At 70.8% G+C, this 457,086-nt stretch carries 398 protein-coding genes, 1 tRNA gene, 1 other RNA gene, 5 pseudogenes and 4 riboswitches (2 of these 409 only partly in view); of the genes and pseudogenes, 179 read left to right on the forward strand and 226 right to left on the reverse strand.

The features are described from left to right. Positions 1-75, reverse strand: partial view of a 30S ribosomal protein S1 gene (rpsA, locus tag ACSMXV_RS12265; RefSeq protein WP_473177671.1) — the 5' end (the start) only. The gene continues 1,422 nt to the left of window position 1, outside the view; the window shows 75 of its 1,497 coding nt (coding positions 1-75); the start codon lies at positions 73-75; its stop codon lies off the left edge, out of view. A gap of 443 nt (positions 76-518) precedes the next feature. Here rpsA and ACSMXV_RS12270 point away from each other — a divergent pair, with 443 nt between their 5' ends. Further along, on the forward strand, positions 519-1,337 hold the full coding sequence (locus ACSMXV_RS12270) for a class I SAM-dependent methyltransferase (RefSeq protein ID WP_473178907.1): 819 nt from the start codon (positions 519-521) through the stop codon (positions 1,335-1,337). A 142-nt stretch (positions 1,338-1,479) separates the two neighbouring features. Next, the gene (locus ACSMXV_RS12275; RefSeq protein ID WP_473177672.1) at positions 1,480-4,215 is read left to right on the forward strand and encodes an ATP-dependent RNA helicase; all 2,736 of its coding nucleotides are present in this window, start codon (positions 1,480-1,482) and stop codon (positions 4,213-4,215) included. Between the two features lie 73 nt (positions 4,216-4,288). Here the strand turns inward: ACSMXV_RS12275 and pgfA are convergent, their stop codons facing one another. The 3 genes from pgfA to ACSMXV_RS12290 form a co-directional block, all read right to left on the reverse strand. Further along, entirely contained in the window at positions 4,289-5,287 is a 999-nt protein-coding gene (gene pgfA / locus ACSMXV_RS12280) for a cell envelope lipid trafficking protein PgfA (RefSeq protein ID WP_473177673.1), read from the reverse strand. Positions 5,288-5,307: 20 nt separating this feature from the next. Continuing rightward, positions 5,308-5,442 (reverse strand): SPW_0924 family protein, encoded by a 135-nt coding sequence (locus ACSMXV_RS12285; protein WP_181661928.1) that lies wholly within the window; start codon positions 5,440-5,442, stop codon positions 5,308-5,310. A 214-nt stretch (positions 5,443-5,656) separates the two neighbouring features. Next, a complete protein-coding gene (locus ACSMXV_RS12290; protein WP_473177674.1) occupies positions 5,657-7,336 on the reverse strand; it encodes a lytic transglycosylase domain-containing protein in 1,680 nt (559 codons plus the stop codon). 269 nt (positions 7,337-7,605) lie between these two features. Between ACSMXV_RS12290 and ACSMXV_RS12295 the strand changes: the two genes are divergently transcribed. Further along, on the forward strand, positions 7,606-8,529 hold the full coding sequence (locus tag ACSMXV_RS12295; RefSeq protein WP_473177675.1) for a DUF4184 family protein: 924 nt from the start codon (positions 7,606-7,608) through the stop codon (positions 8,527-8,529). 404 nt (positions 8,530-8,933) lie between these two features. Here ACSMXV_RS12295 and polA read toward each other — a convergent pair whose 3' ends face one another. Beyond that, positions 8,934-11,657 (reverse strand): DNA polymerase I, encoded by a 2,724-nt coding sequence (gene polA / locus ACSMXV_RS12300; RefSeq protein WP_473177676.1) that lies wholly within the window; start codon positions 11,655-11,657, stop codon positions 8,934-8,936. Positions 11,658-11,839: 182 nt separating this feature from the next. Between polA and ACSMXV_RS12305 the strand changes: the two genes are divergently transcribed. The 5 genes and pseudogenes from ACSMXV_RS12305 to ACSMXV_RS12325 form a co-directional block, all read left to right on the forward strand. Beyond that, positions 11,840-14,110 carry an FdhF/YdeP family oxidoreductase gene (locus ACSMXV_RS12305; protein ID WP_473177677.1) on the forward strand — a complete coding sequence of 757 codons (2,271 nt, stop codon included), beginning with the start codon at positions 11,840-11,842 and terminating at the stop codon, positions 14,108-14,110. Between the two features lie 226 nt (positions 14,111-14,336). After that, complete coding sequence (locus tag ACSMXV_RS12310; RefSeq protein WP_473177678.1) at positions 14,337-14,825, forward strand: PaaI family thioesterase; 489 nt, start codon at positions 14,337-14,339, stop codon at positions 14,823-14,825. 116 nt (positions 14,826-14,941) lie between these two features. Beyond that, the gene (locus tag ACSMXV_RS12315; RefSeq protein WP_473177679.1) at positions 14,942-15,814 is read left to right on the forward strand and encodes a trypsin-like serine protease; all 873 of its coding nucleotides are present in this window, start codon (positions 14,942-14,944) and stop codon (positions 15,812-15,814) included. 605 nt (positions 15,815-16,419) lie between these two features. After that, a complete protein-coding gene (locus ACSMXV_RS12320; protein WP_473177680.1) occupies positions 16,420-16,830 on the forward strand; it encodes a hypothetical protein in 411 nt (136 codons plus the stop codon). Continuing rightward, a pseudogene (locus ACSMXV_RS12325) lies at positions 16,827-16,991 on the forward strand (Tat pathway signal sequence domain protein); the annotation flags it as partial. The gene ACSMXV_RS12320 and the pseudogene ACSMXV_RS12325, both read left to right, overlap by 4 nt. 98 nt (positions 16,992-17,089) lie before the next feature. Here ACSMXV_RS12325 and ACSMXV_RS12330 read toward each other — a convergent pair. Continuing rightward, positions 17,090-17,224, reverse strand: a complete 135-nt coding sequence (locus ACSMXV_RS12330; protein WP_473179256.1) for a hypothetical protein — start codon at positions 17,222-17,224, stop codon at positions 17,090-17,092. A 526-nt stretch (positions 17,225-17,750) separates the two neighbouring features. Between ACSMXV_RS12330 and ACSMXV_RS12335 the strand changes: the two genes are divergently transcribed. From ACSMXV_RS12335 to ACSMXV_RS12355, 5 genes are all read left to right on the forward strand, one after another. Beyond that, positions 17,751-18,980: a branched-chain amino acid ABC transporter substrate-binding protein gene (locus tag ACSMXV_RS12335; protein WP_473177681.1), complete on the forward strand. Its 1,230-nt coding sequence runs from the start codon at positions 17,751-17,753 to the stop codon at positions 18,978-18,980. 110 nt (positions 18,981-19,090) lie between these two features. After that, positions 19,091-20,023, forward strand: coding sequence for a branched-chain amino acid ABC transporter permease (locus tag ACSMXV_RS12340; RefSeq protein WP_473177682.1), 933 nt, complete (start codon positions 19,091-19,093; stop codon positions 20,021-20,023). Positions 20,024-20,028: 5 nt separating this feature from the next. After that, the gene (locus ACSMXV_RS12345) at positions 20,029-21,852 is read left to right on the forward strand and encodes a branched-chain amino acid ABC transporter permease (protein WP_473177683.1); all 1,824 of its coding nucleotides are present in this window, start codon (positions 20,029-20,031) and stop codon (positions 21,850-21,852) included. 5 nt (positions 21,853-21,857) lie between these two features. After that, a complete protein-coding gene (locus tag ACSMXV_RS12350) occupies positions 21,858-22,751 on the forward strand; it encodes an ABC transporter ATP-binding protein (RefSeq protein ID WP_473177684.1) in 894 nt (297 codons plus the stop codon). Beyond that, the gene (locus ACSMXV_RS12355; RefSeq protein ID WP_473177685.1) at positions 22,748-23,464 is read left to right on the forward strand and encodes an ABC transporter ATP-binding protein; all 717 of its coding nucleotides are present in this window, start codon (positions 22,748-22,750) and stop codon (positions 23,462-23,464) included. Before ACSMXV_RS12350 ends, ACSMXV_RS12355 begins: the two co-directional genes overlap by 4 nt. A gap of 95 nt (positions 23,465-23,559) precedes the next feature. Here ACSMXV_RS12355 and ACSMXV_RS12360 read toward each other — a convergent pair whose 3' ends face one another. Beyond that, the gene (locus ACSMXV_RS12360) at positions 23,560-24,216 is read right to left on the reverse strand and encodes an ANTAR domain-containing response regulator (RefSeq protein WP_473177686.1); all 657 of its coding nucleotides are present in this window, start codon (positions 24,214-24,216) and stop codon (positions 23,560-23,562) included. A 104-nt stretch (positions 24,217-24,320) separates the two neighbouring features. On the opposite strand from ACSMXV_RS12360, the gene ACSMXV_RS12365 reads away from it, so the two are divergent. After that, positions 24,321-24,403 (forward strand) — tRNA-Leu (locus tag ACSMXV_RS12365). 83 nt (positions 24,404-24,486) lie between these two features. Beyond that, positions 24,487-25,275: a helix-turn-helix domain-containing protein gene (locus ACSMXV_RS12370; protein ID WP_473177687.1), complete on the forward strand. Its 789-nt coding sequence runs from the start codon at positions 24,487-24,489 to the stop codon at positions 25,273-25,275. Positions 25,276-25,321: 46 nt separating this feature from the next. On the opposite strand, the gene pyk is transcribed toward ACSMXV_RS12370, so the two are convergent. After that, entirely contained in the window at positions 25,322-26,758 is a 1,437-nt protein-coding gene (gene pyk, locus ACSMXV_RS12375; RefSeq protein ID WP_181661940.1) for a pyruvate kinase, read from the reverse strand. A 292-nt stretch (positions 26,759-27,050) separates the two neighbouring features. After that, positions 27,051-27,782 (reverse strand): SIMPL domain-containing protein, encoded by a 732-nt coding sequence (locus ACSMXV_RS12380; protein ID WP_473177688.1) that lies wholly within the window; start codon positions 27,780-27,782, stop codon positions 27,051-27,053. A gap of 169 nt (positions 27,783-27,951) precedes the next feature. Here ACSMXV_RS12380 and ACSMXV_RS12385 point away from each other — a divergent pair, with 169 nt between their 5' ends. Continuing rightward, positions 27,952-29,757 (forward strand): bifunctional metallophosphatase/5'-nucleotidase, encoded by a 1,806-nt coding sequence (locus tag ACSMXV_RS12385; protein ID WP_473177689.1) that lies wholly within the window; start codon positions 27,952-27,954, stop codon positions 29,755-29,757. Between the two features lie 168 nt (positions 29,758-29,925). Here the strand turns inward: ACSMXV_RS12385 and ACSMXV_RS12390 are convergent, their stop codons facing one another. The 4 genes from ACSMXV_RS12390 to ACSMXV_RS12405 all read right to left on the reverse strand — a co-directional run bounded on the left by ACSMXV_RS12390 (position 29,926) and on the right by ACSMXV_RS12405 (position 36,326). After that, positions 29,926-31,458, reverse strand: coding sequence for a lysine N(6)-hydroxylase/L-ornithine N(5)-oxygenase family protein (locus ACSMXV_RS12390; protein WP_473177690.1), 1,533 nt, complete (start codon positions 31,456-31,458; stop codon positions 29,926-29,928). Then, entirely contained in the window at positions 31,455-32,882 is a 1,428-nt protein-coding gene (locus ACSMXV_RS12395) for a pyridoxal phosphate-dependent decarboxylase family protein (RefSeq protein WP_473177691.1), read from the reverse strand. Before ACSMXV_RS12395 ends, ACSMXV_RS12390 begins: the two co-directional genes overlap by 4 nt. Before the next feature lie 289 nt (positions 32,883-33,171). Further along, positions 33,172-35,691 carry an aminopeptidase N gene (gene pepN, locus ACSMXV_RS12400; protein ID WP_473177692.1) on the reverse strand — a complete coding sequence of 840 codons (2,520 nt, stop codon included), beginning with the start codon at positions 35,689-35,691 and terminating at the stop codon, positions 33,172-33,174. A 269-nt stretch (positions 35,692-35,960) separates the two neighbouring features. Next, positions 35,961-36,326, reverse strand: coding sequence for a chorismate mutase (locus tag ACSMXV_RS12405; protein ID WP_473177693.1), 366 nt, complete (start codon positions 36,324-36,326; stop codon positions 35,961-35,963). A gap of 320 nt (positions 36,327-36,646) precedes the next feature. On the opposite strand from ACSMXV_RS12405, the gene ACSMXV_RS12410 reads away from it, so the two are divergent. Beyond that, positions 36,647-37,546, forward strand: a complete 900-nt coding sequence (locus tag ACSMXV_RS12410; RefSeq protein WP_473177694.1) for a hypothetical protein — start codon at positions 36,647-36,649, stop codon at positions 37,544-37,546. 342 nt (positions 37,547-37,888) lie between these two features. Here the strand turns inward: ACSMXV_RS12410 and ACSMXV_RS12415 are convergent, their stop codons facing one another. Then, positions 37,889-38,809 carry an SDR family oxidoreductase gene (locus ACSMXV_RS12415; RefSeq protein ID WP_473177695.1) on the reverse strand — a complete coding sequence of 307 codons (921 nt, stop codon included), beginning with the start codon at positions 38,807-38,809 and terminating at the stop codon, positions 37,889-37,891. Further along, a complete protein-coding gene (locus tag ACSMXV_RS12420) occupies positions 38,806-39,684 on the reverse strand; it encodes an SDR family oxidoreductase (protein ID WP_473177696.1) in 879 nt (292 codons plus the stop codon). Before ACSMXV_RS12420 ends, ACSMXV_RS12415 begins: the two co-directional genes overlap by 4 nt. A 66-nt stretch (positions 39,685-39,750) precedes the next feature. On the opposite strand from ACSMXV_RS12420, the gene ACSMXV_RS12425 reads away from it, so the two are divergent. Genes ACSMXV_RS12425 through ACSMXV_RS12440 form a run of 4 tightly spaced genes read left to right on the forward strand, consistent with a single transcriptional unit; the run spans position 39,751 to position 43,240 of the window. Further along, positions 39,751-40,500 (forward strand): enoyl-CoA hydratase family protein, encoded by a 750-nt coding sequence (locus ACSMXV_RS12425; protein ID WP_473177697.1) that lies wholly within the window; start codon positions 39,751-39,753, stop codon positions 40,498-40,500. Between the two features lie 31 nt (positions 40,501-40,531). After that, positions 40,532-41,383 carry a CoA transferase subunit A gene (locus ACSMXV_RS12430; protein WP_473177698.1) on the forward strand — a complete coding sequence of 284 codons (852 nt, stop codon included), beginning with the start codon at positions 40,532-40,534 and terminating at the stop codon, positions 41,381-41,383. Continuing rightward, positions 41,380-42,135, forward strand: coding sequence for a CoA-transferase subunit beta (locus ACSMXV_RS12435; RefSeq protein ID WP_473177699.1), 756 nt, complete (start codon positions 41,380-41,382; stop codon positions 42,133-42,135). The genes ACSMXV_RS12430 and ACSMXV_RS12435 overlap by 4 nt, the downstream gene beginning before the upstream one ends. A 13-nt stretch (positions 42,136-42,148) precedes the next feature. Further along, the gene (locus ACSMXV_RS12440) at positions 42,149-43,240 is read left to right on the forward strand and encodes an NAD(P)H-dependent flavin oxidoreductase (RefSeq protein ID WP_473177700.1); all 1,092 of its coding nucleotides are present in this window, start codon (positions 42,149-42,151) and stop codon (positions 43,238-43,240) included. A gap of 167 nt (positions 43,241-43,407) precedes the next feature. On the opposite strand, the gene ACSMXV_RS12445 is transcribed toward ACSMXV_RS12440, so the two are convergent. From ACSMXV_RS12445 to ACSMXV_RS12465, 5 genes are all read right to left on the reverse strand, one after another. Beyond that, on the reverse strand, positions 43,408-45,012 hold the full coding sequence (locus ACSMXV_RS12445; RefSeq protein ID WP_473177701.1) for a DEAD/DEAH box helicase: 1,605 nt from the start codon (positions 45,010-45,012) through the stop codon (positions 43,408-43,410). A gap of 85 nt (positions 45,013-45,097) precedes the next feature. Further along, positions 45,098-45,301: a cold-shock protein gene (locus tag ACSMXV_RS12450; RefSeq protein WP_067270399.1), complete on the reverse strand. Its 204-nt coding sequence runs from the start codon at positions 45,299-45,301 to the stop codon at positions 45,098-45,100. Positions 45,302-45,523: 222 nt separating this feature from the next. After that, a complete protein-coding gene (locus ACSMXV_RS12455) occupies positions 45,524-46,681 on the reverse strand; it encodes an acetyl-CoA C-acetyltransferase (RefSeq protein ID WP_473177702.1) in 1,158 nt (385 codons plus the stop codon). A gap of 17 nt (positions 46,682-46,698) precedes the next feature. Continuing rightward, complete coding sequence (locus tag ACSMXV_RS12460) at positions 46,699-47,361, reverse strand: TetR/AcrR family transcriptional regulator (protein ID WP_473177703.1); 663 nt, start codon at positions 47,359-47,361, stop codon at positions 46,699-46,701. Positions 47,362-47,376: 15 nt separating this feature from the next. Further along, positions 47,377-48,165: an SDR family oxidoreductase gene (locus ACSMXV_RS12465; protein WP_473177704.1), complete on the reverse strand. Its 789-nt coding sequence runs from the start codon at positions 48,163-48,165 to the stop codon at positions 47,377-47,379. Between the two features lie 75 nt (positions 48,166-48,240). Here ACSMXV_RS12465 and ACSMXV_RS12470 point away from each other — a divergent pair, with 75 nt between their 5' ends. Then, complete coding sequence (locus tag ACSMXV_RS12470) at positions 48,241-49,428, forward strand: acyl-CoA dehydrogenase family protein (RefSeq protein WP_473177705.1); 1,188 nt, start codon at positions 48,241-48,243, stop codon at positions 49,426-49,428. Beyond that, positions 49,425-50,447 (forward strand): acyl-CoA dehydrogenase family protein, encoded by a 1,023-nt coding sequence (locus ACSMXV_RS12475; protein ID WP_473177706.1) that lies wholly within the window; start codon positions 49,425-49,427, stop codon positions 50,445-50,447. The genes ACSMXV_RS12470 and ACSMXV_RS12475 overlap by 4 nt, the downstream gene beginning before the upstream one ends. Before the next feature lie 3 nt (positions 50,448-50,450). Here ACSMXV_RS12475 and ACSMXV_RS12480 read toward each other — a convergent pair whose 3' ends face one another. Beyond that, positions 50,451-51,173 (reverse strand): VWA domain-containing protein, encoded by a 723-nt coding sequence (locus ACSMXV_RS12480; RefSeq protein ID WP_473177707.1) that lies wholly within the window; start codon positions 51,171-51,173, stop codon positions 50,451-50,453. 362 nt (positions 51,174-51,535) lie between these two features. Between ACSMXV_RS12480 and ACSMXV_RS12485 the strand changes: the two genes are divergently transcribed. Further along, entirely contained in the window at positions 51,536-52,447 is a 912-nt protein-coding gene (locus ACSMXV_RS12485; RefSeq protein WP_473177708.1) for a chitosanase, read from the forward strand. Between the two features lie 64 nt (positions 52,448-52,511). On the opposite strand, the gene ACSMXV_RS12490 is transcribed toward ACSMXV_RS12485, so the two are convergent. Then, positions 52,512-53,243 (reverse strand): ABC transporter ATP-binding protein, encoded by a 732-nt coding sequence (locus tag ACSMXV_RS12490; RefSeq protein ID WP_473177709.1) that lies wholly within the window; start codon positions 53,241-53,243, stop codon positions 52,512-52,514. A 140-nt stretch (positions 53,244-53,383) separates the two neighbouring features. Here ACSMXV_RS12490 and ACSMXV_RS12495 point away from each other — a divergent pair. From ACSMXV_RS12495 to ACSMXV_RS12505, 3 genes and pseudogenes are all read left to right on the forward strand, one after another. After that, positions 53,384-56,789 (forward strand): annotated as a pseudogene (locus tag ACSMXV_RS12495) (FtsX-like permease family protein). 7 nt (positions 56,790-56,796) lie between these two features. Then, entirely contained in the window at positions 56,797-59,577 is a 2,781-nt protein-coding gene (locus ACSMXV_RS12500) for an ABC transporter permease (RefSeq protein ID WP_473178908.1), read from the forward strand. Next, complete coding sequence (locus tag ACSMXV_RS12505; protein ID WP_473177710.1) at positions 59,574-60,593, forward strand: ABC transporter ATP-binding protein; 1,020 nt, start codon at positions 59,574-59,576, stop codon at positions 60,591-60,593. Before ACSMXV_RS12500 ends, ACSMXV_RS12505 begins: the two co-directional genes overlap by 4 nt. 255 nt (positions 60,594-60,848) lie before the next feature. On the opposite strand, the gene ACSMXV_RS12510 is transcribed toward ACSMXV_RS12505, so the two are convergent. The 4 genes from ACSMXV_RS12510 to ACSMXV_RS12525 form a co-directional block, all read right to left on the reverse strand. Beyond that, positions 60,849-62,312 carry a glutamate synthase subunit beta gene (locus ACSMXV_RS12510; RefSeq protein WP_473177711.1) on the reverse strand — a complete coding sequence of 488 codons (1,464 nt, stop codon included), beginning with the start codon at positions 62,310-62,312 and terminating at the stop codon, positions 60,849-60,851. Next, the gene (gene gltB / locus ACSMXV_RS12515) at positions 62,305-66,933 is read right to left on the reverse strand and encodes a glutamate synthase large subunit (protein WP_473177712.1); all 4,629 of its coding nucleotides are present in this window, start codon (positions 66,931-66,933) and stop codon (positions 62,305-62,307) included. The genes ACSMXV_RS12510 and gltB overlap by 8 nt, the downstream gene beginning before the upstream one ends. Before the next feature lie 293 nt (positions 66,934-67,226). Then, a complete protein-coding gene (locus ACSMXV_RS12520) occupies positions 67,227-67,958 on the reverse strand; it encodes a VIT1/CCC1 transporter family protein (protein ID WP_473177713.1) in 732 nt (243 codons plus the stop codon). A 168-nt stretch (positions 67,959-68,126) separates the two neighbouring features. Then, entirely contained in the window at positions 68,127-68,423 is a 297-nt protein-coding gene (locus ACSMXV_RS12525) for a hypothetical protein (protein ID WP_473177714.1), read from the reverse strand. Between ACSMXV_RS12525 and ACSMXV_RS12530 the strand changes: the two genes are divergently transcribed. From ACSMXV_RS12530 to ACSMXV_RS12560, 7 genes are all read left to right on the forward strand, one after another. Further along, positions 68,413-70,125 carry an ADP-ribosylglycohydrolase family protein gene (locus ACSMXV_RS12530; protein ID WP_473177715.1) on the forward strand — a complete coding sequence of 571 codons (1,713 nt, stop codon included), beginning with the start codon at positions 68,413-68,415 and terminating at the stop codon, positions 70,123-70,125. The genes ACSMXV_RS12525 and ACSMXV_RS12530 overlap by 11 nt on opposite strands. Next, positions 70,122-71,564: an ADP-ribosylglycohydrolase family protein gene (locus ACSMXV_RS12535; protein ID WP_473177716.1), complete on the forward strand. Its 1,443-nt coding sequence runs from the start codon at positions 70,122-70,124 to the stop codon at positions 71,562-71,564. The genes ACSMXV_RS12530 and ACSMXV_RS12535 overlap by 4 nt, the downstream gene beginning before the upstream one ends. Before the next feature lie 85 nt (positions 71,565-71,649). Next, the gene (locus tag ACSMXV_RS12540; RefSeq protein ID WP_473178909.1) at positions 71,650-72,786 is read left to right on the forward strand and encodes an ADP-ribosylglycohydrolase family protein; all 1,137 of its coding nucleotides are present in this window, start codon (positions 71,650-71,652) and stop codon (positions 72,784-72,786) included. After that, the gene (locus ACSMXV_RS12545) at positions 72,783-74,486 is read left to right on the forward strand and encodes an ADP-ribosylglycohydrolase family protein (RefSeq protein ID WP_473177717.1); all 1,704 of its coding nucleotides are present in this window, start codon (positions 72,783-72,785) and stop codon (positions 74,484-74,486) included. The genes ACSMXV_RS12540 and ACSMXV_RS12545 overlap by 4 nt, the downstream gene beginning before the upstream one ends. Continuing rightward, on the forward strand, positions 74,483-75,427 hold the full coding sequence (rbsK, locus tag ACSMXV_RS12550; RefSeq protein ID WP_473177718.1) for a ribokinase: 945 nt from the start codon (positions 74,483-74,485) through the stop codon (positions 75,425-75,427). Before ACSMXV_RS12545 ends, rbsK begins: the two co-directional genes overlap by 4 nt. Further along, complete coding sequence (locus ACSMXV_RS12555; protein WP_473177719.1) at positions 75,424-76,692, forward strand: CaiB/BaiF CoA transferase family protein; 1,269 nt, start codon at positions 75,424-75,426, stop codon at positions 76,690-76,692. Before rbsK ends, ACSMXV_RS12555 begins: the two co-directional genes overlap by 4 nt. Before the next feature lie 86 nt (positions 76,693-76,778). Then, complete coding sequence (locus ACSMXV_RS12560) at positions 76,779-77,636, forward strand: HpcH/HpaI aldolase/citrate lyase family protein (RefSeq protein ID WP_473178910.1); 858 nt, start codon at positions 76,779-76,781, stop codon at positions 77,634-77,636. A 365-nt stretch (positions 77,637-78,001) separates the two neighbouring features. On the opposite strand, the gene lgt is transcribed toward ACSMXV_RS12560, so the two are convergent. From lgt to hisI, 11 genes are all read right to left on the reverse strand, one after another. Then, the gene (gene lgt, locus ACSMXV_RS12565; RefSeq protein ID WP_473177720.1) at positions 78,002-79,024 is read right to left on the reverse strand and encodes a prolipoprotein diacylglyceryl transferase; all 1,023 of its coding nucleotides are present in this window, start codon (positions 79,022-79,024) and stop codon (positions 78,002-78,004) included. A 167-nt stretch (positions 79,025-79,191) separates the two neighbouring features. Then, positions 79,192-79,971: a DsbA family protein gene (locus ACSMXV_RS12570; RefSeq protein WP_473177721.1), complete on the reverse strand. Its 780-nt coding sequence runs from the start codon at positions 79,969-79,971 to the stop codon at positions 79,192-79,194. Positions 79,972-80,138: 167 nt separating this feature from the next. After that, positions 80,139-80,957, reverse strand: a complete 819-nt coding sequence (gene trpA / locus ACSMXV_RS12575) for a tryptophan synthase subunit alpha (protein ID WP_473178911.1) — start codon at positions 80,955-80,957, stop codon at positions 80,139-80,141. Between the two features lie 14 nt (positions 80,958-80,971). Further along, on the reverse strand, positions 80,972-82,285 hold the full coding sequence (gene trpB / locus ACSMXV_RS12580; RefSeq protein WP_473177722.1) for a tryptophan synthase subunit beta: 1,314 nt from the start codon (positions 82,283-82,285) through the stop codon (positions 80,972-80,974). 222 nt (positions 82,286-82,507) lie between these two features. Beyond that, positions 82,508-82,783 carry a tryptophan biosynthesis modulator TrpM gene (gene trpM, locus ACSMXV_RS12585; protein WP_473177723.1) on the reverse strand — a complete coding sequence of 92 codons (276 nt, stop codon included), beginning with the start codon at positions 82,781-82,783 and terminating at the stop codon, positions 82,508-82,510. 8 nt (positions 82,784-82,791) lie between these two features. After that, complete coding sequence (trpC, locus tag ACSMXV_RS12590) at positions 82,792-83,601, reverse strand: indole-3-glycerol phosphate synthase TrpC (protein ID WP_473177724.1); 810 nt, start codon at positions 83,599-83,601, stop codon at positions 82,792-82,794. 152 nt (positions 83,602-83,753) lie between these two features. Next, positions 83,754-84,188 carry a DUF2752 domain-containing protein gene (locus tag ACSMXV_RS12595; RefSeq protein WP_473178912.1) on the reverse strand — a complete coding sequence of 145 codons (435 nt, stop codon included), beginning with the start codon at positions 84,186-84,188 and terminating at the stop codon, positions 83,754-83,756. 613 nt (positions 84,189-84,801) lie between these two features. Beyond that, positions 84,802-85,029 (reverse strand): HGxxPAAW family protein, encoded by a 228-nt coding sequence (locus tag ACSMXV_RS12600; protein WP_181659611.1) that lies wholly within the window; start codon positions 85,027-85,029, stop codon positions 84,802-84,804. A 317-nt stretch (positions 85,030-85,346) separates the two neighbouring features. Further along, positions 85,347-86,003, reverse strand: a complete 657-nt coding sequence (locus ACSMXV_RS12605; RefSeq protein ID WP_473177725.1) for a TIGR02234 family membrane protein — start codon at positions 86,001-86,003, stop codon at positions 85,347-85,349. A gap of 163 nt (positions 86,004-86,166) precedes the next feature. Then, entirely contained in the window at positions 86,167-87,660 is a 1,494-nt protein-coding gene (locus ACSMXV_RS12610; RefSeq protein ID WP_473177726.1) for an anthranilate synthase component I, read from the reverse strand. 11 nt (positions 87,661-87,671) lie between these two features. Continuing rightward, the gene (gene hisI / locus ACSMXV_RS12615) at positions 87,672-88,037 is read right to left on the reverse strand and encodes a phosphoribosyl-AMP cyclohydrolase (protein WP_473177727.1); all 366 of its coding nucleotides are present in this window, start codon (positions 88,035-88,037) and stop codon (positions 87,672-87,674) included. Positions 88,038-88,229: 192 nt separating this feature from the next. Here hisI and ACSMXV_RS12620 point away from each other — a divergent pair, with 192 nt between their 5' ends. After that, positions 88,230-88,865 (forward strand): TIGR03085 family metal-binding protein, encoded by a 636-nt coding sequence (locus ACSMXV_RS12620; RefSeq protein ID WP_473177728.1) that lies wholly within the window; start codon positions 88,230-88,232, stop codon positions 88,863-88,865. A gap of 15 nt (positions 88,866-88,880) precedes the next feature. On the opposite strand, the gene ACSMXV_RS12625 is transcribed toward ACSMXV_RS12620, so the two are convergent. The 11 genes from ACSMXV_RS12625 to hisD form a co-directional block, all read right to left on the reverse strand. Beyond that, complete coding sequence (locus tag ACSMXV_RS12625) at positions 88,881-89,018, reverse strand: hypothetical protein (RefSeq protein ID WP_473177729.1); 138 nt, start codon at positions 89,016-89,018, stop codon at positions 88,881-88,883. Between the two features lie 111 nt (positions 89,019-89,129). Continuing rightward, on the reverse strand, positions 89,130-89,537 hold the full coding sequence (locus ACSMXV_RS12630; RefSeq protein WP_473177730.1) for a PIN domain-containing protein: 408 nt from the start codon (positions 89,535-89,537) through the stop codon (positions 89,130-89,132). Further along, on the reverse strand, positions 89,534-89,767 hold the full coding sequence (locus tag ACSMXV_RS12635; protein WP_473177731.1) for a type II toxin-antitoxin system VapB family antitoxin: 234 nt from the start codon (positions 89,765-89,767) through the stop codon (positions 89,534-89,536). Before ACSMXV_RS12635 ends, ACSMXV_RS12630 begins: the two co-directional genes overlap by 4 nt. A gap of 67 nt (positions 89,768-89,834) precedes the next feature. After that, positions 89,835-90,590 (reverse strand): imidazole glycerol phosphate synthase subunit HisF, encoded by a 756-nt coding sequence (hisF, locus tag ACSMXV_RS12640; protein ID WP_473177732.1) that lies wholly within the window; start codon positions 90,588-90,590, stop codon positions 89,835-89,837. 4 nt (positions 90,591-90,594) lie between these two features. Continuing rightward, entirely contained in the window at positions 90,595-90,990 is a 396-nt protein-coding gene (locus ACSMXV_RS12645; protein WP_473177733.1) for a RidA family protein, read from the reverse strand. Then, positions 90,987-91,739, reverse strand: a complete 753-nt coding sequence (gene priA, locus ACSMXV_RS12650) for a bifunctional 1-(5-phosphoribosyl)-5-((5-phosphoribosylamino)methylideneamino)imidazole-4-carboxamide isomerase/phosphoribosylanthranilate isomerase PriA (RefSeq protein WP_473177734.1) — start codon at positions 91,737-91,739, stop codon at positions 90,987-90,989. The genes ACSMXV_RS12645 and priA overlap by 4 nt, the downstream gene beginning before the upstream one ends. Beyond that, positions 91,739-92,404: an imidazole glycerol phosphate synthase subunit HisH gene (gene hisH / locus ACSMXV_RS12655; RefSeq protein ID WP_473177735.1), complete on the reverse strand. Its 666-nt coding sequence runs from the start codon at positions 92,402-92,404 to the stop codon at positions 91,739-91,741. The genes priA and hisH overlap by 1 nt, the downstream gene beginning before the upstream one ends. Continuing rightward, complete coding sequence (locus tag ACSMXV_RS12660; RefSeq protein WP_473177736.1) at positions 92,401-92,565, reverse strand: hypothetical protein; 165 nt, start codon at positions 92,563-92,565, stop codon at positions 92,401-92,403. Before ACSMXV_RS12660 ends, hisH begins: the two co-directional genes overlap by 4 nt. Positions 92,566-92,569: 4 nt before the next feature. Next, a complete protein-coding gene (gene hisB / locus ACSMXV_RS12665; protein WP_351296698.1) occupies positions 92,570-93,163 on the reverse strand; it encodes an imidazoleglycerol-phosphate dehydratase HisB in 594 nt (197 codons plus the stop codon). Next, positions 93,160-94,311: a histidinol-phosphate transaminase gene (locus tag ACSMXV_RS12670; RefSeq protein ID WP_473177737.1), complete on the reverse strand. Its 1,152-nt coding sequence runs from the start codon at positions 94,309-94,311 to the stop codon at positions 93,160-93,162. The genes hisB and ACSMXV_RS12670 overlap by 4 nt, the downstream gene beginning before the upstream one ends. Beyond that, positions 94,308-95,633, reverse strand: coding sequence for a histidinol dehydrogenase (gene hisD, locus ACSMXV_RS12675; protein WP_473177738.1), 1,326 nt, complete (start codon positions 95,631-95,633; stop codon positions 94,308-94,310). Before hisD ends, ACSMXV_RS12670 begins: the two co-directional genes overlap by 4 nt. 311 nt (positions 95,634-95,944) lie before the next feature. On the opposite strand from hisD, the gene ACSMXV_RS12680 reads away from it, so the two are divergent. The 4 genes from ACSMXV_RS12680 to ybaK all read left to right on the forward strand — a co-directional run bounded on the left by ACSMXV_RS12680 (position 95,945) and on the right by ybaK (position 99,986). After that, positions 95,945-97,462: an oxidoreductase gene (locus ACSMXV_RS12680; protein WP_473178913.1), complete on the forward strand. Its 1,518-nt coding sequence runs from the start codon at positions 95,945-95,947 to the stop codon at positions 97,460-97,462. 140 nt (positions 97,463-97,602) lie between these two features. Continuing rightward, positions 97,603-98,652 carry a hypothetical protein gene (locus ACSMXV_RS12685; protein WP_473177739.1) on the forward strand — a complete coding sequence of 350 codons (1,050 nt, stop codon included), beginning with the start codon at positions 97,603-97,605 and terminating at the stop codon, positions 98,650-98,652. 11 nt (positions 98,653-98,663) lie between these two features. Then, complete coding sequence (locus ACSMXV_RS12690; protein WP_473177740.1) at positions 98,664-99,404, forward strand: LON peptidase substrate-binding domain-containing protein; 741 nt, start codon at positions 98,664-98,666, stop codon at positions 99,402-99,404. 78 nt (positions 99,405-99,482) lie between these two features. Continuing rightward, entirely contained in the window at positions 99,483-99,986 is a 504-nt protein-coding gene (gene ybaK, locus ACSMXV_RS12695; RefSeq protein WP_181659593.1) for a Cys-tRNA(Pro) deacylase, read from the forward strand. Positions 99,987-100,093: 107 nt separating this feature from the next. On the opposite strand, the gene ACSMXV_RS12700 is transcribed toward ybaK, so the two are convergent. The 4 genes from ACSMXV_RS12700 to ACSMXV_RS12715 form a co-directional block, all read right to left on the reverse strand. Beyond that, positions 100,094-100,741: an AAA family ATPase gene (locus tag ACSMXV_RS12700; protein WP_473177741.1), complete on the reverse strand. Its 648-nt coding sequence runs from the start codon at positions 100,739-100,741 to the stop codon at positions 100,094-100,096. Positions 100,742-100,775: 34 nt separating this feature from the next. Beyond that, positions 100,776-101,612, reverse strand: a complete 837-nt coding sequence (locus ACSMXV_RS12705; protein WP_473177742.1) for an ABC transporter permease — start codon at positions 101,610-101,612, stop codon at positions 100,776-100,778. Positions 101,613-101,694: 82 nt separating this feature from the next. Beyond that, positions 101,695-102,717, reverse strand: a complete 1,023-nt coding sequence (locus tag ACSMXV_RS12710; RefSeq protein ID WP_473177743.1) for an ABC transporter ATP-binding protein — start codon at positions 102,715-102,717, stop codon at positions 101,695-101,697. 71 nt (positions 102,718-102,788) lie between these two features. Continuing rightward, positions 102,789-104,015, reverse strand: coding sequence for an NYN domain-containing protein (locus ACSMXV_RS12715; protein ID WP_473177744.1), 1,227 nt, complete (start codon positions 104,013-104,015; stop codon positions 102,789-102,791). A gap of 282 nt (positions 104,016-104,297) precedes the next feature. On the opposite strand from ACSMXV_RS12715, the gene ACSMXV_RS12720 reads away from it, so the two are divergent. Continuing rightward, positions 104,298-104,468, forward strand: coding sequence for a hypothetical protein (locus tag ACSMXV_RS12720; RefSeq protein ID WP_181659590.1), 171 nt, complete (start codon positions 104,298-104,300; stop codon positions 104,466-104,468). Positions 104,469-104,567: 99 nt separating this feature from the next. On the opposite strand, the gene dnaE is transcribed toward ACSMXV_RS12720, so the two are convergent. Next, positions 104,568-108,104, reverse strand: coding sequence for a DNA polymerase III subunit alpha (gene dnaE / locus ACSMXV_RS12725; RefSeq protein WP_473177745.1), 3,537 nt, complete (start codon positions 108,102-108,104; stop codon positions 104,568-104,570). A gap of 416 nt (positions 108,105-108,520) precedes the next feature. Here dnaE and ACSMXV_RS12730 point away from each other — a divergent pair, with 416 nt between their 5' ends. From ACSMXV_RS12730 to ACSMXV_RS12750, 5 genes are all read left to right on the forward strand, one after another. Next, on the forward strand, positions 108,521-109,846 hold the full coding sequence (locus ACSMXV_RS12730; RefSeq protein ID WP_473177746.1) for a DUF2252 domain-containing protein: 1,326 nt from the start codon (positions 108,521-108,523) through the stop codon (positions 109,844-109,846). 179 nt (positions 109,847-110,025) lie between these two features. Continuing rightward, positions 110,026-110,712, forward strand: coding sequence for a hypothetical protein (locus tag ACSMXV_RS12735; RefSeq protein WP_473177747.1), 687 nt, complete (start codon positions 110,026-110,028; stop codon positions 110,710-110,712). A gap of 142 nt (positions 110,713-110,854) precedes the next feature. Beyond that, the gene (locus ACSMXV_RS12740; protein WP_473177748.1) at positions 110,855-111,655 is read left to right on the forward strand and encodes a DsbA family protein; all 801 of its coding nucleotides are present in this window, start codon (positions 110,855-110,857) and stop codon (positions 111,653-111,655) included. 139 nt (positions 111,656-111,794) lie between these two features. After that, the gene (locus ACSMXV_RS12745; protein WP_473177749.1) at positions 111,795-113,462 is read left to right on the forward strand and encodes an alkaline phosphatase D family protein; all 1,668 of its coding nucleotides are present in this window, start codon (positions 111,795-111,797) and stop codon (positions 113,460-113,462) included. A gap of 334 nt (positions 113,463-113,796) precedes the next feature. Then, the gene (locus ACSMXV_RS12750; RefSeq protein ID WP_473177750.1) at positions 113,797-114,792 is read left to right on the forward strand and encodes a zinc metalloprotease; all 996 of its coding nucleotides are present in this window, start codon (positions 113,797-113,799) and stop codon (positions 114,790-114,792) included. 53 nt (positions 114,793-114,845) lie between these two features. On the opposite strand, the pseudogene ACSMXV_RS12755 reads toward ACSMXV_RS12750, so the two are convergent. Next, positions 114,846-115,447 (reverse strand): annotated as a pseudogene (locus tag ACSMXV_RS12755) (dienelactone hydrolase family protein). Positions 115,448-115,511: 64 nt separating this feature from the next. Here ACSMXV_RS12755 and ACSMXV_RS12760 point away from each other — a divergent pair. Then, entirely contained in the window at positions 115,512-116,621 is a 1,110-nt protein-coding gene (locus ACSMXV_RS12760) for a mechanosensitive ion channel family protein (RefSeq protein WP_473177751.1), read from the forward strand. Between the two features lie 23 nt (positions 116,622-116,644). On the opposite strand, the gene ACSMXV_RS12765 is transcribed toward ACSMXV_RS12760, so the two are convergent. The 6 genes from ACSMXV_RS12765 to ACSMXV_RS12790 form a co-directional block, all read right to left on the reverse strand. Beyond that, complete coding sequence (locus ACSMXV_RS12765; RefSeq protein WP_473177752.1) at positions 116,645-117,391, reverse strand: SDR family NAD(P)-dependent oxidoreductase; 747 nt, start codon at positions 117,389-117,391, stop codon at positions 116,645-116,647. A gap of 103 nt (positions 117,392-117,494) precedes the next feature. Continuing rightward, complete coding sequence (locus tag ACSMXV_RS12770) at positions 117,495-119,078, reverse strand: Na+/H+ antiporter (RefSeq protein WP_473177753.1); 1,584 nt, start codon at positions 119,076-119,078, stop codon at positions 117,495-117,497. Positions 119,079-119,385: 307 nt separating this feature from the next. Then, positions 119,386-119,874 (reverse strand): GNAT family N-acetyltransferase, encoded by a 489-nt coding sequence (locus tag ACSMXV_RS12775; RefSeq protein ID WP_473177754.1) that lies wholly within the window; start codon positions 119,872-119,874, stop codon positions 119,386-119,388. Beyond that, positions 119,871-120,815 carry an RluA family pseudouridine synthase gene (locus ACSMXV_RS12780; RefSeq protein WP_473177755.1) on the reverse strand — a complete coding sequence of 315 codons (945 nt, stop codon included), beginning with the start codon at positions 120,813-120,815 and terminating at the stop codon, positions 119,871-119,873. The genes ACSMXV_RS12775 and ACSMXV_RS12780 overlap by 4 nt, the downstream gene beginning before the upstream one ends. A gap of 49 nt (positions 120,816-120,864) precedes the next feature. Beyond that, positions 120,865-121,500, reverse strand: a complete 636-nt coding sequence (gene lspA / locus ACSMXV_RS12785) for a signal peptidase II (RefSeq protein ID WP_473177756.1) — start codon at positions 121,498-121,500, stop codon at positions 120,865-120,867. Positions 121,501-121,621: 121 nt separating this feature from the next. Beyond that, positions 121,622-123,727, reverse strand: a complete 2,106-nt coding sequence (locus ACSMXV_RS12790; protein ID WP_473177757.1) for a TraR/DksA family transcriptional regulator — start codon at positions 123,725-123,727, stop codon at positions 121,622-121,624. A gap of 674 nt (positions 123,728-124,401) precedes the next feature. Between ACSMXV_RS12790 and ileS the strand changes: the two genes are divergently transcribed. Further along, complete coding sequence (ileS, locus tag ACSMXV_RS12795; protein ID WP_473177758.1) at positions 124,402-127,545, forward strand: isoleucine--tRNA ligase; 3,144 nt, start codon at positions 124,402-124,404, stop codon at positions 127,543-127,545. A gap of 99 nt (positions 127,546-127,644) precedes the next feature. Here ileS and ACSMXV_RS12800 read toward each other — a convergent pair whose 3' ends face one another. The 17 genes from ACSMXV_RS12800 to rsmH form a co-directional block, all read right to left on the reverse strand. Continuing rightward, a complete protein-coding gene (locus ACSMXV_RS12800) occupies positions 127,645-127,809 on the reverse strand; it encodes a hypothetical protein (RefSeq protein ID WP_473177759.1) in 165 nt (54 codons plus the stop codon). A gap of 267 nt (positions 127,810-128,076) precedes the next feature. After that, positions 128,077-129,180: a DivIVA domain-containing protein gene (locus tag ACSMXV_RS12805; protein ID WP_473177760.1), complete on the reverse strand. Its 1,104-nt coding sequence runs from the start codon at positions 129,178-129,180 to the stop codon at positions 128,077-128,079. Positions 129,181-129,226: 46 nt separating this feature from the next. After that, positions 129,227-129,511, reverse strand: coding sequence for a YggT family protein (locus tag ACSMXV_RS12810; protein ID WP_181659576.1), 285 nt, complete (start codon positions 129,509-129,511; stop codon positions 129,227-129,229). A gap of 49 nt (positions 129,512-129,560) precedes the next feature. Then, positions 129,561-130,181: a cell division protein SepF gene (locus ACSMXV_RS12815; protein WP_181659575.1), complete on the reverse strand. Its 621-nt coding sequence runs from the start codon at positions 130,179-130,181 to the stop codon at positions 129,561-129,563. 137 nt (positions 130,182-130,318) lie between these two features. After that, positions 130,319-131,038, reverse strand: a complete 720-nt coding sequence (locus ACSMXV_RS12820; protein WP_473177761.1) for a YggS family pyridoxal phosphate-dependent enzyme — start codon at positions 131,036-131,038, stop codon at positions 130,319-130,321. Positions 131,039-131,043: 5 nt separating this feature from the next. Next, complete coding sequence (gene pgeF / locus ACSMXV_RS12825) at positions 131,044-131,772, reverse strand: peptidoglycan editing factor PgeF (protein ID WP_473177762.1); 729 nt, start codon at positions 131,770-131,772, stop codon at positions 131,044-131,046. A gap of 18 nt (positions 131,773-131,790) precedes the next feature. Continuing rightward, complete coding sequence (ftsZ, locus tag ACSMXV_RS12830; protein WP_473177763.1) at positions 131,791-132,984, reverse strand: cell division protein FtsZ; 1,194 nt, start codon at positions 132,982-132,984, stop codon at positions 131,791-131,793. Positions 132,985-133,269: 285 nt separating this feature from the next. Continuing rightward, the gene (locus ACSMXV_RS12835; protein WP_473177764.1) at positions 133,270-134,070 is read right to left on the reverse strand and encodes a cell division protein FtsQ/DivIB; all 801 of its coding nucleotides are present in this window, start codon (positions 134,068-134,070) and stop codon (positions 133,270-133,272) included. A 37-nt stretch (positions 134,071-134,107) separates the two neighbouring features. Further along, positions 134,108-135,196 carry an undecaprenyldiphospho-muramoylpentapeptide beta-N-acetylglucosaminyltransferase gene (murG, locus tag ACSMXV_RS12840; protein ID WP_473177765.1) on the reverse strand — a complete coding sequence of 363 codons (1,089 nt, stop codon included), beginning with the start codon at positions 135,194-135,196 and terminating at the stop codon, positions 134,108-134,110. Positions 135,197-135,202: 6 nt separating this feature from the next. After that, positions 135,203-136,561, reverse strand: a complete 1,359-nt coding sequence (ftsW, locus tag ACSMXV_RS12845) for a putative lipid II flippase FtsW (protein ID WP_473177766.1) — start codon at positions 136,559-136,561, stop codon at positions 135,203-135,205. Between the two features lie 118 nt (positions 136,562-136,679). Beyond that, positions 136,680-138,140 (reverse strand): UDP-N-acetylmuramoyl-L-alanine--D-glutamate ligase, encoded by a 1,461-nt coding sequence (gene murD / locus ACSMXV_RS12850; protein WP_473177767.1) that lies wholly within the window; start codon positions 138,138-138,140, stop codon positions 136,680-136,682. Next, a complete protein-coding gene (gene mraY, locus ACSMXV_RS12855) occupies positions 138,122-139,192 on the reverse strand; it encodes a phospho-N-acetylmuramoyl-pentapeptide-transferase (RefSeq protein ID WP_473178914.1) in 1,071 nt (356 codons plus the stop codon). The genes murD and mraY overlap by 19 nt, the downstream gene beginning before the upstream one ends. Then, positions 139,192-140,622 (reverse strand): UDP-N-acetylmuramoyl-tripeptide--D-alanyl-D-alanine ligase, encoded by a 1,431-nt coding sequence (locus ACSMXV_RS12860; protein ID WP_473177768.1) that lies wholly within the window; start codon positions 140,620-140,622, stop codon positions 139,192-139,194. The genes mraY and ACSMXV_RS12860 overlap by 1 nt, the downstream gene beginning before the upstream one ends. 4 nt (positions 140,623-140,626) lie before the next feature. Continuing rightward, positions 140,627-142,282, reverse strand: a complete 1,656-nt coding sequence (locus ACSMXV_RS12865) for a UDP-N-acetylmuramoyl-L-alanyl-D-glutamate--2,6-diaminopimelate ligase (protein ID WP_473177769.1) — start codon at positions 142,280-142,282, stop codon at positions 140,627-140,629. Between the two features lie 19 nt (positions 142,283-142,301). Then, on the reverse strand, positions 142,302-144,281 hold the full coding sequence (locus tag ACSMXV_RS12870; RefSeq protein ID WP_473177770.1) for a peptidoglycan D,D-transpeptidase FtsI family protein: 1,980 nt from the start codon (positions 144,279-144,281) through the stop codon (positions 142,302-142,304). A gap of 5 nt (positions 144,282-144,286) precedes the next feature. Then, on the reverse strand, positions 144,287-144,955 hold the full coding sequence (gene ftsL, locus ACSMXV_RS12875; protein WP_473177771.1) for a cell division protein FtsL: 669 nt from the start codon (positions 144,953-144,955) through the stop codon (positions 144,287-144,289). 64 nt (positions 144,956-145,019) lie between these two features. Beyond that, positions 145,020-145,991 (reverse strand): 16S rRNA (cytosine(1402)-N(4))-methyltransferase RsmH, encoded by a 972-nt coding sequence (gene rsmH, locus ACSMXV_RS12880; RefSeq protein ID WP_473177772.1) that lies wholly within the window; start codon positions 145,989-145,991, stop codon positions 145,020-145,022. Between the two features lie 540 nt (positions 145,992-146,531). On the opposite strand from rsmH, the gene ACSMXV_RS12885 reads away from it, so the two are divergent. From ACSMXV_RS12885 to ACSMXV_RS12900, 4 genes are all read left to right on the forward strand, one after another. After that, complete coding sequence (locus ACSMXV_RS12885; RefSeq protein WP_473177773.1) at positions 146,532-147,080, forward strand: beta-class carbonic anhydrase; 549 nt, start codon at positions 146,532-146,534, stop codon at positions 147,078-147,080. A gap of 300 nt (positions 147,081-147,380) precedes the next feature. Then, a complete protein-coding gene (locus tag ACSMXV_RS12890; protein WP_181862281.1) occupies positions 147,381-148,433 on the forward strand; it encodes an AAA family ATPase in 1,053 nt (350 codons plus the stop codon). Continuing rightward, positions 148,433-149,806: a DUF58 domain-containing protein gene (locus ACSMXV_RS12895; RefSeq protein ID WP_473177774.1), complete on the forward strand. Its 1,374-nt coding sequence runs from the start codon at positions 148,433-148,435 to the stop codon at positions 149,804-149,806. Before ACSMXV_RS12890 ends, ACSMXV_RS12895 begins: the two co-directional genes overlap by 1 nt. Before the next feature lie 233 nt (positions 149,807-150,039). Then, positions 150,040-152,460, forward strand: a complete 2,421-nt coding sequence (locus ACSMXV_RS12900) for a transglutaminase TgpA family protein (RefSeq protein WP_473177775.1) — start codon at positions 150,040-150,042, stop codon at positions 152,458-152,460. A 459-nt stretch (positions 152,461-152,919) separates the two neighbouring features. Here ACSMXV_RS12900 and ACSMXV_RS12905 read toward each other — a convergent pair whose 3' ends face one another. From ACSMXV_RS12905 to ACSMXV_RS12915, 3 genes are all read right to left on the reverse strand, one after another. Next, positions 152,920-153,324, reverse strand: a complete 405-nt coding sequence (locus tag ACSMXV_RS12905; RefSeq protein ID WP_473177776.1) for a DUF3040 domain-containing protein — start codon at positions 153,322-153,324, stop codon at positions 152,920-152,922. Positions 153,325-153,600: 276 nt separating this feature from the next. Next, positions 153,601-154,371 (reverse strand): methyltransferase, encoded by a 771-nt coding sequence (locus ACSMXV_RS12910; RefSeq protein ID WP_473177777.1) that lies wholly within the window; start codon positions 154,369-154,371, stop codon positions 153,601-153,603. Positions 154,372-154,628: 257 nt separating this feature from the next. Next, positions 154,629-155,171: an SAV_6107 family HEPN domain-containing protein gene (locus tag ACSMXV_RS12915; protein ID WP_473177778.1), complete on the reverse strand. Its 543-nt coding sequence runs from the start codon at positions 155,169-155,171 to the stop codon at positions 154,629-154,631. A 222-nt stretch (positions 155,172-155,393) separates the two neighbouring features. Between ACSMXV_RS12915 and ACSMXV_RS12920 the strand changes: the two genes are divergently transcribed. The 4 genes from ACSMXV_RS12920 to ACSMXV_RS12935 all read left to right on the forward strand — a co-directional run bounded on the left by ACSMXV_RS12920 (position 155,394) and on the right by ACSMXV_RS12935 (position 161,084). Then, complete coding sequence (locus tag ACSMXV_RS12920) at positions 155,394-156,263, forward strand: ATP-binding cassette domain-containing protein (RefSeq protein ID WP_473177779.1); 870 nt, start codon at positions 155,394-155,396, stop codon at positions 156,261-156,263. Then, complete coding sequence (locus ACSMXV_RS12925; protein ID WP_473177780.1) at positions 156,235-158,391, forward strand: YhgE/Pip family protein; 2,157 nt, start codon at positions 156,235-156,237, stop codon at positions 158,389-158,391. The genes ACSMXV_RS12920 and ACSMXV_RS12925 overlap by 29 nt, the downstream gene beginning before the upstream one ends. Before the next feature lie 29 nt (positions 158,392-158,420). Further along, positions 158,421-159,092: a TetR/AcrR family transcriptional regulator gene (locus tag ACSMXV_RS12930; protein ID WP_473178915.1), complete on the forward strand. Its 672-nt coding sequence runs from the start codon at positions 158,421-158,423 to the stop codon at positions 159,090-159,092. A 486-nt stretch (positions 159,093-159,578) separates the two neighbouring features. Continuing rightward, complete coding sequence (locus ACSMXV_RS12935) at positions 159,579-161,084, forward strand: phytoene desaturase family protein (RefSeq protein ID WP_473177781.1); 1,506 nt, start codon at positions 159,579-159,581, stop codon at positions 161,082-161,084. A gap of 75 nt (positions 161,085-161,159) precedes the next feature. On the opposite strand, the gene ACSMXV_RS12940 is transcribed toward ACSMXV_RS12935, so the two are convergent. The 6 genes from ACSMXV_RS12940 to ACSMXV_RS12965 form a co-directional block, all read right to left on the reverse strand. Then, the gene (locus ACSMXV_RS12940; RefSeq protein ID WP_473177782.1) at positions 161,160-162,092 is read right to left on the reverse strand and encodes an SCO2102 family sporulation regulator; all 933 of its coding nucleotides are present in this window, start codon (positions 162,090-162,092) and stop codon (positions 161,160-161,162) included. A 45-nt stretch (positions 162,093-162,137) separates the two neighbouring features. Further along, complete coding sequence (gene metF / locus ACSMXV_RS12945) at positions 162,138-163,058, reverse strand: methylenetetrahydrofolate reductase [NAD(P)H] (RefSeq protein ID WP_473177783.1); 921 nt, start codon at positions 163,056-163,058, stop codon at positions 162,138-162,140. Between the two features lie 155 nt (positions 163,059-163,213). Next, positions 163,214-163,909, reverse strand: coding sequence for a thiamine phosphate synthase (gene thiE / locus ACSMXV_RS12950; RefSeq protein ID WP_473177784.1), 696 nt, complete (start codon positions 163,907-163,909; stop codon positions 163,214-163,216). 91 nt (positions 163,910-164,000) lie between these two features. After that, positions 164,001-164,366, reverse strand: a complete 366-nt coding sequence (locus ACSMXV_RS12955; RefSeq protein WP_181659548.1) for a helix-turn-helix domain-containing protein — start codon at positions 164,364-164,366, stop codon at positions 164,001-164,003. 214 nt (positions 164,367-164,580) lie between these two features. Continuing rightward, positions 164,581-165,843, reverse strand: coding sequence for an NAD(P)/FAD-dependent oxidoreductase (locus ACSMXV_RS12960; protein WP_473177785.1), 1,263 nt, complete (start codon positions 165,841-165,843; stop codon positions 164,581-164,583). Positions 165,844-165,871: 28 nt separating this feature from the next. Beyond that, positions 165,872-166,252 (reverse strand): avidin-fold protein, encoded by a 381-nt coding sequence (locus ACSMXV_RS12965; RefSeq protein ID WP_473177786.1) that lies wholly within the window; start codon positions 166,250-166,252, stop codon positions 165,872-165,874. A 47-nt stretch (positions 166,253-166,299) separates the two neighbouring features. Then, positions 166,300-166,413, forward strand: a riboswitch (TPP riboswitch). Between ACSMXV_RS12965 and thiO the strand changes: the two genes are divergently transcribed. From thiO to ACSMXV_RS12990, 5 genes are all read left to right on the forward strand, one after another. Further along, positions 166,411-167,712: a glycine oxidase ThiO gene (gene thiO, locus ACSMXV_RS12970; protein ID WP_473177787.1), complete on the forward strand. Its 1,302-nt coding sequence runs from the start codon at positions 166,411-166,413 to the stop codon at positions 167,710-167,712. Its footprint overlaps the riboswitch before it by 3 nt. After that, positions 167,709-167,933 (forward strand): sulfur carrier protein ThiS, encoded by a 225-nt coding sequence (gene thiS / locus ACSMXV_RS12975; RefSeq protein ID WP_473177788.1) that lies wholly within the window; start codon positions 167,709-167,711, stop codon positions 167,931-167,933. The genes thiO and thiS overlap by 4 nt, the downstream gene beginning before the upstream one ends. Before the next feature lie 8 nt (positions 167,934-167,941). Continuing rightward, positions 167,942-168,736 carry a thiazole synthase gene (locus ACSMXV_RS12980; RefSeq protein WP_473177789.1) on the forward strand — a complete coding sequence of 265 codons (795 nt, stop codon included), beginning with the start codon at positions 167,942-167,944 and terminating at the stop codon, positions 168,734-168,736. A 129-nt stretch (positions 168,737-168,865) separates the two neighbouring features. Next, complete coding sequence (pknB, locus tag ACSMXV_RS12985; protein WP_473177790.1) at positions 168,866-170,803, forward strand: Stk1 family PASTA domain-containing Ser/Thr kinase; 1,938 nt, start codon at positions 168,866-168,868, stop codon at positions 170,801-170,803. 231 nt (positions 170,804-171,034) lie between these two features. Next, positions 171,035-171,901 (forward strand): deoxyribonuclease IV, encoded by an 867-nt coding sequence (locus ACSMXV_RS12990; protein WP_473177791.1) that lies wholly within the window; start codon positions 171,035-171,037, stop codon positions 171,899-171,901. 112 nt (positions 171,902-172,013) lie between these two features. Here the strand turns inward: ACSMXV_RS12990 and ACSMXV_RS12995 are convergent, their stop codons facing one another. Further along, positions 172,014-172,646 carry a sulfite oxidase-like oxidoreductase gene (locus tag ACSMXV_RS12995; protein WP_181862296.1) on the reverse strand — a complete coding sequence of 211 codons (633 nt, stop codon included), beginning with the start codon at positions 172,644-172,646 and terminating at the stop codon, positions 172,014-172,016. A gap of 158 nt (positions 172,647-172,804) precedes the next feature. Here ACSMXV_RS12995 and bfr point away from each other — a divergent pair, with 158 nt between their 5' ends. After that, the gene (gene bfr / locus ACSMXV_RS13000) at positions 172,805-173,287 is read left to right on the forward strand and encodes a bacterioferritin (RefSeq protein WP_473177792.1); all 483 of its coding nucleotides are present in this window, start codon (positions 172,805-172,807) and stop codon (positions 173,285-173,287) included. Between the two features lie 114 nt (positions 173,288-173,401). On the opposite strand, the gene ACSMXV_RS13005 is transcribed toward bfr, so the two are convergent. After that, on the reverse strand, positions 173,402-173,650 hold the full coding sequence (locus ACSMXV_RS13005; RefSeq protein WP_473177793.1) for a (2Fe-2S)-binding protein: 249 nt from the start codon (positions 173,648-173,650) through the stop codon (positions 173,402-173,404). 183 nt (positions 173,651-173,833) lie between these two features. Beyond that, the gene (locus tag ACSMXV_RS13010) at positions 173,834-175,186 is read right to left on the reverse strand and encodes a class II 3-deoxy-7-phosphoheptulonate synthase (RefSeq protein ID WP_181862299.1); all 1,353 of its coding nucleotides are present in this window, start codon (positions 175,184-175,186) and stop codon (positions 173,834-173,836) included. A 254-nt stretch (positions 175,187-175,440) separates the two neighbouring features. On the opposite strand from ACSMXV_RS13010, the gene ACSMXV_RS13015 reads away from it, so the two are divergent. Together ACSMXV_RS13015 and ACSMXV_RS13020 are read left to right on the forward strand one after the other, a co-directional pair. Next, positions 175,441-175,497 (forward strand): trp operon leader peptide, encoded by a 57-nt coding sequence (locus ACSMXV_RS13015; protein ID WP_220276866.1) that lies wholly within the window; start codon positions 175,441-175,443, stop codon positions 175,495-175,497. Positions 175,498-175,598: 101 nt separating this feature from the next. Beyond that, complete coding sequence (locus ACSMXV_RS13020; protein WP_473177794.1) at positions 175,599-177,539, forward strand: anthranilate synthase family protein; 1,941 nt, start codon at positions 175,599-175,601, stop codon at positions 177,537-177,539. Here ACSMXV_RS13020 and ACSMXV_RS13025 read toward each other — a convergent pair. The 5 genes from ACSMXV_RS13025 to ACSMXV_RS13045 form a co-directional block, all read right to left on the reverse strand. After that, on the reverse strand, positions 177,482-178,486 hold the full coding sequence (locus tag ACSMXV_RS13025; protein ID WP_473177795.1) for a 2-hydroxyacid dehydrogenase: 1,005 nt from the start codon (positions 178,484-178,486) through the stop codon (positions 177,482-177,484). The genes ACSMXV_RS13020 and ACSMXV_RS13025 overlap by 58 nt on opposite strands. Before the next feature lie 109 nt (positions 178,487-178,595). Then, complete coding sequence (locus ACSMXV_RS13030; protein WP_473177796.1) at positions 178,596-179,624, reverse strand: 6-phosphofructokinase; 1,029 nt, start codon at positions 179,622-179,624, stop codon at positions 178,596-178,598. Positions 179,625-179,805: 181 nt separating this feature from the next. Further along, positions 179,806-180,450, reverse strand: a complete 645-nt coding sequence (locus ACSMXV_RS13035) for a response regulator (protein WP_473178916.1) — start codon at positions 180,448-180,450, stop codon at positions 179,806-179,808. 83 nt (positions 180,451-180,533) lie between these two features. Continuing rightward, entirely contained in the window at positions 180,534-181,751 is a 1,218-nt protein-coding gene (macS, locus tag ACSMXV_RS13040) for a MacS family sensor histidine kinase (protein ID WP_473177797.1), read from the reverse strand. A gap of 51 nt (positions 181,752-181,802) precedes the next feature. Further along, positions 181,803-182,567, reverse strand: coding sequence for a lysophospholipid acyltransferase family protein (locus tag ACSMXV_RS13045; protein WP_473178917.1), 765 nt, complete (start codon positions 182,565-182,567; stop codon positions 181,803-181,805). Positions 182,568-182,814: 247 nt separating this feature from the next. Between ACSMXV_RS13045 and ACSMXV_RS13050 the strand changes: the two genes are divergently transcribed. Beyond that, complete coding sequence (locus ACSMXV_RS13050) at positions 182,815-183,675, forward strand: alpha/beta hydrolase (protein ID WP_473177798.1); 861 nt, start codon at positions 182,815-182,817, stop codon at positions 183,673-183,675. Further along, the gene (locus ACSMXV_RS13055; RefSeq protein WP_473177799.1) at positions 183,668-184,297 is read left to right on the forward strand and encodes a hypothetical protein; all 630 of its coding nucleotides are present in this window, start codon (positions 183,668-183,670) and stop codon (positions 184,295-184,297) included. Before ACSMXV_RS13050 ends, ACSMXV_RS13055 begins: the two co-directional genes overlap by 8 nt. Before the next feature lie 126 nt (positions 184,298-184,423). Here the strand turns inward: ACSMXV_RS13055 and ACSMXV_RS13060 are convergent, their stop codons facing one another. The 6 genes from ACSMXV_RS13060 to ACSMXV_RS13085 all read right to left on the reverse strand — a co-directional run bounded on the left by ACSMXV_RS13060 (position 184,424) and on the right by ACSMXV_RS13085 (position 189,711). After that, a complete protein-coding gene (locus ACSMXV_RS13060; RefSeq protein WP_473177800.1) occupies positions 184,424-185,197 on the reverse strand; it encodes an endonuclease/exonuclease/phosphatase family protein in 774 nt (257 codons plus the stop codon). Between the two features lie 222 nt (positions 185,198-185,419). Then, positions 185,420-186,373 carry an ROK family glucokinase gene (locus ACSMXV_RS13065; protein ID WP_181659528.1) on the reverse strand — a complete coding sequence of 318 codons (954 nt, stop codon included), beginning with the start codon at positions 186,371-186,373 and terminating at the stop codon, positions 185,420-185,422. A 62-nt stretch (positions 186,374-186,435) separates the two neighbouring features. Then, positions 186,436-186,918: a DUF5304 domain-containing protein gene (locus tag ACSMXV_RS13070; RefSeq protein WP_473177801.1), complete on the reverse strand. Its 483-nt coding sequence runs from the start codon at positions 186,916-186,918 to the stop codon at positions 186,436-186,438. 81 nt (positions 186,919-186,999) lie between these two features. Beyond that, entirely contained in the window at positions 187,000-188,187 is a 1,188-nt protein-coding gene (locus ACSMXV_RS13075) for an ArsA family ATPase (protein WP_473177802.1), read from the reverse strand. A 138-nt stretch (positions 188,188-188,325) separates the two neighbouring features. Then, positions 188,326-188,763, reverse strand: a complete 438-nt coding sequence (locus tag ACSMXV_RS13080) for an SRPBCC family protein (protein ID WP_473177803.1) — start codon at positions 188,761-188,763, stop codon at positions 188,326-188,328. Between the two features lie 150 nt (positions 188,764-188,913). Next, the gene (locus ACSMXV_RS13085; protein WP_473177804.1) at positions 188,914-189,711 is read right to left on the reverse strand and encodes a metallophosphoesterase family protein; all 798 of its coding nucleotides are present in this window, start codon (positions 189,709-189,711) and stop codon (positions 188,914-188,916) included. Positions 189,712-190,012: 301 nt separating this feature from the next. Here ACSMXV_RS13085 and ACSMXV_RS13090 point away from each other — a divergent pair, with 301 nt between their 5' ends. Then, positions 190,013-191,809, forward strand: a complete 1,797-nt coding sequence (locus ACSMXV_RS13090) for an AMP-dependent synthetase/ligase (protein ID WP_473177805.1) — start codon at positions 190,013-190,015, stop codon at positions 191,807-191,809. Between the two features lie 152 nt (positions 191,810-191,961). Here the strand turns inward: ACSMXV_RS13090 and ACSMXV_RS13095 are convergent, their stop codons facing one another. Next, positions 191,962-193,104 carry a glycosyltransferase family 4 protein gene (locus ACSMXV_RS13095; protein ID WP_473177806.1) on the reverse strand — a complete coding sequence of 381 codons (1,143 nt, stop codon included), beginning with the start codon at positions 193,102-193,104 and terminating at the stop codon, positions 191,962-191,964. Positions 193,105-193,201: 97 nt separating this feature from the next. On the opposite strand from ACSMXV_RS13095, the gene ACSMXV_RS13100 reads away from it, so the two are divergent. Further along, the gene (locus ACSMXV_RS13100; RefSeq protein WP_473177807.1) at positions 193,202-194,488 is read left to right on the forward strand and encodes a glycosyltransferase 87 family protein; all 1,287 of its coding nucleotides are present in this window, start codon (positions 193,202-193,204) and stop codon (positions 194,486-194,488) included. A gap of 45 nt (positions 194,489-194,533) precedes the next feature. Here the strand turns inward: ACSMXV_RS13100 and ACSMXV_RS13105 are convergent, their stop codons facing one another. The 5 genes from ACSMXV_RS13105 to ACSMXV_RS13125 all read right to left on the reverse strand — a co-directional run bounded on the left by ACSMXV_RS13105 (position 194,534) and on the right by ACSMXV_RS13125 (position 200,035). Continuing rightward, positions 194,534-195,742, reverse strand: coding sequence for a hypothetical protein (locus tag ACSMXV_RS13105; protein WP_473177808.1), 1,209 nt, complete (start codon positions 195,740-195,742; stop codon positions 194,534-194,536). Between the two features lie 62 nt (positions 195,743-195,804). After that, positions 195,805-196,848: a C40 family peptidase gene (locus tag ACSMXV_RS13110; RefSeq protein WP_473177809.1), complete on the reverse strand. Its 1,044-nt coding sequence runs from the start codon at positions 196,846-196,848 to the stop codon at positions 195,805-195,807. A gap of 215 nt (positions 196,849-197,063) precedes the next feature. Then, positions 197,064-198,095, reverse strand: a complete 1,032-nt coding sequence (locus tag ACSMXV_RS13115) for a C40 family peptidase (protein ID WP_181862314.1) — start codon at positions 198,093-198,095, stop codon at positions 197,064-197,066. Between the two features lie 314 nt (positions 198,096-198,409). Further along, positions 198,410-199,759 carry an NYN domain-containing protein gene (locus ACSMXV_RS13120; RefSeq protein WP_473177810.1) on the reverse strand — a complete coding sequence of 450 codons (1,350 nt, stop codon included), beginning with the start codon at positions 199,757-199,759 and terminating at the stop codon, positions 198,410-198,412. A 36-nt stretch (positions 199,760-199,795) separates the two neighbouring features. Then, positions 199,796-200,035: a hypothetical protein gene (locus ACSMXV_RS13125; RefSeq protein ID WP_181659517.1), complete on the reverse strand. Its 240-nt coding sequence runs from the start codon at positions 200,033-200,035 to the stop codon at positions 199,796-199,798. A 189-nt stretch (positions 200,036-200,224) separates the two neighbouring features. Here ACSMXV_RS13125 and ACSMXV_RS13130 point away from each other — a divergent pair, with 189 nt between their 5' ends. The 7 genes from ACSMXV_RS13130 to ACSMXV_RS13160 all read left to right on the forward strand — a co-directional run bounded on the left by ACSMXV_RS13130 (position 200,225) and on the right by ACSMXV_RS13160 (position 206,498). Further along, positions 200,225-200,983 carry a rhomboid family intramembrane serine protease gene (locus ACSMXV_RS13130; protein WP_473178918.1) on the forward strand — a complete coding sequence of 253 codons (759 nt, stop codon included), beginning with the start codon at positions 200,225-200,227 and terminating at the stop codon, positions 200,981-200,983. After that, a complete protein-coding gene (locus tag ACSMXV_RS13135) occupies positions 200,980-201,261 on the forward strand; it encodes an Lrp/AsnC family transcriptional regulator (RefSeq protein WP_131565796.1) in 282 nt (93 codons plus the stop codon). The genes ACSMXV_RS13130 and ACSMXV_RS13135 overlap by 4 nt, the downstream gene beginning before the upstream one ends. 105 nt (positions 201,262-201,366) lie before the next feature. Next, positions 201,367-201,651, forward strand: a complete 285-nt coding sequence (locus tag ACSMXV_RS13140) for a small secreted hydrophilic protein (protein ID WP_473177811.1) — start codon at positions 201,367-201,369, stop codon at positions 201,649-201,651. Continuing rightward, on the forward strand, positions 201,593-203,074 hold the full coding sequence (locus tag ACSMXV_RS13145; protein ID WP_473178919.1) for a sensor histidine kinase: 1,482 nt from the start codon (positions 201,593-201,595) through the stop codon (positions 203,072-203,074). The genes ACSMXV_RS13140 and ACSMXV_RS13145 overlap by 59 nt, the downstream gene beginning before the upstream one ends. A gap of 37 nt (positions 203,075-203,111) precedes the next feature. Then, positions 203,112-203,774 carry a response regulator transcription factor gene (locus ACSMXV_RS13150; RefSeq protein WP_181862317.1) on the forward strand — a complete coding sequence of 221 codons (663 nt, stop codon included), beginning with the start codon at positions 203,112-203,114 and terminating at the stop codon, positions 203,772-203,774. Between the two features lie 81 nt (positions 203,775-203,855). Beyond that, positions 203,856-205,268 (forward strand): SLC13 family permease, encoded by a 1,413-nt coding sequence (locus ACSMXV_RS13155; RefSeq protein WP_473177812.1) that lies wholly within the window; start codon positions 203,856-203,858, stop codon positions 205,266-205,268. 18 nt (positions 205,269-205,286) lie between these two features. Continuing rightward, positions 205,287-206,498 carry a glycerate kinase family protein gene (locus ACSMXV_RS13160; RefSeq protein ID WP_473177813.1) on the forward strand — a complete coding sequence of 404 codons (1,212 nt, stop codon included), beginning with the start codon at positions 205,287-205,289 and terminating at the stop codon, positions 206,496-206,498. On the opposite strand, the gene ACSMXV_RS13165 is transcribed toward ACSMXV_RS13160, so the two are convergent. The 6 genes from ACSMXV_RS13165 to ctaE all read right to left on the reverse strand — a co-directional run bounded on the left by ACSMXV_RS13165 (position 206,453) and on the right by ctaE (position 214,082). Further along, complete coding sequence (locus ACSMXV_RS13165) at positions 206,453-207,832, reverse strand: aminotransferase class V-fold PLP-dependent enzyme (protein ID WP_473177814.1); 1,380 nt, start codon at positions 207,830-207,832, stop codon at positions 206,453-206,455. The genes ACSMXV_RS13160 and ACSMXV_RS13165 overlap by 46 nt on opposite strands. Positions 207,833-208,006: 174 nt before the next feature. Continuing rightward, positions 208,007-208,123: riboswitch (SAM riboswitch) on the reverse strand. 487 nt (positions 208,124-208,610) lie between these two features. Then, a complete protein-coding gene (gene trpD, locus ACSMXV_RS13170) occupies positions 208,611-209,672 on the reverse strand; it encodes an anthranilate phosphoribosyltransferase (protein ID WP_473177815.1) in 1,062 nt (353 codons plus the stop codon). 230 nt (positions 209,673-209,902) lie between these two features. After that, positions 209,903-211,534, reverse strand: a complete 1,632-nt coding sequence (gene qcrB, locus ACSMXV_RS13175) for a cytochrome bc1 complex cytochrome b subunit (RefSeq protein WP_473177816.1) — start codon at positions 211,532-211,534, stop codon at positions 209,903-209,905. Further along, the gene (gene qcrA, locus ACSMXV_RS13180) at positions 211,531-212,586 is read right to left on the reverse strand and encodes a cytochrome bc1 complex Rieske iron-sulfur subunit (protein WP_473177817.1); all 1,056 of its coding nucleotides are present in this window, start codon (positions 212,584-212,586) and stop codon (positions 211,531-211,533) included. Before qcrA ends, qcrB begins: the two co-directional genes overlap by 4 nt. After that, on the reverse strand, positions 212,583-213,392 hold the full coding sequence (gene qcrC, locus ACSMXV_RS13185) for a cytochrome bc1 complex diheme cytochrome c subunit (RefSeq protein ID WP_473177818.1): 810 nt from the start codon (positions 213,390-213,392) through the stop codon (positions 212,583-212,585). Before qcrC ends, qcrA begins: the two co-directional genes overlap by 4 nt. A gap of 69 nt (positions 213,393-213,461) precedes the next feature. Beyond that, positions 213,462-214,082 (reverse strand): aa3-type cytochrome oxidase subunit III, encoded by a 621-nt coding sequence (gene ctaE / locus ACSMXV_RS13190; RefSeq protein WP_181659505.1) that lies wholly within the window; start codon positions 214,080-214,082, stop codon positions 213,462-213,464. 204 nt (positions 214,083-214,286) lie between these two features. On the opposite strand from ctaE, the gene ACSMXV_RS13195 reads away from it, so the two are divergent. Continuing rightward, positions 214,287-214,688: a hypothetical protein gene (locus tag ACSMXV_RS13195; RefSeq protein WP_473177819.1), complete on the forward strand. Its 402-nt coding sequence runs from the start codon at positions 214,287-214,289 to the stop codon at positions 214,686-214,688. A gap of 48 nt (positions 214,689-214,736) precedes the next feature. On the opposite strand, the gene ACSMXV_RS13200 is transcribed toward ACSMXV_RS13195, so the two are convergent. The 4 genes from ACSMXV_RS13200 to ctaC form a co-directional block, all read right to left on the reverse strand. Further along, on the reverse strand, positions 214,737-215,993 hold the full coding sequence (locus ACSMXV_RS13200; protein ID WP_473177820.1) for a L,D-transpeptidase: 1,257 nt from the start codon (positions 215,991-215,993) through the stop codon (positions 214,737-214,739). A gap of 129 nt (positions 215,994-216,122) precedes the next feature. Further along, the gene (locus tag ACSMXV_RS13205) at positions 216,123-216,521 is read right to left on the reverse strand and encodes a cytochrome c oxidase subunit 4 (protein ID WP_473177821.1); all 399 of its coding nucleotides are present in this window, start codon (positions 216,519-216,521) and stop codon (positions 216,123-216,125) included. Then, complete coding sequence (gene ctaD / locus ACSMXV_RS13210) at positions 216,518-218,251, reverse strand: aa3-type cytochrome oxidase subunit I (RefSeq protein WP_473177822.1); 1,734 nt, start codon at positions 218,249-218,251, stop codon at positions 216,518-216,520. Before ctaD ends, ACSMXV_RS13205 begins: the two co-directional genes overlap by 4 nt. Next, positions 218,248-219,207 carry an aa3-type cytochrome oxidase subunit II gene (gene ctaC / locus ACSMXV_RS13215; protein ID WP_473177823.1) on the reverse strand — a complete coding sequence of 320 codons (960 nt, stop codon included), beginning with the start codon at positions 219,205-219,207 and terminating at the stop codon, positions 218,248-218,250. Before ctaC ends, ctaD begins: the two co-directional genes overlap by 4 nt. Positions 219,208-219,499: 292 nt before the next feature. Here ctaC and ACSMXV_RS13220 point away from each other — a divergent pair, with 292 nt between their 5' ends. Then, positions 219,500-220,879 carry an aminotransferase class V-fold PLP-dependent enzyme gene (locus tag ACSMXV_RS13220; RefSeq protein WP_473177824.1) on the forward strand — a complete coding sequence of 460 codons (1,380 nt, stop codon included), beginning with the start codon at positions 219,500-219,502 and terminating at the stop codon, positions 220,877-220,879. 42 nt (positions 220,880-220,921) lie between these two features. On the opposite strand, the gene ACSMXV_RS13225 is transcribed toward ACSMXV_RS13220, so the two are convergent. Then, the gene (locus tag ACSMXV_RS13225; protein WP_181659498.1) at positions 220,922-221,896 is read right to left on the reverse strand and encodes a carbohydrate kinase family protein; all 975 of its coding nucleotides are present in this window, start codon (positions 221,894-221,896) and stop codon (positions 220,922-220,924) included. 180 nt (positions 221,897-222,076) lie between these two features. Here ACSMXV_RS13225 and ACSMXV_RS13230 point away from each other — a divergent pair, with 180 nt between their 5' ends. Together ACSMXV_RS13230 and ACSMXV_RS13235 are read left to right on the forward strand one after the other, a co-directional pair. Further along, positions 222,077-222,298 (forward strand): hypothetical protein, encoded by a 222-nt coding sequence (locus tag ACSMXV_RS13230; protein ID WP_181659497.1) that lies wholly within the window; start codon positions 222,077-222,079, stop codon positions 222,296-222,298. A gap of 203 nt (positions 222,299-222,501) precedes the next feature. Further along, complete coding sequence (locus tag ACSMXV_RS13235; protein WP_473177825.1) at positions 222,502-223,977, forward strand: hypothetical protein; 1,476 nt, start codon at positions 222,502-222,504, stop codon at positions 223,975-223,977. A gap of 228 nt (positions 223,978-224,205) precedes the next feature. On the opposite strand, the gene erpA is transcribed toward ACSMXV_RS13235, so the two are convergent. Beyond that, positions 224,206-224,562, reverse strand: a complete 357-nt coding sequence (gene erpA / locus ACSMXV_RS13240; RefSeq protein WP_181659496.1) for an iron-sulfur cluster insertion protein ErpA — start codon at positions 224,560-224,562, stop codon at positions 224,206-224,208. Positions 224,563-224,947: 385 nt separating this feature from the next. Between erpA and nadA the strand changes: the two genes are divergently transcribed. Next, complete coding sequence (gene nadA, locus ACSMXV_RS13245; RefSeq protein ID WP_473177826.1) at positions 224,948-226,135, forward strand: quinolinate synthase NadA; 1,188 nt, start codon at positions 224,948-224,950, stop codon at positions 226,133-226,135. A gap of 65 nt (positions 226,136-226,200) precedes the next feature. Here the strand turns inward: nadA and ACSMXV_RS13250 are convergent, their stop codons facing one another. The 5 genes from ACSMXV_RS13250 to ACSMXV_RS13270 all read right to left on the reverse strand — a co-directional run bounded on the left by ACSMXV_RS13250 (position 226,201) and on the right by ACSMXV_RS13270 (position 232,808). Further along, positions 226,201-229,341, reverse strand: a complete 3,141-nt coding sequence (locus ACSMXV_RS13250) for an efflux RND transporter permease subunit (protein ID WP_473177827.1) — start codon at positions 229,339-229,341, stop codon at positions 226,201-226,203. Positions 229,342-229,609: 268 nt separating this feature from the next. Next, positions 229,610-230,293, reverse strand: a complete 684-nt coding sequence (locus tag ACSMXV_RS13255) for a response regulator (protein WP_473177828.1) — start codon at positions 230,291-230,293, stop codon at positions 229,610-229,612. After that, complete coding sequence (locus ACSMXV_RS13260; RefSeq protein ID WP_473177829.1) at positions 230,290-231,582, reverse strand: sensor histidine kinase; 1,293 nt, start codon at positions 231,580-231,582, stop codon at positions 230,290-230,292. Before ACSMXV_RS13260 ends, ACSMXV_RS13255 begins: the two co-directional genes overlap by 4 nt. Before the next feature lie 109 nt (positions 231,583-231,691). Then, positions 231,692-231,970 carry a PspA-associated protein PspAA gene (pspAA, locus tag ACSMXV_RS13265; protein ID WP_473177830.1) on the reverse strand — a complete coding sequence of 93 codons (279 nt, stop codon included), beginning with the start codon at positions 231,968-231,970 and terminating at the stop codon, positions 231,692-231,694. 37 nt (positions 231,971-232,007) lie between these two features. Beyond that, positions 232,008-232,808: a PspA/IM30 family protein gene (locus ACSMXV_RS13270; RefSeq protein WP_181659490.1), complete on the reverse strand. Its 801-nt coding sequence runs from the start codon at positions 232,806-232,808 to the stop codon at positions 232,008-232,010. Between the two features lie 307 nt (positions 232,809-233,115). On the opposite strand from ACSMXV_RS13270, the gene ACSMXV_RS13275 reads away from it, so the two are divergent. Both ACSMXV_RS13275 and ACSMXV_RS13280 read left to right on the forward strand, forming a co-directional pair. Continuing rightward, on the forward strand, positions 233,116-233,712 hold the full coding sequence (locus tag ACSMXV_RS13275) for a DUF3043 domain-containing protein (protein ID WP_473177831.1): 597 nt from the start codon (positions 233,116-233,118) through the stop codon (positions 233,710-233,712). A gap of 80 nt (positions 233,713-233,792) precedes the next feature. Further along, positions 233,793-234,494 (forward strand): class I SAM-dependent methyltransferase, encoded by a 702-nt coding sequence (locus ACSMXV_RS13280; protein ID WP_473178920.1) that lies wholly within the window; start codon positions 233,793-233,795, stop codon positions 234,492-234,494. Between the two features lie 38 nt (positions 234,495-234,532). Here the strand turns inward: ACSMXV_RS13280 and ACSMXV_RS13285 are convergent, their stop codons facing one another. Beyond that, on the reverse strand, positions 234,533-234,751 hold the full coding sequence (locus ACSMXV_RS13285; protein WP_181659489.1) for a hypothetical protein: 219 nt from the start codon (positions 234,749-234,751) through the stop codon (positions 234,533-234,535). A gap of 145 nt (positions 234,752-234,896) precedes the next feature. Between ACSMXV_RS13285 and ACSMXV_RS13290 the strand changes: the two genes are divergently transcribed. Beyond that, complete coding sequence (locus tag ACSMXV_RS13290; protein WP_473177832.1) at positions 234,897-236,096, forward strand: bifunctional adenosylcobinamide kinase/adenosylcobinamide-phosphate guanylyltransferase; 1,200 nt, start codon at positions 234,897-234,899, stop codon at positions 236,094-236,096. A 148-nt stretch (positions 236,097-236,244) separates the two neighbouring features. On the opposite strand, the gene ACSMXV_RS13295 is transcribed toward ACSMXV_RS13290, so the two are convergent. Then, positions 236,245-237,369 (reverse strand): class I SAM-dependent methyltransferase, encoded by a 1,125-nt coding sequence (locus ACSMXV_RS13295; RefSeq protein WP_473177833.1) that lies wholly within the window; start codon positions 237,367-237,369, stop codon positions 236,245-236,247. A gap of 288 nt (positions 237,370-237,657) precedes the next feature. Between ACSMXV_RS13295 and cobT the strand changes: the two genes are divergently transcribed. Beyond that, positions 237,658-238,716, forward strand: coding sequence for a nicotinate-nucleotide--dimethylbenzimidazole phosphoribosyltransferase (gene cobT, locus ACSMXV_RS13300; protein WP_473177834.1), 1,059 nt, complete (start codon positions 237,658-237,660; stop codon positions 238,714-238,716). A gap of 184 nt (positions 238,717-238,900) precedes the next feature. Here cobT and ACSMXV_RS13305 read toward each other — a convergent pair whose 3' ends face one another. After that, positions 238,901-239,641: a hypothetical protein gene (locus ACSMXV_RS13305; protein ID WP_473177835.1), complete on the reverse strand. Its 741-nt coding sequence runs from the start codon at positions 239,639-239,641 to the stop codon at positions 238,901-238,903. A gap of 74 nt (positions 239,642-239,715) precedes the next feature. Here ACSMXV_RS13305 and ACSMXV_RS13310 point away from each other — a divergent pair, with 74 nt between their 5' ends. The 7 genes from ACSMXV_RS13310 to ACSMXV_RS13340 all read left to right on the forward strand — a co-directional run bounded on the left by ACSMXV_RS13310 (position 239,716) and on the right by ACSMXV_RS13340 (position 250,947). Next, positions 239,716-240,513, forward strand: a complete 798-nt coding sequence (locus ACSMXV_RS13310) for an adenosylcobinamide-GDP ribazoletransferase (RefSeq protein ID WP_473177836.1) — start codon at positions 239,716-239,718, stop codon at positions 240,511-240,513. Between the two features lie 347 nt (positions 240,514-240,860). Then, the gene (locus tag ACSMXV_RS13315) at positions 240,861-242,408 is read left to right on the forward strand and encodes a leucyl aminopeptidase (RefSeq protein ID WP_473177837.1); all 1,548 of its coding nucleotides are present in this window, start codon (positions 240,861-240,863) and stop codon (positions 242,406-242,408) included. Between the two features lie 298 nt (positions 242,409-242,706). Continuing rightward, positions 242,707-244,095: a dihydrolipoyl dehydrogenase gene (gene lpdA / locus ACSMXV_RS13320; RefSeq protein ID WP_473177838.1), complete on the forward strand. Its 1,389-nt coding sequence runs from the start codon at positions 242,707-242,709 to the stop codon at positions 244,093-244,095. Between the two features lie 76 nt (positions 244,096-244,171). Further along, the gene (sucB, locus tag ACSMXV_RS13325; RefSeq protein WP_473177839.1) at positions 244,172-245,965 is read left to right on the forward strand and encodes a 2-oxoglutarate dehydrogenase, E2 component, dihydrolipoamide succinyltransferase; all 1,794 of its coding nucleotides are present in this window, start codon (positions 244,172-244,174) and stop codon (positions 245,963-245,965) included. A gap of 182 nt (positions 245,966-246,147) precedes the next feature. Continuing rightward, positions 246,148-246,771: a GntR family transcriptional regulator gene (locus ACSMXV_RS13330; RefSeq protein ID WP_473177840.1), complete on the forward strand. Its 624-nt coding sequence runs from the start codon at positions 246,148-246,150 to the stop codon at positions 246,769-246,771. 335 nt (positions 246,772-247,106) lie between these two features. After that, positions 247,107-249,803, forward strand: coding sequence for a pyruvate dehydrogenase (acetyl-transferring), homodimeric type (aceE, locus tag ACSMXV_RS13335; protein WP_473177841.1), 2,697 nt, complete (start codon positions 247,107-247,109; stop codon positions 249,801-249,803). 139 nt (positions 249,804-249,942) lie between these two features. Beyond that, the gene (locus tag ACSMXV_RS13340; protein ID WP_473177842.1) at positions 249,943-250,947 is read left to right on the forward strand and encodes a helix-turn-helix transcriptional regulator; all 1,005 of its coding nucleotides are present in this window, start codon (positions 249,943-249,945) and stop codon (positions 250,945-250,947) included. A 49-nt stretch (positions 250,948-250,996) separates the two neighbouring features. Here ACSMXV_RS13340 and ACSMXV_RS13345 read toward each other — a convergent pair whose 3' ends face one another. Next, the gene (locus ACSMXV_RS13345; protein ID WP_473177843.1) at positions 250,997-251,938 is read right to left on the reverse strand and encodes an SDR family oxidoreductase; all 942 of its coding nucleotides are present in this window, start codon (positions 251,936-251,938) and stop codon (positions 250,997-250,999) included. Positions 251,939-252,116: 178 nt separating this feature from the next. On the opposite strand from ACSMXV_RS13345, the gene ACSMXV_RS13350 reads away from it, so the two are divergent. Continuing rightward, complete coding sequence (locus ACSMXV_RS13350; protein WP_473178921.1) at positions 252,117-252,635, forward strand: DUF4240 domain-containing protein; 519 nt, start codon at positions 252,117-252,119, stop codon at positions 252,633-252,635. Between the two features lie 27 nt (positions 252,636-252,662). Here the strand turns inward: ACSMXV_RS13350 and ACSMXV_RS13355 are convergent, their stop codons facing one another. The 4 genes from ACSMXV_RS13355 to ACSMXV_RS13370 all read right to left on the reverse strand — a co-directional run bounded on the left by ACSMXV_RS13355 (position 252,663) and on the right by ACSMXV_RS13370 (position 255,528). Then, positions 252,663-252,893: a hypothetical protein gene (locus ACSMXV_RS13355; RefSeq protein ID WP_473177844.1), complete on the reverse strand. Its 231-nt coding sequence runs from the start codon at positions 252,891-252,893 to the stop codon at positions 252,663-252,665. A 104-nt stretch (positions 252,894-252,997) separates the two neighbouring features. Further along, positions 252,998-253,771, reverse strand: a complete 774-nt coding sequence (locus ACSMXV_RS13360; RefSeq protein WP_473177845.1) for a peptidoglycan recognition protein family protein — start codon at positions 253,769-253,771, stop codon at positions 252,998-253,000. A gap of 88 nt (positions 253,772-253,859) precedes the next feature. Next, complete coding sequence (locus ACSMXV_RS13365; protein WP_473177846.1) at positions 253,860-255,017, reverse strand: PP2C family protein-serine/threonine phosphatase; 1,158 nt, start codon at positions 255,015-255,017, stop codon at positions 253,860-253,862. A 34-nt stretch (positions 255,018-255,051) separates the two neighbouring features. Continuing rightward, positions 255,052-255,528: a GNAT family N-acetyltransferase gene (locus ACSMXV_RS13370; protein ID WP_473177847.1), complete on the reverse strand. Its 477-nt coding sequence runs from the start codon at positions 255,526-255,528 to the stop codon at positions 255,052-255,054. Between ACSMXV_RS13370 and ACSMXV_RS13375 the strand changes: the two genes are divergently transcribed. Both ACSMXV_RS13375 and ACSMXV_RS13380 read left to right on the forward strand, forming a co-directional pair. Beyond that, complete coding sequence (locus ACSMXV_RS13375; protein WP_473177848.1) at positions 255,458-256,357, forward strand: TIGR01777 family oxidoreductase; 900 nt, start codon at positions 255,458-255,460, stop codon at positions 256,355-256,357. The two genes, ACSMXV_RS13370 and ACSMXV_RS13375, sit on opposite strands and share 71 nt — an antisense overlap. Positions 256,358-256,470: 113 nt before the next feature. Then, entirely contained in the window at positions 256,471-257,829 is a 1,359-nt protein-coding gene (locus ACSMXV_RS13380) for an NAD(P)/FAD-dependent oxidoreductase (RefSeq protein WP_473177849.1), read from the forward strand. A gap of 297 nt (positions 257,830-258,126) precedes the next feature. Here ACSMXV_RS13380 and ACSMXV_RS13385 read toward each other — a convergent pair whose 3' ends face one another. Continuing rightward, positions 258,127-259,614, reverse strand: a complete 1,488-nt coding sequence (locus ACSMXV_RS13385; RefSeq protein WP_473177850.1) for a regulator — start codon at positions 259,612-259,614, stop codon at positions 258,127-258,129. A gap of 319 nt (positions 259,615-259,933) precedes the next feature. Between ACSMXV_RS13385 and lipB the strand changes: the two genes are divergently transcribed. The 4 genes from lipB (at position 259,934) to ACSMXV_RS13405 (ending at position 263,103) form a co-directional block, all read left to right on the forward strand. Continuing rightward, positions 259,934-260,731 carry a lipoyl(octanoyl) transferase LipB gene (lipB, locus tag ACSMXV_RS13390; RefSeq protein WP_473177851.1) on the forward strand — a complete coding sequence of 266 codons (798 nt, stop codon included), beginning with the start codon at positions 259,934-259,936 and terminating at the stop codon, positions 260,729-260,731. A gap of 122 nt (positions 260,732-260,853) precedes the next feature. Then, entirely contained in the window at positions 260,854-261,819 is a 966-nt protein-coding gene (lipA, locus tag ACSMXV_RS13395) for a lipoyl synthase (protein WP_473177852.1), read from the forward strand. A 348-nt stretch (positions 261,820-262,167) separates the two neighbouring features. Then, positions 262,168-262,371 (forward strand): SCO2195 family GlnR-regulated protein, encoded by a 204-nt coding sequence (locus ACSMXV_RS13400; protein WP_181659470.1) that lies wholly within the window; start codon positions 262,168-262,170, stop codon positions 262,369-262,371. Positions 262,372-262,401: 30 nt separating this feature from the next. Beyond that, positions 262,402-263,103: a DUF4191 domain-containing protein gene (locus ACSMXV_RS13405; RefSeq protein WP_181659469.1), complete on the forward strand. Its 702-nt coding sequence runs from the start codon at positions 262,402-262,404 to the stop codon at positions 263,101-263,103. A gap of 136 nt (positions 263,104-263,239) precedes the next feature. Here ACSMXV_RS13405 and ACSMXV_RS13410 read toward each other — a convergent pair whose 3' ends face one another. Next, positions 263,240-263,707: an RDD family protein gene (locus ACSMXV_RS13410; protein ID WP_181659468.1), complete on the reverse strand. Its 468-nt coding sequence runs from the start codon at positions 263,705-263,707 to the stop codon at positions 263,240-263,242. A 213-nt stretch (positions 263,708-263,920) separates the two neighbouring features. Here ACSMXV_RS13410 and glnA (ACSMXV_RS13415) point away from each other — a divergent pair, with 213 nt between their 5' ends. From glnA (ACSMXV_RS13415) to ACSMXV_RS13435, 5 genes are all read left to right on the forward strand, one after another. Beyond that, positions 263,921-265,330 (forward strand): type I glutamate--ammonia ligase, encoded by a 1,410-nt coding sequence (gene glnA, locus ACSMXV_RS13415; RefSeq protein WP_181659467.1) that lies wholly within the window; start codon positions 263,921-263,923, stop codon positions 265,328-265,330. Between the two features lie 476 nt (positions 265,331-265,806). Further along, positions 265,807-265,891: riboswitch (ZMP/ZTP riboswitch) on the forward strand. Positions 265,892-265,921: 30 nt separating this feature from the next. After that, positions 265,922-267,079, forward strand: coding sequence for a phosphoribosylaminoimidazolecarboxamide formyltransferase (locus ACSMXV_RS13420; protein ID WP_473177853.1), 1,158 nt, complete (start codon positions 265,922-265,924; stop codon positions 267,077-267,079). Between the two features lie 213 nt (positions 267,080-267,292). Further along, positions 267,293-267,976: an IMP cyclohydrolase gene (locus tag ACSMXV_RS13425; RefSeq protein WP_473177854.1), complete on the forward strand. Its 684-nt coding sequence runs from the start codon at positions 267,293-267,295 to the stop codon at positions 267,974-267,976. Between the two features lie 88 nt (positions 267,977-268,064). After that, entirely contained in the window at positions 268,065-268,694 is a 630-nt protein-coding gene (locus ACSMXV_RS13430; RefSeq protein ID WP_473177855.1) for an orotate phosphoribosyltransferase, read from the forward strand. 278 nt (positions 268,695-268,972) lie between these two features. Continuing rightward, on the forward strand, positions 268,973-271,174 hold the full coding sequence (locus tag ACSMXV_RS13435) for a glycoside hydrolase family 3 protein (protein WP_473177856.1): 2,202 nt from the start codon (positions 268,973-268,975) through the stop codon (positions 271,172-271,174). A gap of 90 nt (positions 271,175-271,264) precedes the next feature. Here ACSMXV_RS13435 and ACSMXV_RS13440 read toward each other — a convergent pair whose 3' ends face one another. Next, on the reverse strand, positions 271,265-272,185 hold the full coding sequence (locus ACSMXV_RS13440) for a transglutaminase-like domain-containing protein (protein WP_473178922.1): 921 nt from the start codon (positions 272,183-272,185) through the stop codon (positions 271,265-271,267). Positions 272,186-272,345: 160 nt separating this feature from the next. Here ACSMXV_RS13440 and polX point away from each other — a divergent pair, with 160 nt between their 5' ends. Further along, positions 272,346-274,073 carry a DNA polymerase/3'-5' exonuclease PolX gene (gene polX / locus ACSMXV_RS13445; RefSeq protein WP_473177857.1) on the forward strand — a complete coding sequence of 576 codons (1,728 nt, stop codon included), beginning with the start codon at positions 272,346-272,348 and terminating at the stop codon, positions 274,071-274,073. Positions 274,074-274,100: 27 nt separating this feature from the next. On the opposite strand, the gene ACSMXV_RS13450 is transcribed toward polX, so the two are convergent. Both ACSMXV_RS13450 and ACSMXV_RS13455 read right to left on the reverse strand, forming a co-directional pair. Then, the gene (locus ACSMXV_RS13450) at positions 274,101-275,222 is read right to left on the reverse strand and encodes a CapA family protein (protein ID WP_473177858.1); all 1,122 of its coding nucleotides are present in this window, start codon (positions 275,220-275,222) and stop codon (positions 274,101-274,103) included. Between the two features lie 107 nt (positions 275,223-275,329). Next, complete coding sequence (locus ACSMXV_RS13455; protein WP_181659447.1) at positions 275,330-275,620, reverse strand: hypothetical protein; 291 nt, start codon at positions 275,618-275,620, stop codon at positions 275,330-275,332. A gap of 167 nt (positions 275,621-275,787) precedes the next feature. Between ACSMXV_RS13455 and ACSMXV_RS13460 the strand changes: the two genes are divergently transcribed. The 6 genes from ACSMXV_RS13460 to ACSMXV_RS13485 all read left to right on the forward strand — a co-directional run bounded on the left by ACSMXV_RS13460 (position 275,788) and on the right by ACSMXV_RS13485 (position 282,511). Then, the gene (locus ACSMXV_RS13460; protein ID WP_473177859.1) at positions 275,788-276,156 is read left to right on the forward strand and encodes an arsenate reductase family protein; all 369 of its coding nucleotides are present in this window, start codon (positions 275,788-275,790) and stop codon (positions 276,154-276,156) included. 124 nt (positions 276,157-276,280) lie between these two features. Next, positions 276,281-277,042 (forward strand): RlpA-like double-psi beta-barrel domain-containing protein, encoded by a 762-nt coding sequence (locus ACSMXV_RS13465; protein ID WP_473177860.1) that lies wholly within the window; start codon positions 276,281-276,283, stop codon positions 277,040-277,042. Between the two features lie 360 nt (positions 277,043-277,402). Beyond that, positions 277,403-278,431 carry a glutamine synthetase gene (gene glnII / locus ACSMXV_RS13470; protein ID WP_473177861.1) on the forward strand — a complete coding sequence of 343 codons (1,029 nt, stop codon included), beginning with the start codon at positions 277,403-277,405 and terminating at the stop codon, positions 278,429-278,431. Positions 278,432-278,843: 412 nt separating this feature from the next. Further along, positions 278,844-279,560: a winged helix-turn-helix domain-containing protein gene (locus ACSMXV_RS13475; protein ID WP_473177862.1), complete on the forward strand. Its 717-nt coding sequence runs from the start codon at positions 278,844-278,846 to the stop codon at positions 279,558-279,560. A gap of 121 nt (positions 279,561-279,681) precedes the next feature. Further along, complete coding sequence (locus tag ACSMXV_RS13480) at positions 279,682-280,674, forward strand: NAD-dependent epimerase/dehydratase family protein (protein ID WP_473177863.1); 993 nt, start codon at positions 279,682-279,684, stop codon at positions 280,672-280,674. 271 nt (positions 280,675-280,945) lie between these two features. After that, entirely contained in the window at positions 280,946-282,511 is a 1,566-nt protein-coding gene (locus tag ACSMXV_RS13485) for a DUF1996 domain-containing protein (RefSeq protein ID WP_473177864.1), read from the forward strand. Positions 282,512-282,589: 78 nt separating this feature from the next. Here the strand turns inward: ACSMXV_RS13485 and ACSMXV_RS13490 are convergent, their stop codons facing one another. Next, entirely contained in the window at positions 282,590-283,036 is a 447-nt protein-coding gene (locus ACSMXV_RS13490) for a hypothetical protein (RefSeq protein WP_473177865.1), read from the reverse strand. Between the two features lie 370 nt (positions 283,037-283,406). On the opposite strand from ACSMXV_RS13490, the gene ACSMXV_RS13495 reads away from it, so the two are divergent. The 4 genes from ACSMXV_RS13495 (at position 283,407) to ACSMXV_RS13510 (ending at position 288,234) form a co-directional block, all read left to right on the forward strand. After that, a complete protein-coding gene (locus tag ACSMXV_RS13495; protein WP_473177866.1) occupies positions 283,407-283,979 on the forward strand; it encodes a tetratricopeptide repeat protein in 573 nt (190 codons plus the stop codon). 322 nt (positions 283,980-284,301) lie between these two features. Then, positions 284,302-285,219, forward strand: a complete 918-nt coding sequence (locus tag ACSMXV_RS13500) for a cation efflux transmembrane domain-containing protein (protein WP_473177867.1) — start codon at positions 284,302-284,304, stop codon at positions 285,217-285,219. 210 nt (positions 285,220-285,429) lie between these two features. Next, positions 285,430-287,406, forward strand: coding sequence for a hypothetical protein (locus tag ACSMXV_RS13505; protein ID WP_473177868.1), 1,977 nt, complete (start codon positions 285,430-285,432; stop codon positions 287,404-287,406). A gap of 102 nt (positions 287,407-287,508) precedes the next feature. Further along, on the forward strand, positions 287,509-288,234 hold the full coding sequence (locus ACSMXV_RS13510) for a TetR/AcrR family transcriptional regulator (RefSeq protein ID WP_473177869.1): 726 nt from the start codon (positions 287,509-287,511) through the stop codon (positions 288,232-288,234). Position 288,235: 1 nt separating this feature from the next. On the opposite strand, the gene ACSMXV_RS13515 is transcribed toward ACSMXV_RS13510, so the two are convergent. The 7 genes from ACSMXV_RS13515 to ACSMXV_RS13545 form a co-directional block, all read right to left on the reverse strand. Continuing rightward, positions 288,236-288,595 (reverse strand): 5-carboxymethyl-2-hydroxymuconate Delta-isomerase, encoded by a 360-nt coding sequence (locus ACSMXV_RS13515; protein ID WP_473177870.1) that lies wholly within the window; start codon positions 288,593-288,595, stop codon positions 288,236-288,238. Positions 288,596-288,690: 95 nt separating this feature from the next. Beyond that, the gene (pulA, locus tag ACSMXV_RS13520) at positions 288,691-294,099 is read right to left on the reverse strand and encodes a pullulanase-type alpha-1,6-glucosidase (protein WP_473178923.1); all 5,409 of its coding nucleotides are present in this window, start codon (positions 294,097-294,099) and stop codon (positions 288,691-288,693) included. A 104-nt stretch (positions 294,100-294,203) separates the two neighbouring features. Continuing rightward, on the reverse strand, positions 294,204-295,586 hold the full coding sequence (locus ACSMXV_RS13525) for an alpha-amylase (protein ID WP_473177871.1): 1,383 nt from the start codon (positions 295,584-295,586) through the stop codon (positions 294,204-294,206). A 334-nt stretch (positions 295,587-295,920) separates the two neighbouring features. Continuing rightward, the gene (locus tag ACSMXV_RS13530; protein ID WP_473177872.1) at positions 295,921-297,600 is read right to left on the reverse strand and encodes a glycoside hydrolase family 13 protein; all 1,680 of its coding nucleotides are present in this window, start codon (positions 297,598-297,600) and stop codon (positions 295,921-295,923) included. A gap of 149 nt (positions 297,601-297,749) precedes the next feature. Next, complete coding sequence (locus ACSMXV_RS13535; RefSeq protein ID WP_473177873.1) at positions 297,750-298,658, reverse strand: sugar ABC transporter permease; 909 nt, start codon at positions 298,656-298,658, stop codon at positions 297,750-297,752. 13 nt (positions 298,659-298,671) lie between these two features. Further along, a complete protein-coding gene (locus ACSMXV_RS13540) occupies positions 298,672-299,673 on the reverse strand; it encodes a carbohydrate ABC transporter permease (protein ID WP_473177874.1) in 1,002 nt (333 codons plus the stop codon). 136 nt (positions 299,674-299,809) lie between these two features. Continuing rightward, a complete protein-coding gene (locus ACSMXV_RS13545; protein WP_473177875.1) occupies positions 299,810-301,084 on the reverse strand; it encodes an extracellular solute-binding protein in 1,275 nt (424 codons plus the stop codon). Between the two features lie 541 nt (positions 301,085-301,625). Between ACSMXV_RS13545 and ACSMXV_RS13550 the strand changes: the two genes are divergently transcribed. Continuing rightward, positions 301,626-302,693: a LacI family DNA-binding transcriptional regulator gene (locus tag ACSMXV_RS13550; protein WP_309484408.1), complete on the forward strand. Its 1,068-nt coding sequence runs from the start codon at positions 301,626-301,628 to the stop codon at positions 302,691-302,693. Positions 302,694-302,793: 100 nt separating this feature from the next. Beyond that, the gene (locus tag ACSMXV_RS13555) at positions 302,794-303,687 is read left to right on the forward strand and encodes a phosphatase PAP2 family protein (protein ID WP_473177876.1); all 894 of its coding nucleotides are present in this window, start codon (positions 302,794-302,796) and stop codon (positions 303,685-303,687) included. Positions 303,688-303,933: 246 nt separating this feature from the next. Here ACSMXV_RS13555 and ACSMXV_RS13560 read toward each other — a convergent pair whose 3' ends face one another. Continuing rightward, positions 303,934-306,954 (reverse strand): bifunctional [glutamine synthetase] adenylyltransferase/[glutamine synthetase]-adenylyl-L-tyrosine phosphorylase, encoded by a 3,021-nt coding sequence (locus ACSMXV_RS13560; protein ID WP_473177877.1) that lies wholly within the window; start codon positions 306,952-306,954, stop codon positions 303,934-303,936. A gap of 725 nt (positions 306,955-307,679) precedes the next feature. Between ACSMXV_RS13560 and ACSMXV_RS13565 the strand changes: the two genes are divergently transcribed. The 3 genes from ACSMXV_RS13565 (at position 307,680) to ACSMXV_RS13575 (ending at position 309,293) form a co-directional block, all read left to right on the forward strand. Then, complete coding sequence (locus tag ACSMXV_RS13565) at positions 307,680-308,084, forward strand: ATP-binding protein (RefSeq protein ID WP_473177878.1); 405 nt, start codon at positions 307,680-307,682, stop codon at positions 308,082-308,084. A gap of 139 nt (positions 308,085-308,223) precedes the next feature. Beyond that, the gene (locus ACSMXV_RS13570) at positions 308,224-308,784 is read left to right on the forward strand and encodes a pyridoxamine 5'-phosphate oxidase family protein (RefSeq protein WP_473177879.1); all 561 of its coding nucleotides are present in this window, start codon (positions 308,224-308,226) and stop codon (positions 308,782-308,784) included. Between the two features lie 86 nt (positions 308,785-308,870). Then, positions 308,871-309,293, forward strand: coding sequence for a VOC family protein (locus ACSMXV_RS13575; protein WP_473177880.1), 423 nt, complete (start codon positions 308,871-308,873; stop codon positions 309,291-309,293). Between the two features lie 36 nt (positions 309,294-309,329). Here ACSMXV_RS13575 and ACSMXV_RS13580 read toward each other — a convergent pair whose 3' ends face one another. From ACSMXV_RS13580 to glnA (ACSMXV_RS13590), 3 genes are all read right to left on the reverse strand, one after another. After that, positions 309,330-309,767, reverse strand: coding sequence for a type II toxin-antitoxin system VapC family toxin (locus ACSMXV_RS13580; protein WP_473177881.1), 438 nt, complete (start codon positions 309,765-309,767; stop codon positions 309,330-309,332). Continuing rightward, entirely contained in the window at positions 309,764-310,033 is a 270-nt protein-coding gene (locus tag ACSMXV_RS13585) for a ribbon-helix-helix domain-containing protein (protein WP_181866353.1), read from the reverse strand. Before ACSMXV_RS13585 ends, ACSMXV_RS13580 begins: the two co-directional genes overlap by 4 nt. Before the next feature lie 119 nt (positions 310,034-310,152). Then, complete coding sequence (gene glnA, locus ACSMXV_RS13590; protein ID WP_181659648.1) at positions 310,153-311,514, reverse strand: type I glutamate--ammonia ligase; 1,362 nt, start codon at positions 311,512-311,514, stop codon at positions 310,153-310,155. A gap of 330 nt (positions 311,515-311,844) precedes the next feature. Between glnA (ACSMXV_RS13590) and ACSMXV_RS13595 the strand changes: the two genes are divergently transcribed. Continuing rightward, positions 311,845-313,038: a globin domain-containing protein gene (locus tag ACSMXV_RS13595; protein WP_473177882.1), complete on the forward strand. Its 1,194-nt coding sequence runs from the start codon at positions 311,845-311,847 to the stop codon at positions 313,036-313,038. A gap of 40 nt (positions 313,039-313,078) precedes the next feature. Here ACSMXV_RS13595 and ACSMXV_RS13600 read toward each other — a convergent pair whose 3' ends face one another. Next, on the reverse strand, positions 313,079-313,513 hold the full coding sequence (locus ACSMXV_RS13600; RefSeq protein WP_473177883.1) for an RrF2 family transcriptional regulator: 435 nt from the start codon (positions 313,511-313,513) through the stop codon (positions 313,079-313,081). A gap of 161 nt (positions 313,514-313,674) precedes the next feature. Between ACSMXV_RS13600 and ACSMXV_RS13605 the strand changes: the two genes are divergently transcribed. The 4 genes from ACSMXV_RS13605 (at position 313,675) to ACSMXV_RS13620 (ending at position 319,340) form a co-directional block, all read left to right on the forward strand. After that, positions 313,675-314,340: a DUF3105 domain-containing protein gene (locus ACSMXV_RS13605; RefSeq protein WP_473177884.1), complete on the forward strand. Its 666-nt coding sequence runs from the start codon at positions 313,675-313,677 to the stop codon at positions 314,338-314,340. A gap of 77 nt (positions 314,341-314,417) precedes the next feature. Continuing rightward, positions 314,418-315,023, forward strand: coding sequence for a DUF305 domain-containing protein (locus ACSMXV_RS13610; RefSeq protein ID WP_473178924.1), 606 nt, complete (start codon positions 314,418-314,420; stop codon positions 315,021-315,023). A 681-nt stretch (positions 315,024-315,704) separates the two neighbouring features. Next, complete coding sequence (locus ACSMXV_RS13615; RefSeq protein ID WP_473177885.1) at positions 315,705-317,330, forward strand: multicopper oxidase family protein; 1,626 nt, start codon at positions 315,705-315,707, stop codon at positions 317,328-317,330. A 231-nt stretch (positions 317,331-317,561) separates the two neighbouring features. Continuing rightward, entirely contained in the window at positions 317,562-319,340 is a 1,779-nt protein-coding gene (locus ACSMXV_RS13620) for an NAD+ synthase (RefSeq protein ID WP_473177886.1), read from the forward strand. A gap of 389 nt (positions 319,341-319,729) precedes the next feature. On the opposite strand, the gene ACSMXV_RS13625 is transcribed toward ACSMXV_RS13620, so the two are convergent. The 4 genes from ACSMXV_RS13625 to ACSMXV_RS13640 form a co-directional block, all read right to left on the reverse strand. Further along, positions 319,730-320,944, reverse strand: a complete 1,215-nt coding sequence (locus ACSMXV_RS13625) for an MFS transporter (RefSeq protein WP_473177887.1) — start codon at positions 320,942-320,944, stop codon at positions 319,730-319,732. 171 nt (positions 320,945-321,115) lie between these two features. Beyond that, positions 321,116-322,138, reverse strand: a complete 1,023-nt coding sequence (locus ACSMXV_RS13630) for an endonuclease/exonuclease/phosphatase family protein (protein ID WP_473177888.1) — start codon at positions 322,136-322,138, stop codon at positions 321,116-321,118. A 247-nt stretch (positions 322,139-322,385) separates the two neighbouring features. Beyond that, positions 322,386-322,985 (reverse strand): TetR/AcrR family transcriptional regulator, encoded by a 600-nt coding sequence (locus ACSMXV_RS13635; protein WP_473177889.1) that lies wholly within the window; start codon positions 322,983-322,985, stop codon positions 322,386-322,388. A gap of 141 nt (positions 322,986-323,126) precedes the next feature. After that, on the reverse strand, positions 323,127-324,716 hold the full coding sequence (locus ACSMXV_RS13640) for an MFS transporter (RefSeq protein ID WP_473177890.1): 1,590 nt from the start codon (positions 324,714-324,716) through the stop codon (positions 323,127-323,129). Positions 324,717-325,040: 324 nt separating this feature from the next. Here ACSMXV_RS13640 and panB point away from each other — a divergent pair, with 324 nt between their 5' ends. The 3 genes from panB (at position 325,041) to ACSMXV_RS13655 (ending at position 328,036) form a co-directional block, all read left to right on the forward strand. Further along, entirely contained in the window at positions 325,041-325,925 is an 885-nt protein-coding gene (gene panB / locus ACSMXV_RS13645; protein ID WP_473177891.1) for a 3-methyl-2-oxobutanoate hydroxymethyltransferase, read from the forward strand. A gap of 267 nt (positions 325,926-326,192) precedes the next feature. After that, entirely contained in the window at positions 326,193-327,215 is a 1,023-nt protein-coding gene (locus ACSMXV_RS13650) for an ATP-binding cassette domain-containing protein (protein ID WP_473177892.1), read from the forward strand. Continuing rightward, positions 327,212-328,036: an ABC transporter permease gene (locus ACSMXV_RS13655; protein ID WP_473177893.1), complete on the forward strand. Its 825-nt coding sequence runs from the start codon at positions 327,212-327,214 to the stop codon at positions 328,034-328,036. Before ACSMXV_RS13650 ends, ACSMXV_RS13655 begins: the two co-directional genes overlap by 4 nt. Positions 328,037-328,349: 313 nt before the next feature. Here ACSMXV_RS13655 and ACSMXV_RS13660 read toward each other — a convergent pair whose 3' ends face one another. Next, complete coding sequence (locus ACSMXV_RS13660) at positions 328,350-331,727, reverse strand: AfsR/SARP family transcriptional regulator (RefSeq protein WP_473177894.1); 3,378 nt, start codon at positions 331,725-331,727, stop codon at positions 328,350-328,352. A 183-nt stretch (positions 331,728-331,910) separates the two neighbouring features. Between ACSMXV_RS13660 and ACSMXV_RS13665 the strand changes: the two genes are divergently transcribed. Then, complete coding sequence (locus ACSMXV_RS13665; RefSeq protein WP_473177895.1) at positions 331,911-332,711, forward strand: site-2 protease family protein; 801 nt, start codon at positions 331,911-331,913, stop codon at positions 332,709-332,711. A 13-nt stretch (positions 332,712-332,724) separates the two neighbouring features. Here the strand turns inward: ACSMXV_RS13665 and ACSMXV_RS13670 are convergent, their stop codons facing one another. From ACSMXV_RS13670 to ACSMXV_RS13680, 3 genes are all read right to left on the reverse strand, one after another. Next, positions 332,725-333,000, reverse strand: coding sequence for a hypothetical protein (locus tag ACSMXV_RS13670; RefSeq protein ID WP_473177896.1), 276 nt, complete (start codon positions 332,998-333,000; stop codon positions 332,725-332,727). A gap of 26 nt (positions 333,001-333,026) precedes the next feature. Further along, complete coding sequence (gene npdG / locus ACSMXV_RS13675; protein WP_473177897.1) at positions 333,027-333,743, reverse strand: NADPH-dependent F420 reductase; 717 nt, start codon at positions 333,741-333,743, stop codon at positions 333,027-333,029. 96 nt (positions 333,744-333,839) lie between these two features. Further along, on the reverse strand, positions 333,840-334,934 hold the full coding sequence (locus tag ACSMXV_RS13680) for a sialidase family protein (RefSeq protein ID WP_473177898.1): 1,095 nt from the start codon (positions 334,932-334,934) through the stop codon (positions 333,840-333,842). Between the two features lie 152 nt (positions 334,935-335,086). Between ACSMXV_RS13680 and ACSMXV_RS13685 the strand changes: the two genes are divergently transcribed. Further along, positions 335,087-335,689 carry a hypothetical protein gene (locus ACSMXV_RS13685; RefSeq protein WP_473177899.1) on the forward strand — a complete coding sequence of 201 codons (603 nt, stop codon included), beginning with the start codon at positions 335,087-335,089 and terminating at the stop codon, positions 335,687-335,689. Positions 335,690-335,828: 139 nt separating this feature from the next. Here ACSMXV_RS13685 and ACSMXV_RS13690 read toward each other — a convergent pair whose 3' ends face one another. Further along, positions 335,829-336,059: a hypothetical protein gene (locus tag ACSMXV_RS13690; protein WP_473177900.1), complete on the reverse strand. Its 231-nt coding sequence runs from the start codon at positions 336,057-336,059 to the stop codon at positions 335,829-335,831. An 88-nt stretch (positions 336,060-336,147) separates the two neighbouring features. Here ACSMXV_RS13690 and map point away from each other — a divergent pair, with 88 nt between their 5' ends. Together map and ACSMXV_RS13700 are read left to right on the forward strand one after the other, a co-directional pair. Then, complete coding sequence (map, locus tag ACSMXV_RS13695; RefSeq protein ID WP_473177901.1) at positions 336,148-337,005, forward strand: type I methionyl aminopeptidase; 858 nt, start codon at positions 336,148-336,150, stop codon at positions 337,003-337,005. Between the two features lie 191 nt (positions 337,006-337,196). Further along, positions 337,197-337,865, forward strand: a complete 669-nt coding sequence (locus tag ACSMXV_RS13700; RefSeq protein ID WP_473177902.1) for a biliverdin-producing heme oxygenase — start codon at positions 337,197-337,199, stop codon at positions 337,863-337,865. Positions 337,866-337,988: 123 nt separating this feature from the next. Here the strand turns inward: ACSMXV_RS13700 and ACSMXV_RS13705 are convergent, their stop codons facing one another. After that, a complete protein-coding gene (locus ACSMXV_RS13705; RefSeq protein WP_473177903.1) occupies positions 337,989-338,636 on the reverse strand; it encodes a PhzF family phenazine biosynthesis protein in 648 nt (215 codons plus the stop codon). A gap of 263 nt (positions 338,637-338,899) precedes the next feature. On the opposite strand from ACSMXV_RS13705, the gene efeO reads away from it, so the two are divergent. From efeO to ACSMXV_RS13725, 4 genes are all read left to right on the forward strand, one after another. Continuing rightward, positions 338,900-340,057, forward strand: a complete 1,158-nt coding sequence (efeO, locus tag ACSMXV_RS13710) for an iron uptake system protein EfeO (protein ID WP_473177904.1) — start codon at positions 338,900-338,902, stop codon at positions 340,055-340,057. A 37-nt stretch (positions 340,058-340,094) separates the two neighbouring features. Then, complete coding sequence (gene efeB, locus ACSMXV_RS13715) at positions 340,095-341,429, forward strand: iron uptake transporter deferrochelatase/peroxidase subunit (protein ID WP_473177905.1); 1,335 nt, start codon at positions 340,095-340,097, stop codon at positions 341,427-341,429. Position 341,430: 1 nt separating this feature from the next. Further along, positions 341,431-342,285, forward strand: coding sequence for an iron uptake transporter permease EfeU (efeU, locus tag ACSMXV_RS13720; protein ID WP_473177906.1), 855 nt, complete (start codon positions 341,431-341,433; stop codon positions 342,283-342,285). Positions 342,286-342,457: 172 nt separating this feature from the next. Further along, positions 342,458-343,441 carry an SCO2278 family lipoprotein gene (locus ACSMXV_RS13725; protein WP_473177907.1) on the forward strand — a complete coding sequence of 328 codons (984 nt, stop codon included), beginning with the start codon at positions 342,458-342,460 and terminating at the stop codon, positions 343,439-343,441. A gap of 175 nt (positions 343,442-343,616) precedes the next feature. Here ACSMXV_RS13725 and ACSMXV_RS13730 read toward each other — a convergent pair whose 3' ends face one another. Further along, complete coding sequence (locus ACSMXV_RS13730; protein ID WP_473177908.1) at positions 343,617-344,342, reverse strand: bifunctional DNA primase/polymerase; 726 nt, start codon at positions 344,340-344,342, stop codon at positions 343,617-343,619. A 149-nt stretch (positions 344,343-344,491) separates the two neighbouring features. Here ACSMXV_RS13730 and ACSMXV_RS13735 point away from each other — a divergent pair, with 149 nt between their 5' ends. Continuing rightward, on the forward strand, positions 344,492-345,316 hold the full coding sequence (locus ACSMXV_RS13735; RefSeq protein ID WP_473177909.1) for a glycerophosphodiester phosphodiesterase: 825 nt from the start codon (positions 344,492-344,494) through the stop codon (positions 345,314-345,316). A gap of 27 nt (positions 345,317-345,343) precedes the next feature. Here the strand turns inward: ACSMXV_RS13735 and ACSMXV_RS13740 are convergent, their stop codons facing one another. Genes ACSMXV_RS13740 through ACSMXV_RS13750 form a run of 3 tightly spaced genes read right to left on the reverse strand, consistent with a single transcriptional unit; the run spans position 345,344 to position 348,927 of the window. After that, positions 345,344-346,348 carry a small ribosomal subunit Rsm22 family protein gene (locus ACSMXV_RS13740; RefSeq protein ID WP_473177910.1) on the reverse strand — a complete coding sequence of 335 codons (1,005 nt, stop codon included), beginning with the start codon at positions 346,346-346,348 and terminating at the stop codon, positions 345,344-345,346. A gap of 9 nt (positions 346,349-346,357) precedes the next feature. After that, on the reverse strand, positions 346,358-347,449 hold the full coding sequence (locus ACSMXV_RS13745; RefSeq protein WP_473177911.1) for a serine hydrolase domain-containing protein: 1,092 nt from the start codon (positions 347,447-347,449) through the stop codon (positions 346,358-346,360). 56 nt (positions 347,450-347,505) lie between these two features. After that, positions 347,506-348,927 (reverse strand): multidrug effflux MFS transporter, encoded by a 1,422-nt coding sequence (locus tag ACSMXV_RS13750; RefSeq protein ID WP_473177912.1) that lies wholly within the window; start codon positions 348,925-348,927, stop codon positions 347,506-347,508. A gap of 92 nt (positions 348,928-349,019) precedes the next feature. Between ACSMXV_RS13750 and ACSMXV_RS13755 the strand changes: the two genes are divergently transcribed. After that, entirely contained in the window at positions 349,020-350,045 is a 1,026-nt protein-coding gene (locus ACSMXV_RS13755; protein ID WP_473177913.1) for a Gfo/Idh/MocA family protein, read from the forward strand. 51 nt (positions 350,046-350,096) lie between these two features. On the opposite strand, the gene ACSMXV_RS13760 is transcribed toward ACSMXV_RS13755, so the two are convergent. Then, positions 350,097-351,743, reverse strand: coding sequence for an alkaline phosphatase D family protein (locus ACSMXV_RS13760; protein ID WP_473177914.1), 1,647 nt, complete (start codon positions 351,741-351,743; stop codon positions 350,097-350,099). A 241-nt stretch (positions 351,744-351,984) separates the two neighbouring features. Between ACSMXV_RS13760 and ACSMXV_RS13765 the strand changes: the two genes are divergently transcribed. After that, positions 351,985-352,455 (forward strand): lamin tail domain-containing protein, encoded by a 471-nt coding sequence (locus ACSMXV_RS13765; RefSeq protein ID WP_473177915.1) that lies wholly within the window; start codon positions 351,985-351,987, stop codon positions 352,453-352,455. 133 nt (positions 352,456-352,588) lie between these two features. Here the strand turns inward: ACSMXV_RS13765 and ACSMXV_RS13770 are convergent, their stop codons facing one another. Both ACSMXV_RS13770 and ACSMXV_RS13775 read right to left on the reverse strand, forming a co-directional pair. Further along, positions 352,589-353,614 (reverse strand): aldo/keto reductase, encoded by a 1,026-nt coding sequence (locus tag ACSMXV_RS13770; protein WP_473177916.1) that lies wholly within the window; start codon positions 353,612-353,614, stop codon positions 352,589-352,591. An 88-nt stretch (positions 353,615-353,702) separates the two neighbouring features. Next, positions 353,703-354,296: a DoxX family protein gene (locus ACSMXV_RS13775; protein ID WP_473177917.1), complete on the reverse strand. Its 594-nt coding sequence runs from the start codon at positions 354,294-354,296 to the stop codon at positions 353,703-353,705. A gap of 305 nt (positions 354,297-354,601) precedes the next feature. Between ACSMXV_RS13775 and ACSMXV_RS13780 the strand changes: the two genes are divergently transcribed. Then, a complete protein-coding gene (locus tag ACSMXV_RS13780; protein ID WP_473177918.1) occupies positions 354,602-354,739 on the forward strand; it encodes a hypothetical protein in 138 nt (45 codons plus the stop codon). Positions 354,740-355,043: 304 nt separating this feature from the next. Here ACSMXV_RS13780 and ACSMXV_RS13785 read toward each other — a convergent pair whose 3' ends face one another. Further along, entirely contained in the window at positions 355,044-356,006 is a 963-nt protein-coding gene (locus ACSMXV_RS13785; RefSeq protein ID WP_473177919.1) for an ATP-binding protein, read from the reverse strand. 174 nt (positions 356,007-356,180) lie between these two features. On the opposite strand from ACSMXV_RS13785, the gene ACSMXV_RS13790 reads away from it, so the two are divergent. Further along, positions 356,181-358,010, forward strand: a complete 1,830-nt coding sequence (locus ACSMXV_RS13790; RefSeq protein ID WP_473177920.1) for a serine/threonine-protein kinase — start codon at positions 356,181-356,183, stop codon at positions 358,008-358,010. A 95-nt stretch (positions 358,011-358,105) separates the two neighbouring features. Here the strand turns inward: ACSMXV_RS13790 and rnpB are convergent. Together rnpB and ACSMXV_RS13800 are read right to left on the reverse strand one after the other, a co-directional pair. Continuing rightward, an RNA gene (rnpB, locus tag ACSMXV_RS13795) (RNase P RNA component class A) lies at positions 358,106-358,516 on the reverse strand. Between the two features lie 105 nt (positions 358,517-358,621). Continuing rightward, a complete protein-coding gene (locus ACSMXV_RS13800) occupies positions 358,622-359,200 on the reverse strand; it encodes a Uma2 family endonuclease (RefSeq protein WP_473177921.1) in 579 nt (192 codons plus the stop codon). Positions 359,201-359,380: 180 nt separating this feature from the next. On the opposite strand from ACSMXV_RS13800, the pseudogene ACSMXV_RS13805 reads away from it, so the two are divergent. After that, a pseudogene (locus tag ACSMXV_RS13805) lies at positions 359,381-359,556 on the forward strand (MerR family transcriptional regulator); the annotation flags it as partial. Positions 359,557-359,594: 38 nt separating this feature from the next. Here ACSMXV_RS13805 and ACSMXV_RS13810 read toward each other — a convergent pair. After that, a complete protein-coding gene (locus ACSMXV_RS13810) occupies positions 359,595-361,055 on the reverse strand; it encodes an RNB domain-containing ribonuclease (RefSeq protein WP_473177922.1) in 1,461 nt (486 codons plus the stop codon). A 589-nt stretch (positions 361,056-361,644) separates the two neighbouring features. Here ACSMXV_RS13810 and yaaA point away from each other — a divergent pair. Both yaaA and eda read left to right on the forward strand, forming a co-directional pair. Continuing rightward, positions 361,645-362,454 (forward strand): peroxide stress protein YaaA, encoded by an 810-nt coding sequence (yaaA, locus tag ACSMXV_RS13815; protein WP_473177923.1) that lies wholly within the window; start codon positions 361,645-361,647, stop codon positions 362,452-362,454. Between the two features lie 93 nt (positions 362,455-362,547). Further along, a complete protein-coding gene (gene eda, locus ACSMXV_RS13820) occupies positions 362,548-363,180 on the forward strand; it encodes a bifunctional 4-hydroxy-2-oxoglutarate aldolase/2-dehydro-3-deoxy-phosphogluconate aldolase (protein ID WP_473177924.1) in 633 nt (210 codons plus the stop codon). Between the two features lie 91 nt (positions 363,181-363,271). On the opposite strand, the gene ACSMXV_RS13825 is transcribed toward eda, so the two are convergent. From ACSMXV_RS13825 to ACSMXV_RS13835, 3 genes are read right to left on the reverse strand one after another with little or no spacing between them, the layout of a single operon-like run. Beyond that, the gene (locus tag ACSMXV_RS13825) at positions 363,272-364,579 is read right to left on the reverse strand and encodes a bifunctional RNase H/acid phosphatase (RefSeq protein ID WP_473177925.1); all 1,308 of its coding nucleotides are present in this window, start codon (positions 364,577-364,579) and stop codon (positions 363,272-363,274) included. Between the two features lie 23 nt (positions 364,580-364,602). Further along, the gene (locus ACSMXV_RS13830) at positions 364,603-365,346 is read right to left on the reverse strand and encodes a zinc ribbon domain-containing protein (protein WP_473178925.1); all 744 of its coding nucleotides are present in this window, start codon (positions 365,344-365,346) and stop codon (positions 364,603-364,605) included. Further along, positions 365,343-366,248, reverse strand: coding sequence for a Nif3-like dinuclear metal center hexameric protein (locus tag ACSMXV_RS13835; RefSeq protein WP_473177926.1), 906 nt, complete (start codon positions 366,246-366,248; stop codon positions 365,343-365,345). Before ACSMXV_RS13835 ends, ACSMXV_RS13830 begins: the two co-directional genes overlap by 4 nt. A gap of 278 nt (positions 366,249-366,526) precedes the next feature. Between ACSMXV_RS13835 and ACSMXV_RS13840 the strand changes: the two genes are divergently transcribed. Beyond that, positions 366,527-367,777, forward strand: a complete 1,251-nt coding sequence (locus tag ACSMXV_RS13840) for a hypothetical protein (protein WP_473177927.1) — start codon at positions 366,527-366,529, stop codon at positions 367,775-367,777. 46 nt (positions 367,778-367,823) lie between these two features. Next, positions 367,824-367,994, forward strand: coding sequence for a hypothetical protein (locus ACSMXV_RS13845; RefSeq protein WP_473177928.1), 171 nt, complete (start codon positions 367,824-367,826; stop codon positions 367,992-367,994). A 106-nt stretch (positions 367,995-368,100) separates the two neighbouring features. On the opposite strand, the gene ACSMXV_RS13850 is transcribed toward ACSMXV_RS13845, so the two are convergent. From ACSMXV_RS13850 to ACSMXV_RS13860, 3 genes are all read right to left on the reverse strand, one after another. After that, the gene (locus ACSMXV_RS13850; protein WP_473177929.1) at positions 368,101-369,060 is read right to left on the reverse strand and encodes a 3-oxoacyl-ACP reductase; all 960 of its coding nucleotides are present in this window, start codon (positions 369,058-369,060) and stop codon (positions 368,101-368,103) included. Between the two features lie 126 nt (positions 369,061-369,186). Then, positions 369,187-370,263 (reverse strand): Zn-dependent alcohol dehydrogenase, encoded by a 1,077-nt coding sequence (locus ACSMXV_RS13855; protein ID WP_473177930.1) that lies wholly within the window; start codon positions 370,261-370,263, stop codon positions 369,187-369,189. Positions 370,264-370,379: 116 nt separating this feature from the next. Next, positions 370,380-371,252 carry a MaoC/PaaZ C-terminal domain-containing protein gene (locus ACSMXV_RS13860; RefSeq protein WP_181659693.1) on the reverse strand — a complete coding sequence of 291 codons (873 nt, stop codon included), beginning with the start codon at positions 371,250-371,252 and terminating at the stop codon, positions 370,380-370,382. A gap of 202 nt (positions 371,253-371,454) precedes the next feature. Here ACSMXV_RS13860 and ACSMXV_RS13865 point away from each other — a divergent pair. Beyond that, positions 371,455-371,547: pseudogene (locus ACSMXV_RS13865) on the forward strand (DNA-binding response regulator); the annotation flags it as partial. A 34-nt stretch (positions 371,548-371,581) separates the two neighbouring features. Here the strand turns inward: ACSMXV_RS13865 and ACSMXV_RS13870 are convergent. Both ACSMXV_RS13870 and ACSMXV_RS13875 read right to left on the reverse strand, forming a co-directional pair. Continuing rightward, entirely contained in the window at positions 371,582-373,060 is a 1,479-nt protein-coding gene (locus ACSMXV_RS13870) for an MFS transporter (RefSeq protein ID WP_473177931.1), read from the reverse strand. 154 nt (positions 373,061-373,214) lie between these two features. Then, positions 373,215-375,479, reverse strand: a complete 2,265-nt coding sequence (locus tag ACSMXV_RS13875) for an acyl-CoA dehydrogenase (RefSeq protein ID WP_473177932.1) — start codon at positions 375,477-375,479, stop codon at positions 373,215-373,217. Between the two features lie 195 nt (positions 375,480-375,674). Between ACSMXV_RS13875 and ACSMXV_RS13880 the strand changes: the two genes are divergently transcribed. The 4 genes from ACSMXV_RS13880 to ACSMXV_RS13895 all read left to right on the forward strand — a co-directional run bounded on the left by ACSMXV_RS13880 (position 375,675) and on the right by ACSMXV_RS13895 (position 379,536). Then, the gene (locus tag ACSMXV_RS13880; RefSeq protein WP_473177933.1) at positions 375,675-376,370 is read left to right on the forward strand and encodes a class I SAM-dependent methyltransferase; all 696 of its coding nucleotides are present in this window, start codon (positions 375,675-375,677) and stop codon (positions 376,368-376,370) included. Between the two features lie 21 nt (positions 376,371-376,391). Then, complete coding sequence (locus ACSMXV_RS13885) at positions 376,392-377,393, forward strand: N-acetylmuramoyl-L-alanine amidase (protein ID WP_473177934.1); 1,002 nt, start codon at positions 376,392-376,394, stop codon at positions 377,391-377,393. Positions 377,394-377,578: 185 nt separating this feature from the next. Next, positions 377,579-378,397 (forward strand): DUF5336 domain-containing protein, encoded by an 819-nt coding sequence (locus ACSMXV_RS13890; protein WP_473177935.1) that lies wholly within the window; start codon positions 377,579-377,581, stop codon positions 378,395-378,397. A gap of 128 nt (positions 378,398-378,525) precedes the next feature. Continuing rightward, complete coding sequence (locus ACSMXV_RS13895) at positions 378,526-379,536, forward strand: LLM class F420-dependent oxidoreductase (protein WP_473177936.1); 1,011 nt, start codon at positions 378,526-378,528, stop codon at positions 379,534-379,536. 6 nt (positions 379,537-379,542) lie between these two features. Here ACSMXV_RS13895 and ACSMXV_RS13900 read toward each other — a convergent pair whose 3' ends face one another. The 3 genes from ACSMXV_RS13900 to ACSMXV_RS13910 are packed head-to-tail and all read right to left on the reverse strand — an operon-like array spanning position 379,543 to position 383,172. After that, the gene (locus ACSMXV_RS13900) at positions 379,543-380,316 is read right to left on the reverse strand and encodes a hypothetical protein (protein WP_473177937.1); all 774 of its coding nucleotides are present in this window, start codon (positions 380,314-380,316) and stop codon (positions 379,543-379,545) included. Further along, positions 380,303-381,904 (reverse strand): vWA domain-containing protein, encoded by a 1,602-nt coding sequence (locus ACSMXV_RS13905; RefSeq protein WP_473177938.1) that lies wholly within the window; start codon positions 381,902-381,904, stop codon positions 380,303-380,305. The genes ACSMXV_RS13900 and ACSMXV_RS13905 overlap by 14 nt, the downstream gene beginning before the upstream one ends. Next, positions 381,901-383,172: a hypothetical protein gene (locus tag ACSMXV_RS13910; RefSeq protein WP_473177939.1), complete on the reverse strand. Its 1,272-nt coding sequence runs from the start codon at positions 383,170-383,172 to the stop codon at positions 381,901-381,903. The genes ACSMXV_RS13905 and ACSMXV_RS13910 overlap by 4 nt, the downstream gene beginning before the upstream one ends. Before the next feature lie 174 nt (positions 383,173-383,346). On the opposite strand from ACSMXV_RS13910, the gene ACSMXV_RS13915 reads away from it, so the two are divergent. Next, positions 383,347-383,640 (forward strand): hypothetical protein, encoded by a 294-nt coding sequence (locus ACSMXV_RS13915; RefSeq protein WP_473177940.1) that lies wholly within the window; start codon positions 383,347-383,349, stop codon positions 383,638-383,640. Between the two features lie 114 nt (positions 383,641-383,754). On the opposite strand, the gene ACSMXV_RS13920 is transcribed toward ACSMXV_RS13915, so the two are convergent. From ACSMXV_RS13920 to ACSMXV_RS13930, 3 genes are read right to left on the reverse strand one after another with little or no spacing between them, the layout of a single operon-like run. After that, on the reverse strand, positions 383,755-384,828 hold the full coding sequence (locus ACSMXV_RS13920) for a prenyltransferase/squalene oxidase repeat-containing protein (RefSeq protein WP_473177941.1): 1,074 nt from the start codon (positions 384,826-384,828) through the stop codon (positions 383,755-383,757). Then, complete coding sequence (locus ACSMXV_RS13925; RefSeq protein ID WP_473177942.1) at positions 384,825-385,595, reverse strand: class I SAM-dependent methyltransferase; 771 nt, start codon at positions 385,593-385,595, stop codon at positions 384,825-384,827. The genes ACSMXV_RS13920 and ACSMXV_RS13925 overlap by 4 nt, the downstream gene beginning before the upstream one ends. Then, positions 385,589-387,094 carry a glycosyltransferase family 4 protein gene (locus ACSMXV_RS13930; protein ID WP_473177943.1) on the reverse strand — a complete coding sequence of 502 codons (1,506 nt, stop codon included), beginning with the start codon at positions 387,092-387,094 and terminating at the stop codon, positions 385,589-385,591. Before ACSMXV_RS13930 ends, ACSMXV_RS13925 begins: the two co-directional genes overlap by 7 nt. Before the next feature lie 242 nt (positions 387,095-387,336). Between ACSMXV_RS13930 and ACSMXV_RS13935 the strand changes: the two genes are divergently transcribed. Then, a complete protein-coding gene (locus ACSMXV_RS13935) occupies positions 387,337-387,951 on the forward strand; it encodes a TetR family transcriptional regulator (protein ID WP_473177944.1) in 615 nt (204 codons plus the stop codon). A gap of 117 nt (positions 387,952-388,068) precedes the next feature. Here the strand turns inward: ACSMXV_RS13935 and ACSMXV_RS13940 are convergent, their stop codons facing one another. Further along, the gene (locus tag ACSMXV_RS13940; protein WP_473177945.1) at positions 388,069-388,302 is read right to left on the reverse strand and encodes a ferredoxin; all 234 of its coding nucleotides are present in this window, start codon (positions 388,300-388,302) and stop codon (positions 388,069-388,071) included. Beyond that, positions 388,302-389,789 carry an aldehyde dehydrogenase gene (locus tag ACSMXV_RS13945; RefSeq protein ID WP_473177946.1) on the reverse strand — a complete coding sequence of 496 codons (1,488 nt, stop codon included), beginning with the start codon at positions 389,787-389,789 and terminating at the stop codon, positions 388,302-388,304. Before ACSMXV_RS13945 ends, ACSMXV_RS13940 begins: the two co-directional genes overlap by 1 nt. Before the next feature lie 267 nt (positions 389,790-390,056). Here ACSMXV_RS13945 and ACSMXV_RS13950 point away from each other — a divergent pair, with 267 nt between their 5' ends. The 10 genes from ACSMXV_RS13950 (at position 390,057) to ACSMXV_RS13995 (ending at position 400,215) form a co-directional block, all read left to right on the forward strand. Beyond that, positions 390,057-391,094 (forward strand): MBL fold metallo-hydrolase, encoded by a 1,038-nt coding sequence (locus tag ACSMXV_RS13950; RefSeq protein WP_473177947.1) that lies wholly within the window; start codon positions 390,057-390,059, stop codon positions 391,092-391,094. 501 nt (positions 391,095-391,595) lie between these two features. Continuing rightward, positions 391,596-391,865 (forward strand): DUF397 domain-containing protein, encoded by a 270-nt coding sequence (locus tag ACSMXV_RS13955; RefSeq protein ID WP_473178926.1) that lies wholly within the window; start codon positions 391,596-391,598, stop codon positions 391,863-391,865. Positions 391,866-391,959: 94 nt separating this feature from the next. Next, on the forward strand, positions 391,960-392,589 hold the full coding sequence (locus ACSMXV_RS13960; RefSeq protein ID WP_473177948.1) for a hypothetical protein: 630 nt from the start codon (positions 391,960-391,962) through the stop codon (positions 392,587-392,589). Positions 392,590-392,664: 75 nt separating this feature from the next. Next, positions 392,665-393,186 carry a hypothetical protein gene (locus tag ACSMXV_RS13965; protein WP_473177949.1) on the forward strand — a complete coding sequence of 174 codons (522 nt, stop codon included), beginning with the start codon at positions 392,665-392,667 and terminating at the stop codon, positions 393,184-393,186. A 52-nt stretch (positions 393,187-393,238) separates the two neighbouring features. Next, positions 393,239-393,327, forward strand: a riboswitch (cobalamin riboswitch). Between the two features lie 135 nt (positions 393,328-393,462). Continuing rightward, positions 393,463-394,704, forward strand: coding sequence for a prenyltransferase/squalene oxidase repeat-containing protein (locus ACSMXV_RS13970; RefSeq protein ID WP_473177950.1), 1,242 nt, complete (start codon positions 393,463-393,465; stop codon positions 394,702-394,704). Beyond that, on the forward strand, positions 394,704-395,426 hold the full coding sequence (locus ACSMXV_RS13975) for an SCO2322 family protein (RefSeq protein WP_473178927.1): 723 nt from the start codon (positions 394,704-394,706) through the stop codon (positions 395,424-395,426). The genes ACSMXV_RS13970 and ACSMXV_RS13975 overlap by 1 nt, the downstream gene beginning before the upstream one ends. A gap of 14 nt (positions 395,427-395,440) precedes the next feature. After that, positions 395,441-396,634, forward strand: a complete 1,194-nt coding sequence (locus tag ACSMXV_RS13980; RefSeq protein ID WP_473177951.1) for an energy-coupling factor transporter transmembrane component T — start codon at positions 395,441-395,443, stop codon at positions 396,632-396,634. Next, a complete protein-coding gene (locus tag ACSMXV_RS13985; RefSeq protein WP_473177952.1) occupies positions 396,631-398,421 on the forward strand; it encodes an ABC transporter ATP-binding protein in 1,791 nt (596 codons plus the stop codon). The genes ACSMXV_RS13980 and ACSMXV_RS13985 overlap by 4 nt, the downstream gene beginning before the upstream one ends. Next, on the forward strand, positions 398,418-399,275 hold the full coding sequence (locus ACSMXV_RS13990; protein ID WP_473177953.1) for an ECF transporter S component: 858 nt from the start codon (positions 398,418-398,420) through the stop codon (positions 399,273-399,275). The genes ACSMXV_RS13985 and ACSMXV_RS13990 overlap by 4 nt, the downstream gene beginning before the upstream one ends. 520 nt (positions 399,276-399,795) lie before the next feature. Beyond that, on the forward strand, positions 399,796-400,215 hold the full coding sequence (locus ACSMXV_RS13995) for an aggregation-promoting factor C-terminal-like domain-containing protein (RefSeq protein ID WP_181659714.1): 420 nt from the start codon (positions 399,796-399,798) through the stop codon (positions 400,213-400,215). A gap of 101 nt (positions 400,216-400,316) precedes the next feature. Here ACSMXV_RS13995 and ACSMXV_RS14000 read toward each other — a convergent pair whose 3' ends face one another. Beyond that, positions 400,317-404,198, reverse strand: a complete 3,882-nt coding sequence (locus ACSMXV_RS14000) for a S8 family serine peptidase (protein ID WP_473177954.1) — start codon at positions 404,196-404,198, stop codon at positions 400,317-400,319. Between the two features lie 254 nt (positions 404,199-404,452). Then, positions 404,453-405,622, reverse strand: coding sequence for a steroid 3-ketoacyl-CoA thiolase (locus ACSMXV_RS14005; RefSeq protein ID WP_473177955.1), 1,170 nt, complete (start codon positions 405,620-405,622; stop codon positions 404,453-404,455). Positions 405,623-405,991: 369 nt separating this feature from the next. Between ACSMXV_RS14005 and ACSMXV_RS14010 the strand changes: the two genes are divergently transcribed. Continuing rightward, positions 405,992-407,236, forward strand: coding sequence for a cytochrome P450 (locus ACSMXV_RS14010; protein WP_473177956.1), 1,245 nt, complete (start codon positions 405,992-405,994; stop codon positions 407,234-407,236). A gap of 174 nt (positions 407,237-407,410) precedes the next feature. Beyond that, positions 407,411-409,120 carry a hypothetical protein gene (locus ACSMXV_RS14015; RefSeq protein ID WP_473177957.1) on the forward strand — a complete coding sequence of 570 codons (1,710 nt, stop codon included), beginning with the start codon at positions 407,411-407,413 and terminating at the stop codon, positions 409,118-409,120. On the opposite strand, the gene ACSMXV_RS14020 is transcribed toward ACSMXV_RS14015, so the two are convergent. Together ACSMXV_RS14020 and ACSMXV_RS14025 are read right to left on the reverse strand one after the other, a co-directional pair. Next, positions 409,077-411,110: a bifunctional glycosyltransferase 87/phosphatase PAP2 family protein gene (locus ACSMXV_RS14020; protein ID WP_473177958.1), complete on the reverse strand. Its 2,034-nt coding sequence runs from the start codon at positions 411,108-411,110 to the stop codon at positions 409,077-409,079. The two genes, ACSMXV_RS14015 and ACSMXV_RS14020, sit on opposite strands and share 44 nt — an antisense overlap. Before the next feature lie 358 nt (positions 411,111-411,468). Then, positions 411,469-411,861, reverse strand: a complete 393-nt coding sequence (locus ACSMXV_RS14025; protein ID WP_473177959.1) for an FHA domain-containing protein — start codon at positions 411,859-411,861, stop codon at positions 411,469-411,471. Positions 411,862-412,016: 155 nt separating this feature from the next. On the opposite strand from ACSMXV_RS14025, the gene ACSMXV_RS14030 reads away from it, so the two are divergent. Next, the gene (locus tag ACSMXV_RS14030; RefSeq protein ID WP_473177960.1) at positions 412,017-412,421 is read left to right on the forward strand and encodes a DnaJ family domain-containing protein; all 405 of its coding nucleotides are present in this window, start codon (positions 412,017-412,019) and stop codon (positions 412,419-412,421) included. A 159-nt stretch (positions 412,422-412,580) separates the two neighbouring features. Here the strand turns inward: ACSMXV_RS14030 and ACSMXV_RS14035 are convergent, their stop codons facing one another. Further along, positions 412,581-412,883: a hypothetical protein gene (locus tag ACSMXV_RS14035; protein WP_473177961.1), complete on the reverse strand. Its 303-nt coding sequence runs from the start codon at positions 412,881-412,883 to the stop codon at positions 412,581-412,583. A 5-nt stretch (positions 412,884-412,888) separates the two neighbouring features. Beyond that, on the reverse strand, positions 412,889-413,590 hold the full coding sequence (locus ACSMXV_RS14040) for a hypothetical protein (RefSeq protein WP_473177962.1): 702 nt from the start codon (positions 413,588-413,590) through the stop codon (positions 412,889-412,891). Positions 413,591-413,880: 290 nt separating this feature from the next. Here ACSMXV_RS14040 and ACSMXV_RS14045 point away from each other — a divergent pair, with 290 nt between their 5' ends. Beyond that, positions 413,881-414,390, forward strand: coding sequence for a GNAT family N-acetyltransferase (locus ACSMXV_RS14045; protein ID WP_473178928.1), 510 nt, complete (start codon positions 413,881-413,883; stop codon positions 414,388-414,390). A gap of 74 nt (positions 414,391-414,464) precedes the next feature. Here ACSMXV_RS14045 and ACSMXV_RS14050 read toward each other — a convergent pair whose 3' ends face one another. After that, the gene (locus ACSMXV_RS14050; protein ID WP_473177963.1) at positions 414,465-416,534 is read right to left on the reverse strand and encodes an MFS transporter; all 2,070 of its coding nucleotides are present in this window, start codon (positions 416,532-416,534) and stop codon (positions 414,465-414,467) included. 242 nt (positions 416,535-416,776) lie between these two features. Between ACSMXV_RS14050 and ACSMXV_RS14055 the strand changes: the two genes are divergently transcribed. Continuing rightward, positions 416,777-417,844, forward strand: a complete 1,068-nt coding sequence (locus tag ACSMXV_RS14055) for a peptidoglycan-binding domain-containing protein (protein ID WP_473177964.1) — start codon at positions 416,777-416,779, stop codon at positions 417,842-417,844. Positions 417,845-418,178: 334 nt separating this feature from the next. Here ACSMXV_RS14055 and ACSMXV_RS14060 read toward each other — a convergent pair whose 3' ends face one another. Both ACSMXV_RS14060 and ACSMXV_RS14065 read right to left on the reverse strand, forming a co-directional pair. Next, a complete protein-coding gene (locus tag ACSMXV_RS14060) occupies positions 418,179-418,844 on the reverse strand; it encodes an HAD family hydrolase (RefSeq protein WP_473177965.1) in 666 nt (221 codons plus the stop codon). A 119-nt stretch (positions 418,845-418,963) separates the two neighbouring features. Continuing rightward, the gene (locus ACSMXV_RS14065; protein ID WP_473177966.1) at positions 418,964-419,548 is read right to left on the reverse strand and encodes a TMEM165/GDT1 family protein; all 585 of its coding nucleotides are present in this window, start codon (positions 419,546-419,548) and stop codon (positions 418,964-418,966) included. Between the two features lie 409 nt (positions 419,549-419,957). On the opposite strand from ACSMXV_RS14065, the gene ACSMXV_RS14070 reads away from it, so the two are divergent. The 5 genes from ACSMXV_RS14070 (at position 419,958) to ACSMXV_RS14090 (ending at position 426,452) form a co-directional block, all read left to right on the forward strand. Beyond that, positions 419,958-420,602 carry an HNH endonuclease family protein gene (locus ACSMXV_RS14070; RefSeq protein ID WP_181659728.1) on the forward strand — a complete coding sequence of 215 codons (645 nt, stop codon included), beginning with the start codon at positions 419,958-419,960 and terminating at the stop codon, positions 420,600-420,602. 164 nt (positions 420,603-420,766) lie between these two features. Beyond that, complete coding sequence (locus tag ACSMXV_RS14075; protein WP_473177967.1) at positions 420,767-422,422, forward strand: alkaline phosphatase D family protein; 1,656 nt, start codon at positions 420,767-420,769, stop codon at positions 422,420-422,422. Positions 422,423-422,748: 326 nt separating this feature from the next. Next, positions 422,749-425,112, forward strand: coding sequence for an FAD/NAD(P)-binding protein (locus ACSMXV_RS14080; protein WP_473178929.1), 2,364 nt, complete (start codon positions 422,749-422,751; stop codon positions 425,110-425,112). A 47-nt stretch (positions 425,113-425,159) separates the two neighbouring features. Then, entirely contained in the window at positions 425,160-425,618 is a 459-nt protein-coding gene (locus ACSMXV_RS14085; RefSeq protein WP_473177968.1) for a DoxX family protein, read from the forward strand. A 204-nt stretch (positions 425,619-425,822) separates the two neighbouring features. After that, positions 425,823-426,452: a DedA family protein gene (locus ACSMXV_RS14090; RefSeq protein WP_473177969.1), complete on the forward strand. Its 630-nt coding sequence runs from the start codon at positions 425,823-425,825 to the stop codon at positions 426,450-426,452. A gap of 32 nt (positions 426,453-426,484) precedes the next feature. On the opposite strand, the gene ACSMXV_RS14095 is transcribed toward ACSMXV_RS14090, so the two are convergent. Both ACSMXV_RS14095 and ACSMXV_RS14100 read right to left on the reverse strand, forming a co-directional pair. After that, entirely contained in the window at positions 426,485-426,754 is a 270-nt protein-coding gene (locus ACSMXV_RS14095; RefSeq protein WP_181659732.1) for a DUF2277 domain-containing protein, read from the reverse strand. A gap of 204 nt (positions 426,755-426,958) precedes the next feature. After that, positions 426,959-427,459: an FBP domain-containing protein gene (locus ACSMXV_RS14100; RefSeq protein WP_473177970.1), complete on the reverse strand. Its 501-nt coding sequence runs from the start codon at positions 427,457-427,459 to the stop codon at positions 426,959-426,961. Positions 427,460-427,703: 244 nt separating this feature from the next. Between ACSMXV_RS14100 and ACSMXV_RS14105 the strand changes: the two genes are divergently transcribed. Then, entirely contained in the window at positions 427,704-428,048 is a 345-nt protein-coding gene (locus ACSMXV_RS14105) for a hypothetical protein (protein WP_473177971.1), read from the forward strand. Between the two features lie 201 nt (positions 428,049-428,249). After that, entirely contained in the window at positions 428,250-428,426 is a 177-nt protein-coding gene (locus ACSMXV_RS14110; protein ID WP_181659735.1) for a hypothetical protein, read from the forward strand. 217 nt (positions 428,427-428,643) lie between these two features. On the opposite strand, the gene ACSMXV_RS14115 is transcribed toward ACSMXV_RS14110, so the two are convergent. Continuing rightward, a complete protein-coding gene (locus tag ACSMXV_RS14115; RefSeq protein WP_473177972.1) occupies positions 428,644-429,621 on the reverse strand; it encodes a serine hydrolase in 978 nt (325 codons plus the stop codon). A gap of 493 nt (positions 429,622-430,114) precedes the next feature. Continuing rightward, a complete protein-coding gene (locus ACSMXV_RS14120) occupies positions 430,115-430,345 on the reverse strand; it encodes a response regulator transcription factor (protein ID WP_473177973.1) in 231 nt (76 codons plus the stop codon). 399 nt (positions 430,346-430,744) lie between these two features. Between ACSMXV_RS14120 and ACSMXV_RS14125 the strand changes: the two genes are divergently transcribed. Next, a complete protein-coding gene (locus ACSMXV_RS14125; protein ID WP_181659740.1) occupies positions 430,745-431,041 on the forward strand; it encodes a GYD domain-containing protein in 297 nt (98 codons plus the stop codon). A gap of 136 nt (positions 431,042-431,177) precedes the next feature. On the opposite strand, the gene ACSMXV_RS14130 is transcribed toward ACSMXV_RS14125, so the two are convergent. The 3 genes from ACSMXV_RS14130 to ACSMXV_RS14140 all read right to left on the reverse strand — a co-directional run bounded on the left by ACSMXV_RS14130 (position 431,178) and on the right by ACSMXV_RS14140 (position 434,171). After that, positions 431,178-431,750, reverse strand: coding sequence for a DUF1963 domain-containing protein (locus tag ACSMXV_RS14130; protein WP_473177974.1), 573 nt, complete (start codon positions 431,748-431,750; stop codon positions 431,178-431,180). A 920-nt stretch (positions 431,751-432,670) separates the two neighbouring features. Continuing rightward, positions 432,671-432,985, reverse strand: a complete 315-nt coding sequence (locus ACSMXV_RS14135; RefSeq protein WP_473178930.1) for a CPCC family cysteine-rich protein — start codon at positions 432,983-432,985, stop codon at positions 432,671-432,673. Between the two features lie 340 nt (positions 432,986-433,325). Further along, a complete protein-coding gene (locus ACSMXV_RS14140; protein ID WP_473177975.1) occupies positions 433,326-434,171 on the reverse strand; it encodes an alpha/beta fold hydrolase in 846 nt (281 codons plus the stop codon). A gap of 427 nt (positions 434,172-434,598) precedes the next feature. On the opposite strand from ACSMXV_RS14140, the gene ACSMXV_RS14145 reads away from it, so the two are divergent. Together ACSMXV_RS14145 and ACSMXV_RS14150 are read left to right on the forward strand one after the other, a co-directional pair. Then, positions 434,599-435,285, forward strand: coding sequence for a hypothetical protein (locus ACSMXV_RS14145; RefSeq protein ID WP_473177976.1), 687 nt, complete (start codon positions 434,599-434,601; stop codon positions 435,283-435,285). Between the two features lie 776 nt (positions 435,286-436,061). Further along, positions 436,062-437,069 (forward strand): S66 peptidase family protein, encoded by a 1,008-nt coding sequence (locus tag ACSMXV_RS14150; protein ID WP_473178931.1) that lies wholly within the window; start codon positions 436,062-436,064, stop codon positions 437,067-437,069. Between the two features lie 261 nt (positions 437,070-437,330). Here the strand turns inward: ACSMXV_RS14150 and ACSMXV_RS14155 are convergent, their stop codons facing one another. The 23 genes from ACSMXV_RS14155 to ACSMXV_RS14265 all read right to left on the reverse strand — a co-directional run bounded on the left by ACSMXV_RS14155 (position 437,331) and on the right by ACSMXV_RS14265 (position 453,941). After that, complete coding sequence (locus ACSMXV_RS14155) at positions 437,331-437,849, reverse strand: pyridoxamine 5'-phosphate oxidase family protein (protein ID WP_473177977.1); 519 nt, start codon at positions 437,847-437,849, stop codon at positions 437,331-437,333. A gap of 190 nt (positions 437,850-438,039) precedes the next feature. Beyond that, the gene (locus ACSMXV_RS14160; protein ID WP_473177978.1) at positions 438,040-438,768 is read right to left on the reverse strand and encodes a YgjP-like metallopeptidase domain-containing protein; all 729 of its coding nucleotides are present in this window, start codon (positions 438,766-438,768) and stop codon (positions 438,040-438,042) included. 20 nt (positions 438,769-438,788) lie between these two features. Next, positions 438,789-438,977, reverse strand: coding sequence for a hypothetical protein (locus ACSMXV_RS14165; RefSeq protein WP_473177979.1), 189 nt, complete (start codon positions 438,975-438,977; stop codon positions 438,789-438,791). Between the two features lie 107 nt (positions 438,978-439,084). Further along, complete coding sequence (locus ACSMXV_RS14170; RefSeq protein WP_473177980.1) at positions 439,085-439,810, reverse strand: hypothetical protein; 726 nt, start codon at positions 439,808-439,810, stop codon at positions 439,085-439,087. Further along, complete coding sequence (locus tag ACSMXV_RS14175) at positions 439,807-440,271, reverse strand: hypothetical protein (protein WP_473177981.1); 465 nt, start codon at positions 440,269-440,271, stop codon at positions 439,807-439,809. Before ACSMXV_RS14175 ends, ACSMXV_RS14170 begins: the two co-directional genes overlap by 4 nt. Beyond that, positions 440,268-441,257: an N-6 DNA methylase gene (locus tag ACSMXV_RS14180; RefSeq protein WP_473177982.1), complete on the reverse strand. Its 990-nt coding sequence runs from the start codon at positions 441,255-441,257 to the stop codon at positions 440,268-440,270. Before ACSMXV_RS14180 ends, ACSMXV_RS14175 begins: the two co-directional genes overlap by 4 nt. Before the next feature lie 5 nt (positions 441,258-441,262). Beyond that, positions 441,263-441,922, reverse strand: a complete 660-nt coding sequence (locus ACSMXV_RS14185) for a hypothetical protein (RefSeq protein ID WP_473177983.1) — start codon at positions 441,920-441,922, stop codon at positions 441,263-441,265. A gap of 111 nt (positions 441,923-442,033) precedes the next feature. Continuing rightward, positions 442,034-442,429, reverse strand: coding sequence for a hypothetical protein (locus ACSMXV_RS14190; RefSeq protein WP_473177984.1), 396 nt, complete (start codon positions 442,427-442,429; stop codon positions 442,034-442,036). Between the two features lie 2 nt (positions 442,430-442,431). Next, positions 442,432-442,815 carry a hypothetical protein gene (locus ACSMXV_RS14195; protein ID WP_473177985.1) on the reverse strand — a complete coding sequence of 128 codons (384 nt, stop codon included), beginning with the start codon at positions 442,813-442,815 and terminating at the stop codon, positions 442,432-442,434. Between the two features lie 38 nt (positions 442,816-442,853). Then, positions 442,854-443,399 (reverse strand): hypothetical protein, encoded by a 546-nt coding sequence (locus ACSMXV_RS14200; RefSeq protein WP_473177986.1) that lies wholly within the window; start codon positions 443,397-443,399, stop codon positions 442,854-442,856. Beyond that, positions 443,396-444,142 (reverse strand): hypothetical protein, encoded by a 747-nt coding sequence (locus ACSMXV_RS14205; protein ID WP_473177987.1) that lies wholly within the window; start codon positions 444,140-444,142, stop codon positions 443,396-443,398. Before ACSMXV_RS14205 ends, ACSMXV_RS14200 begins: the two co-directional genes overlap by 4 nt. A gap of 19 nt (positions 444,143-444,161) precedes the next feature. After that, positions 444,162-444,923, reverse strand: coding sequence for a hypothetical protein (locus tag ACSMXV_RS14210; RefSeq protein ID WP_473177988.1), 762 nt, complete (start codon positions 444,921-444,923; stop codon positions 444,162-444,164). 31 nt (positions 444,924-444,954) lie between these two features. Continuing rightward, entirely contained in the window at positions 444,955-445,668 is a 714-nt protein-coding gene (locus ACSMXV_RS14215; RefSeq protein WP_473177989.1) for a PP2C family protein-serine/threonine phosphatase, read from the reverse strand. A gap of 95 nt (positions 445,669-445,763) precedes the next feature. Then, complete coding sequence (locus ACSMXV_RS14220) at positions 445,764-446,462, reverse strand: hypothetical protein (protein ID WP_473177990.1); 699 nt, start codon at positions 446,460-446,462, stop codon at positions 445,764-445,766. Positions 446,463-446,522: 60 nt separating this feature from the next. Further along, positions 446,523-446,819 (reverse strand): hypothetical protein, encoded by a 297-nt coding sequence (locus ACSMXV_RS14225; RefSeq protein ID WP_473177991.1) that lies wholly within the window; start codon positions 446,817-446,819, stop codon positions 446,523-446,525. A 96-nt stretch (positions 446,820-446,915) separates the two neighbouring features. After that, positions 446,916-447,188, reverse strand: coding sequence for a hypothetical protein (locus tag ACSMXV_RS14230; protein WP_473177992.1), 273 nt, complete (start codon positions 447,186-447,188; stop codon positions 446,916-446,918). A 57-nt stretch (positions 447,189-447,245) separates the two neighbouring features. Continuing rightward, positions 447,246-448,190, reverse strand: a complete 945-nt coding sequence (locus ACSMXV_RS14235; RefSeq protein WP_473177993.1) for a helix-turn-helix domain-containing protein — start codon at positions 448,188-448,190, stop codon at positions 447,246-447,248. Further along, a complete protein-coding gene (locus tag ACSMXV_RS14240; RefSeq protein WP_473177994.1) occupies positions 448,187-448,504 on the reverse strand; it encodes a hypothetical protein in 318 nt (105 codons plus the stop codon). Before ACSMXV_RS14240 ends, ACSMXV_RS14235 begins: the two co-directional genes overlap by 4 nt. A gap of 2 nt (positions 448,505-448,506) precedes the next feature. Further along, positions 448,507-449,508, reverse strand: a complete 1,002-nt coding sequence (locus ACSMXV_RS14245) for a hypothetical protein (RefSeq protein WP_473177995.1) — start codon at positions 449,506-449,508, stop codon at positions 448,507-448,509. Positions 449,509-449,647: 139 nt separating this feature from the next. Next, entirely contained in the window at positions 449,648-450,715 is a 1,068-nt protein-coding gene (locus ACSMXV_RS14250; protein WP_473177996.1) for a PD-(D/E)XK nuclease family protein, read from the reverse strand. Between the two features lie 62 nt (positions 450,716-450,777). Next, positions 450,778-452,034: a recombinase RecT gene (locus tag ACSMXV_RS14255; RefSeq protein ID WP_473177997.1), complete on the reverse strand. Its 1,257-nt coding sequence runs from the start codon at positions 452,032-452,034 to the stop codon at positions 450,778-450,780. Between the two features lie 81 nt (positions 452,035-452,115). Continuing rightward, positions 452,116-452,463, reverse strand: a complete 348-nt coding sequence (locus tag ACSMXV_RS14260) for a hypothetical protein (RefSeq protein WP_473177998.1) — start codon at positions 452,461-452,463, stop codon at positions 452,116-452,118. Between the two features lie 11 nt (positions 452,464-452,474). Continuing rightward, positions 452,475-453,941 carry an MFS transporter gene (locus ACSMXV_RS14265; RefSeq protein WP_473177999.1) on the reverse strand — a complete coding sequence of 489 codons (1,467 nt, stop codon included), beginning with the start codon at positions 453,939-453,941 and terminating at the stop codon, positions 452,475-452,477. A 91-nt stretch (positions 453,942-454,032) separates the two neighbouring features. Between ACSMXV_RS14265 and ACSMXV_RS14270 the strand changes: the two genes are divergently transcribed. Beyond that, on the forward strand, positions 454,033-455,169 hold the full coding sequence (locus ACSMXV_RS14270) for an MFS transporter (RefSeq protein ID WP_473178000.1): 1,137 nt from the start codon (positions 454,033-454,035) through the stop codon (positions 455,167-455,169). Positions 455,170-455,173: 4 nt separating this feature from the next. Here ACSMXV_RS14270 and ACSMXV_RS14275 read toward each other — a convergent pair whose 3' ends face one another. Next, positions 455,174-455,839 (reverse strand): hypothetical protein, encoded by a 666-nt coding sequence (locus ACSMXV_RS14275; protein WP_473178001.1) that lies wholly within the window; start codon positions 455,837-455,839, stop codon positions 455,174-455,176. Between the two features lie 304 nt (positions 455,840-456,143). On the opposite strand from ACSMXV_RS14275, the gene ACSMXV_RS14280 reads away from it, so the two are divergent. Together ACSMXV_RS14280 and ACSMXV_RS14285 are read left to right on the forward strand one after the other, a co-directional pair. Then, entirely contained in the window at positions 456,144-456,761 is a 618-nt protein-coding gene (locus tag ACSMXV_RS14280; RefSeq protein ID WP_473178002.1) for an ArsR/SmtB family transcription factor, read from the forward strand. Beyond that, positions 456,758-457,086 carry the start of an MFS transporter gene (locus tag ACSMXV_RS14285; protein WP_473178003.1) on the forward strand. 982 nt of this gene lie beyond the right edge of the window, so only the first 329 of its 1,311 coding nucleotides appear in the window; its start codon is at positions 456,758-456,760; its stop codon lies off the right edge, out of view. Before ACSMXV_RS14280 ends, ACSMXV_RS14285 begins: the two co-directional genes overlap by 4 nt.

A 457,086-nucleotide genomic window follows, 5' to 3' on the forward strand; every position in this document is an offset into this window, starting at 1 on the left:
GAAGGCTTCCTCGTTACCGATGTCGTTGACCGCAACCTGCGGGGTGGTGGCGGTGGTCTCGGTGCTGCTCGTCATGTGGGAAAGGGCTCCGGTACGGACATTGAGTCGTAGGTACTGCTTACGCCGGGAGCCCGTTTCGCTCTGCAGAAGCCGGACAGCTTAGGAGGCGTGCTTTCCGGATTTCCATGTGAAAACGGAAAGCGCCTCGACAACCGAGGGGACATACAACAGATGCGAGCGCAGCCTGCTATGTCTGAGGAGCGCAGGCCCGCAGCGCAACTTGTAGCATACGGGGGCAGCCGGGCAGGGTCAATGCGCGAACGCGCACACCCGGGGCGGATCGCCGCATTCCCGGCACAAGACCTGTTGTCTGAGGCCACAGGGGCCGCAGAACGCTCGGTCGCGACACGCACACAGCGTCACGGCTGACGTGACAGCACGCCGCCGCGCCGCGCCGCCGTCGAGACCCGTCACGACAGATCAGCGGCAGGTGACGGAAGAGTACGACGAGGGAGCCGATCATCCAAGAGCCCGAGCTGCCCGAACCGGAAGCCACTCGACGTGACACGGATGTCACGGAGAGCAGTCGCGCGAGCCGCGGCTGGTGGGACCGGAACGCGGACGAGTACCAGCGCGATCACGGCGCTTTTCTCGGCGACGACCGTTTCGTCTGGGGCCCGGAGGGGCTCGACGAGGCGCATGCGGCGCTGCTCGGCCCTGCGGCCGAGCTGAAGGACAAGGACGTCCTGGAGATCGGTGCGGGCGCGGCGCAGTGCTCGCGCTGGCTTGCCGCGCAGGGCGCCCGGCCCGTCGCCCTGGACCTCTCGCACCGGCAACTGCAGCACGCCCTGCGGATCGGCGCCGAGGGGCTCGGCCTTGTCCAGGCTGATGCGGAGGCACTGCCGTTCGCGGACGCCTCCTTCGATCTGGCTTGCTCGGCGTACGGGGCGCTGCCGTTCGTCGCCGACCCGGTGCAGGTGCTGCGGGAGGTGCGGCGAGTGCTGCGTCCCGGGGGGAGGTTCGTCTTCTCGGTCACGCATCCCATCCGGTGGGCGTTCCCGGACGAGCCGGGCCCGGAGGGCCTGTCGGTGGCCGCCTCGTACTTCGACCGTACGCCGTACGTGGAGCAGGACGAGCAGGGGCGTGCCGTGTATGTCGAGCACCACAGGACGATCGGTGACCGGGTGCGGGACGTGGTCGCGGCGGGTTTCCGGCTCGTCGATCTCGTCGAGCCGGAGTGGCCGGCCTGGAACAGCCAGGAGTGGGGCGGCTGGTCCCCGCTGCGCGGGAATCTGATCCCGGGGACGGCGATCTTCGTCTGCGTACGGGACGAGTGATCTGCCGGTACGAGTGATCTGCTGGTCTGCGTACGCACGCACGCGTACAGGCCGCTTTGCTCCTGCCGGCCGTTTTGGCGGGCGTGTCGGCCGTTTCGGCGGGCGTGTCGGCCGTTTTGGACGGGCGTACGAGACTAGGGGCGTGATCCGTACCGACGCCCTGGAACAGCTGCCCGTCCGTACCGCCGTGCCCGCCCTGCGTGGCGCACTGGACGCGCATGGCACCGCGGTGCTGTGCGCGCCGCCCGGGACGGGCAAGACGACGCTCGTGCCGCTCGCGCTGGCCGGTCTGCTGGGCGACGCTCCGGCGGATGCGGGGGGTGCGGAGGGTGCGGTACGGCGTGTCGTCGTCGCCGAGCCGAGGCGTATCGCCGCGCGGGCCGCCGCCCGGCGGATGGCGTGGCTGGTGGGCGAGCAGACCGGGCAGCGGGTGGGTTACACCGTGCGCGGTGAGCGCGTGGTGGGGCGGCACACGCGCGTGGAGGTCGTCACGACCGGTGTCCTGCTGCAGCGGCTGCAGCGGGATCCGGAGCTGGCGGGCGTCGACGCGGTGGTCATCGACGAGTGTCATGAGCGGCACCTGGACGCGGACACGGTCGCTGCGTTCCTCCTGGACGTACGGGCCGCGCTGCGGCCGGAGCTGCGGTTGCTGGCGGCGTCGGCGACGACCGATGCGGAGGGATGGGCGCAGCTGCTGGGCGGGGCGCCTGTGATCGAGGCCGAGGGTGTCTCGTATCCGGTGGAGGTGGTGTGGGCGCCGCCCGTGCAGCCGGTGCGGCCGCCGCACGGGATGCGGGTGGATCCGGCGCTGCTGTCGCATGTGGCGTCGGTGGTGCGGCGGGCGCTGGGCGAGCGGGACGGGGATGTGCTGTGTTTTCTGCCGGGGGTCGGGGAGATCGCCCGGGTGGCCGGCCGGCTGGGGGATCTGGACGGGGTCGAGGTGCTGCAGGTGCACGGCCGGGCACCGGCGGCGGTGCAGGACTCGGTGCTGGCGGGCTCGGCGGACGGTACGCGCAGGGTGGTGCTGGCGACGTCGGTCGCGGAGTCGAGTCTGACCGTGCCGGGGGTGCGGGTGGTGGTCGACTCCGGGCTCGCGCGGGAGCCGCGGGTGGACCATGCGCGCGGGCTCAGCGCGCTGACCACGGTGCGGGCCTCACAGGCGGCCGGCCGGCAGCGGGCGGGGCGGGCCGGGCGTGAGGCGCCGGGTGCCGTGTACCGGTGCTGGTCGGAGGCGGAGGACGGGCGCCTGCCGCGGTTTCCGGCGCCCGAGATCAGAGTGGCGGACCTCGCCTCGTTCGCCCTGCAGGCGGCTTGCTGGGGCGACCCTGACGCGTCCGGTCTCGCGCTGCTCGATCCGCCGCCGGGCGGGGCGATGGCCGCGGCGCGGGAGGTCCTGCGCGCCATCGGGGCCGTCGACTCGGCCGGCCGTGCCACCGAGCGGGGCACCCGTATGACGCGGCTCGGGCTCCATCCGCGGCTGGCGAGGGCCCTGCTCGACGGGGCCGCCGAGGTAGGCGCGCGGCGTGCGGCCGAGGTGGTCGCCCTCCTCAGCGAGGAGCCGCCGCGCGAGTACGGCGACGACCTCGCCGCGGCATGGCGTTCCGCACGCCGCGGGGGTGACGCCTACGGCGCGCGTTGGCGTGCGGAGGCGCGGCGACTCACGTCCGCGGTCGCCGCTGCGGGCGGGAGCAGGGCGGACGTGGGGTCCGTCGGCGAGCCGGCCGTCCGCGGGCCGGGCGTGCACCGCGTCCTCGGTGGCCCGGCCGGCCTCCGCGGGCCTGCCGACAAGGACGGGCACAGCAGTGCCGCCCATGCCGGCGCCGCGGACGGCAAGGACGACTACAGCGGTGCCGCCCCGCACGCCCTGGCCTCGTGCGGCGGTACGGCGCGTGCCGGGTACACCGACGATCTCGTAGCCGGGCTCGTCGCCGCGTTGGCGTTTCCGGAGCGGGTTGCGCGGGCGCGGGGCGAAGGGGCGTATCGCATGGTGTCCGGGACCGGTGGCGAGCTCGGTGAGGGTTCCGCGTTGCGCGGGGCGCCGTGGATCGCGGTGGCCGTGGCCGACCGGCCCGTGGGCGCCGGGCACGCGCGCGTGCGGCTCGGCGCCGTGATCGACGAGGCGACCGCGCGCCGGGCCGCCGCTTCCCTGTACGCCGAGGGCGAGGAGGTCGGCTGGGCGGGCGGCGACGTCGTCGCCCGGCGTGTCGAGCGGCTGGGAGCCGTGGAGCTGGCCGTGAGCCCGCTCAAGGACGCCGACCCCGGCCTCGTACGCGAGGCGCTGCTGGAGGGGCTGCGGCGCGAGGGGCTCGGTCTGCTGCGCTGGACGCGGGACGCCGAAGCGCTGCGGCAGCGGCTCGCCTTCCTCCACCGGCACAAGGGCGCCTCCTGGCCCGACGTCTCGGATGATGCCCTTCACGCGCGCGTGGGCGAATGGCTGGAGCCCGAGCTGAGCCGCGCCCGCAGACGAGCCGATCTGGAGCGCATCGACGCCGGGCAGGCGCTCACCCGGCTGCTGCCCTGGGCGTCCGGTGAGGCCGCGCGGCTGGACGACCTGGCCCCTGAGCGTGTCGAGGTGCCGAGCGGATCCATGATCCGGATCGACTACGGCAACCCCGAGCAGCCCGTACTCGCCGTGAAACTGCAGGAGATGTTCGGCCTCGCCGAGACCCCGCGCGTGGCGGGAGTGCCGCTGCTCGTACATCTGCTCTCGCCCGCCGGCCGCCCGGCCGCCGTCACAACCGACCTGGCCTCCTTCTGGCGCGACGGCTACCGGTCCGTACGCGCAGAACTGCGTGGCCGATACCCCAAGCACCCGTGGCCCGAGGACCCGGCCACCGCCGAGCCCACCCGCCATACGAACGCGCGGCTCAGGCGGTGACGCCGCTCGGGCGCGAACCTGTTTGTGCGTGGGCGCAATCCGCGCACACGGTCTGCTCAGGGCTTGGCAGGTTTCAGACGTTGACCGGTTCCGGCTCCGGCTCGTACTCCCCCGCGGGCGCCGGGTCCCCCGGCCTGCGGCCGCGCGCCTCCAGGACGAGCGACAACGTGAGCAGCGCGGCGCCGAGCCCCAGGAAGCCCCACGGCAGATACGAGGTCAGCAGCAGGACCACCGTGCGCTGGGATGTGACCAGGTCGACCGTCGACCGGATGTAGTCCTCGCGCATCTTGACATGCCCGGAGAACGCCGTGACCCTGTCGCGGCCGCCGAGCAGCGTCCCGCCCCGCAGCTCCTCCTTGTGGATCTCCTCGCCGTAGACGGGGGCGCCGGTGACGGGTTCCACCCAGAACTTCCGCACGGTCGTGTACCAGCGGGTGGTGCCCGTCTTGGCGATCGACTCGGGGGTGATGCCCTCGACCGGCATCGTCTTCGGCATGCTGACCTTGGTCCAGGGGATCGTCTGCTCGAAGTAGTACACGTCGACACCGCGGAAGCTCTGCGTCCCCTTGTAGTGGATGGGAGCGGTGATGCGGGCTTGGGCGTCGAAGTACGCGTAGTCCCGCTTCTCGGTCAGGAAGGGCCACTTGAACTCGATGCCCTCGCGTTTCACGGGGTCCCCGTCGACCATCTCGCCCTGTGCGTGGACGGGCTCCTGGGAGTGCGCGTCGAAGATGTAGCGCTCGGGGATCTTGGACACCATCTTGCCGTCCGGGCCCTGGACGTAGGAGAGCCCGTCCCAGACCACGACGTCGCGGCCGGCGCTCTTCTCGATCTTCTCGGACTCCTCCACATTGCCCTTGAGGGTCTGCACGATGGTGACCTTGTCGACCTTCTTGGCCCGCATGGTGCCGTAGTCGAGGAGAGTCGCGGGCTTCGCCTCCAGGACCATGGTCTGGTACTGGTGCGCCGGGATCTTCGCCAGCCGCGGGAAGGCGTACCAGCGCACGAGCGGGGACAGCGCCGTGCAGAACACGGCGAGGGCGAGCAGGACCAGGCTGGCCTTGCGGCGCATCTCGACGGCCCTCCTACGGGTCAGGGGTGTGCGGGGACGGTGGTGAGCAGCGGCTTCGGTGAGGTCTCGCCCGGGGGTGAGCCGACTGCGGTGAGCGTGAGGACCAGGGCGAACGCGACGGCGAGACCGGTGGCAGCGGCTATGAGGGCTCGCATGGGGCCTCCCGGCAGGCTCATAGGCGGTAACTGATGGATCGTCAGGGCTGGGGCACCGTAGCAACGGCCGCGCGAGATGAGAACACGTTGCACATGCAGAACAGCGGCGCCCCTCTACCGGTGATGGCAGAAGGGCGCCGCTGTGTGCGGAGTACCGTCCGAAGGCGGCCGTGGCGCCCGCGTGTACGGAGCTCCGGCCACGGTCGTGGCGTTCTTACGAGGTGGTGGCCGCCTCCACCTTCAGCTCGATGGTGAGGGTCCCGCCGCCCGCGGTGTTGATGCGGAGCAGGAACGTACCGGTCGTGTCGTCCGCGTACAGCTTGGGCAGCTTCAGCAGACCGTTCGCGTCCGTCTCCAGGTTTGCGAGGGTGCGGACCGGGTTGCCGTCCGCGTCCTTGAAGTAGGGGCCCTTGTCGTTCGCCGCGGCGTCGTCCGCAGACGTGATCAGGGTCGCGGTGGCCGCGACACCGTCCGCGGCGGCGCCCTTGTACGTGGCCTTGACCTCGACGTCGTTCGCGAACTCGCCGCCCGGCGTGCAGGTCAGCGCGGTGTCGCTGGTACGCACGAGGGTGTCGGCCTGGCGTTCGGTGACCGTCGCCGTGTAGTCGAGACCGGAGAGCGTACGGCCCACGACGGCGGCGCGGACGGTGAAGTCGCCCGTCTTCTCGCCTGCCTGGAGCGTGGGAGCCGTGGCCGTGCCGGTGGCCGACGTGGTGACCGTGGCGATGGTCTCGCCGCCCGCGAAGGTCGCGTCCGTGTCGCCGACGATCGTGAACCGCACCCTGACCTTCGGCACGCCCACGCCCGACGCGGACTCGGCCCGTACGGACACCCTCTCGCCGAACGCGTCGCCCGCCATCGCGGTCAGCTCCCCGGTGCCCGCGTCCTCCAGGCGCGCCACGGTGTCGGTGGGGGTGGGCGTGGGGCTGGGCGTGGGCGATTCGGATCCGGTGCCGGGGTCGGCCGGGGCGGGGCTCGTCGTACTGCCGCCCGGCTTCGTTGTGCCCGGTGTGCTGGGCTTGGACGCACCGGGCGTGGTCGGTGACGGGCTGGGGCTCGGCCCGTCGCTGTCGTCGCTGCGGTCGGTCGGCAGGACGCCCGTACCGTCCGGGACCTCGTGGGTGCCCTTGCGGTAGTACTCGAGCCACTTCAGGACCGTGTTCAGGTAGTCCCGCGAGTGGTTGTAGCTGAGGATGGCCGCGTGCAGCTGCGAGGTGACCGACAGGTCGCGGTCGCCGGCGCACAGGTAGCGGCCGGCGGCGAGCGCCGCGTCGTAGATGTTGTTGGGGTCCCGCTTGCCGTCGCCGTTGCCGTCCGATCCCCAGCTCTCCCAGGTCGAGGGTATGAACTGCATGGGGCCGACAGCGCGGTCGTGCACCGTGTCGCCGTCGTACGCGCCGCCGTCGGTGTCGGTGATCTTCGCGAAGCCGTTGCCGTTGAGGGGCGGTCCGAGGATGCCGGTCGTGGTGCCGTTCGCGTCCACGCGTCCGCCGCGGGCCTGGCCCGACTCGACCTTGCCGATGGCCGCGAGCAGTTGCCAGGGGAGGTTGCAGCCGGGCTTGGACTCCGCGAGGGCGGCCTCGGCCTTCTTGTACGCGTCGAGGACGGTGGCGGGTATGCCGGCTTCCGTCTCGCCCGAGTTGCCGTCGCCGGCGCCGGTGCTGGGCGACTCGGTAGGGCTGTTGAGGGGCGGCAGATCCGTGTAGTAAGGGTCGTTGCCGGTCGCGCCCAGGTCGGCGTCGGTATCGGCCGCGGGAGTGTCCGTGCGCTGCCTACCGGTGTCGGTGTCGGTCAGGCCGGGAGCCTGGGACGCGGACAGTGCTGCGACCGCGGCCGCCGCCAGGGCGGCGGTTGCCACTCCCTTGCGCAGTCTCCTGCCGATGAGCGCCGCCATTCCGAGAACCCCTCCCATTGACGATCGTGCGGGCCGTCCGCGCTCCCCAGCGCGGTCGACCCACGTGACACTACGACAACTCGGGGCGCTCAGAAACCTGTTCGTGCCCGATATTCACCGGTTGGCCACCTCCCGATTTCAGCCATCGTTCGCGTCCGGCCACCCACATCGGCCCAATCGGCGCGTCCCGCATACTGGGCGGCATTGATCACGCCACGGTTACGGGGCGCCCGATCAGGGCGGGCGCCGGAACTCACCCAGGGGGCCTCTTGCCGTTCACGCTCAGCCATGCCGCCGCGGTACTGCCGGCGATCCGCCGTGACGGCACAGGGCGGGGGGCGCTGATCCCGTCGGCACTGGTCGCGGGTTCCTTCGCGCCCGACATGACGTACTACGCGGCGAGTGTGCTGCCCGGAGCCATGGAGTTCGGGGATGTCACACACTCCGCCGTGGGCGTGTTCACGGTCGACGCCCTCCTCGCGGCGGCGCTCGTCGGGATCTGGCTGCTGCTGCGCGAGCCGCTGCTGGCGCTGCTGCCGCGCACCTGGCAGGGCCGTACGCAGACGCTGCTGCGCGGCGGAGGACGACGGGGGCGACCGTCACCGTCGGCGCGCCTGGCCGTGTGGTGGTACGTCTCCGCGGTGCTCGGGGCCGCCACCCATGTCGTGTGGGACGCGTTCACGCATCTCGACCGGTGGGGGATGCGGGTGTTCCCGGTGCTCGGCGAGGAAGTCGCGGGCTCGCCGCTGTACTGGTACGCGCAGTACGGCGGTTCGGCGCTGGCCCTGATGGTGATCGCCGTGTTCGTCGGTTCCGCGCTGCGCCGTGTACCGCCGGCCGAACCCGTCGGTTTGCCTCAACTGTCGGCGGGTGGGAGGTGGTTGGCGGGCTCCCTGATCGGCGGTTGCGCGGCGGTGGGAGCGGCGCACCGGGCGCTTCGCTGGTGGGCGTACTGGGGGGCGACCGCCAAGCCGTGGGAGCTCATTCCGACGGTGTGCTTCGGGGCCGGGGCGGGACTGGCCGTGGGCCTCGTCCTGTACGGCGTGGGGCTCCGGGGACTGCGCCGGGTGGCCCCGGCTTCCGCGTCCCCTTCGAGCCTCGCCTCTACGGCGAAGGGGGCGGGCTCGGCCTCCGCGGCAACGGAGAAGGCGGCCCCAGCGGGCGCGGACGCGGGGCCCGCGCCACCGCGCTGACTCCGGCGCCGCAGCGGCTCGCATCGCGCTTGGCCCGGGCGGGGCGGGGCCCGATGCGACAGGCGCGCCGCTCCCGTTGTGGGCAGGCGCTCCGTCCGTTGTGGGCAGGCGCTCCGTCCGTTGTGGGCAGGCGCTCCGTCCGTTGTGGGCAGGCGTTCCGCAGGGCTGGGGGCACCTCCCACACCCTCAAGGCAGTGGGGGAGGGTGGGCACAACCCACGACGGCGGGTGCCTGCACTCGCAGCCTCAGGTGAACTACCTGGGTTGCCCCTCCGCGCAGGGTCACCCTGCGCCGTGGTCGCCCGGGGGTAAGACGGCGTACCCGGCGTCGCCGGGCTCCTCCCCCAGCTAACGCTGAGGGAAGGAACGACTGCCCACAGCGCCCCTCCCGCCCGTCCGGCAGGACTAATGCGCTGCCGACTCCCAGTCCGCCCCCACCCCCACCGACACATCCAACGGCGCCCGCAACTGCACCGCGGACGCCATCTCCCGGCGGACCAGCTCCTCGGCCGCCGCCCGCTCGCCAGGGGCGATCTCGAGCACGATCTCGTCATGGACCTGAAGCAGCATCCGCGACTTCAGCTGCGCCTCGGTCAGCGCGCGGTCCACCTTCAGCATCGCGAGCTTGACGATGTCGGCAGCGGTCCCCTGGATCGGCGCGTTGAGGGCCATCCGCTCGGCCATCTCGCGGCGCTGCCGGTTGTCGCTGTTGAGGTCCGGCAGATAGCGACGGCGGCCGAACAGCGTCTCCGTGTACCCCGTGGCGCGCGCCTCGTCGACGACGCGGCGCAGATAGTCCCGCACGCCGCCGAACCGCTCGAAGTACGTCTCCATCAGCCCACGCGCCTCGGCCGCCTCGATGTTCAGCTGCTGCGACAGGCCGAAGGCCGACAGCCCGTACGCGAGGCCGTACGACATGGCCTTGATCTTGCGACGCATCTCGGCGTCGACCGCGGACCGCTCGACGGAGAACACCTGCGAGGCGACGGTGGTGTGCAGGTCCTCGCCGGAGGTGAACGCCTCGATGAGGCCCTCGTCCTCGGACAGGTGCGCCATCACCCGCAGTTCGATCTGGCTGTAGTCGGCGGTCATCAGGGACTCGAAGCCCTCGCCGACGACGAAGCCGCGGCGGATGGCACGGCCCTCGTCCGTGCGGACCGGGATGTTCTGCAGGTTCGGATCGGTGGAGGACAGCCGGCCCGTCGCCGCCACCGTCTGGTTGAAGGTGGTGTGGATACGACCGTCCTCGGCGATCGTCTTGATCAGGCCCTCGACGGTGACGCGCAGCTTTGCCTGCTCACGGTGGCGCAGCATGATCACGGGCAGTTCGTGGTCGGTCTGCGCCGCCAGCCAAGCGAGGGCGTCCGCGTCCGTCGTATAGCCCGTCTTCGTCTTCTTCGTCTTGGGCAGGGCGAGTTCGCCGAAGAGGACTTCCTGGAGCTGCTTGGGCGAGCCGAGGTTGAACTCGTGGCCGACGGAGGCGTGCGCCTCCTTTATGGCCTGCTGCACGGCGCCCGCGAACATCTGCTCCATGGCCTCGAGGTGCGCGCGGTCGGCGGCGATGCCGTGCCGCTCCATGCGGGCAAGGAGCTCCGACGTGGGCAGTTCCATGTCGCGCAGCAGCTCGGCGGCGCCCACGTCCCGCAGCCGGTCGCCGAAGGCGGTGCCCAGGTCCAGGATGGTGCGGGCCTGCACCATGAGCGCCTCGGCCTCGGCCTGCTCGTCGGTGCCGAACGCGAGCTGCCCGTCGGCCGCGGCGGCCGGTGCCAGCTCACGGCCCAGGTATTCCAGGGACAGCGCGTCCAGAGCGAAGGAGCGGCGGCCGGGCTTGACCAGATACGCGGCGAGGGCGGTGTCCATGGTCACGCCCTCGACGCTCCAGCCGTGCTCGGCGAAGACCCGCATCGCGCCCTTGGCGTTGTGCAGCACCTTGGGCTTGGCCGGGTCGGCCAGCCACTGCGCGAACGCGGTCTCGTCGGCCTCGTCCAGCTGCGTCGGGTCGAACCAGGCGGCCGCGCCTCCGGCGGCGGCCAGCGCGATCTCGGCGACCGCACCGCTGCCCAGCTTCCAGGAGTCGACGGTGGCCAGGCCCAGGACCGCCTTGCCGTGCTCGGCGATCCAGGGCGCCACCTCGCCCGCGCCGAGCACGGCGCCGTGCAGTTCGACGCCCTCGCTGACGGGGGCTTCCTCGGCCACCTCGGCGCCGGGGTCGACGGCGAACAGCCGCTCCCGCAGGGACGGGTTGCGGATCTCCAGGGTGTCCAGGAACAGGGCGACGGCCTTGCGGTCGTACGCAGCGCGGGCCAGGTCGTCGACCGTCTTGGGCAGCTCGACGTCCCGCACCATCTCCGTGAGGACGCGGTTCATCTTCACCGCCTCGAGGTGGTCGCGGAGGTTCTGCCCGGCCTTGCCCTTGACCTCGTCGACGCGCTCCACGAGCTCGGCGAACGAACCGAACTGGTTGATCCACTTCGTGGCGGTCTTCTCACCGACGCCCGGAATGCCCGGAAGATTGTCCGACGGGTCACCGCGCAGCGCCGCGAAGTCCGGGTACTGCTGGGGGGTGAGGCCGTACTTCTCCTCGACCTTCTCCGGCGTGAACCGCGTGAGCTCGGAGACGCCCTTCGTCGGATACAGCACCGTGGTGTGCTCGCTGACCAGCTGGAACGCATCACGGTCGCCCGTGACGATCAGCACCTCGAAGCCCTGCGCCTCGGCCTGCGTCGCAAGTGTGGCGATGACGTCGTCCGCCTCGAAGCCGTCCACCGCGAACCGGTCGGCGTGCATCGCGTCGAGCAGCTCGCCGATCAACTCGACCTGGCCCTTGAACTCGTCCGGGGTCTTGGAGCGGTTCGCCTTGTACTCCGCGAACTGCTCCGCTCGCCAGGTCTTGCGGGAGACGTCGAACGCCACCGCGAAGTGCGTGGGCGCCTCGTCGCGCAACGTGTTCGCCAGCATCGACGCGAAGCCGTAGATCGCGTTCGTCGGCTGGCCCGTCGCGGTGGTGAAGTTCTCCGCGGGCAGCGCGAAGAACGCGCGGTACGCCAGCGAGTGCCCGTCCATGAGCATCAGGCGCGGCCGGTCCCCGGCGGTCGTCTTCTCGGTCTTCTTCGATGCTGTCTCTGCCACGCCCCCGATCCTGCCACGGCCCACTGACAACCGAGCCACGCTCTGACGGCCGAGCCAAGCAATGCTTGCAGGTCCGGCCCGGCCCACCCGCCCTCGTTGTCAGCACGACGTGCGAGGATGCGGAGACGTTCCTCACAGATGCGATCACAGGTGACCGACAAGGGTCCCGAAGGAGAGCAGCGATGGCCACCAAGCCGCCCCAGGGCGATCCGGTGCAGGACGCGCCGAGCGTCGCCGAGCCGCAGCACGCAGCAGCAGGGCTCCCGGCCATCGGCCATTCGCTGCGCATGGCCCAGCAGCAGATGGGTGTGCGCCGCACGGCGCTGACGCTGCTGCGCGTGAACCAGAAGGACGGCTTCGACTGCCCCGGCTGCGCCTGGCCCGAGCCGGAGCACCGGCACACGGCGGAGTTCTGTGAGAACGGCGCGAAGGCGGTCGCCGAGGAGGCGACGCTGCGCCGCGTCACGCCCGACTTCTTCGCCGCGCACTCGGTGGCGGACCTCTCGACCCGCAGTGGCTACTGGCTGGGCCAGCAGGGCCGCCTCACGCACCCCATGTATCTGGCGGAGGGCGCCGATCACTACGAGGCGGTGCCGTGGGAGCGGGCCTTCGACATCATCGCCGAGGAGCTTCAGGCCCTCGCGTCGCCGGACGAGGCCGTCTTCTACACCTCCGGCCGCACCAGCAACGAGGCCGCGTTCCTGTATCAGCTGTTCGCCCGCGAGTTCGGTACGAACAACCTGCCCGACTGCTCCAACATGTGCCACGAGTCGTCGGGGTCGGCGCTCACCGAGACGATCGGCATCGGCAAGGGCAGCGTCCTGCTTGAGGACCTCTACCAGTCGGACCTGATCATCGTCGCCGGGCAGAACCCGGGCACGAACCACCCCCGGATGCTCTCGGCCCTGGAGAAGGCCAAGGCCAACGGCGCGCGGATCATCACGGTCAACCCGCTGCCCGAGGCGGGCCTGGAGCGGTTCAAGAACCCGCAGACCCCCAAGGGCCTCACCAAGGGCACCGCCCTCACCGATCTCTTCCTGCAGATCCGCATCGGCGGCGACCAGGCCCTGTTCCGGCTCCTCAACAAGCTGATCCTCGAGACGGAGGGCGCGGTCGACGAGGAGTTCGTGCGCGAGCACACCCATGGCTACGAGGAGTTCGCGGCCGCCGCCCACGCCGCGGACTGGGACGAGACCCTCGCCGCGACCGGTCTGCCGCGCGAGAAGATCGAGGAGGCCCTGCGCATGGTGCTGGCCTCCCAGCGCACCGTGGTGTGCTGGGCGATGGGGCTCACCCAGCACAAGCACGCGGTGCCCACCATCCGCGAGGTGGTCAACTTCCTGCTGCTGCGCGGCAACATCGGCCGCCCCGGCGCGGGTGTGTGCCCGGTCCGCGGCCACTCGAACGTGCAGGGCGACCGCACGATGGGCATCTTCGAGCGTCCGGCGCCCGCCTTCCTGGACGCGCTGGAGCAGGAATTCGGCTTCGCTCCCCCGCGCGAGCACGGCTATGACGTCGTACGGGCCATCCGCGCGCTGCGGGACGGCGAGGCGAAGGTCTTCTTCGCGATGGGCGGCAACTTCGTGTCGGCCTCGCCCGACACCGACGTGACCGAGGCGGCGATGCGCCGCGCACGGCTGACGGTGCACGTGTCGACGAAGCTCAACCGCTCACACGTCGTCACGGGAGCGCGTGCCCTGATCCTGCCCACGCTCGGCCGCACCGAGCGGGACCTCCAGGGCAGCGGCGAGCAGTTCGTGACCGTCGAGGACTCCATGAGCATGGTGCACGCCTCGCGCGGCCGGCTGGAGCCGGCGAGCCCGCTGCTGCTCTCGGAGCCGGCGATCGTGTGCCGTCTCGCCCGGCGGGTGCTGGGCGAGGACAGCCGCACCCCGTGGGAGGACTTCGAGAAGGACTACGCGACGATCCGCGACCGCATCGGGCGCGTCGTCCCGGGCTTCGAGGACTTCAACGCGCGCGTGGCACGCCCCGGCGGGTTCACGCTGCCGCACGCCCCGCGCGACGAGCGCCGCTTCCCGACGGCCACGGGCAAGGCCAACTTCACCGCCGCCTCCGTCGAGTACCCGACGCTCCCCGAAGGCCGTCTGCTGCTGCAGACGCTGCGCTCGCACGACCAGTACAACACCACGATCTACGGCCTGGACGACCGCTACCGCGGCATCACGAACGGCCGCCGGGTCGTCCTGGTCAACCCGGACGACGCGGCTGCGCTCGACCTGGCCGACGGTGTGTACGCGGACCTGGTCAGCGAGTGGGAGGACGGCGTGGAGCGGCGGGCGACCGGCTTCCGGGTGGTGCACTACCCCACCGCACGCGGGTGCGCTGCGGCGTACTACCCGGAGACGAACGTCCTCGTCCCGCTGGACGCGACCGCCGACACCAGCAACACACCCGTGAGCAAGTCCGTCGTCGTACGCCTGGAGCGCCGATGAGCAGGTCGGTCCGGGTGACCGGGGCACCGACGAGCGAGCCGGTCCCCCGTACGACTGGGGCGCCGGACAGCACGCCGGTCGCGGTACGGCTGGAACGGAAGGGATGCTCCCGTCGGGAACAGAGGACCCCGGCCTAAGCGTTTGCTCAGTCGTCCTGATAAGAAACGGTGCACATGCCATGCACCGCCGTACGGCGGCGAGACAACGAACGGAGCCGGGCCATCCCATGGGCGAACAGCACACAGTGAAGTTCCCGCAAGAGGTCATCGACGAGTACGCCTCACTCGGCGTCGACCTGCCCGCGCTCTTCTCCGCGGGGCACCTCGGCACCCGTATGGGCATCGAGATCCAGGAGGCGTCGGCGGACCGCGTGGTCGGCACGATGCCCGTCGAGGGCAACACCCAGCCGTACGGCCTGCTGCACGGCGGCGCCTCCGCCGTGCTCGCCGAGACCCTCGGCTCGGTCGGCTCGATGCTGCACGGCGGCAGCACGAAGATCGCCGTCGGCGTCGATCTCAACTGCACGCACCACCGCGGGGCGCGGTCCGGCCTGGTGACCGGCGTCGCGACGCCGCTGCACCAGGGGCGCTCCACGGCGACGTACGAGATCGTCATCACGGACGAGCAGGACAAGCGCGTCTGCACGGCGCGGCTGACGTGCCTGCTGCGGGACGTCAGCCCCAGCGACGAGGAGCGCATCCGCGCCGCAGGCTGACAGCGAAGGCTCCGTTCCGGGGCGGGCATGCCCTTGTGGCAGCCCGCCCCAGGCGCTTCACTGGCGCTCAACTCCCGCGGGGAGAACACCCGTACCACCCATCGAAGGGGTTCTTCTTGACCGTCATACGCGCCACCGCCGTCACCGCGGCGGCCTGTGCCGCGGTGCTCGCCACCGCGCTTCCGTCCTCCGCGATCAACTCCTACAACGCGACGCCCGCGCCGGAGCGCACCGAGGTCGGCGCGCTCGTCGCCACCTGGGACAACGACGGCGACCCTGCGACCCCGGACCGGGTCGACTGGGTCTGTTCCGGCACCATGATCGACGGCGACACGTTCCTGACCGCCGCGCACTGCACCACCGACTGGCCGGACAACGTGAAGTTCTACGTCTCGCTCGACCAGGACGTGCAGGCCGGTCTTGACGCCGCCGCGAAGAAGTACCCGGGCGACCCGGCCGCACAGGCGAACGCCGTCGCCGTCCAGGGCACGGCCCACAGCCACCCCGGCTACCCCGGACCCGCCTCGGACACGCACGACATCTCGGTGATCGAACTGCCCGCCGCGAAGGTCAAGTCCCGCTGGTCGTTCACCCCGGCCACCCTGCCGACCGCGAACCAGCTGGGCGCGCTCGGCCCGCAGGGGCTGAACTCCACCGACTGGTTCGTCGCCGGATACGGCACCCAGGAGGCCGTCAACGGCCCCGGCGGCCAGACCCACCCGGGCGGCGGCGTCCGAATGAAGGCCCCCGTGACCTTCAACGCCCTCAACGACGCCTGGGTGCGCCTCGCCATGACCGCACCCCAGGGCAACGGCGGCGCCTGCTACGGCGATTCGGGCGGCCCCAACTTCGCGGTCATCGGCGGCAAGAACGTCCTCGCCGCCACGACCATCACGGGCGACACCCCGTGCTACGCGACGAACGTCACGTACCGGCTGGACACACCCGGCGCGCGGGCCTTCCTCGCTCCGTTCGTCGCCCTGCCCTGACCGGAGGCGGAGCAGCAGGGCGCCGTGCGCAGCGGCCGGGTGGCCGGGCACCGGGCCCGACGGTCGCCGCGCACGGCCCAGCGAGCCCGGGCACGCACCCGGTGAGACCGGGCGCCGCGAATGGCCGGGCGGGCACCCGCCACGAGTCACCCTCCCGGGCGCCACGCCCGGGAGGCCAGGACTTCCCTCGGAGTGCGGAGCGCCCAGGTCGGCGCGCTCCCCGCGCTTGTGCGCTCGACGCAACGCCGAGCGCCGCGCACAGCTGGGCCCGGCACCACGCCGGATGTGGCCCGGTGCCGGGCCACATGACCTCTGGCGCCCAGCGAGGACAGGCCCGCGGCGGAGTCCGCCGACGCCGGATCGGCCCGCAGGACGCGCTCGCCGCGCCTGTGCGCTCGACGCAACCCTGGGCGCGCACAGCTGGGGCCCGGCACCACGCCGGATGTGGCCGGTGCCGGACACATGACCTCTGGCGCCTGGCAACAAGCGGCGGGCGACGACAGGGCCGGGGCCGAGTCCGTCGACGCCGGGTCGGCCCGCGGGACGCGCAGTCCGGCCCTGGGGAGCCATTGATCCCGATACGCCCGGCGCCCTAGCGTCATGGCATGAGAACTGGAGCAGTGCCCGAGTCCACGGCGGGGTTCAGACGTGTGCTCGGGCTGCTGCTCGTGTCCGTCGTCGTGGTCACGGGGTGCGCGAACTCGACGACGAAGGCGCGCCCGGGGGCGAGCCCGGGTTCCCCGTCCCCGCGGTCGACACCGCCCGAGGACATCTGCACCCGGCTCGTGGCCCACTGGTCGCGGGAGGCGCTGGACGGTGAAGGCTATGGGGACTACCAGTCGATGGGTCTGTCCAATGGGCAGTACGCGATCCTCATGGATGTCGTGGACGCCGCCCGCGCCGCGAAGAAACGTAACAGCCGTACGGCGGCGGAGGAGCTGATCGACAGCAGGTCCCGCGAGCTGTGTGCCGAGCGCTATCGCAACGGCACCCCGGCCGGCGGACCCTGGCAGTGAGCGGCATCGGTCCCGTCGAGCCGGGCGAGGAAACCCATGCCTTAGGCCCTCCGGACCCCGGAGACTCTTCGGGCCCGGGCTCACAACCCGAGTTCGCAGCCGGGCCCCTGCGCAGGGCGTATGCGCGACACCGCCGACGCTTCCTCGCAACGGCTGCCGCCGCCGTACTCGCAGCCGTCCTGGGCTACCTGCACCTCACCCGGCCGGAGCCCCCGCCGGGGCCGGCACCCCCGTATCCCTCCCTGGTCGTCGACATCACCTACGACGGAAAGACGAGTCCGCCGCCCGGCGCACCCCGGGGAGCGTTCACGTTCGCCGTGATGCTGAGCGTGTCCTCCGGCCCTCCCGTCACGGTGCAGTCGATCACCCAGCCGTCGTCCGCGCTCTCGCTCACCGTCGTCCCGCGTCCTCCCTTCCGGACACAGGCCGGCCATTCCCGTCGGCTCGTCCTCACCATTCATGTGAGGGAATGCGGAAAGGCGCCGCGGAAGGCAAGGCTCCCGTTCATCTCCGTAACGTTACGTAACACGCGCGCAATAGTGGAGCACAGTTTCATCCTCGGCGAGCACTATGCCGAAGACCTCTCAAGTGCCCTGGAAGCCACCTGCGTTAAGGGGAAAAAGTCATGACCAAAAACGCTTTACAGTCCTGATAGTCGCGGGGGCGGAATCCTGCATGTTCTCACCATGTGGACTGGACGAACCGGCTGAAACGCAACCCATCCGTCCATCGAGTACCGCTCTGCAATACGCCGAGGCATAACAAGAGCATCACAGCCTCGGGCAGGCTCTCCTCCCTTCCCACACACCCGCTTAGAGTCACGCCCAGTCACCGCGCCACAGGATTCGAACTCTGCTTCGGTCCAGCGCTCGACTCGGCGCGTTCCACAGAGGGACCGTCGTGCCACGAAAGGACTGATCGTGCGTCAACGTTCGCTCATCGCCATGACCGCCGCCCTGGCGGCGGGTGCGCTCACCCTCACCGCCTGTGGCTCGCGCGACGAAAACAGCGGCGAAGGCTCCGGCGACAGCGGCACCACCGTCGTCATCGGTGTCGACGCCCCGCTGACCGGTGACCTCTCCGCCATGGGCCTCGGCATCAAGAACTCGGCGGACCTCGCCGCCAAGACCGCCAACAAGGAAAAGTACGTCGACGGCATCACCTTCAAGATCGAAGCCCTCGACGACCAGGCCCAGCCCTCCGCCGGCCAGCAGAACGCCTCCAAGTTCGTCGCCGACAAGGACATCCTCGGCGTCGTCGGCCCGCTGAACTCCTCCGTCGCCGAGTCCATGCAGAAGGTCTTCGACGACGCCAAGCTGGTCGAGGTCTCCCCGGCCAACACCAACCCGGCGCTCACCCAGGGCACCGACTGGCAGACCAGCAAGGCCCGCCCGTACAAGTCGTACTTCCGCACCGCGACCACGGACGCGATCCAGGGCCCGTTCGCCGCCCAGTACGTCTACAACGACGCCAAGAAGAAGAAGGTCTTCGTCATCGACGACAAGAAGACCTACGGCGCCGGCCTCGCCGCCACCTTCACCGAGGAGTTCAAGAAGCTCGGCGGCAAGGTCGTGGGCACCGAGCACATCAACCCCGACACCAAGGACTTCTCCGCGGTCGCCACCAAGGTGAAGCAGTCCGGCGCCGACGTCGTCTACTACGGCGGCGAGTACCCGCAGGCCGGCCCGCTGAGCAAGCAGATCAAGGCCGCCGGTGCCAAGATCCCGCTGGTCGGCGGTGACGGCATCAACTCCGCGGACTACATCCCGCTCGCCGGCTCCACCGCCGCCGGTGACCTGTCCACCTCGGTCGGCGCCCCGGTCGAGGACCTGGACTCCGCCAAGGACTTCGTGGCCGACTACAAGGCCGCCGGCTACAAGGACGAGTACTCCGCCTACGGCGGCTACTCCTACGACTCCGCCTGGGCCATCATCGAGGCCGTCAAGAAGGTCGTCGAGGACAACGACGGCAAGCTGCCGGACGACGCCCGCGCCAAGGTCACGGAGGCCATGCAGAACGTCTCCTTCGACGGTGTGACCGGCAAGGTCTCCTTCGACGAGTACGGTGACGCCACCAACAAGCAGCTCACCGTCTACAGCGTCGAGGACGGTGCCTGGAAGCCGGTCAAGACCGGTACCTACACCGGCTGACCCACCCTGCACCTTCGCTGAGCCGCGCGGGGCGCTGTCCACTGGCGCCCCGCGCGGACTCACGTCCGGCACATCCGTCGAAAAATCCGAACCGTCTCGGAGGACATGCGGTGAACGAACTGCCGCAGCAGCTGGTCAACGGCCTGCTACTGGGATCCATGTACGGGCTGGTCGCCATCGGCTACACGATGGTCTATGGCATCGTCCAGCTCATCAACTTCGCCCACGGCGAGATCTTCATGACCGGAGCGTTCGGCGCTCTGACGATCTATGTGTACGTGCTGCCCGACGGCACGTCCATGTGGATCGCCCTGCCGCTGATGCTCATCGGCGCCGCCCTGGTCGCCACCACCATCGCCGTGGGAGCGGAACGATTCGCCTACCGCCCCCTCCGCAACGCCCCACGTCTCGCCCCCCTCATCACCGCTATCGGCCTCTCGCTCGCCCTGCAGCAGGCGGTGTGGGCCTGGTACCCCGGTGCCAAGTCCGCCCTCGTCTTCCCGCAGATCGACGGCGGTCCCTTCGAGATCGGCAGCGTCACCATCCAGACCGGTGATGTGTTCCTGCTCATCGCTGCCCCCATCAGCATGGCCTTCCTCGCCTACTTCGTCATGAAGACCCGCACCGGACGCGGTATGCAGGCCACCGCCCAGGACCCCGACACCGCGAAGCTCATGGGCGTCAACACCGACCGCATCATCGTGATCGCGTTCGCCCTCGGCGCCACCTTCGCCGCCGTCGGCGGTGTCGCCTACGGCCTGAAGTACGGCCAGATCGACTTCCGCATGGGCTTCCTCCTCGGTCTGAAGGCGTTCACCGCGGCCGTCCTCGGCGGCATCGGCAACATCTACGGCGCAATGCTCGGCGGCGTCGTGCTCGGCGTCGCCGAGACCCTGGCCACCGCCTACATCGCGGACATCCCCGGCATGGACCAGTTCGGCAGCAACGCCTGGGCCGACGTCTGGGCCTTCGTACTCCTCATCCTCGTACTGCTGTTCAGGCCGCAGGGCCTGCTCGGCGAGCGCGTCGCGGACAGGGCGTGACACCGATGACCACACAGACCACCACACCCGAAACCCCCACCCCCACCACCGGCGCCCCCACCGGCCTGATCGGCATCCCGCCGAAAACCGGCCGCGCGCTCGCCCTCGGCGGCAGCGTCCTGACGATCATCTCCACGTTCCTCGCCTGGACCTGGACCGCAGCCTTCCCCGGCGACCTCACCGTCTACGGATACCCGGGCGGCCTACAGGTCCTCGTCCTCATCGGCGGCGCCCTGGCCACCCTGCTCTGCCTCGCGTCCTACGGCGTGAAGGGCCTCGGCTGGCTCGTGCCCGCCGGCGCCGACGCGGCCATCAGGCTCGCCACCCTCGCCACCTTCGCCACCGCCTGGTACACGGTCATCGCGATCAGCGCCACCCTCGGCGGCGTCGTCAACCTCGAGCCCGGCGGCTTCATCGTCGCCATCGCGAGCCTCGCCGCCCTCCTCGGCGCCCTCGCCCTGCCCTTCGAGCGGCCCGAGCCCGACCCGATCGACCCCGACGACACCGGCTGGGAACTCTTCAAACACCAAGCCGGCCACAAGTGGGAGACGTTCAAGGCGCTCTTCGCCTCCGGCACCCCCCGCCGCGTCGGTGCACTCCCCTCCTACGCCGAAATCCTGATCATCGTCGCCGTACTCGCCCTCGGCCTCACCGTCTTCACATACGGCATCGGCACCGAGTACGACGAGCTCTTCGTCGGCTTCCTGATCATGGCCGGCCTCGGCTTCGCCGCCCTCAACAAGGCCGGCCTCATCGCCCAGGCCTCCCAGATCACCGCCCGGCACCAGAACATCACCATCTGCGGCGCCTTCGTCGCGGCGGCGCTCTTCCCCTTCACCCAGACCGACGACCAGTACGCGACCATCGGCGTCTACATCCTGATCTTCGCCACCGTCGCCCTCGGCCTGAACATCGTCGTCGGCCTCGCCGGCCTCCTCGACCTCGGCTACGTCGCCTTCCTCGGCGTCGGCGCCTACGCCGCGGGCCTGGTCTCCGGCTCCCCCAGCTCGCCGTTCGACGTCAAGTTCCCCTTCTGGGCCGCAGTCCTCGTCGGCGCCCTCGCCTCGCTCATCTTCGGCGTCCTCATCGGCGCCCCGACCCTGCGACTGCGCGGCGACTACCTGGCCATCGTCACCCTCGGCTTCGGTGAGATCTTCCGGATCACCGTCAACAACCTGGACGGCACCTCCGGACCGGACCTCACCAACGGCTCCAACGGCATCGCATCGATCCCGAACCTCAACATCCTCGGCTTCGACTTCGGTGCCGAGCACGCCTTCGGTGGCTTCACCATCGGCCGCTTCGCCAACTACTTCTTCCTGATGCTGCTCATCACCGCCGTCGTCGTGCTGGTCTTCCGACGCAGCGGTGACTCCCGCATCGGCCGCGCCTGGGTCGCCATCCGCGAGGACGAGACCGCCGCACTCGCCATGGGCATCAACGGCTTCCGGGTCAAGCTCATCGCGTTCGCCGTCGGCGCCTCCCTCGCCGGTCTCGCCGGCACGGTCCAGGCACACGTCACCTACACGGTGACCCCGGAGCAGTACCTCTTCGCCGGCACCATCCCCCCCAACTCCGCCTTCCTGCTCGCCGCGGTCGTCCTCGGCGGCATGGGCACCATCAGCGGCCCGCTCATCGGCGCGGCCCTGCTCTTCCTCATCCCCAACAAGCTCCAGTTCCTCGGCGACTACCAGCTCTTCGCCTTCGGTCTCGCACTCATCCTGCTGATGCGCTTCCGCCCGGAGGGCATGATCCCCAACCGGCGTCGCCAGCTCGAGTTCCACGAGGATGCGGAAGCGCCCACCGTCCTGACGAAGACAGGGGCCTGACCACAATGACCACCAACACCACCAAGGTCGCCCCCACCGGTGAGACCGTCCTCGACGCCCGCGGCGTGACCATGCGCTTCGGCGGCCTCACCGCCGTACGCAACGTCGACTTCACCGTGAACGCCGGCGAAATCGTCGGCCTCATCGGCCCCAACGGCGCCGGCAAGACCACCTTCTTCAACTGCCTCACCGGCCTGTACATCCCCACCGAGGGCGAAGTCCGCTACAAGGGCAACGTCCTGCCACCCAAGTCCTTCAAGGTCACCGCGGCCGGCATCGCCCGCACCTTCCAGAACATCCGCCTGTTCGCCAACATGACAGTCCTGGAAAACGTACTCGTCGGCCGCCACACCCGCACGAAGGAAGGCCTGTGGTCCGCACTCCTGCGCGGCCCCGGCTTCCACAAGGCAGAAGCCGCCTCCCGTGAACGCGCCATGGAACTCCTCGAGTTCGTCGGCCTGGAGAAGAAGGCAGACCACCTCGCCCGCAACCTCCCCTACGGCGAACAGCGCAAGCTGGAGATCGCACGCGCACTGGCCAGCGAGCCGGGCCTGCTGCTCCTCGACGAGCCCACCGCCGGCATGAACCCCCAGGAGACCCGCGCCACCGAGGAACTCGTCTTCGCCATCCGCGACAAGGGCATCGCCGTACTCGTCATCGAGCACGACATGCGGTTCATCTTCAACCTCTGCGACCGCGTCGCCGTCCTCGTCCAAGGCGAAAAGCTCATCGAGGGCGACAGCGCAACCGTCCAGGGCGACGAGCGCGTCATCGCCGCCTACCTCGGCGAACCCTTCGAAGGCGCCCCCGGCACCGACGAGGTCGCGGAGGTCGAAGCCGCCGAGGCACACGCCGAGACCACGAACGACGCCGCGCCCGGCAAGGAGAACGACCGATGACCGCACTGCTCGAAGTCGAAGACCTCCGGGTCGCCTACGGCAAGATCGAAGCCGTCAAGGGCATCTCCTTCAAGGTCGACGCCGGCGAAGTCGTCACCCTCATCGGCACCAACGGCGCCGGCAAGACCACGACGCTCCGCACCCTGTCGGGCCTGCTGAAGCCCGTCGGCGGCCAGATCAAGTTCGACGGCAAATCGTTGAAGAAGATCCCCGCCCACCAGATCGTCTCCCTGGGACTCGCCCACTCCCCCGAAGGGCGGCACATCTTCCCCCGCATGACGATCGAGGACAACCTCCGCCTCGGCGCCTTCCTCCGCAGCGACAAGGCAGGCATCGAAAAGGACATACAGCGCGCCTACGACCTCTTCCCCATCCTCGGGGAACGCAGGAAGCAGGCCGCGGGCACCCTCTCCGGCGGCGAACAGCAGATGCTCGCCATGGGCCGCGCGCTCATGTCCCAGCCGAAGCTGCTCATGCTCGACGAGCCGTCCATGGGCCTGTCGCCGATCATGATGCAGAAGATCATGGCGACCATCGCCGAGCTGAAGTCCCAGGGCACGACGATTCTGCTCGTCGAGCAGAACGCCCAGGCCGCACTCTCGCTCGCCGACCACGGCCACGTCATGGAGATCGGCAATCTCGTCCTCTCCGGCTCCGGACGCGACCTCCTCCACGACGAATCCGTACGCAAGGCGTACCTCGGCGAGGACTGACGCCCCACAGCTGTCCCCCGCCCATACGAACGAGGCCCGCCTCCTCAAAGGGAGGCGGGCCTCGCCACACCCATACACAAAGGCTCGAAACGGACCTACTGCCCCTTCGCGGCCTTCTTCTCCTCGGAATCCTGAATAACCGCCTCGGCGACCTGCTGCATCGACATACGCCGGTCCATCGACGTCTTCTGAATCCAACGGAAGGCGGCCGGCTCCGTCAGCCCGTACTCCGTCTGCAGAATCGACTTCGCCCGGTCCACCAGCTTCCGCGTCTCCAGGCGCTGCGTGAGGTCCGCGACCTCGTTCTCCAACGTCTTCAGCTGCTGGAACCGAGAAACGGCCATCTCGATCGCCGGCACCACATCGCTCTTGCTGAACGGCTTCACGAGATACGCCATCGCACCCGCGTCCCGCGCCCGCTCCACCAGATCACGCTGCGAGAACGCCGTCAGCATCAGCACCGGAGCAATCGACTCCTCACCGATCTTCTCCGCAGCCGAGATGCCATCCAGCTTCGGCATCTTCACATCCAGGATCACCAGATCCGGCTTGTGCTCCCGCGCCAACTCGACGGCCTGCTCACCGTCCCCCGCCTCACCGACGACGGTGTAGCCCTCTTCCTCGAGCATCTCCTTGAGATCCAGACGGATGAGCGCCTCGTCCTCGGCGATGACGACACGCGTCGTCAGCGGAGGCACATGCGACTTGTCATCGTCATCGGCTACGGGCTGGGGCGACTCGGGGGCGGTCACGTGGGCTCCTCGCTGCGCAGGTCTGGCATGGTACTGCTGACTATGCAGACTACCTAGCGGCGGCGAGCTGCGGTGACCCGGTACACTCCCTCTCGGGTCGTCCAGCCGGGTTGGCGGAATGGCAGACGCTGATGTCTCAAACACATCTGTCCGAAAGGACGTGCGGGTTCGACTCCCGCACCCGGCACGCTTGACAAGCGGATGTTCACGTTCTTGTGAACATCCGCTTTTTGATACGTACGGCCACTCGGCGTGGCACAGAGTAGCCACATGATCTTTCACGGGACTCAGGTCCGACAGACCGCCGTCGCGCTGCTGCGCGGCGGCGCGAAGAACGCAGATGTCGCTCGAAAGCTCGACGTACCCGTAGGGACCATCAGCTACTGGAAGCACATGGACCGCGCCAAGCGCGGAGAGTGCCCAGGGAAGCATGATCCAAACTGTCCCCGGTGCGACGACCGCGAGCTGGACGGTGCGGCGTACGCCTACCTGCTCGGGCTCTATCTCGGCGACGGGCATATCAGTCATTACTCCGAGCACCGAGTGCCCAACCTCATGATTACCTGCACTGAGTCATGGCCGGGCCTTATGGACGAATGTGAGCAGGCCATGCGCGCGGTCTTCCCCGACAACTCCGTCTGCCGCGTACGCAGGAAGGGGTGCCGCAACGTGAAGGTCTACTCGAAGCACCTGCACTGCCTGTTCCCGCAGCACGCCCCCGGGAAGAAGCACGAGCGCAACATCGTCCTCGAGCCCTGGCAGCAAAAGATCGTCGACGCCTACCCGTGGGAGTTCATACGAGGGCTCGTCCACTCCGACGGGTGCAGGATCACCAACTGGACCACCCGCCTGGTGGGCGGCGAGCGCAAGCGCTACGAGTACGGCCGGTACTTCTTCGCCAACAAGTCCGACGACATCCGGAAGCTGTTCACCAATACGCTCGACAAGGTCGGCGTCGAGTGGACCACCCTGGCCCGCGGCAGCGACCCCTTCAACATCTCCGTCGCCCGCCGCGCCTCCGTAGCCCTCATGGACGCACACGTAGGGCCGAAGTACTGACCCCAGTACTTCGGCCCGTAAGACGACAGACAACCGTCCCGCTCCCCTACTTCGGGGAGTCGTCCTCGCCGATGTGGTGGACGCGGACCAGGTTCGTCGATCCCGGAACCCCGGGCGGCGAGCCGGCCGTGATGACCACCATGTCGCCCTTCTCGCAGCGGCCGATCTTGAGGAGCTGCTCGTCGACCTGGTCGACCATGGCGTCGGTGGAGTCGACGTGGGGGCCGAGGAAGGTTTCGACGCCCCACGTCAGGTTGAGCTGGGAGCGGGTGGCCGGGTCGGGTGTGAAGGCGAGGAGGGGGATCGGGGAGCGGTAGCGGGAGAGGCGGCGGACGGTGTCGCCGGACTGGGTGAAGGCGACGAGGAACTTGGCGCCGAGGAAGTCGCCCATTTCGGCGGCCGCGCGGGCGACGGCGCCGCCCTGGGTGCGGGGCTTGTTGCGGTCGGTCAGGGGCGGGAGGCCCTTGGCGAGGATGTCCTCCTCGGCTGCCTCGACGATCCGCGACATGGTCTTGACGGTTTCGATGGGGTATTTGCCGACGCTGGTCTCGCCGGAGAGCATTACGGCGTCGGTGCCGTCGATGACGGCGTTGGCGACGTCGGAGGCCTCGGCGCGCGTTGGCCGAGAATTGTCGATCATCGAGTCGAGCATTTGGGTGGCGACGATGACCGGTTTGGCGTTGCGCTTGGCGAGTTTGATGGCGCGCTTCTGGACGATGGGCACCTGTTCGAGGGGCATTTCTACGCCGAGGTCGCCGCGGGCGACCATGATTCCGTCGAAGGCGGCGACGATGTCGTCGATGTTCTCGACTGCCTGGGGCTTTTCGACCTTGGCGATGACCGGGAGGCGGCGGCCTTCTTCTCGCATGATCCGGTGGACGTCGCGGATGTCGTCGCCGCTGCGGACGAAGGAGAGGGCGATGACGTCGAATCCGGTGTTGAGGGCCCAGCGGAGGTCGTCTTCGTCTTTTTCGGAGAGTGCGGGGACGGAGACGGCGACGCCGGGAAGGTTGAGGCCTTTGTGGTCGGAGACCATGCCGCCTTCGACGACGGTGGTGTGGACGCGGGGGCCGTCGACGGCGGTGACTTCGAGGCAGACCTTGCCGTCGTCGACGAGGATGCGTTCGCCGGGGGTGACGTCGGCGGCGAGGCCGCCGTAGGTGGTGCCGCAGGTCTGGCGGTCACCTTCGGCGCCTTCTTCGACGGTGATGGTGAATTCGTCCCCGCGTTCAAGGAGTACGGGGCCTTCGCTGAAGCGGCCGAGTCGGATCTTCGGGCCTTGAAGGTCGGCGAGGATTCCGACACTGCGACCGGTCTCGTCGGCGGCCTTTCGTACGCGCTGGTAGCGCTCCTCGTGTTCGGCGTGCGTGCCGTGGCTGAGGTTGAAGCGGGCGACGTCCATTCCGGCTTCGACCAGCGCTTTGATCTGGTCGTACGAGTCGGTTGCGGGGCCCAGAGTACAGACGATCTTTGCTCGGCGCATGGTTTGAGCGTATGCCTTACCGGCGGGTAGAGAATTGGTCGCGCATGACTACTCAACAACCTTTACGTGAAGGTCTCTTGACAAAGGTTGAATTGTGCGCAGGGCCGCTCCGATGAGCATTCGATGTGCCCCCGTATGGGTATTCCTGTGGTTCTTCCATGTCGTTTCCGCGTGGGCTTCGGGAGGTCGGTGCCGCCGATCCGGACACGTCCATTCGCGGGTCCGCCCGGGTACGTGCGGGGCTGGGGGCACCTCCCAGCGGTAGCTGGGGGAGGGAGTTTGACGACAGGGCCTAGGGCTCCAGACGGGGTGGCGTCATGGTGAAGCGGGCGTTGACCTGGGCGTGGATGTGCTGCCGTTGGGGTTCCAGGTCGAGGGGTGCGGCTTCGTCGGCGGCTTCGGCGGCGTAGGCCGCTGTGCGCATGCGCGGTGCGGCAGTGGCTCCCATGGCGCCGTAGGGGGCGGGGCTCTCGGCGCCGATGTCAGCGAGTTCGACGAGGGCGGCGAGGGTCGTGCCGAGGGCGGCGGCGTATTCGCGGGCGCGCTGGACGGCGTCGCGTACGGCCTGCTGGCGGGCCTCACGGTGGGCGGGTGAGTCGGGGCGGAGGTCCCACCAGGGGCCGTCGACGCGGGTGAGGTCGAGGTCGGCGAGGCGGGTGGCGAGTTCGCCCAGTGCCGTGAAGTCGGTGAGTTCTGCGGTGATGTGGACGCGGCCATGGTAGGCGCGGACGCGTTCGCCGCGGCCGTATTTGGTGAGTTCGGGGGCGATGGAGAAGGCGCCGGTTTCGAGTTTCTCGACGGCTTCTCCGTACGTCTTGACGAGGTCGAGGACGGTGGCGTTGCGGCGGGTGAGGTCGTCGAGGGCTTCTCGGCGGCTGGTGCCGCGGGCGCTGACCGTGATGCCGATGCGGGCGATCTCGGGGTCGGCTTCGAGGTGTGCTTCGCCGCGGACCGCGATGCGGGGGGCGTCGGGGGTGCCGTAGGGCGGGTGGGGGGCGGGCGGCTGTGGGGTTTCAGCGGTCATGGGCCCACTGTGGCACCGGCGTCCGGGAGTTGGCGGTCATCAGATCGAAACGCGAAAGGGGTGTTGCCGACTGGGGCCGGTGGGACAGAATTCTACGCGCGTTGTGTCATCGCGCGTAGATCGGGCCCGCCGAGTCGGGCAAGCCCGCTGAGTCAAGCAAGGAGACGAAATGCCGTTCGACAGAAGGTCGTTCCTGGGCCGGTCCGCCGCCACGGGTGCGGGTGTCGCACTCGCAGGTGCGGCCGCCGTTCCCGCCTCCGCCACCACGGCCGAGTCGGCGGCCGGAGGGGCGCCGAAGCGGTACGCGTTCACGGTCATGGGCACGACCGATCTGCACGGCAACGTCTTCAACTGGGACTACTTCACGGACAAGGAATTCGACGACAAGGCCCACAACGACGTGGGTCTGGCGAAGATCTCCACGCTGGTGGACCAGGTCCGCAGGGAGAAGGGCCGGCGCAACACGCTGCTGATCGACGCGGGTGACACGATCCAGGGCACGCAGCTGTCGTACTACTACGCCAAGGTCGATCCGATCACGGCGGAGAACGGTCCGGTGCATCCCATGGCCCAGGCCATGAATGCGATCGGCTATGACGCGGCGGCGCTCGGCAACCACGAGTTCAATTACGGCATACCGGTGCTGCGGAAGTTCGAGCAGCAGTGCCGTTTCCCGCTCCTCGGCGCCAACGCGCTGGACGCGAAGACGCTGAAGCCCGCCTTCCCGCCGTATGTCATCAAGAGGCTGCGCACTCCGTACGGCCATGATGTGCGGGTGGCGATCCTGGGTCTCACCAACCCGGGAATCGCGATCTGGGACAAGGCGAATGTGCAGGGCCAGATGACGTTCCCCGGTCTGGAGGAGCAGGCCGCCAAGTGGGTGCCGAAGCTGCGGTCGATGGGTGCGGACGTCGTCATCGTGTCGGCGCATTCGGGTTCGTCGGGCACGTCGTCGTACGGGGACCAGCTGCCGTACATCGAGAATGCGGCCGGTCTTGTGGCGGAGCAGGTGCCGGGGATCGACGCGATTCTGGTCGGGCATGCGCACACGGAGATCCCCGAGTATTTCGTGACGAACAAGGAGACCGGCAAGCAGGTGGTGTTGTCGGAGCCGCTGAAGTGGGGGCAGAGGCTGACGCTGTTCGACTTCGGGCTGGTGTGGGAGAAGGGCCGCTGGACGGTGGAGACCGTGGCCGCGCAGGTCCTGAACTCCAACACGGTGGAAGAGGACCCGGAGATCACGAAGATCCTGCAGGACGAGCACGAGAAGGTCGTGGCCTACGTCAATCAGGTGATCGGGACGAACGCAGCGGAGATGACGTCGGCGGAGGCTCCGTACAAGGATGTGCCGATCATCGATCTGATCAACCACATTCAGGCCGCGACGGTGAAGGACGCGCTGGCGGGCACCGAGTACGCGTCGCTGCCGGTGCTGTCTCAGGCGGCGTGTTTCTCGCGGAGCGCGGTGATTCCGGCGGGTGAGGTGACGATCCGCGATGTGGCGGGTCTGTATGTCTTCGAGAACACGCTGGAGGCGCGGCTGATGACGGGTGCGCAGATCAAGGCGTATCTGGAGTTCTCGGCGAACTATTTCGTCCAGACGGCCGCGGGTGCCGACGTCGACCCGGCGAAGCTGACGAACGCGAACGGTACGCCGGACTACAACTACGACGTGGTCAGCGGTCTCACCTATGAGATCGACATCGCGAAGGCGGCCGGTTCGCGGGTGACGAATGTGCAGTTCGAGGGTGCGGCGCTGGCTGACGACGCGCAGTTCGTGCTGGCCGTCAACAACTACCGGGCCAATGGCGGCGGCAATTTCCCATTTGTCGCCGCCGCCAAGCTGCTGTGGTCGAATTCCGACGAGATCCGCAACACAATGATCGCGTGGGTGAAGGAGAAGGGATCCATCGACCCGGCGGAGTTCGCGTCGGCGGACTGGAAGCTGACGCGGGACGGGGCGCCGGTCTTCTAGGAATGCCGGTCCTCTAGGAATGCCTGTCCTCTAGGAATGCCTGTCCTCTAGGAATGCCTGTCCTCTAGGAGGAATGCCTGTCCTCTTGGATGGCCGGTCTTCTAGGATTGCCGGTCTTCTGGGAACTTCCTGACTTGTAGGGATACCCGTCTTCTGGGGATGCCTGTCTTACAGGGAGGCCGGGTCTGCCAGCCGCGCCCGGCCGATCCCGCCCGTGCGGCCGACCTCGGCCCCGCCCATCCGGCCGGGTTCCGGCGTCGGCTGCTCGTCAAGGCCGAAGGTGGTGAACGCGGTGCGCCGGGGCAGCGGGTAGGGGTCCTTGCCGGTGACGGCGTTGAGGATGGCGGCGCTGCGCCAGGCGGCGAGTCCGAGGTCGGGGGCGCCGACGCCGTGGGTGTGGCGTTCGGCGTTCTGGACGTAGACGTTGCAGCCGGTTGCCGTGATGGAGGGGTCGAGGTCCACGCGGTACTGCTCGTCGATGCGGAGGCGCCCCGCCGTGTCGCGACGGATATGGGGGGCGAGGTCGGCGAGGAGCCGGTCGAGGGGCCGCTCGCGGTAGCCGGTGGCGAGGACGACGGCGTCGGTGCGGAGGCGGGAGCTCGTGCCCTGCTGGCGGTGTTCCAGGTCGAGTTCGATCGTGGCCTGCCCGACGCGGGACGCGGCACGGACGCGGACGCCCGGGGTGAGGACGGCGTCGGGCCAGCCGCCGTGCAGGGTGCGCTGGTAGAGCTCGTCGTGGATGGCGGCGATGGTGTCGGTGTCGATGCCCTTGTGGAGCTGCCACTGGCGTGGCACGAGGCGGTCGCGTACGGGCTGGGGCAGGCCGTGGAAGTAGCGGGTGTAGTCGGGCGTGAAGTGCTCGAGCCCCAGCTTCGAGTACTCCATCGGCGCGAAGGCCTCGGTGCGGGCAAGCCAGTGGATGCTCTCGCGCCCGGCGGGGCGGTGTCGTAGGAGGTCGAGGAACACCTCGGCGCCGGACTGGCCGGAGCCGACGACGGTGATGTGCCCGGCGGCCAGGATGCGCTCGCGGTGCCGGAGGTATTCGGCGGAGTGCACGACGGGTACGGCGGGTGCGTCGGCGAGCGCTCTGAGGGGCTCGGGGACATACGGGGCGGTGCCGATGCCGAGGACGATGTTCCGGGCGTGGGTGCGGCCGAGTGCCTCGGCTTCTCCGTCGGTGTCGAGCTGGGTGAAGTCGATCTCGAACAGGGAGCGTTCGGGGTCCCAGCGGACGGTGTCGATCTGGTGGCCGAAGTGCAGGCCGGGGAGGTTCTCGCTGACCCAGCGGCAGTAGGCGTCGTATTCGGCGCGCTGGATGTGGAAGCGCTCGGCGAAGTAGAAGGGGAACAGCCGCTCGCGGTGGCGCAGGTAGTTGAGGAACGACCAGGGGTTCGCGGGGTCGGCGAGGGTGACCAGGTCGGCGAGGAACGGCACCTGGAGCGTGGCGCCGTCGATGAGGAGTCCGGGGTGCCAGTGGAAGGCGGGCCGCTGGTCGTAGAAGGCGGTGTCGAGCTCGGCGAGGGGGTGCGCGAGGGCGGCCAGGGAGAGGTTGAAGGGTCCGATGCCGATGCCGACCAGGTCGCGGGGGGCTTGGGGTGTGGGGTGGGCGCACTCTCGGTGAGTGGCGGGGCCGCGGCGGTGGGCGGGCCGGGGGGCCGGACGGTCGGCGTGCCGGCCGGGGTCGGGGGGCGTCGGGCTCATCGGGCGGTGTTTCCTTCCACCAGTGTCAGCAGGCCGGCGAGGTCGCCGGGCCGTGTGTGCGGGTTGAGCAAGGTGGCTTTGAACCAGAGCCGGCCGTCGAGCCGGGCACGGCCGAGGACGGCGCGGCCATCGGTGAGCAGCGCCCGTCGTACGCGGGCGAGTTCGGCGTCGTCGGACCCTGTGGGCCGGAACAGGACGGTGCTGATCGTGGGTGTGTCGTAGAGCTCGAATCCGGGGTGGGCGTCGATGAGCTGCGCGAATTCGCGGGCGGCCGCGCAGACCCGGTCGACGAGCGCGCCGAGGCCGGTGCGGCCGAGGGCTCTGAGGGTGACGGCGGTCTTGAGTATGTCGGGGCGACGCGTGGTACGCAGGGAGCGGCCGAGCAGGTCGGGCAGGCCGGCTTCGGTGTCGTCGTCGGCGTTGAGGTAGTCGGCGCGGTGGGCCAGGGCGTCGAGGTCGTGCGGGTCGCGTACGGCGAGGAGCCCGGCGGCGACGGGCTGCCAGCCGAGTTTGTGCAGGTCGAGCGTGACGGTGTGGGCGCGGTCGAGACCGTCCAGTTTGGCGCGCTGCCGGTCGCTGAAGAGGAGCCCGCCGCCGTATGCGGCGTCGATGTGCAGACGTGCGCCGTGGGTGCCGCACATGTCGGCGATCTCGGGCAGGGGGTCGATGAGTCCGGCGTCGGTGGTGCCGGCGGTGGCGGCTACGAGGACGGGGCCGTTCAGCTGGGTGAGGGTGTCCGCGAGGGCGGTGGGGTTCAGGGTGCCCGCCGGTGCGGGCACGATGACGGGTTCGGGCAGCCCGAGCAGCCAGGCGGCGCGGTGCAGGGAGTGGTGGGCGTTCTCACCGCATACGAGCTGGACCGTGCCGTGCTGTTCGCGGGCGAGGAGGAGGGCGAGCTGGTTGGACTCGGTGCCGCCGGTGGTGACGAGGGCGTCGGCAGTACGGACGCGTGGGTACACCTCGGCGGCGAGGGCCGCCGTGACAAGGGCTTCCAGTGCGGAGGCGGCGGGGGCCTGGTCCCAGGAGTCCAGGGACGGGTTGAGCGCGGAGACGGCGAGATCGGCGGCCGTGGCGAGCGCCAGGGGCGGGCAGTGGAGATGGGCGGCGCAGAGCGGTTCGGCGGGGTCGGCGGCGCCTTCCGTCAGGAGGCGGACGAGGGTGTGGAGTGCCTCGTCGGCGCCGGTGCCTTGTGGGGGCAGGGCGGTGCCTACGGCCTCGCGGACGCGCGCGGCCACGGCCTCCGGCCCTCCCGGCGGGAGGGGGCCGCGGCGGGCGGAGGCTCCTTCGTGCAGGGCGTCGAGGACGGTGGTCAGCAACGGGCGCAGGGCGGTGGGGCCTTGGGGGCCGCCGGAGAGGGGCGGCACTGCCGTCCTCTCCTCCTCTGATGGTGGGGACGGCAGTGCCCGCGGGGGCGGGGTGCTCATGGGGTGTCCTTCGGGTGGGCGGTGGGCGCGACGGGTGCAGGGGGCACCAGCCTCAACGATCGGGACACGCAAGTGGTACTGGCGTGCCGCGTGTTGTGGCGGGGGCCACCCCCGACCCGGGGTGCAGGTTCCACGTCGGGCACCCGCCGGTGTGGGGTGCGCGCCCACCCCTGCCGGGGGCCGGGCCGTACGCGACGCCCCCGCCGTCGTGGGTTGTGCCCACCCGTTCCGCCCCCAGCGGAACGACTGCCCACAACGGTCAGCGCCACGGGCAGGTGGCGCACCCGCCTCAGGCCGAAGCGCGTACCCGCAACGCCCGTGCCAAGTCGTCCAACTGGTCCGCGAGGCGGCGGCGTAGTGACGGGATCGGGTCCGCGTCGCGGAGGCACTCCTCGCCGAGGCGGAGGGTGTCGGTGTCGACCGCGTAGAGCGGGAAGGCGTGGCGCCCGGCGGCGTCGGCGATGGCGGGGCCGCGCCGGGCGGCGACGGCGACCGCGTCGGCGTAGTACCGCGGCACGTACTCACGTACGAGCGCGGCCTGTTCGGGCTGCCAGAAGCCCTGGGCCGTGGCGGTGAACAGGTAGTTGGAGAGATGGTCGGCGGCGAACATCTCGTCCCAGGCCTTGCGCTTCATCTCGGGGTCGGGCAGCGCGGCCCGGCAGCGGGCGGCGCCCTCCTGGCCGCTGGCGCTGGGGTCCTGGACGAGCTCGGCCTCGATGACGGCGTCGTCGATCGCGCCGAGCACGGCGAGCCGCCCGAGGATGCGCCAGCGCAGTTCGGGGTCGAGCTCGGGCCCGCCGGGAACGGTGCCCTCGGAGAGCCAGGCGCTGATCGTGTCGGGCCGCGAGGCCGTGTCGATGCGGTGGCGTACGGCGGTGAGCCGGAGGCCGGGGTTGTCGCCGTCCTCGGTGCGGCGGATGAGGTCACGGCAGAGGTCGGTGAGGGTGGCGAGGGCGTCGGGCCGGTCCTCGTCGGCCACGTACCGCCCGGCGATCTGGCCGGTGGCGAAGGCGAGGACGCCCTGCACGATGGCGAGGTCGGTCTCGTGCGGGAGATGTGTGCGGGCGGCCTTGAGGTAGGCGGCGGGTGGCAGTTCGCCGTCGCGGACGGCGTCGCGCAGCGCGTTCCACACGACGGCGCGGGTGAGCGGCTCGGGGATGCCGGAGAGGGCTTCCTGGACGGTGGCGAAGGACCGGTCGTCGAAGCGGATCTTGGCGTAGCTGAGATCGCCGTCGTTGAGGACGATGAGCGCGGGGCGGCTGCCGATGGGGTGCGCGGACCGGTTCTGCGGTACGTCGAGTTCGAACCGTTCGCGCAGGGTGAGCCGGCTGCCGTCGGTGAGGTCCTGGTCGTAGAGGCCGACGGCGATGCGGTGGGGGCGGCTGCCCTGGTGGTCGATGGTGAGGCTGTGGCTGCCGTTGTGGCCGGCGGTGCTCGGCACGAGGGTGTCGACGCCGGTGGTGCGCAGCCAGGCGTCGGCCCAGGCGTGCACGTCGCGTTCCGTCGCGCCGGCGAGGGAGTCGATGAAGTCGGCGAGTGTGGCGTTGCCGAACTTGTGGCGGGCGAAGTGGGTGTTGATGCCCGCGAGGAAGTCCTTCTCGCCGAGCCAGGCGACGAGCTGGCGGAGCGCGGAGGCGCCCTTGGCGTAGGAGATGCCGTCGAAGTTGAGGAGCGCGGAGGCGGTGTCCTCGACGGCCTCGGGGGCGACTGGGTGGGTGGAGGGGCGCTGGTCGGCGTCGTAGCCCCAGGCCTTGCGGGCGACGCCGAAGTCGACCCACGTATCGGTGCCCCACTTTCTGGGGGGAGTCCCCCCAGACCCACCCAGGGTGGCTTCGGTGAGGGTCTGGTAGCCCATGTACTCGGCGAAGGACTCGTTGAGCCAGATGTCGTCCCACCACGTGAGCGTGACGAGGTCGCCGAACCACATGTGGGCCATCTCATGGGCGATGACCATGGCGCGGGTCTGCCGCTCGGTGTCGGTGACGGCGGAGCGGTAGACGAACTCGTCGCGGAAGGTGACCAGGCCCGGGTTCTCCATGGCGCCGGCGTTGAACTCGGGGACGAACGCCTGGTCGTAGGAGTCGAAGGGGTAGGGCTCCTCGAACTTCTCGTGGTAGCGGTCGAAGCACGCGCGCGTGACGTCGAGGATCTCGTCGGCGTCGGCGTCGAGGTAGGGCGCGAGGGAGCGGCGGCAGTGGATGCCGAAGGGCAGGCCGCGGTGCTCGGTGCGTACGGAGTGCCAGGGGCCGGCGGCGACGGCGACGAGGTAGGTGGAGATCAGCGGGGTGGCGGCAGCCTTCCAGATGCCGCCACCGGTGTGTTCGGTGACGCCGTTGGCGAGGACGGTCCAGCCGTCGGGCGCGGTGACGGTCACCTCGAAGACGGCCTTGAGGTCGGGCTGGTCGAAGGCGGCGAAGACGCGCTGCACGTCGTCCAGGAACAGCTGGGTGTACGTGTAGGTCTCGCCGTCCGTCGGGTCGGTGAAGCGGTGCATGCCCTCACCGGTGTGCGAGTACCGCATCGAGGCGTCGATCCGCAGCTCGTGCTCGCCCGCGGTCAGACCGGTCAGCGGGAGACGGTTGCCGTCCAGGGTGCCGGGGTCGAGGGGCTGTCCGTCGAGGGTGGCGGAGCGCAGTTCGGCCGGCTTCAGCTCGACGAAGGTGTCCGCGTCCGAGCGGGCCGTGAAGTGGATGACGGTGAGGGAGTCGAAAGTCTCCTCGCCCCGGGTCAGATCCAGGTCGATGGTGTATCGCCGGACGTGGAGGAGCTCGGCTCGGTTCTGCGCTTCGGCGCGCGTCAGTACGGACATGGAGGCCATGCTGCCTGATGGTCGGGGCGGGGCGACAGGGGCTTTCTTCCCAGGCCGGCCGTTGCGGGGAGGGGGCGTGCGGGGGAGCTCAGGGGCGGCGCACGGGGGCGCTCGGCTCAGGGACACCGCGAGCGGGCACTCGGCTCAGGGACGGTGCGAGCGGTGCGGGGCTCAGGGACGGTGCGAGCGGTGCGGGGCTCAGGGACTGCGCGAGCGGTGCGGGGCTCACGCGAGTGTGAGCGCCCGCGTGTGTGCCGTGCCGAAGAGGATCAGTCCCCGCCCGCCGAGTCGTTCGCGATCGTCTCGTGGTGGCGGATGACCTCCGCGATGATGAAGTTCAGGAGCTTCTCGGCGAAGGCCGGGTCGAGCTTGGCGCTCTCCGCGAGGCGCCGGAGCCGCGCGATCTGGCTGGCCTCGCGGGCCGGGTCGGCCGGGGGGAGCTGGTGGGCGGCCTTGAGGTGGCCGACCTGCTGGGTGCACTTGAAACGCTCGGCGAGCATGTGTACGACGGCCGCGTCGATGTTGTCGATGCTGTCGCGCAGCCGGGACAGCTCGGCGCGGATGGCGGGGTCGATGTCGTCGGCCGTGTCGGGCCCGTGCGGCGTACCGGGCTCGTTGATGTTGCTGGTGGTCATGGGGCGACACCCTACGTGGCAGCTGGAGGGTGGGGCACGGCCCCCGGCGGTCGGCCACCGGCACGACGGCCTGCGCGGTGGTCAGCTGGGGCGCGACGGGCGGCGCGGTGGTCTGTACGACGGGCGGCGCGGTGGCCCGCACGGTGGTGCGGCAGGGGGGCCTCCACGACGGGCGGCACGGTGGCCTCCACGATGGGGCGGCACGGGGGCCGGCGACCGGTCGATCGCCAGGCCCGTCGGCGCCCGTCCCGCTTACAGTGGGGGCAGTGCAGGGAGGCCACAGGTGGAGATCTGTTCTGGCGTCTGAAGGGGGTTCGGACGTGGCGGACGGCGGACCGGTCGAGCACGGCTATCCGCATCTGGACATGGTGCGGTCGGCCATCACCGCGCTGTACAGAAGACTCTCGTACCACACGGTCAACAGCTTCGACACCAGCGTAGTCCCGGCCGACGTGGCGTTCTGCGACCAGGACGATCTTCATCTCGGCGTGCAGCGCGTGGCCCGCGAGATCGTGCGGCACTACCGGCTGCCGGACGCCCGCATGATCGTCAGCTTCCGCGAGATGGAGCATGCCGCGTACGTCGAACTCGCCGCGGGCCCCGAGTACTTCATCGAGCTGAACAACCGCTTTCGTAACTACCGCAGGGACATCGGCGCGGCGCTCGCGCACGAGGTGATGCACGTCTATCTGCACCGCCTGGACCTGTCGTTCCCCACTACCCGCGACAACGAGATCCTGACCGACACCGCCGCAACGTATCTGGGCGCGGGCTGGCTGCTGCTCGACGCGTACCGGGAGGACGCCGCGTCGTCGCAGAAGCTGGGCTATCTGACGCCGGAGGAGTTCGGGTACGTGCTGGCCAAGCGGGCGCTGGCCTTCGGCGAGGACCCGTCGACGTGGTTCACCAGTCCGCAGGCGTACACGGCGTATACGAAGGGCATGGCGCAGGCCCGCCGTGACGAGCAGCAGCCGCCGCTGACGGCGGCCGGGTGGGCGGGGCGGCGGCGGTACGCGAAGGACCGCCGGTTCGCCCAGGACCATCAGGTGCCCGTGCCCCCGCCCGGTCTGGAGCCGGGGCCGTACTCCTTCGACGGACGGACGCCGCTGCGGGTGTCCTTCCCGTGCCCGACGTGCCATCAGCGGATCAGGGTGCCGGTACGGGGGCGCGTCCGCGCGCGGTGCGCGCTGTGCCGGACGGTGCTGGAGTGCGACACCTAGGGCTGTCGCAGGGCCGTCGTAGGGCTGTCGTCGTGGGAGGGGCCGCGGAATCCTCCGGTTCCGCGGCCCCATGCCATGGCGAGCGCCGGCCGTCACTGCTCCCCCGCCGCCACCGCCCTCCGCGGCAGCGCCAGGCAGAGCGCCGCGCAGAGCAGGAAGCCGCCCGTCACCCAGGTCATCACCGTGGTCCGCCGGTCAACTCGCCCCGTACATCGGCCAATTCGCCCCGTACGACGGTCAACTCGCCTCGTACGCCAGTCAACTTGCCTCGTACGTCGATCAACTCGCCCCGTACGACGGTCAGCTCGCCCCGTACGACGGTCAGCTCGCCCCGTACGACGGTCAGCTCGCCCCGTACACCGGCTGTGGTGCCTCCGATTCGGCCAGGAGTTTCAGCGTCGCCTCGCCCGCCTCCGTGGGGGTCCAGCGGGCGCCCTTGTCGGCGGTGGGGCCGGGGCGCCAGCCCTCCATGACCGTGATACGGCCCGCCTCGGCCCCGAAGACGCGGCCGGTGACGCCTGCGCTTGCCGCCGAGCCGAGCCAGACCACGAGGGGCGAGACGTTCTCTGGGGCCATCTCGTCGAAACCGCTCTCGGGGGCGGCCATCGTCTCGGCGAAGGTCCGCTCGGTCATCCTGGTGCGCGCCGCCGGGGCGACGGCGTTGGCCTGGACGCCGTACCGGCCCATCTCGGCCGCCGCGACCAGCGTGAGGCCGACGATGCCCGCCTTCGCGGCGCTGTAGTTGCCCTGTCCCACCGAGCCCAGCAGACCTGCTCCGGAGCTGGTGTTGACGACCCGCGCCTCGGGCCGGCGGCCCGCCCTGGCCTCGGCGCGCCAGTGTGCCGCCGCGTGCCGGAGCGGCAGGAAATGGCCCTTCAGGTGCACGCGCATCACTGCGTCCCAGTCGTCCTCGTCCAGGTTGACGAGCATGCGGTCGCGCAGGAAACCCGCGTTGTTGACGAGCGTGTCGAGCCGCCCGAAGGCGTCGAGCGCCGCCGCGACCAGCGATGCGGCACCGTCGGACGTGGCGATGTCGCCGCCGTGGGCCACCGCCTCGCCGCCCGCCGCGCGGATCTCGTCGACGACCTGCTGGGCGGGACTGTCCGGCCCTGGGGCTCCGTCCAGGCCCACGCCGAGGTCGTTGACGACGACCTTGGCGCCCTCGGCGGCGTAGGCCAGGGCGTGCGCGCGGCCGAGCCCGCGGCCCGCGCCCGTCACGATCACCACACGGCCCTGGCAGAGCCCGGCTCCGGTTCCCGTCATCTCGCGTCTCCTTGCTGCCTCGTGGACGGCTGACTGGTGGGCGGCCGGTGGTTGCCGGTCGCGGCATCCCGGTGGCCACCGGTTGCGGCATCCCGGTGGCCGCCGGTCGCGGCATCCCGGTGGCCGCCGGTCGTGGCGTCCCGGTGGTTGGCGGTCGCGGCGTCGAGGAAGGCGAGGCGCTCTCCGCCCCCGTGGACGAGCAGCGCGGCCCCGCTGATGTACGCGGCGGCGTCCGATGCGAGGAAGACCGCTGCCGCGCCGACGTCCGACGGCTCGGCGAGCCGCCCCATCGGGATCGTGCGGCCCACCGCCGCGATGCCCTCCTCGTCCCCGTAGTGCAGATGGGACAGTTCGGTGCGGACCGAGCCGACGACGAGGGTGTTGACCCGGATGTGCGGGGCCCACTCCGCGGCCATGGAACGGGCCAGGTTCTCCAGGCCGGCCTTGGCCGCGCCGTACGCCGCGGTCCCGGGCGACGGGCGGGTCCCGCTCGTGCTTCCGATCATCACGACGGATCCGCGGGCCCGCTTCAGATGCTCGTACGCGGCGAGCGATGCGGTCAGCGGGGCGATGAGGTTGAGTTCGATCACGCGCGCGTGTCGCTCCGCTTCCGCGTCGGCGAGCTGCCGGTACGGCGCTCCGCCCGCGTTGTTGACGAGTACGTCGACCTGATCCAGGCCGTCGAAGAAGTCCCGTACCGCGGGTGGGTCCCGCAGGTCGACCGGTATGAACTCGGCTCCCTTCAGTGGCTCGTCGGGCGGTCTGCGGGCGCAGACGACGACATGGGCGCCCGCCTCCAGGAACGCACGTGCGACGCCCGCGCCGACGCCTCTGGTGCCGCCGGTGACGACCGCGACCCTCCCGTCCAGGTCCATGGGGTGCTACCTTCCTGACGTACCGTCACCTAACAAACGTTTGGTGGAAAGGTAGCTGATCCATTCATGGGTGTCTCCACCTCGTGCCCCGCTGACGGCGTCCGCGTCGTCACGGTCGACTTCCCGCCCGTCAACGCACTGCCCGTGCGCGGCTGGTACGACCTCGCCGACGCCGTGCGGGCGGCGGGCCGCGATCCCGCTGTCCGCTGCGTCGTGCTGACCGCCGAGGGCCGGGGCTTCAACGCGGGCGTCGACATCAAGGAGCTCCAGCGGGACAGCGGGCACGACGCGCTGATCGGCGCCAACCGCGGCTGCTACGAGGCCTTTGCGGCGGTGTACGAGTGCGAGGTGCCGGTCATCGCCGCCGTCCACGGCTTCTGTCTGGGCGGCGGCATCGGGCTGGTCGGCAACGCGGACGCGATCGTGGCATCCCAGGACGCCGTGTTCGGGTTGCCGGAGCTGGACCGGGGCGCGCTCGGTGCGGCAACCCATCTCGCGCGGCTCGTGCCGCAGCATCTGATGCGCGCGCTGTACTACACCTCGCGTACCGCCACGGCCGCCGAGCTGCACGCGCACGGGTCGGTGTGGCGGGTCGTGGAGCGCAGTGAACTCGCTGCTACGGCACTGGAGTTGGCGCGTGACATCGCCGCGAAGGACGGCACCCTCATCCGGCTGGCCAAGGCCGCCATCAACGGCATCGACCCCGTCGACGTACGCCGCAGCTACCGCTTCGAACAGGGCTTCACCTTCGAGGCGGGCCTCAGCGGCGTGGCGGACCGCGTGCGCGACACCTTCGGGAAGGAGCAGCAGGCATGAAGGGAACAGCTGTCACGAAAGAACAGCTGCCATGACCGACAAGACCATGACGGCTGACGAGGTCGCCGGGCGGTTGCGTAGCGGCATGACCATCGGCATCGGCGGCTGGGGATCGCGCCGCAAGCCGATGGCCCTGGTGCGAGCGCTGCTCCGGTCCGAGATCACCGATCTCACCGTGGTCTCGTACGGCGGCCCGGACGTCGGGCTCCTCGCCGCGGCCGGCCGCATCCGCAAGCTGATCGCGCCCTTCGCGACCCTCGACTCGATCCCCCTGGAGCCGCACTTCCGCGCGGCCCGCGAGAGCGGCGCCTTCGAGATGGCGGAGCTCGACGAGGCGATGTTCATGTGGGGCCTGCACGCGGCCGCGAACCGCCTGCCGTTCCTGCCGGTCCGGGCGGGTCTCGGCTCGGACGTCATGAGGATCAACCCCGGCCTGCGTACGGTGACGTCGCCGTACGAGGACGGGGAGGAGCTCGTCGCCGTACCGGCCCTGCGTATGGACGCGGCGATGGTCCACATGAACCGCGCCGACCGCCTCGGCAACGGCCAGTACCTGGGCCCCGACCCGTACTTCGACGACCTCTTCTGCGAGGCGGCGGACGCGGCGTACGTCTCGTGCGAGCAGCTCGTCGAGACGGCGGAACTCACCAAGGACGCGGCCCCGCAGACCCTCCTCATCAGCCGGCACAGCGTCACCGGCGTCATCGAGACCCCGAACGGCGCGCACTTCACCTCCTGCGCCCCCGACTACAGCCGGGACGAGGCCTTCCAGAAGCTGTACGCCACCACGCCCTGGCCCGAGTTCGCCGGGCGGTTCCTGTCCGGCCCGGACGAGCACGCCTACCAGTCGGCCGTGGCGGCCTGGCACGAGGAGAAGCGATGACCACGACCACGGCGACCACGGCCCCGGTGACCCGTGCCGAGTACTGCGTCATCGCCTGTGCCGAGGCGTGGCGTGGCAACGGCGAGATCCTGGCCGGCCCCATGGGCCTGATCCCGTCCATCGGGGCGCGCCTGGCCAAGCGCACCTTCTCCCCCGACCTGCTGCTGACCGACGGCGAGGCGATGCTCGTCGGTCTCGACGGGACGGTGGAGGGCTGGCTGCCGTACCGCCGCCATCTCACGATGGTGACCGGCGGCAGGCGGCACGTGATGATGGGCGCAAGCCAGATCGACCGCTTCGGCAACCAGAACATCTCCTGTATCGGTGACTGGGAGCGGCCGCGGAGGCAGCTCCTCGGTGTGCGCGGTGCGCCCGTCAATACGCTGAACAATCCGGTGAGTTACTGGGTGCCGAAGCACTCCCCGCGCGTCTTCGTCGAGCGGGTCGACATGGTGTGCGGGGTCGGAAACGACCGTGCGGCGGCCGCCGGCCCCTCCGCCACCCGCTTCCACGGCCTCGGGCTCGTGGTCAGCGATCTCGGCGTGTTCGACTTCGCCACGCCGGACGGTTCGATGCGGCTCGTCTCCGTCCATCCCGGGGTGACGGTCGAGCAGATCCGGGAGGCCACCGCCTTCGACCTGGTGATCGGCGACGCCGTCCCGGGCACACGCGAGCCGACCGCCGAGGAGCTCCGCCTGATCCGCGAGGTGATCGACCCGGACCGCGCCCGCGATCGCGAGGTGCGGCAGTGACGAAGGGGCCCTGATGGAGACGGCACTCACCAAGCTCACCGGCGTCCGGCACCCCCTCGTGCAGACCGGCATGGGCTGGGTCGCGGGCCCTCGGCTGGTCTCCGCCTCCGCGAACGCCGGGGCGCTCGGCATCCTCGCCTCCGCGACCATGACCGTCGAGCAGCTGCGCGCGGCCGTACGGGAGGTCAAGTCCCGTACGGATGCGCCCTTCGGCGTCAATCTGCGCGCTGATGCGGCGGACGCGCGGGAACGGGTGCGGATCATCATCGAGGAGGGTGTGCGCGTCGCGTCGTTCGCCCTCGCTCCCTCACGGGAGCTGATCGCCGAGCTCAAGGACGCGGGCGTGGTCGTCATCCCGTCCGTCGGCGCGCGCCGCCATGCGGAGAAGGTGGCGGCCTGGGGTGCGGACGCGGTGATCGTGCAGGGCGGCGAGGGCGGCGGCCACACGGGCGAGGTGGCGACGACGGTTCTGCTGCCGCAGGTGGTGGATGCCGTGGACATCCCGGTGATCGCGGCGGGCGGCTTCCACGACGGGCGGGGCCTGATCGCCGCGCTCGCCTACGGCGCTGCGGGCGTCGCCATGGGCACCCGCTTCCTCCTCACCTCGGACTCGACCGTCCCGGACGCCGTCAAGGCGGCGTACCTGGCGGCGACGGTCAGGGACGTGACGGTGACGACGGCCGTGGACGGGCTGCCGCACCGCATGCTGCGTACGGAGTTCGTGTCCTCGCTGGAGAGGGCGGGCCGCGCGAGGGCACTCGCCCAGGCCCTGCGCCGCGCCGCCGCGTTCCGGAGGATCTCCGGCCTGAGCTGGTCCCGGATGGTCCGCGACGGCCTGGTGATGAAGCACGGCAAAAACCTGTCCTGGAGCCAGGTGCTGCTGGCCGCGAACACGCCGATGCTGCTGAAGGCCGCCATGGTCGACGGCCGTACCGACCTCGGCGTCATGGCGTCCGGACAGGTGGCGGGGGTGATCGAGGACCTGCCGAGATGCGAGGAGCTCGTACGCCGGGTCATGGCCGAGGCCGAGCGGGTGCTGAGCGCGCTGCCGGGCCGGGGTGACATGCCACCGGCCACCGGCCACTGGCCGCCGTGTCACGCGTGACGGAGGGGCGACCGCCCACAACCCGGCGTGCCGTCCGGCCGGGGTGGTCCTCCCCTCGGGGATCGATCCCGGCGCGAACCCCCAGCTGCTCCCGGGACGACTCAGTCGAGCAGAAAGCCCGCGGGAACAGCGGTGCAGAGAGCCCAAGAACAGCCCGGCGTCGAAGCCTAGGCCGCCCGCCGCCCCCCTTGGCCCCCGCGCTCGGAGCGGTTTGTGCGGGCCTGGCTCTGCCCGGCGCCGCGACCCTGCTGCCGTCCCCTGGCCGTGCCCCGGGGCTCTCCGTTCCGCGGCTGCTCGCCATGGGCCGGCGCCTGCCCCTGACCCGTACGCCCAGGCCGGCCCGCGCCGCCTGCCCGCCGGGCTCCGCCCCGTCGCGCCCGCGGCTTGGCCGCCTGCTGCTGCACCGGCTGCGGGACCTCGATCGTGACCGCGACGCCCGAGGGCTCGCGCGCTCCCGTGATCCGGACGAGCTCCTCGTCGCTGGACTTGATCCTTGCCGTACGCGGCGTGATGCCCGCGTCGTTCATCAGGCGGCTCATCTCCCGCTTCTCGTCCGGGAGTACGAGGGTCACCACGCTGCCCGACTCGCCCGCCCTGGCGGTGCGGCCGCCGCGGTGGAGATAGTCCTTGTGGTCGGTGGGCGGATCCACGTTCACGACGAGGTCGAGGTCGTCGACGTGGATGCCGCGGGCGGCCACGTTCGTCGCGACCAGGGCGGTGACCTGGCCGTTCTTGAACTGGTCGAGGGTGCGGTTGCGCTGCGGCTGCGAGCGGCCGCCGTGCAGCGCCGCCGCCCGTACGCCGCTGGCCAGCAGGCGCTTGGCGAACCGGTCCGCGGCGCGCTTGGTGTCCACGAAGAGGATCACCCGCCCGTCCCGCGCCGCGATGCGCGTGGCCACGGCCTTCTTGTCGGTCTCGTCGACGACGTACAGGACGTGGTGCTCCATCGTGGAGACCGCGCCCGCGGACGGGTCGACGGAGTGGACCACGGGGTCGGTCAGGAACATCCGCACGAGCCGGTCGATGTTCTTGTCGAGCGTCGCCGAGAACAGCATGCGCTGGCCGTTCGGCTGCACCTGCTCCAGCAGCGCCGTGACCTGCGGCATGAAACCCATGTCGGCCATCTGGTCGGCCTCGTCGAGCACGGTGACCGCCACGTCGCCGAGGCGGCAGTCTCCCCGGTCTATGAGGTCCTTGAGGCGTCCGGGCGTGGCCACGAGCACCTCGGCGCCGCGCCGCAGCGCACCGGCCTGCTTGCTGATCGACATCCCGCCGACGACGGTGGCCAGCCGCAGGTTCACGGCGGTGGCGTACGGCGTGAGGGCGTCGGTGACCTGCTGTGCGAGCTCACGCGTGGGCACCAGCACCAGGACGAGCGGCGCCTTCGGCTCGGCACGCCGGCCCGCGGTCCTGGCGAGCAGGGCCAGCCCGAAAGCGAGGGTCTTGCCGGAGCCGGTGCGCCCGCGCCCGAGTATGTCCCGGCCCGCGAGGGAGTTCGGCAGTGTGGCGGCCTGGATCGGGAAGGGCTCGACCACGCCCTGGGCCTCGAGGGTCTTCTGCAGGGCGGCGGGCATGTCCAGCTCGGCGAACGCCTCGACGGCGGGCAGCGCGGGGGTGGTGCTGCGGGGCAGCGTGAATTCCTGGGGCGGCGCCGACCGGCGGGCGGGAATCTTTCCGGACCTCTTCGCCGAGTTCGCCGGAGCCCCCGCGCGGGAGCCCACGGGGCGTCGGCGGGCGGGGCGTGCCGGGCGTTCTGAGCTGGAACGAGTCATATGGTTTGCCTTCCTGAGGGCAGCAGAAACCGGGACCCGCACCGAAAAGGTGCGGGCCCCGGCTGCGAAAATCGCGTCCCGGCGATCAGGCGGGGAGGATGTTCTCCGCCTGCGGGCCCTTCTGGCCCTGCACGACGTCGAAGCTGACCTTCTGGCCCTCCTGGAGCTCACGGAAGCCCTGGGTGGCGATGTTCGAGTAGTGGGCGAAGACGTCGGCGCCGCCGCCGTCCTGCTCGATGAAGCCGAAGCCCTTTTCCGAGTTGAACCACTTCACGGTTCCAGTAGCCATTTTTAATCTCCCTAACGGGTGTGCTGCGGAAATCCACGACCTGTGGATTCCTAGTCGCCGCGTCATGACCCCGTGCCGGAAAGCCCGGTAAAACAAAATGCGCCTGACGATCATTCCGTCAGGCGCACACAAAGTTCATGGGTACCAAAACCGCAACGCCTTCACCGTAGCACGTCCGGGCGGCAGAACCACGAACACCGCCCGGACGGTCCCCCGAACGGCTCAGAGTCGCTCGACGATCGTCACGTTCGCCTGGCCTCCGCCCTCGCACATCGTCTGCAGCCCGAATCGGCCATTCGTGCGCTCCAGCTCGTGCAGCAGCGTCGTCATCAGCTTCACGCCGGTGGCGCCCAGGGGGTGCCCCAGGGCGATGGCGCCGCCGTTGACGTTGACCTTGTCCGGGTCGGCGCCGGTCTCCTTGAGCCAGGCGAGGACGACCGGGGCGAACGCCTCGTTGATCTCGACCAGGTCGATGTCGTCGATCGTGAGGCCGGTCTTCTTCAGGGCGTACGCCGTGGCCGGAATCGGCGCAGAGAGCATACGGATCGGGTCCTCGCCGCGCACCGAGAGGTGGTGGATACGGGCGCGCGGCGTCAGCCCGTGCTCGCGCACCGCCTGCTCGGAGGCGAGGAGCATCGCCGCCGCGCCGTCCGAGACCTGCGAGGAGCAGGCCGCGGTGATCGTGCCGCCCTCGATCACGGGCTTCAGGCCCGCCATCTTCTCCAGGGTCGTGTCGCGCCGCGGCCCCTCGTCCACGGTCACGTCGCCGTACGGCACGGTCTCGCGCGCGAAGCGGCCCTCGTCGATCGCGCGGATCGCCCGCTGGTGGGACTTCAGCGCGAACTCCTCCTGGTCGCCGCGTGTGATGCCCCACTTCTTCGCGATCAGTTCGGCGCCGTAGAACTGGTTGACGGGCTGGTCGCCGTACCGCGCGCGCCAGCCCTCGCTGCCCGCGTAGGGGCCCTCGGTCAGCCCCAGCGGCTCGGTGGCCTGCCGCGACGCGAACGCGATGGGGATCACCGACATGTTCTGGACGCCGCCGGCGACCACCAGGTCCTGCGTGCCGGAGAGCACGCCCTGTGCCGCGAAGTGCACGGCCTGCTGCGAGGAGCCGCACTGCCGGTCGACGGTCACGCCCGGTACCTCCTCGGGCAGCCCGGCCGCGAGCCAGCAGGTGCGGGCGATGTCCGCGGCCTGCGGACCGACCGTGTCCAGGCAGCCGAAGACGACGTCCTCGACCGCGGCCGGGTCGATCCCGGTGCGCTCGACGAGCGCCTTCAGCACGTGCGCGCCCAGGTCGGCGGGGTGGACGGCCGCGAGGCCTCCCCTGCGCCGCCCGACCGGGGTGCGGACCGCTTCGACTATGTAGGCCTCGGGCATGGCTGGACCTCCGTTGGTCAGCTGTCGCTGTGGGCTTTCGCTGTCGGTTCGGGGCTTTCTCGTACGGCGACCCCGTCCAGCACCATCGACAGGTACTGGCGGGCGATCTCCTCGGGGCTGTGCTGTCCGCCCGGCCGGTACCAGGACGCGGCGACCCACACGGTGTCGCGCAGGAACCGGTAGGTGAGGCGGATGTCCAGGTCGGCGCGGAACACGCGGTCGGCGACACCCCGCTCCAGGGTGCCGAGCCAGGCCTTCTCGAACTTCTCCTGGGACTCGGCGAGATAGGCGAACCGCGGCTGCCTCGCGAGGTGCCGGGACTCCTTCTGGTAGATCGCTACGGCGGACCCGTGCCGGTCGATCTCCCGGAACGACTCGGTGACCAGGGCCTCGATGGTCTCCCGTGGCCCGAGACCGGCGGCGAGCACGGCGTCGTACCCGTCCCAGAGCTCGTCGAGGAAGGTGGAGAGGATCTCGTCGAGGATCGACTCCTTGGAGTCGAAGTGGTAGTAGAGGCTGCCCGCGAGCATGCCCGCCTCGTCGGCGATCCTGCGGACGGTGGTCGCTTTGTAGCCGTGCGCGGCGAACACCTCGGCCGCGGTGGCGAGGAGTTCACGGCGCCGCTCGGGCGGCGGGGTCACCCGGGACTCCGGGGACTTGGTCTGACTGTTCTTCGGCACGTCACCATTGTCGGCCTACGGGTGCTGGCTGCTGACGGAGACGCTCTCGCCGGTCATGTACGACGAGTAGCCGGAGGCCAGGAAGACGATGACGTTGGCGACCTCCCAGGGCTCGGCGTACCGCCCGAACGCCTCGCGGGCCGTCAGCTCCTCCAGCAGCTCCGCCGAGGTGACCTTCACCAGGTGCGGATGCATGGCGAGGCTCGGCGACACGGCGTTGACCCGTACGCCGAACTCGGCGGCCTCGACGGCGGCGCACCGGGTAAGCGCCATGACGCCGGCCTTCGCGGCGGCGTAGTGGGCCTGTCCGGCCTGGGCGCGCCAGCCGACGACGGAGGCGTTGTTGACGATGACGCCGCCCGAGCCCTGCTCCTTCAGCAGCTTCAGAGCGGCCCGGGTGCAGCGGAAGGTGCCGTTGAGGGTCACGTCGAGGACGCGCGACCACTGGTCGTCGGTCATGTCGACAAGCGCTGAGGTCCCCCCGAGTCCGGCGTTGTTGACGACGATGTCGAGGCCGCCGTGGCGTCGTACCGCCTCCGCGAAGAGCCCTTGGACCTGGGCCTCGTCGGTGACATCGCAGGGCAGCGCGCCGACCGCGTCCGCCCCGAACTCCTCGGCCAGCACCGCCTCCGTCTCCTTGAGGCGGCGGGCGTGCGCGTCGCTGATCAGCACCCGCGCGCCCTCCTCGAGGAACCGGCGGGCGGTGGCGCCGCCGATCCCGGCACCGGCGGCCGCGGTGATCACGGCGGTCCGGCCCGCCAGCAGGGCGTGCCCGGCGACGTACTGAGCCTTGTTGTCCGTCACGTCAGCACGTTAACCTACCAAACACTTGTTAGGGAAGATTGACGCCTTCGTTCGGCGAAGGGAGCCGGGGACTCCGTGGACCTGGAATGCACACCCGAGGAGAACGCGTTCCGCGAGGAAGCGCGCGCCTGGCTCGCCGCGCACGTCCCCGCCGACCCCCTCCCCTCGCTGGAGACGGAGGAGGGCTTCGCAGCACACCGGCAGTGGGAGGCCCGGCTGTTCGCGGACCGCTGGTCGGTCGTGTCCTGGCCCGAGGAATACGGTGGCCAGGGCGTCGACCTCTTCAAGTGGCTGATCTTCGAGGAGGAGTACTACGCGGCGGGCGCACCCGGCAGGGTCGGCCAGAACGGCATCAACCTGCTGGCGCCCACGCTCTTCGACCACGGCACGCCCGAGCAGCGTGCCCGCATCCTGCCGCCCATGGCGCGCGGCGAGGTCATGTGGGCGCAGGCGTGGTCCGAGCCGGAGGCCGGTTCGGACCTGGCGTCACTGCGGTCGCGTGCCGAGCGCACCGACGGCGGCTGGCTGCTGAGCGGACAGAAGACCTGGTCGTCGCGGGCCGCGTTCGCCGACCGGGCCTTCGGGATCTTCCGTACGGACCCCGACGCTCCCCCACGCCCGGCTTCGCTCGCGCGGGCGGTGCCCCCATCGCCGCACCAGGGCCTGACCTACCTGATGTTCGACCTGCGGGCGCCCGGAGTGACCGTACGGCCCATCGGTCGGCTGGACGGGAAGCCCGCGTTCGCGGAGCTGTTCCTGGACGGCGTCTTCGTCCCGGACGAGGACGTCATCGGCGAGCCGGGGCAGGGCTGGCGGATCGCCATGTCGACGACCGGCAACGAGCGGGGCCTCACGCTCCGCTCCCCCGGCCGCTTCCTGGCCGCCGCCGACCGGCTCGGGCGCCTGTGGCGCGCCACCGCCGACCCCGCCGACACGGCACTGCGCGACCGGGTGGCGGACGCCGTGATCGGCGCCCGTGCGTACCAGCTCTTCACCTGCGCCAACGCGTCGCGGTTCGCGGCCGGGGAGAGCATCGGCGCCGAGTCGAGCCTCAACAAGGTGTTCTGGTCCCAGTACGACATCGCGCTACACGAGACGGCGCTGGACCTGCTCGGCCCGGACGGCGAACTGGCGGACGCCGACTGGAGCGAGGGGTACGTCTTCTCCCTCGCGGGCCCCATCTATGCGGGCACCAACGAGATCCAGCGGGACATCATCGCCGAGCGGCTGCTCGGCCTGCCGAAGGGACGCCTTCCCCGATGAGGTTCCTCCTCGACGACGAACAGGCCGAATTCGGGCGGACACTGGACCGGATGCTGGGCGCGGCCGACACCCCCCGTGTCGTGCGCGCATGGGCGGCCGGGGACCGCGGGCCGGGGCGCGCGCTGTGGTCGCGGATCGCGGAGGCGGGGGTGTTCGCGCTGGCGGTCCCGGAGGCGTACGACGGGCTGGGGCCGGGCGGTCCTCTGCCGGTCGAACTGGCCGTCTCCTTGGTCGAGTTGGGGCGGCATGCGATGCCCGGTCCGATGGTGGAGACGGCGGCGGCCGCGGCCCTGCTCGGTGATCTTCCGGCTGTCGCCAAGGAGTGGCTGCCTCGGATCGCTTCGGGCGAAGCGGTGGTGTCGCTGCGGCTGGACGAGGCAGACGTTCTCTGTGGTCCGTACGCGCTGGACGCGGATGCCGCCGATGCGGTGTTCACGGTCAGCGGTGACGAGCTCCGGCTGGCGCCCGGGCACGGCCCGTTACGGTCGTCCGCCGACCCGGCACGGCGTCTGTTCCGCCCGCAGGCCGGCGGGGAACTGCTGGCCTGCGGCCCCGCCGTACGCGAGGCGGCGGTGCGGGCGGCGGACTGGGCGGCGTTCCTCACCGCGGCCCAGTCCCTGGGAGTCGGCCTGGAGCTGCTGCACCGCACCGTCGCCTACGTCAAGCAGCGCACGCAGTTCGGCACACCCGTCGGCTCGTTCCAGGCCGTCAAGCACCGGCTGGCGGACACCCTGCTCGCCCTGGAGTTCGCGCGCCCGCTGCTGTTCGGTGCCGCGCTGTCGATGGCCCCGGCCGACATCGCCGCCGCCAAGGTCACGGCGGGCGAGGCCACGTACGCCGCCGCCCGCACGGCCCTCCAGCTCCACGGGGCGATCGGCTACACCGAGGAACTCGACCTCTCCCTCTGGCTCCGCAAGGCCCGCCCGCTGCGGGACGCGTGGGGGACGCCGGGGGCGTGCCGGGCGAGGGTGCTGGGCCCCCAGACGCCCCGACCCGGCGACCAGGCGACCGACCGGTAGCCCTCAGCGCACGAGCCCCTGCGCCCTGGCGGCCGCCAGCCACGCCGGGAACTCCGCAACCAGCTGGTCGTACAGTTCGTCGTCCGACACGGTCCGCGGGTCCGAACCGGCGTGGAAGAAGCCCGCGTTGTCGATCGGCCGCTTCTGCGGCACGGCCAGTTCGTCGAGCTTGCGCAGGAAATCGAACTGCTTGCTGCCCCGGTCGCCGAAGCCGATGAACTGCCAGAACATCGGCAGCTTCGCCGCCTTGCACAGATAGCGCTCGGCAGCGAGCTTGTTGATCGGGCCGCCGTCCGTCTGGAAGACGACCAGGGCCGGGGCGGTCGCACCGCTGTCGAGGTAGTGGTCGATGACGGCGTCCATCGCCAGGTGGTAGCTGGTCTTGCCCATATGGCCGAGGCCGGCCACGATCTCGTCGATGCGCCCGCGGTGGCCCGCGAGGGCGATGTCCGTGACCGCGTCGATGTCCGTGGAGAAGAAGACGACGGGGACGCGGCCGTCGTCGTCCAGATGCGAGGACAGACCCAGCACCCGGTCGGCGAGCGCCTGCACGCTGCCGTCCTTGTAGTACGGCTTCATCGAGCCGGAGTAGTCGACGACCAGGTAGACGGCGGCCCGCTCGCCGCTCAGCCCGTGCTTGACGAGGGATACGCCCGCGCTCTTGTAGAGACTGACGAGTGCGGGCGCGGTCTGCTCCACCTTGGTGAGGCTGATGGCCGGTCCCATCCGGGCTCTCCGTTCGCTCGGTCCCCTCGACGCGCCTGCCCCCATCCCGGCTGGTTCCGCGCGTCCCGGCTGTCGAGGCTACGGCACCGCCCAGGAGCGGCCGGGGCACCCACTGCCGCGACAGTCTTACAGGTCCGCTATTTTGATCGCCCGCCGTCCCCACCGGCCTTCTGTTCTGTGATGCCCTCATTCCCGAAGTCTCCGAGGAGCCGGTCGTGGAGCCTTCCGTCACCACTTGCTACCGCCATCCCGAGGTCGAGAAGATTGGCGGCCGGGCGGCGGCATCCTGCGGCACCGACCGGCGGCCGGGCGCGGCATCCTGGGCACCGTGCCCGTCTGGGCCGCCCGTACCCTGTCCCGTTATGAAGCGTGCTGGCTGTCTCTTTCTCGCCGTCGCCCCCGTGGCCACGGCGGCCGTTTTTCTCTTCGGGACCGACTCGGGCTCGGAAGATTCGCAGGACGACAAAGGACCGCGATTCTCCGCGTCCGCATCCCCGGGCAAGGGAGCCGGTGCGTCGTCGGCCTCGGAACGGGCGAAGGAAGACCGCCTGATCGCCAAGCTGCCGCCGGGCCTCGCCGCTCCCGAGAAGAAGGAGCTGGCTCAGCAGATCGTGGCGAGCGCCGAGAACTCCACGCTCGACTGGCGCGGCCAGTACGACTACATCGAGGACATCGGCGACGGCCGCGGCTACACGGCGGGCATCATCGGCTTCACCACCGGCACCCATGACCTGCTCACGCTCGTCGAGCGCTACACGAAGTCCCACCCGGACAACGGTCTCACCCGCTATCTGCCCGCCCTGCGCAAGGTCGACGGCACCGGCTCCCACAAGGGCCTGGACCCCGGCTTCACCGACGCCTGGGTGGAGGAGGCGCAGAAGGCCGAGTTCCGCAAGGCCCAGGACACGCACCGGGACGAGATCTACTTCGACCCGGCCGTGCGCCTCGCGAAGCTCGACGGGCTCGGCACGCTCGGCCAGCTCATCTACTACGACGCGATGGTGCTGCACGGCCCCGGCACCGGACCGCGCGGCTTCTACGGCCTGCGCGAGGCCGCCATGGCCGAGGCCGACACGCCTGCCGAGGGCGGCAAGGAGAAGGCGTACCTGGATATCTTCCTGGACGTCCGCCGGAAGGCGATGAAGCACAAGAAGCCCGACCGCGACACGAGCCGCATCGACACGGCGCAGCGGCGCTTCCTCTACAACGGCAACTTCGAGCTGGACACTCCGCTGGTGTGGCAGGTGTACGGGGAGACGTTCCGGGTGCCGTAGCCGTCGCCCCCTGACTGACCGCCGCCCGCCGTCCGCCTCCCGGGCAGCCACTGCCCGGGCGCCGTCAGCACTCGATGACCCCGCCGTCGCTCAGTTCCAGTACGCGGTCGGCCAGTCCGAGCAGTTGAGGGTCGTGCGTGGCGACCAGCGCCGTGACGCCCTCGCTGCGGACCACCGCCCGCAGCAGTTCCATCACCGCCAGCCCGGTCTGGGCGTCCAGCTGCCCTGTCGGCTCGTCGGCGAGCAGCAGGGCCGGACGGTTGGCGAGGGCCCGGGCGATGGCCACACGCTGCTGCTGCCCACCGGAGAGTTCGGCCGGGCGCTGGGGCGCCTGGTCGGCGAGGCCCACCAGGGCGAGCAGCAACGCCACGCGCTCGTCGCGTTCGCGTGGATCGGCTCTGCGGAGCCGAAGCGGCACGCCCACGTTCTCGGCCGCGGTGAGGATGGGGATCAGCCCGAAGGACTGGAAGATGAAGCCGATACGGTCGCGCCGCAGTTCCAGAAGCTCGTTCTCCCCGAGTTCGGACAGGTCCGTGCCGTCGAGGACGATGCGGCCGCGGTCCGGGGAGTCAAGACCGCCGATCAGATGGAGAAGCGTCGTCTTGCCGGAGCCCGAGCGGCCTTTGAGGGCGACCAGCTCACCGCGCCGGATGTCGAAGGAGGCCCCGCGCAGCGCATGCACGGCCACGGCGCCGGTGCCGTACGAATGGTGCAGGTTCTCGACCCGCACCATCGGCTCCCCGGACGGATCGCCCGCGAGGGCGGCACCGGACTGGGCGCTGGCGTTCTCCGTCATCGCTGCATCCCACACGGAACCGGTCCGGAGCGTCAAGAGCACTTCTGCCGTTGATCGCATATCCCGGGCCGCAAACCCCGTGATATGCATGCCGGGTTGACGAGAAGGGCAGGGCAGCTCGCCATCGCGTGGGGGGAAAGGTGACGGGGTTCTTACTGCTGCGCGTTCGTGCGCATCGGCTGCTGCTCGCCGCCGCCCTTCTTGCGGTGCTGCTGACCACCTCGGTACTCGCCGCGCTCACCGCCTTCTCCGGTTCCGTCGGGGACGCGGCGCTGCGGAACACCCTGCGCGGCCGGGCCGCGGCCTCCGCCTCACTCGTCATCAGCGCGAACGTTCCTGCGGACAAACGGGACGCGGCCCAGGAGGCCGCGGTCCGCAGTGCGCGGGAGACCTTCGCCGGGCTGCCGGTGACCGTGCGGAAGCTGGAGCGTTCGGGCCCGTACGCGCTGCCTCGCTCCCTCCAGGACGCCGATGCCCGCGCGGGAGAACCGGACCTCACCCTCTTCGCGGCCCTGGACCGGTCACGGATCAGGCTGGTCGCGGGCGCCCTGCCGGGCCCGGCCCCGGAGGCGCGGACCGCTCCCGTGCCCGTCGCGCTGCCAGAGGCCGCCTCCGACCGGCTGAAGCTGCGGCCCGGAGAGCGGATCACGCTCATCGACCGGCTGGGCGGCGCGTCCCTGACGGTCCGGGTCACCGGCGTGTACCGGCCGGCGGACAGCACCGACCCGTACTGGCAGCTGGACACACTCGGCGGTCGCGGGGTCCGCACCGTCCACTTCACCACCTACGGCCCGCTGCTCGCCGACCCGTCTGTCCTTGCCTCCGGCCGGACCTCCGCGGGCACCACCGGGTGGGTGGCGGCGGCCGACTACCGGACCCTCACCACCGACGGGATGGACGCGCTGCGCGAGGCGTCCGTGCACGGGCCCGAAGTGCTGCGCAGGGACCCGGCGTTCGATAGCGGCGCAACCGTGCACACGGCGCTGCCCGACGTACTCGAGCAGGCAGGGCGTGCGCTGCTTGTGTCCCGGTCCACACTGATGATCGTCTCCGTGCAGCTGGTGCTGCTCGCCGGGTACGCGTTGCTGCTGGTGGCTCGACTGCTCGACACCGAGCGGGCGGGCGAGACCGATCTGCTGAGGGCGCGGGGTGGTTCGCGCCGCCACATCGCGGGCCTTGCCGCGCTGGAGGCGCTGCTGCTGGCCGTACCGGCCGCGGCCTGCGCCGCCCTGTTGTCGGGGCCGCTGGTGCGGCTGCTCGCCCGGTGGTCCGCGCTCGACGGGATCGGGCCCCGGCTCGGGGATGCTCCGGCGGCCGGGGTCTGGCTGGTCGCGGGCGGTGTCGCGGTGTGCTGCGCGGCGGCGGTCGTCGCGCCCGCGCTGGCCGCGACGGCGGGTGGGCCGCTACGGCTGCCGCGCCTCCGTGCCGCGGCGCTCGCCGCGCCCGTACGTGCCGGGGCCGATGTCGGGCTGCTCCTGATCGCCGGGGTGGCGTACTGGCAACTGGACCGGCAGACCGGCTCGTTCGGTGGGGGCGCGCTCAGTCGTGACCGCGAGGGCGGCCTGGGCATCGATCCGCTGCTGGTCGCGGCGCCCGCCCTGACGCTGTTGGCCGGTGCGGTGCTGACGCTGCGTCTGCTGCCGCTCGCGGCGCGCCTCGCGGAGCGGCGGGCCGCGGGCGGGCGCGGGCTTCCGGCAGCGCTGGCGGGCTGGCAGTTCAGCCGGCGCCCGCTGCGCGGTGCGGGACCGGTGCTGCTGCTGGTCCTCGCCGTGACGACGGGGATGCTGGCGATCGGGCAGAGCTCGTCGTGGAGCCGGTCGCAGGGCGATCAGGCGGACTTCGGGACGGGCGCTTCCGTACGGGTGCTGGACAGCAGGCCGGGCGGCCCCGGCCAGACGGGTCTGTACGCGTCGCTGCCCGGGGTACGGGATGCCGCGCCCGCGCACCGCACCACCGCGGACCTCTCCGGCGGCCGTACGGCGACGGTTCTCGCGCTGGACACGGCGCACGCCCGCGAGGGGATGCTGATGCGCGGCGATCTCGCCGACGAGCCCGTGGAACGGCTGCTGCGGGCGGTCGCGCCGCGGGAACAGACACCCCCCGGTCCTGCGGTGTTGCTGCCCGACGGCACCCGGCGGCTCGCGCTCGATCTGCGGATCACCGGGGGCGGAGAAGGGCCGTTCCCGTTCCGGGCTCGCTCCGCTGGTCACCGTCGTCGTCGAGGACCGTTACGGCATCGCGTACCGGCTGAGTGCCGGGGAGATACCCGTCGACGGCCGGGTCCACCGGGTCACCCTGGAGTTGGACGTGTCGGCATCGGGCAGCCGTGCCGCCCCGGCGGAGCCGCTGCGTGTGACCGGGCTGCAGCTCGACGGCACGGCTCCTGCCGAGGGGGCCGAGCAGCACCGGCTCACCGTCGAGCGGATGCTGTCCACCGGTTCCGACGGGGCGGCCCGGCCGGTCGTGGCGCCCGCCGGGGTGCGCTGGCAGGGCAGCAGGACCGAGACGGTCGACGGGGAGGCGCGCCCACCGACGGCACTGGGGCCGGTCGCGTCGGCGACGGCGCCGCTGACGGTCTCGTACAGAACTGGTGCCGCGGACGGGACCGACGACTCGTCCTCCGGCCAGCCGGCGTTCACCGTCCGCGTCGACATCGCGCGGGACGCGCCTCCGGCAGAGATCGCGGCCGTCGCCACCCAGGGCTTTCTGCGCGCGGCAGGGGCCGAGCGCGGCGACAGCATCGACGTGACGGTGGCCGGGGAGCGACTGCGGGTGAGGATCGTGCGATCGGTCGAGGAACTGCCGACAACCGGAGCCGGTGCGGCAGCCTGGGCCGGGTCCGCTGCCGGAGCGGGAGCCGGGCCCGTGGCGGATGCCGAGGCCGGAGCCGCGGACGGGGCAGCCGCGGACGGGGGCGCGCTGCTGCTCGATCTACGCGCGGTCAACGCGGCGTTGGCCCACCGCGCGAGCAATCCGCTCGCGCCCGACGAGTGGTGGCTGAGCGCCGCCCCCGGCGGGGCCGCGCAGGTCGCGTCCGCGCTGCGGGCCCGCCCGGACATCGAGCAGGACCAGGTGCTCGTACGTGACGAGGCCGCCGCCGAACTGCTGGGCGACCCGCTCGGTGCCGGGCCGCGCGCGGCGCTGATGGCGGTGGCGGTGGCCGCTGCGGCCCTCGCCGCCGTGGGCTTCGCGGTGAGCGCTGCCGGTGCACGGCGGGAGCGGTCCGCGGAGTTCGCCGTTCTACGGGCTCTGGGTGCGGCCCGCCGGGATCTCGCCAGGCTGGTCGCCGTGGAGCAGAGCCTGCTGATCGGGGCCGGTCTGCTCGCCGGTCTCGGGCTTGGCACCGCCCTGACGCGGGCCGTCGTACCGCTGATCGTGCTGACGCCCCAGGCCGCACGACCGGTCCCCGGCCTCCTCGTCGAACTCCCGGCGTCCCAGGTGGCCCTTCTCCTCGGGGGCGTCGCGGCGCTGCCCCTGCTGATCACCGCCGTGTCAGCCGTCCGCCGCGCAGACCCCGCTGTCGCGCTTCGCCACCAGGGGGACTGAGATGAGCATGGCGCCTGACCGCGAGGAGCGCCGTCAGGGCAGGGAGCCCAGGCGGCGCAGTGTCGCGCCTTGGGTGCGGACGCGCCTGCGGACCGCCCCCGGGACAGCCCTCTCTTTCGGTGTGCTTGTGCTGATCACGGCGTTCCTCGCGGCCGTACTGCCCCGGGCCGTCGACGCATACGAGACCGAAGGGCTGCGCCGGGACATCGACGACGCGTCCCCGGCCTCCACCGTGCTGGAGCTCAGCGCCCCGCAGCCCGGGCTGGAGATTCCAGGGCCCACCCGGGAGCAGGCAATGCGGCCCCAAGCGCTCGCAGCCGTCCACCGCAAGGCGCTGGACAGGCTGCCCGAACCGCTGCGGGCGGACACCGCGGAGTCGGCGTACGGAGTGCGGACCTCCGAGAGCCTCGTCGGGCTGGACAGATGGCTGCCGCACCTGAATGCGCCGCCGCGGTTCACGCTGGCCGCGCAGTCGGAGCTCGCCGGCCACGCCACCGTACGGAACGGGCGGCTGCCCACCGCCACCCGGGAGATGACGGAGGACACGAGGGAGGTGGAGGCCGCCGCGACCGCGGAGACCGCCCGGGTCATGCGTCTGCGTGTCGGATCCGTCGTGAACCTCGGCGGCTTCCCGGGCCGTCCGCTGGCCGTGCGGATCACCGGGATCGTCGAACCGCGTCACCCGGAGGGCAGTTACTGGTCCGCGGAACCGGTCCTGCGCACCCCCGCCATGGCCGCCCTGCCGTCCAACCCGCCGCCGTTCTACTGGGAGGCGGGCCTTCTGCTGGCGCCCGGCGCCGCCCCGGCGCTCCTCGGCAGCCAGGGAAAACCGGAGAGGTACTGGCGGCTCGCCCCCACCACCGGACGGCTCACCGCGCAGGACGTCCCAGAGCTCGTCGACCGGATCGCGTCCCTCGAAGGCGGGCCCGAGCTGCTGAGGATGCGTGAGATCGCCGGTGACACCGCGGTCTTCGGCACCGGCCTGGAGACGGTCGTCGGCTCGTACGCGGCGACGCGTGAGGCGATCACGCCCGTCGTCGCGGTCGCAGCATTCGGCATCGGCGCGGTCGCGGCCGTCGTCCTGGCCATGACCGGCGGGCTGATCGCCGTCCGGCGCGCCGCCGAACTCGCCCTGCTACGCGCGCGTGGCGGCTCGCTGCGCGGCATCGCCGGACGGCTCCTCGCCGAGACCGCGGTGGTGGCGCTGCCCGCTACCGCCGTCGGTCTGCTGCTCGCCGTACTCGCCGTGGACGAGGCCCGGCTGCTGCCCGCCGTGCTCGGTGCGGCCGCCGTCGCGCTGCTCGCCTGCGCCGCACTGCCGGTGCGTGCGGTCGTGTCCCATCGGGGGCCGCAGGCACACGGGAAGCGTGAGGATCTCGCCCACGCCAGGCCGAGCAGCCGCCGCACGGTCGCCGAACTCACCGCGCTGGTGCTGGCCGTCGGCTCGGTCGTGGCGCTTCGCCGTCGCGGCGCGACCGGCGCGGGCGACCTACTGGTGAGCGCTGCTCCGGTGCTGGTGGGGCTTATTGCGGCGCTTGTGCTGGTACGGCTGTATCCGCTGCCGCTGCGATGGGCCGCCCGACCGGCAGGGCGGTTGCGTGGGGTGGTGGGTTTTCTGTCGCTCGCCCGCGCGGGCCGCTCGCCGGCGACGGGCACCGCACTGCCGCTGCTGGCCCTGCTGATGGCCCTGACGACGGCGGCGTTCGGGGGTTCCGTGCTCGCAGGCGTCGCGGACGCCCGCAGCCGGGCCGCGCTGCTGGCCACGGGCGCGGACGCGCGGGTCTCCAGCCCGGGCGATGTGGCAGCGCTCCCGGCGGGAGTGGAGCAGGCAGTCCGGGGAGTTGCGGGCGTACGGGAGGTCACGGCCGTGCGGATCGAGCGCACCGCCGAGTTCTCGTCGACCGGCGAGGGGGAGAAGAAGTCGCTGACGCTGATCGCGGTGGACCCGGAGTCGTACACCCGGCTGGCCCGGCGCCTGGGTCTCGGGGCTTTCCCGGCCGACGTGTTGAAGGGGTCGGGGGGTGGTGTGCTGAACGCCGTCGCCTCCCCCGGTGTCGCGGAGCGACTCGGCCGCGCACCGCACCGGATCACGTCCCTGGCCGGTGACGTCACGGTCCGCATCGCCGCCGTCCGGTCCCGGACCCCGGCCTCGCCCGGCGCCGAATTCCTGCTGGTCGACGCCGCGGGCCTGGAGCGCTCCAGCCCGACGACGCTGCTGACCACCGGTGAGACGCTCGACGCGCGGGCGCTGCGGGCGGCCGTGCGCGGCGCCGGGAAGGGTCTCACCGTGACGCTGCGCAGCGAGGAACGGGCGGCGCTCTCCGACTCGCCGTTGCAGGCGGGCGCCGAGCGGGTCTACGCCGCCGCCGTCGCGTCCGGTGCGGGTTACGCCGTACTGGCCCTGCTGCTCTCCTTCGTCCAGTCCGCGCCGGAACGGGCCGCGCTGCTGGCCCGGCTGCGCACCATGGGTCTCACGACCCGCCAGGGCCGCCGGCTGATCGGCCTGGAGGCGCTCCCTCAGGCGCTGCTCGCGGCCGGGGGCGGCATGGCCGTCGGCTGGGCCACGATCCGGCTGCTCGCGCCCGGCATCGACCTGGACCGTCTCGCCCTGGCCGCCGCACCGGGTCTCGCGCGGGTGGACGGTGCGTCGCTGCGCACCGACGCCTGGTCGCTGGCGCTGCCCGCCGCGGGCACGGTGCTGCTCGCGGGCGCGGTGGCCGCCGCGGGGGCCTGGTGGGCGGGGCGACGCGCACCGATCATCGAACTCAGGGCAGGAGGCATGCGATGACCCGTACGACGACCTCGCGGACGACCCTCGCGGAGCTGGAGCAGCGGGTGGCGGCGCACCGCGACCGGCCCTCGTACGGGCAGGACGCGCTGATCGTGTGCGACCGGCTGGTCCGCATCTTCTCCGGCCGGGGGCCGGGGGACGGCTCCCGGGGGAGGAAAGGCACGGCCGCCGGGGTGGAGGTGCAGGCGCTCCAAGGGCTGGATCTCCTCGTCCACGAAGGCGAGTTGATGGCCCTGGTCGGCGCCTCCGGCAGCGGCAAGTCGACCCTGATGAACATCCTTGCGGGCCTGGACGTGCCCACTGCGGGCGCCGCGAAGGTCGCGGGCTGCGATCTGCTCACGATGGACGCCAAGGCCCGGTTGCTCTACCGCCGCGAGGTCGTCGGTTTTGTATGGCAGCAGACGGCACGCAATCTCCTCCCCTATCTGACGGCGGCCCAGAATGTGGCCCTGCCCATGCAGTTGCGGGGTGGCGGTGGCCGAGGCGGGAGGAGCAAGCGGGCCAAACGGGCGGAGGAGCTACTGGCGATGCTCGGCGTCGCGGACTGCCGTGACCGCCGTCCGCAGCAGATGTCCGGCGGTCAGCAGCAGCGCGTCGCGATCGCCGTCGCGATCGCCAACTCGCCGTCCGTGCTGCTCGCCGACGAGCCCACCGGCGAGCTGGACTCGGCGACCGGGCAGCAGGTCTTCTCGGCGTTCCGCCGGGCCAACGAGGAGCTGGGCACGACGGTCGTGATCGTCACGCACGACCAGGCGGTCGCCGGAGAGGTCCGCCGTACGGTCGCGATCCGCGACGGGCGCACCTCGGCGGAGGTGCTGCGGCGCACGGAGGTCGATGCGGAGGGGCAGGAGTCGCTGGTGGCACGGGAGTACGCGATGCTGGACCGGGCCGGGCGGCTCCAGTTGCCTGCCGAGTACACGGCGGCGCTGGGTATGGAGCACCGGGTGATGCTGGAGCTGGAGCGGGACCATATCGGGGTGTGGCCGGATGACGCCGGGCCCCGGACCGACTGAGTCTCCCCCAGCCCGCCCCTTCCCGAAATTGGGGCTCCGCCCCAGACCCCTTATCGCCCTGACGGGCTCGTCCTCAAGCGCCGGACGGGCTGAAATCAGCCCGTCCGGGGGCAACTCCCAGCGTGAGCTGGGGGAGCCTGAGGACGAGCCCGTTCAAACGCGCCGCGGCGCCCGCCCACGTCCGGTCGGGGACAGGGGGCAGGCGCCGCGTGGTGTTCCGTACGCCTTTGTACGGGACGTTTCAGTGACGGACCGTCAGACCATCAGGGCGCGGTCCGTCGGGCGGATAGGAGCCGGCAGGTCGCTCGCGCCCGTCAGGAAGCGGTCGACACCGCGGGCCGCCGAACGGCCCTCCGCGATCGCCCACACGATGAGGGACTGGCCGCGGCCCGCGTCACCGGCGACGAAGACGCCGGGGACGTTGGTCTGGAAGTCGGCGTCGCGGGCGACGTTGCCGCGCTCGTCGAGGTCCAGGCCGAGCTGCTCGACGAGGCCGTTCTCGCGGTCGGTGCCGGTGAAGCCCATGGCCAGGGTGACCAGCTGCGCGGGGATCTTGCGCTCCGTGCCCGGCTTCTGGGTCAGCTTGCCGTCGACGAACTCGACCTCGATGAGGTGCAGCCACTGGACGTTGCCGTCCTCGTCGCCCTCGAAGTGGGTGGTGGAGACGGAGTAGACCCGCTCGCCACCCTCCTCGTGCGCGGAGGTGACCTTGTAGAGCATCGGGAAGGTCGGCCAGGGCTGGGCGACCGGGTTCCGCTCGTCGTTCGGGCGGGGCATGATCTCCAGCTGCGTGACCGAGGCCGCGCCCTGGCGGTGGGCGGTGCCGACGCAGTCCGCGCCGGTGTCACCGCCACCGATGACGACGACGTGCTTGCCCTCGGCGGAGATCGGGGGCGCCACGAAGTCGCCCTCCTGGACCTTGTTGGCCAGGGGCAGGTACTCCATCGCCTGGTAGACGCCCTTGAGCTCGCGGCCGGGGACCGGCAGGTCGCGGGCGGTGGTGGCACCGGCGGCGATGACGACGGCGTCGTACCGCTTCTTCAGATCCGTCGCCGTCAGGTCGCGGCCGATCTCGATGCCGGTGCGGAAGCGGGTGCCCTCCGCGCGCATCTGCTCGATGCGGCGGTTGATGTGGCGCTTCTCCATCTTGAACTCGGGGATGCCGTAGCGGAGCAGACCGCCGATGCGGTCGGCGCGCTCGTACACCGCGACCGTGTGGCCCGCCCGGGTCAGCTGCTGGGCGGCGGCCAGGCCCGCCGGGCCCGAGCCGATCACGGCGACGGTCTTGCCCGACAGGCGCTCGGGGGCCTGCGGCGCGACATCGCCGCTGTCCCACGCCTTGTCGATGATCGAGACCTCGACGTTCTTGATGGTGACGGCCGGCTGGTTGATGCCGAGCACACACGCCGACTCGCACGGAGCGGGGCACAGACGGCCCGTGAACTCCGGGAAGTTGTTCGTGGCGTGCAGGCGCTCGGACGCGTTCTGCCAGTCCTCGCGGTACGCGTAGTCGTTCCACTCGGGGATCAGGTTCCCGAGCGGACAGCCGTTGTGGCAGAACGGGATGCCGCAGTCCATGCAGCGCGACGCCTGCTTGGAGATGATCGGCAGCAGCGAGCCGGGGACGTAGACCTCGTTCCAGTCCTTGAGGCGCTCGTTCACCGGGCGGGACTTGGCGACCTCACGGCCGTGGTTCAGAAAGCCCTTGGGGTCAGCCATTGATCGCCGCCTCCATCATCTTCTCGGTGATCTCGGACTCGGAGAGCCCGGCTCGCTCGGCGGCGTCCTTGGCGGCGAGCACTGCCTTGTAGGTGCCGGGAATGATCTTGCTGAAGCGGTCCACGGCGGTGTCCCACTCGGCAAGGAGCTTCTCGGCGACGGTCGAGCCCGTCTCCTCCTGGTGGCGGCGCACCACGTCGTGCAGCCACTGCTTGTCGGTGTCGTCGAGGGCCTCGACGGCGCTCACGTTGCCGACGTTCACGTTGTTGCGGTCCAGGTCGATCACGTACGCGATACCGCCGGACATGCCCGCCGCGAAGTTGCGGCCGGTCTCGCCGAGGACCACCGCGCGGCCACCGGTCATGTACTCGCAGCCGTGGTCGCCCACGCCCTCGGAGACGACGGTGGCGCCGGAGTTGCGGACGCAGAAGCGCTCGCCCGTGCGGCCGCGCAGGAACAGCTCACCGCCGGTCGCGCCGTACGCGATGGTGTTGCCCGCGATCGTCGAGTACTCGGCGAGGTGGTCGGCACCCCGGTCCGGGCGGACGATCACGCGGCCGCCGGACAGGCCCTTGCCGACGTAGTCGTTGGCGTCACCCTCCAGGCGCAGCGTCACACCGCGCGGCAGGAACGCACCGAACGACTGGCCCGCGGAGCCGGTGAAGGTGATGTCGATGGTGTCGTCGGGCAGGCCCGCGCCACCGAACTTCTTCGTCACCTCGTGGCCGAGCATGGTGCCGACCGTGCGGTTGATGTTGCGGATCGCGACCTGGGCGCGCACCGGCTGGGCGTCGTTCGCCGAGTCCACGGCGAGCGCGTCGGCGGCGAGCTTGATCAGCTCGTTGTCGAGCGCCTTCTCCAGGCCGTGGTCCTGCTCGACGATCTGGTGGCGCACCGCGCCGTCGGGCAGCGCGGGCACGTGGAAGAGCGGGGCCAGGTCCAGGCCCTGCGCCTTCCAGTGGTCGACGGCCCGCGTGACGTCGAGCGCCTCGGCGTGGCCGACGGCCTCCTCGATGGAGCGGAAGCCCAGCTCGGCGAGGATCTCGCGGACCTCCTCGGCGATGAACTGGAAGAAGTTCACGACGTACTCGGCCTTGCCCGCGAACCGTTCCCGCAGGGTCGGGTTCTGCGTGGCGATACCGACCGGGCAGGTGTCCAGGTGGCAGACGCGCATCATGACGCAGCCGGAGACGACGAGCGGCGCGGTCGCGAAACCGAACTCCTCGGCGCCGAGCAGCGCGGCGATGACGACGTCGCGGCCGGTCTTCAGCTGGCCGTCGGTCTGCACGACGATGCGGTCGCGCAGGCCGTTGAGCAGCAGCGTCTGCTGGGTCTCGGCGAGGCCGAGCTCCCAGGGGCCGCCCGCGTGCTTCAGCGAGGTGAGCGGCGAGGCGCCCGTACCGCCGTCGTGGCCGGAGATCAGGACCACGTCCGCGTGCGCCTTGGAGACACCCGCGGCGACCGTGCCGACGCCGACCTCGGACACCAGCTTCACGTGGATGCGGGCGGCCGGGTTGGCGTTCTTGAGGTCGTGGATCAGCTGAGCCAGGTCCTCGATGGAGTAGATGTCGTGGTGCGGCGGCGGGGAGATGAGCCCCACGCCCGGCGTCGAGTGACGCGTCTTCGCGACCCACGGGTAGACCTTGTGGCCGGGCAGCTGGCCGCCCTCACCGGGCTTGGCGCCCTGGGCCATCTTGATCTGGATGTCGTCGGCGTTGACCAGGTACTCCGAGGTCACACCGAAGCGGCCGGACGCGACCTGCTTGATCGCGGAGCGGCGCGCCGGGTCGTACAGACGGTCGGCGTCCTCGCCGCCCTCACCGGTGTTGGACTTGCCGCCCAGCTGATTCATGGCGATGGCGAGGGTCTCGTGCGCCTCCTTGGAGATGGAGCCGTACGACATGGCGCCGGTGGAGAACCGCTTGACGATCTCGGAGACCGGCTCGACCTCCTCGACCGGGATCGAGGGGCGGTCGGACGTGAAGCCGAACAGGCCGCGCAGCGTCATCAGCCGCTCGGACTGCTCGTTCACGCGGTCCGTGTACTTCTTGAAGATGTCGTAGCGGTTCGTGCGCGTGGAGTGCTGCAGACGGAAGACCGTCTCCGGGTCGAACAGGTGCGGCTCGCCCTCGCGGCGCCACTGGTACTCGCCGCCGATCTCCAGCGCACGGTGCGCCGGGGCGATGCCGGAGGCCGGGTACCCCTTGGCGTGGCGGGCGGCGACCTCCTCGGCGATGACGTCGATGCCGACGCCGCCGATCTTGGTGGCGGTGCCGTTGAAGTACTTCTCGACGAAGGCGTCGTCGAGACCGACGGCCTCGAAGACCTGCGCGCCGCGGTAGGAGGCGACGGTCGAGATGCCCATCTTGGACATGACCTTCAGCACGCCCTTGCCGAGGGCGTAGATCAGGTTGCGGATGGCCTGCTCGGGCTCGATGCCGGGGAGGAACGTTCCCGCCCGGACGAGGTCCTCGACGGACTCCATCGCCAGGTACGGGTTGACGGCCGCGGCGCCGTAGCCGATGAGCAGCGCGACGTGGTGGACCTCACGGACGTCGCCGGCCTCGACCAGCAGGCCCACCTGGGTGCGCTGCTTGGTGCGGATGAGGTGGTGGTGGACTGCCGCGGTGAGCAGCAGCGACGGGATCGGCGCGTGCTCGGCGTCCGAGTGGCGGTCCGACAGGACGATCAGGCGGGCGCCGTTGTCGATGGCGGCGTCGGCCTCGGCGCAGATCTCCTCGATCCGCGCTGCCAGCGCCTCACCGCCGCCGGAGACCCGGTACAGGCCGGACAGGGTCGCGGCCTTCATGCCCGGCATGTCGCCGTCGGCGTTGATGTGGATGAGCTTGGCCAGCTCGTCGTTGTCGATCACCGGGAAGGGCAGGGTGACCGACCGGCAGGAGGCCGCGGTCGGCTCGAGCAGGTTGCCGCCCGGGCCCAGGGACGAGTACAGCGAGGTGACGAGCTCCTCGCGGATGGCGTCCAGCGGCGGGTTGGTGACCTGTGCGAACAGCTGGGTGAAGTAGTCGAAGAGCAGCCGCGGGCGCTCGGACAGGGCCGCGATCGGGCTGTCCGTACCCATCGAGCCGATCGGCTCGGCGCCGGCCTTGGCCATCGGCGCGAGGATGACGCGCAGCTCCTCCTCGGTGTAGCCGAAGGTCTGCTGGCGGCGCGTGACCGAGGCGTGCGTGTGCACGATGTGCTCGCGCTCGGGCAGGTCCTCGAGCTCGATGATCCCGGCCTCGAGCCAGTCCTGGTACGGGTGCTCGGCGGCGAGGGCGGCCTTGATCTCGTCGTCCTCGATGATGCGGTGCTCGGCGGTGTCGACGAGGAACATCTTGCCGGGCTGCAGACGGCCCTTGCGGACGACCTTGGACGGGTCGATGTCGAGGACACCGACCTCGGAGCCGAGGACGACGAGGCCGTCGTCGGTGACCCAGTAGCGGCCCGGGCGCAGACCGTTGCGGTCGAGGACCGCGCCGACCTGGGTGCCGTCGGTGAAGGTGACGCAGGCCGGGCCGTCCCAGGGCTCCATCAGCGTGGAGTGGTACTGGTAGAAGGCGCGGCGGGCCGGGTCCATCGAGTCGTGGTTCTCCCACGCCTCGGGGATCATCATCAGCACGCTGTGCGGCAGCGACCGGCCGCCGAGGTGCAGCAGCTCCAGGACCTCGTCGAAGGACGCGGAGTCGGAGGCGTCCGGCGTACAGATCGGGAAGACCCGCGCCAGATCCTTGCCGTCCCGGCCTTCGCCGAACAGGTCGGAGACCAGCTGGGACTCGCGGGCCTGCATCCAGTTGCGGTTGCCCTTGACCGTGTTGATCTCGCCGTTGTGCGCGACGAAGCGGTACGGGTGGGCGAGCGGCCAGCTCGGGAAGGTGTTCGTCGAGAACCGCGAGTGGACCAGTGCGACGGCCGACGCGAAGCGGCGGTCCGACAGGTCCGGGAAGAAGGGCTCCAGCTGGCCGGTGGTCAGCATGCCCTTGTAGACGATCGTGCGGGCGGAGAGCGACGGGAAGTACACGCCGGCCTCGCGCTCGGCGCGCTTGCGCAGCACGAAGGCCTTGCGGTCGAGGGCAATACCCGTAGCAGGCACAGCAGAGCCGTCGGTGACGAAGATCTGGCGGAAGGCCGGCATCGTCGAGCGGGCGGTGGCGCCGAGCAGCTCGGGGGCGACCGGGACCTCGCGCCAGCCCAGGACGGTCAGGCCCTCCTCGGCGGCGATGGCGTCGATCTGCGCGACGGCGGCGGCGTTGTCCTCGAGGGGCAGGAAGGCGATACCGGCCGCGTACGAGCCCGCGGCAGGCAGCTCGAAGTCCACGACCTCGCGGAAGAAGGCGTCCGGGACCTGCGACAGGATTCCGGCACCGTCGCCGGAGTCGGGCTCGGAGCCGGTGGCGCCGCGGTGCTCCAGGTTCCGCAGAACCGTGAGCGCCTGCTCGACCAGCGTGTGGCTCGCCTCGCCGGTGAGGGTCGCCACGAAGCCGACGCCACAGGCGTCATGCTCATTGCGCGGGTCGTACATACCCTGCGCGGCAGGGCGTGCATCCATGTGCGACCAGGCGGACCGGATGGTCGACCCGTCGGTCGCGGAATGCAGGGACGGCTGGCGCGGCGTACGCATCGGCTCTCCCGTCGTCGTCGTGGCGTATAGCAGGTGCCGAGGGACGACGTTGGCCCTCTGCAAAATTTCACGCAGGTTACATGATGGAGCGATTCTCGGAAACCGGATAGCTCGTTCCAGCATGCGGACATCGCTGGTTGGCGATGGAGAGGGGACCAATGCGGACAGATCCAATGACCGTCGGCCCACGGCGGCCGGGCGTCCTTGCCCGTGGCGCTTGCGGCTCATACCCAGCGGTTAAGCAACCGAAACCGCCAAGTAACGACTAGTTATGCAGCCCCCTGCATATGACCTCATCCTAGAGCCGTACCAAACAGATTACCCAGGACGTACGTCACACCGGCGGCTGCGCCGCCCAGGGCCAGTTGCCGCAGGCCGCTGAACCACCAGGACCTCGCCGTCACCTTCGCCACGACCGCGCCGCAGAGGAAGAGACCGACCAGCGCGAGCACCACCGCGGGCCACAGCACGGTGACGCCGAGCAGATACGGCAGTACGGGCAGCACGGCGCCCAGCGCGAAGGACCCGAAGGACGAGACGGCGGCGACGGTGGGCGAGGGCAGATCCCCGGGGTCGATGCCGAGCTCCTCGCGCGCGTGTATCTCCAGGGCCTGCTCGGGATCCTTCGACAGCTGCCTGGCGACTTCGCGGGCGAGTCCGGCCTCGACGCCGCGCGACACGTAGAGCGCAGCGAGCTCCTTCTCCTCGTCCTTCGGGTGCTTCCTGAGCTCCCGGCGCTCGACGTCCAGCTCGGCCTGGACGAGCTCGCGCTGCGAGGCGACGGAGGTGTACTCACCCGCGGCCATCGAGAAGGCTCCCGCGGCGAGTCCCGCGAGCCCCGTGAGGACGATGGTCCCCGGCGCCACGGATCCTCCGGCGACACCTGTGATCAGGGCCAGATTGGACACCAGACCGTCCATCGCGCCGAAGACGGCGGGGCGCAGCCAGCCACCGTTGACGTCACGGTGGGTGTGATTGTCGCGGTGCGCCTCGTGCAGTGCCGCTTCGGTGTCGATGATGGACATGCCGCGCAGTGCTCCCTTGTGTGCGCCTGAACCGGCGCCGCTTTCGCGAACCTGGTTGATCGCCGTCGTGGTTCTCAGTCGTGGTTCTCCATTGATGGCTGAGGTGGGCGACCCTTCACGCCTCACGCCGTCAACACCCTCGAAAGTACGCACGAAAAACGGCGCCCGCTAGCAAGGAAGGCCGTACTTACCTGCGGTTTTGCGGTAGTTGAGGCGCTGGACGAGCGCCACGGAGGACCACTGACGCTCATCGGTACGAGGTCGCGCGCAGATGTCGAAGGGGTGACGCTGGGGCTCCGGGGCTCCTGCCCGCCGCCCGGCGTGGCAGAGATCCAGGAAAGGGCCGGCGGGCAGCGTCGCGTGCCGGTCCAGGAAGGACCGGTCCAGGAGGTGCTGCGACCCCAGATCGCAGACCGACGACGACCGCAGACCGCAGACCCGCTGAGAGGCTCGCATGGCGTCCATTGCCCGTATTCCTTCGGTCCCGGCACCGGGTGGCGCGGCCGAGCTCCGTGAACGGGGGCGCGGTGCCCTGCTCGGCCTCGCCGTCGGTGACGCGCTGGGCGCGCCCGCGGAGAACATGAAGCCGTCCCAGATCCGCCGCCGCTGGGGCCGTATCACGGGGTATGTCGCCGAGCGTCCGTCGGGCACGGACGACACCGAGTACGCGATTTTCTCGGGGCTGCTCCTCGCCCGGTACGGCTCCGGGCTCACCGTGGCGCAGGTGGAGGCGGCCTGGCACCAGTGGATCGCCGACCGGGACGAGGGCCCGTTCCGCGGCGCGGGTTTCAGCGAGCGCGGCACGCTGGAGAACCTCCGGCGCGGGCTCGCGGCCCCGATCTCCGCACAGCACCGGCACGCGTGGAGCGACGGCCTCGCGATGCGCGCCGCGCCCTTCGGCGTCTTCGCCGCGGGCCGCCCCGCCGAGGCGGCCCGGCTCGTGGCGATCGACGGCTCGGTCAGCCATGACGGGGAGGGCATCTACGGCGGTCAGGCGGTGGCCGCGGGCGTCGCGGCGGCGATGGCGGGGGCGCCCACCGTGGCGGTCGTGGCCTCCGCGCTCGCTGTCGTGCCCGACGACTCGTGGACCGCGCGCTCCCTGCGACGCGCGGTGGCCGTCGCACACCGCGGCGAGCGGGCGGTCCGCCGGGCCGTCGTCATCGGCGGCTACCCCTGGACGGATCTGGCTCCTGAGGCCGTTGCGCTGGCCTTCGGCGCGTACGCGGCGGCCGACGGCGCGTTCGTCCAGGCGGTGCTGACCGCGGTCAACATGGGCCGCGACGCCGACACCACGGCGGCCGTCGCGGGCGCCCTGGCCGGCGCCACGTGCGGGATCTCCGCGATCCCCGCGGACTGGGCGACCGCCATCGGCCCGGCCAGGGGGACGTGCCTGCCCTCGATGAAGGGCCACCACGTTCTGGAGGTCGCGGACCTGCTGACACCGGAGGACCGCCCGGCGGGGCGAACGAGGGGCGGCGGGTTGGGGCGGTGGCTGGGGGCGGGGGTGAGGTCGGGGGCTGGGGCGGGGTCTGGGGCTGGATCTGGTGCTGGGGCTGCGGCTGGGTTGGAACCGGGGGCGGGGTCCGGGGCTGGCTCTGGGGCTGGGTTGGGGTCGGGGGCTGGGTCCGGGACCGGGGCTGGATCTGGATCTGGGTTGGGGCCGGTGGCTGCCGGGTCCGGGGCTGGGTTGGGGCCGGTGGCGGGGTCCGGGGCTGGGTCTGCGGCTGGGTTGGGGGCGGGGCGCCGGGATCCGGGCGGTTTCCATGGGCGCGGTGCCGATCAGGGTCGTGGCGTTCGTGACGAGCGGGGTCGTGACGAGCGACGCCGCGACCATCGAGATCGTGAAGTTCAGGTCCGCGGTGATCAGGCCCACGGTGATCAGGTCCGCGGTGATCAGGCCCGCGGTGATCAGGCCCACGGTGATCAGGCTCGCGGTCATCAGGCCCACCGTGATCAGGCCCACGGTGATCAGGCTCGCGGTCATCAGGCCCACCGTGATCAGGCCCAGGGTGATCAGGTCCACGGTGATCAGCTCCGCGGTGATCAGGCCCGCGGTGATCAAGTTCTTGACGGGGCCCGCGAGGAGCCCCGCCGCCCTCCTGATCCTCACCCTGCCCACGGCGGTCCGGTGGCCATGGGCGAAGCCGACGAGGGAGCGGCTCCATGACCGACATGGGCGTACCGACCGGGCCCAGAGGCCGCCACCACCCGCCCGAGGGCGACACCCGCCACGCGGGCACGACACCGGCGACACCAGAGGCGGACGGCTACGTACCCGACGGCGAGGCCGCGTCCCCCGGCGGCCCGGCGGGCCCACGCCGCGCACCGGACGACGGCACCCACGTCACGGACGGCGCCCCAGACCCCGACGGCGACCTCGCCCCGGAAGGCAAGCCCGCCGGGCCACGCCACGCCCCGGCCGATGCCGTCCCCGTCACGGGCATCGCCCCGGCCATTGACCGCGCCTCCGTCCCGAACGTCGCCCGGCCCCCCGTCCGCCGTATCGAAGGCCTCCTGCTCGGCCTCGCCGCAGGCGACGCCGCCGGGTGGCCGGCCGCTCGGCATCGGGCCGCTCGGATGCCCGAGTGGACGCGGCGGCTGACGCGGGAGCTGGACACCTTCGCCGAGGAGAACGCGACCACCACGCTGCCCGTCCCCATCGCGCTCAACCAGCCCCCGGAGCCCCTCCGCCTCGGCCCCTCGGACGACGCCGAGTGGGCCGCGTTCGCTGCCGGGGCCGTGCTGTGCGCGGCCGACAGCAGCGCCCTCGGCGACCTCGGCAGCGGGCGCCGGATGCGCGCCGCCATCGACCTGTCCTGGAACGCCCTCGCCAGCGAGGTCGCCGCCGCCGCCGACCGCGCACCCGAGGTCGAGTCGGCCGTGCTCCAGCTGCGCGCCCGCATCTCCGTACGGGCCGGCCTCGGCAACCTCGCGACCGGACTGCGCCCGCCCGCCACGGGCCACGACAACCCGCACTACTTCGACGACGCGGCCTGCGTACGCGCCTGCGTGCTCGCCGTCGCCCACCCCGGCGACCCCGAGGAGGCCGCTGACCTCGCCGAGTTCGACGCCCGCTACACCCAGGACGGCGACGGCGTGCACGGCGCCCGCGCCATGGCCGCCGCGGTCGCCGCCGCGCTCGGCGGCGCGGACGTCGACACCTGCGTGGACGCGGCGCTCGCCCAGCTGCCCGAGCCCACGGAGGTCGGCCGCAACGCGCGCCACGCCCTGAAGCTCGCCGGCGACGCCGACAGCGCCTTCGGCCTCGTACCGCTCCTGGAGCACCAGATCGTCGACCACGTCTACAGCTACGGCATCGCGGCCGCCGAAACCGTCCCCGTCGCCCTCGCCCTCGTCAGCGCCGCCCGCGGCCGGCTGCAGGAGGCCGTGCCCGCGGCCGCGTGCCTGTCGCGCGTCGCCGACTCGGCCCCCGCCCTCGCCGGCGCCCTGGCCGGCGCGCTCGGCGGAGGCGACGCCGTGCCGCCCGCCTGGCGCGACGCCTGCCGCACCCTCCCCGGCTGTGCCCTCCCCCGCCTCACCGGCACCGACCTCGTGGAACTCGCCGAACACCTGGCACACACGGAATTGACCACCACGGAGGGATGATTCACACATGCAGGACATCAGTGACGTAACAGACGGCGTAACCGGTGACGTGACCGGTGATGTGACCGGTGACGTGACCGGTGACGTGACCCTGGAGGAAAGGATCTCCGGTTGCCTCGTCGGCGCGGCCGTCGGCGACGCGCTCGGCGGCCCCGTCGAGGGCTACTCCCCCGAGCAGATCGTGGAGCGCCACGGCGGCCGCGTACACGGCATCGTGGGCCCCTGGCACGGCGACGACTGGCGCACCGCCCGCCACATCGCCCCGTACCACAAGGGCGACGGGCACATCACCGACGACACCCTGATGACACACGCGCTGGTGCGCGTCTACGCCACCGTCCGCGACCACCTCGACGCCTACGCGGTCGCCGAGCACCTGGTCCCCGAACTGATCAGCCGTCCCGTCTGGATCCCGGAACTGGAGGCCGAGGCGCTCCCCCTCCAGCGGATCTTCCTCGCCGAGAAATGGCTGGTGGCGCGGCTCCACTACGGTCATGTGGATCCCCGCGAAGCGGGCAGCGGCAACATCGTCAACTGCGGTGCGGCGATGTACATGGCCCCGGTCGGCCTGGTCAACGCGGCTGATCCGCGGGGCGCGTACGCGGAGGCGATCGACGTCGCCGGCGCGCACCAGTCGTCGTACGGGCGCGAGGCCGCGGGCGTCTTCGCGGCCGCCGTGGCCGCGGCCTGCCGGCCCGGCGCGACGCCCGCGTCGGTCGTCGACACGTGCCTCGCCCTCGCGAAGGACGGCACGCGCGCAGCCATCGAGGCGGTGTGCGAAGTGGCCGCCCGTCACACGGAGTTCGAGTCCGCGCTGGCGCCGCTGCGCGCGGCGGTCGAGCCGTACGACACGGTCGGCGCCGACTACCGCGCGCCCTCGCTCGGCGCCCGCCGCCCCTCGCGGCTGCACGCCATCGAGGAACTGCCGATCGCGCTCGGGATGCTGGTCGTGGCCGCCGGCGACTACCGCCAGGCGGTCCTGGGCTCGGTCAACTACGGCCGGGACTGCGACTCGATCGCCACGATGGCGGGCGCGCTCGCCGGCGCGCTGGGCTCCGAAGTACCGGACGAGTGGGCGAAGGCCGTGGCCGAGGCCAGCCGCCTGGACCTGCACGCACCGGCGCGGACACTCGCGGAGGTGACCCGCGAGGTCTTCGCCCGCGACGTACGCCGCCGCCGCGCCCACGAGGCCGCGTTCGCGCAGATCGCAGGCCTCCGATGACGGGCGTCCCGCCCCGGAAGCCGGGCAGCCCGGCGCTGCGCCTCACCTGGGTCCAGCCCGAGGACCTGCTCGGCCACGAACTGCGACAGGCCGCGGAGGACGGCCGCGAGGCCTCACCCATCGCGGCCCGCTGGCGAGTTGCGGGCGGCCGGGAGGCCCCGCTCCGCGCGGGAGCGTCCCCGGATCCGGCGCCCACACACCTTCGGGCACTGGCAGAGCAACTCCTGGCGGAACTGGCCGCACTGCCATCACGGTTGGCAGGAACTGAGCCAACAGACCTGGACGACATCAGGGCCGCATGCGCCGTCACGAACGCTGTGGGCAGTCGTTCCTCCCCCAATGCCTCAAGGGCCTGGGGGGACCCCCAGGGCGATGGGGGTAGCTCCCATGCCCTTGAGGCAATGGGGGAGGGTGGGCACAGCGGACCCCAGCCACTCACAAGGGGGCCTGGGGGTGTTCCCCCCCACGCGGCGGAGCCGCATATCGACTCGGCGGGAAGGGGCGGGCTCGGGGAGGAAAAACCCCCACCCCCGGCCGACCTCCTCCCCCGCCTCGAAGCCGCCTGGCTCGGCAGAGCCACCGGCTGCCTCCTGGGCAAGCCGGTGGAGAAACTCCCCCTGAAAGGGATCCGAGCCCTGGCCCGGGCAACGGGCAACTGGCCCCTGACCACCTGGTTCACGGCCCAGGGCGTCCCCGACGCCCTGACCCGCACATACCCCTGGAACCGCCGCTCCGCAGCAACCTCCCTCGCCGAGAACATCGACGGCATGCCCGAGGACGACGACCTCAACTACCCCCTGCTCAACCTCCTGCTGCTCCAGCGGTACGGCCCCGCCTTCACCACCACGGACGTGGCCCGCCTCTGGCTCGACCAACTCCCAGCCGCCCGCACGTTCACCGCCGAACGCATCGCGTACCGCAACCTCCTCGACGGCATCGAGCCACCGCACACGGCCCGCCACCGCAACCCCTTCCGGGAGTGGATCGGCGCTCTCATCCGCGCCGACGTGCACGGCTGGACGCACCCGGGCGACCCGGCCGCCGCGGCCGAGCAGGCGCACCGCGACGCGGTGCTCACGCACACCGCGAACGGCGTGTACGGCGCCATGTTCGCCGCCGCCGCGATCGCCGAGGCGGCGGGCGGGCGAAGCGACGTCCACCAGTGCCTGCACGCCGGGCTGACCGTCGTACCGGCGGACTCCCGCCTGGCCCGCGCCGTACGCCACGGCATTCAACTCGCCCAAGACGAGGGCGACTTCGACGCCGTGGTCGACCGGCTGCACGCCACCTACGGCACGTACCACTGGGTGCACGTCATCCCCAACGTCGCCCTGCTCGCCGCCGCGCTGACCCACGCGGACGGCGACTTCACCGGCTCCATCTGCCGGGCGGTCGCCGGCGGCTGGGACACCGACTCGAACGGCGCGACCGCCGGTTCACTGGCCGGGTTGCTCGCGGGCCGCCCAGATGCACTACCCGAGCGCTGGACGGCCCCGCTCAAGAACCGCCTCGCCACGTCCGTCGCCGGCTTCGACGGCATCGGCTTCGACACCCTTGCCCAGCTCACGCACGCCCAGCTGACCCACGTCCGGCCGGCGCACGCCAAGCTCACCCACGCCGAGGTCGGCCACGTACAACTCACGGACTCCCCACACACCACCCAAACCCGCGTCACCTACCGGGAGGCACGTCACCCATGACCCAGATCGTCGTGTTCGGCAGCGCGAACATGGACCTCGTCGCCTACGTCGCGAAGGCCCCGCAGCGCGGAGAGACCGTCACGGGACGCGAGTTCCGGGCGCTACCCGGCGGCAAGGGCGCCAACCAGGCGGTGGCCGCGGCCCGTGCGGGCGGCACGGTGTCGATGATCGGCGCGGTGGGCGCCGACGCCTACGGCACGCAGCTGCGCGCCACGCTCGAGCACTCGGGCGTGGACACCGACCTCCTGCGCACCGCGGAAGGCCCGTCCGGCATCGCGCACATCGTCGTCGACGACGAGGGCGGCAACGCCATCGTCGTCATCCCCGGCGCCAACGGCACCGTCACATCCCTCGCCCCGGGCGACGAGGCCGTCATGGCCCTCGCCGACCTGCTGCTCCTGCAACTGGAGATCCCCTTGGAGGGCGTACTGGCCGCGGCCGAGGCCGCGCGCAGCCACGGCGTACGCACCGTCCTCACCCCCTCGCCCGTCCAGCCCCTGCCGCCCGGGCTCCTCGCCGCCACCGACCTCCTCGTACCGAACGAGCACGAGGCCGCCGCGCTCACCGGCGTCACCGACCCGTACGAGGCGGCGGACGCCCTGCTGGAGCAGGTGCCGGAGGTCGTGGTCACGCTGGGTTCGTCGGGCTGCCTCTACGCCTCCCGGGGCGGCGACAAGATCACCGTCCCTGCTCCCCATGTGACGGCCGTGGACTCGACCGGCGCGGGCGACGAGTTCGTCGGCTCCCTGGCCGTGGCCCTGGGCGAGGGCAGGACGATGCCCGATGCCCTGGCCTGGGCGTCGTCCGCTGCCGCGCTCTCGGTCCAGCGGCTGGGAGCGTCGGCCGCCATGCCCTGCCGTGGCGAGATCGACGAACTGGCCGTGCACGAGGAGCAGGAGCAGCATGAACAGCAGGACAAGCAGGGCGAGCACCTCTCATGAACTCCGCAGCCGACACCGGCGTGCACGCCGGAACAGCGCAGCCGGTCACCGGGACGCAGCAACCCGCCGGCGCTGGATCGCCGCCGCCTCTCACCGGCCTCCGCGTACTCGACATCGCGACCCTCTTCGCCGGGCCGCTGGCCGCCACCCTGCTCGGCGACTTCGGCGCCGAGGTGATCAAGGTCGAGCATCCCCGCAGACCCGACCCGTCCCGCGGCCACGGCCCGTCGAAGGACGGAATCGGCCTGTGGTGGAAGCTGCTCGGCCGCAACAAGCGCACGATGACCGCCGACCTGTCCACGGCTGGCGGCCGCGAGACACTCCTGCGCCTGGCCGCCACCGCGGACGTCATCGTCGAGAACTTCCGCCCGGGCACGCTGGAGCGCTGGGGCCTGGGCTGGGAGGAGCTGTCGGCGGTCAATCCGCGGCTGGTTCTGGCGCGGGTCACGGGCTTCGGCCAGTTCGGCCCGTACGCGCACCAGCCCTGCTTCGGCACCCTCGCGGAGGCCCTGAGCGGCTTCGCCGCCGTCACCGGCGACCCGGACGGCCCGCCGACCCTGCCCCCGTTCGGCCTCGCCGACTCGATCGCGGGCATCACGACGGCGTACGCGGTGATGACGGCCCTGAGGTCCCGCGACCACACCGGCCGCGGCCAGGTCGTCGACATGGCGATCATCGAGCCGATCCTGACCGTGGTGGGCCCGCAGCCGCTCTGGTACGACCAGCTGGGGCACGTCCAGCCCCGGACCGGCAACCGGTCGGCGAACAACGCACCGCGCAACACGTACCGCACGTCCGACGGGCACTGGGTCGCCGTCTCCACCTCTGCGCAGTCCATCGCGGAGCGCGTGATGCATCTGGTGGGCCGGCCAGAGCTGATCTCCGAGCCCTGGTTCGCGACGGGCGCGGACCGGGCCCGCCACGCCGACGTCCTCGATGAGGCGGTCGGCACGTGGATCGCCCGGCGCAGCCGCGACGAGGTGCTCGAGGCCTTCGAGAAGGCGGAGGCGGCGGTCGCTCCCGTCCAGGACGTACGCGACATCATGGACGACCCGCAGTACGCGGCCCGCGATGCGCTCACGACCGTGGACGACCCGGAACTCGGGCCGCTGCGCATGCAGAACGTCCTCTTCCGCCTCACCGAGACCCCGGGCGGCATCCGCTGGGCGGGCCGGCCGCACGGTGCGGACACGGACGCCGTCCTGACGGAACTGGGCCTGACGGAACAGGAGATCGCGACCCTGCGCTCGGAGGGTGCCGTATGAACCGCACGAACGGCATGAACGACATGCACGGGGTGCACGGCATGGACGGCATGCATGGCATGCACGGCATGGACGGCAGCGACGGCATGCGGGGCACCGCCGCTTGGCCGCCCGCCCCGCCACCGCTGACCTGGCTGTACGCCCCCGGAGACCGGCCCGACGTGGCGGCGAAGGCCCTTGCATCCGGCGCCGATGTCGTCGTGATCGACCTGGAGGACGCGGTGGCCCTGCACCGCAAGGAGTACGCGCGGGCGGCCACCGCAGAGCTGCTCTCCGTACGACATCACGTCCCGGTCCATGTCCGGATCAACACGCTGGACAGCCCCTTCGCCGAGGCCGACATCCGGGCCGTCGCCGCCCTGCCCGGACTCTCCGCGCTGCGGCTGCCGAAGATCACGTCCCCGGACGACGTCGTACGCATCGCGGAACTCGCCGCGCCAGCGGAGGGCGGTGCCCTCCCGCTCTACGCCCTCCTGGAATCCGCCCTCGGCGTGGAGCGCGCCTTCGCCGTGGCCAGCGCCCATCCGGCGCTGCGCGGCATCGCGCTCGGCGAGGCCGATCTCCGGGCGGACCTGGGGGTGCTGGACGACGCCGGGCTCGACTGGGCGCGCGGCCGTATCGTGCTGGCGGCGCGCGCGGCGGGGCTCGCGCCGCCCGCCCAGTCCGTGTACCCGGACGTACGCGACATCGAGGGGCTCGCGGCCTCCTGCGCCCACGGCCGCGCCCTGGGGTTCCTGGGCCGCATGGCGATCCACCCGCGCCAGCTCGCGGTGATCAAGCGGTCGTACCTCCCGTCCCCGGCGGAGATCGCATCAGCGGAGGAGATCCTCAAGAGCGCCACGTCGGACTCCGGAGCCCTGGCCCTCCCGGACGGCCGCTTCGTCGACCCGGCAATCGTGGCCTGCGCGCACCGGACACTGGCACTGGCCCAGCACGCGGACTGACCGGCCCGGCCGTCCGGGTCCCGGACGGCCGGGACGCGGACGCCCGCTTCGCCCGACCCGCAATCGGGGCCTGCGCCCACCGCACACTGAAGCTGGCGCAGCACGTGGCTGAGCGGCCCGGAGGGCCGGGCCGCCCGGTGGCCCGGCAGGTCCCGTTCTGCCGCCGACCCCTGCTCGGCTCAGGCCCAGCGTGATCCCGTCCCGTCCTGCCCGCGTCCACGCCCGGACCGGCCCCTACGGCTGCACGGCGAGGTGGACGGCCCTGGACCGGGGCCGCACACGACGGGGCCGCCGGACATCTCGTCCGGCGGCCCCGTGTGCGTACTCGGTACGTACAGGCCCCGCTCGTCGTGCTCGCGGCCCCGTCAGCTCTTCTTGGCCGCCCCGGCCTCGTCCTTGTCCTCCGCGGAGACCGACGGCTCAGGTACGGCGGCGTCCTCCGGGGCTTCCGACGCCTTCTCGGAGTCCCGCCGAGCGTCGCCGGCCGACTCCTTCTCACTCTCAGTGGAGGCCTTCCCGCCCTCGTCAGAGGTGCCCTCCTCGGTGGCCTTCTCGCCCTCGTCGGAGCCCTCAGCGCCCGGTTCCACGATCTCCTCGCGTCCCGGCCGCCGCTTCGACGAGATCACCATGTAGATCACCGCGAGCAGGAAGACGGTCATCGCGGTCCAGTCGTTGAGCCGCAGACCGAGGATGTGGTGCGCCTCGTCGACGCGCATGTACTCGATCCAGAAGCGGCCGACGCAATACGCGGCGACGTACAGCGCGAAGGCCCGCCCGTGCCCGAGCTTGAAGCGCCGGTCGGCCCAGATGACGAGCAGCGCGACGCCGATGCACCACAGCGACTCGTAGAGGAACGTGGGGTGGTACGTGCCGGGGATCCGGCCGTCCTCGGACGACGTGATCTCCAGCGCCCACGGCACATCGGTGGCCCGGCCGTACAGCTCCTGGTTGAACCAGTTGCCCCAGCGGCCGATCGCCTGGGCGAAGGCGATGCCCGGCGCGATCGCGTCGGCGTACGCCGGGAGCGGGATGCCCCGCCGCCGGCAGCCGATCCAGGCGCCGAGCGCGCCGAGCGCGATGGCGCCCCAGATGCCGAGGCCGCCCTCCCAGATCTTGAAGGCGTCGACCCAGTTCCTACCCTCGCTGAAATACAGCTGGTAGTCGGTGATCACGTGGTACAGACGCCCGCCGACCAGGCCGAACGGCACCGCCCACACGGCGATGTCGGCCACGGTGCCGGCCCGCCCACCGCGGGCGATCCACCGTTTGTTGCCGAGCCATACGGCCACGAAGACACCGATGATGATGCAGAGCGCATAGCCGCGCAGCGGAATGGGGCCGAGGTACAGCACACCGCGCGACGGGCTGGGAATGAAGGCAAGGTCCATGGCAAGGTCGACGCTACCGTGCCGGACGGGAGTCGCGGCAACCCACCGGGCTACGGGTCCATAACGCCGGTCCGTCACGTCGGTGTCCACTGACACCGGTCCGTGCCGGGCGGGCCGGCACGGACGTGTCGCTGCGGCCTCGGCCAGACGTGCCGCCGGGGCCTCGGCTAGGCCTTGGCGGCCTCCTCCACCATCTGCTTCAGCTTGTCCGGCGTCAGCGGGTTCTGCTGGTCGCCGTAGACGTTCTTGCCGTTGAGCAGGATGGTCGGGGTGCCCCCGAAGCCTCCGGCCTCGAAGGCCTGGTTGGACTTGGCGACCCAGCTGTTGTGGGTGCCGTCGTTCACACACTTCTCGAACGCGGGGGTGACCAGCCCGTCCACCTTGCGTGCCAGCTCGATCAGCTTGCTGTTGTCGGCGAAGGCGTCGTCCGTCTCCACGGGCTGGTTCTCGAAGAGCACGTCGTGGTACGCGGTGAACTTGCCGGCGTCCTGGGCACAGGCCGCCGCGTTGGCCGCGCGGAGGGAGCCGCTGCCGCCCATGTTCTTGTCGATGAGCGTGGCCAGGCGGTACTCGACGCGGAGCTTGCCCGCCTCGGTCAGCTCATGGATCGTCGAGCGGTACGTGTCCTCGAAGTTCTTGCAGGCCGGGCAGCGGAAGTCCTCCCAGACCGTGAGCGTCGACTTGGCGGTGCCCTGGCCCACGGGGATCACCAGACTGTCCTGGCCCGACGCGCCGGTGGGCGCCGCGACGGGGCCCGAGGTGTCGGTCTTGTCATCGCCGGAGTTCGCGGCGATCACTCCGATCACGGCGGCCAGAGCCAGCACGCACACCACGGTCGCCCCGACGATCAGCGTCCGGCGCCGTCTCTCCCGCGCCTTCTGCCGCTCTCGCTCGACCGCAATCCGCTCGCGTGCGGTGCGCTTTCCCTCACGGTTCTTGTCACTCACACACCGCCAAACGAACCGGGGAGGCACCAGCGTGCCTCCCCGGTCCCAGGACCACCCAAACGGGTTATGCACCCTTAGGGGCGATTCGTACGGAGGGGTCACCTCGTACGGGTCACCGGCCCGCGTGACCGGTCAGAGCTTGCCGCGCCGCCAGGTGACCGCCGCGGCTACGCCTTGCCGCGTCGTACGCCCTCCGCGAGCGCACCCGCGAGCGCACGGACCGCCTCGACGCCCGCCGCGTCGTCCTCCGCGTCCAGCATCCGCTTGACGAACGCGGAACCGACGATGACGCCGTCGGCGAAGCCCGCGACCTCCGCGGCCTGCTCGGCGTTCGACACGCCGAGTCCGACGCAGACGGGCAGGTCGGTGGTGGCACGGGTGCGCCGTACGAGGTCCTGCGCCTGTGCGCCCACCGACTCGCGGGTGCCCGTGACACCCATCAGCGAGGCCGCGTAGACGAAGCCCGAGCCCGCCGCCGTGATCTTCGCGAGCCGCTCGTCCTTGCTGCTCGGCGCGACGACGAAGACCGTGGCGAGGCCGTGCTTCTCGGCGTGCTCGCGCCAGATCGCGGACTCCTGGACGGGCAGGTCGGGCAGGATGCAGCCGGCACCGCCCGCCTCGGCGAGCTCGGCGGTGAAGCGCTCGATGCCGTAGCGGTCGATCGGGTTCCAGTACGTCATGACGAGCACCGGCTTGCCCGTGGCCTCGTATGCCTCGCGCACCGTGCGCATGACGTCCGCGATCTTCACGCCGCCGCGCAGCGCGATGTCGTCCGCGGTCTGGATGACCGGACCGTCGAGCACGGGGTCGCTGTGCGGCAGCCCCACCTCGACGACGTCGGCGCCGCCGTCGAAGACGGCCTTGATCGCCTCGATGCCGCCGTCCACGGTCGGGAAACCGGCCGGGAGGTAGGCGATGAGAGCGGACCGGCCCTCGGTCTTGGCGGCCGCGAGGGTGTCGCTCAGCAGTTGGCGCTTTCCACCGATGAATGCAGTGCCGCTCACTTCGCGTCCCCCCGGATCTCGGCGACCCCGCCGTTCGCGTCCGCCTCGACGGCCGCGTCGACCGCGGCCTGGTCCTTGACCTCGTTCCGGTCGTACAGCCCGAAGTAGCGGGCGGCGGTGTCCATGTCCTTGTCGCCGCGCCCGGACAGGTTGACGATGATCAGCCCGTCCTTGCCCAGTTCCCTGCCGACCTCGAGAGCCCCGGCGAGCGCGTGGGCGCTCTCGATGGCCGGGATGATGCCCTCCGTCTGCGACAGCAGGCGCAGCGCCTGCATCGCCGCGTCGTCGGTGACGGCGCGGTACTCGCCGCGACCGCTGTCCTTGAGGTAGGCGTGCTCGGGCCCGATGCCCGGGTAGTCGAGTCCGGCGGAGATCGAGTACGGCTCGGTGATCTGGCCTTCCTCGTCCTGAAGGACGTACGACCGGGAGCCGTGCAGGATGCCGGGCTCGCCCGCGGTGAGGGTGGCCGCGTGCTCACCGGTGTCGATGCCGTGGCCTGCGGGTTCGCAGCCGACCAGGCGTACCGACTCGTCGGGGATGAAGGCGTGGAACAGGCCGATGGCGTTGGAGCCGCCGCCGACGCAGGCGACCGCGGCGTCGGGCAGCCGCCCGGCCCGCTCCAGGATCTGGCGGCGGGCCTCCACGCCGATGACGCGGTGGAAGTCGCGCACCATCGCGGGGAAGGGGTGCGGTCCGGCCACGGTCCCGAAGAGGTAGTGGGTGTGGTCGACGTTGGCGACCCAGTCGCGGAAGGCCTCGTTGATGGCGTCCTTCAGCGTCCGGGAACCGGACTTCACGGCGATGACCTCGGCGCCGAGCATGCGCATGCGGGCGACGTTGAGGGCCTGCCGCTGGGTGTCGATCTCACCCATGTAGATGGTGCACTCGAGCCCGAACAGCGCACAGGCGGTGGCCGTCGCGACGCCGTGCTGGCCGGCGCCGGTCTCGGCGATGACGCGCGTCTTGCCCATCCGCTTGGTGAGCAGGGCCTGGCCGAGCACGTTGTTGATCTTGTGTGAGCCGGTGTGGTTCAGGTCCTCGCGCTTGAGGAACACTCGGGCGCCGCCCGCGTGCTCGGCGAACCGCGGCACCTCGGTGAGCGCGCTCGGGCGCCCCGTGTAGTTCACGAGCAGGTCGTCCAGCTCGCGGGCGAACTCCGGGTCGGACTTCGCCTTCTCGTACTCGACGGCGACCTCGTCCACGGCGGCGACCAGCGCCTCCGGGATGAACTTGCCACCGAACGCGCCGAAGTACCCCTCGGCGCTGGGGACCTGACCCTCCGGGTCGGGAATGAAGAACTCGCTGGGCATGCGAACCTCGCAGGGGCGTTGTGCCCCGTCTCTCGGGTTGACGATGATCACGGTAGCGCTGCCGCGCGCTTTGGCCGCCGTGGGCGCCGTCCTTCCGCCCGCCCGCCTGTGGGCATGCGTTCCTCCCCCAGTGCCTTAAGGGCCTGGGAGGTATCCCCAGGGCGGAACGATTGCCCACGACGGGACGACGTCCCGCCCGGGCTCGACAGAGGGGGCGCTGTCTCAGACGGCTAGGCGCGGCGCCCGGCAAGGGCGCGCGGCGCGGCCGCGCCATCGCATGCCGTTGACCTGCCCGGGCTCGTCGCCGATCACATAGCGCACACGCCGCCCGTGCACCCTCCGGGCCGGCGCCCGGCAGCCACGCGGCCGACAGCCGCGGGCAAGGCGCGCGTACGGGTCACGGGGCGCCGCCGCGACCCCGCCTGACCGCGCGCAGGCGACGGCACCGGCCGAGCAGGGGCTCGTCCGGTGCCGGGCTGCGACGCGGCTGACGGTCACGGTCGGGGTCAGCCCCTGCCGTGCCGCAGCGCGGGGTGCGCCCCCGCGGCGACCAGGTCGGCGACCGCCGTCTTCGGGTCCTTGCCGGTGACCAGCGACTCGCCGACCAGGACGGCGTCGGCACCGGCGTTCGCGTAGGCGATCAGGTCGTGCGGGCCGCGGACGCCGGACTCGGCGACCTTGACGATCGAGTCGGGGATCTCGGGCGCGACGCGCTCGAAGGTCGACCTGTCGACCTTGAGCGTCTTCAGGTCGCGCGCGTTGATGCCGATGACCCGCGCACCCGCGTCGATCGCCCGCTCGGCCTCCTCCTCGTCGTGCACCTCGACGAGCGGCGTGAGCCCGATGGACTCGGCGCGCTCGATCAGCGACTCGAGGGCGGGCTGGTCCAGGGCCGCGACGATCAGCAGCGCGAGGTCGGCGCCGTACGCCCGGGCCTCCCACAGCTGGTACGACGTGACGATGAAGTCCTTGCGGAGCACCGGGATCTCGACCTTGGCCCGGACGGCCTCCAGGTCGGCGAGCGATCCGCCGAAGCGGCGCTGCTCGGTCAGGACGGAGATGACGGCCGCGCCGCCCGCCTCGTAGTCGGCGGCGAGCCCGGCCGGGTCGGCGATCGCGGCGAGGGCGCCCTTCGACGGGCTGGAGCGCTTGACCTCACAGATCACGTTGACGCCGTCGCCACGCAGCGCGGCGACGCCGTCCTTGGCCTGAGGAGCCTTTGCCGCACGCTCCTTGAGCTCGTCGAGGGTGACGCGTGCCTGCCGCTCCGCGAGGTCGGCGCGGACTCCGTCGATGATCTCGTCGAGCACACTCACGCGAGCGGCCCCCTTCCTGACGGTTGCGGCACTGAAGCTGTTCGAACTGACGCACCGGCATTCCGATGGTCACTTGCGATGGTATCCGCAGGAGGGCGAAGGCCCTGCATCGAGCGGACCTCGGTCCCACTACCTGGACATTCGCATGTTGATCAAGGGCGCAGCCAGCCACCGAAGGGCAGGTTCCGGACAACCGTGAACGCCAGGACCAGCACACCGATCCCCCAGAGCTGCACCGGCCGGAGATCGATCCGCGCCGGCCGCCCCCGCACCGCCCTGACGGCCCAGACCACCCACAGCACGGCGAAGAGCACATAGCCGGCGACGGCCAGCGCGTTGTCGCCGAAAGCGGTCGCGAAGTCGCCGTGCGCGAACGCGTGCGCACTCCGCAGACCACCGCAGCCGGGGCAGTAGATGCCGGTGAACCGGAACAGCGGACAGACCGGGTAGTGCCCGGGCTCATTGGGGTCGACCACACCGACGTAGGCGAAGGCGGCGACAACCGAACCGAGCACACCGACGGGCACGAGCAGGCGCCGGAGGGGGGTGGCCGGTGAGGGGGCGCCCTGCGGGCGAGGGGCCGGAATGGGGGTCGCCGGGGTGGAGGTGGCCGGGCTGAATGTGGCCGGGGTGGAGGTGGCCGGGCTGAATGTGGCCGGGGTGGAGGTGGCCCGGGCGGTGTGACCTGCTGCGGCCACATGGCCGGGTGGTACACCACGGCCCGCGGGGGCGTCATGGCCGGTGGGGGCGTCATGGCCGGCGGGTGCGGCATGGCCGGTGGGTGCGGCGTGACCGGTGGACGCGGCATGGCCGGTGGGTGCGGAGCGACCGGCGGGCACAGCGTGGCCGGTGGACGCGGCGTGAGCGGTGGACGCGGTCTGACCGGCGGGCGCGGCATAGCCGGCAGACGCGGCGTGACCGGCGGGCGCGGCATAGCCGGCAGACGCGGCGTGACCGGCGGGCGCAGCGTGACCGGCGGACGCGGCATGGCCGGCGGGCGCAGCGCGACCGGTGGGCGGTGTGCTCCGGGGTTCGGGATTCACGCGGGCATTGTCCCCTGGAGCGAGGCGGGCTCGCCCGCCGGAGTGCATCCTCGCCGGCTCAGCGGTATGCACCGGTACACGAAGGAGGCGGCGCCAGCGCGGAGCCGGTGCCGCCTCCTTCGTGCGGAGACTTCTCGATGCGGAGGATCAGGGAGCGTCAGCTCTCGGCCCGTGCGGCCTGGGGCTGCGGCCGCTTCTGGCCCAGACCGGCCGCGCTCATGGCGCCGCCGACGATCGCACCGGCGCCGATGATCACCATGCCGGCCCAGAAGCCCAGCGGGTTGGCCATGACCATGAAGGCACCCGCGACGCAGAAACCGATGAAGGCGATGATGACACCGGTCCACGCGGCCGGGGTGTGTCCGTGTCCGTGGCTGCCCGCCATTGCTTTGCTCCTCGTTGCTCTCGTTGCTGTGTGCGCGATACGCGGCTGTGTGCGTGACGTGCTACGCGGTGGTGAGCCGGACGCTCGGAACCCATTCTCCCGTACTCGCACATATGCCTGAGCCGCGGGGGTCCCGGACCTCCGGGCCCGAAGACCTCAGGGCCCAGGGACTTCCGGCCACGGGAACGGTCCGGCCCCGGACCCGGACCTGGGTTCATGCCTCACTGGTCAGGCCCGCCCCGGGTCCAAGCCGCACAGGTCCGGCCCGCCCCGCGTCCAAGCCGCACAGGTCCGGTCCGGCCCGGGTCCGACCGGGTTCATGCCTCGCGGGTCGGGTCCTCGCCGCGGTCGAGGGCCTTCCAGAGGTCCTCGGGCCGGTCGGGGTCGACGGCCGGGGCCTTACGGGGACGGGGCGTGCCGTCGCGCTCGTACCGGCCGGACATGGCGGGCCAGCCGCGGCCGTAGCGCAGCGCGAGCAGGCCCGCGAGGAGCAGGAGTGCGCCGCCGGCGGCCGCCACGTACGGCCATGCGGTGTGGGTCAGCGCATCCACGGTGGCGGCGGTGTTGCCGGACACCTCGGCGGCCTTCTCGTCGAGTGCCGAGCTGTCGCCGGCACCGAGCACGCACGCGGCGACGGTGCCCGCGCCGGAGAGCGCAAGGAGGACCGAGACGAGCATGCGGCCCGCGCGGCGCACCGCGAAGACCGCGACGAGGGCGGCGAGGCCCACTATCGCGAGCGCGGCCGGTACGCCGGTGACGTCGCTGCCCTTGGCCGTCAGCGGAAAGTCACCGCCCGCGACGGAGGCCGTGCCCCCGGCCCACTCCTGCCTGGAGGCGAGCAGGACGACAGCCGCGCCGACGGCGCCCAGCAGCAGTGCGGCTGCGAGGCTGCGGCGGCCGCTGCGGGCGGCGGAGGTCGCGGACGCCCCTTCACGGCCTTCGCGACGGGGCTGGGGAACTGCTGCAGAAGTCACCCGTCCACTATCCCCCACGCCCATCGGCGACCGACGGGGCGGGGTGCCGGTCCCCTGCCGGTGCGGCGCCCAACAGGGTCAGCGCCGCGCGTCGTAAGCGGGAGGCCGCCGTCCATGGGCCGGCGGAGGCGTTACCCGCCGTCGGGGTGCCGCTGCGGGCACCCTACGAAACAGCCGTGTCCAGCCGGTTCGCCGTGTGGACAGCGCGCAGCACCGCCGCCGCCTTGTTGCGGCACTCCGTGTCCTCAGCGACCGGGTCGGAGTCGGCGACGATGCCGGCGCCCGCCTGGACGTATGCCGTGCCGTCGCGAAGGAGCGCCGTGCGGATGGCGATGGCCGTGTCGGAGTCGCCGGCGAAGTCGAGGTAGCCGACGCAGCCGCCATAGAGGCCGCGGCGCGCGGGCTCGAGCTCGTCGATGATCTGCATCGCGCGGGGCTTGGGCGCGCCCGACAGGGTGCCCGCGGGGAAGCAGGCCGTGAGGACGTCGAAGGCCGTACGCCCCTCCGCGATCTGTCCGGTCACGGTCGACACGATGTGCATCACGTGCGAGTACCGCTCGATGGACATGAAGTCGACGACCTCCACCGAGCCGGGCTCGCACACGCGGCCGAGGTCGTTGCGGCCGAGGTCGACGAGCATCAGGTGCTCGGCGCGCTCCTTGGGGTCGGCGAGCAGCTCGTCCGCGAGCGCCTGGTCCTCCTGCGGCGTGGCACCGCGCGGCCGGGTCCCGGCGATGGGGTGCACCATCGCCCGGCCGTCCTCGACCTTCACCAGGGCTTCCGGGCTGGATCCGACGACGTCGAACCCCTCGAAGCGGAACAGGTACATGTACGGCGAGGGGTTGGTCGCCCGCAGCACGCGGTAGACGTCCAACGCGCTTGCCGTGCAGGGGGTTTCGAACCGCTGCGAGGGCACGACCTGGAAGGCCTCGCCCGCGCGGATGCGCTCCTTGATGTCCTCGACGGCGTCCTGGAAGTCCGGCCCGCCCCACAGCGCGGTGAACTCCGGCAGCTCGGACGGCGGGAGCGCCGCCGGGGGCTGGGCGATCGGCCGGGAGAGGTCCGCCTCCATGGCGTCGAGGCGGCCCACCGCGTCGGCGTAGGCCTCGTCGACGCCCGTGTCGAGGTCGTTGTGGTTGATCGCGTTGGCGATGAGCATGACGGTGCCGTCCCAGTGGTCCAGCACGGCCAGATCGCTGGTGAGCAGCATGGTCAGCTCGGGGAGCTTCAGGTCGTCGTGCTCGCCGGGGCCGATCTTCTCCAGGCGCCGCACGATGTCGTACCCGAGGTAGCCCACCATCCCACCGGTGAACGGCGGCATCCCGGCGCCGAGATCGTGCGGGGTGTGCAGCGCGTCGACGGTGGCGCGCAGGGCGGCGAGCGGGTCGCCCTCGACCGGTACGCCGACCGGCGGGGCGCCGAGCCAGTGGGCCTGACCGTCGCGCTCGGTGAGCGTGGCGGCGCTGCGTACGCCCACGAAGGAGTAGCGGGACCAGGAGCGGCCGTTCTCCGCGGACTCCAGCAGGAAGGTGCCGGGGCGCTCGGCGGCGAGCTTGCGGTAGAGCCCGACGGGGGTGTCGCCGTCCACGAGCAGCTTGCGGCTGACGGGGATCACGCGGCGGTCGGTTGCCAGCTTGCGGAACGTCTCGAGGTCCATGGCGGCCGACCTTACTGATTCAGAGGGAGGACATCGGCGTCGAAGCACGTACGGGCGCCCGTGTGGCAGGCGGCGCCGACCTGGTCGACCTTCACCAGCACGGTGTCGGCGTCGCAGTCGAGGGCGACGGACTTGACGTGCTGGAAGTGTCCGGACGTGTCGCCCTTGACCCAGTACTCCTGGCGGCTGCGCGACCAGTACGTGCACCGTCCCGTGGTCAGCGTCCTGTGCAGGGCCTCGTCGTCCATCCAGCCGAGCATCAGCACCTCACCGGTGTCGTACTGCTGGGCGATGGCGGGCAGGAGCCCGTCCGCGCTGCGCTTGAGGCGCGCGGCGATCTCCGGGTCCAGGCTGCTGGGAGGTGGCGTGCTGGTCATGAGTGCCATTGTGCGGGATGGGTACGACAACGCGGCGCGCCGTCCGCCCGGTGGACAGTCCCCGCGGGCGGCGGCGCCACGCGTGCGGGCGGTCGCGGGCCGCGCGATGCCGCAGCCCCCGGATCCGTCCGATACCGGCCCGCACGGCCCCATACCGTGGCACGCACCGGGGCGCGGCCGTACGCTGGCCCCATGTCGACCCATGCCAAGCGTGAACGACTGCTCCTCGCCGACCTGTTGGAGGCGGCCGGGCCCGATGCGCCCACCCTCTGCGAGGGCTGGCAGACCCGTGACCTGGCCGCGCACGTGGTGGTGCGCGAGCGCCGTCCGGACGCGGCGGGCGGAATCCTGATCAAGCCGCTGGCGGCCCGCCTGGAGCGGGTGATGGCGGAGTTCGCCGACAAGCCGTACGAGGAGCTGATCCAGCTCATCCGTACGGGCCCGCCGCGCTTCTCGCCGTACGCGCTGAAGCAGATCGACGAGGCGGCGAACGCCGTCGAGTTCTACGTCCACGCCGAGGACGTGCGCCGCGCCCAGCCCGACTGGACCCCGCGCGAGCTCGACCCGGTCTTCGCCGACGCCCTCTGGTCCCGCCTGGAGCGCTCGGCCCGCGTCCTGTGCCGCGGTGCGACGTCGGGCCTGGTCCTGCGCCGCCCGAACGGCCAGACGGCCGTGGGCAAGCGCGGCACGCCGGTCGTCACGGTCACCGGGGAGCCGGGCGAGCTGACGATGTTCGCGTTCGGCCGCCAGGAAGCGGCGAACGTGGAACTGGAGGGCGACAAGGACGCGATCGCGAAGCTGCACGAGACGAAGCAGCTGGGGATCTGATCCCCCGGCGAACCGCTACGCCTGCCGCCTGCGCCTGACCCCCTCGATCACTGCGTCATGTGCCAGCCGCTCGATCGGGACGCCCTGCTCCTCGGCCTCCGCATACAGTTCAGCGATTTCCTCGTCGGTGAATTCGATCGTGATCCCAGACATGCGAGGAGCCTAGGACCGGCGACACCTTGATCACTCTCGCGTTCACCGTCAGGGTGACGCCTCGAACTGCCGGAGGGGCGCCCGCGCTACCGCAGCGGATCGCGCGCGTTCTCAGCTCCGGACGTCCCGCTGGTCGAGCTCCTTGATCACCCTGGAGACAGTCGCGAAGTCGTCGTCCTTGTGCAGGACCGTGTGCCCGTGATGCACAGCTACGGCGCATACCAGGAGGTCAATGGCTCCCGCCGAGCGATGCTGCCCCCGTTGGGTGAGCTTGTACTGCGCCGTGTCCACCCAGCGCCAGGCGTTCTTCGGGGCCGGCGCCAACTGGCACAGGTCGTCCAGTTCCTCGGCGAGCTCGTCGCGGTGCGCCGGACCTGTCGCCGAGTAGAGGAACTCGGCGCGCGTCGCCTCGCACACGTGAAAGGCTCCCGCGGCGATGTAGCCCTCCCATGGGGACAGCGCGCCGGGCGTGCGGAACAGGTACCACATCGCCGAGGTGTCGAGGAGATACGTGATCACTCGAAGGCCGCCCGCCGGGCACGCTTGGCCGCCTCAAGGGCCGCCGCTGCCTGGTCGAACTCGCCCGCGGCGCCGCGCACGGCAAGCTTCTCTGCGGCCTCCAGTCGACGCACCCGGGCCACGTAGTCGCGCAGGGCCGCGTTGACCGTGTCCTTCTTGGTCTTGGAACCCATGAGCCGCATAGCCTCGGCCAGCGCCTCGTCGTCCAGATCGATCTGCGTGATGGACACGGGAAACCACCTCCTCATAGGCGATGTACATAGTCAGAATACATCGCCCACATAGCGGAGGGTAACGTCACCGCACGGGGTGCCCCGCCGCCCGCAACGTCTCCTTGACCTGCCCGATCCGCAGATCCCCGAAGTGAAACACCGACGCCGCCAGCACCGCGTCCGCGCCCGCCGCGATCGCCGGCGGGAAGTCGGCGAGCTTGCCCGCGCCGCCGGAGGCGATGACGGGGACGGTCACGTGCTTGCGGACGGCCTCGATCATCTCGATGTCGTAGCCGTCCTTGGTGCCGTCGGCGTCCATCGAGTTGAGCAGGATCTCGCCCGCGCCGAGTTCGGCTGCGCGGTGGGCCCATTCGACGGCGTCGATGCCGGTGCCTTTGCGGCCGCCGTGCGTCGTCACCTCGAAGCTCCCCGACGGGGTCCGGCGGGCGTCCACCGACAGGACCAGCACCTGGCGGCCGAACCGCTCCGCGATCTCGCGGATCAGGTCCGGGCGGGCGATCGCCGCCGTGTTGACGCCGACCTTGTCCGCGCCGGCGCGCAGCAGCTTGTCGACGTCCTCGGGGGTGCGCACGCCGCCGCCCACGGTGAGCGGGATGAACACCTGTTCCGCGGTGCGGCGCACTACGTCGTACGTCGTCTCGCGGTTGCCCGACGACGCCGTGATGTCCAGGAACGTGAGCTCGTCGGCGCCCTCGGCGTCGTACACCTTCGCCATCTCGACGGGGTCGCCCGCGTCGCGCAGGTTCTGGAAGTTCACGCCCTTGACGACCCGGCCGTTGTCCACGTCCAGGCAGGGGATGACTCGGACCGCCAGGGTCATGGCCTCAGGCTCCTCTGAAAGCTTCTAGTTCTACTTCGACCAGGATGCGCGAGTCGACGAAACCCTCCACGACCAGCATGGTCGCGGCCGGGCGGACGGAGTCGAAGAGCTCCTTGTGGGCCCGGCCCACTTCGTCCACGTCCCGTGCATGGGTCAGATACATACGCGTACGGATCACGGACTCGATGCCGAGCCCGAACTCGCCGATCGCTTCGAGTGCGTGCGAGAAGGCCACCTTGGCCTGCTCGTACGGGTCGCCCTCGCCGTACAGCACGCTGCCCTTGAAGGACGTCGTGCCGGCGACCAGGACGCGGTCGCCCGCCGCGACGGCGCGTGCGAAGCCGATGGAGTCCTCCCAGGGGGTTCCGCTCTGCACGCGCCGCACGGCATCGGACGTCATGACGCCACAGCCTCCAGGGCCTCTTCCAGGGTGAACGCCTTCGCGTACAGCGCCTTGCCCACGATCGCGCCCTCCACGCCCAGCGGGACGAGCTCGGCGATCGCCCGCAGGTCGTCCAGGGACGAGACGCCGCCGGAGGCCACGACCGGGCGGTCCGTGGCCGCGCAGACGTTCTTCAGGAGCTCCAGGTTGGGACCCTGCAGTGTGCCGTCCTTGGCGATGTCCGTGACCACGTACCGCGCGCAGCCCTCCTTGTTGAGGCGCTCCAGCGTCTCGTAGAGGTCGCCGCCGTCGCGGGTCCAGCCGCGGCCGCGCAGCGTCGTGCCGCGTACGTCGAGGCCGACGGCGATCTTGTCGCCGTGCTCGGCGATGACCTTGGCGACCCACTCGGGGGTCTCCAGGGCCGCCGTGCCCAGGTTGACGCGGGTGCAGCCGGTGGCGAGGGCGGCGGCGAGCGTGTCGTCGTCGCGGATGCCGCCGGAGAGCTCCACCTTGATGTCCATCGCCTTGGCGACCTCGGCGATCAGCGCGCGGTTGTCGCCCGTGCCGAACGCGGCGTCCAGGTCGACCAGGTGCAGCCACTCGGCGCCGGAGCGCTGCCAGGCGAGGGCGGCCTCCAGCGGGGAGCCGTACGAGGTCTCCGTACCGGACTCGCCGTGCACGAGGCGGACGGCCTGGCCGTCGCGGACGTCCACCGCGGGGAGGAGCTCGAGCTTCGCGGAAGCGGAAGAGGAAGACTTCGAGGGCATCAGAGGGTTCCGATCCAGTTCTTGAGCAGCTGCGCTCCGGCGTCGCCGGACTTCTCGGGGTGGAACTGCGTGGCCCACAGGGTGCCGTTCTCGACGGCCGCCACGAACGGCTTGCCGTGCGTGGACCAGGTGACGACCGGGGCGCGCATGGCCGGGTTCGCGGTCTCCATGGACCAGTCGTGCACGGCGTAGGAGTGCACGAAGTAGAAGCGCGCGTCCGCGTCCAGGCCCTTGAAGAGCTCGGAGCCGGCCGGGGCGTCGACCGTGTTCCAGCCCATGTGCGGGACGATCTCGGCCTGGAGCGGCTCGACGGAGCCGGGCCACTCGTCGAGTCCCTCGGTCTCGACGCCGTGCTCGATGCCGCGCGCGAACAGGATCTGCATGCCGACGCAGATGCCCATCACCGGGCGCCCGCCGGAGAGACGTCGGTCGATGATCCAGTCGCCGCGGGCCTCCTTCAGCCCCTTCATGCAGGCGGCGAAGGCTCCGACACCGGGGACGAGGAGCCCGTCGGCGTTCATGGCCTTGTCGAAGTCACGCGTTATCTCGACATCGGCGCCCGCGCGGGCGAGGGCACGCTCGGCGGAGCGTACGTTCCCGAAGCCGTAGTCAAAGACGACTACTCGTTTTGCAGGGGAGGTCGAAGGGGTCGCAGAAGTACTCAATTCCACACCTCCAGCCGGAGGACGCCCGACACGAGACACAACGCGGCGCCGATGGACAGCAGCACGATGAGGCTCTTGGGCATCTGCTGCTTGACGAAGGAGTAGATGCCGCCGAGAAGGAAGAGCCCGACGACGATCAGGACGGTGGAGAGTCCGTTCATGGGATTACAGCGCGCCCTTCGTGGACGGCAGGATGCCGGCCGCGCGCGGGTCGCGCTCGGAGGCGTAACGCAGCGCCCGCGCAAGGGCCTTGAACTGGCACTCCACGATGTGGTGCGCGTTGCGCCCGTACGGCACGTGGACGTGCAGGGCGATCTGCGCCTGGGCGACGAAGGACTCGAGGATGTGCCGCGTCATCGTCGTGTCGTACTCGCCGATCATCGGCGCCATGTTCTCGGGCTCGGTGTGCACGAGGTACGGGCGGCCGGAGAGGTCGACCGTCACCTGGGCGAGCGACTCGTCCAGGGGAACAGTGCAGTTCCCGAATCGATAAATCCCCACCTTGTCGCCGAGGGCCTGCTTGAAGGCGGCGCCCAGGGCGAGCGCGGTGTCCTCGATGGTGTGGTGCGAGTCGATGTGCAGGTCGCCCTCGGTCTTCACCGTGAGGTCGAACAGGCCGTGGCGGCCGAGCTGGTCGAGCATGTGGTCGTAGAAGCCGACCCCGGTCGACACGTCGACCTTTCCGCTGCCGTCGAGGTCGATCTCGACGACGACGGAGGTCTCCTTGGTGTTCCGTTCGACACGGCCTACGCGGCTCATGCGCTCTGCTCCTTCGGGGGTGTGGGGGTGTCCCCCACAAAACTCAGTAGTTCACGGACCGCGTCGAGGAACGCGTCGTTCTCTTCGGGGGTGCCGGCGCTGACCCGCAGCCACCCCGGTACTCCGTTGTCCCGGACCAGGACGCCCCGGTCGAGGATCTTCTGCCAGGCCGCGTGCGCGCCGCCGTCGCCCTCGAACCGCCCGAACTGGACGAAGTTGGCGTCGGACTCGACCACGTCGTAGCCGATGGCGCGCAGCTCGGCGACCAGCCGGTCGCGCTCGGCCTTCAGCTGCTCGACGTACTTCAGCAGCGTGTCGGTGTGTTCGAGCGCGGCCAGCGCGGTGGCCTGGGTGATGGCCGACAGGTGGTACGGCAGCCGTACGAGCTGGACCGCGTCCACGACCGCCGGGTGCGCGGCGAGATAGCCGAGGCGCAGCCCGGCCGCGCCGAACGCCTTGGACATCGTCCGCGAGATGACGAGGTTCGGCCGTCCTTCGAGCAGCGGCAGCAGCGAGTCGCCGTGGCTGAACTCGATGTACGCCTCGTCGACCACGACCATGGACGGCTTGGCCGCCTGCGCGGCCTCGTACAGCGCGAGGACCGTCTCGGGCGGGACCGCGTTGCCCGTGGGGTTGTTGGGCGTGGTGATGAAGACGACCTCGGGCCGGTGCTCGGCGATGGCCTTCTCGGCCGCGGCCACGTCGATCGTGAAATCGTCGTTCCGCGGTCCTGAGGTCCAGCCGGTGCCGGTGCCGCGGGCGATCAGCCCGTGCATCGAGTACGAGGGTTCGAAGCCGATGGCCGTGCGGCCGGGGCCGCCGAAGGTCTGCAGCAGCTGCTGGATGACCTCGTTGGAGCCGTTGGCGGCCCACACGTTCTCGAGACCCACCGGGTACTTGCCGGTGCGCGTCAGGTACTTGGCGAGCTCGGTGCGGAGCTCGACCGCGTCCCGGTCGGGGTAGCGGTTCAGGTTCCGCGCGGCCTCGCGCACACGCTCGGTGATCCGCTCGACGAGCGGCTCCGGCAGCGGGTACGGGTTCTCGTTGGTGTTCAGCCGGACCGGCACGTCCAGCTGGGGCGCCCCGTACGGGGACTTGCCGCGCAGCTCGTCCCGGACGGGCAGGTCGTCGATGCGTACGTCAGTCACTTGCTCTCCGGAACCTTCCATCCGAACCTCGCCTTCACCGCGGCGCCGTGCGCGGGCAGATCCTCCGCCTCGGCCAGCGTCACCACGTGGTGCGCGACCTCCGCGAGGGCGTCGCGCGTGTAGTCCACTATGTGGATGCCGCGCAGGAACGACTGCACGGACAGGCCCGAGGAGTGGCAGGCGCAGCCGCCGGTCGGCAGGACGTGGTTGGAGCCGGCGCAGTAGTCGCCCAGCGAGACGGGCGCCCACGGGCCGACGAAGATCGCGCCGGCGTTCTTCACCCGGTCCGCCACGGCTGCCGCGTCCGCGGTCTGGATCTCGAGGTGCTCGGCGCCGTACGCGTCGACGACCCGCAGGCCCTCGTCCAGGCCGTCCACCAGCACGATCGCGGACTGCTTGCCGCTCAGGGCCGGGACGATCCGGTCCTCGATGTGCTTGGTGGCGGCGACCTGCGGCTCCAGCTCCTTCTCGACCGCGTCCGCGAGGTCCGGGGAGTCGGTGACGAGGACGGCGGCCGCGAGCGGGTCGTGCTCGGCCTGGCTGATCAGGTCGGACGCCACGTGCGCCGGGTCGGCGGTGTCGTCGGCGAGGATCGCGATCTCGGTCGGCCCGGCCTCGGCGTCGATGCCGATACGCCCCGTGAAGTACCGCTTGGCCGCGGCGACCCAGATGTTGCCGGGTCCTGTGACCATGTTGGCCGGGGCACAGGACTCCGTGCCGTACGCGAACATGGCGACGGCCGTGGCGCCGCCGGCCGCGTACACCTCGTCGATGCCGAGGAGCGCGCACGCGGCGAGGATCGTCGGGTGCGGGAGGCCGCCGAAGTCTTTCTGCGCCGGTGAGGCGAGGGCCATGGACGGGACGCCTGCCTCCTGTGCCGGGACCACGTTCATGATCACGGAAGAGGGGTAGACAGCCCGGCCGCCCGGCGCGTACAGGCCGACGCGCTCGACCGGCACCCACTTTTCGGTCACCGTGCCGCCGGGCACGACCTGCGTGGTGTGTGTGGTGCGCCGCTGCTCACGGTGGACGATGCGGGCGCGCCGGATGGACTCCTCCAGGCCCGCGCGCACGGCGGGGTCGAGTTCGTCGAGGGCCCGCTTCAGCGCGGCCGCGGGGACCCGCACCTGGTCAAGGCGTACGCCGTCGAACTTCTCCGCGTAGTCGATCAGCGCCGCGTCGCCCCGATGATGCACGGCCTCGCAGATCGGACGCACCTTCTCGAGGGCGGCCGCTACGTCGAAGTCGGCTCGGGGCAGCAGGTCGCGCAGGGCGGGGCCCTCGGGAAGGGCGTCGCCGCGCAGATCGATTCGGGAGATCACATGGCCAATTCTCTCAGACCGGCGCCGGCGCCCGGACGCCTGTATCAGTGACTGATACGCAGGTCGGCATTCACTGATACGGATGATCCGCAGCTACCCGCACGTGCGGCCTGGCCGGGTCGGTACAGGCCCTCCGTATTCGCACACGAAATCGCCACTCCGGGCGTTCACCCGGTCACCGAGCGGGCATGACCGGTTGTACGAACCCACGAGTAGCTGAGGTTCCGGGCATACGGGGAGGAAGTAGAGACGTGGTCGACACCACGGGCACAGGCGAGCCGCCGGAGGGTCTCACAGACGTCGAGCGCGGGATGTGGCAGGCGTTCCGCAGCGGCGCGGTGTACGACCTGAGCAGCGGCGACCGGACCGTCGACGATCCGCACGGCGGTCACGCATGGGGCCCGGAGCGCAGTGTGCGGGCGCGGATCGTGTGCTGGCTGCTGCTGGACGGGCCGCCCGCGCTGGCCGGGCGGGTCTCCGCGCTGAAGCTGGTGGGGGTGCAGATCACGGACCTTCTCGATCTCGCGGGCGGGACGGTCGTCCCGTATGTCGAGATGAACGCGTGCCGGTTCGACAAGGAGATCCTGCTGCCGGAGGCCCGGTTCACCACGGTCCGGCTGGTCGACTGCTCGATCCCCCGGCTGGAAGCGGCCCGTGTGCACACGGAGGGCGATCTGCATCTGCCGCGGTGCCGCTTTCACAACGGGATACGTCTGACGGACGCCCAGATCGGCACGGATCTGCTGCTCAACCAGGCAGTCGTGCACCGGGACCGGCGCGGGCGTTCGATCATGGCGGACGGGCTGACCGTGGGCCAGGATCTGCAGGCCGAGATGCTTCAGGCGCACGGCGAGCTGAGCCTGCGCGGCGCGAAGGTCGGCGTCTCGCTGAGCCTGCGCGGCAGTCGGCTGGCCAACCCCGAGGGCCGCAGGGCGCTGAACGCCCCCCAGCTGACTGTGGAGCGCTCCCTCTATCTGACCCCGGCGGGCCTGGGCAATCCCGTGCTGACGAGCGGCACGACGCCGGCCCGCGGCACCCGGGTCCAGCACTTCGAGTGCCTGGGCGGGATCCGGCTCGACGACGGGCGGTTCGGTGACGCCGTCGACCTGGAACAGGCGCACTTCGTCATGGAGGACGATCAGGAGCTGTCGCTGCGCCGCATACAGACGCCCGAGCTGCGCTTCCTCGGCCGCCGGCCGGAGCGCGGCCGGGTCGTGCTGTCCGGGGCGAGGATCGTCAATCTCGTGGACATGGCGGCCAGTTGGCCCGGCCCCGGCGGTCTCGCCATGGGCGGCTTCGCGTACGAGAACCTTGTGCCGCGCCGGAGCTTCCCCCTCGCACGCCGGCTGGACTGGGTGGCCGCGGCCACGCCCGAGTACAACCCGGAGCCGTATGAGCGGCTTGCGACGGTGCTGCGCAACAGCGGTGAGGACGCCGACGCCCGCGAGGTGCTGCTCGCCAAGCAGCGCCGCCGCCGCGAGACGCTGCCGCTCGCCGGGAAGCTGTGGGGATACGTGCAGGACTGGACGGTCGCGTACGGGTACCGGCCCGGGCGGGCCGCCGTGTGGATGACCGTGCTGTGGGCGGTGAGCGCGGTGGCGTTCTCGCAGACCGACCATCCGCCCCTCAAGGGCGGCGGGGAGCATCCCGACTGGAACGCCTCGCTGTTCGCGCTGGACCTGCTACTGCCCGTCATCGACCTCGGCCAGGAGGGCTACTGGAAGCTGCACGGCGGCTGGCAGTGGGCCGCGGCGGCGCTGATCATCGTGGGCTGGATCCTGGCGACGACGGTGGCGGCGGGGGCAACGCGGCTGCTGCGCAGAGGCTGAACCGTTATCGGGCGCGGACAACCATCGCTGCATTTCAGCGGTCTTCACACCGCAACCAGCAATTGAGCAACCCGAACGGCGAGCAACCAGGTCCGCGAGAGCGGCGCCGGTTTAGGCGCAAAGAGAGGTGTGGCCGCACCATGGCACTGCTGCACGCGCTGCTTCGCGCCGCCCGGATGGCCAGGCACACCGCGCGCCTCGCCGCGGGTCTGCCCGCCGACGACGAGGTGCTCCTCGACGCACCCGACGACCGCCTCGCACCCGCCCTCGTCGCCGCCGGCCGGGGCGAGTACGACATGGCCGCCAAGCTGCTGGCCGGGACCCGCGAGGCCGCCGAGTGGGAGAACCGCGACCGGTACGTGATGCGTCTCGCGAGCTTCGCGCAGTCCCGCCCCGAGTGGTTCACGTACTGGCAGTTCGCCGCGCCGCACGACCCCGACGCGCTGCTGGTGAAGGCGCAGCTCGCGGTCGCCCGCGGCTGGGAGTCCCCGGCCCGCGCCGAGCTGCTGCGCGAGGTGGCCCCGCTGATCGCCGCCGCCGCGGACGGCGACCACCGCGACCCGGTGCCCTGGCGCATCGCCCTGGACCACGCCCGCGGCACGAACGCCCCGCACACCGTCTTCGAGGAGCTGTGGGCCGAGGCGGTGCGCCGCTCGCCGCACCACTACGGCTGCCATGTGGCGGCGCTCAAGTACCTGTCGGCCGCCTGGTACGGCTCGCACCGCGAGTGCTTCGACTTCGCCGAGCGGGCGGCCGAGGACGCGCTGCCCGGTTCCCTGGTGCAGGCGCTTCCCGTGCGCGCCGCCTTCGCGTATCTGACGAGCGATCCGAGCGGCGGCCCGGTCGGTCTCGCCGCGCTGGTGCCCCGCGAGCGTCTCGACGCGGCCGCCGACCTCGCGATCGCCCTGTCGTACGAGTACGCGGCCGCCGACCCCTGGCCCGCGGAGGTCCGCAATCTCCTCGTCTACGTCCTCGTCCGGCTGGAGCGCTGGGACGACGCCCTGGAGCAGCTGCGGCTGACCGGCCCGTACGCGACCTCGTTCCCCTGGGACCGGGTCTCCGACGATCCGCTCGGACAGTTCCTGGAGCTGCGTGACGGCGTCCGCATAGCGGTCGCGTCCGCCATGCCGCTCCGCAGCCGCCCCGTGCAGGAGGGGCACCGGCGGTCAATAGCCCCCGGCGACCATTAGTCTTTAACGTCGTGACCACCGTCCGGCTCCCGCTCTTCCCTCTGAACTCGGTGCTGTTCCCGGGGCTCGTCCTGCCTCTGAACGTCTTCGAGGAGCGCTATCGCGCCATGATGCGCGAGCTTCTCAAGACGCCCGAGGGCGAACCACGCAGGTTCGCCGTCGTCGCGATCCGCGACGGCCACGAGGTGGCGCCCAGCGCACCCGGCCTGCCCGACCAGACGGCACAGCCCGAACGCGGCCCGGCCGCCGGCTTCGGCGACGACCCGGTGAAGGCGTTCCACGGCGTCGGCTGCATCGCGGACGCGGCGACCATACGGGAGCGCGAGGACGGCACCTTCGAGCTGCTGGCGACCGGCACCACGCGGGTCCGGCTGCGCTCGGTCGACGCCTCTGGGGCGTTTCTGACCGCCGAACTGGAGGAGCTGCCGGAGGTGCCGGGCGACGAGGCAGGCGCCCTGGCCGAGGGGGTGCTGCGCGCCTTCCGTACGTACCAGAAGCGGCTGGCCGGAGCGCGCGAGCGGTCGCTGTCGACGGGCGCGGAGCTGCCGGACGAGCCGTCGGTCGTGTCGTATCTGGTGGCCGCGGCCGCGATGCTCGACACCCCGACGAAGCAGCGGCTGCTGCAGGCGCCGGACACGGCGTCGCGGCTGCGCGACGAACTGAGGCTGCTGCGCACCGAGACGGCGATCATCCGTCATCTGCCGTCGCTGCCCGCGACGGAGCTGACCCGCGCGCCGACCAGCCTCAACTGACGCGTACGGGCGTCGACGACGGCCGACGGACGACGGACGACGGACGACAAGTCTCAACTGCCGCAGTGGAGAAGCCGGATGGCGAAGAAGTCGAAGAAGCAGAACCAGTCCGGGGGGACCCCGGCGACCGTGGCCCTCACCGCCGCGGGCACGTCCTTCACGGTCCACGCGTACGAGCACGACCCGGCGCACCCCTCCTACGGTGAGGAGGCGGCCGAGGCCATGGGGGTGTCGCCGGAGCGGGTGTTCAAGACCCTCGTCGCCGAGGTCGACGGCGAGCTCACGGTCGCCGTCGTGCCGGTCTCCGGCTCACTCGACCTGAAGGCACTGGCGTCGGCGGTGTCGGGCAAGCGCGCGGCGATGGCCGACCCGGCGGCCGCGGAACGCACCACCGGGTACGTCCGCGGCGGCATCTCACCCCTGGGCCAGCGCAAGAAGCTGCGCACGGTGCTCGACGCGTCCGCGGAGAAGCACGAAACGATCTGCGTCTCGGCGGGCCGCCGGGGCCTGGAGATCGAACTCGCCCCGGGTGATCTGGCGACGCTCACGGACGCGGTGGTGGCCCCGATCGGCCGCGCGTGACGCACCGCCGTTGACGTGGTTGTGCGCACGCGTTCCGCAGGGCTGGGGGCACACCTCCCAGCAGTAGCTGGGCAGGGTGGGCACAACACCACGACGGCGGGTGCCTCCTACGGCTGCGGCTGGGCCCCGTACGGCCCGGGGTACGGCTCAGGATCCCGCGGCCCGAACAGCGCGGTCAGCCCAAGATGCACGGCCATGGCCGCAACAGGCCACGCCAGCAGCGCCCCCTTGGCGTTCAGCTTCAGCGGAGCCTCGAACGTGACGCCCTTGCCGACGGCCTTGGCGTGCGCGACCACGTCCTGCGCCGGTCCGAGCCAGACACCGAGCCGCCAGGCCAGCACCGAGCCGAGCAGCCCGCCCAGGGCGAGGCCGACGACCAGCGGGACGCCGCCGCGCCTGCGTACAGCGAAGACGACGAGCCCGCTGACCGCACCGAAGGCGAGCGCGAGCAGGGTGAAGGTGCCGTCGACGGCGATCGCCTGCTCGCCCTCGGTGTCCTTCAGATAGACGGCGCTGTCGTCGGCGACCAGCGGGACACGCGGCGCAAGCCAGAGCCACAGCAGTCCCAGCAGGACACCGCCGACGGCCACCGCGACCGTGATCACGGCGGCCTGCCGCAGTTCGGTCTTCATCCCGGGGCCGTCCTCTTCGTATGCGTACGAGACAGGAGGCACCGCATGTCCTCCGGCGGGCGGAGCCTGCCAGGGGTTGTGCGGGGGCGGTTGGTGCGGCGGTGGCGTCAGCGGTGCGGTCACCCTGACATCGTGCCAGTCCGGGCCGCCGGACGCGTCACCGGACGGCTGCCCGGCGGTACGCCATGGTGGCCACGGTCAGCGACACGACGCCGACAGCCGCGCAGACGGCGAGGTCGAGGAGGACCGCGGCCCAGTCGGGGTGTGGACCGAAGGTGCGGGCGAAGGCCTCCACGCCGTACGTGGAAGGCAGCAGGTCACGCGCGTACTGCACGACGGACGGCAGCCGGTCCGGAGGGAGCACGCCGAGCAGCAGCGCGGCGGACATGCCCAGCTGTCCGAGCAAAGTGGCGAGCTCGGGCCGGGGCGCGAGCAGCCCGAGGGCGGCGCCGAGCCCGGCGAGCGCGGCACCCGCGAGCGGGATCACCGCGACGAGCACCCACAGGTGCGCGAGCGGCAGCTGGAAGAGGGTGCAGCCGACGACGGCGGTGACGACCGTGCCGGGCACGGTGAAGGAGGCGTACGCGGCAGCGGCGCCCAGCACGACGGCGGCGGGCGGCACGGGCAGCGTCGCGTAGTGGTCGAGCCCGCCGTCCGCCCTCAGCTGCCCGAAGTACTGGGCGAGCAGGTTCAGCGCGACGAACGCGACGACCAGGACGGACGACCCGGCCACGACTGCCCTGGCCTCTCCCCCGCCGTCGACGACGCCCCGCATCAGGATCATGATCCCGATGGACTGGAACGTGGCCACGAAGAGAAGCGGAATCCGGGCGACCCGCGCCCGGGAGAGCTGCGCTTTGTATACGGCCGCGAGGGCGGGAAACAGGCGGGCGGGCGGTGCGAGCACCGCGGCGGCACCGCGGACGGCCTCTCCGCCGCCACCGTCGCTGCCGCCGCCCGCATGGACGGGGGCCTCCAAGGGCACGGCACTCATCGCACACCACTCCTGTCCGGGCCGTCGACGCTCCCATGTGCGCTGTGTGCGCCATCGGCCCAGGTCACACGGTGGGCAGCCGTCACGACTTCACCAAGCCCTTCACGCTGTTCTCGCTGCCGCCGAGGGCGAGGTAGACGTCCTCCAGGCTCGGTGTGGCGAGCGTGAAGTCGTCGAGGGCCGCGAAGGCGGCGCCGCCGGTGACCGCTGCTACCGCGGCACGGGCCTCGTCCGGGGCCAGGCGCAGCGCCCAGCGGCGGCCGGACTCGACGGCAAAGCCGCGCAGCGCGGCGACCTCCGGTACGTCGAGCGGCGCCCGCTCGCGCCACACGAGTTCCACCCGGACCTCCCCGGCGACCTTCTCCTTCAGCCCCGCGGGGGTGTCGCAGGCGATGACGCGGCCGCGGTCGAGGACCGCGACCCGGTCGAGGACCGTCTCGGCCTCGATGACGTTGTGGGTGACGAGCAGCACCGTCGTGCCGCGCTCGGCGCGGCGCCTGTCGACGGCGGCCCACACGGCGCGGCGCGCCAAGGGGTCCATGCCGCTCGTCGGCTCGTCGAGTACGAGGAACGGGCGCTCGCCGACCAGCGCGGCGGCGAAGCAGGCGAGGCGCCGCTGTCCGCCGGAGAGCTTCTTGAGCGGACGCCCGGCAAGGCCGCCAAGACCGAGTTCGTCCAGGACGGCGTCCCGCTCGGCCCGTGCACTCCGCGCGTCGAGTCCACGCAGCCGCCCCGTGGTCTCGGCGGCGAGCGACACCGTCAGCTCGTCGAGGGCGGTGGACTCCTGCCCGAGGTAGGCGAGGATCCGCGCTGCCCGCTCGGGGTGGCGCACGATGTCGTGCCCGAGGATGCCGATGCTTCCGGCGTCGGGCCGCATCAGCCCGGTCAGCTGGCGTACGAGGGTCGACTTGCCGGCGCCGTTCGGCCCGAGCAGCCCGAAGATCTCACCGCGCCGGATGTCGAGGTCGATGCCGTCGGTGGCCCGCACCTCGGGCGTCGCGGGCGCCCCGCGCCGCCCGCGCGTGGCGGGATAGGTCTTCACCAGCCCCCGCACGGCGCACACGGCATCGATACCGTGTCCTGACAGTGCGGTGCGCGTACTCACAAGGGACGAGCCTAAGGGGTCGAAGCCCCAGTGGTTGCGCCGGGGCCGACGTCCCCCGCCGGGGTTGCCCTTCAGTCCCCAGCGGGAGCGTGTTCCGCCGCAGTCCGCGTATCGACCTCCCGCCAGAACCCCGCCCGAATCGCATACCGGTCATGCTCATCGATCTGGTCATCCTTATGGGCGAGCAGCCCAAAACGCGCCGCATACCGCAGCAGCTCCCCGTCGATCCGGTGCGGGATCCGCGGATACATGGTGGACAGCCTCTGCACATGGTTCTGGTCCGGCAGCCGCTCCATCCAGCGGCGGGCGAAGACCTGTCCCACCTCGTAGGGGTCGCCGCCGACCGTCGTGATGTCCTCCTCGCGGTCGGCCCACCCCTGCTCCGCGGTCGTGAGCTGGGCCAGCGTCGGCAGCGACGCCGCCTCCGCGGGCTCGGCGATGCCGGTGCGGTCGACCCAACCCTTGTCGGACGACCAGCGCAGCGTCGCGGTCGCGGGATGCTGCGCCGCCTGCGTGCCGGGGCCGCGCAGGGCGGCCAGGTCCTTCGGTGTGGGCACCCCTTTGGCGGCGGCCGGGCCGCGTTCGCCCGTCCCGTTTCCCGTACGGGCCGCCGGCGGGTGCTGCACCCCGGACGGCTCACCGTCAGGCCGCTCGCCCGCCGCGGCGAGCGCCGACTCGGGCAGCGGCGCGGAGAGGATCGCGGCGATCTCGGGTCGGGGCGCGGGCGGCGTCGTGCAGATCCCGCCGAGCTCCTTCGCCCGTACGGCCTTGGTGATCCAGGCCCGGTCGAGGACGCGCCGCTCGTCGGCCTCCGCGACCAGGTCCTCGGACTGGTTGTAGTCGCCGTCGGCGGCCTGGACAGCCCACAGGTGCACGGCGACCCCGTGCTCCTTCGCCGCCATCATGCCGGGCAGCAGATCCCCGTCGCCGGTCACCAGCACCACATCGGAGCAGGCACGGTTGCGTGCCAGTTCGGTGAGCTCGGCGTGCATCGCGGCGTCCACGCCCTTCTGCGCCCAGCGCCCGTCGCTGCGGGTCAGGGCGCCGAGCCGGACGGTCACCCGCGGCATCACGCGCAGCCTGCGGTGTTCCGGCTGCGGCACGCGGTCGGGGGCGCCGTCGAACCAGTAGATGCGCAGCAGCGGCCGTTCCGTATCCGACTCGGCGCGCTCGCGCAGGCCCTGGATCAGGGCCGCGTGGTCGACGGTGATCCGGGACCGGGACGGCTCCCCGGCGAGGAGACTCGCGGCGGCCCCCAGCAGATACCCGGCGTCCACCAGGACGATGCAGCGGTCCACGCGATCCACCCTCTTTCCCTGGGGATTTCCTCGAGGTTTCCCTCAAGGTTCTTCGGAGGCCCGCAATTGACACGAGTGCGGGTCTGCTTCGGGTTTCCTTCGAGTCTGCCCGACCATACGGGTGTTAACGGCCCGAACTCGATCTTCGGCGTGGCGTATCGGCGGATCGCTTCCCTGCATCCCTTATTACGCACGGTAATTCTCTGAAATGCGGCGCTTGTCATCGTATGTGAATCTGGTCCCGTCTCTGGCCCCCAGATCCCCCACAGGAGGCAGATCACCATGGCCAAGAACAAGAACCGCAAGCAGGGTGCCCAGCAGGGTCGCGCTTCGCAGGCCGAGCACGCGGCGCAGGAGGCGAAATCGGTCGCGACCGAAGCGCACTCGGAGATACCGCAGGGCAACCCCGCTGATGTTGCCCGTAAACAGCAGCGCCGCTTCGGCCACAACTGACGCCTTTCCGTAAGGCTCACGCGGCCGTAGGCACGCCAGGAGGGGCGCACCCGATGTCGGGTGCGCCCCTCAACTGTTCCTGTTCCGACGTGCCTCGGTTCAGCCCGCCAGGCAGGACGGGCCGAGCAGCACCTTCAAGTCGCCGAAGAGCGCGGGGTCCGGCTGGACCCGGTGCCGGTCGAGCCGCAGCACCGTCGTCTTGCGGGCGCCCTGGAGCTTGATCCGCACCTCGCTGTTGCCCTTGTGGTGGCTGAGGATCTCGCCGAGGCGGCTGACCATCGGCGGGGTCACGCGCGTGGTCGGAATGGTGATGACCACCGGGGCGTTGGCGCCCGCGTTGGACAGGTCCGGGACCATCAGCTCCATCGCGACCAGCCGCGGCACGTCCTCACGCTTGTCGAGGCGGCCCTTGACGAACACCACGGCGTCCTCGACGAGTTGGGTGGACACCAGCTGGTACGTGGCAGGGAAGAACATGCACTCGATGGAGCCGGCCAGGTCCTCCACGGTCGCGATCGCCCACGCGTTGCCCTGCTTGGTCATCTTGCGCTGCAGGCCGGAGATGATGCCGCCGATCGTGACCACGGCGCCGTCGGCGTGCTCGCCTCCGGTGAGCTGGGAGATGGCCGCGTCGGTCTTGTCGGACAGGACGTGCTCGATGCCGAAAAGCGGGTGGTCGGAGACGTACAGACCGAGCATCTCGCGCTCCTGGGCGAGCAGATACGTCTTGTCCCACTCGTCCTCGGAGAAGGTGACGTCGAGGCCGAAGCCCGGCTCGCTGGTGTCCTCGTCCATGCCGCCGAAGAGGTCGAACTGCCCCTCGGCCTCCTTGCGTTTGACCGCCACCACGTTGTCGATCATCGGCTCGTACTGCGCGGTGAGGCCCTTACGGGTGTGCCCCATGGTGTCGAACGCGCCCGCCTTGATAAGCGATTCGGTGGTGCGCTTGTTGCAGACGACCGCCTCGACCTTGTCGAGGTAGTCAGGGAAGGACGTGTACTTCCCCTTGGCCTTGCGGCAACGGATGATCGACTCGACCACGTTGGTGCCGACGTTGCGCACCGCGGACAGGCCGAAGAGGATCACGTCGTCGCCCTGCGCGGCGAAGTTGTGCTCGGACTCGTTCACATTGGGCGGCAGCACCCTGATGCCCATGCGGCGGCACTCGTTGAGGTAGACGGCCGACTTGTCCTTGTCGTCCTTGACGGACGTGAGCAGCGCCGCCATGTACTCGGCGGGGTGGTTCGCCTTCAGATAGGCGGTCCAGTACGACACGAGGCCGTACGCCGCGGAGTGCGCCTTGTTGAACGCGTATCCGGCGAAGGGGACCAGCACGTCCCACAGGGCCTGGATCGCCTCGTCGCTGTAGCCGTTCTTCCGCGCGCCCGCCTGGAAGATGACGAAGTTCTTCTCCAGCTCCTCGGGCTTCTTCTTGCCCATCACGCGGCGGAGGATGTCGGCCTCGCCGAGCGAGTAGCCGGCAACGATCTGGGCGGCCTTCTGCACCTGCTCCTGATAGACGATCAGGCCGTGGGTGACGTCCAGGACCTCCCGGAGCGGCTCCTCCAGCTCCTTGTGGATCGGGGTGATCTCCTGCTGGCCGTTCTTGCGGAGCGCGTAGTTGGTGTGCGAGTTCATGCCCATCGGGCCCGGCCGGTACAGGGCCGAGACGGCGGAGATGTCCTCGAAGTTGTCGGGCTTCATCAGCCGCAGCAGCGACCGCATCGGGCCGCCGTCGAACTGGAAGACACCGAGGGTGTCACCGCGCTGGAGCAGGTCGAACGTCGTCGGATCGTCGAGCGGAAGGCTCAGCAGATCGATGTCGATACCCTTGTTGGACTTCACCATCTTGACGGCGTCGTCCATGATCGTGAGGTTGCGCAGGCCCAGGAAGTCCATCTTCAGCAGGCCGAGCGACTCACAGCTCGGGTAGTCCCACTGCGTGATCGTCACGCCGTCGGTGTGCCTCACCCACACCGGGACATGGTCGGTAATGGTCTCGCTCGACATGATCACGCCGGCCGCGTGCACACCCATCTGCCGGACCAGGCCCTCGACGCCCTTGGCGGTGTCGATCACCTTCTTCACGTCCGGCTCGTTCTCGTACATCCCGCGGATCTCGCCCGCCTCGCTGTACCGCGGGTGCTGCGGGTCGGTGATGCCGGAGAGCGGGATGCCCTTGCCGAGGACGTCGGCGGGCATGGCCTTGGTGAGGCGGTCGCCCATCGCGTACGGGTAGCCGAGGACGCGCGCGGAGTCCTTGATCGCGTTCTTGGCCTTGATGGTGCCGTACGTGCCGATCATGGCGACCTTGTCGGCGCCGTACTTCTCCGTCACATACCTGATGACCTCGACGCGCCGACGCTCGTCGAAGTCGATGTCGACATCGGGCATCGAGACGCGCTCGGGGTTGAGGAACCGCTCGAAGATAAGGCCGTGCGGGATCGGGTCGAGGTCGGTGATGCCCATCGCGTACGCGACGATCGAGCCTGCGGCCGAACCACGGCCCGGGCCCACCGCGATGCCGTTGTTCTTGGCCCACATGATGAAGTCGGCGACCACGAGGAAGTAGCCCGGGAACCCCATCTGGATGATGACGTCCATCTCGTAGTCCGCCTGGCGCTGGCGGTCCTCCGGGATGCCTCCGGGGTAGCGGCGCTCCATGCCGCGCCGCACCTCCTCCTGGAACCAGGTGACCTCGGTGTAGCCCTCCGGGATGTCGAACTTGGGCATCAGGTCGCGCTTCTCGAACATCCCGGTGGTGTCGATCTGCTCGGCGACCAGCAGCGTGTTGCGGCAGCCCTCCTGCCAGGCGTCCGACGAGTCGATGGCGTACATCTCGTCGGTGGACTTCAGGTAGTAGCCCGTGCCGTCGAACCTGAAGCGGTCCGGGTCGGAGAGGTTCTTGCCGGTCTGGATGCACAGCAGCGCGTCGTGCGCGCCCGCCTCGTGCGCGTGCGTGTAGTGCGAGTCGTTGGTGACCAGCGGCGGAATGCCGAGCTTCTTGCCGATCTCGAGGAGGCCGTCACGGACGCGGCGCTCGATCTCGATGCCGTGGTCCATCAGCTCCAGGAAGTACCGGTCCTTGCCGAAGATGTCCTGGTACTCGGCGGCCGACTTCAGGGCCTCGTCGAACTGGCCCAGGCGCAGCCGGGTCTGGAGCTCGCCCGACGGGCAGCCGGTGGACGCGATGAGCCCCTCCGACCACTGCGAGATGGTCTCCTTGTCCATACGCGGCCACTTCTGCAGCCAGCCCTCCTTGTACGCGTCGGAGGAGAGCCGGAAGAGGTTGTGCAGACCGGTCGCGTTCGCCGCCCAGATCGTCTTGTGCGTGTAACCACCCGAACCGGACACGTCGTCCTTCTTCTGGTGCGGCTGGCCCCACTGGATCTTGCGCTTGTTACGCCGGGACTCTGGGGCGACATATGCCTCGATCCCGATGATCGGGACAACCCCGGCCTTCTTCGCGGAATGGAAGAAGTCATACGCGCCGTGGAGGTTGCCGTGGTCGGACATGGCGATGTGCGTCATGCCCATCTCGTTGCACGCGTTGAACATGTCCTTGAGCCGCGCCGCACCGTCCAGCAGCGAGTACTGGGTGTGCACGTGCAGGTGCGTGAACGGCGGCTTCGACACGGTCTGGCCTCCAGGGCAAGGATCGACGACAGTTCCGGGGACAGCCTCGAAGTCTATGCCCGGGCACCGACAGACGAGGGCACTCCCGGGACACGAGCGACGCGATCCGGCGGCGCCGGGCGGCACGCGCGCGTACCACTGCGCGACACGTGTCGGGCCACGCGCGTACGACCGCGAGGCACACGCCAGGCACGCCCGCGTACGAGCGCGAGGTACACGCCAGGGCACGCGCGCGCACCACCGCCGGACGCTCGCGGGCACGCGCCGCGTACCACCGCCGGACACACACCGGCCACGCCCGCGTACCGCAGCAGTGACCACAGGGCGGGCACTGACGCGTACTGTCGTCCGTTGGAAGTGGACGGAACGCCGTCCCAGACACCACGCACACCAGCCGTACCAGGAGGCACCCAGCGATGTCGGTCCCGCAGCCCAGCGCCGAGCAGCGCGGCGACGAGATCCTTGCCGTCTTCGAGACCGCCTTCGGCGAGCTGCTGGCCGCCGATCCCGCGGCGTTCCGCGTGAAGTTCCGGAAGATGGCGGCCTCCGCCTTCGCCTTCTACCGGGGCACGGCGTGCCTCTTCTACCACGACCTGGAATCCGAGAAGCACGGCGGCCCGTACCTGGACGACCGCACCGCGCGCGTGTGGATCCACGGCGACCTGCACGCGGAGAACTTCGGCACCTACATGGACTCCACGGGCCGCCTGATCTTCAACGTCAACGACTTCGACGAGGCCTATGTGGGCCCGTTCACGTGGGACCTCAAGCGCCTGGCCGCCTCACTGGCGCTGATCGGGTACGCGAAGGCGCTGAGCGACGAGCAGATCACCGAGCTGGTGCGCGTCTTCGCGGCGTCGTACCGCGAGCGCATCCGCGCCCTGGCGACCGGCGCCAAGAGCGACGAGGTGCCGCCGTTCACGCTGGACACCGCCGAGGGCCCGCTCCTCGACGCGCTGCGCGACGCCCGCTCACTGACGCGCTTCGGGCTGCTCGACTCGATGACGGAGATCCGCGACTTCGAGCGCCGCTTCGCGCCGGGCGGCGGCTCCATCGAGCTGGACGCGGCCACCCGCTACAAGGTGCTGGCCGCCTTCGACGGCTATCTGGAGACGCTGCCGGAGACCTCGCTGGCCCGCCCGGACTCCTACCGCGTCAAGGACGTCGTCGGCCGCCGCGGCATCGGCATCGGCTCGGCCGGCCTGCCGTCGTACAACATCCTCCTCGAGGGCCACAGCGACGCCCTTGAGAACGACGTCGTGATCTACATCAAGCAGGCCCAGACCCCGGCCGTGTCCCGGCACATCACCGACCCGGCGATCCGCGACTACTTCGAGCACGAGGGCCACCGCACGGTGATCTCGCAGCGCGCCCTGCAGGCGCACGCCGACCCGTGGCTCGGCTGGACGGAGCTGGACGGTGCCGGCCAGCTGGTCGCCGAGGTCTCGCCGTACGCCGTCGACCTGGACTGGTCCGACATCGACGACCCGGAGGAGATCGCCGCCGTGGTCGCCGACCTGGGCCGCGCCACCGCCACGATGCACTCGGCCGCCGACGACCAGTCCGGCGAGTCCCTGGTCCCCTTCTCCACGGAGCGGGCCATCGACGCGGCGATCGCGGCCGACGAGGACGGCTTCGGCGAGCTGCTCGTGGAGTTCGCGCACAGCTACGGCGCACGCGCGCGTGCCGACCACCAGATCTTCCTCGACCTTTTCCGTAACGGCCGGATTCCGGGTCTTTAGGCATCGGCTCTGTAGCCGCCGGGACGCTCACAGGGATCCTTTAGGGGTCCCTTATGAGATCCCATGGCACACTCCTCCGCGATACTGCATTTCCCGGGGGCTACCCCCGGACCCCCTGCCCGGCTGCAATTCCCGGGGGGACAACCCCCGGACCCCCGGCCAGAAAGAAACCGATCCTCGTGGGCATATCCGAGACAGCGCTCAGAACCGTGCGCGCGACGGTCTTCACGGCACTCGTCGTGATGCTCTCCGTCGCGTCGCACGTCCTGCTGTCCCGGACCCCGCTGCCGCTGGCCACCGTCGCGATCATCGCCGCCGTCGTGTTCGCCGTCGCCTACGCGCTCGCGGGCCGCGAGCGCGGGTACGGGCAGATCGCCGCCCTGCTGATCCCACTGGAGCTGGCCGCCGACACGGTGTTCACCGCGGGCCAGCACGTCTGCTACGGCAGGGCGGGCGGCCCGGTCGCCGGACCGCTGCGCTCGGTCGGGCTCGACGTGCTGTGCGGCGGCGGCGATGTGGGCTCCCCGCTGGCGCAGGTGGCGGGCGGGGACACCGGCCGGGCCGCTGCGCTGCTGGCACACGCCGACCCGGCCACCGCCTGGCTGCTGCTCGGCGCCCATGTCGGCGTCGGTCTGCTGGCGGCCGCGTGGCTGCGGCGCGGCGAGCGGGCGCTGGCGCAGCTGCTGCGGGCCGTGGCGGCGTGTACGTTCCGGCCGCTGCTGGTCGCGGTCGCCGCCGTGACGTCGCGTCCGGCACCCGGGCACCGCCGGGCACGGCCCGCGCACCGGGTGGGCACCGCGCTCACGCGCCTGCTGGTGCACTCCGTGGGACGACGCGGACCGCCGCGCTCGCCTGCTTTCGCCTGATCAGAGCGGTCAGAGCAGCGCGGTCGGCCCCCTGAGCGGTCGACCCTGAGCGGTCGGCCCCTGAGCGGTCAGCCGCCTCAATCCCCGCGTACGCAGGACGTACGCAGCCACGCCATCAGTCATCACACGGAGAAACACCACCATGAGCAAGAGGAACAGCCAGGCGGCGAAGACGGCGGCCCGCGAGCGGCTGCGTGCCGAGCGCGAGCGGGAGGCCAAGAAGGCGAAGGTGAGGCGGCAGATCATCGTCGCCTGCTCCGCCGTCGGCGTGCTCGCGATAGCCGGCGGCGTCGGCTTTGCCATCGTGCAGGCCAACGAGCCCTCGACCTGGGAGAAGGCCGCCGACGCGAAGGTGGTCGCCCCGGCCAACACCTCGGGCACGAACGGCACCACCGTGGTCGTAGGCGAGTCGTCCGCCAAGAACACCGTCCATCTCTACGAGGACCCGCGCTGCCCGGCCTGCGCCTCCTTCGAGCAGACCGTCGGCGAGACGGTCAACAAGGGCATGGAGGACGGCGAGTACAAGCTCTCCTTCACCCTCGGCACCTTCCTCGACGGCAATCTCGGCGGCGAGGGCTCGAAGAACGCGCTGAGCGCGCTCGGCGCCGCGCTGAACGTCAGCACCGACGCGTTCATCGACTACAAGACCGCGCTGTACTCGTCGAAGTACCACCCCGCGGAGTCGACGGACGAGTTCGCCAAGGACAGCTACCTGATCAAGGTGGCGAACACGGTGGACGCGCTGAAGAACAACAAGAAGTTCCAGGACGCCGTCGAGAAGGGCACCTACGACGCCTGGGCGGTGAAGATGAGCGAGTCCTTCGACAACGCCGAGGGTGTCGAATCGACGCCGACCATCAAGATCAACGACAAGAAGATCGAGAACCCGAGCACCGTTGCCGAGTGGGAGACCGCGCTGAAGACGGCGGGCGTCACGCAGTAGCGGCGAGGGCGCCCCGGAGGTACGGGCGCGCCCAGCGAAGTCCGGCGCGGACGTCACCAGATGGCGCGCCGCCGAAGGGCGGGCGAACTTTTCGAGTTCGCCCGCTCTTCGTTTATACCGATCAGTAATCTGATCGGCCGTGACCAGACGACTCAGCTCTCCCCACTCTCACAACTCCCCCAACTCCGCCGCGCCGCGCCGCCGTACGGTCGTCAAGGCCGCGGCCGCCACCGCCGCGCTCGCCCCGCTCGCCGCCGCCACCACGGCCGAGGCCGCCGACGGCCCCGCCTTTCTGCACGGGGTGGCCTCCGGCGACCCGCTGCCCGACGGCGTCCTGCTGTGGACCCGGGTGACCCCGGTCGCGGAGGCCGTGCCGGGATCCGGCAAGGGCCCGGACACCGAGGTGAGTTGGGAGATCGCCGAGGACAAGGGGTTCACCACGGTGGTGGGCCGGGGCACGGCCACCGCGAAGGCCGGCTCCGACCACACGGTCAAGGCCGATGTAAGGGGCCTGCGCCCGGCGAGCGTCTATTACTTCCGCTTCCGCGCGGGCAACGCCGTCTCTCCCGTGGGCCGTACGCGCACCACACCCGCGTACGAGTCCGCCGCCTCCGGCGTCCGGTTCGGGGTCGTGTCCTGCTCCAACTGGGAGGCGGGCTGGTTCTCCGCGTACCGCCACCTCGCGGGCCGCACCGACCTGGACGCGGTGCTGCATCTCGGCGACTACATCTACGAGTACGGCACGGGCGAGTATCCGGCGGCCCAGTACGGGGTCCGTAAGCACGAGCCGCAGCACGAGATCGTCACGCTCGCCGACTACCGCACCCGGCACGGCAACTACAAGACGGACCCGGATCTCCAGGCCCTGCACGCCGCCCATCCCGTCGTCGCGATATGGGACGACCACGAGTTCGCCAACGACGCCTGGTCGGGCGGTGCCGAGAACCACACGCCGGGCACCGAGGGCGACTGGGCGCAGCGGCAGGCCGCCGCCAAGCGGGCGTACTTCGAGTGGATGCCGGTGCGCCCCTCCACCGAGGGCACTGTCTACCGCAGGCTGCGCTTCGGCAAGCTGGCCGACCTGCATCTGCTGGACCTGCGCTCGTTCCGCTCCCAGCAGTCGACGGTCGGCAACGGCGACGTGGACGACCCTGAGCGTACGATCACGGGCCGCGCCCAGCTCGACTGGCTGAAGTCGGGCCTGGCCGCGTCCGACGCCGCCTGGAAGCTCGTCGGTACGTCGGTGATGATCTCGCCGGTCGCCTTCGGGTCGCTGTCCGCCGATCTGCTCGGCCCGCTCGCGGAGCTGCTCGGCCTGCCCAAGGAGGGCCTGGCCATCAACGTCGACCAGTGGGACGGCTACACGGACGACCGCAAGGAGCTCATCGCGCACCTGCGGGACCACGGCATCACGAACACCGTCTTCCTGACCGGCGACATCCACATGGCCTGGGCCAACGACGTGCCGGTGAAGGCGTCGACGTATCCCCTTTCGGCATCGGCGGCCACGGAGTTCGTGGTCACCTCCGTGACCTCGGACAACCTCGACGACATCCTGCATGTCGCCCCGAACACGGTGTCGCTGGTCGCGGAGGCCGCGATCAAGGGCGCCAACCGCCATGTGAAGTGGCTGGACATGGACTCCCACGGCTACGGAGTCCTCGATGTCACCGCCGAGCGCTCCCAGATGGACTACTACGTACTGTCCGACCGCACCGACCCCAGGGCGACGGCGTCCTGGGAGCGTTCGTACCGCACCCTCAGCGGCACACAGAAGGTCGAGCGGGTCTACGCGCCGGTGCGCTGAGCCCGTCTCCCGGGTCAGCGCCCGAAGCCCTCTGCCGAAGAACCGGCCGATCAGATCCGGCCAAGGTCACGTCTGTTAAGGACAGGTCACACCGCTACGGCGGGTGCTGCGCGCCGCGTTCCGAATGCGGACACACCACCCGCCCCGGCAGCGCCGGCCGTTACGCGCACGTCTCGAACTCCGGGATGTGCCATGGGATTTCTACCGGTTGGTGCGATGGGCGGCCCGAGCGATTGGGCCAGATCGATTCTCTGTTGTTCCTGGCATGGGCACGTAATCTCCCCCGGACGGCGAGGAAGACCTCCTCGCCCGCGTCCGCGAGGAGTCAGTCACCATGCGCGCTCTTGCCCACATATCTCCGCGTCTGCGCAGGCGCTTCATCGGTACGGCAATCATGGCCGGAACCCTGGCCCTGGCCCCGCTCTCCACGGCCACGGGGACGGCTGCCGCCGCCAAGGCGCCCACCGCCGCCGAGGAATGCGCCGACGACACACAGGCCACCGCCCGCAAGGCCTACTCGTCGGAAGCCGGGCACGCCCATGAGCCCAACGAGATCAGCGAGGCCAAGGCCAAGGCCATGGACGCGGATCTGAAGCAGAGACTCGAGAAGCTGCGCACGGAGGGCAAGGGACTCTCCGCCGCCGCGGTCACCACGATCCCGGTGTACTTCCACGTCGTCCACGACGGCACCACCGGCAAGCTCACCGCGACCGACATCAGCCAGCAGATGAACGTGCTGAACTCGGCGTTCGGCGGACAGGGCACCGGGAACACCGACTCGGGCTTCCAGTTCACGCTGGCCGGCACCGACTACACCGACAACGCCGCCTGGTACAACGGCATCACGCCCGGCTCCACCGCCGAGTCGGCGATGAAGTCCGCCCTCCACCAGGGCGGCGCCAACGCGCTCAACTTCTACACGGCGAACCTGGGCGACGACCTGCTGGGCTGGGCCACCTTCCCGTCCTCGTACAAGTCGAAGCCGTCGGACGACGGCGTGGTCGTCCTCGACACCTCACTGCCCGGCGGCTCGGCCACCAACTACGACGAGGGCGACACCGCCACCCACGAGGTCGGCCACTGGCTGGGGCTCTACCACACCTTCCAGGGCGGCTGTAACGGCAAGGGCGACTACGTGTCGGACACCCCCGCCGAGGCGAGCCCGGCGTTCCAGTGCCCGACCGGACGCGACACCTGCACCAAGCAGACGGGCGTCGACCCGATCCACAACTTCATGGACTACACGTACGACGCCTGCATGTACCAGTTCACCGCGGGCCAGGTGCAGCGGATGCAGGACAGCTGGGCGGCGTACCGCGCGGCGGGCTGACGCACACGTGACGCAGAGGCGGGCGGCGCCGAACCCCGTATGACCGGGGTTGGCTACAAGCTGTCCAGGAACCCCAGCGCCGTCCGCCACGTCGCCTCCGCGGCCTCCGCGTCGTAATCCGGCAGGCCGGGGTCGGTGTAGATGTGCCCGGCCCCGGCGTACCGGTAGATCTCGACGTCCGCGCCGGCCTTGCGCATCTGCAGATACCAGGCGCTCAGCCAGTCGTCGGGCTCTGGGGGCACCTCCCACGCCCTTAAGGCCGTGGGGGAGGGTCGGGCTCGGCGACATGCAGCTGGACGGGAAGTTCGTCCACGGACGCGTTCTCGGCGATGTCGGACGTGCCGTGCAGAAGCAGCAGCCCGCGCGCCTTCTCGTCGCCGAGCGCCAGCGTCTGGGCGAGCGCGGCGCCGAGCGAGAAGCCCGCGTACACCAGGCCCCGCTCCGAGTAGGGCGCGGCGGCCAGCACGGCGCGCTTGAGCAGCTCGTCCTTGCCGATCTCGTCCTTGAAGTCCCTGCCCTCCTCGACGGTGTCGAACACGCGGCCCTCGAAGAGATCGGGCGTCCACACCTCGTGCCCGGCCTCGCGCAGCCGGTCCGCGGCCGCGCGCACCGCGGGCCGGAGCCCGTACGCCGAGTGAAACAGCATGATGTTCATGGGGCCCATGGTGCCAGCCAGGGCGGCATGTTCAGGGTCGCCAGGACTGGTTACGGTCGTAGGCATGGAGAACGTACTGCGTCCGCTGATCGTCGTCGGTGGCTCGGTTGTACTCACGCTGCTCGTCGGCTGGGCGGTGGACCGGCTGTTGCGCCGGGCCGACGCGCGGCACAGCGAGACACCGCTGTGGGGACTGCTGCGCCGCTGCCGCCTTCCGTTGCAGGTCGTGCTCTGTACGGCGCTGTTGCGGGGGTCGTACGCGCAGGCGAGGGTCGCCGAGAACCACGCGGCGGCGATCGGCCGTGTTCTGACCCTGGTGCTCATCGGCTCCACCGCCTGGCTGGTGATCCGAATCGCGGCGGCGGTGGTCGAGTCCTCGTACGCCCGTTACGCCGCGGCGCGCCGGGACCCCGCGCGGGTCCGCAGGGTGCGTACGCAGGTGACGCTCATCCAGAGGGTGGTCTCCGCCATCGTCGGTGTGGTGGCGGCGGCCTCGATGTTGCTGACGTTCCCGGCGATGCGGACGGCGGGTGCCTCGCTGCTCGCCTCGGCGGGCATCCTCGGCATCGTCGCCGGTATCGCCGCGCAGTCGACGCTGGGCAATCTCTTCGCGGGGCTGCAGATCGCGTTCGGCGACATGGTGCGGCTCGGCGACACGGTCGTCGTGGACGGCGAGTGGGGCACGGTCGACGAGATCACGCTGACGTTCCTGACCGTGAGGACCTGGGACGAGCGGCGGATCACGATGCCGGTGTCGTACTTCACCAGCAAGCCGTTCGAGAACTGGTCGCGCGGCGGCGCCCAGATGACCGGCACGGTCTTCTTCCACCTCGACCACCGTGCTCCGGTGCCCGAGATGCGCAAGAAGCTCGCGGACATCGTGCGCGACTGCCCCGCGTGGGACGGCCGTGCCTGGGGCCTGGACGTGACGGACACCACGCCCACCACCATGGAGGTACGGGCTCTGGTCACGGCCAAGGACCCGGACGACATCTGGACGGTACGGGTCACCGTGCGCGAGCGCCTGATCCAGTGGCTGACGGAGGAACACCCGTACGCACTACCGCGAATCACCACCGCCCAGGCTTCGCTACCACCGACGATCCCACACCAGGTCCGTACGCCAGGGTCTCTGTCCACGGATGGGGTGGCGCCGAGGAAGGGGCGGGGGTAAGTGCCCGTCGCAGTGTGGGCTCGTCAATGCCCCCGTTCCGCACCCCCATTCACCTGCACAACCTGCGCCGTGATGTGGCTGGCCGAAAGCGAGGCCAGCCAGTGAAGCGTGGCGGCGACATCCCCCGGCGTCCCGGCCCGCCCCGTGGAGGTCTCGGCGATCAACTGCTGCCGCCGCTCCTCGGTCATGTGCTCCCCGAAGAAGTCGGTGTCCTCGATATAGCCGGGGGCGACGACGTTGACCGTGATGCCCCGCGGCCCGAGCCTGCGGGCGAGGTCGAAAGCGTACGGGTGGAGGGCGGCCTTGGACGCCGCGTAGGCGCCGGAGCCAGAGCCGCGGTAGGCGGCGATGGAGCTGAGGAACAACACCCGGCCGCCGGGTGAGGCCAGCCGGTCGCCCAGGGCCTCGGTGAGCAGGGCGGCGGTGAGCGTGTTGAGCCGGAAGGCGACGTTCCAGGCGTGCGCGACGGCGGCCAGCGGGTCGTCGGCCTCGGGCCCGGGCCCCGGCTCGAGCAGGCCGCTGCCGCCCGCGCTGTGGATCAGCACGTCCACGGTGCCGAGCTCGGCCGCCACGAACTCCGCGACCCCGCGTACCTCTTCGACCTCGGAGAGGTCCGCGGCATACGTCAGCGCGCCCGGCACCCCGGCCTTCTCCAGCACCTCGGCGCGGCGCCCGAGCAGCAGCACCTGGTCCCCGTCCCCCGCGAAGGCGAGGGCCGCCGCGAGACCGATGCCCGTACCGCCACCGCTGATCACCACGTTCCGAGTCATGCGGCGACGTTACCTCGCGATTCCAGCGCGGCCGCGCCACAGCGGGCCAAGTGGGCGTACTTATCAGAGAGTTCACACGGGTGCCGTCTCCATGGGCGCCGTCTCACCTCAGACTGCGCACGTCCAGATGCCGCAGCACACGGTCGACGATCTCCGGGTCGGCACCCGGTTCGCTGCGCGCGGAGAGCACCTCGTGGCGTGCGGCGGAGAGCATCTCGCCCTGGATGCGTTTGATGCGTTTGATGCGCTCCACGCGGTGGGCCTGTGCCTCGCGCCGTTCCTCGTCGCCCATGTCGGGACTGACCCTCAGTCCGATGTCGAGCGCTCGGCGCAGCAGCTGTTCGCTCACCTCCTCCGGCAGCTCCTCGACCTCCTGGATCTCCTCGAGCCGCTGCCGGGCGGCCTTGGCCGCGCGCACCGCGAGCTCCTTCTCGAGGGCCCGTTCGGTCTCGGTGTCCGCCTGCACCCCGAGCTTCCTGACGAGCCACGGGAGGCTGAGTCCCTGCACGACGAGGGTCGCCATGACGACGCCGAAGGCGATGAAGACGATCTCGTCACGGTCCGGGAACGGCGAACCGTCGTTCATCTGCGCAGGAATGGCGAGGGCCAGCGCGACGGTGGCCACACCGCGCATTCCGGCCCACCACATGACGACGGTCTCGCGCATGCTGAGGGGGATGTCCTCGTCGGAGCGCCGCGCGTGCAAGCGCTTGGCCAGCCAGGTCGCCGGCAGCAGCCACAGCAGTCGTACGAGGATCACCACGCCGACGATCGCGGCTGCCCAGCCGAGCATCTCGCCCCAGCGGCCGGACGCGGTGCTGACGGCGTTGTGCAGTTCGAGCCCGACCAGGCCGAACGCCGCACCGGTGACCAGGGTGTCGACGACGTTCCAGAAGGTGCGCCCGGTGAGGCGGGTCAGCACGTCGTCGGCGTCGAGGGCGTATTCGGCGAGGAACAGCGCCGTAGCGAGTACGGCCAGGACCCCGGAGCCGTGGAGCTCCTCGGCCAGGACATACGAGACGTAGGGCACCATCAGGGTCAGGCCGACCTGGAGGGTGGCGTCGCCGAGCAGGCCCATGAGCTTGTTGGCCGCCCAGCCGAGGGCCAGGCCGACCACGACGGCGACGACGGCGGACCGCACCAGTTCGAGGACGGCGTCGGGCAGCGAGAAGGAGCCGCTGACGGCGGCGGTGATGGCGACGTGGTAAAGCACGATGGCGGTCACGTCGTTGAACAGGCCCTCGCCCTCCAGGATCGAGACCATGCGGCGCGGCAGGCCCAACTGGCCTGCGACGGCGGTCGCCGCGACCGGGTCTGGCGGGGCGACGAGTGCGCCGAGCGCGACGGCGGCGGCGATGGGCAGGCCCGGCACGATGGCGTGGGCGACGGCGGCGACGGCCGCCGTGGTGACGAACACGAGAGCCACGGCCAGCAGGAAGATCGGCCGCTTGTTGGACGCGAACTGCCGCCAGGAGGTGCGCTGCGCGGAGGCGTAGAGCAGCGGCGGCAGCACGGCGGGCAGGATCAGCTCCGGAGGGACGTCGACATTCGGCACCTCGGGCACGAGCGCCAAAACGATTCCGCCGAGCGTCATCAGTACAGGCGCGGGAAGCCCGAGCCTGTCCCCCAACGGCACGCTCACCACGGCCCCGAGCAACACGACGAACAGCAGGGCCAACTGATCCACGGAGCAGCTCCGACCACTCTTGACTGACGAGGCATCAAGCGTGCCATGCGGGCATGGCCGGAACCGGGCTCCGCCACCGGGGGTGTTTCAGCCCGTCTGGGGTGCCGTATCAGCCCGTCTGGGGCACCCATATCAGCCCGTCTGGGGGCACCTCCCAGCGTTAGCTGGGGGAGTTTGAGGACGAGCCCGAAGGGCGATTGCGGGGGGTCCAGGGGGCGGAGCCCCCGGGGGTACGTGGGGGCTTGCCCCCCGCAAAGAGGGCGGGTGGGTGGGAAAGAACCCGCCGGAGGCGGCCCCGACAGGCCGCCTAAAGAACCCTCCGCATCGCCCGATGCGGAATCCCCGCATCGGGAAACTCCGCCCCGTACGCCACGTACCCCAACCGCTCGTAGAAGCCCAGCGCATGCGTCTGCGCATGCAGGTCCACCGCCGACAGCCCGCGCTCCCGCGCCGCGTCCTCGATGGCGCGCACCAGGGCCGCCCCGACGCCGAGCCCCCGCGCGGCCTTGGCCACCGCGAGCCGCCCCAGGGAGCCCACGGCCGGATCACCGCCGGTCTTGGCGGCCGCCGCCTCGCCGTACAGCAGGCGCCCCGTGCCCAGCGGAACCCCGTCGTCGCGCACGGCGAGCACATGCACGGCGTCGGCGTCGTACGCGTCGTACTCGATGTCCTGCGGGACTCCCTGCTCGACGACGAAGACCTCCTTGCGCACCGCGAAGCACGCCTCGAGGTCCGTCGCGTCCTCGGCCACACGCACCACGTACGACGGGAGGATCTCGTACGACGGAAGGCTCATGCGTACGTCTCCGCCCGCACCTGGTCCAGGGCCTGCTGCAGATCGTCGGGGTAGGCGCTCTCGAACTCGGCCCACTCCCCGCTGCCGGGGTGATCGAAGCCGAGCCGCACCGCATGCAGCCACTGCCGCGTGAGGCCGAGCCGCTTGGCGAGCGTCGGGTCGGCGCCGTACGTCAGATCCCCGACGCACGGGTGGCGGTGCGCCGCCATGTGCACGCGGATCTGATGGGTCCGCCCGGTCTCCAGCTTGACGTCGAGCAGCGAGGCCGCGCGGAACGCCTCGACCAGGTCGTAGTGCGTGACGGACGGCTTGCCGTCGGCCGTCACCGCCCACTTGTAGTCGTGGGTGGGGTGGCGCCCGATGGGCGCGTCGATGGTGCCGCTCGTCGGATCGGGGTGGCCCTGCACCAGCGTGTGGTATCGCTTGTCGACCGTACGCTCCTTGAACTGGCGCTTCAGCGACGTGTACGCCCGCTCCGACTTGGCCACCACCATCAGCCCGGACGTGCCCACGTCCAGCCGGTGCACGATGCCCTGGCGCTCGGCGGCGCCGGAGGTCGAGATCCGGTACCCCGCGGCCGCGAGCCCGCCGATCACCGTCGGGCCGCTCCAGCCGGGGCTCGGGTGCGCGGCCACACCCACCGGCTTGACGATCACGACCACGTCATCGTCGTCGTGCACGATCTCCATGCCCTCGACGGGCTCGGCCACCACCTGCACGGGCGCGGGTGCCTGCGGCATCTCCACCTCGAGCCAGGCACCGCCGCGCACCCGCTCGGACTTGCCGACCGCCGCGCCGTCGACCAGCACCTTGCCTGCCGCCGCCAGCTCGGCGGCCTTCGTACGGGAGAAGCCGAACATGCGGGAGATGGCGGCGTCGACGCGCTCGCCCTCCAGGCCGTCGGGCACGGGCAGGGTACGGATCTCGGGAATCGTGCTCACCCGTCGAGTATGCCGGACGGGTCCGACAGCCCTTGACCAGAGCCGTACGTCAGTCCTTGTGGACGGTCCCGTCCGGGTCGAGCCCGCGGAACGACAGCAGCACGATCAGGATGCCGCCGCACACGATCGCCGAGTCCGCGAGGTTGAACACCGCGAAGCCCTTCGGCGCGATGAAGTCGACGACCGCCCCCTCGAAGACACCCGGCGAACGGAACAGCCGGTCGGTGAGGTTGCCGAGTGCCCCGCCGAGCAGCAGGCCGAGCGCGATCGCCCACGGCAGGCTGTAGAGCTTGCGGGCGAGACGCGCGATCACGACGATCACGGCCGCCGCGATGACCGTGAAGATCACGGTGAAGGCCTCACCGATCCCGAACGCGGCTCCCGCGTTCCGGACCGCCTCGAACCTGAGCCAGTCCCCGATGATCTCCACCGGCTCGTGGTGTTCCAGCTTCGCGACCACGATCATCTTGCTGACCAGGTCGAGGGCATAGGCGAAGGCGGCCACCGCGATCAGCACGAGCATCTTGCGCTTGCCCCTGGGCCGCTCCTCGGCGGACGACCCGGTGGTCTCCTCGGAACCGCCCTGCCGCTCCGATGCCGCATCGCCGTCGGACTGCTCCGGCTGCACGGCCCCCGCCGCCTCTGGGGTATCCGGCGTACCGATGATGCGCTCCGCCTCTGCCACGTGAGTCCCTCAACCTAGGTGCCTGACTGAGGACGAGAGTACGACACGCGCGTACGGCCCCACGTGCTGAGGAGCCGCTTGGCGGCGCGCGAGAGCACGGAGCGGTACGGCGGCCGAGGGCTCACTGGTGCCGCTCCTGCTTCTGCTTGCACTCCACGCACAGCGTGGCGCGCGGAAACGCCTGCATACGGGCCTTGCCGATGGGGTTGCCGCAGTTCTCACAGAGCCCGTACGTCCCGGTCTCGATGCGCTGCAGGGCGTGCTCGGTCTGGACGAGCATCTCGCGGGCATTGGCGGCGAGCGCCATCTCGTGCTCGCGGGTGATGTTCTTCGCACCGGTGTCCGCCTGGTCGTCGCCCGCGCCGTCACCGGAATCACGCATCAGGCCGACGAGGGACGCCTCCGACGACTCGAGCTCGTCACGCAGCCGCGTCGCCTCGCTGAGCAGCTCGCCCCGGGCCTCCTCGACCTCCTCCGGGGTCCAGGGGTCCTCCCCCGGCCGTACCGGGAGCTCTCCCGGCTCCACGCCACGTGCCTTGGGCACCGCGGTGGCCTTCGCCGGATCCGTGGCCGTGTGCGGAGTCTTCTTCGCAACCACAGTCGTGACTCCCGTCGTCGTCGCGGCCTGCGCCGCGTCCTCGGCCGCGGACGCGACCGTCTTCTTGGCCGTGCTGTTCGAGGCCGAGGCCTCCGCGGACGTGCCCGTTCCTGCCATATTTTCCGCGGCGGCGCCTTGAGCGACCTCCTGTACGGGCTGTGCGGGCGCGTCGTCGACTGCGGCCTCGCTGACCGCCGCCTCGCTGACTGCGGCCTCCTCGGCCAGCGCCTTCTCGGCATCTATCGCGGCCGGCGACTTCCTGGCCGGTGCCCCTTCGCCTGGCGCGTCCTTGCCGGGAGCCTTCTTCCTGCCCGGTGTCTTCTTGGCAGCCTCCGCGGTGACCGTCTTCCTGGCCGCCGTCCTCGCGGGTACGGAGGTCCTGGCCGCCGCACGCTTGGCCGGGGCCTTCGTGGCGGGCGCCTTCTTGGCCGCGGTCTTCTTGGCCGCGGTCTTCCTGGCCGGGGCCTTCTTGGCCACCGCCTTCGTCGCCGGGGCCTTCTTGGCCACCGCCTTCGTCGCCGGGGCCTTCTTGGCCGGGGCCTTCTTGGCGGCCGTCTCGGTTGGGCCCTGCCTCACGGACGCCTTCTTGGCGGGCGCCCTCTTCTTCTCGGGCCCGTTCGCCACGGCCGCCTTCTTTGCGGGGGCCTTCTTTGCGGGGGCCTTCTTTGCGGGTGCCTTCTTTGCGGGAGCCCTCTTTGCCGCAGTCGTTTTTGCGGTGGCCTTCTTCGCGGGTGCGGGTGCCTCTGCGGCCTTCTTCGCGGCGGGTACCTCCGCAGCCGTCTTCTTGGCCACCGTCTTCTTGGCCGCCTTTTTCGCGACCGTCTTCTTGGCCGCCGTCTTCTTCGCCGACGCCCCCGCAGCGGCCGTCTTCTTCCCCGCCGCCTTTTTCGCGGCAGCCTTCTTCACCGGCGACTTCGCCGCGACCGACTCCTTGGCTGCTTCCTTTCCTGCCGCAGCCTTCTTCGCCGGCGTCTGTGCCACAGTCGCCTTCTTGGCGGACGCCCTCTTCGCGGGACTCTTCCTTGCGGCCGCCTCCTTCGCGGGGGCCTTCCCGGCCGCTGCCCTGTCCTCCGGCGCCTCCGCAGCGGCGGTTCCGGCCACCGCCTCCACCGCCTTCGCCGCGGCCGTCTTCTTGGCCGTCGTCCCCGCCGTCGCCCGCTTGGCAGGCGTGCTCTTCGCCGGCGCCTTCCGGCCGCCGGACTTCCCACCGGACACGGCCGCCTTCCCGGCCGTACCCTTCGCTCCGGGTCCACTAGGGCTCTTCTTCCGCGGCCCGCCCGCCGTCTCCTCGGCCGCGCCCGTCATCGCAGGCACTTCCCCGGCAGCAGCCCTCCTGGCCGCCGCCGAGGATGCCGTCGCCTTGGCGCCCGTCTTCGCGACGGCTTCCTTCTTGGCCGGCGCCTCCTTGACGTGCGCCTTCTCACCGAGCCCCTGGGCTGTCGCGGCCTCCCGGGCCATGCTCTTCACGCCCATGGAACCCATGGTCCTCCTGGCGACGTCGACCGCCGCCCGGAAGACCCACAGTCCGGCCGTGCTCTTCTTCCCGCCCGTGTCCTTGGCCGCCGCGCCAGCCATACCAGTCGATCTGACGGACGCCGAGTCCTGTACGGCGGTCTTCTTCGCCACCATGGCCGCGGCCCCTTCACATTTTGTGATCTTGCTCGCGAATCGTGCTGGGACGATAAATCGACTTCCGGCCCGCGGCAACGGGGCACGCCGCCCGATTCGCCCGCCCCGCGGGTCCGCGCGGCAAGCCTGCATGCGTTGTGCCCAGCTCATCGCCAGGTATTCCGCCGAGCAGGCCGAGCCGGGAAACGGTGGTCCGCGGACGGCCGGACATGGCCATTTGGCGCAGAGCGCGCGCAGCCCGGGGCCGACTGGCCCACACCTGCCGACCCGCCTGCCGGGGCCCGCCCGCCCCGGGTCCCGGAAAACCGGTCGGCCGCGCCTCCCGGGGCGCCGTACACTATGGGGGTCCCCCTGCTCGAGGCAGTCGTGAGCTTGGGGGAGGAGCGAAAAGCGTGGATGGGGACGAGTAGCGGCGTACGCAGCCATGAGCGACCCGGGGACGGTGTGAGCCCGGGGGCGAGCGCGACGTGAAGATCACCCCGGAGCCGCCGGAAGAACGCCGAAGCCTCGCAGCACGCGAGCGGACGCCAGTAGACCCGGCATCGCGACCCCAATGAGGGGGCTCATCGGCGTACGCACACGCGCCGAGGGGCCAAGGAGGGTGGTACCGCGGGAGCGCACAGCGCCTCTCGTCCCTCCGACGGAAGACAGCAGTCCGTTGGAGGAGCTCTTCGATGACGCCGCCCCAGTACCGCCAGGTACCCGCCCAGGTAGACCTGCCCGCGCTCGAGCACGCCGTGCTCGACTTCTGGCGCGAGCAGAAGATCTTCGCCAAGAGCCTGGAGCAGTCCGAGGGCCGCCCCGAGTGGGTGTTCTACGAGGGCCCGCCCACCGCCAACGGCATGCCGGGCGCCCACCACATCGAGGCCCGCGTCTTCAAGGACGTCTTCCCGCGCTTCCGCACCATGCGCGGCTACCACGTGGCGCGCAAGGCCGGCTGGGACTGCCACGGCCTCCCGGTCGAGCTGGCCGTCGAGAAGGAGCTCGGCTTCAGCGGCAAGCAGGACATCGAGGCGTACGGCATCGCCGAGTTCAACGCCAAGTGCCGCGAGTCCGTGACCCGCCACACCGACGCCTTCACCGAGCTCACCAACCGTATGGGCTACTGGGTCGACCTCGACGACGCGTACTGGACGATGGACCCCGAGTACGTGGAGTCCGTCTGGTGGTCGCTCAAGGAGATCTTCAACAAGGGCCTGCTGGTCCAGGACCACCGCGTCGCCCCCTGGTGCCCGCGCTGCGGCACGGGCCTGTCGGACCACGAGCTGGCCCAGGGCTACGAGACGGTCGTGGACCCGTCCGTCTACGTCCGCTTCCCGCTCACCTCCGGCCCCCTCGCGGGCGAGGCCGCACTCCTGGTCTGGACGACCACGCCCTGGACGCTCGTCTCGAACACCGCGGTCGCCGCGCACCCCGAGGTGACGTACGTCGTCGCGACGAACGGCGAGGAGAAGCTGGTCGTCGCCGAGCCGCTCGTCGCGAAGGCCCTGGGTGAGGGCTGGGAGGTGACGGGCCAGACCTTCACCGGCGCCGAGATGGAGCGCTGGACGTACCAGCGCCCGTTCGAGCTGGTCGAGTTCCCGGCCCCGGCCCACTTCGTGGTCAACGCCGAGTACGTGACGACCGAGGACGGTACGGGTCTGGTCCACCAGTCCCCGGCCTTCGGTGAGGACGACCTCAAGGTCTGCCGTGCCTACGGCCTGCCGGTGGTGAACCCGGTCCGCCCGGACGGCACCTTCGAGGAGGACGTGCCGCTCGTCGGCGGCGTCTTCTTCAAGAAGGCGGACGAGGCTCTGACCAAGGACCTGCAGGAGCGCGGCCTGCTCCTCAAGCACCTCCCGTACGAGCACAGCTACCCGCACTGCTGGCGCTGCCACACGGCGCTCCTCTACTACGCGCAGCCGTCCTGGTACATCCGCACCACCGCCATCAAGGAGCGCCTGCTCGAGGAGAACGAGAAGACCAACTGGTACCCGGACTCGGTCAAGCACGGCCGCTACGGCGACTGGCTCAACAACAACATCGACTGGGCGCTGTCCCGCAACCGCTACTGGGGCACGCCGCTGCCGATCTGGCGCTGCGAGGAAGGTCACCTCACCTGCGTCGGCTCCCGCACGGAGCTCACGGAGCTGACCGGCACCGACCAGTCGGGCCTCGACCCCCACCGGCCGTACATCGACGAGGTCACGTTCCCCTGCCCGCAGGACGGTTGCGCGCTGACGGCGACCCGCGTCCCGGAGGTCATCGACGCCTGGTACGACTCGGGCTCGATGCCGTTCGCGCAGTGGGGCTACCCGTACAAGAACAAGGAGCTCTTCGAGAGCCGCTACCCGGCGCAGTTCATCTCGGAGGCCATCGACCAGACGCGAGGGTGGTTCTACACCCTCATGGCGGTCGGCACGCTCGTCTTCGACAAGTCGTCGTACGAGAACGTGGTGTGCCTCGGCCACATCCTCGCCGAGGACGGCCGCAAGATGTCCAAGCACCTGGGCAACATCCTGCAGCCGATCCCGCTGATGGACCAGCACGGCGCGGACGCGGTCCGCTGGTTCATGGCAGCGGGCGGCTCCCCGTGGGCGGCGCGCCGAGTCGGCCACGGCACGATCCAGGAGGTGGTGAGGAAGACCCTCCTCACGTACTGGAACACGGTCGCTTTCCAGGCGCTCTACGCCCGTACGTCGAACTGGGCGCCGTCCGCCTCCGACCCGGCCCCGGCCGACCGCCCGCTCCTGGACCGCTGGCTGCTGTCCGAGCTGCACGCGCTCACCGACCAGGTCACCCAGTCCCTGGAGGCATACGACACGCAGCGCGCCGGCAAGCTCCTGTCGGCTTTCGTCGACGACCTGTCGAACTGGTACGTACGCCGGTCCCGGCGCCGTTTCTGGCAGGGCGACGCGGCGGCGCTGCGCACCCTGCACGAGGTCGTCGAGACGGTCACGCGCCTGATGGCCCCGCTGACCCCGTTCATCACCGAGCGGGTGTGGCAGGACCTGGTCGTGCCGGTGACGCCGGGCGCGCCCGAGTCCGTGCACCTCTCGTCCTGGCCGGAGGCGGACCTGTCCGCGATCCACCCGGAGCTGTCGAAGCAGATGGTGCTGGTGCGGCGGCTGGTGGAGTTGGGGCGTGCGACGCGTGCCGAGTCGGGTGTGAAGACCCGTCAGCCGCTGTCCCGCGCGCTGGTCGCGGCGGCGGGCTTCGAGTCCCTGTCTCGCGAGCTGCACGCGCAGATCACGGAGGAGCTCAACGTCTCGTCCCTGGCCTCCCTTTCGGAGGTCGGCGGCTCGCTGGTGGACACGACCGCCAAGGCCAACTTCCGCGCCCTGGGCAAGCGTTTCGGCAAGGGCGTCCAGGCGGTCGCCAAGGCCATCGCGAACGCCGACGCGGCCGCGCTGTCCCTCGCTCTGCGTGAGGGCACGGCGTCGGTCGAGGTCGACGGCGAGACCGTGACGCTGGCCCCGGACGAGGTGATCATCACCGAGACGCCCCGCGAGGGCTGGTCGGTGGCCTCGGACGCGGGTGCCACGGTCGCGCTGGACCTGGAGATCACGGAGGAGCTGCGCCGGGCGGGCCTCGCCCGTGACGCGATCCGCCTGATCCAGGAGGCCCGCAAGAACAGCGGCCTGGACGTCGCGGACCGCATCGCCCTGCGCTGGACGGCGACGGACCCGGCGGTCGTCACCGCCCTGTCCGAGCACGCGTCGCTCATCGCGGACGAGGTCCTCGCGACGGACTTCGCCCAGGGCGAGCCGGACGCCACGTACGGCGAGCCGTTCACGGACGAGTCGCTGACCCTGACGTTCCGCCTCCACAAGGCGTAGGCCGCACGCCCCTGACGGGCAACCGAAGGGCCCGGCACCCAAAGAATCTTGGGCACCGGGCCCTTCGGCGTTTTGTACCACCGCACAGCTGCGCGCCGACTACACCGCCACCGCCGTGGGCAGCCGCCCCCACCACAGCCTCGGCGTCGCGCCGTATCCCGCGGCGGGAAGCCGCTCCATCGCTGTGGGCAGGCGCTCCGCCGCTGCGGGCAGGCGTTCCGCCGCTGTGGGCAGGCGTTCCGAGGGGCTGGGGGCACCTCCCACGCCCTTAAGTCAGTGGGGGGAGGGCGGGCACAGCCCCACGACGGCGAGCACCCTGGCCTGGGAGGTATCCCCAGAGCAGGGGGACCCCATCGCCCCATCGGCACGATTGCCCACGGCGGGACGGCGTGACAGCGGGACGGCGGAACCGCCCCCACGCCAGTGGGAACCCGGCGGCAGAAGCGCACACCAAAGGGCCGGGCCCCCAGATTCTCCGGGGGCCCGGCCCTTTGAAGCGTTGCCGACGCCTATGGCGTAATCACGCCGCCGTCAGTTGTCGTCCTCATCGATGAGGAACCCACGCATCGGCGAGGGAGCCTGCTGCATCGGCGAAGGCCCCTGCGGCCGCACCGGCGCCATCGGCTGCGTCATCGCGGGCGACATCTGCTGCTGACCGCCGTAGGAGGGGCCGGCCGGCGACGGGTTGCCACCCATCGTCTGGTTGCCGCCGTACGACGGGGCGCTCGCGCCGGCCGGTGCCATGGAGGGCGCCGGGGACGGCGGCAGAGAGGCCGTCGCCGGGGTCCGCGGCGGAGCCAGCGAGTCGTCGGCCTGGGTCTCCAGCTGACGCAGCTGCGACTCCAGGTAGGACTTCAGACGCGTGCGGTACTCCCGCTCGAAGCCGCGCAGGTCCTCGACCTTGCGCTCCAGCGTCGCGCGCGCGGACTCGAGGGAGCCCATCGCCACGCGGTGCTTCTCCTGGGCGTCCCGCTCAAGCGCGTCGGCCTTGGCGCGCGCGTCGCGCTCGAGGCCCTCGGCACGGCTGCGCGCCTCGCCGACGATCTTGTTGGCCTCGGAACGGGCCTCCGCGATCGCCTGGTCGGCGGTCTGCTGCGCAAGGGACAGGACGCGCGCGGCGCTGTCACCGCCGGGACCCTGACCGGGGCCGGGCAGCTGGGGTCCGTGACCACCCATGGGACCGCCCATCGGGCCGCCCATCTGACCCGGCATCTGACCCTGGCCCATCGGACCCTGGCCCATCGGACCGGGACCCTGGGGGCCGGGGCCGTGGCCGCTGGGACCTGCAGGCAGCTGGGGTGCGCCACTGGGCAGCTGGGGCGGTCCGCCCATCTGGTGCTGCTGATGCTGCTGTTGCGGCGGCACCGGCTGCGGTCCCGATATGGCAGCGGGTACCGGAGCGCCGGGACGATCCTGCTGCTCGGGCGGCTTCCGCATGGCCTGCTGCTGGTTCTGGGCAGCGGCCCGCGTCGCGGCGGCCAGTTTGGCGCGCAGGTCCTCGTTCTCCCGGAGCAGGCGGGTCAGCTCGGCTTCGACCTCGTCGAGGAAGGCATCGACCTCGTCCTCGTCATAGCCTTCTCGGAGGCGGACGGTCGTGAACTGCTTGTTCCGCACGTCCTCGGGGGTCAACGGCATCTCTTCACCTCAACGTAGTCGTCGGCATTCGGCAAGACCGTATCGTTCACAGCCGGCTCACGATGGAGATCAGGATGTAGACGATGATCATCAGGACGAAGAAGGACAGGTCGAGCGCCACGCCCCCGAGACGCAGCGGCGGAATGAACCGCCGCAGAAGCTTCAGCGGTGGATCGGTGACAGTGTAGGTGGCCTCCAGAACGACCACCATCGCCTTGCCGGGTTGCCACGAGCGGGCGAACTGGAAGACGTAGTCCATGACCAACCGGAAAATGAGCACGATGAGGAAACACATCAGCGCGATGTAGAGAACGTCCAAGACCACGCTCATGACCGTGCTTCCCTCTCCCCTGTTTTCGTGCCTCGTGTCGGCCTGCGTCTCAGCTCTGGTTGAAGAACCCGCCCTCTGCGATGCGGGCCTTGTCCTCCGCCGTGACATCGACGTTAGCAGGCGACAACAGGAACACCTTCTGCGTCACGCGCTCGATACTGCCATGAAGACCGAAGACCAGACCCGCGGCAAAGTCGACAAGTCGCTTCGCATCCGTGTCGTCCATCTCCGTCAGATTCATGATCACCGGGGTGCCCTCACGGAAGTGTTCCCCGATGGTACGGGCCTCGTTGTAGGTCCGCGGGTGCAGTGTGGTGATGCGGTAGGGCTCCCTCTCGGACACAACCTTGGGCATGATCACCGGCGCGTTCTTCTCCAGGCTCTGACGTTCAGGTGTGATGGATGACACGGGGGCAATTCGTGCCGGACGCGCCGCTTCTGCCGGAATCGCGACCGGTTCCCGTTGTGCCGGAGGTTGTACTACTCGTACCGATTCTTCCCTTTGGGGCTGATGCGACTGGTGCGGCGGCTCATGCCGCCGACGGTCGCGCTCGGGCTCCGGGTCCAGTTCGGGCTCGAAGTCGTCGTCAGGGTCGAAGCCCCGGCCGTCGTACCCATCGTCCTCCACGAGGCCGAGGTAGACCGCCATCTTGCGCATCGCGCCGGCCATGCTCTGAATCCTCCGCTCTGTGGTGGATCGGCGTGGTGGATCGGCTGACGCCAACCAAGTGCCCGCGATCCACAAGTCCGCCCCGCTATCGGCGGGAATGACCATATTTTCTGCTGTGGTCCGACTTCTTGGCGACGTTACCCGAGCCTGGGTCGGACTCCGAGTACCGCCGTACCGACGCGCACATGTGTCGCCCCGGCCGCCACGGCCTGTTCGAGGTCCGCACTCATCCCTGCTGACACCATGTTCGCAGCCGGATGACTCCGGCGCACGAGGGTTGCCAATTCCATCAGCCGGTCGAACGCAGCGCGTTGGTGGCCCGCGTACGGTCCGGTGAGCGGCGCGACGGTCATCAGTCCGTCGAGCCGGAGCCCGGGCGCGCCCGCAACGAGGTCGGCCAACTCTTCGATTCCGTCCGGCCCCACGCCGCCCCGCGCCCCGCGGCCGCCCTCGTCCGCGTCGAGCGCGACCTGGATGAGACAGCCGACTTCGCGCTGGGCCCGGGCGGCCTCCTTCGAGAGCGCCGTGACAAGCCGGGAACGGTCGACGGACTGCACCACATCGGCATAACCGACCACAGAACGGACCTTGTTGGTCTGCAACTGGCCGACAAAGTGCCATGCAAGGGGCAGATCCGAGCATGCGGCGGCCTTCGGGGCGGCGTCCTGGTCGCGGTTCTCGGCGACGTGCCGCACACCGAGTTCCGACAGGATCCGCACATCGCTCGCGGGATAGGTCTTGGTGACCACGATCAGGGTCACTTCTTCGCGTTTGCGGCCCGCCGCCGCGCACGCCGCGTCGATACGCGCCTCGACTTTCGCCAGATTCGCGGCGAGTTGAGCCTTACGGTCCGTCATGCCCATCAGTCCAGCCAGACATAGCCCGCGAGCCGCCCGGTTGTGCGGTCGCGGCGGTACGAGAAGTGGTCGCCCGACTCGAGCGTGCACACCGGCGTCTGCTCCCGGTCGCGCACCCCGAGCCGCTCGAGCTGCGCATGCACACCGGCGGTCACGTCGACCGCGGGGGTGCCCCAACTCGTCTCGGAATACGCCACCGGTTCGACGGCGGCGACTTCGGCGCGCATCGCGTCGGGCACTTCGTAGCAGCGCCCGCAGACCGCGGGGCCGGTACGGGCGGTGATGCGGTCCGGCTCGGCGCCCAGCTTCACCATCGCCTCGACGGCGGCCGGGACCACCCCGGCCACCATACCCGGCCGTCCGGCGTGGGCGGCGGCCGCGATTCCGGCGACCGGGTCGGCCAGCAGGACCGGGACGCAGTCCGCGGTGAGTACGGCGAGTGCGAGGCCGCGCCGGACGGTGACGATCGCGTCGACCGACGGCACGGGGGAGGTGTCCCACGGCCCGTCGACCACGGCGACATCGGCCCCGTGCACCTGGTTCATCCACACCACACCAGCAGGATCGAGCCCGAGCGACTTGGCCGCCAGTTCGCGGTTGGTGCGTACGGCGTCGGGGTCGTCGCCAACCGCACCGCCGAGATTGAGCTCCTCGTACGGAGCGGCGCTCACCCCGCCCCACCTGTCGGTGAAGGCGAAGTGGGCGCCGCCCACGATGTCGTGCTGTCCTATCACTTCAGCGTGTCCGGTCCGTCACTTCAGGAAGTCCGGTACGTCCAGTTCCTCGGCCGCGCTGTCCGAGTACGTCCGGGACGGCGGCACCGGCGGCGGGAGCTCGCTCGCCGCGACCGGCTCGGGCTCGGCGGAGGCGTTGTCCTCGCGCGGGGTGACGCTGCCGAGTCCGCCGAAGGCCGGGCGGGTCTCGGAGGGGCGGGCCGGCGTGGGCTCGTCGCGCTTGGCGGAGGACGCGCCGAGGACGTTGTCCCGCTTGGCCGGGGGCTGCCCGCCGTCAAACCCGGCGGCGATCACGGTCACCCGGACCTCGTCGCCGAGAGCGTCGTCGATGACGGCGCCGAAGATGATGTTGGCCTCGGGGTGGGCGGCCTCGCTCACCAGCTGGGCGGCCTCGTTGATCTCGAAGAGACCGAGATCCGAGCCGCCGGAGATCGAGAGCAGCACTCCGCGGGCGCCGTCGATGGACGCCTCGAGCAGCGGCGAGGAGATGGCCATCTCGGCCGCGGCCACCGCGCGGTCGTCGCCGCGGGCCGAGCCGATGCCCATGAGCGCCGAACCGGCCTCGGACATCACGGACTTGACGTCGGCGAAGTCGAGGTTGATCAGGCCGGGCGTGGTGATGAGGTCCGTGATGCCCTGGACACCGGAGAGCAGCACCTGGTCGGCGGACTTGAACGCGTCCAGCACGCTGACCTGGCGGTCCGAGATGGACAGCAGCCGGTCGTTGGGGATGACGATGAGGGTGTCGACCTCTTCGCGGAGCTCGGCGATGCCGTCCTCGGCCTGGTTGGCGCGGCGGCGGCCCTCGAAGGTGAACGGGCGCGTGACGACGCCGATGGTGAGGGCTCCGAGGGAGCGCGCGATGTTGGCCACGACGGGTGCGCCGCCGGTGCCGGTGCCGCCACCTTCGCCGGCGGTGACGAAGACCATGTCGGCCCCCTTGAGGACCTCCTCGATCTCCTCGCGGTGGTCCTCCGCGGCCTTGCGGCCGACGGCCGGGTTGGCTCCGGCGCCGAGTCCGCGCGTGAGTTCGCGGCCGACGTCGAGCTTGACGTCGGCGTCGCTCATCAACAGCGCCTGCGCGTCGGTGTTGATGGCGATGAACTCGACGCCCTTGAGACCGACCTCGATCATCCGGTTGATGGCATTGACACCACCGCCGCCGACACCGATGACTTTGATGACTGCGAGGTAGTTCTGCGGTGCTGCCACGTCGAAGGCCTCTCGCCTCGAGTTACGTGTCGCCGCCTCGCGAGTGCTGCGATCCGACGACTGATGCCGAATGGGACGGTCCGAACGCCGACCCGAACCCTAAGCCTGAAGTTTAGGGTTACCCGTGTGCCTGTTGCTGGTTTTCGTTTGACCCTTACGAACAGGACACTAAGTCGACAAGTGGCGCACGTTCAACGAACACGCCGAACCTCCCGTTTTTCTTTTCACCCTATGTGATCACCCATAGCGATGAACAACCAGGGTGCTGGCCTGCGACGACGTCCGTCAACTCCCTGACACGGAAGGGGTGGTGGGAACACTGACGTCGAAGTGCCGGGCCCCTGGGGCTGCTTTCATCAGGGCGGAGAGTGTGGCAGCCTTCGCGCGACCCCTCTCACTGCTCCCCCAGGCGACGGTGCGATCGCCGGTCAACTCCAGCGAGATGGAGTCATACGTACGGACCTTGACGACCCGGGTGATGCGGGCCACCGCGGCCGGGACGTCGCCGGCGACCCGTACCGCCTCCCGCACGAGACGGTCCGTTCCGAAGCGCTGTCTGCTCGCCGACTGATCCGCCGTCAATTCCAGCATCGGGATGCCCTTGGGGGCGTTGCCGACGGTAGCGAATCGAACCCCTTCGGCGTCCACTTCGATGAACTTTTCACCCTTTTTAATAAGGAGTACCGGCTTGCGTTCGGTCACTTTGAGTGCGATTCCGTGCGGCCAGGAACGGACGACATCAACCGAGTCAATTCGGGGCAATTTCCGGCGCAACCGATCCTCAATGGCATCGGTGTCGACTGAAATCAACGGCGAACCGACCGGAACAGCGGCTGCTTCGCGCACTTCTCCGGGCGTCAGGACCTGCGTGCCCGAGGTCGTGACCTTCTGGACGCGCAGCCACTGGGAGCCGTAGAGCACCCAGACGGCTCCCGCACCGAGGAGGGCGACGACGACGATCAGCAGGACCAGGACACGGAGGCGTCGCACCCGGAGCCCCGGCCCTCCGCCGGACCCCGGCGGCCGGGGCGGGCCGGACGCCGGCGGCTGCCGTTCACCATGCTCGGCGGTAGTCGCTCCGGCCACGCACCCTCCTTTTGTGGCTCCGTTCGCCTCCGGGGCGCTAGCGGCGCGAGGCGATCGCCTCGTACACCATGCCGACCAGCAGCTCGTCGGCGTCCCGGCGGCCGAACTCGGCGGCGGCGCGGGACATCTCGTACAGCCGGTGCGGGTCCGCCAGCACCGGCAGGACGTTCCCCTGCACCCACTCGGGCGTGAGCTCGGCGTCGTCGACGAGGAGCCCGCCGCCCGCCTTGACCACCGGCTGGGCGTTGAGCCGCTGCTCTCCGTTGCCGATGGGCAGCGGGACGTATGCGGCCGGAAGCCCGACGGCGGACAGCTCGGCGACGGTCATCGCGCCCGCGCGGCAGAGCATCATGTCCGCCGCGGCGTACGCGAGGTCCATCCGGTCCACGTACGGTACCGGGATGTAGGGCGGCATTCCCGGCATGTTGTCCACGTGCGGCAGTTCGTTCTTCGGGCCGACCACGTGCAGGACCTGGATACCGGACTGCTGGAGGAACGGGGCGACGCGCTGGACGACCTCGTTGAGGCGGCGGGCGCCCTGCGAGCCACCGGAGACGAGCAGCGTCGGGAGGTTCGGGTCGAGCCCGAAGGCGGCACGGGCCTCGGGGCGCATGGCGGCGCGGTCCAGCGTGGCGATGGAGCGCCGCAGCGGGATGCCGACATACCTGGCATTGCGCAGCTTGCTGTCCGGCGTGGAGACGGCGACCTGGGCCGCGTACCGCGAGCCGATCTTGTTGGCCAGGCCCGGCCGGGCGTTGGCCTCGTGCACCACGATCGGCACCCCGAGCCGCTTGGCCGCCAGATAGCCGGGCAGCGCCACATAGCCGCCGAAGCCGACGACCGCGTCCGCCTTGGTGCGCTCCAGGATCTGCTCCGCCGCCTTGATCGTGCCGCGCAGCCGGCCCGGGACGGTGATCAGCTCGGGCGTGGGCTTACGGGGCAGCGGGACGGCGGGGATCAGCGCGAGTTCGTAACCCCGCTCCGGTACCAGACGGGTCTCGAGTCCACGCTCCGTGCCGAGGGCCGTGATCCCCACGGTCGGGTCCTGCCTGCGCAGGGCGTCCGCGAGGGCGAGCGCGGGCTCGATGTGGCCGGCGGTCCCCCCACCGGCGAGTACGACATGCACCGAAATTCACCGCTCTCCGGACGTACGCGCCGTGGCGCGCCGTCGCATCGTGTTCCATCTCCGAGGCCCCCGAACACTCTCGGAGCCTCTCACCGCAGCCCGCTTTCTACCAAAGACAGGTTGCCGCATCGCAAGCGCCGCCCGTGCGGCGGGTTCCTCGCGTGCGAACGCGATCAGCAGCCCGACGGCGAACATGGTCGGCAGCAGGGCGGACCCACCGTAGGAGAACAGCGGGAGCGGGACTCCGGCGATCGGCAGCAGGCCGAGCACCGCACCGACGTTGACCACGGCCTGGGCCGTGATCCATGTGGTCACGCCTCCCGCGGCATACCTCACGAAGGGGTCCTCCGTGCGTCCGGCCACGCGGATACCCGCATAGCCTAGAGCCGCGAAGAGTGCGAGCACCGACAGCGTCCCCGCGAGGCCGAGCTCCTCCCCGGTGACCGCGAAGATGAAGTCCGTGTGCGCTTCGGGCAGTTGACCCCATTTTTCCACACTGGCACCGAGGCCGGAACCGAAGAGTCCGCCGGAGGCCAGGGCATAGATGCCGTGTACGGCCTGCCAGCACATGTCGTTGGGGCCGGGCTCGGTGGCGCCGATGCACGAGAGCCGGGCCATGCGGTTGGGGTTGGTCTTGATGAGGATCGCGCCGATCAGGGCGGCCCCGGAGAGCACGCCGGCGAAGAGCCGGGTGGGAGCCCCCACGAGCCAGAGCAGTCCGAAGAGGATCGCGGCGAGGATGATGGCCGTGCCCATGTCGCCGCCGAGCATGATCAGCCCGAGCAGCATGAACGTCACCGGAACCAGCGGCACCAGCATGTGCTTCCACTGGCTCAGCAGCCGTTTGTCCTGTTTGCGGGCCAGCAGATCGGCCCCCCACAGCACCAGGGCCAGCTTGCCGAACTCGCTGGGCTGGAGCTGGAAGGGGCCGCCCAGCGAGATCCAGTTCTGGTTGCCGTTGACCGCCATCCCTATCCCCGGAATCTGCACGAGGACCATCAGGAAGACCGAGCCGGCGAGCATCGGATACGCCAGCGCACGGTGCAGCTTGACGGGCATCCGCGCGGCGATGAGCAGCAGCAGCGCACCGATCACGGCGGCCACGAACTGCTTCCGGAAGAAGTACGAGGCGGGCAGCGACAACTGCAGCGCCTTGATCATGGACGCCGAGTACACCATCACAAGGCCGAGCACGGTGATCAGCAGACTGCTGCCGAGGATCACGTAGTACGCGGTGAGCGGCCGGTCCCAGGCACGGCGGACTTGGGTGTGGAGCCGCCGGAGGGGGTTGTCGCGCGGGGGGCGGGGAGGGGTGAGGCGTACGGCGGGCCGCTTGGCAGGAGCACGACTGGAGCTAGCAGGCATCAACAGCACCCCCGCCAACGACCACCGGCGGACACCCGCCAACGAAACCTCAGCCACGACGCACCCACGCGTCCCTCCCGGGGATTTCCGGGGCACCCGCGAACCACGGGGCCCCGTTTCAGGCGCCTACGGCGCCAAGGGCGCGAACCGCCTCCGCGAACGCCTCACCGCGCTTGTTGTAGTTGGTGAACATGTCCATCGACGCACAGGCCGGCGCCAGCAGCACCGTATCCCCCGGCCCGGCGAGCCGCGCCGCCTCCCGTACCGCCTCGGACATCGCCCCAGTGTCCGTCCGGTCGAGGTCGGCCACCGGGACCTCGGGCGCGTGTCGCGCGAGCGCTTCGCGGATCAGCGCCCGGTCCGCGCCGATCAGCACGACACCACGCAGCCGCTTCGCCGAGTTCGCGACCAGCTCGTCGAAGGTCGCGCCCTTGGCAAGCCCGCCCGCGATCCACACGATCGACTCGTACGCGGCCAACGAGGCTTCCGCGGCATGGGTGTTGGTGGCCTTGGAGTCGTCGATGTAGGCGACGCCGTCGACATCGGCGACATGCGCGATGCGGTGGGCGTCGGGCCGGAAGGCCCGCAGGCCGTCCCGTACGGCGGCCGGCTCGACGCCGAAGGCGCGGGCCAGGGCGGCGGCGGCCAGCGCGTTGGCGATGTTGTGCGGGGCCGGCTTCGGGGGTCCGGGGGATGTCCCCCGGGAAGACGCAGCGATGTCGGAGATCTGGGCGAGCTCCTGTGCCTGCTTCTGCCGGTTCTCGACGAAGGCGCGGTCGACCAGGATGTCGTCCACGACGCCGAGTTGGGACGGTCCTGGCGTGCCGAGCGTGAAGCCGATCGCCCGGCAGCCCTCCTCGACGTCGGCCTCGCGCACCAGGTCCTCGGTGGCCTTGTCGGCGACGTTGTAGACGCAGGCGACGCGATTGCCCTCGTAGATGCGGCCCTTGTCGGCGGCGTACGCCTCCATGGAGCCGTGCCAGTCGAGGTGGTCGGGGGCGAGGTTCAGCACGGCCGCGGAGTGGGCGCGCAGCGAGGGAGCCCAGTGCAGCTGGTAGCTGGAGAGCTCGACCGCGAGCACGTCGTACTTCTCGTCGCCGAGGACGGCGTCCAGCAGGGAGACCCCGATGTTGCCGACGGCGGCCGTGCGCAGCCCGGCGGCCGTCAGGATGGACGCGAGCATCTGGACGGTCGTGGTCTTGCCGTTGGTGCCGGTGACCGCGAGCCAGGGGGCGGCGTCGGGGCCGCGCAGCCGCCAGGCCAGCTCGACGTCGCCCCAGACGGGCACGCCCGCCTCGGCGGCGGCGTGGAACAGCGGCTTGTCCGGCTTCCAGCCGGGCGCCGTGACGATGAGCTCCGTACCCTCCGGCAGGGTCGCCCCGTCGCCGAGCCGGACCGTGATGCCCTCGGCCTCCAGCTCCGCGGCCTGCGCCCGGGCCCGCTCGTCGTCGCCGTCGTTGACGACCGTGACGATCGCGCCCAGACCGTGCAGGACCCGCGCCGCTGGGATCCCGGAGACCCCGAGCCCTGCGACGGTGACGTGCTTGCCCTGCCAGTCGGTCACTTGTCGGCCGCCCATCCCGCGTAGAAGAGACCCAGTCCGACGATCACACAGATGCCCTGAATGATCCAGAAGCGGACCACGACGAGGACTTCGGACCAGCCCTTGAGTTCGAAGTGGTGCTGGAGCGGTGCCATCCGGAAGACGCGCTTTCCGGTGAGGCGGAACGAGCCTACCTGGATGACAACGGACATGGTGATCAGGACGAACAGGCCGCCGAGGATGGCGAGCAGCAGTTCGGTGCGGGAGCAGATCGCCAGGCCGGCGAGCGCGCCGCCCAGGGCGAGCGAACCGGTGTCGCCCATGAAGATCTTGGCGGGCGAGGTGTTCCACCACAGGAAGCCGAGGCAGGCGCCCATCAGCGCCGATGCGACCACGGCGAGGTCGAGGGGATCTCGCACCTCGTAGCAGGCCTCCGGGTTGGTCAGGGTCGTCGCGTTGGCGCAGGACTCCTGGAACTGCCAGACGCCGATGAAGGTGTAGGCGCCGAAGACGAGCACGGAGGCGCCGGTGGCCAGACCGTCGAGACCGTCGGTCAGGTTCACGCCGTTCGACATCGCGAGGATCATGAACAGCGCCCAGATCACGAATAGCACCGGGCCGATGGTCCAGCCGAAGTCCTGCACGAAGGAGAGCTTCGTGGAGGCGGGGGTGTTGCCGCGGTTGTCGGCGAACTGGAGCGCGAGCACCGCGAAGGCGATGCCGACGGTCAGCTGGCCGGCCATCTTCGCCTTGGCCCTGAGGCCCAGCGAACGCCGCTTGACGATCTTGATGTAGTCGTCCAGGAAGCCGACCAGGCCCATGCCGCCCATCAGGCCGAGCACCAGCAGACCCGAGAAGGTCGGCGAGTAGCCCGTGATCATCTTGGACAGGAAGTACGCGGCGATCGTCGCCAGGATGAAGGCGATGCCGCCCATGGTCGGCGTACCGCGCTTGCTGTGGTGCTCTTTCGGGCCGTCGTCGCGGATGTACTGGCCGTAGCCCTTGCGGGCGAGCAGCTTGATCAGCAGCGGGGTGCCGATCAGCGTCAGGAAGAGCCCGATGACTCCCGCGAACAGGATCTGCTTCATCATCGGGCGGCAACCTCACCCTCGGCGGCGGCCGTGTCCTGTTCGAGGAGCGCCATTGCAACCCGCTCCAGGCCCACCGACCTGGAGGCCTTCACGAGTACGACGTCGCCCGGGCGCAGCTCGCTGCGCAGCAGGTCGACGGCCGCCTGTGCGTCGGACACGTGCACCGACTCCTCACCCCACGAACCCTCGTTGTATGCGCCCATCTGCAGCCAGGCGGCTTCCCTGCCCCCGACCGCGACGAGCTTGCCCACGTTCAGCCGGACGGCGAGCCGTCCGACCGCGTCGTGTTCGGCGAGCGCCTCGTCACCGAGCTCGGCCATCTGACCGAGCACCGCCCACGTGCGACCCCCCTTGGCCCGTGCGGCCTCGCCCATCGCGGCGAGCGCGCGCAGAGCGGCCCGCATGGACTCGGGATTCGCGTTGTAGGCGTCGTTGACGACCGTCACGCCGTCCGGGCGCTCGGTGACCTCCATCCGCCAGCGGGAGAGGGAGCCCGCCTCGGAGAGCGCGAGGGCGATCTCTTCCGCGGACATGCCCAGCTCATGGGCGACGGCGGCCGCGGCGAGCGCGTTCGACACGTGGTGCTCACCGTACAGGCGCATGGTCACATCGCTGCACCCGGAGGGTGTGTGGAGGCTGAACGAGGGCTGTCCTGCCTCTGTGAGCCGGACGTTTTCGGCGCGTACGTCCGCGTCGTCCGACTCTCCGAAGAGGATCACGCGCGCCTTCGTACGCGATGCCATGGCACGTACGAGGGGGTCGTCGGCGTTGAGGACGGCCGCGCCGTCTTCGGGGAGGCCCTCGACGAGCTCGCCCTTCGCCTCTGCGATCTGCTCCCGGCCGCCGAACTCGCCGATGTGGGCCGTGCCGACATTGAGCACGACGCCGATTCCCGGCGGGGTCAGGCCCGTGAGGTAGCGGATGTGGCCGATGCCGCGGGCGCCCATCTCCAGGACGAGGTAGCGGGTCTCCTCGGTGGCGCTGAGCGCGGTGAGCGGCAGCCCGATCTCGTTGTTGAAGGAGCCGGGTGTGAAGACCGTCGGGGCCTTGGTCCGGAGCACCTGCGCGATGAGGTCCTTGGTGCTGGTCTTGCCCGCGGAGCCGGTGAGGGCCACGAGGGTCGCGCCGAGCCGCTCGACGACGGCGCGGGCGAGAGCGCCCAACGCCGTCTGCACGTCGTCGACGACGACGGCGGGGACGCCGACCGGACGCGACGCCAGTACGGCGACCGCGCCCGCGGCGACCACGTCGGCGGCGAAGTCGTGGCCGTCGACGCGCTCGCCGGCGAAGGCGACGAAGAGGCTGCCGGGCTCGACCTCGCGGGAGTCCCGGACGACCGGTCCGGTGACCTGCACGGACGGATCCGGTATGTCGTGGGTCTGCCCGCCGACGATTTCAGCGATCTCGGCGAGGGAGAGGGCGATCACAACTTCATCCCTGGGTGTTCTGGATAGCTTCGCGAAGCACCTGGCGGTCGTCGAAGGGACGTACCACTCCGGCGATGTCCTGGCCCTGCTCATGGCCCTTGCCGGCCACCAGCACGGTGTCGCCGGGCCGCGCCAGGGCGACGGCGGCGGCGATGGCGGCGGCCCGGTCCTCGAAGACCTGGACCTCGCCGCGTTCGTGGGCCGGCACCTCGGCGGCGCCGGCGAGCATGGTGGCCAGGATGGCCAGGGGGTCCTCGGAGCGGGGGTTGTCGGAGGTCAGTACGGCGGTGTCGGCGAGGCGGGCCGCGGCGGCGCCCATCGGCGCGCGCTTGGTCTTGTCCCGGTCGCCGCCGCAGCCGAGCACGACGTGCAGCCTGCCCTCGGTGATCTTGCGCAGGGCGCGCAGGACCGACTCGACGGCGTCGGTCTTGTGGGCGTAGTCCACGACCGCGAGATAGGGCTGGCCTGCGTCGACGCGCTCCAGGCGGCCGGGGACGCCCGGCACGGCGGCGATGCCGTCCGCCGCGCTCTGCGGGTCGAGTCCTGCGGCGGCGAGGGCGACGATCGCGGCGAGCGTGTTGGCGACGTTGAAGGGGCCCGGCAGCGGCGACTTCGCGGTGATGCGCTCGCCGCGCGGGCCGACGGCGGTGAAGTGGGAGTCCATCGGCCCCACCACGACGTCCTCGGCGCGCCAGTCGGCGTCGGGATGACCTTCGGCGGAGAAGGTGACGACCGGTACGGACGCCTCCTTGGCCAGCCTGCGGCCGTATTCGTCGTCGACGTTGACGACGCCCTGTCTGCTGCGTTTCGGCGTGAAGAGCTGCGCTTTGGCCCGGAAGTAGTCCTCCATGTCGGAGTGGAACTCCATGTGCTCCGGGCTGAGGTTGGTGAAGACCGCGATGTCGAAGACGCAGCCGTCGACCCGGCCGAGGACCAGAGCGTGGCTGGAGACCTCCATGGCGACCGACCTCACACCGCGCTCGCGCATGACGGCGAACAGCGCCTGCAGGTCGGTGGCCTCGGGGGTGGTGCGCTCCGACTTGATGCGCTCGTCGCCGATGCGCGTCTCGACCGTGCCGATGAGTCCGGGCATCCCGTCGGAGACTGCGAGCCCGCCCCGGATCAGATACGCGGTCGTGGTCTTGCCGGACGTACCGGTGATGCCGATCTGCAGCAGGTCGCGGCCCGGGTGGCCGTAGACCGTCGCAGCCAGCTCGCCCATGCGCCCGCGCGGGTCGTCGACGACCAGGACCGGCAGGCCCGTGGCGGCGGCACGTTCGGCACCCGTCGGGTCGGTGAGGATCGCCGCGGCGCCGAGGCCGGCGGCCTGCGCCGCGAAGTCGGCGCCGTGGAAGCGGGCGCCGGGCAGCGCGGCGTAGACGTCGCCCGGGCGCACAGCGCGGGAGTCGTGCGTGATGCCACTGACCTCCGCGGCGCCGGGGACGGTCACGCCCAGCTGATCGGCGAGCTCCGCGAGCGGTGTGGCGGAGACCTGGACCGGTCGTGGCGGCCCTGGATATGTCACAGGAGCGCCCTTCTGGGTGATGTGGGACTGATCAGCATGTGGCACGGCGGTGAGCGTACCGGGACCACCCCCGCCGGAGCTAAATGGGATCGGCGGGGTGCGCTGGTTCCCGGAATCGGGGGTGATGGTTCTCACGGGCGGTTCCTGGTCGCTCTCAGGGCTTGAACTCGACGGGCAGCCGTGCCGGCTCCGCTCCGGTGGGCGGCACCTGGAGTGTCTTCAGAGCGAATTCCATCACCGTCTTGTAGATGGGTCCGCAGATCTGACCGCCGAAATAGCTGCCCTTCGTGGCGTTCTGGATGGCGCAGTAGACGGTGACGCGCGGATTGTCGGCGGGCGCGAAGCCGGCGAACGACGAGGTGTAGCCGCGGTATTTGCCGGTGACCGGATCGACACGGTTGGCGGTTCCGGTCTTGCCCGCGACCCGGTAGCCCGGGATACGGGCCTTGACGCCCGTGCCCTGCTCGTCGTCGACGACCGACTCGAGCATCTGCGACAGCGTCTTCGCGGTCTTCTCGCTGATGACCCGGGTCTTCTTGGGCTTGGCCGCGGGGGTGAAGCGCCCGTCGGGTCCCGTGGTGCCGCGCACCAGGGTGGGCTCGACGCGTACGCCGCCGTTGGCGATCGTCGAGTAGACGGAGGCGGCCTGCATCGCGTTGATCGAGACGCCCTGGCCGAAGGGGATCGTGTACTGCTGCGACGTCGACCAGGTGTCGGGCGGCGCGAGGATGCCGGCCGTCTCACCCGGGAAGCCGAGCCCGGTGGCGCCGCCGATGCCGAACTTGCGCAGATACGAGTAGAGGACCTGGTTGGCCTCAGCCTGCGTCTTGCCGAGCTGGCCGGTGGCGAGGATGGTGCCGATGTTGCTGGACTTGGCGAGGACGCCGTTGAGCGTCAGATACCAGGTCCGGTGGTCCACGTCGTCCTGGAAGAGCCGGTCACCGCGGTGCAGCCGGTTCGGCACCGTCACATGGGTGTCGGGTGTGGCGGCGTTCTCCTCCAGTACGGCGGCCATGGACATGACCTTGGCGGTGGACCCCGGCTCGTAGGCGTCCTCGAGGGCGAAGTTGTGCATGTCCGCCGAACTGGCCTGCGAGAGGTCGTTCGGATCGAAGCCCGGGGCGTTGGCCATGGCCAGGACCTCGCCGGTCCTGGTGTCCTGCACGATCACATAGCCGCGGTCCGCCTTGGACTTCTTCACCTGCTCGGCGATGGCGTTCTGCGCGGCCCACTGGATGTCGCGGTCGATGGTGAGCTCGACTTCGGATCCGGGCACGGCGGGCACCTCGCTGGTCCCGGCCGTGGGGACCTGACGGCCGCCCGACTGGGCATAGGTGATCTTGCCGTTCTCGCCGGACAGGTCCTTGTCGAGCTTCTCCTCCAAGCCGCCCGCGCCCTTGCCGTCGGCGTTGACCCAGCCCAGTATCCCGGCGGCGAGCTCGCCGTTCGGATAGACGCGCTTGCTGCTCGGGTCCTGGAAGACGCCCGCGAGGACGTTGACGGTCCTGCCGTCCGTCTGCGCCTTCTCCTCGAGCGCGCTCTTCAGATCCTTGATCTGCTTCCAGACCTGCGGGGTCTGCCGGGAGGCCAGTCGGACGTAGCGGGTCTTCGGGGTCCGGAGCTTCGCGGCGATATCCGCCTGGTCCTTGTCGAGAATGGGCGCGAGCAGCGCGGCCGCCTGCTCGGGCGCGTCCGCGACCTTCGTCTGCTTCAGCGTGAACATCGTGGGGTCGGCCGTGATGTCGTACGCGTCCTCGCTGGTCGCCAGCTCGACGCCGTTGCGGTCGGTGATCCCGCCGCGCTCGGCGGTGAGCGTGTGGCTGAGGTACCGGTTCTTCTCGGCCTTCGCGGCGTACGCGCTCGCGTCGACAGCCTGCACCTGGAGCAGCCGTACCACGAAGGCCAGCATCACCAGGGTCAGCCCGAGGCTGACCATGCGCAGCCGTGGGCGGGGGCTGCCGAGGCGGATGGTGCGAGGACCGGGCGCGCTCGCCCGGGGGCGGGGCCTCGGGGCGGCCGAGTGGTACTGGCGCCCGGCGGGGCGCGCTCCTGGTCCCGGGCGCCGTGGAGCGCTGGGGCGCTCCGGCCTGGCGGGTCCTGGCACCCTGCGCCGCGGGGGTTCCCTGTCGGTCACGTCCGTCACCTGCCGGAGGTCGTGGGCGCGGGCTTCGGGGGCGATGCGGGCGCCGGGGCCGTCCCTGCGGGAGCCGGGACCGTACCGGCGAGCGGCGTGGCGGTCCGGGAGGGGGCCGCCGAGGGCTTGGCCGTGGGCGCGGAAGGGGCGGTTGCCGACGGCTTGGCCGTAGGCGCGGAAGGGGCGGCTGACGAGGGCTTGGCGGACGCCGCCCCGGACGGGGTCCCCGATGCGGCGGGGGACGGCGGCACCGTGTTGCCCGCCACCGCCTCCGGCGGGGTCGCGGTCGGCAGGCGCCAGCCGGACGGGGTGGCGGCGGCCCCCGGCATGCCCTTGACGGTGCCGTCGGGGTTCAGGAACGCGGGATTGCCGCCCGGCACCATGCCGAGCTCACGCGCGCGGCGCTGCAGGGCCTCGGGAGCGGAATAGGCGTCCACGTCCCGCTGAAGGGCCTGTTCCTCCTCGGTGAGGGCGGTGGTCTCCTTCTTGAGGTCGTTCAGCCGAAACGACCCTGCATTGAGCGCGGAGTTCAGCATCAACAGCGTGATCAGCCCGCCGCCCAGCAGCACCACGACCAGCAGGACGAACGGGGTGCGCGCGGCCTGGCTGGGGCCCGCCGGCAGCAGCCGCGCGAGCCTGGCGGCCCTCCCCCTCAACTCCGGTCTCCTGCTCATTCGCCCCTCCCCCGGCGTACGGATCCGCGTGCGCGCGGCGTCCGCGTCGCACTGCGGACGCCACTCATTCAGCTTCCTCGCGGATGCGCTGCGCACCACGCAGCCGCGCCGGGGCGGCCCGCCGGTTCTGGGCGACCTCTTCCTCGGTCGGCAGTTCCGCGCCGCGCGTCAGCAGCTTGAGCCGCGGCTGGTAGCGCTCCGGCACGACGGGCAGGCCCGGCGGCGCGGTGTTGGCGGCCCCGGCCGCGAACACCTGCTTGACCAGCCGGTCCTCCAGCGAGTGGTACGACAGCACGGCGATTCGGCCACCCACCGCGAGGGCCGCCACGGCCGCGGGAATGGCCCGCTCCAGGACGGAGAGCTCGCCGTTGACCTCGATACGCAGGGCCTGGAAGGTGCGCTTGGCGGGGTTGCCGCCGGTGCGCTTGGCGGCCTGCGGCAGGGCGTCGCGGATGAGCTCGACGAGCCGGGCGCTGTTGGTGAAGGGCTCCTTCTCGCGTTCGCGCACGATGGCGGAGACGATCCGCTTGGCCTGCTTCTCCTCGCCGTAACTACGCAGGATCCGCACCAGCTCACCGGCGGGATAGGTGTTGAGTACCTCGGCCGCGCTGATGCCGGTCGACTGGTCCATCCGCATGTCGAGGGGGGCGTCCTGGGCGTAGGCGAACCCGCGGTCCGCCTCGTCGAGCTGCATGGAGGAGACACCGAGGTCGAACAGGATGCCCTGGACGCGCGGGATGCCGAGCCGGGCGAGTACGTCGGGCAGCTCGTCGTAGACGGCGTGCACCAGCGTGGCCCGCTCGCCATAGGGAGCGAGCCGCTCGCCGGACAGGCGCAGCGCCTCCTTGTCCCGGTCGAGGCCGATCAGGCGCGCCGAGGGGAAGCGGGTCAGCAACGCCTCGCTGTGTCCGCCAAGGCCGAGGGTGCAGTCGACGACGACGGGTTCGGCGGTGCCCGGCTGCTCGAGGGCCGGGGCCAGCAGGTCCAGGCACCGCTGGAGCATCACCGGGACGTGCCGGGTCTGGTCGGGGTTCATGCTGTGCTCCGCGCGGGCCGGCAGTCGTCGGAGGCGCCCCTCGTTCTGGTTCGCTCGCTACGCTCGCTCACGGCGCGCCCTCTCAGGTCCGGCGCGGCCGCCGCACGCACCGCCGGGTCCCCGCCCTCCCCCAGCCGACGCTGGCAGGTGCCCCCGGAACGGGAGCGGGCCGGCACCGGGAAGGTGGCGTCAGCCGACCGGGAGCGGGAGGAGGCCGAGCCGCACGTACGCGCCGCGCACGCGGGGAGATTTCCGGTGGTCACCGGGCGTCTCCGTGGATAACAGTCCAGCAGGGAGAGCCTCTCGCCTCCCGCTTCGCGTCACTTTAGTCCACCCTGTCTCGCGGTCAATCAACCGGCCTGCGCGTCGCGAGCCGGTGCCCGGCGGCGACGTGGACGAGGACGCGACCCCGGGCGGAGTCACTCGTACGGATGCACCGGGGGGCCTGGCTTATGGGGTAGGTCACAACAACGTTCATTGACGTTCTTTGTCCCGCCTCACAGCGGGCCTGATCTGGTCGTGACCAGTACCTTCATACACATGACGACTTCTGCATCCGTACCCACAGAGCCCCAAGGCGCCATACGTGGCGGCGGCACCGTCACGGACCGGCTCGTCGAGGCGAACCACAGGTACGCCGCCGCCTTCACCGATCCGGGCATGGACGCCCGGCCCGTCCTGCACGTCGCCGTCGTCGCGTGCATGGACGCGCGGCTCGACCTGCACGCGGCGCTCGGCCTGGAGCTGGGCGACTGCCACACCATCCGCAACGCCGGCGGTGTCGTCACCGACGACGTGATCCGCTCCCTCACGATCAGCCAGCGCGCGCTCGGCACGCGCAGCGTCGTCCTCATCCACCACACCGGCTGCGGCCTGGAGAGCCTCACCGAGGACTTCCGGCACGACCTGGAGATGGAGGTCGGCCAGCGTCCGGCCTGGGCGGTGGAGGCGTTCCGGGACGTCGACCAGGACGTCCGCCAGTCGATGCAGCGGGTGCGTACGTCCCCCTTCTTGCTGCACACCGACGACGTACGCGGATTCGTCTTCGACGTGCACACGGGTCTGCTGCGCGAGATCGACCCCGCCTGACCGCTCTCACGACTGCACGCGCGACTGCACGCGCCTGACCCGCGGGTCGGGCGCGTCTGACGCACACATCGGCCGCGCCCACCCCGGAAACAGTCTCAAGCCCTGACATAACGGCGCCAGTTGTCCACAGTCGAGTGACACGAACCGGTAACGGCAACAAGAATGCCCTTGTGGCACCGCGCGGAACTTTTCGCGTGTGGTGTCCGTGTTTCGGGGTGGGCCGGTCCGCATCGCAGAGCGTCGGCCCTGGAATGGTCCCCTGTTCCTGACGGAGCGCGGGGAAGGGCCGAGGAGGGCCGGGTGACGACCTATGACGATCGAGCGAGCCTCACAGATCTGACCACCACAGCGGAGCGTGTCCGCAGGTCGGTGGAGGGTGTGATCGAGGGCAAGCCCGAGGTCGTACGGCTTTCGCTGACCGTACTGCTCGCCGAGGGGCATCTGCTCATCGAGGATGTCCCGGGCGTCGGCAAGACCATGCTGGCCAAGGCGCTCGCGCGGTCCATCGACTGCTCGGTGCGACGCATCCAGTTCACGCCCGACCTGCTGCCGTCGGACATCACCGGTGTGTCCATCTGGGACCAGCAGCGGCGGGACTTCGAGTTCAAGCCGGGCGCGATCTTCGCGCAGATCGTGATCGGCGACGAGATCAACCGTGCCTCGCCGAAGACGCAGTCGGCGCTGCTCGAGTCGATGGAGGAGCGCCAGGTCACCATCGACGGGCACACGTACGAGCTGCCCAGCCCCTTCATGGTGGTGGCCACGCAGAACCCGGTCGAGATGGAGGGCACCTACCCGCTGCCCGAGGCGCAGCGCGACCGCTTCATGGCCAGGGTGTCGATCGGCTATCCGAACCCGGAGGCCGAACTGCAGATGCTGGACGTGCACGGCGGCGTCTCGCCGCTCGACGACCTCCAGCCGGTGGCGCATGCGCACGAGATCGCGAAGCTCATCGACGCGGTGCGCCAGGTGCACGTGGCCGAGGCGGTGCGCCGCTATGCGGTGGACCTGGTGGCGGCGACCCGCAACCACCCGGACCTCAGACTCGGCGCGTCGCCGCGAGCGACGCTGCATCTGCTGCGGGCGGCGAAGGCGGCCGCGGCGCTCAGCGGCCGGGAGTTCGCCCTGCCGGACGACGTGCAGGCGCTGGCCGTGGCGGTCCTGGCGCACCGCCTGCTGCCCACGGCCCAGGCGCAGCTGAACCGGCGCACGGCCGAGCAGGTCGTCCTCGAGATCCTGCAGCGCACCCCCGTACCCGCCGCTGCTCCGCAGCCCGGTGGTGGCTTCGCCACGGGCCGCGGCCAGGGCTCCCCGGTCTACGGCCAGCAGCCGCCCGGCACCCGGAGCCTGTGATGACGGCCGCGGGGCCCCCGACGGCAGCGCCCGAGGAGGGCGCGGAGAAGGGCGGCCTGCGCACGGCACTCGCCGGGCTCACCACGCGCGGGCGCTCGTTCCTGGCGGCGGGCGTCGCTGCCGCCATCTGTGCCTACGTGCTCGGCCAGGGCGATCTGCTGCGTGTCGGTCTGCTGCTCGCCGTGCTGCCGCTCGTCAGCGCGTTCGTGCTCTACCGCACCCGCTACCGGGTCGCGGGCAGCCGGCGTCTCTCCCCGGGCCGCGTGTCCGCGGGGTCCGAGGCGCGCGTCCATCTACGGATGGACAACGTCTCGCGGCTGCCCACCGGCCTGCTGATGCTGCAGGACCGGGTGCCGTACGTGCTGGGGCCGCGGCCCCGCTTCGTACTGGACCGCGTGGAGGCGGGCGGCCGCCGCGAGGTGTCGTACCGCGTCCGTTCGGACCTGCGCGGCCGCTATCCGCTGGGCCCGCTCCAGCTGCGTCTGACGGACCCGTTCGGGATGTGCGAGCTGACCCGCTCCTTCTCGACGTACGACACGCTGACCGTGATCCCGCGAGTGGAGCCGCTGCCGCCGGTGAAGCTGACCGGCGAGGCCAGGGGCTACGGGGACGGGAGGCAGCGCGCGCTCGCGCTGGCCGGCGAGGACGACGTCATCCCGCGCGGATACCGCTACGGCGATGATCTGCGCCGGGTGCACTGGCGGTCCACCGCGCGGTACGGCGAGCTGATGGTGCGCCGCGAGGAGCAGCCGCGGCGGGCCCGCTGCACGGTGCTGCTCGACACCCGCGGACTGGCCTTCCAGGGCGCGGGCCCCGACTCGGCGTTCGAGTGGGCGGTGTCCGGCGCCGCGTCCGTCCTTGTACACATGCTCGAACGGGGCTTTTCGGTCCGGCTGCTGACGGACACCGGGAACTCGGTGCCCGGCGAGGGCTCGGACGGTTTCGCGGGCACCGCCCAGGAGTCGGCGGACGCGGCGGGCCTGATGATGGACACCCTCGCGGTGATCGACCACTCGGACGGCGCCGGACTCTCCCGGGCATACGACCTCCTGCGCGGCGGGAACGAAGGGCTGCTGGTCGCCTTCCTCGGCGACCTGGACGAGGAGCAGGCGACGATCGTCGCGAAGATGCGCCGGCGCAGCGGCGCCGCGGTCGCCTTCCACCTGGACAGCACGACGTGGGCCCAAGGCCCGGGCACCACGCCGTCCGCCGGCGACACCGAGGAGCGGCTGCGGCTGCTCCGCGAGGCGGGCTGGACGGCCCTGGCGGCCGGGCCGGGCACGAGCGTCGCCGATCTGTGGCGCCAGGCAGACCAGCACCACGCCTCGGCGGCGTCCGCGCCGTCGGGGAGCACGACAGGGGGATGGTCTTGACCTCTCCCCCAGCTGAAGCGGGGGGATCCGACCCTCGCGGATTGAGCTTTCGGCTTCTCGGACAGCAGTTGCCCCGAACCAACGGCAAGGGACTGTTGGTACGCCCAGCAGTTTTACGCCGGCTCCAGGGACCTGATATCCCGCCAGCCCGGTGGCAGGCCCAGCCAGCCCTGCTCCGCAGGAGTCCGATCCCTCCCCCGCCTGAAGGCGGGGGTAACCACGGAGGAACCCTCATGAGCGGACGAGCGCGGCTGGCGCTGTGTGCGACTGCGGCCACGTTGATGGCCGCGTGTGCGCTGCTGCCGCTGGTCGGATCGTCGACGTGGATCGTGCAGGCCGCGCTCCTGCTGGCGATCCAGGCCGGGGTGGGCGCGCTGGCCCGGCGGGTGCCGTTGGCACGGCCGCTGACGGTGGCGGCCCAGGCGCTCGTGACGCTCCTGCTGCTGACGGTGGTCTTCGCGCGCGGGCAGGCGATCGCGGGCGTGCTGCCCGGGCCTGAGGTGTTCCGGGAGTTCGGCCTGCTGCTGCAGGACGGCGCCGAGGACGTCGGTCAGTACTCGATACCGGCACCGCTGTCGGACGGCATCCGGCTGATGCTCGTCGGCGGCGTCCTGGTGATCGGCCTGATGGTGGACGCGCTGGCGGTGACGTTCCGCAGCGCGGCCCCGGCGGGCCTGCCGCTGCTCGCGCTGTACTCGGTCGCCGCCGGCCTGTCGGACGGCGGCGCGGGATGGGTGTGGTTCCTGCTGGCGGCCGCCGGGTATCTGCTGCTGCTCCTGGCCGAGGGCCGGGACCGGCTCTCGCAGTGGGGCCGGGTCTTCGGCGGCGCGCCGCGCTCGGGCGGGTTCGCCGGCGGTCTGGAGAGCCCGGGCGGCGGGGCGGTCTCCCCGGTCCGTACGGGGCGGCGCATCGGCGCCTTGGCCCTGGGCATCGCGCTCGTGGTGCCGCTCGCCCTGCCCGCGCTGGACGGCGGCCTGCTGGACGGCACCGGAACCGGCACCGGCACGGGCCCGGGCGGCGGAGGCACGATCTCGGCGGTGAACCCGCTGGTGTCGCTGCAGGACAGCCTCAACCAGCCCGAGGACCGCGAGGTCATGTCGTACCGCACGAACAGCGAGGACACACAGGACCTGTATCTGCGAATCGTCTCCCTCGACGAGTTCGACGGCACGGCGTGGAAGCCCTCCGTACGAACCATCACGGCTGTGCCGGAGTCGTTCCCGAACCCGCAGGGCCTCGGCGGCGACGTCCGCAGGACCGAGATCGAGACGAGGATCAACGCGGCCAACTGGTACGCGCAGGACTGGCTGCCGATGCCGTATCCGGCGAGCCAGGTGGACATCGAGGGCCGCTGGCGGTACGAGCCGAAGGGCCGCACGCTCGTCGGTGACCGCGGGCAGACCACGCGCGGCGCCCAGTACAACGTGAAGAGCCTGATAGTGCAGCCGACGGCCGAGCAGCTGGCCGCGGCGCCGGAGCCGCCGTCGGACCTGAAGCGCGAGTTCACCCGCGTGCCGGGGTCGCTGCCTCCGGTGGTGGCGGCCACGGCCCGCCAGGTCACCGAGGGTGCGGCGAACGACTACGAGCGTGCCGTCGAGCTCCAGGACTGGTTCGCCTACGAGGGCGGCTTCACGTATGACACCCAGGTGCAGGCGGGCAGCGGTTCCGCCGCGATCGCGCGCTTCCTGAAGCAGAAGGAAGGCTTCTGCGTCCACTTCTCGTTCGCGATGGCGGCGATGGCCAGGACCCTGGGGATACCGGCCCGCGTGGCAGTGGGCTTCACCCCCGGATCACCGGAGACCGACAACTCGATGTCGGTAGGCCTGCGGGACGCGCACGCCTGGCCGGAGCTGTACTTCGAGGGCGTGGGCTGGACCCGCTTCGAGCCGACGCCGAACCGTGGCACCGTGCCCGACTACACCCGCTCGGACACCCCGGTCGGCAGCCCGAGCAGCTCGGCGCTGCCCCAGCCGAGCACGTCGACCGCACCGTCCGCAGCGCCGTCGGCCTCCGAGAGCTGCCCGGTTCAGGAGAGGCGGGAGGGCGGCTGCGCCAGCACGGCCCCGCAGGCGACGAACACCTCCGACGCCGGCGGCCCGCCATGGCGTCTCATCCTCGGCGTGACACTGGCCGTGCTCGCCGTGCTCATCGTGCCCTTGCTGCCGATGCTGTGGCGGCTGCGGGTCCGCGGCGCCCGGCTCGGTTCCCCCGGGCGCACGGAGGCGGACGCGGCCACCCGCACGCTCGCGGCATGGCTGGAAGCCACGGACACGGCGTGGGACCACGGCATCACACCGGACGACTCCCAGACCCCGCGCAAGGCGGCCGCCCGGATCGTACGGCTCGGACAGCTCGGTCCGGAGGCAGCGGAATCGGTCCACCGGCTGGCGGCCGGGGTGGAGCAGGTGCTCTACGCACCGCGTCCTCAGCCCTCGGCGGGACTCGCCGACGACGTACGTCGCGTGAGGGACGAGCTGGGCACCAAGGTGAGCAGGGGCACGCGGCTCCGAGCGGTGTTCGCCCCGCGTTCAGCTGTCCGGGTGCTGTGGACCGTCTCCGACCGCTGGACGACGCTCAGGGCGGCCTGGACGGAACGGTGGTCGACGCGCCGCCCGGCACTGCGGCGGCCGTGGTCGCCCCGCCAGGACAGTTGAGCCTGGGGTGAGACCCGGGGGTTCGAAGCTACTGGGCTCCGAGCCTTCGGGTTCGAAGCTGCTGGGCTCCGAGCCTCGGGTTCGGTCGCCTGGCGGTCCGCGCGATGACCCGCGCCGCTGGCGGTTGCTGCCCGGCTCGGCCTGCGGGGAACGGGGACCGCGTGGCGGTTGCTACCCCGGCTCGGCTTGCAGGGAAGGCGGGCCACGTGAGGTTGCCGCCTGGCACGGCCTGCGCGGAACCCGCACCGCGCGGCGGTTGCCACCGACCGGCTCCGCCCGCGCGGAACGCGGACCGTCGTTGCCAGAGCCGTCATACTCCAAGGCCGTCGTACGCCAAAGGGGTGTCCACCCGAAGCTGGGCACCCCTTACGTACGTCCGTCTCTCCACGTCCGCCCGTCGTCAACAAAAACCGCTCGGCACCGGCCCCCAAGGGGGCAGGTGCCGAAGGGCGGTGGAGCTCAGTGGCCCTGTTCGTCGCGGCGGCGCTGCCAGCGCTCTTCGATGCGGTCCATCATGGAGCGCCGCTGCCTGCCCTGACGGCGCGTCGGAGCGGCCGCGCCCGGCGCTCCGGAGGCACCTTGCTCACCCGGCTTCGGCGCCTTGCGCCAACCGGTGACGGCGAGCACTGCGCAGCCCAGCATGACGAGGAATCCCACCACGCTGATCCAGATCTGCTGTGCAACCATTCCTGCCATGAGGAGCGCGATACCCACCAGGAAGCCCGCGACCGCCTGATAGACCCGTCGCCGGGTGTATGTACGCAGCCCGCTTCCCTCAAGCGCTGTCGCGAACTTGGGATCTTCGGCGTACAGCGCTCGCTCCATTTGCTCGAGCATTCGCTGCTCGTGCTCCGAGAGCGGCACGGAGTCCTCCTCATCGTGCAGTCGCCGGGGCGACCGGGGGTCCCCTTCAGGATAGGCAGGGAATCGCCCCCGTGAAACCCGCCCCTCTACGCCAATTCGCCATGCGAGACCGCCACGGCGCGTCGGCTCGCTGAAGCGTGCATTCCCCAGCGGCCGACGGGTCATGCCGGAACCGTCTCCCTCGATCATACGGCCCGAGACGCCCGATCGGGGGGCCTGTGGCGTACTCCATCTGCGGCTGCGCCGCTGATCAGCGGCGCGCGCACCACAGCGCACTCAGACCTCGTCGCGCTCCTGCTTCTCACCGAGCACATGGAGCTGGGTCGCGACGGAGTGGAAGGAGGGCATCTCCGCGGCGGCCGCCTCGAGCTTGAGCAGTGCATCGAGGGCGCCCGGCTCCGTGTCCACCAGCACTCCCGGCACCAGGTCGGCGAAGACCCGCACGCCGTGCACCGCGCCGACGGACACGCCCGCATCCGCTACCAGTCCGGTGAGCTGATCGGCCGTGAACCGGCGGGGCACGGGGTCGCCTTCACCCCAGCGCCCGGCCGGGTCGGTGAGCGCGTGCCGGGCCTCGGTGAAGTGGCCGGCCAGCGCCCGGGCGAGCACCGCGCCGCCGAGGCCTGCGGCGAGCAGGCTCAGCACGCCGGAGGGGCGGAGCGCCTCGACCGCGTTGCGTACGCCCTCAGCGGGGTCGTCCACGTACTCCAGGACTCCGTGGCAGAGCACGACGTCGTATCCACCGCGCTCGGCGACGTCGAACAGCCCGTGGGCGTCGCCCTGGACGCCGCGCACCCGGTCCGCTACACCGGCCTCGGCCGCCCGGCGCTCGAGCGCGAACAGCGCGTTCGGGCTGGGGTCGACGACTGTGACCTGATGGCCCAGACGGGCCACGGGCACCGCGAAGTTGCCGCTGCCGCCCCCCGTGTCGAGGACGTCGAGCGACTCCCGTCCCGTGGCCTTCACCCGGTCCTCGAGGGCGTCCTTCAGGACCTCCCAGACCACGGCGGTACGGAGAGAGGCGCGGGGGCGCATCGGGTCCGACACGGCAGTTGACTCCTCGGCGCGGCACCGCCTCGTGTGCGGCGGAGCGATGGGCGTGCCTTCCGCGCCCGGTCGGGCACGGGAAGGGTGCAGGCGCCTCCACCTTATTGCCTTCCGCGCGGTGCCCCGGCATCCGTACCGGCTGCCCGGTTCGCCGCATCAGGGAGGCCCCGGGCCGTCCCCCACCCGGTGGTGAGTCCCCTGGGCGGCCCCCTGCCCGGTGGTCCGCCGGGTGAGTGGCAGCGCATGCGCGTCCGGTCTCAGCTCGCGTCGGGGACCTCGCCTCCCTCGCCGTCCGGCCTGGGCTGGGGCAGTACGGGCTGCAGCACCAGCATCCGCTCGACCAGGCGCAGGAACATCGCCACGTCGCGCAGCAGGTCGTCGGCGTCACGCCGGCTGACCGCGCCCCGTATGCCCGCCTCCGCGCGGGCCCGGCGGCCGGCGCCGGAGGCGAACAGGGCGCTCCACTCGGTGAGTTCGGGCGCGATTTCGGGGAGCACTTCCCAGGCGCTCCGGATCCTGGCGCGGCGTCGCGCCGTCGGCTCCGGACGGCCGCGCACGGCGAGAACGGCGGCCGCGGTGCGCAGGGCCGCGAGGTGGGCGGTCGCGTAGCGCTCGTTCGGGGCTTCCAGCAGGGCCGCCTCTTCGAGTCCCGCGCGGGCCTGGGCGAGCAGGTCGAGCGCGGCGGGCGGGGCCGTGGCCCGGCGCAGCACGGGGTGCACATCGCTCGCCGGGCCTGTCAGTGAGGGGGCAGGGCCGGAGGCGCGGCGCCGCGGTGCGGCGGCTGCGGACGAACTGGCCATGACGAACCTCCTGTCGTCTGTGTGACGGCACTGTGGCCGTATGTGCCCATCGTGGAGTACGCCACTGACAATCGGCTCTGACCTGGGACTTTGCTTCGAAGACAGGTTCGGGCTAAGTTTTTGCACTGACCAGTCAGTTCAAAAAGGAGAAGGTTCAACGGCCTGGCGAACAGCCGGGTCGAAGAAGCCGGCCCAACGGGCACGGTTCGGGGAGGGGAATCCGTGGACGGTTCGCACGGCGTTGCCGTCAGTGCCCAAGGGCTCGGGCTTCGGGGCCCGCGCGGATGGGCGTTCCGCGGCGTCGGCATCGACGCGGAGCCCGGGTCGCTGATCGCGATCGAGGGCCCGTCCGGCTCCGGCCGCACCAGCCTGCTGCTCACGCTCACCGGACGCATGAAACCGACGGAGGGACGGGCGACCGTCGGTAGCTTCTTGCTGCCGAAGCAGATGACGGCGGTGCGGCGCATCAGCGCGCTCGGTCCTGTCCCCGGCGTCACCGATCTCGACCCTGCCCTGACCGTCGCGGAACACCTGCGCGAACGAGCCCTGCTGCAGCGCCGCTTCGACGGATCGCTGCGGGCGCTGCTTCGCCCGCGCGCGGAGAGGGCGGCCGAGGCGGGTCTGCGGATCGAGTCGGCGCTCTCGGCCGCCGGTCTCGACACCTCGGCTCTGCCCAAGGGTTCCCGCACGGCGGTACGGGATCTGGAGCGGCTGGAGGCGGTGCGGCTGTCGGTGGCGCTCGCGCTGATCGGCCACCCGCGCGTGCTGGGCGTCGACGACACGGACCTGAAGCTCTCGGACACGGAACGCGCCGAGGCCTGGGCGCTGCTGCAGTCGATCGCCGAGGCGGGGACCACGGTCGTGGCGGTGTGCAGCGAGGCCCCCGAGAACGTCCTGACGGTGTCCACGGCAGCCCGCACCGAGGATCCCGACGAAGCCGCGGACTCCCACGAAAGCGCGGACCCCGACGAAGGCGCGGACCCCGACGAAGCCGCAGGCCGCGACACAGCGACAGGCCCAGACACAGCCGCAGGCACAGACGAGGACGAGAAGGAGACGGCGGATGCGCTCGCCGAAGCTGGCCGCGCTTGAGCTCAGGCGCTTCGGCAGGGGGAGGCTTCCGCGCGCGGCCCTCGCGTCGCTGCTGCTGCTCCCCCTGCTGTATGGCGCGCTGTATCTGTGGTCGTTCTGGGATCCGTACAGCCGGCTTGACCGCATACCCGTGGCGCTCGTCAACGAGGACGAAGGGGCGACCGCCGCGGGCAAGAAGGTGGCGGCAGGCGACGAGATCGCCGAGCAGCTGCGGGACAGCGAAGTCTTCCAGTGGCACGAGGTGAGTGCCGCCGAGGCCCGCGCGGGCGTCGAGAACGGGACGTACTACCTGTCGCTGACGATGCCGTCCGACTTCAGCCGGCGCATCGCCTCCAGCGCCGCCACCGGCACCCACTCCGCCGATTCCACAACCGACGCCAACCCCGCCGATTCCGCCACCGGCTCCCGCTCCAGCCCCGGTCCGCAGACCGGCGCACTCCAGGTGCGTACGAACGACGCGAACAACTACATCGTCGGGCAGATCTCCCGGACGGTCTTCTCCGAGGTGCGCTCGGCGGCCTCCACCAGCGCCTCGCGGTCGTTCCTCGACGGGATCTTCATCTCGTTCTCGGACATCCATGACGCGACCGAGAAGGCCGCAGAGGGAGCCGACGAGCTCAAGGGCGGCATCGGCAAGGCGAAGAAGGGTGCGGAGGATCTCGCGGACGGGCTGAAGGACGCCAAGGACGGCAGCTCCGAGCTGGCCGAGGGCGTCAGTCAGCTCGACAGGAGCGCGGGTGATCTCGAGGTCGGTTCGCAGCAGGTCGCGGAGGGCACGCAGAAGCTGGCCGACAAGGTCAACAAGGCGGCGGACCAGGTCCGTCCGTTCCTCGAGGACAACGGAAAGACGATCGCGGACACCGCGCGGATCGTCGCGGACTCGGCGGGCGTGGTCCGCAGCCACCTGGACACGTTCGTCAGGACCGCGCCGCTCGCCGAGAAGGGCACCCGCGAGGCCTCCGCGACCCTGGACGCCGTCTATGAGAGGCGCTGCGAGAGGCCACTGGTGGCCGACCCGGCCTGCGGGGACCTGAGGAAGGCGAAGGACGCGGCGGCCGATGCGGCCGAGCTCGCCAAGGACGTCAACACGGTGGTGCAGGGCTACGACGGCGACATCGCCGCCCTCGACAAGGACCTCGCGACGCTGCAGAGGCAGGCCAACGCGCTCGCCAAAGCGGCACCGCACCTCGACGAAGACCTCGACACGGCCGTAGCCAAGATCAACGAGCTCAACGAGGGAGCCGCCAGGGTCGCCAAGGGCGCCGCGGCACTGCACTCCGGCCTGACCACCGCAAAGTCCGGCTCCGCCGAGCTCGACGCGGGCGTCGGCGAGCTGACGACGGGCGCGAGCGACCTCGACGGCGGCCTGTTCAGGCTCGCCGACGGCTCCGGAGAACTCGCCGGCGGCCTCCACGACGGCGCGGACCAGATCCCGGACTACGACAAGCAGGACCGCGACCGGCGCACCGAGGTCATGGCCGACCCGGTCCAGCTCGCCTCCCAGTCGCTCCACAAGGCGCCCAACTACGGCACCGGCTTCGCCCCGTACTTCATCCCGCTGTCCCTCTGGGTCGGCGCGATGGTGGCGTACATGCTGATCCAGCCCCTCAACCGGCGCGCGCTCGCCGCGGGCGCCTCCGCGTGGCGCATCGCGCTCGCGGGCTGGCTGCCGGTGGCCGCGCTGGGCGTCCTGCAGACGGCCGCCCTGATGGCGGTCCTGCACTGGGGACTGGGCCTGGAGATGGTACGGGCGGCTGGGACCGTCGGCTTCCTGTGCCTGGTGACGGGGTGTTTCGCGGCGATCGTGCAGTGGTTGAACGCACGCTTCGGGGCCGCCGGGCGCATCCTCGTACTGGCTCTGCTGATGCTGCAGCTGACGTCAGCGGGCGGCACGTACCCCGTGCAGACCAGCCCGCAGTTCTTCGGCGCTGTCCATCCCTTCCTGCCGATGACCTACGTCGTCGAGGCGCTCAGGCGGCTCATCACGGGTGGTGGCCTTGGCCCCGTCTGGGAGGCGTGCGCCGTGCTCGCGGCGTTCACGGCGGGCGCCCTCGCTCTCACCGCGGTCTCGGCGCGACGCAGGCAGGTCTGGACGCTGGACCGGCTGCACCCGGAGCTGAGCCTGTGACAATCAGGTCCATGGAAAGCAGCAAGGCCATGGACGGCGATAGCGGCAGCGCCGTGGACGGCAGCAGAGCCACGGGGGGCGGCAAGGCCGTGGACGGCGGCGGCACACGGCGCCAGGCGACCCGGCAGAAGCTCTACGAGTCCGCCGTGAGCCTCATCGCCGAGCAGGGCTTCTCGGCGACCACCGTGGACGAGATCGCCGAGCGGGCCGGGGTCGCCAAGGGCACGGTCTACTACAACTTCGCGAGCAAGTCGGTCCTCTTCGAGGAGCTGCTGCGGCACGGCGTGGGACTCCTCACCGCCTCCCTGCGGGAGGCGGCCGAGAGGACCGCGAAGGACGGCGGCAGCAAGGTCGACGCACTGGACGCGATGGTCCGCGCCGGACTCGTCTTCATCGACCGCTATCCGGCCTTCACCCAGCTGTACGTCGCCGAGCTGTGGCGCACCAACCGGGCCTGGCAGTCCACGCTCATGGTGCTCCGCCAGGAGGCCGTCGCGGTGGTGGAACGGGTGCTGCACGACGGCGTCGACAGCGGCGAGCTGAGCGAGGAGATCGACGTCCCGCTGACGGCGGCAGCGCTGTTCGGGATGGTGCTGGTGGCGGCGCTGGACTGGAAGGCGTTCCAGCCGGAGCGCTCGCTCGACGATGTGCACGCCGCACTGTCCCGGCTGCTGCAGGGGCGCGTGGCCGGAGGGCGCTGAGCCGGCGTCGTACATCACAAGAAGCGCGGCGGTACAAAAAGCGCGCCGGTCCGGCGCGGCCTCATCCCCCTTGAGGCCTCACCGGACCGGCGCATCCCCGTGGTCCCCCGTCCCCGTTCCCCCGCCGGTTTCCCCCGTCCCCCGTCCCCGTCCTGCCTTCGGCAGGAGGAGCGGCCAAGGGCGCCGCACCGTTCCGCCGCCCCGTGTCGGCGGTCCGGCGCCGGCGCCCCTTTCCGTGCCCTAACTCTTCCGTCTGCGCAGGTCGCACCCCATCCGCATACCTACTCAACTCGCCGCCTAGGTACGGATACTCAGACATGTGTGCTCATCCTCAGGAGCGAGCGTCGCCTGCTGGTGACGATCGCGTCCGTTCCCGTACTCGCCCGGCGCCGGGTGGCGCCCTCGGCCGCCGGGCGGGACCCGGGGAGCGGCACTCCCGGTGGCTGCCGGACGGGACTGTCAGTGGGGGCCGATAAAGTCCCTGACATGGCACGGATTGCGGTGATCGGCGCTGGGATGGGCGCCATGGCGGCTGCTGCCCGGCTGGCCGTCGCAGGCCACCGGGTGGTGGTGTACGAGCGCGCGGCGACGTACGGCGGGGCGCTGGGCCGTGTCGAACGCGACGGCTTCGCCTTCGACACGGGCCCTGGCCTGCTGCAGCTGCCCGCGGTGTTCCGGGATCTGTTCCTCAAGACGGGCAAGGAGCCCCTGGAGCGGTGCGTCGAGCTGTCCCAGGTCGAGCCCGCGGTGCGGCATGTCTTCGCGGACGGCACGGAGGTGTCCCTGCCGAACGCGTCACGCGCGGGCGTACGCGAGGCGCTGGACGCCGCGCTCGGCGGGGGCGCGGGGGCGCGCTGGGCGGCGTTCATGAACCGTGCCCGTGAGGCCTGGGACCGCTCCCGCCGCCCGCTGCTCGAAGAGCCGCTGTGGCCGAACTGGCAGGTCCTGGCGGAGCGGGAGCCGTATCCGGCAGCAGTGCAGCGGCGCCTGCTGCGCAGGGACCGGGTGGCGACGACGCTCACGGAGGTCGCCGAGCTGGAGATGGGCGGCGAGCCGCGGCTGCGCGCGCTGCTGGAGCACTATGCCCTGGCGTACGGCATGGACCCGCGGACCACGCCGCCGAGCGCGGCCGTCCTGCCCTACATGGAGCAGACCTTCGGCGCCTGGTCCGTGCGCGGAGGGCTGAGGGCGCTGGCGGATGCGGTGTACGAGCGGTGCCTGACCCGGGGGGTGGAGTTCCGCTTCGGCGCGGAAGTGACCCGGATCGTCGAGAAGGACGGCCGCGCGGCGGGCGTGGAGCTGTCCGATCAGTCGGCCGAGGACGCCGCTTTCGTGGTCGCGGGCGTCGCGCCTGGGGTGCTGGACGGCCTGCTGCCCGGGCCCCCGATCCGCACGACGGGCGAGGTCCCGTCGCAGGCGAAGGCCGGGCTGCCCAGCCGGCTGACCGTGCTGCTCGCCCTGCGAGGCGGCCGTCCCGAGGACACTCCGTACCGGACGGTGGTGCACGCGGGCGACCGTCAGGACGAGCTCGACCGCCTCTTCGGACCGCGGCCTGCCGTCGCGGTCTCGCCGTCCGTGACAGTGCTGCGCCCGGGCGACCCCGCGCTGGTGCCCGACGCGGAGCACGAGGCCGTGACGCTGACCGTCACGGTCCCGGCGCGCGCGGAGGTCTCGGAGGCCGACGTGGAGCGGGTGCTGACGGTCGGCGAACGGGCCGTGCCCGGCCTGCGGGACCGGCTTCTGTGGCACGAGGTGCGCACCCCTGCGGACGTCGCGGCGGCCACGGGCGCCGACGGCGGCTCCGTCCCGGCGCCCGCGCTGGCCTCGTCCGGCGGCCGCCTGCTGCACCCGTCGAACAGCACACGCATACCGGGGCTGTTCGCGGTGGGCGGCTGGGCGCACCCGGGCGGCGGGCTGCCGCACGCAGGCATGTCGGGCGCGCTGGTCGCCGGACTCATCGTGGAGGGGCCGGACTTCCGCGGTTCGCAGTGAGACCAGGCGGCCCCGGGCACCCGTCGTGCGGAGCCACGGAGCCACGGAGCCACCGGTGGGCCGGTGGGCCCGGGCTCAGTAGCGGTACTGCTGTTGGTTGTACCCGGTGTCGTAGCCGCCCTGGTCCTGTTGCGGATAGCCCTGTTCCGGCGGGAGTTCACCGCCGTACGGCTGCTGGTCGCCGTCGCGCTGCTGGGGCACCCACACACCGCCGGGAGGCGTCTCCCCGCCGTATGCGGGAGCCGCGTACGGATCCTGGGTGTAACCGCCCTGTCCGTACTGCTGGCCGTATGCGTCGTACTGCTGCTGGCCGCCGTACGTGCCCGTCGCGGCGTACGGGTCGGTGTACCCGTCGTACTGCTGCTGGCCGCCGTACCCGTCGTACTGCTGCTGGCCGTATCCGGCGTAGCCGTCGTAGCCGTAGCCCGCGTTCTGCTGCGCGGACGCGGCGGGCTCGTACACCGGGTCGCTGTACACGCCGTACTGCCCGGTGTCGTCGGGCATCGGCTGCGGCTCGTACACGGCGGGTCCGTCGCCCTGGCGGTACGTTCCCTCGCCCGGCTGCTGGTACGTTCCGTCGCCCGCGTACCCGTAGGCGAACGCGCCCTCGTCCGCCTGTGCACGGGCCTGGGCGTCGGCCTCCGCGTACGCGTAGCCGGGCCTGGCGGACTCACCCTCCTCGAGGCCGGACACCTCGAGCGTCGGCTCCTGGCGGGACGGCGGCTCCGCCTCGCGGCGCCTGCTCATACCCGGTACGCCGCCCAGCGCCCAGCCGGTCGAGAAGCCGCGGCGGAACGAGAGCGTGACGTACGTCTGCCCGACGGCGAAGGCGGCCGCCCCGATCCCGATGACCACCACCGAGGGCATCAGCACACCGAGGACGACCCCGAGGAAGCCGACGAAGGCGAGCAGCCGCCAGCGAAGCCGTGCCTTGTACTGCAGCAGCACCTCGCCGAGCAACCACAGCGCGACGATGCCGAATGCGATGTAGAGGACCGTCCAGCCCATGTACGCCCCTCTCCTGCGGCCGCCGCCCCTCTGGATGCGGCCGGTCTAGGCCTGTGGGTGGTGCAGGCCCAGATTCTCGTAGATCTCCAGCGTCGCCGTGGAGTTGTTGAGGGTGATGAAGTGCAGTCCTGGAACGCCTTCGCTCAACAGCCTCGCGCAGAACTCCGTTGCGAACTCAATGCCAATGGAGCGTACAGCGGCCGGATCGTCTTTTGCTGTGAGGATCCGCTCTTTCAGAGAGTCCGGGATGGCCGCGTTGCTGAGCTGCGGCAGCCGTTCGAGCTGCTTCACGCTGGTGACGGGCATGACCTCCGGGATGATGGGGGTCGTGCAGCCGGCGGCCTCGACCCGGTCCCGCAGGCGCAGATAGGACTCGGGCTGGAAGAACATCTGTGTGATCGCGTAGTCGGCGCCGGCGCGGCACTTGTCGATGAAGTGCTGTACGTCCGTGTCCTCGTCCGCCGACCGCGGGTGCATCTCGGGGAAGGCCGCGACGCCCACGCAGAAGTCGCCGGATTCCTTGATCAGCCGCACGAGTTCGGCCGCGTAGGTCAGGCCCTGCGGGTGCGGGATCCAGTCGCCCATGGGGTCGCCGGGCGGGTCGCCGCGGACCGCGAGCATGTTCCGGATCCCGGCGTCGGCGTACTGCCCGATGATGTTGCGCAGCTCCGCGACGGAGTGGCTGACCGCGGTGAGGTGGGCCACCGGGGTGAGTGTGGAGTCGGCGGCGATCTGCTCGGTCGCCTTCACCGTGCCGGCGCGCGTGGAGCCGCCGGCACCGTAGGTGACGGAGACGAAACTGGGTGCGACGGCCTCGATACGGCGCAGCGCGTTCCACAGGTTCCGCTCGCCCTTCGGGGTCTTCGGCGCCCAGAACTCGAAGGAGTACGTGGTTTTGCCGGTGGCGAGCATGTCGCGCACGGTTCGTGCGCGATCAGTCCTGGTGGAGGCAGTTCCGAGGGCCATACTCGCAGGTTAGCCAGGCACTGGCGGTCCCCCAACCAGAGCAGGGTAAATTGCCCTTTTTGCCGGACTGTTGTCCACGTATCGGACGGCGGGCGCAGATCAGCCAATCCGATGACGCCGATCGATCATTTCGCCAATCGATCACGGGGCGTCGGTCAGGCCGCCCTCAGTCGCTTCGCGAACTCCGCCGCCGCTGCCGCCGGGTCGTCGGCCTCGGTGATCGCGCGGACGACCACGACGCGGCTGGCGCCGGCTTCGAGCACCTCGTCCAGGTTGCCCAGATCGATCCCGCCGATGGCGAACCACGGCCGGTCCGTGCCGAGTGCCGCCGTGTAACGCACCAGGTCAAGGCCGGGTGCATGGCGGCCGGGTTTGGTGGGCGTCGGCCAGCACGGGCCCGTGCAGAAGTAGTCCACTCCGTCCTGGACGGCGGCCGCCGCGGCCTCCGGCTCGGCGTGGGTGGAGCGGCCGATGAGTACGCGGTCGCCGAGGATCGCACGGGCCGCGGGCACGGGCAGGTCGCCCTGGCCCAGATGCAGCACGTCGGAGCCGATGGCGTGCGCGACGTCCGCACGGTCGTTCACGGCGAGCAGCCTGCCGTGCCGCTGGCAGGCGTCGGCGAAGACGGCGAGGTGCTCGAGCTCCTCACCGGCCTCCATGCCCTTGTCGCGCAGCTGCACGATGTCGACGCCGTTCTCGAGGACGGCGTCGAGGAACTCCGGGAGGTCCCCCTGCCGCTTGCGCGCGTCGGTGCAGAGGTAGACCCGCGCGTCGGCGAGCTGCGCCCGCAGGGCGGCCGGGGGGTCGGTGGCCGGGGCCGTGGCTGGGCGAGCGGTGTCGTTCTTGGGCATACGTGTCCCCCGGTGGCGACGTGGCGGCGTTGCGGCGATCGATCTGGGTGGCCGCGGGCTCCCGAGCGCCGGGCTCGGGAGCCCCTGGATGTCAGACGGCGAGCGCCTGCGCGCGGCGCTTCACCTCGGTGCCACGGTTCTCGCTCAGCGCCTGGGCAGGCGTGCCGGGCAGGCTCGGGTCCGGGGTGAAGAGCCACTCGAGCATCTCTTCGTCTGTGAAGCCGTCGTCCCTCAGGAGCGTCAGGGTGCCGGTCAGGCCCTTGACGACCTTGTCGCCGTCGATGAAGGCGGCAGGCACATGCAGTGCCCGGTTCTCACCGCGGCGCACCGCGATCAGCTGGCCCTCCTTGACCAGCTGCCGGACACGCGTCACCTCGACACCGATCCTTTCGGCGATGTCGGGGAGAGTGAGCCATGCGGGGACGAGAGCATCGATCTTTGCGTCAATCTCGGTCACGGGACAAGCCTGCCATCCCCGACTGACAGTCGGAAGCCAGGCGCCTCCCGGCGGGGGGCCGCCGGGCCGGCGGGACTCGCTTTTGACCGGGGCGCACGGCGCGCCGCGCTGCCCTGCCGACGTGGGCGCGTCGCCCGCCACGGGCGGGGTGGCGCCTGCACGCGGGCGCCACCCCACAACGCGCGAAGTCGGCCGTTGCCGTACGCACACAGGTTCAAGCCGTCGCCGCCTTGAGCGGTCGGGACGGGTCCGACAGCAGCGTGGCGTCCATTCGGGTGCCCGCCTCGATGAGTCTGCGGCCCTGGGCCAGGTCGCGTGGGCGGCCCACCGCGAGGAGTGCGACGAGGCGCTCGTCGCGTAGCCAGCACACCGCCCAGGCCGCCCCGGAGGGATCACCCCGCCACACCATCGCGTCCGCGGCGGCGTGGTGCCCCGCGTACTGCACGAAACGCCCGAACTGCTCCGACCAGAAGTAGGGCACGGGGTCGTACGTCTCGGGGGTCTCCCCGATGATGTTGGCGGCCACGGTGCGCGGGCCCTGGAGGGCGTTGTCCCAGTGGTGGACCATGAGGCGCTCTTCGTACCTTCCCGAAGGGAAGGAGGAGCAGTCGCCGACCGCGTACACATCGGGCGCCGAGGTCCGCAGACGGTCGTCCGTCACGACCTCCCGGTGACTGCCGAGCTCGATCCCGGATCCCTCGAGCCACCGCGTGGCGGGCCGCGCGCCGATACCGACGACGACGGCGTCCGCGGGCAGCCGGGTTCCGTCCGCGAGGACGACCGTTCCGGGTTCGACGCGGTCCACGCGCGCGTGCGTGCGCAGATCCACACCGGCATCGGCGTACCACGCCACCATCGGCGCGGCGACCTCCGCGGGCAGCGCCCCCGCGAGCGGCCGGTCGGCGGCCTCGACCACGGTCACCGCGCAGCCCGCCTCCCGTGCGGCCGTGGCGAACTCCGCGCCGATCCAGCCCGCGCCGACGACCACGATGTCGTGCTGCTCGGCCAGTACGGGCCGCAGCCGCTCGGCGTCATCCAGCGTGCGCAGCAGATGGACACCCGGGACGCCCACCGCGCCGGGCAGCTGGATCGGTTCGGCACCGGTGGCCACGACCAGCACGTCGTACGGGACGGGCCCCTGCTCCGTGTCCAGCTCATGCTCGACCGGCCGCAGGCCGGTGACCTCGCGGCCCAGGTGCAGTGCGAGGCCGAGCGCCTCGAAGTCGACGTCGAAGGCCGACCCCTCGGCCTTGCCCAGCAGCACGGCCTTGGACAGGGGCGGCCGGTCGTACGGCTGGTGCGGTTCCGCGCCGATCAGCGTGATCTCGCCGGCGAAGCCCTGCTCGCGCAGCGCAACAGCGGTGTGTACGCCGGCCATGCCCGCGCCGACGATGACGACGCGGCGCTCCGCCTGCCCGGAACTCCCGCCCGGGGCGTCCTGTGTTGTCCGGCTGCCCGCCGGGGTCTGCTCGTTCACCCGATCACCATAATCAACTGACGTTCTGTCAGTCAGTGGGCGTGGAGGACATCAGCCTGGAGGGTATCTGCTCCACGACGCTCGTCCCGCTGCCGTTCTGCGACTCCCACTCCCAGGACTCCTCCAGCCGCACCCTGCCGTCCGCCAACTCGACGACGGTCGACACACAGTGACCCGAGGAGGTCGTACCGTCCCGCTTCAACTGCACATACCGGAAGTCGAGGCGGTCACCTTCTCGCGTACCCACGAGATGGCCGCGCACGACATCGCCGCCCGCATACTCGGCCCAGACCTCCCCGTCCTTCTCGTGGTACGTGAACCGGGTCCGCGTACCGACCTGACCCGGCGCCTGGTCGGCTACCGGAGCGAGGACGAGACCGTCGAGGGACCGTACGGACGGGCGGTGCATGGGCGAAGGCTCCCTTACTGAGGTGCGGGACGAAGGGCTAGGGTGGCCACCGTACTCGCGGGAGCCCGGACGTACCGGGCTGAGAGGGAGGCTGGGACGGCCTCCGACCGTACGAACCTGATCCGGGTCATGCCGGCGAAGGGAGGGGCTCGACGCCCATGCCAGCACGCGATGTGCGCAATTCACCCGATTCAGCACCGATCGCTTCCGGTCCCGATTCTCCGATCCGTCCGGGTTCCTCACCCGACGTCCTTGTGGTCGGCGGCGGCATCATCGGGCTCGTCACTGCGTGGCGGGCCGCGCAACGCGGGCTGTCCACCGCCGTCGTGGACCCCGAGCCGGGCGGCGGGGCCGCCCAGGTGGCCGCGGGCATGCTCGCCGCCGTCACCGAACTGCACTACGGCGAGCAGACGCTGCTCGGCCTCAACCTCGAATCCGCGCGCCGCTATCCGGACTTCGCCGCGGAGCTCACCGAGGCGACCGGACAGGACCTCGGCTACCGCCGGTCCGGCACGCTCGCCGTCGCGCTGGACGCCGACGACCGCGCCCACCTCCGGGAACTGCACGCACTGCAGCGCCAGTGCGACCTCGAGTCGGAATGGCTCACCGGGCGCGAGTGCCGACGCCTGGAGCCGATGCTCGCGCCGGGCGTGCGCGGGGGGCTCAGGGTCGACGGCGACCACCAGGTCGATCCGCGGCGCCTCGCCAAGGCGCTGGTGGCGGCCTGCGAGCGGGCCGGGGTGACCTTCCACCGGCTCTGGGCGGACCGCCTGACGGTGGTACGCGACCGGGCCGCAGGAGTCGTCCTCGACGACGGCACCCGCCTCACCGCCGGCCAGGTGGTCCTCGCCGGGGGAAGCCTCAGCGGCAGACTCGACGGCGTCCCCGACGACGTACTGCCGCCCGTGCGACCCGTGAAGGGCCAGGTACTGCGGCTGGCCGTGCCGCGGCAGTACGCGCCGTTCCTGAGCCGCACGGTGCGCGCCGTCGTCCGCGGCGGCCAGGTCTATCTGGTGCCGCGTGAGAACGGCGAGCTCGTCGTGGGCGCCACCAGCGAGGAGCTCGGCTGGGACACGACGGTGACCGCGGGCGGCGTGTACGAGCTGCTGCGCGACGCCCACGAGCTGGTGCCCGGCATCACCGAGCTGCCGCTCACGGAGACGCGCGCCGGACTGCGGCCCGGCTCACCGGACAACGCGCCGCTGCTCGGCCCGACGGCCCTGCCCGGCCTGCTGCTGGCCACCGGCCACCACCGCAACGGCGTGCTGCTCACACCGGTCACCGGCGATGTGCTGGCGCACGCCCTGACGACCGGCGAACTGCCCGAAGAGGCACGCCCCTTCACCCCCGCCCGTTTCGGCCCGGCGCTCACCGCCCACACGGCGCGCAGTGCACTCACAGAGCCGACCCCTCAGCCGGCCACAGAGCCGGCCGCCACCTTCACGGAGCAGCCCGCATGAGCCGCCCGGTCAGCATGTCGATCAGCATCTCGGTCAACGGCGAGCCGCGGGAGGTCCCCGCGGGCACCGCACTCGGCACACTCGTCGCGACGCTCACCACCGCACCGTCCGGGGTCGCCGCGGCGCTCAACGAAACCGTCGTCCCGCGCGCGGAGTGGCCCACGGCCGCGCTCACCGAAGGGGACCGCATCGAGGTCCTCACCGCAGTCCAGGGAGGCTGAGCAGACTCATGGCAGACGACCCCTTCGTCATCGGCGGGCTGTCCCTCTCCTCCCGCCTGATCATGGGCACCGGCGGCGCGCCCAGCCTCGACGTGCTGGAACGGGCCCTCGTCGCGTCCGGAACGGAGCTGACGACGGTCGCCATGCGCCGTGTCGACCCGGGCGTCCAGGGCTCGGTGCTCTCCGTCCTCGACCGCCTCGGCATCCGCGTACTGCCGAACACAGCGGGCTGCTTCACCGCCGGAGAGGCCGTACTGACCGCCCGCCTCGCGCGTGAGGCCCTCGGCACCGATCTGGTCAAACTTGAGGTCATCGCGGACGAGCGCACACTGCTGCCCGACCCCATCGAGCTTCTGGACGCAGCCGAGACGCTCGTCGACGACGGCTTCACGGTCCTGCCGTACACGAACGACGACCCCGTCCTCGCGCAGAAGCTCGAGGACGTCGGCTGCGCGGCGATCATGCCGCTCGGTTCGCCCATCGGGTCCGGTCTCGGCATCCGCAATCCGCACAACTTCCAGCTGATCGTTGAGCACGCGCGCGTGCCGGTGATTCTGGACGCGGGCGCGGGCACGGCGTCGGACGTCGCGCTGGCGATGGAGCTGGGATGCGCGGGTGTGATGCTCGCCTCAGCCGTCACGCGTGCGCAGGAGCCGGTGCTCATGGCCGAGGCCATGCGGCATGCGGTCGAGGCGGGGCGACTGGCGCGGCGGGCGGGGCGGATTCCGCGGCGGCACTTCGCCGAGGCGTCCTCTCCCACGGAGGGTCTGGCCCGGCTGGACCCGGAGCGGCCGGCGTTCTGACACCGGTGCGCCCGGCGTTCCAGGGACGGCGGGAACCTCCGGTGGCAAGGGTCACAGCTCTGCTGCATTCCCTGCCCGGAATTCCCGCGGCGGACGGCGGTGACAGTCCCGGCTCGTACACTCGCCTCCGTGGACACGACCCTTCAGGACCCCCTCGTCGGGCAGATGCTCGACGGGCGGTACCGCATCGACGCCCGTATCGCGGTCGGCGGGATGGCCACGGTCTACCGGGCCGTGGACACCCGCCTCGACCGTGTCCTCGCGCTCAAGGTGATGCACCCTGCGCTGGCCGCGGACGGGTCGTTCGTCGAGCGCTTCATCCGTGAGGCGAAGTCGGTGGCGCGCCTCTCGCACCCCAATGTGGTGGGCGTCTACGACCAGGGCACGGACGGCGGCTACGTCTACCTGGCGATGGAGTACGTGGCCGGGTGCACCCTGCGTGACGTGCTGCGCGAGCGCGGGGCGCTGCAGCCGCGGGCCGCGCTGGACATCCTGGAGCCGGTGCTGGCCGCGCTGGGCGCCGCCCACCGCGCCGGGTTCGTCCATCGCGACATGAAGCCGGAGAACGTCCTGATAGGGGACGACGGCCGGGTCAAGGTCGCCGACTTCGGTCTCGTACGGGCCGTGGACACCGTGACCAGCACCACCGGCGCCGTCCTCGGCACCGTCTCGTATCTCGCGCCGGAGCAGATCGAGCACGGCACCGCGGACCCGCGCGTCGACGTGTACGCGTGCGGTGTCGTCCTCTACGAGATGCTGACGGGCGGCAAGCCGCACTCCGGCGAGTCCCCGGCCCAGGTGCTCTACCAGCACCTCAACGAGGACGTGCCGCCGCCGTCGGCCGCCGTGCCGGGCCTGCCCTACGCGCTCGACGAGCTCGTGGCGTCCGCGACCGCCCGTACGCCCGGTGTGCGCCCGCAGGACGCGGTGGCGCTGCTGGCCGCCGTCAGGGAGGCGCGGGCCGGGCTCACCGGCGAACAGCTGGACGCGGTGCCGCCGGGGGCCCGCGGCGATGGGCACGACGGGCGTGACATCTCCGGGGACCGTACGAGCGTGGTTCCCCGCGGGCTGTCCATGCCGCGGCCGCTGCCCGTCCATGACGACGCCCCTGACGAAGCCGTGCTCAACCGCACGAGCCGGTTCGAGTCCCCGCCTCCTGCTCCTCCGCGGCGCCCGAGGCGCGACCGGCGCGGCATGTTCGCGGTGATCGCCGCGGTGCTGCTGGCGCTGGGGCTCGGTGCCGGCGTCTGGTACATCAACTCCGGCCAGTTCACGAAGGTGCCGCCGCTGCTGGCGAAGACCGAGGCCCAGGCAAGGCAGCAGCTCGCGGACGCCGGACTCGAGGTGAACGGCGTCAAGCGCCGGTACAGCGACACCGTCACGCGCGGCACCGTCATCAGCACCAACCCGGAGCCCGGGGCGCGCATCCGCCACAACGACGGCGTGACGCTGACGCTCTCACTGGGCCCGGAGACCGTGAAGGTCCCCGATCTGCAGGGCGTGACCCTGGCGAAGGCGAAGGCCGCGCTGAAGGACGCCGGTCTGGAGCCCGGCATGGTGACCAGAGCGTTCAGCGAGGAAGTCGGCAGGGGCTCCGTGATCGGTACGGACCCGGGGGCGGGCACGGTGCGCAGGGCCGGCTCGGCCGTCGCGCTGACCGTCAGCAGGGGCAGCCCGGTGGACGTGCCCGATGTCACGGGCGAGTCCGTCGAGGACGCGACCGCCGACCTGGAGGAGGAAGGCCTGAAGGTCAAGATCGCCTCCGTCCGGGTCAACTCCGAGTTCGACGCGGGCACGGTGGCCAGGCAGTCGCCGGCCGCGGACCGCCAGGTCGCGGAGGGCGACACGATCACCCTCACGATCTCCAAGGGCCCGGTGATGGTCGAGGTCCCCGACGTGGTGGGCGACAACGTCGACGACGCCCGGCAGAAGCTCGAGGACGCCGGGTTCGAGGTCGAGGAGGACCGGGGCCTGTTCGGGTTCTTCGGCGACACGGTGAGGAGTCAGTCGGTGGACGGCGGCGACGAGGCCCCGAAGGGGTCGACGATCACTCTCAAGGTCGGCTGACGGGCAAACGTTGCCTGCCGGGGCACTAAAGCGCTCCGCTGGCTGTGCCGATGTGCGGCTCCGCCGCGGGGCCGCGATGTGCCGTCGGTTCGCTGCAGCGCCGTCGTGGCTGGTCGCGCAGTTCCCCGCGCCCCTTCAGGGCGCTGCCGAACCGCAGCCGACTTCATCCGACCTGCTTAGGCCGCCCATCCGCTGCCGGAGCGCCCCCGGCCTCGTGACACCCTGAAGGGTGTGACAAGCCAGCAGTCCCGTAATCCCGTCGGCAGCCATGTCCCCGTGGCCGGCGGCCTCTCCACCATCGGTCTGTCGTACGCACGTGAGATCGGCGCCGAGACCGTCCAGGTCTTCGTCGCCAATCCGCGCGGCTGGGCGACGCCCGTCGGCAATCCGAGGCAGGACGAGGAGTTCCGCGGGGCGTGCGCCGCCGAGTCGATTCCCGCGTATGTGCACGCGCCGTATCTGATCAACTTCGGCTCGCACACCGAGGCGACCGTCGAGCGGTCCGTGGAGTCGCTGCGGCACTCACTGCGCCGCGGCCGCGAGATCGGCGCCCTGGGTGTCGTCGTGCACACCGGCTCGGCGACCGGCGGACGGGACCGCGCGGTCGCGCTCAAGCAGGTACGCGCACACATGCTGCCGCTGCTCGACGAGCTGACCGACGACGATCCGTACCTCCTGCTGGAGTCAACCGCAGGCCAGGGCGCCTCGCTGTGCTCCCGCACCTGGGACTTCGGCCCGTACTTCGAGGCTCTCGACGCCCACCCGAAGCTCGGCGTCTGCCTGGACACCTGCCACATCTTCGCGGCGGGCCACGACCTGACCGGCCCCAGCGGGATGAGGCAGACTCTCGACCTCCTGGTCGACACGGTCGGCGAGGGGCGTCTCCGGCTCATCCACGCCAATGACTCCAAGGATGTGGTGGGCGCGCACAAGGACCGTCACGAGAACATCGGCAGCGGCCACATAGGCGAGGACCCGTTCCGCGAGCTGTTCAGCCATCCCGCGACCCAGGGCGTACCGCTGATCATCGAGACACCGGGCCGCAAGGAGGGCCACGCGGCGGACGTGGCGCGCCTGAAGAAACTCAGGGACGGCTGACGCCCGCCTGCCGGCAGTGAGGCTCAGGGCGGGGGGCTTCACAGCGGGAAGGCTTCACAGCGGGAGCGTTCACAGCGGGGGGTTCACAGCGGGGGGGTTCACAGCAGGAAGCTCAGAGCTCGGGCCCGTCCCCGGGCTCTTCCTGGTACGAGTAGCGCTGCTCACGCCAGGGGTCGCCGATGTTGTGGTAGCCGCGCTCCTCCCAGAAGCCGCGCCGGTCGGCGGTCATGTACTCGACGCCGCGGACCCACTTGGGGCCCTTCCAGGCGTACAGATGGGGCACGATGAGCCGCAGCGGAAAGCCGTGCTCGGCGGTGAGGAGCTCGCCGTCCTTGTGGGTGGCGAAGATCGTCCGGTCCGACATGAAGTCGGACAGGCGCAGATTCGAACTGAAGCCGTACTCGGCCCAGACCATCACATGGGTGACATGGGGCGCGGGCGGCGCGAGCTCCAGGATCGTCATGGCACGGACGCCGCCCCATTCTGCGCCGAGCATGCTGAACTTCGTGACGCAGTGCAGATCGGCCATGACCGTGGAGTACGGCAGGGCCGAGAACTCCTCGTGCGTCCAGCAGTGCTTGTCCCCGTCGGCGGTGGCGCCGAAGACCCGGAAATCCCAGCGCTCCGGCCGGAACTTGGGTACGGGACCGTAGTGCGTGACCGGCCAGCCCTTCTGCAGTCGCTGTCCCGGCGGCAGCTCGGACTGCACTGCTTCCCGAGATTCGCGACCCGAAGGATGACCCATGCCTCCATCCTGACAGACCGGAGGGAGTGCAATTGACCGGCCCCGCACCGATTCGGGCAACTCCTACTAAGCGTGCACTTACTGGACGATCTACCGCGCCGGTGCAAGGATGCGCGCCATCTGCACTGCCAGTCACGCATGTGGAAGGAGCCTCTGCGATGCAGGGCGACCCCGAGGTCATCGAATTCCTGAACGAGCAGCTGACCGGCGAGCTCACGGCGATCAACCAGTACTTCCTGCACGCGAAGATGCAGGAGAACTACGGGTGGACGAAGCTCGCCAAGTACACCCGCGCCGAGTCGTTCGACGAGATGCGGCACGCGGAGGTACTCACCGACCGGATCATCTTTCTCGAAGGCCTCCCCAACTACCAGCGGCTCTTCCATGTCCGCGTGGGGCAGACCGTCACCGAGATGTTCCAGGCCGACCGACAGGTCGAGGTGGAGGCGATCGACCGCCTCAAGCGCGGGATCGAGGTGATGCGCTCCAAGGGCGACATCACGTCTGCGAACATCTTCGAGTCGATCCTCGCGGACGAGGAGCACCACATCGACTATCTGGACACGCAGCTGGACCTGGTGGACAAGCTCGGCGAGGCGCTCTACATCGCGCAGGTCATCGAGCAGCCGGACGAGAGCTAGCCGGGCAGTCGGACGAGGGCCGGCCGACAGTCGGCGAGAGCTGGCCCACGGACCGAGCGGTAATGCAGCAGAAAGGCTTCTGCGGGGCCGCGCCAGGCCGGCTGAGCAGGGCGGCTACGCCGCGCCCTCGAGCTCCGGCTCCGTGGTCAGTGCGGCGACGCCCATGCCCTGGTCCACCAGCTCGCGACGGGGGCATGCGCCCCGGCCGAGCAGTGCCTGGATGCGGCGTACGCAGGAGCCGCAGTCCGTGCCCGCCTTGCAGGCCGACGCTATCTGGCGGGGGGTGCAGGCACCGTCCTCCGCGTGCTTCCTCACCTGCGCCTCGGTCACACCGAAGCAGTTGCAGACGTACACGCGGTTCACCTCCCCGGTGATGCTCGGGATCGTTCGTAGCGCCGTCCCGATTCGTCGGTGAGGCTAACCTAACCTTACCCGGGACGTCGAGGGCGTAAAAGCCCCGGACGCACCGGTGGGGCGCGGATCACATGGATCCGCGCCCCACCTTCATGCGCAGAGGCATGCGTAGAGGCATGCGCAGAGGACCGCTTACTGGTCCCGGTACATCTCGGCGACCAGGAAGGCCAGGTCAAGCGACTGGCTGCGGTTCAGCCGCGGGTCGCAGGCCGTCTCGTAGCGCTGGTGCAGGTCGTCGACGAAGATCTCGTCGCCGCCGCCCACGCACTCGGTGACGTCGTCGCCGGTCAGCTCCACGTGGATGCCGCCCGGGTGGGTGCCCAGCGCCTTGTGGACCTCGAAGAAGCCCTTGACCTCGTCGAGCACGTCGTCGAAGCGCCGGGTCTTGTGGCCGGAGGCCGCCTCGAACGTGTTGCCGTGCATCGGGTCGGTCACCCAGGCCACCACGGCACCCGAGGCCGTGACCTTCTCGACCAGCTCCGGCAGCCGGTCGCGGATCTTGTCCGCGCCCATCCGCACGATGAAGGTCAGGCGACCCGGCTCGCGCTCGGGGTCGAGGCGCTCGATGTACTGCAGCGCCTCCTCGGCCGTCGTGGTCGGGCCGAGCTTGATGCCGATCGGGTTGCGGATCTTCGACGCGAACTCGATGTGCGCCCCGTCCAGCTGGCGGGTGCGCTCACCGATCCAGACCATGTGGCCCGAGACGTCGTAGAGGTTGCCGGTGCGTGAGTCGACGCGGGTCAGCGCGGACTCGTAGTCGAGCAGCAGGGCCTCGTGCGAGGAGTAGAACTCGACGGTCTTGAACTCCTCCGGGTCCGTGCCGCAGGCACGCATGAAGTTCAGCGCGTTGTCGATCTCGCGCGCCAGCTGCTCGTAGCGCTGGCCCGAGGGAGACGACTTCACGAAGTCCTGGTTCCAGGCGTGCACCTGGCGCAGGTCGGCGTAGCCGCCGGTGGTGAAGGCGCGCACCAGGTTCAGCGTCGATGCGGAGGCGTTGTACATCCGCTTCAGCCGCTGGGGGTCCGGGACGCGGGCCTCCTCGGTGAAGTCGAAGCCGTTGACGGAGTCGCCGCGGTACGTCGGCAGGGTCACGCCGTCGCGGGTCTCGGTCGGCTTGGAGCGCGGCTTGGAGTACTGGCCGGCGATCCGGCCGACCTTCACGACCGGCACGGAAGCGGCGTACGTCAGCACGGCGCCCATCTGGAGCAGCGTCTTCAGCTTGTTGCGGATGTGGTCGGCGGACACGCCGTCGAAGGCCTCAGCGCAGTCGCCGCCCTGGAGGAGGAACGCCTCGCCCCTGGCGACGGCTCCCATCCGGGCGCGCAGCTGGTCGCACTCGCCTGCGAAGACGAGCGGCGGATACGACTCGAGCTCCGCGACGACGTCGCGCAGAGCCTCGGCATCGGGGTACTCGGGCTGCTGCGCCGCGGGAAGGTCTCGCCAGGTGTTGCCACCGGCAGCGGTGGACTTAGCGTTCACGGTCACGTCCCCCACATTACGGGGTCGTGTCGGGCACCCCCGAGCCCGCTCACCAAGTGAGACGGTGCGCGCTCGTTCGACGACGCCCGTGGCGAGGGGTCCAGGGCCCCGACCTGCGGGTACGGGAGGCCCCTGCCCACACGCGTGGTGGTGGAGGGGCCAGTCGCGTCCCGCAGTGTGAGCCGCAGTTGCGTGCGGCTTGTGCCTTGGCCCCTGTTTTGAGGGCCCACCGCTCCCCGTCTTCGGGTAGGGTGCCGGGCATGTTCGCGCACACGATCCAGAACTGGTGGTGGACCGCTCACTCGGCGGCCCACTGACTGCGCGTACTCGAAGACTCGCGAAGGCCGCCCGAGGGGCGGCCTTCGGTGTTTCCACAGGCCGTTCCTCCCAGCACCCGCCCTAGGGAAGGAACCCCGCCGTGGACCTGCACAGACTGCTCGACGACGACTGCCCGCCCTTCGCCCTGCTGCGCCGCCGCACGCCGGGGCGTGCCGCCGGCGACTCGGACACGGTCGAGGTGCTGCTCGGCCCCGTCCGCGAGGTCGAGCGCCTCGCCGACATTCCCGTGGGCGACCGGCCGTCGCTCGCGCTCGTCCCCTTCCGGCAGATCCGGGAGCGCGGCTTCGACGTGACGGACGACGGCACCCCGCTCGCGGTGCTGACCGCCGAGGAGACGTACGAACTGCCGCTCGCCGAGGCCCTGTTGCGGCTGCCCGCCCATGACGTACGGGTCGAGGGCGGTGCCTTCGACGTGGCCGACGAGGAGTACGCGGAGATCGTCGGCCGGGTGCTGCGCGAGGAGATCGGGCAGGGCGAGGGCGCGAACTTCGTCATCCGGCGGACGTACGAGGGTGAGATCCCGGGCTTCACCAGGGCCGATGCCCTCGCGCTGTTCCGGCGGCTGCTGGTCGGCGAGCGCGGCGCGTACTGGACGTTCGTCGTGCACACCGGCGACCGCATCCTGGTCGGGGCCAGCCCGGAGGTTCACGTGCGCATGTCCGGCGGGACGGTCGTGATGAACCCGATCAGCGGGACCTACCGCTACCCGGCCGAGGGGCCGACCGCCGAGGACCTGCTGGAGTTCCTGGCCGACGGCAAGGAGATCGAGGAGCTCTCGATGGTCGTCGACGAGGAGCTCAAGATGATGTGCACGGTCGGCGACATGGGCGGTGTCGTCATCGGGCCGCGGCTGAAGGAGATGGCCCATCTCGCGCACACCGAGTACGAGTTGAGGGGCAGGTCGTCGCTGGACGTCCGCGAGGTGCTGCGCGAGACCATGTTCGCGGCGACCGTCACCGGCTCGCCGGTGCAGAACGCGTGCCGTGTCATCGAGCGCCACGAGGTCGGCGGGCGCGGCTACTACGCGGGGGCCCTGGCCCTCGTCGGCCGGGACGCCGGCGGGGCCCAGACCCTCGACTCGCCCATCCTCATCCGTACCGCCGACATCGACCCCGCCGGGCGGCTGCGGGTCCCGGTCGGCGCGACGCTCGTGCGCGGCTCGGACCCGATGGGCGAGGTCGCCGAGACGCACGCCAAGGCGGCCGGGGTGCTGGCCGCTCTCGGGGTGCGTCCGGGCCGGCCGCGCGAGGAGCGGGAACGGCCGGGGCTGGCGGAGGACCCGCGCGTCCAGGCCGCGCTCGACGGCCGCCGGGCCGCGCTCGCGCCGTTCTGGCTGCGGATGCAGGGAAGGTCGGCGGCCCTGGAGGGCCATGCGCTGGTCGTGGACGGCGAGGACACGTTCACGGCGATGCTCGCGCATGTGCTGCGCGCCTCGGGCCTGGAGGTGACGGTGCGGCGGTACGACGAGCCGGGGCTGCGGGATGCGGTGCTCGCGCACGAGGGTCCGCTGGTGCTGGGACCCGGGCCCGGCGATCCGGGCGACACGGGCGACCCCAAGATGCGGTTCCTGCGGGCCCTCACCGCCGAGGTGATCGGGACCCACCGCCACGGAGTCCTGGGCGTCTGCCTCGGCCATGAGCTGATCGCGGCCGAGCTGGGCCTGGAGATCGTCCGGAAGGAGGTGCCGTACCAGGGCGCGCAGACGGACATCGATCTCTTCGGGCGCCGGGAGACCGTGGGCTTCTACAACAGCTTCGTGGCGGCGTGCGACGACGACGCGGCCCTGGAGCTGGCGGCGCACGGCGTCGAGGTCAGCCGGGACGCGGCCACGGGCGAGGTGCACGCGCTGCGCGGGCCACGTCGTGCCGGAGGCGCGCCGATGAACGCAGTCGTGGGGTTGCAGTTCCACCCCGAGTCCGTGCTGTCGCTGCGCGGGGCGGCGATCGTGCGTGAGCTGGTGGGTCAGCTCTTGGGGGCGGACGGCACCAGGACGTTGTCGGAGCGGCGGCCCGCCTTGTAGTCCAGGACGTTCTGCAGCGTGGTGTCGATGATCTGGCCGACGGCGTCGGATGTGTAGTACGCCTGGTGCGAGGTGACCAGGACGTTCGGGAAGGTCACGAGGCGGGCCAGGGTGTCGTCCACGACGATCTCCAGGGACTTGTCGAGGAAGAACAGCCCTGCCTCCGCCTCGTACACATCGAGGCCGACGCCCGTGAAGCGGCCCTTGCGCAGCTCGTCGACGAGGGCCCGGGAGTCGATGAGGCCGCCGCGGCTGGAGTTCACCAGGATCGCGTCGTCCTTCATGTTCTTCAGGGCCGTCGCGTCGATGACGTTCTGGGTCGCGGGGAGCAGCGGTACGTGCAGGCTGATCAGGTCGGCCTCGGCGAAGAGCCGCTCCTTCTCGACGTAGTTCATGCCGAGCTCGACGCAGGCGGGGTTCTCGACGACGTCCCAGCCGAGCAGGTTCATGCCGAAGCCGTGGGCGATCCGAGTGAAGGCCTCGCCGATCTTGCCGGTGCCGAGCACTCCGACGGTGCGGCCGTGCATGTCGCGGCCCATCAGGCCGTCGAGCCGGAAGTCGAAATCGCGGGTGCGGGTGGAGGCGCGGACGATCCGCCGGTTGATCGCCATCGCCAGCGACCAGGCGAACTCCGCGACCGAGTACGGCGAGTAGTACGAGACCCGGGCCACGGTGATGCCGAGGCGCTCGGCGACCTCCAGGTCGATGTTGTTGAAGCCGGTGGAGCGCTGGGCGACCATCCGCGTTCCACCGGCGGCGAGCGTGTCCAGGACGCGGCCGCTCAGGTCGGCGTTGACGCTCGTGGAGATGATCTCGTGGCCCGCCGCGATGGGGGCGGTGTCCTCGTTGAGGAAGACATCGAGGCACCGGATGTCGTCATGACCCGCGAATGCCTTCTCGATCAGCGGCTTCTCATCGGACTGCACTCCGAAGGCAATGATCTGCACGGCTTCTCCCGTCTTACTGGGCTATGGGCCGATTGCTGGGCTATGGGCCGACATCGCGAATATACGACCCATAGCCCGGCCGTGCCGTGCGGGGAGAGAGCGCCCCAGGTCAGCCGAAGAACACCCCGACCTCCTCGTACAGCTTCGGGTCCACCGTCTTCAGCTTGGCCGTGGCCTCCGAGAGCGGTACGCGGACGATGTCCGTGCCGCGGAGGGCGACCATCTTGCCGAAGTCGCCGTCGCGCACCGCGTCGATCGCGTGCAGCCCGAAGCGGGTGGCGAGCCAGCGGTCGAAGGCGCTGGGGGTGCCGCCGCGCTGGACGTGGCCCAGCACTGTCGTACGGGCCTCCTTGCCGGTGCGCTGCTCGATCTCCTTCGCCAGCCACTCGCCGACGCCGGAGAGCCGGACGTGGCCGAAGGAGTCGAGCGAGCCGTCCTTGAGCACCATGTCGCCGTCCTTGGGCATCGCACCCTCGGCGACGACCACGATCGGTGCGTATGACGCCTTGAAGCGGGAGGTGACCCAGGCGCAGACCTGGTCGACGTCGAAGCGCTGCTCGGGGATGAGGATCACGTTGGCGCCGCCCGCGAGGCCGGAGTGGAGCGCGATCCAGCCCGCATGACGGCCCATGACCTCGACGACGAGCACGCGCATGTGCGACTCGGCCGTGGTGTGCAGGCGGTCGATCGCCTCGGTGGCGATGCCGACGGCCGTGTCGAAGCCGAAGGTGTAGTCGGTGGCGGACAGGTCGTTGTCGATGGTCTTCGGTACGCCCACGCAGTGGATGCCGTACTCGTCGGCGAGGCGCGCCGCGACCCCCAGGGTGTCCTCGCCGCCGATCGCGATCAGGGCCTCCACCTCGTGCTTGGCGAGGTTCTCCCGGATCCGGCGGATGCCGTTCTCCTCCTTGAGGGGGTTTGTGCGCGACGAGCCGAGGATGGTGCCGCCCCGGGGGAGGATGCCGCGCACCGCGGGGATGCCGAGCGGCATGGCGTCGCCCTCCAGCGGACCGCGCCAGCCGTCGCGGAAGCCGGTGAAGTCGTAGCCGTACTCCTGCACGCCCTTGCGGACGATGCCCCGGATGACGGCGTTGAGCCCGGGGCAGTCGCCGCCCCCGGTCAGTACTCCGACCCGCATGGAAATGTCCCTTCGCTCCGGTATGAGCCGATGCGGGTCACGCTAATGGTGATCCACGTCACTTCGGGACAGGGCGGAGGGTCAATTCCGGTGAATTATCGAGGGATTGATCGAGACCGTTTCACTCGAACGAGCGGCTGCCGGTGCGGGTGAGGTTGACGGGCTTGATGAGGGACGCGGTTCACTCGTCGTCGAGGCCGCGCTCTATCGCGTACCGGACGAGCTCGACGCGGTTGTGGAGTTGGAGCTTGCCGAGGGTGTTCTGCACGTGGTTCTGCACGGTGCGGTGCGATATGACGAGCCGTTCGGCGATCTGCTTGTAGCTCAGGCCCTTGGCGACCAGCCGCAGCACCTCGGTCTCGCGCTCGGTGAGCTGCGGCGCCTTGGGCTCGTCCGGGGCGGAGGGCGCGGGCTCGGATGCCAGCCTGCGGTACTCGCCGAGGACCAGGCCGGCGAGGCCGGGCGTGAAGACGGCGTCACCGACCGCCGTGCGGCGCACCGCGTCGATCAGCTCCTCCGTGGACGCCGACTTCAGCAGATAGCCCGTGGCACCGGACTTGACCGCCTCGAGGACGTCGGCGTGCTCGCCGCTCGCGGACAGGACGAGCACGCGCAGCGTCTTGTCGGTCCCGACGAGCTCCTTGCACACCTGGACGCCCGGCTTGCCCGGCAGGTTGAGGTCGAGCACGAGCACATGCGGCTCGACGGCGCGGGCGCGGCGCACGGCCTGCTCACCGTCGCCCGCCGTGGCGACCACGTCGAAGCCGGACTCGGTGAGATCGCGGGCGACGGCGTCCCGCCACATCGGGTGGTCGTCGACCACCATCACCTTGATACGCCCATGCTCTTGTCCTGGCCCCTGCTTCTGCGTCAACTCCTGCGCCTGTGCGGCCGTTTCGTTCTTCTCGCTCATCTCCGTGTCGCCTTCCCCCGTGGAACCTTCAGTTCGACCTCTGTGCCCTGACCCGGTACCGAGATCACCTCGGCCGTGCCTCCCATGTCCCGCAGCCGGCCCCGGATCGACAGGGCCACACCGAGGCGGCCCTCCCCCTCGGCCTGGGCAAGCCGCCCCTCGGGGATGCCGGGCCCGTCGTCCCGCACTGTCACGATCACCGCGTCCGGCTCGTCCTCGACCAGGATCCAGGCCCGCGCGCCGTCGCCGGCATGGTTGCGGACATTGTCCAGGGCGGCACTGACAGCGGCGGCCACCTCCTTCGCCGCGGCGGGTGCGAGCAGCACCGGGGCGCCCGGCTCCGAGAGGGTCACCCGCGCTCCGGCGTGCGGTGCGAGCAGCGAGCGCAGGTCGCACGGCGCGTCCGCGGCGTCCTCGTCGTCCGGTACCTCCACCACGCGTACGACCGCCCCCTGGGAGGCGTCCTCCGACGCGTGCGAGGCGGGCACCAGGCCCCCCGCGACCAGCGCCCGCAGGGCGGCCTCCTGCTCACCCGCCATGCGGCCGAGCTCAGCGGCCTCACCGCCGAGCGCCGAGCCGCGGCGCTGCACCATGGCGAGGACCTGGAGCACGCCGTCGTGGATGTCCCGGGCGAGCCTTTCGCGCTCGCGCGTCGCGGCCTCGATCTCCAGGGCGCGGGCGAGGGTGCGCTCGGAGGCGCGGGCGACCTCGACGACGTAGCCGATGGCGATGGAGGCGACCCAGACCAGCAGGACGTTGTGGAAGGTGTCCTGGCTGAGCGCGCCCCGCTGGACGATGTTGGCGACGCCTACTAGCGCGGAGGCGACGGCCGCCCAGCGCCAGCCGCCCTTGAGGGCGTACGCGAGGACGGCGCCCGCTGTCCATATGGTCGGCAGGGTCGGTCCGCCGGCCACGATCCGCTCGTGCGCGTCGGCGACCGGTGTGAGCAGGATGCCGGTGAGCGCGATGGTGAGATCGGTGACGAGGAACCACCTGGTGCAGCTGGCCGCGCTCGCGACCTGGCGCAGCGTGGCCAGAGTCCAGACGAGGAGCACCGCGAAGTAGGCGACGGCCACCCAGGGGCGGACGAACTCGTCGTACGCAGAGAGGAAGAGCGCGATCGCGTACAGCATGGTGAGGATGCGGTACGCGGTGAGCGCACGCCACAGCGGCTGCTCGACCGACATCCTCATGACTCGCTCGCGCTTGGCCATGCTCCCCACCCCTAAGGTTCCCCACCCTCGGCGCCGCCGGCGGCGGCGCCACTACGAGCCGGACCGCTCCTGCTCCGTTCCGCCCTTGTCGCCGGTGTCCTTCACCGCTCTGGCCTCCGCCTTGGCCGCTTCCCTCTCGGCCTTCGCGGCCTCCGCAATCTGCCGCTTCGCGGCCGTCGCGTAGATGTCGACGTACTCCTGGCCGGAGAGCTTCATGATCTCGTACATGACCTCGTCGGTCACCGCGCGCAGCACGAACCGGTCGTGCTCCATGCCGCTGTAGCGGCTGAAGTCCAGCGGCTTGCCGATGCGGATGCCCGGGCGCATCAGCTTCGGGACCACCTTCCCCGGCGGCTGGATCTTCTCGGTGTCGATCATCGCGACCGGGATGACGGGCGCACCGGTGGCGAGCGCCACGCGCGCGAGGCCTCCGGGCTTGCCGCGGTAGAGGCGCCCGTCGGGCGAACGGGTGCCCTCCGGGTAGATGCCGAACAGTTCACCGCGCTCGATGACCCCTATGCCGCTCTTGATGGCCGCCTCACCCGCTCCCCGCGCGCCCGAGCGGTCCACCGGAAGCTGGCCGACGCCCTTGAAGAACGCGGCGGTCAGGCGTCCCTTGATGCCGGGCGTGGTGAAGTACTCCGACTTGGCGATGAAGGTGATCTTGCGGTCGAGGACGGCGGGCAGGAACAAGGAGTCCGAGAACGACAGATGGTTGCTCGCCAGGATGGCCGGGCCCTCGGCGGGCACGTTCTCGAGCCCTTCCACCCAGGGCCTGAAGGCAAGCTTCAGCGGCCCTCCGATGGAGAACTTCATTGCCTCGTAGATCACCCGGGTGCCTCCTGTTTCCGTGGATCAGACCTTAACCCGTGAGGGTCCTGGCTCCGCCTGGAGCGGGGGTCCTGGCTCCGCCTGGAGCAGGCGGGCTCGACCGCGCCCGGATCTGGTCGGTGTCAGTACGGTCGCGTACGGTGAAGTACGCCTCCGAAGCGGTTCCACGCACGTAGTCGCCGGACTATTGCCGGGGGTACCCCGTCCGAGCCTCATGAACTGGAGACCGAAGGTGCCGGTCCTTCCTGGAGCCGAGCCGTACCGCCACGAGGGCGGAGAGGTCGGCGTCCTCCTCTGTCACGGTTTCACCGGTTCCCCGCAGTCGCTGCGTCCCTGGGCCCAGTATCTCGCCGGTCGCGGGCTCACGGTCTCGCTGCCGCTGCTGCCCGGGCACGGCACGCGCTGGGAGGACATGCAGCTCACCACCTGGCAGGACTGGTACGCGGAGGTGGACCGCGAGCTCCGCGCGCTGCTCGAGCGGTGCAAGCAGGTCTTCGTCTTCGGCCTGTCCATGGGCGCCGCGCTCGCGCTGCGGCTCGCGGCCAGGCACGGGGACGCGATCACGGGCATCGCACTTGTCAACCCGGCGAACAAGGTGCACGGCCTCTCGGCGTACGCGCTGCCGGTCGCGCGGCACCTCGTCAGGACGACGAAGGGGATCACCAGCGACATCGCCAAGGAAGGCGTCGAGGAGATCGGCTACGACCGGGTGCCCCTGCACGCCGCGCACTCCCTGCGGATCTTCTTCCGGCTGGTCGACGGCGAGCTTCCGCAGGTCACGCAGCCGTTGCTGCTGCTGCACAGCCCGCAGGACCATGTGGTGCCGCCTGCCGACTCGGCCCGCATCCTCAGCCGGGTCTCGTCCACGGACGTCACGGAGATCCTGCTGGAACAGAGCTACCACGTGGCGACGTTGGACCATGACGCGGACCGGATCTTCGAGGAGAGCCGTGCCTTCATCGGCCGGCTCGCTCCCGGCGCCGGCACGGAGCCGGGCGAAAGCGTGACCTCCGTCGCGGCGGGGATCTCGGAGAAGGCCGGCGGAACAGAGGACCCGGTCGGGGACAGGGAAGGGACGGCCACCGGTGGCTGAGCACGACGCGGACCGCGACGAGGGCCGCGAGCCGGAGGAGCGGGGCGTGCCGTTCGACGAGGAGGCCGCCTGGGCGGCGATCGTCGCCGGGTACGGGGAGGAGCCGCCGGACCCGCCGGGCGCGAAGCCGTTCAAGTCGGTGGAGGACCTGGCGCTGCTGGAGATCGAGCACAACGACCCAGCGCCGGCCGGCGCGGACAAGGATGCCGACGCGGACCAGGCCGAGGAGGAGTCCCCGGACGCGCGGAACAAGCCCGACGGGGCCGACAAGACCGGCAAGCCCCTGGGCAGCTCCATCGCCTTCGCCCCCGGCGTCGGCCCTCGCGACTACGTGGCGCCGGAGCCGTCCGACGACGACTTCGACGCGGACGACGAGGGGCACTTCGTACCCCCGGAGCCGCCGCCCCTGCCCGCCGCCGACACCACGGCCAAGTTCGCCTGGCTCGCCGTCGTCGGCGGCCCCGTGCTGCTGCTCCTCGCCATACTGCTCGGCTGGGACATGACCTGGTGGCTGACGACACTCGGCATCGGCGGCTTCCTCGGCGGCTTCGCCACGCTCGTGGTGCGGATGAGAGACGACGACGAGGAGGACGACGACCCGGGGCGCGGGGCGGTGGTCTGAATCCCGGCGCCATCCTGGCGTTGATGTGCGTCCCGGCGCGCGTGTTGTGTGTAAGGCGACGAACACCGCACCATCAATTGAGGAACCCCAGCGGCGAGCAGCCGGGTCCGCGAGAGCGGCGCCCGTTTAGGCGCAAAAAGGGGCAATCCTGAGGGCGGCCAGGACCGGCAGATGGTCCGTGGCCGCCCTCAGGTCCCTCTCGTGGACTCCAGGGTGACCCACAGGAACCCCGCAGCCGAGGATTTCCACGCCGGACGTCGCGAAGATCGCGTCGATGCGCTGGTGCGGATCGGCCGGGGTCGACGTGTACTCGGCGCCCCACGGCCTGGTGGCCCAGCCGTCCTGGAGTTCCGCGGCGAGCCGGCGGAAGGTGCGTCCGTCCGGGCGTTCGTTGATGTCGCCGCCCGCGACGGCGTGCGGCACGCCCATCCCGGCGAGCCGGTCGAGCAGCATCCCGCCCTGCTCGTACCGTTCGTCCTGCTGCAGGCTCAGATGGCAGCTCAGTACGCCGAGCCGGGCGGCGTCGCCGAAGCGTACGACCGCGGTCGCGAAGCCGCGGCGGTGCAGGCCGGGCGTGAGCGGCAGCAGGACGTCCTCGGTCCGCTCGACCGTGGCGCGCAGCGAGCACAGCAGCGCCGGGCCGGCCGCGGTCGCCCCGCCGGAAAGGGTCACGAGACCGGAGGCGGCCGCGAGCCGGGCCAGCTTCTTGCGCCAGCGGAAGAACCGCGGCGCCTCCTGGATCAGTACGAGGTCGGGCGCGCAGGCGCTGATCACCCGGGCGAGCGCGGCGGTGTCGTCGCGCATGGACCGGATGTTGTAGCTGAGCACCCGGATGACGGCCGAACCGTCGGCCTCGGTGCGGGAGTTGGGCAGCGGACTGGCGGGTGGGCTCGTCGGCATGGCGATCAAGATACGGCAGGGCGCGCCGTCCTCGACACGACAGGGCGGCCGTCCTCGACGCGGCAGGGCGACCATTCCCGATGGGACACGACGCGCCCTCCCCGCACGACACCACGCGCCGCCCTCGACACGACACGACGCGCCGTCCCCGACACGGCAGCGCCCGCCGTGGCCCCCAATGGGGCGCGGCGGGCGCTGCCGGACGGCGCGTGACGCCTTGTGTCACATGATGGGGTCGGGCTCCCGAGCCAGGTCCGCGGCGCCGACCAGGCCGGCCTTGTTGCCGAGCTGGGCGGCGATGACCTCGGCCTGCGGACGCCAGTTGCCGCCGACGAGCCAGCGTTTGAAGGACTTGCGGATCGGGTCGAGGACGAGCTCGCCCTCGTCCGAGAGCCCGCCGCCGACGATGAACGCCGACGGGTCGAACAGCGAGGCGAGGTCGGCGAGGCCCGCGCCGGCCCAGCGGGCCAGCTCACGGTACGAGTCGACGGCGACCGGGTCGCCCTGGCGGGCCGCCATCGAGATGTGCTTGCCCTCGATGCCGTCGGGGGTGCCGTCGCCCATCGACAGCAGCACCGTGGCGTTCTCGGGCGTGGCGTTGGCCCGCTGCTTCGCGTACCGCACGAGGGCGCGCCCGGACGCGTACTGCTCCCAGCAGCCCTGGCTGCCGCAGCCGCACAGCAGGCCGTCCGGCACCATGCGGATGTGCCCGAACTCGGCGGCCACACCGAAGTGACCGCGGCGCAGCTTGTTGCCGATGATGATGCCGCCGCCGAGGCCGGTGCCCAGGGTGATGCAGATGACGTTGCGGTGGCCCTTGCCCCCGCCGAACTTGTACTCGCCCCAGGCGGCCGCGTTGGCGTCGTTCTCGACGACGACCGGGAGGCCCACGCGGTCCTCGACCTCGGACTTCAGCGGCTCCTGCCGCCAGTCGATGTTGGGGGCGAAGTAGACGGTGGAGCGCTGGCGGTTGACGTATCCCGCCGCGCCGATGCCCACGCCGACGATCTCGTGTCCTGCCCGGGCGCCCTCCACGGCGGAGGCGATGGCGTCCACGATGGCCTGCGGTGTGGTGGGGGTCGGCACCTTGAAGGTCGAGAGGATGTTGCCGTCCTCGTCGACCACGCCGGCCGCGATCTTCGTGCCGCCGATGTCGACGCCGATGGTGAGTCCCATGTGTCCCTCAGTTTTCGGTCGAGCCCCGCTAAGGCCAACCGTACCGCTTGCCGGGGACGCGCTCAGTCCAGGTCGATGTGTTCTCCGGGGCCCGGACCCTCGTCCCCGGGGCCGGGGCCGCGGGTCCACCGCCGCTCCTGCGACTCGACGGCCGAGCGGTAGGCGGCCAGCAGCTCGGATCCGGCGGCCGCCAGGTGGTCGAAGACCTCCGGGTTGCGCTCGATCACGGGCTCGACGGCGGCCTTGGCCTGCTGCACGAACTGGTTGACCACCTGCTGTGCGGCGCCTCCCGCGGCCGCGCCGAACAGCGGTGACTGGAGGCCGGAGAGCTTGTCGGCCACGGCGTCGACGAGCTTGCGCAGCTCCTCGGCGGCCGAACCGGGCTGCGCCCCGTGCTCGGCGCGGCGGCGCGCCTTCTCGGCCTCAAGATCCTCGGCGCAGGCCTTCGCCCAGGCGTCGGGGTCGAACGGTCCGGCGGCCTGCGCATCGTCGCCCGGGATATGCGCCTCGTCGGCGGGTCCGGATGCGTCGGGGGTACCTCCCATGCCATTAAGGCTATGCGGGGGGTCGGTGGCGTCACTCATGAGGACAGACTCCTGCAGGGACCGGGGCTTATGTCTTCGACGTTACCCGAACGGAGGTACGCCATTCACCGCACTGGGCCATAGATCCGGGTCCGGGACGAACCTGATGCGCAGCTCGCCGTCGCGCAGCCCCGCCCCGGCGACGGTGCAGCGGCGAAGCACCGACGGCAGCGGAACGACCCGGCGGAACTGCCCGGCGGTGATGACGAGTTCGTCGCCGCGCCGGATCAGCTCGAGCTCGTCCCGGGCGCCGCCGGGGAGCGGGATGTGCCAGACCAGCACGCCGTCGTCGGCGAGACGGTCGGCGACGGGCCAGCTCACGGGGGTGGGGGCGGCCGACGTCAGGGGCGCGTCGAGGGCCGCGAGATCGTCGGCGCCGCGCGGGTCCCGGCCCAGGTGCGCCACCTCACGGACCGCGTACGTCCCGTCCCACTCGGCGAGCACCTTGCGCTGCTGGGCGGCGACGCCGCCGAGCCAGGGGTCGGCGGAGGCCTCGGGCAGCACGCGGTTGGCGATCAGCACGTCCGTGCGCAGCCTGTGCAGGGCGAGGCCGGTGGCGGCGGTGCGCACGGCGTCGGCGCCCGCGGGGCCCGGCTCGGCGACCATCCGTACCGTCGTCTCGGGATCCTCGAGTACGGCCTGGACACCGGCGAGTTCGAGGTCCCACCGGGCGGCCGTCTCGTACAGCCATGCGCCCGGCATGGGCACGCCGGCGAGGCGGCCGAGCACGGGGCGCAGGGCGCGGGCGGCCTGCCGCTCGGCGGGCAGCAGGCGGCGCAGATAGCGGCGCAGCTGCTCCGGCAGCGCGAGGACGGCGAGGGCCTCCGGGGTCGGGGGGAGGTCCACGACCAGCAGGTCGTACGGTGCGGCGGCCGCGTCGCGCAGGGCGCGCAGCAGGGCCAGTTCGCCGCTGCCGGGGAGCGGGGTGAGCTCCTCCTCGTCGAGGCGGGCGGCGCCCAGCAGGTCCAGCGCCGGGGCGGCACGGTCCTGGAGGGTGAGCAGATCGTCCCGGAAGCCTTCCGCCGGGTCGGGCCGCAGCGCCGTGAGGCCCGGCTCGGGCTCGACCGGGTCCGCGCCGGTGGGCACGCCGAGCGCGGCGCCCAGGGTGTCGCTCCGGTCGGCGGAGATCACGAGGGTGCGGGTGCCGCTGCGGGCCGCTTCCAGCGCGGTGGCCGCGGCGACCGTGGTGCGGCCTGAGCCGCCGGGGCCTGTGAGGAGGATGGTGCGCATGGGCTCCCTAGCGAGGGCCGAGGTACTGGGCAGGGGCACCCGCCGTCGTGGTGTTGTGCCCACCCGTTCCGCTGGGGGCACCTCCCAGGCCCCTTAAGGCACTGGGGGAGGAACGATTGCCCACAACGGGACCGGCGGTTACTTCGACTCGACCCGCTTCTTCAGGCCTGCCAGGGCGCGGTCGATGATGACCTTTTCCGCCTTGCGCTTGATCATGCCGAGCATGGGGATCTTGACGTCCACGGTCAGCTGGTAGGTGACCTCGGTGCCGCCCTTGCCCGCGGGCTTGAGGATGTACGAGCCGTCCAGGGACCGGAGCATCTGGGACTTGACGAGAGTCCAGCTGACCTCGTCCTCGCCGGTCCAGGTGTACGCCAGTGTCTGGTCGTCCTTGATGGCGCCCGCGTCCATGACGAGGCGCACCTGCTCGGCGCGGCCCTTGTCGTCGGTGGCCAGGACCTCGGCCTCCTTCACCTCGCCCGTCCAGTCCGGATAGCGGGCGAAGTCCGCGATCACCGCCATGACGTCGGCCGGCTCCGCCTCGATGGTGATGCTCGAGCTGGTGTGTTCCGCCATCGCCGTGGCTCCTCCAGATACGGTCCGGTCAGGACAGATGTCCATGCAGCGTGAAGGCTACCGCGCACACGTCCGCAGGCCGTCACCCGTCCTCGCGTCTTCTCGGCCCGACCGCTCCGGGGACCGTCTCCAGCCCACCCCGGCGAGCCCTCACCACTCCAGCGCGAAAGGCCGCCCCGACCCCGCGAAGTGCCCGACGTTCACGCACTCCGTGGCGCCGATGCGCATGCGGCGCACCAGCGGCTGATGGACATGGCCGAAGAGCGAGTAGCGGGGCCGGGTACGCCTGATCGCGTCCAGGAGGGCGCGGCTGCCGCGCTCGAAACGGCGCGCCACCGTGTCGTAGACGAGCTCGGGCACCTCCGGCGGGATGTGCGTGCACAGCACGTCGACCTCGCCGACGGCCTCGATCTTGGCGGCGTACTCCTCGTCGCTGATCTCGTAGGGCGTATGCATCGGGGTGCGCAGTCCGCCGCCGACGAAGCCGAAGACCAAGCCGCCGATCTCGACGCGCTCGCCGTCGAGCACGGTGGTGCCGGGCCCTGCGTACTCGGGCCAGAGGTCCGGCATGTCGACATTGCCGTAGGTCGCGTACGTCGGGGTGGGGAAGGCCGCGAACATCTCGGCGTACTGCTTGCGTACCGCCTTCTCGATGGCCGTCGCGCGGTCCGTGCCGATGCCCGCCCACAGCCGGGCGCCGAGGGCGCGGGCCTCCTCGAAGCGGCGGGCGGTGCGCAGCTCGACGATGCGGTCGGCGTTCTCGCGGCCGAAGAGGTCGGGGAAGATGCCGCGCGAGTGGTCGGCGTAGTCGAGGAAGAGGACGAGGTCTCCCAGGCAGACCAGCGCGTCGGCGCCGTCGCCGGCTCTCGCCAGATCGCGGGCGTTGCCGTGCACATCGCTGACCACGTGAATTCTGGTCCTGCTGTAACCGACGTGTGTAGCTGCCATGGTGATCACCCTAGAGCTGGCGGTCAAACGTGGGTAGAGGGTCCCGGACCTGCGGTAACTTCCCAGTCGGGAATTGCTTGGACTACTGTGCCCGAAGCATCGCCATGCACATGTGACGCAGCGAACATCTGGCCGGGACCCCCTATCGGAGAGGCCGTACCGATCGGTAACGTCCGGGCAGTCCAGTTGTGCTCAGGGTTTCAACTACCGAATCCGATGAGCACGCCCTGCCCTAGCCTTGGACCGCACCGTCGCATACGCACACTGTCGTGGCGCCGGTGCCCTATGAGGAGCAGCAGTCTTGCGCGAGTTCAGCCTTCCGGCCCTGTACGAGGTCCCTGCAGACGGCAATCTGACCGATATCGTCCGCAGAAACGCCGCACAGCACCCGGACGTCGCCGTCATCGCCCGTAAGGTCGACGGTGTCTGGCAGGACGTCACCGCCGCGGCCTTCCTCGCCGAGGTGCAGGCCGCCGCCAAGGGCCTGATCGCCTCCGGTGTGCGCCCGGGCGACCGCGTCGGGCTGATGTCCCGTACGCGCTACGAGTGGACCCTCCTCGACTTCGCGATCTGGAGCGCGGGCGCGGTCACCGTGCCGGTGTACGAGACCAGTTCGCCGGAGCAGGTGCAGTGGATCCTCGGTGACTCGGGCGCGGTCGCCTGCATCGTGGAGCTCGACACGCACGCGGCCGCCGTGGAGTCCGTACGCGACCGGCTGCCCGCCCTCGGCCCGGTCTGGCAGATCGAGGCCGGCGCCCTCGACGTGCTGCGGCGCGTCGGCAAGGACGTCGACGACGCCACCGTCGAGGAGCGCAGCTCGACCGCCAAGGCCGACGACCCGGCGACGATCGTCTACACCTCGGGCACGACGGGCCGCCCGAAGGGCTGTGTGCTGTCGCACCGCAGCTTCTTCGCGGAGTGCGGCAACCTCGTGGAGCGGATGCGGCCGCTGTTCCGTACCGGCGAGTGCTCGGTGCTGCTCTTCCTGCCGCTGGCGCATGTCTTCGGACGCCTTGTGCAGGTGGCGCCGATGATGGCGCCGATCAAGCTGGGCTGCGTGCCGGACATCAAGAACCTGACCGACGAACTCGCCTCCTTCCGGCCGACGTTGATCCTCGGCGTGCCGCGCGTCTTCGAGAAGGTCTACAACTCGGCGCGCGCCAAGGCGCAGGCGGACGGCAAGGGCAAGATCTTCGACAAGGCCGCGGACACGGCCATCGCGTACAGCCGCGCCCTGGACACCCCGTCAGGCCCGTCGCTGGGCCTGAGGATCAAGCACAAGACCTTCGACAAGCTCGTCTACAGCAAGCTGCGCGCCGTGCTCGGCGGGCGCGGCGAGTACGCGATCTCGGGCGGCGCGCCGCTGGGTGAGCGCCTCGGCCACTTCTTCCGCGGCATCGGCTTCACGGTCCTCGAGGGCTACGGCCTCACGGAGTCCTGCGCGGCCACCGCCTTCAACCCCTGGGACCGGGCGAAGATCGGCACGGTCGGGCAGCCGCTGCCGGGCTCTGTCGTGCGGATCGCGGACGACGGCGAGGTGCTGCTGCACGGCGAGCACCTGTTCAAGGAGTACTGGAACAACCCGGGCGCGACCGAGGAGGCCCTGGCCGACGGGTGGTTCCACACGGGCGACATCGGCACGCTCGACGAGGACGGCTATCTGTCCATCACCGGTCGCAAGAAGGAGATCATCGTCACCGCGGGCGGAAAGAACGTGGCCCCGGCGGTGATCGAGGACCGCATCCGGGCGCACGCGCTGGTCGCCGAGTGCATGGTCGTCGGCGACGGCCGTCCGTTCGTGGGCGCGCTCGTCACGATCGACGAGGAGTTCCTGGCCCGCTGGGCCGCGGACCACGGCAAGCCGGCCGGCTCCACGGCCGCGTCCCTGCACGAGGACCCGGACCTCATCGCCGCCATCCAGAACGCCGTGGACGACGGCAACGCGGCGGTCTCCAAGGCCGAGTCCGTACGCAAGTTCCGCATCCTGACGGCCCAGTTCACGGAGGACTCGGGCCACCTGACGCCTTCGCTGAAACTGAAGCGGAACGTGGTGGCGAAGGACTACGCGGACGAGATCGAGACTCTCTATTGCGCCTAAACCGGCGCCGCTCTCGCGGAGCTGGTTGCTCGCCGTTGGGGTTCCTCAATTGATGGTTGCGGTGGGTGGGGGGAGATTCCACCCCCCACTCTCCCCACACCGCTCCGTGTGGGCAGGCGTCCGCGGCCCCGGCACGGGGCAGCGGACCCGGCCTACAACAACGCCTCGAGCCGCTCCGCCAGCAGGTCCCAGCGCCACCTCTCCTCGACCCACTCCCGCCCCCGCTCCCCCATCCGCTTCCGCAGCTCCGGGTCGCCGAGCAGGGTGACGATGCGCTCGGCGGCGGCATCGGGGGCGCCCCCGGGGACGACCCACCCGGTCTCCCCGTCGAGCACCGCGTCCGGCGCCCCGCCGGAGTCCCCCGCCACGACGGGAAGCCCGGTCGCGGACGCCTCCAGGTACACGATCCCGAGCCCCTCGACGTCGAGGCCCCCGCGGCGCGTCCGGCACGGCATGGCGAAGACGTCGCCCGCGCCGTAGTGGGCGGGGAGCTCCTCCCACGGCACGGCCCCGGTGAACCGCACGGACGGGGCGACGCCGGTCTCGTCCGCGAGCCGCCGCAGCTCCTTCTCGTACGGCCCGCCGCCCACGACGAGCAGCACGGCCTCCGGCTCCTTCGCCAGGATCTGCGGCATCGCGCGGATGAGGGTGTCCTGCCCCTTGCGCGGCACGAGGCGGGAGACGCAGACCACGACCGGGCGGTCGGTCAGACCCAGCCGCTCGCGGACCGCGTCGCCGCCCGAGCCGGGGTGGAAGGTCTTCTCGTCCACGCCAGGTGGCAGCTGGACCATGCGCGCTGCCGCCTCGGGCGTCAGCGCGGCGGCGATCCGGGAGCGCGTGTACTCGCCGAGATAGGTCAGGGTGTCCGTGGAGTCGCCGATCCGGCGCAGCAGCCCGCGGGACGCGGGCAGCTGCGCCCACCCCGCCTCGTGGCCGTGCGTGGTGGCGACCAGCCGTTCCGCACCGGCCCGGCGCAGTGCCGGCGCCATCAGGCCGAGCGGCGCGGCCGCCCCGAACCACACCGACGTACAGCCGTGCTCCCGCAGCAGCGACACCGCGCGCCGCGTCACACGCGGCGTCGGCAGCAGCATCGTCGTACGGTCGCGTACGACGGTGAAGGGCTGCTCCGCGTCGAAGGCCGCCGTGGCCTCGACGCCCTCGCGGCTCCGCTTCCAGGTGGAGGCGTAGACGACGAGTCGCTCCGGGTCCAGGCGCAGCGCCATGTTGTGCAGGAATGCCTGAATTCCGCCCGGTCTGGGCGGGAAGTCGTTGGTCACGATCAGGGTCTTGTGCATCGTGGCGACAGTACCGAACGGTCGAGCATCATGGCTCTCGCACAGGTCAGCCCGGCATCATGGCTGCTGTGGCAAGGCGAACACGGACGAGGTGGGCATGGCTGGAGCACGTGGGACCCGGATTCCGGCATACGTCTGGATCCTGGCGGCCTGGGGGCTGAGCCGGACGCTCCTTCTGCTCTTCGTCTTCAAGGTGTTCGTCTTCCCCGGACCCGATGTGACGAGCGACATCTCGGTGATCTACCAGGGCTGGTACGAGGTGCTGCGCACCGGCACCTTCCCGCTCGACGACGTCACCTGGCAGTACCCGCCGGCCGCCGCGCTCGCCGTACTCTCCCCCGCCCTGCTGCCCTTCCTCGACTACGCGTCGGCGTTCTTCGTCCTGGCCTTCCTCGCCGACGCGCTGGTGCTGGCGCTGCTGCTCTATGCGGGCGGACGGCCCGGCAAGACCCTGCGCGGCGTCTGGGTGTGGGTCGCGGGCGTGGCGCTGCTCGGGCCCACCGCGTACGCCCGCTACGACCTGATGGTCACGGCCGTCGCGGTGGCGGCCCTGCTGGCGGGCGCGCGGCGTCCCCGCATGATGGGCGCGCTCGCGGGCTTCGGCGCGCTGCTGAAGGTGTGGCCGGTGCTGCTGCTGGTCGGTGCGGTGCGCGAGGACCCCGTCGGCGGTGAGGGACGCCCGAGGTGGCCGCGAGCCTGGTCCGCGGCGGCCGTCACCGGGGGTCTGATCGCGCTCGTGTTCATCGCCGCCATGCCGGGCGCCCTGGCGTTTCTGACCTTCCAGCGGGACCGCGGCACCGAGGTCGAGTCGCTCGGCGCGCTGGCCTTCCACACGGCACGGCACTTCGGCTGGTCGGGCCAGGTGCTGCTCAATTACGGATCGGTGGAGTTCCTGGGCCCGTACGTGCCGCTGGTGAGCATGCTCGCGCAGGCGCTGTCGGTGCTGGCCCTCGGCTGGCTGGTGGTGTGGCGGCTGCGCGCCCGCACCTGGTCGGCGAGCACACCCGCGGACGCGGCCTTCACGGCCGTCCTGCTGTTCACGGTCACGAGCCGGGTGATCAGCCCCCAGTACATGGTGTGGCTGGTGGGTCTCGCCGCCGTGTGCCTGCTCTTCCGCGGCAGCCGGATGACGGTACCGGCCTGGCTGGTGCTGGCCGCCACCCTGGTCACGCTGCTGGAGTTCCCCGTCTGGTTCTCGCACGTGGTGGCCAGCGACGCGCTGGGCGTCACCCTGCTCTACGTACGCAACGGCCTGCTGGTCGCCGCGACCGTCACCGCCGCCGTGCGTCTGTGGCGGCACACGGTGTCGCAGCCGCCCTCCCCCGAGCTCCGCCCGCTGCCCGCCCAGGCCGCCCGCGACAAGGAGGTCCTCAGACCCTCCTGAAGGCCGCACGCCGGCACGCGACGGCCGCTCGCGCCGGAGAACACGTCACGTGCCCAGCTCGTCCCGCAGATAGTCCCGCCACCGCTCGGTGAACCCGGCGGGCGTGGTGTCGAGTACGTCCCGCAGGGCCGCCTCGACCGCGTCCTGCCGGTCCTTGTGCGCGCCCACCGCGCGGTAGAAGTCGTTCAGCCGCTCCTCGCCCCAGTCGCGGGCGATCATCCGGCAGGCCAGCCACCCGCCCTCGTACGCCTCCGCGAGGCGCGCCGCGTCGCCCCCGAAGCCGAAGTCCTCGTCGTCCGGCAGCGCGGCAGGCAGCCGCCCCGCGCGCACCGCGCGGGCCAGCTCGGGCGCGGCCTCATCGGCCGTACGTCCCGTGCCGCGGTAGCCGACCCAGTCGGCGTAGCCCTCGGAGAGCCACAGCGGGGTCGCAGCCGATGTGTGCGCACGGGTGGCCACGTGGGTCGTCTCATGGGTGAGGACGACCTGGCGGCCGAAGGCGCCGAGCACGCGGTACGCCTCGGGATTGATCACGATGCGGTCCGCCGGCGCCTTCGCCGAGGCTCCGGCCTCGCCCGTGGTCACAGCCGCCATCCCGCGGTATCCGGACGCGGGCGCCCCGAGCAGCGCCGCCATGCCGTTCAGCGACTTCGGCACCAGGACGACGACGCGCCCCGCCCATTCGCCGCCCCAGGCGTCCCGCACGGCGGGCACCGCACGGTCGGCGAGGTCCGCGTACCGCCGCAGTTCCTCCCCGGCCTGCCCCACGCCGAGGACGAGGCTGTGCGCGCCGCGTGCGACCCGCACAGGGCCCTGCTCCCACAGCTGCTCGGCGGTGTCCTTGGCAGGGCGCTCCGAGGTGACGTACCAGCTGCCGTCACGGCGCTCCAGCCGGAGGGCGCGGGCCGCGTCCACCGTGCCGTGGTCGTAGCCGTCCAGCCGGTAGCGAAGATCGACATCGGCCGTGGCGCGCGGGCCGGAGCGGTCGAGGCGGGTCAGCCGGTACTCCCAGGCGGCCAGCGGGACGTCCTCGAGGTTCTCGAACTCCGCGCGTCCCACGCCGCCCTGGCCGGTGGCCAGATACGCCTTCTCGTCCCGGTGCAGCACCGCGTCCGCGCGCCGGTCGAGGAGACGCTGCACCTCGGTCGCCGCCGTGTCGCGCGCCACGGGCCCGCCGCATCCGACGAGCCCGCAGAGCAGGCCGAGCAGCGCGCACCACAGCACCACTACCCGGGAACCACGCCGTCGACCAGCCACCTTTCCGATCGTACGGGCGGCATGGCAGGGATCGGACCCGCGTGACGCCGGACGGCAGCGGTTCAGACCCGCGTCACCGACGAGACCGGCATCATCCCCACGGGGTCGTAGCGCACGGGGGCGCCGGGGTAGGGCGCGTGGATGACCTGGCCGTTGCCCACGTACATCGCGATGTGGCTCGCGTCCGAGCGGTACGCCACGAGGTCGCCGGGCCGCGCCTCGGCGAGCGAGACCTGGCGGCCCGCGTACCGCTGGGCCTGCGACGTGCGCGGCAGCCCCACGCCCGCCTGCGCGTACGACCACTGCATGAGGCCCGAGCAGTCGAAGCCCGAGGGCCCGTTGGCGCCCCACACATAGGGCAGTCCGATTGCCGAGCGGGCGGCGGCGACGGCGGCCGCGGCCCGCGCCGACGACGGCAGGGCGGAGCCGGACAGATCCAGAAGCGGGGTCCGACCGGTGTCGCGCGAGACCCTGTCGTAGGCCTCCCGCTCCGCGGCCGGCAGCGCGTTGAGCAGCCGCCGGGCCTCGGCGAGCTTGTGCTCGACGCTGCGCTTGTGGCGGGCCACCTCCTTGCGGCTGTGCTCCAGCTGCGCGAGCCGGTCGGCGGCCTCCGTGCGCTCCTGGGCGAGGGCGCGCTGGGCTTCCTGGACGTCCTTGAGCCGGTCGGCCTGCCGGGCGCTCACGCGGTCGAGGGTCGCCGCCTTGTCGAGATAGCCGTCCGGGTCGGCGGAGAGCACCAGGGCCAGCGCGGGATCGATGCCGCCCGACCGGTACTGCGCCCCGGCGAGCGCGCCCAGCGCGCCGCGCATGGTGTTGAGGCGCTCCTGCCCGCGGGCGATCCGGTCCTGGGCCGTCTTCACCTGGGCGCGCAGGCTCTCGGCCCGCTCGTCCGCGGTGTTGTACGCCTCGGTGGCCTTCTCCGCCTGCTCGTACAGCCGGTCCACCTCGGCGCCGACGTCCTGCGGGGTCTCCCGCGGCGCGGCGCCGGCCGGTGCGGCGGCGAGGGCCGCCGCCGCGGTGGCGGCTGCGGTGGACAGGACGGTGACGGTGGCGCCGCGCCCGCTCCGGTCGAGGCCGGAGTGTGCGCGGCGGCGATGGGACCCCACGGGTGACCGCTCTCCCTTCCGCTGACGGACCCCCGGTACCCGGGGGAAACGAGGGCAGACAGTAGCCGGGCGACCACGCGGGGTCCAAAGGGCCGGGGCGAGTCGAACAACGCGACGCCCCGCCGGAGACGCAGGTCACCGACGGGGCGCGGGGTAAGCGGGAGGTGCCGGAATTCCCCCGATCGGGGGCGTTCCCGGACTGCTCGTACGACGACTCAGATACGGACGCCGAACTGGAACGGCATGTTGTTGATCGACTCGTAGCGGACGACCGTGCCGGTCCGGGGCGCGTGCAGGATCTGGCCGTTGCCCGCGTAGAAGCCGACGTGGTGCAGGTCGCCGTAGAAGAGGACCAGGTCGCCGACCTTGAGGTCGCTCTGCGAGTAGATCCGCGTGCCGGCGCTGGCCTGCGCCTGCGAGGTGCGCGGTATGGAGACGCCGGCCTGGGCGAAGGCCCAGGAGGTGAGGCCGGAGCAGTCGAAGGAGCTGGGGCCGCTGGCGCCGTAGACGTACGGCGAGCCGAGCTTGCTCTGGGCGGCGGAGTAGGCCGCGGCGGCACGGCCGGAGGCCGCCTGCCCGCCGCCGAGGGCGGTGCGGGCGCTGGCGCGGCTGGCGCGCTCCTCCTCGGCGGCCAGGGCCGCCTTCTCCGCTGCGGTCAGGGTGTTGAGGACCTTCTGCGCCTCTGCCAGCTTGGCCTGGACCTTCTCCTTGTTCTCGCGGAGCTCCTTGCGGGTGGCCGCGAGGTCGGCGAGCTTGTCGGAGGCCTCCTGGCGCTGCTGGGCGAGCGAGCGCTGCTTCTCCTGGATCTTCTTCAGCGCATCGACCTGCTGGCTGCTCAACTGGTCGAGCGTGGACGCCTTGTCGAGGTAGTCGTCCGGGTCGGAGGAGAGGAAGAGCTGGACGGAGGGGTCGATACCGCCCGAGCGGTACTGGGCGCTGGCCAGCGAACCGAGGCCGTCCCGCAGGTCGTTGAGCTCGTCCTGGCCGCGTGCGACCTTGTCCTGCAGATTGTCGATCTGCTTGTCGAGCTTCTGCTGCTTCTCCTTGGCGCCGTTGTACTTCTCGGTCGCGTGCTCTGCCTCTTCGTAGAGCTTGTCGACCTTGGCCTTGACCTCGTCCTTGCTGGGCTTGGCGCTCGGGGCCGCGTTGGCGGCCTGCGAGGTCAGCGCCACGGCTGCGGCGGCGGTTGCGGTGAGCACGGTCACGCGGGTGCGGCTCGGCTGCTTGGGTCGACGGTGGGACGCCACGAAGGCGAGCTCCTCTTCCTCCAGCCGCCTACCGAACGAGGTGGGCGGTGCCCCTCCACCGTCGCTCCCAATGAGCGATCACCCGAGTGGAGGTTCGACGCCAGACCCTAGTGACCCAACTGTGATCAGTTCAAATCATCCTCATAAAAATCTCCGTCACACAGCGCATTCTTTGCCGCGAACTCACGTGCAGTGATGTGGGTCTGACACTACGTTGCGTGAAGATTTCGCGAATTCGGGCATTGCGCCCAGAAGTTACTGATGGGGCCTATGCGACCTACGTCGCTTATGAGAACAGGACTCGCTTATTCCGCTTACCCGCGCGAAAAGCGCTTCAGGAGCACCGCCGAGGCGACCGGCCGCGCCCCCACCTTCGCGACGCCGTCGGCCACTTCGCGGTCGGTCGAGACGACCACCACGGGCCGGCCCGGCGGCTCGGCGCGCACCAGCTGGCGGATCAGCTCGTCGGCTGTCACACCGGGCTTGGAGAACAGCACCCGGACCCCGCGCGGCGGCGCGAGCAGCACGGGCGCGGCGAGCTCTGCCCCGTCGAAGACACACGTGACCTCGGCACCGGTCTGCGCGGCGAGCAGGGAGAGCTGGCCGAGCAGCCTCAACCGCTGCTTCTCGAGCGGCATCTGCGGATAGCCGGTCTTGGTGACGTTGTAGCCGTCCACGACGAGATGCACCTGGGGCAGCGCGAGGAGCTGGTCGAGGACGGCCGGGTCGCTGTCCGACAGCGCGCGGGCCGCGATGTCCTTGGGGGTCATCCGGCCGGGCTCCACCGCATCCACGGTCTCGGCCGGGCGCCCGGAGACGGGCGGCAGCGCCAGTTCGCGGCGCAGCCCCTGTGCAGCGTCGAGGACGGTGTCGAGCAGCAGCCGTACGCGCATGTCCTCGACGCTGCGGCCCTCGCGCGCCGCCCGGCGGCTCGCCTCCAGCGCCGCCTCGGTCTCACCGAGTCGCGCCTTGAGCCGCCGCGCCTCGCTCTCCGCCGCGGACAACTGCGCCTGACTCTCGGCCCGTACGGCATCCGTCTCGGCCCGTGCCTTGCGCAGTGCGGCCTCGCCGCGCTTGACGTCGCTGAGGGCCGCGCGCAGCTTGCGCTGCAGCGAATCGGCCTCCTTCTTGGCCGACTCCAGCTCCGTGCGCAGCCGTTCCGTGTCGATCCTGGTCTGGTCGCGGGCCGCGGCGAGCTCCTCGCGCAGCCGCTCCAGCTCGGCTCTGGTCTCCTCGTCGGCGCGCTCGGCGTTCGCCCGCTGGGCCTCCTCGCCCGCGGCGGTCACCAGCTTCACCCAGCCCGCGGGGCGGAGCACATAGGCCGCGGCCGCGACGTCCAGCGGGTCCGCGGCCGGGGGCGGTGCGCCCGAGTCGAGGGCGCCCGCGAGTTCGGGCTGGGCCTCGCGCAGCCGTTCCGCGATGCGCTGGCGGAAGATGGGGTCCGCCTCCACGGCCGCCGCCATCGCGTTGCCGGCGAACTTGGCGCGGCGGCTCGGCGTGAAGCGCGCGTACTGTCGGAGCTGCGCGGGCAGTTCGGTCAGGGTCAGTCCGCCGAAGCCGTCCGAGACGATCTGGACGACCCGGCGCCGCACTCCGTCGGGCAGCGGGCGGTCGAGCACCTCAGCGGTGCCGTCGGCCGGCTCCCCGCCTGTGGTCTCCACCATCCGTCACCCCAATTGGTTGTGCGAAAGCCCGCTCCGTCAGGAGCCGGCGCCCGGCCTGTCGACGAGTTCCACCTGGTCCACCGCGTTGCACCAGCGGCAGCGCACCGACTCGATGGTCTCACTCACGGTCTGGCGCTCCTCGACGGTGGGCTCCCCGGCCAGATCGAGATGCACGTACTCGACGACCTTCGACGAACGGGTCACGTCGAAACGCGTGAGATTGCCGCAGAGCGTGCAGCGCCAGCGGGTCTGGGCCGTCGGCAGGGGAACCGTCATCGTGCTGTCGCTTCCTTCGAGTTTCCCGGATGCACCTGTTTCCCGGATGCACCTGTATCCATGGTGCGTCCGTTTACCTGGTGCGGATGGCACGTAACCCTACGGCCTGCCGGGTACCCCGTGCTCGGGCCCCGGTCGCGGCGAGGCGGTCCGCACGGGTTGCTCCCGTTACGTCATGCTCTGACCGTGATGGGAAAACGGCGTGGTGGCCTGGGTGCGGCGGCACGACGGGCGATGCGGGGCCGGACGGCCCCCGTGACATACGGCGTGATGGCCCTGTGCTGTCTGATCTTCGTCACCGGGCCGGCCGCCGCCATGAACCCCGTGTACGGCAGCGGCGACGAGCTGATCGCCGCCCAGGCGGCGTACTTCGAGCGCTGGGGCGTGGTGCCCGCGGAGCTGTTCAGCGGGGCGCCGCGGGCCGTCCTCACTCCCGCCACGGCGCTCTTCGTGCACGGCAGCTGGCTGCATCTACTGGGGAACATGCTCTTCCTGTACGTCTTCGGCGTGATGGCCGAGGAGCGCATGGGCCCTATCGAGTTCACGCTGTTCTACGTCGGCTGCGGCTATCTCGCCCTGGTGGGATATGCCACCGCGCACGCGGGGTCGCAGCAGACGCTGGTGGGCGCTTCCGGGGCGATCTCCGCGGTCCTCGGCGCCTTCCTCTTCCTCTTCCCAGGGGCCCGCGTCACCAGCCTCTTCCCGTTCCTGTTCTTCCTGCCGCTGCGCTTCCCGGCCTGGGTGGTCCTGCCCTTCTGGGTCGCACTGCAGTGGATGGCGGTCAGCCGCCCGAGCCAGGGCCCGGGCGTCGCGTATCTGGCCCACCTGGTGGGCTTCTCGCTGGGCTTTCTCTATGCGTGGGCGCGGTACGGGCGGCGGGAGGGAACGTATGGCAGGGCTAGAGTGAAACCCCAGCCCGCGGCCACTGAGGGAGACAGCAAACCGTGATCACCGCGATCGTGCTCATCAAGACCAGCGTGGACCGGATCCCGGAGATCGCCGAATCCATCGCCGCGCTGGACAGCGTCAGCGAGGTCTTCTCGGTGACCGGCACCTACGACCTGATCGCCATGGTCCGGGTCAAGGCCCACGACGACCTGGCCGACGTGATCCCCGGCCGCATCAGCAAGATCCCGGGCGTGGAGGCCACGGACACGCATGTCGCGTTCCGTACGTACTCGCAGCACGACCTGGAGGCGGCGTTCGCGATCGGTCTCGATTCGTAACCGTGCCGCCGCGCGGGGTGGTGCGGTGGCCCGGTGACTCGCAGATGAAGAGCTCTTCATCTCCGGCTCATCCCCGCGGCGTCTCGGGGCGTGCAGGATCGCCCCATGGTCTTCTCCCACCGCATGGCCGCCCTGGCCGCCGTCGTGGCGATACCGCTGGGCATCGCCGCGACCAGCTACGCCCTGACCGACAGCCCGGACGAGCCCCCGGTGCCGCCCAAGGTGGTACTGGACAGCGGCTCGCCCTCGGCCACGCCCACCAGCCCGGAGCCGACACCGAGCGACGAGGTCGTGTCCCGGCCTCCGGTCAGCGACAACCCCACGGGTGACGATGACGACGACGGCGGCACGGGAGAGGGAGACGACGACGGACCCGGCGACGACGGCTGAGGCCGCGCGCGGGCGGATATCCGCCCGGGTCCGCATCCTGCTCTGGCTGCTGCTCGTGATGGCGGTGGCGTTGGCCGCGGTCGCCGCGACCACCCGTTCGATCCTGCTGCGCGACGTCGACCACCGGGTGAACCGGCTGCTCGCCCAGGAGACCGGCGAGTTCGCGCACTTCGAGGACCGTGGCGTCGACCCCGAGACCGGTCGCCCGTTCACCGATCCCGCGCGGCTGCTGCGGGTCTTCCTGGAGCGGCAGTACGCCGATCCGGACGAGGAGCTGATCGGCCTGGTGGGCCGGCCGGGCGCGACACCCGCGCAGCTCACCCAGCCGCGCGAGATCGACGTGAAGCGGCCCCTGCACGAGGACTCCGACGCCCGGCGCCGCATCTTCGAGTCGCCGCGGTCCACCGGCACCCTGCACCGCGCATCGGGCGAGATCCGCTGGGCCAAGGTCACCGTGGCCCGGCACGACGGTGAGGCGGAGGCGGCGTTCGTGGTCGCCTTCCATCCGGGGCGCGAACAGGCGGGCGCGGACGAGGTGTTCCGCATCCTGCTCGCCATCTCCGGGGTGGCCCTGCTGATGACGACGGGTATCGGCTGGGTCGTCGCGGGACGGATCCTCAAGCCGGTACGGCTGGTGCGCACCGCGGCCGCGCAGCTCACCGAGCAGGACCTGACCCGGCGCATCCCGGTCCGCGGCCGCGACGACGTCGCCGCGCTCGCCGAGACGTTCAACGCGATGCTCGACCGGCTGGAGCGCGCCTTCGCCGCCCAGCGCGAGTTCGTCGACGACGCCGGCCATGAGCTGCGTACACCCATCACCATCGTGCGCGGCCATCTGGAGCTCATGGGAGACGACCCGGCCGAGCGCGATGAGACCCTTCGCCTTGTCACCGACGAACTGGACCGGATGAGCCGGATCGTCGAGGACCTGCTGCTGCTCGCGAAGGCCGAGCGCCCGGACTTCGTCAGGCCCGAGCCGGTACAGCTCGCCGAGCTCACCGCGGACGTCTTCGTCAAGGCGCGCACTCTGGGCGACCGCCGCTGGGAGCTGGCCGAGACGGCCGACCGGGAGGTGCGGCTGGATCCGCAGCGCATCACGCAGGCGATGGTGCAGCTCGCGCAGAACGCCGTGCAGCACACCACGCCCGGGCAGCCGATACGCATCGGCTCCCGCAGCACGGGCCGGGGAGTCGAGCTCTACGTCGCGGACTCGGGGCCCGGCGTGGACCCCGAGGACACCGAGGTGATCTTCGAACGGTTCCGCCGCGGCACGGCCCGACGCGGCGCCCGCGCCACCGGGGCGGGGCTGGGCCTCGCCATCGTCAAGGCGATCGCCGAGGGTCACCGGGGACGGGTACGGCTGCACGGCACGGAGGGCGGCGGCGCGACGTTCGTGCTCGTACTGGAGGAGGAACGCCCATGAACGGGCACGGGACGTTGACCACGAAGAGGGACGAGACGTGAACCGGATACTCATCGTCGAGGACGAGGAGCGCATCGCCTCCTTCGTGGAGAAGGGGCTGCGCGCCAACGGCTTCACCACGACGGTCGTCGCAGACGGCGACACCGCCTACGAGTACGCGGTGACGGGCGGCTTCGACCTGGTGGTGCTGGACATCGGGCTGCCGGGCCGGGACGGCTTCACGGTCCTGCGCGAACTCCGCGAGGCACGGGTGACGGTGCCGGTGCTCGTGCTGACCGCCCGTGACTCCGTACGGGACACCGTGGCGGGCCTGGAGGGCGGCGCCGACGACTGGATGACCAAGCCGTTCCGCTTCGAGGAACTGCTGGCGCGGGTGCGGCTGCGGCTGCGTACCGCGGCCAGGGCGCCGGAGGTGACGGTGCTGCGCAGCGGCACCCTGTCGCTGGACCTGCGCACCCGCCGGGCACGGGCCGGGGAGCGGACGGTGGACCTGACGGCTCGTGAGTTCGTGCTCCTGGAGCTTTTCCTGCGCCACCCTGGGCAGGTGCTCTCGCGCGAGCAGATCCTGTCGCACGTGTGGGGATACGACTTCGACCCGGGCTCCAACATCGTGGATGTGTATGTGCGGGCGCTGCGCAAGAAACTGGGGGCGCAGCAGGTGGAGACGGTACGCGGGATGGGGTACCGGCTGGCGGTCTGACCGCCGATCTGACGCGTGTCATGAAATTCCCTTCATGTACGGCTCATCGAGGACTCACCCCATACGTGAACGCTCGATGGCGTGACCCTGAACCTGCGGAACACCGCGACACTGTGCGTCGCGCTGTCCCTCTGCGCACTGCTGCTGGTGCCCGGCAACTTCCCCGGGCTCAGCGGTGACGCCCGTCTGACGCTCGCCGTCTTCGCCCTCGCGACCTGCGCCTGGATCGGCACGACGGTCGACGACACGTACATCGCGCTGGGCGCGGGACTGGCACTCACCGCCACCGGCGTGATCAGCAGCGAGACGCTCTTCGGGACCCTCGGCGACGCGACGGTGTGGCTGCTGATCTGCGCCTTCGTGCTCGCCTCGGCCGTGGCGCGCAGTGGACTCGCGGGACGCGCGGCGGCCTTTCTCGTCGGAGGTGCCCGCAGCGTACGGCAGTTGGTGCATCTGACCACCGCGGCGCTGGTCGTCACCGCCTTCGCGGTGCCTGCGACTTCGGGCCGGGCCGCGCTCGCGCTGCCCGTCTTCCTCGCCCTCGCCAAGGCGCTGGGCGACCGCAAACGCCTGGTCGTGATGCTGGCGTTGCTGTTCCCGACGGTGATCCTGCTGTCCGCGGTCGCGACGCTGATCGGTGCGGGAGCGCATCTGATCACCGTGTCGGTGCTGTGGGAGGCGACAGGGGAGCGGATCGGCTTCACGCAGTGGCTGCTGCTCGGACTGCCGTTGGCGGTCGCCTCATCCCATCTGGCGGCGGAAGCCGTGCTGTTGACGACGACCCGGCGCGCCGACCGTCGCGTCCCTGTCCGAATCACCGCCGAACAGATCCAGGAGCACAGCGACGACCCGGTCACCGGTCCCTGGGCGCCCGCGGAGACGCGCTGTCTCGTGCTGCTCGGCACGGTCGTCGCCCTGTGGTGCAGCGAGCCGCTGCACCAGGTGCCGCCCGCTGTCGTGGCCCTGATCGGAGCGGTCGTCGCGGCCTCTCCGGCGCTCGGCACCGTACGCCTGAAGGACGCCCTGAAGACCGTGCCCTGGTCGCTGCTGCTCTTCATGGCGGCGACGATGGCGATGGGCGTGGCGCTCGCTGATTCGGGGGCGGCGAAATGGCTGGTGGCCGGGGTTCCCCTCGATGTGTCGCCCTGGCTCTTCCTGGCGGTTGTCGTAGCCGTCAGCACCGCGGCGCATCTGGTCCTGCAGTCCCGCTCGGCGCGCTCGTCCGTACTGGTACCGCTGGTCGTCGCCGCAGCGGCCGCAGCCGGAGTCAACCCGGTCGCGGCCGCCCTGGCCTCCACCGCGGCAGCAGGCTTCTGCCACACGCTCCCGGCGTCGGCGAAACCGGTGGCGCTGTTCGCCGACATACCCGGTACGCCCACGTACACCCCGCGCGACCTGCTGCGCCTGTCCGCAGTGCTGGCCCCGCTCACCGCCGCGCTCGTCCTGCTCTTCGCCCTGGCCGTCTGGCCGCTGCTCGGCGTCCCCGTCCGCTGACCACCCCAAGGAGCCCCCATGCTGACCCGTATCGCCGTCGCGCCCAGCGGCTTCAAGGAGTCCCTGTCCGCGCGTGACGCCGCCGAGGCCATCGCGGCGGGCGTACGCCGTGTCGTCCCCGGCGCCGAGGTCGATCTCATCCCGCTGGTGGACGGCGGCGAGGGCACGGCCGCCGCACTCGCCGCGGCCCGTGCCGGCCGGCTTGTCGCACTGCCCGCGACGGGCCCGGTCGGTGAGCCGGTCGGCACGCACTTCGCGCTCCTCGACGCACACACAGCCGTCGTGGAGATGGCGGCGGTCGCGGGCCTGTCCCTCGTCCCGCGCGGCCTGCGCGACCCGGGCACCACCACGACCTACGGGGTCGGCGAGCTGATCCGCGCCGCGCTGGACGCGGGAGCACGCCGGGTCCTCGTCGGCTGCGGCGATTCGGGTACGTCCGACGGGGGCGCGGGAGCCCTCCAGGCGCTGGGCGCCCGGCTGCTGGACGCGAACGGCTGGGAACTGCCCCCGGGAGGACGTGCGTTGTCCCGTCTCCACCGCATCGACCCGTCGCGCCTGGACCCGCGCCTGCACGACGCCGAACTGCTGGTCGCCTGTAACCCGTTCAACGTGCTGTGCGGCGAGCGCGGCGTCGCCCGCGTCTTCGGCCCGCAGAAGGGCGCGACGCCCGCGCAGGTGGAGGAGCTCTCAGCCGCGCTGGAGCGCTGGGCGGACGTCCTCACCCGCGACCTCGACGTGCGCACGGACCTCTACCGCGGCCCCGGCACGGGCGCGTCCGGCGGCCTGGGCGCCGGTCTCGCAGCGGTCGGCGCCCGCCTCCTCCCCCGCTTCGACGTCCTCCTCGACCACCTCGACCTGGACGCCCGGCTGGCCCGCGCCGACCTCGTCATCACGGCCGAGGGGGCGCTGGACCACCAGACCCCACGCGGCAAGGTCCCCGCCGAAGTGGCACGGCGGGCCAAGCGGTTCGGGCGCCCGGTCCTCGTCCTGGCCGGCACGATCGGTGAGGGGGCGCACCGGGTGCGGGCCTCGGGCGTGGACGCGTACAGCGCGATCCTGCCCGCGCCGGTCTCCCTGCACGAGGCGCTCGGCCGCGGCGGCGAGTTCCTCACCGACGCGACGGAGCGCGCCCTGCGCATGATCCTTCTGGGCGCCCGGCTGCCGTACCGCCCGGACCCTCTGCCTCAGGCGGAGGTGTCAGGGACGCAGCGCCCGTCCTCGGTGCGGTAGTTCCACTTGGCGCCGTCCCGGACGAGCTCCTTCACCGCCCGTACGAATCGCTCGACGTGCTCGTCCGGCGTGCCCGCGCCGAAGCTCACGCGGATGGCGTTGAGCGACTTCTCGCCGGGCGCGGCCTCGGGGGCACCGCATTCGCCCTGCGTCTGCGGCTCGGTGCCGAGCAGGGTGCGCACGAGCGGGTGGGCGCAGAACAGCCCGTCGCGTACGCCGATGCCGTACTCCGCGGACAGCGCGGCCGCGAAGTGGGAGCTGTTCCACCCGTCGACGACGAACGAAAGAACACCCACACGCGGCGCATCGTCGCCGAACAGCGAGAGAACCCGCACCTCGGGCACCTCGGCCAGGCCCGCCCGCACGGCCGAGACCAGCTGCTGCTCCCGCGCGACGAGGGTGTCGAATCCGGCCTCGGTGAGCGCCTTGCACGCCGACGCGATCGCATAGGCGCCGATCACATTGGGAGAACCGGCCTCGTGACGCGCGGCGGTGGTGTGCCACTCCACGTCCACACCCCCGTCCGCGCGCCGCGCGACCTTGCGGCTGGCGCCGCCGCCCGCGAGGTACGGCTCGGCGTCCTGCAGCCAGTCGCCGCGCCCGGCGAGCACGCCCGATCCGAACGGTGCGTACAGCTTGTGACCGGAGAAGGCGACCCAGTCGACGTCCAACTCCCGTACGGACACGGGGTGGTGCGGGGCGAGCTGGGCGGCGTCCAGCACGATCCGCGCGCCGTGAGAGTGCGCGGCGGCGGCCAGCTCCCGTACGGGCCACAGCTCACCGGTCACATTGGACGCCCCGGTGACGCAGACCAGCGCCGGCCCGTAGGGGTCCCGGTCGGCAAGGGCCCGCTCCAGCGCCCGCACGGCTTCTTCCGGCGTACGGGGGGCGTCGAGATACGTCACCCGCGCCTCGCGCCACGGCAGCAGGGACGCGTGGTGCTCGGTCTCGAAGACGAACACCTCGCACCCTGCAGGCAAGGCGGCGGCCAGCAGATTGAGCGAATCGGTGGTCGACCGGGTGAAGACCACCTGGTCGCCATCACGGCAGCCGAGGAACTCGGCGACGGCGTGACGCGCGTTCTCGAAGAGCTCCGTGGACAGCTGCGACAGATACCCGGCGCCGCGGTGCACGCTGCCGTAGTACGGCGCGTACGCGGCCACGTCGTCCCAGACCCGCTGCAGCGCCGGAGCGCTCGCGGCGTAGTCGAGGGCGGCGTACGTGACCTCGCCGCCGGTGACGAGCGGGACGAGGACATCGCGCCCCAGAACGGGCAGGGCCCCGGAAATGTCACGGCAAACGGACTGGTCGGCGGCAGCGGTGGAGACAGGCATGGCGAACTCCCGTGAGAGATAAGCGAAATGACTGCGCGAGCAGGCATGACAGCTCAAGCGCAGAAAAGGGTGAAAGATGAAAAGGGGTGTGCGAGAAGGGGCTTGACGCCCTATCGCATTCGCTTGCTCACGAGACAGCTCCTCGAGGACCAGGACCCCAGGAACCGAACAAGGGGTCCGCGCTTGCCGCAGACCTCGCTGCCTGCGGCCTGGTCTTCACCCGGGGCACCCCGCCACGGACGGAGGGTTGCCGGACAGCGGGCCGGGGCCTGTTCGCTGTCACTCATGACCTGTTGAGAACTATGCCAGATGATCGCGCCGGTGCAACCACTGTCCGCATCGCGGACGCGGTTGCACCGCCGTACGGCACCCGATGCTGCGCACAGGTCCGACGCGAGGGCACCCGCCGTCGTGGGTTGTGCCCACCCGTTCCGCCCTGCGGAACGCCTGCCCACAACTGGAGCGGCGCGCCTGTCCACCCATCCCCGCCGCAAGGGCGGAACCGGCCGCCGGCCGAGCGCCGCATACGTGCGGAAGGGGACGTGGCGGGGTGTGCGCCCGCAGCGGCTGGCGCAAACCTACGGTGCCGTCCAACGACGTACGGCTCGGCGCCAGACCGAGGACGTACACCCCGGCGCGGCCCCGACCCACCCACCGTCAGGTGGCGAACCACCCACGGGCGGAAAGCCGCCACGCACGCCCAGCCTCCACCGGCAGTTGGCGAACCATCCGGCCGGCCGCAGGCCAGGGGGTACCCAACCCCCGCCCGCCCCAACGGCTAGTTGCTCGCAGCCACCCACCGCTCCAGCACCCGCCGAGCCGCCCCCGAGTCGATCGACTCCGCGGCCCTCTCCATCCCGGCACCGATCTGCTCGGCCAGCGATCCCTCGCCCGGCGAGAGGGCCACCAGGGCCGCCGCCGAGTTGAGCAGCACGGCGTCCCGTACGGGCCCGGTCTCGCCGGCCAGCAGCCGACGGGCCACGTCCGCGTTGTAGGACGCGTCAGCGCCCCGCAGCGCCTCCACCGGTACCAGCTCGATCCCGACGTCCCGTGGATCGAAGCTCTCCTCGCGCACCGCCCCGTCCCGCACGATCCACACCCGCGAGGTGGAGGTCGTCGTCAGCTCGTCGAGCCCGTCGTCTCCGCGGAACACCAGCGCGGACGAGCCCCGCTCGGCCAGTACCCCGGCCATGAGCCCCGCCATCCGGGTGTCGAAGCAGCCGATCGCGGAGGCGGTGACCCGGGCGGGGTTGGTGAGGGGGCCGAGGATGTTGAACGAGGTCGCGATCCCCAGATCCCGCCGGACCGCACCGACGAACCGCATCGCGGGGTGGAACTTGGCCGCGAAGCAGAAGGTGATCCCGGCCTCCTCCACCACCTGCGCCACACGCTCGGGTGACAGGTCCAGGTTGATGCCGAGCTTCTCCAGAACGTCGGACGACCCGCTGGCCGAGGACGCCGCCCGGTTGCCGTGCTTGACGACCTTCGCCCCGGCCCCCGCGATCACGATGGACGACATCGTCGAGATGTTGACCGTCCTGGCGCGGTCGCCGCCCGTACCGACGATGTCGACGGCCGGCCCGGGAATGTCGAGCGGCTGCGCGTGCGCGTACATCGCCTCGACGAGACCGGTGATCTCCTCGACGGTCTCTCCCTTGGCCCGCAGCGCCACCATGAAGCCCGCGATCTGGGCGTCCGAGGCCTCGCCGCTCATGATGCGGTCCATCGCCCACGCCGTGTCACCGGCGCTCAGGTCCTGCCCGCCGAGCAGGGCACTCAGTACCTCGGGCCAGGAACGGCCCGCCGCGGTGTCGCCTCCTGCGGGGGTCACAGCGCTCATATGCCGCTCCTGGGTTCTTTCCCGGACGCGGACGGCGCTCGTACACGGAGATCCCGGCGGAGATACCGCACAGGCCCCGTACGAGGCCCCGCCCCGGGTCTCGTATACGGATGGGACCCACCCTATCCAGGCCCGGGCACGGCAAAGAGCCCCGTCCAAGCAATGGACGGGGCTCTTCCCCAGCTGACGCTGACCCCAGCCGTGGCGACCTTCAGGCCAGGGCTCGGTGATCAGTGGTGGCCGTGGCCGCTCGTGATCTCCTTGAACTCATCGGCGGTGGGCTTGGGGATCTGGTGGCCCTCGCCGTAGTAGTTCTTCGAGAGCTTGGCGCGCAGCTTCTCCGAGGCCGGGATCTTGCGCTCCACGCCGTGCTCGTCGACCTTCGGGCCGATCTCGACCGGCTCGTACTGCTCGTGCGCCGTGAGCGTGTGCAGCTGCTCCTGGCTGAGCGGCTCGTGGATCTCGATGAACTCACCGTGCGGCAGGCGCTTGATGATGCCGGACTCGCGTCCGTGCAGCACCTTGTCCCGGTCGCGGCGCTGCAGGCCGAGGCAGATCCGCTTGGTGACGATGAACGCGATGACCGGTGCGACGAAGAACGCGATCCGGACGAACCAGGTGACGGCATTGATCGACAGGTGGAAGTGCGTGGCGAACAGGTCGTTGCCACCACCGATCAGCATGACCACGTACCAGGTGATCCACGCGACACCGACGCCCGTACGGGTCGGGGCGTTGCGCGGGCGGTCCAGGATGTGGTGCTCGCGCTTGTCGCCGGTGACCCAGGACTCGATGAACGGGTAGACCGCGATCGCGACCAGAACCAGCGGGAAGATCATCAGCGGCACGAAGACGCCCAGGACGAGCGTGTGGCCCCAGAGATCGATCTCCCAACCCGGCATGGCGCGGATCAGGCCCTCGGAGAAGCCCATGTACCAGTCGGGCTGTGCGCCGGTGGACACCTGGTCCGGCCGGTACGGACCCATGGCCCAGATCGGGTTGATCTGCACCAGCGCCGCGATGACCGCGATGACACCGAAGACCAGGAAGAAGAAGCCTCCGGCCTTGGCCATGTAGACCGGCAGCAGCGGCATGCCGACGACGTTGTTGTTCGTCCGTCCGGGGCCCGCGAACTGCGTGTGCTTGTGGTAGAAGACCAGGATCAGGTGGGCCACCACCAGGCCGAGCATGATGCCCGGCAGCAGCAGCACGTGGACCGCGAAGAACCGGGCCACGAAGTCGCCGCCGGGGAACTCGCCGCCGAACAGGAAGAACGACAGGTACGTGCCGACGATCGGCACGGACAGGACCGCGCCCTCCATGAAGCGGACACCGGTGCCGGAGAGCAGGTCGTCCGGCAGCGAGTAACCGGTGAAGCCGGTGAACATGCCGAGGACGAACAGCAGGAAGCCGAACACCCAGTTGATCTCACGCGGCTTGCGGAACGCGCCCGTGAAGAAGACGCGCATCATGTGCACGAACATGCCCGCGAGGAAGACCAGCGCCGCCCAGTGGTGGATCTGCCGGATGAGCAGACCGCCGCGGACGTCGAAGCTGATGTGCATCGTCGAGTTGAAGGCCTCGGACATCAGCTGGCCCTGCAGCGGGACGTAACTGCCGGTGTACTCCACCTCGTTCATCGACGGGTGGAAGAACAGCGTCAGGTACACACCCGTGAGGATGATGATGATGAAGCTGTAGAGGCAGATCTCGCCCAGCATGAAGGACGGGTGGTCCGGGAAGATCTTGCGCATGTTGGCCTTGGCCAGGGAGTAGATCCCCAGCCGGCCGTCGGCCCAGTCGGCTACCCGCTCGCCGGCCGGTGCCTTGCCCCGTGCGTCTTTGGTCGTCGTAGTACTCATCCGCGCTCCCAGAAGGCAGGGCCGACGGGCTCTTCGAAGTCGTCGCGCGCCTCGAGGTAGCCCTCGTCATTCACACCGATCCGCAGCTGCGGCAACGCGTGACCGGCCGGGCCGAAGATCACCTTGCCGCCGTCGGCGAGGTCGAAGGTGGACTGGTGGCACGGGCAGAGGACGTGGTGCGTCTGCTGCTCGTACAGGGAGATCGGGCAGCCCACGTGGGTGCAGATCTTCGAGTACGCCAGGATTCCCTCGTGCGACCACTCCAGGGTCTGCTTGTCCTTGATGTTGTCCGGCTGGATACGGACGAGCATCAGGGCCGCTTTGGCGATCTCCCTCTGGAAATCGTGGTCGTGCTCCTCCAGACCCTCCGGCTGCGCGAAGGTCAGCGAACCGACGGCGATGTCCGAGGGACGCATCGGCTCGTGGGTGTTCTGGTTGATCAGGAGCTTGCCCGACTTCCACAGGGTGTGGCGGAGCTTGTCCTCGGGCAGCGGACCGAGGTCGCGCAGCAGGACGAGGCCGGAGAGCGGCACCAGGGTGAGCGCGCCGAACATGGTGTTGCGGATCAGCTTGCGCCGACCGATCGCGGACTCCTTGGCACCCTGCTTGAAGTCGGCCAGGACCTTCGCCTTGACCTCGGGCGTTGCCTCGATCGGGTGACGCTCGTCGACGAGCTCCTCGTCGGACATCAGCGTGCGGGCCCAGTGGACCGCGCCGGCGCCGATGGCGAACAGGGCGACGCCGAGCGTCAGGCCCAGCGCGAAGTTGAGCGCGCTGATGTGCCCGATCGGCCAGACGAAGATGTTCTGGTCGATCGGGATGGCCACGTACGAGGCGATGAAGCCGATGGTGGCCACCATGGACAGCGTGAACAGGAGGGCGACCGTGCGCTCGGAGCGCCTGGCGGCCCGCTCGTCGATGTCCTGGATGCGGTGCTCGTGAGGCGGCAGCCCCGGGTCCGCGAACGGGTTCTCCTCGTCCGCGAGCGCTACGGCACCGTGCTCGTCCTGCGCGGTAGGCAGGTTCTCTTCGGGAATGTCTTGGCTACTCATGACTTCTTGGCCTTTGCGGTCCGAGCGGCGACCCAGATGGCGACGGCGACCAGGGCGCCGAGACCGAAGATCCAGCCGAACAGGCCCTCCGTGACCGGCCCGAGGCCGCCCAGGTTGAGGCCGCCCGGCTCCACGGTCTCACCGCTGTTGACCGCGTCGAGGTACGCGACGATGTCCTTCTTGTTCTCCTCCGACATCGTCGTGTCGGGGAAGGACGGCATGTTCTGCGGGCCGGTCAGCATGGCCTGGTAGATGTGCTTGGGGTCCACGTCATCCAGGGCCGGGGCGTACTTTCCGTGCGTCAGCGCGCCACCCTTGCCGGTGAAGTTGTGGCACTGGGCGCAGTTGGTACGGAAAAGCTCACCGCCCCTGGCGATGTTCGCGCCCTCGGGGCTGTACTGCTCCTCGGTGGGGACGGCAGGACCGGCACCCAGGGATGCGATGTACGCCGCGAGCTGGTCGATCTCGGCCTGCGTGTAGATGTTCTTCTTCTTCGGCACCTGGGCGCCGGGCTGCTGGGCCGGCATACGGCCGGTGCCGACCTGGAAGTCGACCGCCGCGGCACCGACACCCACCAGGCTCGGGCCGTCGGAGGTGCCCTGACCGCCCGTCCCGTGGCAGCTGGCGCAGCCCACCGAGTAGAGCTTCTTGCCCTCGTCGATGGCGAGGGACTGGGAGGTTTCTTCGGCCTGTGCCTTGTCCGCGGGCGCGAACACGGCGTACAGCCCCCCGGTGCATGCCAGCGCGAGGAGTAGGACGACGACCGCCGCCAGCGGATGGCGTCGTCGTGCGGAGAGCTTTTTCACGGATTACCCCGGTGTCAGGATCTTCTGCGTCGATGCTTCTGGGATGGATCGGTCTCGAGGACGATCCGATTACTTGATCATGTAGATCGTGGCGAAGAGGCCGATCCAGACGACATCGACGAAGTGCCAGTAGTAGGACACGACGATGGCTGCGGTCGCCTGCTCGTGGGTGAACCTCCGGGCCATGTACGTCCTGGCCAGGACCAGCAGGAAGGCGATGAGGCCACCCGTCACGTGCAGGCCGTGGAAGCCGGTCGTCAGGTAGAACACCGAGCCGTACGGGTCGGACGAGAGCGAGAGGCCCTCGTGCTTGACCAGCTCCGTGTACTCGAAGACCTGACCGCCGATGAAGATCGCACCCATGATGAAGGTCACGATGAACCACATCCGGAGCTTCTTCACGTCACCGCGCTCGGCTGCGAACACGCCGAGCTGGCAGGTGAGGGAGGAGAGCACCAGGATCGTGGTGTTCGTCGCCGAGAACGGGAAGTTCAGGGCGTCCGCCTTCTCATGCCAGAAGTCCGGACCGGTCACCGATCGCAGGGTGAAGTACATCGCGAAGAGGGCCGCGAAGAACATCAGCTCGGAACTCAGCCAGATGATGGTTCCGACGCTGGTGAGGTTCGGCCGATTGACCGACGGGTGCGCGTGCCCGGTTTCTACTGTCGTTGCTGTCGCCACGACCGACATTATGTCGGTCGCTTATCCCGCCCTCACTACGGGGGGTGCCGTTCGGAGTGTCCCCCGCGTGTGTGCAGCCCATACGGCCCATTGGAGGGCCCCTGGCAACAGGTGTTGACGGGCGGTTGCAACAGGTGTTGACGGGCGGTGCGAGGGAGTAGCATCCGGCGCAACGGCATCCGAAGAGTTCCCGACCAAAGACGCGGAGGAACAATGCAGCCGACGGCCACGGTGCTGGTCTACAGCAACGACGCGAGCACCCGCGAACAGGTCCGGTTGGCGACCGGCCGCAGGCCGGCCGCAGACGTTCCCGCCGTCGAGTTCGTCGAGTGCGCGACGCTTCCCGCTGTCCTGAAGGAGCTGGACCGGGGCGGAGTGGATGTGTGCGTGCTGGACGGCGAGGCAAAGCCGGCGGGCGGCATGGGCGTGTGCCGCCAGATCAAGGACGAGGTCTTCCGGTGCCCGCCGGTGCTGCTGCTCATGGGGCGGCCGCAGGACGCCTGGCTGGCCACCTGGAGCCGTGCGGACGCCGCGGTGACGCTGCCGGTGGATCCGGTGGAGTTCGCTGAGGCGCTGGCCGGTCTCCTACGCAGCAAGCGGTCTGTGGGGGCCTGAGGGCCCCGTAGGTAGTGACTGACCGCGGGCGTCAGGCGCCCGCGGTTGTCATACGCCCGGGCGCAGCCGCGCCATTTCCGCCGGACCGGGGCCGTCGGGGGTCCCGCCGAGCACGGCGCTTCCGGCGCGCCAGTCCTTCCAGCTGAGGTTCCAGTCGCCGAAGCCGTTGCCGAACGGATCCATCTCGCTGCCGTTGCTGTTGACGACCTTGACGATGTCGCCCTGGTTGAACGTCCGGAAGAACCAGGAGGCGTTGGAGGTGCTCATGCCGACGCATCCGTGGCTGACGTTGGCGGATCCCTGGGAGCCCACGGACCAGGGCGCGGCGTGCACGTACTCGCCGCTCCAGGTGACCCGCGTCGCGTAGTAGACCGGCAGGTCGTACGACTCCGAGCTGCCCGCGGCGATGCCCACTGTGCTGCTCTGCATCCGGACGTAGTAAGCCTTTTCGAGCACCACCTTGACGCCGTTGCGGGTCTCGAAGCCCGGTTTGCCGGTGGTGATCGGGATGGTGTTGATCACTTTGCCGTTGCGGTAGACCGTCATGGTGTGGGTCCGGGCGTCCGTCACGGCCTCCAGGCGGTCGCCGATGGTCAGACTCAGCGGCGCCGATGCCGCGCCCCAGAGGCGGTCGCCGACCTTGATGCCCTCCAGGGTGCTGCGTACGTCGATGGTGGTGCCCGGCGCCCAGTACTCCTTGGGCCGGTAGTGCAGCGTCTTGTCGTCGACCCAGTGCCAGGCGCCCTCCGCCGAGGGGCGTGCGTCGACCTTGAGGGCGCGCTCCACGACGGCCCTGGCGGCCTTGTCCTGCACGGGGGCGCTGAGCTCGGCGGTGACCGGCTGGCCCACGCCGTAGGTTCCCGCCTCGGGCCCGAAGGTGACCTGCACCCGCTTCTTCTGGTCGGCCGGGCCCGTGTCGAAGGTGAGGACCTTGCGGCCCGGTGCGCCCTCGCCGTTCTCGGTGCTCACCCGAACCGTGTAGCGGGTGCCTGCGGCGAGGGGGGTGGTGCTGTGCCACCGCGTGCCGTCGGCGGACAGTTCGCCCGGGACATAGCGTCCTGACGCGTCCGTGGCGGTGACGTCGGTGATGCGTCCCGACCCGCCCTGGGTGGTGATCTCCAGGGGCTTGTCGGGGTCCGCCTTCTCGTTCCCCGAGGGTCCGTTGAAGACGATCTGGTCCGCTGCGTCGAACGGCTGTGCAGAGAGCGGGTTGCCGTCGAAGCTGCACGAGACGGAGGTGGCGCCGAACGCGACCACCAGCACAGTGCAGCTTATGACCGAGCGGATTCGCGATGTGTGGCTCATGGACCCACGCTAGAAAGCTTCGTCATCCGGAGCGCGTCATGTAACCCGTACGGGTGTGTCCGTTGCTGCATACGAGGGAGCCCGGACACTCCTGACGGTGTGTCCGGGCCCCTCGGTGTTGTGATCGTGTTATTGGTTCTGGTTCTCGCCGCGGTAGTACTCGAAGACCCAGCCCCACAGGCCGATCAGGATGATCGGCAGGGAGAAGTACAGCAGCCACCAGCCGAAGATGACGCCCAGGAAGGCGAACGAGCCGCCGATGCCGAGGGCGAGCGGCTGCCAGCTGTGCGGGCTGAAGAAGCCGACCTCACCGGCGTCGTCCGCGACGTCGGCCTCCTTGTTGTCCTGAGCACCCGCGTCGACCCGCCGGGCCGTGAAGGCCAGGTAGTAGCCGATCATGATGGACAGGCCGAAGGCCAGGAAGAGCGCCGTGGTACCGGCCGGCTCCTTCGACCACACGCCATAGACGATCGCCATGACGAGGATGAAGACGCTCAGCCAGATGAACATCTTGCCCTGGATCTTCACTTGCCGGTCTCCTTCTCGACAGAGATGGCGCTGGCACCGTGACCGGCGTGACCGAGCGGTTCGAGAGCAGTGATCTCCGGGTGGTGCAGGTCGAACGCCGGCGATTCGGAACGGATCCGGGGCAGCGTGAGGAAGTTGTGCCGCGGCGGCGGGCAGGACGTCGCCCACTCCAGCGAGCGGCCGTAGCCCCACGGGTCGTCCACGCCGACCGGCTTGCCGTACTTGGCCGTCTTCCAGACGTTGTAGAAGAACGGCAGGATCGACAGACCCAGCACGAACGAGCTGATCGTCGAGATCGTGTTCAGCGCGGTGAAACCGTCGGCCGCGAGGTAGTCCGCGTAACGACGTGGCATGCCCTCGGCACCCAGCCAGTGCTGCACCAGGAACGTGCCGTGGAAGCCGATGAACAGCGTCCAGAAGGTGATCTTGCCGAGCCGCTCGTCCAGCATCTTGCCGGTGAACTTCGGCCACCAGAAGTGGAAGCCGGCGAACATCGCGAACACCACGGTGCCGAACACCACGTAGTGGAAGTGCGCCACCACGAAGTACGAGTCCGAGACGTGGAAGTCCAGCGGCGGCGAGGCCAGGATGACACCCGTCAGACCACCGAAGAGGAAGGTGATCAGGAAGCCGATCGACCAGAGCATCGGTGTCTCGAAGGACAGCGAGCCCTTCCACATCGTGCCGATCCAGTTGAAGAACTTCACACCCGTCGGCACCGCGATCAGGAACGTCATGAAGGCGAAGAACGGAAGCAGCACACCGCCCGTGACGTACATGTGGTGCGCCCACACCGTCACCGACAGACCCGCGATCGAGATCGTCGCCGCGATCAGACCGATGTAACCGAAGATCGGCTTACGCGAGAAGACCGGGATGACCTCGGAGATGATGCCGAAGAACGGCAGGGCGATGATGTACACCTCTGGATGGCCGAAGAACCAGAAGAGGTGCTGCCACAGCAGTGCGCCGCCGTTGGCCGCGTCGAAGATGTGCGCTCCGAACTTGCGGTCCACCTCCAGCGCGAACAGCGCCGCCGCGAGGACCGGGAAGGCCAGCAGCACCAGCACACCGGTGAGCAGCACGTTCCAGGTGAAGATCGGCATGCGGAACATGGTCATGCCCGGCGCGCGCATGCAGATGATCGTGGTGATGAAGTTGACCGAGCCGAGGATCGTGCCGAAGCCGGAGAAGGCCAGACCCATGATCCACATGTCGGCGCCCACGCCCGGCGAGCGGACCGCGTCGGACAGCGGCGAGTAGGCGAACCAGCCGAAGTCGGCCGCACCCTGCGGGGTGAGGAAGCCGGCCACCGCGATCAGCGAGCCGAACAGGTACAGCCAGTAGGCGAACATGTTCAGCCGCGGGAACGCCACGTCGGGCGCGCCGATCTGCAGCGGCATGATCCAGTTCGCGAATCCGGCGAACAGCGGCGTCGCGAACATCAGCAGCATGATCGTGCCGTGCATCGTGAAGCCCTGGTTGAACTGCTCGTTCGACATGATCTGCGTGCCTGGGCGGGCCAGCTCGGCGCGCATGAGCAGCGCCAGCAGACCGCCGATGCAGAAGAACGCGAACGACGTGACCAGATACAGCGTGCCGATCGTCTTGTGGTCGGTGGTCGTCAGCCACTTCACCACGACGTTGCCGGGCTGCTTCTTGCGTACCGGCAGCTCGTTCGCGTACGACTCGGCTGCTGCGGCACCCTGGGGTTCGTTGAGGATGCTCACGTGGTCTTCACCTCGCGGTTCTTTTCGTGCGTCGTCTGCTCGATGCCGGCCGGGATGTAACCCGTCTGGCCCTTCTCCGCGAGTTCCTCGAGGTGCTGCTGGTAGCGCTCGGGAGAGACGACCTTCACGTTGAAGAGCATCCGGGAGTGGTCGACGCCGCAGAGCTCGGCGCACTTGCCCAGGAAGGTGCCCTCCTGGCTGGGGGTCACCTCGAAGGTGTTGGTGTGGCCCGGGATGACGTCCTGCTTCATGAGGAACGGCACCACCCAGAAGGAGTGGATGACGTCACGCGAGGTGAGGACGAAGCGGACCTTCTCGCCCTTGGGGAGCCACAGGGTGGGGCCCGGGTTCTTCGTCTGCGGGTTCTCGTCGCCCGGGATGCCGACGTCGTAGACACCGCCGGCGTTGGCCGGGAAGTCGTCCTTGAACTTCTGCGGAATCGCGTCCAGGTTCTCGTCGGTCGCTGCGTTGCCCGTCGAACCCGGCACGTTCTCGACGTAGTTGAAGCCCCAGCTCCACTGGAAGCCCACCACGTTGATGGTGTGAGCGGGCTTGTCGGAGAGCGCGAGGAGCTTCGACTCGTCGCGTGCGGTGAAGTAGAACAGCACCGAGACGATGATGATCGGGACCACGGTGTAGAGCGCCTCGAGGGGCATGTTGTACCGGGTCTGCGGGGGAACTTCGACCTTGGTGCGGCTGCGCCGGTGGAAGAAAGCACTCCACAGGATCAGACCCCAGACCAGCACGCCCGTGGCGAGCGCGGCCGCCCACGAGCCCTGCCAGAGGGAGAGGATCCGCGGAGCCTCTTCCGTGACCGGGGTGGGCATACCCAGGCGGGGGAAGTCCTTGTATGTGCAACCGGTGGCGGTCGCCAGGACCAGGCCCGCAGTCAGTGCCTGCAGCAGCTTCCGCCGCATCGGGCGCCGCGGCGAGCGGTCGGAGCCGTTGGGACTCACGTAGCGCCTTCCCGAGAGTCTCGCCCGCGCTGTTGGCTGCGGCCTTCTCGCTGGTCGGTCGCCGCCCTGCGTCGGGCAGGGGTTTGGATGTTTATGCGGACCAAACCCTACTGGACGCTTTTTTGGGCCGCGCGGGGAGGGTGCCCAACGCGCCGCCCGACTCCCCGAAGGAGTGCTGTTTCCTCTGCGGGACCCTGCCTGGACTGCGGATCCGCCACGGGCGGGACCCCCGGAACGCCCTGCTCCGGGCATGGCCTGACGCCCTCTCCGGCACAGGAGTTAGCGTGTTTACGTGCCTTACTTCGACGCCGCTTCCTCGGCTCCCCTCCACCCCGTCGCCCGTCAGGCCCTGCAGGCCTCACTCGACGAGGGGTGGGCCGATCCCGCCCGGCTCTACCGCGAGGGGCGGCGCGCCAGATTGCTGCTCGACGCCGCGCGCGAGGCGGCCGCCGAGGCGGTCGGATGCCGCCCCGACGAGCTCGTCTTCACCTCGTCCGGTACGCGCGCGGTGCACTCCGGGATCGCGGGGGTGCTGGCCGGGCGCCGACGCGCCGGACGTCATCTCGTCGTGTCAGCCGTCGAACACTCGTCGGTGCTCCATGCCGCCGCGACCCACGAGGGCACGGGCGGGACGGTGACCGAAGTGCCGGTGGACCGCGCCGGGTCGGTCACGGTGGAGGCGTACGCCGATGCCCTGCGCGAGGACACGGCGCTGGCCTGTCTGCAGTCCGCCAACCACGAGGTCGGGACCGAACAGCCGGTCGCCGAGGTGGCCGAGGCGTGCCGGGATGCCGGGGTGCCGCTGCTCGTGGACGCGGCGCAGTCGCTGACGTGGGGTCCCGCGCCGGGCGACTGGTCGGTGCTCACCGGCAGCGCCCATAAATGGGGCGGCCCGGCGGGCGTCGGGCTGCTCGCCGTGCGCAAGGGCGTCCGGTTCGCGCCCCAAGGGCCCCCGGACGAGCGGGAGTCGGGGCGCGCGGCGGGCTTCGAGAACATCCCGGCCATCGTCGCGGCCGCGGCCGCGCTGCGTGCCGTACGGGCCGAGGCGGCCGCGGAGGCCCCCCGGCTGCGGGAACTGACGGAGCGGATCCGCGCGCGGGTGCCCGAGCTGGTGCCGGACGTCGAGGTGGTCGGCGATCCGGTGCGCAGACTGCCGCATCTGTTGACGTTCTCCTGTCTCTATGTCGATGGAGAGACAGTGCTGCACGAGCTGGACCGGGCCGGGTTCTCCGTGTCGTCCGGTTCGTCGTGCACGAGCTCCACGCTGACCCCGAGCCATGTGCTCCGTGCGATGGGCGTGCTGAGCGAGGGCAACGTACGGGTGTCGCTGCCGCTGGGGACGCCGGAGGAGGACGTCGAGCGGTTCCTCGACGTGCTGCCCGGCGTCGTCTCCGACGTCCGCCGGAAGCTGGGCGCGCCCGAGGCCGCCGCCCGGGGCACCGGATCGGCGTCCCTCGTCGTCGACTCCCTCGGCAAGCTCTGCCCGATCCCCGTGATCGAGCTGGCCAAGGTGATCGGTGATGTGCCGGTCGGCGGCACCGTCACCGTCCTCGCCGACGACGAGGCGGCGCGCCTGGACATTCCCGCGTGGTGCGAGATGCGGGGGCAGGAGTACGTGGGCGAGGAACCGGCCGAGCGGGGGGCGGCGTACGTCGTACGCCGCCTGAGCTGAGCCGCTGCAACCTGGTCCGGCCCAGGCCCGAGCTCTAAGGAATCAGGCCAGGTGCGCCTGGACCTCGACTGCCGCCTCGTGGCCGTAGGCCTTGGTGAAGCGGTCCATGAAGTGGCCGCGGCGCAGCTGGTACTCCTGCGTGCCGACCGTCTCGATGACCAGCGTCGCCAGCATGCAGCCCACCTGGGCCGCCCGCTCCAGGCCGACACCCCAGGCCAGGCCGGACAGGAAGCCGGCGCGGAAGGCGTCGCCGACGCCGGTCGGGTCGGCCTTGACCTCCTCCTCGGGGCAGCCGACCTCGATCGGGTCCTCGCCGTCCCGCTCGATGCGCACGCCCCGCGAGCCGAGCGTGGTGACGCGGTGGCCGACCTTGGACAGGATCTCCGCGTCGGTCCAGCCGGTCTTGGACTCGATGAGCCCCTTCTCGTACTCGTTGGAGAAGAGGTATGCGGCCCCGTCCAGCAGTATCCGGATCTCCTCGCCGTCCATGCGGGAGATCTGCTGCGAGAAGTCGGCGGCGAAGGGGATGCCGCGGCTGCGGCACTCCTCGGTGTGGCGCAGCATCGCCTCCGGGTCGTCGGCGCCGATCAGTACCAGGTCGAGGCCGCCGACGCGGTCCGCGACCGCCTTGAGCTCGATCAGCCGGGCCTCGCTCATCGCGCCCGTGTAGAAGGAGCCGATCTGGTTGTGGTCGGCGTCGGTGGTGCAGATGAAGCGGGCGGTGTGCAGCATCTCGGAGATCCGGACGGAGGCCGTGTCGACACCGTGCCGGTCCAGCCAGGCCCGGTACTCGTCGAAGTCGGCCCCGGCGGCACCGACCAGGATCGGCTTGGTGCCGAGCTGCCCCATGCCGAAGCAGATGTTGGCGCCTACCCCGCCGCGGCGTACGTCGAGGGCGTCGACCAGGAACGAGAGAGAGACCGTGTGCAGCTGGTCGGCGACAAGCTGGTCGGCGAAGCGGCCGGGGAAGGTCATCAGATGGTCGGTGGCGATGGAGCCGGTGACTGCGATACGCACGGCGAGGACACGCTCCTGCGGGATTCGATGGGAGCGCGTTCAGGCGCTCTCGGCAAGGTGGTGGTGGGCGACGGTGGGCGCTGGCTTCACGCTACCGGGTTCGCGCACCAGTGCTGAAGTGGCAAAACTACCGGATAGTAGGGCTTTGTCGCCGAGGCTCGCGCTGCTTACGGTTCCGTTATGACGAACTTCAAGGTCAGGGAATCCGCTCCGCTCGACGGTCCGCTCGACCTCGAAGGGGGGCTCGCCTCGCTGCGCGGCGACTGCGCCCGGATGGTGCCGCACTGGGTGGCGCCCGCCGAGGAGGCTCCGCGGCCCGTGCCGCCGTCCCATATCCATGGTGTCGTCGTACCTCCGAAGTCCGCGCGGCTGCTGGACGCGATGTCCGATTACGGCGACTGAGCGACGGCTTACGGCGACCGAGCGACACGGAACGGAACCGAGCGACACCCAAGCGACGGGGAGGGAACCGCCCGCTCATCCGCTGCGTCCCATCGCTGTCCCCCGTGAAGGGGATGCGGACTACGACCCTCCCCCGGTCCGGCCTCGATTCCGGCCGGCCAGAGGGGCTCCAGGGACGACAGTGAAGTCGAAGGAGCGATGCGGTGAGCACCGACGGACCCGACAACGACGCGGCCGTCCCGCGCCGGCGGCGTAACCCGCTGGCCGTCGCCTCGGTCGCGGCCGCAGTGCTGCTGGCCGGTGGCGGCGGGGCGTATTTCGCCGCGACCGCATCCGGCGGCGGTGGCGGCGGTACGGAGACCGGTGCCCCGGCCGGAGACGGCAGCAATCCGCCCCCGCTCGCACTGGACGGCTATACCGAGAGCCCCGGCGAGGGCATCGCTACGGGTGAGCCCGACCCGAACGGTCCGGCGTACCGGGCGACCGGCAAGCTGCCCGAGGGACCGGATGCGGCCGCCGTGTACCGCGCGCAGGGCGAGATCAGCGCCTCCGAGGTGACGCGACTGGCGAAGGCGCTCGGCGTCGAGGGCACTCCGAAGGTGTCGGCCGGGGCCTGGAAGCTGGGCCCGGAGAAGGACGGCTCGGGCCCGTCTCTGCAGGTGACCAAGCAGGCACCCGGCTCCTGGACGTTCTCGCGGTACGCACCCGGGGCGAGCGACAACTGCGAGAGCGCCGCGAAGCAGTGCACCGGCACTGCCCCGGGCGGCGAAGGCGACGCGGTCAGCGAGCAGGTCGCGAAGAAGGCCGCCGCTCCCGTGCTGAAAGCGCTCGGCCAGGACGACGCGAAGCTTGACGCGCGTCAACTGATGGGGGCGGTACGCGTGGTCAACGCGGACCCGAAGGTCGGCGGCCTGCCGACGTACGGCTGGTCGACCGGCATCCAGGTCGGCGCGGACGGCCAGGTGGTGGGCGGCAGCGGCCAGCTGAAGAAGCCGGTGAAGGGCGACACGTATCCCCTGATCAGCGCCCAGAAGACGCTGGAACTGCTGAACAGGTCCGCCACGGGCGGCGGGCGCGTCGGCATCGGCGGCTGCGCCAGCGCCGTACCGCTGGAGGGGCAGGACGCGAAGGACGCGCCGTGTGACAGCACCGCCTCCCCGGCCGTGCCGAGGACCGTCGCCGTGCGGGACGCGACGTTCGGGCTCGCGGTGCACTTTGTGGAGGGGCGGCAGACCCTCGTGCCGTCCTGGCTCTTCGAGGCGCGGCCGAAGGGCGCCGAGGACAGCTTCACGATCACGCATCCGGCGGTGGACCCCGAGTACCTGAAGGCGCCGGAGCCTCTCAGCCCGGAGCCGGCTGAACCGAGCCCGCGGCCCAGCACTCCGGACAGCGAGGACGAGTCGGGCAGCACCACGCGGGGCGTGCACGTCGAGTCGTACAGCGCGGACGGGCGGTCGCTGACGCTGCACTTCTGGGGCGGCGTCTGCAGCGACTACTCGGCGTCGGCGAGCGAGAGCGCGGCCCAGGTGACCGTGACGGTCACCGAGACGCCGCAGGAGCCCGGCAAGGTCTGCATCATGATCGCAAAGGAGCTCAAGGAGACGGTGACGCTGGAGCAGCCGCTCGGCGACCGGAAGGTCGTGGACGCGACCGGTGGCGAGACGGTGCCGCGGAAGTAGCGGCGCCTCGGCCCACGGCAGCCTTTGGCGGCCTCGGCGGATACGAAGCGCCTCGGGGGACGCGAAGCCCTCGGCGGATGCGAGGGGCTTCGGCGGACGCGAGGGACTTCGGCGGACGCGAGGGACTTCGGCGGACGCGAAAGGGCGGCGGCCCCCTGTACGGGGTGCCGCCGCCCTTTCGTGGTCCTCGTCCGGCCGGATCGTTCGCGGTACGGCCGGAGCGGAGGCTCAGCTGAAGGAGTCGCCGCAGGCGCAGGAACCCGTCGCGTTCGGGTTGTCGATCGTGAAGCCCTGCTTCTCGATGGTGTCGACGAAGTCGATCGAGGCGCCGCCCAGGTAAGGAGCGCTCATCCGGTCGGTGACGACCTTCACACTGCCGAACTCCTTGACGACGTCGCCGTCGAGCGAGCGCTCGTCGAAGAAGAGCTGGTAGCGCAGGCCGGAGCAGCCGCCGGGCTGAACGGCGACGCGCAGCGCCAGGTCGTCGCGGCCTTCCTGGTCGAGCAGGGCCTTGACCTTGGCCGCGGCGGCGTCGGTCAGGATGATGCCGTCGGTGACGGTGGTGGTCTCGTCCGATACGGACATCTACATCTCTCCCGGGTTGTACGGAGACTGCTTGCCGACGGTTGCAACCGGCGGGGCCGCGGATTCATTCCGGGCCGAGTGCTTGTCTTCGACTTGTCCTTCGCTTGCTCTCCTCATGCTCGCACATGGAATTGCGAAGCGGCATGGGACGTTGTGGACAGTCGGCCGGCGGCCGGCCGGGTGACCGCCAGGCGGCCACCGGGCAACCCCGGGGTGGTCTTCAGGCGGCCTCCTTGGAATGCGTCACATCGACGCGATGGCCATCGTCAAACTGACGTGAACCGGTTATGATAGATAGCGTCATTTCGACGAAAAGGCTGCAGTCCCGCAATCCCGCTTGATCCAACCGATCCAAGCGAGCCGCAGAAAAGAAAGGGTGCGTGTCGTGACCACCGCCCAAACCCGTCAGGAGCTCGACGTCCAGCCGACGCCGCTCGCACTGCTGCTGCTCGGCCGTGAGGCCGACCCCAGGAGCGAGCGCGGCGTGGAATGCCCCGGCGACCTGCCCCTGCCGTCCGACCCGGACCTGGTGGAGCGCGCCCGGGCGGCCAAGGAGAAGCTCGGCGACAAGGTCTTCGTGCTCGGCCACCACTACCAGCGCGACGAGGTCATCCAGTTCGCGGACGTCACGGGTGACTCCTTCAAGCTGGCCAAGGACGCCGCCGCGCGCCCGGAGGCCGAGTACATCGTCTTCTGCGGCGTGCACTTCATGGCCGAGTCCGCCGACATCCTGACGAGCGACGACCAGAAGGTCGTGCTGCCGGACCTCGCGGCCGGCTGCTCCATGGCCGACATGGCGACGGCCGAGCAGGTCGCGGAGTGCTGGGACGTGCTGACCGATGCGGGCATAGCCGAGCAGGTCGTGCCCGTCTCGTACATGAACTCGTCGGCCGACATCAAGGCGTTCACCGGCAAGCACGGCGGCACCATCTGTACGTCGTCCAATGCCAAGCGGGCGCTGGAGTGGGCCTTCTCCCAGGGTGAGAAGGTCCTCTTCCTGCCGGACCAGCACCTGGGCCGCAACACCGCCGTCCGCGACCTCGGCATGTCGCTCGAGGACTGCGTGGTCTACAACCCGCACAAGCCGAACGGCGGGCTCACCGCGGAGCAGCTGCGGGACGCGAAGATGATCCTGTGGCGGGGCCACTGCTCGGTGCACGGGCGGTTCAGCCTGGACTCCGTGAACGACGTGCGCGAGCGCATCCCGGGCGTCAACGTCCTGGTCCACCCCGAGTGCAAGAACGAGGTCGTCGCTGCCGCGGACTACGTGGGCTCGACCGAGTACATCATCAAGAAGCTGGAGGCGGCCCCGGCCGGTTCCAAGTGGGCCATCGGCACGGAGCTGAACCTGGTCCGCCGCCTGGCCGACCGCTACGCGGACGAGGGCAAGGAGATCGTCTTCCTCGACAAGACGGTGTGCTTCTGCTCGACGATGAACCGCATCGACCTGCCGCACCTCGTGTGGGCCCTGGAGTCGCTGGCCGAGGGCAACCTCGTCAACCGGATCGAGGTCGACCGGGAGACGGAGCAGTTCGCGAAGCTGGCGCTTGAGCGGATGCTGGCGCTTCCGTAAGCGTCTCTGATACGCGGAAGGGGTGCCCCTCTGATGAGGGGCACCCCTTCTCTTTGTTGCGTCTCCTACACGCCCGCAGGCTCCGGTTCGCCGGATTCCGCGTCCGTCTGCTCGGCGGCCGGGACCCCGGCCTTCTTCGCCTTCTTCGCCGCCTTCTTCTTCGCGCGGCGCTCCTTGCGGAGTTCGATCATCGCGTACAGCGTCGGGACCAGAAGCAGGGTCAGCAGCGTCGAGGTGATCAGTCCGCCGATCACCACCACCGCGAGCGGCTGGGCGATGAAGCCGCCCTCGCCCGTGATGCCGAGCGCCATGGGGAGCAGCGCGAAGATCGTCGCCAGGGCGGTCATCAGGATCGGGCGGAGGCGGTGGCGGCCGCCCTCGATGACCGCTTCGACCGTGCCGTAGCCCTGGGCCCGGTACTGGTTGATCAGGTCGATCAGCACGATCGCGTTGGTGACCACGATGCCGATGAGCATCAGCATGCCGATCATCGCCGGGACGCCCATCGGGGTGCCCGTGACGATCAGCAGGCCGATCGCGCCGGTCGCCGCGAAGGGGATGGAGACCAGCAGGATCAGCGGCTGGACGAGCGACCGGAACGTCGCGACCAGCAGCATGAAGACGATCGCGATGGCCGCCAGCATGGCGAGACCCAGCGACGCGAACGCCTCGTCCTGGTCCTCGGAGACACCGCCGATCGCCGCGGTGGCGCCGTCCGGGAGGTCCAGCGCGTTGATCTTCGTCTGGAGCTCGGTGCTGACCGCGCCCGTGTTGTCGCCAGTCGGCTTGGCCGTGATCGTGGCGGCGCGCTGGCCGTCGATACGGGTCATCGAGACCGGGCCGTCGACGAGCTTGACGTCCGCGATGTCAGCGAGACTCACACCCGGACCGAGCTGCAGCTTCTTCAGCTCGGCCAGCGTGTCCGCGGGCTTCGCCGACCGGATGACGATGTCCCGCTCGGTGTCGTCCAGGACCGCCTTGCCGGTGGTGTTGCCGCGCACCGCCTGGGCGACGGCCTGGCCGAGGGTCGTGTCGTTGAACCCGGCCGCGGCCGCCTTCTCGTTCGCCTTCACCGAGATCCGCGGTACCGACTGGGACAGGTCGCTGGTGACGTCCGTGACGTCGTCGAGCGTGGCGACCTCGTCGCGGACCTCGTCCGCGGCCTCCCGCAGGACGTCCGCGTCGGCGGCCTTGACCACGACGCTCAGGTCCTGGCTGCCGAAGCCGTCCCCGGCCGCGATGGTGGTGGTCCCGATTCCGGAGAGCTTGCCGAGACCCTCGTCGATGCGCTTCTGGACGTCGTCGTACGACGCCGATTCCGCCACCTTCACCTGGAACGACGCCTGGTTCGTGTCCGTACCGCCGCCGAACGCCGCCATGAAGCCGGAGGAGCCGATGGTGACCTGGTAGTCCTCGACGCCCTCGACGCCGGCGAGCATGTTCTCGATCTTCTTCGCGGACGCGTCGGTCTTCGCCAGGCTGGTACCCGGCTTCAACTCCTGCTTGACGGTGAGGACTTCCTGCTCGCCCTGGTCGAAGAAGTTGGTCTTCAGCAGGGGTGCCATACCGAAGGTGCCGATGAGGATCACGACGGCGAGGGCCAGGCTGGTGAGGCGGCGGCGCGTCGCGAAGCGCAGCACGGGGACGTAGAGGCGCTGCAGCCAACTGCGGGCCTCCTTCTCCTCGGCCTTGCGGCGGGCCTCCGCCGGGTCGGCGTCCCGCACGTCCTTGGGGGCGCGCAGGAACCAGTACGACAGGACGGGCACGACCGTCAGCGACACGAGCAGCGAGGCCAGCAGCGCCGCCGTGACCGTCAGCGAGAACGAGCCGAACAGCTCGCCCACCATGCCGCCGGTCAGACCGATCGGCAGGAAGACCGCGACGGTGGTGAGGGTGGAGGACGTGACGGCGCCCGCGACCTCGCGTACCGCCTTGAGGATCGCCTCCTGGCGCTCCTCGCCGTAACCGAGGTGCCGCTTGATGTTCTCCAGGACGACGATCGAGTCGTCGACGACGCGGCCGATGGCGATGGTCAGCGCGCCCAGCGTGAGCATGTTGAGGGAGAGGTCGCGCGTCCACAGGACGATGAGCGCGAGCACCACCGACAGCGGGATCGAGACCGCGGTGACCAGCGTCGAGCGGACCGACGCCAGGAACACCAGGATGACGAGGACCGCGAAGACCAGACCCAGCGCACCCTCGGTGGTCAGGCCCTCGATGGACTTGGAGACGGCCGGGCCCTGGTCGCTGACGACGGTCAGCGCCGCGCCGGAGCCGAGGTCCTTGCGGAGGTCCGGCAGCTTGCCCTTGACCTCGTTGGAGATGGTGACGGCGCTGCCGTCGTTGTCCATGGTGACCATGACGGCGAGGCTCGGCTCGCCGTTCGTGCGCGTGAGGGAGGTCGCGGCGGAGGGCTCCTGCTTGACGGTGGCGACGTCACCGAGGCGTACGGGCTTCTTGGCGCCCTCGCCCGTGACCATCAGGTCCTTGATCTGCTCCAGCGAGGTGAAACCGCCGCCGACCTGGACGGTGCGGTTGGCGCCGTCCTCGTCGAAGGAGCCGGCCGGGAGCGTCGCGCCGCCCGCCTGTAGGGCCTGGCCGAGCGCTGCCGGGCTCAGGCCCGCGCGCGCCAGCTCGCCGTTGTCGGGCGTGACCGTGACCTGGAGGTCCCGGACACCGTCGACCGTGACCTGGCCGACGCCGTCGATGTCCTCGAGAGCCGGGACGACGGTGCTGTCGAGCTGGTCGGCGAGCGCCTGCTGGTCCTTGTCGGAGGTGACGGCGAGCACGACGGTCGGGATGTCGTCCGTGGAACCGGCGACGACCTGCGGGTCCACGTCGTCGGGCAGCTGGGCGCCGGCCCGGTTCACGGCCTGCTGGACGTCGGCGACGAGCTGCTGGGTGTCGTTGCCGTAGTCGAAGGACGCCATGATCAGGGCGTTGCCCTCGCTGGCCGTGGAGGTGATGCCGGTGATGCCGTCGACGCCCTTGATGGTGTTCTCGAGCGGCTCGACGACCTGCTTCTCGACCACATCCGGAGACGCGCCCTGGTACGGCGCCACCACGGACACCATGGGCAGTTCGATGGACGGCAGCAGCTGCTGCTTGAGCTGCGGGATCGCGATGGCGCCGAAGACGATCGCGACGATCGACATCAGCCCGATCAGGGCCCGTTGGGCGAGGCTGAACCTGGACAGCCAGGACATGGGGACGGTCTCTCTTCTGTGGCTTACGCGGCAGGAGAGGGCGCAGATCAGCGCCCGTCATACACCCTGCGGCATCCGCGAGGCCCGATCCGTCGCCCCCAGGTGCCCATTCCTTATCCGGCGCATACTGCGGTCGGAGTACACGCCGTCCACCCGAGGGTCCACCTCGCGGTTCCAGCGTCCCGGACCCGGTGTCATGGACATCCCTGGTCGCGCCTGGATGTCCGTTGACGGCCCTGAACGTCCCCGGGCGCACCCGGATGTCACATCACGTCACCCTCGGGCGGACCAGCCCGGATTCGTACGCGATGACGACGAGCTGTGCCCGGTCGCGGGCGCCGAGCTTGGCCATGGCGCGGTTGACATGGGTCTTGACGGTGAGCGGGCTGACCTCGAGGCGCGCGGCGATCTCGTCGTTGGAGTGGCCGCCCGCGACCTGGACCAGCACCTCGCGTTCCCGGCCGGTGAGGGCCCCGAGGCGTTCGGCGTGGACGGGGTCGCCGCCGCCTTGCGAACCATTGCTCTGTGCCAGGAATGTGGCGATCAGCCCCTTGGTGGCCGCCGGGGACAGCAGGGCCTCTCCCCCGGCCGCGACCCGGATGGCGCTGAGCAGCTCCTCGGGTTCCGCCCCCTTGCCGAGGAAGCCGGAGGCGCCGGCCCGCAGCGACTGCACGACGTACTCGTCGACCTCGAACGTCGTCAGCATGACCACCCGCACATGCGCGAGCGCAGGGTCGGCGCTGATCAGGCGGGTGGCGGCGAGGCCGTCCGTGCCCGGCATACGGATGTCCATCAGCACGACGTCGGCGGCCTGCTCCTTCGCCAGCCGCACCGCCTCCGCACCGTCCGACGCCTCGCCGACGACCTCCATGTCGGGCTCGGAGTCGACGAGCACACGAAAGGCGCTGCGCAGCAGCGCCTGGTCGTCGGCGAGCAGCACCCGGATGGTCATACGCGGTTCCCCGTCTGCGTCTGTGTCCGAGGCTCTGTCCGAGCCCCTGTCTGCGTCTCTTCCGCGGCCTGGCGCGCACGGTTCTCGACCGGCAGGATCGCATGGACCCGGAAGCCGCCTCCGTAACGGGGGCCCGCGGTGCATCTGCCGCCGAGCGCGGTGACCCGCTCCCGCATGCCGAGCAGCCCGTGCCCGCCGCCGTCCTGGGGCGGGGCGTCCTGGCCCGCCCCGTCGTCCAGCACGGTCACCTCGAGGTCGGGGCCTACGCGGACGACGCTGACCTCGGCCTTGGCCTGGCTCCCGGCGTGCTTCTGCACGTTGGTCAGCGCCTCCTGGATGATGCGGTATGCGGCGAGGTCCACGGCCGCGGGCAGCGGCGCCCCGTGATCGGCGCGGGCCACCTCCACCGGCAGGCCCGCATGGCGGAAGGTCTCGACGAGTTCGTCGAGACGGTGCAGGCCCGGAGCGGGCTCGGTGGGCGCCTCGGGGTCTCCGGTCTGCCGCAACAGGCCCACGGTGGCGCGGAGTTCGCCCAGTGCGGAGCGGCTGGCCTCCCGTACGTGGGCGAGGGCCTCCTTGGCCTGGTCGGGCCGCTTGTCCATGACGTGCGCCGCGACCCCGGCCTGGACGTTGACGAGCGCGATGTGGTGCGCCACCACGTCGTGCAGATCGCGGGCGATCCGCAGCCGCTCCTCCGCGACCCGGCGCCGGGCCTCCTCCTCGCGGGTGCGCTCGGCCCGTTCGGCGCGCTCCCGGATGGCGCCCACGAAGTCGCGGCGGCTGCGGACGGCGTCGCCCGCTGCCGCGGCCATGCCGGTCCACGCGAAGACGGCGATGTTCTCCTGCGCGTACCAGGGCAGCGGGCCGGCCAGCATCCCGGCCGCCGTCAGCACCGTCATCGTGGGCAGGGCGACCCGCCAGGTGGTGGACCGGTCGGTGCGGGCGGCGACGGTGTACAGCGCGACGACCGCGCACATCGCGACGGGAGTGCGCGGATCGCCGGTGACCAGCTCCACCAGGGACAGGGCTCCGGTCGCGGCCAGCACGATCATCGGGCGCGCCCGGCGGAGGACCAGCGTGCAGGCGCCGAGCACCATCAGGGTGAGGCTGAGGGCGTCGGGCGTGTGCGTGCCCCACGTGGGGCCGCCGTGGCGGCCGGAGTCGGCGAAGGAGCCGACGATCATGCAGACGAGAACGGCGGCCGCGAGCGCGGCGTCCAGGGCCCGGGGGTGGGCCTGGAGCCAGGTCCTTGCCCGGGTCCAGGGGCCTGGGCTCTGTGGGGTGGTCACGTCCAGCCACGGTACGGGGCCCTGGCGGGCGGCGGAACGGGTGGGCTTGAGGTGGGGCGCCCTTCACATTCGGGTGCCGCCGTCGTGGGCGGGGAGCGGACAGCCGAAGTCAGCCGGGGATCAGGCCGTCGTCGCTCAACAGCTCCCGGACATCCTCCAGGGTGGCGTCCGGGGCCGGGAGGATCAGTTCCGAAGGTTCCAGGGAGTCGTCCGGGAGCGGGGTGCCCAGTTCGCGGACCTTTTCCAGGAGGGCGTGCAGGGTCTGGCGGAAACCGGGGCCGTCGCCGCTCTCCATCTCGGAGAGCAGCGCCTCGTCCAGCTTGTTCAGTTCGGCGAAGTGGCTGTCTGCCAGCTTCACCTGCCCCTCCCCCATGATCCGTACGATCATGTCGCCCTCCTCGGACGTGATGGCGGCGGCGGGGTGGCTACTGCTTGTCGAAGCGCGGGGTGTCCTGCTGCTGGGACTGCTGCTGTCCCTGGCTGCCGGCCGTGCCGCCCTCGATCGCCTGCTGCTGGGTGGAACCCCCGGCCAGCTCGGCCTTCATGCGCTGCAGTTCCAGCTCTACATCCGTACCACCGGAGAGCCGGTCCAGCTCGGCCTGGATGTCGTCCTTGGCCATGCCCGAGGGATCGTCGAGGGCGCCGGAGGCCAGCAGCTCGTCGATCGCGCCGGCCCGCGCCTGGAGCTGTGCGGTCTTGTCCTCGGCGCGCTGGATCGCCAGGCCGACGTCGCCCATCTCCTCGGAGATGCCGGAGAAGGCCTCGCCGATCCGGGTCTGCGCCTGGGCCGCGGTGTAGGTGGCCTTGATGGTCTCCTTCTTCGTGCGGAAGGCGTCCACCTTGGCCTGCAGCCGCTGGGCCGCCAGGGTGAGCTTCTCCTCCTCGCCCGAGAGGGTCTGGTGCTGCGTCTCCAGGTCCGTCACCTGCTGCTGGAGAGCGGCGCGGCGGGAGAGCGCCTCGCGGGCCAGGTCCTCACGGCCCAGCGCCAGCGCCTTGCGGCCCTGGTCCTCCAGCTTGGCCGACTGGGTCTGGAGCTGGTTGAGCTGCAGCTCCAGGCGCTTGCGGGAGGTCGCCACGTCGGCGACGCCGCGGCGCACCTTCTGAAGCAGCTCCAGCTGCTTCTGGTACGAGTAGTCGAGGGTCTCGCGCGGGTCCTCGGCCCGGTCCAGGGCCTTGTTCGCCTTCGCGCGGAAGATCATCCCCATACGCTTCATGACACCGCTCATGGGCTTCGCGCGCCCCCTTCTGACGGACTCCAGCTCCCAGGTCTTCAACAGAACCCACAGTACGGGCCCTGCCTCCATTACCGCACTGTTCGGGGACCGATGCGCTCATCCCCAAGGACGACTGCTGACGGCCCTGCTCCGGCGTAGGGAGTAGGTGTCTCCCAGGGATCACTGAGGAGAACCGCCGGCGACGTCCGGTCTGCCCCACTCCATACGCACGGTGGTGCCTGTACAGACGTACGGTGTTGCCGGATCGTTCCCCACCGGGCTGGGGTCCATGCCGACGCAACACGTACCCTTGGGTTTTGTGTTCCGTAGCCGTTCCAAAGACGAGAAGGCACCCGCCGCCAAGGCGCCGGTGACCAACTCCAACGAGACCCGTGACCCGCAGGCCCCGAAGGGCCGCCCGACGCCCAAGCGCAGCGAGGCCCAGTCGCAGCGCCGCAGCGTCGCGAACTCCTCGATGACGCGCAAGGAGGCGGCGAAGCGGCAGCGCGACGAGCGCCGTGCGCAGATGGAGCGGCAGCGCCAGGCGCTGGCGAGCGGTGACGAGCGCTATCTGCCTGCCCGCGACAAGGGCCCGGTCCGGCGGTTCGCGCGTGACTTCGTGGACTCGCGGTTCAACATCGCCGAGTTCTTCCTGCCGCTCGCGGTGATCATCCTCGTCCTGAGCATGGTCCGCGTGCCGGCCATCCAGAACGCCGCGCTGCTGCTGTGGCTGTTCGTGATCGTCCTGATCGTCGTCGACTCGATCGGCGTTGCCATCCGGCTGAAGAAGCAGCTGAACACGCGCTTCGCGGACCAGCCCAAGCGGGGCGCCGTCGCCTACGCCCTGATGCGTACGCTCCAGATGCGCCGTCTCCGGCTGCCGAAGCCGCAGGTCAAGCGCGGAGAGCGGCCCTGAGCGCAGAGGCTTTCACACGGGGGGCGGCCACCTGGCTGCAGGGGCTCGGAGGCTTGCGCAACGCCGTACGCCAGGAACTGGTGGCGCGGCAGCTCGACGAGCAGCTGGCGGGGTGCTTCCCCGTCGGACAGCGGCTGCGGGTGCTCGATGTCGGCATGGGCCAGGGCACGCAGGCGCTGCGACTGGCCCGAGCCGGGCACAAGGTGACCGGCCTGGAGCAGGACCCGAAGATGGTCGCCACGGCGCGCGAGGCGCTTGCTGCGGAGCCGGAGGGCATACGGCAGCGGGTGCGGCTGGTCGAGGGCGACGGCCGGGACACGGGCGTGCACTTCCTGCCGGGCAGCTTCGACGTGGTGCTGTGCCACGGCGTGCTGATGTACGTCGAGGAGCCGGACCCGCTGCTGGCGGGCCTCGCCCGGATGCTGGCCCCCGGCGGGCTGCTGTCACTGCTGGTACGGAACGCCGACGCGCTGGCGATGCGGCCGGCGCTGGCCGGCGACTGGGCCGGGGCGATGGAGGCCTTCGACACCGACGCCTATACGAACCGGCTGGGGCTGCGTGTGCGGGCCGACCGGCTGGACGCGCTCACCGCCACGCTGGCGGGGATCGGGGCGCCGCTGCGTGCGTGGTACGGGGTGCGGGTCTTCACGGATACGGCGGCCGATGACGCCGCCGTCCCTGACGACTTCGGCGCGCTCCTCTCCGCGGAGGAGCGCGCCGGGCGGACGGATCCTTACCGCCGGGTGGCGGCGTTGCTCCATCTTTGCGGGGTGCGGGGCTGAGCTGGGGCCTGCCTCGCACCTTTGCCCGCAACGGTCCGTCAGGCCTGGGCCTCCTCCGCGTGGAGGCTCATCGGGCCGTAGATCAGGGTCGCGTCCTCGAAGAGCGTCACCTGGTCCGCTCCGCCGTCCGCGAGTTCCCTCCAGTGCTCGCCGATCCAGGACTCGGCGTCCCCCTGAGTGGTGAACTCCTCCGGCTGCACGGCCGGCTGGACCTCCGTCCCGTCCGACTTCTCGAAACGCCACGTCCACGCCGCCATGCCGGCCTCCCGAGGGTGTAAGAGGTGCTTCCAAAGCTGCTGCAAAGCGGCTTCGAGGCTGCTCCGAAGTGACTTCGGAGCAGCTGAAGCCGCTTGAAGCCTAGCCGGACGCGCAGCGGCGGCGACGGCGCGGGAGGATCTGTCCGTGGAACTGACTCTGCTCGGCACCGGAGGCCCCGAGGGTCTGCCGCGCCCCGGCTGCCCCTGTGCCTCCTGCTCTGCCGCGCTCGGCGAGGCGGCGCGTGCCGCCACCGCGCTGCTCGTGGACGGCACGCTGCTGCTCGATCTCACACCGGGCGCGGCGTTGGCCGCCGCCCGCGCGGGACGCATGCTGGGGGGCGTACGCCAGGTCCTGCTCTCCCACCCCCACGAGGGCCCGGCGGTCGAGGTCCCCGCCGGACTGCCGCAGCCCGCCCGGGTGCCCGACGGACGCGAGTTGGCGCTGATGACCGGCCACCGGGTGCATGCGCTGGCGATGGACGCGCCGGGCACCGGGTACGAGGTGACGGGCCCGGACGGGCAGCGGCTGCTGTACATGCCGCCGGGGGCCGCGCCGGCGGGACTGGAGGAGGGGCACGCGCCGTACGACATGGTGCTGGCGGACGTGGTCGGCCGGCCGGACGCACTGGCGCGGCTGCGGGCCGCGGGGGCGGTGACCCCCACCACCGACGTGATCGCGGTCCATCTGGACCACGATGTGCCGCCCGGTGCGGAGTTGCGGCGCCGGCTGGCGGCCGCGGGGGCGCGGGCCGTTCCGGACGGGACGACGCTCGTGGTCGGCTCCTACGAGGACGTGCCGGACGTGCCGCGCCGGACGCTGGTGCTGGGCGGGGCGCGTTCGGGGAAGTCCGTGGAGGCCGAGCGGCGGCTGGAGTCCTTCCCGGATGTGCTGTACGTGGCGACGGGCGGCGCGCGGGGCGGTGACGCCGAGTGGGCGGACCGGGTGGCCGCGCACCGCGAGCGGCGGCCAGGGTCGTGGCACACCACCGAGACCTGCGATCTCGTGCCTCTGCTGGAGCAGACTGGGCCGCCGTTGCTCATCGACTGTCTGTCGCTGTGGCTGACGTATGCCATGGACGCGGTGAACGCGTGGGACGACGCCGAGTGGGCGGGGGGCGGAGAGCGTGCGCTGCGCAAGCGGGTGGTGGAGCTGACGGACGCGGTGCGCCGCACCCGGCGTACCGTCGTGGCCGTCTCGAACGAGGTGGGCTCGGGCATCGTCCCGGCCACCGCGTCGGGCCGCCGCTACCGCGACGAACTGGGCCGCCTGAACGCGGCGTTCGCGGCCGAGTGCGAGCAGGTGCTGCTGGTGGTGGCGGGTCAGGCACTGGTGCTGCGCGGCTGACGTCCGGGGCGAGACTCGCCCCGGCGCCCACGGCGCCTTCGGACGCGGCGATCGACTGCCCGCCGCTGGGGGGTGGTTCGTCACCTGCCGATGGATGAACCGGGACGTCGGCGCCACCCCGCCGGTGTGCGTCGGATACGGCCCGGGCTCAGCCGTCCTCGTTCCTGCGGGCAACAACCCGGTACGCGTTGGCGAACCGCGTGCGGCTCGCCAGAGGCGCGACGAGGTGGTCCGCAGCGCGGGCCGCGCCGACCAGCGGGGTGGAGGCCCACGTCAGGGCGGTGCGCGCGGTGCGCTGGAGGCCGCTCGGCGGGCGCGTGCGCCACGGCTGATCGGCCGCAGGCAGACAGTGGTCGAGGGCCAGCGCGATCCCCGTGCCGAGATCGAGCGGGACATGGGCCTCGCGGCGATCGACGGCGGCCACGGCGTAGCCGAGTCGCTCAAGACCCCGCAGCAGATTCCGCAGCGGGATCAGATGCAGGTGCAGCGGCTGGACGTACGCCGCCCACCACCGGCCCAGCACCCGGGCGTACCGGCTGTCCGGGTCTACCGCTTCGATCAGCAGATGCCCGCCGGGCCGGAGCACGGCGTGGGCGGCGGCGAGTTCCTCGCGCGGATCGGCGGTGCGCTCCAGGTGATGGAGCATGCTGAGCACGTCGTAGCGGCCCGCGAGCCGTGGCGCCAGCTCGGTGAGGGAGCCCCGGTGGCCCTCCTCGATGCGCCCGGCCCGGACGCCCTCATGGACGGCCGCCCCTTCGTCGACCCCGTCGAAGGCCGTGTACGGGTGGACGTCCCGGGCCGCCTCCGGGAAACGGGCGAGCCCGGTGCCCACGTCGAGCCAGCTCTCGGGCTCGCCGAACGGCAGCATCGCCTGGGCGATGGCCCGATGGCGCCTGGCGTCGTACCGGGCGTCGAAGACCGGCCCGCCGTCGCCGCAGCCGGGCCCGTCGTGGGCGTCCCGGCGGTAGAAGGCCCGGCCCTCGGGGGTGAGGCGGGGGTTCTGGAAGGCGTGGGAGCAGTCCAGGCACTCCTCGAGGACGAAGGTGCCGGGCTTGTGCTGGACGAGATCGGTGGTACGGAGCCGGATGCGCAGCCGCTCCGAGCCGCACCACGGACAGTCGGTGCGGCGCGGCTCGTGGAACCGGTCGGTGCCCTGGGCGAGTTCACGCAGACATGCGGGACGCCGCTCGGCGACGGTCTGCCGGATGGCGGCCTGCTGGATGGCAGCGTGCTGGATGGCAGCGTGCTGGATGGCCTGCTGAATGAAGGGCATGGCTACTCCGTGGATCACCGCGGGCCGGGCGAGCGAATAAAGCGAGTAACGAGCAAAGCGAGCAATACGACAATTCCGTATGAGTCGGAACGTATGGGATCACCGGCACGGTCGCAACGACGGTGCCGGAGGGGGTGGGGCACATGGCGTAACTCATGACCCGCGCCACGGAGGACGGCGCGCGGACCGGTCTCATCTCTGACGCCCGGGACGGCGCCCCGCCACGGCGCCCGCCCTGGGGCAGCCCGTCAGCAGCTCCGTTCGATCGCTGCCGGTACTGTTCGGCGAATGAGCTCGCTGAATCTCGACGACTTCACCGATCTGATCGAACGCCCCGACGGTGGCGTGCGCCGTGATGCCGAGGAACGCCGGGAGCGGCTGGTCGTGCCGCCCGGGGCGCTCGGCCGCCTGGACGAGCTGGGCGAGTGGCTGGCGGCCGCGCAGTCCAGCGTGCCGGTCAAGCCGATCGAGCAGCCGCGTGTGGTGCTGTTCGCCGGCGACCACGGGATCGCCGAGCTGGGCGTCTCCGCCCGGCCTGCCGGAAGCGCGGCGGAGCTGGTGCGTGCCGTGCTCGCGGGGGAGAGCGCGGTCTCGGTGCTGGCCCGGCGGCTCGGGGTACCCGTACGCGTCGTCGACATGGCACTGGACTGCGACCCGGACGCCCTCCCGGCCGACGTTGTGCGGCACCGCGTGCGGCGCGGCTCCGGACGTATCGACATCGAGGACGCCCTCACCATCGAGGAGGCGGAGGCGGCGTTCCGCGCGGGCATGGCCGTCGCCGACGAGGAGGCGGACGCCGGCACGGATCTGGTCGTCCTGGGTGATCTGAGCGTCGGCGGTACGACAGCCGCGTCGACGCTGATCGCCGCGCTGTGCGGCACGGACGCGTCCGTGGTGACCGGGCGGGGCGGGCGCCACATCGACGACCTGGCATGGATGCGCAAGTGCGCGGCCGTACGGGACGCGCTGCGCCGGGCCCGGCCGATGCTCGGGGAACAGCTGCAGCTGCTGGCCACGGTGGGCGGCGCGGACCTGGCCGCCACCACGGGCTTTCTGCTGCAGAGCGCGGTACGGCATACGCCCGTGATTCTCGACGGAGTGGTCTCGGCGGCGTGTGCCCTGGTGGCGCAGCGGGTCGCCTTCCGTGCGCCCGACTGGTGGCTCGCGGGCCAGGCCAGCGGCGAGCCCGCCCAGGCGAAGGCGCTCGACCGTATGGCCATCGAGCCGCTCCTCGACCACGGGGTGTCGGTCGGCGAGGGTACGGGGGCGCTGCTGGCGCTGCCGCTTGTGCAGGCCGCTGCCGCGTTGGCGGCGGAGCTGCCGGAGGTTGACGGCAAGGCCGAGTAGGCCCTGCCGGCCCGGGCTTACGGCGGACACGTCTCGCCCGGGCGGGCCCAACGCCCGATGTGCCGTGCGTCGTGGGCTGTGCCCACCCTCCCCCATTGCCTTAAGGGCATGGGAGGTACCCCCATCGCCTGGGGGCACCTCCCAGCGTTAACTGGGGGAGGAACGATTGCCCACAGCAGTGCCATCAACCTCCGTCCGGTCTGCCGCCGAGCCAGTCCTGGAGCCGGCGGCCGGGACCCGCCCAGCGGCGGTCGTGGCGGTACGCGCGCAGGCCGGCCCTGGCCCGGGCGCGGGGCCGTCGGGCGTAGAACCGCTTCGCCCACGGCGAGCCGGGCCGGGCCAGCCGGATCGCGCCGAACAGCGCCACCAGCGGCACCACCGTGCCGAGCACCGCCACCCTGGGCTTGCCCTTGCCGAGGGCGACGAGGGCGAGGAAGAAGTTCATCGCGGCGTTGATGACGACGATGCCGCGGTTCTGCCGTTCCTCGGGCGTCAGGTCGTTCACGCCGAACGGCAGGAAGCCGCCGAGCACCAGCGCCACCAGGGCCGTCGTGAGGACGACGACCTCGACGCTCATGCGGCCCTTCTCGCTCCAGTAGACGTCGTCGAGATGGAGGATCAGCGCGAACTCGTCGAGGACCAGGCCCGCGCCGATCCCGAAGAGCACCGCCGAGAGCAGAGCTCCGACGTCGTGTGCGCCGGTGGCCACGGCACCGAAACCGCCGATGACCGTCAGCACGACGCCGGGCACGACGTGGTGGATGTGCACTGCGCCCGTACTGACGTTGCGGAAGGGGCCCTTGCCCGCCCGGATCATCCGCGTGATCATCCGGACGGCGAGAAAGGTCCCGACGAACGCGAGCAGCGCGAGCAGCAGCGGCAGTTTGCCGGGCTCGACGACGTTCCGGTACCACCATTGCCCCATATACGTAATTTAGTGGCGGTTCGGGAGACGAGCCCGCGAAGTGCCGCCGCCCGGTGCCCGGTTAACCTGCGCCAATGTCCGAGACCTCGCCCTCACCCGCCCCCGGCCCGGCAGGCCTCCGCTTCGCCTTCGGCACGCTGACCGCGCTCCCCGTCCGCGTCCCCCGGTGGGACCGTGAGGCGGCCCGTGCCGGGATGCTCTGGGCCCCGGTCGCGGGCCTGGTCATAGGCCTGTTCGCCGCGGCCGTCGGCGGCGCCCTGCTGCTTGTGGGCTCGGGCCCGCTGCTCGCCGCCGCGGCCACCGCCGCCGTACCGGCCGTGCTCACCCGCGGCCTGCATCTCGACGGCCTCGCGGACACCGCGGACGGCCTGGGCAGCGGCAGGCCCGCCGAGGACGCGCTGCGGATCATGAAGCAGTCGGACATCGGCCCCTTCGGCGTCATCACGCTGGTCTTGGTACTGCTCGCCCAGGTGGCGGTGCTCTTCCAGGCGTACGAGGCCTCGTGGGCCCGCGGCGCCGTCGCGGCCGCCGTCTCGGCGACCGCAGCCCGGCTCGCCCTCACGCTGGCCGCGCGCACGGGCGTCCCCGCGGCCCGCCCCGACGGCCTGGGCGCCGCTGTCGCGGCGACGGTGCCCGTGCGCGCGGCGCTCCTCGTGACGGCCACCGTCGTCTGCGCGGCCGCGGGCGCCGGCGCGCTCTTCGGGGCGCCCGCCGCAATCCGGGGTGCCGTCGCGGTGCTCTTCGCGTGCGCCGCCGCCGAACTGCTGCTGCGTCACTGCACCCGTCGCCTCGGCGGAGTGACGGGCGACGTCTTCGGCGCGCTGGCGGAGACCGCGGCGACAGCCGCGCTGCTGGTGTTCGCGCTGGGATGACCCCGGTCTGCCGGAGCATGCACCACACTCCTACGGCCCCCGGCCTCGCGATCGATCACAGGACGAACCTGCGAAAATGAGGCTGTCGAAACAGTGAACTCCGCCCCAACGGAACCGGACGCCCGGCACCGTGCGTTTCTCAGACCACACCAGCACCGGGCGTGTGGATGACGCGGGCACCACAGCCGGATGAACACGCGCGGGCATGAGCGAACGGCGACCCCGCGCGTAGGCTCACTTCCGGCACTCTTCCGGCCCGGCGAAGCGGCTCCCCGGGGTCGCTTGGCGCCGCGCCCGGTCGAACCACCCCTCTCGACCTCACACAACGGAAGCGAGACATCACCACCGTGACTGCTCTGACTCTCAGCACCGCGGCCGCGTCCGGCCTGCGCGCCGACGCGATCGTCGTCGGTGTCGCAAAGGGCGCGAAGGGCCCGGTCGTCGCACCCGGCGCCGAGGCCGTCGACAAGGCGTACGACGGCAAGCTCGCGTCCGTCCTGGAGACCCTCGGCGCCTCCGGCGGCGAGGGTGAGGTGACGAAGCTGCCCGCACCCTCCGGCTTCAAGGCGCCGGTCGTGGTGGCGGTCGGCCTCGGCGCGGTCCCGGACAACGGCGACCAGGGCGAGAAGGGCGACGCGTACGCCCCGGAGACGCTGCGCCGTGCCGCGGGCGCCGCCGCGCGCGCGCTGGCCGGTTCGAAGAAGGCCGCGTTCGCGCTCCCCCTCGAGGACGCCGAAGGCCTCGCCGCCGTCGCCGAAGGCGCCCTGCTCGGCGCGTACGCCTTCGACGCGTACAAGGAGAACGGCCAGAACGGCAGGAACGCGAAGAACGGCAAGGCCCCGCTCGCCGAGGTCGCCCTGCTCGGCGCCAAGCCGCGCGACAAGGCGCACCGGGCGGCGGTCGAGCGCGCCACCGCCGTGACCGAGGAGCTCAACCGCGCCCGCGACCTGGTCAACACGCCGCCGAACGACCTCAACCCCGAGGCCTTCGCCGCCGTCGCCACGGCAGCGGCCAAGGAGCACGGCATCAAGGTTCAGGTGCTCGACGAGAAGGCGCTCGCCAAGGGCGGATACGGCGGCATCCTCGGCGTCGGCGCCGGCTCCGCCGCCCCGCCGCGCCTGGTCAAGCTGTCGTACACGCACTCCAAGGCGAAGAAGCACCTCGCCTATGTCGGCAAGGGCATCACGTACGACTCGGGCGGCATCTCCCTCAAGCCGGCCGGTCACAACGAGACGATGAAGTGCGACATGAGCGGTGCCGCCGCGGTGTTCGCCGCGGTCGTCGCCGCCGCCCGCCTCGGTCTCGAGGTCAACGTCACCGGCTGGCTGGCGCTCGCCGAGAACATGCCGTCCGGCTCCGCGACCCGCCCGGGCGACGTGCTGCGCATGTACAGCGGCAAGACGGTGGAGGTGCTCAACACCGACGCCGAGGGCCGGCTCGTGCTGGCCGACGCGCTCGCCAAGGCCTCCGAGGAGAAGCCGGACGCGATCATCGACGTGGCGACGCTGACCGGCGCGATGGTGCTGGCGCTCGGCAACCGCACCTTCGGCGTCATGGCCAACGACGACGCCTTCCGTACGGCGGTGCACGAGACGGCGGAGGAGGCCGGCGAGGCGTCCTGGCCGATGCCGCTGCCGTCGGACCTGCGCAAGGGCATGGACTCGTCGACCGCCGACATCGCCAACATGGGCGAGCGGATGGGCGGCGGCCTGGTCGCAGGCCTGTTCCTGAAGGAGTTCGTGGGCGAGGGCATCACCTGGGCGCACCTCGACATCGCGGGCCCGGCCTTCAACGAGCAGGGTCCCTTCGGTTACACGCCGAAGGGCGGCACGGGCTCGGCTGTCCGCACGCTGGTGCGGCTGGCTGAGCGCACCGCGGCGGGCGACCTCGGCTGACGCGGCGCACCGGGCGCGCGGTGTATGCCGCGCGCCCCGGTCGGGTCGTGCGGCGCGTCCCGCAACGCGTCGGCGGGCCGTACTCACCGACCTGCCCCCGCCCCCGTGAGGCCGGGATGAGCCATCTCACACACCGGCCCGGCGTCCCTCCTGCGCCGGAAGGGTGCGAAGATGGGTTCTCGGCAGGACAGGGCCCCCACCACAGGGCCGAAGAAAGAGCGGCCGAACACCAGCCGACCGGCCGGTCGACCCCCGGTGAAGGGGACCGGCGCCGGCGCACATGCATGGAGGACGTGACGTGGCGAACGACGCCAGCACCGTTTTCGACCTAGTGATCCTCGGCGGTGGTAGCGGCGGTTACGCCGCGGCTCTGCGCGCCTCTCAGCTGGGCCTGGACGTCGCCCTGATCGAGAAGAACAAGCTCGGCGGCACCTGCCTGCACAACGGCTGCATCCCGACGAAGGCGCTGCTGCACGCCGGCGAGATCGCCGACCAGGCGCGCGAGGCCGACCAGTTCGGTGTCCTGGCCAGCTTCGAGGGCATCGACATCAAGGGCGTCCACAAGTACAAGGACGACGTGATCGCGGGCCTCTACAAGGGTCTGCAGGGCCTGGTCGCCTCCCGCAAGGTGACCTACATCGAGGGTGAGGGCCGCCTGTCGTCCGCCACCTCCGTGGACGTGAACGGCCAGCGCATCCAGGGCCGCCACATCCTGCTGGCGACCGGCTCCGTGCCGAAGTCGCTGCCGGGTCTGGAGATCGACGGCAACCGCATCATCTCCTCGGACCACGCGCTGGTCCTGGACCGCGTCCCGCAGTCCGCGATCATCCTGGGCGGCGGCGTCATCGGCGTCGAGTTCGCCTCGGCGTGGAAGTCCTTCGGCACCGACGTGACGGTCGTCGAGGGACTGAAGCACCTCGTCCCGGTCGAGGACGAGAACAGCTCGAAGCTTCTTGAGCGCGCCTTCCGCAAGCGCGGCATCAAGTTCAACCTCGGCACCTTCTTCGAGAAGGCCGAGTACACGCAGGACGGCGTCCGCGTGACCCTCGCCGACGGCAAGACCTTCGAGGCCGAGGTGCTGCTCGTCGCCATCGGCCGCGGCCCGGTCTCCCAGGGCCTGGGCTACGAGGAGGTCGGCGTCGCGATGGACCGCGGCTACGTCCTCGTCGACGAGTACATGCAGACCAACATCCCCACCATCTCCGCCGTGGGCGACCTCGTCCCGACCCTGCAGCTCGCGCACGTCGGCTTCGCCGAGGGCATCCTGGTGGCGGAGCGGCTGGCCGGTCTCAAGGCCGTGCCGATCGACTACGACGGTGTGCCGCGGGTGACGTACTGCCACCCCGAGGTCGCCTCCGTGGGCATCACCGAGGCCAAGGCCAAGGAGATCTACGGCGCGGACAAGGTCGTCGCTCTGAAGTACAACCTCGCGGGCAACGGCAAGAGCAAGATCCTCAAGACCGCGGGCGAGATCAAGCTCGTCCAGGTCAAGGACGGTGCCGTGGTCGGCGTCCACATGGTCGGCGACCGCATGGGCGAGCAGGTCGGCGAGGCCCAGCTGGTCTACAACTGGGAGGCGCTGCCCGCCGAGGTCGCGCAGCTCATCCACGCCCACCCGACGCAGAACGAGGCGCTCGGCGAGGCTCACCTGGCCCTCGCGGGCAAGCCGCTCCACTCTCACGACTGACCTTCAGTCACCGAGTCGCCTCATCAGGGCGCGACGACCACAGACTTCCGCAATTTCGTAAGGAGCAACCGAAACCATGGCGGTTTCCGTATCCCTTCCGGCGCTCGGTGAGAGCGTCACCGAGGGCACTGTCACCCGCTGGCTGAAGGCCGAGGGCGAGCGCGTCGAGCTCGACGAGCCGCTGCTCGAGGTGTCGACCGACAAGGTCGACACCGAGATCCCGTCGCCCGCCGCCGGTGTGCTGGCCTCCATCAAGGTCGCCGAGGACGAGACGGTCGAGGTCGGCGCCGAACTCGCCGTCATCGACGACGGCACAGGCGCGCCCGCTGTCGCCCCGGCTCCGGCCGCCGCCGAGGCCCCGGCTCCGGCCGCCCCGGCCCCGGTCGCCGAGGCCCCCGCCCCGGCTCCGGCCGCCCCCGCTGCCCCGGCCGCCCCCGCTGCCCCGGCCGCCCCGGCCGGTGGCGCCGCTGCCGGTACCGACGTCGTCCTGCCCGCGCTGGGCGAGTCGGTCACCGAGGGCACCGTCACCCGCTGGCTCAAGGAGGTCGGCGACTCGGTCGAGACCGACGAGCCGCTGCTCGAGGTCTCCACCGACAAGGTCGACACCGAGATCCCGGCCCCGACGTCCGGCGTTCTGCTGGAGATCGTCGTCGGTGAGGACGAGACGGCCGAGGTCGGCGCCAAGCTCGCCGTCATCGGTGCCCCGGGTGCCGCTCCGGCGGCCGCCCCGGCTCCGGCTCCGGCCGCCCCGGCCGCCGCGCCCGCCCCGGCCCCGGCTGCGCCTGCCGCTCCGGCTGCCCCTGCGGCTCCCGCCGCTCCGGCCGCCCCGGCCGCTCCCGCTCCGGCTCCGGTCCAGGCCGCTGCTCCGGCTCCCGCGCCGGCCGCTCCGGCTCCGGTGACCCCGGCTCCAGTCCCGGCTCCGACGGCGCCCGTGGACGAGGGCGCGTACGTGACCCCGCTGGTGCGCAAGCTCGCCGCCGAGCACGGCGTCGACCTGTCCACCGTCAAGGGCACCGGCGTCGGCGGCCGCATCCGCAAGCAGGACGTCATCGCCGCCGCCGAGGCCGCGAAGGCCGCCGCCGCTGCTCCGGCTCCGGCCGCCGCAGCCCCGGCCGCCGCCAAGAAGGCCCCGGCCCTCGAGGTGTCCCCGCTGCGCGGTCAGACGGTCAAGATGACCCGCATGCGCAAGGTCATCGGCGACAACATGATGAAGGCGCTGCACTCGCAGGCCCAGCTGACCTCGGTCGTCGAGGTCGACGTCACCAAGCTGATGCGGCTGCGCGCCGCGGCGAAGGACTCCTTCGCCGCCCGCGAGGGCGTGAAGCTCTCCCCGATGCCGTTCTACGTCAAGGCGGCGGCCCAGGCGCTGAAGGCCCACCCGGTCATCAACGCCCGGATCAACGAGGACGAGGGCACCATCACGTACTTCGACTCGGAGAACATCGGCATTGCCGTGGACTCCGAGAAGGGCCTGATGACGCCGGTCATCAAGGGTGCGGGCGACCTGAACATCGCCGGTATCGCCAAGAAGACCGCGGAGCTGGCCGGTGCCGTCCGGGCCAACAAGATCACGCCGGACGACCTCGCCGGCGCGACCTTCACGATCAGCAACACCGGCTCGCGCGGTGCGCTGTTCGACACGGTCATCGTGCCGCCGAACCAGGTCGCGATCCTGGGCATCGGCGCCACCGTCAAGCGTCCGGCCGTCATCGAGACCGCTGAGGGCACCGTCATCGGCGTCCGCGACATGACGTACCTGTCGCTCTCCTACGACCACCGTCTGGTGGACGGCGCGGACGCCGCCCGCTACCTGACCGCGGTCAAGGCGATCCTGGAGGCCGGCGAGTTCGAGGTCGAGCTCGGTCTCTGACGGCGGTGACGAGGCTGTAAGCCTCGCCACACCTGCGCGAACGCCCCCGCCCGGAGCATTTCCGGGCGGGGGCGCCGCCGTATTGTCTAGACGTCAGCCGTCACCGACGTCTGCCGTCGCCAGACGTCAACGCCCTTGGGGTCGCCCGCCACCCGGACGGCACCCTGCCGAAGGAGCACCGCATGACCGCGCCCGTCGTCCACTCGCTGCGCGAACAGATCCGCGAGCACATCGTGGAGGGGATCGTCAGCGGGCGCTGGAAGCCGGGCGAGCGGATCGTGGAGCGACGGATCGCGACGGAGCTGGCGGTCAGCCAGACGCCCGTACGGGAGGCGCTGCGCGAGCTGGAGAGCCTGCGGCTGATCGAGTCGGCGCCCAACAAGGGCGTACGGGTGCGGAATCTGACCGCCGCAGACCTGGAGGAGAGCTACCCCGTGCGGGCCGGACTCGAGGCGATCGCCGCGGAGCTGGCGGCCGAGCGGCTCGCCGAGGACTGCTCGGCGCTCGAGCCGCATGTGGCGGCGCTCTACGACGCGGACCGCATCTCCGACGGGACGGCGCAGGTGCGGCACACGGTGGCGTTCCACCGGGAGATGGTGCGGGCGGCCGGTAACTCCGTGCTGCTGCACACGTGGGAGGGGCTCGGCATCGAGGTCTTCACGGCCCTCTCCATCCGCTGGCTGGGGACGGTGCAGCAGTCGTACGCGGAGGAGCACGAGGCCCTGGTCGAGGCCTTCCGCCGCCGGGACCCGCGCATCGCGGACCTGGTGAAGGCCCACGTCCTGGGCTGCGCGCCGCGCGCGTAGCCCGCACCCCGCTGTGGGCAGTCGTTCCGCTTGGGCGGAACGCATGCCCACAGGCAGGGGCGGGCGGCGGCCCACAGCGGAGCGACTCGCCGCTCAGAAGTGGGGCGCCACCTGCGAAAACAAGGCACCCCGTGCCTGTCGCCAAGGCACCCCGTGCCGACTTTTCCGATCGAGACAAGAAATACACGCTCACCCTTTGATCGATCATCGATCAGGGGCTTACAGTCATCGACGGGCTTTCACCAGAGCCCTCCGCCCTGTCCTGCCAAAGACCAAGGGCACCCCCGAACCCTTACCGACAAGGGAACCCCCTTCGTACTACGGAAGGCGGCGCAATGACCGACCCCACCGCAATCCAGCCGAGCGAGCTCGACCAGCTCCCGGACCGGGACCCGGAGGAGACCGCCGAGTGGCAGGCCTCCCTGGACGCCGTCGCCCGGGAGGCGGGCCCGCACCGTGCCGCGTACCTGATGCGCCGCACCCTGGAGCGCGCTGAGGGCGCCGGTCTGGCGCTGCCCAAGCTGCTCGAGACCGACTACGTCAACACCATCCCCACCGCCGCCGAGCCCACCGTGGACGGCGACGAGGAGATGGAGCAGCGAATCACCGCGTGGAACCGCTGGAACGCGGCCGCGATGGTCACCCGCGGTTCGAAATACGGCGTCGGCGGCCACATCGCCACCTTCGCCTCCGCCGCCTGGCTCTACGAGACGGGCTTCAACCACTTCTTCCGCGGCAAGGAGGGTGACGGCTCCGGCGACCAGCTCTACATCCAGGGCCACGCGTCGCCCGGCATCTACGCCCGCGCGTTCCTCGACGGCCGGCTGACCGAGGAGCACCTCGACAACTTCCGTCGCGAGGCGGGCGGCAACGGCCTGCCCTCCTACCCGCACCCGCGCCGCCTCCCCTGGCTCTGGGAGTTCCCCACCGTCTCCATGGGCCTCGGCCCGCTCTCCGCGATCTACCAGGCGCGCTTCAACCGCTACCTGACCAACCGCGGCATCAAGGACGTCTCCGCCTCGCACGTGTGGGCGTTCCTCGGCGACGGCGAGATGGACGAGCCCGAGTCGACGGCGGCACTCGCGCTGGCCGCCCGCGAGGGCCTGGACAACCTGACCTTCGTCATCAACTGCAACCTGCAGCGCCTCGACGGTCCGGTCCGCGCCAACTTCAAGATCGTGCAGGAGCTGGAGGCCCAGTTCCGCGGCGCCGGCTGGAACGTCGTCAAGACGCTGTGGGGCAACGCCTGGGACGAGCTGTTCCAGCTCGACACCACCGGCGCCCTGGTCCGCCGCCTGCGCGAGGTCCCGGACGCCCAGGTGCAGACGTACCAGACCCGCGACGCCGCCTACATCCGCCAGGACTTCTTCGGCGCCGACCCCGCGCTCGCCGAGATGGCGAAGCTGCTGAGCGACGACAAGATCCTCGAGTGCTTCCACCTCTCCCGCGGCGGCCACGAGCCGCGCAAGGTGTACGCGGCGTACAAGGCGGCCGTCGAGCACAAGGGCGCCCCGACCGTGATCCTCGCCCAGACGGTGAAGGGCCACACCCTCGGTGAGGGCTTCGCGTCCAAGAACGCCAACCACCAGATGAAGAAGCTGACGGTGGACGAGTTCAAGGCGATGCGCGACCTGCTCGACCTGCCCATCGCCGACAGCGCCTTCGAGGGCGGCCAGGTGCCCTACGGCCACCCGGGCGCCGAATCGCCCGAGGTCCGCTACCTCCAGGAGCGCCGCGCGGCCCTCGGCGGCCCGGCCCCGGCCCGCCGCGTGCACCCCGTCGCCCCGCTGCCCGCCCCCGCCGACAAGGCCTTCGCGGCCTTCGACAAGGGCTCCGGCAGCCAGTCCGTCGCCACCACCATGGCCTTCGTACGCCTGGTCAAGGACCTGGTCCGCGACAAGGAGACCGGCAAGCGCTGGGTGCCGATCGTCCCGGATGAGGCGCGCACCTTCGGCATGGAGAGCCTCTTCCCGTCCCTCGGCATCTACTCGCCGAAGGGCCAGACGTACGAGCCGGTCGACCGCGACCAGCTGATGTACTACAAGGAGGCCAAGGACGGCCAGATCCTCAACGAGGGGATCACCGAGGCCGGTTCGATGGCGGACTTCATCGCCGCCGCCACGTCCTACGCGACGCACGGCGAGACGATGATCCCCTTCTACATCTTCTACTCGATGTTCGGCTGGCAGCGGACCGCCGACCAGATGTGGCAGCTCGGCGACCAGCTCGGCAAGGGCTTCCTCGTCGGCGCCACGGCCGGCCGTACGACGCTCACGGGTGAGGGCCTGCAGCACGCGGACGGCCACTCGCCGGTGATCGCCGCGACGAACCCGGCGGCACTGACGTACGACCCGGCGTTCGCGTACGAGATCGGCGCGATCGTCAAGGAGGGTCTGCGCCGGATGTACGGCGAGGCCGAGCCGGGCGAGGACCAGGACGTCTTCTACTACCTGACCGTCTACAACGAGCCGATGCCGCAGCCCGCGAAGCCCGCGGGCGTCGACGAGGGCATCGTGCGCGGCCTGTACCGGTTCAACACCGCCGAGTCCGCCGGGCTCACGGTGCCCGCCAACGCCCCGCGCATCCAGCTGCTAGGCTCCGGCACCGCGATCCACTGGGCGCTCGAGGCGCAGAAGCTGCTCGCCGAGGAGTGGGGCGTGGCGGCCGACGTGTGGTCCGCGACCTCGTGGAGCGAGCTGCGGCGCGACGCGCTGGAGGCCGACGAGGCGCTGCTGCAGGGCGAGGAGCGCGTCCCGTACGTCCGCCAGGCACTGCAGGGCGCCGAGGGCCCCGTCCTCGCGGTCAGCGACTACATGCGCCAGGTCCCGGACCAGATCGCACAGTGGGTCGAGCAGGACTACTCCTCGCTGGGCGCGGACGGCTTCGGCCTCTCCGACACCCGCGACGCCGCCCGCCGCCACTTCGGCATCGACGCCCAGTCGATCGTCGCGGCGGCCCTGGGCCGGCTGGCCCGCCGGGGCGAGGTGCCCGCTTCCGCGGTGAAGGAAGCGCGCGAGAAGTACGGCCTGTAGCCACTGCCTCTCCCCGCGACGGTGCCCCTGTCCCCGGTCCCACGCCGGGGACGGGGGCACCGTCCTCGTTGGGTGGGGCACCGTTCCCGTTCCGCCGGCGGGCAGACGGCGTCGGCGCGGAGCTGGGCATCATGTGCGCATGCGTGCTGCACGGCTCATCAAACTGGTGTTGCTCCTCCAGTCCCGCCACTCGATGACCGCGGCCGAGCTGGCCCGTGAGCTCGAGGTGTCCGAGCGGACCGTCACCCGCGATGTCCAGGCCCTGTCGGAGGCGGGTGTCCCGGTCTACGCGAACCGGGGAAGGGTGGGCGGCTACCGCCTCATGGGCGGTTACCGCACACGGCTGACCGGCCTGGCACGCAGCGAGGCCGAGGCCCTGTTCCTGTCCGGCCTTCCGGGCGCACTGCGGGAGATGGGCCTGGAGGACGCGGCGTCGGCCGCCCGCCTGAAGGTGTCCGCGGCCCTGCTCCCGTCCCTCCGCGACGCCTCCCGCACGGCGGCCCAGCGGTTCCACCTCGACGCGCCCGCATGGTTCAAGGAGCCGCAGACGCCCGAGCTGCTGCCGGAGGTCGCCGACGCGGTGTGGGACGACCGCTGCCTCAGGGCCCGCTACCGCCGTGGCGACACCGACGTGGAGCGGGAGCTCGAACCGTACGGCCTCGTCCTGAAGGCGGGCACCTGGTACCTGTGCGCCCGCATACGCCCCGACTCCGGCACCAGCACCAGCACCAGCACCAGCACCGAATCGTTCCGGGTGTACCGCCTCGACCGCTTCACGGCGGTGACGACCGCCGAGCAGCGCTTCGAGCGGGACGAAACTTTCGATCTGCCCGCCTTCTGGGACGAGCGTGCCGCGCAGTTCGCCCGCTCGATCCTGCGCTCGAAGGTCGTCGTACGGCTGACCGAGCCAGGCGCCCGGCAGCTGCCGCACGTCACCGACCCCACCGCCGCCCGTGAGGCCCTGGAGGCCGCCGGTGAGCCGGACGGGCAGGGCCGGATCACCGTCGCCCTGCCCGTCGAGTCGGAGGAGGTGGCCCATAGCCAGCTCCTGGCACTGGGGCCGGAGGCGGAGGTGCTGGAGCCCACCGGCCTGCGTGAGCGGTTCGCAGAGACGGCGGCCAGGATGCACCGGCTCTACCGGTGATCCTTGCCGGCAGTCCTCTACCGGTGATCCTCCGCCGGTGCCGGAAGCCCTACCGGTAGTCCTCCGCCGGAGCATCCGTCCCGCCGTACACGACCTCCTCGAAGTACGCCCACGCGTCCGGCCGGGAGCCGTCGGTGTCCGTGAAGCCGTACTCCTGGGCGAGCTGCCCGCTGGACAGCGACCGCCCGTTCCAGCGCTGCCTGTCCGGGTCGGCGGCCAGCGCCACGACGGCCCTGCCGATGTAGACGGGAGACTCGGCGATGGCGAACTCCGGGATCTTCGCGACGGCGTCGCGCCAGGTGTTCTCGGTGACGCCGAACCCGTCGAGCATCTGCTCGGAGCGCAGGAAACCGGGAGTGAGGGAGACCGCCGTACCGCCGAGGTCCTTCAGCTCCTCGCCGAGGCAGAAGGCCATCCGGATGGGGGCGTTCTTGGCGAGGTCGTAGTAGAAGTTCTCGCGGTAGCGCCTGTTGGACTCGGCGGTGCCGTCGGTGACCTCCACGACCAGTCCGCCGGGGTTCCGCACCAGCAGGGGCAGGGCCAGGCTGCTGGTGACGATGTGCGTACGGACGCCGAGTTCGAGCATCCGCATGCCCCTGTCGAGGGCGTACTCCCACATCTTCGGCTTGGTCTCCAGGACCTCCCCCACCAGGTGCTCCCCGCCCCAGACGTCGTTGACCAGGATGTCCAGGCGCCCCTGCTCCCGGTCGATGCGTTCGACGAGCGCTCGTACCTGCTCCGGCTCCAGATGATCCGTGGGTACGGCGACGCCCGCCCCTGCCCGGCCCGCGGCCGCATCGACGAGCTCCGCGGTCTCCTCGATGGTCTCGGTGGTGCGGCCGACCTCGCTGGCCTTCTCCCGCGTGGTACGGCCCGTCACGTACACGGTGGCCCCGGCGCGTCCCAGCTCCACTGCCATGGCTCGCCCGGCACCGCGCGTGGCGCCCGCGACCAGGGCGATCTTTCCCTCGAGTGGCTTTGCATTCTCCATGCGACGAGCGTCCCGTGTAATGCCGACATCTTCTGTCAGGCTTTCCGAAGCACACTGCGCGCCAGGTCTGTCGCGTTGCCCGCCGGCTTCTCAACGCCCAATGCACGCATAACGGAACAGCCGCATCCGTCCCACTCCGCGTGCATCGCCCCTCCCCAGGGCCGATGCTGGTGGCGTGATGGACGAGACGGAGTTCTGGGAGATCGTGGACAGCACCCGCGAGGCGGCCGGGGGCGACCCCGAGGACCACGCCGAGTTGCTCGTCGAAAGACTGCTGCAGTCGGATCCGGACGCCGTACTGGACTTCGCCCGGCACTTCGAGTCCCGCTACAACCGCGCCTACCGCTGGGACCTGTGGGGCGCAGCCTGGGTCCTGCTCGACGGTGCGAGCGACGATGCCTTCGACTACTTCCGCTGCTGGCTGATCGGCCAGGGCCGCGACGTCTTCGAAGGCGCCATGCACGACCCCGACTCGCTCGCCGGCCTTCTCGAGGAGTTCGACGAGGAGATCGACGGGGACGGCGAGGAGCTCGGCTACGCGGCGGACGAGGCGTACGAGGAACTCACCGGCACCGTCGCCCCCGACCTCGGCATCCCGCCGGCGCCGCCGGAGCCCGAGGGCACACCGGTCGACTTCGAGAACAAGGCGGTGCTGGCGGAGCGGTATCCGAAGCTGTGGGAGCGGTTCGGGTCGTAGCGGCGGCGCGAAGGCCCACCGTCCGGACTACGCCGCGGCCCGGCCCCACTGCTCGGCATCCGGCGCGCCGGTCGCGTGCGGGTCGGCGAAGTGGTGCGGCGGAGCCGCGTTGGCCCGGTCGAGGGCGGAGGCGGTGGCGGCGGTGGGCCCCACGACGACGGACGCGGCGACGCAGAGGACGGTCCACGGGCCGCGGAGCATCGCGCTCGGCCAGGACGTCTGCGCCGGGGAGTCGTCGATCTTCTCGTGCTCCTTCATGATCTCCACCTCCGGTTCGGTGCGTTCACGCTAGGGCGCTCGCCTCAGCGGAAGCTGTGCGCCCGATACGGCGTGCCTGTGTTGTTCTGGGCAGGTGTTCCGCGCTACGGGCGGCGGCCCTCCATACGCGCCGCCGCGTCCCGGATCGACGGCAGCTGTGCCATCAGGGCCTCCCCAGGGCATTCGGTCAGGTTGCCGTCGGTGTGGCCGGACACGGCATGGAAGCGGGCGCGCGTGCCCGCGGGGTACTTGCTCAGGTTGTTGGTGGACACCAGGTCCACCTGGCCGCGCGGGTCGATGCCGGACAGGCCGAGTTTCCAGGCGGCGATCGCCGCGATGGCGTCGGTCATGACCTTCGGTACGTCCGTCCCGGCGGTGAACGTACCGATCGCGGCGACGCCCACCGTCCGCTCGTTGAACCCCTGGGTGTGCGCCCCGACGACGGGCTGATCGGCGCCGCCGGCGCGGCCCTCGTAGATGGTGCCGCAGCGGTCGACGAGGAAGTTGTAGCCGATGTCGTCCCAGTGCCGAGCACCGGCCTGGCCCGTGTACATGTCACGTATGGTGCGCGGGGCGTCGGCGCAGTCGTAGTCGTTCGGTGTGTCGGTGTGATGCACGAACACCGCCGTGACGCGGTCGGCGAAGCGGGGTGGCGGGCGGCTGTACGCCTCCTGTCCGCTCTGGCCCAGCCACTGCGCCCTGGGGATGATCTGCGGCTTCGGGGCGGTCCACGCCGCGCCCTGCGCCGTCTTGGGGCGTGCCGTCTGGGTCCGCCCGGGCGATGCGGAGTGCCCGCCGACGCCCACCGCGCAGAGCACGAGGAGCGCGAAGGCCACGGCACCGGGCACGCAGCACAGCACGATGCGAAGGACACGCATGTCCCACACTCTCCGCCGCCAGGACCGCCGGCGACATGCGGTGTAAGCCACACGGGTGAGCTGGGGCCGATCCGAGGCGAGGGCGGCCTCAGCGACCGCCCGGCGGGCGTGGGCCCGGCTCCGGGGCGATGGCCTCCGGTGCGAAGGCCTCCGGTGCGAAGGCCTCCGGTGCGAAAACGAGCATCGTCGCGTCGTCCTGGACGCTTCCGGCGAAGTGGACCAGGTCCTTCCACACCACGTCGGTCGTCATGGCCAGGTCGCCCTCGTTGAGTACGGGCAGCCGGTCGGCGAGCGGATAGAAGGCACCGGAACCGTCACGTGACTCGGTCACCCCGTCGGTGACGACGAACAGCCGGTCGCCCGGCTCCAGCGGGACGGTGAGTTCCTCGGGCGGGTCGGCGGCGATGCCTAGGCCCAGCGGCAGTCCGGCCGGCACCCGCAGTTCGGTCGCCGTACGGCCGCGCAGCAGCAGCGGGCGGGGATGGCCGCAGGAGAGAATGCGCACCGCCCGGGCGTCGTCCGTGAACTCCAGCAGCAGGGCCGTCGCGAACAGTTCCGCGTTCCCCACCTCGGCCGCGTCGACGACGAGCCTGCGGTCGAGCCGCCCTGCGACGCCGGCCAGGTGCGGCTGGTCGAGCGCGGCCTCCCGGAACGCGCCGAGCAGGGCCGCGACGGTGCCGACGGCGGCGAGGCCGTGCCCCTGCACATCACCGACCACCGCCCGTACGCCGTACGGGCCGTCACGCACCTCGAAGAGGTCTCCGCCGACCAGGGTCCCGCTCTGCGCCGCCCGGTACAGGCCGGCACAGCGCACGGGCCCCACGCGCTCGGGCAGCGGCGGCAGCACGGCGAACTGGACCGCCTCGGCGATCGAGCGCACCGATACCAGCTGGGCGTCGCGCCGACTGCGCACCCAGGCGATGGCCGCGCTGAGCAGGGCGATGAAGGCGACGGTGGCCAAGTCGATCTCGCCCGGTCGACCGAGGTCGATGGGCGGGACCTCGAGCAGGACAAGGACGATGCCGCCGAGCAGGGCCGTGATCGCGGGCCCGTACGAGAGCGCCGCCAGCGGCGGGATCGCGGCGAGCAGAAAACCGACGTCGAACGTGCGCGAGGTGACGAGACCGGCGGCGGTGAGCCCGACGAGCAGCACGAGAGGGAGCAGGCGGAGCCAGCGGGGCGGCGGCGCGCCGTGCAGCCATGTGCGCTCCTCACGGTCCTGGCGCCGAGACGCGGCCCCGCTCATCACCGCACTCCTTCCGGCCGCCCCCTTCACGCTCCTACGCCGGGGGCACGGCCGCACGCCGGGCCGCGCCCGGTCGGCCGATCACCTGAAGACCGCGCCCCATCAGCACGTCGTCCACGTACTCGCCGTCGAGGAAGAACTCGCCGGGCTGAACCCCCTCGACCACGAACCCCTCCGACTCGTAGAGCTTCCGGGCGGGGGTGTTGTGACCGAGGACGCGCAGGGTGATGCGGCGGGCGCCCTGGCGGCGTGCCTCGTCCACGGCCGCGCGGACCAGCGCACGGCCCACGCCCTGGCCGCGCGCCTCGTCGGCGACGGCGAGCCCCTCGCCGAGCGCGTCGTCGTCAGGCAGCGCGAAGCGTATGTGCGGCACAGGCATGGGGGCACTGTACGACCGGGGCCGGCCTCCGCTCCGCGGCATCCGGCGGCAGGATGGGCCCATGCAGCGATCCCGGATTGCCGTGGCCGGCTCGACCGGCCTCATCGGTACGGCGCTGGCGCGCTCGCTCACCGCGGACGGCCACGAGGTGGTACGGCTGGTGCGCCGGCCCCCTCGCTCGCCGGACGAGGTCCAGTGGGACCCCAAGCGGCAGTACGTGGACACCGCGGGCCTCGCGGGGTGCGACGCCCTGGTGAACCTGGCGGGCGCCGGGATCGGCGCCCACCGCTGGACAGAGGCGTACAAGCGAGAGATCCGCGACAGCCGGGTCCTCGGTACCGCGGCGCTCGCCGACGCGGTCGCCTCCCTGGACGAGCCGCCGCGCGTGTTCCTGTCCGCCAGCGCGATCGGCTTCTACGGCGACACGGGCGAACGCCCGGTGGACGAGAGCGCCCCTCCGGGCGAGGGGTTCCTGCCCTCGATGGCCGTCGAGTGGGAGGAGGCCGCGGCCGCCGCCGAGGAGGCGGGCGTCCGCACTGTGTTCGCACGAACCGGCCTGGTGGTGGCGCGCGGGGGCGGCGCGTGGGGGCGGCTGTTCCCGCTCTTCAGGGCCGGTCTTGGTGGGCGTCTGGGCGACGGGCGGCAGTACTGGAGCTTCATCGCGCTGCACGACGAGGTGGCCGCGCTGCGGCATCTGCTGGACACGGAGGAACTGTCCGGGCCGGTCAATCTGACGGCGCCGCATCCGGTCACCAACCGTGAGGTGACCGCGGCGATGGGGCGCGTCCTGCACCGGCCGGCCGTGTTCCCCGTACCGGCGCCGGTGCTGCGGGCCGTCCTCGGGGAACTGGCCCGCGAGGTGCTGACCAGCCAGCGGGTGCTTCCGGCCCGGCTCCTGGAGTCGGGATTCGCCTTCGCGTTCCCACGGATCGAAGACGCGGTACGCGCGGCGCTGACCTGAGAACGGAACCGACACACCACCGGCATTGGCCAATGCTCGACCCGAACTCCTGCATTCCGGGCCGCTGTTGGGGGCATGAGGTCTCCACAAGTCGCCCAACTCGGGAGGGGCACGTGCTTGAGCCGGCGCACTCTGCGGACGTCGTCATCGTGGGAGCCGGAGTCGCGGGACTCGCGGCCGCGCACCACCTGACCAGGGCCGGTGTAACGACCGTGGTCCTGGAGGCCGCCCCTTACGCGGGCGGCCGTATGTCGACCGAGAAGGTCGACGGCTTCCGACTCGACCGGATCGGCCAGTTGCTGTTCACCTCGTATTCCGAACTGCGCCGCACTCCGGGACTCGACGCACTCGTCCTCCGCCCCTTCTCGCCAGGGGTGCTGGTGCACAGCGACGGTCGTCACCATCGCGCCGAACCGCCGGCGGCGGCCTGGAGCACAAGGGGCGCAAGGAGCGGCGCAAGGGGCGCACTCATCGGGGCGCGCGCGCTCGCAAGTGCCCCTCGCGCTCCCCGCACCGGACGCCCGGCCACCCCCCTCGGAGGCGCCCTGGACCAGGCCCGGCTCTCCGCGGCCCTCGGGCGCCTCGCGGTCACCCCGGTGGAGCGGTTACTGACCCGCCGTGAGCTCCCCGCCGCCCAGGCGCTGGCCACGCGCGGCCTGCCGTCCCGCACCGTCGACGGCTTTCTGCGCCCCCTGCTCTCGGCCCTGCTGAGCGACCCCGGCCTGACGACGTCGAGCCGGTGTGCGGATCTCGCGCTGCACGCCTTCGCCCGCGGCCGCCTGTGCCTGCCGGAGGGTGGCGCGGACGCCCTGCCGGAACTCCTGGCGGCCACGCTGCCCCCGGGCACGGTACGCACCGGCGTACGCGTCACGGAGGTGTCCACCACCTCGGTGACGACGGCGGACCATGGCGAAGTGAGGTGCCGTTCCGTGCTGTTGGCGACCGGCGCCCGCGCCGCGGCCGAGCTGCTGCCGGGGCTGCGCGTGCCGTCCTTCCACCCGGTGACGGTGGTGCACCACGCCACCTTGGAACCGCCGCTCGCCGAGCCCGCGTTGCTGCTCGACGCCGACCGCAGCGGCCCCGTCGCGTACACGGCGGTGGTCAGCCAGGTCGACCCGTCGCGCGCCCCGGCGGGCCGCACCCTGGTCTCGTCGACCGTCCTCGGCCCTCCCCCGCCGGACGTGGACGCCCTGGTACGCGCGCACTTGGGCGACCTGTACGGAACGTCGACCTCCGGCTGGGAGACGCTGGCCGTCCACCACGATCCGGAAGCCGTGCCCGCGATGCCCGCTCCGCACGACCTGCACCGCTCGGTACGGCTCCTGGCGGGCCTGTACGTGTGCGGCGATCACCGGGACACGAGCACGGTGCAGGGGGCGCTCCGCTCGGGCCGCCGCGCCGCACACGTCCTGGCCGGCGACCTCGGTGTGGACCTGTCGGACACCGCGGCCCCCGTCTCCAAGGCCGCGTGAGCGAAGCACACCGCACCTAGTGCCCCAACAGGCAACGTTCGCCCCGTCGCGACGCCCGGCACGCTCCCCCAAGCTCTTCGAGCAGGGGGGACCCCCACTCGCCGCACCGGCCGAAAGCCCAAGTACGTCCAGTACGAGGACTTCCGGCCGGCACTCCCCCAGCCTCCGGCCGGGGACCCCCAGAGCGGGGGCACCTCCCACGCCCTCAAGGCAGTGGGGGAGCACCGGACGCCGCTCCTTGACGGGCAAACGTTGCCTGCCGGGGCACTAGCCACAGAACCGGCCCGGCGCCCGCGCCTACCCCAGCGCCGCCACCTTGTCGCGATATCCCCGCACCGGCGCCGCATCCCGGTACGGCTCGAGGCGCCGCTCGAAGTCGCGTACGTACTCGACGGCCCGTACCGACCGCATCTCCGCGGCCTGACCCGCGGCCTCCGCGCCCAGCCTGCAGGCCTGGTCGAGTTCGCCGAGGCCGAGCCGGGCGGAGGCCAGGACCACGCGGCAGAGCAGGCGGCTGCGCGCGAACCCGGGCGGGCGCAGTTGTAGCGCCCGCTCGGCGTGCTGCGCCGCGGCCCGGTACTGCTGGAGGTCGCGGTGGCAGTGCCCGAACTCGTCCGCGAGCTGCGCCTCGTCGAAGCTGCGCGCCCAGTGCGGCACGTCGTCCCCGGCCCCGGCCGCCTCGAGTGCGCGCTCGGCCCGTACGAGGGAGGCGGTGCAGGCGCGCACCTCGCCGAGCACCGCGTGCCCGCGCGCCTCAGCGGCGTGCAGCAGCGCCTGTACGGCGGGCGGGGCGGACGTGCCGACGCCCTGCTGGGCGACCCTCGCCAGCTGTACGGCCTCGCGCCCGTGGCCCAGATACACCGCCTGACGGCTCATGGTGACCAGTACGTACGAGCCGTACGCCCGGTCCCCCGCGGCCTGGGACAGCCGCAGTGCCTGCACGAAGTACCGCTGGGCCAGGCCGTGCGCCGCGATGTCGAACGACGTCCAGCCGGCGAGGCAGGTGAGGTCGGCCGTGGCGGCGAAGAGACGACGGCCCGTCTGCTCGCCGTAGGTCGCGCGCAGCATCGGCTCGACCTCGTGCTCCAGATACCGGACGAGGGCCTGCCGTGCGTGCCCGCCGCCATAGGCGTGGTCGAGTGTGCGGAACAGCTCACCGACGGAGCGCAGCGCCGCGATGTCGCCGCTGCTCACCTTCTGTCCGGAGCCGCCCTTCTGTCCGGAGCCGCGCTCGGCGCCCGCGCCCGCCCGTCCGACGACAGGGGGCACCGGCCGGGCTCCCGGGGGCCGCCCCTGCGCGGGCACGCGCCCGTTGGGCGGCAGCGGGTCGCCGCGGCCCACGCGGTCGTCTGCGCGGCCGATCAGCCAGTCCCGGCTGGGCACCACGAGCCCCGCCGGGGTGAACGCGATCTTGCGGAGCTCCGCATGGCTGCCGGAGTCCTTGCGCCACAGACCGCTGACGATGTCGACGGCCTCCTCGGGGGTCGCCGCGAACTCCAGGCCCGCGTAGACCGGTGCGCACGCGTCGAGCCCGAGGTCCTGGGCGCTCAGCCGCCGTCCGAGGCGCCGGGTGAACACCTCGGCGATCAGCGCGGGCGTGGTGCCCCTGGGCTGCTGGCCGCGTAGCCAGCGGGTCACCGATGTCTTGTCGTACCGGAGGTCGAGCCCGTGCTCGAGACCGAGCTGGTCGACACGGCGGGCCAGGCCGGCGTTGGAGAATCCTGCCTCTGCGATGAGCGCGGCGAGCTGGCGGTTGGGGGTGCGCTGCGGAGGTCGTTCCGTCATCTGCTGTGCGGTCTCCTGCCTTCCGGGCCGCGATTCATCCCTCATGACTTCACATAAGGAACCCTCATGACATCGCAGAGGGAACTGGCGCGAATTTAGCGATCCCCGGGGCCTCTCCTGCCACCCACGACCTGCATTCATCCGATCGTGTGAGGATTGGCCGGAGGGCCTGACGGCGGGCGGCCTGAGGGGTGGACGAGGACGCGCGCCGAGGGCCGACGGTGTTCAGGCGAGGACCGACCGGAATCCCCTGCCGTACATGCCCGTACAGTGGCGTAGGGGCATATGTGCATGGTGAAGGTTTTAGGAGGCACTTGCCGTGAATGAACTGCGGTTCGTCCGTATGGGATTCGGTGCGGACGCCGTCGAGTACCAGGAGGCCTGGGACGAGCAGCGCCGTGTGCACGCCGCCCGTTTCGCCGACGAGATCCCCGACACCTGCCTGCTGCTCGAGCATCCGCCCGTGTATACGGCCGGCAGGCGCACGGCGGACAGCGAGCGCCCCCTCGACGGCACCCCGGTCATCGATGTGGACCGCGGCGGCAAGATCACCTGGCACGGCCCCGGCCAGCTGGTGGGCTATCCGATCATGAAGCTGCCCCGCCCCGTCGACGTCGTCGCCCATGTACGGCGCCTCGAGGAGGCCCTGATCCGTACGTGCGCGGACTTCGGCCTGGAGACCACCCGGGTCGAGGGCCGCAGCGGCGTGTGGGTACTCGGCGCTCCCGTGGACCAGCGCCCGGCGTTCGGCGGTCTGTCGCTCGACTTCGACCCGCGGCTGCAGGACGAGGAGTTCGACCCGCGGCTGAACGGCCCGGAGTACGCCCCGTCCAACGCCGGCCAGCGCCGCGAGGACCGCAAGGTCGCCGCCATCGGCATCCGGGTCGCCAAGGGCGTCACCATGCACGGCTTCGCGCTGAACGTGAACCCGGACAACACCTGGTTCGACCGCATCGTGCCCTGCGGCATCCGCGACGCGGGCGTGGCCTCGCTCGCGAACGAGCTGGGCCGCGACATCACCATCGCGGACGTCCTGCCGGTGGCCGAAAAGCATCTGCGCGAGGTCCTGGAGAACGCGGAGCTCAGGCCGCGCGAGATCGAGCGCACCCCGGCGTAGCCGCAGGCGGCCCGCGCCCGGGAATGGACCCCCGTTCTCGGAGGTTGCCCGGAGGCAAGGGCGTCAACAGCACGGGCGTACGCTGGTGTACGCCGAGGAATCAAAGTCGCAGGGAGCCGGACGTGTCCGCAGTCACACCCGACGGACGCAAGATGCTGCGCCTGGAGGTCCGCAACAGCCAGACCCCCATCGAGCGCAAGCCCGAGTGGATCAAGACCCGGGCGAAGATGGGCCCCGAGTACAACGCCCTGCAGAAACTCGTGAAGAGCGAGGGCCTGCACACGGTCTGCCAGGAAGCGGGCTGTCCGAACATCTACGAGTGCTGGGAAGACCGCGAGGCGACCTTCCTCATCGGCGGTGACCAGTGCACGCGGCGCTGCGACTTCTGCCAGATCGACACCGGCAAGCCCCAGGCGCTCGACCGTGACGAGCCGCGCCGCGTCGGCGAGTCGGTCGTCACGATGGACCTGAACTACGCCACGATCACCGGCGTCGCGCGCGACGACCTGGAGGACGGCGGCGCCTGGCTGTACGCGGAGACGGTGCGGCAGATTCACACCATGACCGCCGACCGCGAGGCGGGCCGCACCAAGGTCGAGCTGCTGATCCCCGACTTCAATGCGGTCCCGGAGCAGCTGGACGAGGTCTTCTCGTCCCGTCCCGAGGTGCTGGCGCACAACGTCGAGACGGTGCCGCGGATCTTCAAGCGCATCCGCCCCGGTTTCCGTTACGAGCGCTCCCTGAAGGTGATCACGGAGGCCCGCGAGGCCGGCCTGGTCACCAAGTCGAACCTGATCCTCGGCATGGGCGAGGAGCGCGCCGAGATCAGCGAGGCGCTGCAGCAGCTGCACGACGCGGGCTGCGAGCTCATCACCATTACGCAGTACCTCCGCCCGAGCGTCCGCCACCACCCGGTGGAGCGCTGGGTCAAGCCGCAGGAGTTCGTGGAGCTGAAGGAGGAGGCCGAGGAGATCGGCTTCTCCGGCGTGATGTCCGGCCCGCTGGTGCGCTCCTCGTACCGCGCCGGCCGGCTGTACCAGATGGCCGTCGAGAGGCGGGGCGCGTACGTGGCGTCGCAGGCCGTCTGACACGCACGGAAGGCATGGCTCGCAAGGCCCGGTTGAGACAGGCGGAGCGTTGCGCTCGCCTGACACGGAATCAGGCGACTGTGTGAATCCGAGCACAAGAGGCTACCGCCCGGTAGTGGCCGATTCGACGCGGTCCCGGCAGTCCCCGCAGATGGGGGGCACAGCCGGGGCCGCGTCGGCGTTCCGTGCCGCCGCATCAGGGTTTCATTCGCGTTTGACCGGTCGGTCACGCCCTGGTAACACCAATCAGTGACTCTGGGTCTACGCAAAGTCGTCACCGCACAGCCAGTCGCCCGCACACCCGGGCCCACACCCGCTTCCATGCCGCTACCGAGGGGGACCCACACCATGCAGGCCGCGCCCGTACGCGCCACCGCCATTCCGTCCTTCACCACCGCACTGCGCGCCGTCGAGTCCCTGCTCATGAGCGGCGGACAGCGCACCGCCCGCCGCAACGCCTGGACCTCGGTGCTCGAGGACCGGCGCCGCGCCAAGGACCGGGTCGAGGCCCAGCGCGTGCTCGAGGAGGCCGTGGCAACCCGCACGTCGTAGGCACTTCCCGGGCCACGTAGACTTCAGGACATGGCGAGGAAGGAAACCGCAGCGGACGCTGCGAACCCCGGGCGGCTCAAGCAGATCGCCCTGACCTACAAGATGACCCGCAGGGCCGACAAGAAGATCGGCCTTGTTCTTTCGGCTGTGGGAATCGTCACCTTCGGTGTCTTCCTCGCCATCGGCTTCTTGATCGGTCACCCCATCTATCTCGGCATCCTCGGTGTCCTGCTCGCCTTCCTCGCGACGGCGATCGTCTTCGGACGCCGGGCCGAGCGTGCCGCCTTCGGGCAGATGGAGGGACAGCCGGGCGCGGCCGCCGCGGTCCTGGACAACATCGGGCGCGGCTGGACGACGACCCCGGCGGTGGCCATGAACCGCAGCCAGGACGTCGTGCACCGGGCCGTCGGCAAGGCCGGCATCGTCCTGGTCGCGGAGGGCAACCCGAACCGGCTGAAGAGCCTGCTGGCCGCCGAGAAGAAGAAGATGAACCGCATCTTCGCGGACGTGCCGGTGCACGACGTGATCGTCGGCAACGGCGAGGGCGAGGTCCCGCTCAAGAAGCTCCGCACGACCCTGCTGAAGTTCCCCCGCGTCCTCACCGGCCCGCAGGTCACCACGACCAACGACCGGCTGCGCGCGATGGGCGATCTGATGAGCAACATGCCGCTGCCGAAGGGCCCCATGCCCAAGGGCATGCGGATGCCTCGCGGCGGCCCGAAGATGCGGTAACGCTGTCGCTTGCCCTACTACGTGGATGGGGGCCCGGAACCGAGTGGTTCCGGGCCCCCGTCGTCGTGTTCCAGGTGCCCCGCCGTCATCGACGTGTTCCAGGTGCCCGTCGTCGTATTGCGTACGGGGCGCGGGGTCAGATCCGTACCTGGACGGCGCGTGCCAGGCGGTCGTGCAGGCCGCGGCTGTCGCGGTCCCAGATCAGGGCCGGGATCGCCAGGCACAGCAGAACGCTGCGGGCGATGACGCGGCCCACGCCGAGCCTGCCGCCGTCCACTGCCACGACGCGCAGCCGGAAGAAGCGCTTACCCGGGGTGAAACCGAGGGTGCCGAGGGTGAGCACGTTCAGCACGAAGAGGATCAGCAGGGCCCAGGAGCTTGTGGCCTGGTCATAGCTGCCCGTGATCAGGCTGGATGCAATCAGCACGCACAGCCCCCAGTCGACGGCGATCGCGCCGACGCGCCTGCCGAGCGGCGCCACGGAGCCCGGCCCCTCCTTCGGCAGACCCAGCTGCTCGCCCCGGTAACCAAGGTCGACGCCCATGTCCTCGGCCGCCTGGCGCGGTCCCGAGAGCCACGATCCGATTGCTTGCCTGTTGTTCACCCGTCCACGGTACTGGGCCCCTATATGCACCCGGGGGGCCGGGGTGGTAGAGAGGGAGGAGACGACGGGGGCGGTTAACTTCGACGAAACAAATGGGTCACGCAAGAGAAATCCTGCATCCCTAAGGTCGGGTGCAGCGTGTGCCACCGCACTGGCTCACGAAAAGGCTACAAACCCCGCGTCCCCTGTCCGGGCCGGGATAGGAGGAGCTGGATGTTCCAGAACGCCGACGAGGCCAAGAAGTTCATCGCAGACGAGGACGTCAAGTTCGTCGACGTCCGGTTCTGCGACCTGCCGGGCGTGATGCAGCACTTCACGGTGCCGGTTGAGGCGTTCGACCCGGCCGAGGAGCTTGCGTTCGACGGGTCGTCGATCCGTGGTTTCCAGGCCATCCACGAGTCGGACATGGCGCTGCGCGCGGACCTGTCCACGGCTCGCCTGGACCCGTTCCGCAAGGACAAGCACCTCAACATCAACTTCTTCATCCACGACCCGATCACCGGCGAGCAGTACAGCCGTGACCCGCGCAACGTCGCGAAGAAGGCCGAGGCCTACCTCGCCTCGACCGGCATCGCCGACACCGCGTACTTCGGCCCGGAGGCGGAGTTCTACGTCTTCGACTCCGTGCGCTTCGAGACCAAGTCGAACGAGTCCTTCTACCACATCGACTCCGAGGCGGGCGCCTGGAACACCGGTGCGCTGGAGGACAACCGCGGCTACAAGGTCCGCTACAAGGGCGGGTACTTCCCGGCCCCGCCGGTCGACCACTTCGCCGACTTGCGCGCCGAGATCTCCCTCGAGCTGAACAAGGCCGGCCTGCAGGTCGAGCGTCAGCACCACGAGGTGGGCACCGCCGGCCAGGCCGAGATCAACTACAAGTTCAACACGCTGCTGGCCGCCGCCGACGACCTGATGCTCTTCAAGTACATCGTGAAGAACGTCGCCTGGCGCAACGGCAAGACCGCGACCTTCATGCCGAAGCCGATCTTCGGTGACAACGGCTCGGGCATGCACGTCCACCAGTCCCTGTGGACCGGCGGTGAGCCGCTGTTCTACGACGAGCAGGGCTACGCGGGCCTCTCGGACACCGCCCGCTACTACATCGGCGGCATCCTGAAGCACGCCCCGTCGCTGCTGGCCTTCACCAACCCGACGGTGAACTCGTACCACCGCCTGGTCCCCGGCTTCGAGGCCCCGGTCAACCTGGTCTACTCGCAGCGCAACCGCTCCGCGGCCATGCGTATCCCGATCACGGGCTCGAACCCGAAGGCCAAGCGCGTCGAGTTCCGCGCCCCGGACCCGTCCTCGAACCCGTACCTGGCGTTCTCGGCGCTGCTCCTCGCGGGCCTCGACGGCGTCAAGAACAAGATCGAGCCGGCCGAGCCGATCGACAAGGACCTCTACGAGCTCGCTCCCGAGGAGCACGCGGGCGTCCCGCAGGTCCCGACCTCGCTGCCCGCCGTCCTCGACGCGCTCGAGGAGGACAACGAGTACCTGCAGGCCGGCGGTGTCTTCACCTCCGACCTGATCGAGACCTGGATCGACTACAAGCGCGCCAACGAGATCGCCCCGATCCAGCTGCGGCCGCACCCGCACGAGTTCGAGCTGTACTTCGACATCTAAAGGGCGGGGTCGGGCGACCTGGGGCTAGGGCCCGGGAACATGCTGTGACCTGGGGAAATGCTGCTCAGCATTTCCCGCTGTTCCCAGCTGTTTTCCAGGGCCTTGTGCACCAGGTGTGCACCGGACCGCCAGGATCCTGACTTGCTGTCAGAACAGCAGCGAGGGCCGCCACCCTGTCTGGGGTGGCGGCCCTCGCTGGCTTGGTCGCGCGGCAGGAACGAAAAGTGGGCCAGTATCCACGATCAGGCTTCTTGGTCTCCTGGTAACGGGCTGGGGCGGCGACCTGCGGCGATGGTGGCTGCAGGTCGCCGACCGGTCTTTTGATGATTGCTGGCGATGGGTGCGACGGTCTTCATCGGGTGTCCTGCGGACTCTGTGCGGACAGCTCTGGCCACGATCGGCTCACCAGCTGGGCAATCGCTGATGGTAGCGATCCAAGATCGGCCGACCCGCTAAGCGCTCTTGCCGATAGAGTCTTGTCCGGCCGCAACTGGCGAGGGTGGACAACCACCGGGGAGCGGCCGTTCTTCCGCGTGAGCGTCGACCGCCTGGGCGCCTCCGTCAGTGATTGTCCGCTGAGGAGGCCACGACGTGGATCTGCGTTACGGAATGAACCCCCAGCAACGGGCGGCGGATGCCACGCCGGTCCGGCCGGGCCGGTGGCCGGTTCGGGTGGTGCAGGGGAACCCGTCGTACATCAACATGCTGGACGCGCTCAACAGCTGGCAGCTGGTGTGTGAGGCGAGCCGGTGCCTGAATCGACCGGCGGCTGCTTCTTTCAAGCATGTCTCACCTGCCGGTGCTGCCGTGTCCGGGCCCGTCGATGACGTGACGGCGGAGCTCTACGCGGTTCACCAGGACGAAGTCGGCCCCCTGACCAGTGCGTATCTGCGTGCTCGCGACGCCGACCCGAAGTCCTCCTACGGGGACTTCGCCGCTGTCTCGCACCCGGTCGACGCGGAACTCGCCGAGTTGCTGGCCCGAGTCGTCTGCGACGGCATCATCGCGCCGGGCTACGCACCGGGTACCGTTGGGACGCTCAGCAAGAAGAAGAACGGCCGCTTCCTCGTCATGGAAGCGGACCCGGCCTTCGTACCGCCGGAGCGTGAGACGCGCGAAGTCTTCGGCCTGCGCCTGGCCCAGCAACGGGACGAGGTGCCGCTGGCAGCCACGCTGTTGGAGAACGTCGTGTGCGGCGCGCTGCCCACGACTGCCGCGGATGATCTCCTGCTTGGCCTGGTGGTGCTGCGCTACACCCAGTCCAACTCGGTGTGCTACCTGCGTGACGGGGTGACCCTCGGCATCGGTGCCGGGCAGCAGTCTCGCGTGGACTGCACGCGACTTGCCGGCGCGAAGACCGACACCTGGTGGTTGCGGCGCCATCCGGCGGTTCGCGCGCTCGCCTTCCGGCCGGACGTCCGACGTCAGGACCGGATCAACTGGCAGATCCGCTTCGTCGAGGGTGACCTCACGCCGGACGAGAGCACTCGCCTTTCCCGTGCGCTGTCGCAGCCGGGAGAAGAGTTGACCGACAGCTCGCGCGTCGAATGGATGGCTGGGCTGAAGGGCGTCGCGTTCGTCTCCGACGGGGCGTTGCCGTTCCGCGACAACGTCGACCATGCACACCGGCATGGTGTCGGCTACATCGCCGAGCCGGGCGGATCGATCCGTTCCGTAGAGATCGAAGACACCTGCCGCGAGCATCAGATCGCCCTCGCACGCACCGGCCTCAGGCTGTTCCACCACTGAGGAACCATGGCCCGCGACGACGCTCGCAGGGTGCTGCGTCAGGAAAGCGTCCACCGGGATGCCGAGCCAGCGACTACCCGCCGGCCCGTTGGCGGTTGGAAGGCACGGCACTGCTCGACGTGCTGGAGTCGTCATCGGTGCTGCCGATTGCCCACTTCCCCCTCTTGCCAAACCGAGACTGAAGTCCTCGGACCGACCAGAAAGCGCATCAGCATGCTCGCCCTTCAGGATCTGTTGTCCGCCAACCCTTACCCTGGCCGCGGCGTCCTGTGCGCCCGCACCCACTCCGGAACCGTGCTGGGCGGTTACTTCCTCACTGGCCGCAGCCCGGCCTCACGCGACCGTGCTCTGAGACTGATCGACGGTGAGCTCGTGGTCGGCCCCCTCACTCCTGGAAAGCACGATCCACTGCGCCACTACGCCGCCGCCACGACCACCAGCGACTGGCTGGTTCTGGGCAACGGCGAGCAGGTGTCCCAGGCTGCGGAACTACTCCGTGCGGGAGCCTCACCCACCGACGCGCTCAGCGGCTTCACGTACGAACCGGACCCCCCGATCCGGACGTCCCGCCTCACCGCGCTGATCAGCCGCGACGGCGGACGCACCACCGTCTTTGGAGCCGCCCACCCCAGTCGCGCCGCACGCCTCACCAGCAATGTGATGACCCTCGCCGTGCAGGATCTGGAACCGGGCGAAGCGGTCCTACTGACCACCTACGACTCCGACGGCGAACAGGTCTCGGTCGCCGCTCCCTTCACCGAGGCCACCGTCAGCGCCAGGAACGGCGAGGAACTATTGGACGAGATCTGGTCCGCGCTCGACGAACGGTTCCGAATCGCCGTCGCCGTCGTCGATCCTGCCCAGGGGCCGGAGTCCGCGATCCAGCGATCTGCTTGAGCCATGGCCCTCGCAGCGCACGCCTGTTGCCCGACATGCTGCATGCCCGTGTCGTGGCTCCGCGGGATGCCTGGAAGACTGGCTGCCTGTGACACATTCTGATCTTGCTCGCCGTATCCATGCCGTCTCTCATCTGGAAGGTCACTTCACGCTTCGGTCCGGACGTGCCGCCACGGAGTACTTCGACAAGTACCGGTTCGAAGGCGATCCCGTTCTGCTGGACGAGATCGCCGAGCGGATGACGCCGCTGGTGCCGTCCGACACGGAGGTGCTGGCCGGCCTGGAGATGGGCGGCATCCCGGTCGTCACCGCGCTCGGCCGACACACGGGTCTGCCCTGCGCGTTCGTGCGTAAGCAGGCCAAGCCGTATGGCACCTGCCGTCTCGCCGAGGGCGCCGAAGTGGAGGGCCGGCGGGTGCTGATCGTTGAGGACAACGCTCACCCGCAACCGCCTGCTCGACCGCACCGCCGCGGACCTGCGTGCCCAGCCGGACTGGCCGGTGCTCCGCGACACGGTCACCGCCTGGTGCGAGAGCGGTTCAACCTCGTACGGGCGCTGCACATCCACCGCAACACCGTCGTCTACCGCATGAACAAGATCGAGCAGATCACCGGCCGGCCGCTGCGCGACCACCGGTCCACCATGGCGCTCTATCTGGCCTGCCTGGCGGACCGACTCGACAGCACCAACAACGACACCCGGGCTTCCACACCGTAAGTCGCAGTCCCTGCCGACCGATTGACACCCGTCCGCCACAGCCTGAGACTCGATCCTCACGCTGAATGACGTTCACCTTGCGAATCCCGTGCACGAGCCGCTCACTCACAAGCACTCAAATCTCACAAGGGACGGACATGTCTGCTTCCGGTACGCCCGGTCCACAGCTCTCGTTACTCCGTCAGCACGTCACACGCCGACACCATCCGACCGCACGTCCGCGTCCCCCGCACCGGCGGTTCAGACGCGCCGTCGCCGCGCTGAGCACTCTCGCGGCGGTGGCCACCGGTCTCGCGGTCGCGCCCGGCGCGCAGGCCGCGCCCGGCGCCCAAGCCACAGCCGGCGACCAGGTCGCGTCCGGCCGCCCCCTCTACCTCGATCCGTCGAAGCCCGTCGAAAAGCGGGTCGCCGACCTGCTCGGCCGGATGACGCTGAAAGAGAAGATCGGCCAGATGACCCAGGCCGAACGGGCCGCGGTCGCCGACGACCCGTCCCGGGTCGCCGAGTGGGGCCTCGGCTCGGTGCTGTCCGGCGGCGGCTCCACACCCGCGGAGAACACCCCGGCCGCGTGGGTCGAGATGGTCAACGAGTTCCAGGAACAGGCGCTCAGCACCCGCCTCAAGATCCCGATCATCTACGGTATCGACGCGGTGCACGGCCACGGCAACGTCGCCGGCGCCACCCTCTTCCCGCACAACATCGGCATGGGCGCCACCCGTGACTCCCAACTCACCGAGAAGGCGGGCGAGGTGACGGCCGCGGAGCTCCGCGCCACCGGCATCCCCTGGAATTTCGCGCCCTGCCTCTGCGTCACCCGCGACGAGCGGTGGGGCCGCGGCTACGAGAGCTTCGGCGAGGATCCGGCCCTGGTGAAGGCGATGGAGACCGGGATCGATGGCCTGCAAGGCCCGACGCCGAACCGCATCGGCCCGGACCGTGTGCTCGCCACGGCCAAGCACTTCGCCGGGGACGGCGACACGGCGTACGACGTCGCCACCGCCGCGGCCAATGAGGGCAAGCCCTGGTACGAGCAGAAGTACACGATCGACCAGGGCGTCACGGTCACCAGCCGGGAGCACTTCGCCGCCGTCGATCTCGCCCCGTATGGGCCTGCCGTCAGGACGTACCGGGTCGGCTCCGTCATGCCGTCCTTCTCCAGCGTGGACTGGACCGAGGACGGGGTCGGCAACCCGGTGAAGATGCACGCCCACCAGGACCTCCTCACCGGCGTGCTGAAACGGAAGATGAACTTCAAGGGCTTTGTCATCTCCGACTGGGAGGGCATCCACCAGATCCCCGACCCGTCGGACCCGGCCAACGCCGGCCTGACCGGCTACAAGGTCCGTACGGCCGTCAACGCGGGCGTGGACATGTTCATGGAGCCCAACACGGCGCCCGAGTTCATGCGGTTGCTGCTGGACGAGGTCGAGGCGGGCGGGCTCAGCGAGGCGCGGATCGACGACGCCGTCTCCCGCATCCTGCGCCAGAAGTTCGCCCTCGGCCTCTTCGAGCATCCCTACGCCTCGACAGACAAGGTCGACGAGGTGGGCAGCGCGAAACACCGGGCCGTCGCCCGTGAGGCCGTGGCCAAGTCGCAGGTGCTGCTGAAGAACAGCGGGAACCTGCTGCCGCTCAGCCCGAAGTCGAAGATCTACGTGGCCGGGCGCAACGCCGACGACGTCGGCAACCAGGCGGGCGGCTGGACCATCACCTGGCAGGGCGTGTCCGGCGAGGGCGTGCGGGGCACCTCCATCCTGGACGGGATCAAGCAGGTCGCCCCGGACGCCGCCGTCACCTTCAGCGAGGACGCCTCCGCGCCCACCGACGGGTCTGATGTCGGCGTCGTCGTGGTCGGCGAGACACCGTACGCCGAGGGATACGGCGACGTCGGCGGGCCGGAGTGCGGCTGGTGCACCACGCCGCAGCAGGAGTCGAAGTCCCTGTCGCTCCAGCCGGAGGACAAGGCCGCCGTGGACAAGGTCTGCTCGGCCGTGGAGAAGTGCGTCGTGCTGGTGGTCTCCGGCCGCCCGCAGATCATCACGGACCAGCTCGGCGAGATCGACGCGCTGGTCGCGTCCTGGCTGCCCGGCAGCGAGGGCGCGGGCGTGGCCGATGTGCTGTTCGGCGAGCGGCCCTTCACCGGGCGGCTGCCGGTCAGCTGGCCGAGGAGCGCCGACCAGGTGCCGGTCAACGTGGGTGACTCCGACTACCGGCCGCTGTACCCGTTCGGCTGGGGGCTGCGTACCAAGGTCGGGAGCGGTCCGGTCGCCAGTCCTGCGGCGCTGGAGTCCGCCCGCTCCAAGGGCGATACGGAGTTGGTCGACGAGATCGTCGCCCAGGCCCGTGACGCCGCGCAGGCCAGTGCGGTGGCCGGTGCGGCCCCGGCCGACTGGGCCCGGCTTATCGCGGACACCGATCATGCGCTGCTCGCCGGGGACCCGGTGACGGCGTACAGGCTGCTGAGGCGTGCCGCCTCGTAGAAGCCACTGACGTCAGGCAGCTGCCTGCCGCCGGGGACCAGAACCCGCGTCCCCGGCGGCAGGCAGTGCGTGCGCCTGGAGGCCGACGCCCTATCCCCTCAGCGTCACCTCGCTCGGCCCGTTGAACGGCGCCAGCGACAGCACCGTCTTCGGCGTCCGCAGCCCGTCGTTCTCCGTGAACAGCTTGCGCGCCGCGTCGAAGGGCACATCGTCGTACGTCACCAGGGCGGGCTGGTCGTACAGCTCCCTGATCTCGTCCGTCATCTCTTCGTCGCCGCCGGCGCCCGTGCCCCATACGTCCCACAGCAGTGTCTCCACCTTGTTCAGCGCCGCCAGGTCGAGCCGGATGTTGCCCGCCACGAACCACTCCCCCACCAGCGGCCCGTCCGGGAGGTGGAGCCCGAACGTCTTCGGGTCCGCCTCGCCCGCGCGGATCGTCCGCCAGGCCGAGCCCGCGACGAGGAAGCGGTCGCGGGGCACGTCCATGGGGTCGAACTCGATCTTGAAGTTATCGGTGACCAGCGGGTCCGCCAGCTCCGCGTCGGCGAGCAGCCACCCCCGCTCGTCGTCCCAGTACTCGGTGACGACGTGGTCGAAGTGGAAGCCGTCGGAACCGAAGTAGTCGGCGAACCCGGACCGCAGGCGCGCGGGGATCCCTGCGTGGCGCAGGAACGAGCAGTGCAGCAGCGTGAAGTCGCGGCAGATGCCGACGAAGCGGTCGCTGAGCTCGCGCCGCTGCGTCAGCGGGGCGTCGTTCCGCTCGGTGATGATGCGCAGGATGTCGTCGATGTAGCGCGTCTCGGCGTCGTTGTGCAGGCGGTCCTGCGGGATGTCGTAGCGGTAGAGCTCCCCCTCGACCCGATGGATCGTCAGGTCACGGGCGATACGGGCAAGTTGCCGCGGATCGGCCGGCAGGTCGGCGTAGAGCGAGGCGAGCGCGCCCGGGTCGGAGAATGCGCTCTGGGTGGCGTAGAAGGCGGCGACGTCCGGTGAGAGGCGGGCGGATGACATGAAGGAGACCCCCGGAAAAGTATCGGCCATGTGTTCGATTACGGCCCGGCGCCCCTCACGGTGCCAAAATTCCCGGGGATTTGTCCAGAACTCCCGCACGGAAGCCCGCTTTGCACATCAGTTCGATCTGCTGGGCCGCTCCCGCTCTTAGACTGGAGACGTGGCCCGGCCCAACGAAGAGGTCGAGGCGCTCCTCAAGGAGTACGCGGACCTCATCGCGATCACTCACGGAGACGCGTTCAAGGCACGCGTCTACGAGAAGGCGGCACGTGCGATCGGCGGCCACCCCCGAGACATCTCCCAGCTGGACGCCGCCGAGCTGCGGGACATCCCGGGCGTGGGCAAGTCGATCGCCGAGAAGGTCGTCGAGTACTTCCGCACCGGCAGGATCACGGCGGTCGAGGAGACCCGGGCGAAGATCCCCGCCGGCGTACGGGAGCTCATCACGATCCCCACGCTCGGCCCCAAGAAGGCCATGACGCTCTACGAGGACCTGCACATCTCTTCAGTCAGCGAGCTGGCCGACGCCATCCACGCGGAGAAGCTGCGCGATCTGAAGGGCTTCGGCGAGAAGACCGAGCAGAACATCCTGCACGGCATCGCCCTCCTGCAGCAGGCGGGCGACCGCATCCTGCTGAGCATGGCCATGGATCAGGCCGAGGAGGTCGTCGCCGAGCTCTCCCGGGTGACCGGCTGCCAGAGCTGCACCTACGCGGGATCCCTGCGCCGGATGAAGGAGACGATCGGCGACATCGACATCCTGGTCGCCGCCGGTCGCTCGGCCCCCTTCATGGACGCGCTCAGCGAGCTTCCCGCCACCGCCGAGGTCATCGCCCACGGCGAGAAGAAGACCTCGATCCGCACCACGAAAGGGCTCCAGATCGATCTGCGGGTGCTGCCGCCCGACTCGTGGGGCGCCGGTCTGCAGTACTTCACCGGCTCCAAGGCGCACAACATCCGCACCCGCACGATCGCCGTCCGCCAGGGACTGAAGCTCTCCGAGTACGGCCTGTTCGAGACGGAGAGCGGCAAGAGCGTCGCCTCCCGGTCCGAGGAGGACGTGTACGCCAGGCTCGGCCTGCCCTGGATCCCGCCCACCCTGCGCGAGGACCGGGGCGAGGTCCAGGCGGGGCTGCGCGGCGAGCTGCCCGACCTGGTGACGGAGCGGGACATCCGCGGTGACCTGCACACCCACACCGATCTCACCGACGGCCTCGCGCCGCTGGAGGAGATGGTCGAGGCCGCTGCCGCGCGCGGCTACGCGTACTACGCGATCACCGACCACGCCCCCAACCTGTACATGCAGCGCATGACCGACGAGAAGATCCTGGCCCAGCGTGAGCAGGTGCGGGAGCTCGACGGCAAGCACCACCGCATGCGGCTGCTGCACGGCACCGAGCTCAACATCGGACCCGACGGCGAGCTGGACTGGCCCGACGACTTCCTCGCGGGCTTCGACCTGTGCGTGGCCTCGGTGCACTCGCACTTCAACCTGAGCCGGAAGGAGATGACCCGCCGCCTCGTACGCGCCTGCGAGAACCCGCACGTCAACGTCATCGGCCATCCGACAACCCGGCTGATCGGCAAACGGCCGGGCATCGACGCGGACCTCGACGAGGTGTTCGCCGCCTGCGCCCGCACCGGCACCGCACTGGAGGTCAACGCGCAGCCCGACCGCCTGGACCTCTGCGACGAGGACATCCTGCGCGCCAAGGAGTACGGCGCGAAGTTCGTGATCGACACCGACGCGCACTCCGTCCTCCACCTGGCGTTTCTGCGCTACGGGGTGGGTACGGCACAGCGCGGCTGGCTCACCGGGGATGACGTGATCAACACCTGGCCGCTCGGGCGGCTGCGCAAGTTCCTGCGCGGCGGTCGGTCGGCATGAGACGGACCCTGCCCTGCCCGGCACTGACTACCACCGGAGCGCGAGCGCCCCGTCCGGCTCGCGGTCCACACGCAGGCCGAAGCCCTCGCTGATCCGGTCGAGTACGGCCCGCAGCCACTCCGAGTCCTTGCTCGAAGCATGCCGCAGCCGCATCCGCCGGGCCTGCAGCGGCACGATCCGTACGCCCGCCGGCCTGCCGGTCTCCGGCTCCAGCGAGACCAGGAAGAGCAGCCGGAGGTCGTCCCGGTAGCGCTCGTAGCCGCTGATGCCCTCGTAGTCGTCGATGAAGTCGCCGCAGCCGTAGAGGACGAGCTTCCCCCGGTACATCTCCATCGGGCGGGGATGGTGCGACGAGTGGCCGTGCACGAGGTCGACGCCGCCGTCGACGAGTGCGTGCGCGAAGCGTGTCTCCCCTGCCGAGACCTCGTAGCCCCAGTTCGGGCCCCAGTGGATCGAGGCGACCGCGATGTCCCCGGGCCGCTTCATCTGCCGTACACGGCTGGTGATCGCGTCCGCGGCGGCCTCCGAAGGATCGGCCACCAGCTCCACGCCGGGCCTGCCCTCGCCCGCCGCCCAGCTCCGCGGTATGCCGCTGGACGGCATGCCGAAGGAGAAGACCAGGACGCGGCCGCCCCCGGCCAGCGGGACGACCGCGGGTCGCCGGGCCTCGGCCGCGTTCCGCCCGGCGCCCGCTGTCGGCAGCCCCGCCGCCGCGAGACTGCTGAGTGTCTCCTCCAGACCGCGGCGCCCGAAGTCCAGTACGTGGTTGTTGGCCAGGGCGCACACGTCGGGGCGGGCGGCGGCCAGGCAGGGCAGGTTCTCCGGGCTCATCCGGTAGTGCACGGCCTTGCCGGGGGCGAACGTGCCGTCCCGCGTGACACTGGTCTCCAGATTGACCAACCGGACGTCCGGAGCGGCCTCTTCGAGCACCGGCAGGGCGTCGCCCCAGGGCCAGGGAAAGCCGACCGGACGGGGAATCGGGCCGTTCTGCTCCTCGGCCAGCTCGACATAACCGCGGGCATCCCGGATGTAGCTCTCCCGCAGTGCCGGGTCTCCGGGGTACGGGAGGATCTGGTCGACGCCGCGACCGAGCATCACGTCGCCGCAGAGGAACAGGGTGACCGGGCCATCCCCATGTGTCCGGGGCATTCTCCCAGGCTAGGCCCTGTCGCAGGCCACGACGCGGCAGGTCCCGTGCCCCCTCGCACTCGGCTCCGGGCGCACGGGACCTTGTGACACTGTGCGTCAGAGCCGGATCAGCGGCTGTACCGCATCAGCGCACGCACCATGTGGCACGTGGTGTCCGACGGCGGGTGGATTCCTATGCGCTCCGCCGTGTTCCGGATCCGCTGGTTGTGCGCCTGGTTCGGCATGTAGACGCCCGAGTCGAGCAGGGCGATGGCGAGGCGCATGGCCTTGAGCCGGCGGTTGTGCGTGATGTACCACTCCCGCGGGCGTCCGGCGGGCAGCGGCCTCTTCTGTAGCGGTGCGTACGGAAGGTCGATCGGCAGGGTCGTCTGCATGAGTGCGGCAGCGGGCACGGGCATCCTCCTGTCGCGGTCAGGGTCCCTGGCGGGCACCCTCGAACACTTCTTCAATTCTACTGCCCAGCACTGACAAAAGCCGCTGGCCACAAGGGATGTGACGGTTCGTACGGCGCTGCGGCGCATGGTGCTCCGGGTGGTGCCGATGAGGCTCACGTACCGTGTGCGGCATGGAGATCTGGATCAATCCGGCCTGCTCGAAATGCCGCAGTGCGCTCACCCTGCTCGACGCGGAGGGCGCCGACTACACGGTGCGCCGCTACCTCGATGACGTACCGACCGAGGACGAGATCCGCGACGTGCTCGGCAAGCTCGGCCTCGAACCCTGGGACATCACCCGCACCCAGGAGGCGATCGCCAAGGAGCTGAACCTCAAGGACCGTGAGGCCTGGCCGCGCGACGCCTCCGCCCGCGACCGGTGGATCAAGGCGCTGGCCGAGCATCCCAAGCTCATCCAGCGTCCGATCATCACGGCCGACGACGGGACGGCGGTGGTGGCGCGGACGGAGGAGGCGGTACGGGACGCGCTGTCGCGCTAGCAGCTGGACCGTTGTGCCTGTTTCTGGTGTGACTGTTGAGCATCCCGGGCGGGTTACTCGTACGTAATGCCGAACGTACCCGCGTCCGGCCGCCGTCAGGGGCGGCCGGGGACAGGAGGCACGTATGTCGCGCAGGAAGACGCTCAGCCCGCAGAAGAAGATCGCGCTCCTGGTGAGCGCCGCCGCCGTCGCCGGCGGCGGGGCCTTCGCCATGGCGAGCACCAGCAACGCGGCACCGACGTCGGTGGTCTGCGACGGACTGGCCACGGCGCTCGCCAACAACCAGAAGTTCATCGACGGTCAACGCGCCAACCCCGACGCTCAGTCGGAGGCGCGGATCGCCAACCGGCTCGCGGTGATCGAGGAGATCAAGCGCAAGCAGGCGGCCTCGGGGTGCGAGGCGGAGGCAGGGGGCGGGGCGGCCGGTTCGGAGACGGGCGCGGGCGCCGGTGCGGATGCCGGTGCGGGCGCGGGCGCGGGCACGGGTGCAGGTGCAGGTGCGGGTGCGGGCGCCGGATCGTCGGAGCAGACCGCCGTACCCGCGGAGCCGGGCGCTCCTCAGGAGACCGCCGCCCCCGAGGAACCCGGTGGCGGCGGAGAGGCCGGTGGCGGCGGAGAGTCAGGGGCCGGAGCCGCCGGCGAGGTCGTCTGCGCCGGTTCCACCGTGACGCTCTCCGGTGAGGGCGGAGCGCCCGCCGCGTCCAGCAACCAGTTCCCGGTCGGCACGCGACTGAAGGTGACGAACCTGGACAATGACAAGTCCACGACCGTCGAGGTCACCTCCGTGTCCGGCAGCTGCGCGCTCCTGAACAACGCGGCCTTCGAGCAGGTCCGCGAACCCGGCAAGTTCCTGATCCGCAACGCCCGGATCGAGAAGGCGGGCTGACCGCCGGACGTGCCGGTCCCGCCGCTCCGGGCGAGGGGCGACAGGGCCGGCACGTCCGGTTCGCGCGGCCACGGGACATTTCGTGCGGGCCGTCCGACTGCCTTACGCACTGACCGGTACGAACCTGCGCCCATCGCATACGAGCGGGCGGCGCCCCCAGCCGGCCCCGCTCACAGGTGGCGCATACGCGATCGCGAGGTGACTCACCGCACCGCACAGATCACAGGTGAACCCGGTAACACGGGGTTCACAATCGGGCAATGATCGGGAAATCGCCGGTTGACAGGCTGCCGAGTATCACCGCAGCACCCGCAGCACGCTATGTCTGCGCCGTAGAAGACCCGAATGAGGATGTGGCCCGTGACGTTCAAGGCTGAGTACATCTGGATCGACGGCACCGAGCCGACGGCCAAGCTTCGTTCCAAGACGAAGATCCTGGCGGACGACGCCAAGGGTGCCGAGCTCCCCATCTGGGGCTTCGACGGGTCCAGCACCAACCAGGCCGAGGGCCACGCGTCGGACTGCGTGCTCAAGCCGGTCTTCTCCTGCCCGGACCCGATCCGCGGCGGTGACAACGTCCTCGTCCTGTGCGAGGTCCTCAACATCGACTTCACGCCGCACGCGTCCAACACGCGCGCCTCGCTCACCGAGGTCGCGGAGAAGTTCGCCGCGCAGGAGCCGATCTTCGGCATCGAGCAGGAGTACACGTTCTTCAAGGACGGCTACCCGCTCGGCTTCCCGAAGGGCGGCTTCCCGGCCCCGCAGGGCGGCTACTACTGCGGCGTCGGTTCCGACGAGATCTTCGGCCGCGACATCGTCGAGGCCCACCTCGAGAACTGCCTGAAGGCGGGCCTGGGCATCTCCGGCATCAACGCCGAGGTCATGCCGGGTCAGTGGGAGTTCCAGGTCGGCCCGCTGTCCCCGCTGGAGGTCTCCGACCAGCTGTGGGTGGCCCGCTGGCTGCTCTACCGCACCGCCGAGGACTTCGGCGTCGCCGCCACCCTCGACCCCAAGCCGGTCAAGGGCGACTGGAACGGCGCCGGCGCGCACACCAACTTCTCCACGAAGGCGATGCGCGAGGGCTACGACGCGATCATCACCGCGTGCGAGTCCCTGGGCGAGGGCTCGAAGCCGCTCGACCACGTCAAGAACTACGGCGCCGGCATCGACGACCGCCTGACCGGCCTGCACGAGACCGCCCCGTGGGACAAGTACAGCTACGGCGTCTCCAACCGTGGCGCCTCGGTCCGTATCCCGTGGCAGGTCGAGAAGGACGGCAAGGGTTACATCGAGGACCGCCGCCCGAACGCGAACGTCGACCCGTACACGGTGACGCGTCTGATCGTCGACACCTGCTGCACCGCTCTGGAGAAGGCCGGCCAGGTCTGATCCCACAGCTCTTCCGGAAAGGGGCACCCGCCGAATCGGCGGGTGCCCCTTTCCCTTTTCCTTTGTGGGCGAGGTCCGTATCAAAGGACGAGAACCCCGGCCGGAAGGCTGCTGCCCTCACCCGTCGTCTGCTTCAATGGGGGCATGGACGGCTTCCAGAACACCTCGACGGGTCATCGCGACCTCGAGCCCTTCTGGCCTTCCCGTCAGCACCACGACTTCGACCGGGTGTGTTGCCGCGCGTGAACGCGCGGGCCCTCTAAAGCCGTTCACCCCGGCCTTCGGCCAGCGCGCACGACGTACGTCCCTCGACGACTGCTGCCACGGACGCGCAGTCCTCGACTCCCCCAGTGCCTTACGGGCCTGGGAGGGGCCTCCAAGACGACTTCTCGCGCGAAAGAGCTGACCTCCCATGGCGAACACCCGTTCCTTCTCCACTGCCAACGCGACCACGGCCGCCGCGGTCACCGCTCCGGCCGCCGCACAGCACCCCGCCCGCCACCGACTGCGAGCCGTCGACCGGGACGAGGATTGGGGTCTCCCCTGCTCGAACGGAGTTGAGAGCTTGGGGAAGGACGTGGCCGACTTCCTGCCGCCGGGCGCCACATGGCTGCCCGCGCCTCAGCACACCCTGCCCACGCTGCCGGGCCGCCCGCCGATGATCGGCTACCTGGTCCTCGTACCGGCAGACCAGCAGGGCGTCCTGCCGTTTCCGGTGCCGGAGGGCCAGGCCGAGCAGCCCGGCCGACGCCTCGTCGGTCAGCCCGCGGTGGCCGGCGCACAGGACCCGCACGACGCGCAGGAGGCGCCCGAGCTCGGCACGCACGAGCCGAGCGGCGAGCTCGTGCGGATCGACACCGCCCAGCGCACCGCCGAGGTCGACGGACGGCCGCTCGACCTGACGTATCTCGAGTTCGAGCTGCTCGCCCATCTCGTCGCGCACCCGCACCGGGTGCACACCCGGGACCAGTTGGTGACCACCGTGTGGGGCTACGGGCATGTGGGCGACGGCCGCACCGTCGACGTCCACATCGCGCGGCTCCGGCGCAAGCTAGGTGCCCAGCACCGTCAGGCGATCCAGACGGTGCGGCGCGTCGGCTACAAGTACACGCCGCCGACTGCGGGTTGAGTCTCCCCCTCAGGTCGCCTCTCCCCCGGCCCAGCCCCGGGGATTCGTCCCTCAGCGGAATGGTTTCCCTGCGGGCGGAATCCGATGTCCCGTGGCGGGTGCCGGGGGCAGAGTCACCGGCATGAGACTTCTGATGCTGGGTGGTACGGAGTTCGCGGGGCGCGCCGTCACGGAGGCGGCGCTGGCGCGGGGCTGGGAGGTGACCGTCTTCCATCGCGGCCGCCATGCGGCTCCCTCGGGGGCGCGCGTCCTGCACGGCGACCGCACGGAGCCAGGCGGGCTCGCGGCGCTCGCCGAGGGCGAGTGGGACGTGGTCGTCGACACCTGGTCGGCCGCGCCGAGCGTCGTCCGGGACAGCGCGACGCTGCTCGCGGACCGTGCCGGGGCCTACGTCTACGTGTCGAGCTGCTCGGTGTACGCGTGGCCGCCGGCGGCCGGTTACGCGGAGGACGCTCCGCTGGCCGACGGCTCGCCCGACGCCGGGCAGACCGACTATGCGCAGGACAAGCGGGGCGGCGAGCTGGCCGCGGTGGCGGCCTTCGGCGAGGACCGGTCGCTGCTGGTCCGGTCCGGGCTGATCCTCGGTCCGCACGAGAACATCGGTCGTCTCCCGTGGTGGCTGGCCCGAATCGCCCGGGGCGGGCCGGTGTTGGCGCCGGGCCCGCGCTCGCTGCCCCTGCAGTACGTCGACGTCCGGGACCTCGCCGAGTGGATTCTCGACGCGGCGGCGGCCGGGTTGAGCGGCCCGTACAACCTGGCGAGCCCGCAGGGGCACACCACGATGGGTGAACTGCTCGACACCTGCGTACGGGTCACGGGGGCCGCGGCGGAGCTGCGCTGGACGGATCCCGAGGTGATCATCGGCGCCGGGATCGAACCGTGGACGCAGCTGCCGGTCTGGGTTCCGCCGGGCAGCGAATCCCATGACGCGCTGCACGGGATCGATGTCTCCAAGGCGCTGGGTGCGGGGTTGCGGTGCCGTGGCGTCGCGGAGACGGTCGCCGATACGTGGGAGTGGCTGCGGTCCGTCGGGGGCACGCCTCCGCAGCGACCGGACCGCCCCGCGGTGGGGCTGGATCCGGTGGTGGAGGCGAAGGTACTGGGCGCGGGCTGACGCGGACAGAAGCGTTGCCCGCCGTCGGGGTGCCGCTGTGCCCGCCGTGCCGCCCCCGGGGGTACCTCCCAGGCCCCTAAGGCACTGGGGAGGCACGACTGCCCACAGCGGCGGGCGGCGGCCTCTGCCCACAACGGGCGGAGGGCAACCCCCGTTCCTCCGCCAATTTCTGTGACGGCTGAACACCCGAGGGATGTCGTCCGTATGGAACGGAGCCGCTTCACTCCTGTCGGGCGCCTCGATGCCCCCGCAAGGAAGTCAGAGGAGTTCCATGGGACGCACATCGCGAAAACGCCGCTCCACTGTCGCCAACCGTGCGATTGCCGCCTCGGCGGCTCTCGTGCTGGGCGGTGGCGGACTGATCGCGGCGAATTTCTACGCCTCCGCACACGAGGAGAACTCGACACGGAGAAGCCAGACCACGGCCGCACAGGTGGCCACCATCGACTGCCCGGACGTCGGCAACCAGCTGACCGACGTACCGGACGGTGCACGCGAAGGGGTCGACGGCGAACTGGCCAACCTCGACCGCCAGATCACCGAGGCCTACAACCGCCTCGCCACGACCCGTGACGCGGCGTCCCGGGACCCGAACTTCGTCCAGAACGCCATTCTCGGTCCGCTGAAGGACAAGCGGGCGGCGGTCATCGACCGCCTCGAACTCATCATCAGCCGCGTCGGCGGCACTCCGCCCGCCAACCTGGATTCCCTCGCCCCCTGCACAGGACGCGCGGCGGACCAGCCGGAGACCAACGACGGGCAGGCCGGCGACGGCCAGGACCAGAGCGGTGACGGCCAGAACCAGGACGGTGACGGCCAGAACCAGGACGGCGGCAACCAGGACGGCGACGGCCAGAACCAGGGCGACGGCGACCAGGGCCAGGACAACGGCGACCAGAACCAGGGCAACGGCGGTCAGGCCGGGAACGGACCCGTCGCCGACGACTTCGTCGACATCACCACCGTCCAGCCCAATGTCCAGAAGCCCCAGCGGGGGCAGAACGCGTCGCGGGGTTCGTTCACGAGTTCCTGCGGCACCAACGAGAACGGCAAGTTCAACACCGACAACGTGATCGTGGCGCCCGGCGTCAGCAACGGCGCGCACCACCTCCACGACTACGTCGGCAACCAGGCGAACGACGCCTTCGCCAACAACGACACGTTCGCGAACGGCGAGACGAGCTGCGCCGACCAGGGCGACAAGTCCTCGTACTACTGGCCGGTGCTGCGCGTGCAGGACGGTACGAACGAGTTCGACGCGGGCGCGGACGGCGGCGGCAAGGAGGGAAACGTCGGCCGGGTGCTGCGTGCCGAGCAGGCGCAGATCAAGTTCGTCGGCAACCCGCAGAGCAAGGTCGTCGCCATGCCGAAGTTCCTGCGCATCATCACCGGTGACGCCAAGGCCTTCACCAACGGCGACGCGAACGCCAACGCCTCCTGGAGCTGCACCGGATTCGAGGACCGTCAGCTCACGGACAAGTACCCGCTCTGCCCTGATGGCAGCAAGGTCGTGCGGACCTTCGACTTCCAGAGCTGCTGGGACGGCCAGAACATCGACAGCGCCAACCACCGCACGCATGTGGCGTTCGCGGACGCGGCCACCGGGGCCTGCCCGGCCAACTTCAAGGCCATCCCGCAGCTGACGATGCGCCTGGTGTACGACGTGCAGCGGCCGGTGGTCGAGAACGGGCAGGTGCAGAACCCGTTCGCCGTTGACGGCTTCCCCGAGCAGCTCCACAAGCCGATCACGGACCACGACGACTTCATCAACGTCTTCGACGAGAGCCTGATGAACAAGATGGTCAACTGCATCAACAGCGGCAGGCGTTGCCGCTGATCCGGCACCTGCTACGAGGTGACGGCGGGCGGGCTGCTCCCCGAGTTCCCGCCCGCCGCACCCCCCGGTCCTGCGCGGTCAGCCCATGTGGTGACCGGAGTGCCCGTCCTCGCTCCCCCCACCACCGCTGCTCCCCGAGTGGTGCGAGGTCCCGGTCTCCACGGTCCCCCCGAGCCGGCCGCGCAGCGCTGTGACCACCTTCGCTTCACCGACGGCGACCCACTTACGGCCGACGAGATACGAACCGCCGTAGTCCTTCGCCTGGTTGAGCCACTCGCGCTGGCCCCGGTCGGTGGCGAAGGTGGCGAGGACGAACCGGCCGTCGCCGTTCCTGCAGATCGCCTGGCGCAGCTCGTCCGCGTCCGTCTGGATGTCCGGCTTGCAGTCCACCTCGCCGGCCAGGTGCTCCAGGCTCCCCGTCGCGGTCTTCGGGGCGCCGTCCCCGTCGCCGCCCGCACCGCAGCCGGTCAGCGCCAGCAGTACCACGGCTCCGGCAGCCGCAAGCCTCTCCCGCGTCAGCCTCATACGTTCCCTCCGGTTCCGTCCGGCGTCTTTCCGTCCGGCGTCTTTCCGTCCGGCGTCTTTCCGTCCGGCGTCTTTCCGTCCGGCGTCTTTCCGTCCGGCGTCTTTCCGTCCGGCGATTTCCCTCCGGCGACTTCCGTTCGGCGACACGGACGTGGGCGGCCGAACCGGCCCACGCCGCCGGGACCCTCGTCGAGGGTCCCGCCTTCGATACGGCTCCCGCGCGCTGCGCGCTCAATCGGCGACCGTCTCCCGGGCATGGCGACTGCCTCCCGGGCATACGGATCCGTTCCGGCTCAGTCAACAGTGAGCAGGTCGTCGTGAGCACGTAAATCCGGTGAACTCGCGGACAGGCGCGTGCGAGTGTGAGCCCATGACCGCAGAACCAGTGAACCCGGCGGCCCCCGACACCGCGAGCCCCACCCCCGCCGCGAGCCCGACCCCCGAGCCCGCAAGCGCGGACTGGGAACAGCGAACGGCCGCAGCCTGGACCCGGCTCGACGAACTGGACGAGGCGGAGTTCCGCGACCTGATCGACAAGCTCGTCGCCGAACTGCCCCCGGACAGCGCGATCGGCGCCTTCGAACGGGCCTGCGCCTTCGACTCGACCGGGCACTCCGACAAGGCCGTACCGCTGTACCGGGAGGCCCTCGAGCGCGGCCTCACCGGCATCCGCAGGCGCCGCGCCACGATCCAGCTGTCCAGTTCCCTACGGAACATCGGCCGGCCGGAGGAGGGCGTACGACTGCTCACACCCGAACTCGACGCCGAGTCGGACGAACTGGACGACGCCGTACGCGCGACCCTGGCGCTGTGCCTCGCGAACCTCGGCCGCGAGCGCGAGGGCCTCTCGCTCGTGCTCGGCGCACTGGCCCCGCATCTGCCCCGCTACCAGCGTTCGATGGCGAACTACGCGCGCCTGCTCGTGGAACCGGACAGCGACTGACGGCCGCGTAGATCTCCCGCGGCGCGGCCGGCAAAAGACCCTCGTGGAGGTCGGCCTGCGGCTCGCCGCAGCACCCAGGACAGCAGCCGCTGTTCCCTGGTGACCGCGTTCTCCGCCTGATTGAAGGCGGGCGTAATCGAACTGGTGGGTGCAGTCCTGGTTCGAGACCTCTGCGGCCTGCCCGCTGGAGAACCGACGGCGGGGACAGCGCCGAGCGGCAGCGCCGCAAGTCGGCGCGCACGGGCCCACGACGCGGGCACGGCCGATGAGGCTCGTGCGAGCTCCGGTTGGCGGAGCAGCCAGACCCCGTGAGCATGGTGTGATGGCGGATAGAGAGCCGACCCGGTCGGCGCAGCACGAGCAGCGCGCGCTGAGGGTCTCGATGGCAGTCTCGGTGGCACTCTCGGTCGTGGCCCTGGTGTGGGGGCTCGCAGCCGGCTCGCAGGTGATCCTGCTCGACGGCGTCTACGCCATCCTCGGCCTGGGGCTGTCGTGGCTCTCGCTGCACGCCTCCCGCCTCGCCTCCGCCGGCCCGACGCCGCGATTCCCGTTCGGCCGGGAGTCGCTCGTGCCGCTGGTCGTGGGCGTGCAGGGTCTTGCACTGCTCGGGACGCTCGTCTACGCCGGCGTGGAGGCCATCCGGGTCATCCTCGACGGGGGGTCCGACGTGGCGGCCGGGGACCTGGCCGCGTACGGAGCGGTGAGCGGACTCGCATGCCTCGCTGGGTATGGCTACCTGGTGCGGCGGGGTCCGCGGTCGGACCTGATCCGGGCGGAGGCGGCGGTCTGGCTCGCGGGCGCCGTGACCAGCCTTGTCATCGCGGTCGGAGGCGTGGTGGCGCTCCTCCTGGGCAGGACGGCGTGGCGCGGCGCGGAGGCGTACGCCGACTCGGTGCTGGTCCTGGTGAGCTGTGTGATGCTCGCCCGGCTGCCCGTGCTCATGCTCCGCCAGGCCGCGTCCGAGCTGCTGGAGTCCGCGCCGGAACCGGCCGTGCAGCAGCTGATCCGCGACGTCGTCGAACGGGTGCGGGCCGCCGAAGGGCTTCCCGAGCCGGTGCTGCGCACCAGCAAGGTGGGCCACAAGCTCTACGTCGAGGCCGGCTTCGTGGTGCCGCCGGGTCGCTGGGACGTCGCGGACGAGGACCGCGTACGGCGGACGCTGCGCGACGGGCTCGCCGCCCTGCCCTACGAACCGTGGAGCGTCGTCGAACTCACCACGGACCCCGAGTTGGTGCTCTGACGCGCTACCGGACCAGCACCGGACGACACGACGCAAGCCGCGACGACGCAAGCCGCGACGACGATCTGGGGCCCGCCGGCGCGGACTGCTCTTGGTCATCCCGCCGCCCATGGGGCCGCGGCAGAAGCGGACGCCCGCCACAGCGGCAAGGGACACGCCCGGGTTAACCCGCCAAGGTGACCATCCGACGATTCGCTCGTTTTGCTGAACGTGCAGCCACAGGACGTCGCCACCCTCCCCGATCACGCCCGCGGCCAGGCCGTCGCGGTGGAGCAGGCCGAGGCCGCGCTCGTCGAGCACTATGCGCGGCTCGTCAGACTCGCCTATCTGGTGCTGCCGCCGAGCCTGGGCCCGGGGCGCCGGGTGCTGACGGCCCACGCGGTCACCCAGCGGGCGCTGCCCCGGGGCCGCGCCGCGGACGTGCCGGACGCTCCCGCGGCCTCCCCCAGTACCTTGAGGGCCTGGGAGGTACCCCCGCAGGCAGCGCGGTCCGGCGCGGGCACGGGCCGCAACGGCGATCCGGGCTACGCCTACCTGAGGCTCCAGGTTCTGCGTACCGCGCTCAGGGCGGGACGGCCGTTCCGCTGGCGGACATGGCCCAGGCGTGCGCACCTGCCGCCGCTGCTGCCGCAGGTGTGGGGGCTGCGGCTGTTCCCCCGGTCGGGCAGCGCCGCCGAACTCGCCCTCGACCAGCGCCTGTCCGCGCTCTCCGCACCCGCCCGCGCCGCCTATGTGCTGCGTGGACTCGAGCGTCTCACCGACGCCGACGTGGTCGCGGTGCTCGCCTCGGCCGGGGCCGCCGACCCGGGCGCCGCGCTCAGGGAGGCCGACGGGCTGGAGGCCAGGTACGAACTGCTGGAGTCCTCGGAGTTCGACCCGTGTTCCCTGCAGGCCCGGCCGACGGATCTCGTGCGGCGCAGGCACCATATGAAGGCGGCCGCCGCGGCCACGGCCGCCGTGCTGGTGTGCGTGGCGCTGCTCGCGATGCCGGGCAGCGGTTGGGGCCCGGACGGCGCGGCGGCTCCGCCGTACGCACAGAACCCCGCCGCCGAGGCCGCCCTCGATCCCGCCAAGCTCACGAAGGTCGCGCCCACGGACTGGAAGCGGTCCGCGCGCACGGACTTCTCGGCGTGGCCCGCGCGCGGCAACCTCACCGGCGACCGGACGCTGCTGCGCCGAGCCCTCGCGGTGTGGGCGCGGCCCGGCCCGTCCGTCCAGGTGTCCGCAACGCCCGGCACGCCGTCAGGCGCGCCGCCGGGCCCTGCGCAACTGCTCTACGCGGGCGAGGTGGACCAGGCCCGCGTGGTGCTGCTGCACGACGGGCTGCGCATCGTGCGGTACGCGGAGCCGAAGAACGGCACGAGCGGCGCCGCGCTGGACTTCGCCCGGGTCGACGGGGCGACCGCGCAGGAGGCGAACGCCGTGGTGGTCGCCAGGGCCGACGGCAACGTCCGCTATCTCACGGCGCCCTGGGTGTCCGCGACCTCCCTGCGCGACCTGCTGAAGCCCGCCGCCGAGCCGCTGGAACTGGGCCGCTCCCCCGACGGCATCACCGATCCGCTCGCCGGCCCCACGCGGGCCGGCGCCTGCCGCTCGTGGAACGTGCTCCAGGTGCAGCACGACGCGTCGACACGGCTGATGACCGACCTCGGCGAACTCGTACCCGCGCATCTCACCTCCGGCCGCCCCGAGACACCGCGCGAGGCGACCGGCCCCCTGTCGCTCGCCGGCTGGGCGCGCACCGCCTGCTCGCTCGCCGCGGTGCGCTCCCACGGCGTGCGGTCGGTGAACCTCTGGCAGTACGCCCGGCAGCAACTGCCCGAGGGAAACGGCGCCGCGACCTGGATGTGCGCCCGGGCCGAGACATGGCGCGGCACCGGCAGCCGCGTCCTCGCCCACTTCCTGGAGCCGGGCCAGGCCGCCGGGGCGGTCGCGGCGAAGGCCGAGGACTCCCCCGCCTGCGGCACCCGCGAGCCGCACGTCCTGGCGGGCGTGCTGTGGAAGTCGCAGTCGGGCGCGTGGTATTTGCTGGCCGCGGGAAGCAGGCAGGTGGTGTCCGTCAGCGCCACGGGAGCGGTGAGCGGCAGCGCCCGGGGCCATGTGCTGTCCGTACGGACGCAGCAGGGAGCCCAGGTCGGCCTGAGGGGACAACTCGCGAACGGCAGGGGCATCTCAGCGCTCCGCTGAGGCGTGCGAAAGTCGCACAGTGAACAACTCGTGCCGGAACCATGGGGGGTTATGGCTGATCCCGTGAGGACATGAGGGTGGTCGGATCGCTAGGGTGTTCGTATGACAACCGGGGTGCGCCGCAGAATGGGAGTCGAGGAGCGGCGACGGCAGTTGATCGGGGTCGCACTCGAACTGTTCAGTCAGCGCTCGCCCGACGACGTCTCGATCGACGAGATCGCGTCCGCGGCAGGCATTTCGCGCCCGCTCGTCTACCACTACTTCCCCGGCAAACTCAGCCTGTACGAGGCGGCGTTGAAGCGTGCCGCCGACGATCTCGCCGACCGCTTCTCGGAGCCCCACGAAGGCCCCCTCGGGACACGGCTGCACAAGGTCATGGGCCGCTTCTTCGACTTCGTCGACGAGCACGGGCCCGGCTTCTCCGCACTGATGCGCGGCGGGCCGGCCGTCCCCGCAGGCGAAGCCTCCGCGGTGAACTCGGCGTCGACCACCACCGCACTCATCGACTCCGTGCGGCAGGCGGCGTACGAGCAGATCCTCGAGCATCTCGGGATCAGCGAACCGCCCGCCCGCCTCGAACTCGTCGTACGCTCCTGGATCTCGCTCGCCGAGGCGACCGCACTGATATGGCTGGACGGCCGCCGCATCCCGCGCCCCGAGCTGGAGATGCAGCTCGTGCACGACTTCGCCGCACTGACGGCGGTGAGCGCCGCGTACGACGCGGAGATGGCGGACGTGCTGCGGCGCCTTCTGGCGGACGAACCGGCCGACGGTCCGTTCGGTGATCTGATCGGCCGGCTGACCGCACTGGCGCCTCAGCCCTCCTGAGTCATCCTTCCTCGTACTTCCGGTACGAGTCGTCGAGGTCGCGCACCTCGGCGGAGACATGCAGCGCCAGCCCCTCGGCCGGCTTCAGGAACTGCCGTATGAGGTCGAGCACCCCCTCCGTGAGCCGCGCCTTGGTCTCCTCCGAGCGGCCCGCGAGCAGGCCGATGGTGACGTGCACGACGGCGTGACCGTCCGCCGTGTCCCCGACCACGGTCTCGTCGGCGGGACGGAAGGTGATCTTGCAGTTCTCGATCTTGGCGGCCGCCACCTCGACGACCAGCGGATTCAGGGCGAGCCCGAAACCCCGCCGGTCGAAGACGTCGGTCAGCTGCGCGGAATGGTCAACGGTGATCTGTGGCATGGGTTCATCCTCGCGCATCCCGCCGACAACGGCAGGAAGGGGGCGGGCCCCGCAGGACCCGCCCCCTTCCTGACACACCGGCTACACGGCTCGGTCTATTCCGCCGCGGTGAAGACGGCGACCGTACGGCCCGGCACCGTGAAGGTCCCCGAGCCCGTCTCGTACGCGGCGTTCTTGACGACGTCGTCCGAGCCCGCGGCCTGGACGGGGTGCAGCGCGTACTCCGTCCCCGCCAGCGCGCCGAGGCGCTGGGACTGCCGCTCAGGCGTGGCGTTGAAGACGACGACCAGGTCACCGAGGCGCATCGTGACGACGCCCGGCGTCTCGTCCTTCCCCGACAGCGGGAAGGAGAGCTTGGACTGCACCTCGTCGGCCGTGGAGAGTCCGAAGACGTCCTCGGTCGCACGGATCTTCAGCAGATCCTGGTACGCGGCCGACGCGCCGTTGATCTGGGCGCAGCCCACCGTGAGCGTGGAGGCCGTGAGCAGCGGCTGGGCGTAGGGCCACTTGGACTTGTTGTCGGCCGCGGGCGGCAGTCCCCGTCCGAAGCCGTTGCCGTCGGCGCAGTCCCAGTGGATGGCGTTGAACCAGTCCCCGCTGTCGTACGAGTTGCGGTCCAGGGATTTGGAGCGCAGCAGGTCGGAGCCTGCCTGGGAGAGGGCCGGGCCCTGCGAGAGGGTGGCCGTCGCCATGGCGAGCACCTGCATGCGCGCCCGGTCGGCGGCGCTCACGGATGCGGGCAGCTTGTACGCGAGCGCGTCGTACAGCGTCTCGTTGTCGTGCGCGTCGGCGTACGCGAGGGCGTCGCCGGGCGCTTCCGCGTATCCGGCGGGCGAACCGTTGTAGTCGACCTCGGAGCCCTTGACCGTGCGGCCGCCGGAGTCGGTGAACGTGTAGTCGGCAAGGTTGCCGGAGAGCCCCACCTTGATCAGGTCCTGGTAGTGCAGAAGGCGGGCCTTCTGCTCGGCCTCGGTGCCGTTGGCCTTGGAAGAGTTGGGCTCGGTGTACAGGCCGGACGCGAAGCCCTGGACGCCCGGGTCCTCGTCGAAGGGGCCGCCGCCGCGGACGGCGTCACGCGCCCGGTCCGAGAAGGTGGCCACCCCCGTACCGGCCATGTTCTTCTGCGTGGCCTGCTCGAAGCGGGCGTCGTCGGCGATCTCACCGAAGTTCCAGCCCTCGCCGTAGAGGATGATCTTCTTGCCGTCGACGCCGTCCTTCTCGAGGGTCAGCGCGTCGAGGGCCTTGCGGACCGCGAGGATGTTGGCCTTCGGGTGGTGCCCCATCAGGTCGAAGCGGAACCCGTCGACCTTGTACTCCTTCGCCCAGGTGACGATCGAGTCGACGACGAGCTTGCCCATCATGGCGTTCTCGGGCGCGGTGTTCGAGCAGCAGGTGGAGTTGGCCACGGACCCGTCGGCGAGCAGCCGCTGGTAGTAGCCCGGCACGATCCGGTCGAGGACGGAGGTCTTCGCCTGTCCGCTCGCGGCGGTGTGGTTGTAGACGACGTCCATGACGACCCGCAGGCCGTCCTCGTTCAGCGATTTGACCATCTTCCGGAACTCGACGGTGCGCTCGGTCCCGTCCGGATCGGTCGCGTACGAGCCCTCGGGCACCGTGTAGTGGTACGGGTCGTAGCCCCAGTTGTAGGCGTCCTTGGCGGCGATCTTCGCCACGCACTCCTGCTGCTTCTCGGAGTCCGCGGGGTACGACGCGAGGTCGCAGTCGGTCGTCGCCTGGTCGGACTTCTTCTCGGGGATCGTGGCGATGTCGAACGCCGGCAGCAGATGGACGTACGAGGTACCGGCCTCGGCGAGCTTCCGCAGATGCTTCGAGCCCTTGCTGTCCTTGTCGGTGAAGGCGAGATACGTGCCCGGGTGCTGCGAGGTGCTGTCCTCGACGGAGAAGTCGCGGATGTGCAGCTCCTGGATCTGTGCGTCCTTCAGCGCCACGGCCTTCGGCTTCCGCAGAGACGACCAGCCGGACGGGGCGAGGGACGGGTCGCCGAGGTCGACGACAAGGCTCTGCTCGGAGTCGGCGGTGAGAGCCACCGCGTACGGGTCCGTGACCTTGTTCGTGACGATCTTCTGGGCGGAGGGCGCCCAGACATCGACGACGTACCGGTACGGCTTGCCCTTCCAGGACTTCGGGCCGGTGACCGACCAGACCCCGGTCGAGGCGTCGCGCTTCATGGGTACGGAGTTGCCGTCGAGCTCCAGGGCGACCTTCTGGGCGGTGGGCGCCCACACGGACAGCGTCGGCCTTCCGTCGTGGAACACCGGCCCGAGGTCCGCCTTCGTCGCTCCGGCATCGGCGTACACGTCGTCGAGCACGCCCGCGATCTGGACGCCCGTCGCCGCGAGCACGGCACCGTTGGCCGCCCGCTGCGAGGCGACGATCTGGCCGCGCAGCGCCTCACGCACCCGGTCGCGGTCGCGCGGGTCGACGGACCAGGCGGTGTAGTCCTTGAGGTGCGGGAACTTCTCCTTCTGGGCGTCGGTGAGCGTGGTCTTGTCGAGCCGCAGCCAGCGCTCGTCGGTACTGGTCAGCGTCCCGTCCTCGGCGGCGATGGAACCGGTGCGGGAGTACAGCAGCTGGGTGGAGGCGGCCGCATCGCTGCCGTTCCAGGCGACGGTGTTCCGGTCGATCCACACCGCCTTGGAGGTGGTCAGGTCGAGCGCGGCCGCGGAGCCCTCCGCCCCCGGCAGCAGGTACTTCTCCTGGCCGTTCAAGAGCCACACCTCGTAGCCGTTCGCCGTGAGGTCCAGCGACCGGTCGGTGGGCAGGTCCTTCTCGTCGCCCTTGTGGACGATGTAGCTGAGGCTGGTGGCACCCTCGGCGAGCGGCACCTCGAAGACAGCGCCATAGGCATCAGTCTTCACCGGCTGCAGCGGCTTCGACCAGTCGGTGGGGTTTGCGGCACCGGTCCAGACGTGCAGGCCCCAGCCGTCGTAGTCGCCGTCGGCGCGGTGGTAGTGCAGGGTCGCCTTGGTCTTGTCGGGCGCCGGGTACTCGGCCTCGGGCCGTTCCGTCCGTACGGCCTCCTTGCCCTGCTCGACCCAGACCTCACCCGTCTTGGTGACGTCGATCGAGCGGTCGGCGGAGACGTCCTTGTTGCCGTCCTTGTCGATGACGAGGAAGCCCACGTTCGACGCGCCGGGCTTCAGCTTCACCCAGGCGAAGGCGCCGTACGCGTCCCGGCCGACGAAGTCGTGCCCCTCCGGCCAGGTGGTCGCCTCGCCGTCGGCGATGTCGCCCCAGGCGTAGAGGCGCCAGTCGGCGTAGTCGCCGTCCTCGCGCTTGTAGTGGACGATCGCGTAGTCCCGCGAGGAGGCCGTCGGGATCTCCTCGGCGGGCGGCGTCGCGGTCGTACTGCTGGCCGTGGCGCTCGCGGTGCGTCCCGCCGAGTCGATGACGACCGCCTTGTAGCGCAGGGCGGTTCCGGCCGACAGGTCCTTGTCGAGGATCTGGGTGACCTTGTACGGGGCGTGGTCGGCGGAGCCGAGCGTCTTCCACTTGCCGTCGCCGGTCTGGGCGGCGAACACGACGCGGTTGAGCTGCCCGCCGTCGACATCGGCGGAGATCTCGACGGTGCCGGTGGCGCCATCGGCCGGGGCCTTCAGGGTGACGGAGGGCTTCGTCGCGGGAGCGGCGAGCTTGTCGGCCGCCTTGAAGACGACCGCGGAACCGGCAGGGACGGTGACGGTGACCTTCTTGTCGCCGTCGCTGGTCACCGAGTCGTCCGTGCCGTAGATCCCGCGGAAGGTCATCTCCGCGGACCCGGTCGCGAAGGTCGCCGTCTTCGCCTCGTCTGCGTTGTTCACGGCGACCACGTACTCGGTGCCGCTCTTCGCGCCCGTACGCGAGAAGGCGTACACACCGGCGCCGTCGGCCGCGTACCGCTCCGTCTGGACGCCGTCCGCAAGCGCCGGGTTGTCCTTGCGCAGCTCGGAGAGAGCAGCGATCGCCTTGTAGAGCGGTGCACTCGTGTCGTACGCGTCGTCGGCGTGGGTACGGTCGGTGCCCAGCTGGTCGTCGTCGAGGTAGTCGTCGACCTTGGAGGCGAAGAGAGTCTGGCGGGCGTCCTTGTCGCCGCCGGCGCCCGTGAAGCCCTGTTCGTCGCCGTAGTAGACGACGGGGTTGCCGCGGCTGAGGAACATCAGCTCGTTGGCGAGCCGGTCCTTCTTCACCAGCTCCGCGTCGCTCGCGTCCGGGTTGTCCTGCTTCAGGAAGGTCCCGATGCGGCCCATGTCGTGGTTGCCGAGGAAGGTGACCTGCTCGTACGCGTTGGCCTTGTCCGTCGCGTACTTGTAGTCGTCGCCGAAGACGGCGGCCAGCTTCTTCGCGCTCCCGGCCCCCGACGCGTACGCGCGGGCGGCGTCCTGGAAGGGGAAGTCGAGGGTCGAGTCGAGACGGCCCTGGGTGACGTACGGAGAGGTGACGGACGTGTCCGCGGAGTAGACCTCGCCGAACATGAAGAAGTCGTCGCGGCCCTGCTGAGCTGCGTACTTGTCGAGAGCCGTGGCCCACTGGGTCCAGAACTCCATGTTGACGTGCTTCACGGTGTCGATCCGGAAGCCGTCTATACGGAAGTCCCTGACCCACCGCTGGTAGATCTTCTCCATCCCCTCGACGACCTCGGGACGCTCGGTCCACAGGTCGTCGAGACCGACGAAGTCGCCGTACGTGGCGTTCTCGCCGGACCAGGTGGAGTCACCGCGGTTGTGGTACATCGACGGGTCGTTGAGCCACGACGGGACCTTGAGGTCCTTCTTGGCGTCCGGCACGACGGGCGTGCGGGGGAAGGTGCCCGCGTCGGTCCGGGGGAAGCCCTGGCCGCCCGCCGCGTAGTCCGCGTCGTCGAAGGGCTCGCCGTCCTTCGTCAGGTAGGGGAAGGCGCCCTTGGAGAGGTAGCTGTAGGACTTCTCCTTGTAGTCGACGACGTCGGCGGTGTGGTTCGTGATGACGTCGAAGAAGACCTTCATGCCCTTGGAGTGGGCCTTGTCGATCAGCTTCTCGAGGTCTTCGTTGGTGCCGAAGTGCGGGTCGACCTGCGTGAAGTCGGTGATCCAGTAGCCGTGGTAGCCGGCCGACGCGTCCTTGCCCTCGCCCTGGACGGGCTGGTTCTTGAAGATCGGCGCCATCCAGATGGCGGTGGTGCCGAGGCCCTTGATGTAGTCGAGCTTCTTGGTGAGGCCCTTGAGGTCGCCGCCCTGGTAGAAGCCCTTGTCCGTCGGGTCGTAGCCGGTCGCCATGCGCGAACCGGTCAGTCCGCCACGGTCGTTGGAGGGGTCACCGTTGGCGAAACGGTCCGGCAGGACGAAGTAGAACTGCTCACGGGTGAGGTCGTGGCGGGCGGGCTCGGCGGCCAGCGCCGCGTCGGAGGGCGGCGGCGGAGTCGCTGCAGCCGCCGTCGGCAGAGCGGGCACCAGCGCGGCGCACAACGCGGCCGTGACGGCGGCCGCGGTTCTTCGCGCGAGGCGCGGACGCGGCGAGTACGGGCGTATCAAGGCGGGCAAGGCGGGAACTCCCTTGGATGCGCGAGGAGATACAGGAAAAAGGCCGCCCGGCGCGAGCGGGGAAGGAGCGCCGGGCGACCGAAACGCGGTGGTCAGCAGGTGTACTTTCCGGAGTACAGCGCGAGCGCCGTGTTGGAGCCGAGCGTCGCCGTGAACTGGCCCGAGCCGTTCACCGTGACAAGTGCGTTGCTCTGCACGTCGCAGTACGTGCCCGCGGCCAGCGAGGTCTGGTAGGTCCGGGTCAGCGACGAGGACTCGTGGTTGATGGCCACGAAGCCCTTGCTGCCGCGGCCGAACGCGATGGCGTCCGCACCGTTGTCCCACCAGTTGGTGACGGACTCGCCGCGGGTCGCGTTCCGGAAGGCCACCATCGACTCGATCTCGGGCCAGGCGTGCTGGCACTTCCAGCCGTCCTGCCAGCAGGCGTTCACCGTGCCGTCGTTGGGCGGCCCTGCGTCCGTGCTGGACCACTCGTAGCCGGAGTTGACGTCCGGGGCGCCGTACGGCCAGGCGAGCATGAAGACATTGGCCAGGGTGTAGTTGGCGTTGTCCTTGTAGCTGAGTGTGGAGCCGTTGCGCTCGGTGTCGTGGTTGTCGACGAAGACTCCGGAGACGCCGCTGCTCATATAGCCCCAGCCCTCGCCGTAGTTCTTGAGGTAGGCGAGGTTCTCGTTGTTGAAGACCCGCTTGAGGTCGTACGCGTAGCGGAACTCCTGGACGTCGCCGTTGCCCGTGTACTCGGTCGGCTGCACGGCCTCGCCGGACCCGTGGATGACCTCCTGCTTCCAGTACACGGACGGGTTGCCGAGCCGGGACTTGATGTTCGCGAGGTCCGCCGCGGGCATGTGCTTGGCGGCGTCGACCCGGAAGCCGTCGACGCCGTACCCGAGCAGCGTGTTCATATAGCCGGCGATGGCCGAGCGGACGTACTCCTCGCCGGTGTCCAGGTCGGCGAGCCCGACGAGCTCGCAGTGCTGGACGTTGTACCGGTCCTGGTAGTTGGAGATCTGCGCGGTGCAGTCGTCGAAGTCGGGCGCCGAGTACAGGCCGGGGTAGTCGTACTTCGTGTACGAGGAGCCGCCGGTGCCGGTGCCGCTGCCCGCCGACATGTGGTTGATGACGGTGTCGACGACGACCTTGACGCCCGCGTTGTGGCAGGTGGCGACCATGTCCCTGAAGTCGGTGGTGTCACCGAGCCGCCCGGCTATCTTGTAGCTGACCGGCTGGTACGAGGTCCACCACTGCGAGCCCTGGATGTGCTCGGCGGGCGGCGACACCTGGACGAAGCCGTAGCCGGCCGGGCCGAGCCGGTTCGTGCACTCCTTCGCGACGGAGTCGAAGTCCCACTCGAAGAGCACCGCGGTGACGTCCTTGGTGCCGGGTGGTGAGGCCTGCGCGGTGGCACCGGGGACGGCGACCGCGACCGTCGCGGCCGCCACGAGGGCGAGCGCGCCGGAGAGGGTTCTGCTGGCCATGTCGGGTTCCTTCTGCGTGTACGTGGGGGGCGACCCGCCCTCGGGGTGAGAGCGACACGACTGCCCGGAGGGCGGTTGAAGGTTCTTGCTGCAAGCAGTCAGATAATTGCAGTGAGCAGACGGTATGAGCCCCGGGGCATCAGGTCAACCCTTTGGACATGCTCTCGTCACATTTACGAAATCGCCCCACAGCAGAGGCCGTTGAAACGCCGATGACCTGCCACAACCCCGGCAATGTCGGGCCTGGAGCATGGCAGAGGCCTGCCACCTGATCAGGCGGCAGGCCTCTGAAAGACCGCAGCAATCTCTTGCAAGCGGCTACGGACGCTGAGGGTCAGCCGATGGTCCACCACACCGTGGTGTCCGCCGGCAGCTGCGCCTCGTCGTCCACGACGGTGACATCGCCGTTGGCGAGCAGGACGCGCCCGGGCGCCGGTACACGCACGGTCTCGCCCGTGGTGTTCGCCGTGCAGAAGAAGTCGCCGCGACGGAAGGCCAGTACGCCCTCGGGCGCGTCCAGCCAGGTGACGGAGTCGCCGGCGCCGAGGTCGGGGTGCTCGCGGCGGGCGCCGAGCGCGTTGCGATACAGCTCCAGCGTGGAGTCCGCGACGCCGGTCTGCGCCTCGACGCTCAGCTCGCCCCACTCGGCGGGTTGCGGCAGCCAGCTGCCGCCCTCGCCGAAGCCGTACGAGGAGCCGGTGCGGGTCCACGGGATCGGCACCCGGCAGCCGTCGCGGAAGCCGTCCTGTCCGGCGCCCCGGAAGTAGGCGGGGTCCTGGCGCGCCTCGTCCGGCAGGTCCACGACGTCCGGCAGGCCGAGCTCCTCGCCCTGGTAGATGTACGCGGAGCCGGGCAGCGCCAGCATCAGCAGGGAGGCCGCGCGGGCCCGCCGCAGGCCGAGCTCACGGTCGCCGGCGAGGCGGATCTGCGTGCCGAGGCCGGGCGGGTTCCCGAACCGGGTGGCGTGACGCGTGACGTCATGGTTGGACAGCACCCAGGTGGTGGGCGCGCCGACCGGGCGCATGGAGTCGAGGGAGCGGTCGATGACCTCGCGCAGCTCCACAGCGTCCCAGGACGTGCTCAGGTACTGGAAGTTGAACGCCTGGTGCAGCTCGTCGGGGCGGACGTAGTTGGCGGTGCGCTCGATGGTCGGCGTCCAGGCCTCGGCGACGAAGACCCTCTCGCCCGCGTACTCGTCGAGGATCTTGCGCCAGCTGCGGTAGATGTCGTGCACGCCGTCCTGGTCGAAGAACGGCATGACGTCGTTGCCGAGCAGCTTCAGCTGGTCGTGCGAGCCGAGGTCGGGCAGTCCTTCGGCCTTCACCAGGCCGTGCGCCACGTCGATGCGGAAGCCGTCTACGCCCATGTCGAGCCAGAAGCGCAGGATCGAGCGGAACTCGTCGCCGACCGCCGGGTGCTCCCAGTTGAAGTCCGGCTGCTCGGGCGCGAAGAGGTGCAGGTACCACTCGCCGGGGGTGCCGTCCGGCTCGGTGACCCGCGTCCAGGCGGGGCCGCCGAAGATCGACTCCCAGTCGTTCGGAGGCAGTTCGCCGCCCGCGCCCTTGCCGGGGCGGAAGTGGTACCGGTCCCGCAGCGGCGAGCCCGGCCCCTCCTGCAGGGCGCGCTTGAACCACTCGTGCTGGTCCGACGAGTGGTTGGGCACGAGGTCGACGATGATCCGCAGGGACAGTTCGTGGGCGTCGCGGATCAGCGCGTCGGCGTCCAGCAGGTTGCCGAACATGGGGTCGACGGCCCGGTAGTCGGCGACGTCGTAGCCGGCGTCGGCCTGCGGTGAGGCGTAGAACGGGCTGAGCCACACGGCGTCGACGCCGAGGTCGCGCAGATAGGGCAGTCGGGAACGTACGCCCTCCAGGTCGCCCATGCCGTCGCCGTTGCTGTCGGCGAAGCTGCGCGGATAGACCTGGTAGATCACCGCGTCGCGCCACCAGTCGCGGTGCCGGGCGACGGTGGCGAGGGCGGCGGTCGGTGCCTGGTCGGCGGAGTGCTGGCTCATGGCGTCCTTGATACGTAACGGAATTCGGGTCATGAAGCTTGAGAAGCTTGAGGAGGAGGAAGATGAGGCGGCCGCGGCGCGGCGGGGTCTGATGAGTGCCGCGGCCGCCTGCCCGTGCGCGACGCTGCGCACGGGAGCCGAGGGGTGCGTCAGCCCTTGGTGCCGCCCGCGGTGAGGCCGGTCACCAGGTTCTTCTGGACGAGGTAGAAGAGGGCCGAGATCGGGACGGCGATCAGGACAGCGGCGGCGGCCATGTAGTGGCGCTGCGCGTCGTGTTCGCTGATGAAGCTCTGCAGACCCACGGCGAAGGTGTACTTCGTGTCGTCAAGGAGAAAGACAGACGCGAACGCGACTTCGCCCCATGCGGTGATGCAGGTGTAGAAGGCCGCCACGGCGAGGCCGGGACGGGCCAGCGGCAGGATCAGCCGCACGAACGTGCCGAAGGGCGAGAGGCCGTCGACCCGGCCCGCCTCGTCGATCTCGACCGGGATGGTGTCGAAGTAGCCCTTGAGCAGCCATGCGCAGTACGGCACGGCCGTGGTGCAGTAGATGAGGATGAGGCCGCCGTAGCTGTCGATGAGGCCCAGCTCCGAGAGGATCTCGTACATCGGGACCATCAGGACGGCGACCGGGAACATCTGGGTGACCAGCAGGATCCACATGAACTTCCGGTAACCGGGGAAGCGCATGCGGGAGACCGCGTAGCCGGTGGTGGCGGCGAAGAGCACGCCGATCACCGTCGTGCCGAGCGACACGATCAGGGTGCTGCCCAGCCATTTGAAGAAGTTGGTGTGCTGCAGCACGAACGAGTAGTTGGAGAGGCTCGCCGTGTCGAGGATCCGCCCCGGGTGCAGATAGTCGTCCTTGTCGGGGCCGAGCGACAGGAAGATCAGCCAGGCGATCGGGAACAGCGCGATCAGGCTCGCGACGATCAGTATGCCGTGCGTGAGGACGGAGGCGGCGGTGCTGCGCTCGCCGCGCCGCCGCACCCGGCGTGCCGGCGCCGCGGAGGCCTTGTCCGTGGCCGCGGCCGGGGTGTCGAGGGTCGTGGTGCTCATGGGGACTCCTGCCTCAGACGGCGAGCTGCTCATTGCGGGCCAGCCAGCGGCGGTAGACGGAGGTGAAGACGATCAGAATGGACAGCAGCAGTACGCCGTACGTGGCGGACTCGGCGTACTCGCGCGGCTGCTGGCCGAAGCCCAGCTGGTAGGCCCAGGTGACGAGGATGTCGGCCTCCGGGGCGGTGCCGCCGAACAGCAGGAAGATGATGGCGAACTGGTTGAAGGTCCAGATGACGCCGAGCAGCACGACGGTGGAGCTGACGGCACGCAGGCCCGGCAGCGTGACGTAGCGGAAGCGCTGCCAGGGGGTCGCGCCGTCCATCTCCGCGGCCTCGTACAGGGACGCGTCGATCGACTGCAGGCCGCCGAGCAGCGAGACCATCATGAACGGCACACCGCACCAGGTGTTGACCATGATCGCGGCGAAGCGCTGGAAGAAGGTGTCCTCAAGCCACTGCGGCTGCGGCAGATGCAGCGAACCGAGCATGGAGTTGATGACCCCGGAGTCGGCGAGCATGAACCGCCAGGAGAAGACGGTGACGAAGGTGGGCACCGCCCAGGGCAGGATCAGCAGCATCCGGTAGAAGGTGCGGCCGCGCATCTTCTGGTTGAGCAGCAGGGCGAGGCCGAGACCGATGACGTAGTGGAAGGTGACGCAGAGCGCCGTCCACACGATGGTCCAGATGAAGTGGGACCAGAAGCGGTCGTAGGACGTCGGGCCCCACAGGATGTCCGCGTAGTTGTCCAGGCCGATGAACTGGTACGTGGCGTCGATGTGGTTGACGCCGATGGTGCGCGCCGAGTTGAGGCTGTCGGCGTCGGTGAGCGTGAGATAGAACCCCCGCACCAGGGGATAGAGCACCAGCACACCGAGCACGACGGCGACGGGGGCGATCATCGCGTACGCGTACCAGTACCTCTGGTACGAGCGCTTCAGGCGCTGCAGCGGGCCGGTGCGCGGCCCGCGGTCACCGCGGCTCTTGGGGGCCGCGCTCTCGACGGCGACTGTCATGGTTCGACACCTTCTGAGGGAGATCTGCTCGCTGACTGCCCGGTGCTGCCGGGTGCTGCCCGCTCTGCTGAGGGCGTGCCGGTGGCCGCCGGATCCGCCCGCCCCCTCGACGGGCGGATCCGGCGGCCACTGAAGGTCACTTGCTGAAGTCGGGCACCAGCTTCGCGATCGCGGTCTCCGCGTCGCTCAGGCCCTTGTCCAGCGACGACTTGCCGCCGGCGATCTTCAGCAGCTCGGTGTCGAGCGGGCCCCACAGCGAGCTGTACTCGGGCAGCTCCGGGCGCGGCTGGGCGGCGGAGAGCACCGTCTGGAAGCCGGCGATGCCCGGGTCGGCCTTGACCTCGGCGGTGTAGGCGTCGTCACGCGTCGGCAGCGTGGAGTTCTTCAGGGCGATCTGCTCCTGGGACTTCGCCGACGTCATGAAGTTCACGAACTTCAGCGAGGCCTCCTGGTGGGCCTTGTCCGAGCCCGCGTACACGGAGAGGTTGTGGCCGCCGGTCGGGGCGCCCGCCTTGCCCGTGGAACCGGCCGGGACGGTCGCGATGCCCAGGTTGGACTTGTCCTTGAAGGCCGAGCCCTTGTAGAAGTTCGTGATCTCCCAGGGACCCTGGATGATCGCGGCGACCTTGCCGCTGACGAAGGCGTCCTGGATGTGGGCGTACGCGTCGGCGGTGGTGTCGGCCTTGTGCAGGCCCTTGCCGTCGAACAGGCTCTGCCAGGTCTTGTAGGCCTTGACCGCGGCGTCGCTCTTGACCGTGATCTTCTTGGCGTCCACGTCGACGGTGTCGGTGCCCTCGCCGTAGAGGAAGGACTGGGCGTAGTACGACTGCGTGGTGCCCCAGTAGCCGTCGACGCCCGTCTTCGACTTGATCTTGGCGGCCGCGGACTTCAAGTCGTCCCAGGTGGCGGGCGCCTCGGTGATGCCGGCCTTCTCGAAGAGCTCCTTGTTGTAGACCAGCGCGAGGGTGTCGGTGACCAGCGGGGCGCCGTAGGTCTTGCCCTCGTACTGGGCCTGCTCGATGAGGTTCGGCTTGAACTTGTCCTGGTCGGCGAGGGCCTCGGTGCCGTCGAGCGGCAGCAGGTAGCTCTTCTTCGCGAACGCGGGGGTCCAGCCGACCTCGGCGCGCAGCAGGTCCGGGGCGCCCTTGGAACCGGCGGCGGTGTCGAACTTGTTCTGCGCCTGGTCGAAGGGGACGTTGACGTACTTGACCTTGATGTCCGGGTTGGCCTTCTCGAACTGCTTGATCAGGGCCTTGTACGTCGGGGCCTCGTTGGTGGCGTTGGACGTGTCCCACCAGGTGATGGTGACGGGTCCGTCCGAGTTGTCGCTGCCGCTGTCGCTTCCGCCGCAGGCCGTCGCCGTGAGGGCGAGGGACGCCGCGAGCGCGGTGGCCGCTATGCCACGCCGCATGAGATCTCCTTGAGGGTGAATGCCCGTGTGGTGGGGGATGCGGTCCCGCCCGCTCCCCTGGCCGACTTGCCGACTGCTCCGTTGCGGCCGCCGGGCGACGCAGAACGTAACAGCGCTGCAAGCCTTGCGAAAGACCTTGCAGCAAAAAAGTGCAAGGAACGCAGGACGAGTTACCGCTTCGTAACTTCCGCGGCCCCTTCGAGGGCGGGTCGGCGCAGCTGACAAGGGGATTGCGGAGGGGCACTCCGGGCTGTGCAAGACTCTGCAAGCCCTTGCCAGGATCGTCCGATACGGGAATCATCACCCCGTCCGGTCCTTGCAGAGGTCACCCATCGGTCACCGCAGGCACCGGTCACTCACCCCATCCACCGGACACCCCTCCGGATGGCGCACAGCCGCCGGCCGCCATACCCCCACCGGTCACCCACCAGGAACACGAGGGAGCACGATGACGCAGCAGCCCCGAGCGGGCGGTCCAAGTGCCCGGATACGGCGTCCGGTTGGTGGGCAGCCCGACATCCGCCCGGTAGGGTCCACTCCCGTGACCGCGCGGCTCGCCGACATCGCAGCGCAGGCGGGGGTCAGCGAGGCGACGGTGAGCCGTGTTCTCAACGGAAAGCCGGGAGTCGCGGCGACCACCCGCCAGTCCGTGCTGGCTGCGCTCGACGTCCTCGGCTACGAACGGCCCGTGCGGCTGCGGCAGCGCAGCGCCGGCCTCGTCGGGCTGATCACCCCCGAGCTGGAGAACCCGATCTTCCCGGCACTGGCCCAGGTCATCGGCCAGGCCCTGACCCGTCAGGGGTACACGCCGGTGCTTGCGACGCAGACGCCGGGCGGCTCCACCGAGGACGAGCTCACCGAGATGCTGGTGGACCGCGGCGTCTCCGGCATCATCTACGTCTCCGGGCTGCACGCCGACACCACCGCCGACATGCAGCGCTACGAGCAGCTGCGCGCCCAGGGCGTGCCGTTCGTCCTCGTCGACGGGTTCTCGCCGAAGGTCCAGGCGCCGTTCATCTCGCCCGACGACCGGGCCGCGATGCAGCTCGCCGTCACGCACCTCGTCTCGCTCGGGCACACCGGGATCGGGCTCGCGCTGGGCCCGAAGCGGTTCGTGCCCGTGCAGCGGAAGATCGAGGGATTCGTCCGCACCATGCAGGACCTGCTGGGCCTCAGCCCCGACGACGTCGAGGAGCGACTCGTCCAGCACTCCCTCTACACGCTGGAGGGCGGCCAGGCCGCGGCCTCCGCGCTCATCTCCCGGGACTGCACGGCGATCGTGTGCGCGAGCGACATGATGGCGCTCGGCGCCATCCGCGCGGCGCGCCAGCACGGTCTGGAGGTGCCGGACGACATCTCGGTGGTCGGCTTCGACGACTCGCCGCTCATCGCCTTCACCGACCCGCCGCTCACCACCATCCGCAAGCCGGTCCCCGCGATGGGCCAGGCGGCGGTCCGGACACTGCTCGAGGAGATCGGCGGTACGCCCGCTCCGCACAGCGAGTTCGTCTTCATGCCGGAGCTGGTGGTGCGGGGCTCGACCGCCTCGGCGCCCGGAGAACGCGGCTCGCCGGTGAGGCACACGGTTCAGCCGCAACGCACGCAGTAGCCCGTACGGCACGCCGTCGTCCGTAGGGCGTAGACAATACGAACGGAACTCGACCAGAGGATGATCGGTCAGGGGGTCGTTTCTGGCAGACTCTGTCCCTATGGGTGAGACGACCGTGACGACTTCGGAGGGCCGCCGGGCGGCCGTTCCGTCACCCGTCGCGGGCGAGGCCGAGAGCCGTGCGGAGCAGGGTCTGCTGCACCGGGCGCGAGCGCCTCGGCGGCCACGGCTCTGGTTCGAGATCCTGCTGATCGCGGTGAGTTACTGGACGTACTCGCTCGTCCGCAACGCCGTACCGGAGCAGAAGGCGCAGGCGCTGCGCAACGCCGACTGGATCTGGAGCATGGAACGGCAGCTCGGGATCGCCGTCGAGCAGACCGTCAACCACGCCGTGAACTCGGTGAAGTGGCTGATCGTCGGCATGAACTACTACTACGCCACACTGCACTTCGTGGTGACGCTGGGAGTGCTGGTGTGGCTCTACCGCCACCACCCCGGCCGGTATGCGGGGGCACGCACGGCCCTGTTCGCGACCACGGGTGTGGCCCTGCTCGGCTACTACCTGTATCCGCTGGCGCCGCCCCGGCTGATGAGCGGCGGCCACTTCGTGGACACGGTGCTGGTCCATCAGACGTGGGGTTCGATGGCGTCCGGCGACCTGAAGAACATGTCGAACCAGTACGCCGCCATGCCCTCGATGCACATCGGCTGGTCCGTCTGGTGCGGGCTGACCATCTTCGCCCTGGCCACGGTCCCCTGGGCCCGGGTCCTGGGCCTGCTCTACCCGGTCGGCACCCTGGTCGTCATCGTCGCCACGGCCAACCACTTCTGGCTGGACGCGGTGGGCGGCATCGCCTGCCTGGCGTTCGGTTACGCGGTGGCACGCACGTGGTACGGGGCGCTTCCGCATGCACTGCCGCGGTGGGTGTCCCACCGCACCGGGGAGCCCCAACGCTGGGGCACCCAGGCGCTACCGAGTGCGAACCGCCCGTAGTCGGCGCTCGCCGCTTCGGCGGCCGGCCGCCGCCCGCGGCGCGGCGGCAACGCCCGCAAGTCCCCGCCCGCTACCACGGCGGGAAGGAATGTCCCGCCGCAGCGGCGCGCAACCACGACGGTGGAGTCCGGCGGCGCCGAACCGGCTCAACCGGCGGTCCATCGGGCTTCCGCAGCGCCAAGCGGCCGACGGGCCGCGCCCGGCCCGGAGAAACACCCGCGCGGTTCCGCGACCCGTGGAACCGCGCTACGCCCCGTAGAAGAGTTCCTCCACCACCGCCCGAGCCCTCCGAGTCGTACGCCGGTAGTGGTCCAGCATGTCCCCGCTCTGCCCGATATGCGGCTCCCGCCGCGTGGGCCCCGGCCCGAAGCCGAGGTACCGCCCGACCGCGGCGAGTTCGCGGCCGTCCGACGGGAACGTGTCGCCCGCGCGGCCGCGGACAAGCATGACGGCGTTGCGTACGCGCGTCGCGAGGACCCAGGCGTCGTCGAGGATCGCCGCGTACTCGCTGGAGATCAGTTCGGCCGCGCACGCCGCGGCCAGCGCCTCGCGGGTGCGCGTGGTGCGCAGCCCCGGCTCCGCCCAGCCGTGGCGAAGCTGCAGCAGCTGCACCGTCCACTCGACGTCGGACAGGCCGCCGCGCCCGAGCTTGGTGTGCAGCGTCCGATCGGCGCCGCGCGGCAGCCGTTCCGACTCCATGCGGGCCTTCAGACGGCGGATCTCGCGCACCGCGTCCTCGCCGAGCCCCTCGGCGGGGAACCGCAGCGGGTCGATCAGCTCGATGAAGCGGCCGCCCAGGTCCTCGTCCCCCGCGACCTGTTCGGCGCGCAGCAGCGCCTGCGACTCCCACACCAGCGACCAGCGGCGGTAGTACGCCTCGTACGACTTCAGGGTGCGCACCAGCGGACCGGACTTGCCCTCGGGGCGCAGGTCGGCGTCGATCAGCAGGGGCGGGTCCAGGCTGGGCAGCTGGAGGAGCCGCCGCATCTCGGCGACCACGGTGTTCGCGGCCTCGGCGGCCTCCCGTTCGTCCACGCCGTCACGCGGCTCGTGCACGAACACCACGTCCGCGTCCGAGCCGTAGCCCAGTTCGTGCCCGCCGAAGCGGCCCATGCCGATGACGGCGAAGCGAGTGGGCAGCTCGTCCCCCCAGCTGTCGCGCACCACCGCCCGCAGCGCACCGGCGATCGTCGCGGCCGTGAGGTCGGACACGGCGTCGCCGACCCGGTCCACCAGCGCCCCGGCGTCGGCCTCGGCGGGGCTCTCCTCCGTGCCGTACGAGGCGACGATGTCGGCGGCCGCGGTGCGGAACAGCTCACGCCGCCGCACGCCGCGGGCCGCCGTGACCGCCTGCTCGCCGTCGTCGGCACGGCCGACCGCTGCCAGGATCTCCTGCTCCAGATGGCCCCGGTCGCGCGGTTCGAGCCCGCTGGGGTCGCCCAGCAGGGCGACGGCCTCGGGGGCACGCATGAGCAGGTCGGGGGCGAGGCGCCCGGCGGACAGCACCCGCGCGAGGTTCTGGGCGGCCGCGCCCTCGTCGCGCAGCAGCCGCAGATACCAGGGCGTCTTGCCGAGCGCGTCCGACACCTGGCGGAACCCCAGCAGGCCTGCGTCCGGGTCGGCGGAGTCCGCGAACCAGCCCAGCAGCACCGGCAGCAGCGTGCGCTGGATGGCCGCCTTCCGTGTCACGCCGGAGGCGAGGGCCTCCAGGTGGCGCAGGGCGGCCGCCGGGTCGGCGTAGCCGAGTGCGACCAGCCGCTCCCGCGCCGCGTCGGCACTCAACCGGGTCTCGCCGGGCGCGAGTTGGGCGACCGCGTCGAGCAGCGGCCGGTAGAAGAGCTTCTCGTGGAGCCGTCGTACGACGGAGCTGTGCCGCCGCCAGGCGCGGTTCAGCTCGGTGACCGGCTCGGTCCGAAGGCCCAGCGACCGGCCGATGCGCCGCAGGTCGGCCTCGTCCTGCGGCACGAGGTGGGTGCGGCGCAGCCGGTGGAGCTGGATGCGGTGCTCCATGGAGCGGAGGAAACGGTACGCCTCGTCGAGCTGCGCGGCGTCGACGCGGCCGACGTACCCTCCCGCGGCCAGGGCCTTCAGCGCGTCCAGCGTCGTACCGCTGCGCAGCGTCGTGTCGGACCGCCCGTGCACCAACTGCAGGAGCTGCACGGCGAATTCGACGTCCCGTAGCCCGCCGGGACCGAGCTTCAGCTCCCGCTCGATCTCGGCGACCGGGATGTTCGCGACCACCCGGCGCCGCATCTTCTGCACGTCGGGGACGAAGTTCTCGCGCTCGGCCGCCTGCCAGACGAGGGGAGAGAGCGTCGCGACGTACTCCTCCCCCAGCTCGAGGTCCCCGGCGACCGGCCGCGCCTTCAGCAGTGCCTGGAACTCCCAGGTCTTGGCCCAGCGCTGGTAGTACGCGAGGTGCGAGGAAAGCGTCCGTACGAGCGGCCCGTTGCGCCCCTCGGGCCGCAGATTGGCGTCGACAGGCCAGATCGTCCCCTCGACGGTCGTCTCGGAGCAGATCCGCATCAGGTGCGAGGCGAGCCGGGTTGCGGCCTGCAGCGCCTTGCCCTCGTCCGCGCCGTTGGCGGCCTCGCCCACGAAGATCACGTCCACGTCGGAGACGTAGTTGAGCTCGTGGCCGCCGCACTTGCCCATCGCGATGACGGCGAGCCGGCACAGCGCCGCATCGTCGGGCGCCGCGGCGCGAGCGATGGCGAGCGCGGCGCGCAGCGTGGCCGTCGCCAGATCGGCGAGCTCGGCGGCCGTCTCCGCGACATCGGTCGTCCCGCACACGTCGCGCGCGGCGATCGACAGCAGACAGCGCCGGTAGGCGACGCGCAGCGACACGGGATCGACGGCCTCCGCGAGCCCCTGCTCGAACTCCTCGACGCCCGGGTGCAGATCCTCCGGCTCGTACATGACGAGAGCGCGCCAGTCCTGCGGATGCCGCGCGAGGTGGTCGCCGAGCGCCGCCGAGGCGCCGAGCACCCCCAGCAACCGGTCACGCAGCGGCTTCGCCGCTATGAGCGTGTCGAGCAGCTCCCGCCGGGCTGTGCGCTCGGGCTGCGCCTCGAGCAGCCGTACGAGCCCGAGCAGCGCCTGATCGGGGTCGGCGGTCGCGCCGAGGGCGTCCAGCAGTACGGGATCGGCGCGGACGGGCGACAGTTCGGCGCTGTCGAGCAGCCGCTCGGCGGCGGACGGGTCGGTGAAACCATGCCGCAGCAGCCGTGTGAAGGTACTGCTCCTCCGCCCCTGCGGCACGTTCATCTCGCGGTCTCCCGTTCGATCAAGGTCGTCCGACTTGAGCCTAACCGGAGCGCCGCGCGGAAGCGCTTGTGCGCCGTCGGTATCCGTGAATCCGTTTGGTCGCGGTCGGATGATCCGGGTATGTGGCCGAAAAGTGACTCTTGTTGAAGAGTGAATGGGCTCCGGATAATCCAACATGCGAATGACGAAACGTTTCTCCGGTATATGCCGGACATGCTCCCGTCAATCGCCTCACCCCCCATGAAGAGGAAGTTCCTTGGACCACATGCCGCGCCCCTCAGGGAGACAGCCCACGCTCGTCGGCGGAGGAACACCCGCCGTGACGTCGCCGCGCCCGAGGAGTCGTACGCCGGACTGACGGCCGGCGAGACATCCGCGAAGCGTGCCAGGATCGCGCGCCCTCCGGGGCAGCGCGGCTACGGCCTGGGCGCATCTCGCGGCGTACCCGGCGAGGGCACCGCATCCCACGCCAGGGCGGCCCCGGGCGGGTCGGCGGTGCTGGACGGCTGCGCCGGCTCGGTCTTCTCGGGCAGCCCGGTTTCGCCTCGGTCGGCTCTGCCGCGTGTGCCCGCGGGGGCGTCCGCATCGAGCATCCGGCACCGGGTGGTGGCATCACGGGGCCGGCCGCGTGAACTGCCGACGCCTCGCACCGCGTGCGCCCTCGCCGCATCAGGGCCTCATCCCTTCCCACAGCACAGCGTTGCCGTCAGGCCGGAGGCTGAGCCATGAAAACTGACATCAAGACTCTCGACTTCTACCGCCTGCACCTACCGACCGTCGGCGAGCACAGCTTGCGGCACGTCCGGCGCATCGTACGAGCGCATCTGCACCACTGGGAGCTGCACGAGCTGTCGGACGCGGCCGAGCTGGGCGTGACCGAGCTGCTGTCCAATGTGCTGAGACATGTGCCGGACCGGGCCTGCACGGTCACCCTCCGGTGCCTCGGGACGGACGCCGTACGAATCGAAGTGCACGACAGAAGCCCGGATATGCCGTACATCCGGGTCACCGGGGACCTCCTGGACGAGGACGGGCGCGGGCTGGTCATGCTGGCGGCCGTCGCCGACCTGTGGGACGCGGAGCGGACGGCCACGGGCAAGCAGGTGTGGTTCGAGCTGAAGCGGCCGTGAACCTCCTGCGCGCCGTCGCCGTCGTGCTGAAGCGGCCGTACGCCCTGAGCCCTCCCGCGCGCCATCGGCGGGCACCGATGAGTTCCGTCCCGATGCGCGGTCTGTACTCGGCAGCCGCCATCGAGGAGGAGGCCGGAACATGCCACACAAGGAACCCCCCGACGCAACCCGTACAGGAGCCCGCAACGAATCCCACAAGGAACCTCGCGCCGAGCTCGACGCACGCTACAGCGATGCCGAGGCCACGGCGGCCGAATGGTCCGATGCGGAGGCGATGCTCGCGACGGCGGAGCTCTTCTGGCTTTCGACCGTACGTCCGGACAAGCGCCCGCATGTCACGCCGCTGCTCGCGGTGTGGCTCGACGGCGCGCTGCATTTCTGCACCGGCCCCGAGGAGCGCAAGGCGAGAAACCTGGAGCAGAACCCGCAGGTGGTCCTGACCACGGGCACCAACACCTGGAATGCCGGCCACGACCTGGTGGTCGAGGGCCAGGCGGTCCGCGTGAGCGACGACGCCCGGCTGCGGCGGCTCGCGGAGGCCTGGGAGCGCAAGTACGGCAGCATCTGGCACTTCGAGGTGCGGGACGGGTACTTTCACCACCGTCCGGGCCGCGCCCTGGTCTTCCGAGTGGCTCCGCGCACGGCATTCGGATTCGGCAAGGGCGAACGGTTCAGCCAGACCCGCTGGCGGTTCCGCTGACGTCAAGGACCGGCGACTCCACCTACTGCGGGGTCGAAGACTCCCCCTGTTCCGTCCACCGATCTCCCCCGACCAGGAGAACCCGCATGGAATACACGCTCGAAGTGATCCCGCTGCCCGTCAGCGACATCGACCGGTCCCGGGACTTCTACCGGGACAAGCTCGGCTTCACGGTCGACATCGACCAGGAGGTCATGCCGGGGCTGCGCATCGTCCAGCTCACCCCGCCCGGCTCTGGCTGCTCGATCGCACTGAGTGACGGCCTCTGGAACACGATGGACGGCCCGACGCCCGCCCCCGGCTCGTACCAGGGCCTCCAGCTGTGCGTATCCGACATCAAGGCGGCCCACGCCGAGCTGGTCGAACGCGGCCTGGAGGTCACCGACCCGGTGACGTACGCCCCGGAGGACGGCGCCACCTTCATGTACTTCAAGGACCCCGACGGCAACGGCTGGGCGATCCAGGAGTACCGGGTACGGGAGACGCGACCGCTGCGCGATGCGATCTGAGACCGTCCGGACGGACGGACACGCCGGCCCGAGGAGCTAGAGATCGTCAGGCAGGATCCGGAAGTGGGTGTGTCTGCCGCCCAGCGGACGGACGGTCCGGAAGTCGCGGATGTCCCGGGTCAGGACAGCATCCGTGTCGTACTCGGCGGCGAGAGCGACGTTCACCGCGTCCACCAGGTCGAGGTCAAGCGACGCATACCGCGCCCGTACGGAAAGAGCGGCATCAAGGATCTCCGGCGTCATCGAGGCCAGGACCAGACGCATCTGCCGCACACGGGCCGTGAGCGAGCGGAGGATTCCATCGGCCGCGGCTCGCCCGGCGCGGCTGGTGGCCACCTGATGCACCTCGGTCAGGGCCAAGGGCGTTGCGACGAGGAACCCGCACTGGTCCGCGGCTTTCCTTGCGGTGTGGTGGTCGGGATCGGAACGGTTGAAGAGGGTGAGGAGTCCGGACGTGTCGGCGACAGCGATCACGCCGCATGTCCCCTGTTCCCGCGTTCCCGTGCCTCGTGGCCTTCGATGACCGCTGCACGGATCTCGTCGCCGGTTACAGGTCCGCCCAGGTCGAACGTCTCCTCGTCACTGACGAACGGCTCATTCCAGACGCGATGGGCGAGGGCAATGCGATGGATGCCCTCACGGATTATCTCGGCTTCCGGGACGCCCAGACGGGCGGCGGCATCCTTGATCAGAGCAAGGTCGCTGTCGTCGGCGTACACGTTGGTGCGCTTAAGAGCCATAACCTCATGGTACACAACGTGTACCACCGCGGCAGAGGTCGCGCCAAAGAGCGAGTGCGGGGCTCCCGGTCATCGGGAGCCCCGCACATCGTTCCGTATGAGCGCGGGTGGATCTGCGCCTACAGCACCGGCAGGTTCTTCCGCAGCTCGAACGCCGTGACCTCGCTGCGGTACTCCTCCCACTCCTGCTTCTTGTTGCGCAGGAAGAAGTCGAAGACGTGCTCGCCGAGCGTCTCGGCGACCAGGTCGCTGCGCTCCATCAGCGCGAGGGCCTCGCCGAGGTTCTGCGGCAGCGGCTCGATGCCGAGCGCGCGGCGCTCGGAGTTGGACAGGGCCCAGACGTCGTCCTCGGCGCCCGCGGGGAGTTCGTAGCCCTCCTCGATGCCCTTGAGGCCGGCCGCGAGGAGCACCGCGTAGGCCAGGTACGGGTTGGTGCCGGAGTCCAGGGAGCGGACCTCGATGCGGGCCGAGCCGGTCTTGCCGGGCTTGTACATCGGGACGCGGACGAGCGCGGAGCGGTTGTTGTGGCCCCAGCAGATGTACGAGGGGGCCTCGCCGCCGGCGCCCGCGGTGCGCTCCGAGCCGCCCCAGATGCGCTTGTAGGAGTTGACCCACTGGTTGGTGACCGCGGAGGTCTCCGCCGCGTGCCGCAGCAGGCCCGCGATGAAGGAGCGGCCGACCTTGGAGAGCTGGTACTCGGAGCCCGACTCGTAGAACGCGTTCCGGTCACCCTCGAAGAGCGACAGGTGCGTGTGCATGCCGGAGCCCGGGTGCTCGCTGAAGGGCTTGGGCATGAAGGTTGCCTGGACACCCTGCTCGAGCGCGACCTGCTTCATGACCAGGCGGAACGTCATGATGTTGTCGGCCGTGGACAGCGCGTCCGCGTACCGCAGGTCGATCTCCTGCTGGCCCGGGGCGCCCTCGTGGTGGGAGAACTCGACCGAGATGCCCATCGACTCGAGCATCGTGATCGCCTGGCGGCGGAAGTCCATGCCCACGTTCTGCGGGGTGTGGTCGAAGTAGCCCGAGTTGTCGGCCGGCGTGGGGCGCGAGCCGTCCACCGGCTTGTCCTTCAGCAGGAAGAACTCGATCTCGGGGTGCGTGTAGAAGGTGAAGCCCAGGTCGGAGGCCTTGGCCAGGGCCCTCTTCAGTACGTAGCGCGGGTCCGCGAAGGACGGGGAGCCGTCCGGCATGAGAATGTCGCAGAACATACGGGCGGTGCCCGGGGCCTCCGCGCGCCACGGCAGGACCTGGAAGGTCGAGGGGTCCGGCTTGGCGATCATGTCCGACTCGTATACACGGGCGAAGCCCTCGATCGCGGAGCCGTCGAAACCGATGCCCTCGTCGAAGGCGCCCTCCAGCTCGGCCGGTGCCACGGCCACCGACTTCAGGAAGCCCAGCACATCCGTGAACCACAGGCGTACGAACCGGATGTCGCGCTCCTCCAGGGTCCGGAGCACGAATTCCTGCTGCTTGTCCATCTTCCGCTTCCACCCATCCTTGCTGGTCAGGCCGCCTGCTCCCGCGCTCGGGGACACCAGGGCACATGAGCATCCCACCACAACACCATTTCACGTGCGTTGCGGACCTTGATCGGTCGGCCGACCTCCGTCTGAACGCCTCGTGTACGGCAGGGGTACTGCTCTGCCGCCCATCTTGCCTGCTCGGACCGACATACGTAATGGCCGCCTGCTCGGTCTCTCCTGACAGCACTTAATTTGCATCTCAGATGCAAGTTTTACTAGCGTGCCGCCCAGCCGTGAAGGGCGCAATCCGCCCATCCCGCCGCCGGCCCGAACCTGAGGAGCCCGATGCTGTCCGAGCAGTCCGCCGCCACCGTCCACGCCACCCTCCCCGCCGTCGGCGCATCGCTCGACGAGATCACCGAGCGCTTCTACGCCGGGTTGTTCGCCGCCCACCCCGAGCTGCTGCGCGACCTCTTCAACCGCGGCAACCAGGCCGCCGGCACCCAGCGCCAGGCCCTCGCGGGCTCCGTCGCCGCATTCGCCACCCACCTCGTGGCCCACCCGGACCAGCGGCCCGACGCGATGCTGAGCCGTATCGCGCACAAGCACGCATCCCTGGGCATCGCCCCCGAGCAGTACGAGGTGGTCCACGAGCACCTCTTCGCCGCGATCGCCGCCGTCCTGGGCGACGCTGTCACGCCCGAGGTCGCGGCCGCCTGGGACGAGGTCTACTGGCTGATGGCGAACGCGCTGATCGCGATCGAGAAGCGGCTGTACGAGGAGCGCGGAGGGCAGGCGTGGCGGGCGTGGGAGGTCGTCGAGCGCCTCGCGGAGACCGCCGACGTCACCACCTTCCGCCTGCGGCCCGTCGACGGCGGGCCGGTGGCCGAATTCCGCGCGGGTCAGTACGTGTCCGTACGCGTCGCACTTCCGGACGGCGCCCGCCAGATACGGCAGTACAGCCTCTCCGGGGCACCGGGCTCGACGGTGCGGCAGATCAGCGTGAAGCGGGTGTACGACAGTGCGGACGGTGCGACACCGGAGGGTGAGGTCTCGAACCACCTCCACGCGCGCGTGCACGAGGGCAGCGTCCTGGAGCTCTCCGACCCGTACGGCGATCTCGTCATCGACGACGACGCCGACACGCCCCTGCTCCTCGCCTCAGCGGGCATCGGTGTGACCCCGATGATCGCGATGCTGGCGCAGCTCGCGGACGCCGGGCACCGAGCCCCGGTCACCGTCGTCCACGGCGACCGCTCCCCCGCCGACCATGCCCTGCGCGCCGACCATGAGGCGTACGCGGGCAAGCTTCCGGACGCGGCCGTCCACTTCTGGTACGAGGAGGACGCCCCGGCGGGCGCCCACGCCGGGCTGGTCGATCTCACGCCCCTGCCGATCGCGTCAGGCACGCGCGCGTACCTGTGCGGTCCGCTGCCCTTCATGCGGGCCGTGAGGACCCAGCTGATCGCACGGGGCGTGGCACCCGCCGACATCCACTATGAGGTGTTCGGGCCGGACCTCTGGCTGGCACAGGACTAGCCCGGACCTCTGGCTGACGCAGGACCAGGAGGCCACAGGGCTAGGAGGCCCGGGAGATCTCCAGCAGCAGCGGCCCTGTGGGCTCGGCGACCATGTCCGCCACGGTCAACGGGTCCAGCGACGCGAAGAACGCCTCCTGGGCCCGGCGCAGGGCGCCGCGGAGCCGGCACCCCGAGTTCAGCGGGCACGGCGAGGCCCCCTCGCAGTCGACCACGTCCCCGTCGCCCTCGAAGGTGCGCACGACGGCGCCCACCGACGCCATGCGTCCCTTCTCGGTGAGCGCGAGTCCGCCGCCCCGGCCGCGGCGGGCGTCGAGCAGGCCCAGGTGCTGGAGCTCGGCCACGACCTTCGCGGCGTGCGTGTACGGGACGTCCATGTCGGCCGCGACGTCACGCGTGGTGGGCGTGGCGTCGCCCACCACGGCGAGCCGCATCAGCACGCGCAGCGCCAGGTCGGTGGATCGGAGCAGTCGCATACCGGCAGCGTAGATAATGCGCATTTGCGGTTCAAATTATTCGTCGGAGTATGCGGCTGCGTATCGATCCGGCCTTTCCTGTGCCCCGACCACCCACGCCGCCGTTCTGCCCCCTTACGATCAGCGGGCCCGATCGTCCCTTTCCCCGAAGGACTCGACCCATGGGTTCCGCCAACAACAGCAGCACCGCGACGCGCAAGGCACGAATAGAGGAGATGCGGCGCACCGAGCGTGCCCGCGAACGCCGCAATCGCGCGCTCACCATCGCCGCCAGCGTCGTGGTCGTCGCCGGTCTCGTCGTCGGCGGTGTCGTCCTCGTGAACTCGCAGTCCGACGACAAGGGCAGTACGGCGGGCGACTCCAAGAGCGCGGGTCGCTTCACGACGGACAAGGACGGTGTGAAGACCTGGAGCGACAAGCTGTCCCAGAACCACGTCGCCACGGCCGTGGACTACCCGATGACACCGCCGGTGGGCGGCGACCACAACCAGGTGTGGATGAACTGCAACGGCGACGTCTACACCAAGGCGGTCAAGAACGAGAACGCCGTCCACTCGCTGGAGCACGGTGCGGTCTGGGTGACGTACAACAGCAAGGCCTCCGAGGCCGACGTGACGGCGCTCGCGGAGAAGGTCAAGAAGACCCCGTACACGCTGATGAGCCCGGTCGAGGACCAGCAGGACCCGATCATGCTGAGCGCCTGGGGCAAGCAGCGCACCGTGACCGGGGCGAGCGACCCGAACGTGGACACGTTCTTCGAGACGTACGTCCAGGGCAAGCAGACGCCCGAGCCGGGTGCCGCCTGCACCGGCGGCCTCTCCCAGTGAGCCCAGCGGATACCGCCACGCGCGCCCGCCCGGACTGTCCGGCGACGCCCGCCCGCCCCGCCGGGCGCGCGGGCTGGATCGCCGGCACCGCGGCTGCGGTACTCCTCGCGGGCGGGGCCATCACCTACGCGGTCGCCGACGGGGACTCGGCCGGTCCCGCGACCCCGGCTGCGGACTCCGCGGACGCGGGCTTCGCCCGGGACATGGCCGTCCACCACCAGCAGGCCGTCGAGATGTCGTACATCGTGCGCGACCGCACCGACGACGAGGAGGTGCGGCGGCTCGCGTACGACATCGCGCAGACGCAGGCCAACCAGCGCGGCATGCTCCTTGGCTGGCTGGACCTGTGGGAGCTGCCCAAGGTCTCGGCCGACCCGCCGATGACCTGGATGGGCATGGGCGACATGGCCTCGGGCGAGGACGGTGCGCTGATGCCGGGCATGGCGACCGACTCCGAGCTGAAGAAGCTGGAAACGCTCAGCGGCGACCAGGCCGAGGTGTTCTACCTGCAGTTGATGGTGACCCATCACCAGGGCGGTATCCACATGGCGGAGGGCTGTGTGGAGAAGTGCACGGTCGGCGTGGAGAAGCGGCTTGCGCAGGGCATGGTCGAGGCGCAGGAGTCGGAGATCGACCTGATGACGAACCTGCTGACGGAGCGTGGCGCGAAGGCGCGGTCCTGATGGCCCGGCCCGTCCTGGGGGCGGGCGCCGTGCTGTCCGGGTGCACCACTGCCAAGATCAGCCCAAAATCGGCCCGGTCGGCGTAGGCCGACGGGCCGTGGCCTCGGTGCGGGGATAGTGTGCGGCTCATGACGACCGGGAGCAGTGCGCCACGCGCGCGTACGACAGCAGCCGAGCGGCTGATGCCGTTGCTGCTGCCGTGTGACGCGTCCCGCGGCGGTTTCTCCGGCCGCTCGACCATTCGTACGCCGGACGGTGCACAGCCGCACGCGCGGCCGGGCGAGCGCGGTGCGCGAGGCCACGCGCGCGTGCCCGCCTTCATGATCCCGAGCAGAGCCCCGCTCTCCATATGCACGGCCACGCTGGGAGCGTCACGCTCCTGCTGCTGACGGCCGGGGCGCCGCGTCCCCTCTCCGGGCCTGCTCTTCCAGGCGGCACCGGGCACGCGGCCGCCACGCACGCCGCGGCCTGAACCGCCATCACGCCGGGCTCTCGTCTCCCGTCTGTCGGTGCTGCGCATCCAGGCCGGCGTATCGGCTGCTTCGCCGTACCCCGTCCGCGTACACAGCGGCCGCGCCTCCGCGCCGCGTCCGGGCGATGCAGGGGAAGCAGCAGACGCGCCTGTCCTCCACTGCTCATACGCACCTCATACGCACCCCCACGAATAGGTGTTATCCAGTCATGCGTACACACACGCGGCGCACCGTGCTCGGTGCATCGATCGCGGTCGCCGGCTCGGGCCTCCTGGCCGCATGTTCCGACTCGGGCTCCCGCCCCCGTTCCGGCTCGCGCACCCCGGACGGCGGTCTCGGCCCCGGCGGACAGGTCATCGAGCCCTTCGTCCCCAAAGGACCCAAGGGATACGTGGAGCCGAGCGGGCCCGAGGTTCTGGCCGCCGAGAAGAAGCGCGGATCCGGACCCGTCCGCAAGTTCGACCTCACGGCCACCCGTACCCCCATCGACCTGGGCGGCCGAACCGTCAGGTCGTGGGCGTACGGCGACTCGCTGCCCGGCAAGGAGGTCCGGTGCACCGCCGGCGACATGCTGGAGATCTCCCTCGCCAACCACCTGCCCGAGTCGACGACGCTGCACTCGCACGGCATTCGCCTGCGGTGCGACATGGACGGCGTCCCGGACCTCACCCAGCGCCCCATCAAGCCCGGTGAGGACTTCCTCTACCGCTTCGCGGTCGAGCACCCGGGCACGTACTGGCTGCACTCGCACTCGGGCATGCAGCTGGACCGGGGCCTGTACGCGCCACTGATCGTGGAGGACCCCAAGGAATCCCTGTCCTACGACAAGGAGTGGGTCGTCGTCATCGACGACTGGCTGGACGGCGTGGACGGCTCCACTCCTGACGGTGTGCTCGCCGAGTTGGGCGGCGGCATGGACATGGGCGAGGAGGGCGGCGACGACCACTCCCGCCACGGATCCGGCCATGGATCCTCGGACGGCAAGAAGTCCGCCGGGCCCTCCCGCATCATCAAGGGCAGCCACAGCAGGCTGCTGCAGGGCATGGGCGGCGCCGTGAACTACCCCTTCTACCTGATCAACGGACGGCTGCCGACGGCGCCTTCGGAGTTCCGGGCGCGCCCAGGCGACCGCATCCGGCTGCGGATCATCAACGCCGGAGGCGAGACCGCCTTCCGGGTGTCGCTCGGCGGCCACGAGATGACCGTGACCCACACGGACGGCTACCCGGTCCGGCACACGAAGACGGACGCGCTGCTGATCGGCATGGCCGAGCGGTACGACGTGTGCGTCACCGCCAAGGACGGGGTGTTCCCGCTGGTCGCACTCGCCGAGGGCAAGAAGGACGCGGCGCTGGCCCTCCTGCGCACCGGCGGCGGGACCGCTCCGAAGTACGGCGTACGCCCCTCGGAGCTGAACGGGAAGCTGGTGCCGGCCAGACGCCTGGTGCCGGACGAGTCCGTGGCCCTCTCCCGGCGCGAACCGGACCACGAGATGCGCCTTCGGCTGACCGGGAACATGCGGAAGTTCAACTGGTCCTTCGACCACACTCCCTACCGCTTGAGCCAGCGCCACCCGATCCGCTTCGGCGACCGGATCCGGCTCACGGTCATCAACGCCACCGACATGTGGCACCCGATCCATCTGCACGGCCACACCTTCGCCCTGACCGGCATCGACTCGATCGGCGCACGCAAGGACACGGCCCCGGTGCTGCCGCACCGCAAGCTGGTCATGGACTTCGACGCGGACAACCCGGGCCTGTGGATGCTCCACTGCCACAACCAGTACCACTCCGAGTCCGGCATGATGACCAACCTCGGCTACCTCACGTGACGGCAGTGTCACCTCGCTGACGCGTGTTCGGGGCGCCCGGCAGCTGCGCCCCGACCGTGAACCCCGGCACCGCTGCCCGGACCATGGCGCCGGCCGTCGGGCGCCTTGCCCCAGGACCCGGCAGCAGGCCTCCGCCGCGGGGCTCCGAGCCGCGGCAGCGTGGCCCCGGCAGTGGGGCGGCCCACATAGGACACCCCTACATCGTGTCGCTCTGACGATTACACTGAGGCCGTGCCTCAACTACGCCTCGCCCTGAATCAGATCGACTCGACCGTCGGCGATCTCGCCGGGAACGCCGAGGCGATCGTCCGCTGGACCCGGCACTCCGCCGAACAGGGGGCGCATCTCGTCGCGTTCCCCGAGATGGCGCTGACCGGCTACCCCGTCGAGGACCTGGCCCTGCGCCCGTCTTTCGTCGAGGCCTCCCGGAGCGCGCTCCGGGCACTCGCCGCGCGCCTCGCCGAGGAGGGATTCGGGGAGCTGCCGGTGATCGTCGGCTATCTCGACCGGAGCGACAGCGCCCAGCCGAAGTACGGACAGCCGGCCGGCTCCCCGCAGAACGCCGCCGCCGTGCTGCACGGCGGCCGGGTCGCGCTCACCTTCGCCAAGCACCACCTCCCCAACTACGGCGTCTTCGACGAGTTCCGCTACTTCGTACCCGGCGACACCATGCCGGTCATTCGGGTGCACGGCGTCGACGTCGCACTCGCCATCTGCGAGGACCTGTGGCAGGAGGGCGGCCGCGTCCCGGCAACCCGTGCCGCCGGGGCCGGGCTGCTGATCTCGATCAACGCCTCGCCGTACGAGCAGAACAAGGACGACACGCGGCTTGAGCTGGTGCGCAAGCGCGCCCAGGAGGCCGGCTGCACCACGGCGTACCTGGCGATGATCGGCGGCCAGGACGAGCTGGTCTTCGACGGCGACTCGATCGTGGTCGACGCGGACGGCGAGGTCGTCACCCGTGCCCCCCAGTTCGCGGAGGGGTGCGTCGTCCTCGACCTCGATCTGCCGGCCGCCAGCCCCGAGCCGCCGTCGGCCCGCGGCGGAGCCGCTCATGGACGCGTTGTGGACGACGGGCTGCGGATCGACCACCTGACGATCTCGTCCGAGCCCCTTCCGGCGTACGAGCCTGAGCTCGCAGGCGGGTACGCGGACCGGCTCGACGACGACGAGGAGGTCTACTCGGCGCTGGTCGTGGGCCTGCGCGCGTATGTCGCGAAGAACGGCTTCAAGACCGTGCTGATCGGCCTCTCCGGCGGCATCGACTCGGCTCTCACCGCCGCCATCGCGTGCGACGCACTGGGTGCGGACAACGTGTACGGCGTCTCGATGCCGTCGAAGTACTCCTCGGACCACTCCAAGGGCGACGCGGCCGAGCTGGCGCGGCGCACCGGGCTGCACTTCCGCACCGTGCCGATCGAGTCGATGTTCGATGCGTACATGCGTGAACTGGGCCTTACCGGGCTCGCCGAGGAGAACCTGCAGTCGCGGCTGCGCGGCACGATGCTGATGGCGATCTCCAACCAGGAGGGCCACATCGTGCTCGCGCCCGGCAACAAGTCCGAGCTGGCCGTGGGCTATTCGACGCTCTACGGGGACTCGGTGGGCGCGTACGGGCCCATCAAGGACGTCTACAAGACGTCCATCTTCCGGCTGGCGGAGTGGCGCAACCGGGCGGCGGCCGAGCGCGGCCAGACGCCGCCGATCCCCGAGAACTCGATCACCAAGCCGCCGAGCGCGGAGCTCCGGCCCGGCCAGGTCGACACGGACTCCCTGCCGGACTATCCGGTGCTGGACGCGATCCTCGATCTGTACGTGGACCGCGACCAGGGCGCCGACGCCATCGTGGCGGCCGGGTTCGACCGGGAGATGGTCACGAAGACGCTGCGGCTTGTGGACACGGCGGAGTACAAGCGGCGGCAGTACCCGCCGGGCACGAAGATCTCCGCGAAGGGGTTCGGGAAGGACCGGCGGCTGCCGATCACGAACCGCTGGCGCGAATCCGGCTGACGCCTCGGGTACGCGGGGTGGTTGTGCCCTTGTCCGCTGGTCCAGCGGACAAGGGCACCACCGTTTCCGACGGTCGGTGCCCCGCCTTGGTCGCGGGGCTCACTCTCTCGTCGGGGGTTCGCGCCCCCCTCCGTCTTCGGGGCGGGGCCGCGGCGGTATGTACGTCCTCGGTCTGGCGCCGAGCCGTACGTCGTTGGCGGCGCCGTTACATTGCGCCAGCCGCTGCGGGCGCACATACCGCCACGTCCCCTCACGTCCGTGGGCGCATGCGGCTCGGTGGGGCTCCCCGTTGCAACCGTTGTGGGCAGTCGTTCCGCTGGGGCGGAACGGGTGGGCACAACCCACGATGTACGGTGCGTCTGCCTCGTACCTGTGCCGGGGGGCGCCGCTCAGCGGCGGGCCGCCTCCCGCCGCTGTGGGACATGGGCCGCCACCAGGCGGCCAGTGGAGGCGGGCGCACGGCGCCGGTCCACCGCGTACGCGACCGTCGCGACACCGAGCCCGAGCGCCGCCAGGCCGGCGCCGGCCACCGCGGGCGACGTGAGACCGAAGCCCGCGGCCAGGGCGACGCCACCGATCCACGCCCCACCCGCGTTGGCGAGGTTGAACGCGGCCTGGTTCGCCGAGGACGCGAGCGACGGCGCAGCCGCGGCCTTCTCCATCACCATCATGTTCAGCGGAGACCCGGTGACGAAGGCCGCCACACCGAGCAGGATCACGGCCAGCGCCGCACTCCACTCGGTGCGCATGAGGACGGGGAAGAGCGCGAGCACGACCGTGAGCGACGTGAGTCCGGCGAACAGCGTGCGGCGCAGCGAGTGGTCGGCGAGCCGGCCGCCAAGCAGGTTGCCGACCGTGGAGCCCACGCCGAAGAGGGCGAGCAGCAGCGTCACGCTGGCCTCGGAGTACCCGGCGGTGCCGGTGAGCATCGGCGTGATGTAGCTGTACGCGGCGAAGAGCGCGCCGAAGCCTGCGACGGTCGTGGCGAGCGCCAGCCAGACGGGGAGCGAGCCGAGTGCACCGAGTTCGCCGCGCAGGCCGGTGCTCGTGGCGTGGCTGCGGTCGGCGGGGACCAGGAGGGCGAGGGCCGCGACGGCCGCGATCCCGATCGCGCTGACCGCGAGGAACGTCGCCCGCCAGCCGAAGTGCTGACCCATGAGCGTGGCCACGGGCACGCCCGCGATGTTGGCGACGGTCAGGCCGAGGAACATCAGCGACACCGAGCGGGCCTTGCGCTCGGGGGCGACGAGGCCGGTGGCGACGACCGCGCCGACGCCGAAGAAGGCGCCGTGCGGGAGCCCGCTGACGAAGCGCGCGGCGACCAGCCAGTGGTAGTCGGGGGCGGCCGCGGACAGCGCGTTGCCCGCGACGAAGAGCACCATCAGGCCGATGAGGACGTGCCGGCGGGGCAGCCGGGCGGTGACCGCGGCGAGCAGCGGGGCGCCGATGACGACGCCGAGCGCGTACGCGGAGACCAGGTGCCCGGCGGTGGGGATGGATGTGTGCAGGTCGTTCGCGACGTTGGGCAGCAGGCCCATCATCACGAATTCGGTGGTGCCGATGCCGAAGGCGCCCACGGCGAGGGCGAGCAGGGCCAGGGGCATGAGGGATGCGGGACCTTTCAACGGAGCGGGAGGGACCTTCGTATGTTCAAGTACGGAACAAAGTCTCTCAGGCTCAGTATTCCGCTCGGTTAAGCGGGGGTTGCATCGAGGCGGCCGCGCGAAAGCAGACCCGCGCCGGCTCCCGGCCCGGATCGAGGTCCAAGGGCCCTGTCAGAGCTTGACCCGGGCGGCGATCGGGAGATGGTCGCTGCCCGTCTGCGGCAGGGACCACGACGACACCGGCTCCACGCCCTTCACCATGATCTGGTCGATCCGCGCCATCGGGAACGCCGCCGGCCAGCTGAAGCCCGTGCCGCTGCCCGCCGCACCCTGCGTGGAGCGCATCTGCGAGGTGACCGCACGCAGCGCGCGGTCGTTCATCGTCCCGTTGAGGTCGCCGAGCAGGACGACCCGCTTCAGCTTCTCGTCGGCGATGGCCTCGCCCAGCGCGTCCGCGCTCTTGTCGCGCTGGTTGGCGGTGAACCCGGCGTCGGCCTTGACCCGGACCGACGGCAGATGCGCGACGTAGAAGGCGACCTCACCCTCGGGGGTGGTGACCGTCGTCCGCATGGCCCGCGTCCAGCCGAGCTTGATGTCGACCGGCTCGGTACCGCTCAGCGGGTACTTGCTCCACAGCCCGACGGTGCCGCCGACGGAGTGGTACTTGTACGTCCCCGCCAGCGCCTTCTCGTAGACCGGCACCGCGGAGTCGGTGAGCTCCTCGAGCGCCACGACGTCCGCGCCGGAGGCGGCGACGTCGCGGGCGGTGCCGGACGGGTCCGCGTTGTCCGCGTTGACGTTGTGGGTGGCGACGGTCAGGTTGCCGCCGCTGCCCGTCTTGTCGGTGACCAGACCGCCGAACAGGTTGAGCCAGACGATCGCCGGCACCAGCACCGCGATCAGTGCGGTGGCCGAGCGGCGGACCAGCGCCAGAACCAGCAGCAGCGGCACGAGGACGCCGAGCCAGGGCAGGAACGTCTCCGTGAGACTGCCGAGGTTGCCGACCGTGTTCGGGATCTGTGCGTGGAAGAGCATCACCAGCGCGAGTACGACCGCGACCGCGGCGACGACGAGGCCGCGCCGCCAGATACCGCGGTCGCCGCGCCAGCGGTCCACCAGGCGCCGAAGCCGGGATCCCTGGCGCTCGGGCCCCGAGCCGCCGCCGCCCGTCTCCGTCATGTACGCCTGCGCCATACCGTCGCCTCACTACCTGCCGTGCACACCGTTCGCCCGCCCCTTCACGACCCTAGGCGATGAACGGAGTCGTTCCCTGCCGCCATTGACGGCCGTACGGGCGCGAGGACGAACAAGTCTGCTTCCCGGGTTCCGGATGCGCTGACCGTAACCGCTCTCTGTGACGAAACGCTCACATCCGCTTACGCACGTTCACACAAGCAGCCCGGGGCACGGACGCACCCGGCAGTCCGGGCGTGGCCTCACGTCACGGGCGCAGCCCCCGCAGCACGCTGTCGACGATCTGCTCCGGCAGCCCCGCCTCCAGCTCGGCATCGGGCCGCATCACGGACCGTACGAGCATCGGGCCGGTAAACAGGTCGTTGACGAGCTCGAGGTCGACGTCGCCGCGGATCTCGCCGTTCTCCACTCCCCGGCGCAGCACCTCGAGAGTGAGCCTGCGCCGCGGCGCTATCACCGTGGCGTGGTACACCGCCCAGACTTTCGGCTGACTCTTCATCTGGGCGTACACGTTGTGCAGCAGCGCGGACGACCGGTTCGCGAGGCCGCGGAGGCGCATCGACTCCAGGAGGGCGATCAGGTCCTCGCGCATGGATGCGCCGGTCAGCTGGGGGTCTTCGGGCTCGACGGCGCGCAGTACGTCGCAGAAGAGTTCCTCCCTGCCACTCCAGCGGCGGTAGATGGTGGCCTTGCCGACGCCCGCCGTGCGTGCCACCCGTTCGATGGAGACCTCGGCGAGCGGCACGCCTTCCTCCATGAGCGCGACGACGCCGTCGATGATGGCGCGCTCCACCGCTTCGCTGCGGGGGCGGCCCCTCCGCTGCTCCTGCTGTTCCGCGAGGTCCACCAATGTGCTCCGCCCTTTCGTTTCACCTTCGCCGCTCCCGATTCTCCCTGTATCCGGGGCCGGGGTCCGGGACGTCGGGTGCGCAGGCACTGGGGGTACCTCCCCTGCCCTCAAGGCAAGGGAGGAGCACCCGATCCGGCGTCAGTTCTCCGCGGCCACCAGCTCCTCGGTCTCCTCCTCCTTCTGCACTGCCGGGGCGCGCCCCGGCAGGAACAGGGCCACCACCACAGCGCCGAGCAGCGCCACGCCCGCCCCGCACAGGGCCGTGACATGCATGGCGTGCAGGAAGGCGTCGTTCGCCGGAGTGACCAGGGACTTGCCCTGTGCGCCGAGCTTCGCGGCGACGCCGAGTGTGGCCTCGATGGACTCGCCCGCGGTGTGGCGGGCGTCGGCGGGGAGCATGCCGAGCTTGTCCTCGATGCCGTTGCGGTACGCCGTAGACAGCACGGAGCCGAGGACGGCGATACCGAGGGCGCCGCCGACCTGGCGGAAGGTGTTGCTGAGCGCGGAGGCGGAGCCGGCCTTCTCGCGCGGCAGGGCCTGCATGATGACGACGCTGGTCGGCGTCATGATGTGCGCCATGCCGGCGCCCATGAGGAAGAAGATCACCTCGAGGATCCAGATCGGCGTGTCGGCATCCAGCGTGGCGAACGCGGCCAGCATCGCGGCGATGACCAGCATGCCGGCCGTGGTCGTGGCCTTGTTGCCGAAACGGTCGACGACCAGCCGGGCCCGCGGCGCGAAGATCATCTGCGCGGCGGCCAGCGGAAGCATCAGCAGACCGGTCTGCAGCGGCGAGTAGCCGCGCACGCTCTGGGTGTAGAAGACCGAGAAGAAGGTCACGCCCATCAGCGCGAAGAAGACCAGCGCGATGGTGGCGATCGCGGCCGAGAAGACCTTGTTCTTGAAGTACGTGACGTCGACGGACGGGTGGTCGCTGCGCTTCTCGTACACGACGAAGGCGACGAGCACGGCGAGGCCGGCGGCGATGGTCGCCAGCACGGTGGCGTCGGTGAAGTCGGCGAGCTGGCCGCCCTTGATGATGCCGTACACGAGCAGGACGAGCCCGATGACGGAGAGCACGACGCCGACGGGGTCGATGCGGCCGGGGTTCGGGTCGCGGGAGTCCGGCACCAGCCACAGCATCAGCGCGACCGCGAGGATCACGATCGTCACGTTGATCAGGAAGATCGAGCCCCACCAGAAGTGGTCGAGAAGCACGCCGCCGGTGATGGGACCGATGGCGATGGCGAGGCCGACGCCGCCCGCCCAGATGCCGATGGCCTTCGGCTGCTCCTCGCGCTCGAAGACGTTCATGAGGACGGCCAGGGTGGCGGGCATCACAAAGGCGGCGCCGAGGCCCATCAGGGCGCGGAAGGCGATGAGTTGTTCCGGCGACCCGGACTGGGCGGCGAGCGCCGAGCTGATGCCGAAGACGGCCAGACCGGCGAGCAGGACCTTCTTGCGGCCGAGCCGGTCGCCCAGCAGGCCGGCGGTGAACAGCAGTCCGGCGAAGACCAGCGTGTAGGCGTTGATGGCCCACTCGAGCTCGCTCTGCGTGGTACCGAGGCCGACGGGTGCCGGGGTGGAGATGGTCTTGATGGCGACGTTGAGGATCGAGTTGTCGAGCACCACGATCAGCAGGCTCAGCATGAGGACGCCCAGAATCGCCCAGCGGCGCCGGTGGACGGCCTCCGGTATTCGGGGGCCCGGAACGGCAGGAGAAGTCATGGCGCCGAGCCTAGGCGCAATTCGATACGAGACCGTCTCGTATTGGAAAACCTTTACGGAGACCTTACGGAACGGTGGGGCGACAAGGTCCTACGGCCGTGGGCCGGTGAGCTGTGGGCAAGTGGGCCGGGTGAGGTGTGGACAAATGGGCCGGTGAGCTGTGGGCCAGGGGCCGGTGGTACGGGCTCATACGGCCGTAGGTGATACGGGACTCCTACGTCCGTAAGGGGGGCCGTCTAGCCGTCGGGCGGCACGTAGTGCCACCATGGACCTGATCCGGGGACGCCGTCAGGGCGCCACGAGATGACAGAAGGAGCCGTTGCAATGACGCAGCTTTCGGCTGCCCAGAAGCCCGGCCAGGACACTGGCCGCACGTCCGACAGCAGCAAGGCGCTGTACGGGGGCAAGGGCACTCGCCGTATCACCGTCCGCGACATCGCCGCCGCCAAGGAGCGCGGCGAGAAGTGGCCGATGCTCACCGCATACGACGCGATGACCGCGTCCGTCTTCGACGAGGCCGGCATCCCGGTCCTGCTCGTCGGCGACTCGGCGGGCAACTGCCACCTGGGGTACGAGACCACCGTGCCCGTCACCCTCGACGAGATGACGATGCTCTCCGCGGCCGTCGCGCGCGGCACGAACCGTGCGCTGATCGTCGCCGACCTGCCCTTCGGGTCGTACCAGGAGGGCCCTGTACAGGCGCTGCGCAGCGCGACCCGGCTGATCAAGGAGGCCGGGGTCGGCGCCGTGAAGCTGGAAGGCGGCGAGCGCTCCCACCGCCAGATCGAGCTGCTTGTCGAGTCCGGCATCCCGGTCATGGCGCACATCGGGCTCACCCCGCAGTCCGTCAACGCCATGGGCTACCGCGTCCAGGGCCGCGGCGAGGAGGCCGCCCAGCAGCTGCTGCGCGACGCCAAGGCCGTGCAGGACGCGGGCGCGTTCGCCGTCGTGCTGGAGCTGGTCCCGGCCGGGCTGGCGGCCGAGGTCACCCGGAGCCTGCACATCCCGACCGTCGGCATCGGCGCCGGTCCGGAGTGCGACGCGCAGGTGCTGGTGTGGACCGACATGCTCGGCCTGACCGGTGGGAAGATGCCGCGGTTCGTGAAGCAGTACGCGGATCTGCGGTCTGTCATCGGTGACGCGGCGAAGGCGTACGCCGAGGATGTCGTCGGCGGAACGTTCCCGTTGGAGGAGCACTCCGTCCACTAAGCGGTGCCGCTGAGCCATCGCCGCACCACGGGCAGCCCGCCGATCTTCCCCCGTCGGCGGGCTGCCCCTTTGTTGCCTCCGCCCGTCCCTGGAGGCTGCGCCCCCAGACCCCCTTCGGCCTGAACGGCCTCGTCCTCAAACGCCGGACGGGCTAAGACCGACCGGCAAATGGGGGGCGGCGTCGCCGTGCAGAGCTGTCGGCGAGATGTAGGTGGCTGTCGGCGGCCTGTCGGTGGATTGTCAGTGGTGGCTGGCACCCTCGTCGGCATGACGCGAATCGACAAGAACCCCAGCGGCGCGAACAGTGCCGTCACCGTGCGGGGACTGGTCAAGCACTACGGCGAGACCAAGGCGCTGGACGGCGTCGACCTGGACGTCCGCGAGGGCACCGTCATGGGTGTGCTCGGGCCGAACGGCGCTGGCAAGACCACCCTCGTGCGCATCCTGTCCACCCTCATCACGCCCGACGCGGGGCACGCGACCGTGGCCGGCCACGACGTCGTGCGACAGCCCCGGCAGCTGCGCCGGGTGATCGGTCTCACCGGTCAGTACGCCTCCGTCGACGAGAAGCTCCCCGGTTGGGAGAACCTCTACATGATCGGCCGCCTGCTCGACCTGCCCCGCAAGGAGGCCCGGGCCCGCGCCGACGAGCTGCTGGAGCGCTTCTCGCTGACCGAGGCGGCCAAGCGCCCCGCGAGCACGTATTCCGGCGGTATGCGCCGCCGCCTCGACCTGGCGGCCTCCATGATCGGCCGCCCGGCGGTCCTCTATCTGGACGAGCCGACGACCGGTCTCGACCCGCGCACCCGCAACGAGGTGTGGGACGAGGTCCAGCGCATGGTCGGCGACGGTGTCACCGTCCTGCTCACCACCCAGTACATGGAAGAGGCCGAACAGCTCGCCAACGAGCTGACCGTCATCGACCGCGGCAAGGTCATCGCGGGCGGCGCCATCGACGAGCTGAAGGCCAAGGTCGGCGGCCGTACGCTGCGCATCCGCCCGGCTGACCCGATGGAGCTGCGCCCGCTCGCCTCCGCGCTCGACGAGCTGGGCATCACCGGCATCGCCACGACGACCGTGGACGCCGGCAGCGGCACCATCCTGGTCCCGATCCTCAGTGACGAGCAGCTGACCGCCGTGACCGGAGCGGTCGTCGCACGCGGCGTCACGATCGCCTCGATCACCACCGAACTGCCCAGTCTGGACGAGGTGTTCCTGTCCCTCACCGGCCACCGCGCCAGTGCCCCGCAGGACGCCACGCCCACCGAGCTCGAGAAGGTCTCCGTATGAGCGCCGCCACCGTCCCCGTCACCACAGACATCAAGGCCGACGCCCGGATCGGTCTGCGCGGCCATCTGCGCCACACCGGCGCCCTCGTCCGTCGCAACCTGCTGTGGATCCGCCAGGACCCGGAGTCGATGTTCGACGCCATCCTGATGCCCGTCGTCTTCACGCTGTTGTTCGTGTACGTCTTCGGCGGCTCCATCGGTCAGGCACTGGGCGGCGGACAGGACCAGTACGTGCAGTACGTGATCCCGGGTCTGATGGCGATGACCAGCATGAACATCTCCATGGGCGTCGGGACCGGCTTCAACCAGGACTTCCAGAGCGGCGTCATGGACCGCTTCCGGTCCCTGCCGATCGGGCGCGGCTCCGTGCTGATCGCCAAGATCGTGGTCGAGCTGATGCGCATGCTGATCGCGACGGCGATCCTGCTGGTCGTCGGCGTCCTCGTCGGCTTCGACATCACCAACTGGCCCGGCCTGTTCGCGGCCGTGGGTCTGTCGGTGGTGTTCGGCTCGGCCCTGATGTGGGTGTTCCTGACGCTGGGCGTGACCATGAAGAACGCCCAGTCCGTGCAGGCGATGGGCTTCCTGGTGCTGATGCCGCTGCAGTTCGGCTCGTCGATCTTCGCGCCGACCGAGTCGATGCCCGGCTGGCTGCAGGCCTTCACCGACTACAACCCGCTGTCCTCACTCGCCGACGCCGCGCGCGGACTGATGGTGCAGGGCCCGTTGACGCACGACCTGTGGGTGACTCTCGGTTGGTCGGCGCTCCTCACGCTGGTGATGGCGCCGATCGCGATCCACAAGTTCCGCACCAAGAGCTGAGCTCGTCCCGGTGGGCCCGGGTCGGTGCGCGTCGGAGCTCAGTGTCCGAGTTCAGCTAGTGCCCCGGCAGGCAACGTTTGCCCGTCAAGGAGCGGCGTCCGGTGCTCCCCCACTGCCTTGAGGGCGTGGGAGGTGCCCCCGCTCTGGGGGTCCCCGGCCGGAGGCTGGGGGAGTGCCGGCCGGAAGTCCTCGTACTGGACGTACTTGGGCTTTCGGCCGGTGCGGCGAGGGGGGTACCTCCCACGCCCTTAAGGCAGTGGGGGAGCGTGCCGGGCGTCGCGACGGGGCGAACGTTGCCTGTCGGGGCACTGGCTCAGAGCAGGGCGGCGGCCTCGTCGAGAGTGAGGCCGCCGCCCTCTGCATACGCGGCGTCGTAGGCATCGTCGCCGAGCACGGCGCGTGCCGCCGACTCGCCCTGCTCACACATCTCGCGCTCCAGGGGGGTGGAGAAATGCCGGGGCGGCAACAGGGCCCGGGCGGCGCAGAGCAGCCGGGCGGCGTCGTGTGCGCGGGCGCCGCCGTCCAGACCGGCGAGTGCGACGGCTCCGGTGGTCAGATGGATCGACGGCATGTGGGGCGCCACCATGCGGGTCAGCGGGTCGCGGGCCCGCTCCACCGCCTGACGGGTCTTCACCAGACTTTCTTCGTACCGGCCGTCGACCACGTCCAGCCAGGCCTCCACACCGAGCATGAACCCGGCGAAGACGACGAACGCGGCGGCTCCGAAATCGCTGCGCAGCGCCTCCAGCTGTTCCCGCGCCTCCTCGGTGCGGCGGGTGCGGCCGAGCCACATCGCGAGGAAGAGGCGGGCCGCGGGCATGGCGTCGTTGGTGGCTCCGCGGCTCTGCTCCACGACATCGCGCAGCATCTTCTCGCCCCGCTCGGGCTCCCCCGACTCGATGAGGACGGCACCGAGGCGGGCGCGGAGCACGGCCGCCTGCGCGCGGGCGCCGAGCCGCTGTGCGTAGGTGATCGCCGTCTCGTAGGTCTGGGCGGCGGCCAGGTACTCGCCCTTGCGTTCATGGGCCTCGCCGCGGGCGGAGAGCGCCTCGGCGGTGCCCCACGCATCCCCGAGCCGGGTGAAGACCTCCAGGGCCTCGTCGGCGTCGCGGGTGGCGTCTCCCGCCCAGTCGGTGCGGTTGGCGAGGATGTTGGCCCGCATCTGCAACGCCATGCCCAGCTCCCATTCGTAGCCGAGCTCCCGGCAGGTTCGGATGGACTCGTCGACGACGGCGTGCATCCGCTCCATGTCGCCGGTCAGGAGCACGGCATAGAACCAGAGGCTGCCCGGGGTGCGGCAGGTCTGCGGCAGCCCCGGCCGGTACGTCTGGCTGATGGCGCGCAGTTTCCCCTGGGCCTGCGGTGTGTTCCAGGCGTCCAGTTCCGTGTCCATGCAGGCGAGATGGACGAGATGCACACCGCGCCGGGCCTCTTCGAGCAGCTCGGGACTCATCGGCGGGGGCGCGTCCGTGCACAGTCCGTGCACCGGTGGGACGGGCTGCGCGGGCGAGGTGAAGGGATCGGGGCCGAGCGCCATGACGTCCCGGGACCAGTTGCGGGCGTCGATGCGCAGATCCCGCATCTGCCAGTACCAGAAGAGGGAGTGGACGAGGCACAGGGCCTCCTGCTCGTCCCGGGCGGCGACTGCGTGCCGCAGCGCGGTGCGCAGGTTCTCGTACTCGGTCTCGAACCGCTCGATCGCGGCGCTCTGCCCGGGGCCGCGCAGCAGCGGGTCGGCGAGGCGGGCGAGCTCCCGGTAGTACGTGAGGTGGGCGCGGGCGACGGTCTCGCGCTCACCGGCCTCGTCGAGCCGCTCGCCGGCGTACTCGGTGACCGTCTCCAGGAGCCGGTACCGCATGTCACCGCCCGCCGAAGGCGCGGCGACCACCAGGGACTTGTCGACGAGAGAGCCGATCGCCTGCAGAGCCGCGGACCCGCACACGGCCTCGGCGGCGGCGAGGTCGCAGCCGCCCGCGAAGACCGACAGGCGGCGCAGGACGGCGCGTTCGTCCTCGTCGAGCAGGTCCCAGGACCAGTCGACGACGGCGCGCAGTGTCTGCTGGCGGGGCAGGACGGTGCGGCTTCCGGAGCTGAGCAGCCGGAAGCGGTCGTCGAGGCGGTCAGCGATCTGGCGCAGCGTCAGCATGCGGAGGCGGGCGGCGGCCAGTTCGATGGCGAGCGGAAGCCCGTCGAGGCGGCGGCAGATCTCAGCGGCGGCGGCCGCGGCTTCTTCGTCGCTGTCGATCCCGAAGCCGGGGCGGGCCGCAGCACCCCGGTCGGCGAGCAACCGCAGGGCGACCGGCAGGGGCAGTGGCTCGACGGGGCGCAGCAACTCCCCCGGCACGCCCAGGGGTTCGCGGCTCGTGGCCAGGATCCTCAGCTCGGGGCAGCGTTCGAGCAGGTACTCCACCAGGTGGGCGGCGGCGTCGACGACATGCTCGCAGTTGTCGAGGATGAGCAGCATGCGGCGCTTGGCGCAGTGCTCGGCGAGTCGCACGAGGGGGTCGTCGTGCCGGTCGGCCAGGGCCCGCATCTCCTCGGCCCCCGCACCGCGCAGCACGGTCTCCCGCGCCCCGACCGCGGTGAGCGCGGCCTCGGGCACGTCCCGTGGATCGTCCACCGGCGCGAGTTCGGCCAGCCACACCCCGTCCCGTGCGGTGTCCCCGACAGTCTCCGCCGCTTCCTGCGACAGCCGCGTCTTGCCGGCCCCGCCGGGCCCGAGCAGCGTCACGAGCCGGGTCGCCGCGAGGTCGCCCCGGATGGCGTCGATGTCGGCCTCCCGGCCGACGAACGAGGTCAGACGGGCGCGGAGGTTGCCGGGGGGAGGGGGCGTCGCACGGTCGAGGGGCGGAGGCGCCGGACCGTCCGGGGCGGGAGGCGTCGTACGGTCGCGGGGTACCGCGGATCGGGCATACGAGGGCGAGGGCGACGGGGCCACGGCGCGGCCCCGCTCCTCCGGAGCGGCGCCCCGCAGCAGCTCCGCGTGCAAGGCCCGCAGTTCCGGTCCGGGATCCGAGCCGAGGCGGTCCGCGAGCTCGTGGCGCACGGACTCGTACGCGGCGAGGGCCTCGGCGTTGCGGCCCGCGGCACGGAGCGCGCGGAGGTGGAGGAGGTGAAGGGGCTCGTCGAGTGGGTGGCTGCCGCACAGGGCGGCGAGCTCGGGGAGCACCTGTTCCGCCTGGCCGAGGGCGAGCGCCGCGGTGAGGCGGGTGCGGCGGGCGTCGAGACGCCGGGCCTCCCAGCGGGCCGACTCGGCGGCGCCGTCCGGGAGGTCGGCGAGCGCGGGACCGTGCCACAGGGCGAGCGCGTCGTCGAGGACCACCGCCGCCTTGGCCGGGTCGCCGTCGGACAGCGCCCGCGCACCCTCGCCGGCCAGCCGCTCGAACCGGTACAGATCAACATCCTCGGCCGTCGCGCACAGCCGGTAGCCGCCGCCCACGGAGGCGACGGCGTCCGCGCCGAGCGCCCTGCGCAGCCGCGCGACCAGCGCCTGCAGCGCGCCCGTGGCGTCCGCCGGCGGGGCGTCGCCCCACACGTCTTCGACCAGCACGGCGGCAGGAACGGCGCGTCCCGCTCGCAGCGCCAGCACCGTCAGCAGCGCACGCAGCCGCGCCCCGCCGACCGGGACGAGGGTGCCGTCGGCGCGGAGTGCCTGGGTGGTGCCGAGGATGCGGTAGCGCACGGGGTCCATTGTCTCCGGGGACGACCCGGCGCCGCGTCCGGGTTTCGGACCCGGCAGGAACCGGGAGGAGTGAACGGGGAGGAGTCCAGGAACCCCAGCCCGTCCGCAGGACGTTCCCTCCACACCACCGATACGGTCGATCAGACCGCCGCCCGCACGCCCCACCCTCACCCGAGCCTCAGGAGACCGCCCATGGCCACCGCCACCCTGCGCCGCAGCGACCGGAGGATCAGCCCCGTCTTTCTGGGGATCGCGGCTATTACGGCGGTCGCGGGCTGGGCGGCCTGGACCGGCTTCGCCGAGCAGCCGGGGTTCGCCGTCTTCCTCTTCGTGACGGCGGCCTGGATCGTCTCGCTCTGCCTGCACGAGTACGCACACGCGCGTACGGCGCTGCACAGCGGCGACCTCTCGATCGGAGCAAAGGGATATCTCACCCTCAACCCGCTCAAATACACCCATGCGTTGCTGTCGATCGTGCTGCCCGTCCTCTTCGTGATGATGGGCGGGATCGGTCTGCCGGGCGGCGCGGTGTTCATCGAGCGCGGCCGGATCCAGGGCCGCTGGAAGCACAGCCTGATCTCGGCCGCCGGGCCGCTCACCAACGTGCTGTTCGCAGTCGTGTGCACGGCGCCGTTCTGGCTGGACGCGCTGGACGGTGTACCGGTCACGTTCCGCTATGCGCTGGCGTTCCTGGCGCTGCTCCAGGTGACGGCGGCGATCCTGAACTTCCTGCCGATTCCGGGCCTGGACGGGTACGGCGTGATCGAGCCCTGGCTGTCGCACCGGATCCGCCGGCAGGTGGAGCCGTTCGCGCCGTTCGGGCTCCTTGCGGTGTTCGCGATCCTGTGGATCCCGGAGGTGAACGTCCTGTTCTTCGACGCGATCCACGCGATTCTGGACAGCCTGGGCATCAACGAGTTCCAGAGCTACTGCGGCCAGTCGCTGTACCGCTTCTGGACGGAGACGAACGCCGTCTGCTCCGTCGGCGCGTAACGGCCCCGCTCCGTCAGTGCGTGACGGAGGGGCCCCGCTCCCCCGGGCCCGACGCCGCCGCCCTCGCGGCCTTCTCGACCTTCGCCTTGCGCGCGTAGTACCACGTCATGTTCGACGACAGCCCGGCCAGCAGCACCCACACGATGCCCAGCCAGCTGCCCTGGACGAAGGACACCACGGCGGCGGCGACGGACAGGAGGCAGACGGCGAGGGTGTACAGAGCGAGGCGGGGCATGGGGGTCGGCTCCTGTCGGGGGCGTGAGGTGGTACGCCGTCCAGTGTCCCCCATGCCCCCGGTGCACAGGAAAGGGGCGGCTACACGTCCGTGACGCGCAGCCCCGCGTGCGCCTTGTAGCGGCGGTTCACGGAGATGAGGTTGGCCACCAGCGCCTCGACCTGGTGGGCGTTCCGCAGCCGTCCGGCGAAGACGCCGCGCATGCCGGGGACGCGCCCGGCGAGCGCCTGCACCATGTCCGTGTCGGCCCGGGACTCGCCCAGCACCATCACGTCGGTGTCGATCTCCTCGACCGACCGGTCCTGGAGCAGGACGGCGGAGAGGTGGTGGAAGGCGGCCGTGACCCGCGAGTCCGGCAGCAGCACGGCGGCCTGCTCGGCGGCGCTGCCCTCCTCCGGCTTCAGCGCGTACGCGCCCTTCTTGTCGAAACCGAGCGGGTTGACGCAGTCGACGACGAGCTTGCCCGCGAGCTCCTCGCGCAGCGCCTCGAGGGTCGCCGCGTGCCCGTCCCACGGCACGGCGACGATGACGATGTCGCTGCGGCGCGCGCACTCCGCGTTGTCCGCGCCCTCGACGCCGTGCCCGAGCTCGTCGGCCGCCGTCCGTGCCCGGTCGGCGGCCCGCGAGCCGATGATCACCTTCTGGCCGGCCCTGGCGAGCCGGTAGGCGAGGCCCTTGCCCTGCGGGCCGGTGCCGCCGAGGACGCCGACGACGAGACCGGACACGTCGGGCAGGTCCCAGGGGTCCTTGGCGGGAGCCTTGGCGGGAGCCGTCTTCGCGTCATCACTGGAAGTCATACGGCGACGATACGTGCAGGCCCCGGCAGGGATCACCTCGCCCGGGCAGTGTGCTGGATCACGCCGTACGGCCCCTCCGGGGAGCTCGGCCCGCGCCTACAGGGTTCCCTGCAGATCCGCCACGGGCACGCGCCGGAAGGTGATCGTCTCGTACGCGCTGAAGTCACCCGTCTCGTAGAGGAGCCCGACGGTCGCCGCGTCGACGCGTACGAGATCGGAGTACGCGGCGGGGAGCCCGTCGACCGTGTGGGCGGTCCGCCAGGTGGTGCCGCCGTCCGTACTGCTGCGGATCGTCATCAGGGCCCGGGAGCCGTCGGCGGGGCCGGAGTAGACCAGCAGGTCCGGGTCGCGGAGCTGGAGCACGCTGCCCTCGACGACGGGCCCGGTGAGGCCCGCCTGCGGACGGAACGGCTTGACGAGGGTCTGGCCGCCGTCGCGCGAGTGGGCGTCCGCGCGGTTGCCCGGGGAGGGGGAGTCGTTGCGGGTGTTGAAGTACACACGCCCGTCGGGCAGTTCGGCGGCGGTCGTCTCGTTGACGTTGACGACGCCGTTGGTGTTGTCGTCGACGTATCCGATCCGCCAGGTGGCGCCACGGTCGTCGCTGAGGAGGCAGTGGCCGCCGTTGTACTTGCCTTCGGTGCCGTTGTCGGTGGCGGTGGGCGGGAGCGAGTGGTTGGCGGGGACGACGACGCGTCCTTTCGCCGTGCCGCTCGTCAGCTGGATCGCGTGCCCGGGCGTGGTGGCGTACCAGCGCCAGGCCGCCTTCTTGCTCTGGCCGGTGATGTCCCGCGGCCTCGACCAGGTGAGCCCGTCGTCGTCGCTGTGCTGGAGCCATACGCGGCGTCCGTCGGCGGCGGTCACCTTGCCACGCCGGATGGCGTCCTCGGTCGCCGAGGCGGCGTTCCGTATGTGCACCAGGAGGATCCGGCCGGTGTCGAGGACGACGGGCGCCGGGTTGCCGGAGAGGTGATCGCCGTTCCTGGCGGCCACCTGGAGCGGGCCCCAGGTGCGGCCGCCGTCGGTGGACCGCTTGAGGACGATGTCGATGTTCCCGTGGTCCGCGCGGGAACCGACACGCCCTTCGCAGAACGCGAGGACCGTGCCCTTCCCGGTGAGGACCACTGCCGGGATCCGGAAACTCGCGTACCCCTCACGCCCGGCCCGGAACGGTACGGACACCTCGCCTGCCATGACGGCCTCCCCCTCTCGGTGACCGCTCGGTCACCGCACTGAACCCGCAGCCGACTGATCAGCGGCTCAGTTTCGCCGCCTGCTGCCCACCTTGAGCGAATTCGCGGTGAACTCGGCCTGACGACTTACCAGTTGCGGCAGGATGCGGACACATGGACGCCGTACGGGTCGCGCTGCTGCGCGAAGTGCTCGCCGGAACCGAGTGGCTCGGCACCACGCGCCACTTCGCGGCCGCGCTGCGGTCCTCCGTCGTACCGCACGGCGGCGGGCTGCTGCTGGTGGGCACGGAGGACTACGAGCCATGGCATCTGGCCGCGCACCTTGTGGACGAGGCCGCGTGGTCGGGGACGCCCGCGCTGTCCCCGACGCTCGTACGGCACCGGGTGCGCCCAGGCGACCCGGCGCACCTCTCCGTCGGGCTCGGCAGGGTCGAGGCGGCGAAACGCGGCGAGACGCTGCTCGTGGTGGCGCCGGACGCACCGGGGGCACCGCTGCTGGAGCGGGTGCACGATGCGCGGCGGGCCGGGGCCACCGTGTTCGCGCTGGACTCCGGCGACCGCGACCTGCACGCCATGGCGCACGAGGCCCTCGCCGTACCGGAGAATCCCGAGCTCGACCTGGACACCGTCCAGCACCTGGTCAGCGCGGCGGCGGGCGAGAACACGCTGCCCCAGACGCGGGGCCGCAGGCGCTTCCGCGACCGCCTGTCCCGCCTGGCGGACCAGCTGACGGCACCGCCGCCGTCACGCTGGTGACGTCTCGGTGCCGCCGGGGCTCCGCCCCGGACCCCGCATCGCCCTTCGGGCTCGTCCTCAAGCTCCCCCGGCTCACGCTGGGAGGTGCCCCCAGACGGGCTGAATTTTCAGCCCGTCCGGCGCTTGAGGACGACGCGGCTCAGTCGTCGTCCTCGCCCCGCGCGGCGGCGTCATGCCATCGGGGATCGTTCTCCCACTGGAGATTCCGCTCGGCCGCGATGTCCAGGGCCCGCTGTGCCTCCGCCGGGGTGGCGTACGGCCCGAAGCGGTCCTTCGCGGGGCACTCCGGCCCCTCTTCGACCTTCTTGTGCTCCAGGCAGTAGTACCACTCGCCCGGCTTCCCGACCGTTCGCTTCTTGAACAGGGCCATCGCACCGGCTCCTCATCGCCTGAGTTCCTCGTGGATCCTGGGAGTACGCCGCCATGGTGCCCCACGGCCGCTGGATACACTCCTTGATATGTCTGGCCAGTCACTGCTCGTACCAGGGGAGCTCTCTCCCACCCGCACGGTCCCGGGAAACATCCGGCGCCCGGAGTACGTGGGCAAGCCCGGCCCCACGCCGTACACAGGCCCGGAGGTGCAGAGCACCGAAACAATCGAGCTGATGCGGATCGCGGGTCGCCTCGCGGCGCGGGCGATGGCGGAGGCCGCGAAGTTCATCGCGCCCGGCGTGACCACGGACGAACTGGACCGGGTCGCACACGAGTACCTGTGCGACCACGGCGCCTACCCGTCCACGCTCGGCTACCGGGGCTTCCCGAAGTCGTTGTGCACCTCCGTCAACGAGGTCATCTGCCACGGCATCCCCGACTCCACGGTCCTGCGCGACGGCGACATCATCAACCTGGACGTCACGGCGTACATCGGTGGCGTGCACGGTGACAACAACGCGACGTACCTGGTCGGGGACGTGGACGAGGAGTCGCGGCTGCTCGTCGAGCGGACTCGTGAGTCCCTCAACCGCGCGATCAAGGCGGTCCGGCCAGGCCGCCAGATCAACGTCATCGGCCGCGTCATCGAGTCGTACGCCAAGCGCTTCGGCTACGGCGTGGTCCGGGACTTCACCGGTCACGGGATCAACTCGTCGTTCCACTCCGGCCTGATCATCCCGCACTACGACAGCCCGCGCGCGACGACCGTGATGCAGCCCGGCATGACGTTCACGATCGAGCCGATGCTGACGCTCGGCACGCATGAGTACGACATGTGGGACGACGGGTGGACGGTCGTGACGAAGGACCGGCGGCGGACCGCACAGTTCGAGCACACGCTGGTCGTCACGGACACCGGGGCGGAGATCCTCACGCTGCCGTAGCTCCGCACCTCAAGCACCTCACCGGGAAGCCCGCTCTGCGAACAGAGCGGGCTTCTTCCATGTGGGTGAGACCGGGAATCGGGGGTACGGTTTTACCGACAGGGAGTCGGGAAACTCGTTGACTTAGGTTAGCCTAACCGTAGAAGATGTCGACCGGCTCTCGTCGCTCGCCCCTCGCCCCGGAGGTCCTCATGAACTCGTCGGACACGCCGGCCACGGCGTTCTCGACGCTCATCCGCACCGCGTCGCACGATGCGCACACGGAAGCGGAGACCACGACGTTCATGAGCGACATGCTGGGCGGCAGGCTCGGCGTCGACGCGTACGCGCGGTACACGGAGCAGCTGTGGTTCGTGTACGAGGCCTTGGAGAGCGGCGCGCAGAGGCTGGCGGACGACCCGGTGGCGGGTCCGTTCATACGGCCCGAGCTGCTGCGGCTGTCCGCGCTGGAGCGTGACCTCGCGCATCTGCGGGGCGCGGGGTGGCGTTCGACGCTGACCGCGCTGCCGGCGACGAAGGCGTACGCGGCGCGGGTCGCCGAGTGCGCGCGCACATGGCCGGGCGGGTACGTCGCACACCACTACACCCGCTATCTCGGCGACCTGTCCGGCGGCCAGATCATCCGCGACAAGGCGGAGAGGACCTGGGGGTTCTCGCGCAAGGGTGACGGGGTGCGGTTCTACGTCTTCGAGGGGATCACCAACCCGGCCGCGTTCAAGCGGGGGTATCGCGAGCTGCTCGACGGGGTGCGGGCGGACGACCTCGAGAAGCAGCGGATCGTCGCGGAGTGCAAGCGGGCGTTCGCCCTGAACACGGCGGTGTTCAGGGCGCTGGGGGAAGAGTTCCCGCTGAGTGCTTGATCTGCCCCACCCCGCCCCTTCCCGTAACTGGGGCTCCGCCCCAGACCCCGGATCGCCCTGACAGGCTCGTCCTCAATCGCCGGACGGGCCGTTTCAGCCCGTCCGGCGACGCTGACCGGCTCCCTACCCCCGCAGAAGCCGCACCCGCCCACCCACCTCGATCCACCCCTCGGGCCCCGGAGCCGTAAGGATCTGGGACCCCTTCCCCTGGATGATGTTCAGCGCGCGGCCCAGCTCATGGGTGAGCAGCAGGGCGGCCGCCCCCGTCGCCTCGTCCTCGTCGATACCGTCGTCGCGACCAGGGAAGGCCCGAGCGCGGACACGGCCCGCGGACTCGTCCTCCCAGGCCCAGGCATAAATCCACTCCCCGGGCGGCGGGACGGGAAGGGCGTCGACCTCGGCCGCCGACCCGTACTGGCGGAGAGTACGCGGCGGCGCCCACTCGGCCCGGGCCTCGATCCAGCTGAACTCGCCGTCCAGGCGGGCGCCGACGACCCCGGCCGGGGTGACCAGTTCGGGTACGTCGAGCAGCCACGCCGTGCCCACGCAGGGGTGCCCGGCGAAGGGCAGCCGCAGCGTGGGGGTGTAGATATCGATGACCCCGCGCTCGGGGTCGTCGACGAACACGGTCTCGCTGAAGCCGAGCTTGGCGGCGAACGCCTGCCGGTCGTCGGGGTCCGGCAGCACGGAGCCGTCGCGAACGACGCCCAGCTCGTTGCCGTATCCACCACCCGGCCCGCAGAAGACCCGGAGTACGTCGAAGCTAGTCACCCGCGCATTGAAACATCACCCGCGCCGCGAGGTCGTCGCCCCAGGACCGGCGGCGTCGTGATCAGCCCAAAGCGGGACTCTTGACCCGCACTTGACCGGAGTATGGGGTTTGCTTTGGGCCACCGTGATCAAGTCGTGCTCGTACGTCTGCAATGAGAGGAGATTCACTGGACGGGCAGGTATTGGTGAGGTAAGCCTCAGATAAGTTAGGGCCGCCTCACCCCCTTATCTGTGCCCTTTCCATGAACCTCCTTGGAGCCCGAATGCGAGCCGTAAGACTCTCTGTTGTCACCGCCGCCGCGACCGCGGCCGCTCTGACCGCCGTCACGGGCTGCACCGAGAAGAGCAGTGCACAGGGCGATGACAGCGTCATCGCGGTGACCGCGACCGACACCAAGTGCGAGGTCTCGAAGCAGGAGTTCCCGGCCGGGCACATCGAGCTCGCCATCGAGAACAAGGGCTCCAAGGTCACCGAGGTCTACATCCTCTTCCCGGACGACCGCGTCGTCACCGAGCGCGAGAACATCGGCCCGGGCACCAAGCAGACGGTCACCGCTGAAGTGAAGGCGGGCGACTACCGGATCGCCTGCAAGCCCGGCATGAAGGGCGACGGCATCCGCCAGGACGTGAAGGCGACCGGCAGCGGTACGACCGCCAAGCGCGACCCGCGCCTCGACGCGGCCGTCGCCGCGTACCGCAAGTACGTGCAGGCGCAAGCCGACGAGACGCTGCCGAAGGTGAAGGTCTTCGCGGACGCGGTCAAGGGTGGTGACATCGAGGCCGCGAAGAAGGCGTACGCCGACTCGCGTATCGGCTGGGAGCGCACCGAGCCGGTCGCCGAGTCCTTCGGCGACATCGACCCGAAGGTCGACGTCCGCGAGGACGGTCTCGAGGAGGGCCAGGATCTGGAGAAGGACTGGACCGGCTGGCACCGCCTGGAGCGGTCCCTCTGGCAGGACAAGAAGATCACCGACCGGGACAAGGAGCTCGCCGATCTGCTGGTGAAGGACCTCACCGACTGGCAGAACCGCGTCGGCAAGGCCGAGATCACCCCGACCTCGATGGCCAACGGCGCCAAGGAGCTCCTCGACGAGGTCGCCACCGGCAAGGTCACCGGCGAGGAGGAGCGCTACTCGCACACCGACCTGGTCGACTTCAAGGCGAACGTCGAGGGCGCCGAGAAGTCGTACGAGCTGCTCAAGCCGGTCGCCTCCGAGAACGAAGCCGCGCTGACGAAGGAGCTCGACAAGCAGTTCGCGGCGCTCGACGCGCTGCTCGACAAGTACCGCGAGAACAAGGACTCCTACGAGTTCATCTCCTACGACAAGGTCGGCGACGCCGAGCGCAAGGAGCTGTCGGACGCCGTCAACGCGCTTGCGGAGCCGCTGTCCAAGCTCGCGGCCGCGGTCGTCGTCAAGTAGGCAGCAGCAGGTCCAGGGACGTCAGGCAGGGAAGACCATGGCGGAACAGCCCGTAGCGCAGGAACAGCAGGAACTGTCCGACCAGCCGGAACAGCCGACGGGGACCGCGGAGGAACCGGCGTCGGCGCCGGTGGCCGACTCCACTGTCCCGTCGCGGCGTTCGCTGCTCGGCTGGGGCGGTGCCGGGCTTGCGCTCGGTGCCGCCGCGGCGGGCGGCGCCGTCGCGGTGGCGCGGTCCCCGGACTCCCCCGCGCCCGCGGCCGAGTCCGGCGCCGCCGTGGCGTTCCACGGGGCGCACCAGGCGGGCATCGCCACTCCGGTGCAGGACCGGCTCCACTTCGCGGCGTTCGACGTGAAGACGGACGACCGTGCCGAGTTCGTGCAGCTGCTCAAAGACTGGACGAAGGCGGCGGACCGGATGACCGCCGGGCGGACGGTGGGCGAGGGCGCGTACGGCGGTCTCGCCGAGTCGCCGCCGGACGACACCGGCGAGGCGCTGGGACTGAAGCCCTCACGGCTGACGCTGACGATCGGCTTCGGCCCGTCCCTGTTCGACAGGTTCGGGCTGCGGGAGCAGCGGCCGGAGGCCCTGCTGGACCTGCCGAAGTTCCCCGGCGACAACCTCGACAAGGCACGCAGCGACGGCGATCTGTGCATCCAGGCCTGCGCGGACGACCCGCAGGTCGCGGTGCACGCCATCCGCAACCTCGCCCGCATCGGCTTCGGCAAGGTCGCCATCCGCTGGTCGCAGCTGGGCTTCGGCAAGACATCCTCGACGACTCCCGAGGAGCAGACCCCGCGCAACCTCATGGGCTTCAAGGACGGCACGCGCAACATCGCGGGCACGGACACGGCTGAGCTGGCCAAGCACGTGTGGGTGTCCGAGTCGGACGGACCGGCGTGGATGGCCGGCGGTTCGTATCTCGTCGCGCGGCGTATCCGGATGAACATCGAGACGTGGGACCGGACCTCGCTGCAGGAGCAGGAGGACATCTTCGGCCGGGACAAGGGCGAGGGCGCGCCGGTCGGCAAGGCGAAGGAGCGGGACGAGCCGTTCCTGAAGGCGATGCTGCCGGACGCGCACGTGCGGCTCGCGCACCCCGACACCAACAACGGGGCGAAGATCCTGAGGCGCGGCTACTCCTTCACGGATGGCACCGACGGCCTCGGCCGCCTGGAGGCCGGGCTGTTCTTCCTCGCGTACCAGCGCGACGTCCGCAAGGGCTTCATCCCGGTGCAGCAGAGCCTGGCGCGTGCCGACGCCCTCAACGAGTACATCCAGCACGTGGGTTCCGCGATATTCGCGATCCCGCCGGGCGTCCGCGACAAGGACGACTGGTGGGGCCGGGCCCTGTTCTCCGGGAAGGCGTGAGATGTTCGCCAACTATCTGATCGGCCTGCGCGAGGGGCTCGAGGCGAGCCTCGTCGTCTGCATCCTCATCGCGTATCTGGTGAAGACCGAGCGGCGTGACGCGCTGCGGCCCATCTGGATCGGCATCGGGGTGGCCGTCGCGCTGGCGCTCGGCTTCGGCTGCGCGCTGGAATTCGGCTCCCAGGAGCTGACGTTCGAGGCGCAGGAGACGCTCGGCGGCTCGCTGTCCCTCCTCGCCGTGGGCCTGGTCACGTGGATGGTCTTCTGGATGCGCCGCACCGCGCGCCATCTGAAGTCGGAGCTGCACGGGAAGCTGGACGCGGCGCTGCAGATGGGCACGGGCGCGCTGGTCGCCACCGCCTTCCTGGCGGTCGGCCGCGAGGGTCTGGAGACCGCGCTGTTCGTGTGGGCGTCGGTCCGCGCCTCGAACGACGGCACGTACGCCCCGCTTGCCGGCGTCGTGCTGGGTCTGGCCACGGCGGTCGCGCTCGGCTGGCTCTTCTACCGCGGGGCGCTGCGCATCAACCTGGCGAAGTTCTTCACCTGGACGGGTGGCATGCTGGTCGTCGTGGCGGCGGGCGTGCTCGCGTACGGCTTCCACGACCTGCAGGAGGCCGACATCCTGCCGGGCCTGACCAACAAGGCCTTCGACATCAGCGAGACCATCCCGCCGGACAGCTGGTACGGGACGCTGCTGAAGGGTGTGTTCAACTTCCAGCCCAACCCGACGGTGCTTCAGGTCACGGTGTGGGCGCTGTACTTGATCCCGACGCTCGCGCTGTTCCTCTCCCCGATGGGCGTGGGGTCAGGGCGCGCCAGGGCGAAGGAGGCCCGTCCCGTCGGCGAGGAGATCTGACCGGACGAATCGCCGGCTGATCATCGGCCCGCGCTGATCCCAGTGCCCGCACCGCCGCCCCGGTTCCCGCGACCGAGGTCACGGTGCGGGCGCCGTACGTGATCCCCGCACTCGCGCTGTTCCTGACCCCGGTAAGGTTCGGCCCCGGGAAGGGGAAGGTGAGGGGAACCCGATGTCTAAGCTTCGCAGTCTCAGCCGACCGGCCGTGTCGGTGGCGCTGGTGAGCGCCCTGTCGGTGACGGCAAGCGGGTGCGTGACGGTGCACGGGGAGCGGGAGGTCGTCCCGGCCGCGACCAAGGCCGAAGCGTCACGCGCCCTCAAGGACTTTCTGATCGCGTACAACAAGGCCGACAAGATGTACGACCGGTCCGTGGACGCGGATCGTGTGACCGGCGCGCTCGCCGACATCGACGCCGCGAAGCACAAGGCCGGCCATGCGAACCATCCGGACGGCAACCCGTCCCATGTGCCGCTGAAGCTGACCGACGCGGAGTTCACCATCCCCAAGAAGGCGGGCTGGCCGCGCTGGTTCGTCGCCGACACCCATTCCAACAAGAGCGAGAACGCCCGCTGGTTGCTGGTGTTCACGCGGGGCGGCGCGGACGAGGTGTGGGAGGTCTCGTATCTGACGGTCCTCTCCCCCGACGACATACCGGAGTTCAAGAAGGACAAGGACGGCTGGGCAGAGCCCGTCACCGCGAACGCCGCGGACCTGGCGGTCGAGCCGAAGGATCTGAGCCGCTCGTACGCGACCTATCTGAAGGACGGCGGCACCACCTTCGCGCCCGGCACGCACACCTCGCAGTGGCGGGCCGCCCGCGAGAAGAACGCCAGCAGGCCCGGCCTGGCCCGGCAGTACGTCGACGAGCCTCTGACGTCCGGCGACTACGCGCCGGTGGGCCTGCGCATCGACGACGGCGGGGCGCTGGTGTTCTTCACCACGCACCACTACGAGAAGCAGACCGCGGCGCAGGGTGTCACCCTCACGGTCAACGACGCGAACATCGAGGCACTGATGACGGGCGAGCCCAAGCAGTCGCTCACCCTGGAGTGGATCTCCAACCAGGCGGTGCTGGACCCGGCGAAGACCGCCTCGGACGACAGGATCAAGATCCTGAGCCGGGTCCAGGGGCTGACGGGGGCGAGGGGCGAGTAGGCGGCCGGGGCCACCCCTCGAAGGGGCCGAACGGACGCCTGACCGATGCCGCGCGCCAAAGGGCCGGTGCCGCGAGGGCCGGTGACGGCCGGAGGGGTCAGCCCCGGGCCAGGCAGGCGGTCAGCCCCGCAGGGGCCAGGCGGTCAGGTCAGCCCCGCAGGGCGAGGCAGGCAGCTCAGCCCCGCAGGGGCCAGGCAGTCAGGTGGTCCGGCTCCTGCCCCGCATAGCGGGCACAGGCATCCGTCAGGGCCTCGAGCAACGTCAGCGGGTCCGGGAGCGCCAGCTCCGGCCCGCGCAGCCAGGTCACGCTCGCCCCGCCGGGCAGCTGGGCCGGCGGCACCAGGACGTACGAGCCGCGGCAGTGCCACCGCAGGCCGGGGTGCTCGTCCATCGTCTCGGGGTGGCAGTCCAGCTCGCAGGGCCACCACTCGTCCTCGTCCTCGGGCGTACCGCGTGTCGCCGTGAAGAAGAGCACACGGTCGCCGCCGGACTCGGCGACGGGCCCGACGTCGATCCCGTCGGCGAGCAGCCGCTCCAACGCCTCGAGCCCCGCCTCCCTGGGCACGTCGAGCACGTCGTGGACCATGCCGGTCGCGGTGATGAAGTTGGCCTGCGGCTGATGCCGCGCCCACCGCTCGATCTGGGCGCGGTCCGTCGTGGACTGGGTCTGCCAGGCGAAGGAGACGGGGTGCCGGGCGGGCGTGGGACAGCCGATACGGTCGCAGGAACACCCGTATCCCGAGGGGTACGCGGCCGGCGCGAGCGGCAGTCCCCCCGAGGCGACGGCCAGCAACAGGGCCTCGCGACCGGCGTCATCGCCCGTGTCCTTCGGGCGACGAGCGCGCAGCCACTGGGAAATCCTGCCCTGCCCGCCGGACCGGTGGCCGAACCCTGCGCCCATGTATCCCCTCATCTCGCCGACGTTTCGTCCATGGTGCCACCATCCTGAGCCCCCGGTGACCGCAGTCCACATCCGGGGTACGTGGGGCGATACCAACCGCGGGTGTCAATGCGGACATTTAGTGCATACCTCCGCCTACCGTGGTCGCCATGGTCACAAGGACGGTGCTGGCCGGCCTGGCGACGCTGACCGTCGCGGGCCCGGCCGCGGGCCTCACCCCCCTGGAATGGGGAGGCGCCCCCCTGACGATCGACGCGCTCCCACGCGTCGTCTACACCGCACACCGCGGCGGCGCCCTGGAGGTGCCGGAGAACAGCATGTCGGGGCTGATGGCGACGTACCGGCGGGGCTCGGCCCACGCCCTCGACGTCGATACGCGGATGCTGCGCGACGGCACCGTGGTGGCGATGCACGACGCCACCCTGGACCGCACGACCCGCACGAAGGGCCTGGTGCGCGGGCTCACCCTCGGGGAGTGGCAGAAGGTACGGCTGCGGCCCGACCCGAAGCTGCCGGGCCACTGGCGCGCCGAGCGGCCGCCGACCGTCGCCGAGGTGCTCGACCGCCTCGGCGGCCGCGTCGTACTGATGCTGGAGGCCAAGGACCCGGACAGCCTCGACACGCTCGCCAGGATGATCCGCACCCGCGGCCTGATCCGCTCGGTGCTGGTCAACTCCAACGACCCCGAAGTCGCCCGGCGCGCCCACCGGTTGGGGCTTGTCTCCCAGCTGTGGCGCTCGCACAAGCAGATGCGCACGGACCGGCCGGAGCGCTGGGCGTCCTTCGTGGACGTCCTTGACGTCGACTACCGGGCGCGTGATTCCGATCTCGTACGCGCCGTGCGCTCGGGCATCCCCCGGGTGTGGGCGCACACGGTGAACACCCGCGAACAGCGCGACCGCGTACTGCGGCTGGGCTGCAACGGCGTGATCACAGACGCACCGACGCTGCTGACGAGGGCCGGAGGAAGGTAGGCGCGGCGGGGCCGGACGGGTGCCGCCTCAGTCGGTGGCCGCCGGCGGCCACGCGTCCCCCCAGTCGGCATCGCGAGCCGCCCGATACAGCGTCCCGTGCCGCTTGGCCACCGTCTCGCGGCGCAGCGCCTCGTCCGCCGAGCACAGGTCGAGCAGGACCTGGCCCTTGCGGATCTGGGGCCGCCGGACGACACGGCCCTCAGCTGTGGCGGCGGGGAACCTGGTGGCCGCCACGTAGCTGAACTTCTCGTCCTCGTACGCCAGTGAGCCGCCCTTCACCTGGCGATGCAGGGACGACCGGCTCACCCGGGCCGAGAAGTGGCACCAGTCGGAGCCCGGGACGATGGGGCACGCGGCGCTGTGCGGGCACGGCGCCGCGATCCGGAACCCGGCGGCGATGAGCCGGTCGCGGGCCTCGATCACCCGCGCGTAGCCGTCCGGCGTCCCCGGCTCGACGATCACGACGGCGGACCGCGCGGCGCTCGCCGCCGCGTCCACCACCGCGCGACGGTCGCCGTCGGTCAGCTCGCCCAGCACATACGACACCGTCACCAGATCGGTGCTCTCGATGGTGAGCGCCGATCCGATACGAGAGCGCTGCCACACGGCGGACTTCAGCGGCTCGTAGGACGAGGCCAGTTCGCGGCCCAGCGCCAGCGCGGGTTCCGCCCAGTCCAGCACCGTCACCGGCCGCTCGCCGTCCCAGGTCGCGGCCACGGCCCAGGTCGCCGCGCCCGTCCCGCCGCCCACGTCCACATGGCTGTCCGGCGCCCACTCGGCGGGCGCGGCCTCCGCGAGCGCGCCCAGCGCCGAGCGGACCGCCTCGAAGGTCGCGGGCATTCGGTACGCGGCGTACGCGGCGACGTCCGAGCGGTCACGCAGCACCGGGGCGTCGGTGGGAGTGCGCCCCCGGTAGTTGGCGATCAGCCGGTCCACGGCCTGCGCGGCCTGCGTCGGCGGCAGGCCGTCAAGCAGCCCGGCGAGGGCCGCGCGCAGGGTCTCGGCTGGGGAAGCGGAAACAGGGGCGTTCACCCAGCGATTCTACGGGCGCCCCCGCGCGGCACGGGCGAGCCGTGTGCCAGCAGCCGCCCGAGGTCCGCTGTCCGCTTCCCGCCGCCGCGGGTGGACGGTATTGGCCAGCAGTACCAGAAACGTGTCCGTCGCCGGGTCCAGGACCAGCGACGTGCCCGTGAACCCGGTGTGCCCCGCCGCGCCCCGGCCGCCGGGTTCACCGCGCCTCGCCAGCTCCCCCATGAACCACGGCTGGTCGATACGGAAGCCGAGCCCCGGAGGCGTCAGCATCAGCTCCACGAAGTCGGGGCCGAGGATGCGCGCCGTACCGTACGAGCCGCCCGCCAGCAGGGCCCGGCAGAGCACCGCCAGATCCCGCGCCGTCGAGAAGAGACCGGCGTGACCTGCGACACCGCCCAGTGCCCAGGCGTTCTCGTCGTGCACGACGCCCCGCAGCATCCCGCGGTCCGCCTTGGCCCAGGGCCTGCGCTGGTCCTCGGTCGCGGCGGCACCGGGGCGCGGGCCGAAGCCGGTGGCCGTCATCCCGAGGGGCCGCGTGATCCCGTCCCGTACGAGGACGTCGAGGGGGCGGCGTGTGATGCGTTCGAGCACGTGCTGGAGCAGCAGCATGTTGAGGTCGGAGTAGCAGTACGTGCCGGGCTCGGTGACCGGGGCCTCGGCGCGCAGTGCGGCGAGGCGTGCCGCCTGGTCCGGGCAGTCGTACAGCGGCAGTTCGGGCCGCAGCCCGGAGGTGTGGGTGAGCAGCTGCCGCACGGTGATGCCGTGCTCGGCCGCCGCCCGGAACTCGGGGACGTACGCCGCCACGCGCGCGTCGATGCCGAGCGTGCCGCGTTCCAGCTGCTGCACCGCGGCGACGGAGGTGAAGAGTTTGGTGAGCGACGCCAGGTCGAAAGGGGTGTCGGTGGTCATCGGCACCCACCTCTCGCGCGGCAGCTCGACGCCCATGTCCGTCCCGGGGTCGTACGCCGCGTAGCGCTCCGCCCAGCCGTACGCCTCCTCGACGGCGATCACCGGGCCGCGTCCGGCGAGCACGACCACGCCCGCGCACCAGGGCTGCTCCCACAGGGGCAGCGCCCGCACCTCGGCCAGCAGCCGCCGCATCTCGCCGGGATCGAGCCCTGCGCGCTCCGGGGTGCCGGTGCGCAGTCGTGGTGCGCTCAGTGCTCCGCCTCCTCCCGGGCGCTCTTCCGCTGCGGGGCCCCGCTTCCGGCGCGCAGGCTCGTTTCCTGTGCGCGCGGCTGCCAGGGACGGCACAGTGCCACGAAGCAGGCGACCGCCACCAGTGCGCACGCCAGTTGGACGACGGCCATCGGGACGGCCGTGGCCTCGCCCGCGATGCCGACGAGCGGCGAGGCGATCGCGCCGATGAGGAAGGAGGACGTGCCGAGCAGCGCGGACGCGGAGCCCGCGGCGTGCGGGGTGCGCATGAGGGCGAGCGCGTTGGTGTTGGGCAGGGCCAGACCCATCGCGGACATCAGCACGAAGAGTCCGGCGGAGACCGGGACGAGTCCCGCGTCGGGTCCGAAGACGCCGGTCGTCAGGAGCAGCAGGGCCGTGGCGGCGGCGGTGATGACGGCGAGGCCGAAGCCGAGGGCCTTGTCGAGGCTGACCCGGCCGACGAGCAGCTTTCCATTGATCTGGCCGGTGGCTATCAGGCCGACCGAGTTGATGCCGAAGAGGAGGCTGAAGGTCTGCGGGGACGCGCCGTAGATCTCCTGGATGACGAACGGCGAGGCGGACACGTAGGAGAAGAGCGCGGCGAAGGCGAAGCCGCCGGCGAGCATGTAGCCGGTGAAGACCCGGTCGGCGAGCAGGCCGCGCATGGTGCGCAGCGCCTCGGCGGTGCCGCCCGCGTGCCGCCGTTCGGGGGCGAGTGTCTCCGGCAGCACGCGCCAGACGAGCGCGGTGAGGGCGACGCCGATCACCGTGAGGACGACGAAGACGCCGCGCCAGTCGGTGATCCGCAGCACCTGCCCGCCGATGAGGGGGGCGACGATCGGGGCCACGCCGGAGATCAGCATGAGGGTGGAGAAGAAGCGGGCCATCTCCACGCCGTCGTACAGATCGCGGACGACCGCGCGGGCGATCACTATGCCCGCCGCGCCCGCCAGGCCCTGGGCCAGGCGGAAAGCGATGAGCAGTTCCATGGTGGGCGCGAAGGCGCACACCGCGGTGGCGACGATGTACACGAGCAACCCAGCGAGAAGCGGGCGACGGCGGCCCCATTTGTCGCTCACGGGTCCGACGACGAGCTGCCCGAGCGCCATGCCCGCGAGGCAGGCGGTCAGCGTCAGCTGAACCGTCGCCGCGGGCGCGTGCAGCGCGTCGGTGACCTCCGGGAGCGCCGGGAGGTACATGTCCATGGAGAGCGGCGGTACGGCGGTGAGCCCGGCGAGCACCAGGGTGACGAGCAGTCCGGTGCGGCGGGCGGCAACGGGCCCGGCAGCCTGCCCCTCTCCGCCCTTCACCCCTCTGGAACCGCGCTGCCCCGCGTCTATGGGGCCGTCCTCTACGGGGCCATGGCCTATGGGCCCGTCCGCCCCTGCGTCTGCTGACTTCCTCCGGCCGCGCTCGCGCATGGCCCCCCTCCCGGTCCTTGATTCCGCCCCATATGCTCTCAGCTCGAACGCGGTGGTCGAGACCGCCGGAGGGCGAACAGGGAGGGAACCTCATGACGACACAACCGGTGCGGTGGGGAATTCTGGCGACCGGCGGGATCGCAGCCGCGTTCACCGCGGATCTGCTGGACCTGCCGGACGCGGAGGTCGTCGCGGTGGCCTCGCGGACGGACGCCTCGGCGAAGGCCTTCGCGGAGCGCTTCGGCATCCCGCGGGCGTACGGCAGTTGGGGCGCCCTGGCCGAGGACGCGGAGGTGGACGTCGTCTATGTGGCGACGCCGCACTCGGCGCACCGCGAGGCGGCGGGCCTGTGCCTGGAGGCGGGCCGGAACGTGCTGTGCGAGAAGGCGTTCACGCTCAACGGGCGCGAGGCCGAGGAACTGGTGGGCCTGGCCAGGGAGCGCGGCCTCTTCCTGATGGAGGCCATGTGGATGTACTGCAACCCGCTCATACGGCGGCTCAAGGCGCTGGTGGACGACGGTGCGATCGGCGAAGTCCGCACCGTCCAGGCCGACTTCGGGCTCTCGGGCCCGTTCCCCGCCTCGCACCGGCTACGGGATCCCGCACAGGGCGGCGGCGCGCTGCTGGATCTGGGCGTCTATCCGGTGTCGTTCGCTCAGCTGCTGCTGGGTGAGCCGTCGGACATCACGGCGAGAGCGGTGCTCTCCGACGAGGGCGTCGATCTCCAGACGGGAATGCTGCTCTCGTGGGAGAGCGGTGCTCACGCCCTGGTGCACTGCTCCATCATCGGGGGCACCCCCGTCATGGCGTCCGTCACCGGCTCGCAGGGCCGCATCGACATCCCGTACGGCTTCTTCCACCCCGACCGTTTCGTACTGCACCGCGACGGCCGCGACCCGGAGGAGTTCACGGCGGATCCGGCCGCCGGCACGGCCGCCAGCCTCAAGCACGAGGCCGTGGAGGTCATGCGCTGTCTGCGCGCGGGCGAGACCGAGTCCCCGCTCGTGCCGCTCGACGGTTCCCTCGCGGTGATGCGGACGCTCGACGCGGTACGTGACCGCATCGGCGTCCGCTATCCCGGCGAGACGGACCTCGTGGCTCAGGCCGTGTCGGCCTGAGCCGGTTCCGGCGCCCGCCTCAGCGTCCGCGTGAGGCGGGCTCGAGCCCGGTCAGGCGGGGTTGAGCCCCTGGTTCCCCGCCTCCGTCACGAAGGACGCGGCCGTGGTGATCGGCGCCCCCGGCGTCGTCACCGCGCTGACCGTCTTGAAGTCGGCACGCGCGGACTCGGCGCCCAGCTCGACCGTCACATAGCCGCGACGTCCGTTGTAGAACTTCATGTGCGGGTTGGCCGCCATGTAGGTGTCCCAGTTGGCGGGCTTGTCCGCGCCGTCCCGGCCGCTGGAGACGGACGTCGCGACGATCTCGGTGCCAACCGTCTTCGACGCCTGGTCGTCGAAGTCCCGCTTGATGTCGAAGGCGTAGCCGACGTGCACATCGCCCGTGAGCACCATCAGGTTGTCGATCCCGGCCGACTCCGCCCCGGCGAGGACGCGTTCACGGGAGGCCGGGTACCCGTCCCAGGCGTCCATGGACACCTTGGACGGCAGGGTCGTGGTGTTGTACCGCTGCGAGAAGGTGACCTGCTGCGGCACGACGTTCCACAGCGCCTGCGAGTTCCGCCATCCGTCGAGCAGCCACCGCTCCTGGGTCTCGCCGGTCAGCGTGCGCGAGGGGTCCTCGGACTCGGGGCCCGGGTACTGCCAGCCGTCCCCGTACGCCTGGTTGGAGCGGTACTGCCGGGTGTCGAGGATGTCGAACTGCGCGAGCCGGCCCCAGTGGAGACGACGGTAGAGCTGCATGTCCGGGCCCTCGGGCTGCTGCGGGCGGCGCAGCGGCTGGTTCTCCCAGTAGGCGCGGTAGGCGGCGGCCCGGCGCAGCAGGAACTCCTCCGGCGGTACGGAGTTCTCGGGTATGTCTCCCGCGTAGTTGTTCTCGGTCTCGTGGTCGTCCCACGTGACGACGAAGGGGTGCGCGGCGTGCGCGGCCCGCAGGTCGGGGTCGGACTTGTAGAGGGCGTACCGCAGGCGGTAGTCCTCCAGCGTGATGGTCTCGCGGTTGAAGAGGGCGGGCAGGGTGCGGTCGGTGTAGTTGCGGTAGCCGCCCACGGAGTTCACGGCGTACTCGTACAGGTAGTCGCCGAGGTGGAAGACGACGTCGACGTCGTCCTTCGCCAGGTGCTGGTACGCGGTGAAGTACCCGTCGTGGTACGCCTGGCAGGAGACCGCGGCGAGCGTCAGCGCGCCGGGCCAGCTGCCGGCCGCGGGCGCGGTGCGGGTGCGGCCGGTCTCGCTGACCCAACTTCCGGCGCGGAAGCGGTAGTAGTAGACACGTCCGGCGTCGAGGTGGGAGACCTCGACATGGACGGAGTGGTGGAACTCGGGGTGCGCGGTGGCGGTGCCGCGTCTGGCCATCCGGCGGAAGCCGGAGTCGTGGGCGAGCTCCCAGTGGACGGTGACGCGCTCCTGCGGAAGACCGCTGTCGGGCTCGTACGGCGCCGGGGCGAGCCGGGTCCAGAGGGTCACGGAACCGGGGAGCGGGTCGCCGGAGGCGACGCCGAGCGTGAACGGGTTCTCGGTGATCTGGGCCGCGTCGAGCTCGGCGGCGCTCGCCGCGCCCGCGGCCGGCAGGTTGGTGGCGAAGGCGAGCGCGGCGGCCGCGCCGGTGACGGTGAGGAAGCGGCGGCGGCCGAGGTGGCGGGCGGCGGCGCGGAGTTCGGGGTCGTGCTCGGACGGTGGCGTCGGACGTGCGGGTGTCATCTGGCCCTCCCCTGACGGTTGTTGTCAGGGGCATTGAATTTGCGGGGGGCGACCGAGGCCTGTCACGTACACAACAAGAAGATGGCGGACGTATGAGTTCCGCATAAGACCCACTCACATCCGCACACACCCGCACAAGAAGAATTTGCACAAGCGGAATGTGAGACACCGCCACCTTTGGGTCAGGTGGAGCCCCTATGCTCAACTCCTCTCCACCGGACCTTCACACTTGGAGCACAACTTGCGCATACGTTCCCTGGCCCAGACCGCCGTCGCCTTAGCCACCCTGACCGCACCCCTGCTCATCGTCGCCCCGGCTTCGGCGGCCTCGGCGGCACACCAGGGCGGTCTGCACCTCGGCTACATCCAGTACGACAGCCCGGGCTCGGACGGCGGCTCCAACTCCTCGCTGAACGCGGAGTGGGTGAACATCCACAACAACACCGGCTCCGCGATCCAGCTCAAGGGCTACAAACTCAAGGACAACACCGGCTACACGTACACCTTCGGCAGCTACCGGATCGGGGCCGGCAAGACCGTCAAGGTCCGCACCGGCAAGGGCACCAACGCCGCTGGCGTCCGCTACTGGGGACGCGGCTGGTACGTCTGGAACAACACCAGCGACAAGGCGCGGCTGATCAAGCCGAACGGCACGCTGCTGGACTCCTGCTCCTGGACGACGTCGGACGACGGCTACAAGAACTGCCACTGACCGCGTAGCCAAAGGCCCACAGGACCATTTCGACGGGGGTGGACAACCGCTCCGCGGCGACCAGGTGACCAAGGGGGGCCCGCGATGGGGAGCGCGGGAACGCCCTGGGCCGCCGCGGAGCGGTTGTTCTGGTTCACGCCTTCGTGGATCCCTGAGCCCCGAGTACGCGCTCGATCTCCGCCAACTCCTCCTTCGCCAGCGGCCCGTACGCCAGCGCCCCCGCGTTCTCCTCCGCCTGCGCCACCGTCCGGAAGCCGGGGATCGGCACCGTCCGGGGGCTGCGCGCCCACAGCCAGGCCAGTGCGCCCTGGGTGAGGGTGCGCCCGCGGCTCGTCAGGACGGACCGTACGGCCTCGACGCGCGCCAGCCACTCCGGATCGGCGCCACCGCCCGCGGCGAACCCGGGCAGCCAGGCCGGCGGTGCGCTGCGGATGTCACCGGCGGTGAGCGTGCTCTCCGGCACGTACTTGCCGGTCAGCAACCCCATCGCGAGCGGGCTCCGGTTAATGCTCGCGAGTTCGTACTCCTCGCAGAGGGCGAGCAGTTCGGGTGCGTCCTGGAGGACGTTGCAGCGGTGCTGCACGGCGGCGCAGTGCGGACCCGCGGCGAAGACGGCCGCGCGCGCCGGATCGTCCGTGCTCCATGCGTACGCGCGGATGAGCCCCTCGAGTACGAGATCCTCGCAGGCGTCCCGCAGGAGAGCGGCCCGCTCGGGGTCCGCGTCGGACAGGTGCAGCTGGTAGAGGTCCACGTAGTCGGTGCCGAGCCGGGCGAGCGAGGCGGTCAGCGCTCGCCGTACGTACGCCGGTGAGTCGTCGCTGCCCGTGAGGGCCTTGCTCTCCTCGTCGAAGAGGTTGCCCCACTTGGTGGCCACCACGACGTCCGCCCTGCGCTTGCCGAGGGCCCGTCCCAGTACGCGCTCGCTGTGCCCGGTCCCGTACACGTCGGCGGTGTCGAAGAAGGTCACACCCAGGTCCAGCGCCCGGCGCACGGCACGCACCGACTCCTCGTCGTCGACCTTGCCCCACCCGAGCGGGCTCCCGTCCGGGGCCTGCCACTCGCCGCCGATGGCCCAGCAGCCGAAACCGAGGGCGCTCACCTCGATTCCGCTGCGTCCGAGGGTCCTTGTGTACGACGAGTTCGCTTCGTTGGTCTCCATGCCTCTGAACGCTAGGAGTTGGAGTGCACGCGAAGGCAATGCCTCTGCCGGGCTCAGGCCCGATTCTTGAGGTCGGGAGGCCGGGACCTCATACCCCCTGCGCCGCGGCTCCGCCCGCGGGCTCCTCGCCGAACGGTCCCTCCTTCACCTCCTGCTCGGAGGGCGCCGCCTGGGCCAGCCGTACTTGCCTGTTCCGTGCCGCGATCACGCCCATCGTGCCGATGGCCGTGGCCGCGAATGCCACCGGGACCATCCAGTCGCGGTTGACGAGGTGGCCCAGGGCATGGTCGAGGGAGATGCGGCCAGGACCGGTGATGGCGAGGCAGGCCGGCACAAGGCCGAGGAACGCCGCGTACTCGTATCCGCCACTCTGGGCGAAGAAACCGCTGGGCGCATGCACGGCCGCCGCCCCGGCCATCCCGCCTGCCGCGGCCGCCCCCGCCGCGGGCGTCGCGAGACCGAGGGCGAGCAGCGCGCCGCCACCCGTTTCGACGAGCCCGGCGGCGACGGCGCTCGCCTTGCCCGGCTTGTAACCGACGGACTCCATCATGGCGCCGGTGCCCTCGATTCCGCCGCCGCCGAACCAGCCGAAGAGCTTCTGGGTGCCATGGGCGGCGAGCACACCGCCGGTTCCGAGGCGAAGCAGCAGAAGGCCCAGGTCACGTCGGTCGATAAAGGTCACGGCAACTCCTCGGGGGCGTGCGGTTCAAGGGACGTACGGGTCCAGGGCTTCGCGAGTGCCCTCCCCACCGTCGCATCACACCGGGCCCGGCACCCGGCCCGTGCGGCCGTTCGAGTGGTGGCGGTCGGGGTCATGGCAGCTGTGCAGGCTGGGCCAACCAGCGTCCGGAGGGACGTGCTCACACGGGCCGACCGCTTGCCGACCGGAACCAGGGCACGAAGACGATTGGCGTACGTCCGGCATTTCGCCGTGCGGGATCCTGGGGATGACTTGGGATCGCTACACCAATCAGGGACGCTGCGCCCATGGACCATCGCGAAGCCGCTCACCAGACGCCGACGCAGCCCTCGCCGGACGCGCCCGCCCCGGCGTCCCAGTGGGAATCCATCGACGCCCTGTACGCCTGGCTCGACGGCCACAACCGGCACACCGCGCAGCGGTGACGACGCGATGGAGGCGGAAATCTCCTCGGATCGCGCCGTGAGGGTGCTCGCACGGTGAACACCCGTTCGACGTATCCGCCGTCGTGGCCGGACGCGCTGCGGGCGCAGCCTGGGACGAGGTGCTCGTTCGCGTCCCCCGGCGTCGGCGGTACCAGGTCATCATCCGCGACTTCGTGATGCTCACCCCCCTGCGCGAGACCCAGGCGGCCGGAGCCGCCGTCGAGCAGGGGGTCGGGGTGCTCCGAGGGCCCTGGACACACCCTGACGGCTGCCCCGGCTGGGCGGGCAGTCTGGGCGGCCGCGCTCAGGCAGAGGCCGGGGCCAGGGCGGCCGGGCCGTGCCGGAAGCCGGGGTCGACCTGCGCGGAGAGGTCGCTTCCGGTGGCCTTGTCGGCCCAGGCCGCGGCGTTGCGGAGGTGGAACTCGACGGCGTGCTTCTGGAAGGCCTCCCAGTCCTTGGTACGGGCGTCGAGAGCCGTCCGCAGCTGGCGCAGGGCATGGACGTTGTGCGGCTCCAGCTCACCCTGAGGCCGCCCCCGCTCCTGGGACCGCACCCAGGAGGACTGCTCGAAGTACGCCAGGAGATGGTCGCCGACGTGCTCCTTGAGGAAGAGCAGATCGTCCTCGCCGGTGACCTTGTTGCCGACGACCGCGACCGGGATGCCGAACTCCTCGGCGTGGTCGCGGTACTGGCGGTAGACGGAGACACCCTTGCGGGTGGGCTCGGCGACCAGGAACGTCATGTCGAACCGGGTGAACAGCCCGGAGGCGAAGGCGTCAGCGCCGGCGGTCATGTCGACGACGACGTACTCGCCGGGCCCGTCGACGAGATGGTTGAGGTACAGCTCCACGGCTCCGAGCTTGGAGTGGTAGCAGGCCACACCGAGATCGCTCTCGTCGAACTCACCGGTGACCATCAGCGGCACCCCGCCCACGTTCTGGACGTGGTGGGCGTGCACCGGGTCGTCACCGAGCAGTCGCAGCAGGCGCGAGCCCCGGCCGGGCGGGGTGGTCTTGATCATGGCCGCACTCGAGGTGATACGCGGGTTGTCGCCCCGGAGATGGTCCTTGATCTCCGCCAGTCGCGCGCTCAGGGGCGGCGCGTCGAAGGTCTCACCGTCGTCGAGACCGAGGGCCTGGGCCAGATGCTGGTTGATGTCGCCGTCGATGGCGACAACGGGCGCGCCTGAGCGGGCCAGATGACGTGAGAAGAGGGCCGACAGCGTGGTCTTGCCGCTCCCGCCCTTACCGACGAACGCGACGCGCACCACGGACCCCCGAGCTGAAAATGAATGTCATGTGGCCAGATTTAGCGAGGCGGCAGCGAGGCTGTCAAATCGCGATTCACTCAACTTGATTAGTGCGCTGTGGAGTTGAGGGCCGGCTCTGGGGCCGTGCGGTGCGTTCATGGAGGGCGCGGCCCGCCGGTATGGTGATCTGTCATGGACGCGCTGGGGGCGGACGATCCGCGGGCTGTCGGTGGATACCAGGTTTTCGGGTTGCTCGGGCGCGGCGGGATGGGGCGGGTCTATCTGGCACGCGCGGCCGACGGCGGCGGCGCGGTGGCGCTGAAGGTCGTCAACCGGGAACTGGCCGGCCAGGACGAGTTCCGCAATCGGTTCCGGCGCGAGGTGCGGGCCGCGCGGACGGTCGGCGGGGAGCGGACGGCGCGGGTGCTCGACGCCGACACCCAGGCGGAGACGCCCTGGGTGGCCACCGAGTACGTGCCGGGGCTGTCGCTGGCCGAAGTCGTCGGCTCGATGTACGGGCCGCTGCCCACGCGGTCCCTGTGGGCGCTGGCGGACGGGCTCGGGCGGGCGCTGCGCGCGATCCACTCCGCCGGCCTGGTCCACCGCGACCTCAAGCCGTCCAACGTGCTGCTCGCCCCCGAGGGGCCGCGCGTCATCGACTTCGGCATCGCACGCCACGTCGCCCAGACCGCTACGACCCTCACCCGCACCGGCATCACCCTCGGCTCACCCGGCTACATGGCTCCCGAGCAGGTACTCGGCGAGCAGATCGGTCCCGCCGCGGACGTGTTCTGCCTGGGTGCGGTGCTGGCGTACGCGGCAACCGGGGTCGCGCCCTTCGGGGACCCGGCCATCGGGCCGCACGCGCAGATGTTCCGCATCGTGGAAGGCGAGCCCGATCTCGGTGAACTCGCTTCCATGGACGGGGATTTGCACGCGTTGGTCGTCGCCTGCCTGCGGAAGCCTGCGGAGGAACGGCCCAGTGTGGACGAGGTGCTGGAACGAACAGCCGGGAAGACCGACGGCTCGGCCAGGACGGCTGACGGCTCGGCCGGGACGGCTGACGGCTCGGCCGGGACGGCTGACGGCTCGGCCGGGACGGCTGACGGGGATGAGGGCGGTTGGCTTCCTGACGACCTGGTGGAGCTGCTGGAGCGCCAGGCGCGGCGTACGGCTGAGGAGTTGGCAGCCGCTGACGCCAGTGCTGCTGATGCCGGGGAGAACGACGCGGGCACCGTCGTGCTGCGGGGACGGGGTGCGGGCACGGCGGGCGGCACCGGCCCGGAAGCCGCAGCCGCTCCCACCGACCCCTCGCAGCAGTCGCGGGGCCGTACCCGGGCGCGGCGCCTGCTCGTCGTATGCCTCGTGTTCGTGACCGTCGTCGTGACGGGCGTGGGGGCCTGGGTACTGCTGCCCTGGGCCGAGAGGGAGGGATCGGGCGGCGGGGACGGGAGTGCGCGGCTGCCCGGCGACGAGCCTTCCGTGTCCGCGAGTTCGGCGGTGCCGCAGAAGTCCGCCTCGCCATCGCCTTCGGAGTCCGACTCGGCGTCGCCTTCGGCGTCCGCATCGCGGTCGAGCAGCGCCACACCGCCGGATTCCAGCGGAGGCGCGGACCCGTCGCCGTCGTCGCGCGACGCCGGAGAGGACGGCGACAACAACGAGGCCGGCGGTCCGCCGGCGGGCGATGACTCGACGCCGGACTCGGGGGCGCAGTTCCCGGCCGCGTTCGCCGGTACGTGGGCGGACGGCCAGGACACGGTCGTCATCCCGTCGGCACCGGACAACGGCAAGACGGTGACCGTGACGTACTACGACGACGAGGGCTGGTGCCGGTACGTCCACACCATCACCGGCGTGACCTCGACCCGGATCTTCCTCGACCAGCAGGAGATGACCGACTTCTCCCCCGAGGATCACCAGTGTGCCTCGGAGGCGACGGACGGCTGGCACGTCGCGCGCGTGGACGACGACCACATCCGGTATGGCTCACCGTCGGTGACGTACGTGTTCACGCGCACCTGACCGGAACTCGCGGGAAACCACAGGTAGGGGCGGGAGCTCCAACAGCAGGAGGCCTGCGGCCCTGGCCAGACTTTGTCCTGGTGAGGGCCACAGGGCAGACGAGTCGGGCTGTACGCCGGGTTCTGTTCCGGAGGGTCCTCGCGGGCCCTCCGGCGACGGCCATCCATCTAGGGCCGACGTTGCCGCCGGCCTCGTGCGGTCTACCCGCGGACTCGGGCGGGCCGCCCTCGATCGTCCGCGCAGAGTCGCTTGTTACGGCGGCTCCTCTTGACCTTGCTCCGGGTGGGGTTTACCTAGCTGCCCAGGTCACCCTGGGCACTGGTGGTCTCTTACACCACCGTTTCACCCTTACCGAGGACCGAGGTCCCCGGCGGTCTGTTTTCTGTGGCACTGTCCCGCGGGTCACCCCGGGTGGCCGTTAGCCACCACCCTGCCCTGTGGAGCCCGGACGTTCCTCGGGAAGGTCCCCGCGAGGGGGCTCTTCACGCGGCCGTCCGCCCGGCTCGTCTGCCGTGTGGACCATGGTACCGGTCGTGCGCTCCCCCTCAGTCCCGGCGGCCGCCGCTATCGAGCGCCGAGCCCACCCCCGCTTCCCTGCCCCGGCGGCAACGTCAGAGGAAGTCCGTCGTGTCCAGCTCGAAGGTGAACGGCTCTGGGAGGGCGAGCGGCTTGCCGAACGGGAGCGTGCAGTGCTGGCGGTAGTCGTCCTTCTCGGGATCGCTGAACAGCGTGGTCGAGGAGGCCTCGCGGTCGACCAGCAGGTAGAGGGGGATGCCGCCGCGGGCGTAGCAGCGCCGCTTGGCCTCGCGGTCGATCCTGGGTTTGGTGGACGTCACCTCGAGGACCATGGCGACGCCGTCGCACGGCATCCAGGAGTCGGCGCCCCGGTACAGACGCAGCTCCGCGGGGGCGAAAGTGCCGTCGGGGATCACATGGTCCTTCGGGCAGCCACCCCCGCTTCTCAGCTTCAGGCCCTTGTTCCCGGAAAACTGCATGTCGGCCGTGGACCGCCTGATCACCTGGCTGACGATCAGACCGATGTAGTCCTCGTGGTCCCCGTCCGGCGGCGGCGTCACAACGATCTCCCCCTCGATCAGTTCGGCCCGGAAGCCCTCCGGGGTGTCGAGGGACAGGAAGATCTCCAGCAATCCCTCAGCCGGCGTGATCGGCTCATGGGCCACGGCAGTCATGTCACGCCCCTCCTTCTGTTCCTCGCCAGACTGGGACATCGGTGGACCACCTGCCGGTGAGATCGGAACCGTTCCCTCGATCGTGGCACACGATCACGCAAAGTTGTCGGGGTTGCGGGGTCACGTCGCCCCCGCCAGCTCCCTTGCCCCTGCCGCAACGTCGACGTTTCTCCTGGGCGCATGCGGATCGGAGAGATCGCCGCCGTCGTTTCGCGGTGACGACGCGGACCATCAGGCACTATCACCATGCCGTCGTTCTCGCCCGTATCCGGCGGCTGACGGAGCCGGGGCCCGGGTGCGCCGAGGTGCGGGACGCGCTCGCGCACGACACCGGGCGCGACCTCGCCGAGGTGCTGGATCGACGAATCCCACGGATTCCACGAACCCCGCGACGTCACGCGGGGGTGAACAGCGCCTTCGCCCTCCCCGGATCCGCCTGCCTGAGCCGGACCCGGAGCCGCTCCCCCAGCGGGAGCGGCTCCGTACCGCCCTCGATGCGGGCGACGACCGCCGCGTCGGTCAACTGCACGGTTCCGACGGTCGGTTCCTGCTCCTTGACGTCCACCACACAGGCGTCGAAGACCTCGCCGATCCGGTCCATGAGCAGCGCGGCCTCGACGATGTCGAGGCACTCGCGCTCGACCGTGCCCGCGCGGCGTGCCCCCTCCGCCATCTTCGCGGGCAGTGCGTCGAGGTCCGCGAGCACCCACTCGGGCGGCTCCCGGCCCGCGGCGGCCGCCACGCACACCTCGGACGTATAGCGGTCGACGAGGCGGCGCAGGGGTGCGGTGCAGTGGGTGTAGGGCGCGGCGACGGCGGCGTGGAGGGGGAACTCGGGGACCCTGCCGCCGCTGAAGACCGTGTATCCGGCGCCGCGCAGGAGGGTCGTGCACTCCTGTAGGAACGCCGCGTGACGCGACTGGTGCGGGTCGAGTGAGCGGACCATTTCGGCGTACGGGACGTGGTGGGGCCAGTCGATGCCGAGGGCCTTCGCGGTACGGCGGAGGCGGCCGACGGCGCCGTCGGGGGCGGCGGGGAGGGTACGCAGGACGCCGGTGCCGCGGGTGATCATCAGCTCGGCGGCCGCCATGCCGGTGAGCAGGGAGATCTGGGCGTTCCAGCGGTCGGTGGGGAGCGGGGCGCGGTAGGTGAGTGCGTAGGTTCTGGCGGCCGGCCCGTGCGCCGGGTTCTCGATGATCTGCTGTTCGGGGACGTTGAGGGAGATGCCGCCGCGTTCGGCCTCCAGTCGTTCGCGCAGTGTGCCGACGGTGCGGAGGAGGGCGAGCGGTTCCTCCGCGGTGCCCGCGTCGATGTGCCGCTGGGCGCTTGCGTAGTCGAGCCGGGTGCGGTTGCGGACCAGGGCGCGGCGTACGTCGGTGGAGACGGTGCGGCCGTCGGCGTCGAGGTCGAGGGTCCACAGGACGGCCGGGCGGGCCTGACCGGGAAGCAGACTGGCGGCGCCCTCCCCGATCAGGGCCGGGTGCAGCGGCACTCTTCGGTCCGGGAAGTAGAGGGTGGTGATCCGGCGGTGGGCCTCGGTGTCGAGGGCCAGCCCGGGGGTGACGAACGCGGCGACGTCGGCGATCGCGTAACGGACCCGGAAACCGCCGCCGGGGCGCCGGGACAGGTGCATCGCCTGGTCGAGGTCCTGGGACGCGGCCGGGTCGATGCTGAAGAGGGGCAGGTCCGTCGCGTCGCGATCGGGCAGTCGTGGCGCCTGCGCGACCTGTTCCGCCTCGTCGAGTACGGCGACCGGGAAGGTCTCGGGCACCGCGAGTTCCACACGCAGCCCACGCAGCGCCGCCCGCAACGGGGCATCGACGGCGGCGGTCACCTTCAGATGACGGCGGGGCATGGACCGAGCGTAGGCCGGGGCGGGGGCGACGGCATGCTGTGGTAGGCGGGGCGGCGGGCGGGGTGGATCCGCTGTCGCGGCGGGGTGCGGTCGGGTTCGCCGTGGCAGCGGGACGGGTCCGGGTTCCCGCCGCGGGCCGGACAGGCCGGGTGCCGGCCCGTTGCTGAGGGGCCGGTCTGGTGTCCATCGTGGCTGGCCGGGGTCGGACCCTGTCGCTGGTCCGGGGGCCCGGACGGCCCGCCGTACGGCTGAGCGCGACGTCGCCCCACGACGGCGGGGCGGGTTGCGTACCCGCCGCGGGCCGGACCAGGCCGGGTGCCCGTTGCTGCGGGGCGGCTCCGGTGACCGTCGCGGTCAGCCGGCGTCGCCCCCCTCGCTGCGCGTCGGTCCGCGTCTCTCCGTCGTACCGGCGAGGGCCGACGGTCACCTCTGCGGTGGTCAGGCGGCCGGCGCGGCCGCGCAGCGGCGGAAGCCGCCAAGCGGGCAACCGGTGCCGCAGGCGGCCCCCAGGGCACCCCGTACCCTGACGCCGGGGCCGCATCGCACCGTGCCCGTTCCGCTGTCCCTCACGCCCTGAAGGAGATCCGCTGTGCTCGTGCTGCTGCCGCCGTCCGAAGGCAAGGCCCCGTCCGGGCGCGGCGCGCCGCTGAAGCTGGACTCGTTGTCGCTGCCGGGGCTCACCGAGGCGCGACAGGCGGTGCTGGAGGAGCTCGTCGAGCTGTGTGCGGGAGACCCCGGCGAGAACGAGAAGGCCCGCGAGGTGCTCGGGCTGAGCGAGGGCCTGCGCGGCGAGATCGCCAAGAACGCGGAGCTGCGGACGGCGGGCGCTCGGCCGGCCGGGGAGATCTACACGGGCGTCCTCTACGACGCGCTGGACCTCGCGTCCCTCGACCCGGCCGCGAAGCGGCGGGCGAAGCGCTCGCTGCTGGTGTTCTCGGGGCTGTGGGGCGCAGTCCGGATGGGCGACCGCATCCCGTCCTACCGCTGCTCGATGGGAGTGAAGCTCCCGGCGCTCGGCGCGCTCGCCGCGTACTGGCGGGCGCCGCTGGCCTCGGTCATGCCCGAGGCCGCCGGCGACGGGCTGGTCCTGGACCTGCGGTCGTCGGCGTACGCGGCCGCGTGGAAGCCGAAGGGCGAGGTCGCCGAGCGCACGGCGACCGTGCGGGTGCTGCACTCGCAGATGGTCGACGGCGTGGAGAAGCGGTCCGTCGTCAGCCACTTCAACAAGGCGACGAAGGGCCGGATCGTACGGGGCCTGCTGACGTCCGGTGCCCAGCCCGAGAACCCGGCCGCGCTGGTCGACGCGCTGCGGGACCTCGGCTACGTGGTGGAGGCGGAGCCGCCTGCCAAGGCGGGGCGGGCGTGGGCGCTGGATGTGGTGGTGACGGAGATCCACTGAGCCCGAAGTCCATGTGAGACCCCGAAGTCCCTTCATTGCAGCATGCGCAACAAGCTTTGCGCATGCTGCATACGGCGCGGCAGGATGAGCCTCATGACTACGCCGCCCCTCTCCTCATCCGTACTGGACCTCGCCCCCGTTCTGCCCGTCGTCGTCGTGGAGGACGTCGCCGACGCCGTGTCGCTGGCGCGGGCGCTGGTCGCCGGCGGGCTGCCGGCGATCGAGGTGACGCTGCGAACGCCCGCCGCGCTCGGCGCGATCCGGGCGATCGCGGACGAGGTGCCGGGCGCGGTGGTCGGCGCGGGCACCGTGATCTCCCCCGCGAACGTCGCCGACTCGCTGGCCGCCGGGGCCCGCTTCCTGGTCAGCCCCGGCTGGACGGACGGCTTGCTGGAGGCGATGAAGGCGTCCGGCGTGCCGTTCCTGCCGGGCGTCTCGACGACGTCGGAGGTCGTGGCTCTGCTGGAGCGCGGGGTGAACGAGATGAAGTTCTTCCCCGCGGAGGCGGCCGGCGGCACCGCGTATCTGAAGTCCCTCGCCGGGCCGCTCCCCCAGGCCCGGTTCTGTCCGACGGGCGGCGTCGGCCTCGGGAACGCGGCGGCGTATCTGGCCCTGAAGAACGTCGCCTGCGTGGGCGGCAGCTGGATCGTGCCGCGGGACGCGGTCGCGGCCCGGGACTGGGACCGGGTGGAGACGCTGGCGCGGGAGGCGGCGGCGCTGCGGTAGCCCTCCGGGGGCCGCAGCTCTTGTCGCCCTAACGGGCTCGTCCTCAAACTCCCCCAGCTACCGCTGGGAGGTGCCCCCAGACGGGCTGAAATCAGCCCGTCCGGAGGTGCCCCGTGTCGTTCAGCAGCCGGAGGCTGGCGTTCCCGTCCGCGTAGTACGCGATCGCCGACAGCGAGGCCGCCGAGAGTTCCATGCGGAACAGCGACTCCGGCGGGGCGCCGAGTGCGAGGCGTACCAGCGTCTTGACCGGGGTGACATGCGTGACCAGGAGGACCGTGCGGCCCCTGTACGCGGTGATCAGCTTGTCGCGGGTCGCGGCGACCCGGCGGGTGACCGCCGCGAAGCTCTCGCCGCCGCCGGTCGGTGCCGCCTTCACCGAGGCGAGCCAGGCGTTCAGGTCGTCGGGGTAGCGGTCCCGTACCTCCGCGAACGTCAGGCCCTCCCACGCGCCGAAATCCGTCTCGCGCAGCCCCTCCTCGATGCTCACCTCGAGTCCGAGCCGGGTGGCGACGATTCCCGCGGTCTCGCGGCACCGCCTGAGCGGTGAGGAGACGACGGCCTGGATCGTGCCGCGGGCGGCGAGCGCCGCCGCGACACGGTCGGCCTGGGCGCGGCCCGCGTCCGACAGCGCCGGGTCACTGCCGCCACTGCCGGAGAACCGCTTCTCGCGGGTCAGCGGGGTCTCGCCGTGCCGCAGCAGTACGAGCGTTGCGGGCGCCCCCAGATCGGGGGGCGCAGCCCAGCCGACGGGCGGCGTACCCACGGCGACGCTCCGAGCCGCCCGCACGTCAGCGCCGGCCTTCGCCCGCACCTCAGCCGCCGCGTCCGCAAGGACCTCAGCGACAGCACCAGCCGCACCCGCCATCGCCGCCCGAGCCCTGGCCGCCCCCGCTGCCGCGTCCCCGGGCGGTCCCGACGGGGTAAGCACGGTGGTACCGGACGGGCCGGCGCCCAGCTCCGCCGAGGAGCGCGTAGCCGCCCATTGCTCGCCCCGCCTGCCCGCGTCCATCGCCTCGTTGGCCAGCCGGTCCGCGTGCTTGTTCTGTTCCCGCGGGATCCACTCGTAGGTGATCTGCGACGGCGGGAACACCGTCTTCGCCTCCGCCGCGAGCGGCTTCATGCCCGGGTGCTTGATCTTCCAGCGGCCGGACATCTGCTCGACGACCAGCTTCGAGTCCATCCGTACGCGTACGCGCGCCGCCGGGTCCAGCTCGTGCGCGGCCCTGAGGCCGGCGAGCAGGCCCCGGTACTCGGCCACGTTGTTCGTGGCGGTCCCGATGTACTCGGCGGCCTCCATCAGGGTCGCCCCCGTGGCCGCGTCCTTCACGACGGCGCCGTAGCCCGCGGGCCCCGGGTTTCCCCGGGAGCCGCCGTCGGCCTCGACGATGAACTCACGCATGCGCAGCCGCCCCTGGCAGCGCTTTACAGGCCGGACTCGGACGTACGGACCAGGATGCGGCGGCAGTTCTCGCAGCGCACCACGGCGTCCGGGGCCGCGGCCCGCACCTCGTTGAGCTCGGTGATGTTGAGCTCCAGGCGGCAGCCCTCGCAGCGCCGCTGGTAGAGCCGGGCCGCACCGATGCCGCCCTGCTGCTCCCGCAGCTTGTCGTACAGCTTGAGCAGGTCCGCGGGCACGGAGGCGGACACGACCTCGCGCTCCTTGGTGACCGACGCCGTCTCGCCGTCGATCTCCTCGTACGCGGCGTCGCGGCGCCCCGTCGCGTCGTCGATCTTCGACTGGACGGACGAGACCCGCTCGGTCAGTTCGGCGACGCGCTCCTGCGCGGACTCGCGGCGCTCCATGACCTCGAGCACGATGTCCTCGAGATCGCCCTGGCGCCGGGCGAGGGACGCGATCTCGTGCTGGAGGTTCTCCAGGTCCTTCGGCGAGGTGATGACGCCCGAGTCCAGGCGCTGCTGGTCGCGGGCGGCGCGCTGCCGGACCTGGTCGACGTCCTTCTCGGCCTTGTCCTGCTCGCGGGCGCAGTCGCTCTCCTCCGTCTGCGCGGCGACGAGCAGGTCGCGCAGCTGCGTCAGGTCCTTGTTCAGCGACTCGATCTCGGCGTGCTCGGCCAGCGACTTCCGCTTGTGCGCGAGCTGCTGCAGGCGTACGTCGAGGGCCTGGACGTCGAGGAGTCGGATCTGGTCGGCGGGCGCGGCGTTCAGTTGGGGGCTCCAGGAGGGGTGTGATCCAGAGGGGCGCGCGGAGCGCTCCCTGGAGGGGCGGTGGTGGGAGACGGGCGGGATGAGGCCGCGTGGGCTGTCCAGGGGTCGGTGACCGTCTTCGAGACGTGGACGCGAAGTCCCCATCCGTGCCGGTCGGAGATCTCGTCGAGCTGGGCTGCGGCCAGCTCGCACCAGGGCCACTCGGTGGCCCAGTGCGCCGCGTCGAGCAGCGCGAGAGGACTGTGTTCGCGGGCCTCGGACACCGGGTGGTGGCGCAGGTCCGCGGTGAGGAAGGCGTCGACGCCGGCGGCACGCACGTCGTCGAAGAGGCTGTCGCCGGAGCCGCCGCTGACCGCGACGGTACGCACCTGCATGTCCGGGTCGCCCGCGACGCGGATGCCCTGCGCCGTGGCGGGCAGCCGCCTCGCGGCGAGCTCGGCGAGCTCGCGCACGGTCAGCGGGTGGTCCAGCTCGCAGACCCGGCCGAGGCCGCGGCGGCCCTCGGGATCCGTCGGGTCCGGGACGAGGGGTCCCACGACCCGGAGGTCCAGCGCGCCCGCGAGGGCGTCCGATACGCCCGGGTCGGCGCGGTCGGCGTTGGTGTGCGCCACGTGCAGCGCGACGTCGTTCTTGATCAGGGTGTGCACGACGCGGCCCTTGAAGTGGGAGGCCGCGACCGTCGTCGTACCGCGCAGATACAGCGGGTGGTGGGTGACCAGCAGGTCGGCGCCGAGCTTCACGGCCTCGTGGGCGATCTCCTGGACGGGGTCGACCGCGAACAGCACTCGCGAGACCTCGGTGTCCGGTTCGCCGCAGACGGTGCCGACCGCGTCCCATCCCTCGGCCCGCTCGGGGGGCCAGAGTGCGTCGAGCGCGGCGGTGACTTCAGACAGACGGGGCACGAGGGACAGGCTAGCTCGTCTTTGCTGCCGAGCCGCCGCCGCTCCCGCGGGCCCGGCTGATCGCCGCGGGCGCTGCTTGGTTCGAACAGAGACCGGACGGCAGTTGTTTAGGGTCCCTAACCTTTGATCCGGCCTCTGGCACCCCGCCCGGCGGAGCACAAGCACCACCACTTCCTCAGGCGAATCGGGACATCGCCACCCTTTGGTGTGAAGCGGGTGTCCGCTGGTGCCACGCCAACGCGTACGAAAACTAGCTTCGGCGCCGGAGGTGACCCACGATGACGGCCCTTGCCATCGAGTCGGTTGCGGAGAACGAGCAGAAAGCGTTCGGCATGCGGCGGACGGCATGCATGATCGCCGCGGACGGCTCCTACGCCGCGCGGCTGGCGTACGACGGTCGGTCCTGGTTCCCCGAGCGGTGGACGCTGGACGGGCCCGAGCCCTATGCGGTGCCGCTGCCCGCGAACCAGCCGGAGGAGCCCGGCACCGAGGTGCTCCCCCTCACCGACGGGCGCGTGCTGATCCACCGCGTCACGGCCGGACGGCATGCCTTCTCGCTCCTCTATCCGACCGGTCCGGAGACCGGCGAGCTGCGCCTCGGGACCGTGCAGTGCGGAGATCTGAGCCTGCTGCCGCCCGCGCCCGGCGGCTCGCGTGCGTACGCGCTCGCGGCGGGCGAACAGTCGACGGCGGTATGGCTGGTGGCGGGCGGCACGTTCGGGCCCGAGCATGTCGCCGAGATCCCGGGCCGCTGCTCGGGCGGCGTCTGGCTCGACCGTACGGGCCGGATGCTCGCCCTGGACCGGCGGCTGGACGGGCGCACCAAGACAGTCGCGGTCGACCTGGAGCGCGGCGGCGAGGTGTCGCCGCTCCTGCAGATCACCGAGGAGAGCAACGACCGGTTGCTGCTCGCGGACGCCGACAGCGGGCTGCTGCTGATCCGCTCCGATGCCCCGTCGCCGGGCCATGACCGACTGGGCTGGGGGGTGCTGGGGAGCACGCTGCCGGTGCGCTTCCCCGAGTGCCTGCGGCTGACCGACTGCGCGGTGACGCCGTTCGCGATCCAGCCGGGGCAGGCGCTGATGCCGGAGAGCAGCGCGGTGGCGCTGCGGATCGACGGCGCGGCGGGCAGCTGGCTCGGCGTGTGGCGGCCCGCACAGAAGCATGTGCACCAACTCCCCGCCCCCGAGGGCTGGTTGGCCGGGGCTGGGCTGTGGACGCGGGACGGGGTGCTCCGGCTGCCGTATGCGACGAATGCCGTGCCGTGCGGGGTTGCGCGGGTGCCCGCGCCGACGGAGACGCCCCGGCCCGCCGCCCCCGACGGAGGACCGTCCTCAGGACCGGACTCGGCCTCAGGAACGGCATCGGGCGCGGGCTCGGGTTCGGACGCGAGCTCGCCCCCCGGATCCGGAGCAACGGTGCGAAAGCCGCGGTGGGAGAGGGTGGAGACGAACCCCGCCGCGGCCGCGGGACCACGCCCGGTCCCGTTGCAGCAGGCACCTCTCAACGGCCGTGAGGCCGCCGGTTAGACTCGCCCGCTGCACCGAAAGATCTTGTTACGGGGTGACCTATCGGATGACGGAAACCAGAAGCAGTACGGACACGACGACCAACGACCCGCGGGCTGCCGCGCAGCAGCCCGACGGCCACGGCAGGCACCGGGGCCCGAAGTCCGCCCTGGAGGGCGGCACGGCGGAGACGCCGGCCCCGCGCGGCCGGCACCGCAAGCCGTCCGACGAGGGCTGAGGCCCGCGGAGACGGACAGATACGAGGGGCCCGGCACCTGCGCGGAATGTGCGCAGGTGCCGGGCCCCTCGCACGACCCGTGCTCGCGACAGCATCTGGCTCGGAACTACCCGCGCTTGAGACCCAGCACCTCCGCCGCCGCGAAGGTCTCGTCCGCCGGACGCCCCTCGTAGTACGGCGAGAGCAACTCGTCGAGCTCCTCGTAGGAGAAGAGCTCCTTCGCGGTGTCGAACTTGGCGGCCACCTTGGGGCGTTCGACGATGGCGACCATGCCGCCGTGGACGACGAGCAACTGGCCGTTCACCCGGGCCGCCGCGGGCGAGGCCAGATAACCCACGAGCGGGGCGACGTGCTCGGGCGCCAGCGGGTCGAGCCGGCCTTCACCGGGCTGCCCGCCGTCTGAATCAGGTGGAACGGCCGCGAAGACGTCCTGGGTCATGCGGGTCCGGGCGCGCGGGCAGATGACGTTGGCCGTCACGCCGTACTTGCCGAGCGCCAGTGCCGTCGATGTCGTCAGCCCGACGATGCCGCCCTTGGCCGCCGCGTAGTTGGGCTGTCCCGCCGATCCGGCGACGAACGCCTCGGACGAGGTGTTGATGATCCGCCCGTGGACCGGGCCGCCCGCCGCCTTGGAGCGCTCGCGCCAGTGGACGGACGCGAAGTGCGTCGTGTTGAAGTGGCCCTTCAGATGCACCCTGATCACCGAGTCCCACTCGTCCTCGGTCATCGAGAAGATCATCCGGTCGCGCAGAATGCCCGCGTTGTTGACCAGGATGTCGAGCTTGCCGAACGTGCCGATCGCGAGATCGACCAGCGCACCGGCCTCCTGGAAGTCGCCGACATCACCGGTGTGAGCGACCGCCGAGCCGCCCGCCGCCCGGATCTCGGCCGCGACGTCCTCGGCGGGGGCGGCCGAGCCCTCGCCGGAGCCGTCCCTGCCCGGCCGTCCGTAGTCGTTGACGACGACTCTCGCGCCGAGCCGGGCGAGCTCCAGTGCCTCGGCCCGCCCCAGGCCGCGGCCCGCCCCCGTGACGATCGCGGACAGGCCCTCGAGTGGCAGTGACATCACGGTCCCTTCGATCGCGGACGTCGGGGTCAAGAGACGTTGGAGGTTCGGGAGACGTTGGAGGTTCGGGAGACGTTGGGGTTCGGGAGACGTTGGGGTTCGGGAGACGTTGGGGTTCGGGAATGGTCAGATCTCGATGCACGTACGCAGCGCCGCCCCCGTGCGCATCTGGTCCAGCGCCTCGTTGATCTCGGCGAGCGGCACGCGGTGCGTGATGAGCCCGGACAGGTCGATGCGCCCCGCGCGCCAGAGCGCGATGGTGCGTTCGTACGAGCGCATGACGTCCCCGCCGCCGTACATGGACGGCAGGATCCGCTTCTCGTCGAAGAACAGCTCGAACATGTTGAGCTGCAGGAAGTCGTCCATGGCGCCCGCGCCGACGACGACCAGCGTGCCGCCACGCCGGGTCGTCTCGTACGCGGTCCGGGCGGTCGCGGACTTTCCGACGACCTCGAAGACGTAGTCGAAGCCCTCGCCGCCGGTGATCTCCTGCTTGGCGTCGGCGAGTTCCTCCGGTGCGGCGGCCCGCGTGGCGCCGAACCTCAGCGCGGCCTCACGTCGCGACGCGACGGGGTCGACGGCCACGATCTCGGCGGCGCCCTTGAGCCGCGCCCCCTGGATCGCCGAGATGCCGACGCCGCCGCAGCCGATCACAGCCACCGACGAACCGGCCTCCACATCGGCCGTGTTGAGCGCGGCGCCGAGCCCGGTCGTCACACCGCAGCCGATGAGCGCCGCGATGTCGAAGGGCACGTCGTCCGGGATGGGCACGGCACAGGCGGCGTCGACGACGACCTCCTCGGCGAAGGTGCCGGTGCCCGCGAAGCCGAAGACGTCACCGCCGGGGCGCTTGAAGTTGGGGGTGCCCGCGTTCATGAACCCGGCGAGGCACAGTTCGGTCTGCCCACGCTTGCAGGAGGGGCACTGGCCGCACGCCGGGAGCCAGCACACCACCACACGGTCGCCCGGCTTGAGGTTCGTGACGCCCTCGCCGACCTCCAGGATCTCGCCGGCGCCCTCGTGCCCGGGGATGAAGGGCGCGGGCTGCGGCAGCACGCCGCCCATCGCGGAGAGGTCCGAGTGGCACAGACCGCCGGCCCTGACGCGGACCCTGACCCTGCCGGGGCCGAAGCCCACCGCCTCGACGTCGTCGAGCACCTCGAGCTTGTCCTGGCCGATCTCGTGCAGTACGGCTGCGCGCATGGTGCGGCTCCCCTCAGGAGGTCCGACGATCACGAATGGTCACGGCTGTTTCGCTGTTATGAGCGTTTCGGCGGCTACGAAGAATCAGGCAATGAAGAAGGCGATCACGAAGGCGATCACGAATGCTCGACGACGGTGTCGGCGAGCACGGGAGCGTCGTCCCTCTCGACCGCGGTGACCGACACCTGGACGCTGCTGTCCCGCTGCCACATCCGGATGCGCAAGGTCTCGCCCGGGAAGACGACACCGGCGAAACGCGTGCTGTAGGAACGGACGCGTGCCACGTCCCCGCCGAGGAGCGTGTCGACGACCGCCTTGAGAGTGATGCCGTAGGTGCACAGACCGTGCAGGATCGGCCGGTCGAAGCCGGCGAGCTTGGCGAACTCGGGGTCGGCGTGCAACGGGTTCCAGTCGCCGGACAGCCGGTAGAGCAGGGCCTGGTCCGGGCGGACGGCCCGCTCGACGGTCCGGTCGGGCTCCCGCGAGGGCGGTTCGAGGCGCGTGGACGGTCCGCGGTCGCCGCCCCATCCGCCCTCTCCCCGTACGAAGATCTGGGCGTCGCTCGTCCACAGCGGCCCGTCGTCGTCGGCCGCTTCGGTACGGAGTACGAGGACGGCGGCCTTGCCCTTGTCGTAGACGGCCGCGACCCGCGAGGTGGACACCGCTGTGCCCTTGACCGGGATGGGGCGGTGCAGCTCGATGGTCTGCCCGCCGTGCAGGACGTTCGCGAGGTTCACGTCGATGCCGGGTGTGGAGAGGCCGCCCACGACGCCCATGCCGGCGCCCGCGACGGTCGCGAAGCTGGGCAGGACGTGCAGCCTGGACTCGAGGACGTAGCGCAGCTCGTCGGGGTCGGTGGCGGGGTTGTCCCGGTCGGGGTTCGCGCCCGCGCCGATGCCGAGGTGGTAGAGCTGGACGTCCTTGTGGTCCCAGGCGATCTCCGCGGACCGGGGCTCGGCGGCGGTGGCCTTGGCGGCGTCAATGGGCATGGAACTCCTGCTCCTCGCGGGAAAGACCTCGGTGCGGCCGTCCGCACCGTCGGTCGCACCGAGGTCGTCACTGGGCCGGACCGGGCCCGTCCGGACCGGCCGTGAAACCCGCCCGTTCTAGAACGCGTTCCAGTCCGGCGACCCCATGTATAGCCCAGGCGCCGGTAGTTGTGAAGGCTCCTGACGTCATGTCAGATACGACGTGCGGAACTGTCCGTCGTCGGCGATCGGCAAGACCGGGACGCGCAACCGCATGGAGGCGGTTCGGGAGGCGCGGCAGCAGGGGTGGCTCTAGGGAAGTACACCCGCTCGCCGCGGACACCGAGCGATCACTGGGGCGACGGCGCGCGGCCACCGGCCGAGGCCGAGTCCGTGCGGCGCGCGGCGCCCGAGGCCCGCGGCAGCCACAGCAGCATCAGCACCGCGCCACCGAGCAGGACCAGCGCGCTCGTCCGGAACGCCAGTGCATAGCCCGCGGCCAGCGCCTCCGCGGATGTGCCGTCGGCGGTACGTGACGCCGCGAGTGTCGACATCACGGCCAGACCGAGCGAGCCGCCCATGACGCGCGAGGTGTTGACCAGGCCCGAGACCAGCCCGGCGTCACCGGAGGGCGCCGCCGACGTGGCGAGGGAGGCGAGCGGGGTCGCCGAGAGGCCCGCGCCGGCCATCATCAGGATGCCCGGCAGCATGATCGCGGTGAGGTACTCGCCGTGGGCGCCCATCGTCGACTGCCAGCCGAATCCGGCGGCGGCCATCAGGGTGCCGGCGACCGCGACGTACCGGGCGCCGACGAGCCGCATGAAGCGCGGCGCGAGCTTCGAGCCGAGGACGATGGCAAGCGAGCTCGGAACCAGCGCGAGCCCCGCACCGAGCGGCGTGTAGCCCAGCACGTTCTGCGCGTACAGGGTCATGAAGAACCACATGCAGAACATGGCCGCGCCGCACAGGAAGATCGCCGCGTTCGCCGACGACACCGAGCGCAGGCGGAACAGCTTCAGCGGCATCAGAGGCGTCCGGCTGCGCGCCTCGGTCAGCAGGAAGAGACCCAGCAGCACGAGCCCCGCGCACAGCGGCACCAGCGTCGCGGCCGCCACCCAGCCCTCGGCCTCCGTCTGCACGATGCCGTACGAGAAGGTGCCGAGCCCGGCCGTCACCAGCAGCGCGCCCGGCAGATCGAGCCGCCGTCCGTCCTCGCCCCGGCTCTCGGTGATCCAGAGCGCGGCCCCGGCCAGCACGAGGGCGCCGACAGGCACATTGATCAGCAGCACCCACCGCCAGGACAACGTGTCCACCAGGAGGCCGCCGACAAAACCGCCGGCCGCCCCGCCGCCCGCTCCCACGGCGGTCCACGTCGCGATCGCACGCGCGCGTGCCGCTCCTTCCGGCACGGCCGACGTGAGGATCGTCAGAGTCGACGGAGCGAGCACGGCCGCGCCGAGCCCTTGTGCGGCGCGCGCGGCGAGCAGCTGCCAGCCCTCCTGCGCGATTCCGCCCGCCAGCGAGGCCAGCGTGAACAGGCCGAGGCCTATCAGGAACATGCGCTTGCGCCCGTACAGGTCCCCGGCCCGGCCGCCCAGCAGCATGAACCCGGCGAAGGCGATCGAGTACGCGTTGACCACCCACTGCAGTCCCGAGGCGCTCAACCCCAGATCGGCCCGCATCGAGGGCAGCGCCACATTGACGACGGACACGTCGAGGACCACGAGGAACTGTCCGGCGCAGACCGCGGCGACCACCAGCCAGGTCGGCGGGGCGCTGCGGCGGACGGACGGGGAAGTGTCTGTGACGGCTCGGGACATGGGTGCCATGCTCTCAATCGTCCGGCCTTCAGGGCATCGGGATTTCGCTGCACGCTACATCGGCCACAGGGACTAGGACTCGCCTCACCACATCGGCCACAGGGACCAGGACTCGGCTCACCTCATCGGCGACAGGAACCAGGACTCGCCTCACCGCCGTCCGTCAGTCGCGCGGCAGGCCGAGGATCCGTTCGGCGACCACGTTGAGCTGCACCTGCGTCGTACCGCCCGCGATGGTCAGACAGCGCGACAGCAGAAAGCCGTGCACGGCCCGCTCGCCCGCGCCCTCGCGCACCGCGCCCGCCGGGCCCAGCAGCTCCAGGGCCAGCTCCGCCACCTTCTGCTGGTGGGCGGTCTGGACGAGCTTGCGGACGGACGCGCCCGCGCCCGGCTCCACTCCCGACACCTGCTGCAGGGTCGTGCGCAGCCCGATACAGGCCAGCGCGTGTGCCTCCGCCATGAGCGCCCCGATACGGGCCCTGCCGGCTCCGTCGAGGCCGTCGGCGCGCGCGATGAGCGCCTCGAGGTCCGTGTCGAACGTCAACTGGTCGGCCATGTGGACGCGTTCGTTGCCGAGCGTGTTGCGGGCGACCTTCCACCCCTCGTCGACCGCGCCGACCACGGCGTCCGCAGGCAGCAGCACGTCGTCGAACCACACCTCGTTGAACATCGATTCGCCTGTGATCTCCTTCAGCGGGCGGATACCGATCCCGTCGGTGCGTTTCATGTCGACGACGAAGTAGGTGAGCCCCTTGTGCTTGGGCGCCTCGGGATTCGTACGGGCGAGGAGGATGCCGTAGTCGGCGCGGTGGGCCGCCGACGTCCACACCTTCTGCCCGTTGATACGCCACCGCCCGTCCGCCGTCCGCTCGGCCCTGGTCCGCAGGGATGCCAGGTCGGACCCGGCACCGGGCTCGGAGAACAGCTGGCACCAGAGCAGGTCGCCGCGGAGGGTCGGCAGCAGATAGCGCTCCTTCTGGTCCTCCGTCCCGTACGCGATCAGCGAGGGCACCACCCAGGTGGCGACGGAGAGGTCGCTGAGGCGCACACCTGCTGCCGTGAGCTCAGCCTGTACGGCGAGCTGCTGGACGGGCCCGGCGCCCAGACCGTACGGCTCGGGCAGATGCGGGGCGGCGTAGCCGGTGGGCGCGAGCGCGCGGCGGGCCGCGGCCGGGTCCAGCCCGCCTACTCCTTCGATCACCTTCCGCGCCCGCGCCCGATGCGGCTCCGCCTCCTCCGGAAGCTCCAGCCGCAGCTCGCGGCGCGCCCCGCCCTCGGCCGGCCGCAGGGCCCGCAGCCGGTGTGCGTCCCCGTTCCCGGCCAGCTGCCGCGCGACCAGCGCCCGGCGCAGATACAGATGCGCGTCATGTTCCCAGGTGAACCCGATGCCGCCGAGGATCTGGACGCAGTCCTTGGCGCAGGAGCACGCGGCGTCCAGCGCGGCACCGGCGGCGAGCGCGGTGACGAGGCTCCTGACACCGCGGACCACGCCGCTGCCTCCACGGACGCCTGGCCGGTCGGACCCGTCTCGCTCACCGGACGGCTCCCCGTCCGCCGCCTCGTCCGCCGCACGTGCCGCGTCCCACACCAGCGCCCGCGCCTGCTCGACCCGCACCAGCATGTCCGCGCACAGATGCTTGACGCCCTGGAACCGCCCGATGGGCCGCCCGAACTGCTCACGCACCTTGGCGTACTGCACGGCCGTGTGCAGCGCCCATGCCGCGGTGCCACAGGCATCTGCGGCGAGGACGAGGTCCGCGAGGTCGCGTACGAGCGCCGAGTCCACGGCGAGCACCCGGTCCGCCGGCACACGTACACCGTCCGCCGTGACCTCGGCGGTGGGCCGCGTCGGGTCGGCGCTGTCGTGCGGGCGCACCACGAGGTCGGCCGCGTCGACGGCGAACCAGAGCGTGCCGCCCGCCGCCTCGGCCTCCAGCAGCAGGAGATCGGCGTCGGCTCCGGACAGTACGGGCGGCGCGGTGCCCTCGAGCACATAACCGCGCTCGGCACCGGCAGGCTCCAGCGGACCTTCGCACGGGACAGCCGTCATCGTGCCGGTGCCGAGCGCCACGGCCCCGATGCGCTCCCCGCGACCCAGCGCACGCACCAGCTCACCCGCCCCTGCCCGGTGCAGCACGGCCGACGCCAGCACGCTGGACAGATACGGCCCCGGTAGCGCGCCCCGCGCGGCCTCCTCCAGGACGACGGCGAGGTCGACGAGATCACCGTCCCCGCCGCCGTACTCTGCGGGAAGGTGGACGCCGAGCAGCCCCTGCCCGGCCAGCTCGTCCCAGTACGCCGGACGGCCACCGGCGCCCGGCGGTGCGTCGAGGAGCCCCCGCACCTCCTCCGGCGGCACGGTGCGCGCGATCCAGCCGCGCACGGCCTGGGCCAGTTCCCGCTGCTCCGCCGTGATGCCGATCCCCATGTGAATCCTCGCTCACCGGTCGCCGCGACTGGGTCGTCCGAGCCGCCGACAGGGTAGAACACGTTTCAATCCGACGGAAGGTCAGAAGCGAGGTTCGCACCCCGTCGCCCCAGGCAGCGGAGGTGTACGGCAGCATGGGGGCACCCACACGCACGTACGAGACGTACCTGGCGCCCCAACCCGGAGGAACCCCGCATGGCAGCCGAGCCCACCCCACAGGCCCCGGCCCAGGCACACGCCCAGGCACCGGCACCGAAGCCGGACGTCCTCGCCGCGTTCGAGGCGGCCAAGGGCTTCATGCCGGTGTCCGAGGGGCTCGCCCTGTACGCGGCGGCGGTCGAGGCGGGGCGGCTCGGGCTTCCGCTCCTCGAGGTCGGCACATACTGCGGCCGCTCCACCATCCTGCTCGCCGACGCCGCCCGCGCGGCCGGCGTCACCGCGGTCACGGTCGACCACCACCGGGGCAGCGAGGAGCAGCAGCCGGGCTGGGAGTACCACGACCCGGAGACCGTCGATCCCGAGATCGGCCGGATGGACACGCTCCCCCTGTTCCGCCGGACCCTCCACAAGGCGGGCCTCGAGGACCACGTCATCGCGCTGGTGGGCCGCTCGCCGCAGATCGCACGCCTCTGGAACAGCCCGCTCGGCCTGGTGTTCATCGACGGCGGCCACACGGACGAGCACGCGACCGCCGACTACGAGGGGTGGGCGCCGCACGTGGCCGAGGGCGGTCTGCTGGTGATCCACGACGTGTTCCCCGACCCGGCCGACGAGTTCACCGGCCAGGCCCCGTACCGCATCTACCTCAGGGCCCTGGAGTCGGGCGGGTTCACTGAGGTCTCGGTGGCCGACTCGCTGCGCGTCCTGCGTCGAACCGGTCCCGGCAGCTGACCTCGCGGTTAGAGTCGCCCCGTGTCGTACGCATTCCCGGACAGCGATCCCCGTCCGCCGCGCCGGTCCCGTCGCGGGCCGCTGACCGTGGCGGTCGTCGCCCCTTTGGCGGCGGCTCTCGCGGGGTGGCTCGTCTGGCAGGCGGTGGCCGACTCCGGCGACGGCGGGACTCCGAAGGCCGTGCCGCCGTCGCAGCAGCAGTCGTCCGCGGCGGCGGGCACGACAGCGCCCGCGTCCCCGACCGCGTCCGACCGGGACAAGCCCGACGACGCCGACGACGGCACGGACGGGGACAAGAACGACGGGAACCAGGGCGACGAGGCCTCGTCCTCCGCCCCTGCCGCCACCGGCCCGCTCAAGGGCAAGGTCGTCGTGATCGACCCGGGCCACAACCCGGGGAACTTCCGGCACACGGCCGAGATCAGCCGCCTCGTGGACATCGGCACCCACCGCAAGGAGTGCGACACGACCGGCACGTCCACCAACGGCGGTTACACCGAGGCGCAGTTCACGCTCGACGTCTCCCGTCGGCTGCGCGCGCTGCTCGAAAAGCAGGGGGCGACCGTCAGGTTCACACAGGACGGCGACCGCGCCTGGGGACCGTGCGTCGACGAGCGCGCCCGTATCGGTAACAAGGCGGGCGCCGACGCCGTCGTCTCCGTGCACGCCGACGGCTCCGCAGCGGGCAACCGCGGCTTTCACGTGATCCTTCCCGGGTCCGTGAAGGCGGGTGCCGCGGACACGCGCGCGATCGTCGGCCCCTCGCGCGAGCTGGGCGAACGCATCGCGGGCAACTTCGTCCGGGCGACCGGCAGTGCCCCCTCCAACTACGTCGGCAACGGCACGGGCCTCGTCGTCCGCCGGGACCTGGGCGGGCTCAATCTCTCCACTGTTCCCAAGGTGTTCATCGAGTGCGGCAACATGCGCGACAGCTTGGACGCGGCCCTCGTGACGAGCGGCGCATGGCGGCAGAAGGCGGCGCAGGGGATCTCTGAGGGAATCGTGAGTTTCCTGCGCGGGTAGATCCCGGTAGCTGCCGTCCCGGACGACACCCCGAGCGGCCGGACGATAATGTCGACCGTACGATCTGGGGGGCCATCCCCGCGCTGCGCACCGCGAGCCTCGCGGCCCACGGCGGCCGACAGCGCGCCGGCATGGCGACAGCGACGCCCACCGACGACCGATGAGACGACGACGAAGGATCTGAAGTGAATATCCGCTCCCTCACTAGAGGCGACGGCGTGGTGATCGGAGCAGCGGTGCTGCTGTTCGTCGCCTCGTTCCTCGACGTAGCCGGCTGCAGCGGCGACTTCTGCGACGCGGCACCAGACTCCCCGAACTCCTGGGAACTCCTCTCGCTCGCGCTCGGTACGTACATGACCGGTGTGATCGGTGCCGCCCTGATCGTGGTCGCCCGCGCGCTGCCGCAACCGCGCAAGGTGGCGGGTCTGGACCTCGGGCAGCTGGGAGTGGCGCTGACGCTCGCCGCCGCGTGGGGCGCGTTCTGGTGGATCATCGACGCGGAGACCGCCGGCGCCGGACTCATCCTCGGCCTGATCGCCGCCCTGGTCCTGGCCGGCGCCGCCATCGCCACCCCGCTCGTGCCCGCCCTGAAGGGCGCCCTCCTCCCCGCCCCGCGCCCGCAGGCCCCGAGCCCCTACGGCGCCCAGCCTCAGGGTGGCTACGGCTACCCGGGCGTCCAGCAGCAGCCCTACGGCGGCCAGCCGGGCCAGCCCCACCAGCCGTACGGTGCGCAGCCGGGTCAGCCGCAGCATGCCCAGGCCCAGGCCCCGCAGCCGCAGCCGCACCCGCAGGCCCAGCCGCCGGCGGAGTTCTCGCCGTTCTGGTTCGCCGTGCCGGTGCCGCGTCCGCTGTTCGCGGAGGACGGCTCGCAGACGCCGATCGCCGAACTCGCTCCCGGCACCTGGTATCTGGCGGTCGACCAGCGCGGCCCGGCCCTGGTGGCCCAGACGCAGGACGGCCGCCGCGGCGTGCTGCAGGACACCACGGGGATCCAGCGCGGCTGACGCCGTAGCACTGAGCCCCACTCGCCGGCCCCTCGCCCTTCCGGGCGGGGGGCCGTTGCCGTACAGTCACCGGTCATCGAAACTGACGCATCGTCAGCTACGTACACCGCGACCGGAGGGGGCCCGGCATGCGCCTCGGACTCGCACTCGGCTACTGGGGCCGCGGCCCGGACCCCCGCCATCTCGAACTCGCCCGCGAGGCGGAACGGCTCGGCTACGACTCCGTGTGGACCGCCGAGTCCTGGGGCTCCGACGCCTTCACTCCACTGACCTGGATCGCGGCCCACACGTCACGTATCAGGCTCGGCACCGCCGTCGCGCAGATGGCCGCCCGCTCCCCCACCACCACGGCGATGCACGCGCTCACGCTCGACCACCTCTCGGGCGGCCGGATGATGCTGGGCCTCGGCCTGTCCGGGCCGCAGGTCGTCGAGGGGTGGTACGGACGGCCGTTCCCGAAGTCGCCGCTGACCGCGACCCGGGAGTACGTGGACGTGATCCGGCAGGTCCTCAGGCGCGAGGCCCCGGTCGAGCTCGACGGGCGCTTCCACGCCCACCCGTACCGCGGCGAGGACGGCACCGGGATCGGCAAACCGCTCAAGCCGATCACCCACCCCTTGCGCGCCGATCTGCCGGTCCTGCTCGGCGCCGAGGGTCCGAAGAACATCGCACAGACCACCCGGATCGCGGACGGCTGGCTGCCGCTGTACTGGTCGCCGACCCGCACCGAGGTGTACGAGGCGTCGCTCACCGGTCTGCGCGAGGGCTTCCTCATCGCGCCGATGGCCCGCGCGAAGGTCTGCGACGACGTCGCCGAGGGTCTGCTGCCCGTCAAGGCGATGCTCGGCTTCTACATCGGCGGCATGGGGCACGCCTCGCGGAACTTCCACGCCGATCTGATGGCCCGTATGGGCTACGAGGAGGAGGCGCGGCGCATTCAGGAACTCTTCCTCGCGGGGCGGCGTGAGGAGGCCGTGCTCGCCGTGCCCGACGCGTTCGCGGACGAGATCTCGCTGGTCGGACCGCGCGAACGCATCGGGGAACGGCTGGAGTCGTGGCGCAAGGGTCCGGTCACGGACCTTCTCGTCCTGGCGCCGGACCCGCACACGCTGCGGGTCCTGGCCGAACTCAACACCTGAGGGGCGTCAGCGGAATATGGCGATCGCGTCCAGGGTGACCTCTCGGGTCTCGGCGTTCCACGTCGTCATCTTGCCGAGGCAGCGGGCCTGGAACTCTCCGTCGTACATCCTGTCGATGCGCAGTCCTTCGGCGGCCAAGGGGACCTTCAGCTGCGCGGGTTGGCCCTGGCTCTCGTAGCGGGCGCGCATCACGAAGCCCGTTCCGTCCTCGGGCCCTGCCCGGAAGCGTCCCTCGACGGAGACGAACTGGGTGATGTCGCTCAGCGCGATGCTCCCCGAACCCGGCGCGCCACCGCTGCCGCCGGCTGCCCGCAGCTTCTTGTCGAGTGCCCGGTTCGGCGTGATGCTGCCGGTCAGCAGGTCGACGTACACGATGGCGTCCTTCCGCTCGAACACGTCCCGGAGCATGCCGATCACCGAAAGAGGGGTGCTCGTCTGCACATAGCTGGTGAACATCTCATGGGTGTCGTCCCGGTCCGCCTTCACCGTGAAGGGCAGTCTGGCCAGGATTCCGGTGGACGTCTTGACGTTGCGGCGCTCCTCCACGGCCTTCTCCAGAGCCGCCGTGTAGTTGCCCAGCTCGTAGAGATCCATGACGGACCCTTTGTGCAGGTAGATGCAGATGCTGAGGCTTGAGTGCTCCCCGGGGGGCCGTCGCAGCCGCTGGTAGGCCGCTGTCACCAGGAGGACGGCCAGTGCCGTCGCCCCGGTGGCCGCCACCAGCCAGGCCGCCATCCACCCCCACCATGCGCCCCACCAGTCACCGTTAACGACAGCCACGGATCTCCTTGAACGCCTCGGAAAGGGATGATTCATTCGCGTCGACCATGCGCCCGCCGGTCGTCGCAGCCGCGCGCCGCAGCTCGCGCGCGTCGGCGTCCCCGAACTGCACGGGGTAGGTGTGGACCGCGCGGGCCTCGGGCGCCCGAGCCTCGTATCGGCGTACGAACTCGTCGTAGCCGATACCCGCGTTGTTCTCGCCGTCCGTCATCAGCACGATGGACACGGCGCGCTCGGGATTCTCGGCCACCGCAGCGGACGCCGTGCCGTAGCCGTGGTCGAGGGCGGTCCAGACGGCCGTGGAGTCGTCGAAGCCGCCGCGGGCCACGAAGGCCTGGAGCTCCTCGGGATCCTCGGGATCCTCGACGGTGACGGTGCGCGCGCCGAGGGGCCGGCCGCCGAAACGGATCACGGTCAGCCGCTCTCCCTGGTAGAACCTGGCGAACTTGCCCGTCGACGAGGAGTCCGCGCCGCTGAGCCCCGCGAAGGCCTCCCGCAGCGACACCATCCGGGAGCCCCGCATCGAGCCGGAGAAGTCCAGCAGAAAGATCACCTGGTCCGCGATACGACGCCCGGGATCGCCGTAGTCCTCGATGAGCTGCTCGACGATCGCCAGCTCGTCGGGGAAGTACAGCGCGTTGCCCACCGATGCCCTCAAGCGCTCGTCACGCCGTACGGTCGCGCTGACCGGGCGGCGCAGCGTGCTCTGCATGATGTCCTGCTGGTGGTCGTCGTCCGTCAGCCAGTCCACCACCCTGTCGTACGCGTCGCGCCGGGAGGGGTCGAGCAGTAGCAGCGGATAGTCGGAGAGCACCATCCCGTCCTGGGGATAGACCACCTCCAGCCGCTCCTTCAGCCGATCGCCGTTGTTGAGGGCGAGCAGCTCGGACTCGTAGGTGATCAGTGCGTTGGCCTTGCCCGGCTGGTCCACGAAGGCGTCGATCAGTTCCCGTGAGGTGTCCGCGGTGAGCGTCTGGCCCGAGCGGAAGCCGCGCAGCCGGTCGCAGGAGACGTCGCCGCGGCGCAGTGCGCTGCCGGTGCCGGCCGCGGCGGTCGCGACACCGACGAGCGCGGACAGACCGCTGTTCGTGTGCCGCGGGTCGGCCATGCCGAAGCGGACGGTGCCGGTGGCGGCTCCGTCGGCGATGTCCGCCCACGACAGCCGCCCGTCGGCAGTGCCGTCCCGCAGCCGCTTCGCGACGTCCGGGGTCAGGCCGACGACGACGGGCGAGCGCATGACGGCGGTTCGCTGTACCGGAGCCGCGGCCCCGGCCGACGCCCCTGACCTCGCCGACTCCTTGAGCTTGAGCCGGAAGTACCGGTCCGAGGAGAGCCAGGCCAGGTCGTACGAGTGCCGGCCCCCGGCGAGGGTGTCACTGGCGTCGTTCGTCGCCCGGTAGTCCATCTCCAGCCGGACACCGGTATCGCGGCGCAACTCGTCCAGGAGGGGCTCCATGTCGGCGAGTTCGGAACTGGCCAGTACGCGCAGGGTGGTGGTCTCGTCGTCCCCGCCGGAGCATGCGGTGAGAGAGCCGAGTGCGGCGAGGAGCACCAGGCACAGCGTGAGGACGCCGGGCCGCGCCTTCACGGAGTTTCCTTCGCCGTCGTCGACTGCACCGGCCGGCACTCGCCGACGATCTCGATCATCCGCTCCAGGAGGTCGAGATCGGGCAGGACGGCCTTGGTCTCGTCGCCCGACGTGACCGGCGCCTGAATGCCACGCTCCTTCAGGAACTCGGTCAACCGGCCACTGGTCGACTCGCTCTTGGGGTCCCTCACCCGGAATCCCAGCTCCATCGCACGCTTCTGCAGCGCCGGATCGGTGGAGATCAGCTTCCCGAGCCGGTCGCCGTCGTCGCTGAACGCGATGAGCTGGGGCTCGGTGACGAAGCGCGTCGACGGGTAGAGCAGGACGCGTTCGGTGTCCGGTTTGCCGTGCTGGGCCTGGTACTGGATCTGGTGGGCCAGGAACTGGTGCTCGTAGATGACCGCGATCGGCGAGATGCTCTTGCCCTCGGCGGAGATGTACGTCTCGTTCTTCTCGGAGGACGGCAGGCCCTGGCTGATGAGGAGCGGCTTGATCCGCTCCGCGAGCTCCGCCGCCTCCGCCTTGTCCTTGGGGATGTCGTTGCCCTTCTCCACGAAGGCGACGAGACCGAGGTACGTGCCGCCGGAGTTGGACTCGCAGACGTCCGAGGTCTGGGCGAGGATCTTGTTGCCGTTGGTCGCCCCGTGCTTCCCGATGCGGAGGTCGTTCCAGCTCGCGCCCTTCCCGCCGTTCCGTTTGGCGAGTCCGAGGAACTTCTCCATGTTCAGCGTGTAGTCCAGCGGTGCTGCGGCGTCGGGCGCACCCGGCTGCGCTGCGGCTGTCCCGTCGTCCACGAGGGTCTCGGCGTACTCGCGATAGGTGCCGAGCACGATCGGGCTGACGAACGGCCGGTGCGTGGTGGCGGGGCGGCCCTTCTGTGCCTGCTTCTTCGTGATCAGGTCCGCGGCGGGCTGGCCGGAGGGGAAGACGATGTCGTAGCCGTCGTAGTTCTGGGTGGCGATGCCGCGGGAACCCATGCGCGTGATGTGCACCTTGAAGCCGTGCTGGGCGAGCAGCCGCTGGACCTGAGGGTCCTCGAAGAAGTCCGACTTGGAGGCCATCTTGGCCTCGATCGTGACGATCCGCTGGAACGGCAGCGCGGTGTGGCCGTTGGCCAGCACCAGGACGAAGCAGAACACGGGGGCGAGGACGGCGACGAGTGGGAGTGGGCGGCGGATGTTCGGCCACAGCCGCCACGAGCGCCATGACGGCGTGGGTCTGCCGACGGGTAAGCGTGGTTCCTCTGCTTCGGCTCTGTTCGCGGGCACCGGCTCTCCTGCTTGATCGGGGCAGGATCGTCGGTTTCGGACCTGAACGCCCAGGCGCGGAACGATGAATTCACCGCGAAGGACTGTCGAATGAGGAACCGTCCGAGGAACCTTCGGGCGAGCTCCTGAGTGTCTGTTGGGTTTCGTCGCGCATCGAGGGGCTACCCGTGAGGCATGTCCCCTCGATATCGCAACAGCGCCAACCAGGCGGGGACGGTCATCGCGATCGTCGCGGACATCATGGCCGTCATCCTCGGCCTGTGGATCCTGATGTACCTGCTGGACGCGAACCGTGCCAACGATCTGGTGCAGTTCATCCATGACGCGGCCCGCTGGCTGGCCGGCTGGTCGCACGACCTGTTCACGTTCGACGCAGCGTGGGCGCGGGTGGTGGCCGGGTACGGCCTTGCCGCCATCGTGTACCTCTTCGCGGGCCACGCGATCGCCAACCGGATACACCGACACTGACGGCGGCGGCCGTCAGCCGTAATCCGTCTGCCGCACCAGGGCCTGCCCGGCCTGACACGCCGGGCAGGCCCTGGGTACGCCAGGAAGGCCGGCCCTAGGTACGCCAGGCAGGCCCTACTCGCAGCAGTCAGGGTCCAGCCCGGCCGGCAGGCGCTCCCCGCTGAACACCGCGCAGGTCGCCTCGTCCCCGCCCAGGGCCGCGACGGCGAGCAGCACGGAACCGGCCGTCCAGGTCGTCAGCTCCTCCGGCCAGATCACCCCGTCGTCGAAGACATAGCCCGTCCAGTACAGGCCCGACTCCGGATCGCGCAGATGCTGGATCGACTGCAGGATCTCCAGGGCCCGGTCGGACTCGCCCACCGCCCAGAGCGCCAGGGCGAGTTCGGCCGACTCACCGCCCGTCACCCAGGGGTTGGGGACGACGCAGCGTACGCCGAGGCCGGGGACGACGAAGCGCTCCCAGCCCTCCTCGATACGGGACTTGGCCTCGACCCCCGTCAGCGCGCCGCCGAGGACCGGGTAGTACCAGTCCATCGAGTAGCGGTCCTTGTCGAGGAACCGCTCGGGGTGGCGGCGTATCGCATGGCGGAGCGCCCCGACCGCCAACTCCCAGTCGGGCTGCGGCTCTTCGCGCTGCTCGGCGATGGCGAGCGCGCAGCGCAGCGCGTGATGGACGGAGGAACAGCCGGTGAGCAGCGCGTCCGTGACGGGCGTCCCGTCGGCCTCCCGCTTCCACCCGATCTGGCCGCCGGGCTGCTGCAGCTTCAGTACGAACTCGACCGCGGCGCGGACCGTGGGCCACATGCCGTCGAGGAAGGTGTCGTCGCCGGTGGCGAGGTAGTGGTGCCAGACGCCCACGGCGATGTACGCACAGAAGTTGGACTCGCTGCCGCGGTCGGTGACGTCGCCCGGGTCGCCGTCGGCGTAGGCGGCGTACCAGGAGCCGTCCGGGTTCTGGTGGCGCGCCAGCCACTCGTAGGCGCGGGCGGCGGCCTCGTGTTCACCGGCCGCGTCCAGCGCCATGGCCGCCTCGGTGTGGTCCCAGGGGTCGAGGTGGTGCCCGCGGAACCACGGGATCGCTCCGTCCTCGCGCTGGACGCCGAGGAGGGCGCGGACGGTGGCGGCGGCCTGCTCGGCGGTGAGGACGCCGGGCAGGACGAGGTGTTCGGTCCTCTCGGGGCTCGTCACGCCTGGGCCGCCCCGGCGACCGCGCTGGTGTCCTGGGCCGCCGCGGCCTTGGGCAGGTGCGGCTTGGTGGCGTACGCGACGAAGCTCTTGCCGACGACCGGGTTGAGCAGCTGCTCCGCGAGCCGGGTGGCGAGGGGCTTCTTCATGATGTCCCAGACCAGCAGCTTGTGGTACGCGCGCACGGGCAGCGCCTTGTCGTTGTCGACACCGAACGCGCACTTCAGCCACCAGTACGGTGAGTGCAGGGCGTGGGCGTGGTGCGTGCCGTACGGCTTGAGTCCGGCCTCGCGCATCTTGGCGAGCAGCTCGTCCGCCTTGTAGATGCGGATGTGGCCGCCCTCGACCTCGTGGTAGGCGTCGCTCAGGGCCCAGCACACCTTCTCAGGCCCGTACCGGGGGACGGTGACGGCGATACGGCCGCCGGGCTTCAGTACCCGGACCATCTCGGCCAGCACTCCCTTGTCGTCGGGGATGTGCTCCATGACCTCGGAGATGATCACGACGTCGAAGGACTCGTCGGGGAAGGGCAGCGCGAGGGCGTCCCCTTCCATGGCGGTGGCCGTGGCCCCCGCCGGGGCCTCCCCCGCCTCCTTCATCGCCGCGAACCACTTGGCGACCTCGCGGATCTCCTCGCCGTTCTGGTCGAGGGCCACGACCTGCGCGCCGCGCCGGTAGCACTCGAAGGCGTGCCGCCCGGCCCCGCACCCGAGGTCCAGCACACGGTCACCCGGGGCGAGCGGGAACCGGGAGAAGTCGACGGTCAGCACGTGGCCCTGCTTTCGCGGTCGGGGGTGGGGGTCGTGGGGGTTTCGGGGGCGGCCTGGAGGACCTGGCCCGGGGAGCCGTGGGGGCCGCCGGCCGCGGAGTGGCTGAGACCGGCGGACGCGGACTCTGCGATCGCCTCGCGGTACCGCTCGGCGGTACCGCGTGCCGCCTGCGCCCATGTGAAGTGCCGCAGCACCCGCTCCCGCCCGGCGGAGCCGAGCCGCAGCCGCAGCTCGGGGTCCCCGAGGAGCCGCGCGAGCGCGGCGGCCAGCGCGCCCGCGTCGCCCGGCGGCACGGCGAGGCATGTCTCGCCGTCGGCCCCGGCGACCTCCGGGATGGCTCCGCCCGTCGTCGCGACGAGGGGCGTCCCCGTCGCCATGGCCTCCGCGGCGGGCAGGGAGAACCCCTCGTACAGGGAAGGGACACAGGCGACCTGGGCGGACCGCACGATGTCGACGAGCTCGGCGTCGGAGATGCCCTTGACGAACTCGACGGCGCCCTCGAGCCCGTACCGCTCGATGGCCTGGGCCACCGGCCCGTCCTCGGCGCGCTTGCCGACGACGACGAGGTGGGCGGCGGGGTTCTCGGTGCGCAGCTTCGCCAGTGCCTCGATCAGGTACACGAGCCCCTTGAGCGGCACGTCCGCGCTGGACGTCGTCACGATCCGGCCCGGCACCTCGGCCACCGAGGGATCGGGCGAGAACAGGTCCGTGTCGGCCCCGATGTGCACGACGTGGATACGGTCCCCGCGCACACCGAGATGGTCGACGATCTCCTGACGCGACGTACCCGAGACGGTGAGCACCGACGGCAGGCGCCGGGCCACGCGCTTCTGCATGCGCGTGAACGCGTACCAGCGGCGGACGGACGCGCGCCGCCTCCAGTTCGCTGCGGCGTCGAGCTCCAGCTGCCGGTCGACGGTGATGGGGTGGTGGATGGTCGTGACGAGCGGCGCGCCGAGCGCCTGGGCGCCGCCCAACAGCCCGTACCCGAGGGTCTGGTTGTCGTGGACGACGTCGAACTCGCCGCGCCGCGCGCGCAGATGGCGCCGCGCGCGCAGCGAGAAGGTCAGCGGTTCGGGGAAGCCCCCGGTCCACATCGTGCCGACCTCGAGGGCGTCGATCCAGTCGCGGTACTCGTCGCGCTTCGGGGTGCGGAAGGGGTCCGGCTGCCGGTACAGGTCGAGGCTGGGCAGCTCGGTGAGCGTGAGGCCCTCGAGCCCCTCGCCCTCGTCGAGCACGGGATACGGCTGGGAGCCGATCACCTCGACCTGGTGGCCGAGCCGGACGAGCTCGCGCGAGAGGTGGCGTACGTAGACGCCCTGGCCGCCACAGAACGGGTTCCCCTTGTACGTGAGAAGCGCGATGCGCAGCGGCCCGTCACCGGCGCCGGTGCTTCCGGCGCGGCGGTCGGCGCGCGCTGCGGGGCCTCTGGACGGCTGCGGGGCGGAGTCGGCGGCGGAGCCCGCACGAGGGCCTGTCTCCATGGCCTCAGCGGTCACTCCGGGCCCCCTTCTCACGACACTTTCACGCGAGACTACGCGTGGGCGGTAATCTAGAACAAGTTTCAGACTTGATCGCTCAAGGACCACTGAATTTACCGGCAGGTAGCCGCGCTGTGAGCGGCGGATCAGGTGATTCGCACCACGGCCGGCACGCACCGCGCGGGCGCCCTGCCATGCTGTGTCATCGCTTTTCCGTGTTCTTCCTCGCTCTTCTTGCTGAACGTCATGGAACGGGACCTATGCCTGCGGAAGTCAAGATCGCGCAATCGGCGACCCCTCCGCTCACCGAACGCCAGGAGGCACGCCGCCGCCGGATCCTGCACGCCAGCGCGCAACTGGCCAGCCGGGGCGGCTTCGACGCGGTGCAGATGCGCGAGGTGGCCGAGTCCTCGCAGGTCGCGCTGGGCACGCTCTACCGGTACTTCCCGTCGAAGGTCCATCTGCTGGTCGCCACCATGCAGGACCAGCTGCAGCATCTGCACACGACACTGCGCAAGCGCCCGCCGGCCGGCGAGTCGCCCGCCGATCGGGTCGCCGAGACCCTGATGCGCGCCTTCCGCGCCCTCCAGCGGGAACCGCACCTCGCGGACGCCATGGTGCGCGCCCTGACGTTCGCCGACCGCAGCGTCAGCCCCGAGGTCGACCAGGTCTCCCGCCAGACGACGGCGATCATCCTCGACGCCATGGGCATCGACGACCCGACCCCCGAACAGCTCTCCGCGGTCCGCGTCATCGGTCACACCTGGCACTCGGCGCTCATCACCTGGCTCTCGGGCCGCGCCTCGATCGCCCAGGTCAAGATCGACATCGAGACGGTCTGCCGGCTGATCGACATCACGTCGCCACCGCGCTGACGGCGCCTGCTCCTCGGTCCGGAAAGGCCCTGCCTGCTCCTCCGGCGGGCGGGCGGGCCCCTGCCTACTCCTCCGCGGGAAGGCCCGCACCTACCCCTCCGCCGGGAAGGCCCGTACCTACTCCTCGGGTGGGAAGACCGGTTCCCGCGATCCGACGAGTGTGATCGTGATCGCCTCCACCGGGCAGCCCTCCGCCGCCGCCAGCACCCGCTCATTGGCGTCCGTGTCGGGGTCGACGGGGTGTGACTGGCGGGCGGTGTCGAGGCGGAAGTCGTCCGGGGCATGGTTGGTGCACATCGCGGCGCCGATGCAGAGGGAACGGTCGACCTCCACGTGCCAGCGGTCGCCCATCAGGCACCCGCTCCCTCGTGGCCCGCCCCTGTCCCCTCGTATCCGGCAGGCAGGTGGATCATCTTGTGCTCCAGATACTCGCTGAATCCCTCGGGCCCGAACTCCCGCCCGAGGCCGGAGTTCTTGTAGCCACCGAAGGGGCCGAGCATGTCGAGGCTGAAGGTGTTGACGGAGTAGGTGCCCGTGCGGACCTGGCGGGCGACGTCGATGCCGTGGGCCGTGTCCGCCGTCCAGACGCTGCCGCTCAGTCCGTAGTCGGAGTCGTTGGCGATCTTCACGGCCTCGGCCTCGTCGCCGTACGGGAGCAGGGAGATGACAGGGCCGAAGATCTCCTCGCGGGCGATCCTCATGGAGTTGTCGACGTCGCCGAAGAGCGTCGGCTCGACGTACCAGCCGCGCTCGAGACCCGCCGGGCGGCCGCCTCCCGTAAGGACTTTGGCGCCCTCTTCCTGACCGATGCGGATGTAGTCGAGGTTGCGCTGCTGCTGGCGCCGGGCGACGAGCGGGCCGACCTGGGTGGCCGGGTCGAGCGGGTCGCCGACCACGAGGCCGCTCGCCGCGGCGGCGAAGGCGTCCGCGAACTCGTCGTAGCGGGAGCGCGGCACGAGGATGCGGGTCTGGGCGACGCAGGCCTGGCCGTTGTTCATCCAGGCGGCCGGGACGATGCCCTGCACGGTGGTGTCGAGGTCGGCGTCCGGCAGGATCACGGCCGCAGACTTGCCGCCGAGCTCCAGCGTCACGCGCGTGAGGTTCCGGGACGCGACCTCCATCACGCGCCGGCCGGCGGCGACCGACCCGGTGAAGGACACCTTGTCGATGCCGGGGTGACCGACCAGGTACTCACTGACCTCGCGGTCCGCGGGGAGGATCGACAGGACGCCCTCCGGCAGCCCGGCGTCCTTGACGATCTCAGCCAGGATGTACGCGTCGAGGGGCGACTCGGGCGACGGCTTCAGGACGACGGTGCAGCCGGCGAGCAGCGCGGGTGCCAGCTTCGCGGCGGCCGTGAACTGCGGGACGTTCCACGGCACCACGGCCGCCACGACGCCCGCGGGCTCACGCCGGACGAGGATCTTCCCGAGAACGCCGTCGCGCTCCTCCTCGTACGTGAAGGAGCGCGCGACCGTGATCGCGGCGTCCCACACCATCATCGCGCCGAGCGCCTGCGCGAGGACGCTCCAGGAGTACGGGGACCCGTTCTCGGAGGAGATGACGCGGGCGATCTCCTCGTGGCGCACCGCTATCGCGTCCTTGATCCGGCCGACGACCTCGATCCGCTCGTCGAGCGTCATACGAGGCCAGGGCCCCTGGTCGAACGCCGTGCGGGCGGCGGCGACGGCGCGGTCGACGTCGGCGGGCGCGGCGTGCGGCACGCGGCCGATGACCTCTTCGGTGTGCGGCGAGATCACCTCGATGACGTTCGCGCCGAGGGGGTCGGTCAACTCTCCGCCGATGAACAGCTGTCCGTGTTCCACGAGCTCGGTCATGGCCGACTGCCTCCTGGGGAGCTGGGCGATCCTGGGCGTGCACGCCAATACCTGACACTGCATCAGAACTGATACCAGTTCCAGTCGGAGGAGTCCACGGGCGGCACAGGAACACCTGACGGGTCGCCCGCCAGGCGCCCGGCACACCCTGGGGCGCCCCCGAAGTCGGTCGTCTCGAGCGACCAATGAAACTTGTTCTATTCTACAGTTGGAGTTGAACGTCCTGTTCCAAGCAGAACTGATGAGGCGTCAGGGAGTGGGGAGCCGATGACACAGGTGACCGACCACCGCGGGGGTGTGCAGTCCCTCAGGGTCCCCATCCCGGACAACCCTCTCGGCCACACCCTGGTCTACGTCCTCGACACCGACCGCGGCCCGGTGCTGATCGACACCGGCTGGGACGACCCGTCCTCCTGGGACGCGCTGGCGGACGGCCTCACGGCCTGCGGCACCTCGCCCGCCGAGGTCCACGGTGTGGTCATCACCCACCACCACCCCGACCACCACGGCCTGTCGGCCAGGGTCCGCGAGGCGTCCGGCGCCTGGATCGCCATGCACGCGGCGGACGCCTCCGTCGTACGCCGCACCCGCGAGAACCCTCCAGACCGCTGGTACGCCTACATGACCGGCAAGCTCATCGCCGCCGGCGCCCCCGAGGAGCATGTGGCCCCGCTGCTCGCCGTCCGCGCCTCCGGCCGGATGCCCACCCTGCCGGGCTTCGACGCGGCCGTCCCCGACCGCGACATCGCCCCCGGCGAACTCCTCGACCTGCCCGGCCGCCGCCTCCGCGCGATCTGGACACCGGGCCACACCCCCGGCCACGTCTGCCTGCACCTGGAGGAGAATCACCCCGCGGGCCTCCCCGGCCGCGGCCGCCTCTTCTCCGGCGACCACCTGCTCCCCGAGATCACCCCGCACATCGGCCTGCACGAGGACCCGGACGACGCCACCGTCACCGACCCTCTGGGCGACTACCTCGACTCCCTGGAGCGGATCGGCCGCCTGGGCGCGGCAGAGGTCCTCCCCGCCCACCAGCACGCCTTCACTGACGCCGCGTCACGCGTACGCGAGCTGCTGACCCATCACGAGGACCGCCTCACCGACCTCCTGACCCACCTCGCCCACCCCCTCACCCCCTGGCAGCTCGCCGAACGCATGGAGTGGAACCGCCCCTGGGACCAGATCCCCTACGGCTCACGCACCATCGCGGTCTCGGAGGCGGAGGCCCATCTGCGCCGCCTGGTGAAGCTCGGACGGGCGGAGGCGGTGGCGGGGAGTGATCCGGTGGCGTATGCGGCGGTGTGACCTTCGCTGTACGCGGCCGCGGCACCCTTTGGCCGTTCCCAGGCCCCCTGGCGGTTCAGCGACCGGGCCGAGTGAGAAGTCCGCGTATCAAGGTCTGTGCCTCGTCAAGGAGTTCCACCTCGCGTCGGCTCATGGTGGGATTGGCCGCCCGCCGCTCCACGGCCTGGTGTAGGCCCCTGCAGTCGCAGATGGCCCACGAGGCACTGGCCGGACCGCTTGGGACTGCGCGGACCCGGCTGCCCGGACGGACGCGAATACACGGGCCGGAAGGGCATGCAGTTCGCGCAGCAGCCGCGCGAGCGTCGCCCCCGCTTCTGCCGCGGTCAGCACGCCACCGGCCAACGCCTCCAGCATGGTCGGCCCGGACAGTCGCTCCATCACGTCGGCGGTGAGCGCGATGGAGACGTGCGCGCAGTCCGCGAGCGACGACATGCTCGTGAAGCTTGAGGGTGCGATCGGGGCGGGCTCGGGCTCTTCGAGAAGGCCCGGCCGTATGTCCGACTGGACAAGTATCCTGCGCAGTTCGGCACCCTGCGGTGGTTCAAGTCGAGCTACAGCGACAGTGGTGGAGCCGACTGCGTCGAAGTCGCCTTCGACTGGCGCAAATCGAGCTACAGCAGCAGTGCGGGCGGCGAATGCGTAGAGATAGCCTTCGAAGGGCCCGACTCGGGGCCAACGGTCGTCCACATCCGCGACTCCAAGGACCCGGAACGTCCCTCCCTCGCCTTGAATTCCGTGGCCTGGTCGGCGTTCCTCACCTGGCTCCCCTGACCACCACGTCGCCACAACGTGACACTCTCACCCCCAAGTGTCACATTCCTGCGAGATGGTGTCTCACCCCGCCGGTTCACGGCAGGGTGCCCTCATGCCCGACCACGCACCACCAGGAATGACCCAGGTCCACCGGGCGGTCCTCGACACCATGGCCATGTACGGCCCGCGTCGCGTACCGCTGGCCCACGTCGCGCGGCTGGCCGGAACGAACCGCCAGTTCCTGTACCGGAACTGGCCCCGCACCAGCACCCTGGTCCGGCAGGCATGCGAAGGCGAGCTGCGACGCGTGCTGAACGCGGCCGCCGAGGTCGGTGACCCGTTACCCCGGCTCTGCCTGGCGGTCGAGCAGGTTGTACGCGCCGCACGCCTGATACGGGAACACCCGGTGACGGAGGCAGCCGCCCGGACGGCTCCCGACCTGCTCCTCGAGGCGCTCACCGGGCCGGCCACGCCCCTGCACACGCAGGCACTGCACTGGTTGTACGAGCGACTCGATGCGCTGCGCTGTCACATAGATCTGGAGTCCACGGGACGAGTCATCCTCACTGTCGCCGCTCCGTTCGCGCTCCTCCCGCCTTCTCCCAAGAGCCGCGACGAGCGCACCCGGCTCGACACCCGGCTACGGTCGGCCCTGCACGCCTGCCTTTCGCCCGCCCCGCCCTGCACCGCATGTGCTCCACCCCGCCAACTCCCGTCAGGAAGCGCTGAACCCGGGTCGTGACCAGCGAGGGCGATCTCAGATCGAAGTGCGGTATGCCTCGAAGCCCTCTACGACTCGCTCGGCATCGGTGACGGCGTGTGGAGACAGCGACTGAGCCGGGCTGCCGACGAGGTGCTCTTCGCACTCGCGGCGGAGGCCGGTCAAGCCGTGCTCGTCAACTGGTGGCACCACGACACCGCGCCCGCGGGGCTGCACCGTCTCGGGGCACGGCTCGTAGAGGTGTACTTCGACTGCGATCCGGGGCTTGCGGCCCAGCGGTTCCGGGCCCGGCGACGACATCCCGGGCATCTCGACCCCGACCTGAGCGACGAGCAGGTCGCCAAGAGGGTCGCAGCGTTGCGGGAGTCGTATCCGGGGCCGCTGCGGCTCGGCGGGCCGACTGCGATCGTCGATACCAGTGGCCCGGTGGACACCGCCGCCGTCGCCGCGCGGGTCGGGGCGCTGCTGCACGGGATACCCACGCCTCAAGACCGGCACAGCCGCCCCCTCCCCGTCTTCAACAGCGGACGTGCACTGACGTCCGAGGGCATGGACGACGCCATCTACGAGCAGATCAAGGAACGAGCGGGCCGGAAGCCTCCCCCTACGGGCCAGTAGGACTCCGCGTACGGGCCGGTAGAGTGGGCCCGTCGTCATCATGCTCGTACGGGGGGAAGCCGGTGCAATTCCGGCGCTGACCCGCAGCCGTGAGCCGTCGTCGTCGCCAAGCGTGACCCTCGTCGGCGAGTCGGAATGCCCCGTCGAGCGTGACCGGCTCGCGTCATCGGCACCCGCCGGTGACCGGCACCGTCGAGGCATACGGAGCCGGAGCCGCCCGGTGCCCGCGTGTGCCCGTGCTGCCCGGCTCCCCGCAGGGAGAGGCACCCGCCGATCATGAACGTTCGCCGCAGCGCCGCGGTACTGGCAGCCATCGCCGTGATCGGCACGGCCACGGCTCCGGCCGCCCTCGCGGACGACGCGTCCCCGTCGCCGTCCGTGGCGCTTCCCTCCGGGCTCTACGGCACGTCCGACCCGACGTATGACGGTGTGTGGCGGCAGTCCCTCGCGCTTCTGGCGCAGGACACCGTGGGCGTGAAGCCCGCCACGAAGGCCGTCGACTGGCTGACGGGGCAGCAGTGTGCGGACGGCGGCTTCGCGGCGTACCGGGCCGACGCGGACAAGGCGTGCGACGCCAAGACCGCCGTCGACAGCAACAGCACGGCAGCCGCCGTCCAGGCGCTCGCCGCGCTCGGCGACCACGACACGCAGGTCGGCAAGGCCGTGACGTGGCTCAAGTCCGTGCAGAACGAGGACGGCGGCTGGGGGTACGCGCCCGGCGGGGCGAGCGACACCAACTCCACGGGTGTGGTTGTCGGCGCGCTGGCCGCCGCGGGTGAGAAGCCGGCGGATGTGAAGTCCAAGGGCGGCAAGTCCCCGTACGACGCGCTTGTGCGGCTCTCCATCCCGTGCGACGAGGACGGCGGCGGCGCCTTCGCGTACCAGCCCGACAAGAAGGGCAAGCTCGCGGCCAACGCGGACGCCACGGCCGCGGGTGTGCTGGGCGGGCTCGGCGAGGGGCTCGTGACGACCGCCGGAAAAGCGCAGGAGGAGGGCGAAGGCTGCGGTGACGGCGGCACCCTCACGGCCGGGCGGGCCGCCGGCAACGGCGCCGCCTATCTCGCCGAAACCCTCACCGACGGCAGCTACCTGAAGTCCGCGCTGGCCGGTGCCGAGGACCAGCCCGACTACGCGAACACCGCCGACGCGGTCGTCGCGCTCGCCGCCGCGGGCCGCACCACGGACACCGAGAAGCCGCTCGCCTGGCTGGCGAAGAACTCCGCCGACTGGGCCGCGCAGAGCGGGCCCGCGGCGTACGCCCAGCTGGTCTTCGCCGCCCACGCGGCCGGTGCGGACCCGCGCGCGTTCGGTGGCCAGGACCTCGTCCAGCAGCTGAACGCCACCGGCCCGGCCCCGCGGGCCACCGACGACACCAGCAAGACCGATAACGCCGCCGAGGACGAGAAGAAGGACGGCGACAGCGGTCCCGGTGTCTGGTGGATCATCGGCGTCGGTCTCGTCGCCGGTATCGGCATCGGCTTCCTGCTCAGCGGCCGTAACAAGAAGCAGCAGCTGTGATACGGCACCGGCTCGCCGCCCTGGCCCTCGGCCTGCTGCTCACCGTGCTGGGCGTCCTGCTCGGTGCCGGGCAGGCGCAGGCCGTGGGCTACCGCTACTGGTCGTTCTGGGAGCGGGACGGCGGCGCATGGGCGTACGCCAGCCAGGGGCCGTCGTTCGTGCGCCCCGAGGACGGGGCTGTGCAGGGCTTCCGGTTCGCCGTGAGCGAGGACTCGCAGGACTCCACGAAGCCGCGCGGGGACGCCGGCTTCGCCGCGATCTGCGCCGACACCCCGGCGAAGGACGGCACCAAGCGGGTCGCGCTCGTCCTCGACTTCGGCACGGCCGAGGACGCGCCGGACGGCGAGACGCCGCCGAAGCCGCGTACCGCCTGCGCGCGGATCGCCGAGGACGCGACCACCGCCGACGCGCTCGCCGCCGTGGCCGGGCCGCTGCGGTACGACAGCAACGCGCTGCTGTGCGCCATCGCGGGCTATCCGGAGACGGGGTGCGGCGAGCAGGTGTCCGGCGCCGGGCGCCCCGGCGCGTCGGCGTCGCCGGCCGCGACCTCCGCCGCCACTGCCCCGCCCTTCGGCGACGCGACGCCGTCGGACGGGAACGACGCGGTGGTGAGCACGAAGGGGGCGGGCGGCGGGCCCTCGCTGGGTCTGGTCGCCGGTATCGCCGTGGTCGCCGTGCTGGGCGTCGCCGTGATCTGGCAGGCACGCCGCCGCCGAGGCTGAGCGGGGCCACGACGATGACCAGCACCGCGCTCCGCCGCGGGCTCGCCCCCGAAGCGGACCGCAGCAACGCATTGCATCCCGGCGCCTGGTGGATCTGGGCGCTCGGGCTCGGCACCGCGGCGTCGCGGACCACGAACCCGCTGCTGCTCGCACTCCTCATCGGGGTCGCGGGGTACGTCGTCGTGGCACGGCGGACGGAGGCGCCCTGGGCGCGGTCGTACGGCGCCTTCGTCAAGCTCGGACTGGCCGTGATCGGGATCCGGCTGGTGTTCGCGGTGTTCCTCGGATCGCCCATCCCCGGCACGCACACCGTCGTCAGCCTGCCCGAAGTCCCGCTTCCCGAGTGGGCGCAGGGAGTGCGCGTCGGCGGCCGGGTGACAGCCGAGGGCCTGGTCTTCGCGCTGTACGACGGGTTGAAGCTCGCCACGCTGCTGATCTGCGTGGGCGCGGCCAACGCTCTCGCCAATCCTGCGCGGCTACTCAAGTCGCTGCCGGGTGCCCTGTACGAGGCGGGGGTCGCCGTCGTCGTCGCGCTGACCTTCGCGCCGCATCTCATCGCCGATGTGCAGCGGTTGCGGGCCGCGCGGCGGCTGCGCGGGCGTCCGGACCGCGGCCTGCGCGGGTTGCTGCAGGTCGGACTGCCGGTTCTGGAGGGCGCGTTGGAGCGGTCGGTGGCACTGGCGGCCGCGATGGACGCCCGCGGGTACGGGCGGACCGCGCAGGTTCCGGCCGCCGTCCGGCGCACCACCGCCGTACTGACCCTGGGCGGGCTCATCGGTGTGTGCGCCGGAACGTACGGGCTGCTCACCGCCGAGGGAGCGACCTACGGCGTGCCCGTGCTGCTCGCCGGGCTCGTGGCCGCGCTGGCCGGACTGTGGCTGGGCGGCCGGCGGTCCGTGCGCACCCGGTACCGGCCGGACGTGTGGGGTGTCCGGGCCTGGCTGGTCGCCGGCTCGGGGGTGGTGGTGGCGGCAGCGCTGATCGTCTCCGGTTCGTACGATCCCGCGGCCCTCCGCCCCGGCGTCGTACCGCTGTCCGCCCCCAGGCTGCCGCTGCTGCCCGCGGCGGCGGTGCTGCTGGGACTGCTTCCGGCGCTCGTGGCACCTGTTCCGGCTCCAGCCCCGCCCGCCTCCGCAGGCACCGCGGGATCCGCCCCGCCGGAACCCTCCCCCGCACCCAGGTCCGACCTCCCCAAGGAACCCTCATGATCCGTTTCGAGGATGTCTCCGTGACGTACGACGGCGCCTCGGCGCCCACCGTACGAGGGGTTGAACTCACCGTTCCCGAGGGCGAGTTGGTGCTCGTGGTCGGGCCGTCCGGGGTCGGCAAGTCGACGTTGCTCGGGGCCGTCAGCGGGCTTGTGCCGCACTTCACGGGCGGCACGCTGCGTGGCAGCGTCACCGTGGCCGGGCGGGACACCCGCACCCACAAGCCGCGCGAACTCGCCGACGTCGTGGGAACCGTGGGCCAGGACCCGCTCTCCCACTTCGTGACGGACACGGTCGAGGACGAACTCGCGTACGGCATGGAGTCGCTGGGGCTGCCGCCGGAGGTGATGCGGCGGCGGGTCGAGGAGACGCTCGACCTGCTCGGCCTCGCCGATCTGCGCGACCGGCCCATCGCCACGCTGTCCGGCGGGCAGCAGCAGCGCGTGGCCATCGGCTCGGTCCTCACCCCGCATCCTCAGGTGCTGGTCCTCGACGAGCCGACCTCCGCTCTCGACCCCGCGGCGGCGGAGGAGGTCCTGTCCGTGCTCCAGCGGCTCGTCCACGACCTCGGTACGACCGTGCTCATGGCCGAGCACCGGCTGGAACGGGTCGTGCAGTACGCGGACCAGGTCCTGCTGCTCGCCGAACCGGGCGCGGCGCCCGTGCTCGGTACGCCCGCCGAGATGATGGCCGTCTCGCCGGTGTACCCGCCGGTGGTGGACCTCGGGCGGCTCGCCGGCTGGTCGCCCCTGCCGCTCACGGTGCGGGACGCCCGGCGGCAGGCCGGGGGGCTGCGGGAACGGCTGGCGGGGCTCGGGCCGGATCCGTCCCGCGGACGTGCGGACCGGGCCCACGATCGCCTGGATGGTGCCCACGGCCGCGTGGACGCGGCCCCTCCCCACCCGACGCCGTCGTCCCGGCCCGGCTCGGACACGCGCCAGGACCGCCCATGGCTCACGCGGTGGCGGCCCTGGCGCAGAAAGCGGGATATAGCGGACGTCACCGACGCACCCGACCTGCCCGCCCCGGACGCCGAGCCCGTCGCGGTCGTCGAGGGGCTCGGTGCCCGGCGCGGCAGGGTCCAGGCGTTGCGTCACGTGGACTTCTCCACCGTCCCCGGCGAGACGGTCGCGCTGATGGGCCGCAACGGCGCCGGGAAGTCCACCCTGCTGTCCACTCTTGTCGGCCTGGTCGCCCCCACGTCGGGCTCGGTGCGGGTCGGAGGCGTGGTACCGCACCGTGCGGGGCCGCGTGAGCTGGTCCGGCGCGTCGGCCTCGTACCGCAGGAGCCGCGCGATCTGCTGTACGCCGACACCGTGGGCGCCGAGTGTGCGGCCGCCGACGGCGACGCGGGCGCGGCGCCGGGTACGTGCCGGGCACTGGTGTCCGAGCTGCTGCCCGGCATCGCGGACGACACGCATCCGCGGGACCTCTCGGAGGGGCAGCGGCTCGCGCTCGCCCTGGCCGTGGTGCTCACGGCCCGGCCGCCGCTGCTGCTTCTCGACGAGCCGACCCGCGGTCTGGACTACGCGGCGAAGGCCCGCCTGGTGTCCGTCCTGCGCGGGCTGGCGGTCGAGGGCCATGCCGTCGTGCTGGCCACGCACGACGTGGAACTCGCGGCCGAGCTGGCGGACCGCGTCGTCATCCTGGCCGACGGGGAGATCGTGGCGGACGGCCCGACCGCCGAAGTCGTCGTGGCATCCCCTTCCTTCGCGCCCCAGGTCACCAAGGTGCTCGCACCGGAGCGGTGGCTGACGGTGTCCCAGGTCAGGGAGGCACTGGCATGACTGGTCCGACCCACGCCCAGACCCACGACCAGAGCCAGCCCCAGGCCCGGGCCGTCCGTCTGGGCCGCCGTTCCGTGGGCGCCCTCGCACTCGTCAGCGCCGTCGGGATCGCCGCCTTCGGGTGGCCCCTGTTCGCCGAGGCCGGGTCGGGGCTCAGCGCGCACGCGCAGGACGCGCCCTGGCTGTTCGCGGCGCTGCTCGTGCTGCTCGTGGGAGTGGTCGCGGCGACGATCTCGGAGTCGGGTCTCGGCCCGAAGGCGGTGGCGATGCTGGGCGTACTGGCCGCCGCAGGCGCGGCGCTGCGGCCGCTCGGCGCAGGGACGGCCGGGATCGAGCCCATGTTCTTTCTCATGGTGCTCAGCGGCCGTGTGCTCGGGCCCGGTTTCGGTTTCGTGCTGGGCGCCGTGACGATGTTCGCCTCGGCCCTGCTGACCGGGGGCGTCGGCCCGTGGATGCCGTTCCAGATGCTGTCGATGGGCTGGTTCACGATGGGGGCCGGTCTGCTGCCGGGCCCGGACCGGCTGCGGGGGCGCGGTGAGCTGCTGATGCTCGCCGCGTACGGGTTCGTGGCGTCCTTCGGGTACGGCACGATCATGAATCTGGCCGGCTGGCCGTTCCTGGGCTCGCTCGCGTCGAGCGTCGCGTTCGACCCGGACGGCACGCTCGCCGGGAACCTGGCGCGCTTCCTCGCGTACTGCCTGGCCACTTCGCTCGGCTGGGACCTCGGCCGGGCGGCGGTGACCGTGGTGCTCACGCTGACGCTCGGGCCCGCCCTGCTCAAGGCGCTGCGACGCGCCACGCGGCGGGCCGCCTTCGAGGCGACGGTCACGTTCGAAGCGCCTGGTCGCTCCTAGCCACTTCGTGGGCGTCCGGTCACGTTCTGCCCCAGTGGGCGGCCTGCGAGGCGTCGGACACATTCCCGGCGCCGACCGGCAGTACCTGCATGCGAACTCCGTCACATGCGACCTGGGGCTTGTGTCACATTTCGCCGGATTAGCCATATGCGGAGTGTGCGGCTTCGCACGCAGTCCGTGACGAGAAGGGCCCCAAGCAAGTGAGGCCCTTCACGTGGCCTTGGTCACTTACTAGACGGCCTCGTAGCCGAAGTCCATGACGTGAGCGCGTCATTTCCCCCGCCTGACCTGGGGATTGAGAGCCGGGTCACACAAAGGACCTTCTTCTCGAATGCGACTTCCACTAGTAAAAGGGGTGGTTGCGGCGTTTCGGCGGCCCTGCTTCTCTGGATGTGTCGCACGGCGCCGACGTGCCCTCACGGGTCGCGGCGCCGACGCATTTCCCCCGCCTCCCGCACGGCTCCCGTGCACGGCTGTGGGCTGCGTGCGACGCCCTGCCCCCAACCAAGAGGTTCCCCCTGTGACTGTCGCTCTCTTCCGCCGCATCGCTTCCCCGAAGAAGGCCCTCACCGGTGCCGCCGTGGCCGCCGCCACCACCGGCATGCTGTTCGCCGCCGCTCCCGCCCAGGCCGCTCCCGCGGCTGCGTCCACCGGCAAGGCCCAGGCGATCGCGCACAAGCTGATCCCGGACGCCGCGCAGTACAAGGCCTTCAGCAAGATCGTGGAGCACGAGAGCGGCTGGAACGTCACGGCGACGAACGCGTCCTCGGGGGCGTACGGTCTCGTTCAGGCGCTGCCGGGCTCGAAGATGGCCTCCGCCGGTGCGGACTGGAAGACCAACCCCCAGACGCAGATCAAGTGGGGCCTGGACTACATGAACTCGCGTTACGGCAGCCCGGTCGCCGCGTGGAACTTCTGGCAGTCGCACGGCTGGTACTGAGCCGACGACCGCTCGGGCCTGAGGCCCGTCGCATACGAAGGCGGCGACACCCCCATTGCGGGGTGCCGCCGCCTTCGTCGTACCCGACGCTGGAGAGGCCGTCAGCCTGCGAGCCCGCACCACCACTCGACGCAGCCGACCTCGAACGCCTTGACGACGGTCTCCGTCACCTCGCTGCCGTCCGCGGCCACCGCATGGGTACGCAGGGCGACCCTGCCCTGGTCGAGGGCCGGGAGCGACACCGCCCAGCGGTCACCGTCGGCCCGCACCTGGGACGCGGTCCAGGTCGTGCCGCCGTCCACGGAGTACTCCACACCGACCTCCTTCACCGGTGCTCCGTCGGTCGAACCGGTCTGCCGGGCGACGGAGACATGGAAGGTGACCGGCTCACCGGCCTCGATCTCCTCCCGTCCGTTGAGCGGCAGGTCGTAGCCGATGTCCAGCAGCGCCGCGGCCTGCGCCCTGCCGTCGGCCACATGCCCGGAGCGGAAGCGCCACTCGTCGGTGACCGAGTCGGACATCGGCCAGTTGCTGCCCTCCTCGATCCAGCCGCCGTCGCGATGCGCGGACACCTTCAGCCGGTACCACGCGTCGCTCTGCGGGAGCCTGAACTCGCCCTTGCCCGGTTGGTCGTTGTCCGCGACGGGAGTGCCGTCGTCGCGGGTCAGAACGGTGTTGCCGGTGTCCGTGCCCGGCAGCCACTCGGAAAGGTGCCCGGCGGCGTCGGAGAACATCGGCAGGTCGATCGACAGATCGTCGCCGGTACGGGTCACCTGGGGCTCGCCGTCCGCGCCGCGCACCGAGAGCGAGGGGTTGAAGGGAGCCTTCAGCCACTCCTCCGAGTAGGTGCGCCCGGCCTCGTACTCGGTCGCGTTGGTGTACTGCGCACCCACCACCGTGTCCTCGGCATCCAGGATGTGGAACGTCGCTGTGGTCCAGGGCACGTCCGGGGACAGGTAGAGATCGGTGGTGAAGGGCGAGCGCAGCACGGTGTACTGCTGCACCCAGACCAGGCCGTCATGCTGGATCCAGCCGTACAGGCCCTTGGTGTCGTTGGGGTACCCCGGTGCCCAGGCGGAGGTACGGACCTTGGCGAGGTCCGCGGCCCGGTCCGTCCACTTCACACCGCCAGGGACCCGGCCCTCCACCTTGTGGAAGGTCAGGTAGTGGTACTCACTGGCCCTCGTGCCCTTGACCCGCAGCTCCAGCGGCCCGGCGGCGAGCAGCGCGCGCAGCCGCTTGGTGTTCGGGGTGTCGACGCGCAGGACCGGGTCCGTGGACTCGGAGCCGGTGATGTAGCCGCTGAGGATGATCAGCCCGGCGCCTGCGGCCTTGATGGCGTTGTAGCGGGCGGTGCGCTGGGCGGGGGTGCCGGTGTAGCCCGGCTCGAACAGCACGATCTTCCCGGCCAGGTCTAGGCCGCTGATGTCCGCTCCGTTGCCCACGTCGACCACGGCGCCGGTGACGTCGCCGTACCAGCCGGCGAAGTAGTAGGGCAGCAACTCCACGTCGATCGGCTCACCGGTGGAGGTGTCCCGGGCGGTGATCCAGTGCTGCTGGAAGCTGCCCGCGCCGAAGAAGGTGAGGCCGGGCATGTCGGGGCCGGTGCTGGCGGCCGCGTAGACGGAGTGGGCATACGCGTTCAACGGGGCGATCAGGCCGGTGGTCCCTGACGAGGTGGTCCCTGACGCGTCCTGGGCACCGCCGACGCTGGAGACCAGGCCGGTCCCGGCGTGCGTGGAGGAGACGGCGTCGTCGCGGTCGATGTCGAGGGTCACCGGCTTGGCGTCCGCGATGTCGACGGTCAGTTCGCGATCGGCGTCCAGGGACACCTGGTGCGCGTAGTGCACGGCGGCCGAGGCGACTTCGGTGGTGCCGCTGAGCTGCTGCTCCCAGACATGGCCGATGACCCGGTAGTCGCCCTCTTCCAGGACCAGCTTCTTCGTCTTCCCCGCGGCGACGGAGGTCCGTACGGCTTCACCGGTCGCCGTGTTCTGGATCACCGCGTTGGTGGTGCTCTTGTCCACCCCCGGGCGGTTGGCGGCTCCGACCAGGGTGAGGGTGTGGCTGGTCTGCGCGACCGTGAGCGCGTACGGGGTGCGGATGCTCTGCCCGTTGCCGGAAGCGGTGACGATGCCGCTGTGGACGCCGGCCTTCGTGGCGGCGGCCGGGGACGACGTGAGCTCGACGGTGGCGCTGCCATGCGCCGGGACGGATATGTGTTCCGTGTCGAGGGCGGTGAGTGCGGCCGGCGCGGCGCTGCCGTCGGGGCCGGTGGTCTCGGCCTTCACGGCGAGTTGGAGGGTGCGGTCCGAGCTGTTGGTGTAGGTGATCCGGCGCACCGTGGGCTTGCTGTCCGCGACCGGCTGGGCTGCCTGCACAGTCCGCAGCACGGCCGGTTCCGCGGTGACCGGGGCGTCGAGTGCGGCGGGGACGTCGACGATTCCCGCCCCGACATCGAATACGTCCGCCTGCTCGACCTCACCCGCCGACCCGATGAGGGCGGCCTTCAGCTGCTCCCCCGACCAGTCGGGGTGCGCCTGCTTGACGAGGGCGACGGCTCCCGCGACATGCGGAGTGGCCATCGACGTACCGGACAGCTTGGCGTAGGAGCCGTCCACGGCCTCCTCCGCGAGTGTCCCCTTCGCCCGGGCGGCGACGATTCCGCTGCCCGGGGCGGCGATCTCGGGCTTGATCGCGTCGTCGCCGACCCGGGGGCCACGCGAGGAGAACGACGACACGGCTCCCTTCTTGGTGACGGATCCGACCGTCAGGGCCGCGTCGGCGGCACCGGGCGAGCCCACCGTGTACGCGGTGCCGGCGTTGCCCGCGGCCACCACGAACAGGCTTTCGGAGTCCGCGGAGAGGCGGTTCACGGCGGCCGACAGGACGTCGGTGCCGTCGGTCGCATCGCCGCCGAGGCTCATGTTGACGACGTCGGCCCCCTGAGCGACGGCCCATTCCATGCCTGCCAGGATCTCGGCGTAGTCGCCGAGGCCGCTGTCGTCCAGGACCTTGCCCTCGATCAGCTCGACGTCCGGGGCAACGCCCTTCAGACGGCCGTCGGATGCGGCGCCGGAGCCGGCGATGGCCGACGACACATGGGTGCCGTGGCCGTTGCCGTCCTGGACGCCGTCCGCGTACGCGACGAAGTTCTTCTCCGCGACGACCCGGCCGGCCAGGTCCGGGTGGCCGGTGTCGTAGCCGGTGTCCAGCACCGCGACCTTCACGCCCTTGCCGGTCAGGCCGGACTTCCATGCCTCGGTCGCGCCGATCTGGGGGACGCTGGTGTCGAGGGTCGCCTTGACCTTGCCGTTGAGCCACAGCCGCTCTGCGGCGGCGCTCTCACTGCGGGCCTTTCCGGTGCCTCGGCCGGTGAGCCGGGTCCAGGCGGTCGCGGCACGGTCCTTGTCGACCTTGAGCGCGGTGACGCCGAGCCGGGGGAGGGAGCGGGTGAGCTTGGTTCCCGTCGGCGCCGAGGCCAAGGGCTTGCCGCCGAGGCCGTCGTCGTTGCCGGCGGTCCCCGCCGCGAGGACCGGGACGGTGTCGCTGTGTCCGTCGTCGTAGCCGAGTGACACCAGGCCGGTGACATCGAACAGCGCCTCGTCCACCGTGCCGTCGCCGATGAGTTCCTCGGCGTCGGTGGGCAGGACGTACTCATGGCCGTTCAGGCGGTAGCGGGTGAAACCGATCCGTTCACGGTCGGGCGCCGGGGTGACGCCCGTGACCTGGAGGTCCGCGCCGCGGCCGGTGTAGGCGACCTTGTCACCTGTCACCAGGGTGACGGTGGAGGAGCCGGGGCTGGTGGCGGCCCCGGCTGCCGCCGTGGTCGATGGTGTCGTACCGGAGCCGGCGGAGGCCGAGTCGGAGCCGGCGGGGTCGGCCAGGGCGGGCGACGCGGTGGCGATGACGGTGGCGCTCAGTGCGGCGGCGATCAGGCGGCGGCCCGGCGGCCGGACGGGTCTGCGGCGAACGTGGGGCATGAACGGTCCTCCCGGGGGCCGCCTCCCGGCGGATCTCCCAGAGGCGGCCGGGATCGGGGCGCCCGGACGGGACGTTGGCGCTGTGGGAGATCATCGGGACTCTTCCACGGGCCGCCGGCGGAGACCCCGGGTGCCGGTGGCGGGATCGTGCCCTGGCGCAGATCCGCCACGGTGCGCCTTTCCGGCAGGGGCTACTGCTGGACCGCCGGAAAGTTGCCGCGTCGTGGGGTGGTGACAACGAGGGCCACGACCGCTTAAAGCCGCTGAATGATCGTCCCCGTCGCCAGCGCCCCGCCCGCGCACATCGCGATCAGCGCGAACTCCTTGTCCCGCCGCTCCAGTTCATGGAGCGCCGTGGTGATGAGCCGCGCCCCGGTCGCCCCCACGGGGTGCCCCAGCGCGATCGCCCCGCCGTTGACGTTGACCTTCTCCAGGTCCTGCTCGAAGACCTGCGCCCAGCTCAGCACCACCGACGCGAAGGCCTCGTTGATCTCGACGATGTCGATGTCCTTGAGGGACATCCCGGCCTTGCCGAGCACGGCCCGCGTGGCGTCGATGGGGCCGTCGAGGTGGAAGTGCGGGTCGGCGCCCACGAGGGCCTGGGCGACGATACGGGCGCGCGGCCTGAGCTTGAGCGCCCGCGCCATCCGCTTGGACGCCCACATGATCGCGGCGGCGCCGTCCGAGATCTGCGAGGAGTTGCCCGCGGTGTGCACGGCCGTCGGCATGATCGGCTTGAGCCGCCCCAGCGCCTCCATCGAGGTGTCACGCGGCCCCTCGTCACGGTCGACGAGCCGCCACATGCCCTGGCCTCCGGCCTGTTCCTCCTCGGTCGTGGGCACCTGGACGGCGAAGGTCTCGCGCTTGAAGCGCTCCTCGGACCAGGCGATCGCGGCCCGCTCCTGCGAGATGAGGCCGAGCGAGTCGACGTTCTCGCGGGTCAGTCCGCGGTGCCGTGCGATGCGCTCGGCCGCCTCGAACTGGTTGGGCAGGTCGACGTTCCACTCGTCGGGGAAGGGCTTGCCAGGACCGTGCTTGGAGCCGGAGCCGAGCGGCACACGGGACATCGCCTCGACGCCGCAGCTGATGCCGACGTCGATGACGCCCGCCGCGATCATGTTGGCGGTCATGTGCGAGGCCTGCTGCGAGGAGCCGCACTGGCAGTCGACGGTGGTGGCCGCGGTCTCGTACGGCAGGCCCATCGTGAGCCATGCGGTGCGCGCCGGGTTCATGGACTGCTCGCCGGCGTGCGTGACGGTGCCGCCGACGATCTGTTCGACGCAGTCGGCCTGGATGCCCGTACGGGCGAGGAGTTCGCGGTAGGTCTCGCCCAGGAGATAGGCGGGGTGGAGATTGGCGAGCGCGCCGCCGCGCTTGCCGATGGGGGTGCGTACGGCTTCGACGATGACGGGTTCCGCGGCCATGAGGGCTCCCTTCTTTGCGGCTGAACCTCCCCCAGCTAACGCTGGGAGGTGCCCCCAGCCGCTCTCGTGGACCTGGTTGCTCGCCGCGTCGGTTCCTCAATTGATGGTCGCGGTCAACGAACAATCGAAGAACTAGAACGCGTACCAGTTCTCCCCGCAGTCTGCTGAGCCGGGACCCCGCGCCGCAAGGGTCGTGCACGCACCTTGCAGCACCTTGCACCCCTCCTGCACGCAATTCACCCTGTCGCGGCCCTTGCGACTTGTAGAACCCGTTACTACCTTGCCGACACCTTCATTTTCTGATGGACCGTCAGACCCGGGGACGGTTGGGCCGTCAGAGCCTTCAGACCAGGACACCTGGAGTTGCCGATGCCCTGTCCAGCGCTGCCCGAAGGGTTCGACTTCACCGATCCCGATGTGCTCCACCACCGTGTACCCCTCCCGGAGTTCGCCGAGCTGCGGAAGGCCGAACCGGTCCGCTGGATCGCCCAGCAGCCCGGCATCGCAGGCTTCCAGGACGAGGGCTACTGGGCCGTCACCCGGCACGCGGACGTCAAGTACGTCTCCACGCACCCCGACCTCTTCTCCTCGAACCTCAACACCGCGATCATCCGCTTCAACGAGCACATCAACCGCGACCAGATCGAGGTCCAGCGGCTGATCATGCTCAACATGGACCCGCCCGAGCACACCCGGGTCCGCCAGATCGTGCAGCGCGGCTTCACCCCGCGCGCCATCCGCTCGCTGGAGGACGCCCTGCGCGCCCGCGCCGGCTCGATCGTCGAGACGGCCCTCGCGAGCGCGGGCCCGGACGGCTCCTTCGACTTCGTCACCAACGTCGCCTGCGAGCTTCCCCTGCAGGCCATCGCCGAGCTGATCGGCATCCCCCAGGACGACCGGATCAAGATCTTCGACTGGTCCAACCAGATGGTGGCCTACGACGACCCCGAGTTCGCCATCACCGAGGACGTGGCCGCCGAAGCTGCCACCGAGCTCATCTCGTACGCGATGAACATGGCCGCCGCCCGCAAGGAGTGCCCGGCCAAGGACATCGTCACCCAGCTCGTGGCCGCGGGGGACCAGGGCAATCTCGGCTCGGACGAGTTCGGCTTCTTCGTGCTGATGCTCGCGGTCGCGGGCAACGAGACGACCCGCAACGCCATCAGCCACGGCATGCACGCCTTCCTGACCCACCCGGACCAGTGGGAGCTGTACAAACGCGAGCGGCCCGCGACGACCGCCGAGGAGATCGTCCGCTGGGCCACGCCCGTGGTCTCCTTCCAGCGCACCGCGACGCAGGACACCGAGCTCGGCGGGCAGCAGATCAGGAAGGGCGACCGGGTCGGCATCTTCTACTCGTCCGCGAACCACGACCCGGAGGTCTTCACCGACCCCGGCGTCTTCGACGTCACCCGCGACCCGAACCCGCACCTCGGCTTCGGGGGCGGCGGCCCCCACTACTGCCTCGGCAAGTCCCTCGCCACGCTCGAGATCGACCTCATCTTCAACGCCGTAGCGGAGGCCATGCCGGATCTGCGCCTGGCCGGCGACCCGCGGCGGCTGCGCTCGGCCTGGCTCAACGGCGTGAAGGAGCTCCAGGTCAGCACCGCGTGACCGGCCTCCCGACCGGCCCGTTGACCTGCCTCCGGGGAGGCAGGGGCATCCCCCCTACGCCCCGCCCCTGCCTCCCGGGGGCCGGACCGCGTGAACGAATCCGTCCTGGGCAGCGTCCAGGCAAGTGTCACCTGCTTCACTTGCCCCTCGTAGCCTTCGAACGGAAACGGTGCCTTGGTCTCCGCCGAGCTGTCCGGCCCCCGCACAGCAGGTGGGTCATCGCCCCGTAAGGAACTCCCCCGGCCACCCCGCGGGCTTCTCGGCCTGGTCCGCCGCCATCGCATCCCGCTGATCGCGACGGTCCCCACGCTGCCCCTGTACGCGGTGTGGTGGATCTTCCTCGCCACGGGCGGCGGCGACCTGGCGGCCCAGGAGGCCTGGGCCGAGTTCGCGTCCCGGCACGGCGGGTCGGCGTACGGCCTGTTCTGGTACGGCGGGATGCACACGGCCAACTACAGCCTCATATCGCCGTACTTGATGGCTGGCCTCGGCGTGCGCACCGTGACGGTCCTCTCCGGGCTCGCGGCGGGCTGGCTGGCCGCGGTGATCTTCGTACGCACCGGGATACGACGGCCGCTGGGGCCTGCCCTGCTCGCCTCGCTCGCCCTGTGGTGCAACGTGGCGTCGGGGCGTACGACGTTCGCACTGGGCGTGGCATTCGGGCTCGCCGCCTGTCTGCTGCTGGTGTCGGAACGGCGCGCGTGGCTCGCGACCGTGTGCGCGGGGCTGGCGGCCATGGCGAGTCCGGTGGCCGGGCTGTTCGTCATGGTCGCGGGGGCAGGCTGGCTCTTCGTACGCGACCGTGTCCGGGCCGTCGTGCTGCTGGTGCCGCCGGTCGTCGTGGTCGGGGTGACGACGCTGCTGTTTCCGTTCAGCGGCGAGCAGCCCATGCCGTTCTCCCGCATCTGGCCGCCCGTTCTGTACAGCCTGGCCGTCGTGGTGGCGGCGCCGCGCTCGTGGCGGGTGCTGCGGTGGGGCGCGGCGGTGTACGCCGCCGGCACAGTGCTCACGTATCTGATTCCGTCCCCGATCGGCACGAACGTCGAGCGGCTCACCGAGCTGCTGGCCCCGGCCGTGCTGCTCGCCGCGCTGCTCGCATCCGGGCTGCCCGCCGTACGCGGCGTGGTGTCCGCACCCGGGCTGCATGCCGTGCGCGGCGCGCTGCTCGTGCCGGGGCTGCCCGTCGTCCGCAGCCTGGTGCTCGCGGTGGCGCTGGTGCTGTCCTCGGGGTGGGTGGTGCAGAAGACCTGGGACGACCTGGTGGTGTCGACGACCGTGCCCGCCTGGTCGGCCGATACGAAAGGTGTGGTGGGGGCTCTGCGGCGGCTAGGCGCCGACCGTAGCCGGGTCGAGGTGGTCCCGGCACGCAACCATCGCGAGGCCACCGCACTCGCGCCGCATGTGAACATGGCGCGCGGCTGGAACCGCCAGCTCGACGTCGAGCGCGGGCGGCTCTTCTACGACGGGTCCTTCTCGGCGGCGACGTACCGGGCCTGGCTGGACCGGTGGGCGGTGGGGTTCGTGGTGCTGTCGGCGGGGAAACCGGACGGCCCCGCCGAGCAGGAGGCGCGCCTCGTGCGCAGCGGACCGTCCTGGCTGGAACCCGTGTGGAGTGACGCGCACTGGCGCGTCTACCGCGTCCAGGACGCCGTGCCGCTGGTCTCGACACCCGCCACCGTCGTGCGTACGACCAGCTCGGACATCGTGGTCCGGGTTCCGCGGCCGGGCGTGGTGACCGTGCGCGTCGCGTACTCGCCGTGGCTCCGGGCGGAGGGCGGATGCCTGGAGCGGTACGGCGAGTTCACGCGGCTGACGGTGTCCGCGCCGGGCGAGTACCGGATCAGCTCGGAGTACGGTCGGGCGCCTTCTCCGGCTCGGTGCTGACTGCGCCTGCGGCCTTCAGCGGGATGCGGGAACGCGGCCCGGACAGCACATGGGTGAGTGCGAAGCCCGCGCCGACGACGGCGGCGCCGCCGGCCGCGTCCAGCACCCAGTGGTTGGCGGTCACGACGATCGCGGAGACCGTGAACAGCGGGTGCAGCAGCCCCAGCGCCTTCATCCACCACTTCGGCGCCAGGACGACGATGACGATGCCGCACCACAGTGACCAGCCGAAATGCAGCGAGGGCATCGCCGCGTACTGGTTCGTCAGCGCGGTCAGCGCCCCGTAGTCCGGCTGGGAGAAGTCCTGGACACCGTGGACCGTGTCGACGAAGCCGAGGTCCGGCATGAGGCGCGGCGGCGCGAGCGGGTAGAGCCAGAAGCCGAGGAGGGCGAGGAGTGTGGCGAAGCCGAGCGCGGAGCGCGCCCAGCGGTAGTCGGCGGGGCGGCGCGCATAGAGGACGCCGAGGATCGTCAGCGGTACGACGAAGTGGAACGACGAGTAGTAGAAGTTGAAGAAGCCCTCCAGCCAGGGCACCTTCACGACGGTGTGGTTGGCCCAGTGCTCGATGTCGATGAAGAGGGCCTTCTCCATCGCGTGTATCTGCTCGCCGTGTTCCTCGGCGGCGGCCCGGCCGCCGGTCGCGGCGAGGCGGACGTGCGAGTAGGCGGAGTAGCCGACGCGTATCAGCAGCAGTTCGAGCAGCAGGTTCGGGCGGCTGAGCACCCGGCGCCAGAAGGGCAGCAGCGGCACGCGGCGCCACCGGGACGGGGCGGGCTCCGCGTAGTCGGTCGGGATCGGTGTCCGGTAGTACGGCGACGTGCGGGACAGGAACGGCACGGCGCAGGCGGCGGCGACCGCGGCGATCAGCACCACGTTGTCCCGCAGCGGATGGAGCATCGCCATGTTCGGCAGCATCATCTTCGCGGGCAGCGTCATCACCAGGACGACGGCGACCGGCCAGACGTAGCGGTCCGGCTCCCGCCTGCCGACCCGGCCTACCACGGCGAGCAGCACCCACAGCAGCTGGTGCTGCCAGGTCGTCGGCGACACCACGGCAGCGACACAGCCGGTCAGCGCGACGGCGAGCAGCAGCTGCCCGTCGCGCGCGTACCGCACCGCGCGGCGCAGCCCGACGACGGCGACGGCCGCGCCCAGCGTGAGGAACAGCGCTGTTTCGAGCGGCCCTTGGAGTCCGAGCCGCAGCAGCGCGCCGTGCAGCGACTGGTTGGCGAGGCTGTCCGGGCGCTCGCCGAGGCCCGCGCCGGCGAGATGGTGCACCCAGTACGTCCGGGAGTCATGCGGAAGGGCCGCCCAGGCCAGCGCGGTGCAGGCGGCGAACGTGACGCCGGTGGAGGCGGCGGCGCGTCTGCGTCCGGTGAGCCACAGCAGCGGCGCGAACAGCAGCACGGTCGGCTGGAGGGCCGCAGCGACACCGATGAGCGCCCCGCTGAGGCGCTCACCGCGGGCCGCGAAGCAGCCGAGCAGCACCAGCAGGACCGGCAGGATGCTGGTCTGCCCGAGATACAGGGTGTTGCGCACCGGCAGCGAGATCATCAGCAGACAGATCGCCACGGGCGCGGCCAGCAGCGACGTGCGCCGGGACACCGGCTGCGGCAGGGCGCGGGCAGCGACCAGGCCGAGCACCACGACGAGCAGCAGGGTGCCGAAGGTCCAGCCCCAGCCGAGCGCCTCCTCGGCGGCGCGGGTGAGCGGTTTGAGGACGAGGCCGGCGAACGGGCTGCCCGTGAACTTGTCCGCGGCGTACAGCGAGCCCTCCATATGAAGGACACCGCCGGGCCCGGTCCAGGTCTCCAGGTCGGTCAGCCGTTGCCCGGGAGGCAGCCGCAGCACCGCCGCGACCTGGCGTATCGCCAAGACGGCGGCGATCACCCACAGGGCGGCGCGGGCCGCTCCAAGTCGCGCCGTCGCCACTCCGGACGCCCCCGCCCCCAAGGCGTTACCCGCTCCACCGTGCTCCACGTTCGCCACGCCGCGTCGGCCCTCCCGCCCCGTCCGTCAACTCGTGCCTCGTCGCCCCGTGCCTTGCTGCACGGGACCGCACGCCCCCCGCGCCCGGTTCCTGTCCCGGACCTGTCCGGCCCCCGAGAGCCTCAGGGCCCCCGAGGAGCCTCGCATCACCTTGGGAGTGAGACGCACGCCACCCCCGATTCACCTGACTGCCTCCGGACATTTGACCGGATGTCGATGATGCGCGGCGAATGGGTTTCCGCCCAAGGCCCGTGATGGAAGTCAGCCCCCAGGCCGGTCCAAGGGCCCGTCGGCAGCAAGGGTTACGACGGGTTCGTGCTGGCCCGTGTGGAGGAGTGAACTGAAGCCTCCGGCCGCCTCAGCCCTCGTGGTAGAACCCCACGTTCACACTGCGCGGCCTGCTCCGGTCGGCGATGATCAGCTCGCCGGAGCCGCCGCGCGGCAGCGACACCGTCGCGCCGTACCCGACGGGCTGGGCTGCCCCGCCCATCACCAGCCGGATCTCCGACGAGGGGTCCGGCTGCGAGCCGCGCAGCCAGGTGACCGTCCAGGTCCCGTCCGGTCCGCAGACGAACTCCAGGTGTACGCGCGACACGAACAGCCAGTCGTCGGGCGTGACCAGCCGGCACACGCTCTTGTCCCGCCCCACGCGCAGCACGGCGCCCGGGGCGCTCGGCGCTTCGGCGATGGTCATGCCCGCGGTAGCCCCTGCGTCCGCGTCCGACACCGAGGCCATGGTGAGCTCGAGCACGTGCGCTCCTTCAAATCGCCGAAGTCCGGGCACGGTTGCCGCGCCGCGGCCGCATGATAGGCCGCTGGCGAGCACCCGGGCCCGTGGGGGTGACACAGGACACAGCCGCCCGCCGCCCCTCCGGGACGAAGCTTCACCTCTGAGACAATGAACACATGACCGAGCGCAAGCCACCCGGTGTCAGCTTCGAGTCCTGGATCGACAAGCAGATTCGCGAGGCGGAGGAGCGCGGCGACTTCGCCCGCCTTCCGGGGGCCGGCAAGCCCTTGCCGGCCGGCCCGGACACCTCGTACGACGAGATGTGGTGGGTCAAGCAGAAGATGGCCCGCGAGGGCCTCTCCCATCTACCGCCCACCCTCGCCCTGCGCAAGGAGGCGGAGGACGCCCGCGCCGCGGCCGCCGCGGCACCGTCGGAGCACGTGGTCCGGCGGATCATCACCGACATCAACGACAAGATCAGCGAAGCGCTGCGCCGGCCGCCGCCCGGCCCTCTGCTGGGTCTGGCGCCGTTCGACGTCGAGGCCGTGGTGAGGGACTGGCACGAGCGCCGGCAGCGGTGAGCTCGGCCGTTGGCAGGAGCTCGTACGACAAAGCGGCCCCTGCCAACAAGCAGGGGCCGCTCGAGGGCGGTCCGCCGGCCGCCGCCACCGACCGGCGGACCGCTGTCCGGAGCGCTGCCCGGGCCGTCGGCGCAAACCGTCGGCGCGGGCGCTCGCCCGTCACAGGCGGAGGAGCCGCTCCGCCGTCTGCCGGTAGTCCCGCAACGCCAGGCGCAGCTGCTCCGTGTCCGCTGTGCGCTCCTCGCCCTCGCCCATGGACTGCCAGGCGGTGCGGATCGTACGGCGGCGGTGTGCGAGGGTCTTCGTCACGCGGTTGACCGCCTCGTGCAGGACCTCGTCGGCCTCCTCGACCGCGCCCCTCGGGCTGTCGACGAACGCGTTGACAGCGTGCTGCAGACGGGCGGTCAGCTTGTCGCGTTCATCAGGCGGTAGCAGCGCCCCCGTGCCCTCGTAGTCGGCCATGCCGCTCAACTCCTCTTCGGGTGATGCCGGTTGAAGGCCCACAGGGAGTGGAACCGCCCGCCCCCGCGGTCCTCGCGAGACCGGCCCGTGGCGTCCGCGGCGCTGCTGCGGCCGGTGCCGTGTCCCTCGGACCGGCCCGTGCGGGTGCCGTGTTCCGCCACCAGGTCGTCGAAGAGGGCGCGCGCGTCGAGCATGGCGGCGCGCATCTCCTCCGTGCCGGACAGGCTGCTCTGCGTGCCGCCGGTGGTCCCGGCCCGCGCCACCCGGTGCACCCGTCGGTAGCCGTCGACGTGCGTGCCGTGGTGCACGGACAGGGCGGCCACCTGCTCCTCGTAGTGCACGCCGTCCGGGAACCCGCGCGCCGTCGCAACCTCCGCGAGCAGCCGGTCCGCCTCGGTCACCGCGTCGCCCGGCGAGTCGACGAAGCGCTCCTGCGCATCCGTCCAGCGGGTTTCGTACGCCTCCCGCGCGGCGGGTTCCAGGGGGCGCGTACGGAGTGAGCCGTGCCGCTTCACGCGGTCCGTGAGGTCCCGTTCCGCTGCTTTGGTGTCGCCGTCGTGACGGGCGACCGTCCGTTCGTACTCCGGTCCGAAGCGCCGCTTCAGTCCGCGCGAGCTTCCGAGCACGGCGGTGGCGGCGAAGGCTCCGATGGCGGCGAGCACGATCACGACCGCGATCACGATCAGCGCGATGGTCAGGCCTGACATGGCCGGCTGCCCTCCTGGGTCTTTCGCATGGTCTGTCGTAGCTCCTGTCCCTGCGCCGGGTTGCCCGGATACCCGCACTCAAACGGCGCCCGCCCGTCTCCGGCCCGCAGTCCCGCCGGGCGCCGGTCCAGGCAGGCCACCTCGTCCGTAATCCGCTTGCGCCCGCCGCCGGGCCCGCCCCGACAATGAGCGCCATGAGCGACGCGACGGGCACGACGGCCCACAGGATCACGGGCACGACGGCCCACAGGATCACGGGCACAACGCCTCACTCGCCGGAGACGGCCGACATGGCACAGGGGCCGTGGACCATCGCTCCGGAGGCGTTCGACTCCCCCGTGTCGGCCGCCCTCTGGCGCGCGTACTACACGGAGGTCAGCGACCGCTGGTACGAGCTCCACGCGGGGCACTCGACGCCGCCCGACGAGCTGGAGCGCGAGATCGCGGCGGACCCCGGGTCCGATTTCGTCCCGCCCCGCGGGGTACTGCTGGTCGCGCGGTACGACGGGGAGCCGGCGGGCATGGCCGGGATGCGGCTGCTGGACGCCTCGACGGGAGAGCTCAAGCGGTTCTTCGTACGCGAGGAGATGCGCGGCAAGGGCGGCGCGGCCCTCCTGCTCGCGGCGGCCGAGGACGCTGCCGGCGCACTCGGCGCCGACCGCGTCGTCCTGGACACCCGGCACGACCTGGTGGAGGCCCGCGCGCTGTACGCCCGCCACGGCTACGAGGAGATCGAGGCGTACAACACGAGCGAATACGCCGAGCACTGGTTCAGCAAGAGGCTGGCGGCCGAGGGCTGACCGGTCGGACCGAGCGGGAGCTGACGGCCAGGAGTCCCGGCCGGGGGCACCCGGAACTGGCGGCAACTGGCGGCTCAGACGCCCGCCTCGACGCCGTGCGGCCGCTTCTGGACCGGTCCGTCGTGCGGCCGCTCCGCATCGCTGCCGCACAGCTCCCTGTTGAGTTCCCGGACGAGTTGGGCGAGGTCGGTGGGGCGGTCGCGGGTCCACCAGTCGCCGAGCAGCTCGGCGAGGGACTCCTCGCGGGCCTGCGCCAGTTTCTCGGCGACCCTGCGCCCTTGTTCCGTCAGGTGGAGCGTCAGGCCCTCGCGTACGGCGAGGTGCCGCTCCTCGATCTGGCGGGCCGCGGCCGTGATGATGTTCAGCGGTACGGCGCTGTGTTCGGCGAGCACGCCCGGCTCGGCGGAGCCGTAGCGGTTGATGCGCAGCAGCAGCCAACTCGCCGCGGGCAGCAGGTCGTAGCCGGCCTTCGCGGTGATCTTCTCGTAGATCTCGCGGCGTCCTTCGCGCGTGCCGAGCACGGACAGGGCGCGTGCCACCTCGTCGTACGACGACCGTTCGACGGGGTTGCTGGCGAGGGTCTCGGTCGTGTCGGGCGCCGTCACCGAGCCGCGCAGCTTGTCCTCGTGCAGGAACCAGGACAGTACGAAGGCGACCAGGGCGACCGGCGCCGCGTAGAGGAAGACGTCCGTGATCGCCGACGCGTACGCCTGCAGGGCGGCGGGCCGGAGCGCGGCCGGGAGCAGCGCGATGCCGCGAGCGTCGGCCTCGAGCGTCTCCGGGGTGATGCCGGGCGGCAGCTGGCGGCCGGCGAACGCGCTCGTCAGCTTGTCACCGAGCCGGCTCGCGAAGATCGTGCCGAAGATGGCGACGCCGAACGCCGCGCCGATGGAGCGGAAGAAGGTGGCCCCTGACGTCGCGACGCCCAGGTCCTCGTACGACACCGCGTTCTGCACGATGAGCACCAGCACCTGCATGACCAGGCCGAGTCCGCAGCCGAACACGAAGAAGAACGCGCTGATCTCGCCCGTACCGCTGTTCTCGTCGAGCTGGTGCAGCAGAAGGAGTCCGAGCGTCGTGATGCCCGTGCCGGCGACCGGGAAGACCTTCCAGCGTCCGGTGCGGCTGACGATCTGACCGGACGCCGTGGAGGCCAGCAGCAGGCCGGCCACCATGGGCAGCATGTACAGGCCCGACAGGGTCGGCGAGATGCCGTGCACGATCTGCAGGAACGTCGGCAGATAGACCATCGCCCCGAACATCGCGAACCCGACGACGAAGCTGATCACCGCGGACAGCGTGAACGTCCTGATCCGGAACAGCTTCAGCGGAAGCACCGGCTCGGCGGCCCTGCGCTCCACGGCCACGAACGCGACGGCCAGCACGACGCCCAGCACGGCAAGACCGATGATCTGCGCCGAGTCCCAGGCCCACGTGGTGCCGCCGAGCGAGGCGACCAGCACCAGGCAGGTGGCGACGGAGGCGATGAGGAACGTGCCCAGGTAGTCGATGGTGTGCGGGGTGGCGCGCCGCGGGATGTGCAGCGCGGCAGCGATCACGAGCAGCGCCACGATCCCGACCGGCAGATTGACGTAGAACACCCAGCGCCAGCTCAGGTGCTCCGTGAACAGCCCGCCGAGCAGCGGCCCCAGTACGCTCGTCGCGCCGAAGACCGCGCCGAACAGCCCCTGGTAACGGCCGCGGTCCCGTGGCGGCACGATGTCGCCCACGATCGCCATCGACAGCACGATCAGCCCGCCGCCACCGAGCCCCTGCAGCGCGCGGAACCCGATGAGCTCCGGCATGTTCTGCGCCATGCCGCACAGCGCCGAGCCGATCAGGAAGATCACGATGGCCGCCTGGAACAGCTTCTTGCGGCCGTACTGGTCGCCGAGCTTGCCCCAGAGCGGGGTCGCTGCCGTCGAGGCGAGCAGATAGGCGGTGACGACCCACGAGAGGTGCTCCATCCCACCGAGATCGCTGACGATGGTCGGCAGCGCCGTGGAGACGATGGTCTGGTCGAGCGCGGCGAGCAGCATGCCGAGCAGCAACGCGCCGATCGAGGCGAGCACCCCGCCCTGGACATGGCCTTCCTGGCCTATGCCATGCCCGGCGGGGTGTGTGTCGCTCACGTCCTGGGACATGGACACCTCCTGGTGGCCTGGGGGCCTGTTTCTCTCCGATGGCCTGGGGGTGGCCTGGGGCCTGCTTCTCTGCGGCGGCCTGGGGCCTGTTCCTCTCCATCGTGGTCGGTGTCACCCGTTATGGCCTGTTGAGTCCTCCTAAGCGCCTGCGCCGCCCTCCACAGGATCTGCATAATCGCTGGAGCTCATAGGGAGGGGTCCGGACGGTGAGCACGAGCGGACAGCAGTGTCCTGAATGCGGCATGGCACGAGACGAGGAAGGGGCGGCCGCCTGCACATGCGCCGAGCGGTCGGCGGACGCCGTACGGGAGGCCAGGTCCGCCGACGTGGCTGCGGCGGAGGACTTCCATCCCCTGCGCATCCGCCCCTACGTCGCGCTTTCGGGCCACGACGCCCTTCGGGACTCCGGGCCCGTCGCCTCGCCGGCCTCCGGTCCTGCCGGCCCTTCGGGCGCCGCGCCAGGGGTGGGCACGACGCTCCAGCCGGGTGCAGCGGGTGTGGCGCCGAGTCCGGCGGATGTGGATCTGTTCGCGGCGGCGGAGGTGTTCGCGGAGTACCCGGCCGACGAGTCGGCCGGACACCCGACCGGAGAGCCTGCCGCGCTCTCGGCCGGACAGCCGGCCGCGCTGTCGGGCGGGGCGTCTGCCGCGGCTGCTGGACCGTATGAGGATGAGCCGTACGGCGAACCGGTCGGCAGACCCCGGACGCGTCGGCGTCTCGCGCTGGTCGGCGCGGTGGGGTCGGTGGTCGCCGTGCTGGCCACCGGCGCCGTCGCGAGCGGCCTGTTCTCCTACGAGAAGCCGGACCGGGGCAGTGCCCTGCCGGACGACACCCGCATGAGCGTGCCCGACGTCGTCGACCCGGCGCCGACGTCGCGCGCCGCGTCCGAGTCCGTCTCCGGGTCCGCCTCGGCGTCGGCGGACCCGTCCCCGGCGCGCTCCTCGTCTCCGGACTCGTCGCCGTCTCCGTCGAAGAGCGGCAGTACGTCATCGTCGTCCCGGTCGGCGGCGGGCGCGACGGCGGCACCGTCACCGTCGGCGACCAGCGCGACGGCCACGAACAGCTCGACGCCCACGGAACGGGACGGGGGCTCGCAGGTGTTGCGGCGCGGCGACGAGGGGCCGGAGGTCGTGGAACTGCAGAAGCGCCTGCAGCAGTTGAGGCTGTACGTAGGGGAGGCGGACGGGGAGTACGACTGGCCGGTCGAGGACGCGGTGAGCCGCTACCAGCGGGCGCGCGGGATCCACGAGAACGGGACGTATGGGCCGCAGACGCGGCGAAGCCTGGAAAGCGAGACGTCGGAGCCGTAGGGGAACCCGACGCCGTCGGGTTCCCCTACGGCTCCGAAGCCACCGGCACGTCCCTCAGGTGGCGTGGCGCCCGGAGGCAGGTGGGGCTTCGCGTCGCGGGGGCACCCCGTTGGCCCGTTGTGGGCAATCGTTCCGGTGGAGGTCCCCGCAGGCTCTTAAGGCACTGGGGGAGGAACGGGTGGGCACAACCCACGACGCACGACAACGTGCGGTGTTACCTGCGCCCGTCGGACAGGGCCGCCCCCGGGGGCGTACGGCACCGCACGGTGATACCCGGCCCGGCACGGGCCGCCGGACGGCGGCCGACGGCCGAACGGCCGACGGCCGAGCGCCGTCACCTCACCCGCACCCGCACAACCCCATCGGCCCCACCCTCGACCCGCACCCCGGACAGATCCGCAACATGCACCGTCGGCCCGTACTGGGCTGCCCGAGGGCCGACCCCCACAACCCGCATCCCCGCGGAGCGTCCCGCCAGGATCCCCGCCTCGGAGTCCTCGAAGACCAGGCAGTCGGCGGGGTCGACACCCAGCTCGGCGGCGGCCTTCAGAAACCCTTCGGGATCCGGCTTGCTCGCGCCGACGGACTCGGCGGTGATCCGGACCGGCGGCAGCGGCAGCCCAGCCGCAGCCATCCGCGCCGTGGACAGAGCCACATCCGCCGACGTCACGAGCGCGTGCGGCAGCCCGGCAAGGGAGGCGAGGAAGTCGCCGGCCCCGGCGATCTCCACGATGCCCTCGACGTCGGCGGTCTCCTCGGCCAGGACGCGGGCGTTGTCCGCGTAGTTCTCCTCCATGGGCCGCTCCGGCAGCAGCAGCGCCATCGACGCGTACCCCTGCCGCCCGTGGACGACCTTGATGACCTCGTCGAAGTCCAGCCCGTGCCCGTCCGCCCAGCGCCGCCAGCAGCGCTCGACCACCGCGTCCGAGTTGACGAGGGTGCCGTCCATGTCCAAGAGGAGGGCACGTGCGGTCAGAACGGTGGTGGGGTGCGCCGTCATCGGCAGAGCTCCAAGGGAGAGGGGGTTCCGGACGAGTCCGGGAGGTCAAGCGGCCCCGCCCGCCGGTCAGGGTGAGCGGGCGGAGCCACTTTGTTCCTCCACGATACAAAACGAATCCGTCAGGGCGCCACCGCCTCGTACAGACTCCACACGCCGAGCCCCAGCATCAGCAGAGCCGCGATCTTGGTGATGAGCGCCAGCGGCACCCGCTTCATGAGCGCCCGGCCGCCGAGGATGCCGAGGCCGGCCACGGACCACAGCGCCAGCACGGCACCGAGTCCGACGGAGAGCGGGTCGTCGTAGCGGGCGGCGAGGTTGGCCGTCATGATCTGCGTCAGATCGCCGAACTCCGCGACCAGGATGAGCATGAAGCCCGCGCCCGAGACCTTCCAGAAGCCCTGGTTCTCCGGCTTGCGGATCTCGTCGCCCTCGTCCCCGCCCTTCTGCAGGAGCAGCATGGCGGCGCCGCCGAGGAACAGCACACCGGTGAGGGCATGGAGGATCCGGTCCGGCAGCAGGGTCAGGACACTGCCCGCCGCGACGGCCAGCGCGACATGGACGACGAAGGCGGCGGCGACACCGGCGAAGACGTACGACGCGCGGTAGCGCGTGCCGAGGACGAGTCCGGCCAGTGCGGTCTTGTCCGGCAGTTCGGCAAGGAAGACGACGCCGAAGACAAGCGCCATCACGCTGATGCTGATCAAGATTCCTCAATCGGTCGGGGCCGCCCGCCGAGAGGTTGCTCACATGCGACACCTCGGCATGGCAGCGCACATGGACGCACACGGTTGTGTGCACGGGCACTGCTTGCCGAAGGTCTCGCCGGCCGGCCGCAAGGCCTGCCTCCGGGCGCCGGCTCAGACGAGCTGAGCAGTATGTCGACGGTCCGGCATCGGGCTACTCCCCTTCTGCGCCGTCCATCGTACGGGACGTCGAGGCATTGGGTGCATGGGCCATTGGTCCCGAGGTGACCGCAACGGGAACGACACACCCCTTGTTGTGTCATGTTCGCGTCACTATTTTCTAACCTGGCGCGCATCCGTTCGAAACCTGGCGCCGCCACCCTGAACGCGCTCTGCACGGTCAACAACCCCCCACTACAAGGGAGTTCGCATGCCCAAGATCTACGCGCGTCGACGACTCAGCATACTCGCCGGACTCACCGGGCTGATAGCCATGACCGGACTTTTCAACGGTCCGGCAGCCTCGGCCGCCCTCCCCACCCCTGTGAGCGCCACCACAGCCCGCACCTACCTCGCCTCTCTCACCGTCGCGACCGAGGACCGCACCGGTTACAACCGCGACCTCTTCCCGCACTGGATCACGCAGTCGGGGACCTGCAACACCCGTGAGGTCGTCCTCAAGCGCGACGGCACGAACGTCGTGCAGGACTCCAGCTGCGCCGCGACCAGCGGCAGTTGGTACTCCGTCTATGAGGGCGCGACCTGGTACGCCGCGTCCGACGTGGACATCGACCACCTCGTCCCGCTCGCCGAGGCCTGGGACTCCGGCGCCGACAGCTGGACCACGTCCCGCCGCCAGGCCTTCGCCAACGACCTGACCCGTCCTCAGCTCATCGCCGTCACGGACAACGTCAACCAGTCGAAGGGCGACCAGGACCCGGCCACCTGGATGCCGTCCCGCACCTCGTACCACTGCACCTACGCCCGCGCCTGGGTCCAGGTGAAGTACTACTACGGCCTCTCGGTGGACTCCGCGGAGAAGAGCGCACTGCAGAGCACCCTGAACGGCTGCTGAACCGTTCGTTCTCAGCGGCCGCTGATTCGATCACCGTTCGTCCTCAGCGGCTGCTGAATCGATCACCCTGAGCGGCCGCAGATCGTCGGCAGCCGTTCACCGGAACCTCCCCGCCGGCCTCCGTCGTTCCGTACCGTACGGGGCGACGGAGGAGGGTGATCACCATGGCACGGCTGCGCCTGGGACCGCTGCTGAGATATGTCGACGGCTCGTCGGCGACCGTATGGGTCGAGGCGAGCCGTCCGTGCACGGCCGAGGTGCGCTGCGCCGACGGGTCGTCGGGCCGCGCGCGCACGTTCCAGATCGCCGGGCACCACTACGCGCTCGTCCAGGTGACCGGCCTCACACCCGGCACGGAGACGGCGTACGAGGTGACGCTGGACGGCACCCCCGTGTGGCCGCTGCCGGACTCGCCGTTCCCGCCGAGCACGATCCGTACGCCCGACGACTCCGCGGCCGAGGCCTCTCTGCTCCGGGTCTCCTTCGGTTCCTGCCGGTGGGCCGCGGCGCCTGCGGACGAGAAGGACCCGGTGGGACCGGACGCACTGGACACCCTGGCCGCCCGCCTCGCCGCGGACCCCGCCGCCGAGCGGCCCGATGTGCTGCTGCTCCTGGGCGACCAGGTGTACGCGGACGAGACCTCCCAGGCCACCCGCCGCTGGCTGGCGGCCCGCCGGGATCTGCGCGAACCGCCCGGCACCGAGGTCGCGGACTACGAGGAGTACACGCACCTCTATTACGAGTCGTGGCTCGACCCCGAGATGCGCTGGCTGCTGTCCACCGTCCCCAGCCTCATGATCTTCGACGACCACGACGTGATCGACGACTGGAACACCAGCGAGTCCTGGCTCGCCGCGATGCGGGCCACGCCCTGGTGGCGCGAGCGCCTCCTGAGCGGCCTCATGTCGTACTGGGTCCATCAGCACCTGGGCAATCTCCCGCCGGACGAACTGGAGCGGGACGAGTTGTATACGGCGGTCCGCGCGACGCCCGACGGCACCGAGGTGCTGCGGTCCTTCGCCGCCCGTGCGGACTCCCACCCCTCGTCGGTCCGCTGGAGTTACCGCCGCGACTTCGGCCGCGTACGCCTGCTGATGGTCGACACACGGGCGGCACGCGTCCTGGACGAGGCCAACCGCGCGATGCACGACGCCGACGAGGCGAACTGGCTGCGCGAACAGGCCCTGGACGCCCACGGGTCCTACGACCACCTGCTGATCGGCACGTCGCTGCCGTGGCTGCTGCCCCCTCTCGTCCATGACGCCGAGGCGTGGAACGCCGCGCTCTGCCGCGGCGAGCGGGGCGCGCGCTGGGCCCGTATGGCGGAAGACCTGCGCAGGCGCGCCGACTTGGAGCACTGGGCGGCCTTTCCCGCGTCCTTCGATGCGCTGACCGCGCTGATCGCCGAGGCGGGTACGGGTCCGGGAGCGCCGGCCACGGTCTGCGTGCTGTCCGGGGACGTCCACCATGCGTATGCCGCGGAGCCGTCCTGGCAGGAGGGGCGCGGTCCGGACGCCCGGGTGCTGCAGCTGACCTGCTCGCCCGTGCACAACTCCATCCCTGCGTCGATCAGGATCGGTTTCCGGTTCGGCTGGAGCCGCATGGGACAGGCGCTGGGGCGGCGCTTCGCACGGCACGCACGTAACGGTCAGACGACGATCAACTGGCGGAAAACCGGTGGTCCTTGGTTCGGCAACCAGCTGATGACGCTCACTCTGCGCGGCCGTTCGGCGGCGCTGCGGCTGGAACAGGCGCGTACGGGGCGGCGTGGCGGCGTGCCGCGTCTGGAACGGGTGGAGGAGTCCGAACTCACGCGTTAACGCCCGAGTTGAGTGCGATGACTGCGATGCTGTGTGTTGCCCGTGACACGGCCCACACCGAGGGCCGGGCATCTGCCAATCGGTAGGGCTGCCCCGGGTTCCGACGGCATGATGAGCCGGACCGTCCGCTTCCGGCGGACCTCTTGTACGACAGCAGCCACCACATCACAGGCAGCACAGCCGCAACACAAGCAGCCGCACATGCTCCGGGAGCCACGCTTTTGACCGCCGCGACCCCCCACCCCTCAGGACCTCCCGACGGCCCCGGTCCCCGGCAGACCCGCGCGGCCGTCGCCCTCGTCGGGGCGGGACCGCGCGGCACGAGTGTGCTGGAGCGCCTCTGCGCCTCCGCGCCCGAGCTGCTGTCGCCGGGGACGCGGTTGACGGTCCACGTCATCGACCCGTCACCGCCCGGCGCCGGCCGCGTCTGGCGGACCGCACAGCCGTCCGAACTGCTGATGAACACGGTCGCTTCGCAGGTGACGCTCTTCACGGACGACAGCGTGGACTGCTCCGGGCCCGTGCGACCGGGCCCCAGCCTGTACGAGTGGGCCGCCGAGCGCGACGGCCGGGGCGACCGCGACGACCGGGGCGACCGGGGAGACCGGGGAGACGTTCGGGGCGGCAGCGAGAGCGGCGGCGACGGCGAGAGCGGCGGCGGCAGCGGCAGCGGCTGTATGGGGGGCAGCGGGGGCAAGGGAGGCAGCGGCTCGGCGTACGGCCTCGGACCGGACGACTATCCGACGCGCGCCTGCTACGGGCACTACCTGGAATGGGTCTTCGGCGAGGTGGTGCGGGGCGCGCCGCCCGCGGTGCGGGTCGAGGTGCACACGGCGCGCGCGGTCAAGCTCGACGACGAACCGGACGGCCGCCAGTGCCTCGTACTCGACAGCGGCGTCGAGCTGCGTGGCCTCTCTGCCGTCGTGCTGGCCCAGGGTCATCTGCCGGTCGTCGGCGGCCCGGCCCAGGAGCGGCTGGCGGAGCACGCGCGGCGGCACGACCTGCGCCACTTCGCGCCCGCCAACCCCGCCGACCTGGACCTGTCGGCCGTCGCCCCGGGCGAACCGGTTCTGCTGCGCGGCCTGGGCCTCAACTTCTTCGATCACATGGCCTTGTTGACCGAGAGCCGCGGCGGCCGCTACGTGCCCGGCGACCGCGGGCTGCGCTATCTGCCGTCCGGCCGCGAGCCGCGGCTGTACGCGGGGTCGCGGCGCGGCATCCCGTACCAGGCCCGCGGCGACAACGCCAAGGGCCCCTACGGTCGGCACCAGCCGGCCGTCCTGACGCCCGACGCGATAGCGGGCTTCCGCAAACGCGCGGCCTCCGGCGATCCGCCGGACTTCCTGACGGAGATATGGCCGCTGGTCGCCAAGGAAGTGGAGACGGTCTACTACGAGGCGCTGCTGGCGCGGAGACCGGGTTGGGGGGACCCGGACGCGGGCCGGATCGGGCGCGGCGAAGGGCGCGGGTACCGGCAGGGGTACGGGGGCGGGGACGACACCGGCCTGGGGCGGCGCACCGGGGGTCGGACACCGGGGGGCTCCACGGGCCGGGCGACGGAGGGGTCCACGGGCGGGACACCGGGGTCCACGGGCGGGACACCAGGGTCCACGGGCGGGACACCAGGGTCCACGGGCGGGACACCAGGGTCCACGGGCGGGACGCCGGGAGACCCCGTGGGCGAGGGGCCGGGAAACTCTGCGGGCGGGACGCCGGGATGCCCGCCCGGCCGGCCCCCGGGGCACTCCCCCCGCCGGTCCCCGGAACAATTCCGCGATCGATTTCTCGCCACCGCGCACCGGGGACCCCAAGAGGCCCTCGTGCTCGATGAGTTCGGGATCGCGGCCGCCGACCGCTGGTCGTGGGACAGGATCTCGCGCCCGTACGGCGACCGTGACTTCTCCGGCCCCGGCGACTTCCGTGACTGGCTGCTGGCGTATCTGCGGGAGGACGCGGCGCAGGCGGCGCTCGGGAATGTCGCCGGCCCGGTGAAGGCGGCCCTCGACGTGCTGCGCGACCTGCGCAACGAACTGCGTCAGATCATCGACCACGGGGGCCTCGCCGACTCCTCCCGCCGCGACCACCTCGACCGCTGGTACACCCCGCTCAACGCCTTCCTGTCGATCGGCCCGCCCCGGCGGCGCATCGAGGAGATGGCGGCACTGATCGAGGCGGGCGTGCTGGAGGTGCTGGGCCCACGCCTGGAGGTGCGCCCGGTGGACGGCGCCTTCGCCGCACACTCCCCCGATGTGCCCGGCTCCGTCGTCCGCGTCACGACGCTCGTCGAGGCGCGGCTACCGGAACCGGACCTGCGACGTACGGCCGACGAACTGCTCGCACGCCTGCTGAAGACGGCCCAGTGCCGGCCGCATTCCGTCGGCCGTTACGAAACCGGGGGGCTGGACGTAACACCGCGCCCCTACCGTCTGATCGACCGGCAGGGCCGGCCCCACCCCAGACGGTTCGCCTTCGGGGTGCCCACGGAGGGGGTGCACTGGGTGACCGCGGCCGGGGCCAGGCCGGGTGTGGACTCGGTCACGCTGTCGGACGCCGACGCCGTGGCCCGCGAGGTGCTGCGCACGGCGGCCGGCCTGCGCGGCGACGCGGAACCGGAAGCGAAAGCGGAGTTGCCTGCGCAGCGGACCGGTGGCCGAATGTTGAAGTTGCAAGCATCGGTAAGGCCCGCCTAACCTATGGGCTCGCTCGGTTCGTCCCCAACCGAAGGAGACCACCCACCATGACTGGACGTCTCAACAGCGCCCAGCCCTATGCCCTCGGCTTGTTCCGGTTCGTCGTCGGCCTGCTCTTCGCCTGCCACGGCGCCGCGTCGCTCTTCGGCGTCCTCGGCGGAGCGATGGGCGGCGGCACTGTCCCGACGGGCACGTGGCCCGGCTGGTACGCGGCCGTGATCGAACTCGTCGGCGGCGGCCTGGTGGCGATCGGCCTTGGCACCCGCGCGGCGGCTTTCATCTCGTCGGGCGCGATGGCCTACGCGTACTTCAAGGTCCACCAGCCGTCGGCGCTGTGGCCTCTGCAGAACGACGGCGAGCTCGCGGCGATGTACTGCTGGTCGATGTTCCTGCTGGTCTTCACCGGCTCGGGCGCGCTCGGCCTGGACCGCCTCTTCGCGTCCCGTGGCACGGACGCGCAGGAGACGGCGAACGCTTCGGAGAAGCGCTCACCGGTCACGGCCTGACGGAACGGCTCATCGCGTCACGACGGCGCCCGCTCGCGTACACATACGCGGGATCGGGTGCCGTCGCCGTTCCCGGCCGTCACGGACAAGCGAGCCCCGGTTAATCCGGGTTGACGCTCACGCGTACGCTGTATGGCTGTCATCAGGCCGCCCCTGCCGCTCCCCGCGACATCGCGGCGCTGTTCTGTCGACTGGGGAGTTTCGGTGCTGGAGAGTGTGGGGTCGCTGACCGGCAGCCCATGGATCTATGCCGTGGTGGCCCTGTCCATCCTCTTCGACGTGTTCCTCCCCGTCCTGCCGAGCGGTGTCCTGGTGATCGCCGCAGCCACCGCCGCGGCGGCCGGCTCCGGCGCCGAGACGGAGCAGGCGGGGCAGGTCCCCGACATCCTGGTCCTCATCCTGTCCGCGGCGACCGCCTCGGTCCTGGGCGACCTGGTCGCTTACCGGCTGGCCTGGCGCGGCGGCGAACGCCTGGACCGCGCCATCGCCCGTTCGCGCCGTCTCGCCAGCGCGCAGGAACGACTCGGCTCGGCACTCGCCCGCGGCGGCGGCGCCCTGGTCGTCCTCGCCCGCTTCGCCCCGGCAGGCCGCTCGGTCGTCTCCTTCGGCGCAGGCGCGGCCCACCGCAAGGTCCGCGAGTTCCTGCCCTGGTCGGCCCTGGCAGGCACCGCCTGGGCCGCCTACAGCGTCGGCCTCGGCTACTTCGGCGCCCAGTGGCTGGGCACGACATGGCTCGCCACGGCGGTCTCGTTCGCCGCGTTGGTCGGCGCGGGTGCTGTGGCGGCTTATGTGATGCGGCGGCCCGCTGAGGCAGAAGAGGTCCCGGCAGGCTGAAGCTGCGGCGGACCCGTACGTAGCAGCGCGCGTCAGGCCGTGTCTGCCACCGCGGCCGCCTCTCGCGGCGCGGTCCCCTCGGCGCGCCGCCCCTGCCCCCGTACCTCCAGTCCGGCGAGCAGCTCCGCGGTCGCTTCGGCGATCACGTCGACGGCGCGCTCGAACACCTCCTGGTTGTGGGCGGCCGGGGCACGGAACCCGGAGACCTTCCGCACGTACTGAAGCGCGGCGGCCCGTATCTCCTCCCCGGTGGCCTCTTCGGGGAGTACGGGCGGACGGAGCGTCTTGATGCTGCGGCACATGCGTCCAGTGTCACCCCGGCCACTGACAATCGGCCCGGAACCCCGGCGGCAGTCCTCTTCGGATCCAACGGCCGGAATCAGCGGCCTCGGATAGCTCCCGGGCCCAGCGCGCCGGATTCAGCTCTCGGACTCAGCGGCCGGATTCAGCTCCCGGACTCAGCAGCAGGTTCAGCTCTGGACTCAGCAGCAGGTTCAGCTCTGGACTCAGCCGGCGAGAACCTTGTCGAGGAAGGCATCGAGGTTGGTGAGAGTGCGCTCGATCTTGTCCTCGAGCGGCAGGGTCTCCTCGTACGGCACACGCAGCCCTGTCTGCTTCTTGCCCCGCAGGTAGAGCGAACAGGCCAGGTCGGCGCACACGTACGCCCCGACGGTATTTCCCTGCCGCCCCGCCACCCCCGCCCGCGGCGCAACCAGCAGACACACTCCGGTGCCGGGATGTCCCGTCAGGCACAGGGAACACACGGTCGTCTTGGTGAAACCACGCCGGATGCCTTGCGGTGCACGGAGCGTGACCCCCACCAGCCGGTCGTCACGTACCGCGACGAGATAGCCGCGGTCCGGCGCGCCCGGATCGCGCCAGCCCAGGAAGTCCATGTCCGCCCAGGGCAGTTCGGACAGTCCCCGAGGAAGGCTGATGCGTTTCGCCTCGCCCTTCGAGCAGTTGGCGAAGGATGCCCGTATGGCCTTCTCGTCGATCGGTTCCATGATCACGAGAGGCTACCGGCGGACGGCGGCGGAAGTCTCCTGATTTTCGGGTGCCGGGACACGCCCAGCCGCGGTGCGGCCACCAGGGAACGGCCCGACGACGGCATCGGGCCTCGTCTCCCGCTGCCCGCCTCTCACCCTCTGTACGAGCTCTGTACGAGCGGCTTACGCCCGGATCGACACGTTCGCATGAAGTCCCAGAAGGAACTCGCATCCAAAAATCGAACAGGCGTAGCATTGCGGCGTGTCTGTGACCCATGACTTCCCGAGCGACCTCCTAGCCGGTCAGGAGGAGCTGCATCAGGTCCGGGCAGAACTCCTGGCCCTGCTGAAGCGGCTGCCCTGGTCGGTCGAACCCCTGGACGGCTTCAGCGACGACACCGGCTGGCGCAAGGTGGAGCGCCCTGCCTCCCCCGGCTGGACGGCGGACGAACAGGCCGAGGTGGAGAAGCTCCGCCAACGCGAACGAGAACTCGCGGTGTTCGTGACGTGCCACCGCTTCTGGTCGGAAGTGTCGGGCCCGGACGCGGTGGATGCCCGCATGAAGCTGAAGCACACACACGAGGAGCGGGAGCCGAACGCGGACTAATAGCCCTCCGGTTGGGAAAAGGCAACCGACACGGCGCGATGTCCCCGAGATTTCCCCTGTTCGGCCGACACCGGTTGCCGCGCCATCGACGCGGAGGTGTCCTGGTCAAGGCGCCTCGGAGCCGCAGGCGCACGGACGGGGCGGCCGGCCGTGACAAGCCGGGCCAGCCCTCTCCGACCTACATCACACTGGGAGGCAACCATGCCGCACCGCCAGGGCGACCGGGTGGAATACCGGGACGAGATGAACCAGAAGCAGTCGGGCGTGATCCAGGACGTCCAGGGCAGCGGGCAGCAGGCGCGCTACACCGTGCAGAACCTCGAGACCCAGCGCCAGGAGCAGGTCCGGGAGCAGCAGATCGAACGGGACCTGGACTAACGCGCCCATCGGCACTGCATCGACCGGTGCGCGACTGCCCGTCTCGCAACGACCGAAACGTCGCCACCGGTCCCCGGTCCCTGGCCCTTCACGGCCCAGGTAACCGGAGCCGCCGAAGGGCCACACCCTCGATGCGGGCTCACGCCTATCGCGTGAGCCCGCATTGACGTCGCATCCCAAGTTCGCGAATCCCAAGTTCACCTGCGCCTACGGCGGTTCACCTATCGACTTTGACTGCCTGGGAGACCCGGGGAGTCCGATCCGGGTACAAGTCATGGTGAATGGCCTTTGCCACGCGCTCAACCGTTTTCATGCCGTAGTCCCAACCCACTTGTGCCGACTCGCCTTCAGGGACCCTGTTGTTCTCGGTGAGGACCACGAGGCCATAGTCGTAGGCACGGCCGGTGAAGGCGCTCATGCTGTTGACCTTCCAGTCCCCTCGGTCCCAGGGATCCATGCGCCCGGTCTGGGAACGCTGAAGCCACCCGTTCTTGACTTGTACGGCAGCGTCCGGGGGAGCCCCGGCGGGAGTTCCCCACCGTTGATCCTTCTGCACGTCGTGCATGAGGCCCAGGAGGTAGGTGCGCTCTTCCGCGTTCAGGACCGAGTTGTCGTCGGCGGTGAGCAGCTCAAGAAGTCTGGCCTGGTCCCTTGCTGTGACCTGCGTCAGGCCCATGAAATCCTCTTCGTCGAGGATGGTGTTCTTCATTCCGGCCTTGTCCAGAAATCTCTGGATCCTTTTGCGGCCCAGGTTTTCCCACAGGGTGTACATCGCATCGTTGTCGGAGCTCACTATCATCTCCCTGGCCAGGTCCTGCTCACCCTCGGACAGGTCGACGCCTTTTTCCAGGAGCAGTGCCCCCAGTATTATCGGCTTGACGATACTCGCAGAGTCGTAGTGCTTGTCCGCGCCGTACGTGCAGGAGGTACGGGTGGTTCGGTCATACAGCGCCAGCGAGGCGCGACTGTCGCGACTCACCAGCGACTTCGCTATGTCCCGAGTGAGAAGGTTCGCCAGTCCGGGTTTTGCGGATGAGCATTCAACGAGCCCGCCCTTGAGTCGCTGGAACGCGAATATTATGTGCCGTGTCTCACGGGATACGGTTGTCGTGGCAGCAGGAGCGACGGCCGAAGTGGAGACCGCCGCGACGACTACTCCTAATGTCACCTTTGAAGCCATCTTGCTGAGCGCCAATTCTTTCCCTTTCCGTATCTTCCGGCCCACCAGCGAGCTTCAGCTTCACGACAGCAGACCCGGCCCGATATCGTCCACAGCAAGGTTGGTAAGTATCGATTCTGGCAATTCGGTGCAGCTCGGCGCCTGCGGCCGACATTACAAGCCCGGGATGCGCCTGGCTTGTCGGGTAAGCCGGTAGGCCTAGACGCGACCACACCCCGGTGAATCCGTCACCGCCGGCACCATCGCCCGCGACACCCGACTCGACCGCGAAGCACTGCTCGACCAACTCGCCCTGCTCTGAACGCCAAAGAGCCCGGGCTGGATGCCAAAGACCCCCAGCCTGGATGCCAAAGACCCCCAGCCTCGATCGGCTGAGGGTCTTCGCACTGGTGGATCTTCTGGGTTTCGCACTGGCGGGTCTTCTGGGTCTTCGCACTGATGGATCTTCCGGGGTTCGTACTGGTGGGTGCGCGGACGGTTGCGCACCGCCGTCACGAGATGGCCGGCGTTACAGCCCCAGGGAGATGGCCACTCGGGTGAGTTCGGCCGTGCTGTTGATGTTGAGCTTGGCCCGGATACGGCGGAGATACGCGTCGACCGTGTGCTTGGAGAGTCCCATGTGGCGGGCCGTTTGCACGTAGGTGCGCCCTTCGGCGATATGCCGCAGCGTCTCCCGCTCACGCGGAGCCAGCGAAGGTGCGGAAGCTTCGACGTTCGGCATGGTGTCTGTGAGGCTCATGGGATGTTCTCCGGCGGATCGGCTCGGTCATCGCTGCTCACACCCTCGGAAGCAGGAGGCAAATGTCCGAATAAGGTCATTTGTCCTCTTTCAAAAAAGCCTGCACGGGCGACTTCATGACGGCGTCCGCGATCTGTCACAGAGGTGTCACAGGGCCCGCCAGCAGGCGCGCCGCAGCGCGATGACGATCAGATCGGGGGTTTGTGCGGCCCCTCCTGTCCCATCTGGCCCACAAGTGGCTCGCGCCCCTCAGGGGCGCGAAAGACAAGGGGACCAGGCCTCCGGACTCGTACTGGATGACCTGGGCCTTCTGGCTCGCCGGGCGCACATCTTGTGCATGTTTCGGCGGTTACGCCCAGGATTAACCTCGATGTGTTCCCTCATGAAAGGTGAAAGATCATGCCGACGTATGTCACGTTGCTGAACTGGACCGATCAAGGGATCCGAAACTACAAGGACACCGCGAAGCGTGCCGAGGCCTTCACCTCAGCGGCACAGAAGCTCGGGGCGAAGCTCCTGAACATCTACTGGACCGTCGGTCCCTACGACCTCGTGGCCGTCGTCGAGGCGCCCGACGACGAAACCGCCACCGCGGCCCTCCTGCAGCTCGGCGGGGTGGGCAACGTCCGTACCACGACCCTGCGGGCCTTTGGCCGAGAGGAGATGGATCGCATCATCGCCAAGGCCGCCGGCTGAGGACATGCCAGACCTGAAAAATGCGAACGGGCCCTGGACCTGAGAGGTCGAGGGCCCTCGCCCTGGAAATGCACGAGCCTGCCCGCATGATCTGGCACGTGTCTGGCACGCCTCTCGTAGGCACCGTGGCTGCGCTCTAGCAGTCGTAGCGGTGCGCGTAGGGCAGTTCGGGGCACAGGCGGCAGAGGAAGAGATAGATGCCTCCGAGGTCGCCCATGACCATGTCCAGGTCTTCCTCTGGGGTAACGCTGAGCAGGTGCTCCATGCGGTGACCGCGCTCGCAGACCGGCCAATCGGGCGGCTGGTTCCAGGCCGGATACCCACCGACCTTGTTCTGCAGCGCACACGCCAACAGTGTGTACTCCATACCGAAGCGCTCTTCGAGCTCCTCGATGCGGGGCCGCAAGGTCTGCCGAAGCTCCTGCGGCAGGTCCCAGTTCGGATACTCCACCACCGGGGTGGGGGACACAGCGCACGGACTGGGCATGAACTCCTCTTCGTACTCTCCCTCCTGCGGGGCGGGGACGTCCTGGAGCATGCCGGTGGTGAGCACGTCCGCCTCGCTGCGCCAGTAGAGCTTCGGCAGTGCGGCGCAGGCCTGGTCCCGAGGATGGATCAACGGGCACCAGACCAGCTGGAGTACGTCCATGCCTTCGGGGAACGAGAGCTCCGGCACGTCTCGTGCGAAGAGCTGGACCACCGGCACCATGGAGACCGTCCCGGCCGGGTTCTTCTCGTTGGGCCAAGCCCAGTGTCCCGGTTGTTCGCAGGAGGGCCAGGCTTCATCAGCGGGCCAGAGCAAGGGGCCGCCCAGGGAACTCTCCCGGACCTCGGGAGACCCGCTCTTCGGCAACAGTAGCGTCGTCCGCCGGCCGAGAGCCGCGAGCTCGGGGATCAGGTCATCCAAGTCGTACGGTGGGCCTGCAAAGCTATGTGCCACGGGCGGGGCCTCCTCGGATCAATAGCTCCAGCTCTTGGGCAAGCTACCTCTTCGTCCCGAAGCAACTTGGATGGGCGCTCGACCTTGGGCAGGTGTGCCGCTCACCTGCTGCGATGGTCCACAGGTGTGCGTGGTTGTCCGCCGCTGTGCGTCGGCGTTGTCACGCAGTTAGACACTCACCTCTGTCGCGAGGGCAAGGGCCGTGTACGCCTCATCGCGGTTATGGCGTCAGTCTGACGTCTTGCAGGAGACCCCTTTGGCAACGAAATCGGGCTCCGCGTCGGCGTAGGCAATGACGTCGCGCTCCGCATCGGCCGACGGTGTCGGTGTCGGCGCCGAACATCCCGAAGAGGAACTCGATGACGACGGCTCCGGCCTCGGACCCGACGTTGGCTCAATCCCGTCGTTGATCGACTCCGTGAATGACCAGCTGACGACAACCAACACGAGCCAACCGCCGATCAGCCACCCTTTCGTGCGCCTGCTCATCACGCTCCCTGCCCGAAGTCCCCACGGCAAGCGGCCAGTCTGCCAGCCGAACGGCGGCGCCCCTCGCAGACCACCGCATTAGGAGTTCCATCTGTAGGGCCTCGGAGGTGCGGTCGGGCGTGCTTCGAGCATGCTGGCTGAGCCGTCCGTGCCCGACGTAGTTCGCTGCTGTTCAACGTCGTTGATGTCAGCGATGGATGTCACGACCACGAGTAGAGGGTGCCGGTTCCGTACGGCGTGCCGCTGTCCGGGTGCTCCTCGGGCAAGGGGTCGCGTACGAACTGGGCGCAGTACTCGTTGCAGGCTCCGTTGGCTTCGAAGTTCTGGCGCGCCTGCCGCAGGCTGAGGCCGTGGTTCGGGCCGCCGCGGACCACTTCGGCGTCGTGCTCGTCCTGGCCGTCGTCCTCCCAGTAGCAGACATCGCAGATCTCGAAGGTTCCACGCTCGGCGAGGGTGATGAAGCCGCAGCACGGGCAGCGGTACGGCCCGTCCTCGACACTGCCGCGAACAATCATGAAGGTCACGGCTGCATCCTGACCCAGGGATGTCGTGCACGCCTATGCCTTTTCAGCGGCCTTCTTATTGCCCTGGCTCTTGCGACGGATCTGGGCGACCTGCATTGTCGCTGGTACGGGGGCAGGCCGTCGAGACCGTCATTGGTCATCGTTGGCCGTTGCTGATCGGCCTCGGACGGCCCAGAGGCGGCCCCAGCATGAGAGCCGAGCCGCCTCGCGGTGTGACCTTCTGATCCGTAGCTATAGGCAGGACGGTCATAGGCGGTCACGACGGCCGCGAGGCGGCGCCCAAGGACCACCCTCGGGCACCGGCGGTCGCGATGGTTGCTGTATCGGACAGCTACCTGTGGTCGACGAGGAAGTCGCCGACCACGGTCCGAAAGCCGTTCGGGTCTTCCACCCAGGGAAGGTGCCCTGCGCCGTTGAGCGTCTTCCGCGAGACCCGGGGCAGGGCCTGTTCCAGTGAGTCAAGCGCCCAGGTCGGTCGAATGTCCTCGGCTCCGTGCACGATGAGCACGGGTACGTCCAACTTTTCGCATGCCGCCCGCAGTTCCGGTGTTCCCGAGGTGCGATTGACCTCGGCGTTGATGGTCACGCTGCACTCGAAGTTCACGCCGTACCAGGGTGTGGCCGCGGCCTCGGCCTGTTCCAGCGCCCGCTCGCGGTCGGCGTAGTCTGCGGACCACTGCAGCACGCAGAGTTCCCGGTCTTCCGCTTCGGTGCGCTTCCGGCTGTCCAGCGTTTCCCAGCGCTTCAGGAGTTTCCCGAGGTTGGCGCGCAGGTTCTGCTGGTAGGTCGGCCGCCAGGTGTCGCGGTTGTCGATTCCGGTGCCGGAGACGTAGACCAGCTTGCTCACGCGCTCGGGATGGTCCAGCGCGTACTGCAGTACCAGCTGAGTGCCGTACGAGTGGCCCAGTAGCGCCATCCGGTCCAGCCCGAAGTGGCGGCGGACGGCGTCCATGTCGGCCACGGATTGGGCGACCGAGTACGGCCCGCGCCGTTGCGACCGCCCGCATCCCCGTTGGTCCCAGCGGTGCACGGTGGCCCGGTCTGTCAAGAGCTCGGCCAAGTCGCCCAAGAAGTCCCAGATGCCGGGTCCGCCGTGGCAGAAGACCACGGGAGTGCCCTCGCCGCCTCGGGTTGCCCACAGCCGGACTCCGCCTTCGGTCAGCACCGTCTCATCCACGTCCGCAAGTCTGAAGCAAGTCGAGCGCCCATGAGTCGACGATCTTGAAAACCGTCGTGGCAGCGATGTCACCGTGGGTTCAAATCCCACACCCACCGCAGGTAAACGGCCTCTGACCAGGTAAATCGGTCAGGGGCCCTTCTGTGGGTAGCTGCCCGTGAGTGGCCGCTGTTCCCCGGTGTTTCCCGTTGGATCGGGCACGGCTGGGGCACGGCCGCTCTTGTCAGGCCGCCCCTCGATGCGAACTACGGGCGTCGCGGTTGCCGAGGTCCGCCAGGGGGGCCAGGCGGCTGCTTGAGGGCGTTGAAGGTCTGCTGCGGTCACGGTGGTTGCTGTACTGCGCTGCTGTACCGCAGCCGTCCACCGACGGCTGCGGGGCGGCCCGAGTCCCGTAGCATGATCCGGTTCAGACCTGAGGGGGGTTCTCGTGCGAACGGTACCGACCGCCGTGACGGCGGCCCTGGCGTGCCTGGTCATGGGGGTCGCCGTGACTGGCTGCGCAGACGGCAGCGCGGCGGAGCCCCTCTCCGCCGATCAGATGCTTGACGACGCGAATGCCACGATGCGCGCTCTGAGGTCAGTGACCATCGACACGGTCACCAAGGTGACCGGGGGTGATGACCGCTCCAGCCGTCTGACAACCGACCTCAAGGGCAAGTGCGCGTTCAAGTCGACCTCGGCCACAGGTGCCAGCCTCGAACAAATCCGGATCGATGGGACGGACTACCGCCCGAATCGGACCTACCTCGAGGAGTCGGGCCGGCACATGGTCGGCGCGGACAAGCAGGATCGTTGGGTCAAAACTCCTGCCAGCAAGTCGCAGCCGGGAGACGGGCTCTCCCAGTGCACGTATGAGTTCGCCTCTTTCGGTCAGGTGGACAAGGGCGAACCGACCAAGGTCAACGGCGCCCCAGCGATTCCGTTGAAGGTAACCGACGAGAAGGACGGCTCCTTCACCCTCTACGTCGCTACCGAGGGCAAGCCCTACATCCTCAAGGTCGTCTACAAGGACGACGAATTCGACACCACCACGTCGTTCAGTGCCTTCGATGAGCCATTGGACGTGCAGCCCCCGGACAAGGCCAAGGTGCTGGACATGAGCGGCATCGGCTGATGACGAGTTCCTCGTAGAGGCCACGGTGGACACCCAACGCGAGGCCGTCAGCCACATGGACCGGCTGCTCAGGAGGCGGCTCGACCGCTCCTGACCATCGCCGTTGATGTCAGATCCGGATGTCAAAGACCCCCAGCCTCGATCGGCTGGGGGTCTTTGCGCTGGTGGGCGCGGACGGTTTCGAACCGCCGACATCTGCCTTGTAAGGATGATCAAGAAGCGAACCGCCTTGATCCGCTGATCAGCGCTTCCGGGCAGTCGGACCATGCAAGGCCGCTCTGACCAGCTGTTATACAGTCCCTTCAAGTCCCGGTCCGTCCCGTTGCCACCTTCGCCGTCTCGTGCAGTACGTCCCCGCGGCGTCCCCGCAAGTCCCTGTCTGTCCCCGCAGCGTCCCCGCTGAGACTCGCTCGACGACCGAGCTGAGCGAGGCTCGCCGAACGTGCAGCTCCCGCGGGAGTTCGCATTCGGTGAGCACCGCTCCCCCATCGCGTTCTGTACGCAGCTCGACGGCGGGGCGCGCGAATCATCGCGTCAGTGGCAGCACCCGAGCATGGCTAGGGCGGCGCCATTTGGCTCCACCCGGGCGACTCCAACTGGCCCCAGTTTGGGGATAATTCGCGAAGATCAGGCGCCATGAAGTGGCCCCGGAGGGCGGCTTGCTCTGGGCCCAGGGCCGGGCATGTAGGCAAGGCATGCTGGCCCGTCGGTCGGTCGGTAAATGTGTCGCGTGGTGCTGAGGGTGTCGGGATACTGCCTCGGTGCCCCTTACTACGCTGCCTCAACCGCTTCGACCTCGTGCCCTGAGGCCCGGAGATCTCGTCGTTATCGCATCGCTGTCCGGGCCACTCCATGCCGTTTACGAGCCCGACCTCGAGCAGGCGGTGGTCGTGCTCGAGCGGATGGGATTCCGCGTGCGTCGGGCACCGCTCCTCGAAGCAGGGCGGCACCGTTGGTGGAGCGCGGCTACGCCGACGGAGATCGCCGGGGAATTCAATGCTCTTCTGCGTGATCCTGAGGTGCGCGCGATCATCGCGCATGACGGCGGCCAGACGGCGCTCGGTTACCTCGACCTGATCGACGTCGAGGCGATCACTGCCGACCCCAAGCCGATCCTCGGCTACAGCGATATCTCGCTGCTGCATCTGGTGCTCTATGCGCGCACGGGTCTGGTCGGATTCCATGCCGACGTGGCCACCCCTGGACTCGGCGGGCACTGGCAGACCGCGCCCGCAGCACGCAGAGCGGAACTTGAAAAGCTCTATTCGACGCTGCTGACCTCTAGGGAGCCGATCGGTGCGCTGCCGGCCACCCCGTCGTGGGAGTGCTGGCGTGCCGGTCGCGCCGAAGGCCGGTTGATCGGCGGGCTGCTCAATCGCATCGTGCTAGCGCAGGCGACGCGATTCGCGCTGCCGCTCCAATGGTTCGACGGCGCGGTGCTGTTCTGGGAGGAGATGGGCGGCCAAGCATCGCATGTGTGGAGCTATCTACAGGTACTGCGGCACTCCGGCATCCTCGATCGAATCTCCGGCATGGTTGTGGGCGTCCCGTACGCGATCGACGGACTCGACTCGCCCGACACGTCCCCGACCCTGCCCGAGATCGTCCTCGACGTCCTCGGCGACCGTGACATCCCGGTCCTGGGCAACGTCGAGTTCGGACACGCCGGCCCGAATCTGCCGATGCCGGTCGGCATCCGCGTTGCCCTCGACGCGCAGCAGCGAACGTTGTCGCTGCTCGAACCGGCGGTACGCCCGCTCACGTTGGCTGGACCGGGCGGCTGAGCAACGCGGATCAGCGAGCCGACAGCCTCGGCAGCACCCACCCTCGGCGGACCGCATCCACTGTCCCACCGCAAGACCCAGGGGGGTGGGGCCACTTCACCTCGCCACCACCCCCACGTACCTCCGAACGCCCTTCTCAGTGGGTCCAGTTGGAGTCGCCCCGGGTGGAGCCAAATGGCGCCGCCCTAGCCACCCGAGCACGAGCCGAGGAACCAGCCAAGGCCGGATGACCGCCCAGCCGGGCGGCTGGATGCTGCCGAATTACTGGCCCGACCGGGTCCAGAACTGACGCGGCGCGAAACCCTCGCGCCGCAGCCAGTGCTCGGTATAAACGATCCGTTCGGCCTCGATCACGACAACAGGCCCCGAGGGCGGTTCGTCGAGAGAACGCGAACTCTCGACGTGGTCGGACTGCCAGCGGAAGGCCGACCAGTAGTGCTCGAAGTCAGGTTCGTCATCGGACAGCGTGCGAGCCCGCCCGAAGACCTGAGCTCCTCGGCTGCTGGCCTGCCCCACCAGCGGAGCGAAGATCCCCACTGACACCCGGGGGTCCGCAGCCAGGTTCCTCATCTTCGGCGAACCTGGCGCGGCGGTGAACATCACCGCGAAGTCGAGATGGAAGTAACGCACCGGGGTCGCCAGTGGCCCCTCCGGTCCTGCCGTCGCCAGCACGCACATGTTCTGCGAGGACAGCAGGTTGAGTATGCGCTCTTCCAGCCGCTCTCGATCGAGCCGCTTCTTCGGTGCCGGGCCGGCCAGCCACGGGTTGGTCACAGGCATGATCAAGTATCCCATGCCTCACCACTCGAATGGCCAGCACTGGTCAGGCCGCATCCGTCGGCAGTGCGTCAAAACTCGTGCACATCGTCGCAGCCGGTGATCGCTAACTGCTGCTCTGAGTCATCGACAAACGCTGTCACTTGAAGGTTCTGGCTCAACTTCCGGTAGTTGAGCCAGAGCCCACTTGAAGTCATCGAAGCCACGTCAGCCCTGCGCACGCCCCAGCCAGGTCACCACGCCAGAGTTGGCGGTGCGCTTCGCGGAGAGCGCGGAGGGCGGCCGGGGTCGTTGCCATGCCGAGGGCGTCTGCGACGAGGGCTCGGAGGTCGGAGTCATCGAGCTGAGCGGCTGTCCAGGACAGGACGAGCTCGCGGCCGGGCCGGTGGGCGATGAGTGCGGTCGACAGCCGTACGGAGGCACGAAGGCGCATCTTCGATTCGTCCGTGATTGTGATGAATTCTGCTCCGTTCTGATCAAGCCAATTTTGCGCCTGCTGGGCGTACCAGTGGATCAGGACGTTCCGGGCGTGGGCGGGGCGGCTGATGAGACGTCTGTCGATGTGGAGGGCGACGCCGGTGTCGGGATCGTCGTGGCGGGTCAGGGGCGGGTCGTCGTCGGAGATGTCGACCAGGTGGAGGCGCGTACGCGTGCCGAAGATGGTGAGCTCCTCGCCCTCGGTGAGGAGTTTCGTGACGGGCTTTGGCCTGTGCTGCTGAAGCCGGTGCAGTTGCAGGTAGATCCACTCGCGGCGTCGGCGTACGAGGGCGGCGGCTTCGGTGTTGCTGGTGCCGTGTGGGGCTCGTACGAGGATGCGGCCGTCGGGGGTGACGGAGAGATCCTTGGTGCTGCGGGTGGAGGTGCGGAGGGTGACGGTGAGCTTGCCGACGGGGAAGGTGCGTTCCGGGTTGGTGGGGGTCATTGGGGTGCTCCTCCTGGGCTTCAGTCGACGATGACGAGTTCGTCTTCGCGGTACGGGAGGGGCTTGGGGGCGTAGGGCCACTGGACCATCACGAGGCGGTCGCCGGTGAGCGGGTCGGTGCCGTGGCCGACGACTTCGCCGAACAGGCACAGCTCGTCTTTCGGGACTGGAGCGTTCTTGACGACGCAGGTGTGTTTCTCGATGGGCATGTCGGTCTCCTTAGTTCGTCTGTGTGTCATGGCAGTTGTTTGTCTGTTCTGGATGGAGGGGTGCGGGGCCGCCGGTGAAGCGGCCCCGCACCGTGGAGCTGAGGGGGTCAGCCGGTGTCGGTGGGCGTGGTGGTCTCGGGCTTGGTGGTGCGCGGCTGCCTGGGGTGCGACGTCATGGGCGTCCCTGGAGTGGCCCCCGTCTTGGCACTGCGGGACTGCGTGGGTGTCGCGGTCTTCTTCGTCGTCGGCTGCGCCTTCTTGGTGCGCCGGGTGCGCGGCGTTGGCAGGGCCGGGGTGTTCTTGGCCGGTGGCGTGGTCCGGGTCTGGTTGCGGGTACTCGGCTTCTTGGCGGGCTTGGGGGCGGCGGGTGCGGCGGTCGGGGCGGGTTGGTCCTTGGCCGCGGGGCGGGGGCGCTTCCTGGGGAAGGCGCGGAGCACGGGCCGGTTGCCGTCGTATGCGGGGAGGAGGCGGGTGCGGATGTTCTTCGCGGTGGTGGCGGCGGGTGGGTTGTGGGTGAAGGTGACGCCGACGTTGTAGCGGTGGCCTTCGGTGAGGTGTTGGGCGTTGGCGGCCATGACTTTGGCGTCGTTCTCGTTGGCGTATTCGCGGGGTGGGACGTCGGTGGCCCAGGTCTGGACGGCTTGGCCGCGCCAAAGGCGGCGTAGTCCGATGTGGTGGCCGGTGGGGTGGGTGAGGAAGGCGACGGGGCCGGAGCTGGTGTCGGTGTCCACGGTCCAGTCGTCGCCGAGGTGCTCGGCGGTCTTCTGGGCGAACTGCTTGAAGCCGGGGAGGTCGATGGTCTGTTTCTTCTTCTCGGGGCTCTTGCCGCTCACTGTTCGTCGTCCTTGTTGTTCGTGGGACGTGCTGTGTCCGTGACGGTCGGGGTCGTGTCGAGGAGGCCGGTGATCGCCGGGAGTCGTCCGGGGCTGGTGGGGCAGATCTCGCGGGCGGCTTCGCGTACGTCGGCGGGCAGGGAGGCCAGGCGGTCGGTGGGCGTCACGGTGGCGAAGAGCAGAGGCCCTTGGAGGTCTGCGGGCGGTGCACCGAGGGATTCGGCGAGGAGGCCGGCGTAGAGGTTCGGCGGGTGCTGGTTGCGGTGTCGGCCGCCGATGATCGCGATCACGCCGTCGGGGCGGTCGATCCGGCAGATCACCGTGGGGGCGTCGAGCACGGCGCGTGCTACGGCTCGTGCCTGTTGGCGCGGATCGAGGCCGAGGGGGATCTGTCGGGTGGCGCCGTTCACGTCGATGCGCAGGGCTTCGGGTTCGTGAGTCGTGGCGTTGTCTGTATTCATGCGGCCGCTCCCTCGAGGAGGCGGTCGACGGCGTCGAGCATCCGTCGGGCCTTGTGTTCGAAGCGGGCCTGTTCCACGACGGCGTTGCGGTGTTTGATGATCGCGGCGCGTCCGGCGAGGGCTTTGGCGACGTCGCCGTCCTCGGTGAAGGTGTTGGCGCACCAGATGGCGACGCTTGGGCCGAGGTCCCACACGATCGCGTTGACCGCGGCGCAGGCGGTGGACAGGGGGTCGAGGTCGTTGCCGAACCAGCGGAAGTCGTGCGGGTTGAGGTTGAGTTCGCGCATTCGTTGGGCGACGGAGCGGAACATGCCGCCGCTGCCGATGGCGGGTTCGCGTACGGACATGCCCGGTCCGCAGGTGTCGTCGTCGACGAGGATGTGCGCCATCAGGTCGGTGATGCAGGGCGGGGTGTGGTACTCGCCGCGCCACTTCTTGTCGCTCTTGTGGCGCAGGCCGGTGAGGAGCGGGCTGAGGACGTCGGCGGAGGAGCGGAGGTAGGCGTCGTCCTGGGCGGTGAGGTCGAACAGGCCGGTGTTCACCGCCGCGTGCACGACGGCTTGTACGGCCTTGAGCTGGTGTTCGTCGGGGTTCTCGTCCAGCCAGCTGTGCAGGGGCAGAGCGACTTCGATGAGGTCGGGGCGGAACCACCACTGGACGCCCCAGATCTCCTTCAGGGCCGGGATGAACTGCTCGGGCGTCAGGGCGAGCAGCGGGTCGGCGATGAGGGGTTCGCGGAAGAAGGTCAGGGCGGCGACCGTGCCGAGGGGGATGTCCATGCGGCCTCCGCCGTAGTTGCTAAACCAGGCGTGGATGACGTTCTCGGCGATCTTGTTGGCGTGCTGGTGCGGGTCGGCCGGGAAGACGTGCTGTCGGCGCTTGGGAGCGGTGGGCAACCGTAGGGGCTTGGCGGCCGCAGCTGCTTTTCGCTCGGCACGTTCGGTGAGTTTCTGCTCGACTTCGCCGAAGAGGTCGAACTGGACCATGGCGGTCACCGCCCGCCCGTCGCCATGCCCGCGGTGCCCGTGCCGGTGATGGGCGGAGGTGGGGCGCTGGCCGGGGCGGGGATGGGGCCGGTCTTGAGGACCGTGGAGGCGCGATCGACGACGTCGCGGTAGAAGGCTTGGTCGCGTTCGAGGTCTTTGAAGCGCTGCTCGCAGTCGGCCAGGCGGAAGCTGAACGTGCTCAGGGTGCGCGGCGCCCAGTGGTGCTCGTGCGCGAGGCGCAGGTCGGGTGTCCAGGGCTGGGCGAGCCAGTGCCGTGCCATGGCCTGGACGATTTCGTTGGCGCGGCGTCGGGTGCCGACGGGTGCGTAGGCGGGGGCGGTGGCGATCAGTCGGTGGGGGCGGAGGTGAAGGTTGTCGTCGTTGAGGGCGGCTTGGGTGAAGGTCTCCTGTCCGGCGAGGGTGATGCCGAAGAGGACGGGTGCGTCGGGCAGGGGCGGGTGCCAGCGGAAGTCGGTGCCGGTGCCGTAGGTGACGCGCAGGTGCTCTTGGGCGTGGGGGTCTTCGGTGTCGGGGTGGTGATTGGGGTCCCAGTCGAGGGTGAAGGTGCCGATGCCGGTGATGCGGTAGAGGGCGCATCCGGTGGTGAAGTCGGCGAACTCGGCGACGTCGAGATCTGGGCCGGTGCCGATGGTGAAACTGAGCATGATCGTGTCTCTCTTTTGCCTTTGTGGCATGGGTAAGAGCCCCGGGGCCGGGCCGCTCGCACAGGCGCGGGCCCCGGGGATGTGGGCGGGGTGGGGTGGTGTGGGCGCCGGTTAGCTGTGCTCGGCGTGCCAACCGTTGACGTACGAGGCGACTTCCTCGACGAGGGGCTCCACGGTGAGGTCTCCGCAGGGGTCGCCGTCGGGCGTCGTCGTGTCGTAGAGGAGCTTCGTCTTGCCGTAGATGTTGTCGATGTGGAGGGCTTTCCAGCCGCCGAGTTCGCTGCGGTCGTCGTGCCAGGGCAGCGAGTAGCGGCCGGCGATGGCGACGTACTGCTCGCCGTCCGCGCTGAGCTGGATGGTGATGTTCAGCTCGTTGCCGCTGAAGTCCACGTCGACGTCGGTGCAGTGTTCTTCGAGGGCTTCGATGACGTCCGCGTACAGGGCGCGGGCCTTGTGTTCGTCGGCTTGGCGGAGCAGGTCGACGGCGCTGGTGTAGGTGAGCGTCATCGCTACTTCTCCGTCCGGGTCTCGTCGGTCTCGGTCTGGGGGAAGTGACGGGCGCAGACGAGGGAGATGGGTTCGCCGTCGCGGGGCAGGTCGACCTCGATGTCCTCATTCCACTTGCACAGCAGGCAGTCGAGGGTGACGGTGCGGACCATCCGGTGCGGGCGGACGGGGGTGCTTGGCGGGAGGTGCAGGCGGGGCGCGTTGCCGGGCAGTGCGATGCTCACGAGCGTGAGCGCAGGGGCGACTTGGAGGTCTTCCTTCCAGCTCACAGTGAGCGGGGTGTGCGGGGCGTCGGGGAAGGTGAACACGTCTCCGGGGAGCAGTTCACGGACGTGGACCGGCCGCTCGAATCCGACGGTGACCACTGCGCGGTGCATGGCTTTCATCAGGTCTCTTTCCTTTGCGCAACAGGGGGCGGGTGGGGTTACTCGTCGAGGACGGCGGCGGGGACGTTGAGGGGGCCGTGGTCGAGTTCGGCGGCGATGTGGGGCGGTACGCGGCGGACGCGGACAGCGGGGATGTGGACATCGCCGTGGCCGAAGTCGGCGGTGACGGTGCCGAGTTCGGGCTCGGTCGCGGTGATGCGGCCGTAGGCGGGCTGGTCGGGGTGGCGGACCCAGTCGCCGGTGGTGAGCGGGGGCAGGTGCTGTGCGCACACGCCGGGATCGCGCAGGGAGAGGTGGGAGGCTGCCGGGTGCCAGCAGGGGCGGCCGTCGGGGGTGAGGTGTTCGCAGCCGCGGGTGACGTGCCCGTAGCCGTCGCAGCGCAGCAGGATCTGCTCCGGCGTGGGGGCGATGGTGCGGATAGCGGCGAAGGTGACCGCGCCGTGCGGGCCCTGGTCGTGGTGGGCGAGGTGCTCGACGGTCAGGCCCACGGTCATGGGCCACGTCTTGAGCGCGGTGGCGGCGAGGGCCTGGGCGTGCTGGGCCGGGACCGCGGGCACCGGAATCGTCTCAATGGTCAGGGTCATGTCAGCTCCTTGGCGGTGTCGGCGGTGTCGGCGGTGACGGTGCTGGGGGCGGGGAGGGCGAGGATCGCTTTGCGGCCGTGGGGGGTGTCGATGGGGATCAGGTGCCGTTCGCGCAGGTGGGGCAGGGCGCGGATCTGTACGGCGAGGGCGGTGATCTGCCGCTCGGTCTCCGAGGGCCACAGGGGCTTGTCCGGCAGGGGTTCGATGGACTCGCCGGCGTCTCGGTCTGGTTGGTCCTCGTGGTGGCAGGTGACGTCCCGTACCCATGCGCTCCCGTCGCCGAAGTCGAGGGTGAGCAGGATCGCGTCCGGATGGTGGGCGCGTACGAGCTCGGCGATGCGGCGGGCCCGGTCGGCCGGCGGGAGGTCGAGGACCCACAGACCGTCCCGGGGCGCCCCGCGTCGTACCGCGCTCCAGGCTGCCGACTTGAGCCCGGCGAGGGCCTCGGTCAGGTCGTCGGTGAGCTCGGCCAGGTCCAGGGCAGTGGTGGCCTTCTCGTCGGGGATGGGCTGCTCAGTGCCGTTGTCGGCAGTGGTCCACAGGGTGCGCAGGTCGGCATCCCGGCAGCGCGCGTAGTGGGCGAACGTGACGTGCGTGGCCTCAGGGAAGGCCGAGCGGATGCGGGCGGCGAGGTGGTCGAGGACGGCGATCTCGTAGCGTGCCTGGGCCTGGTTGTAGGCGGTGACGGCCGTGGTGCGGTGGTGCAGGGCTTCGGCGACCGCGCTCGACAGGGAATGCGTCATGGCTTACGGACTCCTTCGGTCAGGAGGTGGCGAGGGTGGTGTCGGAGGCGGGGAAGTGCACCAGGTGGCGGACGATGCCGTCGTCGGTCGGGCCGCAGAGGTGCAGGTGTTGATCGCGCAGGTGAGGCAGCGCGTAGAGCTGGGAGAGGGTCCGGGCGAGGGCGTGGCTGACCTCGTGCGGCCAGGGGCGCGGGTGGGTCAGCGGGCTGCAGGCGGCGCACGGCAGGTCGCGGTGGGTGCCGTCGCCGAGGACGACGGACTCCAGGGACACGCCGTAGGCAGGGCCGTGGTCGAAGAACGCGCAAACGAGCCCCGCCGCGTCGGGGATGTGCGCGCGGACGAGGCCGGCGACGTGCTGCACGCGGTCGGCGGGCGGCAGGGTGATCCAACTGCGGTCGCGGTGTTCGTAGTTGGGGTGCGGTTCGACCAGGCCCAGCTCCTGGGGGTAGTCGGAGCCCAGGGTGGCTTCCAGGTCGTAGACGAGCTGGTGCAGGTCGAGGGGATGCTCCTGCCAGTCGTCGGCGGTCGCCTTCTCGAGGTCGAGCAGGAGACGGCAGCTGCCCACGCCCTCCGGCTGGGTGGACCAGACAGCGTGGAAGCGGATGTCGTCGGTCTCGGGGTCGACGGTGACTTCGAGGTGTCCGGCGTCGGGGTAGAGGGCTCGGACGCGGGCGGCGATGTCGTCGGCGAAGGCAAGGTGCAGGGCCCGGCCAGCGCGTACGTAATCGGTGCTGAGCTGCCCCAGGGGCGTTTCGGTGGCACGCCGGGTGGGTTCGGTCATGATCGGGTGCTCCTTGTCGGCGATCGGCTGGTCAGCGGGCGGGCTGGAGGATGACGGCGGTGGCGTTGTCGGTGCCGGTCAGGCCGGCGGCGCGGGCCAGGATGTTGGCGGCCTCGGTCGCATCCGTGCTGGTGTCGCGCAGCACGGTGGCGATGGCGGCCTCGGCCAGGTGCAGGTGGATGCCGTCGCTGCACAGCAGCAGGCGCCGGATGCCGCGCAGCGGCAGGTGGGCGGTGGTGAACTCGTTGCGGGCGACGGTGCGGGAGACCTTGCGGTCGTACAGCGGCGAGGGCTCGTTGCTGTGGGTGGTGGAGCGGATGTGCTCGCCAAGGGAGTGGTCATAGGTGGCGCGCAGCAGGTCACCGGAGTCGGTCAGGACGTAGGCGCGGCACAGCCCGGCCCAGGCAACGCGCAGGCGGCTGTGGTCGGCGCAGATCAGCGCGGTGACGATGGAGGCGTCAGCCTGCGTGTTGGCGAAGGGGTGGTGCGGGCCGTAGCGGTCGGCGCGGCGCTCCCGCGCCGCCTGGCAGCCGTGCTCGGGATCGCGGGCCAGCGTGGCCTTCGAGGCGGCGCGGGCGGCGAGTTGGGCGACGGTGGCGGACTCGTCGCTGTCGCCGATGCCGTCGGTGACAGCGACCGCGATACGGCCCTTGTCGTCGTCTCGGGTGATCGCGTAGGCGTCGGCCTGGATCTCTCTGCGGCCTCTGCTCTGCGCCGATCCGGTCAGCCACAAGGGGCTGGGCATGGGTGTGCTCCTCTTTCGCTTTGCGGAAGGCGGATGTTGGGGTCGTCCGGGGCCGGGCTGCTCGCACCAGCGCGGCCCCGGATGGTCTTGCGCGGCTAGACCGGCAGGAGCGTCTGCGCGGCGCGGAAGGTGGTGGTGGCCTGGAACTGGGCGCAGGCGTCACTGCCGGGGATCTGGTGCTCGGCGGCCCACTGGCCGCACTGTCCGCAGCCTTGGTGTCCGGGGTCGGGGACCGGAGTGGCGAGGAATACGCCGTGCAGGCCGGCGTGGGTGAAGGCCACGACTCCGGTGACCTCCTCCAGGCTCGCAGCGCCACGGCTCGCGGTGACGGCGCGGACGACTGCCATGCGCACGCGGCCGCCGGAGCGGATCACCGACGTGGGGCGGGCGTGCGGGAACGCGGCGGGGGCTCGGTAGGTGACGGCGTACGCGGGGAACGTGACCTCAGCCGGGTGAGTGAGCGGACGGGCCTGGTACTGCCAGGGGCGCTCGTCCGGGCCGGGTCCGTCCTCGCGCGGGGCGACGGCCGAGACGATCCGCTGGATCAGCTCCCCGTTGTCGCCGAGTCCGGCAGCGTGGGCGGCGCGCTGGCACAGCAGCCGGAACTCGGTCACGGAGTGCTGGGCCATCCATTCGTCCGGGGTCATCGGCCGACCGGTGGCCTTCTCGTGGATGGCGAGGTCGCGGTGGATGACGTCGGCGATCAGGCTCACGGCCTGGTGGATCTGGGCGGGGCTGATGCCATGCCTGGCGGCTTCGGCGTACAGCAGCTGTTCACGTGTGGACTGGTCCACGGCTCTCTCTCCTTCGTCGGTGACGACCCCTAGCCGATGGATGGGCAGGGTCGGTGGTGCTCAGGGGGAGGTCGGGCGGTCGGTGAAGTGCGCGCTCGCCTGGGCGTGGAGGGCGTTGAGGCGGGCCGAGAGGCGCTTGCCGAGGGTGCGCATCTGCAGGTGTACGCCGTGGTCGTCGGTCACCGACTCCAGGCGCCACCGGCGGTGGCTCTGGTCGAGGGTGAAATCCCAGATGTGGCCGCGGTGTTGGCCGTGCAGGGACAGGACGGTGACGGTGGTGCCCGCCGCCTGGCGCACGGTGGGGGCGCTGCGGACGCGGGCCGCGAGGACTATTGCGGCGATCTCGGAGGTGTTCATCGACTTCCTTGCACTCTGCGCGACCGGCCCACAAGGGGCACGGCCGACTATTGACTGTCTCCACGGATGCCGAGGATGCGAAAAGGCGCCCTCGGGTCAGTCCAGCTCCCGATAGAGGTCGGTCTTGCCCGTGATCTCGCGCAGGGCGGCGATCAGGAGTCGGCCCGCGCTCTCAACGCCGAGAACGGTGCGGGCGAACTCGGCCGGTTCGACTGCACGGCCGACGGCCTCGCTGTAGGCGGCGGCCATCTTCTCGCCCGCCTCCTTGACCAGCTGCTGGGCCTGCTGAAACTGCTCAGGCGTGACACCCCGGCTGGCGAGGCTGTCTTCGAGGGCTTTTCGCATGTGCGGGGAGACGGGCTGGAACACGGATTTAACCTCCGGTGGTGGATAGGGTGTTGATTGAATTGAACTGATATTACTTTATCAATCTTGATCATTTCCCGTCAAGATCTCTTTATCATCGGGCGGTGTGGGTCCGGCGTTCCGCCCAGGGCGGTGCAGGGCCTCGCGGACCGCGCGGCGGGCCTCGGCGAGCGTGCCGTCGCGCTCCTGCCGCTCGACCCAGCCGCGGCGCTGGCGCATCGCCTGCAGCCACAGCCGGGTGTCCTGGCGCTCACGGTCGGACGCCTGGCGGCGGGCGGCCTCTGCGGCGGCGCGCCATCGGGCTCTCGGGTTCGTGCCGCAGTCGCGACAGTTGCCGTGGCGACGCAGCGGGTGGGCGGCGCAGCCGCCAGGCTGGTCCGAGCCGTCACTGTCGCGTCCGGCCTGGGGCAGGGGGTGTTTGTGCTGGTGGTTCTCTGACGGTTCCCCGGCCAAATTGGCCGGTTCCTCTGCACGATCTGACCGCTGGCCAGATTGACCGCCGGTCATATTGGCCGCCTGTTTCGACTCCTCATCACCCTGTTTGGGTGCGCCGCCGGCGGAGGGCTCTTCCTGGGCCGGATCACTTTCTGCGGAGGTGGGTTCATCCCTATCTGTGTCCGCCTCCGGCTCCGAGTCGTCGTCCTCCGCCCCGTCCGCCCCGTCCGCGCCGTCTGCGCCGTCCGCGGTGTCCGGCTCCGGAGGCTCCACGGCGGGCGGTGGGGGCGGGGGCACGCTCGGGCGCGGTGCGTGAAGGGTGTAGCGGTTGCTGGTACGGCGCCCGTGGGCGAACCGTGCCCTGGAGGCGACGTAGCCCTGTTGCTCCAGCCATTCCAGGTGCCGGCGTACGGTGCGCTCGCCCTGGCTGGTCTTGTCCGCGAGGGTCTGCTGCCCGGGGAAGCAGGACCAGGATTCGTCGGCGAAGTCACACAGCGCCAGCAGGACGAGCTTTGCTCCCGAGTTGGGGATGTTCTGGCGGAACCCCCAGGCCATGGCCTCGATACTCAACGCTGCTCCTTCTTCCATTGCGCACGCCAGCGGGTGACAGTGCGCCCTTCGGCGCCGATGCGGTCGGCGATAACTGCGGCTCCGTAGCCCTGGCCGGTCATCAAGCGGGCGGCGGCCTGTTGTTCGGCCTCGTTGAGCGCGGGCAGCGGCAGATCGCCGTTGACGACCCGCTCGACGGCCAGGAAATCGACACCCGCCTGGTGGGTGACGGTGGTGCTGGCGTGCGCGTAGCGGCGGGGCTGGCGGGTCGCATCGGACCCCCCGAGCGTGTACGCCCTGTCCGGGCCATGGGGGCGGGTGTAGGTGCCGGGCACGCTCACTCCCCGCCGTCGAAGCCGTCGAGGTCACGGCCGTAGTCCGGGTCGTAGTCGACACCTGCCGCCTCGCGCTCCGCGTCAGACCTTGCGTCGGCGAGGTGCGGGTCGAGTTCCAGCGCGACCGCGGTGACGACGCCGGTAAAGTCGCCGTGCGGCGCGAACTTCAGCGAGATGGGGTGCGGCGTGGCCTTCCCCCTCTCCAGTCCGCTGCTGGCGGAAAGCTGTGTGCCCAGGTCCCGGGCGCGGGCCATGGCGGCGTCGTGGTCGGTGTAGGCGCCGTCGAGGTCGAGCTCGGTGTGCGGGTCATCGCCGGTGCCGTGTTCGGCGACCACGACGAACAGCTTCTGCGGCATCTCGGGGCAGGCGTGCGGCGGATCGAGGTACGCCGGGTTGTCACTGTGGACGCCGTCATGACCGGCCGGGCGTGCGCAGGGGGTGCCGTCGGCGAAGGACAGGACTCCGCAGGCGCCCAGCGGTTGCCCGGCACTCTCCAGCAGGGCCAGGGCCTCCCCGGGGCGCCCGGCACGCAGCTTGTCCTGTGCGGCGGCGATGAGCTGCTCCAGGGTGACCGCCAGGCCGCGGGCCTGCTCCCGTTCGCTCAGTGCGTTGACGGCGTGGCGGCGCCAGTGGGTCACGGTGCGCTGCAGCTGGTCGACGACGGGGATGACGACGTCCATGGAGTCCCGGGCCAGCTCGTCGGCGAAGTCCCCGTACGCCAGACGCGGCCAGCGGTCAGCGAGGTGCTCGGCAAGGCGCTGGCGGAGGGTGTCCGCCGTGGGTCCGGTGGACGGTGCGTCGAGGTCGTGAGCGAGGGACTTGGGCAGCGGGTCGAGGATCAGCAGCAGGTCCAGAGTGAGCCGGACCGGGTCCTCCCCCGCTTCCTCGTCGGCGGGGCGGGTCAGACGTTCCAGAGCGGCGGCGATGCGGGTGTGCGCCTGGGCCAGTTGGGCCTCGGCATCCGACTTCTGGCAGGTCGAACTGGCGAGACTGTCTGTGATCATTGAATTTCCTCCACGGATGGTGTGGGCGAGAGAGGGCACTGAGCACCACGGACCCTTCCAGCGGGAGTGCGCGGGGCTCAGTGCAGGCCGGCCACCGGGGCCCGCCGTATATAGGCCCCGGTGACCGACGGATGCGGGGTCAGGGCGTGTCGGGGGCGCGGGAGACGCTGATGGTGCGCGAGGAGCGGCCACCGGACTTCAGTGGGATCTCCAGGTTCAGGCCCTCGAGGATGCGGATCATCGCCTCGGGGTCCGGGACGGGCGGGCGCGGGTTGCCGCCGGACCAGGAAAGGGTGAAGTCGCCGTAGGTGCCGGGGTCCGCGGCGTCCAGGATCTTTCGGGCCTTGGCCTTGCGCTTCTTCGCGGTGCTCTCGATCTCCGCAGCCTCCGCGTACGCGCCGAGGACTGCGGTGATGTCGTCGCTGTTCGCGGCGAGGATCGTCTGCGGTGCCCTATCCGGCTGGAGGGTGTCGAGGTTCCAGCAGGTGGTCTTGAAGGGGCAGTTGTCGCAGATGATCGACAGGCCGGGTCCGTCGAGGTCGCGGGGCATCGCCTCGGGGGTGGGGCTGTCCAGGACGTCCTCGGTCCAGGCCAGGGCCTGGGCGGTGATGTCCTCGTCGTACGGGCGCTGGTGGACGACGATCTGTCCGTACTCGCGGCCCACATAGCGCAGGCGTACGACATCGACGGGCAACGCCTCACCGGCAGGCAGATGCGGGTGTTCGGCGAGCCCGCCGGTGCGCAACAGATGGGCGTACAGGTGGACTTGGAACCACTCGTGCTGGCTGGGGCCCTGGCGTACGACGACGTCAAGCGCGCGGGTGGATTTGGTCTTCACGTCCTCCACTACCCCCACCTCGCCGACCTGCCGGGCGCTGTCCGGGAGGAGGTCGGCGGGTGCCCAGTAGGCGTCGGCGTGGCCGAGCAGGGTGCCGTTGGTGAGCTCCAGTTCGGTGAACGCGCCGTATTGCTGAGCCAGGACGCGCAGGATGCCCTCGTGCAGCCAGGTGCCGAGGATCGCCGCGTGCATGGTGTCGGCCAGGTCGGTGGGCCAGGCGCCGTGCACCTCGTAGGCGGCGCGGCGTCTGCACAGGCCGATGGAGGAGGGACCGAGCAGCTGTTGGCGGGAGCGGGGCCGGGCGCGGTCGTCGCGGTGGGCCGCCTTCCACAGGTCAGGGACTTCAATCGTACTGATGTCGGTGGGCATGGCAGGTTCTCGCACTCTGCTGATCGGGGAGCCTCACCGCGCCGCGGTGGGGCGCCGGGTGGCTACTTCGCGCTACGAGTTGCGGTCTTGGCGGGGGCGGTCTTGCGGCGGGCCGTGGACTTCGCTGGTGTCGCCTTGCGGGGCGCGGTCTTCTTCACTGTGGCCTTCTTCGTTGGGGCCCGCTTGCGCGGCGCCGCCTCCGGCTCTTCGGCCTGCCCCTCTTCCCGCCGCCTGCGGAACTCGGCGATGCGGGTCGCCATGCGTGGGGTGCCGAGGTGCTCGTCGGAGCTGCCCAACAGCTCAGCGAGGTCGGCCAGCTGCTGGGCATCGGCGTCCTGGTAGGAGACATCGTTGAGCCCGAAGCAGACGTCGTTGACCTCGCCGTACAGGATTCCCAGGTAGTCGGCGACGCGTACGACCTCCTGGCGGGCCAACTCCAGCGGGGACAGCGACGGCGATGAGTCCTCCACCTCGCCGGTCCCGGATGAGGGCTGCTGATGCGCTACGGCCTGCGGAGCGGGGGTGTCCGGCGGGGCCGGCGTCTCGACGACCTCGGCGTCCACAACCTCCTGCTGCCCCGCGTCCGACTCCTGGGGTGCAGGCCGTTGCGCGGCGCGAGCCTTCTCCTCCGCGGCCTCCGTCGTGCCGCTCTTGCCGCTCGTGGTGCCGCCACGCATACGTGCGGCCGCAGTCTCGACGTTCTCGCGGGACTCGGCGGCGTCGGCCGCGTGCATCTCCTCGTCCACATGCAGACCCGACAGATCCGCGGGGCAGGCGCGGCGCAGGGCCAGGGCTTCGGCGACCTTGCTGAGCTGGCTGGCGGGCATCTGCGGCCACAGCCCGCCGAGCTTGTACTCCTGGGCCTCGTAGTCCCACACCTTCGGCGCGTACTCGCGCCAGTGCGCGATCGCGGGGAAACGGCCGTTGCCCCGCCACACGACGACCTTGCAGGCGGCCGGAGGCTCCTCGCGCAGCCACACCGTGTGCTCACCGCCGTCGGCGTCGTACCAGACGAAGTCGTCGTAGTCGATGCTCTGCCCGGCGCGGTCGGCAGCCCGGCGGGCGATGAGCCGATAGCCGTCAATACCCGTCTGGATCGTCCAGCGGATCTCCCCGCGGGACTTGCGCTTGATCATGTAGATCTGGCGGCCGAACGGATCAAGCCCGGACGCCTTGCAGTAATGAAAGAAGATCCCCAGCTGCGCCGGGGCGGCTTCCCCCAGGTCCGGGAACGCCGCACGCAGAGCGCGCAGTTGCTGGTCCTCGAACGCCTTCTGGTCCTCGCGGATCGCGAGCCAGGTAACCGGAACGTCGGCCACATCCCCTCCTGTCAACGAATTCCCCAGTCGGTCTGACATCTGTCTCCACGGATGCAGAGAGCAAATGACATTGATAAAACTCTATTCCACTGGAACTTTTTCCGTCAAGCGTTCATCGTCGAGGTCGACGCGGGCGCTGCGTAGGCGGCGCAGCTCGAACGCGCCCGCCCACTCGGGGTGTTCGTGGCACAGGAGGCGCGCGTACCGAGAAGTGAAGACGTTGTTCAGTCGGAACGGAGTGTCGCCCTCGAGGTCCGGTGACGACCAGCGGAGTTGCTCGAAGAGCGCCTTGACGCTGAGGCGACCGCCGCCGCGCTCGACCCACTGGGCGGTGAGCTCCTCCAGGGCCTCGAATACCCACGGGTGTGTGGCGTGGAAGGCGGCGAACCGCTCATCCAGCGACGACCGCGGGCGTTGAGATGCGGTCACCTCGTTGTCGACTATCTCCCTGAAAGGAAGTTCCTCCTGGCGGTACACAATCCACTCCCCCACGATGGAGTAACTGTCTCCACGGATGATGGGGTCACACTGTAGAGGGTGATCGCGTACTCGACCAGGGCGAGGTCACGCGATCCGCTCGTCGCACGACAGCCTGGCCCACTCTGGCCAGCTCTCTTACAAGTCATCTCATTCGGCGAGTCTGCGGTAGTGGATGAGGGTGCAGGCAATCGCTCACCGTGCCCCTCCTCCGTCACCGCCCGATCCTCCCTGGTCGTCGCACGTTGTTTGCACGCTGCCGTTTGGTCCCACCAGGCCGGGACGAGGGCTGTCAGCATCAGGAGCGCGGTCAGGACGAATGCCCAGGGGTAGCCGGTCAAGCCGACCACCGCGCCGAAGCCGACCGCGCCGATGCCCATACCCGCGTCGTAGGCGACATTCCACAGGGCGCTCACCGTCCCGTACCCGGAGGCCGGGACCCGGGAGTACATCAGCGTGATGGTTGCGCTCTGGGTGATGCCGAAGCCGACCCCGAACACGGCCGCACCCACGACGACCGCGACGGGGACGCCAGTGAGGGCAACGACGAGGATGCCGGCGGCTGAGGCGACCAGCCCCGGCACGACCAGCCCGGCGGCTCCGCGCCGGTCGGCGCGCCGACCGGCGAACCAGCGGGATGCGGTCGCGGCGGCCGGTTGCACGAAGAGTGCCGCGGCGACCACGCCGGAATAGCCCGGCGCCACGGCCAGTGGCAGAAAGGTGACGACGATCCCCGCGCCCACCGCCGTCACCGCGAACACGGCCGCGGGGCGGCCGAGCGTGCCGGAACGGGCCCCAGCGAAGATCCCCAGGGGCGGCCCCGACGCCGCTTCCCGGCCGGGCAGGCCCGGGACGGCGGCGATGGAGACCAGGGCGATCAGTGCCGCCACCCAGCAGACGGACCCGTACCCCGTGTGCAATGCCAGCCAGGCCCCGAGCGGCAGGCCCACCAGCGACGGCACACCGGCCATGACACCGATCAGGGCCAGCCCCTCCCCGCGGCGTTCGGGCGGGATCAGCGACGCCGTCAGCGCCCCACCCGCCACCAAGGTGAACGCAAAGCCGAGCCCCCGGACAAGGCACACCGCCACGATCCACGCCATACTCTGCGACACGGTCAGGGCCAGTGCCGGAGCACCCAGCAACAACAACCCCGCCCCCAGCATCACGCGATAGCCACAGCGTGCAGCCAGCCATGGGGCTATCAGCTCGCCGGCCACCGTGGCCAGCATCAGCGCACCGGTGACCAGGCCCGCCCCTTCGCTGCCCCCGCCCGGCGCGCTCTGCGCGTACGCCGGGACGACCGACAACAGCAGAAAGAAGCTCGCCGAGGAGCCGACGACCGTCACAAAGCGCAAAAGCAGCGGGCGGGTCACCAGACGCGGCCGCGCCTCGGCAACTCGGCCTTCAGGACCGACGGATGAGGCCATGGGGTGAAACCTAGGGGACGGAGCCGCCCGAAGGCTCCCCGTTTCCATGCCTGTTCAGCGGGCCAGTTCGTCGCTGGGGAAGGATCGCCGCGTGATCAGTGGACGTGTCCGAGTTTTGTCAGCCTTCGGGTCCTTCGGCGCGTTCTGGGGTGCATGGGGCGCCTTGGTCCCGGAGATCCAGCATCAGGCGCGTGCCAGTGATGGGGTACTCGGTGTGGCGGTGCTGATGATCGGTCTGGGCGCACTGTGCTCTATGCGCCTGGCCGGTGCCGCCATCGACCGCTTCGGAGCCAGGGCCGTCTTATGCAGCCTGCTCTCCATGGCCGTGGCCGGGTTCCTGCCCGCACTGGCCACGTCAGGGGAATGGCTCATTGCCCTGCTGCCTCTGACCGGTGCCGCCTCCGGAGCCATGGATGTCGCCATCAATACGCTGGCGGTGCAGGAGGAGGCACGGACAGGACGGATCCTGCATGCCGCGCACGCGTGCTTCTCGACCGCAGTCGTCGCCTCCGCCTTGCTCTCCGGCGTCGCCCTCGCCCAAGGAGCCGGCCCGAGTGCTGGGTTGGCGGTCGTCTGCTGTCTGGGAGTCGTAATCGCCTTCGTGGCCGGTAAAGGGCCAGCCCCCGCCACAGGGATCGACGTTTCTTCGGGCCCTCGTGCACGAGGGCCTGTCTGGACCCGGCCGCTGATCGTGCTGGGAGTGCTCTGCGCAATGGCCTACCTGGTGGAGAACGCCTGGCAGAGCTGGGCCGCCGTGCACCTGCGCTCATCCTTCGCCTGCAGTCCCCAGATCGCCTCACTGGGTCCCGCCTTCTTCGCGGCCTCCGCCGCTATCGGGCGCGCACTGAGCCATCGGGCGTTCAAAGATGCCTCGCGGTACGGACTCCTCATCTCGGGCGCGCTCGTGGCTGCCACAGGCACCCTGCCCGCGGCCCTCGCCCCGAACACCGCCCTGGCCCTGACAGGCATCGTGGCTACCGGGCTGGGCACCTCCGTATGCGCGCCCACGATCCTCTCCCTCATCGACCAAACCCCAACGGGAGCCTCCCGCGCCTCCGCCGTCTCCGTCGTGACCACCCTGGGCTACGCAGGCTTTCTGATCGGTCCCGCAGCGATCGGCATGACGGCATCCGTGACGAACCTGCGCACCGCCTTGGCGTGCGTCAGCGGTGTCGCCCTGACCCTGGCAACCGGCGCGGCCATCCTCCGCGCGAAGACCCGCGCATGAGGTTCTACCGCTTCGCGCGGACCGATACCGTCAGCCCGGCCGCCCAGATCTCCTGGACGAAGGCGGTGACCTCATCGAGGCTGGCGTCACCCGGCTTGTAGCTGCGGGTGGGAGGCAGCTCTGGAGGCGGCGGCTTGGGGGTGGTGGACTTCTTGCGGCCGCGGGGCTTGAGTCCTTCCCGCTCGCCAGCGCGGATCCGCTCGACAGCGTCGGGCAGGACAGTGCGGCCGCGGGCCTCGGCGTCAGCCAGGATCGTGTCCAGCAGCCACAGCGGGGAGCCGGAGACGACCGCATCCTCTTCAGCCAGGCTGTTGCGGGTACGCCACTGATAGATGTCCATGTACTTCTTGCCGAACAGCCACGGGATCTCTTTGAGCCCGATGACCGGCGGCAGGTCGGCCGGGTCGTCGACGACGTACCAGCCACGCCGCTCGGCCTTGAACTGCTTCAGGCGCTCCGGTTCGACTTCTCGTATGCCGTCCTCGGCCATGCCCAGCACGGTCGGCAGGAACCAGTACGGGTTGCCGGAGATCACGGCGTCCGGCTGCGGAAGGACTTCGCGGGTGCGCCACAGCTGGGAGGTCTGACGCTCCACCCCGTACAGGAAGGAGATCTCCCCGTGTCCGAGCAGGTAGGGGAACTTGCCCGCCGCCATCGCCGCCTCTTCCACTGAGAACCATTCTTGCGTGCCAATCAGCGCGTCAAGTGTAGTTGATACCGCTTCTGTGGTGCCTCGTCGGGACGTAGGAGTGCTGCGGGTTGGCGTCGTCGTGTACTGCGCCGTAGGCTCGCTCCCTCTCTTTCCTTCGTGGAACAAGGCGCCCCGGGATTCTGACTCGCACTCTGGCCCGGGGCGTCTTGCATCTCCCGGTCCGCTCCGCGAGCACCGAAGGCGGAACAGGGCGGCATTCACAGGCAGGGATTCTTCGCAACATCTCTTTTGAAACAACTGTTGTAGGTCTAGCTTCGGCTCCATGACCGCTTCGTCTGCGACACCGGCCAAGCCCGCCACGGAACAGGACATCCAACTCGACACCGCCAGGCTGCGCGTGCTCGCCCACCCCTTGCGCTTGAACGTGCTCACCCTGCTGCGCCAACGCGGCCCGTCCACCGCAAGTCAAATCGCCGACGAACTCGGCATCAACCCGGGCGCCGCGAGCTACCACCTGCGTCGCCTTGCAGCAGGCGGGCTCATCGTGGAGGAACCGGATCGCGGTACCGGTCGCGAGCGATGGTGGAAGTCCGCGCACCGCCAATCCATCCACGACCCAGCGTCCGCCCCCGTGCAGCAGGGCGAAGCCGGACGCGCGTACGCGCACGCGGTCGCCCTGGCCTGCATCGATCGCCTGCGAAGGGCTGCGCAAGAGGTGCCGTTGCTTCCCGAGGAGTGGTACGAGGCCAGTACCTACAGCGACTTCCTTCTGTGGCTGACTCCGGAGGACGTCGACCGGATGCGGGCCGAGATCTTCGAGGTGATCTCCCGTTATCGGCGCAGTGAGGCCGAAGCGCCGCAGGGATCCGCACCGGTGTCGCTGCAAGTACAGGCGTTTCCGGTGCCCGGCACCGTCGAGCTGGGCGTGGGTGACGCATGACCGCGCACGACATAGCCGCGTCCGCACGGCCTGCGTACCGGGACGTCAATGTCCTGCGCTGGCTCGCCGCTTATACCGCTTCCGTCACTGGCGACGTGGTGTACTTCCTCGCCCTCTCCTGGTCCGCCACTCGCACTGCCGGGCCGTCGCAGGTCGGCCTTGTGATCGCGGTCGGGGCACTTCCCCGCGCGGTGCTCATGCTCGGCGGAGGCGTAGTGGCCGACCGGTTCGGGCCGCGCCGGGTGGCTGTCGCCAGCGACGCGACCCGCTGCATCGTGATCCTCGCCGCGGCCGCGGCCATCATGCTGGTCTCACCGAACCTGTG

This window comes from Streptomyces sp. DSM 42067, from assembly GCF_055792885.1.

Bases quoted from the DNA above. Each gene is read 5' to 3' on its own strand.
- ACSMXV_RS13940 (WP_473177945.1), bottom strand. From the start codon at position 388,302: ATGGGCGACCGCTGGCACGTGGAGGTCGACCGTTCCCTCTGCATCGGC.
- ACSMXV_RS13305 (WP_473177835.1), bottom strand. From the start codon at position 239,641: ATGGGGCAATGGTGGTACCGGAACGTCGTCGAGCCCGGCAAACTGCCG.
- macS (WP_473177797.1), bottom strand. From the start codon at position 181,751: ATGGCCAAGCGCGAGCGAGTCATGAGGATGTCGGTCGAGCAGCCGCTG.
- sucB (WP_473177839.1), top strand. From the start codon at position 244,172: ATGGCGGTTTCCGTATCCCTTCCGGCGCTCGGTGAGAGCGTCACCGAG.
- ACSMXV_RS12380 (WP_473177688.1), bottom strand. From the start codon at position 27,782: ATGACCGCTGAAACCCCACAGCCGCCCGCCCCCCACCCGCCCTACGGC.
- ACSMXV_RS13945 (WP_473177946.1), bottom strand. From the start codon at position 389,789: ATGACCGAGCTCGTGGAACACGGACAGCTGTTCATCGGCGGAGAGTTG.
- ACSMXV_RS14130 (WP_473177974.1), bottom strand. From the start codon at position 431,750: ATGGTGCCGGTGGTCCAGCTCTTCGCACGAGACGTGCCGGAGCTCTCG.
- ACSMXV_RS13575 (WP_473177880.1), top strand. From the start codon at position 308,871: ATGGAATACACGCTCGAAGTGATCCCGCTGCCCGTCAGCGACATCGAC.
- thiE (WP_473177784.1), bottom strand. From the start codon at position 163,909: ATGCCCAAGAACGACACCGCTCGCCCAGCCACGGCCCCGGCCACCGAC.
- ACSMXV_RS13665 (WP_473177895.1), top strand. From the start codon at position 331,911: ATGGCCACCGCCACCCTGCGCCGCAGCGACCGGAGGATCAGCCCCGTC.
- qcrB (WP_473177816.1), bottom strand. From the start codon at position 211,534: ATGAGTACTACGACGACCAAAGACGCACGGGGCAAGGCACCGGCCGGC.
- pspAA (WP_473177830.1), bottom strand. From the start codon at position 231,970: ATGATCGTACGGATCATGGGGGAGGGGCAGGTGAAGCTGGCAGACAGC.
- ACSMXV_RS13685 (WP_473177899.1), top strand. From the start codon at position 335,087: ATGGACGCCGTACGGGTCGCGCTGCTGCGCGAAGTGCTCGCCGGAACC.
- ACSMXV_RS12625 (WP_473177729.1), bottom strand. From the start codon at position 89,018: ATGTCTGGGATCACGATCGAATTCACCGACGAGGAAATCGCTGAACTG.
- ACSMXV_RS12820 (WP_473177761.1), bottom strand. From the start codon at position 131,038: ATGACGGACCGTAAGGCTCAACTCGCCGCGAATCTGGCGAAAGTCGAG.
- ACSMXV_RS12425 (WP_473177697.1), top strand. From the start codon at position 39,751: ATGGGTGTCTCCACCTCGTGCCCCGCTGACGGCGTCCGCGTCGTCACG.
- ACSMXV_RS14200 (WP_473177986.1), bottom strand. From the start codon at position 443,399: ATGACCCTGACCATTGAGACGATTCCGGTGCCCGCGGTCCCGGCCCAG.
- ACSMXV_RS12555 (WP_473177719.1), top strand. From the start codon at position 75,424: ATGAACTCCGCAGCCGACACCGGCGTGCACGCCGGAACAGCGCAGCCG.
- ACSMXV_RS14005 (WP_473177955.1), bottom strand. From the start codon at position 405,622: ATGGCCGCGGAACCCGTCATCGTCGAAGCCGTACGCACCCCCATCGGC.
- ACSMXV_RS13565 (WP_473177878.1), top strand. From the start codon at position 307,680: ATGAAAACTGACATCAAGACTCTCGACTTCTACCGCCTGCACCTACCG.
- ACSMXV_RS13880 (WP_473177933.1), top strand. From the start codon at position 375,675: ATGGCAGCCGAGCCCACCCCACAGGCCCCGGCCCAGGCACACGCCCAG.
- thiO (WP_473177787.1), top strand. From the start codon at position 166,411: ATGCCAGCACGCGATGTGCGCAATTCACCCGATTCAGCACCGATCGCT.
- pgfA (WP_473177673.1), bottom strand. From the start codon at position 5,287: ATGCGCCGCAAGGCCAGCCTGGTCCTGCTCGCCCTCGCCGTGTTCTGC.
- murD (WP_473177767.1), bottom strand. From the start codon at position 138,140: ATGGGCGGCCGACAAGTGACCGACTGGCAGGGCAAGCACGTCACCGTC.
- ACSMXV_RS13970 (WP_473177950.1), top strand. From the start codon at position 393,463: ATGAACGTTCGCCGCAGCGCCGCGGTACTGGCAGCCATCGCCGTGATC.
- ACSMXV_RS13400 (WP_181659470.1), top strand. From the start codon at position 262,168: ATGCAGGCCGCGCCCGTACGCGCCACCGCCATTCCGTCCTTCACCACC.
- ACSMXV_RS13595 (WP_473177882.1), top strand. From the start codon at position 311,845: ATGCTGTCCGAGCAGTCCGCCGCCACCGTCCACGCCACCCTCCCCGCC.
- ACSMXV_RS13530 (WP_473177872.1), bottom strand. From the start codon at position 297,600: ATGAGCCAGCACTCCGCCGACCAGGCACCGACCGCCGCCCTCGCCACC.
- ACSMXV_RS13250 (WP_473177827.1), bottom strand. From the start codon at position 229,341: ATGTCCTGGCTGTCCAGGTTCAGCCTCGCCCAACGGGCCCTGATCGGG.
- ACSMXV_RS13200 (WP_473177820.1), bottom strand. From the start codon at position 215,993: ATGAGCCACACATCGCGAATCCGCTCGGTCATAAGCTGCACTGTGCTG.
- ACSMXV_RS12350 (WP_473177684.1), top strand. From the start codon at position 21,858: ATGACCACCAACACCACCAAGGTCGCCCCCACCGGTGAGACCGTCCTC.
- npdG (WP_473177897.1), bottom strand. From the start codon at position 333,743: ATGACTTCCAGTGATGACGCGAAGACGGCTCCCGCCAAGGCTCCCGCC.
- ACSMXV_RS12415 (WP_473177695.1), bottom strand. From the start codon at position 38,809: ATGACGGGAACCGGAGCCGGGCTCTGCCAGGGCCGTGTGGTGATCGTG.
- ACSMXV_RS13295 (WP_473177833.1), bottom strand. From the start codon at position 237,369: ATGCCCTTCATTCAGCAGGCCATCCAGCACGCTGCCATCCAGCACGCT.
- ftsW (WP_473177766.1), bottom strand. From the start codon at position 136,561: ATGCCTGCTAGCTCCAGTCGTGCTCCTGCCAAGCGGCCCGCCGTACGC.
- efeO (WP_473177904.1), top strand. From the start codon at position 338,900: ATGCGAGCCGTAAGACTCTCTGTTGTCACCGCCGCCGCGACCGCGGCC.
- ACSMXV_RS12420 (WP_473177696.1), bottom strand. From the start codon at position 39,684: ATGGACCTGGACGGGAGGGTCGCGGTCGTCACCGGCGGCACCAGAGGC.
- ACSMXV_RS12740 (WP_473177748.1), top strand. From the start codon at position 110,855: ATGAGCAAGAGGAACAGCCAGGCGGCGAAGACGGCGGCCCGCGAGCGG.
- ACSMXV_RS13195 (WP_473177819.1), top strand. From the start codon at position 214,287: ATGCAGCCGACGGCCACGGTGCTGGTCTACAGCAACGACGCGAGCACC.
- efeB (WP_473177905.1), top strand. From the start codon at position 340,095: ATGGCGGAACAGCCCGTAGCGCAGGAACAGCAGGAACTGTCCGACCAG.
- ACSMXV_RS13035 (WP_473178916.1), bottom strand. From the start codon at position 180,450: ATGGTGGTCGACGACCACCCGATGTGGCGGGACGCCGTCGCCCGCGAT.
- ACSMXV_RS12490 (WP_473177709.1), bottom strand. From the start codon at position 53,243: ATGACGGAGAACGCCAGCGCCCAGTCCGGTGCCGCCCTCGCGGGCGAT.
- ACSMXV_RS13350 (WP_473178921.1), top strand. From the start codon at position 252,117: ATGGACGAGACGGAGTTCTGGGAGATCGTGGACAGCACCCGCGAGGCG.
- eda (WP_473177924.1), top strand. From the start codon at position 362,548: ATGACTACGCCGCCCCTCTCCTCATCCGTACTGGACCTCGCCCCCGTT.
- ACSMXV_RS13140 (WP_473177811.1), top strand. From the start codon at position 201,367: ATGGTCTTCTCCCACCGCATGGCCGCCCTGGCCGCCGTCGTGGCGATA.
- ACSMXV_RS14000 (WP_473177954.1), bottom strand. From the start codon at position 404,198: ATGCCCCACGTTCGCCGCAGACCCGTCCGGCCGCCGGGCCGCCGCCTG.
- trpB (WP_473177722.1), bottom strand. From the start codon at position 82,285: ATGCCCAGCGAGTTCTTCATTCCCGACCCGGAGGGTCAGGTCCCCAGC.
- ACSMXV_RS13535 (WP_473177873.1), bottom strand. From the start codon at position 298,658: ATGAGCACCACGACCCTCGACACCCCGGCCGCGGCCACGGACAAGGCC.
- glnA (WP_181659467.1), top strand. From the start codon at position 263,921: ATGTTCCAGAACGCCGACGAGGCCAAGAAGTTCATCGCAGACGAGGAC.
- ACSMXV_RS12530 (WP_473177715.1), top strand. From the start codon at position 68,413: ATGGCGTCCATTGCCCGTATTCCTTCGGTCCCGGCACCGGGTGGCGCG.
- ileS (WP_473177758.1), top strand. From the start codon at position 124,402: ATGACGCCGCCCCAGTACCGCCAGGTACCCGCCCAGGTAGACCTGCCC.
- priA (WP_473177734.1), bottom strand. From the start codon at position 91,739: ATGCCCTCGAAGTCTTCCTCTTCCGCTTCCGCGAAGCTCGAGCTCCTC.
- ACSMXV_RS12285 (WP_181661928.1), bottom strand. From the start codon at position 5,442: ATGCGAGCCCTCATAGCCGCTGCCACCGGTCTCGCCGTCGCGTTCGCC.
- ACSMXV_RS12305 (WP_473177677.1), top strand. From the start codon at position 11,840: ATGGCCACCAAGCCGCCCCAGGGCGATCCGGTGCAGGACGCGCCGAGC.
- ACSMXV_RS14055 (WP_473177964.1), top strand. From the start codon at position 416,777: ATGGCACGAGACGAGGAAGGGGCGGCCGCCTGCACATGCGCCGAGCGG.
- ACSMXV_RS13450 (WP_473177858.1), bottom strand. From the start codon at position 275,222: ATGCCCCGGACACATGGGGATGGCCCGGTCACCCTGTTCCTCTGCGGC.
- ACSMXV_RS12610 (WP_473177726.1), bottom strand. From the start codon at position 87,660: ATGGACCTCGAGACGTTCCGCAAGCTGGCAACCGACCGCCGCGTGATC.
- ACSMXV_RS12475 (WP_473177706.1), top strand. From the start codon at position 49,425: ATGAGGTTCCTCCTCGACGACGAACAGGCCGAATTCGGGCGGACACTG.
- ACSMXV_RS13585 (WP_181866353.1), bottom strand. From the start codon at position 310,033: ATGGCTCTTAAGCGCACCAACGTGTACGCCGACGACAGCGACCTTGCT.
- ACSMXV_RS13700 (WP_473177902.1), top strand. From the start codon at position 337,197: ATGAACTCGTCGGACACGCCGGCCACGGCGTTCTCGACGCTCATCCGC.
- ACSMXV_RS13680 (WP_473177898.1), bottom strand. From the start codon at position 334,934: ATGGCAGGCGAGGTGTCCGTACCGTTCCGGGCCGGGCGTGAGGGGTAC.
- ACSMXV_RS13145 (WP_473178919.1), top strand. From the start codon at position 201,593: ATGACGACGACGGCGGCACGGGAGAGGGAGACGACGACGGACCCGGCG.
- ACSMXV_RS13670 (WP_473177896.1), bottom strand. From the start codon at position 333,000: ATGGGGGACACTGGACGGCGTACCACCTCACGCCCCCGACAGGAGCCG.
- ACSMXV_RS13365 (WP_473177846.1), bottom strand. From the start codon at position 255,017: ATGAGCGGGGCCGCGTCTCGGCGCCAGGACCGTGAGGAGCGCACATGG.
- ACSMXV_RS13485 (WP_473177864.1), top strand. From the start codon at position 280,946: ATGGGACGCACATCGCGAAAACGCCGCTCCACTGTCGCCAACCGTGCG.
- cobT (WP_473177834.1), top strand. From the start codon at position 237,658: ATGAGCTCGCTGAATCTCGACGACTTCACCGATCTGATCGAACGCCCC.
- ACSMXV_RS14110 (WP_181659735.1), top strand. From the start codon at position 428,250: ATGCCGCACCGCCAGGGCGACCGGGTGGAATACCGGGACGAGATGAAC.
- ACSMXV_RS13690 (WP_473177900.1), bottom strand. From the start codon at position 336,059: ATGGCCCTGTTCAAGAAGCGAACGGTCGGGAAGCCGGGCGAGTGGTAC.
- ACSMXV_RS13780 (WP_473177918.1), top strand. From the start codon at position 354,602: ATGGACCATCGCGAAGCCGCTCACCAGACGCCGACGCAGCCCTCGCCG.
- ACSMXV_RS13355 (WP_473177844.1), bottom strand. From the start codon at position 252,893: ATGAAGGAGCACGAGAAGATCGACGACTCCCCGGCGCAGACGTCCTGG.
- ACSMXV_RS14050 (WP_473177963.1), bottom strand. From the start codon at position 416,534: ATGTCCCAGGACGTGAGCGACACACACCCCGCCGGGCATGGCATAGGC.
- ACSMXV_RS13085 (WP_473177804.1), bottom strand. From the start codon at position 189,711: ATGGCAGCTACACACGTCGGTTACAGCAGGACCAGAATTCACGTGGTC.
- ACSMXV_RS13625 (WP_473177887.1), bottom strand. From the start codon at position 320,944: ATGCCCCTGGCCCTGCTCGCCCTCGCCGTGGGCGCCTTCGGCATCGGC.
- ACSMXV_RS12310 (WP_473177678.1), top strand. From the start codon at position 14,337: ATGGGCGAACAGCACACAGTGAAGTTCCCGCAAGAGGTCATCGACGAG.
- ACSMXV_RS14120 (WP_473177973.1), bottom strand. From the start codon at position 430,345: ATGAGCCTCACAGACACCATGCCGAACGTCGAAGCTTCCGCACCTTCG.
- ACSMXV_RS13060 (WP_473177800.1), bottom strand. From the start codon at position 185,197: ATGCCGACGAGCCCACCCGCCAGTCCGCTGCCCAACTCCCGCACCGAG.
- ACSMXV_RS13555 (WP_473177876.1), top strand. From the start codon at position 302,794: ATGGGTGAGACGACCGTGACGACTTCGGAGGGCCGCCGGGCGGCCGTT.
- ACSMXV_RS13480 (WP_473177863.1), top strand. From the start codon at position 279,682: ATGAGACTTCTGATGCTGGGTGGTACGGAGTTCGCGGGGCGCGCCGTC.
- ACSMXV_RS12815 (WP_181659575.1), bottom strand. From the start codon at position 130,181: ATGGCCGGCGCGATGCGCAAGATGGCGGTCTACCTCGGCCTCGTGGAG.
- ACSMXV_RS12535 (WP_473177716.1), top strand. From the start codon at position 70,122: ATGACCGACATGGGCGTACCGACCGGGCCCAGAGGCCGCCACCACCCG.
- ACSMXV_RS14265 (WP_473177999.1), bottom strand. From the start codon at position 453,941: ATGGCCTCATCCGTCGGTCCTGAAGGCCGAGTTGCCGAGGCGCGGCCG.
- ACSMXV_RS12925 (WP_473177780.1), top strand. From the start codon at position 156,235: ATGCGCTCGCCGAAGCTGGCCGCGCTTGAGCTCAGGCGCTTCGGCAGG.
- ACSMXV_RS13500 (WP_473177867.1), top strand. From the start codon at position 284,302: ATGGCGGATAGAGAGCCGACCCGGTCGGCGCAGCACGAGCAGCGCGCG.
- ACSMXV_RS14185 (WP_473177983.1), bottom strand. From the start codon at position 441,922: ATGCTCAGTTTCACCATCGGCACCGGCCCAGATCTCGACGTCGCCGAG.
- ACSMXV_RS13340 (WP_473177842.1), top strand. From the start codon at position 249,943: ATGCGTGCTGCACGGCTCATCAAACTGGTGTTGCTCCTCCAGTCCCGC.
- ACSMXV_RS14060 (WP_473177965.1), bottom strand. From the start codon at position 418,844: ATGACGGCGCACCCCACCACCGTTCTGACCGCACGTGCCCTCCTCTTG.
- ACSMXV_RS13285 (WP_181659489.1), bottom strand. From the start codon at position 234,751: ATGGCGGCGTGGACGTGGCGTTTCGAGAAGTCGGACGGGACGGAGGTC.
- ACSMXV_RS12900 (WP_473177775.1), top strand. From the start codon at position 150,040: ATGAGCGGACGAGCGCGGCTGGCGCTGTGTGCGACTGCGGCCACGTTG.
- rbsK (WP_473177718.1), top strand. From the start codon at position 74,483: ATGACCCAGATCGTCGTGTTCGGCAGCGCGAACATGGACCTCGTCGCC.
- ACSMXV_RS12445 (WP_473177701.1), bottom strand. From the start codon at position 45,012: ATGACTCGTTCCAGCTCAGAACGCCCGGCACGCCCCGCCCGCCGACGC.
- glnA (WP_181659648.1), bottom strand. From the start codon at position 311,514: ATGGACAAGCAGCAGGAATTCGTGCTCCGGACCCTGGAGGAGCGCGAC.
- ACSMXV_RS12965 (WP_473177786.1), bottom strand. From the start codon at position 166,252: ATGCACCGCCCGTCCGTACGGTCCCTCGACGGTCTCGTCCTCGCTCCG.
- ACSMXV_RS13640 (WP_473177890.1), bottom strand. From the start codon at position 324,716: ATGACTTCTCCTGCCGTTCCGGGCCCCCGAATACCGGAGGCCGTCCAC.
- ACSMXV_RS14035 (WP_473177961.1), bottom strand. From the start codon at position 412,883: ATGGCCGACTACGAGGGCACGGGGGCGCTGCTACCGCCTGATGAACGC.
- ACSMXV_RS13845 (WP_473177928.1), top strand. From the start codon at position 367,824: ATGACGGAAACCAGAAGCAGTACGGACACGACGACCAACGACCCGCGG.
- ACSMXV_RS12545 (WP_473177717.1), top strand. From the start codon at position 72,783: ATGACGGGCGTCCCGCCCCGGAAGCCGGGCAGCCCGGCGCTGCGCCTC.
- ACSMXV_RS12370 (WP_473177687.1), top strand. From the start codon at position 24,487: ATGATCTTTCACGGGACTCAGGTCCGACAGACCGCCGTCGCGCTGCTG.
- metF (WP_473177783.1), bottom strand. From the start codon at position 163,058: ATGGCCCTCGGAACTGCCTCCACCAGGACTGATCGCGCACGAACCGTG.
- ACSMXV_RS13460 (WP_473177859.1), top strand. From the start codon at position 275,788: ATGGAGATCTGGATCAATCCGGCCTGCTCGAAATGCCGCAGTGCGCTC.
- ACSMXV_RS12450 (WP_067270399.1), bottom strand. From the start codon at position 45,301: ATGGCTACTGGAACCGTGAAGTGGTTCAACTCGGAAAAGGGCTTCGGC.
- ACSMXV_RS12995 (WP_181862296.1), bottom strand. From the start codon at position 172,646: ATGGGTCATCCTTCGGGTCGCGAATCTCGGGAAGCAGTGCAGTCCGAG.
- ACSMXV_RS13655 (WP_473177893.1), top strand. From the start codon at position 327,212: ATGAGCGCCGCCACCGTCCCCGTCACCACAGACATCAAGGCCGACGCC.
- ACSMXV_RS12705 (WP_473177742.1), bottom strand. From the start codon at position 101,612: ATGAGTGCCGTGCCCTTGGAGGCCCCCGTCCATGCGGGCGGCGGCAGC.
- ACSMXV_RS13850 (WP_473177929.1), bottom strand. From the start codon at position 369,060: ATGTCACTGCCACTCGAGGGCCTGTCCGCGATCGTCACGGGGGCGGGC.
- ACSMXV_RS14075 (WP_473177967.1), top strand. From the start codon at position 420,767: ATGGCACGGCTGCGCCTGGGACCGCTGCTGAGATATGTCGACGGCTCG.
- ACSMXV_RS12520 (WP_473177713.1), bottom strand. From the start codon at position 67,958: ATGTCCATCATCGACACCGAAGCGGCACTGCACGAGGCGCACCGCGAC.
- map (WP_473177901.1), top strand. From the start codon at position 336,148: ATGTCTGGCCAGTCACTGCTCGTACCAGGGGAGCTCTCTCCCACCCGC.
- ACSMXV_RS13080 (WP_473177803.1), bottom strand. From the start codon at position 188,763: ATGGCGGAACACACCAGCTCGAGCATCACCATCGAGGCGGAGCCGGCC.
- trpD (WP_473177815.1), bottom strand. From the start codon at position 209,672: ATGAGCGCTGTGACCCCCGCAGGAGGCGACACCGCGGCGGGCCGTTCC.
- ACSMXV_RS12620 (WP_473177728.1), top strand. From the start codon at position 88,230: ATGTCGACCCATGCCAAGCGTGAACGACTGCTCCTCGCCGACCTGTTG.
- ACSMXV_RS14280 (WP_473178002.1), top strand. From the start codon at position 456,144: ATGACCGCTTCGTCTGCGACACCGGCCAAGCCCGCCACGGAACAGGAC.
- ACSMXV_RS13375 (WP_473177848.1), top strand. From the start codon at position 255,458: ATGCAGCGATCCCGGATTGCCGTGGCCGGCTCGACCGGCCTCATCGGT.
- ACSMXV_RS12290 (WP_473177674.1), bottom strand. From the start codon at position 7,336: ATGGCGGCGCTCATCGGCAGGAGACTGCGCAAGGGAGTGGCAACCGCC.
- ACSMXV_RS12645 (WP_473177733.1), bottom strand. From the start codon at position 90,990: ATGACGTCCGATGCCGTGCGGCGCGTGCAGAGCGGAACCCCCTGGGAG.
- ACSMXV_RS13255 (WP_473177828.1), bottom strand. From the start codon at position 230,293: ATGACCATCCGGGTGCTGCTCGCCGACGACCAGGCGCTGCTGCGCAGC.
- ACSMXV_RS13800 (WP_473177921.1), bottom strand. From the start codon at position 359,200: ATGACTGCCGTGGCCCATGAGCCGATCACGCCGGCTGAGGGATTGCTG.
- ACSMXV_RS13120 (WP_473177810.1), bottom strand. From the start codon at position 199,759: ATGGTGGAGACCACAGGCGGGGAGCCGGCCGACGGCACCGCTGAGGTG.
- ACSMXV_RS13495 (WP_473177866.1), top strand. From the start codon at position 283,407: ATGACCGCAGAACCAGTGAACCCGGCGGCCCCCGACACCGCGAGCCCC.
- ACSMXV_RS13385 (WP_473177850.1), bottom strand. From the start codon at position 259,614: ATGACGGAACGACCTCCGCAGCGCACCCCCAACCGCCAGCTCGCCGCG.
- ACSMXV_RS14225 (WP_473177991.1), bottom strand. From the start codon at position 446,819: ATGAACACCTCCGAGATCGCCGCAATAGTCCTCGCGGCCCGCGTCCGC.
- ACSMXV_RS13425 (WP_473177854.1), top strand. From the start codon at position 267,293: ATGCTCGCCCTTCAGGATCTGTTGTCCGCCAACCCTTACCCTGGCCGC.
- ACSMXV_RS12935 (WP_473177781.1), top strand. From the start codon at position 159,579: ATGGCACGGATTGCGGTGATCGGCGCTGGGATGGGCGCCATGGCGGCT.
- ACSMXV_RS12435 (WP_473177699.1), top strand. From the start codon at position 41,380: ATGACCACGACCACGGCGACCACGGCCCCGGTGACCCGTGCCGAGTAC.
- ACSMXV_RS13455 (WP_181659447.1), bottom strand. From the start codon at position 275,620: ATGCCCGTGCCCGCTGCCGCACTCATGCAGACGACCCTGCCGATCGAC.
- hisB (WP_351296698.1), bottom strand. From the start codon at position 93,163: ATGAGCCGCGTAGGCCGTGTCGAACGGAACACCAAGGAGACCTCCGTC.
- ACSMXV_RS13230 (WP_181659497.1), top strand. From the start codon at position 222,077: ATGACGAACTTCAAGGTCAGGGAATCCGCTCCGCTCGACGGTCCGCTC.
- ACSMXV_RS13950 (WP_473177947.1), top strand. From the start codon at position 390,057: ATGACACAGGTGACCGACCACCGCGGGGGTGTGCAGTCCCTCAGGGTC.
- ACSMXV_RS14040 (WP_473177962.1), bottom strand. From the start codon at position 413,590: ATGTCAGGCCTGACCATCGCGCTGATCGTGATCGCGGTCGTGATCGTG.
- ACSMXV_RS12390 (WP_473177690.1), bottom strand. From the start codon at position 31,458: ATGAGCCCGACGCCCCCCGACCCCGGCCGGCACGCCGACCGTCCGGCC.
- ACSMXV_RS12405 (WP_473177693.1), bottom strand. From the start codon at position 36,326: ATGACCACCAGCAACATCAACGAGCCCGGTACGCCGCACGGGCCCGAC.
- ACSMXV_RS14155 (WP_473177977.1), bottom strand. From the start codon at position 437,849: ATGCCTGTGACCAACCCGTGGCTGGCCGGCCCGGCACCGAAGAAGCGG.
- lgt (WP_473177720.1), bottom strand. From the start codon at position 79,024: ATGGACCTTGCCTTCATTCCCAGCCCGTCGCGCGGTGTGCTGTACCTC.
- hisF (WP_473177732.1), bottom strand. From the start codon at position 90,590: ATGACCCTGGCGGTCCGAGTCATCCCCTGCCTGGACGTGGACAACGGC.
- ACSMXV_RS13440 (WP_473178922.1), bottom strand. From the start codon at position 272,185: ATGTCATCCGCCCGCCTCTCACCGGACGTCGCCGCCTTCTACGCCACC.
- ACSMXV_RS12680 (WP_473178913.1), top strand. From the start codon at position 95,945: ATGTGGCAGGCGTTCCGCAGCGGCGCGGTGTACGACCTGAGCAGCGGC.
- ACSMXV_RS13990 (WP_473177953.1), top strand. From the start codon at position 398,418: ATGACTGGTCCGACCCACGCCCAGACCCACGACCAGAGCCAGCCCCAG.
- ACSMXV_RS12790 (WP_473177757.1), bottom strand. From the start codon at position 123,727: ATGGTGGCGAAGAAGACCGCCGTACAGGACTCGGCGTCCGTCAGATCG.
- ACSMXV_RS12765 (WP_473177752.1), bottom strand. From the start codon at position 117,391: ATGACTCGGAACGTGGTGATCAGCGGTGGCGGTACGGGCATCGGTCTC.
- ACSMXV_RS13360 (WP_473177845.1), bottom strand. From the start codon at position 253,771: ATGCGTGTCCTTCGCATCGTGCTGTGCTGCGTGCCCGGTGCCGTGGCC.
- ACSMXV_RS13725 (WP_473177907.1), top strand. From the start codon at position 342,458: ATGTCTAAGCTTCGCAGTCTCAGCCGACCGGCCGTGTCGGTGGCGCTG.
- ACSMXV_RS12385 (WP_473177689.1), top strand. From the start codon at position 27,952: ATGCCGTTCGACAGAAGGTCGTTCCTGGGCCGGTCCGCCGCCACGGGT.
- ACSMXV_RS13130 (WP_473178918.1), top strand. From the start codon at position 200,225: ATGGGAAAACGGCGTGGTGGCCTGGGTGCGGCGGCACGACGGGCGATG.
- ACSMXV_RS13525 (WP_473177871.1), bottom strand. From the start codon at position 295,586: ATGGCCAGCAGAACCCTCTCCGGCGCGCTCGCCCTCGTGGCGGCCGCG.
- ACSMXV_RS14100 (WP_473177970.1), bottom strand. From the start codon at position 427,459: ATGGAACCGATCGACGAGAAGGCCATACGGGCATCCTTCGCCAACTGC.
- ACSMXV_RS12510 (WP_473177711.1), bottom strand. From the start codon at position 62,312: ATGGCTGACCCCAAGGGCTTTCTGAACCACGGCCGTGAGGTCGCCAAG.
- ACSMXV_RS12940 (WP_473177782.1), bottom strand. From the start codon at position 162,092: ATGGGCTGGACGGTCCTCTACATCGCATTCGGCATCGTCGCGCTGTGG.
- ACSMXV_RS14215 (WP_473177989.1), bottom strand. From the start codon at position 445,668: ATGCCCAGCCCCTTGTGGCTGACCGGATCGGCGCAGAGCAGAGGCCGC.
- ACSMXV_RS13980 (WP_473177951.1), top strand. From the start codon at position 395,441: ATGACCAGCACCGCGCTCCGCCGCGGGCTCGCCCCCGAAGCGGACCGC.
- rsmH (WP_473177772.1), bottom strand. From the start codon at position 145,991: ATGAACCCCGACCAGACCCGGCACGTCCCGGTGATGCTCCAGCGGTGC.
- erpA (WP_181659496.1), bottom strand. From the start codon at position 224,562: ATGTCCGTATCGGACGAGACCACCACCGTCACCGACGGCATCATCCTG.
- ACSMXV_RS14180 (WP_473177982.1), bottom strand. From the start codon at position 441,257: ATGGTCCAGTTCGACCTCTTCGGCGAAGTCGAGCAGAAACTCACCGAA.
- ACSMXV_RS13960 (WP_473177948.1), top strand. From the start codon at position 391,960: ATGCCCGACCACGCACCACCAGGAATGACCCAGGTCCACCGGGCGGTC.
- pyk (WP_181661940.1), bottom strand. From the start codon at position 26,758: ATGCGCCGAGCAAAGATCGTCTGTACTCTGGGCCCCGCAACCGACTCG.
- ACSMXV_RS14085 (WP_473177968.1), top strand. From the start codon at position 425,160: ATGACTGGACGTCTCAACAGCGCCCAGCCCTATGCCCTCGGCTTGTTC.
- ACSMXV_RS12930 (WP_473178915.1), top strand. From the start codon at position 158,421: ATGGACGGCGATAGCGGCAGCGCCGTGGACGGCAGCAGAGCCACGGGG.
- ACSMXV_RS14190 (WP_473177984.1), bottom strand. From the start codon at position 442,429: ATGACGCTCACCTACACCAGCGCCGTCGACCTGCTCCGCCAAGCCGAC.
- ACSMXV_RS13490 (WP_473177865.1), bottom strand. From the start codon at position 283,036: ATGAGGCTGACGCGGGAGAGGCTTGCGGCTGCCGGAGCCGTGGTACTG.
- ACSMXV_RS12480 (WP_473177707.1), bottom strand. From the start codon at position 51,173: ATGGGACCGGCCATCAGCCTCACCAAGGTGGAGCAGACCGCGCCCGCA.
- ACSMXV_RS13935 (WP_473177944.1), top strand. From the start codon at position 387,337: ATGCCTGCGGAAGTCAAGATCGCGCAATCGGCGACCCCTCCGCTCACC.
- ACSMXV_RS13870 (WP_473177931.1), bottom strand. From the start codon at position 373,060: ATGGCACCCATGTCCCGAGCCGTCACAGACACTTCCCCGTCCGTCCGC.
- ACSMXV_RS13770 (WP_473177916.1), bottom strand. From the start codon at position 353,614: ATGGAGACCAACGAAGCGAACTCGTCGTACACAAGGACCCTCGGACGC.
- ACSMXV_RS13745 (WP_473177911.1), bottom strand. From the start codon at position 347,449: ATGCGGCGGCTGCTGGCCGAGGTGCGGGCGCTGCCCCTGTGGGAGCAG.
- ACSMXV_RS13560 (WP_473177877.1), bottom strand. From the start codon at position 306,954: ATGAACGTGCCGCAGGGGCGGAGGAGCAGTACCTTCACACGGCTGCTG.
- ACSMXV_RS12500 (WP_473178908.1), top strand. From the start codon at position 56,797: ATGGCGCCTGACCGCGAGGAGCGCCGTCAGGGCAGGGAGCCCAGGCGG.
- ACSMXV_RS14160 (WP_473177978.1), bottom strand. From the start codon at position 438,768: ATGACCCCCACCAACCCGGAACGCACCTTCCCCGTCGGCAAGCTCACC.
- ACSMXV_RS13760 (WP_473177914.1), bottom strand. From the start codon at position 351,743: ATGACACCCGCACGTCCGACGCCACCGTCCGAGCACGACCCCGAACTC.
- ACSMXV_RS13465 (WP_473177860.1), top strand. From the start codon at position 276,281: ATGTCGCGCAGGAAGACGCTCAGCCCGCAGAAGAAGATCGCGCTCCTG.
- gltB (WP_473177712.1), bottom strand. From the start codon at position 66,933: ATGCGTACGCCGCGCCAGCCGTCCCTGCATTCCGCGACCGACGGGTCG.
- ACSMXV_RS12455 (WP_473177702.1), bottom strand. From the start codon at position 46,681: ATGCCCGAGGCCTACATAGTCGAAGCGGTCCGCACCCCGGTCGGGCGG.
- ACSMXV_RS13600 (WP_473177883.1), bottom strand. From the start codon at position 313,513: ATGCGACTGCTCCGATCCACCGACCTGGCGCTGCGCGTGCTGATGCGG.
- ACSMXV_RS13825 (WP_473177925.1), bottom strand. From the start codon at position 364,579: ATGCGTGAGTTCATCGTCGAGGCCGACGGCGGCTCCCGGGGAAACCCG.
- ACSMXV_RS12660 (WP_473177736.1), bottom strand. From the start codon at position 92,565: ATGAACGGACTCTCCACCGTCCTGATCGTCGTCGGGCTCTTCCTTCTC.
- ACSMXV_RS13630 (WP_473177888.1), bottom strand. From the start codon at position 322,138: ATGGCGCAGGCGTACATGACGGAGACGGGCGGCGGCGGCTCGGGGCCC.
- hisI (WP_473177727.1), bottom strand. From the start codon at position 88,037: ATGACCAGCACGCCACCTCCCAGCAGCCTGGACCCGGAGATCGCCGCG.
- ACSMXV_RS13750 (WP_473177912.1), bottom strand. From the start codon at position 348,927: ATGCGCGAGCGCGGCCGGAGGAAGTCAGCAGACGCAGGGGCGGACGGG.
- aceE (WP_473177841.1), top strand. From the start codon at position 247,107: ATGACCGACCCCACCGCAATCCAGCCGAGCGAGCTCGACCAGCTCCCG.
- ACSMXV_RS13515 (WP_473177870.1), bottom strand. From the start codon at position 288,595: ATGCCACAGATCACCGTTGACCATTCCGCGCAGCTGACCGACGTCTTC.
- ACSMXV_RS12760 (WP_473177751.1), top strand. From the start codon at position 115,512: ATGGAGAACGTACTGCGTCCGCTGATCGTCGTCGGTGGCTCGGTTGTA.
- ACSMXV_RS13405 (WP_181659469.1), top strand. From the start codon at position 262,402: ATGGCGAGGAAGGAAACCGCAGCGGACGCTGCGAACCCCGGGCGGCTC.
- ACSMXV_RS13545 (WP_473177875.1), bottom strand. From the start codon at position 301,084: ATGCGGCGTGGCATAGCGGCCACCGCGCTCGCGGCGTCCCTCGCCCTC.
- ACSMXV_RS13345 (WP_473177843.1), bottom strand. From the start codon at position 251,938: ATGGAGAATGCAAAGCCACTCGAGGGAAAGATCGCCCTGGTCGCGGGC.
- ACSMXV_RS13895 (WP_473177936.1), top strand. From the start codon at position 378,526: ATGCGCCTCGGACTCGCACTCGGCTACTGGGGCCGCGGCCCGGACCCC.
- ftsL (WP_473177771.1), bottom strand. From the start codon at position 144,955: ATGAGCAGGAGACCGGAGTTGAGGGGGAGGGCCGCCAGGCTCGCGCGG.
- ACSMXV_RS12775 (WP_473177754.1), bottom strand. From the start codon at position 119,874: ATGAGCCTTCCGTCGTACGAGATCCTCCCGTCGTACGTGGTGCGTGTG.
- ctaE (WP_181659505.1), bottom strand. From the start codon at position 214,082: ATGTCGGTCGTGGCGACAGCAACGACAGTAGAAACCGGGCACGCGCAC.
- ACSMXV_RS13100 (WP_473177807.1), top strand. From the start codon at position 193,202: ATGGCTGGAGCACGTGGGACCCGGATTCCGGCATACGTCTGGATCCTG.
- ACSMXV_RS14095 (WP_181659732.1), bottom strand. From the start codon at position 426,754: ATGTGCCGCAGCATCAAGACGCTCCGTCCGCCCGTACTCCCCGAAGAG.
- ACSMXV_RS12720 (WP_181659590.1), top strand. From the start codon at position 104,298: ATGGCCAAGAACAAGAACCGCAAGCAGGGTGCCCAGCAGGGTCGCGCT.
- ACSMXV_RS12805 (WP_473177760.1), bottom strand. From the start codon at position 129,180: ATGCCGTTGACCCCCGAGGACGTGCGGAACAAGCAGTTCACGACCGTC.
- ACSMXV_RS13840 (WP_473177927.1), top strand. From the start codon at position 366,527: ATGACGGCCCTTGCCATCGAGTCGGTTGCGGAGAACGAGCAGAAAGCG.
- ACSMXV_RS13730 (WP_473177908.1), bottom strand. From the start codon at position 344,342: ATGGGCGCAGGGTTCGGCCACCGGTCCGGCGGGCAGGGCAGGATTTCC.
- ACSMXV_RS14210 (WP_473177988.1), bottom strand. From the start codon at position 444,923: ATGACCGAACCCACCCGGCGTGCCACCGAAACGCCCCTGGGGCAGCTC.
- ACSMXV_RS12355 (WP_473177685.1), top strand. From the start codon at position 22,748: ATGACCGCACTGCTCGAAGTCGAAGACCTCCGGGTCGCCTACGGCAAG.
- ACSMXV_RS13510 (WP_473177869.1), top strand. From the start codon at position 287,509: ATGACAACCGGGGTGCGCCGCAGAATGGGAGTCGAGGAGCGGCGACGG.
- ACSMXV_RS13475 (WP_473177862.1), top strand. From the start codon at position 278,844: ATGGCGAACACCCGTTCCTTCTCCACTGCCAACGCGACCACGGCCGCC.
- ACSMXV_RS12395 (WP_473177691.1), bottom strand. From the start codon at position 32,882: ATGAGCACCCCGCCCCCGCGGGCACTGCCGTCCCCACCATCAGAGGAG.
- ACSMXV_RS12685 (WP_473177739.1), top strand. From the start codon at position 97,603: ATGGCACTGCTGCACGCGCTGCTTCGCGCCGCCCGGATGGCCAGGCAC.
- ACSMXV_RS12730 (WP_473177746.1), top strand. From the start codon at position 108,521: ATGTCGGTCCCGCAGCCCAGCGCCGAGCAGCGCGGCGACGAGATCCTT.
- ACSMXV_RS13540 (WP_473177874.1), bottom strand. From the start codon at position 299,673: ATGACAGTCGCCGTCGAGAGCGCGGCCCCCAAGAGCCGCGGTGACCGC.
- ACSMXV_RS13160 (WP_473177813.1), top strand. From the start codon at position 205,287: ATGCTGACCCGTATCGCCGTCGCGCCCAGCGGCTTCAAGGAGTCCCTG.
- ACSMXV_RS14030 (WP_473177960.1), top strand. From the start codon at position 412,017: ATGACCGAGCGCAAGCCACCCGGTGTCAGCTTCGAGTCCTGGATCGAC.
- ACSMXV_RS13790 (WP_473177920.1), top strand. From the start codon at position 356,181: ATGGACGCGCTGGGGGCGGACGATCCGCGGGCTGTCGGTGGATACCAG.
- ACSMXV_RS13095 (WP_473177806.1), bottom strand. From the start codon at position 193,104: ATGCACAAGACCCTGATCGTGACCAACGACTTCCCGCCCAGACCGGGC.
- ACSMXV_RS14070 (WP_181659728.1), top strand. From the start codon at position 419,958: ATGCCCAAGATCTACGCGCGTCGACGACTCAGCATACTCGCCGGACTC.
- ACSMXV_RS12600 (WP_181659611.1), bottom strand. From the start codon at position 85,029: ATGGCGGGCAGCCACGGACACGGACACACCCCGGCCGCGTGGACCGGT.
- ACSMXV_RS14125 (WP_181659740.1), top strand. From the start codon at position 430,745: ATGCCGACGTATGTCACGTTGCTGAACTGGACCGATCAAGGGATCCGA.
- bfr (WP_473177792.1), top strand. From the start codon at position 172,805: ATGCAGGGCGACCCCGAGGTCATCGAATTCCTGAACGAGCAGCTGACC.
- ACSMXV_RS13855 (WP_473177930.1), bottom strand. From the start codon at position 370,263: ATGCGCGCAGCCGTACTGCACGAGATCGGCCAGGACAAGCTCGAGGTG.
- ACSMXV_RS13270 (WP_181659490.1), bottom strand. From the start codon at position 232,808: ATGAGCGGTGTCATGAAGCGTATGGGGATGATCTTCCGCGCGAAGGCG.
- ACSMXV_RS12750 (WP_473177750.1), top strand. From the start codon at position 113,797: ATGCGCGCTCTTGCCCACATATCTCCGCGTCTGCGCAGGCGCTTCATC.
- mraY (WP_473178914.1), bottom strand. From the start codon at position 139,192: ATGAAGCAGATCCTGTTCGCGGGAGTCATCGGGCTCTTCCTGACGCTG.
- ACSMXV_RS13755 (WP_473177913.1), top strand. From the start codon at position 349,020: ATGACGACACAACCGGTGCGGTGGGGAATTCTGGCGACCGGCGGGATC.
- ACSMXV_RS12485 (WP_473177708.1), top strand. From the start codon at position 51,536: ATGAAGCGTGCTGGCTGTCTCTTTCTCGCCGTCGCCCCCGTGGCCACG.
- ACSMXV_RS12980 (WP_473177789.1), top strand. From the start codon at position 167,942: ATGGCAGACGACCCCTTCGTCATCGGCGGGCTGTCCCTCTCCTCCCGC.
- ACSMXV_RS13735 (WP_473177909.1), top strand. From the start codon at position 344,492: ATGGTCACAAGGACGGTGCTGGCCGGCCTGGCGACGCTGACCGTCGCG.
- ACSMXV_RS14195 (WP_473177985.1), bottom strand. From the start codon at position 442,815: ATGAAAGCCATGCACCGCGCAGTGGTCACCGTCGGATTCGAGCGGCCG.
- ACSMXV_RS13065 (WP_181659528.1), bottom strand. From the start codon at position 186,373: ATGGGACTCACCATCGGCGTCGACATCGGCGGCACGAAGATCGCGGCC.
- ACSMXV_RS13125 (WP_181659517.1), bottom strand. From the start codon at position 200,035: ATGACGGTTCCCCTGCCGACGGCCCAGACCCGCTGGCGCTGCACGCTC.
- ACSMXV_RS14135 (WP_473178930.1), bottom strand. From the start codon at position 432,985: ATGATTGTTCGCGGCAGTGTCGAGGACGGGCCGTACCGCTGCCCGTGC.
- ACSMXV_RS13030 (WP_473177796.1), bottom strand. From the start codon at position 179,624: ATGCGGGTCGGAGTACTGACCGGGGGCGGCGACTGCCCCGGGCTCAAC.
- ACSMXV_RS12320 (WP_473177680.1), top strand. From the start codon at position 16,420: ATGAGAACTGGAGCAGTGCCCGAGTCCACGGCGGGGTTCAGACGTGTG.
- ACSMXV_RS12505 (WP_473177710.1), top strand. From the start codon at position 59,574: ATGACCCGTACGACGACCTCGCGGACGACCCTCGCGGAGCTGGAGCAG.
- ACSMXV_RS12560 (WP_473178910.1), top strand. From the start codon at position 76,779: ATGCGGGGCACCGCCGCTTGGCCGCCCGCCCCGCCACCGCTGACCTGG.
- pepN (WP_473177692.1), bottom strand. From the start codon at position 35,691: ATGTCCGTACTGACGCGCGCCGAAGCGCAGAACCGAGCCGAGCTCCTC.
- ACSMXV_RS12895 (WP_473177774.1), top strand. From the start codon at position 148,433: ATGACGGCCGCGGGGCCCCCGACGGCAGCGCCCGAGGAGGGCGCGGAG.
- ACSMXV_RS13605 (WP_473177884.1), top strand. From the start codon at position 313,675: ATGGGTTCCGCCAACAACAGCAGCACCGCGACGCGCAAGGCACGAATA.
- ACSMXV_RS13310 (WP_473177836.1), top strand. From the start codon at position 239,716: ATGTCCGAGACCTCGCCCTCACCCGCCCCCGGCCCGGCAGGCCTCCGC.
- efeU (WP_473177906.1), top strand. From the start codon at position 341,431: ATGTTCGCCAACTATCTGATCGGCCTGCGCGAGGGGCTCGAGGCGAGC.
- ACSMXV_RS14010 (WP_473177956.1), top strand. From the start codon at position 405,992: ATGCCCTGTCCAGCGCTGCCCGAAGGGTTCGACTTCACCGATCCCGAT.
- ACSMXV_RS13875 (WP_473177932.1), bottom strand. From the start codon at position 375,479: ATGGGGATCGGCATCACGGCGGAGCAGCGGGAACTGGCCCAGGCCGTG.
- ACSMXV_RS13070 (WP_473177801.1), bottom strand. From the start codon at position 186,918: ATGGGAGGTACCCCCGACGCATCCGGACCCGCCGACGAGGCGCATATC.
- qcrA (WP_473177817.1), bottom strand. From the start codon at position 212,586: ATGAGTAGCCAAGACATTCCCGAAGAGAACCTGCCTACCGCGCAGGAC.
- ACSMXV_RS14205 (WP_473177987.1), bottom strand. From the start codon at position 444,142: ATGACGCATTCCCTGTCGAGCGCGGTCGCCGAAGCCCTGCACCACCGC.
- ACSMXV_RS13330 (WP_473177840.1), top strand. From the start codon at position 246,148: ATGACCGCGCCCGTCGTCCACTCGCTGCGCGAACAGATCCGCGAGCAC.
- ACSMXV_RS14245 (WP_473177995.1), bottom strand. From the start codon at position 449,508: ATGATCACAGACAGTCTCGCCAGTTCGACCTGCCAGAAGTCGGATGCC.
- ACSMXV_RS12810 (WP_181659576.1), bottom strand. From the start codon at position 129,511: ATGAGCGTGGTCTTGGACGTTCTCTACATCGCGCTGATGTGTTTCCTC.
- ACSMXV_RS13165 (WP_473177814.1), bottom strand. From the start codon at position 207,832: ATGCCTGTCTCCACCGCTGCCGCCGACCAGTCCGTTTGCCGTGACATT.
- ACSMXV_RS13985 (WP_473177952.1), top strand. From the start codon at position 396,631: ATGATCCGTTTCGAGGATGTCTCCGTGACGTACGACGGCGCCTCGGCG.
- ACSMXV_RS12345 (WP_473177683.1), top strand. From the start codon at position 20,029: ATGACCACACAGACCACCACACCCGAAACCCCCACCCCCACCACCGGC.
- ACSMXV_RS13915 (WP_473177940.1), top strand. From the start codon at position 383,347: ATGTCCCCTCGATATCGCAACAGCGCCAACCAGGCGGGGACGGTCATC.
- ACSMXV_RS12430 (WP_473177698.1), top strand. From the start codon at position 40,532: ATGACCGACAAGACCATGACGGCTGACGAGGTCGCCGGGCGGTTGCGT.
- ACSMXV_RS12525 (WP_473177714.1), bottom strand. From the start codon at position 68,423: ATGGACGCCATGCGAGCCTCTCAGCGGGTCTGCGGTCTGCGGTCGTCG.
- ACSMXV_RS13075 (WP_473177802.1), bottom strand. From the start codon at position 188,187: ATGCGCACCATCCTCCTCACAGGCCCCGGCGGCTCAGGCCGCACCACG.
- ACSMXV_RS13860 (WP_181659693.1), bottom strand. From the start codon at position 371,252: ATGCCCATTGACGCCGCCAAGGCCACCGCCGCCGAGCCCCGGTCCGCG.
- ACSMXV_RS14165 (WP_473177979.1), bottom strand. From the start codon at position 438,977: ATGCCCATCGAGAAACACACCTGCGTCGTCAAGAACGCTCCAGTCCCG.
- ACSMXV_RS13045 (WP_473178917.1), bottom strand. From the start codon at position 182,567: ATGAAGTTCTCCATCGGAGGGCCGCTGAAGCTTGCCTTCAGGCCCTGG.
- ACSMXV_RS14250 (WP_473177996.1), bottom strand. From the start codon at position 450,715: ATGCCCACCGACATCAGTACGATTGAAGTCCCTGACCTGTGGAAGGCG.
- ACSMXV_RS13810 (WP_473177922.1), bottom strand. From the start codon at position 361,055: ATGCCCCGCCGTCATCTGAAGGTGACCGCCGCCGTCGATGCCCCGTTG.
- ACSMXV_RS12885 (WP_473177773.1), top strand. From the start codon at position 146,532: ATGACGACTTCTGCATCCGTACCCACAGAGCCCCAAGGCGCCATACGT.
- ACSMXV_RS13570 (WP_473177879.1), top strand. From the start codon at position 308,224: ATGCCACACAAGGAACCCCCCGACGCAACCCGTACAGGAGCCCGCAAC.
- ACSMXV_RS12440 (WP_473177700.1), top strand. From the start codon at position 42,149: ATGGAGACGGCACTCACCAAGCTCACCGGCGTCCGGCACCCCCTCGTG.
- ACSMXV_RS14045 (WP_473178928.1), top strand. From the start codon at position 413,881: ATGGCACAGGGGCCGTGGACCATCGCTCCGGAGGCGTTCGACTCCCCC.
- ybaK (WP_181659593.1), top strand. From the start codon at position 99,483: ATGGCGAAGAAGTCGAAGAAGCAGAACCAGTCCGGGGGGACCCCGGCG.
- ACSMXV_RS13650 (WP_473177892.1), top strand. From the start codon at position 326,193: ATGACGCGAATCGACAAGAACCCCAGCGGCGCGAACAGTGCCGTCACC.
- ACSMXV_RS12915 (WP_473177778.1), bottom strand. From the start codon at position 155,171: ATGGCCAGTTCGTCCGCAGCCGCCGCACCGCGGCGCCGCGCCTCCGGC.
- ACSMXV_RS13615 (WP_473177885.1), top strand. From the start codon at position 315,705: ATGCGTACACACACGCGGCGCACCGTGCTCGGTGCATCGATCGCGGTC.
- panB (WP_473177891.1), top strand. From the start codon at position 325,041: ATGACGCAGCTTTCGGCTGCCCAGAAGCCCGGCCAGGACACTGGCCGC.
- ACSMXV_RS14175 (WP_473177981.1), bottom strand. From the start codon at position 440,271: ATGAATACAGACAACGCCACGACTCACGAACCCGAAGCCCTGCGCATC.
- ACSMXV_RS13660 (WP_473177894.1), bottom strand. From the start codon at position 331,727: ATGGACCCCGTGCGCTACCGCATCCTCGGCACCACCCAGGCACTCCGC.
- thiS (WP_473177788.1), top strand. From the start codon at position 167,709: ATGAGCCGCCCGGTCAGCATGTCGATCAGCATCTCGGTCAACGGCGAG.